Origin of the sequence: Paenibacillus sp. FSL W7-1088 (assembly GCF_037969855.1) — a bacterium.
Lineage (GTDB): Bacteria > Bacillota > Bacilli > Paenibacillales > Paenibacillaceae > Paenibacillus.
Genome location: NZ_CP150216.1, coordinates 5,936,706 through 6,398,078 on the forward strand (window position 1 = coordinate 5,936,706; position 461,373 = coordinate 6,398,078).

At 47.1% G+C, this 461,373-nt stretch carries 415 protein-coding genes, 28 tRNA genes, 6 rRNA genes, 3 riboswitches and 2 other annotated features (1 of these 454 cut by a window edge); of the genes, 93 read left to right on the forward strand and 356 right to left on the reverse strand.

The genetic code is table 11. The features are described from left to right. The 5 genes from MKY42_RS26815 to MKY42_RS26835 all read right to left on the reverse strand — a co-directional run. A protein-coding gene (locus tag MKY42_RS26815; RefSeq protein WP_339846039.1) for a GT-D fold domain-containing glycosyltransferase crosses the window boundary here: on the reverse strand, positions 1–247 show its 5' portion. 518 nt of this gene lie to the left of the window's left edge; only the first 247 of its 765 coding nucleotides appear in the window; its start codon is at positions 245–247; its stop codon lies beyond the left edge, outside the window. 767 nt (positions 248–1,014) lie between these two features. After that, complete coding sequence (locus MKY42_RS26820) at positions 1,015–1,746, reverse strand: sugar phosphate nucleotidyltransferase (RefSeq protein ID WP_090904476.1); 732 nt, start codon at positions 1,744–1,746, stop codon at positions 1,015–1,017. Then, a complete protein-coding gene (locus tag MKY42_RS26825; protein WP_339846044.1) occupies positions 1,743–2,516 on the reverse strand; it encodes a glycosyltransferase family 2 protein in 774 nt (257 codons plus the stop codon). The genes MKY42_RS26820 and MKY42_RS26825 overlap by 4 nt, the downstream gene beginning before the upstream one ends. Further along, positions 2,513–3,628, reverse strand: a complete 1,116-nt coding sequence (locus tag MKY42_RS26830; protein ID WP_256222483.1) for a glycosyltransferase family A protein — start codon at positions 3,626–3,628, stop codon at positions 2,513–2,515. Before MKY42_RS26830 ends, MKY42_RS26825 begins: the two co-directional genes overlap by 4 nt. Before the next feature lie 61 nt (positions 3,629–3,689). Continuing rightward, positions 3,690–4,640 (reverse strand): glycosyltransferase, encoded by a 951-nt coding sequence (locus MKY42_RS26835; RefSeq protein WP_257031848.1) that lies wholly within the window; start codon positions 4,638–4,640, stop codon positions 3,690–3,692. A gap of 761 nt (positions 4,641–5,401) precedes the next feature. Here MKY42_RS26835 and MKY42_RS26840 point away from each other — a divergent pair. Next, complete coding sequence (locus MKY42_RS26840; RefSeq protein WP_090904480.1) at positions 5,402–6,967, forward strand: M4 family metallopeptidase; 1,566 nt, start codon at positions 5,402–5,404, stop codon at positions 6,965–6,967. Between the two features lie 185 nt (positions 6,968–7,152). Here the strand turns inward: MKY42_RS26840 and MKY42_RS26845 are convergent, their stop codons facing one another. Further along, a complete protein-coding gene (locus MKY42_RS26845) occupies positions 7,153–12,384 on the reverse strand; it encodes a WIAG-tail domain (RefSeq protein WP_339846049.1) in 5,232 nt (1,743 codons plus the stop codon). A 433-nt stretch (positions 12,385–12,817) separates the two neighbouring features. Between MKY42_RS26845 and MKY42_RS26850 the strand changes: the two genes are divergently transcribed. Further along, positions 12,818–13,948, forward strand: coding sequence for a YheC/YheD family protein (locus tag MKY42_RS26850; protein WP_090904482.1), 1,131 nt, complete (start codon positions 12,818–12,820; stop codon positions 13,946–13,948). Between the two features lie 85 nt (positions 13,949–14,033). After that, positions 14,034–14,825: an archaetidylserine decarboxylase gene (gene asd, locus MKY42_RS26855; RefSeq protein ID WP_076290875.1), complete on the forward strand. Its 792-nt coding sequence runs from the start codon at positions 14,034–14,036 to the stop codon at positions 14,823–14,825. Positions 14,826–15,315: 490 nt separating this feature from the next. On the opposite strand, the gene MKY42_RS26860 is transcribed toward asd, so the two are convergent. Both MKY42_RS26860 and MKY42_RS26865 read right to left on the reverse strand, forming a co-directional pair. Then, entirely contained in the window at positions 15,316–16,101 is a 786-nt protein-coding gene (locus tag MKY42_RS26860; RefSeq protein ID WP_053783204.1) for an AraC family transcriptional regulator, read from the reverse strand. A gap of 127 nt (positions 16,102–16,228) precedes the next feature. Continuing rightward, complete coding sequence (locus tag MKY42_RS26865) at positions 16,229–17,686, reverse strand: PLP-dependent aminotransferase family protein (protein ID WP_339846053.1); 1,458 nt, start codon at positions 17,684–17,686, stop codon at positions 16,229–16,231. 136 nt (positions 17,687–17,822) lie between these two features. On the opposite strand from MKY42_RS26865, the gene MKY42_RS26870 reads away from it, so the two are divergent. From MKY42_RS26870 to MKY42_RS26880, 3 genes are all read left to right on the forward strand, one after another. After that, positions 17,823–18,440: a pyridoxamine 5'-phosphate oxidase family protein gene (locus MKY42_RS26870; protein ID WP_339853116.1), complete on the forward strand. Its 618-nt coding sequence runs from the start codon at positions 17,823–17,825 to the stop codon at positions 18,438–18,440. 178 nt (positions 18,441–18,618) lie between these two features. Next, the gene (locus MKY42_RS26875) at positions 18,619–19,917 is read left to right on the forward strand and encodes an aminotransferase class I/II-fold pyridoxal phosphate-dependent enzyme (protein WP_339853119.1); all 1,299 of its coding nucleotides are present in this window, start codon (positions 18,619–18,621) and stop codon (positions 19,915–19,917) included. 281 nt (positions 19,918–20,198) lie between these two features. Continuing rightward, a complete protein-coding gene (locus MKY42_RS26880; RefSeq protein ID WP_208642755.1) occupies positions 20,199–20,333 on the forward strand; it encodes a YjcZ family sporulation protein in 135 nt (44 codons plus the stop codon). A 158-nt stretch (positions 20,334–20,491) separates the two neighbouring features. Here MKY42_RS26880 and MKY42_RS26885 read toward each other — a convergent pair whose 3' ends face one another. Genes MKY42_RS26885 through MKY42_RS26895 form a run of 3 tightly spaced genes read right to left on the reverse strand, consistent with a single transcriptional unit; the run spans position 20,492 to position 23,865 of the window. Beyond that, entirely contained in the window at positions 20,492–21,709 is a 1,218-nt protein-coding gene (locus MKY42_RS26885) for an ABC transporter permease (RefSeq protein WP_339846056.1), read from the reverse strand. A gap of 2 nt (positions 21,710–21,711) precedes the next feature. After that, positions 21,712–22,464, reverse strand: coding sequence for an ABC transporter ATP-binding protein (locus tag MKY42_RS26890; RefSeq protein ID WP_072735467.1), 753 nt, complete (start codon positions 22,462–22,464; stop codon positions 21,712–21,714). A 27-nt stretch (positions 22,465–22,491) separates the two neighbouring features. Further along, positions 22,492–23,865 carry a DEAD/DEAH box helicase gene (locus MKY42_RS26895; RefSeq protein WP_339846059.1) on the reverse strand — a complete coding sequence of 458 codons (1,374 nt, stop codon included), beginning with the start codon at positions 23,863–23,865 and terminating at the stop codon, positions 22,492–22,494. 496 nt (positions 23,866–24,361) lie between these two features. Here MKY42_RS26895 and MKY42_RS26900 point away from each other — a divergent pair, with 496 nt between their 5' ends. After that, positions 24,362–25,354 (forward strand): helveticin J family class III bacteriocin, encoded by a 993-nt coding sequence (locus MKY42_RS26900; protein WP_339846062.1) that lies wholly within the window; start codon positions 24,362–24,364, stop codon positions 25,352–25,354. A gap of 181 nt (positions 25,355–25,535) precedes the next feature. Here the strand turns inward: MKY42_RS26900 and MKY42_RS26905 are convergent, their stop codons facing one another. Together MKY42_RS26905 and MKY42_RS26910 are read right to left on the reverse strand one after the other, a co-directional pair. Further along, complete coding sequence (locus MKY42_RS26905; RefSeq protein ID WP_179263102.1) at positions 25,536–26,309, reverse strand: SDR family NAD(P)-dependent oxidoreductase; 774 nt, start codon at positions 26,307–26,309, stop codon at positions 25,536–25,538. Between the two features lie 56 nt (positions 26,310–26,365). Continuing rightward, entirely contained in the window at positions 26,366–26,824 is a 459-nt protein-coding gene (locus tag MKY42_RS26910) for a chemotaxis protein CheX (RefSeq protein WP_090904490.1), read from the reverse strand. Between the two features lie 447 nt (positions 26,825–27,271). On the opposite strand from MKY42_RS26910, the gene MKY42_RS26915 reads away from it, so the two are divergent. Continuing rightward, positions 27,272–28,174: a LysR family transcriptional regulator gene (locus tag MKY42_RS26915; protein WP_053783212.1), complete on the forward strand. Its 903-nt coding sequence runs from the start codon at positions 27,272–27,274 to the stop codon at positions 28,172–28,174. Positions 28,175–28,206: 32 nt separating this feature from the next. Beyond that, complete coding sequence (locus MKY42_RS26920; protein ID WP_090904491.1) at positions 28,207–29,016, forward strand: histidinol-phosphatase; 810 nt, start codon at positions 28,207–28,209, stop codon at positions 29,014–29,016. Between the two features lie 388 nt (positions 29,017–29,404). Here the strand turns inward: MKY42_RS26920 and MKY42_RS26925 are convergent, their stop codons facing one another. The 6 genes from MKY42_RS26925 to MKY42_RS26950 form a co-directional block, all read right to left on the reverse strand. After that, a complete protein-coding gene (locus MKY42_RS26925) occupies positions 29,405–30,037 on the reverse strand; it encodes a GNAT family N-acetyltransferase (protein ID WP_090904492.1) in 633 nt (210 codons plus the stop codon). A 180-nt stretch (positions 30,038–30,217) separates the two neighbouring features. Beyond that, entirely contained in the window at positions 30,218–30,952 is a 735-nt protein-coding gene (locus MKY42_RS26930; protein WP_090904493.1) for a metallophosphoesterase family protein, read from the reverse strand. 39 nt (positions 30,953–30,991) lie between these two features. Next, positions 30,992–31,933: a metallophosphoesterase gene (locus MKY42_RS26935; protein ID WP_090904494.1), complete on the reverse strand. Its 942-nt coding sequence runs from the start codon at positions 31,931–31,933 to the stop codon at positions 30,992–30,994. A gap of 177 nt (positions 31,934–32,110) precedes the next feature. After that, positions 32,111–32,875 carry a succinate dehydrogenase iron-sulfur subunit gene (sdhB, locus tag MKY42_RS26940; RefSeq protein WP_053783217.1) on the reverse strand — a complete coding sequence of 255 codons (765 nt, stop codon included), beginning with the start codon at positions 32,873–32,875 and terminating at the stop codon, positions 32,111–32,113. Positions 32,876–33,308: 433 nt separating this feature from the next. Further along, positions 33,309–35,051, reverse strand: coding sequence for a succinate dehydrogenase flavoprotein subunit (sdhA, locus tag MKY42_RS26945; protein WP_090904495.1), 1,743 nt, complete (start codon positions 35,049–35,051; stop codon positions 33,309–33,311). 43 nt (positions 35,052–35,094) lie between these two features. Beyond that, a complete protein-coding gene (locus MKY42_RS26950) occupies positions 35,095–35,763 on the reverse strand; it encodes a succinate dehydrogenase cytochrome b558 subunit (RefSeq protein ID WP_076290972.1) in 669 nt (222 codons plus the stop codon). A 312-nt stretch (positions 35,764–36,075) separates the two neighbouring features. Here MKY42_RS26950 and MKY42_RS26955 point away from each other — a divergent pair, with 312 nt between their 5' ends. Continuing rightward, positions 36,076–36,999, forward strand: a complete 924-nt coding sequence (locus MKY42_RS26955; RefSeq protein ID WP_090904496.1) for a LysR family transcriptional regulator — start codon at positions 36,076–36,078, stop codon at positions 36,997–36,999. Between the two features lie 55 nt (positions 37,000–37,054). Here MKY42_RS26955 and MKY42_RS26960 read toward each other — a convergent pair whose 3' ends face one another. Beyond that, entirely contained in the window at positions 37,055–37,726 is a 672-nt protein-coding gene (locus MKY42_RS26960) for a TrkA family potassium uptake protein (RefSeq protein ID WP_076290888.1), read from the reverse strand. A 17-nt stretch (positions 37,727–37,743) separates the two neighbouring features. Further along, positions 37,744–39,084 carry a TrkH family potassium uptake protein gene (locus MKY42_RS26965; RefSeq protein ID WP_339846071.1) on the reverse strand — a complete coding sequence of 447 codons (1,341 nt, stop codon included), beginning with the start codon at positions 39,082–39,084 and terminating at the stop codon, positions 37,744–37,746. 469 nt (positions 39,085–39,553) lie between these two features. On the opposite strand from MKY42_RS26965, the gene MKY42_RS26970 reads away from it, so the two are divergent. Continuing rightward, entirely contained in the window at positions 39,554–41,251 is a 1,698-nt protein-coding gene (locus MKY42_RS26970) for a type II CAAX endopeptidase family protein (RefSeq protein ID WP_339846073.1), read from the forward strand. Here the strand turns inward: MKY42_RS26970 and uvrC are convergent. Both uvrC and trxA read right to left on the reverse strand, forming a co-directional pair. Then, complete coding sequence (gene uvrC, locus MKY42_RS26975) at positions 41,220–43,310, reverse strand: excinuclease ABC subunit UvrC (RefSeq protein ID WP_179263096.1); 2,091 nt, start codon at positions 43,308–43,310, stop codon at positions 41,220–41,222. The genes MKY42_RS26970 and uvrC overlap by 32 nt on opposite strands. A 421-nt stretch (positions 43,311–43,731) precedes the next feature. Continuing rightward, positions 43,732–44,049 carry a thioredoxin gene (gene trxA / locus MKY42_RS26980; RefSeq protein WP_036605788.1) on the reverse strand — a complete coding sequence of 106 codons (318 nt, stop codon included), beginning with the start codon at positions 44,047–44,049 and terminating at the stop codon, positions 43,732–43,734. 263 nt (positions 44,050–44,312) lie between these two features. Between trxA and MKY42_RS26985 the strand changes: the two genes are divergently transcribed. Continuing rightward, positions 44,313–44,468: a YqzM family protein gene (locus tag MKY42_RS26985; RefSeq protein WP_090810527.1), complete on the forward strand. Its 156-nt coding sequence runs from the start codon at positions 44,313–44,315 to the stop codon at positions 44,466–44,468. Between the two features lie 115 nt (positions 44,469–44,583). Here the strand turns inward: MKY42_RS26985 and dnaI are convergent, their stop codons facing one another. The 11 genes from dnaI to MKY42_RS27040 all read right to left on the reverse strand — a co-directional run bounded on the left by dnaI (position 44,584) and on the right by MKY42_RS27040 (position 65,949). Beyond that, positions 44,584–45,534, reverse strand: coding sequence for a primosomal protein DnaI (gene dnaI / locus MKY42_RS26990; protein WP_090904499.1), 951 nt, complete (start codon positions 45,532–45,534; stop codon positions 44,584–44,586). Positions 45,535–45,764: 230 nt separating this feature from the next. After that, positions 45,765–48,584, reverse strand: coding sequence for an alpha-mannosidase (locus MKY42_RS26995; RefSeq protein ID WP_339846077.1), 2,820 nt, complete (start codon positions 48,582–48,584; stop codon positions 45,765–45,767). 4 nt (positions 48,585–48,588) lie between these two features. Beyond that, positions 48,589–51,762 (reverse strand): beta-galactosidase, encoded by a 3,174-nt coding sequence (locus tag MKY42_RS27000; protein WP_339846080.1) that lies wholly within the window; start codon positions 51,760–51,762, stop codon positions 48,589–48,591. After that, the gene (locus MKY42_RS27005; protein ID WP_090904502.1) at positions 51,759–53,078 is read right to left on the reverse strand and encodes a glycoside hydrolase family 125 protein; all 1,320 of its coding nucleotides are present in this window, start codon (positions 53,076–53,078) and stop codon (positions 51,759–51,761) included. The genes MKY42_RS27000 and MKY42_RS27005 overlap by 4 nt, the downstream gene beginning before the upstream one ends. 289 nt (positions 53,079–53,367) lie before the next feature. Then, positions 53,368–56,559 carry an alpha-mannosidase gene (locus tag MKY42_RS27010; RefSeq protein ID WP_339846083.1) on the reverse strand — a complete coding sequence of 1,064 codons (3,192 nt, stop codon included), beginning with the start codon at positions 56,557–56,559 and terminating at the stop codon, positions 53,368–53,370. Between the two features lie 4 nt (positions 56,560–56,563). Beyond that, entirely contained in the window at positions 56,564–58,912 is a 2,349-nt protein-coding gene (locus MKY42_RS27015; RefSeq protein WP_339846088.1) for a glycoside hydrolase family 3 N-terminal domain-containing protein, read from the reverse strand. A 34-nt stretch (positions 58,913–58,946) separates the two neighbouring features. Beyond that, positions 58,947–59,801, reverse strand: a complete 855-nt coding sequence (locus MKY42_RS27020) for a carbohydrate ABC transporter permease (RefSeq protein WP_205525065.1) — start codon at positions 59,799–59,801, stop codon at positions 58,947–58,949. An 84-nt stretch (positions 59,802–59,885) separates the two neighbouring features. Continuing rightward, positions 59,886–60,815: an ABC transporter permease subunit gene (locus MKY42_RS27025; RefSeq protein ID WP_076290895.1), complete on the reverse strand. Its 930-nt coding sequence runs from the start codon at positions 60,813–60,815 to the stop codon at positions 59,886–59,888. 75 nt (positions 60,816–60,890) lie between these two features. After that, positions 60,891–62,363, reverse strand: a complete 1,473-nt coding sequence (locus MKY42_RS27030; protein ID WP_076290896.1) for an ABC transporter substrate-binding protein — start codon at positions 62,361–62,363, stop codon at positions 60,891–60,893. A gap of 282 nt (positions 62,364–62,645) precedes the next feature. Further along, positions 62,646–64,160 carry a response regulator transcription factor gene (locus MKY42_RS27035; protein ID WP_339846090.1) on the reverse strand — a complete coding sequence of 505 codons (1,515 nt, stop codon included), beginning with the start codon at positions 64,158–64,160 and terminating at the stop codon, positions 62,646–62,648. 1 nt (position 64,161) lies between these two features. Next, a complete protein-coding gene (locus tag MKY42_RS27040) occupies positions 64,162–65,949 on the reverse strand; it encodes a sensor histidine kinase (RefSeq protein ID WP_339853122.1) in 1,788 nt (595 codons plus the stop codon). A 255-nt stretch (positions 65,950–66,204) separates the two neighbouring features. Here MKY42_RS27040 and MKY42_RS27045 point away from each other — a divergent pair, with 255 nt between their 5' ends. Then, complete coding sequence (locus MKY42_RS27045) at positions 66,205–68,961, forward strand: endo-beta-N-acetylglucosaminidase (protein WP_339846093.1); 2,757 nt, start codon at positions 66,205–66,207, stop codon at positions 68,959–68,961. Between the two features lie 106 nt (positions 68,962–69,067). On the opposite strand, the gene MKY42_RS27050 is transcribed toward MKY42_RS27045, so the two are convergent. The 4 genes from MKY42_RS27050 to MKY42_RS27065 form a co-directional block, all read right to left on the reverse strand. Then, positions 69,068–69,586: a DinB family protein gene (locus MKY42_RS27050; RefSeq protein WP_179263079.1), complete on the reverse strand. Its 519-nt coding sequence runs from the start codon at positions 69,584–69,586 to the stop codon at positions 69,068–69,070. 115 nt (positions 69,587–69,701) lie between these two features. Further along, positions 69,702–70,673, reverse strand: coding sequence for a YafY family protein (locus tag MKY42_RS27055; protein ID WP_179263077.1), 972 nt, complete (start codon positions 70,671–70,673; stop codon positions 69,702–69,704). Positions 70,674–70,759: 86 nt separating this feature from the next. After that, positions 70,760–72,295: a helicase DnaB gene (locus MKY42_RS27060; RefSeq protein ID WP_090904510.1), complete on the reverse strand. Its 1,536-nt coding sequence runs from the start codon at positions 72,293–72,295 to the stop codon at positions 70,760–70,762. Between the two features lie 355 nt (positions 72,296–72,650). Further along, positions 72,651–72,944, reverse strand: coding sequence for a YuiB family protein (locus MKY42_RS27065; protein ID WP_053783239.1), 294 nt, complete (start codon positions 72,942–72,944; stop codon positions 72,651–72,653). Positions 72,945–73,174: 230 nt separating this feature from the next. On the opposite strand from MKY42_RS27065, the gene hemQ reads away from it, so the two are divergent. Beyond that, on the forward strand, positions 73,175–73,921 hold the full coding sequence (gene hemQ / locus MKY42_RS27070) for a hydrogen peroxide-dependent heme synthase (RefSeq protein WP_090904511.1): 747 nt from the start codon (positions 73,175–73,177) through the stop codon (positions 73,919–73,921). A 134-nt stretch (positions 73,922–74,055) separates the two neighbouring features. On the opposite strand, the gene MKY42_RS27075 is transcribed toward hemQ, so the two are convergent. After that, a complete protein-coding gene (locus MKY42_RS27075; protein ID WP_024632648.1) occupies positions 74,056–74,310 on the reverse strand; it encodes a hypothetical protein in 255 nt (84 codons plus the stop codon). Beyond that, a complete protein-coding gene (locus tag MKY42_RS27080) occupies positions 74,307–75,500 on the reverse strand; it encodes an NAD(P)/FAD-dependent oxidoreductase (protein WP_090904512.1) in 1,194 nt (397 codons plus the stop codon). Before MKY42_RS27080 ends, MKY42_RS27075 begins: the two co-directional genes overlap by 4 nt. A gap of 507 nt (positions 75,501–76,007) precedes the next feature. Between MKY42_RS27080 and MKY42_RS27085 the strand changes: the two genes are divergently transcribed. Further along, on the forward strand, positions 76,008–77,009 hold the full coding sequence (locus MKY42_RS27085; RefSeq protein WP_024632650.1) for an NAD(P)/FAD-dependent oxidoreductase: 1,002 nt from the start codon (positions 76,008–76,010) through the stop codon (positions 77,007–77,009). 84 nt (positions 77,010–77,093) lie between these two features. Continuing rightward, on the forward strand, positions 77,094–77,345 hold the full coding sequence (locus MKY42_RS27090) for a hypothetical protein (protein WP_143067092.1): 252 nt from the start codon (positions 77,094–77,096) through the stop codon (positions 77,343–77,345). Between the two features lie 21 nt (positions 77,346–77,366). Here the strand turns inward: MKY42_RS27090 and MKY42_RS27095 are convergent, their stop codons facing one another. After that, on the reverse strand, positions 77,367–77,510 hold the full coding sequence (locus MKY42_RS27095; protein WP_017692430.1) for a sporulation histidine kinase inhibitor Sda: 144 nt from the start codon (positions 77,508–77,510) through the stop codon (positions 77,367–77,369). A gap of 356 nt (positions 77,511–77,866) precedes the next feature. Continuing rightward, positions 77,867–78,526 (reverse strand): YheC/YheD family protein, encoded by a 660-nt coding sequence (locus MKY42_RS27100; RefSeq protein WP_090904513.1) that lies wholly within the window; start codon positions 78,524–78,526, stop codon positions 77,867–77,869. Between the two features lie 236 nt (positions 78,527–78,762). Between MKY42_RS27100 and MKY42_RS27105 the strand changes: the two genes are divergently transcribed. Together MKY42_RS27105 and MKY42_RS27110 are read left to right on the forward strand one after the other, a co-directional pair. Next, positions 78,763–79,017: a hypothetical protein gene (locus MKY42_RS27105; protein ID WP_090904514.1), complete on the forward strand. Its 255-nt coding sequence runs from the start codon at positions 78,763–78,765 to the stop codon at positions 79,015–79,017. Positions 79,018–79,043: 26 nt separating this feature from the next. Further along, the gene (locus MKY42_RS27110) at positions 79,044–80,570 is read left to right on the forward strand and encodes a Ppx/GppA phosphatase family protein (protein WP_090904515.1); all 1,527 of its coding nucleotides are present in this window, start codon (positions 79,044–79,046) and stop codon (positions 80,568–80,570) included. Here the strand turns inward: MKY42_RS27110 and ppk1 are convergent. Beyond that, on the reverse strand, positions 80,530–82,611 hold the full coding sequence (gene ppk1, locus MKY42_RS27115; protein WP_090904516.1) for a polyphosphate kinase 1: 2,082 nt from the start codon (positions 82,609–82,611) through the stop codon (positions 80,530–80,532). The two genes, MKY42_RS27110 and ppk1, sit on opposite strands and share 41 nt — an antisense overlap. A gap of 437 nt (positions 82,612–83,048) precedes the next feature. On the opposite strand from ppk1, the gene MKY42_RS27120 reads away from it, so the two are divergent. The 3 genes from MKY42_RS27120 (at position 83,049) to MKY42_RS27130 (ending at position 85,660) form a co-directional block, all read left to right on the forward strand. Next, complete coding sequence (locus MKY42_RS27120) at positions 83,049–83,276, forward strand: hypothetical protein (protein WP_072735535.1); 228 nt, start codon at positions 83,049–83,051, stop codon at positions 83,274–83,276. Positions 83,277–83,692: 416 nt separating this feature from the next. After that, positions 83,693–84,673 carry a glycosyl hydrolase 53 family protein gene (locus MKY42_RS27125; RefSeq protein WP_256222495.1) on the forward strand — a complete coding sequence of 327 codons (981 nt, stop codon included), beginning with the start codon at positions 83,693–83,695 and terminating at the stop codon, positions 84,671–84,673. A 477-nt stretch (positions 84,674–85,150) separates the two neighbouring features. Next, entirely contained in the window at positions 85,151–85,660 is a 510-nt protein-coding gene (locus MKY42_RS27130; protein ID WP_090904518.1) for a hypothetical protein, read from the forward strand. Between the two features lie 95 nt (positions 85,661–85,755). Here MKY42_RS27130 and MKY42_RS27135 read toward each other — a convergent pair whose 3' ends face one another. Beyond that, the gene (locus MKY42_RS27135; protein ID WP_090904519.1) at positions 85,756–86,397 is read right to left on the reverse strand and encodes an NAD(P)-dependent oxidoreductase; all 642 of its coding nucleotides are present in this window, start codon (positions 86,395–86,397) and stop codon (positions 85,756–85,758) included. A gap of 216 nt (positions 86,398–86,613) precedes the next feature. Then, a complete protein-coding gene (locus MKY42_RS27140; protein ID WP_064635713.1) occupies positions 86,614–86,970 on the reverse strand; it encodes an iron-sulfur cluster assembly accessory protein in 357 nt (118 codons plus the stop codon). A gap of 629 nt (positions 86,971–87,599) precedes the next feature. On the opposite strand from MKY42_RS27140, the gene mqnE reads away from it, so the two are divergent. Both mqnE and MKY42_RS27150 read left to right on the forward strand, forming a co-directional pair. Next, entirely contained in the window at positions 87,600–88,706 is a 1,107-nt protein-coding gene (gene mqnE / locus MKY42_RS27145) for an aminofutalosine synthase MqnE (RefSeq protein ID WP_090904520.1), read from the forward strand. A 220-nt stretch (positions 88,707–88,926) separates the two neighbouring features. After that, positions 88,927–89,988, forward strand: a complete 1,062-nt coding sequence (locus MKY42_RS27150; RefSeq protein ID WP_076290910.1) for an NAD(P)/FAD-dependent oxidoreductase — start codon at positions 88,927–88,929, stop codon at positions 89,986–89,988. Here MKY42_RS27150 and MKY42_RS27155 read toward each other — a convergent pair. Next, positions 89,985–90,239: a YuzB family protein gene (locus tag MKY42_RS27155; protein ID WP_063566116.1), complete on the reverse strand. Its 255-nt coding sequence runs from the start codon at positions 90,237–90,239 to the stop codon at positions 89,985–89,987. The genes MKY42_RS27150 and MKY42_RS27155 overlap by 4 nt on opposite strands. An 81-nt stretch (positions 90,240–90,320) precedes the next feature. Between MKY42_RS27155 and MKY42_RS27160 the strand changes: the two genes are divergently transcribed. Further along, the gene (locus tag MKY42_RS27160; protein WP_062324083.1) at positions 90,321–90,566 is read left to right on the forward strand and encodes a NifU family protein; all 246 of its coding nucleotides are present in this window, start codon (positions 90,321–90,323) and stop codon (positions 90,564–90,566) included. Positions 90,567–90,634: 68 nt separating this feature from the next. On the opposite strand, the gene MKY42_RS27165 is transcribed toward MKY42_RS27160, so the two are convergent. Beyond that, the gene (locus MKY42_RS27165; RefSeq protein WP_090904521.1) at positions 90,635–91,414 is read right to left on the reverse strand and encodes an SDR family oxidoreductase; all 780 of its coding nucleotides are present in this window, start codon (positions 91,412–91,414) and stop codon (positions 90,635–90,637) included. A 324-nt stretch (positions 91,415–91,738) separates the two neighbouring features. On the opposite strand from MKY42_RS27165, the gene MKY42_RS27170 reads away from it, so the two are divergent. Continuing rightward, on the forward strand, positions 91,739–92,743 hold the full coding sequence (locus tag MKY42_RS27170; protein ID WP_090904522.1) for a DUF2167 domain-containing protein: 1,005 nt from the start codon (positions 91,739–91,741) through the stop codon (positions 92,741–92,743). A 168-nt stretch (positions 92,744–92,911) separates the two neighbouring features. Here the strand turns inward: MKY42_RS27170 and MKY42_RS27175 are convergent, their stop codons facing one another. From MKY42_RS27175 to MKY42_RS27200, 6 genes are all read right to left on the reverse strand, one after another. After that, positions 92,912–93,748: a MetQ/NlpA family ABC transporter substrate-binding protein gene (locus tag MKY42_RS27175; protein ID WP_072735490.1), complete on the reverse strand. Its 837-nt coding sequence runs from the start codon at positions 93,746–93,748 to the stop codon at positions 92,912–92,914. Between the two features lie 80 nt (positions 93,749–93,828). Further along, the gene (locus MKY42_RS27180; protein ID WP_090904523.1) at positions 93,829–94,488 is read right to left on the reverse strand and encodes a methionine ABC transporter permease; all 660 of its coding nucleotides are present in this window, start codon (positions 94,486–94,488) and stop codon (positions 93,829–93,831) included. Continuing rightward, positions 94,489–95,523 carry a methionine ABC transporter ATP-binding protein gene (locus tag MKY42_RS27185; RefSeq protein WP_339846115.1) on the reverse strand — a complete coding sequence of 345 codons (1,035 nt, stop codon included), beginning with the start codon at positions 95,521–95,523 and terminating at the stop codon, positions 94,489–94,491. 126 nt (positions 95,524–95,649) lie between these two features. Next, a riboswitch (SAM riboswitch) is annotated at positions 95,650–95,791 on the reverse strand. 131 nt (positions 95,792–95,922) lie between these two features. Beyond that, complete coding sequence (locus MKY42_RS27190; RefSeq protein ID WP_179263069.1) at positions 95,923–96,651, reverse strand: Cthe_2314 family HEPN domain-containing protein; 729 nt, start codon at positions 96,649–96,651, stop codon at positions 95,923–95,925. 221 nt (positions 96,652–96,872) lie between these two features. Further along, a complete protein-coding gene (locus tag MKY42_RS27195) occupies positions 96,873–97,823 on the reverse strand; it encodes a COX15/CtaA family protein (RefSeq protein WP_279634329.1) in 951 nt (316 codons plus the stop codon). Between the two features lie 283 nt (positions 97,824–98,106). Continuing rightward, complete coding sequence (locus MKY42_RS27200) at positions 98,107–98,451, reverse strand: thioredoxin family protein (protein WP_076290917.1); 345 nt, start codon at positions 98,449–98,451, stop codon at positions 98,107–98,109. 143 nt (positions 98,452–98,594) lie between these two features. Between MKY42_RS27200 and MKY42_RS27205 the strand changes: the two genes are divergently transcribed. Then, on the forward strand, positions 98,595–99,875 hold the full coding sequence (locus tag MKY42_RS27205) for a DUF2515 family protein (RefSeq protein ID WP_339846118.1): 1,281 nt from the start codon (positions 98,595–98,597) through the stop codon (positions 99,873–99,875). A 151-nt stretch (positions 99,876–100,026) separates the two neighbouring features. Here the strand turns inward: MKY42_RS27205 and MKY42_RS27210 are convergent, their stop codons facing one another. The 12 genes from MKY42_RS27210 to MKY42_RS27265 form a co-directional block, all read right to left on the reverse strand. After that, complete coding sequence (locus MKY42_RS27210; protein ID WP_339846121.1) at positions 100,027–101,655, reverse strand: polysaccharide biosynthesis protein; 1,629 nt, start codon at positions 101,653–101,655, stop codon at positions 100,027–100,029. Between the two features lie 60 nt (positions 101,656–101,715). Continuing rightward, entirely contained in the window at positions 101,716–102,156 is a 441-nt protein-coding gene (locus MKY42_RS27215) for a DUF456 domain-containing protein (RefSeq protein ID WP_052016655.1), read from the reverse strand. 54 nt (positions 102,157–102,210) lie between these two features. After that, entirely contained in the window at positions 102,211–102,960 is a 750-nt protein-coding gene (locus MKY42_RS27220) for a Cof-type HAD-IIB family hydrolase (RefSeq protein ID WP_339846125.1), read from the reverse strand. 133 nt (positions 102,961–103,093) lie between these two features. Next, positions 103,094–103,264: a hypothetical protein gene (locus MKY42_RS27225; RefSeq protein WP_339846128.1), complete on the reverse strand. Its 171-nt coding sequence runs from the start codon at positions 103,262–103,264 to the stop codon at positions 103,094–103,096. Positions 103,265–103,623: 359 nt separating this feature from the next. Next, complete coding sequence (locus MKY42_RS27230) at positions 103,624–104,496, reverse strand: metal ABC transporter permease (RefSeq protein WP_339846131.1); 873 nt, start codon at positions 104,494–104,496, stop codon at positions 103,624–103,626. After that, positions 104,496–105,455: a metal ABC transporter permease gene (locus MKY42_RS27235; protein WP_090904531.1), complete on the reverse strand. Its 960-nt coding sequence runs from the start codon at positions 105,453–105,455 to the stop codon at positions 104,496–104,498. Before MKY42_RS27235 ends, MKY42_RS27230 begins: the two co-directional genes overlap by 1 nt. A gap of 3 nt (positions 105,456–105,458) precedes the next feature. Beyond that, positions 105,459–106,280, reverse strand: a complete 822-nt coding sequence (locus MKY42_RS27240) for a metal ABC transporter ATP-binding protein (RefSeq protein ID WP_257031841.1) — start codon at positions 106,278–106,280, stop codon at positions 105,459–105,461. Positions 106,281–106,311: 31 nt separating this feature from the next. Beyond that, a complete protein-coding gene (locus MKY42_RS27245) occupies positions 106,312–107,259 on the reverse strand; it encodes a zinc ABC transporter substrate-binding protein (protein ID WP_339853127.1) in 948 nt (315 codons plus the stop codon). A gap of 245 nt (positions 107,260–107,504) precedes the next feature. Continuing rightward, on the reverse strand, positions 107,505–109,484 hold the full coding sequence (locus MKY42_RS27250; protein ID WP_090904532.1) for a penicillin-binding protein 2: 1,980 nt from the start codon (positions 109,482–109,484) through the stop codon (positions 107,505–107,507). Between the two features lie 367 nt (positions 109,485–109,851). Next, positions 109,852–111,876: a penicillin-binding transpeptidase domain-containing protein gene (locus MKY42_RS27255; RefSeq protein ID WP_339846138.1), complete on the reverse strand. Its 2,025-nt coding sequence runs from the start codon at positions 111,874–111,876 to the stop codon at positions 109,852–109,854. Between the two features lie 105 nt (positions 111,877–111,981). After that, positions 111,982–113,130, reverse strand: coding sequence for a transglutaminase domain-containing protein (locus MKY42_RS27260; RefSeq protein ID WP_090904534.1), 1,149 nt, complete (start codon positions 113,128–113,130; stop codon positions 111,982–111,984). An 18-nt stretch (positions 113,131–113,148) separates the two neighbouring features. Then, the gene (locus tag MKY42_RS27265) at positions 113,149–113,604 is read right to left on the reverse strand and encodes an ATPase (RefSeq protein WP_090904588.1); all 456 of its coding nucleotides are present in this window, start codon (positions 113,602–113,604) and stop codon (positions 113,149–113,151) included. 216 nt (positions 113,605–113,820) lie between these two features. Here MKY42_RS27265 and MKY42_RS27270 point away from each other — a divergent pair, with 216 nt between their 5' ends. After that, complete coding sequence (locus tag MKY42_RS27270; RefSeq protein WP_339846143.1) at positions 113,821–114,996, forward strand: MFS transporter; 1,176 nt, start codon at positions 113,821–113,823, stop codon at positions 114,994–114,996. Positions 114,997–115,349: 353 nt separating this feature from the next. Next, complete coding sequence (locus MKY42_RS27275) at positions 115,350–115,697, forward strand: toprim domain-containing protein (RefSeq protein WP_090904536.1); 348 nt, start codon at positions 115,350–115,352, stop codon at positions 115,695–115,697. Positions 115,698–115,780: 83 nt separating this feature from the next. On the opposite strand, the gene MKY42_RS27280 is transcribed toward MKY42_RS27275, so the two are convergent. Together MKY42_RS27280 and cyoE are read right to left on the reverse strand one after the other, a co-directional pair. After that, entirely contained in the window at positions 115,781–116,395 is a 615-nt protein-coding gene (locus MKY42_RS27280) for an SCO family protein (RefSeq protein ID WP_309086759.1), read from the reverse strand. Positions 116,396–116,623: 228 nt separating this feature from the next. Continuing rightward, positions 116,624–117,553 carry a heme o synthase gene (cyoE, locus tag MKY42_RS27285; RefSeq protein ID WP_339846148.1) on the reverse strand — a complete coding sequence of 310 codons (930 nt, stop codon included), beginning with the start codon at positions 117,551–117,553 and terminating at the stop codon, positions 116,624–116,626. 253 nt (positions 117,554–117,806) lie between these two features. On the opposite strand from cyoE, the gene MKY42_RS27290 reads away from it, so the two are divergent. Then, complete coding sequence (locus MKY42_RS27290; protein ID WP_339846151.1) at positions 117,807–118,787, forward strand: metal-dependent hydrolase; 981 nt, start codon at positions 117,807–117,809, stop codon at positions 118,785–118,787. A 105-nt stretch (positions 118,788–118,892) separates the two neighbouring features. Here MKY42_RS27290 and MKY42_RS27295 read toward each other — a convergent pair whose 3' ends face one another. Then, positions 118,893–119,111 (reverse strand): alpha/beta-type small acid-soluble spore protein, encoded by a 219-nt coding sequence (locus MKY42_RS27295; protein WP_017692386.1) that lies wholly within the window; start codon positions 119,109–119,111, stop codon positions 118,893–118,895. A gap of 120 nt (positions 119,112–119,231) precedes the next feature. On the opposite strand from MKY42_RS27295, the gene MKY42_RS27300 reads away from it, so the two are divergent. After that, entirely contained in the window at positions 119,232–119,429 is a 198-nt protein-coding gene (locus tag MKY42_RS27300) for a hypothetical protein (protein ID WP_063566137.1), read from the forward strand. Between the two features lie 102 nt (positions 119,430–119,531). Here the strand turns inward: MKY42_RS27300 and trpS are convergent, their stop codons facing one another. After that, entirely contained in the window at positions 119,532–120,527 is a 996-nt protein-coding gene (gene trpS, locus MKY42_RS27305; RefSeq protein WP_090904540.1) for a tryptophan--tRNA ligase, read from the reverse strand. A 64-nt stretch (positions 120,528–120,591) separates the two neighbouring features. Beyond that, positions 120,592–120,858: a binding site (T-box leader), on the reverse strand. A gap of 248 nt (positions 120,859–121,106) precedes the next feature. Between trpS and MKY42_RS27310 the strand changes: the two genes are divergently transcribed. Beyond that, positions 121,107–122,081: an aldose 1-epimerase gene (locus MKY42_RS27310; RefSeq protein WP_339846158.1), complete on the forward strand. Its 975-nt coding sequence runs from the start codon at positions 121,107–121,109 to the stop codon at positions 122,079–122,081. A gap of 202 nt (positions 122,082–122,283) precedes the next feature. Further along, a complete protein-coding gene (locus MKY42_RS27315) occupies positions 122,284–122,517 on the forward strand; it encodes an alpha/beta-type small acid-soluble spore protein (protein WP_076290933.1) in 234 nt (77 codons plus the stop codon). An 80-nt stretch (positions 122,518–122,597) separates the two neighbouring features. On the opposite strand, the gene MKY42_RS27320 is transcribed toward MKY42_RS27315, so the two are convergent. Together MKY42_RS27320 and MKY42_RS27325 are read right to left on the reverse strand one after the other, a co-directional pair. Further along, positions 122,598–123,011, reverse strand: a complete 414-nt coding sequence (locus tag MKY42_RS27320; RefSeq protein WP_090904542.1) for an O-methyltransferase — start codon at positions 123,009–123,011, stop codon at positions 122,598–122,600. A gap of 273 nt (positions 123,012–123,284) precedes the next feature. Further along, positions 123,285–125,084, reverse strand: a complete 1,800-nt coding sequence (locus MKY42_RS27325) for a M3 family oligoendopeptidase (RefSeq protein WP_339846161.1) — start codon at positions 125,082–125,084, stop codon at positions 123,285–123,287. A 118-nt stretch (positions 125,085–125,202) separates the two neighbouring features. On the opposite strand from MKY42_RS27325, the gene MKY42_RS27330 reads away from it, so the two are divergent. After that, on the forward strand, positions 125,203–125,373 hold the full coding sequence (locus MKY42_RS27330; protein WP_064506463.1) for a YycC family protein: 171 nt from the start codon (positions 125,203–125,205) through the stop codon (positions 125,371–125,373). Beyond that, entirely contained in the window at positions 125,370–125,603 is a 234-nt protein-coding gene (locus MKY42_RS27335) for a hypothetical protein (protein WP_063566143.1), read from the forward strand. The genes MKY42_RS27330 and MKY42_RS27335 overlap by 4 nt, the downstream gene beginning before the upstream one ends. A gap of 17 nt (positions 125,604–125,620) precedes the next feature. On the opposite strand, the gene MKY42_RS27340 is transcribed toward MKY42_RS27335, so the two are convergent. Both MKY42_RS27340 and MKY42_RS27345 read right to left on the reverse strand, forming a co-directional pair. Next, positions 125,621–126,352 (reverse strand): DUF2225 domain-containing protein, encoded by a 732-nt coding sequence (locus MKY42_RS27340; RefSeq protein ID WP_339846164.1) that lies wholly within the window; start codon positions 126,350–126,352, stop codon positions 125,621–125,623. 36 nt (positions 126,353–126,388) lie between these two features. Further along, complete coding sequence (locus MKY42_RS27345; RefSeq protein ID WP_053783277.1) at positions 126,389–126,766, reverse strand: globin; 378 nt, start codon at positions 126,764–126,766, stop codon at positions 126,389–126,391. Positions 126,767–127,327: 561 nt separating this feature from the next. Between MKY42_RS27345 and ylbJ the strand changes: the two genes are divergently transcribed. Further along, positions 127,328–128,581: a sporulation integral membrane protein YlbJ gene (gene ylbJ / locus MKY42_RS27350; RefSeq protein ID WP_339846169.1), complete on the forward strand. Its 1,254-nt coding sequence runs from the start codon at positions 127,328–127,330 to the stop codon at positions 128,579–128,581. A gap of 104 nt (positions 128,582–128,685) precedes the next feature. Further along, positions 128,686–129,489 (forward strand): NAD kinase, encoded by an 804-nt coding sequence (locus MKY42_RS27355; RefSeq protein ID WP_090904546.1) that lies wholly within the window; start codon positions 128,686–128,688, stop codon positions 129,487–129,489. A 27-nt stretch (positions 129,490–129,516) separates the two neighbouring features. Here the strand turns inward: MKY42_RS27355 and MKY42_RS27360 are convergent, their stop codons facing one another. Together MKY42_RS27360 and lipA are read right to left on the reverse strand one after the other, a co-directional pair. Next, positions 129,517–129,918 (reverse strand): YutD family protein, encoded by a 402-nt coding sequence (locus MKY42_RS27360; protein WP_256222489.1) that lies wholly within the window; start codon positions 129,916–129,918, stop codon positions 129,517–129,519. Beyond that, positions 129,915–130,814, reverse strand: coding sequence for a lipoyl synthase (gene lipA / locus MKY42_RS27365; protein ID WP_110002376.1), 900 nt, complete (start codon positions 130,812–130,814; stop codon positions 129,915–129,917). The genes MKY42_RS27360 and lipA overlap by 4 nt, the downstream gene beginning before the upstream one ends. 193 nt (positions 130,815–131,007) lie before the next feature. Between lipA and MKY42_RS27370 the strand changes: the two genes are divergently transcribed. After that, positions 131,008–132,078, forward strand: coding sequence for a M23 family metallopeptidase (locus MKY42_RS27370; protein ID WP_090904548.1), 1,071 nt, complete (start codon positions 131,008–131,010; stop codon positions 132,076–132,078). 124 nt (positions 132,079–132,202) lie between these two features. Here MKY42_RS27370 and yunB read toward each other — a convergent pair whose 3' ends face one another. The 4 genes from yunB to zwf (MKY42_RS27390) form a co-directional block, all read right to left on the reverse strand. Continuing rightward, the gene (gene yunB / locus MKY42_RS27375; RefSeq protein ID WP_339846176.1) at positions 132,203–133,078 is read right to left on the reverse strand and encodes a sporulation protein YunB; all 876 of its coding nucleotides are present in this window, start codon (positions 133,076–133,078) and stop codon (positions 132,203–132,205) included. A gap of 202 nt (positions 133,079–133,280) precedes the next feature. Next, positions 133,281–133,925, reverse strand: a complete 645-nt coding sequence (gene fsa, locus MKY42_RS27380; RefSeq protein WP_024632668.1) for a fructose-6-phosphate aldolase — start codon at positions 133,923–133,925, stop codon at positions 133,281–133,283. Between the two features lie 87 nt (positions 133,926–134,012). After that, positions 134,013–134,906, reverse strand: coding sequence for a phosphogluconate dehydrogenase (NAD(+)-dependent, decarboxylating) (gene gnd, locus MKY42_RS27385; RefSeq protein WP_339846179.1), 894 nt, complete (start codon positions 134,904–134,906; stop codon positions 134,013–134,015). Positions 134,907–135,346: 440 nt separating this feature from the next. Continuing rightward, on the reverse strand, positions 135,347–136,801 hold the full coding sequence (gene zwf, locus MKY42_RS27390) for a glucose-6-phosphate dehydrogenase (RefSeq protein ID WP_090904551.1): 1,455 nt from the start codon (positions 136,799–136,801) through the stop codon (positions 135,347–135,349). A gap of 414 nt (positions 136,802–137,215) precedes the next feature. On the opposite strand from zwf (MKY42_RS27390), the gene MKY42_RS27395 reads away from it, so the two are divergent. After that, on the forward strand, positions 137,216–137,536 hold the full coding sequence (locus MKY42_RS27395) for a helix-turn-helix domain-containing protein (protein WP_024632671.1): 321 nt from the start codon (positions 137,216–137,218) through the stop codon (positions 137,534–137,536). A gap of 962 nt (positions 137,537–138,498) precedes the next feature. On the opposite strand, the gene MKY42_RS27400 is transcribed toward MKY42_RS27395, so the two are convergent. After that, on the reverse strand, positions 138,499–139,656 hold the full coding sequence (locus MKY42_RS27400) for a Gfo/Idh/MocA family oxidoreductase (protein ID WP_339846186.1): 1,158 nt from the start codon (positions 139,654–139,656) through the stop codon (positions 138,499–138,501). A 112-nt stretch (positions 139,657–139,768) separates the two neighbouring features. Here MKY42_RS27400 and MKY42_RS27405 point away from each other — a divergent pair, with 112 nt between their 5' ends. Further along, the gene (locus tag MKY42_RS27405) at positions 139,769–140,635 is read left to right on the forward strand and encodes an AraC family transcriptional regulator (RefSeq protein ID WP_339846189.1); all 867 of its coding nucleotides are present in this window, start codon (positions 139,769–139,771) and stop codon (positions 140,633–140,635) included. Positions 140,636–140,725: 90 nt separating this feature from the next. Here the strand turns inward: MKY42_RS27405 and MKY42_RS27410 are convergent, their stop codons facing one another. From MKY42_RS27410 to MKY42_RS27425, 4 genes are all read right to left on the reverse strand, one after another. Then, a complete protein-coding gene (locus MKY42_RS27410; RefSeq protein ID WP_339846192.1) occupies positions 140,726–141,487 on the reverse strand; it encodes a DUF3600 domain-containing protein in 762 nt (253 codons plus the stop codon). Next, positions 141,474–142,064: a sigma-70 family RNA polymerase sigma factor gene (locus MKY42_RS27415; protein WP_111620069.1), complete on the reverse strand. Its 591-nt coding sequence runs from the start codon at positions 142,062–142,064 to the stop codon at positions 141,474–141,476. The genes MKY42_RS27410 and MKY42_RS27415 overlap by 14 nt, the downstream gene beginning before the upstream one ends. A gap of 173 nt (positions 142,065–142,237) precedes the next feature. Beyond that, a complete protein-coding gene (locus MKY42_RS27420; RefSeq protein WP_179263017.1) occupies positions 142,238–143,026 on the reverse strand; it encodes an RNA methyltransferase in 789 nt (262 codons plus the stop codon). A gap of 101 nt (positions 143,027–143,127) precedes the next feature. Continuing rightward, on the reverse strand, positions 143,128–143,790 hold the full coding sequence (locus MKY42_RS27425; RefSeq protein ID WP_090904556.1) for a TrkA family potassium uptake protein: 663 nt from the start codon (positions 143,788–143,790) through the stop codon (positions 143,128–143,130). 183 nt (positions 143,791–143,973) lie between these two features. On the opposite strand from MKY42_RS27425, the gene sspI reads away from it, so the two are divergent. Beyond that, complete coding sequence (sspI, locus tag MKY42_RS27430) at positions 143,974–144,207, forward strand: small acid-soluble spore protein SspI (RefSeq protein ID WP_339846203.1); 234 nt, start codon at positions 143,974–143,976, stop codon at positions 144,205–144,207. Between the two features lie 519 nt (positions 144,208–144,726). Here the strand turns inward: sspI and MKY42_RS27435 are convergent. The 12 genes from MKY42_RS27435 to MKY42_RS27490 all read right to left on the reverse strand — a co-directional run bounded on the left by MKY42_RS27435 (position 144,727) and on the right by MKY42_RS27490 (position 155,304). Beyond that, positions 144,727–146,310, reverse strand: a complete 1,584-nt coding sequence (locus MKY42_RS27435; protein WP_090904557.1) for a peptide chain release factor 3 — start codon at positions 146,308–146,310, stop codon at positions 144,727–144,729. Between the two features lie 361 nt (positions 146,311–146,671). Then, positions 146,672–147,070 carry a DoxX family protein gene (locus MKY42_RS27440; protein WP_090904558.1) on the reverse strand — a complete coding sequence of 133 codons (399 nt, stop codon included), beginning with the start codon at positions 147,068–147,070 and terminating at the stop codon, positions 146,672–146,674. 406 nt (positions 147,071–147,476) lie between these two features. Next, on the reverse strand, positions 147,477–149,027 hold the full coding sequence (zwf, locus tag MKY42_RS27445) for a glucose-6-phosphate dehydrogenase (RefSeq protein WP_090904559.1): 1,551 nt from the start codon (positions 149,025–149,027) through the stop codon (positions 147,477–147,479). A 248-nt stretch (positions 149,028–149,275) separates the two neighbouring features. Next, positions 149,276–150,016: a YwmB family TATA-box binding protein gene (locus MKY42_RS27450; protein ID WP_090904560.1), complete on the reverse strand. Its 741-nt coding sequence runs from the start codon at positions 150,014–150,016 to the stop codon at positions 149,276–149,278. A gap of 243 nt (positions 150,017–150,259) precedes the next feature. Then, positions 150,260–150,934, reverse strand: a complete 675-nt coding sequence (locus tag MKY42_RS27455; RefSeq protein ID WP_090904561.1) for a response regulator transcription factor — start codon at positions 150,932–150,934, stop codon at positions 150,260–150,262. Next, on the reverse strand, positions 150,870–151,991 hold the full coding sequence (locus MKY42_RS27460; protein WP_090904562.1) for a sensor histidine kinase: 1,122 nt from the start codon (positions 151,989–151,991) through the stop codon (positions 150,870–150,872). The genes MKY42_RS27455 and MKY42_RS27460 overlap by 65 nt, the downstream gene beginning before the upstream one ends. A gap of 33 nt (positions 151,992–152,024) precedes the next feature. Then, complete coding sequence (liaF, locus tag MKY42_RS27465) at positions 152,025–152,672, reverse strand: cell wall-active antibiotics response protein LiaF (RefSeq protein WP_090904563.1); 648 nt, start codon at positions 152,670–152,672, stop codon at positions 152,025–152,027. A 149-nt stretch (positions 152,673–152,821) separates the two neighbouring features. Then, entirely contained in the window at positions 152,822–153,529 is a 708-nt protein-coding gene (locus tag MKY42_RS27470; protein ID WP_024634152.1) for a PspA/IM30 family protein, read from the reverse strand. Position 153,530: 1 nt separating this feature from the next. After that, complete coding sequence (locus tag MKY42_RS27475; RefSeq protein ID WP_090904564.1) at positions 153,531–154,031, reverse strand: PspC domain-containing protein; 501 nt, start codon at positions 154,029–154,031, stop codon at positions 153,531–153,533. A gap of 17 nt (positions 154,032–154,048) precedes the next feature. Then, positions 154,049–154,285, reverse strand: coding sequence for a PspC domain-containing protein (locus MKY42_RS27480; protein ID WP_063566169.1), 237 nt, complete (start codon positions 154,283–154,285; stop codon positions 154,049–154,051). A gap of 4 nt (positions 154,286–154,289) precedes the next feature. Then, a complete protein-coding gene (locus tag MKY42_RS27485; RefSeq protein WP_090904565.1) occupies positions 154,290–154,961 on the reverse strand; it encodes a PspA/IM30 family protein in 672 nt (223 codons plus the stop codon). 34 nt (positions 154,962–154,995) lie between these two features. After that, on the reverse strand, positions 154,996–155,304 hold the full coding sequence (locus MKY42_RS27490) for a hypothetical protein (RefSeq protein ID WP_024634156.1): 309 nt from the start codon (positions 155,302–155,304) through the stop codon (positions 154,996–154,998). A gap of 520 nt (positions 155,305–155,824) precedes the next feature. Between MKY42_RS27490 and MKY42_RS27495 the strand changes: the two genes are divergently transcribed. Continuing rightward, the gene (locus tag MKY42_RS27495; protein WP_339846220.1) at positions 155,825–158,185 is read left to right on the forward strand and encodes a helix-turn-helix domain-containing protein; all 2,361 of its coding nucleotides are present in this window, start codon (positions 155,825–155,827) and stop codon (positions 158,183–158,185) included. Positions 158,186–158,361: 176 nt separating this feature from the next. Here MKY42_RS27495 and MKY42_RS27500 read toward each other — a convergent pair whose 3' ends face one another. The 19 genes from MKY42_RS27500 to MKY42_RS27590 all read right to left on the reverse strand — a co-directional run bounded on the left by MKY42_RS27500 (position 158,362) and on the right by MKY42_RS27590 (position 167,465). Further along, entirely contained in the window at positions 158,362–159,288 is a 927-nt protein-coding gene (locus tag MKY42_RS27500; protein ID WP_339846223.1) for a methyltransferase domain-containing protein, read from the reverse strand. A gap of 489 nt (positions 159,289–159,777) precedes the next feature. Then, a tRNA-Leu gene (locus MKY42_RS27505) sits at positions 159,778–159,856 on the reverse strand. 26 nt (positions 159,857–159,882) lie between these two features. Next, a tRNA-Cys gene (locus MKY42_RS27510) sits at positions 159,883–159,956 on the reverse strand. Positions 159,957–159,962: 6 nt separating this feature from the next. Next, a tRNA-Gly gene (locus tag MKY42_RS27515) sits at positions 159,963–160,037 on the reverse strand. Positions 160,038–160,041: 4 nt separating this feature from the next. Beyond that, positions 160,042–160,116, reverse strand: a tRNA-Gln gene (locus MKY42_RS27520). A gap of 14 nt (positions 160,117–160,130) precedes the next feature. Further along, positions 160,131–160,203, reverse strand: a tRNA-His gene (locus tag MKY42_RS27525). Positions 160,204–160,232: 29 nt separating this feature from the next. Next, positions 160,233–160,306: transfer RNA gene (locus MKY42_RS27530), tRNA-Trp, on the reverse strand. Between the two features lie 6 nt (positions 160,307–160,312). Then, positions 160,313–160,398, reverse strand: a tRNA-Tyr gene (locus MKY42_RS27535). A 5-nt stretch (positions 160,399–160,403) separates the two neighbouring features. Then, a tRNA-Thr gene (locus MKY42_RS27540) sits at positions 160,404–160,479 on the reverse strand. A gap of 18 nt (positions 160,480–160,497) precedes the next feature. Further along, positions 160,498–160,573: transfer RNA gene (locus MKY42_RS27545), tRNA-Phe, on the reverse strand. Positions 160,574–160,668: 95 nt separating this feature from the next. Then, positions 160,669–160,746, reverse strand: a tRNA-Asp gene (locus MKY42_RS27550). A gap of 27 nt (positions 160,747–160,773) precedes the next feature. Further along, positions 160,774–160,847: transfer RNA gene (locus MKY42_RS27555), tRNA-Met, on the reverse strand. A 17-nt stretch (positions 160,848–160,864) separates the two neighbouring features. Continuing rightward, positions 160,865–160,940, reverse strand: a tRNA-Val gene (locus tag MKY42_RS27560). Positions 160,941–161,007: 67 nt separating this feature from the next. After that, positions 161,008–161,079 (reverse strand) — tRNA-Glu (locus MKY42_RS27565). Positions 161,080–161,085: 6 nt separating this feature from the next. Beyond that, positions 161,086–161,177, reverse strand: a tRNA-Ser gene (locus MKY42_RS27570). Between the two features lie 3 nt (positions 161,178–161,180). Continuing rightward, positions 161,181–161,256, reverse strand: a tRNA-Asn gene (locus MKY42_RS27575). A gap of 69 nt (positions 161,257–161,325) precedes the next feature. After that, positions 161,326–164,250: ribosomal RNA gene (locus MKY42_RS27580) — 23S ribosomal RNA — on the reverse strand. 314 nt (positions 164,251–164,564) lie between these two features. After that, positions 164,565–166,116 (reverse strand): 16S ribosomal RNA (locus MKY42_RS27585). Together the 16S and 23S rRNA genes with 15 tRNA genes alongside form the textbook arrangement of a ribosomal RNA operon. A 467-nt stretch (positions 166,117–166,583) precedes the next feature. Beyond that, positions 166,584–167,465 carry a nucleotidyltransferase-like protein gene (locus MKY42_RS27590; protein ID WP_244192998.1) on the reverse strand — a complete coding sequence of 294 codons (882 nt, stop codon included), beginning with the start codon at positions 167,463–167,465 and terminating at the stop codon, positions 166,584–166,586. Positions 167,466–167,587: 122 nt separating this feature from the next. Here MKY42_RS27590 and MKY42_RS27595 point away from each other — a divergent pair, with 122 nt between their 5' ends. Next, positions 167,588–167,998 carry a YgzB family protein gene (locus tag MKY42_RS27595; RefSeq protein ID WP_090904747.1) on the forward strand — a complete coding sequence of 137 codons (411 nt, stop codon included), beginning with the start codon at positions 167,588–167,590 and terminating at the stop codon, positions 167,996–167,998. Positions 167,999–168,127: 129 nt separating this feature from the next. Here the strand turns inward: MKY42_RS27595 and MKY42_RS27600 are convergent, their stop codons facing one another. From MKY42_RS27600 to MKY42_RS27685, 18 genes are all read right to left on the reverse strand, one after another. Next, positions 168,128–169,858 carry a glycosyl hydrolase family 18 protein gene (locus tag MKY42_RS27600; RefSeq protein WP_339846229.1) on the reverse strand — a complete coding sequence of 577 codons (1,731 nt, stop codon included), beginning with the start codon at positions 169,856–169,858 and terminating at the stop codon, positions 168,128–168,130. Positions 169,859–169,994: 136 nt separating this feature from the next. After that, a complete protein-coding gene (gene perR, locus MKY42_RS27605; RefSeq protein WP_024631328.1) occupies positions 169,995–170,417 on the reverse strand; it encodes a peroxide-responsive transcriptional repressor PerR in 423 nt (140 codons plus the stop codon). 174 nt (positions 170,418–170,591) lie between these two features. Then, the gene (locus tag MKY42_RS27610; protein WP_339846231.1) at positions 170,592–171,992 is read right to left on the reverse strand and encodes a DUF4097 family beta strand repeat-containing protein; all 1,401 of its coding nucleotides are present in this window, start codon (positions 171,990–171,992) and stop codon (positions 170,592–170,594) included. Between the two features lie 26 nt (positions 171,993–172,018). Next, positions 172,019–172,612, reverse strand: a complete 594-nt coding sequence (locus tag MKY42_RS27615; RefSeq protein ID WP_090904744.1) for a hypothetical protein — start codon at positions 172,610–172,612, stop codon at positions 172,019–172,021. Between the two features lie 145 nt (positions 172,613–172,757). Beyond that, positions 172,758–173,468, reverse strand: a complete 711-nt coding sequence (locus MKY42_RS27620; RefSeq protein ID WP_090904743.1) for an MgtC/SapB family protein — start codon at positions 173,466–173,468, stop codon at positions 172,758–172,760. 33 nt (positions 173,469–173,501) lie between these two features. Continuing rightward, entirely contained in the window at positions 173,502–173,966 is a 465-nt protein-coding gene (locus tag MKY42_RS27625) for a GNAT family N-acetyltransferase (protein ID WP_090904742.1), read from the reverse strand. 119 nt (positions 173,967–174,085) lie between these two features. Further along, positions 174,086–175,525, reverse strand: a complete 1,440-nt coding sequence (gene gatB, locus MKY42_RS27630; protein ID WP_090904741.1) for an Asp-tRNA(Asn)/Glu-tRNA(Gln) amidotransferase subunit GatB — start codon at positions 175,523–175,525, stop codon at positions 174,086–174,088. A gap of 26 nt (positions 175,526–175,551) precedes the next feature. Beyond that, complete coding sequence (gene gatA, locus MKY42_RS27635) at positions 175,552–177,009, reverse strand: Asp-tRNA(Asn)/Glu-tRNA(Gln) amidotransferase subunit GatA (RefSeq protein WP_090904740.1); 1,458 nt, start codon at positions 177,007–177,009, stop codon at positions 175,552–175,554. Between the two features lie 27 nt (positions 177,010–177,036). Continuing rightward, a complete protein-coding gene (gatC, locus tag MKY42_RS27640; protein WP_064640574.1) occupies positions 177,037–177,324 on the reverse strand; it encodes an Asp-tRNA(Asn)/Glu-tRNA(Gln) amidotransferase subunit GatC in 288 nt (95 codons plus the stop codon). Between the two features lie 320 nt (positions 177,325–177,644). Further along, a complete protein-coding gene (locus MKY42_RS27645; protein WP_339846244.1) occupies positions 177,645–181,769 on the reverse strand; it encodes an S-layer homology domain-containing protein in 4,125 nt (1,374 codons plus the stop codon). Between the two features lie 164 nt (positions 181,770–181,933). After that, complete coding sequence (locus MKY42_RS27650) at positions 181,934–182,317, reverse strand: ATPase (RefSeq protein WP_339846247.1); 384 nt, start codon at positions 182,315–182,317, stop codon at positions 181,934–181,936. A 129-nt stretch (positions 182,318–182,446) separates the two neighbouring features. Continuing rightward, a complete protein-coding gene (locus tag MKY42_RS27655; RefSeq protein ID WP_339846249.1) occupies positions 182,447–182,680 on the reverse strand; it encodes a sigmaY antisigma factor component in 234 nt (77 codons plus the stop codon). Next, positions 182,673–183,008: a YxlC family protein gene (locus tag MKY42_RS27660; RefSeq protein ID WP_339846252.1), complete on the reverse strand. Its 336-nt coding sequence runs from the start codon at positions 183,006–183,008 to the stop codon at positions 182,673–182,675. The genes MKY42_RS27655 and MKY42_RS27660 overlap by 8 nt, the downstream gene beginning before the upstream one ends. A 2-nt stretch (positions 183,009–183,010) precedes the next feature. Further along, the gene (gene sigY, locus MKY42_RS27665; protein ID WP_339846255.1) at positions 183,011–183,547 is read right to left on the reverse strand and encodes an RNA polymerase sigma factor SigY; all 537 of its coding nucleotides are present in this window, start codon (positions 183,545–183,547) and stop codon (positions 183,011–183,013) included. Between the two features lie 98 nt (positions 183,548–183,645). Then, a complete protein-coding gene (locus MKY42_RS27670) occupies positions 183,646–183,897 on the reverse strand; it encodes a hypothetical protein (protein WP_143067095.1) in 252 nt (83 codons plus the stop codon). A gap of 272 nt (positions 183,898–184,169) precedes the next feature. Continuing rightward, on the reverse strand, positions 184,170–184,802 hold the full coding sequence (locus tag MKY42_RS27675) for an MBL fold metallo-hydrolase (RefSeq protein ID WP_090904734.1): 633 nt from the start codon (positions 184,800–184,802) through the stop codon (positions 184,170–184,172). 6 nt (positions 184,803–184,808) lie between these two features. Next, positions 184,809–185,378: a thioredoxin family protein gene (locus MKY42_RS27680; RefSeq protein WP_179263007.1), complete on the reverse strand. Its 570-nt coding sequence runs from the start codon at positions 185,376–185,378 to the stop codon at positions 184,809–184,811. 2 nt (positions 185,379–185,380) lie between these two features. Continuing rightward, entirely contained in the window at positions 185,381–185,995 is a 615-nt protein-coding gene (locus MKY42_RS27685; protein WP_062329994.1) for a DedA family protein, read from the reverse strand. Between the two features lie 160 nt (positions 185,996–186,155). Between MKY42_RS27685 and MKY42_RS27690 the strand changes: the two genes are divergently transcribed. Continuing rightward, positions 186,156–186,503, forward strand: a complete 348-nt coding sequence (locus tag MKY42_RS27690) for a dehydrogenase (protein ID WP_090904732.1) — start codon at positions 186,156–186,158, stop codon at positions 186,501–186,503. A 194-nt stretch (positions 186,504–186,697) separates the two neighbouring features. On the opposite strand, the gene MKY42_RS27695 is transcribed toward MKY42_RS27690, so the two are convergent. The 6 genes from MKY42_RS27695 to yyaC all read right to left on the reverse strand — a co-directional run bounded on the left by MKY42_RS27695 (position 186,698) and on the right by yyaC (position 194,862). Continuing rightward, positions 186,698–188,941 (reverse strand): O-antigen ligase family protein, encoded by a 2,244-nt coding sequence (locus MKY42_RS27695; protein ID WP_339846263.1) that lies wholly within the window; start codon positions 188,939–188,941, stop codon positions 186,698–186,700. A 151-nt stretch (positions 188,942–189,092) separates the two neighbouring features. Continuing rightward, positions 189,093–190,385: a group II intron reverse transcriptase/maturase gene (gene ltrA, locus MKY42_RS27700; protein WP_339843657.1), complete on the reverse strand. Its 1,293-nt coding sequence runs from the start codon at positions 190,383–190,385 to the stop codon at positions 189,093–189,095. 758 nt (positions 190,386–191,143) lie between these two features. After that, a complete protein-coding gene (locus tag MKY42_RS27705; RefSeq protein WP_339846265.1) occupies positions 191,144–192,466 on the reverse strand; it encodes an SAM-dependent methyltransferase in 1,323 nt (440 codons plus the stop codon). Between the two features lie 46 nt (positions 192,467–192,512). After that, positions 192,513–193,202, reverse strand: coding sequence for a DUF6483 family protein (locus tag MKY42_RS27710; protein WP_090904730.1), 690 nt, complete (start codon positions 193,200–193,202; stop codon positions 192,513–192,515). A 249-nt stretch (positions 193,203–193,451) separates the two neighbouring features. Beyond that, the gene (locus tag MKY42_RS27715) at positions 193,452–194,243 is read right to left on the reverse strand and encodes an alpha/beta hydrolase (protein ID WP_090904729.1); all 792 of its coding nucleotides are present in this window, start codon (positions 194,241–194,243) and stop codon (positions 193,452–193,454) included. A 76-nt stretch (positions 194,244–194,319) separates the two neighbouring features. Next, the gene (gene yyaC / locus MKY42_RS27720) at positions 194,320–194,862 is read right to left on the reverse strand and encodes a spore protease YyaC (RefSeq protein WP_256222507.1); all 543 of its coding nucleotides are present in this window, start codon (positions 194,860–194,862) and stop codon (positions 194,320–194,322) included. 158 nt (positions 194,863–195,020) lie between these two features. Here yyaC and MKY42_RS27725 point away from each other — a divergent pair, with 158 nt between their 5' ends. After that, positions 195,021–195,245 (forward strand): DUF1128 domain-containing protein, encoded by a 225-nt coding sequence (locus tag MKY42_RS27725; RefSeq protein WP_090904727.1) that lies wholly within the window; start codon positions 195,021–195,023, stop codon positions 195,243–195,245. Between the two features lie 124 nt (positions 195,246–195,369). On the opposite strand, the gene MKY42_RS27730 is transcribed toward MKY42_RS27725, so the two are convergent. Further along, on the reverse strand, positions 195,370–196,095 hold the full coding sequence (locus MKY42_RS27730) for a pirin family protein (protein ID WP_339846269.1): 726 nt from the start codon (positions 196,093–196,095) through the stop codon (positions 195,370–195,372). 143 nt (positions 196,096–196,238) lie between these two features. Next, positions 196,239–197,258 (reverse strand): asparaginase, encoded by a 1,020-nt coding sequence (locus MKY42_RS27735; protein WP_339846272.1) that lies wholly within the window; start codon positions 197,256–197,258, stop codon positions 196,239–196,241. A gap of 179 nt (positions 197,259–197,437) precedes the next feature. Between MKY42_RS27735 and MKY42_RS27740 the strand changes: the two genes are divergently transcribed. The 4 genes from MKY42_RS27740 (at position 197,438) to MKY42_RS27755 (ending at position 199,442) form a co-directional block, all read left to right on the forward strand. Continuing rightward, entirely contained in the window at positions 197,438–198,133 is a 696-nt protein-coding gene (locus tag MKY42_RS27740; protein ID WP_179262997.1) for a phosphatase PAP2 family protein, read from the forward strand. A gap of 133 nt (positions 198,134–198,266) precedes the next feature. Next, entirely contained in the window at positions 198,267–198,524 is a 258-nt protein-coding gene (locus MKY42_RS27745) for a GlsB/YeaQ/YmgE family stress response membrane protein (RefSeq protein ID WP_090904723.1), read from the forward strand. A 63-nt stretch (positions 198,525–198,587) separates the two neighbouring features. After that, positions 198,588–198,995: a YtxH domain-containing protein gene (locus MKY42_RS27750; RefSeq protein ID WP_090904722.1), complete on the forward strand. Its 408-nt coding sequence runs from the start codon at positions 198,588–198,590 to the stop codon at positions 198,993–198,995. Positions 198,996–199,091: 96 nt separating this feature from the next. Beyond that, a complete protein-coding gene (locus MKY42_RS27755) occupies positions 199,092–199,442 on the forward strand; it encodes a DUF5665 domain-containing protein (protein WP_244193000.1) in 351 nt (116 codons plus the stop codon). A 25-nt stretch (positions 199,443–199,467) separates the two neighbouring features. Here MKY42_RS27755 and MKY42_RS27760 read toward each other — a convergent pair whose 3' ends face one another. From MKY42_RS27760 to MKY42_RS27810, 11 genes are all read right to left on the reverse strand, one after another. Beyond that, positions 199,468–200,493: a magnesium transporter CorA family protein gene (locus MKY42_RS27760; protein WP_256222514.1), complete on the reverse strand. Its 1,026-nt coding sequence runs from the start codon at positions 200,491–200,493 to the stop codon at positions 199,468–199,470. A gap of 132 nt (positions 200,494–200,625) precedes the next feature. Beyond that, the gene (locus MKY42_RS27765; protein ID WP_024631358.1) at positions 200,626–201,399 is read right to left on the reverse strand and encodes a sigma-70 family RNA polymerase sigma factor; all 774 of its coding nucleotides are present in this window, start codon (positions 201,397–201,399) and stop codon (positions 200,626–200,628) included. Next, positions 201,396–201,848: an anti-sigma B factor RsbW gene (rsbW, locus tag MKY42_RS27770; protein ID WP_090904720.1), complete on the reverse strand. Its 453-nt coding sequence runs from the start codon at positions 201,846–201,848 to the stop codon at positions 201,396–201,398. Before rsbW ends, MKY42_RS27765 begins: the two co-directional genes overlap by 4 nt. A gap of 18 nt (positions 201,849–201,866) precedes the next feature. Next, positions 201,867–202,205, reverse strand: a complete 339-nt coding sequence (locus MKY42_RS27775; RefSeq protein ID WP_053778980.1) for an STAS domain-containing protein — start codon at positions 202,203–202,205, stop codon at positions 201,867–201,869. 86 nt (positions 202,206–202,291) lie between these two features. Then, positions 202,292–203,968 carry a response regulator gene (locus tag MKY42_RS27780; protein WP_339846281.1) on the reverse strand — a complete coding sequence of 559 codons (1,677 nt, stop codon included), beginning with the start codon at positions 203,966–203,968 and terminating at the stop codon, positions 202,292–202,294. A gap of 16 nt (positions 203,969–203,984) precedes the next feature. Continuing rightward, positions 203,985–204,857 carry a protein-glutamate O-methyltransferase CheR gene (locus MKY42_RS27785; protein ID WP_177185912.1) on the reverse strand — a complete coding sequence of 291 codons (873 nt, stop codon included), beginning with the start codon at positions 204,855–204,857 and terminating at the stop codon, positions 203,985–203,987. Between the two features lie 71 nt (positions 204,858–204,928). Beyond that, positions 204,929–208,648 (reverse strand): response regulator, encoded by a 3,720-nt coding sequence (locus tag MKY42_RS27790; protein WP_090904718.1) that lies wholly within the window; start codon positions 208,646–208,648, stop codon positions 204,929–204,931. After that, positions 208,645–209,814 carry a fused response regulator/phosphatase gene (locus MKY42_RS27795; RefSeq protein WP_111620660.1) on the reverse strand — a complete coding sequence of 390 codons (1,170 nt, stop codon included), beginning with the start codon at positions 209,812–209,814 and terminating at the stop codon, positions 208,645–208,647. The genes MKY42_RS27790 and MKY42_RS27795 overlap by 4 nt, the downstream gene beginning before the upstream one ends. A 391-nt stretch (positions 209,815–210,205) precedes the next feature. After that, the gene (locus tag MKY42_RS27800; protein ID WP_064640589.1) at positions 210,206–210,550 is read right to left on the reverse strand and encodes a general stress protein; all 345 of its coding nucleotides are present in this window, start codon (positions 210,548–210,550) and stop codon (positions 210,206–210,208) included. A gap of 94 nt (positions 210,551–210,644) precedes the next feature. Beyond that, positions 210,645–211,178, reverse strand: coding sequence for a hypothetical protein (locus MKY42_RS27805; RefSeq protein ID WP_111620659.1), 534 nt, complete (start codon positions 211,176–211,178; stop codon positions 210,645–210,647). Between the two features lie 62 nt (positions 211,179–211,240). After that, positions 211,241–211,753, reverse strand: coding sequence for a DUF948 domain-containing protein (locus tag MKY42_RS27810; protein ID WP_090904716.1), 513 nt, complete (start codon positions 211,751–211,753; stop codon positions 211,241–211,243). A 219-nt stretch (positions 211,754–211,972) separates the two neighbouring features. On the opposite strand from MKY42_RS27810, the gene MKY42_RS27815 reads away from it, so the two are divergent. Both MKY42_RS27815 and MKY42_RS27820 read left to right on the forward strand, forming a co-directional pair. Continuing rightward, positions 211,973–212,137: a DUF1328 domain-containing protein gene (locus tag MKY42_RS27815; RefSeq protein ID WP_017692264.1), complete on the forward strand. Its 165-nt coding sequence runs from the start codon at positions 211,973–211,975 to the stop codon at positions 212,135–212,137. Between the two features lie 393 nt (positions 212,138–212,530). Then, complete coding sequence (locus tag MKY42_RS27820; protein ID WP_090904715.1) at positions 212,531–213,034, forward strand: hypothetical protein; 504 nt, start codon at positions 212,531–212,533, stop codon at positions 213,032–213,034. Positions 213,035–213,139: 105 nt separating this feature from the next. On the opposite strand, the gene MKY42_RS27825 is transcribed toward MKY42_RS27820, so the two are convergent. Next, complete coding sequence (locus MKY42_RS27825; protein ID WP_090904714.1) at positions 213,140–214,030, reverse strand: cation diffusion facilitator family transporter; 891 nt, start codon at positions 214,028–214,030, stop codon at positions 213,140–213,142. 290 nt (positions 214,031–214,320) lie between these two features. Here MKY42_RS27825 and MKY42_RS27830 point away from each other — a divergent pair, with 290 nt between their 5' ends. Continuing rightward, the gene (locus MKY42_RS27830; protein WP_062325854.1) at positions 214,321–214,509 is read left to right on the forward strand and encodes a hypothetical protein; all 189 of its coding nucleotides are present in this window, start codon (positions 214,321–214,323) and stop codon (positions 214,507–214,509) included. 176 nt (positions 214,510–214,685) lie between these two features. Here the strand turns inward: MKY42_RS27830 and MKY42_RS27835 are convergent, their stop codons facing one another. The 6 genes from MKY42_RS27835 to MKY42_RS27860 form a co-directional block, all read right to left on the reverse strand. Continuing rightward, positions 214,686–216,311, reverse strand: coding sequence for an ATP-binding cassette domain-containing protein (locus MKY42_RS27835; RefSeq protein ID WP_090904713.1), 1,626 nt, complete (start codon positions 216,309–216,311; stop codon positions 214,686–214,688). A 215-nt stretch (positions 216,312–216,526) separates the two neighbouring features. Beyond that, positions 216,527–217,591, reverse strand: coding sequence for an MBL fold metallo-hydrolase (locus MKY42_RS27840; RefSeq protein ID WP_339846287.1), 1,065 nt, complete (start codon positions 217,589–217,591; stop codon positions 216,527–216,529). A gap of 71 nt (positions 217,592–217,662) precedes the next feature. Beyond that, positions 217,663–217,860: a hypothetical protein gene (locus MKY42_RS27845; RefSeq protein WP_339846289.1), complete on the reverse strand. Its 198-nt coding sequence runs from the start codon at positions 217,858–217,860 to the stop codon at positions 217,663–217,665. A gap of 8 nt (positions 217,861–217,868) precedes the next feature. After that, a complete protein-coding gene (locus MKY42_RS27850; RefSeq protein ID WP_076291252.1) occupies positions 217,869–218,903 on the reverse strand; it encodes a cytochrome d ubiquinol oxidase subunit II in 1,035 nt (344 codons plus the stop codon). Then, positions 218,900–220,246, reverse strand: a complete 1,347-nt coding sequence (locus MKY42_RS27855) for a cytochrome ubiquinol oxidase subunit I (RefSeq protein WP_076291251.1) — start codon at positions 220,244–220,246, stop codon at positions 218,900–218,902. Before MKY42_RS27855 ends, MKY42_RS27850 begins: the two co-directional genes overlap by 4 nt. 327 nt (positions 220,247–220,573) lie before the next feature. Then, entirely contained in the window at positions 220,574–223,384 is a 2,811-nt protein-coding gene (locus MKY42_RS27860) for an ATP-binding protein (RefSeq protein WP_339846294.1), read from the reverse strand. Between the two features lie 381 nt (positions 223,385–223,765). On the opposite strand from MKY42_RS27860, the gene MKY42_RS27865 reads away from it, so the two are divergent. Further along, a complete protein-coding gene (locus MKY42_RS27865; RefSeq protein ID WP_090904709.1) occupies positions 223,766–224,464 on the forward strand; it encodes a response regulator transcription factor in 699 nt (232 codons plus the stop codon). 40 nt (positions 224,465–224,504) lie between these two features. Here the strand turns inward: MKY42_RS27865 and MKY42_RS27870 are convergent, their stop codons facing one another. After that, on the reverse strand, positions 224,505–224,945 hold the full coding sequence (locus MKY42_RS27870; protein WP_090904708.1) for a hypothetical protein: 441 nt from the start codon (positions 224,943–224,945) through the stop codon (positions 224,505–224,507). A 225-nt stretch (positions 224,946–225,170) separates the two neighbouring features. On the opposite strand from MKY42_RS27870, the gene MKY42_RS27875 reads away from it, so the two are divergent. The 3 genes from MKY42_RS27875 (at position 225,171) to MKY42_RS27885 (ending at position 229,074) form a co-directional block, all read left to right on the forward strand. After that, positions 225,171–226,313 carry a virulence factor gene (locus MKY42_RS27875; protein ID WP_179262993.1) on the forward strand — a complete coding sequence of 381 codons (1,143 nt, stop codon included), beginning with the start codon at positions 225,171–225,173 and terminating at the stop codon, positions 226,311–226,313. Between the two features lie 142 nt (positions 226,314–226,455). Further along, positions 226,456–226,673: riboswitch (Lysine riboswitch) on the forward strand. A gap of 116 nt (positions 226,674–226,789) precedes the next feature. Beyond that, positions 226,790–228,256 carry an amino acid permease gene (locus MKY42_RS27880; protein WP_090904706.1) on the forward strand — a complete coding sequence of 489 codons (1,467 nt, stop codon included), beginning with the start codon at positions 226,790–226,792 and terminating at the stop codon, positions 228,254–228,256. A 173-nt stretch (positions 228,257–228,429) separates the two neighbouring features. Beyond that, complete coding sequence (locus MKY42_RS27885) at positions 228,430–229,074, forward strand: class D sortase (RefSeq protein ID WP_177185910.1); 645 nt, start codon at positions 228,430–228,432, stop codon at positions 229,072–229,074. Between the two features lie 122 nt (positions 229,075–229,196). On the opposite strand, the gene MKY42_RS27890 is transcribed toward MKY42_RS27885, so the two are convergent. The 9 genes from MKY42_RS27890 to xylA form a co-directional block, all read right to left on the reverse strand. Further along, on the reverse strand, positions 229,197–233,672 hold the full coding sequence (locus MKY42_RS27890; RefSeq protein ID WP_339846300.1) for a collagen binding domain-containing protein: 4,476 nt from the start codon (positions 233,670–233,672) through the stop codon (positions 229,197–229,199). Positions 233,673–233,942: 270 nt separating this feature from the next. Next, positions 233,943–235,070 (reverse strand): transglutaminase domain-containing protein, encoded by a 1,128-nt coding sequence (locus tag MKY42_RS27895; RefSeq protein ID WP_090904703.1) that lies wholly within the window; start codon positions 235,068–235,070, stop codon positions 233,943–233,945. A gap of 200 nt (positions 235,071–235,270) precedes the next feature. Continuing rightward, positions 235,271–237,670 carry a YcdB/YcdC domain-containing protein gene (locus MKY42_RS27900; RefSeq protein ID WP_179262989.1) on the reverse strand — a complete coding sequence of 800 codons (2,400 nt, stop codon included), beginning with the start codon at positions 237,668–237,670 and terminating at the stop codon, positions 235,271–235,273. 203 nt (positions 237,671–237,873) lie between these two features. Continuing rightward, positions 237,874–238,824: an alpha/beta fold hydrolase gene (locus MKY42_RS27905; RefSeq protein ID WP_256222506.1), complete on the reverse strand. Its 951-nt coding sequence runs from the start codon at positions 238,822–238,824 to the stop codon at positions 237,874–237,876. Positions 238,825–238,983: 159 nt separating this feature from the next. Further along, positions 238,984–239,616, reverse strand: a complete 633-nt coding sequence (locus tag MKY42_RS27910) for a bifunctional 4-hydroxy-2-oxoglutarate aldolase/2-dehydro-3-deoxy-phosphogluconate aldolase (protein ID WP_339846304.1) — start codon at positions 239,614–239,616, stop codon at positions 238,984–238,986. A 234-nt stretch (positions 239,617–239,850) separates the two neighbouring features. Next, positions 239,851–241,818, reverse strand: coding sequence for a glycosyltransferase (locus MKY42_RS27915; protein WP_339846307.1), 1,968 nt, complete (start codon positions 241,816–241,818; stop codon positions 239,851–239,853). Between the two features lie 19 nt (positions 241,819–241,837). Beyond that, the gene (locus MKY42_RS27920) at positions 241,838–242,554 is read right to left on the reverse strand and encodes a glycosyltransferase family 2 protein (RefSeq protein WP_339846310.1); all 717 of its coding nucleotides are present in this window, start codon (positions 242,552–242,554) and stop codon (positions 241,838–241,840) included. 307 nt (positions 242,555–242,861) lie between these two features. Continuing rightward, positions 242,862–244,355 carry a xylulokinase gene (xylB, locus tag MKY42_RS27925; RefSeq protein ID WP_339846313.1) on the reverse strand — a complete coding sequence of 498 codons (1,494 nt, stop codon included), beginning with the start codon at positions 244,353–244,355 and terminating at the stop codon, positions 242,862–242,864. A gap of 535 nt (positions 244,356–244,890) precedes the next feature. Then, positions 244,891–246,207, reverse strand: a complete 1,317-nt coding sequence (gene xylA, locus MKY42_RS27930; RefSeq protein WP_090904698.1) for a xylose isomerase — start codon at positions 246,205–246,207, stop codon at positions 244,891–244,893. Positions 246,208–246,406: 199 nt separating this feature from the next. On the opposite strand from xylA, the gene MKY42_RS27935 reads away from it, so the two are divergent. Both MKY42_RS27935 and MKY42_RS27940 read left to right on the forward strand, forming a co-directional pair. Continuing rightward, positions 246,407–247,573 (forward strand): ROK family protein, encoded by a 1,167-nt coding sequence (locus MKY42_RS27935; RefSeq protein WP_090904760.1) that lies wholly within the window; start codon positions 246,407–246,409, stop codon positions 247,571–247,573. A 145-nt stretch (positions 247,574–247,718) separates the two neighbouring features. Further along, positions 247,719–247,916 carry a hypothetical protein gene (locus MKY42_RS27940; RefSeq protein ID WP_053779005.1) on the forward strand — a complete coding sequence of 66 codons (198 nt, stop codon included), beginning with the start codon at positions 247,719–247,721 and terminating at the stop codon, positions 247,914–247,916. Between the two features lie 219 nt (positions 247,917–248,135). On the opposite strand, the gene MKY42_RS27945 is transcribed toward MKY42_RS27940, so the two are convergent. Both MKY42_RS27945 and trxB read right to left on the reverse strand, forming a co-directional pair. Beyond that, a complete protein-coding gene (locus MKY42_RS27945) occupies positions 248,136–248,366 on the reverse strand; it encodes a glutaredoxin family protein (protein WP_090904697.1) in 231 nt (76 codons plus the stop codon). Between the two features lie 60 nt (positions 248,367–248,426). After that, positions 248,427–249,368 carry a thioredoxin-disulfide reductase gene (gene trxB / locus MKY42_RS27950; protein ID WP_076291238.1) on the reverse strand — a complete coding sequence of 314 codons (942 nt, stop codon included), beginning with the start codon at positions 249,366–249,368 and terminating at the stop codon, positions 248,427–248,429. Positions 249,369–249,621: 253 nt separating this feature from the next. Between trxB and MKY42_RS27955 the strand changes: the two genes are divergently transcribed. Further along, positions 249,622–250,353 carry a ZIP family metal transporter gene (locus tag MKY42_RS27955; protein ID WP_053779008.1) on the forward strand — a complete coding sequence of 244 codons (732 nt, stop codon included), beginning with the start codon at positions 249,622–249,624 and terminating at the stop codon, positions 250,351–250,353. Positions 250,354–250,507: 154 nt separating this feature from the next. Here MKY42_RS27955 and MKY42_RS27960 read toward each other — a convergent pair whose 3' ends face one another. The 31 genes from MKY42_RS27960 to MKY42_RS28110 form a co-directional block, all read right to left on the reverse strand. Further along, positions 250,508–251,323 carry an alpha/beta hydrolase gene (locus MKY42_RS27960; protein WP_339846321.1) on the reverse strand — a complete coding sequence of 272 codons (816 nt, stop codon included), beginning with the start codon at positions 251,321–251,323 and terminating at the stop codon, positions 250,508–250,510. Between the two features lie 181 nt (positions 251,324–251,504). Then, on the reverse strand, positions 251,505–253,517 hold the full coding sequence (locus MKY42_RS27965) for a heavy metal translocating P-type ATPase (RefSeq protein ID WP_339846324.1): 2,013 nt from the start codon (positions 253,515–253,517) through the stop codon (positions 251,505–251,507). 361 nt (positions 253,518–253,878) lie between these two features. Then, positions 253,879–255,186: a homocysteine synthase gene (locus MKY42_RS27970; protein WP_111620649.1), complete on the reverse strand. Its 1,308-nt coding sequence runs from the start codon at positions 255,184–255,186 to the stop codon at positions 253,879–253,881. A 247-nt stretch (positions 255,187–255,433) separates the two neighbouring features. After that, the gene (locus tag MKY42_RS27975) at positions 255,434–256,279 is read right to left on the reverse strand and encodes a sugar phosphate isomerase/epimerase (RefSeq protein ID WP_339846330.1); all 846 of its coding nucleotides are present in this window, start codon (positions 256,277–256,279) and stop codon (positions 255,434–255,436) included. A 35-nt stretch (positions 256,280–256,314) separates the two neighbouring features. Then, the gene (kduD, locus tag MKY42_RS27980) at positions 256,315–257,067 is read right to left on the reverse strand and encodes a 2-dehydro-3-deoxy-D-gluconate 5-dehydrogenase KduD (RefSeq protein WP_053779016.1); all 753 of its coding nucleotides are present in this window, start codon (positions 257,065–257,067) and stop codon (positions 256,315–256,317) included. Between the two features lie 82 nt (positions 257,068–257,149). Next, positions 257,150–257,908 carry a DeoR/GlpR family DNA-binding transcription regulator gene (locus MKY42_RS27985; protein ID WP_167434846.1) on the reverse strand — a complete coding sequence of 253 codons (759 nt, stop codon included), beginning with the start codon at positions 257,906–257,908 and terminating at the stop codon, positions 257,150–257,152. 37 nt (positions 257,909–257,945) lie between these two features. Further along, positions 257,946–258,785, reverse strand: a complete 840-nt coding sequence (kduI, locus tag MKY42_RS27990; RefSeq protein WP_053779017.1) for a 5-dehydro-4-deoxy-D-glucuronate isomerase — start codon at positions 258,783–258,785, stop codon at positions 257,946–257,948. Positions 258,786–258,959: 174 nt separating this feature from the next. Continuing rightward, complete coding sequence (locus tag MKY42_RS27995; protein WP_339846337.1) at positions 258,960–259,943, reverse strand: zinc-dependent alcohol dehydrogenase family protein; 984 nt, start codon at positions 259,941–259,943, stop codon at positions 258,960–258,962. 120 nt (positions 259,944–260,063) lie between these two features. Beyond that, positions 260,064–261,707 (reverse strand): alpha-glucosidase, encoded by a 1,644-nt coding sequence (locus MKY42_RS28000; protein WP_339846340.1) that lies wholly within the window; start codon positions 261,705–261,707, stop codon positions 260,064–260,066. Between the two features lie 21 nt (positions 261,708–261,728). Beyond that, complete coding sequence (pgmB, locus tag MKY42_RS28005) at positions 261,729–262,418, reverse strand: beta-phosphoglucomutase (RefSeq protein WP_339846343.1); 690 nt, start codon at positions 262,416–262,418, stop codon at positions 261,729–261,731. Positions 262,419–262,437: 19 nt separating this feature from the next. Beyond that, a complete protein-coding gene (locus tag MKY42_RS28010) occupies positions 262,438–264,639 on the reverse strand; it encodes a glycogen debranching protein (RefSeq protein WP_339846346.1) in 2,202 nt (733 codons plus the stop codon). A 56-nt stretch (positions 264,640–264,695) separates the two neighbouring features. Continuing rightward, positions 264,696–265,538: a carbohydrate ABC transporter permease gene (locus MKY42_RS28015; RefSeq protein ID WP_339853136.1), complete on the reverse strand. Its 843-nt coding sequence runs from the start codon at positions 265,536–265,538 to the stop codon at positions 264,696–264,698. Positions 265,539–265,552: 14 nt separating this feature from the next. Then, a complete protein-coding gene (locus tag MKY42_RS28020; protein ID WP_339846349.1) occupies positions 265,553–266,449 on the reverse strand; it encodes a sugar ABC transporter permease in 897 nt (298 codons plus the stop codon). Between the two features lie 59 nt (positions 266,450–266,508). Further along, positions 266,509–267,795: a sugar ABC transporter substrate-binding protein gene (locus MKY42_RS28025; RefSeq protein ID WP_339846351.1), complete on the reverse strand. Its 1,287-nt coding sequence runs from the start codon at positions 267,793–267,795 to the stop codon at positions 266,509–266,511. 27 nt (positions 267,796–267,822) lie between these two features. Beyond that, positions 267,823–270,153 (reverse strand): glycosyl hydrolase family 65 protein, encoded by a 2,331-nt coding sequence (locus MKY42_RS28030; protein WP_339846354.1) that lies wholly within the window; start codon positions 270,151–270,153, stop codon positions 267,823–267,825. A gap of 156 nt (positions 270,154–270,309) precedes the next feature. Beyond that, the gene (locus MKY42_RS28035; RefSeq protein WP_339846356.1) at positions 270,310–271,326 is read right to left on the reverse strand and encodes a LacI family DNA-binding transcriptional regulator; all 1,017 of its coding nucleotides are present in this window, start codon (positions 271,324–271,326) and stop codon (positions 270,310–270,312) included. 218 nt (positions 271,327–271,544) lie between these two features. Continuing rightward, positions 271,545–271,874 (reverse strand): cytochrome o ubiquinol oxidase subunit IV, encoded by a 330-nt coding sequence (gene cyoD, locus MKY42_RS28040; RefSeq protein ID WP_090904683.1) that lies wholly within the window; start codon positions 271,872–271,874, stop codon positions 271,545–271,547. Further along, entirely contained in the window at positions 271,875–272,495 is a 621-nt protein-coding gene (gene cyoC / locus MKY42_RS28045; protein WP_090904682.1) for a cytochrome o ubiquinol oxidase subunit III, read from the reverse strand. Then, complete coding sequence (locus MKY42_RS28050; protein WP_090904681.1) at positions 272,496–274,466, reverse strand: cbb3-type cytochrome c oxidase subunit I; 1,971 nt, start codon at positions 274,464–274,466, stop codon at positions 272,496–272,498. It abuts the gene before it with no gap. Positions 274,467–274,487: 21 nt separating this feature from the next. Then, a complete protein-coding gene (gene cyoA / locus MKY42_RS28055; RefSeq protein ID WP_339846362.1) occupies positions 274,488–275,441 on the reverse strand; it encodes a ubiquinol oxidase subunit II in 954 nt (317 codons plus the stop codon). 317 nt (positions 275,442–275,758) lie between these two features. Next, complete coding sequence (locus tag MKY42_RS28060; protein ID WP_024631414.1) at positions 275,759–276,022, reverse strand: hypothetical protein; 264 nt, start codon at positions 276,020–276,022, stop codon at positions 275,759–275,761. Between the two features lie 397 nt (positions 276,023–276,419). Continuing rightward, positions 276,420–277,766: a GH1 family beta-glucosidase gene (locus tag MKY42_RS28065; RefSeq protein ID WP_179262967.1), complete on the reverse strand. Its 1,347-nt coding sequence runs from the start codon at positions 277,764–277,766 to the stop codon at positions 276,420–276,422. Positions 277,767–277,782: 16 nt separating this feature from the next. Then, complete coding sequence (locus MKY42_RS28070; RefSeq protein WP_339846366.1) at positions 277,783–280,164, reverse strand: glycoside hydrolase family 95 protein; 2,382 nt, start codon at positions 280,162–280,164, stop codon at positions 277,783–277,785. Between the two features lie 267 nt (positions 280,165–280,431). Further along, on the reverse strand, positions 280,432–282,117 hold the full coding sequence (locus MKY42_RS28075; protein WP_179265768.1) for an ABC transporter substrate-binding protein: 1,686 nt from the start codon (positions 282,115–282,117) through the stop codon (positions 280,432–280,434). 329 nt (positions 282,118–282,446) lie between these two features. After that, complete coding sequence (locus MKY42_RS28080; protein ID WP_179262963.1) at positions 282,447–284,150, reverse strand: ABC transporter substrate-binding protein; 1,704 nt, start codon at positions 284,148–284,150, stop codon at positions 282,447–282,449. 377 nt (positions 284,151–284,527) lie between these two features. After that, positions 284,528–286,216, reverse strand: a complete 1,689-nt coding sequence (locus MKY42_RS28085; RefSeq protein WP_090904676.1) for an ABC transporter substrate-binding protein — start codon at positions 286,214–286,216, stop codon at positions 284,528–284,530. Positions 286,217–286,402: 186 nt separating this feature from the next. Continuing rightward, positions 286,403–287,305, reverse strand: coding sequence for a carbohydrate ABC transporter permease (locus MKY42_RS28090; protein ID WP_063566553.1), 903 nt, complete (start codon positions 287,303–287,305; stop codon positions 286,403–286,405). Positions 287,306–287,320: 15 nt separating this feature from the next. Continuing rightward, positions 287,321–288,304 (reverse strand): sugar ABC transporter permease, encoded by a 984-nt coding sequence (locus MKY42_RS28095; protein ID WP_090904674.1) that lies wholly within the window; start codon positions 288,302–288,304, stop codon positions 287,321–287,323. 357 nt (positions 288,305–288,661) lie between these two features. Then, the gene (locus MKY42_RS28100) at positions 288,662–290,266 is read right to left on the reverse strand and encodes a response regulator transcription factor (RefSeq protein WP_339846374.1); all 1,605 of its coding nucleotides are present in this window, start codon (positions 290,264–290,266) and stop codon (positions 288,662–288,664) included. After that, a complete protein-coding gene (locus MKY42_RS28105; RefSeq protein WP_339846377.1) occupies positions 290,259–292,049 on the reverse strand; it encodes a sensor histidine kinase in 1,791 nt (596 codons plus the stop codon). The genes MKY42_RS28100 and MKY42_RS28105 overlap by 8 nt, the downstream gene beginning before the upstream one ends. Before the next feature lie 158 nt (positions 292,050–292,207). Then, entirely contained in the window at positions 292,208–292,666 is a 459-nt protein-coding gene (locus MKY42_RS28110; protein ID WP_090904671.1) for an Lrp/AsnC family transcriptional regulator, read from the reverse strand. 141 nt (positions 292,667–292,807) lie between these two features. Between MKY42_RS28110 and MKY42_RS28115 the strand changes: the two genes are divergently transcribed. After that, positions 292,808–293,233, forward strand: coding sequence for a carboxymuconolactone decarboxylase family protein (locus tag MKY42_RS28115; protein ID WP_090904670.1), 426 nt, complete (start codon positions 292,808–292,810; stop codon positions 293,231–293,233). A 43-nt stretch (positions 293,234–293,276) separates the two neighbouring features. Here the strand turns inward: MKY42_RS28115 and MKY42_RS28120 are convergent, their stop codons facing one another. After that, the gene (locus MKY42_RS28120) at positions 293,277–294,455 is read right to left on the reverse strand and encodes an MFS transporter (protein WP_339846380.1); all 1,179 of its coding nucleotides are present in this window, start codon (positions 294,453–294,455) and stop codon (positions 293,277–293,279) included. Between the two features lie 143 nt (positions 294,456–294,598). Here MKY42_RS28120 and MKY42_RS28125 point away from each other — a divergent pair, with 143 nt between their 5' ends. After that, complete coding sequence (locus MKY42_RS28125; protein ID WP_090904668.1) at positions 294,599–295,210, forward strand: TetR/AcrR family transcriptional regulator; 612 nt, start codon at positions 294,599–294,601, stop codon at positions 295,208–295,210. A gap of 93 nt (positions 295,211–295,303) precedes the next feature. On the opposite strand, the gene MKY42_RS28130 is transcribed toward MKY42_RS28125, so the two are convergent. From MKY42_RS28130 to MKY42_RS28150, 5 genes are all read right to left on the reverse strand, one after another. Next, entirely contained in the window at positions 295,304–295,726 is a 423-nt protein-coding gene (locus MKY42_RS28130; protein WP_024631426.1) for an OsmC family protein, read from the reverse strand. Between the two features lie 18 nt (positions 295,727–295,744). Further along, on the reverse strand, positions 295,745–296,491 hold the full coding sequence (locus MKY42_RS28135) for an amino acid ABC transporter ATP-binding protein (RefSeq protein ID WP_090904667.1): 747 nt from the start codon (positions 296,489–296,491) through the stop codon (positions 295,745–295,747). 16 nt (positions 296,492–296,507) lie between these two features. Further along, positions 296,508–297,152, reverse strand: coding sequence for an amino acid ABC transporter permease (locus MKY42_RS28140; RefSeq protein WP_090904666.1), 645 nt, complete (start codon positions 297,150–297,152; stop codon positions 296,508–296,510). 31 nt (positions 297,153–297,183) lie between these two features. Next, positions 297,184–298,017, reverse strand: a complete 834-nt coding sequence (locus MKY42_RS28145) for a transporter substrate-binding domain-containing protein (RefSeq protein WP_090904757.1) — start codon at positions 298,015–298,017, stop codon at positions 297,184–297,186. 177 nt (positions 298,018–298,194) lie between these two features. Further along, a complete protein-coding gene (locus MKY42_RS28150; RefSeq protein ID WP_090904665.1) occupies positions 298,195–298,827 on the reverse strand; it encodes a TetR/AcrR family transcriptional regulator in 633 nt (210 codons plus the stop codon). A gap of 238 nt (positions 298,828–299,065) precedes the next feature. On the opposite strand from MKY42_RS28150, the gene MKY42_RS28155 reads away from it, so the two are divergent. After that, a complete protein-coding gene (locus MKY42_RS28155; protein ID WP_064641143.1) occupies positions 299,066–299,854 on the forward strand; it encodes an undecaprenyl-diphosphate phosphatase in 789 nt (262 codons plus the stop codon). A 460-nt stretch (positions 299,855–300,314) separates the two neighbouring features. Here the strand turns inward: MKY42_RS28155 and MKY42_RS28160 are convergent, their stop codons facing one another. The 5 genes from MKY42_RS28160 to MKY42_RS28180 form a co-directional block, all read right to left on the reverse strand. Continuing rightward, the gene (locus MKY42_RS28160; RefSeq protein ID WP_024631432.1) at positions 300,315–300,641 is read right to left on the reverse strand and encodes a thioredoxin family protein; all 327 of its coding nucleotides are present in this window, start codon (positions 300,639–300,641) and stop codon (positions 300,315–300,317) included. A gap of 85 nt (positions 300,642–300,726) precedes the next feature. Further along, positions 300,727–301,635 carry an aldo/keto reductase gene (locus MKY42_RS28165; RefSeq protein WP_179262953.1) on the reverse strand — a complete coding sequence of 303 codons (909 nt, stop codon included), beginning with the start codon at positions 301,633–301,635 and terminating at the stop codon, positions 300,727–300,729. Positions 301,636–301,788: 153 nt separating this feature from the next. Continuing rightward, on the reverse strand, positions 301,789–301,962 hold the full coding sequence (locus tag MKY42_RS28170; protein WP_167434840.1) for a hypothetical protein: 174 nt from the start codon (positions 301,960–301,962) through the stop codon (positions 301,789–301,791). 245 nt (positions 301,963–302,207) lie between these two features. Then, complete coding sequence (gene gpmA, locus MKY42_RS28175; protein ID WP_179262951.1) at positions 302,208–302,951, reverse strand: 2,3-diphosphoglycerate-dependent phosphoglycerate mutase; 744 nt, start codon at positions 302,949–302,951, stop codon at positions 302,208–302,210. 72 nt (positions 302,952–303,023) lie between these two features. Beyond that, complete coding sequence (locus MKY42_RS28180; protein WP_177185907.1) at positions 303,024–303,608, reverse strand: DUF420 domain-containing protein; 585 nt, start codon at positions 303,606–303,608, stop codon at positions 303,024–303,026. Positions 303,609–303,984: 376 nt separating this feature from the next. Between MKY42_RS28180 and MKY42_RS28185 the strand changes: the two genes are divergently transcribed. After that, on the forward strand, positions 303,985–305,175 hold the full coding sequence (locus MKY42_RS28185) for a cation:proton antiporter (protein WP_339846387.1): 1,191 nt from the start codon (positions 303,985–303,987) through the stop codon (positions 305,173–305,175). A gap of 141 nt (positions 305,176–305,316) precedes the next feature. On the opposite strand, the gene MKY42_RS28190 is transcribed toward MKY42_RS28185, so the two are convergent. From MKY42_RS28190 to MKY42_RS28235, 10 genes are all read right to left on the reverse strand, one after another. Beyond that, positions 305,317–305,802, reverse strand: a complete 486-nt coding sequence (locus MKY42_RS28190) for a DedA family protein (protein WP_053780148.1) — start codon at positions 305,800–305,802, stop codon at positions 305,317–305,319. Between the two features lie 13 nt (positions 305,803–305,815). Beyond that, positions 305,816–306,361: a CDP-diacylglycerol--serine O-phosphatidyltransferase gene (gene pssA / locus MKY42_RS28195; RefSeq protein WP_090904660.1), complete on the reverse strand. Its 546-nt coding sequence runs from the start codon at positions 306,359–306,361 to the stop codon at positions 305,816–305,818. 20 nt (positions 306,362–306,381) lie between these two features. Then, a complete protein-coding gene (locus MKY42_RS28200; protein ID WP_339846392.1) occupies positions 306,382–308,139 on the reverse strand; it encodes a HAMP domain-containing sensor histidine kinase in 1,758 nt (585 codons plus the stop codon). Next, positions 308,136–308,816, reverse strand: a complete 681-nt coding sequence (locus MKY42_RS28205) for a response regulator transcription factor (RefSeq protein ID WP_090904658.1) — start codon at positions 308,814–308,816, stop codon at positions 308,136–308,138. The genes MKY42_RS28200 and MKY42_RS28205 overlap by 4 nt, the downstream gene beginning before the upstream one ends. 243 nt (positions 308,817–309,059) lie before the next feature. Continuing rightward, positions 309,060–309,872: a bifunctional hydroxymethylpyrimidine kinase/phosphomethylpyrimidine kinase gene (thiD, locus tag MKY42_RS28210; protein ID WP_063567104.1), complete on the reverse strand. Its 813-nt coding sequence runs from the start codon at positions 309,870–309,872 to the stop codon at positions 309,060–309,062. Positions 309,873–309,976: 104 nt separating this feature from the next. After that, positions 309,977–310,675 carry an ABC transporter permease gene (locus MKY42_RS28215; RefSeq protein ID WP_339846397.1) on the reverse strand — a complete coding sequence of 233 codons (699 nt, stop codon included), beginning with the start codon at positions 310,673–310,675 and terminating at the stop codon, positions 309,977–309,979. After that, positions 310,668–311,591 carry an ABC transporter ATP-binding protein gene (locus MKY42_RS28220; RefSeq protein WP_339846400.1) on the reverse strand — a complete coding sequence of 308 codons (924 nt, stop codon included), beginning with the start codon at positions 311,589–311,591 and terminating at the stop codon, positions 310,668–310,670. The genes MKY42_RS28215 and MKY42_RS28220 overlap by 8 nt, the downstream gene beginning before the upstream one ends. 128 nt (positions 311,592–311,719) lie before the next feature. Beyond that, positions 311,720–312,652, reverse strand: a complete 933-nt coding sequence (locus MKY42_RS28225; protein ID WP_339846402.1) for a sensor histidine kinase — start codon at positions 312,650–312,652, stop codon at positions 311,720–311,722. Next, positions 312,649–313,368 carry a response regulator transcription factor gene (locus MKY42_RS28230; RefSeq protein ID WP_090904654.1) on the reverse strand — a complete coding sequence of 240 codons (720 nt, stop codon included), beginning with the start codon at positions 313,366–313,368 and terminating at the stop codon, positions 312,649–312,651. Before MKY42_RS28230 ends, MKY42_RS28225 begins: the two co-directional genes overlap by 4 nt. Positions 313,369–313,502: 134 nt before the next feature. Next, entirely contained in the window at positions 313,503–314,348 is an 846-nt protein-coding gene (locus tag MKY42_RS28235; RefSeq protein WP_339846405.1) for a DegV family protein, read from the reverse strand. A 305-nt stretch (positions 314,349–314,653) separates the two neighbouring features. Between MKY42_RS28235 and MKY42_RS28240 the strand changes: the two genes are divergently transcribed. From MKY42_RS28240 to MKY42_RS28255, 4 genes are all read left to right on the forward strand, one after another. After that, complete coding sequence (locus tag MKY42_RS28240) at positions 314,654–315,430, forward strand: ABC-2 family transporter protein (RefSeq protein WP_024631448.1); 777 nt, start codon at positions 314,654–314,656, stop codon at positions 315,428–315,430. Beyond that, the gene (locus tag MKY42_RS28245) at positions 315,427–316,227 is read left to right on the forward strand and encodes an ABC-2 family transporter protein (RefSeq protein ID WP_339846410.1); all 801 of its coding nucleotides are present in this window, start codon (positions 315,427–315,429) and stop codon (positions 316,225–316,227) included. The genes MKY42_RS28240 and MKY42_RS28245 overlap by 4 nt, the downstream gene beginning before the upstream one ends. A gap of 22 nt (positions 316,228–316,249) precedes the next feature. Beyond that, positions 316,250–317,218, forward strand: a complete 969-nt coding sequence (locus MKY42_RS28250) for an ATP-binding cassette domain-containing protein (protein WP_110001649.1) — start codon at positions 316,250–316,252, stop codon at positions 317,216–317,218. Between the two features lie 103 nt (positions 317,219–317,321). Further along, positions 317,322–317,999: a succinylglutamate desuccinylase/aspartoacylase family protein gene (locus MKY42_RS28255; protein ID WP_339846413.1), complete on the forward strand. Its 678-nt coding sequence runs from the start codon at positions 317,322–317,324 to the stop codon at positions 317,997–317,999. Between the two features lie 118 nt (positions 318,000–318,117). Here the strand turns inward: MKY42_RS28255 and MKY42_RS28260 are convergent, their stop codons facing one another. The 10 genes from MKY42_RS28260 to MKY42_RS28305 form a co-directional block, all read right to left on the reverse strand. Continuing rightward, on the reverse strand, positions 318,118–318,522 hold the full coding sequence (locus MKY42_RS28260; protein WP_090904650.1) for a MerR family transcriptional regulator: 405 nt from the start codon (positions 318,520–318,522) through the stop codon (positions 318,118–318,120). 24 nt (positions 318,523–318,546) lie between these two features. After that, entirely contained in the window at positions 318,547–320,028 is a 1,482-nt protein-coding gene (locus MKY42_RS28265; protein ID WP_339846417.1) for a lipase, read from the reverse strand. Between the two features lie 216 nt (positions 320,029–320,244). Then, a complete protein-coding gene (locus tag MKY42_RS28270) occupies positions 320,245–321,864 on the reverse strand; it encodes a glycoside hydrolase family 32 protein (protein WP_339846419.1) in 1,620 nt (539 codons plus the stop codon). A gap of 45 nt (positions 321,865–321,909) precedes the next feature. Further along, complete coding sequence (locus MKY42_RS28275) at positions 321,910–322,737, reverse strand: carbohydrate ABC transporter permease (protein ID WP_110001565.1); 828 nt, start codon at positions 322,735–322,737, stop codon at positions 321,910–321,912. Continuing rightward, complete coding sequence (locus tag MKY42_RS28280) at positions 322,737–323,621, reverse strand: sugar ABC transporter permease (RefSeq protein ID WP_090904646.1); 885 nt, start codon at positions 323,619–323,621, stop codon at positions 322,737–322,739. Before MKY42_RS28280 ends, MKY42_RS28275 begins: the two co-directional genes overlap by 1 nt. Positions 323,622–323,824: 203 nt before the next feature. Beyond that, positions 323,825–325,144 (reverse strand): ABC transporter substrate-binding protein, encoded by a 1,320-nt coding sequence (locus MKY42_RS28285; protein WP_218834990.1) that lies wholly within the window; start codon positions 325,142–325,144, stop codon positions 323,825–323,827. Positions 325,145–325,312: 168 nt separating this feature from the next. Then, on the reverse strand, positions 325,313–326,293 hold the full coding sequence (locus MKY42_RS28290; protein ID WP_090904645.1) for a LacI family DNA-binding transcriptional regulator: 981 nt from the start codon (positions 326,291–326,293) through the stop codon (positions 325,313–325,315). 89 nt (positions 326,294–326,382) lie between these two features. After that, positions 326,383–326,826, reverse strand: coding sequence for a FixH family protein (locus MKY42_RS28295; RefSeq protein ID WP_090904644.1), 444 nt, complete (start codon positions 326,824–326,826; stop codon positions 326,383–326,385). A 17-nt stretch (positions 326,827–326,843) separates the two neighbouring features. Beyond that, positions 326,844–327,296, reverse strand: a complete 453-nt coding sequence (locus MKY42_RS28300) for a disulfide oxidoreductase (protein WP_076291195.1) — start codon at positions 327,294–327,296, stop codon at positions 326,844–326,846. A 320-nt stretch (positions 327,297–327,616) separates the two neighbouring features. Next, positions 327,617–329,251, reverse strand: a complete 1,635-nt coding sequence (locus MKY42_RS28305; RefSeq protein ID WP_339846431.1) for a copper amine oxidase N-terminal domain-containing protein — start codon at positions 329,249–329,251, stop codon at positions 327,617–327,619. Positions 329,252–329,580: 329 nt separating this feature from the next. On the opposite strand from MKY42_RS28305, the gene MKY42_RS28310 reads away from it, so the two are divergent. The 3 genes from MKY42_RS28310 (at position 329,581) to MKY42_RS28320 (ending at position 331,878) form a co-directional block, all read left to right on the forward strand. Continuing rightward, positions 329,581–329,787 carry a hypothetical protein gene (locus MKY42_RS28310; protein ID WP_339846434.1) on the forward strand — a complete coding sequence of 69 codons (207 nt, stop codon included), beginning with the start codon at positions 329,581–329,583 and terminating at the stop codon, positions 329,785–329,787. A 485-nt stretch (positions 329,788–330,272) separates the two neighbouring features. Beyond that, positions 330,273–331,376, forward strand: a complete 1,104-nt coding sequence (locus tag MKY42_RS28315; protein ID WP_090904641.1) for a stalk domain-containing protein — start codon at positions 330,273–330,275, stop codon at positions 331,374–331,376. Positions 331,377–331,602: 226 nt separating this feature from the next. Continuing rightward, positions 331,603–331,878 carry a WXG100 family type VII secretion target gene (locus MKY42_RS28320; RefSeq protein ID WP_090904640.1) on the forward strand — a complete coding sequence of 92 codons (276 nt, stop codon included), beginning with the start codon at positions 331,603–331,605 and terminating at the stop codon, positions 331,876–331,878. 92 nt (positions 331,879–331,970) lie between these two features. Here MKY42_RS28320 and MKY42_RS28325 read toward each other — a convergent pair whose 3' ends face one another. The 9 genes from MKY42_RS28325 to MKY42_RS28365 form a co-directional block, all read right to left on the reverse strand. After that, complete coding sequence (locus tag MKY42_RS28325) at positions 331,971–332,240, reverse strand: DUF4176 domain-containing protein (RefSeq protein WP_090904639.1); 270 nt, start codon at positions 332,238–332,240, stop codon at positions 331,971–331,973. A gap of 18 nt (positions 332,241–332,258) precedes the next feature. Then, a complete protein-coding gene (locus MKY42_RS28330) occupies positions 332,259–332,945 on the reverse strand; it encodes a hypothetical protein (protein ID WP_090904753.1) in 687 nt (228 codons plus the stop codon). A gap of 51 nt (positions 332,946–332,996) precedes the next feature. Beyond that, entirely contained in the window at positions 332,997–333,959 is a 963-nt protein-coding gene (locus tag MKY42_RS28335; protein ID WP_256222499.1) for a hypothetical protein, read from the reverse strand. A gap of 42 nt (positions 333,960–334,001) precedes the next feature. Next, positions 334,002–334,748 carry a hypothetical protein gene (locus MKY42_RS28340; RefSeq protein WP_339846442.1) on the reverse strand — a complete coding sequence of 249 codons (747 nt, stop codon included), beginning with the start codon at positions 334,746–334,748 and terminating at the stop codon, positions 334,002–334,004. 253 nt (positions 334,749–335,001) lie between these two features. Further along, positions 335,002–336,054, reverse strand: coding sequence for a hypothetical protein (locus tag MKY42_RS28345; RefSeq protein ID WP_090904637.1), 1,053 nt, complete (start codon positions 336,052–336,054; stop codon positions 335,002–335,004). A gap of 69 nt (positions 336,055–336,123) precedes the next feature. Further along, on the reverse strand, positions 336,124–337,812 hold the full coding sequence (locus tag MKY42_RS28350; protein ID WP_339846445.1) for a DUF6138 family protein: 1,689 nt from the start codon (positions 337,810–337,812) through the stop codon (positions 336,124–336,126). A gap of 304 nt (positions 337,813–338,116) precedes the next feature. Beyond that, positions 338,117–339,769 (reverse strand): extracellular solute-binding protein, encoded by a 1,653-nt coding sequence (locus MKY42_RS28355; protein WP_339846448.1) that lies wholly within the window; start codon positions 339,767–339,769, stop codon positions 338,117–338,119. A gap of 99 nt (positions 339,770–339,868) precedes the next feature. Continuing rightward, positions 339,869–341,461, reverse strand: coding sequence for a response regulator (locus tag MKY42_RS28360; RefSeq protein ID WP_339846451.1), 1,593 nt, complete (start codon positions 341,459–341,461; stop codon positions 339,869–339,871). Further along, positions 341,436–343,196 carry a histidine kinase gene (locus MKY42_RS28365; RefSeq protein WP_339846453.1) on the reverse strand — a complete coding sequence of 587 codons (1,761 nt, stop codon included), beginning with the start codon at positions 343,194–343,196 and terminating at the stop codon, positions 341,436–341,438. Before MKY42_RS28365 ends, MKY42_RS28360 begins: the two co-directional genes overlap by 26 nt. A 366-nt stretch (positions 343,197–343,562) precedes the next feature. Here MKY42_RS28365 and MKY42_RS28370 point away from each other — a divergent pair, with 366 nt between their 5' ends. Then, the gene (locus tag MKY42_RS28370; RefSeq protein WP_052016673.1) at positions 343,563–344,420 is read left to right on the forward strand and encodes an ABC transporter permease subunit; all 858 of its coding nucleotides are present in this window, start codon (positions 343,563–343,565) and stop codon (positions 344,418–344,420) included. 12 nt (positions 344,421–344,432) lie between these two features. Further along, complete coding sequence (locus MKY42_RS28375) at positions 344,433–345,311, forward strand: carbohydrate ABC transporter permease (RefSeq protein WP_090904632.1); 879 nt, start codon at positions 344,433–344,435, stop codon at positions 345,309–345,311. A 68-nt stretch (positions 345,312–345,379) separates the two neighbouring features. On the opposite strand, the gene MKY42_RS28380 is transcribed toward MKY42_RS28375, so the two are convergent. Together MKY42_RS28380 and MKY42_RS28385 are read right to left on the reverse strand one after the other, a co-directional pair. Beyond that, entirely contained in the window at positions 345,380–345,562 is a 183-nt protein-coding gene (locus MKY42_RS28380) for an aspartyl-phosphate phosphatase Spo0E family protein (RefSeq protein WP_076291186.1), read from the reverse strand. A 282-nt stretch (positions 345,563–345,844) separates the two neighbouring features. Then, positions 345,845–346,558, reverse strand: coding sequence for a MarR family transcriptional regulator (locus MKY42_RS28385; protein WP_339846457.1), 714 nt, complete (start codon positions 346,556–346,558; stop codon positions 345,845–345,847). A gap of 177 nt (positions 346,559–346,735) precedes the next feature. Here MKY42_RS28385 and MKY42_RS28390 point away from each other — a divergent pair, with 177 nt between their 5' ends. Then, on the forward strand, positions 346,736–348,283 hold the full coding sequence (locus tag MKY42_RS28390) for an FAD-dependent monooxygenase (protein ID WP_339846460.1): 1,548 nt from the start codon (positions 346,736–346,738) through the stop codon (positions 348,281–348,283). Between the two features lie 186 nt (positions 348,284–348,469). Here the strand turns inward: MKY42_RS28390 and MKY42_RS28395 are convergent, their stop codons facing one another. From MKY42_RS28395 to MKY42_RS28415, 5 genes are all read right to left on the reverse strand, one after another. After that, on the reverse strand, positions 348,470–349,486 hold the full coding sequence (locus tag MKY42_RS28395; RefSeq protein WP_339846463.1) for a hypothetical protein: 1,017 nt from the start codon (positions 349,484–349,486) through the stop codon (positions 348,470–348,472). Between the two features lie 19 nt (positions 349,487–349,505). After that, entirely contained in the window at positions 349,506–350,504 is a 999-nt protein-coding gene (locus tag MKY42_RS28400; protein WP_339846466.1) for a hypothetical protein, read from the reverse strand. Between the two features lie 30 nt (positions 350,505–350,534). Next, positions 350,535–351,449 carry a WYL domain-containing protein gene (locus tag MKY42_RS28405; RefSeq protein ID WP_179262923.1) on the reverse strand — a complete coding sequence of 305 codons (915 nt, stop codon included), beginning with the start codon at positions 351,447–351,449 and terminating at the stop codon, positions 350,535–350,537. 84 nt (positions 351,450–351,533) lie between these two features. Further along, positions 351,534–351,722, reverse strand: coding sequence for a hypothetical protein (locus tag MKY42_RS28410; RefSeq protein WP_076291183.1), 189 nt, complete (start codon positions 351,720–351,722; stop codon positions 351,534–351,536). A gap of 141 nt (positions 351,723–351,863) precedes the next feature. Continuing rightward, complete coding sequence (locus MKY42_RS28415) at positions 351,864–352,187, reverse strand: helix-turn-helix transcriptional regulator (protein ID WP_179262920.1); 324 nt, start codon at positions 352,185–352,187, stop codon at positions 351,864–351,866. A gap of 211 nt (positions 352,188–352,398) precedes the next feature. Here MKY42_RS28415 and MKY42_RS28420 point away from each other — a divergent pair, with 211 nt between their 5' ends. Next, complete coding sequence (locus MKY42_RS28420) at positions 352,399–353,775, forward strand: MFS transporter (RefSeq protein WP_090904627.1); 1,377 nt, start codon at positions 352,399–352,401, stop codon at positions 353,773–353,775. A 208-nt stretch (positions 353,776–353,983) separates the two neighbouring features. After that, the gene (locus MKY42_RS28425) at positions 353,984–355,198 is read left to right on the forward strand and encodes a sugar efflux transporter (protein WP_339846470.1); all 1,215 of its coding nucleotides are present in this window, start codon (positions 353,984–353,986) and stop codon (positions 355,196–355,198) included. A gap of 130 nt (positions 355,199–355,328) precedes the next feature. On the opposite strand, the gene MKY42_RS28430 is transcribed toward MKY42_RS28425, so the two are convergent. From MKY42_RS28430 to MKY42_RS28440, 3 genes are all read right to left on the reverse strand, one after another. Beyond that, on the reverse strand, positions 355,329–355,778 hold the full coding sequence (locus tag MKY42_RS28430; protein WP_090904625.1) for a nuclear transport factor 2 family protein: 450 nt from the start codon (positions 355,776–355,778) through the stop codon (positions 355,329–355,331). Between the two features lie 215 nt (positions 355,779–355,993). Continuing rightward, the gene (locus tag MKY42_RS28435) at positions 355,994–356,401 is read right to left on the reverse strand and encodes an Rrf2 family transcriptional regulator (protein ID WP_090904624.1); all 408 of its coding nucleotides are present in this window, start codon (positions 356,399–356,401) and stop codon (positions 355,994–355,996) included. A 109-nt stretch (positions 356,402–356,510) separates the two neighbouring features. After that, the gene (locus MKY42_RS28440; protein ID WP_090904623.1) at positions 356,511–357,347 is read right to left on the reverse strand and encodes a helix-turn-helix domain-containing protein; all 837 of its coding nucleotides are present in this window, start codon (positions 357,345–357,347) and stop codon (positions 356,511–356,513) included. A 118-nt stretch (positions 357,348–357,465) separates the two neighbouring features. Here MKY42_RS28440 and MKY42_RS28445 point away from each other — a divergent pair, with 118 nt between their 5' ends. Next, positions 357,466–358,470: a Gfo/Idh/MocA family oxidoreductase gene (locus MKY42_RS28445; protein WP_090904622.1), complete on the forward strand. Its 1,005-nt coding sequence runs from the start codon at positions 357,466–357,468 to the stop codon at positions 358,468–358,470. A 21-nt stretch (positions 358,471–358,491) separates the two neighbouring features. Then, on the forward strand, positions 358,492–359,439 hold the full coding sequence (locus MKY42_RS28450) for an aldo/keto reductase (protein WP_090904621.1): 948 nt from the start codon (positions 358,492–358,494) through the stop codon (positions 359,437–359,439). A 247-nt stretch (positions 359,440–359,686) separates the two neighbouring features. Here MKY42_RS28450 and MKY42_RS28455 read toward each other — a convergent pair whose 3' ends face one another. Continuing rightward, entirely contained in the window at positions 359,687–360,706 is a 1,020-nt protein-coding gene (locus tag MKY42_RS28455; RefSeq protein WP_090904620.1) for a Gfo/Idh/MocA family oxidoreductase, read from the reverse strand. Positions 360,707–360,733: 27 nt separating this feature from the next. Continuing rightward, positions 360,734–361,510 carry a sugar phosphate isomerase/epimerase gene (locus MKY42_RS28460; protein WP_024631488.1) on the reverse strand — a complete coding sequence of 259 codons (777 nt, stop codon included), beginning with the start codon at positions 361,508–361,510 and terminating at the stop codon, positions 360,734–360,736. Between the two features lie 143 nt (positions 361,511–361,653). On the opposite strand from MKY42_RS28460, the gene MKY42_RS28465 reads away from it, so the two are divergent. The 6 genes from MKY42_RS28465 (at position 361,654) to MKY42_RS28490 (ending at position 369,046) form a co-directional block, all read left to right on the forward strand. Then, positions 361,654–362,472 carry an AraC family transcriptional regulator gene (locus MKY42_RS28465; RefSeq protein ID WP_090904618.1) on the forward strand — a complete coding sequence of 273 codons (819 nt, stop codon included), beginning with the start codon at positions 361,654–361,656 and terminating at the stop codon, positions 362,470–362,472. A gap of 213 nt (positions 362,473–362,685) precedes the next feature. Then, positions 362,686–363,384 (forward strand): response regulator transcription factor, encoded by a 699-nt coding sequence (locus tag MKY42_RS28470; RefSeq protein WP_090904617.1) that lies wholly within the window; start codon positions 362,686–362,688, stop codon positions 363,382–363,384. 20 nt (positions 363,385–363,404) lie between these two features. Then, on the forward strand, positions 363,405–364,847 hold the full coding sequence (locus tag MKY42_RS28475; protein ID WP_090904616.1) for a HAMP domain-containing sensor histidine kinase: 1,443 nt from the start codon (positions 363,405–363,407) through the stop codon (positions 364,845–364,847). Positions 364,848–364,988: 141 nt separating this feature from the next. After that, the gene (locus MKY42_RS28480; protein WP_177185904.1) at positions 364,989–365,747 is read left to right on the forward strand and encodes an ABC transporter ATP-binding protein; all 759 of its coding nucleotides are present in this window, start codon (positions 364,989–364,991) and stop codon (positions 365,745–365,747) included. Between the two features lie 3 nt (positions 365,748–365,750). Beyond that, the gene (locus MKY42_RS28485) at positions 365,751–368,153 is read left to right on the forward strand and encodes an ABC transporter permease (protein WP_179262912.1); all 2,403 of its coding nucleotides are present in this window, start codon (positions 365,751–365,753) and stop codon (positions 368,151–368,153) included. 35 nt (positions 368,154–368,188) lie between these two features. After that, a complete protein-coding gene (locus tag MKY42_RS28490) occupies positions 368,189–369,046 on the forward strand; it encodes a hypothetical protein (protein WP_339846485.1) in 858 nt (285 codons plus the stop codon). A 162-nt stretch (positions 369,047–369,208) separates the two neighbouring features. Here the strand turns inward: MKY42_RS28490 and mmuM are convergent, their stop codons facing one another. The 7 genes from mmuM to MKY42_RS28525 all read right to left on the reverse strand — a co-directional run bounded on the left by mmuM (position 369,209) and on the right by MKY42_RS28525 (position 378,180). Continuing rightward, the gene (gene mmuM / locus MKY42_RS28495) at positions 369,209–370,240 is read right to left on the reverse strand and encodes a homocysteine S-methyltransferase (protein ID WP_090904613.1); all 1,032 of its coding nucleotides are present in this window, start codon (positions 370,238–370,240) and stop codon (positions 369,209–369,211) included. Beyond that, positions 370,218–371,630 carry an S-methylmethionine permease gene (gene mmuP, locus MKY42_RS28500; protein WP_090904612.1) on the reverse strand — a complete coding sequence of 471 codons (1,413 nt, stop codon included), beginning with the start codon at positions 371,628–371,630 and terminating at the stop codon, positions 370,218–370,220. The genes mmuM and mmuP overlap by 23 nt, the downstream gene beginning before the upstream one ends. 94 nt (positions 371,631–371,724) lie before the next feature. Further along, positions 371,725–371,827, reverse strand: a riboswitch (SAM riboswitch). Positions 371,828–371,924: 97 nt separating this feature from the next. Continuing rightward, positions 371,925–373,127, reverse strand: a complete 1,203-nt coding sequence (locus tag MKY42_RS28505; RefSeq protein ID WP_090904611.1) for a Ger(x)C family spore germination protein — start codon at positions 373,125–373,127, stop codon at positions 371,925–371,927. Then, positions 373,124–374,221 carry a spore germination protein gene (locus MKY42_RS28510; protein ID WP_090904610.1) on the reverse strand — a complete coding sequence of 366 codons (1,098 nt, stop codon included), beginning with the start codon at positions 374,219–374,221 and terminating at the stop codon, positions 373,124–373,126. The genes MKY42_RS28505 and MKY42_RS28510 overlap by 4 nt, the downstream gene beginning before the upstream one ends. A gap of 27 nt (positions 374,222–374,248) precedes the next feature. Further along, positions 374,249–375,943 (reverse strand): spore germination protein, encoded by a 1,695-nt coding sequence (locus MKY42_RS28515; RefSeq protein WP_179262906.1) that lies wholly within the window; start codon positions 375,941–375,943, stop codon positions 374,249–374,251. A gap of 147 nt (positions 375,944–376,090) precedes the next feature. Beyond that, positions 376,091–376,996, reverse strand: coding sequence for a methyl-accepting chemotaxis protein (locus MKY42_RS28520; protein ID WP_339846490.1), 906 nt, complete (start codon positions 376,994–376,996; stop codon positions 376,091–376,093). A gap of 350 nt (positions 376,997–377,346) precedes the next feature. Beyond that, the gene (locus MKY42_RS28525; RefSeq protein WP_090904608.1) at positions 377,347–378,180 is read right to left on the reverse strand and encodes a MurR/RpiR family transcriptional regulator; all 834 of its coding nucleotides are present in this window, start codon (positions 378,178–378,180) and stop codon (positions 377,347–377,349) included. A 204-nt stretch (positions 378,181–378,384) separates the two neighbouring features. Here MKY42_RS28525 and MKY42_RS28530 point away from each other — a divergent pair, with 204 nt between their 5' ends. The 4 genes from MKY42_RS28530 to MKY42_RS28545 all read left to right on the forward strand — a co-directional run bounded on the left by MKY42_RS28530 (position 378,385) and on the right by MKY42_RS28545 (position 382,797). Then, a complete protein-coding gene (locus tag MKY42_RS28530) occupies positions 378,385–379,272 on the forward strand; it encodes a cell division protein FtsQ (protein ID WP_090904607.1) in 888 nt (295 codons plus the stop codon). Then, on the forward strand, positions 379,265–381,151 hold the full coding sequence (locus MKY42_RS28535; protein WP_339846493.1) for an ABC transporter ATP-binding protein: 1,887 nt from the start codon (positions 379,265–379,267) through the stop codon (positions 381,149–381,151). The genes MKY42_RS28530 and MKY42_RS28535 overlap by 8 nt, the downstream gene beginning before the upstream one ends. After that, positions 381,126–381,953, forward strand: a complete 828-nt coding sequence (locus tag MKY42_RS28540) for an energy-coupling factor transporter transmembrane component T (protein ID WP_339846495.1) — start codon at positions 381,126–381,128, stop codon at positions 381,951–381,953. The genes MKY42_RS28535 and MKY42_RS28540 overlap by 26 nt, the downstream gene beginning before the upstream one ends. A gap of 64 nt (positions 381,954–382,017) precedes the next feature. After that, a complete protein-coding gene (locus tag MKY42_RS28545; RefSeq protein ID WP_179262900.1) occupies positions 382,018–382,797 on the forward strand; it encodes a PHP domain-containing protein in 780 nt (259 codons plus the stop codon). A gap of 93 nt (positions 382,798–382,890) precedes the next feature. Here MKY42_RS28545 and MKY42_RS28550 read toward each other — a convergent pair whose 3' ends face one another. Further along, a complete protein-coding gene (locus MKY42_RS28550; RefSeq protein WP_179262898.1) occupies positions 382,891–383,334 on the reverse strand; it encodes a VOC family protein in 444 nt (147 codons plus the stop codon). Between the two features lie 88 nt (positions 383,335–383,422). On the opposite strand from MKY42_RS28550, the gene MKY42_RS28555 reads away from it, so the two are divergent. Beyond that, positions 383,423–384,427: a YafY family protein gene (locus MKY42_RS28555; protein ID WP_179262895.1), complete on the forward strand. Its 1,005-nt coding sequence runs from the start codon at positions 383,423–383,425 to the stop codon at positions 384,425–384,427. A gap of 97 nt (positions 384,428–384,524) precedes the next feature. Here the strand turns inward: MKY42_RS28555 and MKY42_RS28560 are convergent, their stop codons facing one another. Beyond that, entirely contained in the window at positions 384,525–385,718 is a 1,194-nt protein-coding gene (locus MKY42_RS28560) for an MFS transporter (protein ID WP_339846498.1), read from the reverse strand. Between the two features lie 161 nt (positions 385,719–385,879). On the opposite strand from MKY42_RS28560, the gene MKY42_RS28565 reads away from it, so the two are divergent. Next, positions 385,880–386,761: a LysR family transcriptional regulator gene (locus tag MKY42_RS28565; RefSeq protein ID WP_179262891.1), complete on the forward strand. Its 882-nt coding sequence runs from the start codon at positions 385,880–385,882 to the stop codon at positions 386,759–386,761. A gap of 22 nt (positions 386,762–386,783) precedes the next feature. Then, on the forward strand, positions 386,784–387,458 hold the full coding sequence (locus MKY42_RS28570; protein WP_179262889.1) for a VOC family protein: 675 nt from the start codon (positions 386,784–386,786) through the stop codon (positions 387,456–387,458). A 119-nt stretch (positions 387,459–387,577) separates the two neighbouring features. On the opposite strand, the gene MKY42_RS28575 is transcribed toward MKY42_RS28570, so the two are convergent. Further along, on the reverse strand, positions 387,578–387,880 hold the full coding sequence (locus tag MKY42_RS28575; RefSeq protein WP_090904598.1) for a monooxygenase: 303 nt from the start codon (positions 387,878–387,880) through the stop codon (positions 387,578–387,580). Positions 387,881–387,897: 17 nt separating this feature from the next. Further along, positions 387,898–388,815 (reverse strand): DsbA family protein, encoded by a 918-nt coding sequence (locus MKY42_RS28580; protein WP_179262887.1) that lies wholly within the window; start codon positions 388,813–388,815, stop codon positions 387,898–387,900. 287 nt (positions 388,816–389,102) lie between these two features. On the opposite strand from MKY42_RS28580, the gene MKY42_RS28585 reads away from it, so the two are divergent. Then, positions 389,103–389,456, forward strand: a complete 354-nt coding sequence (locus MKY42_RS28585) for a helix-turn-helix domain-containing protein (RefSeq protein ID WP_090904597.1) — start codon at positions 389,103–389,105, stop codon at positions 389,454–389,456. Between the two features lie 282 nt (positions 389,457–389,738). Here the strand turns inward: MKY42_RS28585 and glmS are convergent, their stop codons facing one another. The 27 genes from glmS to MKY42_RS28720 all read right to left on the reverse strand — a co-directional run bounded on the left by glmS (position 389,739) and on the right by MKY42_RS28720 (position 409,405). Continuing rightward, a complete protein-coding gene (glmS, locus tag MKY42_RS28590; RefSeq protein WP_179262885.1) occupies positions 389,739–391,571 on the reverse strand; it encodes a glutamine--fructose-6-phosphate transaminase (isomerizing) in 1,833 nt (610 codons plus the stop codon). Between the two features lie 168 nt (positions 391,572–391,739). Next, positions 391,740–391,997 carry a hypothetical protein gene (locus tag MKY42_RS28595; RefSeq protein WP_090904595.1) on the reverse strand — a complete coding sequence of 86 codons (258 nt, stop codon included), beginning with the start codon at positions 391,995–391,997 and terminating at the stop codon, positions 391,740–391,742. A 315-nt stretch (positions 391,998–392,312) separates the two neighbouring features. Next, positions 392,313–393,653 carry a phosphoglucosamine mutase gene (glmM, locus tag MKY42_RS28600; protein WP_090904594.1) on the reverse strand — a complete coding sequence of 447 codons (1,341 nt, stop codon included), beginning with the start codon at positions 393,651–393,653 and terminating at the stop codon, positions 392,313–392,315. Between the two features lie 74 nt (positions 393,654–393,727). Beyond that, positions 393,728–395,209 carry a CdaR family protein gene (locus tag MKY42_RS28605; RefSeq protein WP_177185903.1) on the reverse strand — a complete coding sequence of 494 codons (1,482 nt, stop codon included), beginning with the start codon at positions 395,207–395,209 and terminating at the stop codon, positions 393,728–393,730. Next, the gene (cdaA, locus tag MKY42_RS28610) at positions 395,202–396,041 is read right to left on the reverse strand and encodes a diadenylate cyclase CdaA (RefSeq protein ID WP_063567044.1); all 840 of its coding nucleotides are present in this window, start codon (positions 396,039–396,041) and stop codon (positions 395,202–395,204) included. Before cdaA ends, MKY42_RS28605 begins: the two co-directional genes overlap by 8 nt. Before the next feature lie 426 nt (positions 396,042–396,467). Then, positions 396,468–397,082 carry a zf-HC2 domain-containing protein gene (locus tag MKY42_RS28615; protein WP_090904592.1) on the reverse strand — a complete coding sequence of 205 codons (615 nt, stop codon included), beginning with the start codon at positions 397,080–397,082 and terminating at the stop codon, positions 396,468–396,470. Positions 397,083–397,217: 135 nt separating this feature from the next. Next, a complete protein-coding gene (sigW, locus tag MKY42_RS28620) occupies positions 397,218–397,784 on the reverse strand; it encodes an RNA polymerase sigma factor SigW (RefSeq protein ID WP_017692117.1) in 567 nt (188 codons plus the stop codon). 256 nt (positions 397,785–398,040) lie between these two features. Next, positions 398,041–400,833 carry a phosphoenolpyruvate carboxylase gene (gene ppc / locus MKY42_RS28625; RefSeq protein ID WP_339846511.1) on the reverse strand — a complete coding sequence of 931 codons (2,793 nt, stop codon included), beginning with the start codon at positions 400,831–400,833 and terminating at the stop codon, positions 398,041–398,043. A gap of 573 nt (positions 400,834–401,406) precedes the next feature. Then, positions 401,407–401,477 (reverse strand) — tRNA-Gly (locus tag MKY42_RS28630). Positions 401,478–401,486: 9 nt separating this feature from the next. Then, positions 401,487–401,560: transfer RNA gene (locus tag MKY42_RS28635), tRNA-Pro, on the reverse strand. A gap of 16 nt (positions 401,561–401,576) precedes the next feature. Beyond that, positions 401,577–401,653 (reverse strand) — tRNA-Arg (locus tag MKY42_RS28640). A 7-nt stretch (positions 401,654–401,660) separates the two neighbouring features. Further along, positions 401,661–401,735 (reverse strand) — tRNA-Gly (locus MKY42_RS28645). Between the two features lie 10 nt (positions 401,736–401,745). Further along, positions 401,746–401,826 (reverse strand) — tRNA-Leu (locus MKY42_RS28650). 6 nt (positions 401,827–401,832) lie between these two features. After that, positions 401,833–401,908: transfer RNA gene (locus MKY42_RS28655), tRNA-Lys, on the reverse strand. A 16-nt stretch (positions 401,909–401,924) separates the two neighbouring features. Continuing rightward, positions 401,925–401,999, reverse strand: a tRNA-Gln gene (locus MKY42_RS28660). Positions 402,000–402,009: 10 nt separating this feature from the next. Next, positions 402,010–402,085 (reverse strand) — tRNA-Val (locus MKY42_RS28665). Positions 402,086–402,208: 123 nt separating this feature from the next. Next, positions 402,209–402,280, reverse strand: a tRNA-Glu gene (locus tag MKY42_RS28670). Positions 402,281–402,290: 10 nt separating this feature from the next. Beyond that, positions 402,291–402,363 (reverse strand) — tRNA-Thr (locus MKY42_RS28675). 3 nt (positions 402,364–402,366) lie between these two features. Continuing rightward, positions 402,367–402,442: transfer RNA gene (locus MKY42_RS28680), tRNA-Asn, on the reverse strand. Positions 402,443–402,526: 84 nt separating this feature from the next. Then, positions 402,527–402,643 (reverse strand): 5S ribosomal RNA (gene rrf / locus MKY42_RS28685). An 82-nt stretch (positions 402,644–402,725) separates the two neighbouring features. Then, positions 402,726–405,650, reverse strand: a 23S ribosomal RNA gene (locus MKY42_RS28690). A 205-nt stretch (positions 405,651–405,855) separates the two neighbouring features. Continuing rightward, positions 405,856–405,931, reverse strand: a tRNA-Ala gene (locus MKY42_RS28695). A gap of 23 nt (positions 405,932–405,954) precedes the next feature. Then, positions 405,955–406,031 (reverse strand) — tRNA-Ile (locus MKY42_RS28700). 37 nt (positions 406,032–406,068) lie between these two features. Beyond that, positions 406,069–406,185 (reverse strand): 5S ribosomal RNA (gene rrf, locus MKY42_RS28705). 106 nt (positions 406,186–406,291) lie between these two features. After that, positions 406,292–407,843: ribosomal RNA gene (locus tag MKY42_RS28710) — 16S ribosomal RNA — on the reverse strand. Positions 407,844–408,346: 503 nt separating this feature from the next. Further along, positions 408,347–408,577: a hypothetical protein gene (locus tag MKY42_RS28715; protein ID WP_017692114.1), complete on the reverse strand. Its 231-nt coding sequence runs from the start codon at positions 408,575–408,577 to the stop codon at positions 408,347–408,349. Positions 408,578–408,787: 210 nt separating this feature from the next. After that, positions 408,788–409,405: a stage II sporulation protein M gene (locus MKY42_RS28720; protein WP_090905310.1), complete on the reverse strand. Its 618-nt coding sequence runs from the start codon at positions 409,403–409,405 to the stop codon at positions 408,788–408,790. 121 nt (positions 409,406–409,526) lie between these two features. Between MKY42_RS28720 and pdaB the strand changes: the two genes are divergently transcribed. Further along, complete coding sequence (pdaB, locus tag MKY42_RS28725) at positions 409,527–410,303, forward strand: polysaccharide deacetylase family sporulation protein PdaB (RefSeq protein ID WP_090905308.1); 777 nt, start codon at positions 409,527–409,529, stop codon at positions 410,301–410,303. Between the two features lie 143 nt (positions 410,304–410,446). Here the strand turns inward: pdaB and MKY42_RS28730 are convergent, their stop codons facing one another. Then, positions 410,447–411,076 carry a KinB-signaling pathway activation protein gene (locus tag MKY42_RS28730; RefSeq protein WP_090905306.1) on the reverse strand — a complete coding sequence of 210 codons (630 nt, stop codon included), beginning with the start codon at positions 411,074–411,076 and terminating at the stop codon, positions 410,447–410,449. 125 nt (positions 411,077–411,201) lie between these two features. Here MKY42_RS28730 and gerD point away from each other — a divergent pair, with 125 nt between their 5' ends. Beyond that, positions 411,202–411,957: a spore germination lipoprotein GerD gene (gene gerD / locus MKY42_RS28735; protein WP_090905304.1), complete on the forward strand. Its 756-nt coding sequence runs from the start codon at positions 411,202–411,204 to the stop codon at positions 411,955–411,957. A 95-nt stretch (positions 411,958–412,052) separates the two neighbouring features. Here gerD and MKY42_RS28740 read toward each other — a convergent pair whose 3' ends face one another. The 63 genes from MKY42_RS28740 to MKY42_RS29050 all read right to left on the reverse strand — a co-directional run bounded on the left by MKY42_RS28740 (position 412,053) and on the right by MKY42_RS29050 (position 460,728). Continuing rightward, positions 412,053–413,153 carry an Mrp/NBP35 family ATP-binding protein gene (locus MKY42_RS28740; protein WP_179262881.1) on the reverse strand — a complete coding sequence of 367 codons (1,101 nt, stop codon included), beginning with the start codon at positions 413,151–413,153 and terminating at the stop codon, positions 412,053–412,055. Positions 413,154–413,232: 79 nt separating this feature from the next. After that, positions 413,233–413,988, reverse strand: a complete 756-nt coding sequence (cwlD, locus tag MKY42_RS28745) for an N-acetylmuramoyl-L-alanine amidase CwlD (RefSeq protein ID WP_090905300.1) — start codon at positions 413,986–413,988, stop codon at positions 413,233–413,235. Positions 413,989–414,056: 68 nt separating this feature from the next. Continuing rightward, complete coding sequence (gene sat / locus MKY42_RS28750; RefSeq protein ID WP_090905297.1) at positions 414,057–415,226, reverse strand: sulfate adenylyltransferase; 1,170 nt, start codon at positions 415,224–415,226, stop codon at positions 414,057–414,059. Between the two features lie 85 nt (positions 415,227–415,311). After that, positions 415,312–416,004, reverse strand: a complete 693-nt coding sequence (locus MKY42_RS28755) for a phosphoadenylyl-sulfate reductase (RefSeq protein ID WP_090905295.1) — start codon at positions 416,002–416,004, stop codon at positions 415,312–415,314. Positions 416,005–416,673: 669 nt separating this feature from the next. Continuing rightward, a complete protein-coding gene (gene rpsI, locus MKY42_RS28760) occupies positions 416,674–417,066 on the reverse strand; it encodes a 30S ribosomal protein S9 (RefSeq protein WP_024633563.1) in 393 nt (130 codons plus the stop codon). 19 nt (positions 417,067–417,085) lie between these two features. Beyond that, a complete protein-coding gene (rplM, locus tag MKY42_RS28765) occupies positions 417,086–417,523 on the reverse strand; it encodes a 50S ribosomal protein L13 (RefSeq protein WP_024633564.1) in 438 nt (145 codons plus the stop codon). A 205-nt stretch (positions 417,524–417,728) separates the two neighbouring features. Next, positions 417,729–418,502, reverse strand: a complete 774-nt coding sequence (truA, locus tag MKY42_RS28770) for a tRNA pseudouridine(38-40) synthase TruA (protein ID WP_090905293.1) — start codon at positions 418,500–418,502, stop codon at positions 417,729–417,731. A gap of 159 nt (positions 418,503–418,661) precedes the next feature. Then, on the reverse strand, positions 418,662–419,027 hold the full coding sequence (gene rplQ / locus MKY42_RS28775) for a 50S ribosomal protein L17 (RefSeq protein ID WP_017692102.1): 366 nt from the start codon (positions 419,025–419,027) through the stop codon (positions 418,662–418,664). Positions 419,028–419,061: 34 nt separating this feature from the next. Beyond that, complete coding sequence (locus tag MKY42_RS28780) at positions 419,062–420,006, reverse strand: DNA-directed RNA polymerase subunit alpha (RefSeq protein ID WP_024633566.1); 945 nt, start codon at positions 420,004–420,006, stop codon at positions 419,062–419,064. Positions 420,007–420,142: 136 nt separating this feature from the next. After that, a complete protein-coding gene (rpsK, locus tag MKY42_RS28785; protein WP_017692100.1) occupies positions 420,143–420,538 on the reverse strand; it encodes a 30S ribosomal protein S11 in 396 nt (131 codons plus the stop codon). A 19-nt stretch (positions 420,539–420,557) separates the two neighbouring features. Beyond that, positions 420,558–420,926: a 30S ribosomal protein S13 gene (gene rpsM / locus MKY42_RS28790; RefSeq protein WP_062329455.1), complete on the reverse strand. Its 369-nt coding sequence runs from the start codon at positions 420,924–420,926 to the stop codon at positions 420,558–420,560. A 20-nt stretch (positions 420,927–420,946) separates the two neighbouring features. Further along, entirely contained in the window at positions 420,947–421,060 is a 114-nt protein-coding gene (gene rpmJ, locus MKY42_RS28795) for a 50S ribosomal protein L36 (RefSeq protein ID WP_003333770.1), read from the reverse strand. Between the two features lie 152 nt (positions 421,061–421,212). After that, the gene (infA, locus tag MKY42_RS28800) at positions 421,213–421,428 is read right to left on the reverse strand and encodes a translation initiation factor IF-1 (protein WP_017692098.1); all 216 of its coding nucleotides are present in this window, start codon (positions 421,426–421,428) and stop codon (positions 421,213–421,215) included. A 3-nt stretch (positions 421,429–421,431) separates the two neighbouring features. Next, positions 421,432–421,740 carry a KOW domain-containing RNA-binding protein gene (locus MKY42_RS28805; RefSeq protein ID WP_090905291.1) on the reverse strand — a complete coding sequence of 103 codons (309 nt, stop codon included), beginning with the start codon at positions 421,738–421,740 and terminating at the stop codon, positions 421,432–421,434. A gap of 10 nt (positions 421,741–421,750) precedes the next feature. After that, positions 421,751–422,503 (reverse strand): type I methionyl aminopeptidase, encoded by a 753-nt coding sequence (map, locus tag MKY42_RS28810; RefSeq protein ID WP_024633569.1) that lies wholly within the window; start codon positions 422,501–422,503, stop codon positions 421,751–421,753. Positions 422,504–422,507: 4 nt separating this feature from the next. Beyond that, positions 422,508–423,152: an adenylate kinase gene (locus MKY42_RS28815; RefSeq protein WP_024633570.1), complete on the reverse strand. Its 645-nt coding sequence runs from the start codon at positions 423,150–423,152 to the stop codon at positions 422,508–422,510. A 90-nt stretch (positions 423,153–423,242) separates the two neighbouring features. Next, the gene (secY, locus tag MKY42_RS28820; RefSeq protein ID WP_062329461.1) at positions 423,243–424,541 is read right to left on the reverse strand and encodes a preprotein translocase subunit SecY; all 1,299 of its coding nucleotides are present in this window, start codon (positions 424,539–424,541) and stop codon (positions 423,243–423,245) included. Then, the gene (gene rplO, locus MKY42_RS28825) at positions 424,541–424,981 is read right to left on the reverse strand and encodes a 50S ribosomal protein L15 (RefSeq protein WP_062836188.1); all 441 of its coding nucleotides are present in this window, start codon (positions 424,979–424,981) and stop codon (positions 424,541–424,543) included. Before rplO ends, secY begins: the two co-directional genes overlap by 1 nt. A 43-nt stretch (positions 424,982–425,024) precedes the next feature. Beyond that, positions 425,025–425,210, reverse strand: a complete 186-nt coding sequence (gene rpmD, locus MKY42_RS28830; RefSeq protein WP_017692092.1) for a 50S ribosomal protein L30 — start codon at positions 425,208–425,210, stop codon at positions 425,025–425,027. Positions 425,211–425,222: 12 nt separating this feature from the next. Further along, positions 425,223–425,720: a 30S ribosomal protein S5 gene (gene rpsE / locus MKY42_RS28835; RefSeq protein ID WP_017692091.1), complete on the reverse strand. Its 498-nt coding sequence runs from the start codon at positions 425,718–425,720 to the stop codon at positions 425,223–425,225. A gap of 27 nt (positions 425,721–425,747) precedes the next feature. Beyond that, positions 425,748–426,116 carry a 50S ribosomal protein L18 gene (gene rplR, locus MKY42_RS28840; RefSeq protein ID WP_062329465.1) on the reverse strand — a complete coding sequence of 123 codons (369 nt, stop codon included), beginning with the start codon at positions 426,114–426,116 and terminating at the stop codon, positions 425,748–425,750. Positions 426,117–426,233: 117 nt separating this feature from the next. After that, positions 426,234–426,776, reverse strand: coding sequence for a 50S ribosomal protein L6 (rplF, locus tag MKY42_RS28845; protein WP_024633576.1), 543 nt, complete (start codon positions 426,774–426,776; stop codon positions 426,234–426,236). 30 nt (positions 426,777–426,806) lie between these two features. Continuing rightward, positions 426,807–427,205: a 30S ribosomal protein S8 gene (gene rpsH, locus MKY42_RS28850; RefSeq protein WP_017692088.1), complete on the reverse strand. Its 399-nt coding sequence runs from the start codon at positions 427,203–427,205 to the stop codon at positions 426,807–426,809. A 32-nt stretch (positions 427,206–427,237) separates the two neighbouring features. Further along, a complete protein-coding gene (locus MKY42_RS28855) occupies positions 427,238–427,423 on the reverse strand; it encodes a type Z 30S ribosomal protein S14 (protein WP_013312154.1) in 186 nt (61 codons plus the stop codon). Between the two features lie 73 nt (positions 427,424–427,496). Next, positions 427,497–428,039 (reverse strand): 50S ribosomal protein L5, encoded by a 543-nt coding sequence (rplE, locus tag MKY42_RS28860; protein ID WP_062329467.1) that lies wholly within the window; start codon positions 428,037–428,039, stop codon positions 427,497–427,499. 32 nt (positions 428,040–428,071) lie between these two features. Next, positions 428,072–428,425, reverse strand: coding sequence for a 50S ribosomal protein L24 (gene rplX / locus MKY42_RS28865; RefSeq protein ID WP_024633578.1), 354 nt, complete (start codon positions 428,423–428,425; stop codon positions 428,072–428,074). A gap of 39 nt (positions 428,426–428,464) precedes the next feature. After that, positions 428,465–428,833 (reverse strand): 50S ribosomal protein L14, encoded by a 369-nt coding sequence (gene rplN, locus MKY42_RS28870; RefSeq protein WP_090905289.1) that lies wholly within the window; start codon positions 428,831–428,833, stop codon positions 428,465–428,467. A 35-nt stretch (positions 428,834–428,868) separates the two neighbouring features. Further along, positions 428,869–429,135 carry a 30S ribosomal protein S17 gene (rpsQ, locus tag MKY42_RS28875; RefSeq protein ID WP_024633580.1) on the reverse strand — a complete coding sequence of 89 codons (267 nt, stop codon included), beginning with the start codon at positions 429,133–429,135 and terminating at the stop codon, positions 428,869–428,871. A 48-nt stretch (positions 429,136–429,183) separates the two neighbouring features. Beyond that, positions 429,184–429,381, reverse strand: a complete 198-nt coding sequence (rpmC, locus tag MKY42_RS28880) for a 50S ribosomal protein L29 (protein ID WP_017692083.1) — start codon at positions 429,379–429,381, stop codon at positions 429,184–429,186. After that, complete coding sequence (rplP, locus tag MKY42_RS28885) at positions 429,371–429,805, reverse strand: 50S ribosomal protein L16 (RefSeq protein WP_076292170.1); 435 nt, start codon at positions 429,803–429,805, stop codon at positions 429,371–429,373. Before rplP ends, rpmC begins: the two co-directional genes overlap by 11 nt. 2 nt (positions 429,806–429,807) lie before the next feature. Further along, positions 429,808–430,473: a 30S ribosomal protein S3 gene (gene rpsC / locus MKY42_RS28890; RefSeq protein ID WP_024633582.1), complete on the reverse strand. Its 666-nt coding sequence runs from the start codon at positions 430,471–430,473 to the stop codon at positions 429,808–429,810. A gap of 15 nt (positions 430,474–430,488) precedes the next feature. Then, on the reverse strand, positions 430,489–430,821 hold the full coding sequence (rplV, locus tag MKY42_RS28895; RefSeq protein ID WP_024633583.1) for a 50S ribosomal protein L22: 333 nt from the start codon (positions 430,819–430,821) through the stop codon (positions 430,489–430,491). A 35-nt stretch (positions 430,822–430,856) separates the two neighbouring features. Beyond that, positions 430,857–431,135 carry a 30S ribosomal protein S19 gene (gene rpsS / locus MKY42_RS28900; RefSeq protein WP_024633584.1) on the reverse strand — a complete coding sequence of 93 codons (279 nt, stop codon included), beginning with the start codon at positions 431,133–431,135 and terminating at the stop codon, positions 430,857–430,859. Positions 431,136–431,206: 71 nt separating this feature from the next. Further along, positions 431,207–432,037 (reverse strand): 50S ribosomal protein L2, encoded by an 831-nt coding sequence (gene rplB / locus MKY42_RS28905; protein WP_076292169.1) that lies wholly within the window; start codon positions 432,035–432,037, stop codon positions 431,207–431,209. A gap of 31 nt (positions 432,038–432,068) precedes the next feature. Then, the gene (rplW, locus tag MKY42_RS28910; RefSeq protein ID WP_024633586.1) at positions 432,069–432,359 is read right to left on the reverse strand and encodes a 50S ribosomal protein L23; all 291 of its coding nucleotides are present in this window, start codon (positions 432,357–432,359) and stop codon (positions 432,069–432,071) included. After that, the gene (gene rplD, locus MKY42_RS28915; protein WP_062329471.1) at positions 432,359–432,982 is read right to left on the reverse strand and encodes a 50S ribosomal protein L4; all 624 of its coding nucleotides are present in this window, start codon (positions 432,980–432,982) and stop codon (positions 432,359–432,361) included. Before rplD ends, rplW begins: the two co-directional genes overlap by 1 nt. Before the next feature lie 25 nt (positions 432,983–433,007). After that, a complete protein-coding gene (gene rplC, locus MKY42_RS28920) occupies positions 433,008–433,631 on the reverse strand; it encodes a 50S ribosomal protein L3 (protein ID WP_090905287.1) in 624 nt (207 codons plus the stop codon). 45 nt (positions 433,632–433,676) lie between these two features. Then, the gene (gene rpsJ, locus MKY42_RS28925; RefSeq protein WP_017692074.1) at positions 433,677–433,985 is read right to left on the reverse strand and encodes a 30S ribosomal protein S10; all 309 of its coding nucleotides are present in this window, start codon (positions 433,983–433,985) and stop codon (positions 433,677–433,679) included. 438 nt (positions 433,986–434,423) lie between these two features. Continuing rightward, positions 434,424–435,614, reverse strand: coding sequence for an elongation factor Tu (gene tuf / locus MKY42_RS28930; RefSeq protein ID WP_076292167.1), 1,191 nt, complete (start codon positions 435,612–435,614; stop codon positions 434,424–434,426). Between the two features lie 97 nt (positions 435,615–435,711). Beyond that, the gene (fusA, locus tag MKY42_RS28935) at positions 435,712–437,790 is read right to left on the reverse strand and encodes an elongation factor G (RefSeq protein ID WP_090905285.1); all 2,079 of its coding nucleotides are present in this window, start codon (positions 437,788–437,790) and stop codon (positions 435,712–435,714) included. A gap of 47 nt (positions 437,791–437,837) precedes the next feature. After that, complete coding sequence (rpsG, locus tag MKY42_RS28940; RefSeq protein WP_007432586.1) at positions 437,838–438,308, reverse strand: 30S ribosomal protein S7; 471 nt, start codon at positions 438,306–438,308, stop codon at positions 437,838–437,840. A gap of 87 nt (positions 438,309–438,395) precedes the next feature. Next, positions 438,396–438,818 carry a 30S ribosomal protein S12 gene (rpsL, locus tag MKY42_RS28945; RefSeq protein ID WP_056697677.1) on the reverse strand — a complete coding sequence of 141 codons (423 nt, stop codon included), beginning with the start codon at positions 438,816–438,818 and terminating at the stop codon, positions 438,396–438,398. A 153-nt stretch (positions 438,819–438,971) separates the two neighbouring features. Then, a complete protein-coding gene (locus MKY42_RS28950; protein WP_076292165.1) occupies positions 438,972–439,220 on the reverse strand; it encodes a ribosomal L7Ae/L30e/S12e/Gadd45 family protein in 249 nt (82 codons plus the stop codon). A 216-nt stretch (positions 439,221–439,436) separates the two neighbouring features. After that, complete coding sequence (rpoC, locus tag MKY42_RS28955; protein WP_076292164.1) at positions 439,437–443,051, reverse strand: DNA-directed RNA polymerase subunit beta'; 3,615 nt, start codon at positions 443,049–443,051, stop codon at positions 439,437–439,439. Between the two features lie 112 nt (positions 443,052–443,163). Then, positions 443,164–446,709 carry a DNA-directed RNA polymerase subunit beta gene (gene rpoB, locus MKY42_RS28960; RefSeq protein WP_090905283.1) on the reverse strand — a complete coding sequence of 1,182 codons (3,546 nt, stop codon included), beginning with the start codon at positions 446,707–446,709 and terminating at the stop codon, positions 443,164–443,166. A 394-nt stretch (positions 446,710–447,103) separates the two neighbouring features. Beyond that, positions 447,104–447,721 carry a class I SAM-dependent methyltransferase gene (locus MKY42_RS28965; protein ID WP_179262879.1) on the reverse strand — a complete coding sequence of 206 codons (618 nt, stop codon included), beginning with the start codon at positions 447,719–447,721 and terminating at the stop codon, positions 447,104–447,106. Between the two features lie 96 nt (positions 447,722–447,817). Then, on the reverse strand, positions 447,818–448,180 hold the full coding sequence (gene rplL / locus MKY42_RS28970) for a 50S ribosomal protein L7/L12 (RefSeq protein WP_090905279.1): 363 nt from the start codon (positions 448,178–448,180) through the stop codon (positions 447,818–447,820). 72 nt (positions 448,181–448,252) lie between these two features. Next, positions 448,253–448,756 carry a 50S ribosomal protein L10 gene (gene rplJ, locus MKY42_RS28975; RefSeq protein WP_076292160.1) on the reverse strand — a complete coding sequence of 168 codons (504 nt, stop codon included), beginning with the start codon at positions 448,754–448,756 and terminating at the stop codon, positions 448,253–448,255. A gap of 23 nt (positions 448,757–448,779) precedes the next feature. Beyond that, positions 448,780–448,928: a sequence feature (ribosomal protein L10 leader region), on the reverse strand. 67 nt (positions 448,929–448,995) lie between these two features. Then, the gene (gene rplA, locus MKY42_RS28980; protein WP_339846555.1) at positions 448,996–449,688 is read right to left on the reverse strand and encodes a 50S ribosomal protein L1; all 693 of its coding nucleotides are present in this window, start codon (positions 449,686–449,688) and stop codon (positions 448,996–448,998) included. A gap of 95 nt (positions 449,689–449,783) precedes the next feature. Continuing rightward, on the reverse strand, positions 449,784–450,209 hold the full coding sequence (gene rplK, locus MKY42_RS28985; RefSeq protein ID WP_076292159.1) for a 50S ribosomal protein L11: 426 nt from the start codon (positions 450,207–450,209) through the stop codon (positions 449,784–449,786). A gap of 68 nt (positions 450,210–450,277) precedes the next feature. Continuing rightward, a complete protein-coding gene (gene nusG / locus MKY42_RS28990; RefSeq protein WP_024633599.1) occupies positions 450,278–450,811 on the reverse strand; it encodes a transcription termination/antitermination protein NusG in 534 nt (177 codons plus the stop codon). A gap of 22 nt (positions 450,812–450,833) precedes the next feature. Continuing rightward, complete coding sequence (gene secE, locus MKY42_RS28995; RefSeq protein WP_024633600.1) at positions 450,834–451,025, reverse strand: preprotein translocase subunit SecE; 192 nt, start codon at positions 451,023–451,025, stop codon at positions 450,834–450,836. Between the two features lie 21 nt (positions 451,026–451,046). Then, positions 451,047–451,196, reverse strand: coding sequence for a 50S ribosomal protein L33 (gene rpmG, locus MKY42_RS29000; protein ID WP_072735843.1), 150 nt, complete (start codon positions 451,194–451,196; stop codon positions 451,047–451,049). Between the two features lie 304 nt (positions 451,197–451,500). After that, positions 451,501–452,145, reverse strand: coding sequence for an RNA polymerase sporulation sigma factor SigH (sigH, locus tag MKY42_RS29005; RefSeq protein WP_024633601.1), 645 nt, complete (start codon positions 452,143–452,145; stop codon positions 451,501–451,503). A gap of 171 nt (positions 452,146–452,316) precedes the next feature. Continuing rightward, entirely contained in the window at positions 452,317–452,838 is a 522-nt protein-coding gene (locus MKY42_RS29010) for an NYN domain-containing protein (protein WP_076292158.1), read from the reverse strand. 5 nt (positions 452,839–452,843) lie between these two features. Next, positions 452,844–453,590: a 23S rRNA (guanosine(2251)-2'-O)-methyltransferase RlmB gene (rlmB, locus tag MKY42_RS29015; protein WP_090905277.1), complete on the reverse strand. Its 747-nt coding sequence runs from the start codon at positions 453,588–453,590 to the stop codon at positions 452,844–452,846. An 86-nt stretch (positions 453,591–453,676) separates the two neighbouring features. Beyond that, positions 453,677–454,201, reverse strand: coding sequence for a ribonuclease III domain-containing protein (locus tag MKY42_RS29020; RefSeq protein WP_256222558.1), 525 nt, complete (start codon positions 454,199–454,201; stop codon positions 453,677–453,679). After that, positions 454,198–455,598 carry a cysteine--tRNA ligase gene (gene cysS, locus MKY42_RS29025; RefSeq protein ID WP_090905275.1) on the reverse strand — a complete coding sequence of 467 codons (1,401 nt, stop codon included), beginning with the start codon at positions 455,596–455,598 and terminating at the stop codon, positions 454,198–454,200. The genes MKY42_RS29020 and cysS overlap by 4 nt, the downstream gene beginning before the upstream one ends. Before the next feature lie 29 nt (positions 455,599–455,627). Beyond that, positions 455,628–456,293, reverse strand: a complete 666-nt coding sequence (gene cysE, locus MKY42_RS29030; RefSeq protein ID WP_090905273.1) for a serine O-acetyltransferase — start codon at positions 456,291–456,293, stop codon at positions 455,628–455,630. A gap of 594 nt (positions 456,294–456,887) precedes the next feature. After that, positions 456,888–458,351, reverse strand: coding sequence for a glutamate--tRNA ligase (gene gltX, locus MKY42_RS29035; RefSeq protein ID WP_339846560.1), 1,464 nt, complete (start codon positions 458,349–458,351; stop codon positions 456,888–456,890). A 32-nt stretch (positions 458,352–458,383) separates the two neighbouring features. Further along, on the reverse strand, positions 458,384–458,860 hold the full coding sequence (gene ispF / locus MKY42_RS29040; protein ID WP_053779226.1) for a 2-C-methyl-D-erythritol 2,4-cyclodiphosphate synthase: 477 nt from the start codon (positions 458,858–458,860) through the stop codon (positions 458,384–458,386). Then, a complete protein-coding gene (gene ispD, locus MKY42_RS29045) occupies positions 458,857–459,549 on the reverse strand; it encodes a 2-C-methyl-D-erythritol 4-phosphate cytidylyltransferase (protein WP_339846563.1) in 693 nt (230 codons plus the stop codon). The genes ispF and ispD overlap by 4 nt, the downstream gene beginning before the upstream one ends. A 93-nt stretch (positions 459,550–459,642) precedes the next feature. Beyond that, a complete protein-coding gene (locus MKY42_RS29050) occupies positions 459,643–460,728 on the reverse strand; it encodes a PIN/TRAM domain-containing protein (RefSeq protein ID WP_076292152.1) in 1,086 nt (361 codons plus the stop codon). 174 nt (positions 460,729–460,902) lie between these two features. On the opposite strand from MKY42_RS29050, the gene MKY42_RS29055 reads away from it, so the two are divergent. After that, positions 460,903–461,298 (forward strand): hypothetical protein, encoded by a 396-nt coding sequence (locus MKY42_RS29055; RefSeq protein WP_024633611.1) that lies wholly within the window; start codon positions 460,903–460,905, stop codon positions 461,296–461,298. The last annotated feature ends 75 nt before the right edge of the window (positions 461,299–461,373 follow it).

A 461,373-nucleotide genomic window follows, 5' to 3' on the forward strand; every position in this document is an offset into this window, starting at 1 on the left:
GTGCCAGCTCCTGCACTTGCTCCCCGGGCAGCACCGTATCCGCTGCCAGGGTCAGCAGTTCGCCATCTCCGAGGCGAACGACGGACAGGGGGCGCTGCGCATCCAGCGCCCCCAGGATATGGCCAGCCATCTCATGAGGGCTGGCCAGCCGGGTAAGGGTGGGCGCATATTGGCGGAATCCCGCCTCGATCAGATCTGCCGCCGCCACGGCAGGCAGAATATGATCAGGCGGGATGTGCTGCGCCACCAGCGCCTCCCCGCCCGCGAACACGCCGTCGCGGAAGCCCTCGGCGTAGCCGCTCTCGGGCGCTGCAGCCGGCTGCGCAGGCGCAAGTGCCCTTGCGCTGCCAGCATGCGCGGCAGCGCCTTCCCGCCCCGCGGGGGCGACACCACCGTGTCGGTGTGTCACTTGCGGCGGTGCTGGCCCGGGCGCACGCTGCGCAGCCGTGCGCTGTTTGGCGCGGGCGCGGGCGCGGGCGGGCGGGCGGCCCCGCGGCGCAGCATGCCCGCGACCTGAAACTGCGCGCTTGCCCGTTTTGGCTCGCGCTCCTTTACGGCCACGGCTCACACCTGCACGCTCGCCTGATTTCACGCGGGTGCCTGCAATGCCACGCCCTTCGCCTGTTTTCGCTCCCGTTTTGGTTCGTGCTCCAGCGCTCGCACCACGTCTTGCGCCGGTGCGCCCGCTGGCTTTGTCTTTCGGTTCTGCAAGAAGCTTGCGCTCTATTCCTGCGAGTTCCACATTCCCCTGCTTCGCGCCTTGGTTTCCCCATTCGTGATTCGAACTTGCTTTGGGCTGCACTCCCACAGATACGTACAAGGAGCCGGCATGACCGCCCAGTGTCTTCTTCCTGCCCAAGTCGCTGCGTTTTGCTACTCTCACGGCATTCCCTCCCTTGGCATGCACGAGGAGTGCCGCCGCTGCACAAAGCGCCGGAGCATTCTTCCGGCTCCGGCGCAGGTTGTTCTGCTCTCATGGGACCTCTCACAGCGGCAACATCAGGCGCATATATTTTAGGGCAATTGACCCTTCATGCGGATGGCTGCATCCTGAAGCGATTGGAACGTCCCTGCATCACTCCAATATTTTTGCAAAATATCGTATTCCAGTCCTCCAGCTGCTGCATAATGATTGTTCACGTCCGTAATTTCGAGTTCGCCGCGTGCAGAAGGTGAAATGTTCTGAATGAGGTTGAATACATGGTCATCATACATATATATGCCAGTAACACAATAAGAGGTCTTCGGATCAGTCGGTTTTTCCTCAATGTATGCGATTCGTTCCGGATGCTGTGGATCAAACACCGGCACCCCATACCGCCGTGCATCGTCCACTTCTTTGAGCAAGACACGAGCTGTACCCGCAGGCTGCTGCATATACCGATCCACATATGGCTTCAAATCGTCGCTAAACAGATTGTCTCCCAGCAGCACAACGAACTTCTCTCCAGGAAGGATAAACGATGTCGCCAGATCCAATGCTTCGGCAATCCCGCCTGCCTTTTCCTGAATCCGGTACGTCAGCTTGACGCCATGATCTGCTCCACCACCCAAATACTCCGTGTATAACCCAGCGGAATGTTTGTTGATCACTATCAATATCTCTTCAATGCCTGCCTGGCGGAGTCTGTCGATGCCATACATAATCATCGGATGCTTGCCGACTGGAATCAGATGCTTGTTAATCAGCCGGGTCAGAGGATACAGTCGTGTTCCTGTTCCGCCAGCAAGAATTACACCTTTCATTCCACTATCCCTCCTTCATCGGATGTCTCAATATATTTAAGGGGATCGACATGCCATTTGTTGATAAAAATGGATCGATTGCGCTCAAGCAACTGTTTCCAAGCTACAGGATCGGTCTTCAGAAAACTCGCGCTGCCGCGATGATGTACCAGGACATCCCCGCATACCAGCAAACGATACCCTCTCTGGAAGGCCCTGTAGCAATAATCGTCATCTTCATAGTGTCCCGGCGAATAGACTTCGTCAAGCACACCAATGTCCTCCATCACACTTCTCCGCATGAGCATGCATAAGCCGACAATGCGTCTGACTTCCTTCCATCTGGAAGAATCGACTATATTGTTGGCAGCAGCCAGTTCCTGAAAATGTGCCATGTCCCGGAACTCAAGTTCCACCTGCTGGATACCACTTGCATAGTTGGTCACCGGACCTGTAATGCCAATGTTTGCTTCACTGTAGAGGGCTGCCCGCAGATTTTCGAGCCAGCGGGTGGTAACTGTAACATCATTATTCAGCAGCAACAGCTCATCGCCACAGGCTGCACGGAGCCCGGCATTGCAAGCCGCGGGGAAACCCCGATTGTCCGGTAACCGGACAAATCGAATTCGTTCCCGGGCACAATAAGCTGCTGTTCCATCAACCGAGCCATTATCCACAACGATGATTTCATACGCTGTATGTCGATCGGTATATTTTCGAATGGCATCGATACATGGCTTCAGCAGATCCAGCCCGTTGTACGTCGGAATAATAATACTCGTCAGTGTCATCTGGCGTTCCTCCTGTAGGCCACTTCAGCACGGGAAATAGATCGGGCTTGTGACTTGTTACCACCCATATCCAGCCAGGTTGCAATCGCCTCCAGATGGTCGCCAATGATCAATCGGGCCACTTCGTTGCCGCTACCCGTATTGGTGGAACGCAGGCGGTTGGAACGAATGACATCCACCTGACTGGGCGCAGTCACTTTTAGTCCGTGCTGAATGGCTAGACTTTGCGCCTTGGGAGGAACGGCCAGCGCCTCCGGTTTTACGATCTGGATCATCTTACGCGAGAGGGCATGAGGTACAGCCGTCAACGAATTGGAACCCAGATCCGAACGATTGAGCACACGGTTGAGATAGGCCTTGATCCGGCTCACTTCATCCTGGCGGGCAAATGGAGGCAACAGGGATGAAAGATTGTTCAGTGCGACATCATCTCCCCGGTCGACCGCATACAGAAACGGTGCAAGCTGCTCTGCCGGGACGACCATATCCCCATCCACAAAGAGAAGGGTCTCCGCCTCCGTCATTTTGGCCCCCAAAGCGCGGCCTACATCATGTCCCGCCCGGTCAGGTTCATAGACCAGCGTGATACCAGGCTGTTCAAGCACCTGTGTCAGACTGTTGTCCGTTGTTCCATTCAACACCACAACAATATCCGTCAGGGGTAATCTTTTCAGTTGCACAAGCACTTGCCCCAGCGTAAGTTCCTCATTGCATGCACAGACGACTGCAGCGGCAGGTTTATTCAGGGCAAGGGGAATGATGTTCAATGAACGTCCCGCAGCGTGAGCATAACCCTGCATGAATGCTTTCCCTGCCTGCATCGCAGCAGAATAACTCCTTAGCTCCGCTGAGATCGCAGCCTCAAGCTCCTGCCACGATGAACGTGCATGTTGTTCGATTGATTGCTCATTTTCCATCGCCTTGCGTCCTGCCCGCTGCCCTGCGCGGAATGCTTCTTGCAATACGGAGCTGTTCGTAGCCGACCGGCTCGCTGACGAACTCTTTAACGGCGATTTAGTCAGGCTCCTCCTGCCCATCGTTCTGGTTCTGTTCCTTGTTGTTCGTCTGCCTGCTGTCCGTTGACGACGGACACCCCCTGAACGCTCCTTCATTTCCTCACCTCCAGCATGCTGTATCTTTTGACGAGGTTTCTTTCTGTTTTAAGCAACATGCTCACCTCGTCAGGATACGAACACGCTGCAGATCGGAGTGTCCTCCGCGCGGGCCAAGCGTATCGGTTATCCACCTGATCGCTGTCAGATGATCATTCCATACCACTTGACTGAGCGGGTCAGGTCCTTTTCGTTTCTTGACTCGAACTGCGTTCATTTTACCTACAGGCACATGATGAACGGCATGCACCTTTAACCCGCTGGTAACCGCCTTTGCATGTGCCAACGGTGGAATCTCCAGTGTGTCCGTACCAATCACTTCAAGTGCTTTGCGACTTAATGCATGCGGTATGGCTGTCATGGAGGCCCCTTGCAGATCAGGTCGGGCGAGCATGCTGTTCAGCGCATGTTTGGCCTCTATGACAGGGTGAACAGGGATACGCGCCACCGGTCCGTTATAATCATTAAGCGCCACATCCGTCCCATCCAGAATCGCTCGCACATAAGGCGCGAGATGTTCTGCCGGAATTGGAATGTCTGCATCCGTAAACAACAGCACCCTGCCACGAGCTGCCGCTGCACCCATTCTTCTTCCTCCATCATGTCCCAAAGCTTCGGCATAACGAAGCACCTGTGCCCCCGCCCTTTTTGCCGCTGCTGCCGTCCCATCCGTTGAACCATTCACAATAACAAGCACTTCAGCATCACGGCATATACGCAGCGCCTGACGGACGACTGCACCGATGGTTCGCTCTTCATTCATGGCAGGTATAATGACCGAAAGCAGTGGTTTATCTGAGTCCGTCGAACCCTGTGCAAGTGTATCTCTCATCGCATGCTCAGCTCCGAATGCTGGCAATTCCGTTTGCTCCACGGGTGGAATTACGTACTTGTAGGCCTTTGTACCCTTTTTGTAAGCCCTTTTCAAACGACGCTTCTTTAATTGCGCTTTTCTTTGTGCCAGATTCAATTTGGCTGCATAAAAAGCTGTATTGCCGCGTTTTTGCAACACAGTCACCTCCCGGGTGTACATCATCGCCATGCAAAGGGAGTACACGTTATTCTATGTATTCATGAAGCAGTGGAAACGGCGTATGTCCTTGAACCGAGCAGGTTCTGTCTGCTAACAGGCTCAGTCAATCCATTTATTTAGACAATATTCGTCAAAATATGCGAAATATGCTACGGCTCCCCTACTTCAGACACAATTTTAAAAAAAATTTAAAATTGCATCTTTTCCAAACTTTGGCATTGTGATAATATACGTTGCAAAGCAGTGTATTGACAAAAAAATCCTTTCAAGGAACGTACGTTCCTTATCAATCCTTTTTCATTCCTGTTAATTGACCCTAGGTTAATTATGCATGCAGGATGATGCAGGAGACTGTTTTTGCTTTGTTGCATGTACCTTGAGAGGAGTGATGCCGTTCAATACGTAATTCAGCTTTTGTTATGTGAACCCGGAACGAACACCCCGGCTCCGTAAGAACATCTTCTGCTTCGCAAGTGGACAAGACCCCTGGCTTCTGAAAGAGGAACCACAATGAACGATGAAGCCTCTTGGCTGAACCGGATAAACGGTACTCCTTGGACACGCCCTACCACAGGCATACAGGCTCTGCCGACTTTGTTCCTTATCGTTTCTTGTCATATTCCGCATTTCAGATTCAGCCTCACACTCCGCGCTGCCCAAGTTGCAGACGGAACTCCAACCGAGATTGGCATAATGATGTGTTTTCCAAAAAAATCATATTGAGAATGGGAGAGTTTACTATGAAATTTGCTAAAGTTATGCCAACAATTCTTGGAGGAGCTCTTTTGCTCGCTTCCGTATCTTCTGCTGCTGCAGCTCCATTGTCTGATCAGTCCATTCCATTGCAGGCCCCTTATGCCTCCGAGGAGGGTATCCAGTTGAACAGCGGCTCTGACGAAACGATCTTCAATTTCCTTGGACAACAGGAACAATTCCTGAATTCCGACGTGAAATCCCAACTCAAAATTATTAAAAGAACTACGGACACCTCTGGTGTACGACACTTCCGCCTGAAACAGTACATTAAAGGAATTCCAGTTTACGGTGCCGAGCAAACGATCCACTTAGACAAAACAGGTCAGGTTTCATCCGCACTTGGAGATCTCCCACCGATTGAAGAACAAGCTATCCCTAATGACGGTATCGCTGAAATCAGCGCAGAAGATGCGATCAAGATTGCATCGGAAGAAGCCACTACCCGTGTTGGTGAGCTTGGCGAACCACAGAAAACCCCTGAAGCCGAGTTGAACATTTACCACAATGAAGAGGACAACCAAACCTACCTTGTTTACATTACCGAAGTCAATGTGCTTGAACCAGCTCCATTGCGCACCAAATATTTCGTGAATGCCGTTGACGGCAGCATCGTATCCCAGTTTGACATCATCAACTTCGCAACAGGAACAGGTACAGGCGTACTAGGTGATACCAAAACTCTTACAACTACCCAATCCGGCAGTACCTTCCAACTGAAAGATACCACTCGCGGCAATGGCATTGAAACTTACACTGCAAACAATGGCTCTTCCACTCCAGGTACACTCCTGACAGATTCAGATAACGTATGGACTGATCGTGCCGGCGTAGATGCTCACGCCCATGCTGCTGCCACATATGATTTCTACAAAAGCAAATTCAACCGCAACGGTATCAATGGCAACGGTTTGCTAATTAAATCCACGGTGCATTACGGCTCCAACTACAATAATGCCTTCTGGAACGGAGTACAGATTGTATTTGGTGACGGTGATGGAACGACTTTCCGCTCCCTATCTGGTGATCTGGATGTAGTTGGCCACGAATTGACTCACGGTGTCATTGAGTATACAGCCAATCTGGAGTACCGCAATGAGCCAGGTGCATTAAATGAAGCCTTCGCTGATATTTTCGGAAATACGATCCAAAGCAAAAACTGGTTGCTTGGCGACGATGTCTACACCCCTAACATTGCAGGTGATGCACTGCGCTCCCTATCCAACCCTACATTGTATGGACAACCTGACAAATACGCTGACCGTTACACTGGAACATCAGACAACGGAGGCGTTCATACCAACAGCGGTATCATCAACAAAGCGTACTATCTTGCAGCTCAAGGCGGCACGCATAACGGTGTGACTGTAACTGGAATTGGACGCGATAAAGCCATTCAAATCTTCTATAGCACACTCGTGAACTATCTGACGCCAACATCCAAATTTGCTGCTGCCAAAACAGCCACCATCCAAGCAGCCAAAGATCTGTACGGTGCAACTTCCGCTGAGGTTACTGCGATTACCAAAGCTTATCAAGCTGTAGGACTGTAAGAATCCATTTGTTGTTGAACTCATATCAAATTCGTTCAGGCACCCCTCATCGTCCGAACGGAGCAAGCTTATCTATGAAAAAAAGCGGTGTCCCGGGACATATCCGGGAACCGCTTTTGTCTATTTAAACATGTGAAATCATTCTTCTACAGTTATCTTGAAGAAGGACACATGATCTCGCATTCTTACAAGGAAGGCCCAGCGGCAATCCATGACAACAATCCGTAGGTGTGTGTAGAGCCCGCAGTACGTGACACTTCCAGTACGGCTTCATCTTCACTCTGGGAGAGGAGCGACACCTGGAATCCCCGATCATTACACATGGCTACAATCACATAATGCTCCGATATAAACGACTCCTCAAAGGCTACCGTTACTTCCACACACTCTTCATCCTCAGGCAATATAAAGGCCTCCATACCGAACTGCTGCACCACAGGCTGACGGCTGACACTTCGTACGGGCTGGAATGACAGGTGTTCAGGACCCACAGATCCATGCTGCAACTGGCTGCTTCCAACAGCTCCATCACTCAAATGCTCCTGCTTAACTGCTTGCTCCCTCAGCTCGAACTCCTTAATTCCTTCGATCTCATGTGAAAATTCAGACTGTGGTTGCGGTAGCTGTGGCTGGACCGTGCCAGCTGTCGTCAATGAATCTCCAAGCTGGTTAGCTTGCAATGGATCCTCTTGTTGTAGCCCCAGCTCCTGACCCGACGTCTGGATAAACTGCGTTTCCTCCAGATCGACACTTGAGGGTTCCAGGACAATTGCCGGTTGTGATGGCGGTACAGCCTCATTTTCTGTTTGAAGCAATGCCTCTTGTTTTTTGATCGCTGCCAGCTGTTCGAGCGTTTCTCCACTGAACTGACGAATCGCATTCCATATCTCTTCGCTCAAATGGGCCGGACCTACAATTCCCGCATTCAAGTGATTGGAGGTAATGCTTTGTTCACTCAGTTTGCTGCCATTCACGCTGCCATCGGCCAATTTGGCACTTGTTACGGATCCATTCTGCAGATGGATTCCGCTTACTGCTTCCTCTTCCAGATGGGTTGTGCGAATACTGCGTTCTTGAATATGATCAGCATGAATCGTTCCTTCTTGAATATGCCGAGATTGCACACTTTTGTCTGCCATGTGGATAGCCGATACCGCACCTTCAAGCAATTTATTACCGTTTACACTGCCGTCCGCTATTTTGGCACTTGTTATGGAACCATTGTGCAGGTGAATCGCACTTACCGATTCCGCTTTGAGGTGGGAGATCCCAATGCTGCGCTCCTGAATATGGTCAGCATGTATGGCTCTCTCTTGGATATGACGGGATTGCACACTTCCATTGGCAATATGGACATCCGACACCGCATCTTCAAGCAGTTTACTACTGCTCACACTGCCATCGGCCAGTTTAGCACCCGTTACGGATTCATTTTGCAAATGAACCGCACTTATGGCTTCCTCCTCCAGATGGGACGTACCAATGCTGTGCTCCTGAATATGATCAGCAAGGATCGCTCCTGCCTGGATATGGCGAGTTTGCACACTTTCCGATGCGATATGGCTCCCCAATACAGCATCTTCGAGCAATTTGCTGCCGTTAATGCTACCGTCAGCCAATTTGGCACTTGTGACGGACCCATTTTGCAAATGAACCGCACTTACTGCTTCCTCTTCCAGATGGGTTGTGCCTATGCTTCGCTCCTGAACATGATCAGCATGAATGGCTCCTGCCTGAATATGCCCGGATTGCACACTTTCCGATGCGATATGAATCCCCGATACCGTACCTTCAAGTAACTTGCTGCCGGTTATACTGCTATCCGCCAGTTTGGCACTCGTTACAGATCCATTTTGCAAATGAATAGCACTTACCGATTCTTCTTCCAAATGTGCAGTGCCGATGCTCCGCTCTTGAATATGATCAGCAAGGATTGTTCCCTCTTGAATATGACGGGATTGCACACTATCGTCTGCAATGTGGATATCCGATACTGCTCCTTCAAGCAGCTTGCTGCCGGTTACACTGCCGTCGGCCAACTTGGCACTTGTTACAGATCCATTTTGCAGATGAATGGCACTTACTGCTTCCTGTTCCAAGTGTAACATGCCAATGCTGTGCTCCTGAATATGGTCAGCAAGGATCGCTCCTGCCTGGATATGGCGGGGCTCCACACTTCCAGACGCGATATGGATTCCCGACACCGCATCTTCGACCAACTTGCTGCCGGTTACACTGCCGTCGGCCAGTTTGGCACTGATGACGGACCCATTTTGCAGATGAACGGCACTTACTGCTTCCTCTTCCAGATGGGTTGTGCCGATGCTTCGCTCCTGAATATGGTCAGCATGAATGGCGTCTGCCTGAATATGCCCGGATTGCACGCTTTCGGATGCAATATGAATCCCCGATACCGCACCTTCGAGTAACTTGCTGCCGTTTATACTGCCATCCGCCAGTTTGGCACTCGTTACAGATCCATTTTGCAAATGAACCGCACTTACAGACTCCTCTTCGAGATGAACTGAGCCAATACTGCACTCTTGAATATGATCAGCAAGGATTGCTCCTGCTTGGATATGATGGGTTTGCACACTTTCGCTTGCTATGTGGGTAGCCGATACTGCACCTGCTGCTAATTTGCTGCCATCTACACTACCACTCGCAAGTTTGGAGCGTGTTACAGATTCATCCTGCAAAATAATCGTACTTACCGCTTCTTCTTCCAGATGAGACGTTCCGATGCTGCGTTCATGGATATGATGAGGAAGAATTTCACCATCTTGAATATGACGGGAATGCACAGCTCCTTGCTGCAGGTGAACAGCACTTGTTGACTCTGCCTGAAGATGCAAACCACTAATCAAACCTGGCTGAAGGTGAGCCGCTGTAATGGATAAAGGTGCCAGATGGTCTGTTTCAACAGATCCAGGTGCCAAGTGATGCGATGTGACCACCTGTTCAGCAATATGCTCCTCACAAATGATGTCTGCCTTCAGATGCTGTGAGCTCACGACTTGCGTTCCCAAATGTTCAGATTTCACGCTTCCGTCTGCCAGATGGACGGATTGTACAGCGGATGTCTGCAAGTGCTCGCTACCTACAGCAGCCTGTTGTAGTTCTGTCCCGGATACCGAGTCTGCTGTCAAATGGTCCGCACTTACGGACCCATGCCGAAGTTTGTTGCCCGTAATACTGCCATCAGCAAATAATTCCGGTGAACGTACTTCCTCCGACAAATGTTCCAGTGAAACGGCATGCTGCTTCAGGTGATACCCGCGAATGGTTCCTGCTGGAATATGCTTGGCATTAATGCTCTCTGCCATAATCTTGGAAGAAGTCACGCTTCCGTCTGCCAGTTTGGCTGACGTGACAGCAAAATCCGCCAGTTTATCCGTAGCAACACTCTCTGGTGAGAGCTTGGGGGAGGTAACCGCATGATCTGTTAGATGAGGCGGAAAAATGGACCCGTCAGCCAACTGGGCTGAAGTTACACTATCCAGAGCCATTTTGTCTGTTGTGACCGCAGCCCGTGCAATAGCATCCGTTTCAACACTGCCTGGCTGAAGATGAGGTACACCCACGGCATGTTCTGTCAGGTGTTCCGATTTCACTGCATAAGGTCTCAGGGCCTCGGAACCCACGCTGCCTGGTGCCAGATGTGTACTTGTGACTCCACCACTCGCAAGATGCGAGGATATAACACTTCCCGGAGCAAGCGCTCTGCTGCTAACCGATGCCGTTCCAAGCTTTTCTGCTGTCACACTTTCATCCGCGAGCTTGGCGTCTGTAACGGCAGCATCCTGCAATTCATACGTACCTACAGCTGACTCTGCCAGATGCCGCTCAGTTACCACGCCATCTGCGAGAGCATCTCCGGACACACTTCCGGTAGACAAATGAGTTGCCTCGATGCTTCCACTTGCAATGTGAATGGAGTGAATTGCGGAATTATCCACATGTACCGGCGTGATTCCCCGATTCGCAATGTGTTCCCCTCGAATGGACCCTTTGGCAAGATGTTTACCCTGTACAGCCTCATCCGCAATTTTGGAAGAAATGACGCTCTGATCAGCGATTTTGGAGGCCGTAATGGACTGCTCCAGCAATTTTGCTGTTCCAACCGACTGGTCTGCCAGTTTGCTGCTGGTTACTGCACCTTCTGTCAAATGCTCACTGCCCACTTCTCCATTGCCAATCTGCTCCTTGCCCACTGCATGAGCGCGAATCTGGCTTGAACCGATTGAACCGTCCAGCAGATGTCTTCCGCTTAGCGAACCCTCAGCTAAATGTCTTGTTTGTATGGATCCATCCTCGATCTGGTCACTTCCAATACTACCAATAGTTAGTTGTGAACGACCGACAGACCCTTCTGCCAGATGTGTCTGTTTAACAGCACCTGCCTGAATATGGTGAGACTCGATGGAGTGTTCTTCGATTTTGCTGCCTGTGACAGCAGCTTCACGAATTTTGGATGTAGTCACTGCATCGTCAGCCAGTTTGGAGGTATTCACTGCTCCTCCCGTAAGATGCCTTGTATCCACGCCGCTAATCGCGATCTTGTCTCCAGTTACGGCATGATTCTTGATTAATTCCTCCGTTACCAGCATGCGGCTGAGATGTCTTGTGCTGATGGAACCGTCAGCAATTTTGGCCGAATCGATGGCCTGGTTGCCAAGCTTCTGAGAAGTAATACTGCCATCTCTGATTTTCTCACCGGCAATAGAAGCATTTCGTATTTTGTGACCAGACACAGAGCCATCAATCAGGTGCTCCTCAGATACAGACGCTTCCGCAAGTTTCGCGGAAACAATGGCCCCGTCTGCAATGTGAATGCTGGTCACCGCATAATCCTGCAATGCTTCACTGCCAACCGCATCCGGTTTCAGCTTGGAGGCATCCACAGAGAAAGGAGCTAGTTTGCTCTCCGTAACAGCAAATTCACTCAAGTCGTCCGTGTAGATATAGTGTCCGGTATGACCAGGCATCTGGTTCTGGTTCAGGATCTGCAGCCGATCCCTGCTTGCTGTTTCTTGCTTGATGATACCCACCTCTTCTTCCAGAACAAGCGGAGCCACGCTGCTGACCTGTATCTGCTTTTCCAGGCTATCTTGCGTCTCGACGACTTTCTCGTTATCAGACTCTACGGGTTCCGGCTTGATGACTTTGGTTACGATCTCCAGGTCTTCCAGCTCGTTCGTTGAAGCAGGTAGCTCCATTGATTCGGATAGGAATTCTTCGGATACCTGAATGGCCTTCGAATACCGTTTATTTGTATTCAAGCGTTCTTCCCTATTCGAAGTGAAACCTGAGTCCATTGTGTCTGACCGTCGATTGGCCAGATCCAGTTCCTTAAATTTGGGACTCACATGCCGCAGTTTTGGCGTAGGAACCTTCTTATTGCCTTTTTTACTCATGCAGCTAGCTCCTTCCTCTAACGTTCGTCTCCGGCATCATATGCTTCGATATAGGCATCTGCCACTTCAAATCACGACTTTTGCCGATAACATTGGATGAGTGTAGGAGTCAACATACGAGTGATTTACTTGTCCATGGCGAAATAGGCTGTGCACGGCTTTAGATGAAAGGCGGCTGTCCACGCCCCTGATCCAGCAATGTCATACGATAATCCATAAGCATTTGTATAAATCCGTAAAATGACTTCCATCCGCACAGCGACCCACCTCTACCTGGATTGCATGGAAGCGGAAGGCTAACAAGTACATGTCGATGCATATCGATGCATCATGATTCCGGTCTGCGTTATCGTGATGTCCATCCATGCGGTGACAGGCCGGCATTCCATGGATGGACATCCATGATTGCGATAACATCGAAGGAGGAACGGTCATGCTACAAGAAACGATCGGTATTATGTTCGATTCACGCATGTACCGGGGGATACCGGCTGGAAGAACGGGTCAGGAATCACTCGAGAATGTTGAACAGGCAGCGGCCTGTTATGGATTAACTCCTTGTTTTTTGCGGCTGGAAGACGTGGATTTAGATACCAAAACCTGTATGGCCTATGTTAAAAAAGAGGGCATATACGTTCGTCAAAGGATGCCATTGCCCCCCGTTATTCATAACCGTGCTCTCCAGCTTCGCCGTTCGGAGCAGCACCAGGTGACCAAACTGCTGTTGCAGGGCATACAGGTATATAATGTTCGCAATCGATACCGCAAAGACCACATTCACGAGATCCTTTATCAGGACCCCGGTCTCAGGCAATATCTCCCCCGTGCGGTCAAAGCTACACCTGATTCTTTGGCATATATGATGGAACATTACGATGATCTGGTGATCAAGCCATGCAGCGGAAGCATCGGTCACGGCATTATGCGGATATTCCAAAAGGACGGTCAATGGAAACTGACATGTGAGGCAAGAACTTCACGCAAGGGATGGGCCACCTTTCGACTGAATAAGGGACAACTGCCATCAGCCACCTTGCGCCGTATTTTTCGGCATGCCTATCTCATTGAAGAGCGCATCCCCCTGGTTCGTTATGAAGGAAGACCTGTAGATCTGCGGGTATCCGTGCAACGTGGAAGTGACGGTTTGTGGGGGATCACGGGTATATTCGCCAAGGTGGCTCCTGCGCATACGTTTGTCACGAATATCGCTCAAGGCAGCAAAGTCATGACGCTGGCCGAAGCCCTTAACTTGCCGTCAACCGACTGGTATGTTCTTGAACTGGATACCAGAATCCGGTCTGTCGGGCTACGAATCGCACGGACGCTGGCTTCGAGCCTGCCTCATCTTGCAGACCTCGGACTTGATCTGGGGATAACAGAGAAGGGCCAGATTTATTTTATCGAATGCAACGGAAGGGATCAGCGCTACGGTTTCCGCAAGGCCGGAATGACGGAGACTTGGAAAGCCAGCTACCGGCATCCTATGGCTTACGGACGTCTGCTGCTGGAGCAGAATTCGCGCATACCAAGGCAACCCCAGACGTATGATCGCGGCCTGTATTGATTTCGTGGGCATTCTGTGTCAATATTATGCAGAACGGCCGGTCCTGCCGGCCTTGAAGTTCGCACTAACCCTAAGGGGGATATTCATGGCAAAAACGCTGTTGCGGTTAATGACCGAGCTTTCTTCTCGCAAATGGATCTCCCGGACTGTGGGAGCCTTCTCCAAGAGCCGGGGAAGCAAGGCATTTATCCCTTATTTTGTCCGGACCTACGACATCCCTGTTCAGGAAGCTGAGAAAGACTGGAAGGAATATCGTTCTTTGAATGATTTCTTTACCCGTAAACTTAAACCGGGCATGCGCCCGCTTGAACTTTCAGAACATGCACTGATCAGTCCGGTAGATGCCAAAATCACGGCAGCCGGTCCTGTATCTGCTGGAACACTCCTGAATGTTAAGGGACAAAATTATACACTTGCTGAATTATTAAACCACTCACCACATCTGGAGAAGTACAAGCACGGTTATGCCTTTGTCCTGTATCTCAGCCCACGCGACTATCACCGCATTCATGCGCCTGTTAGCGGTCGCCGCATTGAGAGTGAGCATATTAAAGGCAAGGTTTATCCCGTAAATGATTTTGGTCTGACCCATATGAAATCAGTGCTGAGTCGAAACGAACGGCTCATTACGTATATTGCTCATGATTTTGGAGAGGTTGCTGTCGTGAAAGTAGGCGCAATGAATGTGAGCAGCATACAATACGCAGGTGCGGATGTAAGTTCATGGGCACAAGGCGATGATCTCGCATATTTTGAATTCGGTTCCACCGTCGTACTGTTAACGCAGAGCGGTACATTCGAACCGAAACCAGGCTTGCAGCCTGGCGACTCCGTCAAAATGGGAGAATTGCTCGGTCGGTTAAAACCCATCCATTGAGCAATACACAGATGATTCCTGAATAACAGGAGTCATCTTTTTTAATTTTGATCTCAAGAAAGAGATCACATAGAACTTTGTGGCCTACATAAAAAGGTACTCGCAGCCGGAACACCTTTTTAGGGTAAAGTGTCCAGGCTATGAGTACCTTTTGCTAATCAGAGAATCCAATTATCCGCTTCAGAGCGATGTAGAAGTCAGGATGATGTCCATTCTCATTTCATGTATACATGCAATACGAAGCTAAGCTTCGTCATATTGGTTTTCTAACCATTCCTTAAAACCATACATCCTGCATTTCCTCTGCCGGTTTGGAGCGGCGCAGGCGGTTCCGGAAAATATTAAAGCCCTTGGTAGAGCATCCCCGGTTGCGGACGCGACGTTTTCCGTTCATCACAAGTTCCCCCTTTCGATCGTCTGGAATGCTACATACTTACCCCTGCTTCCCAGAATTGAAACGTTGCCATATTCTACCGGACAGCGAGATGTCCTATCGAATCTCGGACGGACTTTTGCCGGTGTACTGCTTGAACTGACGACTGAAGAAAAAGATATCGCGGTACCCAAGGGCATCTGCCACTTCGGTCACATTCATGCCAGTGTGCACCAAAAGATGCTCGGCCCGCTCAATGCGCATGCGAATGATATAGGATTGCACGGATGAACCAATCAATTCCTTGAACTTAATCGAGAAGTATCGAGGCGATAATCCAGCCCTTGCAGCGAGGTCTTCCACGCGATGTGTTATCCCCGGATGCTGACGTACATAGTTAGCAACCTCCTGGATGACATCAGACAACTGATTGCTTACCTTTTTCTCCACAGGAGCTTCCGTGTCCGCGCGCAGCAAATGAATCATCAGCTGTTTCAGAATCAACCGGCTCTCCTCATCCCGCCCATATACATCGGATAGGAACAGTCTTACATACCGAGCCAGCAAGTGCTCGAATTCCACCGTTTCCAGTACCTCACGATAGGACTGGGGAACATCATTAACGGGTATATCTACATCAAAATGAATATACGTAAGTACCAACGGTTTTTGCTTATTATGTGTTGCAGTAGGATGATCACCTGGCCTGAACAGAAAACAACTACCCTTGCCTACTTCATACGACCGGTCATTCAGCACAACGGTCCCTTCACCACTCCATACATAAAATAAGTCATAGTTTTGCATCGGTTTTTCCCGCTTCTGCCACTTCCATCCCGGTTCGCAGACAATTTTGGCGACGGCGGGCAAAATAACAAAAGATGACGGCGATGCCTGCAGCATGTCGCCACTCCCCCTTGAAAGTTAATCTCTTTTGCATACTGCATCCATCATGATGCGATATGTGTTTATATAATATGATTTCTGCTCCTGCTGGAGCGAAACGTCTTATCCCATTATACAGCGGAATTCACCGAAACGAAAATGTGCACTTCTCCCATGCTAACCGCATTCGCCTTATCCCCTCTTGAATCTCCTCTTTCTCCAGATGTGCAAAGCCAAAACACGCAGCCGGGGGACTTGGAGTAAGCCAATAACGGATCGCATCTCGGAATATGACACCTTCCTCCTGAGCCAGTGCCTTGAACCGCTTGTAACTGTCGATATCCCCTTTCCACGAAGCATAAATATGCAATCCAGCATCCCCAGGCTGCATAAGGAAGGGTTCCGGTAATTCCCGCTTCATCTCATTGACAAAATAAGCATGCCGTTCCCCGTAGAGACGGGTTAGCCTTCTTAGATGGCGCAAATACCCTCCTCGGGACATAAATTTCGCGAGTGCACGCTGCTCCAGAAGGGCAGGAGGTACGGGTTCGTACAATGCTTTTGCAGCGATCAGTGGCTGTACCAGACTTGGTGGCAGAACCGCGTAACCAAGCCGAATGGATGCAACCATCGTTTGTGAAAATGATCCGACATAGATAACCCGTTGTTCACGATCGAGTACTTTGAGCGGTTCAATCGGCCTGCCTCCCCAGCGAAATTCACTGTCATAATCATCTTCAATAATGACGGCATTTCGCTCCGAGGCCCATTCAAGTATGGTTCTCCGTCTGTCCAGACCAAGGACAGCTCCTGTAGGAAACTGGCGGGTTGGCGTTACAAATAACGTCTGTGCTTCCCAGGACTGCGGAATAATTCCTCCGGTATCTACTTCCGCTGTAATAATTTTTCCTCCGCAGGACTTAACGGCATGGGCAATTCCCTGATAACCCGGGTTTTCCAATACAACTGCAGCCCCTTCAGGGATGAGCAATTGTGTCAGCAAAGTGATGCCCTGCATGGAGCCACTAAACAGCACAATCTGTGATGCCTCAGCCTGAATGCCCCGTGTCCACCTCAGATGTGAAGCGATGGCCTCACGCAGTTCAGGGTCTCCGGCAGCACCACTTTGTTCATGCGACCCGCTCCGATGAACGGCGGCCAGCGCACTTTTCCATTCCGCTTGTGGAAAATGCTCGGCAGGCATACGCTGTACGTGGAAGTTGATGACTCGTTGCTCCGGTGCAAGGGCTGACGGTTGTTGCTTTTGATTCTGAATATTCAGCGTACTCACCCGCTCTCCCCATGGAGAAAGTTGAATGATTGCCTCCCGCTCTGCATGTTCCTGAGCTGTTATGGTATCCGAAACAAAGGTTCCTCTTCCCCTATGCGCTCGCACGTAACCATCGGCGAGCAGCATGTCATATACCTGGGCCACGGAGCCGCGTGACATTTCATATTGACGTGCCAGCTCTCGGGTGGAAGGCAGTCTTGTGCCTCCAACCAGCGTCCCAGCATGAATGGCGTCACGCAAAGCATGGTACAATGCCTCGTATTTGTAGCGGTGTTGAAGCTCGTATGAATCCATAGGCAGCCACAATTCCATCGTGCACCTCTTTTTCCAAATAAATTGGTCTATTAAAGTGAATGTAAATTGGATCTTTTTATATGTCAATGTAGGTTCTATTGTTATGGCTAAGGTACAGCGATTTATTCCACATGCCATTCAAGGGGGAACACCGATGAGAAGAAAAGAATTCAATGTAGATGAAGAGCAGGAAATGATAACATTTCTGGCCCAATGCTCCTTTGGTTTTCTGGGAACGGTCAGTCCGGACGGGCAGCCGCGGGTGACACCGCTAAACTTTGTATATATGGACGGTTGTTTTTATTTTCACGGCAGTCTTGCCGGAGAGAAAATGAAGCAGATCAAGCAGGATTCCTCCGTCAGTTTTACCGTAGCAGAAGAGTTTTCCCTGATTCCATCTTATTTCAGTGATCCCGAGTTAGCTTGTCCGGCAACGTCTTTTTTCAAAAGTGTAATGGCATTCGGACAGGCAGAGCCGGTTCAGGATCTGGACATCAAGGGCAAGGTTCTTCAACGCTTCATGGAGAAACTCCAGCCGCAGGGCGGATATATCCCCATTGATGCAGATGATCCCCGCTACAAGGGTAATCTCAAAGCCGTGGCTGTGGTCCGCATTGTTCCTGAACGGGTCAGTGCCAAATTCAAATTTGGACAGAACCTCTCGGCTGAACGCTTTGATCATATTAGCGGCGAACTGGAACAGCGTAACGAAGGACGCGATGCTGAAACTGCCGAAATGATGCGGAAATACTGTCCTTTTCATCAGAAATAACATTCATTTTCCATCGTATAATCAAAAGGGAGAAGTGACATTAACCTAACCCAAAAACACCCGCAACAACGCGGTGAAGTGATAAAACTGTCATTATGCGTAATTTCCGTGACGGGGGCAAGGCAAGGTGTTATAATGTTAGGCAGTTGAATCCCAAAGACTTGGAAGGATGAAAAGAATGAATCCACTGGCTGAACAGTTGAACGAAAGTATTCAGGCAGGCAGCAGTCACGTCTACTCCATGCTGTCGCAGCTCGGCAAAGAAATCTATTTTCCAAAAGAAGGTATTTTGAGTCAGTCTGCTGAAGCAGCAAGTCTGGCCAAAACCTACAATGCTACGATTGGTATTGCTCTGGAGGACGGTGTGCCGATGCACTTAGCTGTTATTCAGGATAAGCTGTCCGCATACCAACCGAAGGATTTGTACCCTTACGCTCCGCCTGCAGGGAAGCCTGAGTTGCGGACCGTATGGAGAGACAAGATGCTGAAGGAAACACCTTCCCTTGAAGGTAAAACGTTTGGTAACCCCATTGTGACTAACGCATTAACGCATGGACTGAGTATCGTAGCCGACCTGTTCGCCGAAGAAGGGGACGCTGTTATATATCCGGATAAAAACTGGGAAAATTATGAGCTGACCTTTGGAATTCGTCGCCACGGCGAGTTAGTTCATTATCCCTTGTTCGATGATCAATTGAATTTCAACAGTGCAGGCCTGCTCGAAGCGTTGCTTGCGCAGAAGGACAAAGGCAAAGCCATCGTGCTGCTGAACTTCCCGAACAACCCGACAGGTTATACGCCTGGAGCGGAAGAAGCAGATGCAATCGTGGACACGATCCATCAAGCGGCTGAGGCTGGTGTGAACGTCGTTGCTGTGACAGATGATGCCTACTTTGGTCTCTTCTTCGAAGATTCCATTCACGAATCCCTGTTTGGCAAGCTGGCGAACCTTCACCCACGCGTGCTGACTGTCAAAGTTGACGGTGCTACGAAGGAAGAATTCGTATGGGGCTTCCGCGTTGGATTCATCACGTACGCCCATGAAGATGCTGCGGTTCTCCATGCTCTGGAGCAAAAAACACTCGGTATTATCCGGGCAACCATCTCCAGTGGCCCTCATCCTTCCCAAACGTTTGTGCTGGATGCGCTGAAAGCACCTGAGTTTGAAGCACAGAAGCTGGAGAAGTTTGAAATCATGAAAGGCCGCGCCAACAAAGTAAAAGCCATTCTCGATAGCGGTAAATACGGTGAAGTATGGGATTACTATCCGTTCAACTCCGGTTACTTCATGTGCCTGAAGCTGAAGGATGTGGGCGCAGAGCAGCTCCGGACCCATTTGCTGCAGCAATACGGCGTAGGTACCATCGCGCTGGGTGAAGCTGATCTGCGAATTGCCTTCTCCTGTATTGAAGAATCCGGACTGGAAGATTTGTTCGATACGATCTATCGTGGCGTTTTGGATCTACAGACTACTTAATTCATATGCAGTAATGCTTACCCAAGTAAATAAGTCAGGGAGCGGACTTGCGTCCGTTTCCTGACGAATATGATCCCCTTTGTATCCTGACGAATGTCTCTCGATATAAAGGGGTATTTTGTGTTCCGCTTTGAAGACGTATGGCGATCTTGACGGGCAAATGCCCAAAACGATAATTTTCAGGCTCTACCGGGCAACGGCCCAATCAGCCTATCCCCAAGGCACATAATATACGATGTACGCAAGGGCGTGCCCAACACCACTTGAAAAGGGGAATGACCATGTCTGGAGTAGTTGAAGAAACAAGAGGCGGTTATGGATGCGGCGGTTACGGTTACGGAGGATTTACAAATACAGGTGCCATTCTCGTTCTGTTTATCCTGCTCGTCATTATCACTAAATCGTTCCTCTGTTAGTCCATACGTCCTCACCAGGAGTCGGAACAAGGTAAGCTGACTGCAGCACAAAGAAGGGTATTCCGGGATACAGCTCGGAATACCCTTCTTTGGTTACGTTACGCAAGAGCCCTGGTCAGCGCTGCCATTGAACACTAAGTGGTCAGACGTCCGACCGTTCATTCATCCTCTTCTTCCTTCAACCACTTGTTGCCCTGAGAACGTCGCATTAAGTAGATGACCAGCACACCAAGGACCAATGCTGCTCCGGTCATGCTCAGTCCACTCCATCCCGCAGCCAGCATCGGCAGCCACATAAACAAGGCAGTCAGTGCATGCAGATTCGAAATGAATCCCAGTACCTGGGAGCGACGACTCTCTCCCGAGATGGGATAAATCATAATCCAGAACGATTCACTATGACTGCGTCGCAGCGCACCCAGCTGCACACCCACAAGCAGCAGGAAGAACAGGTATACACCAATACCGAAATAACTGCCTGCCGTCCACCAGGACAGCAGCATGCCCAGTACAACCAAGCGCACAACGATGGAGAACACTTCAGTTCGGATGAACGTTTTGGTAATCAGATAGCGATAAGCTTTCCCTGCATTCCACGGGAGACCACTCCCCCATTTGCTGAGCCAGCGGCGAGAACTTACTTTTTGGCCTGATGAAGGTACATCGACGAACCATCCTAGCGTGCGCATCACTCGGCCAGCCTGGCCCTGCTCCACCTGAATGAGACGGTCCCATGAAACCCGATGTTTCAGAGGGATACGCAGGGCAACGATATAAACGACGGCCAGCAGCAGCAGGAACCAGATGCTGCGCTGTGGAGGCTGCCACAACCAGGCGGCAATCGCCAGTACAGCCAATGCCCATCGAAGCAAACGATATCCTCTGGCGGCGCCGATTTGCACCATGCGCAGTTCTTGCCAAGCCCCATAGCTCGATAGCCCTTTCCACAACAGGAGAAGCAGGATAAACCAGCCAAATGGCCTTGCATCCTGATCTGCTCGAACATAGAGCGGCCATAACGTTACAAATACGAGCAGCATACCCAAGGTTTTATAAATCATGCCACGAGCGAAGCTGTTTTTCAGATATTCGTGCATCCGATATTCCTGCGGACGTAAAAATACGATGTCTGCCGGATGCAGATATGTACGATAACTGCTAAACAGCACCAGTGGTGCCAGCAGCAGCAACGTAATCCAACGAATCGGAAATCCCGCCGGGATGTGCTGTACAAACGATGTATACCAGGCGGAGAACGCAATGACGAGAAATAAGAACACCATGGCTACGCCGCTCTGAATGACATAACCCAGATAAGGAAGAATTCCATTCCAGAATCCCGTGCGTCTTTGCTTCCATAGCTGCTTGAGATCCATGCTTAATCCCTGCCTTGTACAAGGGAATAGAACATATGCTCCAACGTGGCATCCGATTCCCCGAATTGAGTACGCAGCTCATTCAGCGTCCCTTGAGCAATGACCTGTCCTCGGTGCAGGACAATAAAACGGTCACAGTAATTTTCAATGGTGGACAGAATATGTGAACTGAGCAGAATGGATGATCCCGAAGCCTTCATTTCAAGCATAAAATCAAGCAAAGAGCGGATTCCGAGGGGGTCAAGTCCCAGGAAAGGCTCATCAATGATATAGAGTGGCGGACCTGCCACAAAAGCACACATGATCATGACCTTTTGCCGCATCCCTTTGGACAGGTGGGTCGACAGACTTGTACTTTTCTCATTCATGCGGAACAAGTCCAGCAGTTTCTCCGTACGCTTTTTGAAATCAGCCTCAGAAACACCATAGGCTCTGGCCGTAAACTCCAGATGCTCCATGACCGTCATCTCGTCGTACAGTTCAGGTGATTCCGGTACAAAGGCCATGGCGGATTGATATACCTGTGGGTCTTCGTCCCGCTTCTTGCCCATGACCCGCACTTCTCCCTGTTGAGGGGTCATCAATCCTAAAATATGCTTCATCGTAGTACTTTTGCCAGCACCGTTTAATCCGATCAGTCCGACCATTTCTCCGCGTCCAACTTCAAGATCGATGCCGTGGAGGACGGGCCGTTTGGCACTATATCCTCCGCTTAGCCCGTTGATTTTCAATACGGGTGGTTGAACGTTATCCATCTATCCCTGCACCTCTTTCGTCAGGTTTTATTCTTCAGAGCGTGGCTCTTTACCTTTGCTCCATTTAGGAGCGCCCTTGTTCTTACGATCCTGGTCCCGTTCTGTTCTGCCTGTATTGCCAGCTGGCTTGCCGCCCGCCGGACGTTGATTCGAAGCAGCCGTTCTGGCGCCGCCATTGCGACTGGCCTGACCAGGTTTACGATCCCGGGACTGCCCTGGTTTTCTGGAGAAAGAATGTCCTTCAGGCCGCGTATCCGGACGCGGATCAGCCTCCAGCACTTTACCCCCGAACAATACACGTTCCGGCAATTCGATTCCAAGTTCCCGCGCAAACTTGCGCATAATGAAAATTTGCGTTTCGTCCACGATCGACAACACGATACCACTGCGACCCATACGACCTGTTCTTCCTGCACGGTGAACATAATGTTCCGAATCAAATGCAGGGTCATAGTTAATGACCATCGGTAAACCTTCAATATCCAGTCCTCTGGCTGCAACCTCGCTCGCGATCAGCAGCTGCAGTTTCCCGTTACGGAAAGCGGATAGCACGTTGCTGCGGGTCACCTTGTCGGCATCTCCATACAGTGCAGCTGCGGAGAATCCAAGGTGATTCATTTTCGCTTCAACCTCGCCAATATCCTCGGTAGCATTCACAAAGACGATGGCGCGATCCGGGTTATACTGTCTAACTAGACGGCGAAGCATATCAATTTTGTTGCGATTTTCTTCCACAAAATAAAAATGCTCCAGTCCCGCCGCAGTTGACCGGTCCGGTTCGATTCCGATCTGTACCGGCTCTTTCATCTCCCGCTTCGCAAGTCCTGCAGTATGTTCATCGATCGTCGCTGACAGGAAAATGAGCTGACGGTCGCGCAGGGCACTGCGCAATACGAAGTCCACATCACTTACCCCGCCGAGCTGAAATACCTGATCTGCCTCGTCAATAACGATCGTGGAGACGTTGTGCATTTTCAGCTTTTTCAGCGTGATCAATTCCTTCAGTCGTCCTGGTGTACCCACGACCAGTTCCGGGTGTTCACGCAGCTTCTCGATCTGACGTTTTACAGCTGCGCCGCCAATTAACCCCAGAACGCCAATTTTGCGTTCTTCTCCATAGCGCTGTGCCTCGCGGACAATCTGCATCGCCAGCTCTTGAGTAGGAGCTATGATGAGCTTCTGTGTCCCTTTTACGTCACTTTTAATGGATTGCAGCAGTGGCAGCAGATAAGCGAGCGTCTTGCCTGTTCCCGTCTGAGATTTCGAAACCACATCGCGACCTTCCAAAATAACCGGGATCGTCTGTGCCTGTACCGGTGAAGGTTCGTTGATGCCATGTCTGGCGAGTACAGCCTCAAGATCCTGTTCTACGCCAATTGAAGCAAATGTTTGATTCGTCATGTATGTCCATCCTTTAAATTTATTCGTTATGACGCTATACACATTCAACTAAACAATATTTACACTAACACTCCAATGACAGAACAACCTTCCGATCGCTGTTATCCCCAGATTTTTTTGAATGAATCCTTTTTGAAAAGGGGAGATCCGGGGATAGCGTATGCTTCCGATGTTGCTTTCTTTTAGAAAGCTTTTAGGCGAAGTGTATGCTTTCGAAGTAGCTTCGCTTCTTCAGATTATTTCTGTCCTCTCCGTTATCGTGTAAATACTTAGTTGAACATATATATCCATGCTTGTACTAATAAAACCGAAGCCTGTCATCACATTACCTTTCATTATATGCGAAAAAAGCCTGTGGACCAAATCTTATTCAGGGACAGAAATTTTTGTTTTAGAATGATTCTTTAAATTGGAAAATATAGTATTATTTATTTGATATAGTTTTTAGAGGTGCTTATATTTCAAGTCATATTATCTTTCTAAAGGAGGTATACCTATGTTTAAGAATCGATCCTTGAGCTTTAAGAAAAGAAAATGGAAAATAACAACATCTTTTGTTCTTGCACTACTGTTATTTGGCTTGTCTGTTCTGCCTGCAATGGCCGCATCTCCGGGAAAAACCGTAAACGCCTCGGCAAAACTGGCATACCATCTCAAAGGACTCAAGCATGACCGTGTTGTGCAAAAGGCATACATCGCGGATAAATACGTGTACGTTACGCAACGTGTGGACGGGACATGTCACCTCTCCAGATTACTCATAAAGGGCAGCGACGCTGTATACGTGGATAAAATGACCATCACGAACAGCGGTCATTGCCAAACGCTGGATATGTATACGTACAATGGGTCCAATTATTTTTATTTTAGTTCAAAAGCCGATCCTTCGGAACCTGAAGTTTGGTCACTACAGGTAGCCAGACTGCAATACGCGGCAGGCAAAACCGTGGATTATACCGATCTACATCGGTTCACGTATATGAATTACGCCAACAAAACCGGTTCGAAATTGGGTGAAACCCGGCGTGTAGACGGAGGCGGCAATAGCAATTATACCGTTTTTCGCGTACAAACGAAGGACAAAACCACCGTCACCTGGTCCATTTATGACACGGTCGCTTTAAACAAACTTCTGGATAATAACAAGCAGGTTCGAATGGACAGCGCAGCTGCGGTGAAGGCCGCTGTTTCCAGCTTCACGCAGTCGGGCAGTGGCATTATCAGACCCAACGGATCGTTTCAGGGAGTAGACCTGCTGGGCAAAACGCAAATATTTACATCAGGCGGGGGAGAAGGGGAAACTCCTCAGATTGCCAAGATTTCAAGTTCAGGTGCTTACCAATCCCTTGTGAAAATAACAAATGTCGGGAAACATGAAATTGAGGGCGTACAGACCAAGAACGGGAACGTATACTTCACCATCGTTACCGATCCAGGCAATAAAGCGAACGGGCAGAAAATATACTACGTTCCCGATAGCATTTTCTAACTGACTGCTGAAAGAGGCATAACACATAACCGTTGGTCACTCCGCCAAGATCCTCCCCAACCGCCGTCCTTGCTCTGAATGATGAAGAGCAAGGCGGCGGTTTTTCACATTTAACAAAAAAAAGAAAAGCCCCTCGGCGGAGCCCTTCTCTTATCCGATATATGATGCCCATTGTTGCATCTTACTTCTGATTCATTACACCGTGCGACAGCCTGTCAGCAAGACGCGGAAATAGCTGATACAGCCACACTCCAGCCGAAGCCAGTCTGGGCAGATTCACTTCTTCCTTGCGCTTCTTCATCGCCCGGATCATATGCCCTGCAACCTCTTCCGGCTTCAGCATCATCCAGCGTACATTATTAACATAGTTACCGGAGGGGTCAGCCCGTTGGAAGAAAGGTGTATCGATGGGTCCGGGATTAATGGTCGTTACCGTGATTCCGGTCTTGCGAAGTTCCTGGCGCAGGGCATTGCTGAAGCCAAGTACGGCGTGTTTGGTTGCTGTATATGAAGCAGATTTTGCAGTTCCGATCTTGCCAGCCATGGAAGCTACATTCACGATCTGTCCTCTGCCTCGTTGTAACATCTGCGGCAGCACTGCCTTGGTACAGCGAACAATGCCCATGTAATTAACGTCCATCATCTCATCGAATTCCTGCACAGACATATCCGTCATGGCCGCAAATTTTCCGTAACCAGCGTTATTCAGCAAAATATCGATTCGTCCGTATTTCTGCAACATCGCATCCACGGCTATCTGAACTTGCTCATTATTCGTTACGTCTAACGTGAGTAGTTCATGCTGCCCTTTCAGCGAAGCACCAATCTCTTCCAGCTTGTCCCACGAGCGGGCAGCCAGAATCGGGATGGCTCCTTCTTCTATCAGCATCTGTGCACAGAGCGCACCAATTCCGCTCGACGCACCCGTGATAAAAACAACCTGATCTTTTAGCATACCCGACGTCCTCCCGTATTGAACACATATTGCCCCTAGAGGCGTATGGTTCTATTCTACGAGATCATCACTTGAATATCCATCTCACCGATTCCGTCCATCATCAAAGGAATGCTCAATGCCTTCGTTGCACTAAAGGAAGTCAGATATTCAGAATTCATCACTTGCGGAGGTGTAATATCAACAACGACACCCTGATTGGACAGGATGGTACTTGCATTGCCGCTAATCATATTGCCAAGTTCCGAAATAGCACTTTTACTCATTTCGTCCATTTCAGTAATGACAAAGCCGCCCATCATGGCAGAAACGATTTTCAATGCAACCGACTCTTGTATTCCAAACACGATGTTTCCGCTTAGTTGTCCAGTCATTCCGATCACGATCCAGACATGGTCTGCAATGTACTCCACATTTTTCACGCCAAGACTCCCGGTGGAAGGCGAAACCTGGATGAGCTGTTCGAATACGTTCCGTGCGGATTCCAGGAAAGGATTAATCACTTCCGCTTTCACTGTCTATTGTCCCCCTTACACTGGGTTATTGGTCACACACCAAAAGTCCCATATTCAATAAATTTATTATACTTTATCACGTACAAGAATTCACCAAGAATTCGGCAAGGCATGTGTACTATAATTTATCGTCATCCGCGGAGCAAATGTTTATAGCTGATTGTAGCGAAAAATCGAGGCTTTTCGCATCTGTTGCAAGAACCATTGCCATGAAGAGGCATGGCAAAAGGCATTTAGGACTTTTTTACTGTTTCTTAAAATGTTAAAAATTTAATTTCTTGAAATAAAATTAATTTCTCGTTCTAATGGACCTCCCCAAATCCATGATGTTCCCTTCATTGCCCTGCTGTCCTGAATCACCTATAATTTAAGGAACGGAATAATGACCAGTTACGGGATTCCACCTATGGATAGACAGAAGACATTTTGCGTGCAAGGAGGCCATACATGAATATCAGTCAACTGGAGACGCTGATTACCATCTCGAAAACGATGAGTTTCCGCAAAGCCGGAGAACTCCTAAATTTGACCCAGCCCGCCGTCTCGGCCCAGATCAAGAGCCTGGAGGATGAATTCAGCACCGTTCTTGTCGATCGGAACCAACCGGTCACCCTCACCGATCGCGGACAGGTATTTCTTCAACATGCCGAACGAATGCTGGACATCGTGGGAGAGCTGAAACAGAAGCTGATGGATCTCGATGAGACCCCTCAGGGACATATCAGACTCGGTACAACCACATCTATTGCCATTCAGATTTTGCCACGGGTCTTATCCTACTTTCAGGATCAATTTCCACTCATCAAGACCAGTATCCAATCCCTGCCTTCTTCACAGATCTATACCCAGGTCGAGAATGGTATGGTCGATATCGGTATCGGTTATCTTACGGAGCGTAATCCTAACCTGAATACGTCCGTGTTGTATTATGACACTTTCGAGCTTGTGGTATCTCCTTTCCATCCACTGGCGAAGCAAAAGCATGCCGCGGTGGATGTTCTGCGCAGCACACCTCTGATTTTGCTATCTCCGGATACGGTGGGGCGCCGCTTTACGGAAGGCATTTTCAAAAAACATAATATTGAGCCCAATATCGTTATGGAGTTGTCAAGCAGCGAGGAAGTGAAACGGATGGTTGAGATCAATCTCGGGGCAGCCGTTATATCCAAACAATCCGTTGCCCATGAGTTGCGGCAAGGCACACTGCGCATGATTCCACTCAGTGAACTGGAGGTCAGTCACCCTGTCGGAGTCATCTACAAATCAAGTCGTTATGTGAATTCGGCCATGCAGCAATTCCTGAGCGATCTCAAAGGCATGCCGGAGACCCAGTTCATCAGTTCAGAATGATAAATGAGCCATGAGAAAGGAAGGATTTCCATATGAAATTTGATCTTCACACCCATCATTTTCGTTGTGGTCATGCAGACGGCAATATTCGCGACTATATCGAGGCAGGTATTCAGTCTGGACTTCAGGTCATCGGTATCTCGGATCATACACCTTACTTCGGCAGTGACGAGGAGCAGGCATTTCCCCGGATCGCGATGGGCAAGTCGGAATTGCGTCATTACGTGGAAGAAGTACTGGCTCTGAAGGAAGAATACGCGGGCAAAATTGATGTGCTGCTTGGCATTGAATCCGACTATTTCCCTGTCCATGCCGAATTGTATCGCAATACACTGGGGCAATATCCTTTTGATTATATTATTGGTTCAGTTCATCATACGGAAGATGTCAGCATATTCAACAAAACCCGCTGGAACGGATTAAGTGCTGCACGTAAGGTTGAAGTGAAAGAGAGTTACTATGCATTGATTCGGCAATCAGCCCGAAGCGGCATGTTCCAGATTCTCGGACATATTGATGCCATGAAAGGAAATTACCCACCTTTCTCGGACATTATCGCAGATCAAGCCATTGATGAAACGCTGCAGGTCATTGCAGAATCGAACGTGGCTATTGAAATTAATACGTCGGGTAAAACCAAGCTTAGTGGTGGCTGGTACCCGTCCGATGCCATTCTGGAGCGTGCGCATCATTACGGAGTGAAGGTGACCTTCGGATCAGATGCCCACAAACCGCAGCGTGTTGCCGATGAACTGGATGACGTTCGTACACGTCTGCAAGAGATTGGATTCACTGAATGGGTATACTTCAAGCAGAAACAAATGCAAGTTGTACCGTTTTAAACATAGAGCACCAAAATAGCCCTCACGGCGTAAAAACGCTGTGGGGGGTTTTCTTTGTATCCTAATATAAAAAAAAGATGTTATATAAGTTCTGTCATCGGAGTGTTGGTGTAGAAATTCCATAGTTAAACTTATATAGACAAAAAAAATGAACCCGCTAAGCGCGGGTTCCAACAGCATAATCTATTATCAAAAAGGGGGTCATGAGATAAGTTTACCCGCTGTCTGTTAGAGTTCAATTGCAGCTATATTTCAATTGTGTAACAAATGATTGAAGTTCGTTTCAAACCTCTGCTGTTTCATTTTATTCGGCAATAGAAACATTTCGATCTATATTTTTCTGATTGAAAGGCGCTCTTTGGATTGATGCAATATGCTCTATTCTATGTTATTCGTGCTTGTCGGATACCAACGTTTGCAGGCGATTTTCCCAATGAGAACGGATATGCTGTTCACGATACAGACTATACACCTTAACATCCAGCAGAGTATCCGGCGTCTCACCATCCTCATGATTCAAAACAAACGAGGGCAGGGTCCGTTCATAAATCATACCGCTTTTGCAAAGAACCCGTTCGGATGATACATTTGCCTCGTAACAGCGGGCTTCCACTTTGCACAAATTAAGCTCGGCAAAACCGAATTCCAGCAAACGCTGTACGGCCTCAGTCGCGACTCCCTTACCCCAGGTGGACCTGTTCAGAATATATCCGATCTGTGCGGTACCGTTCTGTTCGTTCCAATGCTGGAATGAAGTGATGCCGATGATCTGTTCGCTGCCTTTCCAGCAGATGCCGTAATGCAGTGAATCCAGCTTGGCACTGCTGCTGCGAATCTGATTCAATAATCGCCGAGCCCGGATTGGTGTGGGCTGACTCCCCCTGTTTACATAACGGATCACCTGCGGGTCGGAAAACAGCTCCGACAATGTGCTGTAATCACTCTGACGTAATGATCGAAGAACAAGGCGCTCTGTCCATAAAGCAGGCAATCCTTGGCCCAGCATTTTTCGGGTCAGCATGACAATCGCTCCTTTTGCCTAACGGGTTCTAGTCCGGTAAGACAAGCATGCTCTGAGGTAGATCCGGCGCAAATAAAATACATGGATAAACGATGAAACATCACTATGCTCTACAATACTACGCTCAGTAGCCCGAACATTAGTATGCCAATTCATTACAGCGGTTTATTCCTGACCTAACTAATCCGTTTGCAGCCCGCGATAAACGCCTGTACGAAGCTCTCGGATATAGAAATCAAGCGAAGGCACCTGAGCCTGCTGAGCAGCCTTTACTTCCTGCTCAATATCATAAGGAACCCTTACAAATTGAAGATTGAACGGGGTATTCCGATCATTGCTGTCCTCTCCTTCAAGGATACAATAAGAAGCCTGGGTAAAATCAAGCGGGTTACCCACACTGCCTGCATTGAACAGCATTTTCCCATTCATAAACTGCAAGTATGCGTTATGCACATCCCCATATCCCACGACATCCGCCACACCGAACTCAGGCTCATCTGCCGGAGGCTCGAACATCGCTAACCTTTTCTCGATCTCATCCCACGGCTGTACACGGTGATATACACTTTGAGGAGAGGCATGCACCAAGCGGATCGTACGACCACTCAGCTCTAATTGGTGGCTAAAAGGCAAGCTCTCCAGATATGCCAATCGCTCCTTACCCAGCCGCTTCGCTTGCCAAGTAAAATTCTCGTTGTCCTGATTAACCGCAACCAACTCATCCCAGTTGCCACGGATGACGTGCTCACATGTCTCTCTCACCAGATCTACAACCTGTACCGGATCAGGCCCCTTGCCAACGAGGTCGCCAAGACAAAAGATTCGCTTCAATCCGCGACTTCGAATATCTTTTAATACCGCTTCCCAAGCAGTCATGTTGCCATGAATATCGGATACAATCGCAATTCGTTCCATCTGGCTAACCTCCCTTTATGCTCTATATTCTTTATGTTGTTAACCCTTTAGTTCAAAAACAGTCAATTCCGGCCTGCACAAAAAGCGAATCGGCAGTTGGGTCATGCCAAAGCCACGGTTCACATAGACAGGCATATGCTTATCCCCTGCGTAATATAACCCTTGAATATACTTTAGTGAACCTCTTGGTGTAGTCAGTGCCCCAATCCAGGGAAAACGCACCTGCCCGCCATGACTGTGTCCAGAGAGCTGTAGTCCGAAACCATAAGGTGCTGCAATGTCTGCATAATCGGGCTCATGCATAAGCAGCAGTTTCCAGACCTCTCTACTCAATCCCTTCATGGCTGCAACAGGATCAGGTCTGCCCGTAAGCGCGTCATCCAAACCTGCTATCGCAATACGTGAATCCCCTCGCTCAATCAGAACATGGCTGTTTCGAAGAAGCGTGAACCCGGCCTCTTTAAACATCAGCTCCACTTCATGCTGCTGATGGCCTCGGTAATCATGGTTCCCCAATACGGCATATTTGCCATACTTCGCTTGCATTGAAGCCAGTGCAGGAATACATTCACGCATCGGTTCTGCTTCCCGTTCAACCATATCTCCGGTAAAACAAATCAGATCAGGCTGCTGCTCCCGTATCGTTTCAGCCAGCTTCTCCATTTGTTTCAGCCCCGTATGGAATCCAAGATGTGCATCACTGAACTGAATTACACGCAGTCCCTCGAATGCTTTTGGAAACTTGGGCAATTTCAATTCAACATGCTTGATCTCCAGGTGACGAGGCTCCCATAACCAGGCGTATCCTCCTGTGAGCAAACTGGCACTCGCCGTCATGAAGATCATGCGCAGCAAAAAACTTCGCCGGGAGGGATCATGATCCTTTTCCTCCCCGGGAAAAATGGGGTTCTCCGAATCAGATCCATACTGTGAGCGCTGGGGCGGCGAGATCTTGCTGCCCTCACGCGGTGTTTCTCCCATGCGTCCCCCTCCTTCTTCCGCTCCAAATCCATCCCCTTAGTATACCATATTCTATGTGACTAGCCCGGATCCTTTGCGAGTACAGAAAAAGAAGCCGTAATCTTAGGCTTCATGCGCCCAGGATCACGACTTCTTGTAATGGTGCAGATTGGATGTTCTGCAATGGATATGAATAGATTACACGCCCAACCAGCGTTTAAACATATGTTTGGTCGTTTGTTTGTTCATTTCGGCAATGGAAGTTGTCAATGGAATCCCTTTTGGACAAGAGCGTACGCAGTTCTGCGAGTTACCACAGCCCTCAATACCTCCGTCTTCCATAAGTGCTTCCAAGCGGTCTTCAGCGTTCATCTCCCCTGTTGGGTGAGCATTGAACAGACGTACTTGAGAAAGAGCAGCCGGACCGATAAAGTCTGTCTTTTCATTGACGTTCGGGCAAGCCTCGAGGCATACACCACATGTCATACATTTGGACAGCTCATAAGCCCACTGACGTTTCTTCTCAGGCATCCGCGGACCTGGACCGAGGTCATAGGTACCGTCAATCGGAATCCACGCTTTAACCCGTTTCAGGGCGTTAAACATCCGGGTACGGTCGATGACGAGGTCACGAACCACCGGGAAGGTTTTCATCGGTTCAATGCGAACCGGCTGTTCGAGCTTGTCGATCAGGGCAGCACACGCTTGACGCGGTTTGCCGTTGATGACCATGGAGCATGCTCCACAGACTTCTTCGAGACAGTTCGATTCCCAGCAGACAGGGGCAATGGACTTGCCTTCTGTATTAACCGGGTTCCGCTGGATCTCCATCAGGGCGCTAATAACGTTCATGCCGGGACGGTACGGAAGCTCAAACTCTTCGTTGTACGAAGATGACTCCGGGCTGTCCTGACGGGTGATGATAAACTTGACGGTTTTTTTTGCTGTAGCTGTGTCCGTCATATCGTTGTCCCCTCCTTTGAGTGACGATGATTGGTGTTGCTGATGCGCAAAGTTACTCTTTTGGTGCACGGGTGGCGCTCCGGCAGCGGAATGCCCTTCTGATCGCTGTTATCCCCGGATTTTTTTGATCAACCCTTCCCAGGGTTAAAATCCGGTAATAAAGGCGAGCGCTTCGCTTCTTCTGGGCATTTCCGCTTCCTCCGCTACGTCGTGCAAGCAGGGTCACTTTGCTGGAAACTGCACTCCATTCATACTGGATGCAGTATTTAGTTTCTAAAGCATCGCAAGGCGCTTTACTGAAAATAGCCATAATTCATTCTGGTTAGTAGTAACATTGAGAAGCTCCGCGTACGCTTTGCCTCTATGTGTCTACTTCTTTTCCGTTAAGTTGCTAAGTCATTAACTTTATTAATAGACCGAAATTTCGCTTTACTTAATCCTTCGAGTAGTCCCGGATCCGTGGTGGGATCAGGGAAACGTCTACAGGCTCGTACGAAATTTTTGGACCTTCCTTCGACCAACTTGCGATCGTTGTTTTCAGGAATTCCTCGTCATTCCGTTCGGTGAAATCCGGTTTGTAGTGCGCTCCACGGCTTTCGTTACGCAGCAGTGCGCCCAACGTCATCGCTTCTGCCAGTTCAAGCATATTCCACAGCTGGCGGGTAAATGCTGCACCCGGGTTGTTCCAACCGGAAGTATCGTACATGTTGATTTTGCCGTAACGCTCTTTCAATTCCTTGATTTTGCCGATAGTCGCTTCCAGCTTATCGTTGTAGCGTACCACCGTCATATTCGCCGTCATCCACTCGCCAAGCTCTTTGTGAATGACATAAGCATTTTCATTGCCCTGCATGTTCAGGATGCCTTCGTATTTATCAGTTTGGCGCTTGGCATAACCATCGAATACAGAAGAACTGATATCTGCGGACGATTTTTTGAGTCCTTTAATATATTCAACCGCTTTCGGTCCAGCCACCATACCACCGTAGATTGCCGATACCAGGGAATTCGCACCGAGACGGTTCGCACCATGATATTGGTATTCACATTCACCAGCTGCGAACAGTCCTGGAATGTTGGTCATTTGGTTATAATCTACCCACATGCCGCCCATGGAATAATGCACTGCCGGGAAGATTTTCATCGGGATTTTGCGTGGGTCATCACCCATGAACTTCTCATAGATCTCAATGATTCCGCCGAGCTTCACATCCAGCTCCTTCGGATCTTTGTGTGACAGGTCAAGGTAGACCATGTTCTCGCCGTTCACGCCGAGGCCCATATCCACGCAGACGCTGAAAATTTCGCGCGTCGCGATATCACGCGGAACAAGGTTACCGTATGACGGATACTTCTCTTCGAGGAAGTACCAAGGTTTACCGTCTTTGTACGTCCAGATCCGTCCACCTTCACCACGAGCCGATTCGGACATCAGACGCAGCTTGTCATCGCCTGGAATGGCTGTCGGGTGAATCTGAATGAACTCACCGTTCGCGTAATTTACACCTTGCTGATACACCGCACTTGCGGCAGTACCTGTATTGATAACCGAGTTGGTTGTTTTACCGAAAATAATGCCAGGGCCGCCGCTCGCCAGAATAACTGCTTCTGCCGGGAACGTTTGTACCTTCATCGTTTTCAGATCCTGTGCTACAATCCCGCGGCAGATGCCTTCGTCATCAATAACTGCCTGCAGGAACTCCCAGTTCTCATACTTGGTCACGAGACCGGCCGCTTCCCAGCGACGCACCTGCTCATCCAACGCGTAGAGCAATTGTTGTCCTGTCGTTGCACCGGCAAACGCTGTACGGTGATGCTTCGTTCCGCCGAAACGACGGAAATCAAGCAAACCTTCCGGTGTCCGGTTAAACATTACGCCCATCCGGTCCATCAAGTGAATGATGCCTGGTGCCGCTTCACACATCGCTTTGACTGGAGGCTGATTCGCCAAAAAGTCACCGCCATATACGGTATCGTCAAAGTGTACCCATGGGGAGTCGCCCTCACCCTTGGTATTTACAGCACCGTTGATACCGCCCTGGGCACATACGGAGTGGGATCTTTTAACGGGAACCAGTGAAAATAAATGAACATGGACTCCGGCTTCAGCCGATTTGATCGCCGCCATCAATCCCGCGAGACCTCCGCCCACAATAATTACATTAGATGATGCCATTGCTGTTCACTCCCTTATAAGTCAGCATTTAAAGTCCAAATGCTTAAATCAGAACTGTTTTAACTGCGTCAATCATCGAAGTGGCTACCTGGAAATCCATGCTCCGGAAAGCAAGCAGCGATGCAATAAACATGAGAGCTACAATAGCAAACAAGCTCATGCAAATGTAGGAAGATACACGCTGCGCACGCGGACCGACGGTAATTCCCCAGCTAACCAGAAACGACCACAAACCGTTGGCAAAGTGATAGGATGCCGCAACCACACTGATCAGATATAAAATAAACGTTACCGGGTTCATCACGATGCCGTGTATGACACCGCCAAGCTCTTCGTGTGTGACATTCCCCAACGCAACCTGGAAACGAGTCTCCCAAATATGCCAGATGACGAACACAAACGTAATGACACCGCTGACGCGCTGCAACGTATAGCGCCAGTTGCGCTCATTGCCAAAACGTCCCACGTTAGGCTTGGCCTGATAGGCAATGTACAAACCATATACACCGTGATAGAACAGCGGCAACCAGATGAGAAGCGTTTCAAGTACAATTACGAGCGGCAGGCCATTCAGAAATGCAACTGCATCGTTAAAGCCTTCTTTGCCGCCTTCAACTGCCGAGAAGTTCGTCACCATATGCTCAATGAAAAACAGACTGAGCGGAATGACGCCAAGCAAGGAGTGCAGCTTTCTGGAGTAAAACCCTTTCATAAAATGTCGATCCCCTTTCGCTAAATACAACGTTTTCATAAATAAAATTCGCTTATCATGACACAAACCTTTCCCAAGGAAAGGTTCGACAAATTGTTCCGTTTTCTTCAGGTGTGAACAACTTGTGTCACGATTCATGTTACTCCTTTTTTTCTTATAAGGGAATTGCAATATAATTATTAAATGTTATAACCTATAGGTATAAGTTATAAACATCGGTCGTGCAGGCCATACAACATGAAGAAATATTTGACAAGGAGATGCCTCACGCAAAGTACATTCATACGTTCATTAGAAAAGAGGTTAGTGCTCATGTTCGAGGAATTAAACGCTTTTGCGGCGGTTGTAGAGCAGTCCAGTCTGAACCGTGCATCGAAATTGCTGAATCTGTCACAGCCCGCGCTGTCTCGCAAAATCTCCAAATTGGAGGATGAGCTCGGCGTAGCGCTCTTTCATCGCCGTGGTAAACGACTCGAATTAACCAGCGTAGGCCAGTTCGCCTACACTTTCGCGGTAGAGCAGAAACAGCAGCAACAAAAATTTCTGACCATGCTGGCCCAGTACAAGGACGAAGAACAAAGCTCCATTACACTTGGAGCCAGTCTGACAACGCTTCAAACCACGTTGCCGCCGCTGGTAAATGCCTTTATGGAGAAACATCCGAATGCGGAAATCAAACTGGTGACGGGGAAAACGCATGAAATTGTCTCTTTTGTGCGGGATAAAAAAGCTGATGTAGGCATCGTTGCCTCTTCTATTAGTGAAGCCGGGCTGAACTGTGTGCCGCTCTTTGATGATCATCTGGAGCTGGTTGTGCCTTTAACGCATCCCCTATCGGGTAAAGAAGCCGGAATGGAACATTTGCAAGATCTGCCGATGATTACGTTCTCCAAAGGAACCTGGTATCGCAAATTAACCGACGACCTGTTCCAGCGCTGCGCCGTAATGCCGGATATTCGCATGGAGATTGACTCCTTTGAAGCGATTGTCCGTCTTCTGCCTACCTGCAAAGCAGCAGCCCTGTTGCCCAAGTCGTACCTCCGCCCTCAATTGCTTGCGGACAATGACCTCGTCTCGGTATATCTGCCGCAACTGCAACAGACCCGGCGCACAACCTGCATGATCTATGGGGAAAAGGAAAACCTCAGCCAGACCTCCAGACAGTGGGTCAGGGAAACGGCTGCCCTCTTTACAGCAAAGGCGCCGCTACCCTCACGGAGGACAACGACGCCTTAGCATTCATATCAATCAGCCGAGTTCAACGCTCTGCTTTCATTTAATAGACTCAGCTCTAGCTCTCTTGGCTGATCACTTCTTCCTCAAAACGGTCAATGTCATCATTCATGCCGATAATCACCATGATGTCACCCATCTGAAGCGAGTCCAGTGCAGTCGGGGCAATAATGACCCCGGCTTCCTTTTGCAAGGCTACAATGCTGCAGCCAAAGCGTACCCGTGCATTCAGAGTGGATAGCGTTTTATTATGCAGACAAGCTGGAACCTTCATCTCCACAATACTGTAATCATCGGACAATTCGATATAATCCAGCAGATTCGGGGTAACAAGCTGATGGGCAACCCGGATTCCCATATCACGCTCAGGATAAACCACACGATCGATTCCCAGCTTGTCCAGTGCCCGTCCGTGAAGAACGGAAATGGCTTTGGCCACAACTGTCTTTACACCGAGTTCCTTCAGTAAAATAGCAGTGAGAATGCTGGTCTGGATATCAGCCCCGATGGCAACGATACAGCAGTCAAAATTACGGATGCCGAGGGAGCGCAGCACTTCCTCATCAGTGGAATCCGCGACGACGGCATGGGTGACCAATTCACTCATGTCTTCGACGACTTCTTCATTTTTATCGATCCCCAGCACTTCATACCCAAGCTCCATTAATTCCTGTGCCAGACTGGAGCCAAAGCGCCCAAGCCCAATTACCGCAAACTGCTGTGTTTTCATTGTTCTTCACGAACCCCTTATCCAATAATCATTTTGCCTTCCGGATACCTGTACAATTCTTTACCCTTTTTCTGTCCGAGTGCATACGCGAGCGTAATCGGTCCAAGACGCCCTGCAAACATGGTGAAACAGATCAAAAGTTTGCCGATCGTGGTCAGCTTCAGTGTAAGCCCCATAGATAAACCTACAGTACCGAAGGCGGATGTCGTCTCAAATAATATCATCAAAAAACTGCTGTCTTCCGTCGTACTAAGCACCATCGTAACGGCAATAATGAGCAACAGAGCAAGCAGCGTAATCGTCAGTGCTTTGAAAATGCGTTCCTGTAGAAGCCGATATCTGAAAAAGACGATATCTTCCCGTCCCCGCATCATGGCAATAACAGCTCCGGCCATAATCATGAACGTGGTTGTTTTAATGCCGCCTCCGGTAGAACCGGGGGAAGCACCAATAAACATCAATATAATAATGAAAAATTGCGTTGCCTGCCTCAGGCCAGCAATGTCTACCGTATTCGCCCCTGCTGTTCGCGGGGTTACCGACTGGAAGAACGAACCGAGAATTTTGCCCCCCCAGTTCAGACCACCCAATGTCCGGGGATTGCTGAATTCAAACACAAAGATCACCAGTGCTCCAAATACGATCAACAAACCGGTTGTCAACAGCACCACTTTGGAATGCAGCGACAGCTTCTTCGTCCTCCGATACTCCACCAGATCGGACAGAACGACAAAACCGATACCGCCTGAAATAATCAGGAACATGGCTGTAAAATTCACGAGCGGATCATACACATACCCGGTTAAGCTGCGGAATTCTCCGAACATGTCAAACCCGGCATTGTTGAACATGGAGATAGCATGCCAATATCCATAATAGATGGCCTGCCCCATTGGCATATCGAACGACCAGCGAATGGCCAACAACGTGCCACATATGCCTTCCAATATGAGCGAGTAGATCACAACCTTGCGAATAAGGCGGACGATCCCCTCCATCGTACTCTGGTTCATTGCTTCCTGCAAAATCAACCGCTCACGTAGAGAGATCCGGCGTTTGAATGCAATCGCCACCAGTGTCGACATCGTCATAAAGCCAAGGCCGCCAATTTGAATCAGGATTGCAATTATGATCTGACCCAACGTCGAAAAATGAGTACCCGTATCCACTACAACCAGCCCCGTTACACAGACTGCGGAAGTCGCAGTAAAGAGTGCGTCAATAAAAGGAAGGCTGACTCCGCTTCGACTGGATGCCGGGAGCATCAACAGAAGTGTCCCGAGCAATATAATACCCGCGAACCCTAGGACCAGAATTCGGGGTGGCGATAGACGCATCCATTGAACATTCATTTTCACTTGAGTATCATCCACCTCTGCCAAAAAGAAAATGACTCCACGATGTGGAGCCTTTCTCCGAAGCGCTTTTCCATATCACTTGACGGAATAGCCAAGCACTTGGAAAGCCTCATTTCGGAGCGTAAACATGTATGCTTTTCGCTGTAATACATATACATTAGGTTGGAATACCTTTGATACATTCTATTCGTTCCCTTGTTAGCCTAAAGACATGCGGAATATTGGACATTTGATTCAAAATTATAAGCGCTGCGACGTTTGTATACAAAACGATTTTTGTGTAAATAGCATCGAATTCCGTCAAAAAGGGAAAAACTCAGATATGGCGACGGATAGATCAGATTGTTTCGATCATTTTCATTCGTTTTCATGCATTTGCACCGCTTCTCGTTTCGCCATTGGCATTCGGGGCTTAGGCTGTGCTATCTTTACTTTAATATCCATATTAATAAAGGAGGAACAACATTAAATGAATCCCTTAGGGCAGCCTTTGGTACTCAAAGCTAACTTCAAGCGTTTAGGGTTGCTTGCGGCGATTGGCCTGATTCTGTTTTTCGTTTTTCAAATCTTCCCTGCCACCTCATCGCAAACGACTGATATCCAGTCTACTTCCTTCATAAGCAAGGAGAAAGCGGCGGAGTCGGCACGATCTTTTGCAGCTTCTCTACCTGATTATACCCTTCCGTCAGATACTGGAAACGAGCTGGTGACTTACCAAACTCATTCCGATATCTATGGGTATATGGCCAAAACCAAACAGTTAGAAACCTATAACAAGAAATGGGAAACAACCTATCCTTACGATGTGTACCGCGTTCGTTTGCCTGATCAGGACAAAGGCGGTTATTTGAATGTTGACGTACATATGAGAACAGGAAAAGTTGTCGGTTTCAAGCGCGAACTCCCTTCTTCCCTGTATGCATCCATTGAGGCTGAGCAGGACAAAAGCAAAGTGAATGCTGCCCAACGTTTAGCTGAAGATAACCTTTCCTTAAATGAAAAAGAGCAGCTTGCCGCTGGCGTCCTTGGCGAATTCGGGTATAATGTGCCAAAACTTCAGCTGGACACCCGTGAAGAAGAAGCGGGGCTGAAATACACGGATAATGAAAAGCAAATTGGGGATTCCAAGCTGGAACTGAACTTTACATTTGAAAACGGAGCCGTTCGCTCCTTCGAATCGGTATTCTCAGTCCCTACCTCCCATACCGACTATGTAGAAAATCAGACTCGGCAAGCCAACTGGATGACTTACGGTGGTTATGCTTTTCTTACCTTTGTGCTTGGCGTGCTCGCGATCATCTACAGTATTCTGACCAGAGCACATACCTCGTTCAAACGCGGAATCGTTCTGTCTCTGATATACTTTGCGGCTTCTGTGATTGGCACACTGAACATGATTCCACTCTTTCAGGCGCAAGGGCTGTCTAACTTTATGCTGACCTTCCTGATGGTAATGCAGGCTGGGATAACGCTGGTCATGAGTGCAACCATCTATCTGTCACTCGTTGCCGGTGACGGCATGTGGCGCAAAATTGGTCTGAATCCTTGGCCTCGGGCCAAAGAACCCGGATACGGCAAATATGTGCTGCACAGTATGTATACAGGTTACTTATGGGCGTTGATTCTGCTGGGTGTGCAATCCGTACTGTTCTTTATTTTGGAGCGCAGTATTGGAAGCTGGTCAACAACATCGGCTGACCAGTCCACTTATAACATGAGTTATGCCTGGATCTTCCCGATTATGGCCTGGATGGCCGGGATTGGTGAGGAAGCAGTCTATCGTCTGTTCGGAATTCGCATGATGCAGAAGGTTGTACGCAATACGTTCATTGCCTGCCTCATCCCAACATTGATCTGGGCTCTGGGACACACCCTGTACCCGATCTATCCGGTCATCACACGTCCAATAGAGCTTACGGTCATCGGACTCTTGTTCAGTCTGATCATGCTGCGTCACGGCTTCATCGCCGTTGTATTCGCCCATGTTATCTTTGACAGCCTGTTGATGGGGCTAAGCCTGATCTTCATGGGTGATGCTCTGAACATTTCCGCCGGACTCTTCTGGATTGTGCTTCCGGCCATCGTTGGTTATGTCATTTACAAAATGAATCCAAAACAAAAAGAGAAGCCGTATGTCACGACTCCTCATCACGAAGTGCTGCAATAATCTGATTCGCAAGCTTGTCACCAATAGATAGAGGCCGGAAGTCTTCGACGCTGGCCTCTTTTATTTTGCGTAAAGAGCCAAAATGCTTCAGCAGCAGCTTGCGCCGCTTTTCTCCGATCCCCGGAATAGCATCCAGACGGGAAGTCACCATCGATTTCCCACGCTGCTCGCGATGGAACGAAATCGCAAAACGGTGGACCTCTTCCTGAATCCGCTGCAACAGGTAGAACTCCTGACTGTCACGCGGCAAGGAGATGACTTCCGGCGGGTTGCCGATCATCAACTGTGAGGTCTTGTGCTTCGCATCCTTCACCAGTCCACATACCGGAATAAACAATCCCAATTCATTTTCCAGAATGTCCACGGCTGCCGAAATCTGACCTTTACCTCCATCGACCACGATCAGGTCAGGCTGGGTTAAGTTTTCCTTCAACACCCGTTCGTAACGACGACGGATGACCTCACGCATCGTTTCATAATCATCCGGGCCTTCAACCGAACGTACCTTGTACTTCCGATATTCTTTCTTATCCGGTTTACCATCCGTAAATACAATCATGGCAGATACCGGATTCGTTCCCTGGATGTTCGAGTTATCAAACGCTTCAATACGGTGAAGCTGATCCAGTCCAATAAAGCGTCCCAGTCCTTCCGCAGCTTTTGATGTCCGTTCTTCATTCCGCTCAATCAGGCGGAACTTCTCTTCCAGTGCAACACGTGCGTTATCCACGGCCATGGTGATCATCTGGCGTTTCAATCCACGCTGCGGAATATGGACTTTAATTTCCAGCCATTCCTGCAATGCTGCTGCGACCTGAGAAGGATCTTCGAAGCCTGGAGGCTGTTTATCAGCCGATACATCTTCCTGAGCAACAGCGTCGTCCTGGTTAACCATCGCAGCTTCTTCCGTCGCTGCTTCGGGTTGGATATCACCATAAGATGCACGGGACTCGGCTACACGCAGCTCAACCGCAGAATCTTGCGCCAATCCCGTTGCCTCTTCTGACTCGATTGTCACCGCCGCAGGTACCGCTCCATCAGCATCGGATATATCATCCGCACCACTGTCACCCGCTGCCAGATCTTTTGGCATTTCCGGCAGTAAGATTTCCTGTGGCAACGCTGGATTATCACTGTAATACTGGGTCACGTAAGACATAAAGTCACTGTATGCCTCACCGTAAAACGGGAACGTTGATACGTGTCGTTCGATCATTTTCCCCTGACGCATATATAGAATCTGGACACACATCCAGCCTTTATCAATGGCAAAACCAAACACATCGCGGTCTCTGGCATCCGCCATCGTAATTTTCTGTTTTTCCATCATCGCATCAATGGCAATGACCTGATCCCGAAGTTCCTTGGCACGTTCAAAATATAGATCCTCAGCCGCTTCCTGCATTTTACGCTGTAAATCCTTTTTGATCTCCTCATGCCCGCCACTCAAAAATGAACTGATCTCTTGGGAGATCTCATCATACTGCTCCTTGCCCACTTCTTGCACGCAGGGAGCGAGGCACTGTCCCATATGATAATACAGGCAAACTTCCTTCGGCATCACGCCGCATTTGCGTAACGGATACATCCGGTCAAGCAGCTTTTTCGTTTGGTGTGCCGCATATGAATTCGGATAAGGTCCGAAGTATTTGGCTTTATCTTTGAGCACCCGCCGGGTCACTTCGAGACGGGGATGCTTTTCATTCGTAATTTTAAGGTAAGGGAATGTCTTGTCATCCTTGAGCAACACGTTATACCGCGGCATATGCTTCTTGATCAGGTTACACTCCAGAATGAGTGCTTCCATATTACTGCCGGTAACGATATATTCGAAATCACGGATTTCGGACACCAGGCGCTGTGTCTTCCCATTATGACTGCCGATAAAATATGATCTTACGCGATTCTTCAGCACTTTCGCTTTACCTACATAGATAATGGTACCTTCACTGTTTTTCATCAGGTAGCAGCCAGACATGTCAGGCAGCAAAGCCAGCTTGTGGCGGATCTGCTCCAGTGCCTTCTCCTGCTCCTGTACGTTTGTAATGAATTCATCCATAATTCGGTGGGTCCTCCTTCCCGAAAAAAGTATAAATAAAAGGTTACACTGTTACCACTCCGATTGCACTACCATCTTCCGATCGCTGTGATCCCCAGATTTTTTCGATTCCCTTTTTGCAAAGGGAAAATCCGGTGATAGCGAATGCTTCCGATGCAGCTTTCTTTCAGAAAGCTTTAGGCGAACGCTTCGCTTTTCCAGGTTTTTTCTGTCTTCTCCGTTACTGTGTAAATAATTAGTTCCATTAATATATAAGGGAAAACAAGTCTTGGGATAAATACATGCACTGCGGTTCTACAGATCGGATCTGCACCTACGTTATCATGTAAAAATAATTATATCTTATATTGTCCTATATGAAAGGTTTCGACGCAAAACGCCCCCGGCGCATAACCGGAGGCGTATGTGAAATCTTGGTCAATTATTGGTGTTTTTCGATAATTCCTTTGAGAGCATCTTTCGAATTCAGACCAACCACTTTATCAACCGGTTGACCATCTTTGAAGAAGATCAATGTTGGAATGCTCATTACGCCGAAGCGGGAAGCGGATTCCGGATTTTCGTCCACATTGACTTTAGCAATTTTCACTGCATCGCCAACTTCGGTGGACAGCTCTTCCAGGATTGGAGCGAGCATTTTACAAGGACCACACCAAGGCGCCCAGAAATCAACAAGAACCGTTCCTTCGCCTTCGACTTCAGCGTTGAAGGATTGATCGGATACGTTAACAATAGCCATGAAATTGTCCTCCTTATATATACTTACGGTTTATTTTAACCTGTAACGTCGCGAACGACACTTCCAGTATAACACAGCTACTCTAATGTTGTGAAATGAACGGATCAATGTTCATCTTCCCAACATCAAATCTTCACAATTGAAGAACTTGCAGGTTCGCTGCAAAATCTTTACAAACGCTTTCTTTTCCAAGTATACTAAAATTACTCCGGGCTTCAGCTCCCTGTAAGGGCAAGCTGTTATCCCCATAAGGAGGCAATACCATGGATGCAAATGTGCGGATCAACGACCCGCGTGAACATGTGAACGAGGAACCCCGTAACGATCTGTTTGATCTGATAGCGGGTGTTGCTGGCATGGCCGGCCTGATGACGGTTATCTTTTTCGGAATGGTTATTTTCAAATTTATCACCGAATAGGAACTTCAGGCTGCACGCAGGCCAGAAAAGCCCGGTTTTCGCTACAATGCGAAAGCCAGGCTTTTTTTGGACTATAGGAGTAAAAAATAGATCAGATCGGTAACATAAATAGAAATTAACGTTTGCCCCGTTGATTCTCACCCCGAACCGAGATGACATCAACAAACGGACGAATCCGGTCCATCAAACGCTGGCCTTTGTTCATTTCCTCGCCATCCCTGCTGGTGAAGCTAAGATGTTTCTCCAGCCCATCCAAGTTATAGTTGGACGTGTAAAATGTAGGTTTGCGATTCATACGGTAGTTCAGAATGGAACCCATCACATGATCCCGAACCCATGGGTTCAGATTCTCTGCCCCAATATCATCAAAGATGAGCAGATCACAGCTTTTCAGAATATCCGTCGTTTCCTTCAGCTTGTTTCCTTCACTAATCATGGATTTCAGATCCTCCACAAAATCAGGCATGTAGATAATAACACCTGTGTGGCCCACAACCGCGAGTTCATGCAGCAGATAACACATCAGAAACGTCTTGCCCGTTCCAAATGATCCTTCCAAAAACAGTCCTTGCGGAGATAATCCATTCTCCTTGGTGTCGTTAATATAACGCAGAACCTGGTTCACCGCCGGAGCACGCATCCGATCCTTGCCCATAATTTCCACATCGTTATATCCTGCATTGAGCGCACGCTCGTCCACATAGAAACTGCGGATTCTCTGCTTGATGACATGCTCATTTTGCCGGGCGATATGTTTGGAACAAGGTGCTTTTTTATCTATAATTTCGGGTTTACCGTTAAAATGCTCTACTTCCAGTTTGCAAAAGTGACCCTGGAAATCGTTAGGACAGTTGTCGAGCCCCGGACAGTTCGCACAGTTCTTCGAATCTTTGGCATACTGATACAGCTTGCTCAGATCGGTAATAAGCTGTGCATCTTTCAGTTCAGGATGACCTGCGCGGAATTCGCGTACGTACGGATCTTCCATCAAATCCGCCGCAATCCGCCGCGACTGTTCACGAAAGGAAGGATTCAGCTGCTGAAGCAGTCCTCCCAAGGATTCCATGGCTTCAAGCCCCCTTAATAGTTTCAATATAGAATGAACAATTGAATTTTACGATGACCATCATGATGGCAGGGTAACCTTCGATCGCTTGTAATTCTACTGTTCATTCTATATAAACTTGAGGAATAACTCAACATGTTCAGCTGGAAAAAGCATTATCCATTCCATGACAGTACGCAGAACTTCGGTTAGACACTACACAAAGAATTGATCCGATCACGCTTGGAAAATTAACGACGCAGCCCCACCGTAACAATCTCACAAGGTCCCGCTTGAAGAGCCCATTCTTTGCTAGTCAAGGCAGTGGAAGATTCATTTACCATCGAAGCATTCAGTTTGCCTGTCTCTTCTTCCAGAATGTTGCTCTGATATGCATCTTCCAATGCTTGCGGGATGGACTCAGAAGCAGCAAACTTCAACTCAGTTGTATTGGACCCCATATTATACCAACGCAACATCAGATCACCCGAATCCTCGTTCACCTTCAGTGAAGAAAACGCAAGACCGTCCCCTTGCCACGCAAAAGGTGTGTTGCTTGGTGTCAGGAATCCCGGATGTACGGTCGTCTGAGCCAAAGTCCATGGAATCTGGAACTGGTAAGCTTCAATGTACGCTCCGGATGTTGCTCCGTTCCCGTCATGAGGGATAATCTCCAGCTGGAAGGAATGCTCACCGAGACACTGAGCTTCCGGTGTAGGGAACAATCCCCAGTCTCCAAGTTCTCCCACGGCACGAAGCAGTGTTACGGCAATCGTATTCCGTCCATCCTCAAGAACCTCATATTCATTCAGACCCAGATTGGCTACAACCAATCCAGCCTGATCCTCACTCACATCAACAAAACTTTGCTGATGCTGGGTATTGCTCGGATTCTGCCATTCCGGTGCAGGCGTATTATCGCGAGTAGCAATTTCGAACATCGAGTCAACGTGATGAACAGCCGATGTCAGATCCGTCGGGAAGAGTGCCCGTACCCGATGATCCTTCGCCTGATTGTTGAAAGTTGTTTCGAGCTTGATACCTTTTCCACTGCGGCTTAACGACACAATGGTTCGGATCTTGAGCCTAATCATTTGTTTGGAACGTTGCGCTTTACGATGTGGATAATAAATCAGTTCCCGCTGCTCACGATCAAGCGTTTCATCAGCGGATTCAGGAATTTCCCAATGATGAACAATTTCGTACGAAGCTCTGTAAGGCGCATCTTCAATAACCCGAATTTCTGCCCGAAGATCCTTCGTAGTCAATGCCACTTCATTCTCCGGTTGCTTGAACATGTACTCATTGCCGATATCACCGACATTTTCATACACGCCAAGATCTTTATACGTCCGGCCTGTCCGTTTATCTGTAAGTTCAAACGACCCGTTGTCTGAAATATTTACGATAAAATATTCATTTTCCATGCCACGTTCACCATGCAGCAGTGTATTTGAATTCGTAGTGTTATCCACAGACTCCCCAGCAGCATTTGAATCACTCGCAGCATTGCTGTCCATACGAACCAAAGCATACGTCTTCAGGCCAAGTGCAGGCACATTCTCTGCTTCAAACGTAATGCTGACCCGACGGCAGCTATATGGCTGACGGAATCGATCATCCGGCAGATCATATCCGAATTGCAGACCCAGATCCTCTACCGTACACGGAACTGGTTTGCCTTCTTCATCCACCAAAATACGACCTGACAGGTCAATGGCGTTCATTTTGGCTGCCATATCTTCCAATGAGAAACCATCGCGGAAGTACAAACGGGCCGCATCCAGTTCAATCTGAACTACACCGCTGCGCTCCCATCCCGATGTGTTAAACACAACCACAGGCCGCGCTTCCTCACCATATCGTTCAAATGTTGAAGTATCCACAGCTGCAGCGATTTGGCTGGTGCTATCCTCAATCAGGGCCTCAGCCACATGACGGCTCTTATCAAACCGGGTGACCATCTCGCGATGCACCTCGTCTACGCTACAGCCACAGATGCTGTCATGCGGATGATTCTGCATCAACGTTTTCCACGCATAGGTAAACTGATCATGCGGATATGGATGACCTAGCAGATGCGCGAACGAAGCCAGGGGCTCAGCCACCTTTTCCAACATGGATTGGCCCAGTTGGTTCATCTGTTTCAGATAAACGCGTGCGGAAGCTGTGTTCACCAAAGTGCCCCAGCCATCGGTACGCTGGCTGCGCAGCTCTCCTTTTACAACAGAAAGCTCCTGAACCGCAGATGCTTTCAACGCTGACAGATAGTCCGGGAAGTTGGAGTGAACAAACTCGATATCGGGATACAATTGTTCAGCCATACGGATGGCTTCAGGCAGATCCTTCTGAATCGGCTGGTGATCACATCCGTTCATGTACAGCAATTCATTGGTCGATGCATATTTCTCCGCGTCAGCCAGCTTGGTTTCCCAGAACTTGCGAGCTGAAGCTTCGTCCACCGGAACTTCATTCCCGTTAGAGTACCAGTTGGCAAATAAAACACCGAGCACTTTAGATCCATCCGGACCTTCCCACATCAGCTCTGAGAAACTGGATTCGTATCCATCGTCAGACACCATGTTGTTGAAGCCCGTTGGCTTCACGCCTCGCCCGAAAAAGACATTATCGATGCCCGATTGCAGCATAAGCTGCGGTGTCTGTCCTACAAGTCCGAATGTATCTGGGAAGTATCCGATCTTTGAAGGTGTTCCGTATCGTTTGGCATCACGATGTCCAACCTGCATATTACGAACATTCGCTTCACCACTGGTCAGGAAGGCATCCTGCAAAATATACCAAGGCCCAATGACAATACGGCCATCACGAATATGCTTCTCCAGCCGTTCCTTCTGCTCAGGTCTAACCTGAAGATAGTCATCGATGATGATTGTCTGGCCGTCCAGGTAAAAGCTTTTAAAATCCGGCCCCTGATCGAGCTGATCCAGCAAGGCATCCACCAGCTGCACCAATCGCATATGATGTTTCTCATACGGCAAATACCATTCCCGATCCCAGTGCGTATGAGAAATAATATGCGCTCTTTTCGATTTGCTTGTTGGTTTGGTCATTGTATTATTCCCCCTCTACCTCTTGTTGTACAATCTCTACTTCATCCGGTCGATATACGGCTTGCAGCTGTCCGGCCGCATCTGTGGCAAACAGCACGGAGCGATTTTTCTCCAACAGGAACGTATATATGGCTCCCGTACGTGTATCTCTGACTTTCACCTCATGATTCAAAGCGAACTCCGATACAAATACGTATAGATTGCCTTTCGGAAAGCTCAGCTTCCGTCCATAAATCCCTGCCAGATCACCGCCAGATATCCATTCCAGTTCATTTTCAATACCAGCCACTTCTGACGCATATCGATACAGGTCAGCCAGCGGCTCATCCCGGCTGTTCAGCTCCAGCGGCAGCGGGCTCCAGATCAACTTGCCGTTGCCTAATGGTAGTACGACTACTTCATCAGGTGTATGATTCTCCGCATGAAGCAACGTTTCCTTCGCCACCTCGGCAATCCGGCGACGACCATACGTGACGCGGTGATTCACCCCGTTAATATTCAGCATTTCTTCTCGCTGTACGTTGCCCAGACTGCGCTGGCCAACAAGATGATCTACCCGATCACTTGTTTTCCAATAAGCATCCAACCCGAGCGGGCCCGTAATAAGCAGCGTAGCTCCTTCATTCTCCGCGAAGTTCAATAGCTCGCTTAACGCATCGCTGTCCATGTTGTGCGGACTCGGAACCATGATCAGCTTCGGAGGTTGCTGCTTCAATGCTTCCAGATGATACTCGGATACAGCCCGGAATGGCTGCTTCAGCTCATAAGCCATCACACGCGTCAATTTTGTGGTTGCATCGTAGGCCAGGGAACGGTTCGAGAAGTCGTTGGAATACGGGAAGACCACCGCAATGTCCTCCAGCTCACGATCAGTAAACAGGTCTCGAATCTGCTCCATGAATCGGCCAAAATCGTAAGACACATCGGCTTCAGGTTTTTCTGTACCGTCCGCTCTCAGCGCTCCAATATGAGATTCATTGGCATTATCCATATAGAAGTTTGTATTCCAGATCCATTGCACTGCTCCGGCTCCGCCTGTTGAGAAGGCATAGGCGTATTTGCGCTCCAGAATGCTGTGAAGCTCTTCCTCTGTGCGTTTGGCCCGGCCATCCGGGGTTTCCACATACATGATGCCTGTCTCCTGAATGAGATTGGGTTTATGTGGTGTTTTGGCGAAAATACCGTCCCAGATCAGGTCATCGTTGAGCCACCAGGAATGCACGGTTGTATAATCCACTTCACTCTCGTAGAAGAACGGTGAAGGCCGCTGTGCTCCGAGAGCTTCATCCTGTCCCACGGTAACCAGATGATGGGGAACAAGATCCTTGATCGTGCCTACAAGCTCTCTCGCCCAAACATTATGCATCTCCATCGAGAAGAGACAGTAATCAAGCCAGCGTGTTCCTTTTTTAGCCTTGTGCATATCCTGTACATCGAAATTGATCTCTTCCGGTTCAGGAATGACTGCTGCTGTAAAGTCAGGGAGCTGCTTAGGTGACATGTTCCATGCCTCCTGCAACGCTTCAATCGTCTGATGCCGCTGCTGAAGCCACGCGATAAACGCCTGCTGCTCATATGAATCTCTTGCCGAACGTGGCCCATCGGAGAATATGCGCACAGGATCAAACATCGACGGTTCATTAATCAAGTCCCAGTCCACATGTGTGGAATGTCTGTGACGACTCACAATGCTGCGAATGAAGCGTTTCTGTGCATCTACGCTCTGCGGGTCCAAATATGGATTTGTTCCTTCCCACGTCTCGGGTGTAAAAGAGAAAAAGGTGAACGTCACTTGAAGGCCATGCCGTTTTGCCGTTAACAGGAACGCATCAATAGCACGCAGTACATCCTCGGACATATGACCATCCACCTGCATCATGTTGCGATAGGCAGTCCAAATTCCGGTCCGAATCCAGTTAATGCCAGCTTTCGCCATCTGTGCCATATCCCGATCCCATACATCCGCATTGGGAAGGAACAGGAATTTCCGTGCCACGTCCGAGGTCATGTAGGTCATACCAACAACAGGCAGCGGACGACCGTCTTTGATAAAATAATCTCTGCTGCGTGTTATGACTTCCCCTTCTGCGAGCAAAGCTGCGTCCTGACCCCAGAAGCCCTGCCGCAGTATGCGAACTTCTCCATCCGGTGCCTGAACACGACCGATGATTCGGTACAGCCCGCTCTCGATTGAAAACGGAAGAAGAATCCGTTCAAAACGCTGTTCGCCGGAAAGTTCCATCTCCAGTTGATGATTCCATACCTTCTCTACCGTGCCGTTTGTGCGATCTTCCCGTTCAACGGTTAAATCAATGGTCCAAAGTTCCGGCTCACTTCTTCTGCTGCCCGCACGCTGTAGAATTTGGGTTTGGAGGATCAGTGAGGCTCGTTCACCCAAATCATATGCAGCATAGTTCGGCTTCAGAGATAGCTCGGTTACACCTTTGGCGCAATACTGCGCCCAGTTCACCATTTCGGCTGCTCCGTTCTGTTCCCAGAAGGCAGCCGTCAAAGGCAGATGCACAAACAGCCAGCGCGAACCGGCAAACGTACTGCGGGAGTTTTCCCATAATACGATTGGGGCAGCGATGCTGCGACCATCCTTGCTGCGGCCGCGAAGCAGCGGAGAAATCTGCGTGCTCATCGGACCTGAGGAACCCATCTGATGTGGCAAATCGCTTGTTTTGGTTGTATGAGGTACCAGATTCCACGTATCCGCACTCTCGAACAGTCCCTCTTTGCCTGCAAGGAGTGGAATATCTTCTGAGGAAATTAGTGAATCCACTTTGGCTGCGGATACCTTTAACGCCTCATGAATATAAAGCTCCTGGTGATACGCCGTTTGTTCCGACTCGGAAATCCATGCCCCATTCTCCTGACGAACAGGACGTTTGAATGGTGCACCACCAATGCTGATCAGACTTCCCCCCTGATGAAGAAAAGCTGCAATTGCGGTCCAAGCGGATTTTGGAAAATGAGGCGCATGCAGGTTCACGAAACACCCTTCACCTTCTGCTGTGCTCAAAGCCGAAGCCAATTCATCCGCGCCCACAACGATGATCTCTTCCGATGCTTTCCATGAATCAAGAGCACCTTGCGTTGGCAAAGTACCCTCCACTGGAAACGTTGGATCAGAGAAAATAATCAACTTGGTTCTCTTCACCTGTGCGCTGCTCATAGCAAACCATCCTTCATGGATTTATAGACCAACTGGGAGAACAGGCTGTTGGACCAAGCAAACCATTTTCTCGTAAAAATCGTCGGATCATCGGCATGGAAACCTTCATGCATATATCCTGTATCCGCATCCGTTGCTTCCAGCATCCGAATGATTTCGAGCTTCTCTTCAGCAGACTGGGCCGTCAATCCTTGCATGGACAGACCCATATGCCAGATGTAATCCGGCGGTGTATGCGGGCTGCCGATTCCTTTGGCAACTTTGCCTTCATAATAGAACGGATTCTCTTTGCTGAGCGCAAAACGTCTCGTATTCTGATAGATCGGATCATCCGCTGTGACGTAACCAAGATAAGGAATAGACATCAGTCCCGGTGTACCCGCATCGTCCATCAGGCAGTAGTTGCCGAATCCATCCGTCTCATAAGCATAGATCGGGCCAAATTCAGGATGACGGTAAATACCGTACAGCTGGATACCATGATCTACTTCGGCTTCCAGATCCTTAAGTTCCTGCAGGAACTCCATATCCCGGAATACCCACTCCGCGAACTCCTGCATCTGACGCAGGGCAACGACGGCAAACATATTGCCTGGAATGTTGTAATGGAAATCACACGCATCATCACTGGAACGGAAACCAGACCAGATCATGCCTGTGTAATTGACGGGCATGCCTCGTCCGTTATTGCGGATTGAATCCGTAGCAATACCGTTATTGCGGGTAAAGCTGTATGGTGATTGCTCCATGTGATGCTGCTCCACCTTGAACAGATCTACGATTTTGCGCATGGCGGCTTTGAAGCTGGAATCGAAAATATCCGTCAGTTCGGTTTCTTTCCAATATAAATAAGCGAGACGCACGACAAAGCACAAGGAATCAATTTCGAATTTGCGCTCCCACACCCAAGGTGACATCTCGGTCACGTCGGTGGTGTTCCAGTGCCAGTCATTGGCTGTCTCGTTAAAGGCGTTAGCATATGGATCAATATGAACGTACTGGATGTGACGCTTGATCAGACCGCCAATAATGCGTTGCAGGTCTTGATCTTCCTTGGCAAATGGAATGTAATGCACCACTTGCTCCACGGAATCACGCAGCCAGGAAGCTGGAATATCGCCAGTGATGACAAAGGTTGTGCCGTCATCCATTAATTTCGTTGTTGTTTCAATCGTATTCGGGAAACAGTTCTTGAATAGTTGAAGCAGCTTCGGTCGATGCGCCAGCTTCTGCTCTGCTTCTTCCATTACAGCCTGTACGGCTTGTGGCAATGCAACAGGTGGCATCGGTATTTTGGGTAGTCTGAATTGTTCCATGAATGAGTGCACTCCTTAAACAAATTGAATGGTGTAGCTATTGAGGATGAAACAAAAAATTTACACGGGACCACTGCGCGGTCAGAAATATCCTCCGATCGCTGTTATCCCCAGATTTTTTGATTCCCTTTTCTAAAGGGTAAAATCCGGGGATAGCGTATGCTTCCGATGTAGCTTTCTTTCAGAAAGCTTTTGAGGCGAACGCTTCGCTTCTTCGAATTCTTTCTGCCCTCTTCGTTATCGTGTAAATACGTTTACTCCTATATAGCTCAAAATATTTCAAAAAGGTTTACCGCAGTAGCACGGTTTGTATTTCGTAAGGTTTAAAAGATAATGTAATCTGGCCTTTGGTATGGGCCAGTGGTTTGATCGGTTCTTCCAGAGCGTTGGAGTGATATGCTTGCTCAAAGGCATGCGGCCATTGTAATGTGATGCTTTCGCGTTTGCCTGATGACTCATAGAAACGAAGTACGGTGCCGTGTCCATCCTCTGCCGGTTTGACCGTGTCCAGAATGACATGTTGGCTGTCGAAATTAATCCATGAGCCACTTGCTGGGCGTGAGTATGCCACAGTTACTGTTGGTTCGACTTCAGCCCCTTTGCTCTGACTCTGCTGCACCTGTTTCATCGGTTGCACTTGCTGCGGCTGTTGCATTTGCTCCACTTGATGCACAGGCACTTCATGGTTCAATTCGGCTGCCTGACGTACCGTATGTGCACTTCTCCAGTCGCCTTCATGTGGATACAGGGAATAGGTGAAATCATGTTCTCCAATATCCGCAGTCCGGTCAGGCCATCTCGGTGCACGCAACAAGGAAAGGCGAATCGTGCTTCCTTGTACGTCGTATCCATATTTGCAATCATTAAGTAGACTGACGCCATATCCGTGCTCGGCGACATCTGCGAAGCGGTGTCCGCACACTTCATACTGAGCCTGCTCCCAACTCGTGTTGCGATGAGTTGGACGCTCCAATGCACCAAATGGAATTTCATAGGTTGCTTTGGAAGTCACTATATCGATCGGGAAGCCCACTTTGAGCAATTTATGATCTTCATTCCAGCTTACATGGGTTTTGAAATCGATCCGTCGATTGTCATGATAGAACACCATATCCTGTGTAATCACAGACTGATGAAGCTTCCACTGAAAACGAAGTACGTCCTTCGTAGTACCTGCCAAAACCAGTTTTTTCTCCAAGAGCTCCACTTCTCCAGCAACCTGAGCCTCATAACGGCTGTCGATATCCCAGGCATCCCAGAGCGTCGGACGGTCATGGAAAAAGTGAAATTGATTGCCGCGTTCACCTGGCTTCAGAATCTCGCGTTCTGCTGTCTTGTCCCACAAGCGGGATATCTCGCCAAGCTCGTTAAACTGAACTTGGTAATACTCGGTTTCCCATGTATCTGTAAAGTTCTTTTGCCCAGCAATGCTCGCCATTTCCCGTACATTTGTTTCCCTTGCATTTTCCGGTACGAGCCAAATCGTCTTATGACCAAACGCTGGAATTTCCGTCACCAGAACCGAAATTTGGCCATCTTCCCGATCCATGCGCAAACGCTGACCTTCAACATCTATAACGTAGCGATCCAATCCATCGTGCATATGAAGTTGAACGACTTCACTTCGATTCCAGCCAAGGCTGTTGAACACAACATAAGGAACAGAACCCTCTGGCCCCTGCGTATTAATTCCCCTCGTTAATGCAGCAACACCTTGATTCAGTCCTTCTCTACCCAATTCGAATACCCGAATATACTCCTCATCCGACGTTACATAGGATTCCGTTATGGCCGAACCAGGGATAATATCATGGAATTGATTCAGCAAAATCAGCTTCCATCCATCATGCAGCGCCGAACGTACTTCAGCATCCTGCTGCGGCTCCATATCCGGTAGGGCAAGTGTGTTCCAGAGCTCCGCTTCGCGATAAAGCACCTCAGCCTTCCGATTGTTGCGCTTATTGCGGCCATGGGTCGTATAGGTACCCCGGTGAAGTTCCAGATACAAGTCGCCATGCCACTTCGGAAGATCAGGCTGCGCCTTCTCGATTCCGTCAAAAAAGGCTCCGGCGGTACTATAACCATTCTTCGGTTGGCCCACCATCAACTCGGAACGGTCCACGTACTCCAACATCTCTCGCGTCACGCCGCCGCCACCATCGCCATGCCCGTACAGAAGCATATGCTCAGGATGCGCCGCCTTCTCACGGTATGACTGCCAATGATCATGAATATCCTTCGGCAAGGTATGCTCGTTAACACCATGATTGAGATAAGACAGGATGGACGTGCCATCAATGCCTACCCAGTGGAACAGATCATATGGAAATACGTTCGTATCATTCCATCCGAGCTTGGTCGTCATGAAGTACTCCACATTGCCATGCTTCAGGATCTGAGGCAGGGAAGCACAATAACCAAATGTATCTGGCAGCCATTCAATCTGTGATGTTTTGCCGAACTCCTCCATATAGAAGCGCTGACCATATAACATCTGACGAATCAGGGATTCCCCGCTCGGAATGTTCAGATCCGGCTCAACCCACATCCCGCCAACTAGTTCCCAGCGTCCTTCCGCAATGCGTTTCTTCACCCGTTCATACAGCTCGGGATCATGCTCCTTCAGAAAAGCGTACAGCAAAGGCTGGCTCTGGGAATAAACATAATCCGGATATTCATTCATGAGTGCATCCACCGTGGAGAATGTACGACTGGTCTTGCGCACCGTCTCACGTACAGGCCACAACCAGGCAATATCGATGTGCGATTGCCCCACCATATGCTCCAAGCCTTCGGCGTTTCCACCAATCTCCCGCACTTCATGGATCAATCTATCTTCGATACTGCGGATGTCATTCCCCTGCTTGACAGCCTCTTCTGCCAGGCCTACAAATTGATCCATCGCCCGATAGATCGCTTCCAGCAGGCGCACCCGGCGAAAATCACTTTCCGGCAGCAGCACCGCGGAATCACGCACAATGGTGACCGTGTACATCAGACTGCGAACAGGTTCATTCGGTCGCACCAGCAAACTTCTGATCGATGTAATCGGCGGCTGAATAACCGCCTGTTGATTCAATGGATCAACAGGTTCGGGTACCGGATCGAATAACTCAATCTCAAGTTCAGGCTGAGCCCCTATTCGGGAAGGGTCGAGTGTGACATACGTATGATTACGATCCAGCCCCTGATAGGAATGTCCATTCACCCGAAGCAAGCCTTCCCCACCGGATTCAAATACAAGTCCGTAAGGTTCTTTCTGCCAGGAGGCAGGTACATCCAGCCGTGTACGGAAGAAATAAGTCGTTCCCTGATCACTCGGGAAACGATTCAATCCCTCCCCTTCTGGATAAGCCTTCTGATCCTCGTATTGTCCTGGTACTTTATAATAAGCGCGGCTGATGTCCCAGCTGCGCAGCTCCATTTGCTCCAACCACTGACGTTCGGACAACTCGCGAATAAATCGTCTGATGCGTTCCATTTCCTTACGCCTCCTCTACCGTCAGCTCGGCGAACTGCGTATCGTTCACATGTCTTCCGATATGAATATGGAATTGTCCTGGTTCAACGACAGGCGTGAGATCACGACCAATATATTGCAGCTGCTCCGCTCCAATATGGAAGGCTACCGTCTTCGTCTCTCCAGGTTCCAAAATCACTTTTTCAAACCCCTTCAGTTCTTTGGCTGGGCGTGCTACACGGCTGACCACGTCAGATACATACATCTGAATGACTTCTGCACCTCTGCAAGAACCCGTATTGGTGACTTCCACTGATACGGTGACAGTCTCGTCGGCCGTCATCGATTCTGTACTTAGCTTCGGCTCACTGTAATCAAAAGTAGTATAGCTAAGTCCATATCCGAATGGATAACGAGGCTCCAGATCCTCTTCCAAATAACGCTTGCCGCGTGAACGTTTGCCATTGTAGTAGATCGGTAATTGACCCACATGCTTCGGAATAGATATCGTCAGTTTGCCGGACGGATTCACTTCACCGAACAAGATGTCCGCAATGGCATGCCCACCCTCTTGGCCTGGGTACCATGCTTCCAGAATGGCATCGGCATGTTCATCCACCCAAGGCTCGGTGATCGGGCGACCGTTGATATAAACAATGACAAGTGTTTTGCCAAGCTTGTGAATCTCTTGAATCAGCTCCAGCTGGACTCCTGCAAGCCCAAGCGTCATGCGGTCAATGCCTTCTCCACACTCCATATCATTCCATGAGTTATCGGACACATTTGAAGCACCTGTCTTCAGATCGATCGTTCCTTCACCAAAATCACGGGCACTCGAGCCGCCAACGACCATGATGACCGTATCGGCCTGACGTGCAGTTTCTATTGCGTGCTCGAACCCTTCTCTTGAATCACCCTTGATGCGACATCCCGGTGCAAAGAGCACCTGATCACCAGCATTCGAATGTCCATCTGAGTCCTCCTCTTCTTGCCCACTCTCACTTATAGCAAGCTTACTGCGGATGCCATCCAGCACCGTAGCCACTTTGGACTTCGGTTGGGGGGAAGTATAATCGCCCAACTGGTTGTAGGCTTGGTCTGCATTAGGACCAATAACAGCAATTCGGCCCGCTGTTGCCGTCGACAGAGGTAACGTTGCAGCTTCATTTTTGAGCAAGACCACACCTTCTGCAGCCAATTGGCGTGCCAGTTGAATATGTTCTTCACTGCCAATGACTTCTGCCGCTCGATCGGCATCCACATAAGGCTGCTCGAATAATCCCAGCTTGAATTTCAGTGCCAGCACACGGCGGACAGCCTGATCCAGTACATGCATTTCAAGTTTGCCTTCCGAGATCGCTTGCACCAGATATTGTCCAAACATCTCACCGGACATTTCCATATCAATACCTGCCTGAATGGCCTGTACGGATGCTTCCAATCCATCTGACGCCACATCATGCCCACTTGCGAGCATGTTGATGGCACCGCAGTCCGTAATCACCAGACCGTCAAAGCCCCAATCTTTTCGCAGAACGTCATCCAGCAGCTCCGTATTAACCGTACACGGGATACCGTCGATTTCGTTATAAGCCGGCATAATGGATTGAGCGCCTGCTTCAACAGCTTTGCGGAACGGATACAGATCTACTTCCAGCAGCTCACGCCAGCCCATATGCACCGGTCCCGCATTGCGTCCACCTTCCGAGCTGCCATAACCGACAAAGTGTTTCAGTGTAGCCGCTACCGCTTCCTCTTGGTCCAAACGCTCGCCCTGAAGTCCTTGCACGGAAGCAACAGCTAGCTCACCAATAAGATACGGGTCTTCGCCAAAGCATTCCTCGGTACGCCCCCAGCGTGGATCACGTACAACATCCAGCACCGGAGAATACGTTACCGCACCACCTTGAGCACGCGTCTCGCGAGCGACCGCCCGGCACATGTCACGGTACAGATCCACATTCCAGGTACTTCCCAAGAGCAGGGGAACCGGATAGACCGTACCATCAATCGCCATATGTCCGTGCGAGCATTCCTCTCCGATCAGAATGGGAATCCCCAGTCTGGACTGCTCTACAGCATGACGCTGAATAAGGTTTACTGCTTCTGCCCCTTCTCTGGCAGACAGTCCATTTTCAAGCGTAACACCCGTCCATGGATCTGCACGAAGTGCACCGTACAGGGAGCCTACGCCCCCGTTTTCCACCTGCTGCTTAAAGGATTCATTCAGCGTAATGTTCCCCTGATCATTCGTATATGTCTGCCAACCAAAAGGCTGGATGAGCTGACCCGCCTTTTCTTCCGTCGTCATTAAGCTCAGCAGATGTTCTACTCGCTCTTCTACGGATTTGCTTTTGTCCTTATATATCATCATCCTTCAACGCCTCCACCCTATAGAAGTGATTCGGTTACTCTTTGACAGCTCCGACCGTCAGACCTTGTACAAAGTAACGCTGGAAGAACGGATATGCGAAAATAATCGGCAACGTGGCGAGAACCACCATGGCCATCCGTGAAGTATCCTGCGGGATGGATTGCATCGCCGCCAGACTCATCGAGCTGTTCGCCGAGTTCTGCTGGATGAACTGGATGCTGGACTCGATCCGCATCAGCATCGATTGCAGCGGTACGAGGTTGGGATTATCGATATATAACAGTGCATTGAACCAATCGTTCCAATAACCGAGCGTACTGAACAATCCGATTGTCGCAAGCCCTGGCAGCGATAATGGAATGACAATTTTCATAAACGTATAGAATTCTCCGGCTCCATCAATTTTCGCGGATTCAATGACTGCATCCGGCACACTGGTTGAATAGAACGTACGCAGGATCATGATATAGAAGGCATTCATTGCAAGCGGCAGAACCAGTGCCCATATGCTATCTTTTAAATGAAGAAGTTGGGATACGACCATATAGGTCGGAATCATCCCGCCGTTGAACAACATGGTCAGAATGGCAAATATGGAGAAAAATCTCCGATAACGGAAACTCTTGCGGGAAATTGCATAAGCATACAGCGACATTAGAATCAGACTGATGATGGTACCCAGCACCGTCACGAGAATGGTTACCCCATAAGCACGCAGCAGCGTGTCTCCACTCTGCCACACAAACTGATAGGCTGCGAGACTCCATTCCTTCGGAATCAGTCGATACCCGTCACGGGCCAGTGCTTTCTCGTCCGTGAACGAGATGATCACTACAAACACGAAAGGAAATACACAGATTAAAGCGAATAGTCCGGCCAAAATATTCATAATGACATTCCAGCCATTGGATACATGATGGAAGTCGCGTTTTTTTACGATTTGAGCCACAGTGGTTCACTCCTTTCTCTTATCCTAGAATAGGCTGCTATCTTTATCGATTTTGCGTACTACGTAGTTGGAAATGATAACGAGCACAAAGCCTACAACGGATTGATACAATCCGGCAGCGGTACTCATGCCAATCTCACCACTTGTTTTCAAGCCACGATACACATACGTATCAATAACATTGGTAACGGCATACAACGTACCCGAATCCCTTGGAACCTGATAGAAGAGACCGAAGTCGGCATAGAAGATGCGACCCACAGCCAGTAACGTCATAATAATAATGATCGGTGAGAGCAAAGGAATCGTAATGTTGCGAATCTGCTGCCACTTATTGGCTCCATCGATCATGGCTGCCTCATACAGCGACCGATCAATCCCCAGAATGGAAGCGAGATAGACAATGCTGTTGTACCCGATCGTTTTCCACAGAGCTACGAACACCAGGATATACGGCCAATACTTCGCTTCCGAATACCACTGAATCGGTTCCACACCGAACCACCCAATAATCTGGTTCAACATCCCCCGGTCCATGCTCAGGAAGCTGAACGCGAAGTAACCGACAATAACCCAGGAGAGGAAATACGGCAGGAACATACCTGTTTGATACAATTTGGCCAATCGTTTATTGACCAGCTCCGAGAGCAGAATCGCCAAACCTACAGCGAATACCAGCCCCAGAAATATAATCGCAAGGTTATAAAAAAGCGTGTTTCGAGTAATGAGCCAAGCATCGTTGGTGCTGAACAGGAATTTAAAGTTATCCCAACCCACCCATTCGCTCTTCATCAGACTGGCCCAGAAGCCTTCGCGGCTGAAACGATATTGTTTGAATGCGGCTACTGTACCCACCAATGGCAAGTAGGAGAAGAAGAAGAACCAGATGGCGCCTGGCAGCACCATGAACAGCATGACTCGGTTTCTAATCAGATTTTTCAAAAATGCGGTCATATGGAGATCCTCCTTCAGGCTTGAATGAAAAAGGATCGGGCGCAACAAGCAGCGGCCCGATCCCTGAATTTACCCTTACTTATTTGCCGCTCTCCAGGCATCAAGCTGGGTTTGGGCTTCAGCCATCACTTTTTCAAGTCCGGCTTGATTGAACTTCTCAATCACTTGCTCCAAATTGTTCTCTGGGTCCAGCGTACCTGTCATCAATGCGGCCCAGTATTGCTCTTTGACATTCTGCACTGCTGTCAGTTCCGACGACACTTTGCTGGAGTCAAAGTTAAAGCTCAGAATTGGGGAATTTACACCCTCTGCATTAAATTTCTTGAACTCATCCCATTTGTTATCCGGGTCATTGTTGTTCAGATACAACAACATGTTGTTACCGAGGGAGTAAGAAGGCATATCATAGTTCTTGGATTCAGCCAGATTTTCCATGTGCGTGTCATCCACTTTTTTGTAGTGAACGCCCTCAATACCGGAATCAACCATATTGCGCAGCACTGGATCTGTATTCAACAGGTTCAGGAACTCCATTGCTTTCTCCGGATATTCAGAGTTGGCCGAGATAGCCATGATCGAACCTTGTACAGACGTGTTGGTGATGATCGCGTCACTAGCTGGTGTGGAAACTACCGGATATCCGTAGCTTGCTGACCATTGGTTGTCCGCGAGCGGTTGTGTCTGTGCACGATCCAGGAACCAGTTGCCTGATGTGGTCAGGTCATTGGTGGAGCCTGTTGTTGCTGCCTCTGGTGATACATAACCAGCTTTGTAGTATTTGCTCATCGTTTTGAGTGCTGCTTTCATTTCCGGAGTATCCAGAATGTTCACGATCTTGTAATCCGTCGTATCCAGTTTGATTGCCATTGGCAAGTTCTGAATGACGTAGTCGTAAGGCACATAAGGAACGAAGTTTTTATCCATTCCAAATGGAGTCACGCTTGGCTCATTTTCCTTGATCGTTTTGAGCAAAGGCTCCAGACTGTCCAACGTACGGATATTGGAGATGTCCATTTTGTATTTATCAAGCAGCGTTTTGTTGAAACGCCATACCTCTTGTTGAGGCAGCTCTTTGTTGGCCGGAATACCGTAATTGTGTCCGTCTACTTTCGAACCGCTCAGGAATGCAGGATCAATCGTTTTAATAAGGTCCTGACCATATTTAGGGAGCAAATCATCAAGCTCAAGGAATGCGCCCTTTCTAGCATTTTGAACATAATCGAATCCGCCTGAAGAGGTGAACAGGATGTCCATTGGCTCACCGGATGCTACGTTAACTTGCATCTTTTGCGGATAGTCACCCCAGTCAACCATTTTCATTGTAACTGTGGCATTGATTTTTTCTTTCGTGTACTTGCTGACTTCTTCCATCACTTTATTAACATCTTTCTGAGGGGTACCAATGGTGTACCAGATCAGCTCGACAGGAGCCTCTCCTGCTTCCCCTGATTCTGAAGCATCCTTGCTTCCTCCACAGGCGCTAAGAACGAGTGTAACCGCCATCAACAATGCAAGAACGAGAGAAAAACTTTTTCTTTGTTTACTCATTTCCTTGATCCTCCCTTTTCGTGTTCCCTTTAGCTGTACAAACTAACTGCTTTAACCTTATCGAATGAAAGCATTTTCAAAAAGAAGATAAACTTAATATTTCGAGGTACAAATTAAAGAGAAATCAGTACCGATTCATGAATTTGTACCGATTTGAATAAATCGCTTACATCAAAAAGACATGCTGAGTAACATTTGGCACCAACTCCATTGCATGCCCTCCTGTCCCCAGAATGTCTCATTTAGTTCAGTCCACTGGTCCAATCGGTGATCCACTGTAAATTATCCAAAAACCTTAAAATCGGTTGGTGAAATTCCCACATACTTGCGGAACTGTTTATAGAAATATCCGGTTTCCCAGTACCCCACATTCCTTGCGATCTCATGCACTTTCAGATTCGAATTGCGCAGCTGTTCCTTGGCACGTTCGATCCGGTATTTATTGATATATTCGGCAAAAGTCTCCCCCGTCTCCTTGTGGAACAGTTGTCCCAAATATACCGGATGAAGATGATAGTGAGCACCCAGCAGCTTCAGGGAAAGCTCTTCTGCGTAATGTTTGTCAATATGTTGAAGCACCTGGTTGACGATTGGATTCTTTAAATCCTGAAGCAGAGACTGTATCGTCTCTGTCCCCACCTGCTGCAACGCCTGAACAAGTTCATCAAACGTTCCACTGTCCAGTACAAGGCGAAGTCCACGTTGGTAAATAGCCGATTCATCCGAATGTTTGATGCCCTCCAATTCCATCTTGAAGCGAATGACCACTTCCAGTGCGATGTTCTGCAACTCAGCCGGAGTAATCCCGTCGCGGAGCTGTTCAAAATCGACCCGAATTCGCTCCGCAAGCAGCTCTGCATTACGGGATAGAATAAGCTTCGCGTACTCCTTCCAATCGATCGAGAAGGAAGAGGCGGAGCTTCCCCCCTTCTCCAATAGGGCATGATCGATCACTTTAAGGTCAGGATAGATCATCACATACTGGAGCGCCTTTTTTGCCTCCTGATAGCTTGCAGGCGCATGGTGAAGTCCACGCATCAGACTTCCTGCCCCAATCAGAACAGCAGGATGTGTCTCACATAGCGCAGCCGATAATGCCTGAAGGCACTCCATAAATTTCTTTTTCTCGTCCTCGCCTGCATGCACATTGGCAACGATGACGATATCTCCATCAATGTCATGAAATACGTTCACATAGGACTTTTCCTTGAGCATACCCTCCACTCGCTCGAACATACCGGATACTTCCCCTTTAGTGCGCAGTATGGCTACTGCAACATCGGGCGCATCCAGCGAAAGGTTCAAGAACTGTGCCCGTTCCTCGAATTCCGCGGCCGCAATCTGCCCCGTCAGCCATCGGTGAAGGATGTTGTCTTTCAGAATCTGAACACCATAAGCATCATCCGTTTGAGGTGACAACGCATGGTCCAGCTTGGAGGCTGTATTGCGAAGCGTGGATTCCAGCTCTTCCACATTGATCGGTTTGAGCAGGTAATTTTCGATGCCCAGCTGCATGCCCTCTTTCAAATATTCAAACTCATTGAAACCACTTAAAATAATCACCTTGATGTCAGGCTGCAATTGCCTTGCTTCCCGAATCAGATCCAGACCATTCATGAATGGCATGGATATATCCGTGATCAGAATGTCCACAGGCTGCGCAGACAAGGCGTTTAATGCGGCCTGTCCATTGCCGGCATGGCTTACAATTTCCATATCAAACGACGACCAATCCAAAATATCGTACAATCCTTCAATGATGAACGGTTCATCATCCACAATAAATACCTTGTACATATTAAATACCTGTCCCTTCTGTATGAGGATAACGTACCCTGATCAGGGTTCCTTCTCCGAGTGTACTTTCTATCGTGATGCCGAATTCCGGTCCATACAGAAAACGCAAACGAGTGTGAACGCTGCGCAGTCCGAACATTTTACCCGACTCTTCCGGACGTTCCAGTTCTTCTACAATTTCAGTCAGCCGCTCAGGCTCAATGCCTTTGCCGTTATCTCTGACCTCTACCTGCAAAGCGTCGCCCAGTTCTTCAACAACGATTGTTAATTGATTATCCGAACGTTCTGTCTGAATGCCGTGCACCACATAGTTCTCAATAATCGGCTGCAGGGATAGCTTGACCACCGGATGCTGGTTATGCGCAGGGTCCAACTGAATCGTGTACATGAAAATATCCTTATACCGGATTCGGAACAATTCCAGATATAAACGGCAAGCTTCCATCTCGTCCTTGAGCGTATAATTTTTCTTCTGTTGAACAAGGCTCTTGAATAACACGGACAAACTGTAGATCATCTCGCCAACATCCTTCGCCCCCTGCGAAATCGCCCTCATTCGGATGACCTCCAGCGTGTTATAGAGAAAGTGAGGATTAATCCGTGCCTGGAGAGCGACCAGCTCTGTCTCCTTTTGTTTGATCTCGGCTTTGTAGACGCGTTCGATATATTGATTAAGTTCATCCAGCATATCGTTGAAACTGTGCGAGATCTGTCCGAGCTCATCATCACGGGCATCATCGATGCGTGCTGTCAGGTTGCCGTATTTCACCCTTTGGGTAAAACGAATGATTCTGCGAGTGCGTTTGGCAAAATTAATGATGAAAAACGCCGGAACCAGCACCGCAAACAGGATACATATGATGCTAATCGAAACGATTGTATTGCGTGTACCCGCATAAGCCTCAGCCATCTCATCGACAGGAACCGTGCCAACGACCACATATCCCTGATCCGCCGAGACAAACTTGTTCACATACATATTTCGCTCCTTTTTCATCGAATCCATATCCGTCTGATCAAACAGGGAATCGGCCACATTGATATACGGGTACTTCTTGCCGTAATAGTTACTGTTGGAATCGAACAATACCGTACCCTTGGCTGACAGCACCACAATTTCTCCCTTGAGATTACTTTCATAACTATCCAAAGCGTTGCCAATACCTGCTGAGTCAAAGAATACAAGGAATTGACCCAAATTTCGAAGGGTCTGTGTATCGTTAATAGGCACACGAATCGCATACAGCGCAGGGTCCCATTGATCAATTTCTTTACGAATCCAATAGTTTGGTGCGCTGATATTCGGTGTCTCCATCGCCATCACGTCAGGAATATAGGAATGAGCCACATTGGTGTTCAGCTTTCTGAACTGCTTATGTTGATTGAAGCTGGACAGATCCTGTCGCTCAGCACTATATAACATCACTTGATTGATATCCGAATTGCGATCCATGATATTCTGAAAATGTTTCAGTACATCAGCTGAATAATCATCCTGATTCGCATAATAGCCATTCGTCAGATGCTGTACATACTCGGCGTACGTGTGATTCATCAGGTAGGTGATATTGGCTGATAAGGCCTCATTCTGATGCATATCTCTCACCATGTTTTGCACCGATTCATACTGCTGATGAATATATCGGTCAACACTCTCCATAGCCGCTTTCTGGATCGCCAGCTCTCGGCGAATCGTGGCATCGGACACTGACAGGAAAATGATATAGGACAAGGTAATAATCGTTACAATCGAAATCATGGAGAAGATGAACAGCATCTTCATAAACATATTATTTTTAAAGAAATTTTTGTAAACGCTAACAATTCTCAAGTCACATGTTCCCCCCGATGCTGTTTTCCTGTCTAAAGTATATCATCTGCCTTCTGACATTAACTTGTCACCTGGAACTTTTCTTTAGTTTATACCTGTGTTTCTTTAATTTCGCCCTATTTGAAAATGCTTTCATGCCCTATCGTTAACCATAAGTTTATTTTTGTGTAAAAGAATACCTTACTTTCTTATTCGACTTGAAGGAGGAACAGCATGACACGCAAACACAAACCCAAAGGCCTTATCCCCAAAGTAACCGCAATGGTTCTCACTTCGGCTCTACTTGGACAAGTCATTGCCACATCCGTTTATGCCGGAGACACGCTCCCTTATACAGGTGATAGCGCCAAGGGAGTAAACCAGCCTTACCAGCATGGCTACACCGCTGCCCAGATTCTGAATTGGACACCCGAAAGTGATATCCATGGTGATCTGCTTCGTGCTCATGTACCTTTGCAGCCACGTAACGATGCCTTTGCGGCCACGCAGGCTTATCCCGAACTCAGCCCGGACACCCAGCTCTTTACGATGAGTGGCGATTATGGCAATTCATTCTTTGGCAGCACTCCTTACACCAATGAATTCAGCGAATACCTCTTTAATTATTGGCAGTACACAGACTATTACAGCTATTGGCATGGTATGGCTTCTGCTGGCGTGCCTGAGGAATTGTATGACCCCAATAAGGAATGGACGGAAAAGTACTTTGAGTTTGGCATTTTGAACATTCCGAATCCAGCGTACACCAATGCTGCACACAAAAACGGTGTCCGTTCCATCGCCAACATCTTCTTCTCAGACAATGATCGTGGACCACAAACCTACAAGCAGATGCTTGTGCAGGATGAAGAAGGGAATTTCCCTGTCGCTGCAAAGCTGGTCGAGATGGCAAAGTATTATAATTACGACGGATACTTCTTCAATCAGGAAGAGGTTGCCAAAGGCGTTGCGCCTGAAGACATCGCTTCCTACAAGAAATTCATGAAGTATTTAAGAGACGAAGGACTATATGTTCAGTGGTATGACTCCACCATCAATACAACGGGCAAAATTCAATACCAAAACCAGTTTAACGGACTCAACAGTCCTTTTGTGCAAGATTCTGCATTAGGCAGAGTCTCCGATTCGATCTTCCTGAATTACGTGTGGAACCATGACATGCTGCGAGATTCGCGTGATCATGCCCTAGATTTGGGTCTTGATCCACTGGAAACGGTATTTGCCGGTGTCGAAGGTGGAAATGACCAGTTTGGTCGTTGGAAGCAGCTCTACGATCTGCGTAACAATCTGGACGAGAACGGTCAGCCTATGAACAGTATTGCAACGCTTGGTGCTGACTTTACCCACAATGCCCTGGATGAAGAAATGGGCGATGGCAGCACGAATCATAGAGCCGAAGATGAGTACCAATGGATGACCTTTGTGCGTGACCGCGCTTGGTGGTCAGGTCCGAATCAGGACCCAACCAACGCACGCCGTACGGCATCCGTCGATCTGTCCGATGTATATGCTTCTGGTGCAAAGTGGGACGGCATCGCCGCTTACCTCACCGAACGCTCCGTTATTCATGGCTCCAATTTTGTGACCAACTTCAATACAGGCCACGGTCTGAAATATTATGAGGGCGGAACCGTCTCCAATGCAACCGAATGGTCCAATATTAATATTCAGGATATCCCGGTCACCTGGCAGTGGTGGATGGATAGTCAAGGTGACAAACTCACTGTTGACTTTGACTATGGTCCAACCTATGAAAAAGGTTCTCGTTATACGTATGATTCCGTTGGTGCGTTCACTGGCGGCAGTTCTCTTGTCGTGAACGGAAGTCTAAATGCGGACAATTTCCTTCGTCTGTACAAGACGGATCTGTCGATCAACGCCCAATCCAAACTGGAACTCACCTATAACAAACCGTCTGTCAACGACGCTTCCTCCATGTATATCGGACTGATCTTCGAGGATGAACCGACCAAAGTGGTCAAAGTCAAAGTGCCCAATTCAGGTCAGCACACGTCAGGCTGGAAGACCACTTCACTCGATCTGAGTGCATACCAAGGGAAGACTGTTGCAGCTTTTGGTCTATCCTTCGACCCTAACGGCACTACGATTGAAAAATATCAGATGAACATTGGTGAGATTCGTATATCCGACGGTTCTGCCGCCAAACCGAATGCTCCAACGGGATTCCATATTACCAAAGCACTGACCAACACCGATGAGTTGGTTGTCGAATGGGATATCGAGGACTATTCGAAGGTTAAGCAATATAATCTGTATGAGAACGGCGCTTATGTCGGCGGCGTGTATGACTCCACATTTTATATTAAAACGCTCAAACATCCCGCTGGCGAACTGTCCATTCGTGCTGTAGGCGCAGATGGTACCGAGAGTGAAGCAACCGTCCTGTCCTATGATCTGAATGCAGCTGTTCAGGACATTGATGTGAAATTCAAGAACAATGGCGATGCTATTGTCCGTTGGAAAAACCCGAAGAAGAACCAAGGTAAAGATCCGATTCAGCTTACACTCCAAACGGAGTACACGAAGGAACCTTTCACCAAGACACTTCAGGTCAAAAAAGGAAAACAGTCTGCCATTCTGACAGGCCTTCCGACCAATGGTGAACATTACGTCCTGGATATTGCCATTGGCAAACAGAATCCAGTCACAACGACCGGACAACTGGCAGATACTCAGATTACACCATATGCCAAGGAAAAGGTGACGGTAAAGGATGGAAAGTACACCCTCGCATTGCCTGATTTGGAGGATTGGTACAAAATCTATGTCTATGAAAATGAGGTGGCACGCGAATTCGGAGTAACTTACGTTTCACAGAAATTCCCTTATATCATTCGGGGCAGAACGAAGCTGAGCGAACTGACATTCACGCCTGCGTCCAGCACCAGCTCCCTGAAGCTCGTTATCGAAGATTATGCCGGCAATAAAGCAACGACAATTCTGCGATAAAAGGTCACAAGGTTAAACCGACTTCTAGGCGCCGAGAAAACAATAGAAAAATCCAGCCCTTTCGCTTCCCTACAGGAAGTCGGAAGGGCCTAATTTATGTTTGGCACTACCCTTGAACTTTCTGCTGTTCCAACAAATAAAATATATAATCGGTTGGCACACCGCTATAACCTTGCTGTCTCAACATCGCGGTCACATTGCCCCGGTGATACGTCCCGTGGTTGACAACATGCTGTAGAATGTCGGAAAAACGTGTTTCCATTTTACCGTATTTCGGATGCTCGATTGTCATTTTTTTGTCCGGGTCAGGCGTATGCCGTAGTAAATCGCGGAAACGTTCGGCAACGCTGCCAAACAGCTCCCGCATCTCATTCACGGTTTTGCCCTGTGCTTCCTCTGTCCAGCCTGAGATTTTCGGGAAAATCTCCTCGTTCGGAACTTCCGCGAGCACGAGCATATAGAGCTGTTCAAACAAGTACATATGTGCACATGTTTGTGCTAAGGATGGGAACACGCTCGTCACTTCCGCATGGAATACTTCCTTCGGGAGTTGCTCCAGGTGTGCAAACAATCGATCGTTTGCCCAAACATGATAGTCATACAGTCGGTATGGTTGTTGAAGCATCGATAAATTCACCTTTCCCTTCTTCGCATGGTTTGGCGCTTGGCTTCCTTAGAATTGACTCAATCGTATAATAAGTTCGCTGACAGCTGTTGTCAGCGAACTTCCATCCAGAAATTCAATCCGCATCGTTTTCATAATGTTTGGCGATACCGTATGCCATTTCCTGAATCCGCTGCTTCAACTCCAGTGGTTCGCGGATGCGAATGCCCGTGCCGAAGGTCATGAGATATGTCGGAAGGTACTTGTTCATCGTCGGAGCATCGATCAGAAACCGTGCCTCCCGATCGGTTCGTTCCGTCAAATAGTGGCGCAGATGCCAGTGGCCGCAAACCGCATTAAGCGTGTCAGGCTGTCCCTCAATACGGATTACCGTCAACGGTCCATCTGCCTCCCGTCTCTGGTTGGACTGCTCACAGAAAAACGCGGACGCAGAGAAAGTCTCCGGCTTGTCAAACCTAACTTCGGTTGTCTCCAGTCGTTCGATTCGTTCGACGCGAAACGTCCGCATTGCCTGCGACCGATGGCAGAACGCGACAGCGTACCATTCGTTTCGGTCATACGCTAGCCCATATGGATCGACTTCACGTTCGTAAGCCTGCTCCGCATTCGCTTTCCGATAGAAGATACGGACCGTTCGCCCGTCATTCGTCGCTTGTTCCAACTCCCGCAACAACGGAACGACTGAAGGCGGACGCGCTGAAGAGACCACGTCCAAGCTGCTCTGCTTGCGTGACAGATCGTGGCGCTGCTCCTCGTGCAGTCCATTCTCCACCTTCTTCAGCGCGTACTCCAGCTCTTGCACATAAGGATAGCCAGCACCTTGGGCAAATTTAAACGCATCCACAAGCGCCTTCAACTCTACAGCGTTAAAGAACAATGGCGTTTCCTTGAAATTTTCCAGAATATGAATACCACCATCATGGCCCGATTCCGCAACGACCGGCACGCCACTTGCGCATAATGCGTCGATATATCGATACACAGTGCGGACGCTAATCTCCAAACTGTCCGCGATCTGAGCGGCGGTGAGCTTTCTTCCGGATCTCAGCATCCAAAGCATGGACAGCATGTTATCCCATTTTGCCATCGGGAGTCCCTCTTTTCTTTGAAAGAATAAAAGGCAAGTCTCCTTTGATTTAGGTGACTCGCCTTTTAGGTGTATATTATGAATTGTTATGAAGTTCCCTTTTGTTTGCTTGCTTGCATCTGCTGGGCAAACCTCATCATCTCTTCGAACTCTTCTTCGGATACGGCATCGCCGTCGGCACCTATGTCTTGTACAATCGGAATTTCGGGTTTGGCTTTGGTTCCTTTGCCGTATGTACGGGAACGGGTTCCAGCTGCACCAGCAGCCTGTTTGCCTTTGACCTTGGCTTGGTCTCGAATGTATTGTACCGCCTTCTCATAGGAATTCACCTGCTTGAGCAGCATGTTGGAGGCAATAGCCTCAACGAAGTTACGGTTAATTCTTTGCTCGCCGCCGGATACAAGCAATGCCATCAAGTAATGAATCAGTACATTGATTACTTCACCTGGCAGCTTGTAGCTGAGGTCGATCTTCTCAAAAATGTCCACCAGGTTGTCCGGCACGGCACCAGGGAAGAACGTCTGAAGCAATCGTGTGTAGGGCTCATTACGCAGCATCATATTATATTGATGAATATCACACTTGGTCGAAAATTGCGGAGGCACTTCGACGTAATATTCCATCTGTACCACATGTTCAACAGGCGGTTCACCGGAATCCTCTTTCCGTTCAGGCTCCTCCATATGCTGTCTGAGAGCAACAACCTTCGCTGCCTGTACCGTCTGCTGCTCATGTCGCTTCTTGGTCTGTCTGAACTGCAGGCTTGCCTTGTGTTGAAGGTCATCCAGCACAAGCTGGCCTTGTGAGTTAAAGATATCATCTTCATCCAGCAAACGACATACATCCTGTACGCTGAGATTGAATTTGTTCACGACATAATTCACAATGCCGAGCTGTTCGTGATCGAACCGCAATTGCTCCACATGACGGCGATTGACCGACTCACGCGGAAAACGCAATATAATGTCGGCATAATTCAGACTGTTCTCTTCAACTGCTCCATTGATCCCGCTGCGCTGAGCCGAAGTCGACACTTCCGACAACGCCTGCTCCAGTTCATAATCGATGACATGCGTATTCAATTCAAATATATCGTAAAAAGGAACGGAAATATTCTCTTTATTCGCTGCCGGGTAAGGCGCATCACCGCTCTCTATCGCCGAAAAACCGGAACGCAGTGAGAGTACGGCGAACTTGCCAATTTTGTCACGAAGCAGCAGTGTCAAATGCTGTGTACGGAAAAATTCTGCCGGAGAGAGCGGAGGCTGCAGCTCATATTCATAAATGTAGTCGTCATTTTCCGGAATATACAGCCGTGAAGTCTGAAGCAAACCAACGGCTTCAAGCTTGGATGCCTGCTCCACCAAATACTTGCGCCCTTTCTCGCTGGGCTCAAGTCCCAGCGTCATGAACAGCCTCCGTTGCTGTTCAAGCGGCGAGTAACCGACCTGTTCACCGGGAAGATGCTGAAACAGCAATCGATACAAGCCTATCGCAAAGGCACCTACCATTGGCTGATACGCTCCGGTGAGCATGCGGTCATCCAGGGCACTAAGTCCAAACTCCCTGTATACGCAATAGCGATGATGTTCAGTATAATGGTGCAAATTCTTCATGCGCATAGCTTGATCTCCTTCTCCCCAAAAGTATGTTTATCTATTCTATCATAAATGTCCGATCCTCAAATGCTCAAAAACAGGTAAAAAACGGACCTGTTCTCGCTCCGTTTCGTCCTAGGTCGACAGCATTCACGTTTTCGTAGAGTTGCTAGATTACTATAAAAGCTACAGCCATAGAACACAAGTGAACATATGGAGAAAATGTTATACACATATATATGAGACATGTCCGAATGATCATGCACATTTTTGGGATGCATGCCAAAAAGCCTTCCCTTTGCACTCGTAAGCGTTTACGACAAAGGCAAGACCTTTATGGAAAATGCAGTACAGCGTTTGCTGCCATTTGGGTAGCTGATTAAAACATTTTGTACCCACCCAGGCGAAGTTTGCGAATGGCCCAGCCACTGATGACCGCTCCAGCAAGTCCAGCTACGCCCGTCATATAGTCTACAATATGGAAAGAACCCAGATGCGACATCAGCGATGCCGTATGATCCCATAAGGAATACACGACGACAGGCAGAATGACAATAATGAACAGATAGGAAGGAAACCAGGTTGTCTTCATCAGCATATTCAGAATGAAACCGATACCAAACATCATAACGAAAAATAACACCATCAATACCAGCACAGGTATAAACTGCATCGGGTGACGTTCACCTCTTCTTTCACTGAATCGGTTTCTCTTACTACGGATAGTAGATAGTGTACCGCAAAAAATGTGGCGAAGCAACGAACTTTCTGGACAAATTTCCCTATATTCACCTTCTCTTCATTTGCCCTTCTGCTTCCTGTTGGGATACAATGAAGACGATAAAGTACTCAACCGTCCCTTACCGGGATTTGGAAATATAACCTGCAGGAGGAATCAATTCAATGAACGAAGCCGCATCAACATTGGAGGGCTGGTACGCCCTGCATGACTTCCGCTCGATTAACTGGGCCGCCTGGAAAGCAGCCGATGATGAGGAACGCGCCGTAGCCCTGGACGAGCTTCAGGCGTTCTGGAAGGAATGGAAAGCAGTAGAGGATTCATCCAAAGGAAGCACTGTCGTATATACCGTTGTGGGACAGAAGGCTGACCTTGTCATGATGCACTTGCGTGAAACGCTGGAAGATCTGAAGGCTGTTGAGAACGCGTTCAACAAAACGATGTTTGCCCAATACACCACCAAATCATATTCTTATGTCAGTGTAGTGGAACTGAGCAATTATCTTGGCAAAGAGGGCGAAGACCCTATGCAGAACCCGGAAATCATCGCTCGTCTCAAACCGGTCCTGCCACAGCGGCAATATATCTGCTTCTACCCAATGAACAAAAAACGTGAGCTGAACGATAACTGGTACATGCTGTCGATGGACGAACGCCGTACGATGATGCGCAGCCACGGCATGATTGGCCGCAGTTACGCTGGCAAAGTGAAACAAATCATTACCGGTTCCGTTGGTTTCGATGACTGGGAATGGGGCGTTACGTTGTTTGCGGATGATGCACTTCAGTTCAAGAAGCTCGTTTACGAGATGCGCTTTGACGAAGTCAGTGCCCGTTATGGCGAATTCGGCTCGTTCTATGTGGGAAGTCTGCTGAACGAAGCAACATTGGAAGATATGCTCAAGCTGTAAATTGGATAAATCACAAAAAGCACCGCGACACCTCCATTAAGGATAGGGTCAGTGGTGCTTTTACTTTTTCGAATGAATATGAAATGTTCAATCATAAATGGATGACTCGGGTTCTTTTGAATAAACGTGATTGCTTAATCCTGATCCTCTTCATCAACCGCTTTCAGAGACTCCAAAAACTCAGCTGTTGCCCGGTCACGGTCACGTCCCTTCTCCTTAAGCCGCTCAATAGCAGGCAAAATGAGAATATCAACTTCCTTCTGAACGATATAAGCCAGATCATACTGATCCTGTTCCTCCAGATAACCGCCAACCTGCATCAGGGCGTTGTACCGATCCAGTTCTTCGCGTGTGAGTAGTCCTCTGACCTGAACACTGCAATGTCTCATCCAAAAAACCGCCCTTTCTTCAGTACCAAGGGAATGCCACCGATGATAAACAAGTACCGGAGATCCACCAGCTTTTTCAGCTGAGCCGCCTTCCATCCCTTGTATTTCTTGCCGCCTACGACAGCGATAGCTTCGCCTTTCCCCAGTGACGCAACTGTACCTTTACTTGTAAACACAAAAGGCTGTGGCTGCTTTTTACGGATGGCAGCGACAACGTTTTTGGCGCAGTTAACACCTTGCTGCATCGCGATCTGAGCTGTAGGTGGATATGGGCGCCCTTCGTTGTTGAACACCAGTGAATTGTCACCGATGACATAGACATGCTCATGCCCTGGGGCACGAAGGAATTCATCAACCTTCACCCGTCCACGCATCACTTCAAGGCCTGCCTGCTCAAGCAGGGCATTTCCCCGAATACCGCCGGTCCATACGACCGTTGCTGCATCGATTTTTTCTCCTTCGCCCACAATGACTCCGTCTGGCAGACATTGCTTGATCGGAACACCGATTTTGAAAGTAACACCTTTTTTCTTCAGCACGTTCATTGCATGCTCAACCAGTTCCGGATCAAAGCCCGGCAGAGCTGAAGGCGCTGCTTCCACATTATAGATGTGCACATTTTTGGGATTCACGTCGAATTCCTTGCATAGCTGAGGAATGCGATCCGCAAGTTCAGCCACGAATTCGACACCACTGAAACCAGCCCCACCCACAACAAAACGAATGCGGTTACGTTTATTATCGTTTTTGTACATGGCAAACTGATATTCGATATGCTCGCGAATCATTCTGACCGAGTTAATGCTGCGAATTGTCATGGCATGATCGAGCATGCCTGGAATACCGAAGGTCTCCGGTTCTCCACCCAATCCAATAATCAGATAATCATAAGATAACGTGCCATCCTCCAGAATAATCTTCCGATCCTGCAGGCGGATCTCCTTCACCGAAGATTTGACCAGATCAATCTTGAACTCGTCAATCAGCTTCGAAATCGGGACCCTTGCATGTTCAATGGTATCTGTGCCGGCAGCCGGCATATGTAGATGTGTAGTGATATAATGATAATCATGCCGGTTCACCAATGTGACATCGGCCTCGTTATAGTTCAATTCCTTCTGCAGCCGCTGGGCTGTCAGAATCCCGCCATAGCCCGCGCCGAGGATGACGATTTTGGGAATACTGCTCATGTCTATACCCCTTCCGGTTTCATTGCATCAGCCATTCGATTGTTTTGTTGTAAATAGGCTCTTATTTACCCATATTGATGAGGTCTTATCCATTATGACGACAAATGTTAACTTCGCGAATTTATTTGAACTTTTTGCATGCAAGTTATCGATTAAAATTGTGAAATTATACACAAGATTCAACAAAACGCGGGTATTGTCTTCACATTACAAATTGAGGCTAAATTAGACAAAAAAACACATAGTACAGGTCAAGGATATCTGTATTTCTGGCAAAGATCAAGGTTTTTTTTGTTATTTTTCATAACCTTTCATTTCCAATTTCATCCTATTCTCACCTGATCTTCATCTATTGTTCCCACATTCATCAAACTGCCAACTTTGCAACCCAGTTTACACCGTTTATAATGAAAAAGACAGTTCAGCAACAAACGCTGGTTACGATACGTACCCGGCTTTATTATTTCTGTTACCTACCTATTAAAATAAGAAAGGTGTTGTTGATTCTTGACTGCACAAACTGCCGGTCATGACATGACCGATTTACTTATTATTGGTGGCGGCCCTGCGGGTCTGTTCGCCGCGTTTTACGGAGGGATGCGTCAGGCATCTGTTACGCTGGTTGAAAGTATGCCACAACTTGGTGGACAACTTGCCGCCCTCTATCCCGAAAAATTCATCTATGATGTAGCCGGGTTCCCAAAAGTTACTGCTCAGGAGCTGGTGAATAATCTGGTGGAGCAAATGAGCCATTTTAACCCGAACATCCGTCTTGAGGAAAAGGTTGTATCGGTTGAGAAATTAGAAGAACGTCACTTCGTCGTTAAAACTGATGTGAATGAATATCACGCCAAAGCCGTAATTATCACTGCAGGTGTGGGTGCATTTGAACCCCGTCGTCTGGAGCTTGAGGGTGCGGCCAAATTCGAAAAAACCAATCTGCACTACTTCATCAGTGACCTGAACGCCTTTGCCGGCAAAAAAGTACTGATCAGCGGTGGCGGTGACTCCGCTGTAGACTGGGCGCTTATGCTCGAGCCGATCGCTGAGCAAGTAACCCTGATCCATCGCCGCGACAAATTCCGCGCGCATGAGCACAGTGTCGAAAACCTGATGAATTCCAAGGTAAACATCGTTACACCTACCGAAATTACGGAACTTCACGGTGAAGACAGCATTACCAAGGTTACTTTGGCTCACGTCAAAACGAAGGAAACACAGGAAATTGAAGTCGATGATGTAATCGTCAATTTCGGCTTTGTCTCTTCCCTGGGACCTATCGCAGAATGGGGCATCGAAATTGATAGCAATTCCATCGTAGTCGATTCCCGCATGGAAACTTCCATTCCGGGTATCTATGCTGCCGGAGATATTACAACTTATCCAGGCAAGCTGAAGCTGATTGCTGTCGGATTTGGTGAAGCACCAACCGCAGTTAACAATGCCAAGGTTTACTTCGACCCAGACGCCAAGTTGTCCCCGGGACACAGCAGTAACATGAAGCGCTAATTCCTTATGGAATGATATAGAACATAAAAGACACAAAAAAGGGTATCTTACTCCTGAATGAATTCAATATCAGGAGGGATACCCTTGTCTTATATATGCCCGCTGTGTAACGGTCTGGTTGTACCGGAGCAGGCTTGTCCCCACTGCCTTCAGGGACTGTCAGAATGCGGCAAATTGGACGATTACACCGGACCGTACAGCCCCTACGTCATTCACACTTCCTCTGACATGGCAGACGAAGCCGAAAACGTTTGCAATCATATGATGTACTGTCACCAATGTCAGACAAGCACGCTATGGCCTGTCAATCTATGGGACATGTCCGGAAACCTGTAACATTGCCTGCAATGAGGATCTCTAGTGAAGAATGGCAGATACGTCGGTACCCAGTTTGCGCTTATGGATTTCTGCCAACAGCAGTGCGATGAAATCTCGTTCGAGATTCAACTCAATCGCCTTATGGTAGGAATCCAACAACATCTCATCGGATAACATAGCCATTTCCCGCCACAACCTTTCCTTTTTTTTCCTCAAAACTATCATATCAGAGATTTATAAAGAGAACAAGCGTTCTTGTTATCCACAATGTCATGTGGAAATCCTGTGTATAGTTTGTTGATAAATGGTAAAAATGTTGATTGATCAACGTGGATAGTGTGGACAGTATTTATACACAGGACCGCAGCCTATCGAACAGAACGATTATCAGAGCATTTTTTTTAGAATAAATTCATAGTTTCAAGAGTTGATGCGAGTAAATTACCCTTAATTGTTAAAATTCAAACGTTTTTCATTCTAGTTTCCTACTATATTAGTATCGGATTTTCTTTGGATTTTTTTAGATTTTTGAACCATTTTCATTGCGGTCTGGTGTTCACTTCCAAAATCCATATTTTCCCTGAATAATCCAGTCCATAATCGAAACCAAGCTGCCCCACACCCGGGAACTGACGTTCCATGATATTCGTACAGGTGAGTGTCAGTGAACGCATCTCGCGACGTTTATGTTTTCCTGAAATATGAGGTAGGGACAGAGCGAGCGCTCTCCTACCGGACAGCATCGTTCCTCCTTTGCTAAGATTGGTCACGACCAGCCCTGGACGAGCGAGCCGTCCCACCATAGAACGGAATACCCAGCCTCTTTCCGTCTTGACGACTTTGACTCTGTAATCGACAGGTCTGCCTTGAATGGTCGCCAAATGAATGCCTTGCTGAATCAGGTATCTCCGTCTGGCTTTTACACGGATTAGGGAGCGGTACATCTGATTAAACTGAGTAAAAGAACGGGTTATTTTCATATGGGTGTACCGATAGGTTCCTCCGCTTGCTGATACTCTAATGACACCGTAACCACCACCACCGACAACAGGTTTGATATACACCATTCCATGATGACTAAGCATGTTTAGCAGATTCCCCGAGTTGAACGCCTTCGTCTGTGGAATGTGGACAGCAGCTACCGGGTATTTCAACAGCGCCGCTGTCTTCAGCCATTTGCTTGCAAGCTGTCTCGACATGGGTTGATCTCCTTTCGTGAACAATAGTCCTTCCTTATACATACTCAACAGAAGCCGTGCTTTCTTGGATGTCTGTCCAAGGCTGGGGCCCCTTTTCCGTTGATATAGTCCATCAGCTTGGTTCAAGGCCGGAACAGGCGCCTGGTTTGCTTTTCAAACGCATCAATCTATCGTATGCTACTAAGGAATGGTTTGGAGAGGCTTAAATATGAGGATCTAAGGAGCGTTCAGAAGACATGGAATCATTTTTTAAATCACTGTACGGCGTAGCCTATTTTGCAATTTCTATCGTTCTGGTAGCCATTACGGTACTTCTATTCGTTACAGGTATTCGACTGTTTATGAAGAAAAGCAATCGCGGTTTTGCTGTAAGTTGTATTCTGTTTGCTTGTTTTATCGTCTTCATCATTGTGGTCATGCTGACCACGCCCTTCTCCTCGACGCCTCCGGGTTCACCGGAAGCCATGGCTGCCTTGCTGAAAATCGGGTAGATTAACCTCTGTAGAAGGAGATTCTTATGACACATAACGAAATACTCGGAATTATCGATATCGGCTCCAATTCCATTCGTCTGGTTATTTATGAACTCGATCAGGATGGAGCCTACCGTATCATTCATGAAGACAAATATGCCGCTCGTCTAAGCAATGTGGTTGAACAAGACGGAACCATCCTGCGACATTCACTGGACAAGGCCATTACGATTTTGCGACAATTCAGGGCTACTTGCGAAGCTTATCAAACCAAGCTTATCCGCGCTGCAGCGACGGCTGCCATTCGGAATGCAGGCAATGCTCCAGAAATTATAGGTTGGTTGGAAGCTGAAACGGGACTTACTATCGAATGTGTATCCGGTGATCAGGAAGCCTATTACGGTTTCCTTGGTGTCACCCAATCGATTGATCTCGCGGATGGTTATGTCGTGGATATTGGCGGCGGCAGTACCGAGATCACTGTATTCCGTAATCGAACAAGACTGCACAGCATCTCTCTGCCTATCGGTGCGGTTAACTCACATGCCCGTTATGGTGGGGAAGATCAGTGGACTGAAGCAAATGCGGCTGCGCTATGTAATGAAGTTATACAGGCATTGAGCGGTCTGGATTGGATCAGACAACATCCCGGACTACCTCTTATTGGACTTGGGGGCACCATGCGTACACTGGCCAAAATTGAGCAGAAGAGAACGCAATACTCATTACCGGTTACGCATCATTATGAAATCGGTGCAGAAGAGATGGAAAATATTGCTCGTTCTTTGCCACATCTAACCTCGGCACAGCGCAAGAAAGTACCCGGACTGGCTAAGGATCGTGCCGACATTATTGTTCCAGGTGTACTCATATTGCGGACGGTCTTCCGAATCATCCAGGGGGATCGTTATGTCGTGAGCGGAGCGGGATTACGGGATGGTTTGCTAAGGGATCTCCTGGCTGAAGGTAAGCCGGTCGTGCCAGATGCGCTGCGGGACAGCATTCGCAACTTCATTCATTTTGGCCCACCCATTCCGGAGAAACGCCTGAATCGGATTCACCATGATGCGCTCACCCTGTATACTGCCCTGCAAGGTAGTGCTCCCGATCCAGCAGATGCCCGGATTCTGTACACGGTCTCCATGCTGCACATGGCTGGAAAACAGATTAACTACTTCCGGTATCCCCAGCACTCGGCCTATTGGATCATGAATGCAAGCATCTACGGACTATCTCACCGGGAGACCATCCTGAGTGCCATTGCAGCCGATTATCATCCCAAAAAAAGAACGCCCCAGCTGCTGCATAAGCACAGGGACATTCTCAAGGATTCGGACGAACGGCATGCCCATCGCTTAGGCTCTCTGCTGCGCGTGACTGAAGCGATTAATCGTTCTGAAAGTATTACCGCTATAAAGGCAACAAAAGAAAACGACTCGCTGCAGATGCAATTCATCTGTACAGCCGAGCCGTTACTGGAACTCAGTGGCCTTGACGATGCCGTCAAGGATTTACAGGAAGCTTGGGGAGTTACGTTAACGCACTCCATTCAGCAGGCTTCCAAGGGATAATGCCCATCGCCTCCGTCTGACTTCTCAGCGGGGGCTTTTCATTTTGTACAAAAACATAATTGCCGCCAGGCATGAGCTCTCTGGCCTTCACATTATCCATGAGCGACAGATTCAATATGTCGACCAGCATCTTTTTCAGCTCCGGATCAAACACGGGACACATCAGTTCTATTCTTCGCTTCAAATTCCGGGTCATCCAGTCTGCGCTGGACAGATACACATCCGGGTTCCCGCTATTTTCAAAATAAAACAGTCTGGAGTGTTCCAGAAACCGATCCACGATGCTGATCACCCGAATATTCTCACTAAGTCCCTCTACCCCCGGACGCAAGCAGCATACACCGCGCACGATCAGATCGATCTGCACTCCAGCTTGAGATGCCAGATACAATTCATCAATGATATCCTGATGGGATAAGGAATTGATTTTGGCAATAATTCTGGACGGTCTTCCCTTGAAGGCATGTTCCCTTTCCCGACGAATGAGCGCGAACAGTTCATCCTTCATGCCGTCAGGGGCGACGCGGAATGCCTGCAACGCTTTGGGTCCTGAATATCCGGTAATCTCATTAAACAATTCCGATGCGTCCTCACCAATGATGGGATTGGAGGTAAACAGTCCTACATCGGTGTACACTTTGGCTGTACTTTCATTATAGTTACCTGTTCCAACATGCACGTACCTTCTCAGACCACTCTGTTCCCTGCGTACGACGAGAATAATCTTGGCATGGGTCTTTAAGCCGACCAATCCATATACGACATGACAACCTGCCTTCTCCAGCGTGCGGGCCCATGCAATATTCCGCTCTTCATCAAATCTGGCTTTTAATTCAACAACAACCGTTACCTGTTTGCCGCTCTCGGCTGCATGAGCCAGTGCAGGGATCAGACGGGAATCCCCATTCACCCGATATAACGTCATTTTGATCGCCATCACGCGTGGATCTTCCGAAGCTTCCACAATAAAGTCCGTTACCGGTTCGAACGATTCGTATGGATGATGCACGAGCACGTCCCGTTTACGCAGCAGTTCGAAGTGACTTTCCCGAGGAAGAAACTCCAGTGGATACACAGGCTGCACCGGACTATATTTCAGATGAGAGAAGCCATCCAAACTATCTACAAACCCGGCCAGAAAGCTCAAATCCAGCGGTCCATCGATCTCGTACACAGGGTCTTGAATATCGAACTCTTCCTGCAGCTCCAGCAACGCATCCGGGCGAAAATCCTTGCAAATTTCCAGTCGTACTGGTGCTCCCCGGCGTCTGCGCCGCAGCTCCTTCTCGATCGCCTCAAGTAAATCCTCGGCTTCTTCTTCATTAATGGAAAGATCCGCATTGCGGGTCACCCTGAATTCCTGAACAGCCAGCGGCACATATCCGCTGAATAAGGTATGAATATGATGTTTGATGAGATCTTCGATCAAAATGAACGTTTTCTTTTTACTATTCGCCCTTAAAGGCACCTGAACCACGCGCGGCAGATTAGAGGGAACCTGAACAATAGCCAAAAATGGCTCGCCCTCCTGCTCTTCTTCCTTCTGCAGCATCACGGAAAGATATACAGACTTATTGTGTACCAGTGGGAATGGCCGGCTCGAATCGATCGCCATCGGTGTTAATACCGGAAAAATGATATCATGAAAATACTGGTCCATTGCTCGCTGTTGCGTCATATTCAGATCGGTATATTCCTGAAAATGCACGCCTTTCTTGGCGAGAAGACGAATGAGCTCCCGATAGGTTTTATATTGCTCGGCGACCATGGTCCCCGTTCGTTTAATCAATCTGCGGTACAACCCGGAAGGGGTGTAGCCCGTAAAATCCTTTTGCGTAAATCCAGCCTTGATCTTCTCTTTCGTCTCCGCTACCCTTACACTTACGAACTCGTCCAGATTACTGGCAACAATACCAAGAAACCTCATGCGTTCCAGCAGAGGTGTCGTTGGATCTTGAGCCTCCTGGAGCACACGACGATTGAATTCCACCCAACTTAAATCACGGTTAACGTAGTTACCTGTTTTGACATCTCTATGCATGTATGGCCTCCGAATTTGTTACATATCTATTCTTGGTTAGATAAATTGAACTAAAGAGTATTTACACTTTCCACTCCGATGACAGAACAACCTTCCGATCGCTGTTATCCCCAGATTTTTTTATTTCCTTTTTCAATGGAGAAAATCCGGGGATAAAGGCGAACGCTTTGCTTCTACAGGTTTTTTCTGTCCTCTCCGTTCTCGTGTAAATGTTTAGTTCAATTTTTTATAGATGCTAATATAATTGTACTATTCGTGATTGGCTACAAGCGTCAGCGTAGTGTAAACGCTATGTAAAATTTATGTAAATGATACCTCATGCCGATAACTTTTTCCATCCCTTTACAAAGAGCAGGAGACAGAGTAAAGTGATCTACAGTGTAAAATGTCCGGTTACTGTCCACATTCTAAAATTGTTTTTGTTAAAGGAGTATATAATGAAATCGAACAAACCTAGAACGTTACAAAAAAATATAGAGTTTTTCACAGCTGCACTATCCCAATGCACAGTAACTGCATGGCAGGAAGATCCGGCTGGCGTATATTGTGAAGTGGGTCGTGGCATCGTAGAGCAGATCAGCGAAGACAGCGTGAGAATTCGCAACGATAACGGTACGAAGAGCCATTATGACCGGGATATCACGATGTTCCAAACCGAAAAATAATTTTGCGTAAATATAAAAAAAAGACTAGCTTTCCGGAAAAGAGTGTTGTATACTCTTGCCACAAGGAAAGGAGGTGCGTCAACATATCTAATCACATGTTGAACGTGTCCCTTACCCGATCCACTAGCTCAAAATAAACTGATTCTGGTGGAGGCGCGGGATACGGATCAAGGTTTCAAAAAGCGCCACGGGTAGAAAAGCCGTCTTCGGACGGCTTTTTGTTTTGTCTTTTTTCGGGAGAGGTTGAAAAAACAACCAAAATATTGGAAATGAACCCTGTAGCTGAGCAAACAATACTCGCTATAATTAGGTTGCAACTCAACCCATATTCGAGGAGGCATATTGTAATGTTCAAAAATGTAAGGGGTTTCAAAACATCCATCGCTCTGGTCTTTGTTTTGTTATTCACCTCCATTATGCTGCCCGCAGGTCAGCATGCCAGTGCAGCACCGAGCTTCGCCAAAGGAGCCGATATCAGTTGGGTGCCCGGGATGGAAGCGCAAGGCTACAAATGGAAAGACAAAAACGGCGTGCAGCGTGATATTATTGATATTTTGAAAAATGATTACCAGATCAATTCCGTTCGTATTCGTGTCTTTGTTAATCCTTCGAATGATTATGGAAACGGTTACATGAACAAAGATCGTGCAGCTGCTCTGGCCCTGCGTGCCAAAAATGCAGGCATGAGTGTCATGCTGACCCTGCACTACAGCGATTCCTGGGCTGACCCGGGTCAACAAACGAAACCTGCGGCCTGGAAAAACTACACGTTCCAGCAGCTGATGGACGCTGTATGGAATCACACGCGTGAAGTTATGATGGCCATGCAGAGCAAAGGTGTAACCCCGGACTGGGTACAAATCGGTAACGAAACAAGCAACGGTATGTTATGGGAAGACGGAAAAGCATCCACCAACATGAAAAATTATGCATGGCTGGTGAACACGGGCCACAATGCCGTGAAGTCCATCAGCACCAACACCAAAACAATCGTTCACTTGGCGGGCGGAGATGATAATGCCCTCTTTGTATGGAATATCGGTGGACTGATCAATAACGGTGCCAACTTTGACATGATTGCCATGTCCCTCTATCCTTCCGCTTCCGGCTGGAACACCGCTGTCACCAATGCTGTGAACAACGCCAAGGATCTGATCAACCGGTATGGTAAGGAAATTATCGTTTCTGAAATAGGCATGGATAATAATCAGGCAGCGGCAGGCAAAAGCTTCGTTGCGTCGATGAAAAACCAAATCCGCAACCTGCCTAATGGCAAAGGTAAAGGTGTATTCTACTGGGAGCCTCAGGCTACACCAGGTTATAACGGCGGGTACGGCAAAGGCGCATGGCAGTCGAATATGATGCCAACGGCAGTAATGGAAGGATTTATCGACTAAACACGGGAATAAGTGACTGGTGAGCAGCAGGTGGCCGTTACGGTTACGGATCGTTCTTTCGATCACTGTTATCCCCCGATTTTTTGAATGTCCTATTCCATAGGACAAAATCCGGGGATAAAGGCGAACGCTACCGCTTCTTCAGAATCGATTCCGTTCCCTTCACTACGTTGGCTGCTTATGAGACACTTCTAAAATGTGTTAAGTAGGAATTTGGGGTAGTAAAAAGAAAAAGCGCTACTTCCGTTGGGGAGTAGCGCCTTTTTTTGATAGTTGTAGTGAGTTTGTATGGGTAGTTGCGTTAAGCTAGTTCAGTTCGGCTAGATAGGTTAGATCGAATTCGTTGGATTGGTTTCTGTTAACTAGGAACGCTTGATGAATCTGAACGTAAATAGTCTTATCGCTCATATACTTATATAATTAAGATAAAAGATTCAGACAGCACATGTGCAACCTTATTTCAAAGGTGGGGAATATATGGGATTTTTAAAAGAATTGGGTCAGTTTGCTGGAGAAGTTACCGGAAAAGTACTTGGCGGCACCGTACGAGTGGCCGGAGAACTTACTGGGAGTCCATTCATTAAAAAAATTGGTAATGGTGTAGAAAAAGCTACGATTAATACAGGGAAAACGGTAGGACAACTTGCTAGCGGTACATATGATATGGCGAGTGGTGTGATCAGAAAAGACAATACAACGTTAGATGCGGGACTTGCCGATATTGGAGGAGCTGTTTCTAATACAGCTAAAGGCGTAGTTTTATCAGCTAAGTATGTGTATAACGGTGGCAAAGATGTGGTTGTTGGCATGAAAGACGAGGATATGGAGAGAGTAAAGCTCGGGGCCAAGAATCTAATTGCCGCTGCCGCAGTCACTACATTGGCTGTAGGACTCGTTGAGGTTGTAGAAGGTGTTGAAAGTATCGAGTCGGCAGAGTCCGTAGAATTGATAGCAAATCCAAATATAGATGATGTTACACCTCACTAGCTTCGAAAATTATTGAACTACAACTTCATAAGAAAAAATGGACGCTAATCATCATTATGATTGGCGTCCATTTTTCATCTTTCAGTTCAATTCAATTACTTCACTTCGCCTACAACCGTAAAGCGTTCGTTCTGATGCTGCGGGTTCTCGATCTCATCAATCAAAGCGATGGCATAGTCAGCATAGCTGATGTAGCTGTTGCCTTCACTGTTCATCAGAATCTGATCTTTACCCGATTGATATTTGCCTGTGCGTACACCCTCTGGATTAAAAAATCCCGCCGGGCTAAGGAACGTCCACTGGATACCTGAAGAAGCTTGCAGATCCTGCAAGTTTTTACCCTGGTTGGTTGCTGTTGCTTTGTATGCATCAGGGAATCCTGGAGAATCGACTACTCGCAATGTTTTTGTTTCATCCGTGAACAGACTGCCTGCACCACCAACAACGATCAGACGAGTATTCGGCGCCTCTTTCAGAATGTTAATCAAGGCTTGTCCTGCCTCTACATGCAGATTCTCTTTCCCGGCAGGTGCACCGAATGCATTAACGATCACGTCGAATGATTTGGCATCCTCTGCCGTGAGGTCGAATACATCCTTTTCAAGTACATTCAGACTTTTATCTTCTACCTTAGATGCATTACGAACGATTGCTGTCACTTCATGCCCTCTATCCAACGCTTCTTTCAAAATCAAATTACCTGCTTTGCCTGTCGCGCCAATGATTCCAATCTTCATCATAATCTCTCCTTTGTGATTAGGCTCTGTTAAATTTCATAATGTAACTATATTAGTTACAACATAAATTGTCAACTTCACCTCTCTATAAAAAGCGTCCAGGTTCCCCCTTAATATGAACAACCAAAGTACATACCAAACCACCACGCAAAAAAAGACCTCCATAACGTAATTAGTACAAGACTAATCCGCTATAGAGGTCGCGATTCACAACTATTAACAATCTTTATCCGGTACGCCTGCTTCTTCTCTCGTACGGAAGGATGAACCACAGCCGCAAGTTGCTACTGCGTTCGGGTTATGAATGGTGAAACCGCCGGACATACCGGATTCTTCAAAATCAATTTCCAGTCCATTCAAATACTTCAGGTTTTCCTTCTCTACAACAACCTTCATATTCTGAATATCCATATAGAGGTCCTCATCGGACTCTTTATCGTCAAAGCCCATGGCGTACGAAAATCCGGTACAACCGCCCGGTGCTACGCCCAGACGCAAGAACATACCAGGTGTCTCTTGCTGTGCAAGCATTTCTTTCAATCTGTCTGCAGCTGTTTCGCTGATGCTAATCATGCCAGGTCACTCTCCTTTTTCATATAAAATCATGTTCAAAAAGGGCGCTTTTCAGTACCAAGAAGATAGGATGAAGATAGAAATGGAGTAGCGGAGCGTAGGCAAAACTACGTGAGCAACGGACATTTCGGCTGAATCCCATATTCGACGCTGAGATGCCGCTAGGCATCCTTCGTAATCAAAAGCGTACTTTTTGAACAAACTTTCGTTAACTCTTCTTTAAATTATACTCCACCCCGTCAAGGGGCTCAAGTCATCTTTGCCTGTTTCCGCGTTCCCCCTTAACTCCTTTTTCTTCCCAGTGTATTGAACCCCCGGGACACGAGGTTTATAATGAGTAGGTGATCGCTTTGAAATGTCGATATTTTGTCATGACTTATTCGAGTGTTGATCATATATAGAGTTGTAATTTTTTTCACATTTCGAGACTGTTCGCAGTCCCCAATGCATATAGAGTCACAAGACTCATTTTGATGAAAAATTTGCTTTACGTACGCAGCGAAGGCTGCACCGGGTAAATAAGAGTTAGTCCATAATAAGAAGCGGCAGATGACCGCATCTTTTCTATGTAGTTCTGTAAGTAAGTCCTACACACAACTCGATTCCGGTTAAGAATAGGAGGATACAACATGTCTACATTGGTAACACCGTTCACAGACAAAAGAATGGCTGAAATCATTGAGAAAGTGCAGAACGGCGTAAGGCTGACCGTAGAAGACGGCGTTTATCTGTATGAATCGGATGATCTGCTGACTTTGGGCCAACTGGCCAATGAGGCCAACCTGCGTAAGAATGGCAAGAAAGTTTATTTTATTGAAAACATGAGCCTTTATTTTACTAACGTATGTGAAGCTCACTGCGCTTTCTGTAACTTCCGCAAAGATCAGGGCGAAGAAGGCTCTTACACGTTGTCCGGTCAGGAAATGATTGATTACGTAGAACAGCATATTCACCCAGGTGTACGCGAGTTCCATATTGTAGGCGGACATAACAACCATGTTCCTTTTCAATATTATGTCGATTCCTTGCGTGCTTTAAACGAGAAATATCCGGACGTTACGCTGAAAGCCTACACAGCGGCCGAGATTGATTTCTTCACTCGCATCAGCGGACTGAGCATCAAGGAAGTACTACAAGAACTGCAAAAAGCAGGTCTGAAATCACTGACTGGTGGCGGCGCTGAGATCCTGTCCGATGAATACCGCAAAAAAATGCGCGTAAACAAAGCGAACGTTGACCGTTATCTGGAAGTGCACCGTACTGCTCATCATCTGGGCATGCGCACCCATACCACGATGCTTTATGGATCCATTGAGTCCTATGAAGATCGTGTCAACCATATGGTACAGATTCGTGAATTGCAAGATGAAACCAATGGATTTATGGTCTTTATCCCGCTTTCCATGCAGCCGAAAAGCAAAAACGCCAGCATCATGCGTCGTAACTCTGCATACGAGGATCTCAAAACGATTGCGATCAGCCGTCTGATGCTGGATAACATTGATCATATCAAAGCCTACTTCATCAACATTGGTCCACAGCTGACTCAAGTCGCTCTGGGATTCGGCGCTTCGGATGCACACGGCACAATCGTTCGCGAACGGATTAGTCATGCAGCAGGTGCACTAACGCCTGAAGGACTTACCCGCAAAGAGCTTATTTGGTTAATTAAGGGTGCTGGACGCATTCCGGTAGAACGTGATACGTTCTACAATGAAATTCAAGTGTACGAATAACATGTAGCATGAGCATCATTCCCATAAGCGACTTTCATTCTACCCGGGAGCGTTTGGCATGGAGTGGTGCAGATTGCTGAAGCATATCTGTAATTTTAAATGCCTATTTTCAATTATTTCAAATCCAGATTAAAAAACAGGAGCAGCTATGTTATTGCATAGCTGCTCCACAGGTTACAGCCCCGTTCACACGGGACTGATGCAGAAAGGAAGCCGAGTCATGAAAAATTTCGTCATTCTCGGAGGCGGCTACGGTGGCCTCACGATCATCAAGGAACTTCTGGAAGGCAAGATCCCGTCAGATACACAAATCGTGTTGGTGGACCGCAGTCCCTTCCAAGGATTGAAAACTGAATATTACGCACTCGCCGCAGGGACCGTATCCGATTATGACCTGCGTATCCAATTTCCAGTTAGTGACAAAGTCACTTATCGTTACGGAGAAGTAACTTCGATCGACTTGGAACAGCGTCAGATTGAATTTGAAGGCCAGGACCCGTTGGAGTATGACAAGCTCGTAATTGGACTTGGATGTACAGACCGATTCCACAATACGCCGGGAGCCGAGGAATATAGCTGTACAATTCAAAGCTTCAGCAAAACACGGGAAACCTACCTTCGTCTTAACGAAGTTAAAGCTTATGGTAATGTGCATATCGTCGGCGGTGGATTGAGCGGCGTCGAGATGGCTGCCGAGCTTCGTGAGAGCAGACCGGACCTGAACATCAGCATCCTGGACCGTGGTGAACGTGTATTATCCGCTTTTCCGCAGCGCTTGTCTGCTTATGTTCATGAATGGTTCGGCGAACATCAGGTCGAGACACGTGGGCATATTGCCATTTCCCGACTTGAACCAAACGCCATTTTCAACCGAGATGAAGAAATTCTAACGGATGCGGTAGTCTGGACTGCCGGAATTCAGCCCGTAAAAGTCGTACAGGATCTCGATGTGACCAAGGATCCACAAGGTCGTGTCGTACTGAACGAATATTATCAAATTCCGGAATATACCGATGTCTATGTAGTAGGTGATTGCGCCAGCGTGCCTTATGCACCAAGCGGTCAGGCTGCCGAAGTACAGGGTGAACAAATCGCCCATATTCAGCATGCCCTCTGGAAAGGCGAAAAGCCCAATCCGCAGCCGCTCAAGCTTCGTGGCACACTCGGTGCACTCGGCAAGAAGGCTGGATTTGGGCTGATGGGCAAGACGTCCATGATGGGACGTGTGCCACGTATTTTAAAAAGCGGCGTGCTCTGGATGTCCAAGCGTCATCTCGGTTAATCGAGATCCAACTCATCCCAGGCATCGGCTTCGGCAATTTTGGCCAAAATGGCGTTATATAAATCCTCCACTTTATCAGTGATGACTAACTCGCCATTCACCAGTGCAAATGGAGTCATGTAACATTGGCCGCAATTGCTGAGGCAGCCGTATTCTATCACATCATAGTCTGGATTTTCTTCCAGTTGATCCATGACTTCATCTGTGCCAAAATGCATATTATTGGCACAAAATTCAATAATCGGTCTCATGTAGGTTCACCTGCTTTGTTTGACCATTTTAATTTATGGCCATTTGTAATATAATATAGTGAGGAAAGGAGTTGAAAAAAAATGAGCGAAAACGCACAAAGCACCATGTATGATGAGGTATCTGACGTGCTTGACAAACTTCGTCCGTTCCTGCAACGCGATGGCGGTGACGTGGAACTGGTCGACGTAGAGGATGGCATCGTTAAGCTGAAACTGGTCGGTGCCTGCGGCAGCTGCCCAAGCTCCACCATTACCTTAAAAGCCGGGATTGAACGTGCCCTTCTTGAAGAAGTTGACGGTGTCGAAGAAGTCGTACAAGTATTCTAATCAATCCTTCACGAAATAAACCTCAAGAGCCTTTCGCTTCACCTGAAGCGGAGGGCTCTTTTTTTGTGCTATGCATCCTCACGCTGTATGTTAGGACGAATCGGATCAAGTCCTCCAGATACATCCATAATGTTACCGGTTATAAAATCGGAATGATCCAGACACAGATAAGTAATCACCCGCGCAATATCTTCACCGCTTCCAGGACGTCCTCTCGGCGTTTCCTCGTCGGTTATACCTGCCATCTCATCAATCGTTTTCTCTTTGTTAGCACCGCGAATATCACCTGGACAGACCATATTAACCGTAATGCCGTAGGGAGCTTCCTCCACAGCAAGTGTCTTTGTAAATGAAACCAGACCTACCTTCGCAGCTGCATAAACCGCCCGATGAGGCCATGACCTCGCTTCTCCCGCATGACTGAAGCCAAAGTGGATAATTCGTCCCCACTGCTTGCGCCGCATCTCCGGCAATACACGCTGATCCAGCAACATCGGTCCAAGCAGGTTTCCTTGCACAAGCATCTGAACCTCATCTACGGAATACTCGGCAAACAGTCGACGTTCACGGACAAAAGGACCCGCGTTGTTCACGAGAATATCAATGCTGCCCAGTTTCTCTTCAACCGTTGCAACCAGCATGGTGATCTCTTCTGTCTTGGAAATATCGGCCTGGACGGCAATACACCGCACACCCTTGGCTACGATCTGAGCCTCTAACGCCTCAGCTTCCGTACGACTATGTACGTAATTCAGCGCAATATGGCAACCCTGATCCGCCAGACTGAGGGCCGTCATTTTACCAAGACCTTTGGCACTTCCCGTTATGAGGGCAATCTTTCCCTTCACGTTCATCCCCCTCTTCAAAGAGCAGTCACTCATCCAGTATAAAAGATTTATCATCCCCCCACAACTCGCGTTTCCCACCAATCTGTACCATTTGCAAAAGAGTGTAAATTAAGGACTAAATACTCAGCTTTCAAACAACTAAAATAAAATGAATTAGGTCTTTCGGAGTAAAATTTACCCTTTATCTCCAGAATTCCCTTGTCTGGTCCGGATGCCTATGTTAATGTCGATAAGTCCTTATTTTCTTATGAATATAACGACACAATACATATGTTCATGTAAATGACAACATTGCATGACACCTTCGAAAGGAATATAGCGTAAATGAAAAGATGGTTAGCCTCTCTACTCACAATTTTGCTTATCGCCTCATTTCAAGGTCCATTCTCGACCACAGTATCTGCAGAAAGTGAAAGCAATAGCTCCACCGAAGATTATCAATGGATTGACGGGCCTTCAAACGTAGTACTTGATAACAAAGCAACATTAACCGTAGCCGAAAACCTATCCTATCTCGATGCAGCTAACACCCAAAGGTTTCTGGAGGACACCGACTCCTTCCCCAATGGAACGGAAATTGGAAGTATCTATGGCGCCGGCGAAAACTCTAACTGGTATGTGATCTTTGAATATAACGATACCGGTCATGTCGACGACAGTGAGAAAGACGATCTGGACGCCGATGAACTGCTCGATAGCTACAAAAGAGGAACAGAAGAACAAAATGAGAAAACATCACCCGAAAATCAGCTGTTTATCACTGGGTGGGAGATTGAGCCCGCCTATGACAGCACCAAACATCAATTGATCTATTCTCTTGGCCTTGAGGATGCAGAGCGGGAAAAACTCGTCAATTACAATGTGAATGTACTCACCCGCGAGGGATACATCGGTGTTATCCTTGTTACGGATAGTGCCAATTTTGAAGAAAACCGTAAACAGTTTGAAAGCTCCGTGCTTAACCAACTCAACGTGACCAAAGGAAACACCTATGAAGAGTTTGATGCATCGATAGACAAAAAATCAGAACTCGGCCTGACCAGTCTGATTCTCGGTGGTGCTGGTGTAGCTGTAGCTAAGAAAGTTGGATTATTGCTTTTGCTCAAAAAAGGATGGTTTGTCATCGTGGCCGCTATTGTTGGTGCATTCGGATGGATTCGTCGCAAGCTGACCGGCCGCAAAAAGGATGCTGACCCAGAAGATCAGAGTTCGCTTTCTCCTGCTGAAGAAGCTTACCAACAGCATGCTGCTGGACAGGAGTCCACACATTCTGATAGCCAACAGACAGATGGACGTTCGGATACTGATCCGAATCCGAATAAACATTAAAGCTTATAAGTAACGTACTTAAAGTGCTCTTACATCGAAGCACTCTTTAATATGATGTACACAACAAAAAGCCCCGTATTCTCCATAAAGAGAATGCAGGGCTTTCTTTAGTAGTTCCATAACATGTGGAGCCGAGTATACAATGTATTTTCAGCTTAATCGTTCAGCTTAAAACGCAGGTTCTACAGCACCTTGATAACGATCTTTGATGAATGTTTTAACTTCTTCGGAATGCAGAGCTGCAGCCAGTTTTTGGATAGCATCTGCATCTTTGTTATCTTCACGAGATACGAGGATGTTTGCATAAGGGTTACCTTGCAGGTCCTCAATCAACAGCGCATCCTTCTCTGGGTTCAGATTGGCTTCCAGCGCGTAGTTGGCGTTGATGAATACCAGGTCTGCTTCATCCAGTTGACGAGGCATCATGGCTGCATCCAGCTCGATGATATTCAGGTTTTTCGGATTAGCTGTAATATCCTGAATCGTAGAAGTGATATTTGTGTTGTCTTTCAGCGTGATAAGTCCTTCTTTTGCAAGCAACAACAGTCCACGACCGCCGTTTGATGGGTCATTAGGAATGGCTACTTTTGCGCCGTCTTTCAACTCATCCAATGATTTAATTTTTTTGGAATAGCCAGCAAATGGCTCAACATGCACAGGTGTTACAGCAACGAGGTGGAAACCACGTTCTTTGTTCTCTGTATCCAGGTAAGGCTGGTGTTGGAAAAAGTTCGCATCCAGTTGTTTATCTTCAAGCTGTTGGTTAGGTTGAACATAATCATTGAAAGTCACGATTTGCAAGCGAATGCCTTCAGCTTCAAGTTCAGGCTTGATGCTTTCCAAAATTTCAGCATGTGGTGTTGGTGATGCTCCCACTTTCAATTCTACGGTGCGCGGTGCGCCTCCAGCATTGTCAGCGCCGCTGTCGGAATCCTTGTTGTTTCCGCAAGCCGCAAGAACCGCGATCAGCATAATGCTAAGTAGAGCAAAAGACCATTTTTTCATGTGTAAAACCCCTTCTCCAATAAATTTTTTTTGCATTTTGCACCAAGTCGATACCGAATCAGGCAAATGCTATATATGTGTTATTTCCTGGTGAACCATTTAACCAAACGATCGCCAGCCATCTGAAGCACTTGCACCAGAATGACCATAAATACAACGGATATAATCATAATTTCATACTGATAACGGAAGTATCCATAGTTGATTGCCAATGTTCCCAGACCTCCACCACCAACCATTCCCGCCATCGCCGTGTAGGAAACAAGGGTAACGATTGTAATGGTGATCCCGGCTAACAGACCCGGCAATGCCTCTGGCAGAAGTACGCGCCGTACAATCTGTCCGGTTGAAGCGCCCATCGCCTGTGCCGCTTCAATGACGCCACGATCCACTTCACGCAGTGTAGTTTCCACCAATCGGGCAAAGTATGGAGCTGCGGCAATGACGAGCGGTGGTATGACACCCAGCACTCCTGTAGCTGTGCCGACCAGTGAACGCGTAAACGGAATGAGTGCAACAATCAAAATGATAAATGGCACTGAGCGCAGAATGTTTACAATGAACGATAATATCGTGTACACCACTTGGGACTGGATCGAAGCCGACCTTGCCGTCATAAACAGCAATACGCCTAGCGGCAGACCAATGATGATCGTGAACAAGCCCGATGCTCCCAGGATTTGCAGTGTTTCAATCGAAGCCTTACCGATTTCTTCCCAACGTACCGTTGAAAAATCCATTTAACGAAGCACCTCCACATCAAGTCCCTGATCCACTAACTCTTTAATGGTGAGATTAATCTCATCTGACTGTCCCTCGAACCGAACGGTCAGCTGTCCATAGGGAACTTGTTTGATGGTTGAAATGGTGCCTTGCAAAATGGCGAAATCCACTCCTGTTTTACGAACCGTTCTGGACAAAATCGCCTCATAGGTTTTATTGCCCAGGAAGGATATTTTCACAAGCTTAGAAGCTCCGTCCGTCTGTAATGAGACATCTGCACTCGCCAGAGCGGTCTCTTCCAATGCAATTCCAACCTCATGGTCCCGCATCATAAAGTCACGCGTAATGGCATGCTGTGGCTTGAGGAATACTTCCGTCACCGGCCCTTGCTCCACGATGCCTCCCTGATGGATAACCGCCACCTGATCACAGATATTCTGGATCACGTGCATCTCATGGGTGATTAGCACAATCGTGAGGTTGTACTTTTCATTGATATCCAGCAATAACTTCAGAATCGAATCGGTTGTCTGGGGATCAAGTGCCGATGTGGCCTCATCACACAACAGCACGTTCGGATCACTCGCGAGTGCTCTCGCAATACCGACCCTTTGCTTCTGTCCGCCTGACAGCTGGGCCGGATATTTATTGCTGTGGTCCTCCAGCCCAACCAATGCGAGCATTTCCTTCACTTTCCGATCAATGGCAGCCTTGGGCGTATTAACGAGCTTCAAAGGAAAAGCCACATTATCATATACCGTAGCTGAGGATAACAGATTAAAGTGTTGAAAAATCATGCCGATCTTACGCCGTTGTTGTTGCAAATCGGACTTATTGAGATCGGTTAGGTTGATACCATCAACCCAAACCTCGCCTGCCGTGGGGCGTTCGAGCAAATTGATACAACGGATCAATGTACTCTTGCCTGCACCGGAATGACCGATAACTCCAAATATTTCACCCTTGCGGATATTCAAATTTAGTTCCGATAAGGCCGTCGTACTTTTTGAACCTTTACCGTACGTCTTGGTTAAACCTTTTAATTCAATCAAAATTACTGCTCCTTCCCACTGCCTACATGTATCTTTACCCGAATGAAAGGAAAACTCCCCTTCATCGTACAAAAAAAGAGCCCTTTTGCAGAAACAAAAAGGGCTCTTCACGTGAAAGATTATACCTTCTCATCTGCCAAAATCGTGCCCTGCACCATTTTGTAGGAATTAGCACCTAACATCTATAAAGTATGACACAGCTGTCATGCAGTTATAAATCGGTTGCCGGGCTTCATCGGGCCTGTCCCTCCGCCGCTCTCGATAAGAAATATTTAATTTATAAGTTCAGTAGTAGTTATAATGTTAATGTCATAAATGTTAATTCCATCTAACTGTCAATCAGGAACTCAGTATAATCCAAGTATTCCGATTTGTCAAAGGCAAATATTACAATTCAAATCACTTTGGCGGTTGAGCCACTCCCTGCTTATGCCACTTCTTGTTGATGTAGCCGTACGCTGCTTTTAACGTCTTACATACCATGTCTACGCCCTCGCGGAGTTCCAAAAGATGCTGATCCAGGTCCTCCAGCTTCACTTTCCCCTGCAAAGTTTGGTGTAGCTGCCACAGATCATCCTGCATTTCGGAATTCATGTAATGAATCTCCATGTTTCGTCGTTTACGTAATTTGCTCATTGGCTCACGGTAGGAATCTTTAATCTGGATGAGTTCGTTGGCAAGAACATAATGCTGCTTGTCATATCCGAACTGTCTTAATACGGTAAAGTAAGAATAATGTGTTTTAACGTTGGTTGTGTTCAGCTCAAACATTTCATTCAACACTGTACCTAACTTATCCAGAATGGCAAAACATCGGATGAAGCCATCCTTATAGAAATAGACGTAACGGGCATACTCTGCTTTTTCTGGTAATGTCATATCATCCGTAGAGCCCGCTTTGACTTTCTGACGGAAATGGGAAGCTGCAAAACAGCTTTGCTCCAGTTCATCCAGCGAAGAGATCAGTCCCTGGGTCCATATATACAGTTTACGAAAATCATGGGTAGGATCATGGTCCACATGCATCTGTCGCTGAAATAGCTCAAGCGTATCCGCCATCGCCTCCATCGCGTCCTTAAGTATGCCTTCGTTCTTACGTGGCTTTTCACCCAGCAACGTTCGCAGCATATATAGCCTCCTCTTTCCACTCTGCAGATCATAAAATAATAATAATAATAATTCATCATATTAAACAAAATCGGAATCAGAGTAAACGTATGACCGCTGCTTACAATAGGGTGCCCTGACACGCCTGACATCAAACAAAGTTCACCTGTCCAATGATGTACATCATCGGATGGTGAACTTCACTGGATTCATCCCCTGAACTACAATAATTCGGATATAGATTAGAACCGGTTAACGGGCCGATGCAGCTTATACACCAGGAAACTCATATAAGTTAATACGCCGAACAAAATGGCAATATCCAGCATATGCGCCAGCGCCACGAACATATACACTTCCGGACGGTTCATCGTGAGCATCAGTCCAAAACCAATGACCACTTGCAATAAAACCAGTACAACAGAAATGACGCCGAGCGCTCTTAATTCCGTGTTATCCGGATGTTTGCGATACGCAAAATGGCCGAGAATTGCAATGACGATTACTAATGAAACAGCCGCCACCCGGTGAGCAAAAGCAACAGCTACGCCTCCCGAGAGCTCAGGAATAATCTGCCCGTTACAGAGCGGAAAGCCTGAACAGCCTCCAGCAGAATCCGTATGGCTCACAAATGCTCCAGTATATACCACGAGGTACGTATAGATCGTGGAAAACCATACCAGATTTCGGAACCCTTTGCTGACTCGCGGATATCGATTCAGTCGTTCCAATCCACCATGGCGAGCCTCCTGCCGAATACCAAGCGCCATCATCAAGGAGCTGGCAAAAGCGATTAAGGCAAACCCGAAATGCAGTGCCATGACTGCGGAAGATTGGGAGAATACGACGGCAAAAGCCCCCATGATTCCCTGGACAATCACAAATATCAGCGTTAACAATGAAAACAACTGCAGATCACGGCGTGATTTGCCAAACCGCAAAAATGCTACAAAAGAGGCTATGGACAACAGTCCTGCCAGTGCGCTAACGGCGCGATGGGAAAATTCAATAAGTGAGGCAACCGTGTGTGCAGGCACAAGTTTTCCGTTACATAAAGGCCATTCTGCACCGCAGCCGAGGCCCGATTCCGTTCGGGTTACAACGCCTCCGCCAAATGTGGCCAGAAACATGACAAGACAGGTTAATACGGTTAACCATTTAAACAAGGTTAAGTGCTTCAATTTTTTTCTCACCCGCTGTTGGTTTAAGATGGCGAAGAACTACATCCTCCGCTTGATTCGGTACTTTGACACTTATTTCACAACTAAATTCATTATACCGGATAAATGTGTCATTGACGCCCGCGCTTTGTGACAAAATGTTAACGTCTTTCGAAAAGTTGACCCTCCATTGATCAAGGCTATGTACGTCATTAGCTTCCCCGAAAAATGTTAAAAATACAAACGCCACTTCCCTATTTCAAGAGAAATGGCGTTCCTTTAATTATAACCTTTAACATGGTGAACCTGTCATGCTTTATTTATGAATCGTGTTATACACCTCAACTGCACGCTGCAGGAATTGCTCAATCTCTTCTCTCGACTTGCGCAGTTTGTTCACATAACGAACGAGTTCCCGGCCATCCGTGTAAGCTACAAAGCTGGGGATACCCAGAATATTTTGCTCTTCGCTCACTGTACCCACCTGATCTACGTCGACCTCAATCAACTTCAGCTCACGAGCAAACTTCTCTTCAACTTCAGGCATAAACGGATCGATGTACTTGCAATCACCACACCAATCTGCCTTAAATACAGCTACAGTCAAACGCGGAGATTGGATTGCCACATCAAATTCCGGTTTCGATGTAATCTTTTCCATCACAACATCTTCCTTTCTATACCTTGTCTTATCCTCTTAGTGAAGCAAATTGCGGAGTGGAAGTCAAATATTCGGCGCATACTGATATCAACAGCTTGTTAAACTAAAACAATAATCAGATTATCAGGAAAGGAGGTCATGTCATGACTTCCGTTAAAACGGATTCCTCCGAATCTGCCCATCACGGGTCGATATTGCAGATGGTCCGGTCCATCCCAGGTGCCGCCCGTGAAGTATGGAGGGGTAAACAGGCGGCTTGGCAGGCCTCTGCACAGCTTCGTCATCCTTTGCGTGATATGGCTTGGGACTCTGACATGGCTGCTACCTTACAAGCTGATGTGGAGCGCCTATTGCCTGGAAACGAAAGTTCTTTTGCCCGAAATACGCTCAGTGCACTGGTCTGTGAAGAGGACTGCATTATTCTGGAAGAGATCAAAACATTAACGCAGGAAAACAACCGGAGTAACATCACTCGCACAGCAGCATACCTGGAATGTTACGAACAGTATCCAGAGCTGCATTGGGCCCTGCTGGCCCATATGGTATCCCGCAACGGCGGATATCACATGACCGATCTTCAGAGTGACCTTATGCATAATCTGCAAAATCAAACAGACCGTGAGCGCATGTATCGACTACTGGAGCGATGCAATGCCCTCATTTTCCAGGATGCTTATCCCCAGCTTCTGTTATATATGAATAGCCGGCGGATCGGCCGGAGCTGTTTCCATTTGTTGTCCCATTTTCATGTATCGGCGTTCATGACGCCATTTTGGGAACGATTTTGGCTGGATCGATGCAGCTCGCTGCTTAGTGTGGCCTTAATTATTAATGAGCAGAACTATATTGAGAGCCGGGTCGTGCAGCATCCCTATTTTCAAAAACAAGTGCTGTCCAAACCCGCATTTCATCTGCATAATCTGGCTGGGCTGAATCATATCGTATTTCCACTCGGACGGGAAAAAGGTCTTGCAGGCCGGGTTATTGAACATTTTGGCAAGCTGGATGAGCGGATAATGTTTGGCAAGGGCTTATATGCGATGCTGTTTGGAGTGGAACAAGTGTACACACAAGTATTGGAGTTTGCACGCTCGGTTCCCCACCGTGGCTCACGTGCTGAATACTGGCCTGGTCTGTTCACCGCACATAAAGATGAAGCCGGAGAAGCTGAGCTCTATAGTCACGAGCTGCTGCACCAAGAATGGTTAGCGGAAGGACAACGGTTATATAGTCCAGAATTGCTGGCCGTATGGGGTGATACTCCGTATGAACCGATTACCAGGCAGGATTGGCTGCAAAATCGCGATTGCCTCGGTCATCTCACGATCCCGCGCCGCCCCTGGCTGTTTGAGATGAGTCATGAGCATCGGTATGGCATGCTGAAAACGGCATTGGCCCATGATGCCAAAACCTTAACGCATTAAGGATAGAGCCTTACCAGGGAATGTCTAGAAGTCTATAATGGACTACCTTTATATAGATTTTACAAAAAAGCCCTGTCCGCTATGAAAGCAGACAGAGCTTGTACTTATTTTTCAACAAATATAACGAAGTGTGTATTGTGTGTTAAATCGATTATCCACGCTGCCCGGCTCCACGTTGTAGACGCATAAGTGGGCGGAGTATTTTTTGTAAAATACGAGGGTAACTGCCCAGCTCGTCTTGTCGAAGTACACGTAGAACAACCATGAGCACCAGGTACACGACAACCACAAGCGCCCCCACAAACAGACAGGTCACAAGGTAAGATACACGTGCTGGCAGGAATAGATCAAAGATGGAGTTGCCAGCCCAGTTCGCCGCAAAACCAACACCTGCTGCAAGCAGTACGGTAATGATAAATCCTTTCCAGCGATCACCCATGATCGAGAAATCAACAATTTTTCGAAGTACCCGCAGATTGAGGTACGTAATAACCAGGAAACACAATGCTGTCGCAATAATGATGCCGTAGATGCCAAAAATCGGAGCCAGGATTAAACTCGCTATGAGTTTGACCACAATACCCGCAGCTACACTGATCATTGTAATCCGTGGTTTACCTACCCCAAGCAAAATGGAGTTGGTGGTCATCATTGTAATTTGGAAAATGGTACCGAACGTCAGCAATGTAATGATCGGTGTTCCGTCTGGGCTGGTAAACAGCAAACCATTAACGGAATATGCCGCCGCACATAGAGCGATAACGATTGGCATTCCTGTCAGAATCGAAATGCGCAAAGCAAGCGTCACCTGATTTTTCAGATGAACTTCATCCTTGCGTGCAAAAGCTGCCGAAATGACGGGCACAAGCGACTGACTCAGTGCGATAGCCAGAATCGGAGGAATGCCTGCAATACTTTGGGCCTTGGCACCAAGAATGGCAAGAACTCCTGTCGCTTCTTCCAGTCCGATTCGTCCGCTAAGCAGTGGAACTACCAACGATGAATCGATAAAGTTAATTGCCGGAACAGCGAGTGAAGATAATACGATTGGAATCGAAAGTTTGAAAATATCACTGTAAATGCCCCGCATGGGCAATTGCTCCGCACGCTCATAATTCAATTGCGCAGCACGGTCATTTTTGCGAAGCTTCAAGGTGAAGTACAACATGACAGCAAAAGCGCCAATACTTCCGAATACGCCCCCAAATGAAGCCCCTGCCGCAATGGTTTGATCATCATAATTCCATTGCAGCATCACAAACGCCACGATAATCGCTGTACCTACACGTGCAAACTGCTCCACAATCTGTGAAATGCCGCCTGCTGTCATATTGCCGCGACCCTGGAAATATCCACGCATCATTGCGATGGCTGGGAAGAGCAGCAGCGCTGGAGCCAAGGCTCGAATGGCGCTCACCGATTCCGGTACTTTGGATACATACGTCGCATAATAAGGTGCTGCGAACCACAATAAAGCAGACATAACGACCCCGGCTACAGCCGCAAAGATCAGGGCTGCACGGTAGATTTGTTGTGCTTCACCTGCGCGTCCCAGTGCATAACGTTCCGAGACCATTTTACTCAGTGTACTCGGTATGCCTGCTGTAGCTACAGTTAACAGCATTAAATATACCGTGTTGGAGATGGTAAACGATGCGTTACCGATATCGCCGAGGATATGCTCCAGCGGCACCCGTTGAACCAATCCGAGTACCCTCGCAATCAGCGCAGCTGCCGCCAAGATGAGCGTACCTCTAATGAATGTTTCCTTCTTAGACAAACCAATTCCCCTTCTTTCCCCCACACCGACGTGCATCCAGATGAAGCCGTTCCCGAACGTCTATGCGAATCTTACCACCCAGATAATAAACAGAACAATCATGACGATTTGCAAAATAATTTTCATCACGGTGCTTGTAAACAGCCCCACCACGGAACCAAATCCGACTTTGGAAGCTTTGGAAGGTGAAGACCCTCCGATCAGTTCCCCGATAAACGCACCGATAAATGGCCCCAGTACGAGTCCAAAAGCCGGAATAACAAATGGGCCAATGATGACACCAATCGTACTGAGAGTCGTTGATAATTTGGAGCCGCCGAATTTCTTTACACCCCAGGCACTGACGACATAATCAGCCACAAACAGCACCACTACGATCAAAATCTGAATAATCCAGAACCATACACCAAACGGATCAAAGCTGAAGAACCAGCCATAGACCAGAAACGCGAAGAAAATCGCTATAGCACCAGGCAGTATGGGATATACCGTTCCAGCCATCCCCACCGCAAACAGCAGTACAATTAAAATCCAGCCAACGGTTGCGAGCAAAGGTTATTCCCCCTTCAAAATATAATCACGGATGACTTCGACAATGCCATCTTCGTTGTTGCTCGCTACGATCAGGTCAGCCGCTTCCTTCACCTGCTCCTGCGCGTTGCCCATGGCAACACCAAGACCCACAGCTTCAATAACGGCCAGATCATTCAAGCTGTCTCCAACAGCAACCACTTCAGACATCTCTATGCCCAGCAGCTTGCAGACTTCAGCTACACCGCTCGCTTTGGAGACTCCACCCGGGTTAATCTCAATATTAACAGGTGAGGAGTTCGTCATTTGCAAGCCGCCCATTTGCTGCAGCTCCATCATAATCTGGTGACGCACTTCATCCACTTCGGTATTGAATCCGAATTTCAGCCATTCCAGAGCTTCAATATTGTCCGTCCAGCGATCACGGTTGAACAGCTCTTCCACGGAGTATGCCCAGTACCAGCTATTATATTTTTCGCCAATCTCCTGCATTTTGCGGATCAATGCCGGGTCCATCAGATGACGCATGTGCAGATCATGCGGAGCTTTCCAGACTTCACTGCCATTGACCGTTATCATCGGGGTCTCCAGCCCAAGCTGTACCGCATAAGGCATCGCATGAAAAACAGCTCTTCCTGTCGAAAGGCACACATGCACTCCCCGTCGAATGGCGATCTGAATCCATTTGGCGGTTTCCTGTGTGATCTCATGGTTATCGTTAAGCAATGTTCCATCCATATCCAATGCAAGCAATTTGTATTTTAATTCACTCATGCCGTATTTCCTCCTCAGTTGTCTCTCTCCAAGTTGAACTCATGGATATACATCTAGACACTAAGTGGCCAGAAAACCTTTCGATCGCTGTTATCTTTGTTTCAGAATTACCTTTCTCTTTAGTGTATTGAGATTATACGAGGTAACCGTTACGTGTACGGATCGTCTTCCGATCGCTGTTGTCTCCAAATTTTCTAGATTCTCTCTTCTTAAAGGTTAGAAATTCGGAGACAAAGGCGAACGCTATCGCTTCTTCAGTCGATTCCGTCCCCTTCACTACATCACCTGTGTATTTAGACCTCATAACACCTATTTTGTAGAAGGAAAATTCATAAACAAAGCTCCCCTCTTCAGGTCCCTTCTGTCCTCTCCGTTTTCCAATGTATCTCCAGTTCAACTTATATGCTCTTTATATCTATTCAACATACTCTCACAAAAAGATCGCCCGGCATCCGCGTAGGCGGATGCTCCGGACGTCACAGCTAACGACATTTTACCACAGATCGTCTGCCTGCAACAAAGTAACCCGCGAAGCGGGCGAACCTTTGCAACATAGTAACAGGCGACTGTTCCAATTCGTGTAAAAGTCTGGTATAAGATAAAACTTACCTGTATCCATGAAAAAACCGCCTGCAATGCAGGCGGCTGCTACTTTTTTATCCATTAACGTGCCGCGAATTTGCGACGAGCATAACGGAAGACAATACCATGCTTTGGAGACAGCAGCAGGGCCAGCACAAACAGAATGCCTGCTACGGCCACCATGCAACCTGCAATGGAAGCATCCAGCGCGTAAGCCATGATATAGCCTCCAACCGAGGAAGCCGCTCCTACGAGCACGCTGTACAGAATCATTTTGCCCAATCGATCCGTGAGTAAGTACGCCGTCGCCGCAGGTACAATCAGCATGCCTACCACGAGGATGGACCCTACACTTTCAAATGAAGCCACCGATGTCATGGAAACGAGCCCCATAAGCAGATAGTGGAACAGTACCACCGGAATGCCACAAGCCGCAGCCAACGCCGGATCAAAAGCACACAACTTGAACTGCTTGTAGAACAAACCGATGACAAGGAGGATGACCAGCAAGGTGATGCCCAGCATCCAGACCGCCCTTGGGCCTACATCCGTCCCTCCAAGCGTTAGGGTATCCCACTGGACATAGGCGATCTCACCGAACAGCACGCAATCCAGATCCAGATCAATATGCGCGGCATTCAGACTGATCAGAATGACACCCACTGCGAAGAGTGCCGTAAATACTATTCCGATGGAAGCATCCGATGATAGTCCACCAGCCTGCAAGCTTTGAATGAAGAACACGGTTAATAATCCGAATACCGTCGCACCAAGCAGCATCCATAACGAATCACGTGAGCCGCTCCATAGAAAAGCAATTGCAATCCCCGGTAGAACGGCATGACTGATCGCATCACCAACCAGAGCCATCCGCCTTAATATGAGAAAACAGCCAAGAATGGCACAGGCGGAGGATACCAGAATGGCCGTTAATATAATCCAAAACGTTGCCATTACAACTCACCCCGTTCCTGCTGTGCCCGCTGTGCAGAGAGTGTCTGGAGCGTGGCATGCTCTTCTCTCAAATAAGCGGATTTCGCCTGTATACTTCGCAAGCGCCGTGCCAGCAGTCCACGTCGTGGAGCAAGCAACGCGGAACCCGCAAATAGCACTGTCGCTGCCAGTACCGTTACTGGTCCTGTCGGCAGATTAGGCACCAGGGTGCTGAAGATTGTACCTGTCGCACCGCTGAGTGCTCCAAATATGCCGGCCAACAGTACCATAAGCGAGAGCGAGTCCGTCCAGCAGCGAGCTGCTGCCGCAGGGGTCACCAGCAAAGCGGCGACAAGCACCACACCCACCGCCTGAATTCCTGCAACAACCGCAATAACGGTCAACAGCAAAATCAGTTGTTCCAGCATGCCAACGGGCAGTCCCATGCCCCGTGCGAATCCCGGGTCAAAACTCACCAGCTTGAATTCCTTGAACCATGCCAGACAAGCGATCAATAATACAACACAGACACCGCCCATAACATACACATCCGTCATCACCATGGATGCGGCCTGACCAAACAAATATTTATCCAGTCCACTCTGACTTCCGCTTGCACCATGCTGAATCCGGGTAAGCATCACTACGCCAATACCGAAAAATACAGTCAGCACAATCCCCATCGCCGCATCCTGCTTGATCCGGGAATACCGTGTGATCCACGAAATACCGAAGGTTGCAATGATTCCAGCCACGAGCGCACCGAACAGAAATAATCCTACGGATTTGGTTTCAGTCAACATAAACGCGATACAAATTCCTGGCAGAGCTGCATGAGCCAGCGTATCTCCCATGAGACTCTGACGACGCAAAAATGTGAAAGAGCCAATAATTCCACTACTGAATCCGAGTAACAAGCAGCCAAGCAATATCCAGCGTGTATTGGGATCGGACAAGATGGCTACTATCCAGTTCCACATGCACTACACCTGGCCTTTCTCCGACCGGCTTCCAATCATCGCGATCCGGCCTCCGTACGTTTCTTGCAAAGTATCTGGTACAAATACTTCATTCGTGGGTCCACCTGCAACCAGCCGTCCATTAAGCAGTAACACATGGTCGAAATATTCCTCCACTGTCGCCAGATCATGGTGAACAACCAGTACGGTCTTTCCTTGCTTCTTCAACTGTTCCAACAGTGAAATGATAGCTTTTTCCGTTGTGGCATCCACACCTGCAAACGGCTCATCCATAAAGTACAATTCCGCATCCTGTACCAGTGCCCGTGCCAGAAAGACACGCTGCTGCTGTCCGCCGGACAGCTGACTGATCTGGCGGTACATATAATCACCCATGCCCACTTGCTCCAGGCAGTGAGCTGCCAGATCCCGTTCTTTTTTGCCTGGACGGCGGAACCAGCCCAGATGTCCATAACGCCCCATCATGACAACATCAAGTGCGTGAGTCGGGAAATCCCAATCAACAGATTCACGCTGTGGTACGTAGCCGATGCGGCGACGCTGTTCTCGGTAGGACTGGCCAAAAATTTTAACCTCGCCGTGCATTTTGGGCACTAGTCCCAGAACGGCTTTAATCAAGGTGGATTTCCCAGCCCCGTTTGGACCAAGGATACCAATCAGCTGACCTTCCGGGATGTCAAAAGATACTCCACTAAGCACCGGCTTTTTATGGTAAGCCACCGCCAGATCCCGCACACTAAGAGGAGCTGATGTAGGCTGTGTTCCCTTCAGATGGTTGGCATTGGGCTGTAGTTGAGATTTTTCGGATAAAATGGTATCGCTCATTCTCTGTCCACTCCTCTCTTTATATCGTTTATCATTTTAATGCTTCTACAATTGTCTGAGTGTTATGGCGGATCATACCGATATACGTTCCTTCTTCTGTTCCCTCAGCACCCATCGCATCCGAGAACAGTTCACCACCAATGCTTACGGTATGTCCTTTTTCGGCTGCCCCGGCAATAATTGCTTCCATCGCTTTTGCTGGTACGCTGGATTCTACAAATACCGCTTTGATATTGTTTTCTACAAGGTAATCTCGCAACTCACTGACATCCCTCGCACCATACTCTGCTGCTGTACTGATTCCTTGAAGCCCCATTACTTTCATGTCATAAGCTTGGCCGAAGTATCCAAAGGCATCATGCGCCGTAACCAATACCCGGCTGGCTTCCGGTATCTCCTGGATTTTTTCCCGCACCTCGGAATCCAATGCCTCCAGTTTCATTAAATATTGCTCTGCCTGGGTCTTGTACTCTTCTGCATGTTCCGGGTCTGCTTCCACAAGTGTATCGCGCACCGCCTCTGCGGCATGCATCCAGTGGCTGACGTCAAACCAGACATGTGGATCGTATTCCGTTCCGCCTGTATCTTTTCCTGAACGCAATTCCTCCACCGGAATGTTCTCCGAGACAGCCGTTACTATTTTGCTCTTGGACATTTTCTCCAAGATGTCTGTCATTTTGCCTTCAAGATGCAATCCGTTATAGAAAATGACCTTCGCTTGCTCCAGCTTCCGAATATCTCCCTGCGAAGCCTTGTACAAGTGAGGATCTACCCCTGGGCCCATCAGCCCGGTCACATCAACATATGCCCCGCCGACCTCACGTGCTATATCCGCAATCATGCCTGTTGTGGCTGTGACTTGTACCTTCCCTTCACTGCCTCCTGTTTCCGCTGCACCTGAGCATGCTGTTAGCACGATAACCAAAACAACAGCTGCCAGCGTCATTAATCCTCTCTGTATGCTCCTCATCTTCACCATCAACAATTCCAATCGCCCCTTTCCCTCTCCTAACATAATTGTCCACGCCTAATTTTGTTGTACAAGGTATCAAAACTTATACTCGTCTAATAATGTTTCCCTTGTGCAAATTTTAGCCGATGAAAAATAAAAAGGCAAGGGATAATTTCCCCTGCCTGTCCAAAAGAGTATATTGGCGATTTAATTAGCCTGTTTTCTTTTCCGCTTATCTTCTGTTCTTTTTCTTTTGCGCTGCTTCATTCACGTTACTCCGTATCTTTCCCCTGATCTTTCTTCCCTTTTGGAGTCCCATCGAGGCCATACACTTCATCGTAAGCATCGAAAATTTTACGTGCAATCGGAGACGCACTGACCGAGCCAAAGCCACCTTCGGGTACAACAACAGCTATAGCCAGCTTGGGATTATCCCGTGGTGCAAATGCGATAAATACACCGTTTTCCTTTTTATTCGGCCCTGTCCCCTGCTCCGAGGTTCCTGTTTTTCTCGCATAATCATAGGGGAAACCGTCAAACGAACTTACTTTGGTGACCATACCCTTATGCACTTCATTCCAGTATGCATCAGCAAAATCAACCTCGTTTAACACTTTTGGTTTGATTTTCTTGACCACATTGCCCTCGGCGTCACGGATTTCCTTCACTAAATGAGGTTCGATCCGTTTGCCCTTATTGGCAAGCATCGTGGTATATTGTGCGAGTTGAAGCGTTGTATACTTTGCTTGCTGTCCAAATGAAGCAAACGCTAACCTCGTCAAGCCTGATTCGTCATTATCACTATTGTATTCTAGTGTACCTAGATACTCTTTCGGCAAATCCACTCCTGTAGACACGCCCAAACCGAACTTTTTCATGTATTTGTCCCACACTTCCACGCCCTCGGTCGCCCCATATTTGTTATAGAGGCCCTTTCCCACCATATCAATCATAAAGGCATTGGAAGATTTCTCAATAGCCCGTCTCGCTGTAATAGAGCCGTTAAATGCCGAGTGTGAATTTCTAACCTTTCTCCCATCTTTCCCTAAAGTAGCATACCCTTGGTCATAGTAGGTTTGCCCTGTACTGAACAGACCCTCTTTCAATCCAATTAGTACACTAAGTGGCTTAATAACGGAACCCAACAAAACAACGGATTCCGTATGTTTTTTCGAATCGTCCGGTGGGAAGGAAGCCATTGTTCCGTTGCGATAAACGTACTTGATCTTGTCATAATCCCAGTCATTCGGATCATAATCAGGCATACTCGCCATAGCCACTACATTGCCTGTATCCACTTCCATGGCTACCGCATATCCCGTAACGGCGTTCGGAAGTTTACGCAATTCATCCGTTATTGCCTGCTGCGCTGCCATCTGAATTTCCTTATTGATTGTGGAGACCAGACTGTATCCCTTCTCCGGCGGAGTCTGTTGCATCGTACCCTCTGGCAAATTACGCAAATTAATATCGATCGATTGGTAGCCGCTACGCCCACGAAGCTCCTCCTGATATTGAAATTCAAGGCCATCAACTCCAACTTTTTCCTGCTGGGTATAGCGCAATCCTGGATCGCGTTCTGTTGCTTCCGATTTGCTGATTTCTCTATACTTGTCCAAGTTGTCCTGTTGGCCCTTGAACTCTCTTGTATATCCGATCACCTGAACTGCGACCCTATCGGGATCATACTTTCTTACATTTTCCTCAAGTACCATAGCACCTGGATATTCAGACTTTTTCTCCATAAAATAAGCAATTTCTTTCATGTTGAGATCCGATTTCACCAGACGAGGAGTATACCCATGTGCCTTCTGAGATTCCAGATCCAGTCGCTTCATAATTTCTTCTGCATCGGGTTGTTCTTTGTCCCCCGGATTAAACTGCTTAAACACAGCCGCCAGTTCATCAGCAAGTTCCTGCGCTTCCTGTTTGCGGTCATCATTTCGATAATCCTCATACAACAATACATAGAGAGACTGCACAGGCTCCGAATAGGCCAGTGCGACTTTACCTGTCGCATCATATATCGGCCCCCGAACAGGGGCTAGCGGAATATCTTTGGTATTACGGCTGGTTTCCATATACGCAAGTTCAGGTCCCTCGACAAATTGAACAAAGGCCAACCTGAAAATGAGGATACTGAATATCACAAACGCAGCGAAAAAAAACATATTCATTCTTACACTAGACGGCTTGTTGTTGACTGGTGTATCTTCATTGGACATTTTCTTTTTCCTCAATCGGTTAAACATGGGATAAGCCTCTCCGTTCTTATGTAAAAGTAGATTCATCTATCACGCATATTGCATCATTCGGTTCAAATAACATACCTTTCCTTCTACAAGTCTATCAAAGGTCAACTGCCATGTCCTCCAGATTTTGGTTACATTTTCGTAAACAGAAAAGATATATGGCGATTCTTTCGAAACGATGTCAATACAGACATATCGTTAATCTCTATACTTTTAAAATAAATTTTCACTCTCTTATATAAACGTGACATGCACAATGTTTGTTACATACAGATTTGCAGCAGTTTGTGGGAAAGTGGCCTCTTAGTCCTGGGCAAACGTAAAAAGGACCCTCGAAAGGGTCCCCTCTTTGAATCAAAGACTCACATTACTGTGTATCTGATTCTTTATTTTTATCTTTTTTCGGTATACCGTCCAGACCAAACTCCTCATCATACGCGTCGAAGATCGCACGTGCTACGGGAGCCGCACTGTTCGAGCCAAAGCCCCCTTCCGGGATGACCACAGCTACAGCCAGCTTCGGATTGTTACGTGGAGCGTAAGCAATAAATACCCCGTTATCCACCAACTTACCTCCGACTAACTGTGTGGATGTACCTGTTTTTCTAGCAAAGTCATAAGGGAATCCACTAAACGCCGTTACTTCGGTTGCCATGCCTCGCTGTACTTCATTCCAGTAAGCATCATTAAAATCGACTGTGCTGAGCACCTTCGGTTTCATTTTCTCAACCACATTGCCCTCTGAATCACGGAACTCACTGACTAATTGTGGCTGCATTCGTTTTCCTTTATTCGCTAGCATCGTAGCATACTGTGCCAGCTGCATCGTTGTATATTTCCCTTGTTGTCCAAAGGAAGCATATACGAGCTTAGTAAGTGAGCTCTCTTCACTCTTAATGTATTCCAAGTAACCGGAATATTCATTAGGCAAATCTACTTCAGTAGGTACACCAAGTCCAAACTGCTTCATGTATTCATCCCATACGCCAATTCCCTTGGCGCCATACTTGGAGTACAGCTTCTTGCCGATTTCATCAATCATGAACACGTTGGAAGAATGACGAATCGCATCATGAGGAGTCAGCAGACCGTATACGTGACCGGAAGAGTTCTGTACTCTGCGGTTGTCGCCCCCAAATGTCGTAGATCCTCTGTCCGAATAAACGGAATTGGTCGTGAAGAAACCTTCCTTCAAACCAATTAATACACTAAGCGGTTTGATTGTGGAACCAAGCAATACAACCGATTCCGCTCGTTTATTAGAATCGTCTGGCGGGAATCCACGAATGGTACCATTTTGATAAATATATTTTATTTTATCGTAATCTTCAGTACTTATACCACCAGTTCTCCACACATTCGTGTCGTAATCCGGCATACTGGCAGCAGCAACAATCTTCCCTGTATCCACTTCCATTGCGACTGCAAAACCTGTTTTTGCATTGGGATGCAGCTTACCAGAGACCTGATGTGTATGCAGCCAGCTTAGTTGATCCAGTATCGCTTGTTCCGTTTTCACCTGAACATTTTTGTTAATGGTTGAAATCAGGTCATACCCTTTTTCGGGTGGGGTAGAGCCTGCTACACCTTCAGGCAAGTTCCGTAAATCAACGTCCACGGAGTTATAACCGCTTTTTCCCCGCAGAACATCCTGATATTGCAGTTCCAGTCCATCAAAGCCAACAAACTCATTCTCGGTATATACAAGACCTGGGTCCGTTTGCTTTTTATTGGCCTCATCAATCTCTTTGTATTTATTAAGTGTTTTGGAGCTTTTGAACTTTTTGAGATAACCAATCGTCTGAACGGCTACCGTATCCGGATCATAATAACGCACACTTTCCTCTACAATCTGAATTCCCTTGAATTCATCCTTATGCTGCAAGAAATACGCCACTTCCTCATCGGACAGATCACTCTTGATCAGACGTGGCATGAACCCGTTCGCTTTACGCGAATTGAGGTCCATGGCTTCTAAGATGTTATCGACCGTAAGGGCCTCGGAATCCTTTTTCTTATACTGCTCAAAAACATCATGCAGCCGAGTGGCGATGTCCTCCACTTCCGCTATATTCGGATTAGGCTTGCCATCCACATCTCCATAATTTTTGTATAAGGTCAGGTACAAGGATTGAATCGGCTTGGAGTAAGCCAGCTTCACCTCACCCGTGGAATCATAGATGGTTCCTCTCACGGGAGCGAGCGGTACATCTTTGGTAATATTGCTCGCTTCCTCCTGACTGAGCTCAGGCCCTTCCACGAATTGCAAAAACGCCAAGCGTACAATAATAACGCTAAAAATAACAAAGGAAGCGAAGAAAAATACGTTCATCCGGTAACTGAAGCGCCGCTTGTCCGTAAGTTCGTCCTTCTCTTTTGAATGATTGTTCATTCATCCTACCTCTTTCATGACTTGATGCATACCGTCCAGACTTTACAGCCTCGGCATGATAACCTGGCAACGTCGTCATCTCCCGGACCCATGTCCGGCGTAATGTTAAGCTGATTGATCTTTCAGATGGGTATCGGCAAAGTTAGGAGGATTGAACCAATCGCCACTGATTGCCCAAGTAGGGTCAAGCGGAACCCAGCTTTCCGAATCACTCAAATATATTTCATTCCAGGCATGCGGACCATATCCACCCTGCCCGTTATAACCAAGACCTGTAACCACTTTGACTTCCAGCCCCTGTGAACGAGCCATAACCGCATATAGACGAGCGTAATCGATACATACGCCTTGACGTGTATCAAATGTATTCTGTGGCGTCTGCTCGTGCCATATGCCCTTTTGCTCATAGTCATCCACTTTGCCATAGTCATATTGAATGCGAGAACCTACCCAGTCATATAATGCCCTGGCTTTGGCTTCATCTGTCGTTTGACCTTTCACAATTTCTTTTGCCGCAGATTCAATATCCGCCGGAATGTTATGGTCAATGACTTCATATTTGCGTTGCAGGATCGCGCCAAGTTCCTTTTGCACGGCTTGCGTAAATACAGGCAGCTTGTCTTTGATGAAAGTACCTGATAATGGCTCTATAACCGATTTGGCCCCTTGCATATAAATGGGCGAAGCCTCTACATAGCGACTAAACATGCTGCCCGGATAGAGACTGACAATCATGAACAACACGGCAATCACAATCATCCCGCGGACGGAGCCGATAACTGTACCAATCACAGCACCCGTAAAGCGGCTGAAAAATCCTTTTGGTCTGCTCTCTTGCTCTGCTGCACTGTATCTTCTGCTGAAAATAAGGGAAGAGAGCAATCCGAGAACCAATCGGATGAAGCCATAACTAATTACAAACAACACGGCAAACCGCATCAGCGGAAAATCAGCAATGGCCGTAATCAGTGTATAATACATCTGCTCCCATCGGTTCAATTCACGGTTCGGCATGTCTGCCGCATGCACAGACAACCATTGCTGAACATATGGCGCAAGCCATAAGGTTAAACCGATGGATAACAGAATACCAATGACCGCCATAATGCCATCCATGAGGAATCCAAAGAGTCTTCCTGCCGAACGCGAAGCACCTCTGGACCACCCTTGAAGCAATGAAGCGGCCACAATCAGCAGCAGCATAATCGTTATGCCGTTGAATTCTTTCAGACTATCCAGCCAACTTTGCAGCACGTATCCATTCCTCCTTTACTACGAAGACGGTGCTGTTCCGTTCTCCTGTGCCTGTTTGACAAAAGTTCGTATCGTTTCATTGTCGACCTTCCATTCACCCACTGAGATCCCCCGGAATGTAACATCGACTTTATCCGAATTCGTTCTACCCTTAATCTCCACATTGGGGCTTGTGATGGTAAATGCTCCATCCTGTCCCTTGGTGTATGTTGCTTTGGAAGCTTCTTTGAGCATCATGCTGGTCGCTTCCTTCTTCAATGTGTCCATCGTACTTGATTGAACGTCTGTAACTGTCTGTTTGATCTGATCAATGGAGATGCCGCTGTATATCAGTAGAGCCGCAATAATGATGATGGCAATCGCCCATTTCAATACGGTTTTGACCACGTTCAGAACAAAGAACAAAATGATCAACGCAACCACAATCACCAGCCAGTTCTGCATCACAAACTCTTTAATTACTTCTATGTTCATGACTACACCTTCCGTATTAGAGTTGATTATTAACACTTCCCGAATATTATACATGATTTCCGAAGCTGCTGTCAGCTAAGCCCTCCTATGTAAAAATAAACGGTCTAAGTTCGTCCCGCCGGGCGTACAAGTAGTACCATGAGGTTCTGTCCAAGGAACGGGGAACACATCATGACCAGTTATTGAACATGCATCGCTTAACAAGGAGGGGCTTATGTGAAAACGGCCATCTGGCTATATCTATTTTTGTTCCTTGCTGTTTTTGATCTGCACGCGCAGTATCCAATCTTGACCCCTTTCGCTATCTCGCTCGGGGCGGCCCCGACCTTCATCGGCTGGATGATGGGCATCTATTCCTTGACTCATCTCCCAGGCAATCTGATTGCCGGAACCCAGATCGACAAACATGGCAGTCGTCGTTACATTGTATTCAGTTTGCTGGGTGCAGGCATCATTTTGCTAATCCAGGCTCAAATCCATACGCCATGGCAGCTGCTCGCCCTGCGCTCCGTCAGCGGGTTTGTACTTGCTTTTCTGTCTCCGGCCTGTCTCGCACTGCTTGCGCAATTATCAAATGATCCGATCAAGCAAGGCAAGTATATGTCAGGTCATGGCGTCGTACATACGCTGGCATCCGTGGTGTCCCCCGCCGCAGGCGCATTGATCGTCGGAGCTTTAGGGTTTTCCGCCACCTTTGCAAGTCTCGGTTATCTGCTCATTCTGTCAGGTGTTATCGCATGGTTATCCATGCCCAAAGGCCTCGCTGAGGTTCAGCACGAAAAAGTGACCGAGCCCGCCATGCCTAGCAACCTGGCTGGAGAAAAAAGAAAATTCCTGCCCGTATCCTGGCGATACTTTGCTCTGCCCCTTGTTATTGCTTGTGCTCAAGGAATTCTTTTTTTTGAACTACCACTGCGTGGAGGCGGACATTCGTCCATGATGTCTACCGGACTTTTGTTTTCCATTATCAGTGTTGGAGCACTATTTACCCTGAGCATGCTATTTCTCAACCGTTATTCCCCCAAACTGCGGTTGATTGCAGGCGTGCTGCTGATGTCTTTATGTTTCTTTGTTATGGCGGCGATACCACAAATTCCGTTGTCTTCCGTGCTTTTCGTTCTGGGGATGTCCAAAGGCATTATTTTCCCAGCCATGGCAACACTCTTTATTCATTTAAGCGGCGGTAACAAGCTGGGTCGTATCTTCTCATTACAATCCATTGCTACCTCCATCGGTTCTTTCATCGGCCCAATCACAGCAGGACAGCTTCGTGTGGGTTTATCGCCGTATTTCATTGCCTTTGTATTATTGATGATCGGCATTATGCTGCTCCCTTACTTCACAGCCAGACGGGAAGCTTCCCTGTCTGATCCCAAAAGCATACTGGGTTAACCGTATCAGAATGATCTACTATCCGTACTCTTTGACAACAGAAAGGCTTGTATTTTTCTTGGCTTTGCATCATTCCCCCATTTACAGCTAAACTATATAAAATGGACTGATGTTTTACACACGAACGAAGTGACTTCTTCATCTACGGATTTCTTCTTAACTATCCTCATTAGGAATGGACGATCCGTAATCGGAACGGCCACTGTTGCTGAAAGTTAGAAATCAAAGATGTTTCTGTCAGTGTAGTCGCTCGTGTCAAAATTAGAAGGTCCATTTTATATAATCCAGTCGATTTTCGCTGCAACATTTCCCGGGGAATGTCGACATAAGCTCTCGATCAAGAGGTGAATATGATGCCTATTCATGTCATTGTGGAAGGTAAAAATGACCGCAGTAAACTCAAACGACTTGTAGGACCCGAAATCAACATTTTGTGCACGTTTGGAACACTGAATTCCCTCAAGCTTGAGTCGCTGCGCAAACAGGTTGGTTACGATGAGGTCTACTTATTTATGGATAATGACAGTTCGGGCAAAAAAATCAGGGGTGTGCTGCGAGATGCCTTCCCGGATGCAGTACAGATGTATACACGACGCGGTTATGCGGGTGTAGAGGGAACTCCCGATGAATACATCATCGCCCAGCTGGAGAAAGCCGGATTGGAATCGTATATCCAATATCCTGAACTCCCATCGTTTTAAACCGTAAGAGGCTGCTCGCCGGGGTATTCATCCAACCCAGGAAGCAGCCTCTTTATTTGGCGAAAATTATTATGAACGCATTTTTATTCCTTGATCAGATTGCGAATGTCTTCTGCAATGACTGCTGGTTCAACATCCTCTGTATTAAACGCATTGTATACCTTACGCAATTGATTATTCCGATCCACCAATCCAATCATGTTCATATGGGCAAAATCGTCCTTGTTCTCACCCTCAATAAGGATCTGGAATGATTCCTTGGCGAGCTGCTTCGTTTGATCCATATCCCCCCGCAGGAAGTACCAGCCATCATAATCCGCGTGGAATCGATCTGCAAATTCCTTAATCTTCTCCTTGGTATCCACTTTCGGATCAAACGAGATGGACACAAACGAGACATCCTTGCCAAAGGTATCGTCCTCTTTCAACAGATCCTGCACCTGGGATAGCGTAAACGTCGTAATTGGGCACACATCCGGACAACTGGTGAAATAAAAGTAGAACAAACGTACCTTGCCTTTGGTATCATCCAGTGATACTGTGCTTCCATCCACATTTTCCATCGAAAAGGATTGAATCTCCCGAATTTCGGGTAACTTTTCCTTGCTGGCAAAAACGGTGCCCCACATTAAATACACCGCCATGATCAGCGCAAGCCCCAGCAGCATCCATGTCCATTTATACTTTTTCAGCATCATTATCGTCCCTTCCGATATCAGATCATATGAATACGCATACATTAAGGTTTTAACGATTTTCGATAAAATTCATGACTCTGAATCGTGTTTTTAATGACATTTCCTCATTCCCATACCACTGTGATGCATATGTATACGTAGAACCCAACCTGTAATGGGCTCCCTTGTTATTGTAGCCGTTCCATGGACCCGTGCCTATCTAATGTTTATTACAGCATTTCATGCTGCTTACTTGTGTACTGTATCCAGAATCATCAATATAAAACTCAAGGATAGATAGTTAATGGAGTAAAGGAATACCTTTTTGGCCCAGGCATATGTATCTTGTGCACGAAAGCCTTTCAGTGCGTAGTACAGCCACAGTACGGAAAGTATCAGTGAAACGGTAAGATAGAAAATTCCTGCGTACCCGTAAGAATACATGAGGACCGGGACAAAGATTTGCAAAACCAGATAAGGAATCATCTGAAGCTTGGTCCGTTCAATGCCCTTCACAACCGGTAATAGCGGAAATCCGCCAGCCCGATAATCTTCAACCCTGCGGATTGCGAGCGCCCAGAAGTGTGGAGGCTGCCATAGAAACAACATGGCCAGAAGCAGCCATGCACCAAGATCCATACGTCCGGTTACTGCGACATACCCGATGACTGGCGGCATTGCACCAGACAGACCGCCAATGGAGGTGCTCCATGTCGACGAACGCTTTAACCAAAGGGTGTACATAATCACATAGACAAACATGCCAAAAATGCCGCATAATCCGGCAAGTACTCCGGAGAAGGAAAAGAGTATGAATAATCCAAGCACACCCAAAATAATGGCATAGGATAGAACAACTTTGGGTGTTAAACGTCCTGTAGGTAAGGACCTGTTGCGGGTACGTTCCATTTTGAGATCAAGTTCACGGTCAAAGTAATTGTTAAATACACAAGAAGAAGCCATAATCAGTACCGTTCCAAGCAGGGTCAGCAGCATTTTGCCATAGTTGACGTCCCACTGGGATGCAAGCCAAAAGCCACCAAAAACCGCAATAAGATTAGTTCGAAGAATGCCTGGTTTCGTAATATGGATAAAATCTTTCCACGTCCCTGATTTCATCGGAGGCGCAGATCGTGTTGCCGATTCGGAAGAAGCCTGGTATCTCAATGGATTGTCCACGCTTGCGAATCCCCCTTCTTCTTGATCTCATGGAGTTTTCTCTCTCTGCCTCCGATATAAAGTTTATCACAGGAAAAGGAAAAAGAGTTTGACAATGCTCGTACAATTGCTGTCAATTGAGCAGGTTCTTGTCATATCTTTGGAATTTAGGGTGTTTTGCTTCTCGCTAGACGGATAATATACACTATATATGGGTATCACCTAGATAGAGAAGCAACTCGCATTAACGATACACCACACAAAGGAGACGTTTATGGATACTTCTACACATTTTGTCATGGGGATTGGTTTGGCCGGTCTGGCTTATGTCGATCCTGTTGTCGCGACGAGTCCCATGCTCGCAGCTGCGGTCATGGTTGGCACCATTGCAGGCTCGCAGGCTCCTGACATCGATACTGCGTTACGTCTCAAAAGTAACTCGCTTTACATCCGGAATCACCGGGGCATGTCCCACTCACTGCCATTTCTTCTGTTATGGGTTCTGCTCATTACTGGAGTCATTGCATTGATCTTCCCAGGTGTCGCTATTGGACACGTGGCAGCCTGGACTGCTGTCGCCGTAGGCGTTCACGTTTTTACCGATTTGTTCAATACCTATGGAACCCAGGCAGCACGACCTTTTACAGAACGCTGGATTGCCTGGAACATCATTCATATTTTTGATCCGTTTCTGTTTACCACACATGTGCTGGCCATTTTGTTATGGGCTTTCGATCTGATCGCTCCTGCTCCACTCTTTGTTACACTGTATATTTTGATTGGCTTGTATTATGTATGGCGGACAATAGCACGTGCTATGGCTGTTAGACAGGTGAAGCGACTCGACAAAAATAATTCTGAGGCTCATTACATGGTCATCCCAACAATATCCTGGAACCGATGGCATGTGGTGAAAAGATATGCAGACGGCAGTTATGAGATTGGCAAAATGGATCATTCCGTCCTAACCTGGAATCTCCATGCTTCATCGTCCACTCACGCGGCTGTTGCCGCCTCGCGCAAATCTCCTGAAGTCACTGCATTTCTGTACTTCACCTCCTATGCTGTCGCTGAGGTCGAAGAACTACCAGTAGGGTACAAGGTTCGCTGGGCCGATGTGCGTTATCGACATCGCAAACAGTATCCATTTGTCGCTGTAGTCGTTATGGATCGAAATTTCGAAACGATTGATACGTATGTCGGCTGGTTAAGCGACGAGAAAATGGATAAAAAACTTTTATCCGCACGCTCTTGACGAAAGGTGCATGGAAGGGCACAATCAGACATAGGAACGAATGCGCGAGAAAGCCCGGAGCGTTTCTGCTCCGGGCTTCTGCTTGTTGCTGTTTGGTTATAATAATTATTTGCCAGACCCAGCCAGAGACTGCTCAGCGATTTGTACCAGACGTTTGGTGATGTACCCACCCAGAGATCCTGTCTCACGGGAAGTGTAGTTACCGTAGTAACCGTCTTGTGGGATAGTTACACCCAGTTCCTGTGCAGCTTCGATTTTCAATTGTTGCAGTGCTGAGTTTGCTTGAGGTACCACCAAGTTGTTAGAACGAGATCCTTGAGCCATATTTAAAATCTCCCTTCAATCTGTGTCTGTAATGTAATTGCAAGCTTGCAAGATTATTATGGCTCGTGCGCTTCAGGTTATACGGAATTTTATCAAATTTCTATATGGAGGTTTTTCCCAATGAGCAAAGGTTTGTCGCTATGGTTTGCATTCTCTTCGATTATGTTGTTAGCGGTTACGGCGATCATGATCTCTTACTCTGGCTGGTTGGCTACGCTGCTGTTTGTCGTGTCGGTTGCCAACATCGGCTGGGGATTCGTCATTCGCGCAAAGAAAGAGCGTCGTGAAGCACGTACCACCTCGGAAACTGCCTCTTAACCCGGTAAACTTCACTTCATAGGTAGTACGAAATAAAGAGGAGCCACAGGGCTCCTCTTTATTATGTGAACAATTCATCTACTTTAAGCTATTTGCCTCGCCCTATTTCAACGTACGTCTAGGAACAAACCCCATGCGTTCTTTAACCGCATTAAGTGTCTGGGAAGCCACCGCTTCTGCACGACGAGCTGAAGTTTCCAGGATGTCAGCCAATTCGCCAGACTCACGAATCTCACGATACCGTTCCTGTAAAGGTTCAATAACGGATACGACCACTTCAGCCAGTTCTTTTTTGAACGGACCATACATTTTGCCTTCATAGCGCTCCGCGACTTCGTTCAATGTCAGACCTGCACATTCAGCGTAGATACTCATCAGGTTGCTGACTTCAGGTTTGTTTGCCGGATCATATACAACTTCACGACCGGAGTCGGTTGTGGCACGGCTAATTTTTTTGCGAATCACATCTGGCGGATCAAGCAAGGCAATGTAGCTGCCTGCATTGGGATTACTTTTGCTCATTTTGGAAGAAGCATCATCCAGTGACATTACACGAGCACCCACCTGTGGAATATACGGGTCTGGAATCGTGAAATACTCACCGTAACGATGGTTAAAGCGTCCCGCCAGATCACGTGTGAGTTCCAGATGCTGCTTTTGGTCCTCGCCTACAGGCACAAGATCAGCATTATACAGCAAAATGTCAGCAGCCATTAATGAAGGATAGACAAACAGTCCGGCGCCAACGGAATCTTTACCAGATGATTTGTCCTTGAACTGAGTCATGCGCTCGAGCTCACCCATCGAAGTCAGTGTAGTCATCAACCAGCCCAATTCCGCATGCTGCGGTACATGGGATTGCAGAAACACATTGGATTTCGTAGGATCGATTCCAGCTGCGATGAACAATGCAGCTACCGCTTCAGACTGCTCACGCAGCGCAGCTGGCTCTTGAGCTACCGTTACAGCGTGAAGATCAACCACCATGAAGTGACATTGGTAGTCATGCTGCAATTTCACAAAGTTTTTAATTGCTCCGATGTAGTTGCCCAATGTGAGCTTGCCACTCGGCTGAATTCCCGAAAGTACTGTTTTCATCTTACATAACGCCTCCCTATTGGTTTGTTCCTATTCTCAGCGAACGCAAAAAGGCCCCACATCCGCAAGGGACGTGAGACCGTGGTGCCACCCTTATTCGCATTTCTTCATTCCTGTCGACCTCATTAGATCATGTAGAAGAAATGCCTTCATTTCTCCGTAACGCGGAGTATACGTCCGATTCTACTAAGGGTTGCCCAAGCTTCAGACACCGCCCGTTCAAATCAGCACTCAAGGGTCCATTCGGTAAAGAGTTCACACCGGTTCACATCACCCACCGGCTTTCTGGGGAGAGTTCTCTTGGCTTACTTGTCCCTGTCATCGCTTTGATTATCATTCAGTGGATAAAACCATCGTTCAGAATACCATCTTAATCCGCATGGAGCAGAATGTCAAAATGGGAATAGCTTTTTTTACCCACTTCACAGAAATCTGTTATGATGGAATTGCTTATCCTAATCAACAGCATTCATTCAGCATGTTAATGGGATAAGTGGCATGTACACAATGACACGCCTGCAACGGCAGATAGGAATGGCCGTTTGCAGACAGATTTCAAGTGGGAAAAGGAGCATCGATATGAAACAAGTGACCAAAGGCCAATGGAATGGTTACGACACGTATATCCTACATAGCCGTGAATTGGAGATTACCCTGCTGCCGCGTCTTGGAAATAACATTATCTCGATTCGCGATCTGGTGCAGGGCCGTGATGTCGTTCGCAGTCCGGAAGAAGATGAACTTGCCTTTTATTTGCAGAAGCCGTATCACTTCGGCGTTCCGCTTCTTGTTCCGCCAGGCCGCATTCATCGAGGACAATTCGAATATGAGGGAGTTCATTACCAATTCGATCAGAATACGGCCAATGACAACCATATTCACGGCCTCCACCGCAGCCAGTCCTGGTGTGTCAGCGACATCGAAGAAGATGAAGATGGCTGTGCAATTACAACGGAATTATTAACTGAAAATGAAGAGCATTGGATGGCTCAATTTCCAATTCCTTTGAAGCTTGAGATGACGTTCAGATTACAAAACGCGGTGTTAAGCCAGCGTCTGCGTGTGACCAATCTGAGCTCCACTCCTGCTCCCTTTGGAATGGGATATCATACATGGTTTCTGCTTGACGGCAAACCTGCCGAATGGACGCTTCAACTTCCTGTGTCCGGGATCTACGCTCAGAACGAGGAACAAATGCCTACAGGTGAGATTGAATCTCTCGGAGAATGGTCCTCTTTGAACGAAGGCATGAACATGCAAGGACGCAACTGGGATACCATTTTGAAAGCTGCCGAAGGTCAACCAGCTGTAGCTCATTTGCGCAGACAGGATGGATATTTGCTGAAATATTCAGCAGATGAAGCATATTTCAAACATTGGGTCCTCTTTACCAAGGGCGAATCCGATCAATTTCTATGCATTGAACCCTACACATGGCTTCCTGATGCACCTAATTTGAATTTAACAGACGAGCAAACGGGACTAATCCGTCTGGAACCTGAACAGCCCGTTGAACTTTTTACACGTATTGAGATTGTTCCGCCAACCGAGTAGTAATCTTGTACTCTCAGACGCCTTCTATGGGATATAGCCCCTATTGTTTTCCTTTTATTTTACGTAGTCGATCCATACTGGGTCGGCTTTTTTCATGTTATATCTCTTCTCTTTTGTCCAAATTTTACCTTACGCCATATCATGCATATTTCCTCATTCTCTAACCATACTAACATCACCAAGCCATAAGGAGGTGACACACATGTACGGAGGTCAAAACCAAGGAAGCAGAAATTCTTCAAACAATCTGGTTGTTCCTCAAGCAACTGCAGCTTTGCAACAATTGAAAATTGAAGCTGCACAAGAGCTGGGTGTAACAATTCCCCAAGACGGTTACTACGGTAACTACACTTCCCGTGAGACAGGTTCTCTGGGTGGTTACATCACTAAACGTCTGGTCCAAATCGCTGAGCAGCAATTATCGGGTCGTTCGTAAGCTCGTAATTTGTGCTCGTATATGCAAGAGCAAAAAGCGGCCTTCTTCGGAAGTGCCGCTTTCCTGTGTGCTCATCGCAATTATGAAGACGACTCCATGCCTGAATCCATGTATGTATTGGTTCTTGGATAACGAATCATCAGGTTCGCCATATTATAGTTGGACTCCATCGTGGCATCAACCAGAATCATGCCTTGTCTTACTGTAAAATCATATGCAATTTCTCCATGAGTCCAATTTCGCTTGAATTTCAAAGTCTCCAGTGCCATTGCGCGGAAAGAAGAGCGCTGGTTTTCGTTTAATCCACCGTCCTCCACTTCCATTTGACCATCACGTCCGGTTATCGGATTATGTCGAATCCCAAACTTCCCAATTACATTATTTCGTATTTGCACAAAAACTACACCTGAATCTAACCCTGATAATTCATGATCAAGCTCTTTGAACACCAGATCCAACTGTCGTGCTAATGAAAGCTGGTCAATTTTTACCATAACGCTCCTCCTTTATGCACTTCATCCTACAAAACAAGGACTTATGACTCATTATATGACAACATATGTGGTCATTCAACAAAGAAAAACAAACTTGGGTAATTATAACTATAATTTGCACAATTAATTGCCATTTTGCGTCCTTTTAGCGAGTTATTTCTCTCAATTGCGACAAATTATTTAGCGGGTGTCTAACTTTTAGAAACACAAAAAAAGGCCGCAACCCCGTGTGCATTTACACAGGATTGCAGCCACATTTCATATATAGGAATACTATTTTGCGGATTCTGTCATCTCAAGAAATTGATCAATATCGGCAATGACCAGGTTCGCAGCATTTTGCCAGAAATCCGGTTGTGTGAGATCTGTACCCAGATGTTTCTGAGCCAGTTCCTCTACCGTCATTCGGCCCGTATCCCGCAGCAAATCATCGTATTTATCGGCAAATGCCGTGCCTTCCTCCTGCGCTCTGGCGTAGATGCCTGCACTGAACATATATCCGAACGTATACGGGAAGTTGTAGAATGGTACACCTGTCAGATAGAAATGCAGCTTGGATGCCCAGAAATGCGGATGATCCGATGCAAGCGCACCACAGAACGCTTCTTGCTGTGCTTCCACCATCAGTTTGGACAACTCATCTGCATTCACCAAACCTTGTTTGCGTTGCTCATAAAATCGATTTTCGAACAGGAAACGGGCGTGAATATTCATGAAGAACGCAACGCTTCGTTGAATCTTGTCTTCAAGCAGAGCAAGCTTCTCCTGCTCATCCGTTGCTCCCTGAACCAATGCATCCGCTACAATCAGCTCGGCAAAGGTAGATGCCGTCTCCGCTACATTCATGGCATAGCGTTGATTCAAGGCCGGCAGTTCTTCCATAATGTGCTGATGATATCCGTGACCAAGTTCATGGGCAAGTGTCGACACATTCGACGGCGTCCCAGAGAAGGTCATGAAAATACGTGTTGCTTTGCTGAGTGGCAAGGACGTACAGAATCCCCCTGGACGCTTGCCAGGACGGTCCTCTGCTTCGATCCAACGTTTCTCAAAAGCCATCTCTGCAAACTTGGAAAGTTTGGGACTGAACTTGGCGAATTGATCAACAATATTGATGGCTGCCTCGTCATAGGTGACTTTTCCACCCGACTTGCCTACAGGTGCATCAACGTCACTCCAGCTGAGTTTCTCTACACCAAGCAGTTTCGCCTTGCGCTCCAAATATCGAACCAACGCAGGTTTGGCACCGTTAATTACGTCCCACATCGTATCAAGCGTCTGACGCGACATCCGGTTGATCGCCAAAGGTTCCTTAAGAATGTCATCCCAGCCGCGCTTCTCATACAATTTGAGACGGAAACCGGCAAGATGGTTTAATGTATCTGCGCAGAAGTCTTCGACATCCGTCCAAGCCTGTTCCCAATTAGCGAATACAGTCTCGCGGACATTCCGGTCACTGTCGCTCAGCTTATTGGCAGCCTGACCTGCGGACAACATCACCGTTTCACCATTTTGTTCAAATGGAATGTTAACCTTGCTTACAATGGTGTTATAGAATTTGCCCCACCCATGGTAACCATCTACGCCGAGATCCAGCGCAAGACCTTCAAGCTCAGGTGACAGTTTCTCACGAGCCTGTGTGCGGCTCTCGTTCAGTACAAAGGCAAGCGGCTGAATATCTTCCCGAGCAATCCATGCTTCCCATACAGAGTCTGTCGTCTGGCTAAGCGTATTATCGAATTGGGACTTGCTGCTGTTCAACATCGCGCCAAGAGAACTAATGGTGCCCTGAAGCTGAACTGCCTTTTTATCCTTTTGGTTTTGTGAAGAAAGACAGGACACAAATGCGGACCCTTCCGAAATTCGGATATAACAGCTCTGCAGCAGTTCCAGAATCGGATCAAACGCATTTGTTTCTGCCAGTGACTTGGGTGCAGGTGTTTCTTTCAAAAGGGCTTGCAGCTTGCGTACATCCTGCTCCAGCTCAATCAAATACGCAGCAAACGACTCGGAGGCAGAACCTCCACTAAAAATGGACTCCAGATCCCAGACGGGTTGTAATGGTGTTTTCATTTAAATAAGGCACCTCTCTCAGTAGAATGGATAATTAACCTTGAATTAGAACTGGTTTTATAAGCGCTATATCTCTATACTAGAGAAATAGTTTAAGCTATTTTCAGGAGGTAATCGTATGAAACCTTTACAAGTCTCGGCTGACACAGCCGTCAAATTAGCAGAATCTCTGGGTGTTCCCCTCGAACATCTGATGCATATGCCGCAGCATATCCTGATGCAGAAAATCGCCGAATTGGCCAAAGAAGAAGCGGCTAAACCTGCCTCTACGGAAGGCGAGCAAGAATGATTCCCTTTGAGAACAGCTGGCCTTACGATATTGTAATGGGGGACATTTATGTACAGCAATGTCCGTACTGCCATGCAAACAATGTACTGCTGCCGCTCAAACCGAAGGAGCTTGTACGCATTCGCGAAGGCAAAAAGAAATTGCTGGTCTTTCCTTGTTGTAATGCCAGCATGACTGTGATCGACAACGATAGTGATTACCTGCTATCCAGTCGTCCTGTCCGCAATTAAAGAACAACTCTCACTTATCAAATGGGGCTGCGTTTCGCAGCCTCTTTGTCTGCTTCAATCATCTCAGCCGGCAACTCCAACTTACTCGAGATCATCTGTTCCCGCAGCAATGCCCATTGCTCCCGCGAAGCACGAATCATGGCAGCATCGGTAATGCGCTTGTCATGAATGACCCTGCCGAACCATTTTACAGCCTCATGGAATCGACCTACCCTGCGGTTCAACTCTCCCAGCAGATACAACAGCTTGGCTTCATTCCCGCCAGTACCTTCCCGTTCAAAAACCTTTACGTAAGCCTCAAGGCTAAATTCAAGAAAACGGTTTTCCTGAATATGATCCTCCATGTAACGATACAGCCAGGCAATATGATGCAGCAGACCTGCAACGACACGATCTTTCTCCTGAATAACCTGCCCGCACAGCAGTCCAAGCTTGTATGAATCCATCGCCTGCTCCAGTGTCCGCGCTCCGCTATAGTCTCGTTTCACCCAACGATTGCCGATCTGCTCCTTGAAAGCCTTGCGCTGTTTATCGTTCAATTGTTCCGTTGAATTTTCCGTCGAAGCGAATCCACACGCCGGACAGATTCGTACAACATAGAAATCCGGATTCTCCAGCTTGTAATAAGCGCAAAAATCGGAATCCGTCCGGTATGGCCGTTTCAAGCTTGGTCTTACACGTGAGGTATCATACTCGATCTCGCAATAATGACACTTCACTTTTACCTTATACAGAGGCTCTAATTCCACTCATTCCATCCCTCTCCCAAAAGCTTATAATCGGAACTAAGGTGTATTCACAAAATGATGTGCTGGCCCCGACAATCGCTGCAGGACGAAAGAATGCAATGGCTCTTCCACACCGACCTGTGTCAACGCCTGATCCATACATGCAAGCCAGGCTTCTGCCCGTTCAACCGTCACTTCAAAATGCATATGGCGGGCACGCATCATCGGATGACCAAAAGCCTCGGAAAACAATGCAGGACCACCGAAGAACTGAGACAAAAACATGTATTGCTTGTCAATTACCGGCTGAATATCCTCCGGAAAAAGAGGAGCCAGCTTCTCATTCTGCTGAACAATCGGATAAAAAGCTTCAACCAGTGCGCGAACGCCTGCCTCTCCACCAAGATTGTCGTAGATGCTCAAACTAGGATTCATTCCGCTTCCCCCTCCTTTCAGATGTCGAATTTTGAAATATATTACACTCCCATGCTTAATTATGAAAGGAGAATGAAGAACAAGGCCACGAGCGCCTTGTCTTCATTCTATCAAAAAAAAACCAAAAGTCCTATATAACATGAAAGGGTTATGGTCCCACATAGCCATGACTCACACAGGTCTATCTCAGACTGAAGGCACAAAAAAAGCGCCAAACAAGAGGTTTGGCGCACCAAATATTTCATCAGTAACTTCGCCAGTCCTCTTCTTCAGAGCGCACAAGCGAGGCACGTATAACATAAACAAAAGCACAAACCAGGATTCCGGTGACAAGACTCATAATCATCACTCCATCCGATTTAATTCCACCTTCTAGGTAATTAGGTGACGTTCAGGCGTTTTTATCATTTTAGCATACATCTCTTAAAAACACAGCCACTTTTGCAAGCGCTTTCTAGACATTAATTTGTACTGTTTGTCCGCTTTGTCTCATATATTGATGGCAAAAGCACCAGCGATCTGCTGCACACTCACCATTCCAAAAATAAAGGAGAAGAATTCATGGCCGCTTCACAACGAATCACCCAAGTCCTGATCCCACTAGCTCTCCTGATCCTGTGTGTGTTGATGGTGCTGTTTCCTGCGGAAACCTGGCATGCTGGTGTACGTGGACTATCCATTTGGTGGGACGTGCTTTTCCCCTCCCTTTTTCCCTTTCTTGTGCTTTCCGAGCTGCTTCTTGGCTTCGGCATTGTTCATTTTTTGGGTACACTCTTAAATCCATTGATGCGTCCGCTATTTCGCGTTCCCGGAAGCGGTGGCTTTGTGTTTGCCGTCAGTTGCGCTTCCGGTTATCCCACTGGGGCCAAATTGACTGCACAGTTGTGGGAGCAAAAATTGGTTACTCGGGAAGAAGGTGAACGCCTCGTTGCTTTCACCACATCATCCGATCCCATCTTTATGATTGGAGCCGTATCGGTCGGTTTTTTTCATAATGTAGCTATTGCTCCCATACTGGTCACATCACATTATGGTGCTGCATTTCTTGTGGGCCTGCTCATGCGGTTCCATGGCAGTGTCTCCCTAAAGGATAAACCGTCGATTATCAACTCTCCCTCCGCATCTGAAGAGGTACACAGAAGCAGACTAGTCCGAGCCATTTATGCCATGCACGAGGCAAGGAAAGCTGATGGACGGGCATTTGGTGAATTGTTGCACCAGGCAGTCTCCTCATCCCTTCGCCTTATTATTATCGTAGGAGGGTTAGTTGTATTCTTCTCCGTTATGATGGAGTTACTCGTTCAAACCGGATGGTTAGGCGCATTATATGCCATTACGGAACAAATGCTTCTATACATGGGATACCCCCCAGCCTTATCCCACAGCCTCGTAGGCGGGTTATTTGAAGTCACTTTGGGAGCCAAAGAAGCAGGAGGGGCTGGCATATCCATTCCGCTCGTCTACAAAGCTGCTGCTGCTGCTTTCGTCCTCTCCTGGGGGGGATTATCCGTTCATGCCCAGATTATGAGTGTTCTGAGCAACACAACGATGAGGTACGGCCCCTTTCTGTTTGCCAGAGCAATCCACGCTCTCATTGCACCCATACTTGTACTTTTGTTATGGCTGCCGATGATGGGTGGTTCGGAATGGCCTGTATTGTTCCAAACGGGTGCCAAGCCAGAATTATTTTCGTATACACCAGATTGGGGACAGATCCTGTTTTCGGGAATAGGTGTATTTGGGGGCGTATTACTTTTACTGCTGATGCTTTCTCTGATGAGTTCCTTTTTCTTACCTCGGCGTATGAAAAAATAAGCCATCCTGTGACTTTATATTCAACTGAATATCAATCCAACGTTGTGTTCTTCCCTGGAATTGATTATCATCGGTAGTATAATGACCACAAAGGAGCTTTCATCTTGAGATACTATGTTCAAGACCGCGGAGACCAGTTATCGATTGATCTCAGTCAGCAGTTTCATGCGCTGGCCAAAGAGGAAGGGTTTAAGCTGGATGCAGAATCGCCGGAGATTGTCATCTCCATCGGAGGCGATGGTACGATGCTGCAAGCATTTCACAATTTCATCGACCGCATCCCGGATATTGCTTTTGTTGGGGTTCATACAGGCCATCTCGGCTTTTATGCCGATTGGAAGAAGGAAGAATTAAGGGAATTGGTTCGATTGATGAGCGGCAAAGGCGACCCGGAACGACTCAAACCCCGAATTGTGGAGTACCCGTTATTGGAGCTTGAGATTCGTAAAAAGTCGGGCAATACCTCCTATATCGCACTGAACGAATTTACGTTAAAAGGTGTAGACGGTACAGTCGTTGCTCAGGTTGACATTAATGACGTAACGTTTGAGATGTTCCGGGGAGACGGTATCTGTGTATCGACCCCTTCAGGCAGTACGGCATACAACAAGGCGCTTGGCGGCGCCATGGTGCATCCAACGATCGAGGCTATTCAGATCGCCGAGATTGCTTCAATCAATAACCGCGTCTATCGGACGCTGGGTTCACCGGTTATTTTGCCCAAGCACCACCACTGTGATATCTTCTCACGCAAGGATCAGCGGTTGTTGCTTACCATTGACCACGTAAACATTATGGTGGAAGATCTCATATCGGTACGCTGCCAAGTGGCCCGTCATAAGGTCAGTTTTGCCCGTTTCCGGCCTTATCCGTTTTGGAACAGGGTTCGCACAGCTTTTTTGGACTAAATACACGCAACAAAAAAGCGGTCCTTCTCAGGAACCGCTTTTTGCTTTGGCTTGAGGCTGATCTTTGCTCTTCTGAAGCACAAAGTACGCACAGCCAAAGTTGCAGTATTCATTGATATAGTCCACCATGCTGGAGATCGTGGAATCCTTCGTAGCTTTGGGATGGTTGTCCCGGTAAAAACCTTTCAAACGCAGCTGGCTGTAACCCCAGTCCCCAATAATGTAATCGTACCGCTCCAACACTTCGCTGTAACGGTCACGGAAAACTTCAGGATTCCAGCCTTCTTTATGGTTCTGCACGATTTCATAATTTTTTCCGCCGATTTGAACAATAACCGGTTCTTTGGGTTTGTCCTGTACTGGCTCCTGAACCGATTCTTGAATCTCTTCTGAACCTTTTTCTTCTTCCAATCCTGTATCCTCCATCATGCGTGAGATGCCGCCTGTTCAGCATTTTTCGCAGCAGATTTTACTTGTTCATGCGCATGGTAAGAGCTGCGGACCATAGGTCCGGATTCGACGTGGCTGAATCCACGCTTCAGTCCTTCCTGCTTCAATGATGCGAACTCTTCTGGCGGATAATACTTCTCTACAAACAGATGTTTCTCGGATGGCTGCAAGTATTGACCAATCGTCATAATGTCACAATCCACAGCGCGCAGATCATCCATCGTTTGCAAAATTTCATGATATTCCTCACCCACACCAAGCATGATGCTCGATTTCGTTGGAATATTTGGCTGCATTTCCTTGGCACGAGCAAGCAGTTCGAGTGAACGCTTGTATTTCGCCTTGGCACGGACTTTGTCCGATAATCGCTCTACAGTCTCGATGTTATGATTCAGGATGTCCGGTTTGGCATCCATTACAATCTGCAAGGAATCCCGGTCACCCAAAAAGTCCGGAATCAGCACTTCTACACTGCATAAAGGCAAACGACGACGAACGGCCTTCACTGTCTCCGCAAAGATCGTCGCTCCTCCATCCTTCAGGTCGTCACGCGCCACGCTCGTAATTACGCAGTGCTGCAGATTCATCTGTTCTGCCGCTTCTGCCACGCGTTCTGGTTCCTGTAAATCAAGTTCCGTTGGCAAGCCGGTATTTACCGCACAAAAACGGCATGCCCGTGTGCAAATGTCGCCCAAAATCATAAAAGTAGCCGTCCGATTGGCCCAACACTCGTAAATATTCGGGCACCGTGCTTCCTCACATACTGTATGCAGCGTTTTGGAACGCATCATCGTTTTCATTTCCTGATAGTTATCGCCGGTTGTCAATTTGATCCGAATCCAGTCCGGTTTCGGTTCTTTAACACGTTTAGCCAATGCATAAACCTTCTTTCTACTGAAGTTAGGCTGTTGCTCGGAACATATTATACCATGAAAGCGCTGGAAAAACCCCCATTTGTCACATCTCATTCATGGTGGATAAAATGAAGACTTTTGAAGAACGCTAGGTTATAGCTTGGTTCACCGGGCACCATGTGCATCATCTTATTGGAAAGGGGGCTGCTTCCCTGTGCAAGATCGCTTTACATCGCGGTTAACGTATTCCTTTTGGATCAAAACATTGCTTGCAGGCACACTGCTTCTCCCATTCTTGCCTGTTGATGTTTACGGTGAACCTACCGCCGCTGATTCCAAACCTCAGGCTGTAGAGCAAAAACCAGCGGACATTTTCGCTTCGCGCCGGCATCTATATGAAAGCATTGGTCAAATGACCCAAATTCCATGGTACAGGCTCGCAGCAATTGATCAATATGAACGAACCATCTCGCGTGCACATCCAAAAGATCGTAAACATCCGGATCGTCTGACCGGTATATTCATGACCCCTCCAGCCTGGAGAGGCTGGCTCAATCCGGATGAGACGGATCAACACCCGGGTTCCATTATCTTTTTCAACGGGTATGGTCGAGATGGTTCTGGTGATGGTGTTGCAGATGCCAATAATGACCTCGACGTACTTTACAGCATGGCATCCATTATTCAGAAATATGGGACCAAGCAGGAGGACTTCAATATCGCTCTGTGGGACTATTACCATAACTCCCGGGCGGTGCAGCGTATTCAGCAATTTGCGAAATTATATGAGCATTTTGACAGCCTCGATCTCTTTGGTCACGCTTTTCCCGTCCCTCTCGGAACCAACTATTCGTACCGTAGTACCTGGGGGACCAAACGCAGCTGGGGTGGGTACCGTATTCATGAAGGCACGGATATTTTTGCACCGCATGGCCTGCCTGTACGCAGTACCTGTTACGGTGTCGTTGAAATCAAAGGCTGGAATCCGTTTGGCGGCTGGCGTATTGGCATTCGCGATCTGAACAACCATTACCACTATTACGCTCATCTATCCGGCTTTGACAAAAACGCCCATATCGGCGAAGTGGTTACCCCTGGTCAGGTTTTGGGCTGGGTGGGCAGTTCAGGGTATGGAAAACCAGGTACACAAGGCAAGTTTCCGCCTCACCTGCACTATGGCATTTATCGCGACAGCGGGCTGAATGAATGGTCGTTCGACCCATACCCTCATCTGAAGCATTGGGAACAGGAAGAACGCAAACAGAAAAAAGCCAAAGGCAACTGAAGGCAAAACAATTAAATTGGATGAGGGATAATAAGTATCTCTTTAGTATTGTGATGATTTTTAATGTAAAGCGGGACCTCTATCATAGAGGCCCCGTTTTTTGTTCGATATTTGTTTGGACTCATTAATGGTTCCCATCCACGTCAAGCTGCAATCCCTCATTTGGATCAGACAAATCCGGCTCAACCTTCAGTCCATTTCCGTTCAGACCGTTTGCTGGAGCCTGCTGCTGATTGGGAGAGGTTGCATTTGGCGTTCCTCCATGACCACTCGAAACACCCGCCTGACCCGATGGCAGTGCAATTGCAGGTGCATTGCTGCCGTTGCTACCCACCGGCTTGCCCTGATTATCATAGTAGTACATCGGCACATCCCCTACCACTAACAGGTAAGATATCGGAATTTCCGTATCGACGGTCTCAGGTTCCATGTCAAAGGGCACCACTACCGCCACTTCGGCAATGATGTGAATGTACACTTCAACCAGAATCATGTTTATACCGGCGTTCTGCTGACGGGTGTTCAGATCCACTTTGACGGCTCCCTGAGGCTCAATACGAACCGGTATACTTGGACCAAAGGATGCCAGTACCGGGCTGCCCAACGCCTGCCCCAGCGGAATTTTTTCTTTTAACATATGCACGTTCTGCAAAGTGGATTGCACGATGTTCATCGTACTCGCAGTGATCCGCATGTGCTCATCATAATTCAGCATAAATCCGGACACTTTCCCAGCCGTATCGGTTTTCCAGTCAATCAGCCCTTCGGTGGATTTACCTTCGGAAACCTGCGCTGTAATCGCCTTGTTGATCGCTTCCGTTGCAATCTGCTTCACTCTGATTTTGGCCAGATGCATGATGGGCGGTTTCATTTTCTTATCGACATAGGCAAAACCCTGCATCAAACAAAATGCTGTTACCAATAAAATAATCAACCACATTTTGCGCCTGCCACTTGGCGGCTTGCGGCGTCTTCGGCTTCGCCATCGTCTTCTCATCATCGGGCGTCCCTCCCCTGCGGGATGAGCTATAGGCTATATAACTATCCTTATGCACCGTTGTCCCGAAAAAGAAGGACAGCACCTGCTCGTACGGGGATATCATCACATCCAACAAAAAAAACCTTCCGCCAGCAGATGTTATCTGCACGACGAAAGGCTTTTAAATGGAACACAGGTCTGAGGAATCAGACTACTGTCCACATTATTTCGGAACGGACTCCCAATCTTTCAGGAAGCGCTCAATGCCGCTGTCTGTCAGCGGGTGTTTCCACAATGTTGGCAGGAGTGAACCTGGAATGGTCGCGATATGCGCACCGGAAAGCGCTGCATCCTCCACGTGTTTGATATTACGGATGCTTGCTGCAATAATTTCGGAAGGCAAATCATACGTATCAAGAATGAGACGCAGATCGCGAATCAGCTTCATGCCATCCACCGCAATATCATCCAGACGGCCAACAAATGGACTGATGTACGTTGCGCCAGCTTTCGCCGCCATCAGGCCCTGTGCTGCGGAAAAGATCAGCGTTACATTGGTTTTAATTCCTTTTTGCGTCAGTTCATGACAAGCATAGAGTCCATCTTCGGTCATCGGTAGTTTAATCACTACATTCGGTGCCCACTCTGCAATTTCATAAGCTTCCTTCAACATATCCTCGGCTTTCAGTCCGATCACTTCAGCACTGACCGGGCCCTTAACAACGCCACAGATCTCCTGAATCACTTCTTTAAATACGCGACCTTCTTTGGCAATCAAAGACGGGTTGGTCGTGACTCCATCCACCAGACCAAGACGTTCGATCCGTTTGATTTCTTCAACATTACCTGTATCTAAGAAAAATTTCATGATATGTTCCCTCCACTTGATGAATTTTGTAAACAACTATACTCATCATTACCCGATTATCCGTATATGTTAACAGTTATATATGATTTATTTTTTTTCTACAGCGTGACCGCCAAATTCATTACGCAATGCTGCGACAACTTTACCTGTGAACGTGTCTGTTTCCAGGGAGCGGTAACGCATCAACAGGGACAACGCGATAACCGGTGTAGCAGTTTGCAGGTCAAATGCTGTTTCAACCGTCCAACGTCCTTCACCGGAAGAATGCATAACCCCTTTGATTTCATCCAGGTTAGCATCTTTGGAGAATGCACGCTCTGTCAATTCCATCAACCAAGAACGGATAACGGAACCGTTGTTCCATACACGAGCAACTTGTTCGAAGTCGAAATCGAAACCGCTTTTCTCCAATACGTCGAAGCCTTCACCGATGGAAGCCATCATACCGTACTCGATACCATTGTGGACCATTTTCAGGAAGTGACCGCTACCTGCTTTACCTGCATACAGGTAACCATTTTCAACGGAAGTATCTTTGAACGCCGGCTCAACGATTGCCCAAGCTTCAGGATCGCCACCGATCATGTAACATGCGCCATTACGAGCGCCTTCCATACCGCCGGATGTACCAGCGTCCATGTAGTGAATGCCTTTAGTTTTCATTTCCTCGTAACGACGAATGGATTCTTTGTAGTGCGAGTTACCCGCTTCGATGATGATGTCGCCTTTGGACAACAGTGGGCTTACTTCAGCCAATACAGCGTCAACCACGTTGTGAGGAACCATGATCCACAATACACGTGGGGATTCAAGGGAAGTCACCATTTCTGCATAAGAAGATACGCCTGTTGCGCCGTATTCTTTCATTTCATTCACAGCTTCAGCGTTAAGGTCAAAAGCAACCACTTCATGTTTGTGGTCAATCAGGTTTCTACCCAGGTTCAATCCCATTTTACCTAATCCAATAAGTCCAAGTTTCATTGCTAGTTCCTCCTGTTATGAACATTTCTAATTTTTATCTGGCCAATTCCAAAATAAGTGCTTAACCTTGGCGCAGTAGCCGTTCCGGTTACGAATCGTTCTTTCGATCGCTGTTGTCTCCAAATTTTCTTGATTAATAATGTTTATGGTTAAAATATGGAGACAAAGGCGAAGCATATGCTTCCGGAGTAGCTTTCTTCCAGAAAGCTTTTAGCTTCGCTTCTTCAGAATCGATTTCGTCCCCTTCACTACTCGCGCGTAATTGTTATGAACTGATTTAAATTGAGCCAAGTAATCTATATCAAAAATTTACGCGGCCTTCCGGGTATTACCGGAAGGACTTATGCAAAATTGGAACGGTGTATTTCGTGAAAATTTGTATATTATCGAGCAGAACAGACTGTAGTGTTCTCTTCTCTGATGCTGCCCTTACACTACTTTTACCACCAACGGTAGCCGTTCTCTGCAACCAATCGATCTGCTGACTCCGGTCCTTGCGAACCAGCGCTGTACGTATCGAGTGGCACACTGCCATCCTGGAATGCCTCCAAGATCGGCTGTACCCACTGCCAAGCCAGTTCAACTTCGTTCCAGTGAGCAAAGAATGTAGAATCTCCACGCATCGCGTCAAAGATCAGGTTTTCGTAAGCTTCCGGAATGTTGCGTTCACCTGAGTTGAAGGTCATATGCATTGCTTCCACTTCGCCTTGGTTGAGTGGGTTTTTCGCATTTAATTGAAGCGAGATGCTTTCTTTCGGACCAATTTCGATGGTAAGCAAGTTAGGCTCTGTTGTATTTTCGGATTCATGACCTGTTTTCAGTGGAGCCTTGAATTCAACAACAATTCTGGTTGATTTTTCAGCCAGACGTTTGCCTGTACGAATGTAAAATGGAACCTCGCTCCAGAATGGATCATCGATCCACAGTCTCGCAGCAACATATGTCTCATTCTGAGAACCAGCTGGAATGTCAGGCTCGTCCAGATATCCAACAACAGAAGCACCTTGCAGTTCGCCTGCTCCATATTGGGCACGAACGACTTCGGAAGCAATATTCTCTTTCGTCAATGGACGAAGAGCCTCAGCGATCTTCTGCTTTTTGAATTGAATTTCTTCCGGTGTGCAGCGTTTTGGCAAATGCAAACCAATCATCATCAGCAATTGAAGCATATGGTTTTGGAACATGTCACGAAGGGCACCGCTTTGGTCATAATATGCGGCACGTTCTTCAACACCAACCGTTTCACTTGCCGTAATCTGTACGTTGGCAATGTAACGGTTGGACCACAAAGCCTGAATGACCGGATTCGCGTAAGTGAGGGTTTCAATATTTTGAACCATCGGTTTACCAAGGAAATGGTCAATACGGTAAATTTCTTCTTCCGCAAAGGTATTGCTGAGTTTCTCATTCAGTTCACGAGCAGATTGCAGATCGTGTCCGAATGGTTTTTCGATGATAAGTTTCTTCCAGCCTTTGGTGTTACCCAAGCCGCTTTCTTGAATATTCAGTGCGATTGGTTCAAAGAATTCCGGTGCAACCGACATGTAGAACATGCGATTTTCAGGAATGTTGAGCTCTTGTTCACGCTTCTGAACCAGTTCCAGCAATTTGGTGTAATCTTCAAGCTTCGTATTATTTAAAGAACAATAACGGAAAGCTCCAATGAAGTCGCGAACCTGAGCTTCTTCCTCCGGTGTTTGACGGGAGAAGGTGTGCAGTGACTTTTCAACATTCGCCTGGAAGTCAGCATCCGACAATTCACGCCGTCCAAGACCGATAACGGAGAAGGATTTCGGCATTTTCGAATCAATGTACAAATTATATAATGCAGGGTAAATCTTACGTTTGGCTAAATCGCCTGTTGCCCCGAAGAGGACAAATGTCATTGCGTCCATTGGAGTGCCTCCTGTGATCTGTGCAGTATAGTATATGATGATGCAAAATGTTCAAATCCAAGCATGACAAAAGACGGAATTAGTGGGGGAGTTCCCCGCCTTACCTCCGCTTGTGTATCTGACCTGAATTAAACATGGAACATTCCTTCTCTCCACAACCTTAATCAAGGTTATAAATTGTAACCAATTGAATTGACGTTACCCATCTTACACCTGTCGTCACAATTCGTCAACAATCGTGTCTAACCTGTGAACACCAGTGTTTATAGGGTTTTTATTTAATGTTAACGCTTTATGTGGTAACATTAAGAACAATTGGTATGTGACATTTTACACATATGGCTTGTGGACACTCAGGTTACAATAAGTATACTAGTGCTATAATAAGCATAACTAAATCAAAGGAGTACTATTATGAGCGATGATGAGAATGCCAAGCAAATATGCGAAAAGGTGGAACAGTCTTATCAGATCATTGGCCGGAAATGGGTAGCCCTCATTATTCATACATTGATGGAAGAACCCAAACGATTCAGTGAAATTCACGCTTATATTCCGGACCTGAGCAAACGGGTACTTAATGAACGGATGAAGGAACTGGAGGAAGAGGGACTGGTCGTACGTCATGTGGTTACGGAACGCCCTGTTCGGACAGAATATATGTTGTCCCGCAAAGGCACAGAGCTGGGGCGCGCTTTAAGCGCCGTCGAACGGTGGGCCGATAAGTGGCTGTAGCACGTACTTTTGAGTAAAGAATAGGTTCTCATTCTATTAAGAGGCGACACTTCATTTTCACTTTAATTTCCGAAACATTGTGATTTTAAAATAGCACTTTAAATTTCATCACGATAATGTACTGACGCTACTTTTAATAACATCAGCAGTTACCCTCATGTGATTTAATGTCTGCTGCTGTGTTCAAAATGTTGCCGATACTGTACGGGAGTTGTTCCCGTCGATTTGCGAAATAATTGAACGAAATAAGATCCATTGCGGAATACCGCCTGCCCACCTCTTGAACGGACAGAGTTGTCGTTTCCAGCTTAGGATATCAGCCTGCTTAAGTCTTAGGGCTGTGACCTAGTCCGTAATACTGCTTCCTGTTTCTTGCTGAAAGATACGGGAAGCATAAGACTTGGATAAGTGGATATTGTTTACCATATGATCTTATTTGATTTCATCTATGTAGTGGTCTTCAATCCAATGCATCATCTTCTCCGCATTGATGCCAATGACTGGAAGCCAACATCGTGATGAAGATCTGGGATTGGTCTTATAAACCATTGTTCCAAAGTTTCATCCCACGACCATGCCATATGCCGGTAGATTTCCTCTCCTGTCATATTGTACATAATCCATAGCATACCCGTCCAGAAACTTAAAACCCTCTAATCGGTGTTGATGTTATTATACTTCCCATCATCACAAGCAAAATGAGGATATTTATCTCCAATGTTTTTTCATTTCTGTCAATTTATTTTTCAGCTTCTGCATGACTTCCTGCCAATATGTCGTAGTTACGTCGGATTCTGCCTTGGCCATGAGATAACCTTCTTAGGGTTAAATAGAGAAGCCATCGCAAAATTAAATAGATGAAACCAACGAGTGTATTAATTTTGTTTTATAAATAAGATTCCAATAAAATGAAGCCAGATCTCACAATATCTGTGGAACTGGCCTCTTTTTTTGTTATTTAACTAAGACTCCAACTTTCTCCCTAGCGTAATTCCCAAATCCTCAAAGTTCTCCACGGCTGTCTTTTTCTCATAAAAATGCACCGCATGTTGCATAATCCCTTCCCTTGTATAGAAAGCATCCTCCGCCTTTAGTGGAAAAGTAACCTTCTCCCCCGTACTGGCCGATTTATAGATGCCTACAATGAGTTCCAGTGTATTCCGACCACTCTTCCCATCCACCAGAAGGGGTGATTCTGTCTCAATGGCGTTTAGCACATTCTCCACTTGCCCAGCATGCCCCACATGAATAACATCCGCTAAGTCGTCAGCGAGTTTCTGAATCTGCTGTTCCAGATCTGGATTGGGTTCTGGGAATCCATTCGTTCGTGCCGTAGAAGCAACGACCTTCCAAGGCGCAGATACCCTTGCCTCTTTACCCTGAAAAATCAACTGCTGCTCCTCTCCGTGGTGTACCACTGAACTGGTAATCATACCAAGTGCTCCTTCTTGGAAACGAAGCATTGCCATGGAAATATCCTCTACTTCAGCATTATCATGTGCCGTATTCGCCATCATGGCCTGTAATTCCACCGGAGGACCCATCATCCAAAGCATCGCATCAATATGATGGACCGCATGATTAAGTGTACAGCCTCCGCCTTCCTTTTCCCATGTGCCACGCCACCACAGATCATAATAATTATGGCCCCGCCACCAGAATGAATCGACCTGTACGTGGAGAATGGGTCCCATAAGTTTGCTGTCCAGCACATATTTTAGTTTCATCATCGGTGTCGTAAAACGATTCTGTGCCACAACCGAGAGCAACTTACCACTTTTTTGCGCCGCTTCCAGCATCATATCCGCCTCTTGTAAAGAAGAGGCCATTGGTTTTTCGACAAGCACATGTGTACCTGCATGCAGAAAATCACATGTGATCGGTGCATGGGTATACGGTGGGGTACATACGGAAACCAAGTCAATGTTTTGATCCAGCAATTCATGATAATCGGTAACAGCTTGCGCTCCCTCCAATCCGTATTCGTTAATTCGTTTCTGTGCTTTTTCCGCGTACATATCCACCACAGCTACGATCTTGCATCGTTCAGGAAATGCCAAATACGCTGTAATGTGCGCTGCACTGATTGCGCCTGCTCCAATAATGGCCACATTTAACATGAATGCATACCTCCCTTATTCCCTTCACAATACACAATAATAAAGCGCTTTTATGCGTTCATCTTGTGATAAAATGAAACCATATTGCGCTTTTGAAGGGGAGGCATTCCTAATGCCCATCATCACCGAGGATCAATTTAATCTGGTATGCCATCGCACCTCAACGACTGCGTTCCGAGAGGTTTTTCACGCTCATTCACAGATGGAGATCACGTATATCCATGATGGATATGGACAACTCATAACCGAGGGGCAGGCATTCCCCCTTGAACCGGGTACACTGATGATATTCCGCCCTTTTCAGCTGCATCAGATCCAGATTCAAGTCACGAAAGAACATCCCTTTATTCGCAGCGTCCTGATGTATGAGCAGCACCTGCTGAACTCGCACTCTCGGCAATTTGCCGTATCGAATCATTTTACATTGGACCTTCTGGGACATACATCTCCGCTTCAACCGATCTGTCTTTCCACTTCATCCCCACTGGTTCAGATGATGGAGCAATTTGCCGATATTCTGCCTACATTGCTTCCACATGAAGCGGAAGAGGATACACGACTTTTCTTACTTGGACTGCTCGCACAGCTTCGCTACATTTGGAAAGACAGGCAGTTTCCCTGCTCTACTGCGCTCCCAGCGGGCTCTCCCGTTCTGCATCCTCATGTTGAGGCTGTCATGCAATGGATTGAAGAGCACTACAATGAAGCGTTTCGTCTGGAGGATATCGCAGATACGCTGCATCTATCGCCTTATCATTTGTCCCATATATTTAAAAAAGCTACCGGCACGACCATCGTTGCTTACGCCCAGGCCACTCGTATTCGTCATGCTTGTGTGTTACTCACAAGTACCACACATACTATTCCGGAAATAGGCCACCGTGTAGGCATGTCCAGCCCATCTTATTTTTGCAAAGTCTTCCGCAAGGCAACAGGCACCACGCCGCATCAGTATCGGCTGAATGTGCAAGGCAGATAAGAAGATTATCTACGAAATCATTTCTACAAAATGAAAAGGAGCAAAAGGAATGACACCCTTTCGCTCCTTAGCTCCTGAACACTACCTAAGCTACTCACCCGGTTTACGAACATCAAGACCCAACTTCTCCAAGAAGGGGAAAATGCGCTCACGTACCTGCTTCAGTTCTTCCTTCTGCTCCGCAGACAATCGTTCTTCATGGATGTTCCCATCCTGATCTGACACTAAGGATTCATACTGCTTCATCTGTTCATATAACGATTTGAACTCGGTAAACTGCTCCTCAGAAAACTTCGTCTCTGCCATTGCCAGCTGTTCCTTCCAAAATTGCTCTTGGTCCATAGGTTCTTTGGGAGAGTCTACACTTGCTGCTTCCAGCTTTTCGAAAAATGGTTCCAGTTCTGCAGTAAGACGATTAAACTCCGTCTGTTCTGTGACACTCCATTGCTCGGGGTGCATCTCTCCCTGTTGATCCGCATACTTCAAAGCCATTTGCCCCATTTGCTTCATCAGATCCATAAATTGAATAAATTCCTCTTCACTTAAATGTTTTTTGGCTGTCTGCAGCTTCGCTTCCAGTCTCATATAATCCTCCGATGTTCCACCCACCGCTGATATATTTTCCTGTGAACCATACATTTCGTTAGCCAAGTAGGAATACCCCGCATAGGCTCCAGTAGGAATGATGAGCACAGCAGCCAGCAGAACAGTAACCAGCCATTTTTTCCGATGTCTTTTGAGACGTGATTCACGTCGAACAGCATTTAAGATTTTATGTTTTGTTCTATCAGAAATTATCCAGTTTTTGGTCTCTTCCTGGTAGGCTGTTCGCAGCTGTTCATCGAGATTCATGCAAATCCTCCACCTTTCCCCGAATACCTAGGTTCAACTTCTGATTCTGCCTCAGCTTGGTTAATGCCGCATGAATACGCGATTTCACCGTTCCTATTGGAATTTCCAATATGCATGAAATCTCTTCTTGCGTGTACTCGTTCAAATAGTGAAGAGTGATGGCCTGCTGGAGCTTGTACGGCAATCGGTGTACCTGCTCAAGCAGAGGACGATTTGCCAACTTGTTGATTAAGTCACCGGAAAAATCATACTCCAGCCCCGTATCAGACTTTTCCATCCGCTTGCTAAAACGAAATTGCGTCAATCGTCTCCGTCGGTAACTTCGGACCTGCCGCATCGTCACACCCATTAACCAGGGACGAAACGCTCTCTCCGAATCGTAACGCTCCAAGGACCTGTATGCCTGAATATAAATTTCCTGTACCAGATCTTCCGCGTCAGATGAGTCACGAATCAGAAAACGGACAGTGCGATACACATCCATCACCGTTAGCTCATATAACTCCCCATATGCTTCGTAATCACCAGCCCGGGTTAATTCCACAAGTTTTATGTACCTTTCTGCCTCACTCATCATCCATCCCCTTCCTCCTTACACTATATATTGGCATACCAGCTCCATATCGTTCGATTTATTTATTTCAACTTTCACCGGGCCATACCAAAAAAGCCCATTCCTCACTCATCGTTCGAGTTGGAATAAGCTTATATCTCTTACCTCATATAAACATGAAGTATATTATTCATCTGCTAAACCATCCGCTGCCTCATCGCTTCAAACAGCAAAATCGTTGCCGCCATTGCGGCATTAAGTGACTCTGCCTGTCCCTGCATCGGAATCGTAATTGCATCGTCCACCAGTTGTGCAGTAGATTCCGATATGCCCTTGCCCTCATTACCGATCACAAGCCATACTGATTGTGTAAAATCATAACTGTAGCACGAATACTCCGCTTGCAAAGACGTACTAACCAACTTTACGCCCGCAGCCTTTGCTTCAGGCAGCAACGATTCCAACGGACCTTCTACGATTGGCAGATGAAACAATGATCCCATCGTTGAACGGATCGTTTTCGGATTATAGACATCGGCACAACCAGCACCGAGTACAACACCTGCCGCTCCCGCTGCATCCGCACTGCGAATGATCGTTCCCACATTACCCGGGTCCTGAACATTGTCCAATACCACAACAAACCCCTTGGCAGAAGACAACAGACTTTGAAGCAGCTCGCGACCTTTATGTACAATGGCAAAAACAGGTTGGGGTGTCATCGTATCCGTACACTTGGCGATAACCGCAGGGGATACACTAATCCATTCCACGCGCTGAAGTGGAGCCTCCAGTCCAGCCAGTTCCTTGGGTACACCCTGCTCCCCATCGTAAACAATGCATTCCAGATCCGCCCCGGCGCGCAGTGCTTCCTCTACGAGATGAATGCCTTCAATAATATATTTATGTTGACGGGTACGGTGTTTTTTCTCCAGCAGCTGTGCCCATTCCTTCACACGTGTATTTTGCGGTGATACAATATCCATCTTTCCATCCTTCCGTCTGCGGGATTTTTTATCAACATGTTACATGACGAATTGAAATTTTCCGACTAAAGATTGCTCCATTTATCCCGTCATTATACTTATCACTTTGGATACGCAAGCTCCATTTTCGTCAAATGGTCCTTGTGACCAACGATGATCAGCACATCCCCGTCCGCAATCCGATCCTCCGCATACGGAGAGATATTCATCGAATTCCCACTGCGAATCGCCATCACGTTGCAACCGAAACGTGCACGAATATTTAGCTCCAGCAGATTTTTACCGATCATTTGCTCAGACGCTCTCATCTCCAAAATGCTGTAATCCTCAGATAACTCGATGTAATCGAGAATGTTTGGAGATGTCAGATGATGGGCTACACGCAGTCCCATATCCCGCTCAGGATAAATAACCTTGTCTGCACCGATCTTCTGCAATACTTTACCATGAAGCTCATTTTGTGCTTTTACAATCAGAACAGGTACACCCATATCTTTCAGAATAAGGGTCGTGAGAATACTCGACTGAATGTCTTCACCAATCGCCACAACGACGACATCAAAATTCCGTATGCCCAGCGCACGCAGCGCTTCTTCGTCCGTCGAATCTGCCGATACGGCATGAGTCACAATGTTGGACATTTCCTGAGTCCGCTGCTCGTCCGCATCAATTGCCAATACGTCGAATCCCATGCCGCTCAGGGCATTGGCTACACTTGATCCGAACCGTCCCATGCCAATGACGGCATATTGTTTTTTTGCCATTAGGGTCTAACCTCCCGCTGCACTTCAGCATTACGCATCTATTGGTAGTCCATTTTTCAATTAAGGGTCAGTGTTTACTTAAATATCCTTCGTAGTATACCACAAAGCCCAATAAACTTGAATGCGCTCACGCTTCCCAGGGAACAGTATTAGAGCAGCCGAATATACGAGGAGGGACTTGCGATGCCCATTACATTAAGCCTGCGTGAAGCGATTGTTCATAAGGTTCATGATAAAAGTGATGATCAGCTCCGGGAGATGATCGAAGGTTCTGTAGATGGACCGGAAGCAGCATTACCCGGACTTGGTGCCATTTTCGAAATGATCTGGAAGAACACGGAACCTGAGAAGCAGGAAGAATTAATTCAAATCGCGCAGGAGCATCTGCACACCATTCCCGTTCAACCCATCAGATAACTGAAGCCTTGGAGGGAAAGGTACCATCATCACGTTGTTCTGTCTGCAAAAAAAGATTTGGCTCATTGGTCTGGATGGTGCCCTGCTCCAAAGAGCAAGGCAGTTACATCCCCCGCAGACTAATTAGGTCCCCCAACCAAACAAGGTACAGTCACTGAGCATAACTCAGGAGGCTGTACCTTGTTTGTGTATATACATGCAGCTTCCCGAGACGGCAGTAACTAATCACTAGAAGCTGACTCTCCGATTAACAAGGCTGATCTATTTCCTTCAAGCATGTAATATCATCATACAACTACAATGATTTCAGCTACCTGATCAAACAGATCGAAGATATCCTCGTCCGTTGCTGCTGAGAGCAGACTGAATGATGACTAATGTTATTTTCCCTTTTCGCCTAGGCGACGGAATTCTTAATGAGATATAAAAGCTGGGAGCAACAAAAATGACCTAAACCCCTCTGATCAGGGATTTAGGTCATTTGTTTCTGCTGTCTTTACTATTTTAGGAAGAAACGGCTTAAGGAGCTGTCTCCAGGAATTTCGCCGTTGGATTTTTGTCCATTGCGGTTCTCATCGCGTATTCATTTTCGAATAGGACAACATAATTGCCCTTTTTATCTTTCACCAGAGCGGAGTTGATCCGGAATTTACTTGGGTCCAGATTCTCGTCCACGATCCAGCGAGCAAATTGATAAGGCATGCGCTGGAGCTGCACGTCTACCCCGTACTCGCCCTTCATCCGGTATTCAAATACCTCGAATTGGAGCTGACCCACGACGCCGAGCAAAGTCTCGTCGAAGCTAACGGTGTTGAACACCTGAATCGTCCCTTCCTCGGTCAACTGGTCAATCCCTTTTTGATATTGTTTATGTTTCAATGCATTTTTAACCGTAACTTTGGCAAAAATCTCTGGTGAGAACGTTGGCAGTTCGTCAAAAATAACCTCGCTGCCTTGGCTCAATGAATCGCCAATCCGGAAGATACCCGGATCAAACAGACCAATAATATCGCCTGCGTAAGCCTCTTCTACAATATCCCGATCCTGTGCCAGGAATTGCTGAGGCTGCGACAGTTTGATTTCTTTGCCCACACGATTATGCTTCACGCTCATACCACGTTGGAACTTACCAGACACAATCCGCAGGAATGCAATACGATCCCGGTGTGCCGGGTTCATGTTTGCCTGGATTTTGAAGACATAACCGCTGAATTTCTCATTCGTTGGCTCAATCTCACCTGCTGTACTGCGACGTGGTTCCGGTTTCGGTGCGAGCTGCAGGAAGTTCTCAAGGAACGTCTGCACGCCAAAGTTATTGATGGCACTACCGAAGAATACGGGGGTTAGTTCACCGCGTTGTACCTTCTCCATGTCGAACTGGTCTCCTGCAACATCCAGAAGCTCTAGATCTTGACACAGCTGATCATGCAGATAATCTCCTGCCATCTCACGAATGATTGGATCTTCGTATCCATCTACTTTTTGTACTTTAATTGTCGAGTGATCGTCCCCTTGGAACAATTCCACTTGATTTTTCATCCGATCGTACACACCGCATAGCTCACGACCTGTACCAATCGGCCAGTTCATCGGTACGGAGCGAATCCCCAGTACGTTTTCGAGTTCTTCCATCAGATCAAACGGGCTTTGTCCTTCACGGTCCAGCTTGTTGATGAACGTAAAGATCGGAATACCACGCTTCGCACAAACCTGGAACAATTTAATGGTCTGTGCCTCGACACCTTTGGCCACGTCAATCAACATGACTGCGCTATCGGCAGCGGTCAGTGTACGATACGTATCTTCACTGAAGTCTTGGTGACCCGGTGTATCCAAGATGTTGATGCGATGACCCAGGTAATCAAACTGCATTACGGAAGAAGTTACCGAGATTCCCCGCTGTTTCTCAATTTCCATCCAGTCACTTGTTGCATGTTTGCTTGCTTTCCGAGCTTTGACTGTACCGGCAAGACGAATCGCGCCCCCGAACAGCAACAGTTTCTCGGTCAATGTCGTTTTACCCGCATCCGGGTGAGAGATAATGGCAAACGTCCGGCGTTTGTCCACTTCCTGTTGAAGAATGTTATCTGCAGCTTTGCTCATAGATTCTATCCCTTTCGTCCGTTCATTCACGTTAATCCGGCGAGGCCGGTCTACCATTCAATCTTTATGCAATCCGGCTATGCCGGTTGATTGTACATTCGCATTTTCGCATATTAGGCAATTAAGCATCCTATGTTAATTTTACACATTTACAACGGAGTTCATCCTCCCTAAGCATTGTGCTTCCATTCATGCCGTAGACCTGATTTAGTATCCAACTTTCCTATTGTACCATAATCTTTACCGAAAATAACCGATTACGTACAGCAGAGGTTCTTCTCTTTTCGGATTGCAAAAAAAGAGCACCCTTCCGCCATCTTTATGGCGTCCAGGTACTCATTATTCATTTCGCGTGCCGCTCTTAGAAAATCAATGCGTCCAGAGCATATTGTCCTCCACCTGTCAAAGCTATTGCTACACCAATCACCAGGATCGCAAGGTTATATTCAAATCCGTTTTGCGTGGACCAGTATCCATTCGCACCATGAACCTTCACAATGGCAATAACCATAGTCAGAGCAATCAGAATGCCGCCTACCGGTGTGAGCAGACCCAGAGCCAGCAGCAATCCACCGCCGAATTCAGCCAGCCCTGCCAGCAGCGCTACCAATGCGCCGGGCTTCATTCCCATTGATTCAAACCAGCCGCCCGTTCCCTTGATTCCGTATCCCCCGAACCATCCAAACAATTTCTGAGCCCCGTGCGCCATGAACGACAATCCAATCACCAAACGAATCAACAACAATCCAACATCCAACATTTTCTTTTCCTCCATTCAATATATACAAAATAGTATTCTTAGATTAAAGATATTATGCTAAAATTTTTTCCTCATGAATGTATTTCGTAACCCCTTCACCTGGTTCACATTTTATCTCATGAATGATGTACGTTTCCGATTCGTCATCGGGTTCCGTATGTCTTTGCGTAATCTCTTTAACTCTTGATTGAGTATAAGTTATATACTTACTTTTTGTCAATAACTTATTTTATTATATGCACATTTTTACACCCCACCTTCTCCACCGCAAAAAAAGACCTGAAAAGATCGCATCGCTGCGTTCTTCCCAAGTCTTATTTATAAAAGGAGCAAGCCCCATCTCAATACATTAAAATAACTTCGCTCTATTCAAAATCCTTGCCACTCATGAGTGATACGCCCATGATTAATTGTTCACTTGCCAGACGACACTGTCTTCGTCCTGACCATTCACCGGCCACCAGTGGAAGCCGTCCTGCTCCAGCAGTTTGCCTGTTGCTTCAGGACCCCACGTACCTGCCGGATACGTGTGCAGCTCTCCGTGATTTTCCGCCCAAGCCGCCGCAATCCGGTCAACGAAGGACCATGCTGTAGCCACTTCATCCCAACGGGTAAAGTAGGTGGAGTCTCCTTCTGCTGCATCATGCAGCAGACGTTCATACGCCTCCGGCGAGTTAATTCCAATCATGCAGCTCTGACAGAAGTCCATCGCCAGCGGCTGAATCTCGGAGTCTGAACCCGGCTTCTTGGCATTGATTTTAATATAAATTCCTTCCATCGGGTTTACCCGAATGACGAGCAAATTTGGCTCCAGTTTATACTTTTTCCCCAGATAAACGTTACTCGGCATGGATTTGAATTCAACCACAATCTCGGTCGTTTTCACTGGAAGGCGCTTGCCTGTCCGAATATAGAATGGCACACCTGCCCAGCGGAAATTATCTACAAATACACGTGCGGCAAAGTAAGTCTCCGTATTGGATTCAGGATCAACCTTGTCCTCCTGACGATAACCGGGAAGCTGCTTACCACGATACTCCCCTTCCGTATACTGCCCGCGCACAACGTTAGTGCTTACTTCTTCATTAGAGGTAAAAGCACGCAGAGAACGCAGTACCTTAACCTTCTCATCCCGAATGTCCTCCGGGAATAGACGGCTTGGCGGCTCCATAGCAATCATCGTCAGCATCTGCAGCATATGGTTCTGTCCCATATCGCGCAATGCTCCCGAATGATCGTAGTATCCACCACGTTCTTCCACACCAACCGTCTCACCCAGAGTAATCTGAACGTTGGCAATATGTTTATTGTTCCAAAGCGGCTCGAAAAAGGCATTACCAAAGCGAATGACTTCGATATTCTGCACCATTTCCTTGCCAAGATAGTGGTCAATCCGATAAATCTCTTCCTCACGGAATACTTCACGGATCTGCTCATTCAGATGCTCCGCAGATTGCAGATCATATCCAAATGGCTTCTCAATTACAAGTCGATTCCACCCGCGGCTCTCCAGCATTCCACCATCACGCAAACTATAGGAGACGCTGCCGAAGAGCTCAGGTGCCAGCGCCAGATAGAACAGCCGGTTACCCGGTGTGTTAAACTTCGCTTCTAGACTCTCTGTCTGCTCACGTAATTCTTTGAAACCGTCCACGTTATTGATATCTAGTGATTTATACTCAAAATGTTCGACAAAAGCGTTCCACTCTTCGGGTTCCCCCGCCGGATAGCGGCAGAACTCCTTAATGGATTCATAGATATCTTCCCGGAATTCTTCTGGTGACCTCGGACGACGCGCTACACCAATAACCGCAAAGTCTTCGGCTAACTTGCCTTCGCGGTAGAGACTGTAGATCGCCGGAAACAGCTTCCGGCGGGCCAAATCACCCGTTGCTCCAAAAATGAAAAATACTGCACCTGGTGTCTGCACTTCATCTTGCATTTGTTTTTCGACCATGGGCTCCTCTTTCTTTCCGGGAAGATATCTCCACACTCTCCCCGAGCTATGTAATGGTGTTATATACGCAACATACAACCGTCAATTACCAGCAAATTTCCTTCTTGGATGTGATGCCATTTTAGCATAAAAGCCCCAGGGGTTGCACTAATTTTCCTGAGAAATGTTATCAATATTTTTCCACATTTCATGGAAATTTCATCTATAAAAATTCATGATCAGACTTATAAATCTGCTTGAATATTGCATTAATATTCGATCGTGATCACCGGGAAACCTACTGTAACTCGATTAGTCCCCTTTTCGTCATCCTTATGGACTGCAAGCTGCATGTTCAAGAGATGCGTACCGCTCTTAATCGCTATGGGCAGATCCGATGCCTCATATGACACACTGGCAGTGCTGTTATCCGTATAACGTTCTATCGCTTGCATATTCATATCTCCAGACAGCTGTTCCTCGATTTGCTGCAATTGACTGCTGGCGCCACTTTCTTCAGTTGCACCTGTGCCCTGCACAGCGAAATTCCAAGTTGCTTTCATTCCCGAATCGTTAAGCAACTTGGATACTTGTTCATGTAATGTGATCAATAAACGTTGGTCCGTATGTTCATTGCCTGATAATTGGATGATCGTGTAGTATTCCTTTTCCCCCGTCACGACAACATTGACCAGAATGCCTGCATGCTGAGCATCAGCAGCCATCTCACTGCGATACACATCATGCCCCGTCTGTACAACGCGTTCAGGCTGCTGTAATCCCAGCCGATGAGCGAGCAGCTCCGCCTGCTCTTTTGCATCTCCACGGCCTTCGCCTTGCCATTTAATGACTAAACGCTCCACATGATCGATTGCTGTATCTGCGGTCTTCATCAATTGTTCCAGCTTGCCTGCTTCGGATTCCGTCTTCTCAGCGTACACATGAGTCATGCCTATAAGTATAATGATTGCCAATGCGAGTATGCCTGCTGTCATCCATCGATTTAACATTCGAATCCTCCGCTCTTTCTTGCATTCTATGAATCTATCAACAGCATGCCCCCATTACTCATTTGCTAAACTTCTTTTTGGCATACAAAAAAAGCCCTATCCACCATCTTCATGGCTGATCGGACCTTATATCATCTTATGGGCAGAACAAACTTTCAAATTGTGCTCCCCCCAATTTCTTAACTTCACTTATCTATTCAACAAACCAATAGTGCATGCCTAAACCATCACACGCTTCTTTTTCTATTCCGCAAGTCCATTCTTATAAGCATAGATGGCTGCCTGTGTACGGTCATCCACGCCCAATTTTGCTAGTATGTTCGTGACATGGAATTTGACCGTCTTGATCCCAATAATCAGGTCATCTGCGATGTCCTGGTTCGACTTGCCTTTAGCGACTAACCGAAGTACATCCATCTCCCGATCAGTCAATTCATCATGAGCCGGTGCCACTGCCTGCGGCTGTCGGAAACGATTCATCATTTTGGACGCCACTTGTGATTCCAGAACCGATTGCCCCCGAGCGGCAGCACGTATTGCATCTGCCACCTCATTGGCTCTGGATGTTTTCAGCAGGTAACTGAATGCCCCTGCCTCAATAACCGGATACATTTTTTCATCATCCAGATAACTGGTCAGCACAATGACCTTGCATTCCGGATACATTTTAAGCAGCTGCCGGGTGGCTTCAATCCCGTCCATTCCTTCCATAACGAGATCCATCAGGACAACATCAGGTTTATACTCCTGTGCCAGCCGAATGCCTTCCTCACCGCTGCCCGCTTCCCCCACCACTTCAATGCCATCTTCGGTATCCAGCACCGCAGCGAGGCCAATACGTACCATTTCATGATCATCCACGAGCAACACTTTGATCGACGTTTCCGCTTCCGTCTCCGTTTCTATTCCCGTCTCCATTGACATGTTCTTCCTCGCTTTCATCGTTCATCAAAGGTATTGTAATCTCAATTCGTGTTCCTTTGCCTGGCGCCGTTACAAATTGAATGGCTCCTCCAATTTCAGTCACACGTTCACGCATATTGGCCAGACCGTACGAGGCCTGTTTCTGATCGTCAAGATCAAATCCCTGACCATCATCGCGAATCAGTACCCGAATGGCATCCATCCGGCGCTGAAGTCGAATCTCCATCTTTTCCGCCTTCGCATGACGTAATGTATTAGACATCGCTTCCTGAATGATACGGAACAGATGATTCTCAATGCCTTTGATCAAATGAATGTCTTCATCCATTTCGAGTACGATGTCCATAGGTACTTTTGTTTTCAACTCCATCACAAGATCGCGCAAACCTTGCTCGAGATGTTTACCCTCCAGATAGACAGGTCGCAAATGCAATAGTAACGCCCGCATCTCAGACTGAGCTACAGACGCCATCTCTTCAATTAGGGCCACCTGCCGCTGGGCACGTGCAAAATCCTTTTCCATTCTTCGTCCAACCGCTGTTGCGGTCATGGAAATGGCAAATAGCTGCTGTGATACCGCATCATGCAATTCTCGTGCCAGCCTTTGTCGTTCCTCCACAATGGCCGTTATTCTGGCCTGTTCAGCCAACTGCGCGTTATTCGTAGACAGCCTTTGCAGAGAAGAGACCTGATCTTCCCACTTTTTGCCGATGCGTCCAAGCTGCTCACTTAATCGGCCGACATCATCAATGCCGAGATCCGGCACAGTACGTGAGAGTGACCCCTTTTCCCATTGCAGCAGCGTTTCTCGCAACAGTTCAAGCCTTCGTTTGACCCGGTAGCTCTGATAGAAGCCGAAGGCTGCACCCATACCGACCAAGAGCAGCAGTAACGCCAGACCCGATTGAATCAGATGCCTCCACCCTGCAAACGGAGCAAGATAACCATATGTATACAATACATACAAGATTACAATGAGCACAATGAAAACAAGGAGGATCCCTTCACCCATACTTCGGGTTACCATATCGGTATGTCGTTTTGTCTTCATCCGGGTCTCCTCCTTCTACACCTATTTAACTTATTACGGATTACTGATGTTTAGGTCGCCAACAATATAAGAAATGACAAATTTTGCTTTATGTTCACTGGACTCATATCCAGGAGTTCTCCATACCAATTTGTTCATCATGCCACTATCCTGTTCCCCATTAACACTTATCCGTCCAAAGAGTACCGTCGCCTCAATCTCAACACCATAATCTTCAGGCAGCGTCAGACGAACATTTCCCATTATACCTTGCAGAAGCACAATCGTTTGTTTATCCTCCGGAATGGAGAGGGACAGATCTGCGTTAACCTCACCCAAGGCATGCCATAGGCTCATGCTACGCAGTGTCCATGGAGCCTGATCCCAATAGTAACGAGCCATGAAATTTTGCTTGCGCATGACATGCCCGTCTAGATGAATCTTTTTGTTTTTGGAATAAAAATAGGCGAGTGAAGCCAGTACAATCAAAAATACAATCATTAGATTATCAAGCAACAACAGAGCGGCACCGATCCCTAGGAAGCGATAACCTTTGTGTGTGTCACCCTTACGAACTTGTACCATACCTATCGTTAACAGAATCAGTGCGGCGACGGTCAGCAGGTTAATACTTCGGTTCAGTAACATCAGCATGCCGATGACAATGATTACAACAGCAAGCCATTGACCCTTCTTATTCATCTATGCCGCACCTCCTCTGTAAGTTGATCTTCCCAATTCGACGGAAAAGCCATATCAGGCTTTGAACACCTGTATGGCTTAACCTTTGTTCTAGAAACCGTTCTTTATTCACGATTTATAGAATATCATATTGTCTGCTGAGCGAACAGTTATTCTTTTGAAGTACCGCCCGTTTCATTCTTCGCACCATTGCCGATTTTGTTTTTCAGAGCTTGCAGCTGTTGATCTACTTTGAATTGCTTCTCTGTATCTACAGGATTAGTGTACGTAGATTGTGTGTTACGATAAGGTGCGCGGATCACATCAGCTTCCGCTTCCATTTGCATGATTTTCTCTTCCATGCGGTGGAATCCAAGGGATGCGCCACCACTCTCGATGGAGTGCAAGCTGTTAATTTGGGACATTTGTTTTTTGGCTTTTGCCATTTGTGCACGGGATACAAGTTCATTACGTTTGTTACGCATTTTGTAGAACTCATCTTTCATGTCATGCAGCTGTTGCAGCAAATCTTTGGCTTGAGCTTCGGATTGAGCATGAAGTTCTCTGTATTCCGTAATTTTTTGATCGAAGTAGATTTTCTCTTCCAGCAATTTACGGGCCACTTCTTCCTGACCATTAGCCAGTGCAGCCTCTGCCTGAGACTCACGTTGTACCGATGTACGCTCTGCTTCGTCCAGACGCTGTTTCATGCGACGCTCATTCGCCATTTGTTTGGCAACTGTTACCTCTGCCTCGTGAATTTCAGCCTCCATGTCACGCAAGTACTGGTTCAACATTACAATCGGGTCTTCCACTTTATCCAACATATCGTTTACCGACGCTTTAGTCATATCCTTAATCCGTTTAAATACTCCCATTTTACTTTTCTCCCTTCTCGTAACGAGATAATTTTTGGCGAAGCTCTTCAACTTCTTTTTTCAATGCTTTTTTCTCAATATCTTTCATCATGGAATCAAGTTCACTTTCTTGCTGTGCCCCTGCTCCGTAGGCGTTATTGTCGTAAGAACGTGGGCCAGACTGAGGTCTGCTGTTGTATCCTGGGCCAGGACCGAAGTTTCCAGGACCTTGATTACGGTTGTTTTGGAAAGGACCTCTTGGCGGCTCGTGATCAAAGTTGTTGTATCCTCTACCAGCGCCAGGGCCCGGACCATAGCCGTATGGATCATAAGGTGGATATGGCTCTTTTGGCACCACCAGTGCTGCGATGAAGTAGATTAACAACGACGTGCCGCCAGTTACGAAGATACTGATGACGAAGATGATACGCAGCAAGGTTGAATCCATGCCGATCGACTCGGATATCCCGCCACATAATCCTGTCAGCATCCGGTCACGCGTTGAGCGATATAATTTGCTCATGTGCTTACTCCTTTCGTTTACTTGTATCCTCTTACGTGATCAGCACCATAAGTGTATGGATCAGCGTGATAGGGTTCTTTTGGCACTACCAATGCAGCGATGAAGTAGATCAGCAATGATGTACCCCCCGTAGCGAAAATACTGATGAAGAAAATGATACGCAGCAGCGTGGAACTAAATCCAAGATTTTCAGAGATGCCGCCGATCAAACCTGTCAGCATTCGATTGCGCGATGAGCGGTAAAGTTTATTCATGTGTCTACTCCTTTCTGTCATTGTTCAGCTTTTGTTTCAGCCGTTCCAGTTCCTTGTCCAGCGTAGAGGATGACATGGTGCCAGACGTTCCTGACCCATCCTGACTCATCCGCCGCAAATCCCGGAGACTCTGTGCCTCATATTCGAGATCCGAAACCTGATCGTCCAGTCGGTTGAACATACGGGGTACATTCTGACCGTTGTAGTGACCTCTCTGATTCATTCGTTGCTGTAACTGAATCGTCTGCATACGAGCGTAGTAATATTGGCGTTTGCTGTATACATTTTGATACTCCACTTTCAGTTGGTCGATCTGTTCGTCCAGTTCCTGTAAAGCCGCATTGCTTTGTGCGTACAATTCATTATATTGTTCCATTTTTTCCTCATGGAGAATTTTCTCCTGCAAAGCAAGTTTAGCTAAGTGCTCCTCGCCTGCTTTCAGAGCCATGGAAGCTTGTTCTTCCCGTTTGTGTACCATACCTGCGGCCTGATCGGCTTGTTGTTTCATTTGTCTGGTATGGCTAGCATATTGATGACGAAGCTTCTCGGCTTCACCGATGTCTTGGCGGGTCGAGACCAGAAACTGATCAATCAGTTTGACTGGATCCTGACTTTGCTCCAGATGTTCGTTTAAAGTAGCTACGGTAATATCCCGCATTCGACGAAATACACTCATTTTGTTCTGTCCTCCTTTTCAAGATCGTGAAAGCTTAGTAACGGCCACGACGACTGCGATTATTACTCAACATGGAGAATCCGAAGATGATTAACCCGATCGCGATGATCGGTCCGATCAGCCAGGCCAGTTTACCCAGCAATGAGAGGATACCGATGAAGAGAACAATCCATCCAAGCAGTACATTTCCTCGTTTAACTCCGTAGTATCCAAGTGCAATCATCAGGATCGGAATCAGATAACCCATTAAATGTCCCAGTAGAGGAGTTAACTTTCCGAAGAGGAGGAGTGCACCCAATGCAATCAGTACAATCGCCCAGCCATTTCCTTTATTCCATCTCATAATTGTTGTTCACCACCCTTTCGGTTCATTAATTTTGGTATGTGTGTTTGTTTGTTCATTTGTTTCTTGTTTAACCTTATGTCCTTATTCTAGGGGAAACGGCGACTTTTCAAAACAGACCGTGGACGGTTTTTCATCCTAGACTCAGGTCGGGGATCGGGTTGGACCTTTGACTGTCCCTGGATCAGACCATTGACCACTGTACCGAGTAACAGCCTTAGATATCCCTTATTGCCCTTCTTCAACGCCGATTCCCCAGTGTGAATATGACGTCCATACCTCTTATCTACGTTCTCCCCCGACTGACGTTTCCCAATATGCCTTCCATTAAAGCTATAACGACTTCTAATATGATTTAGACGATTACATAATCTTAATTTCCACATGAATTTTTATTACTTTTTTATCCAAATAAACAAAATTTAGATTGTTCTACATGTAAGCGTTTACTAAAATAGAAAGTGTTACTAATCCAAAAGTCAGGAGTGGACCTGTGCGATCATTCAGCTATCTACATAAAATGATAGTCTTCGGAATCTTGTTAAGTACCCTGCCCATTCTGTTGACGGGAATCGCCGCTTTTATCTATTCTTCAAAACAATCAGAGCTGCATCGTGCTCAAGCCAATAAACAATTGCTAATCCAAATGCAAACCAATGTGGAGCACAAACTTGCAACCGTAAGCTATATGCTCGATCAGGCCGTTCGGTCACCGGACACGCTCCGTTCGCTAACTTCATCATCATCGATCCAAGACACTGGGCCTTTGTTTGCTGAGAAGCTACAGAACGAATTTAATAATATGAGATCATGGGAGCCTCTAATGGATATTACGCTCGTTAATCAGACCCAGGATTGGCTTATCGATCATGCTGGCCTGTACCTGAATACTGATTTTCCAATGGCGCTGCCTATGAAAGACTTATTATCAAACACACTTACATCCGGTTGGCAGCTTACACCATCATCTGTGTTTAACAATAATGAGCGCCCAGTGAACTCAGGCTGCATCTACCATATTGCACTCGCCAGATCGATACCCGATGTAAATGTTTCTTCTGACGCTGCCCTGATTGCGGGAATTCCTGCATGTTCACTGCAAAAACCACTGGAAGAGGATTCACCGGGCAGCTCTACAGCCGGACTAATCATTTTGAATCGTGAACATCGGATCATGGTCCACCCTGATCCCGAATATATTGGTCAGCCATTGGCTGCAGCAGGAATAAAAGATAGCGAATCGGGTTCCAATTTTAGCGAGTTGTTATCTATCCGTGGATTCGCTGCCTCTTCAGGCCAACGAGAGGTACGTATTGCAGATATACGTTACTCGCTGTCCTATACGCATTCTTCTCTAAAAGGGTGGACATATATTCTCATTTCGCCTACGAATATTCTTACTCATGAGTATGTTCAGATTGGGCTGCACACCATGTATATCAGTGTCGCTATGCTACTGCTTTCACTTTTGGTCTCATGGGCAGGCTCGAGAAGAATGGTTATACCCATACGCAGGCTGCTTGTACAACTTGGTGATAAACGCTTATTCAGAGGTAACTTGGAAACCAATTCTACGCTTCATATGGATGAATTTGAGCAAATCAGAGCTGGCGTTTCACAGCTATCTGCTTCTCAATCCCAGCTTGAAAGCAAATTGAATCAATATAAGTTGCAGATCCGCACTCATTTTCTAATCAACCTGCTACTGGGCAAAAATGCTCCATCCACTCTTCATGACACACTCAGAGAGAATGGTTATGGTTCACAGCTTCAAGAGTGGCAACAAATAGCCGTCATTGCAGTTCAGGCTGATCTTATGAATCACACCAAATACCATGCCAAGGATCGTGATCTGTTGCTATTTGCCGTTCAGAACATACTGGAGGAGAGTGTTTATGCCGAACAACAGTTACTTCCTATAGTATATGATCAGGCTGTCGTTACCATTATCGGTACCTCTGAGCAAGATCATGTTCGTTTTTCACAACATCTGCATACGTTAACGGAACAACTACAACATCAGATCAGTGAGATCCTTAGTCTCCAAGTAAGCATTGGCTTCAGTCAGCCTCACGCCTCGCTATTTCAGATCCCGCAAGCTTATACGGAGGCCCGTGAAGCGCTCAAGCATCGAATGAAACTGGGAGCAGGCATCATCTTTCAATTTGAGGCGATTGATAATCGTACATCCCATTGGGCACTGCCATATCCCGAATCACTGGAGTATACGCTGATACAGGCCATCCAAAATGCCGATGCAGCCCAAGCCTCATCTCATCTCCATCAGTTGCTTGAAGTGCTGTTCGGCATGGAGTGTACACCGGAAGAATATCAGGTAGCATTTACCCGATTGTTAACACATATTTTGCAGATGATGCAGGAATCCGGTATACGACTGGGACAGATCTCCAAAGGCCATGGATCTATTTTCAATGAACTTCATGCTCTACAGTATGCAGCTGAGGTTGAGCAATGGTTTCACAATCATATCATCATACCGATCATTCTCATTCTGAAGGAAAGACAGTACGCCCAATATCAGCACATATCCGAGAAAATGATTGCCATCATTCAACAAGAATACGATAAGGATCTGACGTTGGAGGAATGCGCATCCAGACTTCATTACAATGCAAACTATCTGAGTAGTGTGTTCCGCAAAGAGACAGGCTGTGCATTCAGTGAGTATCTGACGAAGTACCGCTTTAGTATAGCTAAAAAGTGGCTCAACGAAAGCGAGCTAACGGTCAAGGATATCGCCGCACGGCTTCGTTATAACAACCCGCAGAACTTTATCCGTTCTTTTCGAAAATGGGAAGGGATTACGCCTGGACAGTATAGGGAGCGTAAGCAGAAGCCTGATCTATCCATAAAACAGTAAGCGGCTCTTTTGGGGATAAAGTACGAGGGTTATAACTATTTCTATCTATAGAAGAACGTTTGTTATTTAGTCAAAGAATAAGTTTTTTGTATCTGACCATAAAAAAGGGAGCAGTTTAACTGCTCCCTTTGCTCCCCTAACACTTCATCTAAATTAATATTACTACTGAAATGGGTCTACTGTTTTCTTGGACGTACCACTTTCATGTTCGGTTGCTCCAGTTGAATCAGAATTTTACCGAACTTCCCTCCGCGTGAGAATGTAACCAAACCATCCTTGTATGTGTCTCTGATATATTGTCCAGCCAGGGCAAGTGAACCCTCATCCGTTGGTAGTTCGTGCGTAGTAAGCCATTCCTGAAGCTTATCGACGACTTCCTCAACAGGTATCTCAATGAAACTTGTTTCTTTAGTGATTAAGGTGGTGTAAGAATAATCTTTCAAGTACAGCAGCTGTTGTATATACCCCATATCTCCCGCGTTGTATGATGGATAGACACCTAGTACCTCTTTAAGCTCATCTATTAGTGTGTGCTCTCTCGGTCCAGCTATCGTGCTGATATAGACATACTTTCGGGCAGTGCTTATGGCCTGTTCAATCGTTTCCCAATTCGACATTGCCGGGCACATGGATGCAAATGCAAAATCATATTTCTTCTCCCAACCCTTATCCTGAATCGATATGTCCTCGAATCGTTCCGAAACAATATCAATACTGGATGTAAGGGATACAGGAATTGTCTCCTTCATTAATGAAACTAAAAGTTCAGAGGGCTCTACAGCTGTAACGTTCGCTCCTTTGGTTGCAAAAGGAATTGTAAAGATGCCTGATGCTGCCCCAATGTCTAATATCGATACCCCGTCAAAACTCACTCCCTGATTTTCAATCCAGCCTATGATGCGTTCGGATCGCTTCTTTCCCTCTTCAGTAAACGACTGTTGATGATATTCTCTAGCCCATCGTTCAAATGCTGCTGTCGCGTCAAACGCCGTGCTCTTCATATTGTATTTTGAAGCTGTGGACTGATTCCTCCACGCTTCTTCCCATACAGATGGATCAAATAGAATTTCAGAATGCTTGGATACATGTTTTTCCTCAGACATGTTGCTTCACTCCATTTCTTTTATAAAATATAAATTCGAAAAAAGGATATTATTTTGTTTTGATAAGCATCTTTTATATGAATTTAAAAGAGCTATAATATCCATAATTAAACGAGGCAATATTAGAGACTTTATATATCTACAATATACTCATTCAAGTTATGAGTCAATACGTAAACAAAAGTAATTCCATCTCCTTCTATAAGCCATAATCCAAGTGCAGAGATTAGGGATTGCAATTGAGTAATTGCACAGCATCTGATAGATTGCCAGCTTACAGGTAAAGCGGTACTTACAGTTTAGAGATACCAGAATGTCATTTGCCCAAGCACATCATGTTGGATTCCCTTGCAGTAATGGTGTTGTGGTGACCTACGAAATCCATTCAGGAGCCTTGTTGCTTAACTGCCGTACTTCATCTTTTAATCCACTAAATAAAAAAAGCTCATTAGATTTTGCATCTAATGAGCTTTTCCTTACTTGCTTGAATACCGGCGAGAGGACTCGAACCTCCACGGTTTCCCACTCGATTTTGAGTCGAGCGCGTCTGCCATTCCGCCACGCCGGCATATCATATTTTTATAAAAAATATACTGGAGGCGCCACCCAGATTCGAACTGGGGATAAAGCTTTTGCAGAGCTGTGCCTTACCACTTGGCTATGGCGCCATATTTTGGAGCGGACGACGGGAATCGAACCCGCGACCCTCGCCTTGGCAAGGCGATGCTCTACCGCTGAGCCACGTCCGCATAATGGCTGGGGATATAGGATTTGAACCTATGCATGACGGAGTCAAAGTCCGTTGCCTTACCGCTTGGCTAATCCCCAAAAAAAAACAAAGGGGCGATCGAGGGGAATTGAACCCCCGAATGCCGGATCCACAAACCGGTGCGTTAACCACTTCGCCACGATCGCCATAATACAATATGTTCTTAAAAGTTAATTGGCAGGGGCAGCAGGAATTGAACCCACACCAACGGTTTTGGAGACCGTTGTTCTACCTTTAAACTATGCCCCTAAAAACTGGTGGAGGATGATGGATTCGAACCACCGAACCCGTACGGGAGCAGATTTACAGTCTGATGCGTTTGGCCACTTCGCTAATCCTCCATAAGTGGTGCCGGCGAGAGGACTTGAACCCCCAACCTACTGATTACAAGTCAGTTGCTCTACCAGTTGAGCTACACCGGCGTATTAAGTTGTAATAAATGGTGGCTCGGGACGGAATCGAACCGCCGACACGAGGATTTTCAGTCCTCTGCTCTACCGACTGAGCTACCGAGCCAAAATAAAGTTTAATCCTGAAACGTTGCACTTTATCTAGGGCGTTCGGTGCCATATAGCAGATTTAGTGAACAGCTTCCTCATGTAAAGATTAAATGGCGGAACCGACGGGATTCGAACCCGCGATCTCCTGCGTGACAGGCAGGCATGTTAGGCCAACTACACCACGGTTCCAGATCACTTTCTTGAAAGAAAGAACAATTGCGGGGGCAGGATTTGAACCTGCGGCCTTCGGGTTATGAGCCCGACGAGCTACCGGGCTGCTCCACCCCGCGTCGTTATAAAAGTTATATGGTGGAGGCTGAGGGGTTCGAACCCCCGACCCTCTGCTTGTAAGGCAGATGCTCTCCCAGCTGAGCTAAGCCTCCGAACAACACATTTATGATCTTATCATAAAACTGCTGTGAAAATCAACTTCTTTTTTGAAGTTAAATATGACCCGTAGGGGATTCGAACCCCTGTTACCTCCGTGAAAGGGAGGTGTCTTAACCCCTTGACCAACGGGCCTTACTATGGCGGAGAGAGAGGGATTCGAACCCTCGAGACGCTTGTGGCGCCTACACGATTTCCAATCGTGCTCCTTCGGCCAACTCGGACACCTCTCCATATGGCTCCCCGAACAGGGCTCGAACCTGTGACAACTCGATTAACAGTCGAGTGCTCTACCAACTGAGCTATCAGGGAATATGATTCAGAGATTATTCTCTGAAAACTAGATCCGAAACGAAATTTGCGAGTTATAACCTGCATATCTTGGATAAGCCCTCGACCGATTAGTACTGGTCAGCTCCATGCATTGCTGCACTTCCACCCCCAGCCTATCTACCTCGTCGTCTTCAAGGGGTCTTACATACTGGGAAATCTCATCTTGAGGGGGGCTTCACGCTTAGATGCTTTCAGCGCTTATCCCTTCCGTACATAGCTACCCAGCGGTGCTCCTGGCGGAACAACTGGTACACCAGCGGTACGTCCATCCCGGTCCTCTCGTACTAAGGACAGCTCCTCTCAAATTTCCTACGCCCACGACAGATAGGGACCGAACTGTCTCACGACGTTCTGAACCCAGCTCGCGTACCGCTTTAATGGGCGAACAGCCCAACCCTTGGGACCTACTTCAGCCCCAGGATGCGATGAGCCGACATCGAGGTGCCAAACCTCCCCGTCGATGTGGACTCTTGGGGGAGATAAGCCTGTTATCCCCAGGGTAGCTTTTATCCGTTGAGCGATGGCCCTTCCATGCGGTACCACCGGATCACTAAGCCCGACTTTCGTCCCTGCTCGACTTGTAGGTCTCGCAGTCAAGCTCCCTTATGCCTTTGCACTCTTCGAATGATTTCCAACCATTCTGAGGGAACCTTTGGGCGCCTCCGTTACTCTTTAGGAGGCGACCGCCCCAGTCAAACTGCCCACCTGACACTGTCCCCGCACCGGATTACGGTACCAGGTTAGAACCTAGATACGATCAGGGTGGTATCCCAACGGTGCCTCCACGCAAGCTGGCGCTCACGCTTCAAAGGCTCCCACCTATCCTGTACAGATCGTACCCAAATTCAATATCAAGCTGCAGTAAAGCTCCATGGGGTCTTTCCGTCTTGTCGCGGGTAACCTGCATCTTCACAGGTATTAAAATTTCACCGGATCTCTCGTTGAGACAGCGCCCAAGTCGTTACGCCATTCGTGCGGGTCAGAATTTACCTGACAAGGAATTTCGCTACCTTAGGACCGTTATAGTTACGGCCGCCGTTTACTGGGGCTTCGGTTCACAGCTTCGGATTGCTCCTAACCGCTCCCCTTAACCTTCCAGCACCGGGCAGGCGTCAGCCCGTATACTTCGCCTTACGGCTTCGCACAGACCTGTGTTTTTGCTAAACAGTCGCTTGGGCCTTTTCACTGCGGCCCCCTCGTGCTATTCACACTACCGGGGCACCCCTTCTCCCGAAGTTACGGGGTCATTTTGCCGAGTTCCTTAACGAGAGTTCTTCCGCGCGCCTTAGAATTCTCTTCTCGCCTACCTGTGTCGGTTTGCGGTACGGGCACCATCACCTGGCTAGAGGCTTTTCTTGGCAGTGTGAGATCATGACCTTCGCTACTATAATTTTCGCTCCCCATCACAGTCCAGCCTTACGATGTGCGGATTTGCCTACACATCAGCCTCACTGCTTAGACGGACATCCATCAGTCCGCGTCACTACCCTGCTGCGTCCCCCCATTGCTCATAACGGCTTACGGTGGTACAGGAATTTCGACCTGTTGTCCTTCGACTACGCCTTTCGGCCTCGCCTTAGGTCCCGACTTACCCTGAGCGGACGAGCCTTCCTCAGGAACCCTTAGGCTTTCGGCGGATCAGATTCTCACTGATCTTTTCGTTACTCATACCGGCATTCTCACTTGTATAATGTCCAGCGCTCCTTACGGTACACCTTCAACCCTTATACAACGCTCCCCTACCCCTGATGCAAGCATCAAGCCATAGCTTCGGTGGTGTGTTTAGCCCCGTTACATTTTCGGCGCAGAGTCACTCGACCAGTGAGCTATTACGCACTCTTTCAATGGTGGCTGCTTCTAAGCCAACATCCTGGTTGTCTGTGCAACTCCACATCCTTTCCCACTTAACACACACTTGGGGACCTTAGCTGATGGTCTGGGCTGTTTCCCTTTTGACAATGGATCTTAGCACTCACTGTCTGACTCCCGGAAGTAAGTCTATGGCATTCGGAGTTTGACTGAGCTTGGTAACCCTTGCGGGCCCCGCACCCAATCAGTGCTCTACCTCCACGACTCTGTTTTCCGAGGCTAGCCCTAAAGCTATTTCGGGGAGAACCAGCTATCTCCGAGTTCGATTGGAATTTCTCCGCTACCCCCACCTCATCCCCGCACTTTTCAACGTGCGTGGGTTCGGGCCTCCAGTGCGTGTTACCGCACCTTCACCCTGGACAGGGGTAGATCACCCGGTTTCGGGTCTACGTCCACGTACTACATCGCCCTATTCAGACTCGCTTTCGCTGCGGCTCCGGCTCTTCACCTTAACCTTGCACGGGAACGTAACTCGCCGGTTCATTCTACAAAAGGCACGCCATCACCCCTAAAACGGGCTCTGACTTTTTGTAAGCACACGGTTTCAGGTTCTATTTCACTCCCCTTCCGGGGTGCTTTTCACCTTTCCCTCACGGTACTGCTTCACTATCGGTCGCTAGGAAGTATTTAGCCTTGGCAGATGGTCCTGCCGGATTCATACGGGGTTTCACGTGCCCCGCACTACTCGGGATACATCTCGGAGAGAGCAGGCTTTCAACTACAGGGCTTTTACCTTCTTTGGCGGGCCTTTCCAGACCTCTTCATTTAACCGGCTCCTTTGTAACTCCATGTGAGATGTCCCACAACCCCAGAGAGCAAGCTCTCTGGTTTGGGCTTCTCCGCGTTCGCTCGCCGCTACTGACGGAATCACTATTGTTTTCTCTTCCTCAGGGTACTTAGATGTTTCAGTTCCCCTGGTATGCCTCTACATAACCTATGTATTCAGTTATGAGTAACTGGAAATTACCCCAGCTGGGTTTCCCCATTCGGACACCCCCGGATCAAAGCTTGCTTACAGCTCCCCGAGGCAGTTTCGTTGTTCGCCACGTCCTTCATCGGCTCCTAGCGCCTAGGCATCCTCCGTGTGCTCTTAGTAGCTTAACCAGTTGCTCCGGTTTCGATGGCGCGCTCCGCTTGTTTTGGACTACGTCCAAAGCCAAAAGTCGCTTCCCATTCGATACCATCGCAATAGCAGTCTACCTTATAAACACTTCACTTGTTTACACAAGATCAGCTTAAAGGAATGTTCTAAATCGCAAAATTTCGTTTCGATATCTAGTTTTCAAAGAACAAGCTCCATGCAAAAGCAAGCTGTTTGAGAGTTTGAGCTCTCAAAACTGAGCAACGAGTGAGTAACTAGCCGACCTGGCTAGATTTTGTATTTGAATGTTTCCGTTACAGGAAACGATTCTCCATAGAAAGGAGGTGATCCAGCCGCACCTTCCGATACGGCTACCTTGTTACGACTTCACCCCAATCATCTATCCCACCTTCGGCGGCTGGCTCCTTGCGGTTACCCCACCGACTTCGGGTGTTATAAACTCTCGTGGTGTGACGGGCGGTGTGTACAAGACCCGGGAACGTATTCACCGCGGCATGCTGATCCGCGATTACTAGCAATTCCGACTTCATGCAGGCGAGTTGCAGCCTGCAATCCGAACTGAGACCGGCTTTTTAGGATTCGTTCCACCTCGCGGCTTCACAGCCCGTTGTACCGGCCATTGTAGTACGTGTGTAGCCCAGGTCATAAGGGGCATGATGATTTGACGTCATCCCCACCTTCCTCCGGTTTGTCACCGGCAGTCACCTTAGAGTGCCCACCCGAAGTGCTGGCAACTAAGATCAAGGGTTGCGCTCGTTGCGGGACTTAACCCAACATCTCACGACACGAGCTGACGACAACCATGCACCACCTGTCTCCTCTGTCCCGAAGGAAAGGTACATCTCTGTACCGGTCAGAGGGATGTCAAGACCTGGTAAGGTTCTTCGCGTTGCTTCGAATTAAACCACATACTCCACTGCTTGTGCGGGTCCCCGTCAATTCCTTTGAGTTTCAGTCTTGCGACCGTACTCCCCAGGCGGAGTGCTTAATGTGTTAACTTCGGCACCAAGGGTATCGAAACCCCTAACACCTAGCACTCATCGTTTACGGCGTGGACTACCAGGGTATCTAATCCTGTTTGCTCCCCACGCTTTCGCGCCTCAGCGTCAGTTACAGCCCAGAGAGTCGCCTTCGCCACTGGTGTTCCTCCACATATCTACGCATTTCACCGCTACACGTGGAATTCCACTCTCCTCTTCTGCACTCAAGTCACCCAGTTTCCAGTGCGATCCGGGGTTGAGCCCCGGGATTAAACACCAGACTTAAATGACCGCCTGCGCGCGCTTTACGCCCAATAATTCCGGACAACGCTTGCCCCCTACGTATTACCGCGGCTGCTGGCACGTAGTTAGCCGGGGCTTTCTTCTCAGGTACCGTCACCTTGAGAGCAGTTACTCTCCCAAGCGTTCTTCCCTGGCAACAGAGCTTTACGATCCGAAAACCTTCATCACTCACGCGGCATTGCTCCGTCAGGCTTTCGCCCATTGCGGAAGATTCCCTACTGCTGCCTCCCGTAGGAGTCTGGGCCGTGTCTCAGTCCCAGTGTGGCCGATCACCCTCTCAGGTCGGCTACGCATCGTCGCCTTGGTGAGCCGTTACCCCACCAACTAGCTAATGCGCCGCAGGCCCATCCCCAAGTGACAGATTGCTCCGTCTTTCCAGTTTCCTTCAGGAGAAGAAAACAACTATTCGGTATTAGCTACCGTTTCCGGTAGTTGTCCCAAGCTTGAGGGCAGGTTGCCTACGTGTTACTCACCCGTCCGCCGCTAACCATCAGAGAAGCAAGCTTCTCATCAAGTCCGCTCGACTTGCATGTATTAGGCATGCCGCCAGCGTTCGTCCTGAGCCAGGATCAAACTCTCCAATAAAGTATTGAAAAGAGCGATAAGCTCATTTTGAAACTGACGAGATTAAAAATCTCATTTATTTTGCTTTGAAAGCATACAGCCCGAAGGCTTGTACCGATTTCTCAGCGTCGATCTTGCAAGCAAGATCGTTACTCACTCGTTGTTCAGTTTTCAAAGATCAAACTCGATTTGTGTTACTCTTTTTCGTCTCAACCGTGTTTTCGGCGGCGACTTAAATAATGTATCACATTTCGTTTATTTTCGTCAAGAACTTTTTTTTAATTTCTTTTTTGAAGCTTTTAGTTCTTCACTAATTCCCTATGCAGAATTTATCATTTGTTGACGATAAGCTCGTTTGAGGAACGAAATATAATGTATCATATTTCCTGAATAAGAGTCAACCTCTTTTTATAAATTATTAAACAAACAAAAAAGGAAGGTTTCCCCTCCCACTTTATAATCCATATAACGTCAGGCTTCACGAATAATTAGGCCTCAATCCAATAGCGGATTTCTCGTCCATCTCCTCCTATAAAGGATGGCCACCCTGCCGATTCTTTTACTATAGAACGAAACACCAGCTTACGAAGGATAAGCGGTAAATCCTCCCGTACAAATCTCAACTGTGGATGATGGACAAGTTCATCCATACCCCACGGCTCCCTTCGACTTCCCAGCACACGCAGAAGCAAGCCGGAACAATCACTCATTTTGGACATCACTGAGAATTCACAAGCAAGCAGCACAAGCTCGACTCTCTGTTCCAGCGTCTCCGAGCTTACTGTAAGTTCCTGATAGAGCTTCCACAAGGCGCGATCCAAACTCTGCACATGTGTCCAGACGGCATGATCCGGGTATATACCCTGTTCAATAAGTACAATTCTAGCCCAGTTCCCCAGAGCTTCTAGCACATTGTAATAGGCATCAACAACATGGCCCTCTTGAATGTAACGTTTGGCTTCCACATACATTCTCAAAAAACTGGCGAATTCATGCAGCAGCTTTTGCTCACGTAATTCGGTTCCAAAAGCAGATAGTTCCTCTCGCAAAGCGCTCAAAGCGTTATCCGCTTCCCAAATGATCTCACCTTCAATCAGGCACTGCATGATGTTATTGTTATCCCCCGTAATTACACTGCACTGCAGCTCATGACGGCTGACATAGATCATTTGATAACGAAGATCACCATATTTGTAGTGTCCAACCTTGGATATCAACTGGTCGGTATTATGAACAACAAGTACGAGCAATTCAAAATCCTGGATTAGGGAGCCGTGGAATCGATCTCCCGGGTGGGAATAAGCGATAGCCCCAACTGCCCCTGTCTCTTCCGACTGTTCGGACAAAAAAGCAAGGTTCTTTAGTTCCACGATTCCCTCCATACAATTCATGGCAGATAAGCGCCAAGTCAGTTATAATGTAATTCTACATGCAGACTGAAGTTTCCTTCTTATCCAGGTCCGATACTACTCATACGATAGGAGCATTTTTCATGATTTTTAAATCAGCAAAAATTAATGCTTTTCGCACTTGGGGACTACTACTGACCATGCTAGGCATGGGCCTAATGGTACTGGGAACTGCCGGAATTGTGTTCTGGGGACACGCGGGCAAAGTATTTGCCGCTGTGGGACTCGTCATCGGCCTGATTGCCATGATGGCTAGTCTGGCCATTTATTTCTGGGCTGGTATGCTTTCCACAAGCGCAGTACAAGTAGACTGTCCGGAATGTGGCAAGTTAACCAAAATGCTCGGCAAGACGGATCGTTGTATGTTCTGTCATACCATCCTTACCCTGGACCCTAATCAAGCCAATACAACCAGTTCACAACTGAAAGCGCATTCCACACCTCAATCCCCTTCCCCTTCCGACACAGATCATGGCATAAGTTCCAACAGCTAGAGATGTACTTCATCAAAGCCCATAGACAGAAAAAAGGCCCGGTATCTTCACCGGACCTTTTTTGAATTTCAGAAAGACTTTTAAAAATTTATTAATATATAAGTTCAATTGAGCTATTTCATGTTTATTTCATTTCGAATACCCTGCTTGTTTTAACGTCTCCCATGCCGATGCATTGGCGAAACTTCGATTCCATGCAGCTACCCCACCCAATTTCAACGAAGCAACCAAATCAACGCGTGCCTGAAGCGAAACGGCGTCTTCTATCCAAATTTTCTTGGTGGCCCCATCCTCCGAATATTCCAAATAATTCTGTCCGCTTTGTTTATCCAGAACAGGTTTGAGTTTCTTTTCCTTGATCAGGTCTGTTACAGTGCTCATACCTACCGCTTTGGAAGACACTTTCACTTCGCCTTGATCATTAGTCTCTTCCGTCCAAATTCGAGTATATAGCGGCACAGCCATAATCAACTTGTTCGAAGGTACTTCATCCTCTTCCAGGATCCGTCTCATAGAAGACTCGGTCCAAGGAAGCGAGGCAACCGAACCGGCTTTTGGACTCGCAGCCCAATGCTCGTCATACGCCATAACGACAATATAATCGGCAAAAGAGCCTAACGAGCGACGATCCAGAAAAGCGGACCACATCTCGCTGTTCGATTTCGGTGTTACATCAACCGAGAGCATCAAGCCATGAATGCGTGCCATCGCTTTGATTTCGCGAACAAATTGAGTGATATTCGGTCCATCGTCTGTATAGACGTTCTCAAAGTCAATGTTAATGCCGTCCAAATGATAAGTCTGTGCATACTCCAGCATCTGCTCAATAATATGCGTACGTGTCTCATATGAGGCGACGGCTTCTTTCGTAATATCCGGATCAAAGCTGTTATCCATCAGACCCCACACTTCCATGCCGGAACGGTGAGCCCAGTTGACGTATGCTTTATCCCCTTTGCTTTTTACGTTACCTTGTCCATCTGTAATATGGAACCATGTGGGGCTGACCACATTGACTCCAGGCATCTTGCCGATTGAAGACACATCAGGCTGTCGATTGTATACAGCTTCCCAAACCAGATTGACCGGTTTATTCTGCCACTTTCTCTCCGCCGCAGTCAGGGTGAATTTGGGCTTGTCCAGTTTCTTTTTCTCCGTAAGAGTGACATACTTATTAGCCACATAACCGGCATACCCATTATCCAACTGAACGAAGCTCTGGTCATCACCAGTCTGCCATACCCTTACTCGTGCGTCCTGCTCCATATCAGCAATGATGGGAGAAGATTCTCCCCCACGCTTGTACAACGGAACCGTTTTGTCCGCCTTGGAAGACAATGTATTAATCTCCGCATACTGAATGGTGTCACCTCCACGCATCAGCAGCACCGCACCCGTTGTAGCATCTTCCTGTATAGCGATCCCATATACTTCTTTCAATGGTTTGAGCGGAATATAAGCTTCTCCCCCAACCACCTCCGGTTTAACCGTCATGGGATAATCCCGATGATTAAGTTCCGCCTTCGTACTGCCTTCCTTCATATGGAGTACTCGCTGCGGTGTTGCAATAATGATATCACCTGTGTCAGCTTCATAACGTATTCCGGGATCGATCGCCTCTTGCAGCACCGATACGGGCAATTTAAGCTGATCTCCCGTTCCTGACGCCTCGCCGTCCATCAATTGTCCGTCCACAAAAATAGGTTGATTCATACCAATCCAGTCGGGGTCTTCATGAATCTGATTAAGCCAAACATTCGTTATTAGCCAATAAGCCCCGCCTGCAACAACACAGGCAGCCAAAAATCCAGGCCAGAATGAACGACGCTTCTGACGTGTATATCTGCTTTTTCTACTCAAACGTCTACCTCCGTTAATCATGCTGAATCATGAAATATCTAACCTGCTAAGACTATATACATTCTATCGTCCTAAAAACAAAAAACGTGAAGAATCCAAACTGAATTCTACACGTTAATATTGTAATTCAACTCTCTTAATCCCTGCAACTTTTACAAACGCCATAAACTTCCAATCGGTGACCATGTACTTCAAATCCTGTACTTGACTCCGCCTGGAGCTCAACGCTTTTTAGCGAAGGATAACTAAAATCTTCAATCTTGCCGCATTTATCACAGATAACATGGTAATGATCCGTCACATTGGCATCGAAGCGACTTGAGTTATCTCCGTATGTCAACTCCCGGACCATGCCCGCTTCCAGAAACATCTTCAAATTGTTATATACAGTCGCCACGCTCATACTGGGAAACTGGGGTTCAAGCGCACGGTAAATTTCATCGGCTGTCGGATGCCCCATGGATTCCATCAGATAGTTCAATATGGCATGACGCTGGGGTGTAATACGGACACCGGTCGTTTTCAGATGCTCCAACGCATGTTGGACACGTGTTGCCATAAAACCCACCGCCTTACCTTTCATTACTCTGCAGAGACATAATGTATGATTACATGTTTCTCTCATTCAGAGTTGATCTTGGCTGGAACAACGTGTTTACATTATTCCTGCCATGTAACCTTGCCAGTTTATATTTATTGTACGGCGATTGCAAGTTTATTGTCAACGCGCCAGTCACTGAACTTCGGACGTTTCATCTTGGGAATTCTGTCCGTCTTCGGTCATTTGTTCCAAGTTATCGTCTGTATCTTCCGAATCCAGTGAATTCGTTCCAACAGGAGGCACTGCAGGATTACGATCAATCGTGAGGTCGCTGTTTCCCTCAACTTTGACCGTATACTCTCCTTCACCAAGCTGGCCTTCAATCGTTTTATTCTTCACTTTAAACGGCAGATCCGTTTGCAGATCTCCATAACTGCTGGAACCGCTGAGGCTATAATCCCCCCGCTCCGGAATCAAAATGTTAATAGCCCCTACAGCGCTATAAACGTCCCAGTCACCGCCTACTTTGGCGGATACAATACTTATGCTGCCATTGAGGGATTGAGCTTTGACTGCCAAACTTGCGCCGTCTACATTGATATTTCCGTTTCGGGTATCCGCTGTGATCTCTCCAACAGAGTCCGTGATGCTGATACTTCCGACTTGCGTGGTCAGGTTCACATTTCCAGAAACCCCGCGAGCCTTCATGTCCCCTCGATTACTGTTCAAGTCCACATTTCCGATCGCATTTGCCACAACGACATCACCATTCAGCGTTTTACCTGAAATATCACCCACGGCATTCGTAATTCGTATACGTCCATTTCCGGTCTCAGCCAAAATGGTACTGATGGCCTCCGGACGATTCAACAATATGGCTCCATTGGACGTTCGAATATCGAGATTAAAACGACGATCATCCGGGATCGTTATGGTGATATTCATCCGCGGCTGTGTTTTCTCGTTCTCTCCATACGTTTTGCCTGTAGTCTTGATATGAATCACTTTTGTCCCGTCTGCCTCAACAAAGGAAGCGTCCGCCACTGCTTTGGCCTGCACTTCAGTTGTCTGATCCACCCAAACTACCGTGCGCACCTCAATCTCTTCCGTGTCCCCCCGCTGTACCGAGATATCCCCGTTCACTCCCTCAACAACAAGGTCCGATGTATCCATACCTACAGGCACCCGAATCGTGCCCTTATCTTCCATATATCCTGCTGCCTGACTATAGTCCATGGATGCAGCTCCCAGATTAAGACTCACCCGGTTCCACAAATGCATGTAATGATCCTGCTCTGTGACGATAAATACTGAAGCCGTCAGTAAAAGAGACGTCAGGATGCCTTTCGCATCGGGTCTGAAGCGCATTTTCATTTTCTCACCTTGGTTGTCTGAAGCTGCATTCCCTCTTCCACGTGTCACTAAAAACAACAGTATGTATTCCACACCTAACACAACGAGCAAGAGGGGCCACCAATCGACCATCTCATATACATAGTCCGTTCCCCACCGTTTATCCAAAATCAACAGCACACCGACAGCTACGATTAAGGCGGCAGCCGTATAGCGGCCGACCCGGACTTTACGGTTCATGGCTATCCCTCCTTGAATAGTTTGCACTAGATTTTCTTCTTGCGAAGCATGACCCAGATTTCCCGTCCGAAAACGATAAGTCCTCCTGCGATCATCAGAACAGCAAAAGTATATCCACCATACACAGCGATTAGCTCTTTAAACCAACGCGGTTTGCGAAAGAACAATACCAGCAGCGATCCTCCTACAATCAGAAGCAATCCAAACGAAATGCCCCTCTCCCACACCATCATAGCTTCCCTTGCAGAACGTTCGCTAGGGATGGGCTTGTCCGAGGTGTTGTAGGTGACCGCTCTTCTCCTGCGCATCATCACCCAGTCCGCAGATTGCAATACGTCGAATACATTGTAAAAGTAAATTACCGGAATAAACAATGCCAGCAAAATAAGCAATGGTACATTGATCTGTATACCAATCGTTGAGAAGTACAAGAGTGCTGACAAGTCCAGAAGCACAAGCATCATGAATGTCAGACCTCTCATGTATAATCGGAGATAAATATGACCTAGACCCGGAATAACCGCACTTAGCAATCCGGCAATAAACTTGTGAGTCCGATTTCGGACAGGTTTTCCGCGCGTTCCGCTGGAAGTATTGTTCGACTGACGTTTCCGTTTCATAAACGACTCCTTTCTTCCGGGCTGACGTTCCCGCTCTTCATGCATTTGGTTAGATAGTACCCTAAAGAGCCGGTAGAGTAACTGGAAGAAATATGGTTATGAGAAAAACCCTCCGGCATTAAAGGCCTCAGAGGGTTTAATTCATTTATTCGACCGACACTTTCGTTACATGTTCCCACTGTCTTAACTTGGATACGAGATGCACTGCACTCAATTCATGTGGCATGTAGACATGCAGCACAATTTCAATTTTGCGTTCAACCGATATCATTTCTGCATAAGCCAAATCCTGCTCATTAACCGTTATTTTACGGATTTTGATCTTTTCCTGCTCCATAAATGAAGATACCTGTTCCAGAAAACCGGGCTCAGATAAGGTATGAAGTGTAACGACATGCAGTTTGTTTCCCCGTATATACCTAAGCTCCAACTTGTTGAATACCCAGAGGTTAAGCAATACCAAGACGGTTGACACGATGGAAGCAAAAAAGAATCCCGCGCCTGTTGCCAGTCCGATGGCTGCCACAACCCATATGGAAGCTGCCGTTGTCAGACCGGTAATCGACTTGCCGGTAAAAAGAATCGTGCCCGCTCCGAGAAACCCAACGCCGGTAATAACGGCTGTAGCCAGACGTGCCGGATCAATCCTTACGTTTAGTTCATTTGCAAAATCTTTAAAACCATAAACAGACAACATCATAATCAGTGCAGATCCAAGGCATACCAGAATATGGGTACGCAGACCGGCAGCATGATTGGAACGCTCCCGCTCCAGGCCTACAAGCCCTCCAAGCAGCATAGCCAGTAATAATCGCAATAAAATGTGCCACTCATCTATCAACCAGGGATTGCCCAAAGCCGGTAGTCCTCCTCCAAGTTGTTCACATCATTAATCTTTATTCTTATGAAATGTCGTTAATTCCACTCCTGGTGCAATCTGTACAACATCCACGGGCTTAAAGCCGAATTTGGTATATAATTTCACGGCTGGCTGGTTCAATGTTCCTGTAGAAACAATATAACGTGGAAGATCGGGATATTGTTCAAACACATGCGTCATCAAAGCAGCAGCAATTCCTTTACGAAAATGATCGGGATGCACCATCATACGTGTGATCGTCAACGTATTGATCTCTTCCTCATCCACTGCGACCGCACCAAGCAACTCGCCATCCGTGTCCACATAGCCATAAAAGGTCTCTCCACAGTTTTGCAGCGCCTCCATCGTATCCATTAAAGGCGGAATTTCCTGAAAACCGATGATTTCGGCTTCAAGCCGATAAGCTACATGCTGCAGTCGCCAGAGCTGACCTACGGTCTCCACATCACTCAATGACAAAGTTTGAATCTTCATGCATTCCTCATCTCCTTTGTATGTCACTGAAACCAAGACAATACAATCAAACTTATGCCCTTAACAAAAAGAGGCTGTCACAGGGACGAGCCTCTTTCTGTCCGGCTTCACCGGATGGATTAGCGGTTCAGTACTTCTGTAAGCAGTTGATTGGCTAGTCCCGGATTGGCTTTGCCTTTGCTTTCTTTCATGACTTGACCAACGAGGAAACCAATGGCCTTCTGTTTACCAGCTTTGTAGTCTTCCACGGATTGCGGGTTGTTCGCAACAACCTGCTCCACAATGGCAAGAATGGCACCTGAGTCACTAATCTGGACCAGACCTTTTTCTTCAACGATTTGCTGTGGAAGCTTGCCGCTCTCGAGCATTTCCTTAAATACCGTTTTGGCGATTTTACTGTTAATTGTACCTTTTTCAAGCAGTCCAATCATCTCACCCAGACCTTGGCCAGTCAGCGGCACCTGATTCAATTCAAGGTTGCTGGTATTCAAATAACCAAGCAAATCACCCATAATCCAGTTGGATACGGCTTTGGCATCCTTGGTGTATTTCAGACTGTCTTCAAAAAGATCAGCGACCGCTTTGGATGAGGTAATAACCTCGGCATCATAACTAGGCAGTCCATAATCAGCGGTATAACGTGCTTTACGCTCATCCGGAAGCTCCGGTATAGAAGCTCTGATCCGTTCTTTCCAGGCTGCATCGATATGCAGCTTCACCAAGTCAGGATCTGGGAAATAACGATAGTCATGCGCTTGCTCTTTACCACGCATCGACAGTGTTTTCCCCTGAGCCTCATCCCAGCGACGAGTTTCCTGAACGACTTCGCCGCCGTCGTCCAAAATTTCCGCTTGGCGGAATTGTTCATATTCCAGACCACGCTGAACACCACGGAAGGAGTTCATGTTTTTCAGTTCGGCTCTCGTTCCCAGCTTCTCCTGTCCATGCGGACGCAAACTAATGTTGGCATCACAGCGCAGTGAACCTTCTTCCATCTTCACGTCGGATACATCACAGTACTGCATGATCGCACGCAATTTCTCCAGATATGCACGAGCTTCCTCCGGAGAAGAAATCTCCGGCTCAGAGACAATCTCCACGAGCGGAGTACCCACACGGTTAAAATCAACCAATGAAGCATAGCCGCCGTCAACGTGGGTAAGCTTCCCTGCATCTTCTTCCAGATGAAGACGTGTAATGCCAATTCGCTTCGTTTCACCGTTGACTTCAATATCGATCCAGCCATTCTCACCGATCGGTTGATCGAATTGTGAGATCTGATAAGCTTTTGGAGAATCGGGGTAGAAGTAGTTTTTGCGGTCAAACTTGCTGACATCAGCAATGGTGCAGTTAAGAGCCATGGCTGCTTTCATCGCGTAATCTACAGCCTGGCGATTCAATACAGGCAATACACCTGGATGTCCGAGACAGACCGGACAAGTATGTGTATTGGGCGGAGCTCCAAAGGCAGTGGAGCAGCCGCAAAAGATTTTGGAGTTTGTATGCAACTCGACATGGACTTCAAGTCCAACGACCGTTTCATATTTAGATGCGGACATTTCTATATTCCTCCGTTCCGGGCAGTCTACAGCTGCGGACGCTGCTTGTGGAATTCCGTATTTTGTTCAAACGCATGCGCTACGCGCAGTACGGTGGTTTCATCAAAGGCTTTACCGATAATCTGCATGCCGACAGGCAGTCCATCCGAGAATCCACATGGGATGCTGACTGCAGGTACACCAGCCAGGCTGACAGGGATAGTCAGAATGTCGTTGAGATACATCGTAAGTGGATCATCGACTTGGGAACCAAGTTTAAATGCCGTTGTTGGCGCTGTTGGTCCGATGATGACGTCATATTTGGCAAATACGTCGTCGAAATCCTGTTTGATCAACGTACGCACCTTCTGAGCTTTCAAATAATACGCATCGTAGTATCCCGAGCTGAGCGCATAGGTTCCAAGCATGATGCGTCGTTTCACTTCGGGACCAAAACCTTGACTACGGGACTGGTGGTACAGATCCAGCAAGTTCTCCGGATTGTCTGCACGAACACCATAACGCACGCCGTCGAAACGAGCCAGGTTCGAAGAAGCTTCCGAGGAAGCGAGCAGATAATACGTAGCTACCGCATATTCGGTATGCGGAAGAGATACTTCCTCCCAAGTTGCGCCGAGTCCTTCGAGGACTTTCAGGGCAGACAGGACGGTTTCTTTAACTTGAGGATCAACGCCTTCACCAATGTATTCCTTCGGAACAGCAATACGAAGTCCTTTGACATCCCCGGTCAGTCCGCTCAAGTAATCCGGGATATCCACTTTCGCGGATGTCGAATCTTTGGCGTCATAACCAGCAATGGCTTGCAGCACATAGGCAGAATCCTCGACATTTTTCGTCAAAGGTCCAATCTGATCCAGGGAAGATGCGAATGCAACCAGACCAAAGCGGGAAACGAGTCCGTAGGTAGGTTTCAAACCGACAACGCCGCAATAGGAAGCAGGCTGTCTGATGGAGCCACCTGTATCTGATCCCAATGTGAAATAAGCTTCTCCTGCCGCAACAGCCGCAGCAGATCCACCACTGGAGCCGCCTGGAACACGATCGAGTGCCCAAGGGTTACGTACAGGGTAGAAGCTTGAATTTTCATTGGAGCCGCCCATGGCGAATTCGTCCATGTTCAACTTCCCGATCGTCACGGTATCCGCCGCTTTCAGCTTCTCGACAACGGTTGCATCATACACCGGGTCGAAATTGCGCAGAAACTGGCTGCCACATGTTGTGCGCAGTCCGTTCGTAACGATGTTGTCCTTAATGCCGACTGGCAGACCGAAAAGCAAACCTTTCTCCTCACCGCTGACGAGTCGATCATCCAGTTGACGTGCACGAGCACGTGCCTGTTCTTCATCCAGTGCCAGAAAAGCCTTAACCTTTTCATCCCGTTCACCAATGTTCTGATATGCCTGATTCACCAGATCGCTGACCGACAGCTCCTTGGCGTGCAGCTTGTTATGTATCTCCGGCAACGATTGTTCAAATAAACTCACGTAATTCGTCCTCCTTCCGGTTATCCGTTATTCCATTACAGCAGGCACTTTGAATTGCCCGTCTTCTTCTTCTGGTGCATTGCGCATGACCTGTTCAATCGACAGACTTTCCTTCGTCTCATCTTCACGCATCACATTGCTGACGTGCAGCACGTGAGTGGTCGGCTCAATGTTCTCTGTATCCAGTTCATTGAGCTTCTCAGCATATTTTAAAATCGCGTTCAGCTGTCCTGTCAGGGTCTGCTCTTCTTCCGCAGTCAAATTAAGCCGGGCCAGCTTGGCCACATGCTGAACGTCATTATTCGAAATACTCATTTCCGGATGCCTCCTTCATTCGTTCTAATTCCTGAAACCGCCGAAAACGAATCGTTCGTTTAACGGGCTAAAGTCCCAAGATAACTTTTTTCATTATAGGTGAGATAGTTCGACAATTCAATGCATAGGACTGTACTGACTTCTATTACGTAGAAAAAGGGTTCCAGTGATTTTTCAGACATCTGAGCAATGATATCCTTCCTGCGTACCTCATCGCTATTAAGAATTCACTGTATTAATTATTGCTCCTAGTCTAAATTGGCAAAAAGGCAGTGCGAATTCGCTCTGCCTTTTTTGCTGTATACATTACTAGTTATTCTTTAGATCAAGCCCGAATGCTGCAATAACCGACGAATAAGCGCCGCAGTCTCTGCCCGAGTGATCATGGATTTTGGAGCAATGGTCGCGTTACTCCGACCAGATACAAGCCCTGATTGAAGACTGAAGTCGACAGCTTCTTTTGCCCAATACGAGACCATATCCATATCTATATAGCGGGAGAGATCTTGGCCGGTGTCGATATCCAGCTTACGATCCAAGCCGGTAAGCTTCATCGTCCGATTAATGATCATCATCGCTTCTTCACGGGTAATCTTCTGTGTTGGCCGGAATGTGCCATCTTTATAACCGTCGATCAAACCCAGGTGGGAAGCGGCACTTACTTCGCCTGCATACCAATCACTCGAACTTATATCGCTGAATCGGATGTTTCCTTCATTAGTTTGAAGTCCCAATGCCTGCACGAGTACAGCTGCAAATTCAGAGCGGGTAATGCTTTCATCCGGATTAAAGATCGTATCCGATATTCCACGGATAACCATTCTTGACCCCATATCATTTACTTCCGTTTGTGCCCAGTGTGCTGCAACATCGGCAAATGTCCGCGGATTCCAAACGAGACAATACACACTATTCGTCAAACTGTTGATTTGCGCATGATACACTCCATTGACTTGCGTGATTTTGGTCGGAACATGGCGCACTCCGCCGTCCTTCTCAACCACAACTCCAGTCGTTACCTTGGAAGGATCAACCTCACCGGATAAAGTAATTGCTCGTTCGACATAATTGTTAAACCGGTCCACACTTACAGATCTGCCTTCATATGTGGCCGTTATGTTGAAATCAAAAATCGGACCAATCAAGGCAAAACCATTTTGATGAGCAACTGTTTCCGCCGCATATATCGTTTCAGCAGAAGCAGGTGCGATCTCCAAATGGAGGACTATATCCTTGAGGTGATCTTCAGCACCAAGTTGTTGTGCCAGCGTATTGATTTCCACCAGTCGGGAAGGCAAGGAATAGGTAGCGGCTTCCGTTTGCAACACAAGTACGGCTTCCTTGTCTGCCATGAACTTCACCAATCGCCCTGTCAGCTCACCGATTACCCGATCTTTGTGACTACTGTTTACGGGGAGTGTAACTACAGCGTTCATGCCTTCTGCATCCAACTTTTGCATGACAGCCTGCTCGTCAACTGTCAGAGTCAGGACATTCTGTCCGTTCACATTAGCCGTTCTTAGAGTTCCGGCCTTTTCTGATTTCCCGTTCACCAAGATCGAAACACCGGAATTAACCGCCCCTCCTCCCGAAGACGCTGTACCTGCCGCTCCGCTTGCAGGCACAGAAGTACTGCCACCACCAGGATTTGAACCGTTACCGCTATTTCCACCACTGGAATTGTCGGAACCATCTGGAGGGTTTGTTCCACCGTTATTCGACACAAGCCACTTCGCGAACAATGTCACATTAGAGGTGCCTATAAGGAGCGTATCGCCCACACTATAGTTTACTCCGCTGCCGTCCGCTGCCGTGTTCCAGCCTGCAAAATCATATCCAGTCCTCACCAGGTTGCCTGTGTTACCCAAAATTGTAGCCAGCGTTTGTTGCATGTACGCCTGGTTGTCTGAGGGCACATCTCCTGATGCAGCTCCGTTACTGTTGTAAGTGATCTGATATCTCTTCGGTTGTTCATAGGACATGACCGTAGCTTTGTTACCGTTACTTCCATCTTTGAAAGAAACGTAAAGGTTCCCTGCTGCGTCAATCTCCAACGTAGTGTTCTGTGCAATTCCCTCTGAGAAACCAGTCCCACCGATTGCATTCCAGCCATCCGCCTCGGTATATTTCATAACTGTTGCTTTGTTCATATTTGCTGAATCCATGTATGCCACATACGGGCTTCCATCCTGATCAAGCACCATCGAAACGAAATTTGCTGCACCGTCAGAGAACTCAGCATTCCCAACCGTTATCCACGTTCCGGAGCCAGTATATTTCATAACTGTTGCCTTTTGTCCGTTGAATCCAGTGGTATAAGCAATATATACTGTTTCGTTCTGATCTACTGCAAGCGCAAACTCAGCTACGTTTTCTTGTGAAAAGGCACGATTGCCAACGAAGGACCAAGAATCATCCGCTTCGTTAAATCTGATAACAGACAATCTGAATCCTCCACTATTATCGCTTAATGCAACGTAAGGGATACCGTCTGGCCCTATAGCCAATATACTTCCTCCCGCGCCTCCCAGAATATTTTCGGTATTGCCGATGGACGTCCACTCTCCAGACTGGTCATTATATTTCATAACCGTGAGGCGATAACTGCTATTTAAGGCAACATACGGCACACCGTTTGCATCGAGTTGCAAATCAAGACTCGATAAATTAGCTGGAGAGAAACCTGGGGAACCTACAAAATCCCAGCCATCCTGCTCCGTATACTTCATGACGGTTGCACTGCCAACATGATTTACATCACTAAAAGCAACGTATATTGTTCCATTCTGGTCTATTGCTATTTTGTTTTTTGTTGCATAACTCTCAGTAAAACCTGGTTGTCCGACTGCCGACCATCCACTCACTTCGCTATATTTCATGACTGTTGCTTTAAAGCCATTGGATACATCTTGATATACGACATACGGCGTGCCATGGGCATCAAGGGCAAGATCCTGGTCAAAAGTCATTCCCTCTGAGAAACCTGCATCGCCAATAACTTCCCACTTTCCTGTTTCATCCTCATTGGACGTGGATGGCGTCCACTTCGCATACAACGTTACATGAGCAGCACTCATGATTAACGTCTCACCTGCGTTATAGCTCGTTCCGCTTCCATCTGCTTCTGTATTCCAGCCAGCGAATGTATAACCTAATTTTTCTAAATTGCCTGTATTACCTAAAATGATTGCTCCCGCTTGATCATTGTATTGTTGATTATCCACTGGTGCATTACCCAACTGAGCTCCATTACCATCATAGGAGACTGTGTACGAAGCTTTCGCTCCAAATCTCATCACCGTCGCCTTTGAACTATTGAATGCATCTTGATAAACAACATACGGCGTACCTTTTTGGTCCAATGCGAGTGAAGGTGTAGACACCACCCCAGCAGAGAAACCGGCTTGACCGACAAACTCCCAGCCATTTTGCTCGCTGTATCTCATTACGGTTGCTTTGCTTCCATTTGCGCTATCCTTGAAAGCCACATAAGGTGTACCCGTCTGATCCATAACCAGCGAAGGAGAATTTGCAGAACCTGGGGAGAAACCAGCTTGACCTACCCTCTCCCAACTTGATATCTCATCACGATATGTCATGACCGTCATTTTATTCGTATCATCTTGAAACACAATATAGGGTTGACCTGATGGATTCATCACAAGCAATGGGGAGGTTGCGTACCCTCCTGAAAAGCCTGCTTGGCCTACCACCTTCCATTCGTTGGAACTGTACATCATGACGGTGGCTTTGTAGGCTTCATCCTGAAAAGCCACATAAGGTGTATCCGCCTGATCGAGAACCAATGAAAAGGAAGAGATTGCTTCTCCTTCGGAGAAGTCAGCACTGCCCACCAGCTCCCAGCCCGTTGGCTCGATGTATCTCATTACGTTTGCTTTCCCACTGGCTCCATCCTTAAAAGCAATATAAGGATTACCCGCCTGATCCAGCGCGAGCGAAGGGTAGTTTGCCCTGTCTGGAGTAAAGCCTGCCTCTCCTACTAATTCCCAACCGTCTGATTCACTATATTTCATGACCGTAGCCTTACCACTAACGCCGCTATCCTGATATCCAATATATGGAGTGCCTGCTTGATCCAGCACGAGTGTGATTCCGCTTGCTGATCCAACCGATAGGCCTCTATCACCTACCAGTTGCCAATCACCGGACTCACTATACTTCATCACCGTTACTTTAGAATTAGCACCCCTATCTGAATAAGCAACATATGTTGTTCCTAATTGATCCACAGCCAGCTTGGGAGCAGAAGCTTCTCCAGCCGAGAAACCGGCTTCCCCCAATAGTGTCCACTCTTCGCCACCAGAGGCGTAAGAGCGGTTTATATCCCATATCTGAAAGATCGGGTTGCCTCCCAGAATCACCAGACAGGCCAACAACATCATCACGAATTTTTTTCCGTTGCGAAAGCTCCTTCTCATCTTCATATCTACCTTCCTTGTTATGTATAATTTGAAGGGTGCAATCCCTTCTACATCGCAAGGTATTTTATCAATTGTCTCTGAACCGATTCTGAACATAATGACTTGGTCTGCTGAAATAGGATTCCGAAAAATCAAAAAAGAGCCGGCATCAGCCGACTCTTAAAACTCTAAATCCATGCACGCAGGTTAACCTGCTTTATAAAATCCGCCTGTGATATAACATCGTTCGCGGTTTCCTCTTCCTCTTCCACAGCTTGAAAATCTCCGTTCATCAGATGATGAAACAGTTTCTCATTGTGTGTCGCAAGGGCGTAATCTATCAACGCTTCTCGCTCGACCCGCTCAGCTTCCTGCTTCAGCAGAACCTCTTCTAGATCGACGTCGCCGGATGGAACAAAAAAGTTCCGATTCACCTGCGGCACTCGAAGCACGTAATCGAACGCATTGTCCGGATTCCGGTCATAAGCGATGATGAAACCATATTCCCCCACAGGAAGATTCTGCTCAAACGCATCCGCGACGATGACAACCTTCTCTCCTAATCGCAGCATCGTCTAACCTCCTGGTAGTCTATCTTTTTATTATTTGTATAGTCTACTAGAAAAGAATAGCGATGTCTACGATTACTAGAATTAAACAAAACATTTGTGCAAAATCTTTTTTTCATTCCGTAAATTCTATCATTTACCCGATGTTTGCTTAGGGGGCTTGCGGTCTACTCGCACCACAATGAACCAATATACGATTAATGGTGTGGGAAATCCCGTGATGCCCCACAATCCCCATAACCAGGGGAAACGGCCACGCCTGCGTGCATCCTTAAAGATCCATGTTCCCTGTAACAGCAAAAAAATAGCAATCAGAATAAGCCATATGAGAGGAATTTCATTTAAAGAATAATGCAGATCATTCATGACGAGTCTCCTTCCGGCGTCGCCCTGACCAGATTATTACCACGGCAATCGCTGCGCACAAGCTAATCGCCTGGATACCCAAATATAGAGCTGGAGCCGAATGGAATAGCAAGGCACCAAAAGCGATAATGAACAGTCCCACAATCCAGAACAAGATCATTTCGATCCGATTGGCTCGTCGTCTCATTTGTCTTCGTTCCTTGACTTGGGCTTCAATGGAGGCTAATGAAGGTATATTTACAGGCTCATACGCATCATCGAGCACTTTCATCTGCTGTTGCATCCGCATCAGAATCTCTTGTTCATCCTGTTCTTCAGATCTGCTCATGCTCATCCCAGCTCCTTTCTCAATTGACGAAGACCATAGGCCGTTCGAGACTTCGCCGTTCCGGATGGAATACCCAGCATTTCACCAATTTCATCATAGCTATAACCATAATAATGCTTCAGCAGGACGGTAATACGATGTTCCGGGGTTAACCTTGTCATGGCATCCATGACATCTGTCCATTCTTCATTGCGGCTCTCAAATTGCCATCGCAATTTGCGTACAGCCTGATTACGAATGGCTTCCAACCAGATCTGTTCTCTTCGCCTGCGCCTAGTCTTGTCGATATATATACGGGTGGCAATCGTAATCATCCATGACGAAAAGGCAGACGAGCCATCGTACCTATGAATATTTTCCATACATCGAATCATCGTATCCTGCACCGTCTCCTCAGCAACGTTGGGGTCCATCGTTACTTTGACAAGATACTTATACACAAAGGAGTAGTGACGCTGCAGCAGTTCTGCCAGTGCACTGTCATCCCCCTGTATCGCTCTCTGTACCTCTTCCAGTTCGGCTGCCTCCATCTGAATCATCACCTGCTCTCCGCTCAGTCTTATGTTATTACGACAGGCTCTGCAGAAACGTTCAATTCAATCCAAAAAAAAGCTGAAGCCGACAATTTCCCGGGCAATCAGACTTCATTTCGGTAATCTTGCAGTTTGTCGAACCACGGTTGGTTGCGGGCTCCGTTGCTTAATAAACGCCTTCTCCATATATTCTGCTGTTGATCCTTGATTGGATTCATCTCATTATTCATGTGTTTATGTAGTTGAGGACGCTGGGTAACTGCTTCTATTCTGCCACTTTCCATTGCTCGTCGGTTTTCTTCAATGATCAGGTTCTCGGCACGTTGTCCCAACTGAATCACTCGCTTTTTCTCCACTTCTAATTCCTCGCTCTCATTAGACGATCTTCTGTAGATACTTGTCAACGATCTGTATGTAGGACTAAACGGGATGTAACTTTGATAAAAAAGAGGCCGAAAACAAAAAAAGAACGCAAACCGGGTATAGACCACAGTCTGCGTGCTTCGCAAGTTAGGGTGTTTCTTTTTATTGCTTCAGTTAGATGGTGCTTTAACGCTTGTAACAACTAATTGCTATTCTAATGAAAAAGTTGTCACTTGTCCAGACTTTCTTCACATAAATTGTCGGATCATCTTGCAGAGACGTAAGGATTGTTTTTCTTCTCATAACCAATTGTCGTTTTGGGACCATGACCTGGATACACTTTGACCTCATCGGAGAAGGTGTATAACTTGTTCTGGATTGAATCGATCAGATCCCGTTCACGGCCTCCGGTCAGATCGGTTCTGCCCACACCCATACGGAACAGAACATCACCAGCAAACAGATCGTCACCACATAACAGACTTACACTGCCTGGGGAGTGTCCTGGTGTATGATACACTTTGAACGTATGACCAATAAAGTTCAAAGTCTGTCCTTCGTCCATGGCATATTCAGCTGGATCTGTTGAAAGCGGCGGGGTAGCCTGCGGCCAGTTCAAAGAACCATTTAATTTTGGCGTTGTGAGCCAATCACTCTCCAAGTCATGCAAATAAACAGGACAGCCTTTCAATTTGCGAATTTCATCCACACCGCCCATATGATCAAAATGCGCGTGAGTGAGCAGGATCGCTTCGATCTCCAGGTCCTGAATGGCTTTGAGTAATGGGCCCGGATTCATTCCAGGGTCAATGATTACGGCTTTACCTGGATCATCCCCCTGCAACAGATACGCATTGGTCTGGAGCGGTCCTAATGAAAACGTACGAATGTTAAGCATATCGGCTCAGTAACCCGAAATCAGTTCACGCAACTCACGAATAATAGCTGCATTGGACTCGGTTCCTTCCCCATAACGTTTCCCAATCTCTTGACGTGCAACAGCCAAATTATCCTGATAATCTGCTGCTTCACGGTCCGGGTTGTTACGTTTGAATTCAACCATAACTTCCTGCACATGTTGCGGACGAGGTCCCCATTGGCCCAGTACATGTCCGCCTGTATCTGCAAAAATAACGACTGGGACAGAGCGTCCGCCCATCGTAAGGAACTCATCCATCACTTCAGGATGATTTTCCAAAATAAGAACTTCTGTCGGAATGCCGGAGATTTCCAGCGCCTGGAACACGACCGGAACATTGCGTACCACGTCGCCACACCAGTCAGCAGCCAAAATTAACACACGCAAATCATCGCGGTGATTCAGGCTTTCGAAAAATTCACGATCATCCTCACTTGGCCACGCAAAGTTGTCGTAGTTTGCCTGAAACTCACTTTGGTTCTTCGTCATGCTCTCAATGAAATCTTTCGGTGGCAGACCTTTACCGAATTTGTGAGACAAGTTTGGTTTCCCCATATCTAGACACTTCCCTTCTTTTTACGAGCATTCATCCATTTAATAAGTACATAAATAATCATAAGTGCGAGAGCAACGAGCAGAATCGGCATAATATAAGGTGCCGCTTTCTCGTTGATATGTTGCCATTGATCTCCAAGTATCATCCCTAAATATATAAACAATGCAGACCAAGGTATAACAGCGAGGGTTGTCAGCAAAATAAATCGACCCGTATGCATTTTGGATATGCCGGCAGGAATCGATATGGCATGCCTTACGACCGGAACAAAACGCGCCGTGAAAATGACCCCTGTCCCATACTTGCGGAACCACTCTTCGGAATGGTCGATGTGCTTTTTCTGGATCAGTATGTATTTTCCGTAGCGTTCAAGTACAGGTCTTCCGCCATAACGGCCAATCCAGTAAATAAATAGCTGGGCTATGACACCGCCCACGGTACCAAAAATCAATGCACCGAAAAAATTAATATGGCCTTGTGAAACGAGAAAACCTCCATATGCCAGTACAATTTCACTCGGAATAACTTCAAGCATTAGTCCAAGCATAATTCCAAAGTATCCAAGACTCTGAATCCAATCGAATAATTGATTGACAATGTTATGAATAACGTCCATCTCGACCCTCTTTCTTCATCCTGATTGGCAGTGCCCTTCCGCACCATGGATGTTCGTCCCTATTTTATCACAGGCCTCTAGCTGTTGCTACTTCACCCGTCTGGTATAGTGTCCCGCAGGCAGCCGTTTGCATATGGTATCGGGAGAGGAGCGTGAGAAAATGTCATTTAAATCAGCACCCGGTACTCCCCCGGTCAAACATAACACCCCAGGCCAGAAGCTGCCTTCTGCCCGAGGGATCCGAAGAGCATGCAGCAAGGAGCTGTATCGAACAGCCAAAAAGCTAAAGGTATATATCTCTCCCGAGCTGATGAAGCAGGCGGAGGAATTATATTATGGGAAGGTCATCGCCAATCTGCTCTGGATCGGAGAAAATCGGGATAATCGCAAAAAATTATGCGAATGGTGGAACGCGGATGTCAGCGCTGAGATTGCGACTCTATGGGGTGTGGAGGTAGAACCGCTGCAAGCTGCCTTTAAGAATGCGTTTGGCGGATATCGCCTGTAGGTTGGGAGTACTGGACAGGTAGACGAACAACTTATGGTGCAGCATATGCATATTGGTCGATTTTGAATAAACCCGAACTGCGTCGTAAACCAATACTTTCGTTGAACCCACGCGATATCATTCATGCCGTTAAATGTTGAATCATTCGATTTCATAAATCTCGTTCACCATCCGCGTTGAATGAGGTCAGATATTCAGGGACTTTTTCTGGTCACTTCTGAAGCAAGTGGACCAAAAGCAAGGAGCCGCAAATGATTCCCATAACGTAATGCTTCTTCTCCAAGCCCAAAACGCCGATCATTTCTCTCCTCCCCTGCTGCCACTTCTTGAGCCAATTGTCTATAGCGTTCGTACATCCTTACTCCAGCAGCAGCGGTCTGTCTTCCTCGTTCAGCATACCCTGACGCCAGTTCCCTCCGTGATGCCTGTTCCATCCAGTACAAGGCTTGGGACTGGCTGGACGCGTCAAAGCGATTCAGGGCCAGGCCATGTTCAAAATAGTTCCCAGCCGATTCCCCCCTACCCGATTGAGCGGCCAACCGCCCCAGCTCTCCGTAGAGTTGGGGTGAAGCAGGGGAAAAGGACAGGCTCTGCACCAATATGGATTCAGCCTTTTCCGCTGGAAGCGTGCGGGACAGGGAGATGGCGATATCCGGCCTGTAGGGGTTAAACTTGTACGCCGCAGTAAGCAGCATCTTTCGTTCAGCACCTTCTGTATTTTTTGACAGGGCTAAACGATATTGTTGTTCTGCTGCCACTTGTTGTCCAGCAAGCCAGACTGTGCCGCCAAGCCAAAACATGACGAACAGTCCGGTCAATATCCGTTGAGGCCACGGGCTTATTGGGAGGAAAAAGCGAGGGCGTTTTGGGTCAGCCGCGGATTCCTGTAAAGTCGGAGACGAGAGAGCCCAACCTCCAAGCCAAATGAACATCATCCATAGGAAGGTGAAGCTCCAGTCAAAGTCCATAGCGCCATGGAGGCCAAAAACAATAACCGAAGGCAGCAGCTGAGGTGCATGCCTCCACATCGTCCGCAGCGTGGAAAAGAACCATCCGGCGATGAGCAGCAATCCGATCACGCCTGTATCGAGAGCCAGATCGAGGAAGCCGTTGTGGACCTCGCCTCCGACATAAGGCGAGGATTGGATGGCGCGAAACATGTTGCGCCATGTCTCTCCCCCGTGGCCCAGCCATGCGGCCTCGGTCCAGAGCTTCAGGGCGTCCCGCCACATCTGAAGGCGGGACAGCCCTGTGCCGACACCAGCCGCCATGCGGTCGGCGGTGGAGGCCACGGCCACAGTGCTGGCGGTGATCCCCGCCAGCACTGTGGCCGTAAGGGCAGCGGTGCGCGTACGAGCGCCGCTGTGCCACAAACGGCACAGCAGCAGCGTGCCGAGCAGCGCAGCTGCCCATGTCCCGGCCAGTGCCAGCAGGCCGGGCACGGGTGCAGGCGCCAGCTGGGCCGCAGCCAGCTGGCGGTAGAGCCAGGCCGCGCACGCCAGGGGCGCGGCCGTGGCCAGCAGCAGCGGCAGGCGGGCACCGCGCCGCTGCAAAGCGAAGGCGGCGACCGCGGCGCAGCCGGTCGCCAGCCAAGCGCCGCGCGACTCGCTCAGCAGGAGCGCGGCTTGCGCGGGCATGAGCGGCAGCACTGCCGCGATGAGCCGTCCGGCCGACAACGGCCGGGCTATGGCGCGCGCGGCGGCGGCCAGCCGCTCCAATGCGTACATGCCAACAACGGCACCGTACGCATTGGGGTACTGCAGCAATCCGCCGAGCCGGGCTCCGGCGGAACTGATCTCGGGGTCAGCGGTTCGCATGACCCCGTAAGGCAGCGGCAGCACACCGCACGCGGCAAGCACGCCGCTTAGCACAAGCAAGCCGCCTGCCAATTGCCAGCCACAGGCAAACCATCGCGCTCCGTTCGCGCGTGCGGCCAACGTAACGGTTAGCAACGCAAATATCGTCAGAAGGCTCCAGCGCAGCATCTCATCCATGCTTCCCTGTACGCTGACAGAGCCTATCCATACATGCAGGCCGAACCAGACGGCCATAGCCAGGGGCCAAAACATCCAGCGGAAATGAGCATGCTGCATAATGGCAGCATATAGTCGTTTGAGGTATTCCAACCACTGAGCGATCCCTAGCTGTCCTCTAGCCTTCGGTGCATTGAAGCACATAATGAACAAAACAAACCAAATAAGCACACTTCCTGATGCCATCCATACAATGGGATATACGTCCGTAGCATAAAACAATCCCCTACATAGACATCCTGCCAACAGTAAAGCCACTGAAATTAAACCAAGAACTGCCGTTAATACCGAACCTGATAATCCGGAGAACACTATCCCTTGATTTGCTTTGTCCACCTTGTCCAGCCTATTTGTATTATCTAACTTACTCCACTTATCCTTCTTATCTGATCTCGCCCCCTTCATGCTTCTCCCTCCTCTCTCTCTCGTCTCCGTATTCTTCTTAATTAATTTCTAGAGTAAAAGGCTGGGCAAAACCCAGCCCCTCCTCATCAAACCGTACGTGAGGTTTTCCCTCATACGGCTTTCCGATGTTCGTCATTCATGCGCATGCAAATTACAACAGCGTTTTTAGTCCATATTGGCTGGCGATATATTTAACCTCTGATACTGAACCCATCCATTTTCTGCGTTGCCTCTTCTTCGCGTACCACCGGGTTAACCGTTGCAACATATACCAATCCAGCTTAGCGAGTCTCTTTTGGCTGTAGCTTGTGTAGTAATAATTTCTCCACCCTTGAATCTTCGGATTGAGCCATTTCACATGCTCCGCAAACGATCTGGATCGCATACTCGGTGGGGATAATCGCTCTTTAATCACTCCACGAATACGTTCTTCTGCCTGTTGGGTTAGCCATTGCTGCGTGGTGTAGTATACCTTCCCTTGCGACGTTTCTGCTTTCGTTTTTCGGTGGTGCATCCCTAAAAAGTCGAATCCTTCGTCTCCTGTCCATAAGCCTACAATGCGGGTTTTGGTCGGGTGCAGGGTTAACTCCAGACGTTCCATGATTCTGCGTATAAGTTCATATGCATGCTCCGCGTCCTTTTTGGTTTTGCAGACCACCACAAAGTCGTCTGCATACCTTGTCAGTTCTCCCAGACCTCTTCCGTGTTTCTCCCATAGTCGGTCAAAATAGTTCAGATAGATATTCGCCAGAAGCGGTGAGATCACACCACCTTGCGGCGTTCCTAAATCAGAGCGCCGTACGTTTCCTTCTTCCATCACTCCCGCCTGAAGCCACTTCCGTATTAATTTCAGGATCCGCCTGTCGTTGATGCGCATCTGCACCAATTTCATCAGCTTCTCTTGATTCATGTTATCGAAGTAACCTTGGATATCGACGTCGACTACCCAATTCCCTTTGCGGTTGCAGGCTTTCCGAATTCGTTCCAGCGCTCCTTTCGCACTTCGTTTCGGGCGAAATCCAAAAGATACATCCTCAAAATCCGCTTCAAAGATGGGTTCAATCACCAGTTTCGTTGCCATCTGTATGACTCGGTCGCGCACGGAGGGTATGCCCAGCGGTCTTGGCTTCCCATCTTTCTTGGGGATATAATGCCGCCGTACAGGCTGCGGATGGTAGTTGCCTTCTTTCAACGCTCGTTCGCAGTCCTTGAGGAAGTTCATTTCTCCTTGTTCCTCCACATCTGCCAGCGTCATGGCATCTACACCTGCCGCTCCCTTGTTCGCTTTCACTCGTCTCCAGGCTTCGCACAAGACATCCCATCGGTAGACTTTGTCGTACAAGGCATGGAATTTACGCTTGCCGTTCTCCTTGGCCACATGACCTAGCTTTTCTTGGAGTTGTTGAACTTTTTCCTTTGGTGTTGTTAGCCGATTGGCATTCACTCACTCGTACCTCCTCCAAAAGCATAAACAAAGCAGGGCTCCTTCCCTCCCCAAGGTTATGTTGTCCTTGGGTTCTTGGGTACTATGAGCCCCTCGGACTCCCTTCCCACAGACGTTTCACTTCGTCTTTTGGACTTATTGAATGTCTCTTTACGAATTCCTAAAAGAAAAAAAAAAATCCGTGTGGGGGAGGGTCTCCCCAGTTCACTGCATCCTCTTTCATTCCATGCTGTTCCCTATACGCCGGAGGATTCTTCGCTGTCGTTCCAAGTTCTTCACAGCTTCCTTGGCCTTCGTCCAGATTCGCGAGACTCGGCTTCCTCTTGTCCCTCTTGCGAGGCCTTTTTAACGACGCGGCAGGATTCACTTTATGTTACAGCCTGGCTTGTTGCTCGCCCTGTCTCTGACAGGTACTTTCGTCGATACGCTTTTACGCACAGATTTCGCCATACGCAAGTATCCTAGCTACGCAGGGGCTTGGCCCCTCCTGCGACCGGACTTTCACCGGCTAGAAGATGCGTGCTTAGCTGGGCACGCCAAACCAAAAAAGACAGAAGCCCCAATAGGGTCTTCTGCCTGATTTCATGCCTTTGGCACATTATATATATTTTCACGGGACCCTCTTACCAGTATGTCCCATCAACGGCGATGGCAGACGAACTGCATCGTCTCAAACGATCAGCACCAAATCATGTATCTATCCTTTTTGCCATCTGCCATCAAACATTATGCATCACTCTTCATTATCTCGTAAACATTCAACAATGATCACAGTGGCTAGCACCTTGAGTGGCATCTTTGATCGATTCCCCTTTTGAATTCTCTTGGTTTGCATCTATCCCAAGGTTCGCCGCAGCTTCTTTCAGCTTGCCGCCACCTGGGAGCAAGTCCGCACAAGCCCGCTCCAAATAAGGATCTGCGTGAATGAAATCACGGAATGCGGTATATTCGTTCCACATGTCAGCCGTCTGCCCAGCCTGGCCTCGTACGGCGCGGATTAAAATATTTTTCGGCGTATGCTCCATGTCGATAAATTCAAGCAGCTGCGTTTTGTAACCCATCAGATCGAGCAGCTTGGCACGAATGGCATCCGTTGCCAAAGCGGAGAAGCGTTCCTTCAGAATACCGTGTGACAATAACGGATTCATCACGTTGGATTCAATCTGGTCAAACAGCTCGTGCTGACAGCATGGTACAGATAAAATGACCGAAGCGCCCCAACGAACAGCTTTCTCCAAAGCAGCATCGGTTGCTGTATCACAGGCATGCAGCGTTACGACCATATCCACTTCATTCAGCTCGTCGTAGTCAGCGATGTCTCCAACGAGGAACTTCAGGTCACCGTAATGCAATTTCTTTGCCAGATCATTACAGTGTTCAATCACATCGGCTTTTAAGTCGAGGCCAATAATGTTGAGCGATCTGCGCTGTTGTACGGACAAATAGTGGTACAAAGCAAAAGTCAGATATGATTTTCCACAGCCAAAATCAACTATGGTGAGTGGGCGCCCCTCTGGCAAATGGGGGATAACGTCCTGCACCATTTCGAGGAAACGGTTGATCTGTCTGAACTTGTCGTACTTGCGAGCCAAAACGCGGCCTTCCTCGCTCATAATCCCCAGCTCGACCAGGAATGAAACGGGAACTCCATCTTCCAGCACATATTGCTTTTTGCGATTATGCGAGAGGTCCACCGCCGTCTTGGAAGCCGACTTGGTCAGGATGGACACTTTATATTTTTTGCTGATCAAAATTTGATAGTCTGCGTCTGTCGTACAGAGCAATCCTTGACGAAACGTCTCTTCGCACAGCAAAGTCATGCGTTCTGCCGCTTCAGCCGGAGTCAAATTCTCGTGCAGCACTTTGTTGGTATAATGAAATGCGAATTGATAATGAAGCTGATTCTTGAGCGTTACCGGCTTGACTTGCACTTTGGTATACGAGACATTGTCCCGTCTGCGCAGCTGGCTCCAGGTCGCTGTAATCAGCGAATTCTGTTCAAAGATGTCTTGTATAAGCTTTCGCAATGAATCCACGGGGGTACATCTCACTTTCGATTTGGTTTGGTCAACCGTTACCATACCACAATTCCGTTCCCTCTCCAAGTTAACGGCGTATTCAATTGGTTTATCGATTCAGCTCGGCAAGCCCCTCTTCCACTTCCTCACGAGGCAAACCACCTTGCTGCAATTGCTCATCTTCCAGTTGTCTTAACCTTTCATAGAAAGCCTGTACCTCACCCCGGTAATGAATGGGATGGTTGTCATCTACCTGAAGCAATCTGTACCAGCTATTCTCAGCCTGATCATAACGCCCCTGCTGTTCACGATACAAGGCAAGCTGCTTTTCCGTTCGTGCCGGAAGTTCATATAGTTTCGTCTGCTCCAATATTCCCTCCACACGACCTGGTGCATCCAGCAGCTTCGGATTAGCCCCATGATTCAGTGCGTACAGGTAAAAATGAAGTGATCTCATCAGACGAATGAGTGCTTCATCCTCTGACTCCATTTTTTCCTGGTCATCTATGCCCTCTACTTTGGCCTTTTCATTATAAATGTACGCCTCTTCTTCGATCAGCCTGGCGGCGTGTTGCAGATTGTCCACTTCAATGACGCCGCGAAAACGGAACATTTCAATGACGTCTTCAGCCGGCAGTGAGTTCAGCAGAGATAAATTCAGTCCAAACTGCCTGCGCAGCAGCTCGTCCAGTTCGGACAGGGCCTCCGTATGTTTTCGCTGTTGTTTGAGTGTAAATACTTTGCCGATCGCTTCTGTCATTTCCTCCATCATGCGGAGCAGATAATCTTTCCTGAACATGCTATGTGCCCCCTCATCGTTCGATCATGTACATTCCACTTTGACTTGCATGATCCATTCTCATCATTTTAATTCATGCCATGACAAAAAGCCAAAACATGGTTTAATGGCTCTCCCATGCTCTGTCCCTGAACAAATAAAACCCCTGCCGTTCTGGAACGAACGTTGCAGGGGTTTAGCAAGGTATCGGCGCTCCGCCAAGGAGGCGAAATCATCGGATACTCTATTTATGTTCTTTTAAAATTAAATTCACTTCGATAATCCCGTCAAAAATGATGTAATGACCTGAATTAATTCTTCCGGTGCTTCGTACATGCTCATATGTCCTGCCCCAGGAATCACGGCTTGTGTAATATGTGGCTTGTCACTTGTAAATGTACGTTCCGGCGGAATGACAGCATCCTTCTCTCCGGCAACCAGCAGGACAGGAAGTGGTGTCGCCGACAATACATCACGCCGGTCCGGACGTTCCCGCATAGCCAGTGCAGCTCCAGTTGCCCCTTGCGGAGCAGTCTGATAACCAATTTCCTTCACACGTGTCACTTGCGCTGATAGCGATTCCACATGTTCTGGTGCAAACAAACCGGGAACCAGTCCATCTACAAAGTGAACAATGCCTTCCGTCTGAATGGTGGATACTGCGCGAAGGCGTTTTTCCTTACCCTCCTCACTATCCGGATACGCTGTGGAATGAATCAAGCCGAAGGCATTCAATCGTTCTGGGTGGCGCTGTGCAATAGAAAGTGCGATATATCCGCCCATGGAGTGACCGAGCAGGACAGCCTTGTCCACCTTTAGCTCGTCCATTAATTGCAATACGTCATTGCCCATCTGATCAATCGTATAACTACCTACAGGCGCGTCCGTTTTGCCATGTCCACGCAGATCGGGTACGATGCAACGATAGCTGCGTGCAAGCTCAGGCACTACTTCATCCCAGTAGGATGAACTGCCGCAGTATCCGTGGAGCAAAATGAGTGCTTCTCCCTTACCCTGTTCGGCATAACAAATCGTCGTTCCGTCACACATCACTTTTTCCATATAAATCCCTCTCTCTGCGCGAATTAAATTAATTCAAGTTGTATATTATTAAGCCTGCATACCATTAATGAAACGTTTATCTGTATTTCACTGCTTCAGCGACCGCCTCTGCAATCGTTCGGGACATGCCCATAACGAAATGAAGTGACGTCATCTGTAGAATGGAATAAGGTCTCGGTCCATTTGCATTCACTACAGCAGCTACGCTGTAATGACCAACCGGTGGCAGCTTGCCGCCAACCGATTTTGCCGGAATAAGTGGATGTTCCGCAAGATAGTATGTACCTGTTGCCTGTTTCGGACCCAGACAAGCATCTATGGCGATAATGGCATGATGTGACGGGATAAGCGCCAGCCTCCTCTCCAACGTATCCGCATCACAAGGAGAAGCCAGAGTCCCTACAACGTGATTCACTCCGGCCTCCTGCAGCAGACTGCCTGTCAGTGGGCCCAGTGCATCTCCGGTGGAACGGTCTGTACCGATACAGATAAAGGTGATTTCATCAGGTGAATGAAGTTGATAGATGTGCTTAAAAAATAATACCAAGTCTTCTCCCTGCACATTTTGGCGGGCTTCCCTACTTTGATGACGAACCAATTCCCGCTTATATACTGCCAATCTCTTACCTCCTTTACACATGTACTCCTACCTGAGGCTCTATTGTTATATTCCTCATTTTACCCGATGCTTGATTTCGCTGCAAAAGCATTGGCCTGAGCCTGTCCAATCATGATACAATGACAACAGTTTCCGATACGGAAGGGATGGACATAACGATGGATTTAACGCAAGCAAGCGCAGCCAACATGGAATATATGATTGAAGCAATCAAAACGAAACTGCGGATGGCCAGTGGAGCTGCCATGCAGGCTTCGTCTTTCCCACTTGAGAAGTATGAAGATTTGTTTGACCTGTATGAAATGGTCCTAAGCAAGGAACATCTGAGTATCTCTGAAGTGGAAGCCGTCGCTTCCGAACTGGGTAATCTCCGCAAGTCCTAGGGCTGCATCGCCCATGGAACGTTGAGTGGCTCCTTTATGAAGGCAGCTACCACAAGCTGTACAAAAAGGACCTGTTCTCCACATCACAGTGGAGAACAGGTCCTTTTGCAGCTATTTTTTTTCGTCAAGGCAAATCCACCAATACAAATTCAGCTGTCTCGCTGCCTGTACCTGTAATTTGCAGATCACAGCTTTTGCGGATTCGTGCAGCATCACCCGGCTTGAGATTGAAGTTGCCGTCTGAACATACAATCTCGATATGGCCACTAATCAGGAAGAGATGTGTACGCCGATCTTCATGTTGAGGGTACATTAATTTTTTACCGGATTCCAGGTGGGACAGATAGCAAGTTACATCCTGTGAAATTGGCAATGCTCCCTCTGTTCCTTCTCCCCCTTGTCCCGATACAATCGGGCAAAGACGGTTCAGATGCTCCTCAGCCTCTACACGACGATTGGTATACGAGGGCTTCAGCATGCGCTGGGATGGCAGGAACCACATCTGTAGGAAACGTACCGGTTCATCCTCGGACGGGTTAGTCTCTGAATGCTCTACCCCGGTACCCGCACTCATGACCTGAACCGTTCCCGCTTCCAACAATTGCTCCGTTCCCATGCTATCCGTATGTTTCAATGTACCTGATATGACATAACTAACAATCTCCAAGTCATGATGTGGATGTCGCTTAAAGCCTTCCTGCGGCATCAGTGTGTTGTCATTATGAGCCAGAAGACAGCCAAAATGGGCATTGCTTGGATCATCATAGTCCGCAAAGGAAAAGCTGAATTCACTGTGTATCCAACCTCGATCCGACGTGTGCCTTTCTTCCGATGTCACTACTTTAATCATGTTCATCCACCTCCAAGAGTTTAGAGCTGCCGCATTATCGCAGCAGTTCTTGCGTGTATATTTAGAATTCTATAGATCAATACCAGTTGGTATGTCATCTTTACCCGTGGTCCGGGAATTCTAATCACGCCCCTTGCTTATGGTTATACGCTTTCTTCAGGTGAGTGAAGCTTGAATTCAATCTCTGCCCGCCCCACGATTTTACCAGCGTCGTTCCGAATGTCAGGTGGATATAGTTCTGCCAGTCGTTCAATGGTTTTCCGATTGCTATAGCCAATCTGCTCCAGAATGGATTGGGCAATATTGGCCCATTCTTCTTCTGAACCGTCAAGCACTTTGAACGTAATTCCGAGGCGTTCCTTTTTCAGGGCAAAACCAAACACACCCTTAAAGCCCCCCTTAGCTACAATGTTGCTATCTTCTAGCAGCACGGAATCCACACGCTTCGTTCCTCCTACCATTAACGGATATTCGTTCATGGCTCCAGTGATGGTCTCTACCGCGGAGCGTGTAGACGGGTCCTCGATCAGATCCGGGCAAGCCAGCTTCAGATATGCGTTCGACAATGCCGACAATGGCAACGAAAATACCGGAAAGCCGCAGCCATCCGTCCCAAGTTTAATCTCTTGCTGCTCAATCCCTGCCATATAGGCCATGGTCTCCAGAATTTCGCGCTGTACCGGATGTTCTGGCTCTGCATAACTTCCCAAATCGGCCTGTTTCATCTGAGTGTATGCGAGAACGCCCAGATGTTTACCGGAGCAGTTGTGGAGGATACGACGCTTCTCTCCTTGAGATCGCAGCCATTGATTTCGGCTTTCTTCATTGAGGGGGTAACTCGGTGCGCAAATCAAGCACCCTTCACCCAATCCTATTTTGCTTTCGATCTGTTCCAGCACCTGAATATGCATCGGTTCAGATCGGTGCGAGGAAGACATAATCGCAATCTCCTGGGCTGTCAGACCATAATGCCCGGCAATACCAGCACGAATCCCCGGAATGGCCTGAAAAGGCTTGGCGGATGAACGGGTAAACGCTCTAAAATGAGGGTCTCCGGCTGAATATACAACATTTCCGTTCTCATCCGTAATGCTTATGTGTCCGTAATGGGCGCATTCCATGACGCCCGCACGGTATTCTTTAATTAACAGGGCACTCTCCATGCGAGTTCTCTCCTTTATACTCCCGAATTCATCTCTGCTTTGCGTCACGACGCCGCATGGGATATCTTAAATAGTATAGTACAAAAGCGACGTTTTTACAGTTTTTTCGACAGACATTTCGGGTAATCCTTTATCGATCTTTATCTACCCACTACCATCACTGAAGGAGATATTCATTTATGTTGCGCAAAACGCATTACCCCACTTCCGGGTTAGCTCGCAAAACTTCGGTACGTCCACTGTTCAGTTGGGCTGGTGTCGGAATTATAGCCAGCGTTTCGGTCGTCTTCTTGCTGGCGGCTCTGGGAGCACTGCTGGGTACCGATGCTGTCCTTTCATTGGATGACCGTATCCAGCAGTTATTTTATCTGAACTCGGATTCACGTCTTCATCTGCTGCCTTTCATCTCATTCATTACTGCGCTCGGTTCTTTCAGACTTTCTGCCATCGCAGCCATCGGTTTTTCCATTCTATTCTTGTGGCAGCGCCGTCCCCGTTTCCTCATATATGGATATGCGTTACTCAGCAGTTTTGCCATGATGTGGATTCTCAACACCTTATTGAAGGAAATATTCAGGCGCAGCAGACCTGAGCTGGAACATCTGCTCGTTGTTCATGGATATAGTTTTCCAAGTGGTCATGCGATGATCTCAATGGGGTTTTATGGCATGCTCTTTGTCATCTGGGCGATTGAACGACATCAACGTGAGTCTGCCGTTGCTCTGCCTGTCCTTTGCGGAATCATATTTATATTCCTGGTCGGCCTTAGCCGTATCATGCTGGGTGTACATTTTCCAACCGATGTTTTCGCCGGATTTGCTGCTGGACTGACTTGGATCTTCTGCATGATAAAAGGGATTCAACGTTCCGTCTGAATTATATTATCCTACAATTTCCAGTACATCTCTCCCTACATTGATTGTTTCACCTTGAAGCACAGCGTTTATATACGAAGTAAGCAAACGCGAACAGACACCATCCTACATCAAGCACAAGGAGGCGGTTGTTATGTGGGGTATTATTATCAGCATTGTGATGGCCATCATTATCGGTGTAATCGGTGATGCACTTGCCGGTCATAACATGCCTGGAGGAATTATCGGTGCAATGGTTGCCGGATTTGCCGGAGCCTGGCTGGGAGCACTCTTGCTTGGTAACTGGGGACCAGTCATCGGTAACTTTGCCGTAATTCCTGCCATCATTGGTACAGCAGTCTTTGTCTTTTTGCTAGGGCTTGTGTCCAGACTATTCAGACAGGCTGCCTGATCGGTTAACAAGGTGTTCGTTGTTTCGTATCCGTTTCTTAAATTAAAGAAGGAGTGATTTGACATGAATAAAGCAGAAGAACAATATCCTGTACAAAGCGGTTCCACTTTCGCCAAAGGAATTTTCATCGGAGGTTTGCTGGGAGCAGCTGCAGCACTACTCTTTGCCCCTAAACCAGGACGCGAATTGCGTGGTGACCTTTCCGAGAAAGTGGGGATCGTAACAGATCGCACAAAAGAAGTTGCAGCGGTTGTTGGTGATAAAGCTTCCGAACTGGCTAAAACGGTCTCTTCCAAAACTTCTGATATTGCAAAAACGGTAAACCAAGGACGTAATGACGTTATGGACTCCGTAAGAAAAGCTTCCGCTGATGTGGCGAATGAAGCATCCAAAGCATCGGAAGAAGTGGCAACTGCTTCCGTAGAAGCCAAGGAAGATGTACGTAAAGAAATAAACTCGACCAGCCTGTAAGGCTTTGGATCGAGTAACCAATAGCCAGCTGTATTCCAGCTGGCTATTTTTTATCCACTGCGAGATTAAAGGAGGAAGAACATGAGTAAAGTCACAATGAATGGCAATACGCCTATTACCGGAGCAAAACCCGCACAACAGTATGATACCAGCGAACACCCTTTTGAATTGCGTCATGAGGTCAAACGTCTGAACACACGGCTGGATCAGATTGCAGACAGTCTGGAAAAATCTCAAATCAAGGATATTATCGAAAACTACAGCAGTCCCAAAAAACGCATCATTACCAACTTTACCGCTGGTATGGCACGTGGTTTGGGTTTGACGGTAGGGACCTTCGTCGTTCTTGGTCTGCTCGCTTTTATTCTCAGTCAATTCGTGAACATGCCGATTGTGGGACAATATATCGCTGACTTACTGGGATACATTGAAGATTATAAAAAATAAAAGGTACAGGGTGAGGCTTGCAAAGTCATCGCCTTCGTTTGCCATTGGCACGCTTCTCTGTTTCTTTGGCCGACGGCTGAGAGGCCTTCACTTTAAGCAAATCCCCTGTCCAGCCCTTCATCATCATCCATACATACATGCCGATCATGCTAATGATTATGAGTGCAAGGACGAGTACCACACCCCATGTTTTGTCGATCCAAGGTAAATTCTCGAAGTTCATTCCCCATATGGCTCCTGCAGCCGTTGCGGGCGTGAATACCGAGGTCACAAGGGTCAGCGTCTTCATAATCTCATTGCCCCGCACTCCTGAAATGGCATTATCAATGGAGATTAGTGTATCAATCTCTGTCTCATAATGTTTGAATAAACGCTCCATCCGTTCGATCCGGTGCTGAAGCTGCTGAAAAAAACGATTCTCTTTCAATTCATCCAGGTAGGCTTCCCTGGCGGCGGCCATCAGCTCAGAATACGGAATGAACAGGTTGCTCCAATACAGGAGCTCAAATCTGGCCGCAAGTATCTGATCCATCAACGTGCGAGCATTGCGGGATTCCATCGTCCGCTCCAATTCCCTCAGATTCATTTCAAAATGATCCATACCCACATGGTAATAATGCAATATCGCACGAAAGAGCACAAACATGCCGTCCCGGGCTTCACTGCACTGTTGTAACATGGCGGCACGTTCACCTGTGTTCATAATGCCTCTGGTATTGTCATCTACGTTCAAGGTAACCAGTCTTTCTTGATCCACATAGAAAAACATCTGATTATCTTTACGTTGATCGTTTCTTTCATTCTTAACTGCATATAATAATGACCCGAATATCACGGGCTCCGTGCCGTTCATGAAGCGGACGGACAGGTAGTTGGACTCTACCTCCGGTATTTTGCGAAGCCAGTACTGCATCTCTGGAAATGCGTTCGTTAGTTCCTCCAGGGCGTCAGCCATGCTCTCCTGATCCGGTGCCACCCAATCCCACCATTCCCAATGGTCTGAGTAGGTAGCCTTGTCCCGACGCGCTTCCAGCTTGACTTGATCCACCATCACAAACATCCACTCCTGCATTCATACTGTTCATTTAAGAAATCATTGATCCCAAAAAAGGACACGTATGCATTCCATTGGAATCACGTGTCCTTCTTTATGCCGTGCTCAATATCATCACTGATCTGCATCTCATAATAATGAAGCGTTCGACATAATCTGTTTTAATTTCTCAGTGGCTCGCTTCTGGATACGGGATACACTCATTTGGGATACTCCCAGTTTCTGAGCAATTGCCCGCTGCGACTGACCATCCTGAAATGCCAAAATAAGCACCTTTTGTTCCTGTTCCTTCAACTGTCCCAATGCCTGCTGCAAGTCCATCCGCTTCTCAACCGAATCGAAGTCATTCACATCAGAACTGATCAGTTCACCCAAAGTAGCTGCACTCTCATCCTGTGATAGCGGAGAATCCAGTGACACATAGTGGTAACATTCCCGACCAGCCAAGACTTCGATGGTTTCCTCAGGGGTTAAATCAAGGTATTCAGCAATCTCGTTCACACCTGGTGAACGCTCCAGCTTCACTGTCAATTCATCAATGGCATGCTGGACAAGTGCTCCCTTTTCCTTAATTCTGCGGGGCACCTGAATATACCAGGACTTGTCCCTCAAATAATTTTTCATATGACCGATCATACTCTTCATGGCATAAGGTTCAAACGGAATACCGAGATTGATATCGTATTGCTTCAGCAAACGAATCAGAGCCATCTGCCCGGTCTGATACAAATCCTCATACAGATCGGGTCGATTCCGCGCAATTTTACCTGCTGCCATCTTCACCATCGGTTCATATTTGCGGATAAGAACTGTTGCAATTTCGTTATCCTGGGTTTGCTGGTATTCCCAGATCAAACCTATAGCTTCAGACATGGACTCTGGGGGAGTCACTTTTTCATTCATACTTTCTCCTCACTTCTTGCAAGACGTTTTACGAGTACTACTTTCGTACCTTTGCCCGTCTCACTTTCCACACTGACATCGTCCATCAGAGCTTGCATCAGGTAAAATCCAAGTCCACCGATTTGGGCATCTGTCAGCTCTTTGTCGTGAAGGCCTGAACGGGATACCGCCGGGTTAATGTTCTCGAAGCTGGCTCCTTCATCTTTGACGGTGATAGCCAGCGTGTCACTATCCACTTCGAACACAACCTCAACCATGCCGCCTTCGTGTGAGTAAGCATACAGTACAGAGTTGTTACAAGCCTCGGATACAGCAACCTTCATATCCTCAATGTCCTCATAAGAAAATCCCATTTTGGACGCAACACCATATAAATTGAGCCTTACAATATCAACGTAATCAGCTGTCGCCGGTAAATTAAGGGTGACTCTTTGAACTTCTGCATTCATTCCTTTTTCGATCCTTTCCTATTGGGAATTCTTCTGTGAGACAAAGAATTTGGCAATACCCGTCATATCAAAAAGTTTCTGAATTTGCGCAGGAACTTCCTGTACTTCAAAGCGAGCTTCCATTCCATGCCGTGCTTTCAGAACAGATAACAGGATACCAATTCCTGTACTATCAATGTACTTCAAATCTTGCATGTTAATGATCAAATCTTGTTCCTTGTTGTCCACTAAGGGCTCCATTACCAAACGGAATTCAGGAGCAACCGACAAATCCAGTTCGCCAGTCAGATACACCGTGCATACGCCGTCATGTGTTTCTGTTCTTGCATTGAATTTTTCATTTTTATTTGTATTCATTAGACATCTCTCTCCTGATCAATGGTTTCTTTACCTAATAACCCATCTACAGCCCATATGAAACAGTAATCGAATTAGCAAATATTTCAATTAGCCTGATTTATGGCCGATCTATTGGATTTGAACGATTGCCTTTCTTCCTGAAATCGGGACAACTTCTGTTTCACATTGCCCATTTTCACAGGTTTGCTGATGTAATCGTCCATACCTACAGTGGAACAGCGCTGTTGAATACCATCCATGACATTGGCGGTCATTGCTACAATAACCGGCTGCTGGTCTTGAGGAAGGCTCTCACGAATTCTGCGAGTACACTCCAATCCATCCATCACGGGCATTTGTAAGTCCATAAATATATAGTCATAATTGCGGTTCGCCAGAACCATCTCCAGCGCTTTCTTGCCATCTTCAGCGATATCTGCGATGAGTCCAAGCTTGCCCAGCATAATGGACATCAGCTTCTGATTAATAGGGTGATCATCGACAATTAATACGCTTGGATGCATTTCATCATTTTTTTTAATGTCCGTAAGCTGATCTTCCCCCATACCTTTCGTCAGCTCCTTCTCGACATACCGCTGCGCCTGAATGGTAAATACAAACGTTGCACCACGCAGTTCCGATGTATCCAGATATATCTGACCACCCATCATTTCGACGAGCGTTTTGCATATAGCGAGCCCCAGACCGGTTCCACCATACTTGCGCGTCATGGATGTATCCAGTTGGGAAAACGGCTGAAACAGACGGTTTACTTTATCTGGTGCTATACCTATTCCTGTATCTTTTACAGCAAACTCCAGCGTCATTCGCCCGTCTTTTTCCTCATTAACGGATACGATCAGATACACGCCGCCATGGTCCGTGAACTTGATCGCATTGGCAATCAGATTCAACAAGACCTGGCGCAGCCTAGCCATATCTCCATAGATCAGCTCGGGTACCGAATCTTCCAGGAAATATTCCAGCTCAATATTCTTTTTGCCAGCTTCTACCGTGAACAGTCTCAGCACTTCACGAATACAGGAAACAAGTTCGAACGGATGCTCTTCAAGCTCCATTTTGCCGGATTCCATCTTGGTGAAATCAAGAATATCGTTAATCACCGTAACGAGTGCATCGGCACTGCGACGAACAATGTCCGCGTATTCCTTCTGATCTTCCTTCAGATCCGTTTCCATCAACAGATCAACCATACCGATAACACCATTCATCGGCGTGCGAATCTCATGACTCATCATGGCAAGGAACTCGGTCTTCGCGTTTGCCGCGATTTCCGCTTCCTCTTTGGCCTGAATGAGCTGCTGATTCATTTTCTCCAGTTCCTGCGTCTTTTGATGCAGCAGCATCGTCTGTGTTTTCAAACGTTTATTCGTGATAAACATTTCTACAAAGCCCTCGATTTTGGATTTCAAAATCTGAGGGATAAATGGCTTGACCATATAATCAATGGCCCCTGCGGAATAACCTGCAAATAAATGCTCTGCCTCTCTGCTATTTGCAGAGATGAAAATAATCGGCACGTCCTTGGACTTGTCACGCGCCTTAATTAACTTTGCTGTCTCAATTCCGTCCATCCCAGGCATCTGCACATCCAGCACAATGACCGCAAATTCGTCTTTCAGCAAACAGCGAAGTGCCTCTTCCCCGGAGGTTGCCTTGACGAGCTTGTACTGTTCCGATTCCAGAACCGCTTCGAGAGCGAGCAGGTTCTCGGGGCGGTCATCTACCAATAATATGTGGATTGGTTCATTGAGCCCCATGACTAAGCCTAACCCCCTATTTAATCTTCCGGTATATTTTTTCCGTCCGGTCTAACGGCTCGTAGGCATCGCTGAATTCCGTAAAATGTATCGATTCTTTAGACCCCAGAACTAGGATGCCGAAGTGGCTCAAACTTTCATGAAAAAGTCCGTGCACATGGTTTCGCAATTCATCATTGAAATAAATCATGACATTGCGGCAGAAGATTACATTAAACTCGTTAAATGACCGGTCTGTTGCCAAATTATGTTCGGCAAAAATAATATTTTTCCGTAGATAAGGATGAAATATAACGGAATTATATTTCGCGGTGTAATACTCCGAGAATGCACGGGTGCCCCCGGCTTCCAGATAATTTGTAGTATATAATTTCATTTTCTCAATGCCATATACGCCTTCCTTGGCCTGCTGCAATGAGCGATCGTTCATATCGGTTGCGTATATTCTTGCCTTGTCGTACAGTCCTTCCTCATGCAGCATAATCGCCATGGAATAGACTTCTTCCCCTGTAGAACAGCCAGCATGCCATATCCGGATGTATGGATAAGTCCTCAGTATAGGAATAATCTGTTCCCTGAAGAATCGAAACAAAGATGGATCACGAAACATTTCCGTTACAGGGATGGACAAATTCTGTACAAAACGATCAAATACAGAACGGTCATGCAGCACCCTTTCCTGTAAACCAGAAATGGTCTTCAATCCTTCGGCATGTACGTAATGCCAGATTCTGCGTCTTAACGACGGTAATGCGTAGTTCCTGAAATCATATCCATATAAACGGTGCATACCTTCCAATAGCAACTCGATCTCGATCAGTTCACGCTCTTCATCTTGCGGCATGCGGATCGATTCTGCCTCCGCCTCGGTAGGTTCCCACGGTGTCATATTTTCTCTCCACTTCTTCATTTGTTACTTGCGTAATAGATGTATTGTCCTTCATTACCCAAACTATCGGGTTACGAATACAGCCATACCCGCATCAGGGATAACAATTGATCCGTTTGGATCGGTTTTTTTACATAATCGGATGCTCCAGCCTCAATACACTTGCCTCGATCCTCTTTCATCGCTTTTGCGGTTAAGGCGATAATTGGCAGTTTTTCGAATTTCGGTATCTGTCTGATCCGTGTCATCGCCTCATAACCGTCCATTTCCGGCATCATCATGTCCATTAATACCAGATCGATTTCCGGGTTTTTATCCAGAATCTCCAAAGCTTCACGACCGTTCTCCGCAAATGTGACATCCATGCGATAACCTTCAAGCACGCTTGAAAGGGCAAATACATTACGGATGTCGTCATCCACTAACAATATTTTCTTTCCTTCAAACAAGGTTTCCTTGTTATGCAGCTTCTGCAGAATTCGACGTTTGTCTTCCGGCAGGTTAGCTTCTACCCGGTGCAAGAACAAGGTCGTCTCATCGAGCAGACGTTCAGGTGATTTCACGTCCTTGATGATAATGGACTCTGCGTATTTGCGAAGCTTCATCTCTTCTTTGCTGTCCAGCTCTTTACCTGTATAAATAATGATTGGCAGATCATTCAGATACTGATCGTCCCGAATCTGGTCAAGCAGCTCGAATCCGGTCATATCTGTCAGCATCAAGTCCAGAACCATGCAGTCATAGCGTTGGCTGTGCAATTCATTCAAGGCTTCACTGCCAGTGGACACTGCTGTAATAGCGACATCATCGTGGCCGATCAGTTCAATGATGGCTTTCCGCTGTATTTCATCATCTTCCACAATCAATAGACGTTTCAGTTGATTTTCTGTATAGGATTCGATATGCGAGAAAGCTTTATCCAGCGAATCTTTACTGGAAGGTTTTTTCAAATAAGCAATGGCACCCATCATCAACCCTTGCTTCATATCATCAATTACCGAAATAACATGTACCGGGATATGACGTGTCGCCGAGCTGCTTTTCAGCTCACCCAGAATCGTCCAGCCATCCATCACAGGCAACTGAATATCGAGGATGATCGCATCCGGCAAATATTGACGGGCCATTTCGAGTCCTTTGTCTCCCTGAAGCGCCACAATAGCCTTAAATCCTCTGCCTCTCGCCATATCCATTAAAATGTGCGCAAAATTCACATCGTCCTCAATGATGAGTAGAATTTTGTCACCTTCCAAGAGGTTTTCCTGATCATCCTCCAATATTACAGGTACAGGTGAGTCGGATGGAGGCAGCTCCATAATTGAAATGCTTTCCGGGTCAGGTGTCAGTACGGTCTGTCTGCCCGAACGCATCGTCCGTGAGTCTCTTACTGACTTATCAATCTCAGAAGAAGCAGCGGCTTCTCTTGCCGCGTCGTCCACCTGAACTTCCTCTTCGTGATTATCCGGCAGGAACAAGGTAAAGCTGCTGCCCACACCTTCGGAAGACTCTACCTGAATAGCTCCCCCAAGCAGACGGGCAAGTTCGCGACTTATGGACAAACCCAGACCCGTTCCACCATATTTACGGCTGGTTGTACCGTCCACCTGCTGGAATGCTTCAAAGATCAGATCCGTCTTGTCGGAAGGAATTCCAATCCCGGTATCCTTCACGGTGAAGCCTACATATTCCTGGTTCGTATTCAGATACCCAGGAAGATCTTCTTTCTTCATCTTCCGTCCAATCAGGCTTACAGATCCCCGGTTGGTAAACTTGAACGCGTTCGACAACAGATTCCGCAAAATCTGTTTAACGCGATGGCTGTCGGTATATACCCATTCCGGCAAATTATTGTCGAACTCAATGTTCAGGCTGAGTTCTTTTTTATTCGCCATCGGGCCAAAATTCTGTTGAACAAAGCTGGTCAGTTCTTCCATCCGCATCGTTTCATAATTGATATCCATTTTGCCTGCATCCACTTTGGACAGATCCAAAATTTCATCAATCATTTTCAGCAAGTCCGCACCGGACATATAGATCGTCTGAGCATACTCCTGCTGTTTAACACTCAGGTTTCCATCCTTGTTCTCCGATAACAATTGGGACAGGATCAGAAGACTGTTAAGGGGTGTACGCAGTTCATGCGACATGTTTGCCAAAAATTCCGACTTGTACTTGCTTGTCATCGACAATTGCATCGCTTGCTGTTCCAACTGGGTTTTGGTTTTCTCAATCTCGTCGTTCTTCTCTTCCACTTCACGAACCTGTTCTTCCAGTGCGCGAGTCTTGGCAATCAGTTCGGTATTAAAGTGCTCTAATTCTTCCTGTTGACGCTGTAACAGCTCTTCAGAACGTTTGAGAGCTCCCGTCTGTTCTTCCAGATTTTCATTAGAACGGCGCAATTCCTCTTGCTGTGTCTGAAGCTCTTCAGACTGCACCTGCAATTCCTCTGTGAGCGCCTGGGATTCACGCAGCAGTTCTTCCACTCGCAAACGACGACGAACGTTGTTGAGAATGACGCCCAGATTCATAATCAGCTGTGAGAACAACTGTGTATGCAAATTGGTGAACCCTTCAAATGAAGCCAGTTCGACAACACCAATCAGTTCATCCTCAAATACGACAGGATAGATCATCACACCAGAAGCACGCGATGATCCCGTTGCTGATCCGATGTCCACATAATCCTCTGGCGTTTTATCCAGAATAATTGGCGCCATATCCAATGCGGCTTGACCAATCAATCCCTCGCCAATACGGTAAACCTCTTTGCCAACATCTTTATTCTCTTCAAACGCGTAGGCACCATACCGTCTCAATTCGTCCGGATGTTTCTCTTCATCGATCAGGTATACGACACCCAGTTGAGCTCCAAGCACAGGTGTGAATTCACTGATAAACATCTGTGAGATCTGGCGAATCGATCCTATCCCCCGCAATAATTCCGGAACTCTGGCTATGTTGGAACTCATCCAGTTCTGATCCTGCTGCGCTTGTAGATAAGCTTTCTCAACTTCCAGTTTTTCTTCCAAATCATTGGAGACATCCTTGAACACACTGGCAATCTGACCAATTTCGTCGGTAGACTTCACCTGTATGCGGCGAATGGTCCGATAACGGCCTTTTCCAAAGCTGGTGATCATCATGGACACGGTATTCAGCCCCCGTGTAATACTTGGCAGCACCCACATAATGACACCCAATGCAAGTAACAATCCGGCAATCATGATGGCTACGGTAATCTGAACCGCGCGCATATAGGCTGCATTCGCATCTTTAATCTCGGTATCTATCTCCTGGTCCTGAAAACGGGACAAGGCATTCAAGCTATCTACAGCTTCCTTCTGCACCGCCAAGCCGGTTGAATTCCGGTAGTTATTGGCATCTTCCACCCGATTCTGGGACATTAAGCTGACCTGTCTCGCGGCATAAGCATTGTAAGCTTCCCAGGCCGTATTCACACGATCTACCAGTTGGTGCTCTGGTGCACTGTCTGCCCGGTCCCGCACTTCCTCAAGGTATCCTTTGCCCTTTTCCTGCATGGCCTTCAAATCACTGTCTGCGGCACTAATTGAATTGTTGGGATTCAGCAACAAGTTAGCCAGCACTTTGGCTATATCATTAACCTCTCCACGTGCAGCAGAAGTATATCTGACTTTAAGGTATCGCTCCTGATACATCTGATCGAGCTGTTTATTGCTGCTGTTCAGCCGTTCGTAACTCACAAACGTAAGCACGATCATGATAGCCATCAGAGCGGTAAAGCCAATCAGCAGTTTATTTCTGATTTTCATTCAGCTTCGACCCCTTTATTTAAGGTAATCCACACCAAACATTTATCATCATCCCGCTCCTGCAGAATTTCATCATCGAAGAACAACGCCTGCATGGCCGCTTCATCCCACTGGTGGGAACCCGCCAGATGTTCCTTCAGAAATGCCTGCTGCATTTCCTGATCACCTTGAACAGCTTCAGTCAGCCCATCTGTATAAAGTGCAATGTGACCATCACCCTCATAGTGAATCGTCTGTGGTTCAATATCCATTTTGTCGAACAGTCCTACAGGACAGCAGACGCTGTCAAACGTTGTCACACTTCCGTCGTGACGGAAAAAGAGTGCTGGCGGATGGCCTGCGTTAACATAATCAATCCGCTTCATGCGTGTATCTACGACCAGATATATCGCTGTAAAATAGTACTGTACCAGCTGTTTTTCCAGATGCAACTGATTAAAGCGACGATTCAGCTCCTGAATAACTTTTTCCGGGTCCACATACGTTGTAACCGTGTCTTTCAACACGGAAGCAATAAACATGGTAAATAGGGATGAAGATATCCCATGCCCCATCATATCCAGCAGTAGTACCCCATATCTGCCTTCGCCAAGCGGGTACCATGAATACAGATCACCCGCCAGCTCAAAGGAAGGCTTATAAATGGCATTAACGTGAAACAACGGGTCTTCAATAGCGGGACTTAACACAGCATTCTGTACCATCGCCGCAAGCTTCAGCTCATCCTGAATCCGCTGATCACGCTCTTTATGCCAGTCCTTCTCCTGCTTCAGACGAAGCGCAAGACGGATTCTGGCCATCAGTTCGACTTTGTTAATCGGTTTGGTCACATAATCGGATGCCCCTGCATCGAGCGCCTCGGCCAATTTCTTGGAATCTCCGATCGCGGTTACCATAATAATAGGTATATCCTTGAGATTTTCGAATTTCTGCACAATACTGCATGCTTCGATTCCATCCATCTCCGGCATCATCATATCTAGCAAAATCAGGTCAATATCCGACGGCTTGGGACGAAGTTCATTGTTTTCCTCACCAATCCCTAGGATCTCAAACATCTCCATAGCAGAACTTGCCGTTACAATGTCACGATAGTTTTCTTTTTTCAGAATTTCTCGAATGATAATGACATTCGTCGGATTGTCGTCAACAATAAGTATTCTCATTTCTATCTCCTTATCTGTGGCGTCCGGGTTTGTCGATTCTTATCAGGTCAGCTAACAACCTTAATTATACAAATTTCGCATACAACACAGCGGTAGACATAATAATTCCTAGTATAACTATAATCGTATCATCAGAAAACTTCTATCAGTAAATGGCACCATCGCAGGAGAATTCACCCGCTCGCTACCCTGTTTTTGCTGCGTTCTGATCCCGCTTCCAAACTTGCAAAAACATAGATAAGGAATGGGGATATCCCCATTCCTTATCTATGTTTTTGGTTAAGCATTTTGCGTCATCAACTAGAAAGCTCTTTTGATTGATGCAAGATACTCTCTTCTGAAGCTTGTCCCTATTTAGAAGGCTCCAGCTTACGTGTGTGTATCGGCAAAGCTATTCTTTCTTTTTGGCAATCACAAGTACTTTGCCTTTATCGAGTTCACTCTCATAAAAATCTGCCTCAGCTTCGGTGAAGCCCATCGAAACAATTTTGGCCCGAAGTTCATCACCGCGGGAGCGGAACAGATTCGCCAAGGAATCAAATACGCCTTCTTCCTTGATGCCAATCTCTTTGGCATCTGCCGTATCAGCAATCCGATCTGTACGATCCTTTTCATGGGCTAGAACGAAGATATGATCAGCAAGGTATCCGGTAATCTGCAATTCTTTCACCGCTTCTACCGCTTGGACTCCGTTTTCTACCACTTTTGCATAAGCTTGCGCATTGGTTGAATTCATCGTTTCCACTCTCCTCTGATTTGATCTTCTTTATCGAGCTACTTAGTATATAACCATACGATATCGGGTTGAAACGCTTCTGGAATAACCAATCCTAGGAAGCCGATTCATCAAAGAGGTCTATTCCTTCAATATGATTGGAGCCTGGCTTCATATATACCTTCAGCGCCTGACTTCCCCGCAGAAATACTTCTCCATCCTCTGCAACATCATACGGCTTGCCCAAAACATCTCGAATGGCTTCAATATTCATATCAATCCATTCCTGATTAAGCTTCAGACGTTTCTCGGAAGCATCAATATGCACGTAATTGACGACTCCTGTATCTTCACAGAACCCAACCGTTACATCTTTGAATTGATACTCAGGGCAACCCAGATATGGATCAAGTTCCTTATGAACCGGCTGGCCTTTATTGGCTAACATGTCATTCATGCTATCATCCAGAGAAATGTCATTCAGAGTCCGAAAGTGCTGGACAGGTCCGGATCGATCAGCAGCCAGAATAATCTCTGGTGTCTCCTCTTCCACTACCGTCCATTGCGTATCATGAGCAGCAGGTACCGCTGCCGGTTGAACGGAAAAGGGAGAAATTACGCTAAACATAACAAGCAGTAGTTTCATCATGATTCTCACCCTTTCATCAGGTTCATCACCGCTCTGAAGACTTCTATTCATAAACGGTCATGTTATTTCCGCATACGTTGCCATACATTAGCGGCTACATCCACATATTTCAGCCAGTTTTTGCCGCCTTTAGCATCATCATGATATGTAGCATCATAGGATTGCAGTGTCCGATCTGTCGGTGTAGCAGGCGGCGTCTGTACCACATTTGCTACTTCTGAACGTTTGCTCTGCTCAGTGCTGCTTCGTTTCGTCTGAAACTTAGCCATCAATGTGGATGACACCTGTTTCGCTGCTTCCGTCACTTCGTTCAGCACTTCACCCAGATTCTGTACAGATTCCATAACGGGATCAATTTGTTTCATTTTGTGCTGCACATCCACTGTAATATCATTGGCATGCCTTACTGTCTGTTTGACTTCATAACTAAGCTCATCAATGGTCTTCTGAACTTCCTGCAGTGTCTGTGACACATTGTCGAGTGAACCTTGAGCGGACTTCAAGGTACGAATTAAAAAGAATACAAGTACTGCAAATGCAATTGCAATTAAAGCCACACTAATTTGATAGATCATAAAAGAACCTCACTTTCCAGTATAAATCGGTTTTGTTATTGCTTAGTTACCCGACCCATTCCGAGGCGAAACAAATAGGATATGAACTGTAAAAACAACCCCACCTGGTAAAATATCGCAATGTTTCAACCCGAAAGACCTCGGTTAAAGAACAACTACACACGGCAGTGAGACGAACACTTCTCGCTACCAAGTTCTATAAACGAAAGGATGATACCCATGTTGAAATGGTCGGTACTATTTCTAATTATTGCTCTTGTTGCAGGTATTTTTGGATTCTTCGGTATTGTTGAGGCAGCAGCTTCGATTGCCAAAGTACTCTTCTTCATCTTTGTTGTACTGTTCGTCATCTCCCTGATTACGGGACGCAGCCGAATGCGATAAATGGGGCTTCCCAAATATGAACTCGATACATACAAAAGCCTATCGCGCTTGCAAAAGCCGGTAGGCTTTTGTGCGTCCATCATCACTTTTTGGCAACAATTTTCCCCCAAGCAAATTGCGGCTTATCTCTATTATGTATTACGCTCCCTTCTGGTCTATTCCATCGCTTCACCCCGATTACATCATAAAAACAGGACCATTATGACATAGCCAACCCGGTTTTCTCCCACCGAAGTATGATATTTACAGGCTCTCCTTATACCCACATATGCTCCAGTTGACACTGGAGAATCCAAGAAAATATTGTTATAATTTGTGATTCATAAGTAAGCTTGCTTGGTTACTTTTAACACAGGACAACAAACTACATACCTAACCGAGGAGGAAAAACAAATGAAAAAAATTGTAAGTTTTGCCGCTGCTCTGACTTTGATGGGTTCCATGGCTGCTGCCGCAGGTGCTGAGGAAGCGGTTACCGGAACGGTAGCTCCAGAAACGGGAACACAGACAACCACAACAACCCCTGCTGTTGAAGTGAACAAACCTGCTGTAGACACTGTAGAAGGCACAGCTGAGACTGTAACTGGCACAACAGTAGACACAACAGGTACAGAAGGTACTTCAACGACTACTGAAACAACAACGTCAACAACGAATGACAAAATCTTTGATGAGCCTGTTGTAAAAGCAGGAGATGAGGTTCTGGTTCCTACGATGCTGCTCAACCTGTTGGAGCGCACATGGTTCTATGATGCACCTAATGGGAAGCCAATCGGTGCACTCGGGTCCCAAGTCATCGATACGACAGGTGAAGTTGTAGATGGATTCGATGGCGGTCAATGGGTACAAGTGTATACGTGGAAAGGTAAAGCCTGGATCCACGTTGCTATCCAATAGTATCGTATAATCGTTCTAACGATAAGTAAAGAGGACAGCTCGCAGGCAGCGGCCGTCCTCTTTTTCATTTTATATGCGCTTATTTCCGGTAGGTCCCTCCTGGTTTCAAGGACTTCCCGTTGTGCCTTCTTCCATCTTCGGCTCCACATGCACATGTACATGCATAATATTATGTGAACGTTTCAAGCGCTCTTCAACCCGGTCACAGATCTGATGACCTTCGATCAGGCTCAGTCTTCCATCCACTTCAATAACCACGTCCACCAGTACATGACTGCCGTGCACACGCGCCTTTACGTCCTTGATCATTTCTACACCAGGAACCCGAGCCACAGATGATCTTAGGTCTGTCAGTTCTTTCTGATCAAATCCGTCTGTCAGACGATGTGTTGAATCACGGAAAATCTCCCAAGCAGTCTTACAAATCAGCAGACCTACAGCTATTGCAGCTACTTTGTCCAACCAAGGAAGTCCAAATTGGGCACCGATAATTCCGACCGCAGCCCCTATGCTGACCCAGGCATCGGAACGATTATCTTTGGCCGCAGCCATCAGGGCCTGACTGTTAATTTGTTTGGCAAGACGATGATTGTAACGATATACGCCCAGCATGACCAGCGCACAGACAACCGCAACTGCTGCTGACCACAGGTTTGGTGCGACAAAGTTTCCTTCATACCAGGAACGAACCGCTTCAACCAATACCTGCAGGCCAACCATAGCCATAATAAATGAAGCAATTAGGGCAGCAACGGTTTCCGCTCTAAAGTGACCATAGGCATGATCGGAATCAGGTGGCTTCTGGGATATGCGAAGTCCAATCAATACCGCAACAGATGCAACAATATCTGTAAGGTTATTAAAACCATCCGCCAGTAAAGCGCTGGAAGCAAACAAATATCCGCAGATCAATTTAAAAGCAGACAAGACCAGATAGGCCACGATACTGACCCAAGCCCCACGCTCTCCTTTGCGTATTTCTTCATAGGCGTTCAACCCGGCGACACTCCTTTAACGTTTCGTATTACGGTTGTTCCATGGTACCAAATGCGTACCGTGTGGGTCTATAGAAACAGTGTTGCCAAGCTGCATTGCTGTAGGGAAGCCGAAACAAAGTTGCCAGACCGCAGGGCTGTAGGTGAAGAGAAAAAATGTTGGCCCAGTCAAAATAGTGAAGGAATTCATCATTTTATCAGGTTGCCCTTGTGGGGCATTTGTAAAACGTATAAAATGAGTACATCCCGTTCAATTTGGACGGCTTACTGTAAGACCGGGAGGGAATAACGATGAGCGATAATACTGAACCGAAAAAGATCAGTTTGCAGGATGCCATACGCCAGAAACTGGCGCAGAAGAAAGAACAGGCAAACACAGGTAACCAGTCCAGTGCCTATTTTGAAGGCGGCCCCAAAGCGATGAAGAGTCAAAACAACAAAAAGCCTAACAATCAGCGCCGCCGTACTGGCGGGTCCTAGACCGCAAGCAGCTCCTGTATGAGATGTCTCTATGGTTACAGGATCACCTTGTATGACCAAAAAAAGAACCGCAAGCCTCCTCTGGAGAGCTTGCGGTTCTTTTTTGATCCTCTATAAAAACGTAAACGTAGAGTTAGCCATGGTAACACTTCTCAATCTACACCGATTAGCTTATCTTAAGCCTCTACTGGGTACATTTTGTTGCGCAATTCTTTAATTTCGTCACTTTCCAGATACTCATCATAGCTCATTTGGCGATCAATAATGCCGTTTGGCGTGATTTCAATAATCCGGTTAGCGATGGTTTGAATGAACTGATGGTCATGCGATGTAAACAGCATGGTGCCGTCAAAGTCAATCATACCGTTGTTCAGTGCGGTAATGGACTCCAGATCCAAGTGGTTCGTTGGCTCATCCAGAATCAGGGCGTTAGCGCCTGTTTGCATCATTTTCGCCAGCATACAGCGAACTTTCTCGCCCCCGGAGAGTACACTTGCTTTTTTCAAAGATTCCTCGCCTGAGAACAGCATACGACCCAAGAATCCACGCAGGTACGTTTCATCCTGATCTTTGGAATATTGACGAAGCCAATCCACGAGACTCATATCTACACCGTCAAAATATTTGGAGTTGTCTTTCGGGAAATAAGCCTGTGTTGTGGTAATACCCCAAGTGTATTCGCCACTATCCGCTTCCGTTTCACCCATAAGGATATCAAACAACAATGATTTGGCATTACCGTTCGGGCCAACAAAGGCAATTTTATCCCCTTTATTCACCACAAAGCTGAGATCATTCAGCATGTTCACACCATCAATTGTTTTGTTGATACGGTCAACGGTCAACAATTGTTTACCCGCTTCACGCTCAGGTTTGAAGTTGATGAACGGATATTTCCGGTTTGATGGACGAAGATCATCCAACGTGATTTTGTCGAGCTGTTTCTTACGTGAAGTCGCTTGCTTCGATTTGGAAGCATTCGCAGAGAAACGTTGAATAAAGGCTTGCAGCTCTTTAATTTTCTCTTCTTTTTTCTTATTAGCATCACGTTGCAAAGCAAGTGCCAATTGGCTGGATTCATACCAGAAATCGTAGTTACCTACGTACAGCTGAATTTTACCGAAATCGATATCTGCAATGTGTGTACATACTTTGTTCAGGAAGTGACGGTCATGGGATACTACAATAACGGTACCTTCATAGTCCATGAGGAAGTTTTCCAGCCATTGAATGGATTCGAGGTCCAAGTGGTTGGTAGGCTCATCGAGCAACAGGTTGTTTGGACGACCAAACAAGGCTTGTGCAAGCAGGACACGAACTTTTTCGTTACCGCTCAGATCAACCATTTTCTTCTCATGCATGTCACGTTCGATACCGAGGCCGATCAGGAGTGCCGCTGCATCCGGCTCAGCATCCCAACCATTCAGTTCAGCAAACTCACCTTCAAGCTCACCTGCGCGCAAACCATCTTCTTCCGTAAAGTCCGCTTTGGCATACAATGCGTCCTTCTCTTTCATGATGGAATAAAGACGGCTGTGGCCCATAATTACGGTTTCGAGAACCGGATACTCATCATATTCAAAGTGGTTTTGCTTCAAAACGGCCATGCGTTCGCCCGGGGTGATGTGCACCTCTCCCGAGTTTGCTTCAATTTCACCGGACAAAATTTTCAGAAATGTTGATTTGCCGGCTCCGTTGGCGCCGATCAGACCGTAACAGTTGCCTGGCGTGAACTTGATATTCACATCTTCAAAAAGTGCACGTTTTCCGTAGCGGAGCGTGATGCCGCTTGTACTAATCATTAAGCATACCATCCTTTTATTTAATATTCTGCATACTGCATGAATAGCAACTAATTCAATCATGGATTCAATATCCCGAAGCCTATTCTGGCACCATATTATAACACAAAAAAGCGGCAAATTCGAAAATTGGCCGCTTTTTAATCGTTAAAGATTTGGTAAATGTACCGTTCATGCGGGTATACCCTTACATTAGCATATCTAGACCATTTTTGTTAGTCTTGTTTACTTTCTTCGTGCCGGATACGGAGCGTCTCACCATGTCCCAGTACCCGAATACGTTCTGCGCTGATCCCCAGCCGTTCTCGTTCCACTTCCATTCGATCGAGCGCTTCCTTGGGTGTGTCATCCGCTAGCTTAAATGTCCCATAATGCATGGGAACCATAAGCTGGGAACCCGTTTCTACAAATCCCTGCAGCGCTTCTTCCGGCGTCACATGCTGGGAGGTCATGAACCATTCCGGCTCGTACGCACCGATTGGCATCAGGGTGACACCAATGTCGAAGCGTTCACCGATCATTTTGAATCCCTGGAAGTATCCTGTATCCCCTACAAAATAAATGACTGGCGGACCGCCAGGAGAATGATCAGCCGATGTCTCTATTGGATCAACCGTACCTGCTGCTCGGGAATTTTCATAACCATGGCCTTCGCTCGTCGCAGCACTCTCTTTAGACGGAACAACTGCCGGGTGATTCTGTTCCAATACATAACCGCCCCAATGGGACGTATTAGTATCAAATAGGGTTCGGCGCGTCCAGTGCTGTGCAGGTACAAAGGTTATTTTGACTCCGCCTAGCGTAATATGTTCCCACCATTTCATCTCATGACACCGGTGGAATCCTTTGCGCACCATTTTGCGCTTGAGACCATCAGGAACGATGAGCAGTGTCTTGGCCGTCACCAATTTCCGCAGCGATGCGAGATGCAAATGATCATAGTGTGAATGCGAGATCAGAATGACATCCAAAGGTGGAATATCCTGAATTGGTATGCCAGGAGCACCGAGTCTGCGCTGAAATCCCATTTTCTCGGCCCAGACCGGGTCTGTCACGATGTTTAGTCCATGATATTGAATGAAAAATGTGGAATGACCAATCCAGGTAATCGTGGTTTCAGCCCGGTTGGCGTGCAGATAATCCAGTTCAGGTGGGTGCTTGGGCACGGTGTAGGAATAATCCTTCACTTTGCTGCGCCGCTGCTCCCTCCACTGCTTGAATTCCTTCAGCGTTTTGTCCGTACTTACATTATCAATGTTGTTATAACGGATTTTCGGCATGAAAGGGCCCTCCTCCCCTCCTCGTATCTTAACAAAAGATTACCCCGAATTGGAAAGTACGTACCAACGAATCAATCCTTTGGATTTTTGCATTTCGCCAAGTAGACGAACAAAAACGCAATTGCAGCCACGATGATCAGTGGTGGGGCGTACATAATGGTAAAGGTCTCAAAAAAACTTAATCCCGTTATCCCGGGAATCCCCGTCACTCCCGCGTCAGAGCTGAGAAGAAACTGTGGAAGCATGATGAACAGTATGTTGGGAAGCATGAACGGACTCATCCTTTCTTTTTGCCAGCATTACCTCGCACATAATTGGCATCAAACAGAAACAGCTTCATAATGAGCACGAGTGAAGGAATAAGCACTAGCAATCCCAGGCTGAACGCCGTAATGAGCGCAATACCCATCGTCTTGTTCGTAAAGCTGTCGTAAATATTAATGTACGGATACAGAATGTAAGGAAGATGTGAGCGCCCATAGCCGTACCAAGCAAAGGCAAACTGCAGCATGACGGCGATAAAGCACCAGCCCAAATATTTACGTTTCCATACCAGTGAGACGGCGATCACAAAACAGATAAAAGATGCGATAAACATCCATGAGATATTCAACATCTGCTCAAAGTGTGCGGGATTCTGTTTGTTAATTTGCAAAAATGCCAGAAAGCTGGCAAAGATCGTAGGCAGACTCCATAGGAGCGCATATTCGCGAAGGACTTCAAACGCAGTCTCATCCTCCGCCCGCTTGGCATAATAGGAAAGAAACATCGCTGAGATATACAGCACACTTACCAGCGCAAGCAATACAACAGACCAGGTATACGGATTCGTCAAAAACTCACGCCAGCGGAAAAATACTTGATCACCCACCTGCTCAATAATTCCACCTTCGGATATCGCCAAAATGGTGGAAAACACCGCCGGGATCAGCAATCCCGTCGCTCCGTACAACGCCATATAGATCCGGCTGTTCTGCCCATGGTTCCCATAGGTATTATAGGCGTAGTACACGCCCCGAATCGCAAGCAGTACAATCGCTAATGAACCTGGAACAAGCAAGGCTGTCCCGTAATAAAAAGCACTATCCGGATAAAATCCGACCAGACCAACCACAAAAAAGATCAGAAACACATTCGTCACTTCCCACACGGGTGAGAGATAGCGCTGAATAATGTTATGGATTTTGTTCTCGTGTCCGGTTAATATGCTGTAAAAGCTGAAAAATCCGGCCCCAAAATCAATCGAAGCCACGATCAGATATCCAAACAGAAACGTCCACAAGATCGCGATGCCTGCAATTTCAAAGCTCAATGCACGATCCCTCCTTCCAGACCGAGAGACTCCAGTTCCTTCTCTGCTTCCTTGTTACGGAACAGCTTGCTGAGTACCCGTATCGCTGAAAAGCAAAGGATCAGGTACAGCAGAATAAATAGAACGAGCATCCAGCCTACGGAGGATGATGTTGTTGCTGCTTCCGACACCTTCATGTACCCGCGCAAAATCCATGGCTGTCTGCCGACCTCGGCGAACATCCAGCCCAGCTCGATGGCAATCATGGCCAGCGGCCCAAGCAGGACGATGCCTAACAAGAGCCACTTTGGATAAGGCTTGCGCCCCGGCAGCCAGCGGCGGAACACATAAAGCACCGGGATTAGCAGAATGATCACGCCTGTCGTTACTTTCAGGTCAAACATATAATGAATGGACAACGGCGGCCTCAGATCGGCCGGAAATTCTTCGAGCCCTTTCACTTCTGTGTCGGGTCTGTTTCCTGCCAATATGCTAAGTGCATAGGGAATCTCAATGGCATATTTCACTTCATTGTTCTCATCAAGAATACCCCCATAAACCAGCGGCGCTTTCGTCATCGTTTTGAAATGCCACTCTGCGGCGGCGAGCTTCTCCGGCTGGTATTTCGCTAGAAATTTACCGGAAGAATCTCCGATCATGACGGTGCTGACCGCAAATACGAGCGCACATACCGTTGTGAGCTTAAGTGCCTTTTTGTAATACACATGATCCCGACCCCGAAGCAAGCTGAATGCGGCGATGCCTGCCAATATCCCCGCACTCAATGTGTATGACGAGGCGAGCACGTGAGATACCTTGGTCGGGGTAGCCGGATTCAGCATCGCAGCAATCGGGTGGATGTCCTTCATGATGCCGTTAATCAGGGTAAACCCCTGAGGCTGATTCATAAAGGAATTCACCGTTGTAATGAATATCGCAGAGGCAGAGGAACCCAGTGCCACCGGAATCAGCAGCAGCATGTGCGTATATTTCTTTTTGAATCGGTCCCATGTATAAAGGTAGATTCCAAGAAAGATCGCCTCCACAAAAAAGGCGAACGTCTCCATAAACAGCGGCAAGGCAATGGCCTGCCCCGCTACTCGCATAAACATTGGCCACAGCAGGCTGAGCTGTAAACCGATTGAGGTGCCGGTAACCACACCAACGGCAACGGTAATGACGAACCCCCGCGCCCATCTGCGCGCGAGCAAGGTGTAATGGATATCATTCGTGCGCAATCCGCGCCATTCAGCCAAGGCGATCATGAGTGGGACGCCTACACCGATGGAAGCAAAAATGATGTGCACAAACAGGGTAAGACCGGTCAGCATCCGGCTGAGCAGAACAGGGTCCAGGGATGACATGGGGTTACACTCCTCTTTCACATAATCGTATGTACGACTTCATACCGCCTGTGTGACGATACGCCTCAATAACTCATGATCCGGATAATACTTTTGACAACGGCATACAGCACGATCACGGCTGCGACCAGGCAGACGATAATAAGGGTTTTCTCTTGTTTACGGAACATAGACCTGCCGTCCTCCTTTTGCATGGCATGCAAATTATGGCTCTATAGACAGTTTGCAAAAGAAGTTGTTTTTTTATCCGGGAAATTTTGAAAAACAAAAAAAGCCTTTATCTAATTAAGGATGAAAACATCCTACTAGATAAAGGCTTCACTTGTTTTACAAGAGTTCGTCCTGCTTGGGCAATCGAACCTTGAACGTACTTCCTTTGTGCGACGCGGATATAAAGGTAAGCGTTCCCTGGTGGTCCTCTACAATTTTGCGCGAAATGTAAAGCCCCAGTCCAGTCCCGCCAATCTGACGATGATCCGAATTGTCCACACGGTAAAACTTCGTAAACAACATGTCCTGCACATTCTCGGGAATACCTATTCCATAATCACGCACGTCGATGCATAACCATTCTTCTTCTTCCCACAACGTAATATCGATTCGATCTGCTCCAGGTGAGTACTTGACCGCATTACCAATCAGGTTATGTAACACCTGAATCATCCGGTTCTGGTCCGCATAAGCAAAAAAGTCTCCATTAAACGCATGCACATGGATACGCTGAATGGATGTCATGTTCCATTGCTCAGCTACACCTTCAACCACCTCAAGCAGCGGCACATACGTCATGTGGTAGGTCATACCTTCGTTATCCAGACGTTGAATATCAAGTACATCATCCAGCAGACTGCTCAGTCGTGCGCCTTCCGAAGAGATGGTTTCCATGAACTCCTGACGCTGCGAAGCGGGGAGATCATACATCATCATCAGTTCCACATAGCCCATAATGGTCGCAACAGGGGTTCGAAGCTCATGTGAGACCACGCTGATCAGTTCGTTTTTCATCCGATTCAGGCGTTCTTCCTCCGTACGATCGCGGAACACCAGAAGAAATCCATGATTTTTGCCCGGAACATCCATTTGCTTCATGTACAGGGAAAATACACTCTTATCCACATCATTAAATATAAATTCAGTCTCAACAAAGGCCCGTTCACCGTTCAAAAATGCGCGCGTCTGCTCCACCAGATTGAATTCAGAGGTTAATATCCGCGTATCAATGGCCTTAGCCAAGTCTTCAATGGATCTGCCCGAAAAATCTCGGAGACCAAACATTTCTTCAATCCTTCTGTTCACTATCGTGATGGTGCCCGAACGATCAGACATGACCAGTCCTTCCCGTGCAGATTCAATGAAATGCTGGCTAATATCCCGCTGTTCCTGAATGGCGACTTTTTCATGAAATAGCTCCGCATTCAGCTTTTCCAGAGCCAGCGCATGACGTACGCGTTCTTCTTCAGCCCTTGTGCGCTCCGTAATATCCTTAATAAACAAGTTATAAAGCGATTCGTTATTGCCCAATTGGATTTCTACGATCTTGTATTCAATCGGAAAAACGGAACCGTCCCGGCGAATACCTGAAATCTCTTCGACGATGACATGTCGTTTCCCCCGAATATACTCACATTGGTTCAGCATTTCCTTGATTTCCATACAGCTCGCACCCTGAAAAAGGGATGGAGCATCCTTCTCGAATACCACTTCTGCCCGTTCCAGTCCAAACATTCTTTCGGCTTCGGGATTAAATTCGATAATCAGCCCGTTTGAATCCACAGCAATAATGGCATCAATAGAAGAATCAATAATGGCGCGTTTGATCTCCTCACTATTCTTCAGCTCCTTGGTCCGCTCTCTGACCCTGTCCTCCAGGGTGAGCTTGTCCTGACGAATCTGTTCGAATTGTCCCAGGAGCACATCAGCCATCTTGCGCAAATTGCCAATCAGTATCTGTACTTCTGTTACATGGCTGGTTGGCCATTCCATCTCCCCATTACGAAATAACAGCCTCGGAAGAGAGCCAGTCATACGTGTAAGACGCTTCAATGGACTTACCACTTTCCGGCTGAGAGGAGCGGCCACAATCATGGAAACCACAAAAATAGCGAATAGAGATTGAAGTGTAGTCAGATAGATCGCCTCAATCCGAGTGTAATAATGGGCTGAGTTGGTCTCAACAAATACTCGATAAGGCGTACTTGTGGTCATATCTGCTTCGTACATGAACGATGCCTGTTTCCAGTAAGTAAGCACATCGCTATAATAAGCATCCCCAGAATGGAACAGTATGCTGTTCTCCCCCGGCTTGAGAAAACGATATTTGTCGATATCCAGGTATTCTCCCACTTGGAACGTATCCAGCCCAGAAGCAATGACCTTATCATCGGGGTCAAGAATGATGACATTCACATCCAGTAGATGATAATAACGCTGCATACTTTGATGCATGTTCTCTTGGGATAGATATTGATCATTTAAATCCTTGATCACAGCATTCGCAGCATGTTTTAGATTAGATAGGATGGTGTCATTGATCTGACCTAGCTGTCTGCGGCTATCGGCCGATAACAGAACAAGAGAGACAACGACTACAAAAGCTACGACGTATTTAAAAGCAATTCGTCTGAGCGGAATGGTTCCAGTTCGTTTTGACTTCACCTCGCCAGTGGTAATCCAGAAATCCACGACAATACCTGCAATCAGCGCATTAACCATGCTGGTCACAGCGACATGCATATATCCATACTTCAATTCTTCTAGATCCATGCCCATTATGAAATATCCGTAAAAGGTAACTGGCAATAACATCACAACCCAGAATGCAGCATTCGCCTTCATGATGCTTCCATTTTTCCAGCGTATCTGCCATCCCAGCATCCAGATTAATTCAATGAAATGAGCGCCAATCATAAAAAAACTGCTAGGGACCAGACCTTCAAATAATATCCCCAAGGCACAGATCGCTATTAGGGTGGTGAATCCGTATATGGCTCCGTGTAAACGCAAAGCAATAAAAGCTGCCGCTGTACCGAACAATAGCTGTACCCCGTAAAAAAGAGTCAACGGAAATATCGTTCCCAGCGTACCCAGGATAATAAGTATGGCCGTACCCAGCCACGGAATACGGAGTTTAATTACCATCCACTCCAACACCTTATTTACCTTTATGTAGTTCATAGGTAGCTGCCCTTGTGACTGATTACTGTGTTTGCATTCAACAACAACGTTGGTACCTCCTATGGATTAAAGCTCGCAAGATCTACTTTATTTCCCTCAAACCGTTCTGATACATTATACTGTAATAACTACTCGATGTAGCTTTGGGAAATTTTGAATGATCGGCAAATGAGCTGCATTCATGGTAAAATACTGAAGTTTGGCTTCAACTCTATAGAACTTTCTACATATGCATCCTATATTCTGGAATACAAACATTAAAAATTTTGCAGCATTTCCACACAAATTACGACATTTTTTTTAGAAGTTTCTTAACAAATTCATTTCATCAGGAGTGTGACCTCAATGTCTATCAAAGTTCTTCTTATAGAGGATGAGAAAAATCTGGCCGACATGATTGCTTTCTTTCTTGAGGAGGAGGGTTACATAACTGAACGGGTTCATCATGCACGCGAAGCACTTCATCTTTTCCCACGATTCCTGCCCGATATTGTAGTGACTGACTTGATGCTGCCTGAAACAGACGGTAATGATCTGGTTGATGCGTTTCGCCAGCACTCAACTGTACCCATATTGATGATCTCGGCCAGCACCATGCTGAATGATCGGCTCCGAGCGTTACATAATGGTGCGGATGATTTTCTATGTAAACCCTTTAGTCTGAAAGAGCTTGATGCGCGGATTAAGGCATTATTGCGCAGATCAGCTATCTCCTACCCGGACAAGCCCATAAAAGAGGACAAACCTGCTGAAGTTGTCGGACATGTCAGTGTCAATGAGTACAGAAGAACCTTGTTTGTGGATGGCATTGAAATTGAGGTCACTCATATTGAGTTTGAAATTATGAAGGAGTTGTACCGGAATCCCGGCAAAGTGTTCACCCGCAATGAACTTATGGATCGAATTAAAGGCTCAGAAAGGGCCTATTTGGACCGTACAATCGATGTGCACATCTCCAGTCTGCGTAAAAAAATTGAACCCGACCCCAAAAATCCACGGTATATCAAGACGGTTTGGGGAACGGGATATAAATACGTCATTTAGTACAAGCCGAAATGAAATAATGGCTCATGTCCTCTCTCTGTCATCGTCTGATCGACTGGGTTGAGGGCTGAGCTGTTTTTGTTCTGTATGCAAAAGAATGCAGCCACCGCTGGATTTCCATGATCAACCGCTCTGGTTCTTCCTCTTGCCAGAGGATCATCTTTATCAGACCCGTACCCGTAATAAGCTGCAAATGGCGCTTGCGAATCAACGATTGGAAATCCGTAATCACCAGTAAAGGAATCTGAGGCATAAATGCCCGAATGGCATTGGCTGCTGATACGGCTTGCGCGGCGTCCTGATAGTCCACAATACAACAGTGAGCTTTGCCCCATTCCGCCTCCTCTTTGCTTTCCGTGTTCTTTTCTTTCTTCACTACGGACTCCCTCTGCTCATCTGTTATCCACTCATTCAACAATTCAATCATATTGTCATAATCAATACCACGACTTCCGTCCGAAAGTACGGTAATGGGTTCCATAGCAATAACCTCCAGTTCATTCTCTCTTCTTATTGTGCCAATCTTCATTTAAAAATGTTCGTGTGTGAACATAAAAGAAGTGTTAACTATCTTCGTACTTCTTCACAAACTGTGTAAGGTTCATTAGCCAGTTCGCAGTTTGCTGCAATTCATGTAAAATAGGGATATGCCCGTGCTCATTGCGGGAACTTTAAGAATGAATCCGGTACAGGAGGTTATGAACCGATGAATATTGTTTCCATTGAACCAACACCCAGTCCCAATACGATGATGCTGCATCTGGATGAACGTCTGGAAGACGGGATCCGCAGAACATATACACTGGATAACGAACGATCTGCTCCGGCGTTTATTCGCCAGATGCTTCATATTCCCGGAGTAAAAAGTGTATTCCACACAACCGACTTCGTAGCGCTTGACCGTAAGGGAAATGCGGATTGGTCCGTCATTCTTGGCGAAGTTCAAAGCCGTCTGGGCCAACAGGGAATTGATCTGGACTGGATTGAATCTGAAGATGCCTCTGGTGAACACTTCGGTGAAGCACAGGTATTCGTTCAATTCTTCAGAGGTGTGCCGATGCAAATTCGGGTCAAAGCCGGTGCCAAGGAAGAGCGTATCTCGCTCTCGGATCGGTTCGTCAAAGCCGTCACTGAAGTCGCCAGTGCAACGCTGATCAAGGAACGGAAACTGAGTGATTATGGCGTCCGCTACGGGGAATTGCCTGATATTGCACGGGAAATTGAACAGGAGCTGGAAGCAGCCTATCCGCCAGAGCGTCTGGAACGCGTAATTCAACAAGCCATTGAGCACGGCACCAATGCCGAAGAGTTCGTGGAACGTCGCCGTCAGCTGGATGGTACCGAGCTTGAAGAAGCTCTGCATCATGAGGACTGGAATGTTCGATACGCTGCATTTGATGGTATGGAGCCTACAGCAGAACGACTGCCACTCGTAGCCCATGCACTTCATGACAGTAAAATGCAGATACGCCGGCTGGCTGTTGTATATCTCGGTGATATTCGTACACCTGAAGCGATGGAACTGCTATACGAAGCTCTGCAAGACAGTTCGCCTGCTGTACGTCGGACTGCGGGAGACACCCTCTCGGATATCGGTGATCCAGCAGCAACGGCAGCCATGACAGCTACGTTATCCGACAAAAGCAAGCTTGTACGCTGGCGTGCGGCCCGCTTCCTGTATGAAGTGGGAACCGAAGAAGCAGAGCAAGCTCTGCGAAAGGCAGCCAATGACCCTGAGTTTGAAGTCAGCCTGCAAGCCAAAATGGCACTGGAACGGATTGAATCCGGCGAACAGGCAGCCGGAACTGTATGGCAACAGATGGCCGGGCGTAACAAGACGTCGGAATAGTCCTTTCGATTCATATCCAACAATTGTTATTGCACTGGAATACCATGGGGGTTATACTGGTTGTCTGTTTGCTAAACAGAACACGAAGTGTTACGTTCTGTGATTTATAATTTCATAGACAATAGATACACCTCATCCATGATGATGAGGTAGAGGTCGCGGGTGCGATCAGTACGCTGAAGGAGGCGCTAAGGAGCCGCTTATGAATTCAGCCGAAAGGTGCACCCGCCGAAGCCCACAGGACGGTTCCTTACGTTGTCCAGTGCGGCTGGGGCTGTTGCCGAAAGGTGCAGAACTGTCACAGATGTATGATGCCTTCCCCGGAGGGTATGATTTCTTCTGTGTTGAGCTATCTTAAACATTTGGGACGAGGTGCGGACGATTGATAATAAAGACCGCAGGCTAATGCCTGCGGTCTTTTATGTTATGTTCCATTGTTCGGATCCCATTAGTACGCTGAAAGAAGGAGTGTTTCCATGCAAGACCGCAACAACCAAACTACAACAGGACCTACCCTGAAAAAAGGATTACGCGCACGGCATATGACCATGATTGCACTCGGCGGATCCATTGGTACAGGGCTGTTCCTCGCAAGCGGCACCGCGATTTCCAATGCAGGCCCCGGCGGTGCATTGATTGCTTACGCTGCCGTTGGCATCATGGTCTTCTTTCTTATGACCAGTCTCGGAGAACTGGCTACCTTCATGCCCGACTCCGGTTCATTCAATACGTATGCGGCCCGCTTTGTCGATCCGGCCCTTGGGTTCGCCATGGGCTGGAACTTCTGGTACAACTGGGCGGTCACCATTGCGGCAGAGCTCGCCGCCGCAACCGTACTCATCAAATACTGGTTCCCTGACAGTTCGTCCATGTTGTGGAGTCTGTTATTTCTCGTATTAATCTTTGCCCTGAATGTGTTGTCCGTTAAAGGCTATGGAGAGTCGGAATACTGGTTCGCCATTATCAAAGTCGCTACAGTAATCATCTTCCTTACCGTTGGTGTGCTCATGATCTTCGGCATTATCGGCGGAGAAGCGGTTGGATTCAGCAACTTTACCGTGGGAGACGCACCATTCCATGGCGGATTCTTTGCGGTTCTCGGTGTATTTATGGCTGCAGGGTTCTCTTTCCAGGGAACGGAGCTCATTGGTGTCGCAGCCGGTGAGAGCGAAAATCCGCGTGAAAATGTCCCTCGTGCTATTCGGCAAGTGTTCTGGCGCATTCTGATTTTTTACATTCTGGCGATTACAGTCATCAGTCTGATTATTCCTTACACACATCCGAATCTGCTCAAAGGGGATCTGAAAAATATCGGAGTCAGTCCGTTTACGCTTGTCTTTGAAAAAGCGGGTCTGGCCATTGCTGCTTCCGTCATGAATGCTGTTATTCTGACCTCTGTACTGTCTGCCGGGAATTCGGGCATGTATGCTTCAAGTCGCGTTCTGTATGCTCTCGCCCGCGATGGCAAAGCGCCTCGCTTCCTCGGTCGGCTGAACAAAAAGGGCATTCCAATGAATGCCCTGCTCTTGACTACAGCGGTGGGTATGCTGGCTTTTCTAGCCTCCCTTTTCGGTGATGGTATTGTATATACCTGGCTGCTGAATGCGTCCGGTATGTGTGGCTTTATCACCTGGCTCGGTATTGCCATCAGCCATTATCGCTTCCGCCGTGCGTATGTGGCCCAAGGCCGGGATTTAAACGATCTGCCCTACCGTGCACGCTGGTTCCCATTCGGTCCAATCTTCGCTTTTGTGTTATGTATCATCGTCATTATTGGACAGAACTATCAGGCGTTTACGGGCGATCAGATCGATTGGAGTGGAGCCCTTGTCGCTTACTTGAGCGTTCCACTGTTTCTGATCTTATGGTTGGGTTATAAATTCATCAAGAAAACAAAAGTCGTACCACTACAGGATTGTGATTTTACCACATCATCAGAATGATTATCCCCAAATAATGATATCGATCAACATTGGGTTACTCCATGTATATAAACAGGCAGCTTTTTCTTTCTATGAAAGAAAAAGCTGCCTGTTTGATTTGTCCAGGTTTTGTATATGTCCCTATGTTTACAATAGAACAGTTAATCTATTTTGACAAAAGGGGTCCATGTACGATGAAATTATTTTTTTCCATGCTTGTTGTTCTGGGGATCTTACTTCTTTTCTTGCCTCTTCTGCAGGAAAAGTATTTTGACTGGCAGCAAGCCAAAGTTATGGATGAGCTGAAACAGCTACAACTCGACCTAACTAAAATCAATGAATCTTTTGAACAAGCCAGACAGGATCCTGCCTCAATCGATGATGATACCGAAGACAAAGAACAGGAAAGTTATCCTCATGCACTGGGGGTTATTACAATTGATGAGATTGATGTGCAACTGCCCATTCTGGAGGATGCAACTGAAAGCAATATGAAGGTTGCAGCAACGCATCTTGTGGAGACGGCCCGCATCGGGACTGAAGGAAATGCAGCGATTGCCGCTCATCGTGCTCACAAAAAAGGACGCCTGTTCAACCGAATGGGAGAATTGGAGATTGGTGATTGGATTAAAGTCACTCTGGCAGATCAGACCCATATCCAATACAAAGTGGATCAGATATCCGTTGTGGAGCCTACGGACTTGTCCGTACTTGAGGACCCGCATCTGGGACAGGTGCTTACCTTGATTACGTGTGATCCATTAGTCAATCCAACACATCGGCTGATTATAAGAGCCGTCCAAGTGACTTCAGAGGTTGCTCAGCGTGACCTGCCTTAACCATGCTGTTCAAACTAAAAACACCCCTGGCATGCGCGCGGTGATTCTGAATCTCGGAAGCGCTTATGCTGGGGGTGTTTTGTTGTAGATGTAAAGAAATATCCGAGGTTACATGTTCCCGTCTACGGGTTCATCTGTTTTCTTCGACGGAGATACAAGGTTCCCATACTGCCGAGAATAATCAAAAGAGTCCCTACAAGAGTGTATCCCCATGTGCTCTCTTCTCCTGTTTTAGGCAGCATGCCCAGGAAAGAGCCATCCTCCCCTTCCTCTGCTCCTGCAACATTCGTATCTGCAGGGGAGGATGTATGATCCCCTCCTGGGCTAGTAGCATCGTCAGCATTAGCAACAGCTGAAGGCTTCTCTTCGTCAACAACAGTCGAATCTCCCGGTTTGGAAGGGGATTCTCCCCTATCCGGATCCGTTCCTTGGTCGGTTTCATCCTCTGGTTCTGAAGTTTCAGGCGTTACCACTGTGCCTGGAACTGTTGTGCCCGGAGTTGATGGATCTGGCGTGGATGTCCCAGGATTTGGTGTTCCTGTACTTGGTGTTCCCGGATTATAGGGCTCACTTGGCCCGCCAGGTACGGGAATGGCGATATTCGTCTTTTCCACCACTACGGTTTCCGTCTGTTTATCCGTAATCTCGAATTCAACCGACGTTTTGTCCAATTTATAACCTGCAGGTGCTTTTATTTCAACCAGTTGATACTTATTGGGTTCCAAATCCTTCAGAACGATTTCACCATTGGAATTGGTAGTCAGATTTGCTTCATCTACCCCTGTTACCACATCGAATCTCCAGTTTCCTTCCGCATCCAGCAGGGCCGTTTGAGCACGCAATTCAAATACAGCTCCTTGTAGATGCTGTGTTTTGTTTGCATTGAATTTAATCAGTTTCACGGAACGATCGTTTGCTTTGTTCTCAATGGTCAATTGCGTTTCCGGTTTCGTAATGTTGACTTGCGTTTCCGGCTGTTCGATTACAAAACCTTCTGCCTTGGTCTCAACCAAGGTGTATGGCCCATAAGGCAAGCTGTCAAATTGTATCATGCCGCTCATGTCCGTAACCTTCGTAGCGATTACGGTATCTGTACGATCGTCACGCAGTTCAAATTCGATTCCGCTTAACACCGACTTGTCCTTGGCATTTACTTTGGTAACCACCAGCTTGGCATTCATGCCCTGCCCATTGGTCTGGATGAGGGTTACAATCTGTGTTTGATCCGCTACAATCGTGAACGGTATGGGCGTTTCATCCAGTTGGTAGAATTCAGGCGCTGTTACTTCGACTAACTCGTAATTCCCTGGCGCCAGATCACCTTTGGCAATCGTTCCATCCTCACCCGTTGTTAACGTGTCGATCAACTCTCTGGTTTGAGCATTTTTCAAGTACAACTCGAACGTTGCGCCTTTTAGCTTTTTGTTGCTGTCAGCAGCATCTACCTTGGTTAATTGGAAACCTTGACGAATTTTCTCGTTGACAACTTCAAACGATTCATCTGCATCCTTAAACTGAATTGTTTTCCCTGTGGCAGCACTATATTCTGCATTAACAAGGTAACCGGCTGGTGCTGATACTTCCTTCAGCCTGTAGGCTACACCATCGGTTTGATGTAATCGATAATTCCGGGAGGTAACTGCCTCACCTTTCGCATCTGTCGGTTTCAACGTTTCCAGCAGCGTCGTTCCCGATGCATTATAGATCGCGAATACCGCTCCTTCCAGCGGAAGGCCTGCGTCATCGACTTTGTGAATTTTGATTTTACCCACACCTGTGGATGCTCCACCGCCAGCTCCAGCCATGTAAACGCGAATACCACTCTGCTGATCTGAACCCGTCACTGATGACGATTGATCCGCAAATTGAACTTTATTTTCGATTCTCGCACCACTATCGGCATTAATAAAGGATTGATATTCCAAAATTAAAGCACTTTTCATCTCATTCTTAAAGGTGAATGTAAAGGTGTTGCCTTCCACCACTAGCTCATACTCATCGGCATCCACCAAACCTGCCTTGGTTGATACATTGCCTGAGTTGTTCGCAGGCAGATCGGTTGCATACAGCTTTAACGTATCTGCGAGCAAAATCTGATTATCTGATAACTTATCCGTTAATACGGAGCCTGCTGCAATATATGATTGGCTTGGGTTGATATTTACCGTCCAGGAAGCTTTATCACTTGAACCGATTTGCTGCCCTGTTTTGTGTACATATATACCACCGTGTGCTGGTGTGACTTTCGCTTCTTTGTCAAATCGAACTGTGCCACCCTCACCATCTGTCAGGATCGCATGATTGGCGTACGTGCCCTCAACATCAAATTCCCCGTCCAAACTCGTTTTATACACGATCCGGTAGGCTGCTTTTCCGATGTTGCCAAGGTCTAAAGCGAAGCCTTTACCATCCGGGTTCAATTGGAATTGGTCTGGTGTCAGAGTAACCTCGTCACCAATCGCAGTGACATTATTGCTTCCCTGTAACAAGAGCTTATTCACTTTCAAAGAACCATCTACAAAAGATTGATCCCCCGTGTACGCATCCTTGAGAATAGCGTTCTGAATGTCGTACAAATTATAATTCACATCAATTGTCCAAGTGATCGTTTTGTCCTTGGCGCTATATTCTCCCTTTTTATTACCGTTCTGTATCGTGTAATCAAGCGGTCTAACTTCGGCAGATTTGGTGATTGAAGCTTGTGCTACATTCGCTTCTTTCCAATTCAATGTAGCCTCATTCCGATATACATTGTCGGTTGGCATACCTGCCGTCGGATCAAAGCTGGTCTTATACGTGATTACATGCTCTTTGTTGATCAACCCGCCAGCCTTCAATCGAATGGAGAAACCTTTTTCAAAGTTCACATCATCACTTGGGTCAGCTACGGGCTCCGTTTCAAACTGATCTTGCTGATCACCACTAATTTGCAGACTGCCCGGAATCAACTTCATATTTCTTCCTGCGTAGTTGTCTGTAATGACGATGTCCGTCATTTCCTTCAAATCACGGTTCAGCACAATCTGCCACTCGATTTCTTTCGTATTGAAGTTTTCACGTTTTACACTTTTCGCAAAAATGACTTCCTCAATATTCCTCGTGCCTTCTTTGGTTGTTCCATCGTGCATGGTCACTTTATTCTTTACCGTACCATTCGCATACACACGATCAATCGACTGGGTTTCATATTCGATCTCGTAGGCCTTCTTGATCCCCTCGTTAAAATGTAACTTGAAGCCTTCATCGAAGCCTGTGCCGACCCCGGTGAGTGTATATTCATTGGAATCTACTTGAGTCTTCCCTGCTGGTTTTCCGCTAGTATCGATGTCCACCTGGTATACTTTGACCGAGCCAGCAACCAATTGTTGTTTTGCAGTATCAAAACGATCTTCTATCCATGCATTCGCCTGAGCGATCTCTTGTTGATTGTAATTGTATTGCACTTTCCATGTGATCGTTTGGGTCACCGGGTTGTAGGCACTCTCTTGCCCTGACTTGTTCAGTGGTTCATTGAAACTCACTGTCACTCGACCGATATCCGTTTCGTTATGCTCGCTCTGATCCCCTGTAAGCTCCACCTTGTTCTCATACTCAATGTTTGTAAAAGGGGCAGTTGTTGGCGCTTTAATACTTGTTTTGTACGTCACCCGGTACGCTTTATCAATATCACCCAGGTTAATCGGAAATTGAGATTCGGTACTAAACAGATTTCCTAATTTGACAGATCCATCTAATTGAACCTGCAATTCACGAATCTCAATGTTCCCCTTGAGCTCCAAATTTGCCGGAAGTGTATCCGTCAGCACCGCATTTTGGATTTGTTTCTCCCCTTGGTTAAAATCAACAGTCCAGGTAATTTCATCCGAGTTAAAGCCGTTATTATTCGCGAATCCCGATTTCGTAAGTTCATCCTTGGCTGTATTCGCAAAGTGTACATTTAATGTAACAGCACCATCACGAATGAAATCAAATACGATCGGCTGCTTCAAGCCACCATCCATTTTGCTCTCGTCGAACTTGATCCAGACGTAGAAGTTCCCTTCTAATTTGGAACCAACGATCTGCTCGTTGAAGGTAAATACAACTTTGCCGTCTGGATGAACCACGTACTCCCCAACATCACCATCCAATGTTCCTTTTAACTGTGACTCGATCTTGAATTTGTCAGGCAGGTTAAACGTATACGTGGAACCTGCCTCATACCCATGAGAATCGTTTGGCAGTGCCCATGTAAAGAAGACAGCCACCTCATCCTTGATACTTGGTCTGACTGTCTCAATTTCGTCCCCTTGAGGCCGAACCGTGCCATTGCCATCCTCTATCGGTTTTTGATTATACATTTGAACACTTGTAATTAATTGATCCGTGATCTCTTGTGGAGCAGCACTGGCTGCCGCCATAGCAGCTTCATTCGCAGCATCATCTTGATCGAGATCAAGCTCTGCAGGTTCAACCGTGTCGTGTTCCAATAATGATTCCACCGTCGTATGTTCTGTCATCGTATCTTGTGCATATATGTTTGGTGAAAATAACCAGCCTTGCATCAATTGCGTGATCAACAGCAAAACAATGGCCACAATGCTCAATTTTTTCTTCATTTGTTGCTTATTCCTCCTCGTGCGTAGTGTCGGCATACGCCAAAGATCAGAATAACAAAGCAACCTATACAAAAAATATACAACACACATGCATGTGAATGTACACCATAATATCATTTTGAATCTAGGCGATAAGTGACTTCCCCTCGCCAAGAGCCGGTGGAATAGAGTAATGCAACATGCTCACAGCAAAAAAAGAACGCTCCTCTTCGGAAGCGTCCCTGTAAAATAACAACATCAATTTACGATTGGAATAGTCCAAGCTACATATTACATGGTCCAGGTAATTTTCACACGCAGATCGACAGTATCCTCCATGTTGGACACGTAATACGATATCGACTTCATGCCAAGCTGATACAAATCCTGCAAATCCTCCACTAGCCCCGTTTCAGTACCCTTGTATCTGAAAGTCAGCGAGGTTCCGCCATCCTTGAGCACACTCTGAACTTTAGTTTTCAGCGCGGCATGACCACTAATCGCATCACTTTCGTCGTAGAGCGAGTATTCCAGTGTATGATACAGCTTCTGGTACGCGGTTGCCTTGCTTCCTCCCGCCTTCACCAAAGTTTGCAAAGCTTCACGATAGGGAGCAGATGCAGCAGGATACTTGCCTTTAGCTGTCCAGACATGGTCACGTGCCATCTCATCATCACTGAGCAAATAATAATTATGACTTACCTTACCCTTACGGTCAGGAGTAGGATCGTCCCACGTCGTATCCATATGGTACCACTTGCCATCCAGCTTGACGAGATTCCAGGCGTGTAATTGCTCACCAGCCGTTCCTTCCACAATCCGGTTTTCTATACCCACCTGCTCCAGCATGCGATAAGCCAGCAATGAATAGCCCTGACATACAGTACTGCCGGTAACAAGTCCATCGTATGCAGTATATTTCTGCAAGGATGTATCGTAGGAAAGGTTAAGTACAATCCAGTCATGAATGGCTTTAACTTTCTCATGATTCGTCATACCGGGCACGATAATCTCTTTTAGCACGTTGGTCACCTTACGGTTCACATAATCGGTCTGCTCCTTCGTTTCCCGATAGGCCAGCTTTACATGTACCTCTGCGGATACATTGGAGCCTTTATAATTAAATGCGTAACTTTTAACGGTATATTGAATATAGGGATCACTGGTCATTGCTTCGTCAATGGAGCTCTGCAACTGTTTTTTGAGGCCTTTCACATTGCCTTTGTATGTAAAAACAAGTTCCTCCGTTCGCTGGGACATCGCGGTAAGCAACGTCTCGCGCAGATCCGTATTCGTGGATATGTCTGATGTTCCCGACGCCGCATACAGCTGATCCAGATCGACTGCATGTGGCAGTGCCACAGCGACGAGACAGCCAGCCAGTAGCAGGGTTATCACTCGTTTTCCGTGCTTGCCCATGAAAGGATACCACCTCTCTTTGCAAAGTTCTCATGCCTCATTGTATCACAAAAGGGATTGACGGCAGGCTTCTAGTTTTGTCGAAAAGCATCAAAAGAGACCCTCCGCAGAAGGCCCCTCTGTCTTCAGTAAAACAAACCTAACCTACCCCGTTATCCTCATCATATGACTCTTCCGGGCAATTATGCAACAAACTCCAATCAATATAAACGATTTCCGCTCATAAAGGTATCCGTCTTGCCCTGAAGCTTGGCCAGACGTTCCAAGACCTGAGCCGCTTCGGCAACCGTCACTTTGCGTGCAGGCATGAAGCGTCCTTCGATCGACGGCAACAATCCCAGCTTGATACTGAGGGAGACAGCTCCCTTGTTGTTGACCGCACTGGCATCTGCCAGATTGGGAAGATCCGATGGCAATGTGTAGAATCCGGCTAATTTCTCATAGCGCAAAATGCGCACGAGCAATACCGCCAGCTCTTCACGAGTCATCTCCTCTTCTGGATTTAGCTTCGTTTCAGAGTCGGCACCCGCTAACCAGCGCTGATCGATCAATGTCCGCACAGCTTGGTAATAAGAGCTCTCTGGGGTAATGTCAGCATATAGCTTCTCGCTCCCGTTTCCACTGTAATACATATCCATATTCGGGTTGACCGCTCTTGCCAGATAGGTAAACCAATCACCCTTTGTGATGACCCGGTCTGGGAATACACGACCCTGCTCATCTGCAAGAATTACGGCATGTTGAGTCATATTCCGAAGTGCAGCCTCCGCCACATGACCTGAAATATCACTAGGTTCAACATTCGCAGTGGCACTTCCGCTACCATACAAAAACTTCCATTCTCCAGTATTAGCATCAAGTACTTCATAACTGGCGGAAATCGAATTTCCATCTCGTGTAGGCTGGTAAACCAGGTTTACAGCCGAGGGAACGACCTGACCGGTACTCATGGCATAACCACCGTAGCGGGAGTAAGCCAGTGTTAACTTGAATGCTTCCAGATAGGTTGCCTTTGCCTTTTCATAACTGATGGCTGGTTTGGTGTTTCCAGGCAACTGTTCAGGCGTTGCAGCAATCCTTGTATAAAATTCGTTGATGGCTCCATCCTTCAGGACTTGTACTTGCACTGTATCATCCATAACCGCAATTCCGTTCATATAGCGCTGGAACATAAATGTACGTGCACCTTCAAATTCAAGCACACTGGACAACCGGAATTGTTCTGATGCACTCGGAACCAATGCAATCACCTTATTGATTGCAAGTTTCTCGGCTTGTGTCCGGGTTACGGACTTAGTCTCATTCTCATCCGCTGGTTTCTCCTGCGCAGCACCCGGCTCCACCCGCTGATACAAGCTGTAACTGTAAATCTGTCCAGTAAGCGCATCTACCTGTGCTGAAATATCTCTCATGAACATGTAGGATACATTCGCATTTCGATTGCTCCAGCTCAGGCTCCATACTTGATTGTTAGGACTTGCATACTCACCTTTGCTTAACTGACTATGCTCCAACTTGTAACCTTTCGGAATATCAAAGTTCTTTTTAATTATGTTCTCGGCTTGTTGTGCATTTAATTTCTGACCGTTCGCTGCGACAAAAGGAGCTACACTTCCTTTTAAAGGTTTATTCTGCTGTAAAGAATCTTCATCACCAATAGCTTTTCCAGTCATCTCGTTAATCGGCTCCAGTGTACTAGCATCCAGCGGAACCATGCTGGAATTCTTCGGCATATAACCAAGATAATACTTTTGTCCTTTGGGCGAAGATAGACGATCAGTCGAGATATAAGCGAGCTGTACATCAAATTGCTCCTCAAATCGTTGACTGGCCTTCTCTTCCGATACTGCCGACTTCGATGAAGGATATTCAGCTCCGGTTGTACTTCTTGAATATCCTGTCACCAAGCCACTTTCATCCACACTTATGTAGATCGTCTCTGCCTCAGACAACAAACCTTCATGCTTGAGCTGGTAGCCATATCGATATTCCGTTCTGCCAAACAAAGATTGCTGTGCAGTAGATTGATACACATCTCCAAGAGAAGCAAACTCATTTTCTTTCAATCCGGGAATAGCTTTGAACAGTAATGCCTCTGCATACACCTCAGCCTCGTCTTTAGTCAATTTGACATCAGAATCAGTAGACTGCTTATCCAGTAATTCAGAAGGCAAATGTACGCTTAGTACTTCCCCCGTGCCCGCATGAACCGTTGCGCTGAATCCCATCGTATGATTTCCTTCGACAATTTGAAAGCCAATCTCCCACGCCTTGTAATCCGGCGGTGGATAAGAGTTCGGTGAATCGAATCGTACGGATGCAATCGTCGCCTTTTTCAACAATGGAAATAATTTCAGTATATTCTCGCTGGCTTGCTTGGAGGAGATTTTGGCTCCTTCAGGCACCTCGTTGTCTGTTAATCCAAGTGGTTGTTCCGTTTCCCCCGCTGCCGATTCTGTTACCTGTTCCGCTGTCGCTGCCGACGCACTGCCTGCAAACCCTGGTGTCTGTGATGCCAGAAGCAAAGTTGCCATGGCTGCTGTAGCCGCTTTGGCTGTAAACATTTTGAATCGCACATTAAAATTCCAATCAAAACTCAAATCTGGACCTCTCCCTTCAATTTCATACAAGGATGCATGCAAAATAACCTCGCATGAATATTGCCAGTCTATTCTATGATACCATAAGCTTCCTTTTTAATCGTCATTTTCCCAACAATTTTACAAATGTGAATTTCTGCATATTGTATAGAAACAGCAAAAAAACGCCAACCGGGTTGGCGTTTCGAGGATCAGCCTGAGCATCAAGTGGGCTGAATTTTCTCTATATTGACGTTCGGTATAACAGATTCATTGGACTGAGCCTGCACCTGTACATGAGTTTTCAAGAAGGGAATCACCGTATTCCAGAACGCAGGATCCTCCTCTGAACAGCTATGGCCACCGCTATTGACCCACAGATGCTCCACGGGCGGGTCCGCTTTGGACATAAAATATTCAAGTTCGCTCGGTGGAATAAAGTTATCACCTTTGGAATGTACCATAAGCATCGGCAGCTGCATGCCTTTCCGCCGTTCATTCAGCAGCATGACTGGATCACGCTGGCGGTATGTTTTCAGAGATTCACCAAGCCGCCAGAACCAGATTCGTGGAATCAGCTGGGCCAGGGGGAACAGAGGCAGACGCCGGCGCCTCAGCTCCGAACTGACGATAACCTCGAATTGGGATGGCATGGAGTCCGTGATCACCGCAGATACAGGAATACCCTCCGTCACAGCGAGGATCGTGCCTAGTCCGCCCAAGGAGTGCCCAAGCACACCGATTGCTGCTGGATCAATTTCCGGCCGTGAGGATGTATATTGCAATGCTGACAGCAGATCATCGCGGAATAGGTAAGCTGAAGCTGCTTTAACTGGATCACTGGCTCCATGGCTTCGAACATCGTACATAAAGAGCGCATAACCTGCTTCCCAAATGGGACGAGCATAACGGAGGACACGTGATCGATTGGAGCCCCATCCATGTGCAATAATAATCAAAGGCCAAGGCTTCGGGACATGAGCTCCAGCCGGAATGAACCAGCCATGGACTCGCCCGCCTCCACTCTCGAAGGTTATATCTTCAAATGGCATGGGCGGTGTGAGCGTAATCGGAATCTTTTTGGGGGTCTGACTCTTCACCGCTGCCTTCCATAAACCACCCGCAGTTACCGCGGCAACCGCAATCATCCCGCCAATCATCGTTTTAGCTTTCACTGGTGTCACTCCTCTCCGTTTTCTGGCCTGACTCCATCATACGACAGCAAGGTTAACAGGACGTTAATCCACATCACTTCTTATATTATCTATTTGGTTCAGAAGCACTTCTTAATATATAACCTGATGAGTGTAATCCACTTGCGTTGGCTTCAAGGTTCAATCCTTGATTTTCGCTATTTCCACAAAAGCACGAGTGCAAGCAGCAATATGCTCATCATTCCCTGCTGCAAGTGCTTCTCGTGGTAAAAGTGCACTTCCAAGCCCCACTGCCGCCGCACCAGCAGCATAATAATCCGTAATGTTATCCAGTGTTGCTCCGCCTGTTGCAAGCAGTGGAATATGATTTAGTGGTGCCTTGATTTCACGTAAATACGGAATGCCCAGACTCGCCATCGGGAACAGCTTCACCACTCTTGCTCCTGCTTCATAGGCAGCCACAATCTCCGTTGGAGTCATCGCTCCGGGCCAGATCTCCACGCCATGTTCTACAGCATATTCAATAACGGACAGATCGACATTAGGAGACACGAGAAATTGAGCGCCCGCTGCAACGGCTTCTTTGGCCATCTGCACATTGAGTACCGTGCCCGCTCCGATATAAGCCTTACCCTCATGCCTTGCACGCCAGTCTGCAATAATATCGTGTGCCCCAGGTGTGTTCAGCGTCACTTCCATCAGACGGATTCCCCCATCAGTCATCCCCTGCCCTGCTGCCTGAGCAGATTCCCGGCTAATACCACGTACAATAGCTACCAATCTCGATTCCAATAATACTTCCGTCAGATTCATGCCAACTTCCCCTTGTTTCATAGATTCGGCAGCCGAAGACAAGTATTCGTTATCACCGCTTTTCCGTTAGTCACTATTGTAAAGCATATCGTCCCCTGGATGTAATCATTTGATCCAATTTCTTGAGAGAGTGTGTGCATCCAAGTTTCCGGCAGACAGTTAAATGAAAACCCAAAAACCTCTCTAATGGAAAAGGGATTATCCATCCACTTTATTCCATTAGAGAGGTATGCTTTAGGCTTTCTCCAGCACACTATTATCTTTCTCCAGATCCTTAAAATACCGATCGTTATATAACATGCTGGGATGTGTCGGATGGTACATCAAAGCAATGTCATTGTGCTCTTTGGCTTTCGCCCGATTGCCCATCCGGTCATAACACACACACAATTGTAAATGCGGCATCCATGTCCATGCAGCTTCGTTCAATACTACCATTGGATCGGTTGGACGTACGGCGCGGGTCGCCTGTTCATACCAGTATAAAGCTTTGCGGTAATCGGCACGGTCGGCAAAATATCCACCCAATCGGCAGCAAATCTCGGCCCTCGGCAGATCAAAGGCAAAGGATCTCAGCAATGCCGAGATTTCCTTTTCCGAACGTTCAAGCGCTGCCTCGCAATCAGCTATTTTCTGGCATGCCGCAATCTGATCTTCTACCCATCCCAGCCCGGTGTCCAGAAATTTCCCATAGTACTGCACCGCATCTTCAAGATGCCCGTGGTCTTTCAATTCATTGCCAAAATAATATAAATCACGCGGAGAGAATTCCTCCCCTGCCTGTTCGCGTTTGCGATAAATCTTTAGATTGCGATCCGTGTATTCCTTATCTTTCTTATGCGTGACTGCCACGTCGCTATGCAGCAGATGACCAGCAACTTCCAGATATTCATGCACTGCACCAATCCAGCGATAATTCCGATCCCGCCGCACCAGCCGATTCCGCCTGAGACTATACGCCACCTTCCCCTCCGCCGTAAAGGACAGATGATAATCCATCGTGACACTATCCACAGCAGGGTCCAGGGAACGCTTCAGTTCAATGAGCTTCACACGATCATCCGGTTCAAACACATCATCTGCATCCAGCCATAGTATATATTCACTTGTTGCTTGTTCAAAGGCAAAGTTCCTTGCTGCTGCAAAATCATCCACCCATTCAAAATCGATGATGCGGTCCGTATAACGAGCTGCGATCTGACGCGTCTGGTCCGTCGAACCCGTATCTACAATCACAATCTCGTCAGCGATCCCGTTAACCGAGTCCAGACATCTGGCGAGGGAAGCCTCTTCATTTTTCACAATCATACACAGCGAAATACGGATTGATTCCTCTCCGCGTTTGGCTCTGCGATTAAAAGCAGCTACTCCTGGCAATTCCGATAGTCGGTAGATGTGATAGGCCGGATAATGTGTATCCACATATAAACGGAACCCCAATGCCTGAGCACGGATGCAAAAATGGCGATCTTCTCCCCAGAAAGATACATTCGGAATCTGGTTATACGAAACCCCGGACTCTAATACATTCCTGCGAATAAGGGTACAGGCCCCCAAGCCCCCCACTTCATAACAACCCGGCGAACGCAATTGCCTCAGGAATGTATCCGTTTGTGTACCTTCGTCCTCTGCTTCCTCCCCCGCATTGCGTTTGCCTCCCTTGCGAAACAGGGCGTACTCATCCTGCAACCAGACTTGTGGCATTTCCCTTGTGCCCGGCTGCCATCGTGTCCAGAAGATGTTAGAGATGATCTCCTTTTTGTTCGATGCAAGCTGTTCCAATGTGCGTGGATGCAGGACGAGATCGGAATCAATCAGGAATACGGCATCGTACTTCTGGTCACGGGCATATGCCAATATCCGATTTTTCAGACCCGCTACCCGCCAGATCTGTTCGTCGCGCCAATAGTGCCCGCCCTCGTCCTTGTTGTATGTTCCTTTTCCCTGATTAAGATCTGCTTTATCTACATTCGCATCCATAAGGTTGCCTTCGTGCCGCAGTACAAACTCATGGAGCATATTGGATGCCGCTTCTTCTTCATTATCGTCCACAAACAGATAGTCGGTTGTTACCGCCGTTCGCTCAAGCGATTCCAGGGACTGGAGAAATTCATGGAGTACCGCTGCCGTCTGCCGAACAGGGCTGGCGATAAGAATCTTTTCCTTTGGCTCTTCTTTGCCTTTTTCTTTTTCCTTCTTCAAATCTAATGTCCTCCTTCCCTTATTCCGACCATTGCAGAAGTCTTGGCTCTGCATCCAAAATGGACTCGTACTGTTCCTTCCAGCCATATCTCGCATCCGGGTCAAGTTCCTGATAGCGCTCATATTTACGAATCCGGTCCTCTGCACGCGCCCAGCCATAATGCTTCACCCGAGGGGAATGACATCCATAGGCAAAATGCTGAATCGTTAGCGGAAAACGGCCGCAGTGCTGCGGAGTTTCCTTCCATTCATAGGTCCATTCCGGGCGGTATCTGACCAGAAATGGCCGATAATACGCATGAGCCTGCCAATATTGGTCTTCCCGGTAATGTGTATCGCTCCACATATCAAACAACCTGAAATAAATGGCGTCCTCCGTTCCACTCAACAGTTGATTCCGAACAGCACCAAAATCGGTTGTCAGAATTTCATCCGCATCCAGGTTTAAAATCCATTCCGGTCCGGTAGCCACCGTCGTCTCCCACTGCTGCTTGCGTAAACTTACCTCGTCTGCAAACAGGGAGCCCGGGTTCACAATCAACGTAAGCGGAATTCCCTCCAGCATTTCCTGGCATAAAGCGACGGTATGGTCCGTACTGCCGTCGTCAATAATCACTGCACGATCAATCCACGGTCGGTGAGTTTCGAGCGCCTGTCTGAGATACCTGTGCTCTTCATTGCGGACAATCATGGACAAGGTGACATGCGGCCTTGTGGTTTCTTCACGATCTTCCAACTCCACACCTCCAGGCTGAGTCTGTCACACGTAATAACTGATGTGTTATGGATAATTAATTGGCTGAACCTCTACTAACCTCAATATTTAATCTATGCGCGTCTGGAACAGGGTTATGTCTGGCAGGGAAACCTTTCATGACGTTTAGGAACCTTCAAAAACGAAATGTCCTTCTTTTCTCCGGACAACGACAAAAAAGGCACCCGCTTTCGCAGGTGCCTCCTTAATGTAATATTTCATTGGTTTAATATTTAACTGAATTCATATTGAATGACCTTAAGTCATTACCCTACCGGAAAACATTGAATTAACGGTACTCGGCCAAACGGTCATTCAGGCTGCGTGTTTGCCCGTACACATCCTGATACAGCGCGAACAGTTCATCATATACCTTAACCACTTCCGGGTTAGGCGTATAGGATTTGGCAGGACGAATGAATGCTGCTGCACAGTCCTGCAAAGATGGGAACCACCCACAGCCATAAGCTGCCAACATGGCTGCGCCCATTGCTGGGCCCTGCTCACTTTCCAATTTCACAATGGTTGCATTGAAGACATCGGCCTGCATTTGCAGCCAAGCTTCATTTTTGGCACCACCACCAATGGAGATCACTTCGTTGACCGTTTTGCCAGCGTTACGCAGAATATCGATGGACTCCCGCAGAGAGAACGTAATGCCCTCCATCACTGCACGTCCAAAATGCTCCAGCTTATGACCGGCATCCATACCGATAAAGCTGCCACGAATGTTTGCATCCGGGTGCGGTGTACGCTCGCCAACGATATAAGGCGTGAACAACAACCCGTTGCTTCCCGCTGGAATCGCATCAATGCCCTGCAAAAGCACATCAAATGATTTGTCCGCTGCAAACGTATCCTTGAACCAGGACAGGCTGTATCCTGCCGCAAGCGTTACTCCCATAATATAGAAGGCATCTTTCTCGCCATGGTTAAAAAAGTGCACTTTGCCTTCAAAATCGAGATCTTTACGCTCTTCATAGGAAAGCACTACCCCGGACGTTCCGATGCTGCACATCGTCTGCCCTTCACTCAGAATGCCTGCACCGATGGCTCCGCATGCATTGTCCGCACCGCCTGCATATACTTTCGTAGCGGCTGCAAGTCCGGTTTGATCCGCAATCTCAGGCAGCAATGTGCCTACTTCCTCAAATGACTCCACAAGTCGTGGGCACAAGGATAACGGCAGTTCAAAAGCTTCCGCGATTTCCTTGCTCCACTGCTTGCCTGCAACATCCAGCAGCAAAGTGCCCGCTGCATCCGAATAATCCATGGAATAATCACCTGTCAGGCGATACCGCACATAGTCCTTCGGTAACAGGAACAGAGCGGCCTGTTGCAGCAATTCCGGCTCGTTCTCCTGTACCCACAGGATTTTGGGCAGAGTAAAACCTTCGAGCGCACGGTTACGGGCAATACTTAACAATTTCCCGTCCAGTACTTTCTCAATGCGACGGCACTGAGCCGTTGTCCGTGTATCGTTCCACAGGATGGCATTGCGCAGCGGTTTACCCTCGGCATCCACCAGCACCAATCCATGCATCTGTCCGGAGAAACTCAGCCCTTCGATTTCCGAAGGATGCACGCCGGACACCTCCAGCAATTTGCGCAGTGAAACAATTGTCTGCTCTACCCAGTCCTCGGGGTTTTGCTCACTGTATCCAGCTTTGGGCTGGTACAGCGGATAAGCCTCGGACGCTTCAAATGCCACTTTTCCTTCACGGTTAACCAGCACCGTTTTCACTGCGCTGGTTCCCAGATCGACACCAATTACGTAACTCATGAGTTAACTCCTCTCGTTTGTAACAGGATTGTATAAATGAAACTTTGATGCTCATGTGGGCACTCCGTGATCAGAAAACCCTCGGATCGCCGTTACCCCCGGATTTCCTTTATACCCTTTAGCAAGGGAGAAATCCGGGGATAAATGCGACCGCTTTGCTTCCTCCGGGTCCTTTCTGCTCACTCCGTTCTGCATGCACCATCTTAGACAAACATTTATATCAAAACAGTAAAAACGTACTCGTTCTTATAGCGGAAAGATTGATCCAATGACCTTGATTCGTCATTGGTTATAAATGAAACCTTGATACGCCTGTAGGTCACTCATGTATCATTGGTTTAGGTATCAAAAAACCGTCCCCGCCTTCCCAGGGGAAAGTCGGGGACGGTCCGAATGTCATGCTTGTTCAGGCGTTCCGTGGTACAAGCTTAGGCTATGCTGGCGTGCACACTTTGTTATACTCCTGCACAAGCGTCACTACAGGCAAAACGTATTCGTTGGTTCACAATCTTCCATACCCAAAGCTTAACCGGTATTAGTCAGCCAGGATGTATTGGTTGAGTTTTGCTCTCAGCAATTCCTGACGTCCGGATTGATTTTTGCGTGGGCTTTCGTTGTTCAGCGCGTATTCTGCAAGGGAAGCCAGTGTTGCTTTACCTGCAACCACATCAGCACCGATACCTTCGCTGAAGCTGCTGTAGCGTTTTTCGATGAAGTCATCGAATACGCGATCTTCAATCAATTTCGCTGCTACTTTCAAACCTTTAGCATACGTATCCATACCAGCGATGTGTGCGAGGAACAGATCGTCTGCTTCGAAGGAACCACGACGTACTTTGGCGTCGAAGTTCACACCACCACGGCCGATACCGCCGTTTTTCAATACTTCGTACATTGTCAATGTAGCATCGTACATATCAACCGGGAACTCATCCGTATCCCAGCCGATCAGCATATCGCCTTGGTTGGCATCGAGGGAACCGAGCATACCGTTTGTACGGGCAACGCGGATCTCGTGATCAAATGTGTGACCAGCCAGTGTTGCATGGTTAGCTTCCAGGTTCAGTTTGAAGTGTTTGTCCAAACCGTATTTTTGCAGGAAGGCAATGGAAGTTGCTGCATCATAGTCGTATTGGTGTTTCGTTGGCTCTTTCGGTTTAGGCTCAATCAGGAATTGTGCATCAAAGCCAATTTCCTTCGCGTAGTCTACTGCCATGTGGAACATGCGAGCAATGTTGTCTTGCTCCAGCTGCATGTCTGTGTTGAGCAATGTGTCATAACCTTCACGACCGCCCCAGAACACATAGTTTTCTGCGCCCAGACGTTTACCCACTTCCAGACCTTTCTTGATTTGCGCTGCAGCGTGAGCGTACACATCTGCGTTGCAAGTGGAAGCTGCTCCAAACATGAAGCGTGGGTTGGAGAACATGTTCGCTGTATTCCAGAGCAATTTTTTGCCGCTGGATTTCATGTGATCTTCAATCAGGTCAACAATCGTATCAATGTTGCTGTAGAACTCACGCAGGCTGTTGCCTTCTGGTGCGATGTCCACATCGTGGAAACAGAAGAACGGGAGATTCATTTTTTCCAAAAATTCAAATGCCGCTTCCACGCGGACTTTCGCGAGGTCCAGACCGGAGTATTTATCCCAAGAACGAACAGCAGTTTCTGCACCAAACGGGTCACTACCGCCCGCTGTTAATGTATGCCAATAAGCCATGCCGAAACGGAAGTGCTCTTCCATCGATTTGCCAGCTACAACTTCTTCCGGATTATAATGTTTAAAAGAAAATGGATTCGTGGAATCTTTACCTTCGAATGAAATTTTATTAACGGATTCAAAATAGGCCATGGTAAATGCCTCCTCAATAGTTTTGAAAGTAATCGTTTACAACGTTATCCTAACACATCAGTTATACTTTGTCTATTGGTTAAACAAAGTAAAAATAAAATTTTTTTTGCTCGTTTGTTTACGCTATAATAGTCGAATAGCTTGTTTACGGATTGCGGGTCTGAACCCTTTTTTAGAAGAATAGGAGTGCCATATGGATATGAAAATTACCGGAGACCAGATGCTGGTCAAAAAAATAAACAAGTCGATCGTCCTGGATACGATACGGCGTCATGCCCCCCTCTCCCGTGCACGGGTATCCGAGATTACAGGGCTGAATAAAGCAACGGTATCCAATCTGGTTGCCGATCTGATCAATGATGAGCTTTTGCAGGAAATTGGCCCTGGGGAATCCAGCGGTGGACGCAAACCTCTCATGCTGCTATTTCGCGGTACATCGGGATATGCCGTAGGCTTGGAACTTAGCGTGACCCACTTAAAAGGTGTGCTTACCGATCTGGAAGGTCACATCATCACAGAATATGCCGTTAAGTTGGAACATCATGATGTGTCCTCTGTATTTGAACAGTTGAAACTTGCAGCAGAACATCTGATTCAGGCAGCCCCTCCCTCCCCTCACGGGGTAATTGGTATTGGGATCGGGGTACCGGGCATGGTGGACGAGGAAGGAACGGTGCTGTTTGCACCCAACTTGGGGTGGGAGAAGGTTCCCCTGCGTGCCATGCTGGAAGAAGTATTCGAGTTACCTGTCACGATCGACAATGAAGCGAATGCAGGTGCGCATGGAGAATTGAATTTTGGTGCAGGCATCGGTGTACGTCATCTGATTTACATTAGTGCAGGCATCGGGATCGGTTCAGGCATTATGGTGGATGGCGAGCTGTACAAAGGAGCCTGGGGATATGCAGGAGAAACAGGCCATATGTCCATTGAAGCAGAGGGCAGACCTTGCTCCTGTGGCAATCGTGGCTGCTGGGAGTTATATGCTTCGGAGAAAGCTTATGAGCACCCGGATCATCAGTTGCTTTTGCCGGCACATACGACACGGGAATTGATTGATTATGCACAGCAAGGCCATGAAGATGTATTGAAGCTATACCAGGAAATTGGCCGCAAACTGGGAGTTGGCATCACCAATATCGTTAACAGTTTCAATCCTGAGCGCATTATTATCGGCGGCCCTCTCTCTGAAGCAGGACCCTGGATTGAAACGGCGCTGAAACAAGTGGTGGAGGAGCGTACGTTGCCCTATCACCGCCGCAGTTTGCAGATAGAATGGGCTGCTCTGGGCAGTCGGTCCACACGTGTTGGTGCCGCTTACTCAGCAATTTCCCAATTTCTAGGTAAAATAAGAGTTTCCGTCTAATAACCGCTGAAAATTGACATCATTTTGCCCCATTTCCTCCCTTTTTGTTAAAGAAATCCAGAGGTATAATAGGGTTATGTGATTTTTGTCATGGCGGCATGAATGTCGCTGTGTTAATTCCGATGACGAAACGGAGTGAAAATTCGTGACCTACGTGGATACTTCAGATATCTCGGCGCAAATGTTTGTCACCGTACTCCTGTTCCTGATCGTGCTTGCGCCGCTGTTCAGCCTTGGCATACTTCGATTGTTTCAGAGCAAAAAGAAGGCTGGTTTCATGTACATGCTGTCAGGCGTACTGGTGTATGTAGTATTTCAGACCTTTATGAGTATCTTTTTCTAGATAAAATATGTTTCATTTTACCGTCAAATCCCTTTTTACATCCACAAAAGAGTTCATGAAACATGTGCTCTATTGTAGCTGTGAAAGGGGATTTTTCATGTTGAAGATAAAAGAAGCCTCAGTCCTGATTCGGACCAAGGCTTCTCCAATATATATTCAAACGGCTCGCGCGAACCGGAATAGCTGCATGTGACTTGAACTTACCCTATAGAGGGTAAATTAAGCGTCAAGCGCTTTAGCAAATTGAGTTTTGTTCATACCCAGAATGCGGTGTTCACCAATGATAGTCAGAGGTACGGCACGTACGCCCATGTCCCATACTTGTTGTGCGAACTCATCGCTTGTCTCGATGTTGCGCTCTTCATAAGAGATGCCTTTGTCAGCCAGGAAGCTTTTTACCGATTTGCAATTTGGGCAGTTGGTCGATGTGTATACAATTACGTTTTCCATGTTGATTCACCTCATATTGTTATTTTATAGACTGATCTATTGCTCAAAACAGCTCTTCCCTTACAGGACTACTGCGCTATGCTCCAAGCTCTCAATATATTTCTCTGTATCCATCGCAGCCATACATCCGCTACCTGCTGCTGTGATCGCTTGTTTGTAACGGGTATCCTGTACATCACCACAAGCGAATACGCCTGGGATATTGGTTTCGGATGTTCCCGGTGTAGTCAGAATATAACCGTGTTCGTCGGTTGTGATCTGTCCGCCCAGGAATCCAGTGTTTGGTGTGTGACCAATCGCTACGAATACACCACTAGCAGGAATGATTTCTTCTTCACCTGTTTCGTTGTTCAGTACTTTCAATCCTGTTACGCCGTTGTCGCCAGCCAACACTTCCAGAGGGGTACGGTTCAATGCCATTTCCACTTTCTCATTGCTGCGTGCACGATCCTGCATGATTTTGGAGCCACGCAGTTCTTCACGACGGTGTACCAGGGTTACTTTGGAACCGAAACGGGACAGGAAGCTCGCTTCCTCCAGCGCGGAGTCGCCACCGCCAATAACGATGATTTCTTTGTTGCGGAAGAAGAATCCGTCACATGTCGCACAAGTGCTGACACCACGGCCCACATTCGTTTCTTCTCCAGGAATACCAAGGTATTTAGCAGATGCGCCCGTAGACAGGATCAAGGTTTCGGATACGAGTTCACCCATGCCTTCAACCTGAATTTTGAATGGACGCTCGCTCATATCGATGTTGTTTACCCAGCCTGTACGGAATTCTGCACCGAAGCGTTCTGCTTGTTTGCGCATATTGTCCATCAGTTCAGGACCCATAATACCGTCAGGGAAACCTGGGAAGTTCTCCACTTCTGTTGTTGTTGTCAGTTGACCACCAGGTTGTGGTCCTTCAATAACGAGTGGGTTCAAGTTGGCACGTGCCAGATAGATTGCTGCTGTCAGCCCTGCAGGGCCTGTTCCAATAATAATTGATTTATACATGTATAGTTCCTCCCCCGGGTTCTGCAAAAAGGTCAGGCTCTCCGGCATCAAAAGCAAATGCTTTTGCATACACTAGAACGAAAGCCTACATCATGTCCACATGAACTGCCCGTTATGACAATTAACCTATGCAGAAACGGAATTCTAATTTATAATCATTCTAATCTGTTGTTCATTATGATCTCTTTTATGTACGGTGTCAATGCTCGGCAGCGATTATGAAGAAGTCTTCATCAGGAGGGAAAATGGAAGCATGAACGATGCACTCATTGGCAGCTTTATCTCAGCCATGTCTACCGGCCTTGGGGCCATACCTATTCTATTTATGCGCAAAGTAACTCACCGTCTGCGTGATATTTTGCTTGCCTACGCAGCAGGCATCATGACCTCTGCCTCGGTGTACAATCTCATACCGGAAGCACTCGGGCAATCCAATTTGTTCGTACTTGCCCTTGGTATCATGCTGGGCAGCATGGTTCTGCTTGTACTGGAGATGAAGATTCCCCATGTGGATCTGGAAAATCCCGAGAAGATGCCTTTCAAAATTGAAGCCAAAGCCTTCATGATTATTGCAGCCATCACCATGCATAACCTGCCCGAAGGGCTATCGGTAGGTGTCAGCTACGCAAGCAGTGACGCAGGACTTGGCAATCTGATTGCCTTTTCCATTGGATTGCAGAATGCGCCGGAAGGATTCCTGGTCGCCCTCTTCCTCGTCAATCAGAACATCGGTCGCTTCAAAGCGCTCGGTATCGCCACGCTGACTGGCGCAGTTGAAATTGTTACAGCCATGATTGGTTACACACTCAGTAGTCTGGTGTCCGGTCTAGTTCCTTATGGTCTTGCCTTTGCAGCGGGTGCGATGATGTTCATCGTGTACAAGGAACTGATTCCCGAAAGCCACGGCGACGGCAACGCACGGGCGGCAACGGTTTCCTTTTTGCTCGGACTGATCACGATGATTGGGCTGACTGAACTCTTTTAATGGAAAGAACAAAGAACAGCCCCCACATGAACACAAGAATGGACGGCAAAAAAACCTGAAAGCACAGCAGCTCGCTGAACTTCCAGGTTCTTTTTTTGTTCACAAATGAAGATTCAATGAATAGTTGAAACGATCTGTAAAGGTCGATTAACGATCAGATTCCGGATTTGATAAATCGAATCAGTTCGGCATTGAATTTTTCCAATTCATCATAGAACGCCCCGTGACCGCTCTCCTCAAAAGCAATCAATTGAGAACCGGCAATGCCTTTGTGCATCTCCTCGGCGAATTCAAACGGACATATCCCATCCTTCTTCCCGTGCAAAATGGCTGTAGGTACCTGAATCGAACTCAGGTCACCTCGCAAATCCTCATCTCGCAGTGCAATTGCACTGGAGATCGTAGCGTAAGACGAGGCTTCCATACCGAGTGCATGGAACCAATCCATAAACGGCTGGCTGTGCTGCTTCGCGAAAAACATGCCGCCAAACGTCTCCAGCAGCTTCGGACGATCTGCGAAGATTGGCTCAATAATCTGCTCGGTGAGCTGCGCCGGAGTAAGTCCATATGGATAACCCTCACGCTGCGTGAACACTGGTGCCGCCGCAGACAATAGTGCCAGCTTGGATACACCATGTCCCGCATGGCGGGCCATATAATGCACGGCAATCGCTCCACCCATGGAGAAGCCTGCAAGCACCACGTCGGTCAACTCCAGGTCATCGATTACGGCACGAACATCGTCCGCCATCCGGTCGTAGTCATAACCTGTGGACGGAGCGTCCGACTTGCCATAACCTCTGAAATCTATTGCAATCGCACGAATGCCTTGATTCGGCAGTACATTTAATTGATATTCGAACATTTTATAATTAACTGGCCAGCCGTGCAAAAAGACAACCGGTGTTCCTTGACCAATATCTTCAACAAATATACTCACATTCGGTTCCACTTGTACGTAACGTCCCATTATTCACAGCTCCCTTGATTGTCATATCGTTGCAGCGGCAAATTACCGATCTGCTTGGTAATGTTGTAATAACAACGTTCCCTAAGTCATATTCCGTGTGGAACGTTCCTCTGGAATCGTCTCTTCGAATCATTACCCGCTGACCCAAGGTTCAAACGCCGTCGTTTTCAAATGGATTTACTTACCGCAGCAGTCTTAGTCCATTCAGAATAACCAGGATCGTGCTGCCCTCATGGCCTACCACGCCCAATGGCAATGCAACATCTTGTAAGAAGTTACCCGCGATTAGAGCCAGAATTACCGTGATGGCAAAAAACATATTCTGCTTCACCGTCCGCTGGGCCCGGCGAGCTTGCCTGATCACCCAGGCGATTTCTTCAATATTGTCATTCATCAGTACAACATCCGCTACTTCCAGTGCCGTGCCGCTGCCTGATACCCCCATCCCCATGCCAACCGTTGCCGCTGCAAGTGCAGGCGCATCATTCACACCATCCCCAACCATTAACACTTGCCCATACTGTTCGCGAAGTAGATGCACCTGCTTCACTTTATCTTCGGGCAACAGACCTGCGTACACTAGGCTCACACCTGTCTCACGGGCGATTACTGCTGCCGATTCAGGACGATCACCTGTCAGCATAGCCACCTTCACACCCATCGCTTCCAGCATTTTTACCGCTGCGGCCGCTTGTGGGCGCACAGTGTCCCTCATCGCGATCAGTCCGGCCATCTTCCCGTTCGCTGTTATGGCAGACACGGTCTTGCCTTCTCCCTCAAGTTGGGCACGTATGCCATGCCACACAGCAAGATCATTCATATCACAAGCACCTAATTGCTTCTCTATATGATTTGCGTTATTTACCTCACTGATATGATGCGTATCTAACTCATCCGTTTTGCCAATTTTCCAGAGCACACCGTCTACTTTCCCCTCAATCCCCCAGCCCGTCAGCGCCTGAACCTGTTCAGCAATTGGGAGGTTGAGGTCCTCCTTGCTTGCCTGCTCCACAATGGCCCGAGCCAGTGGGTGCATCGAAAGATTCTCAATGGCAGCTACCGCACCCAACAACTGAGCCCGGTCATATCCGTCTGCCGTTATAATATCGGTCACCTGTGGTGTACCCATCGTCAATGTCCCCGTTTTATCAAAAGCAACCACCTGGGTCTGGGCCATGTTCTCCACATGAGCGCCACCCTTGAAGAGAATACCGCGACGTGCACTGCTGGACATCGCTGATAACATGACCGGCATAATGGAAGAAACCAGGGCACAAGGTGAAGCGACAACGAGAAAGACCATTGCTTTGTAAAACGCATCATTCCATGTCCAACCAAGCAATAACGGTGTTGCCACAATAACCAGCACCGTTACGGCGACAACAATACGCGCGTATATCCCCTCGAATCGTTCAATAAAGCGTTGGGAATCCGGCATTTCCGTCTGCGCCTCTTCCACGAGTTTAATAATTTTGCCAAACAACGATCCTTCAGCGGATTTGGTTACCTCCACATATAGAGCGCCTTCGCCGTTCACGGTACCTGCAAATACTTCGTCACCAGCAATTTTGTCTACAGGTAAGGATTCGCCTGTAATCGAGGCCTGATTGATAAAAGAGCTACCCCGGTACACGACACCATCTGCCGGAACCAGTTCGCCCGGTTTGACCAGCAACAGATCCCCCGGCTGCAAATCATCGATGGATACAAGATTCATTTTCCCGTCCTCAATACGCAGCGCCGTTTCCGGTTTGAGCGCCAGCAGCGATGAAATATCTTTGTGACTACGCTCCGTTGCATAGCTTTCGAGTGCACCACTTAACGCAAAAATAAAGATCAGCATGGCGCCTTCATTCCAGTAGCCGATGGCTGCCGCTCCCAACGCTGCTGCAATCATGAGCAGGTTCACATCGAGATCACGATCCTTGACCAAAGTCTCTATGCCTTCTTTGGCCTTGGTCCATCCACCTATGGCATAAGCAACAATATACAGTACTACGGATAACGGATTAGACCATGATGCCGTCACCCAGGCAATAAGCATCAAAAGTCCACTGCCCAGTGCAGCTTGCATTTCCTTGTTGCGCAGCATGGCCCGAAAATCTGGTTTGCGCCCCCGGCCCGGACCTGGTGTGTTGGCAGAGCGCTGTTCAGCTTTCGCTTTGGTTTGAATAGGTTGATGTATCGCTTGCATATGAATCACAATCCTTTCTGATTGTCGGGTTGTGGATTGCATTTTGCTGCATCCATGTCCCCTTTTTTGAAGTCGTATTGAGAATGAGAGCCATTGTTAATACCCTAAAAATGACACATGCTGCTGCGGGAATCCCCGCAGCAGCATGGTTATTGAATGATTTTCAAACTCATTTTGAATGAGAATGATAATCATTTTTGTACTTATGCAATTTTTTTTACCTAATACAACTTTAGCTTCATTATATGCCTGTGCTCTGCATTTGTAAATAGGTTTTTCATCTTAGCCGATGCAAATTAAAAAAAGCCACTCGTCCATAAGGACAAGCGGCTCGTGGTAATGGATTTATTAACGTTATGAATTAAACACTAACGCTTGATTGCTGGCTAGCCTTAATGGCTTGCTCCAGATCGTAGAGGATATCCTGAATATTCTCTGTACCTATAGATAGACGAATTAGCTCAGGATTAACGCCTGCTGCAGTCTGCTCATCTTCTGTCAGCTGTTGGTGCGTCGTACTAGCCGGGTGAATGATCAGTGACTTGGAGTCACCTACGTTCGCAAGGTGGGAGAACAGCTTCACATTTTCAATCAGTTTGCGTCCTGCATCCACGCCGCCTTTGATACCAAAAGTCAGAATGGCTCCCTGGCCTCTCGGCAAATACTTCTGTGCCAATTCATAGGAAGGGTGACTCGGCAAACCTGCGTAGCTTACCCATTCCACATCTGCATGCTTCTCCAGATATTGCGCCACAGCCAGTGCGTTGCTGCTATGGCGTTCTACCCGCAGATGCAGTGTCTCCAGTCCTTGAATGAGCAACCATGAATTGAAAGGTGAGATCGTAGCACCCAAGTCGCGCAGCAATTGTACACGAGCTTTGATAATATAAGCAATCGGTCCAACCGCTTCCGTATATACAACACCATGATAGCTGGCATCCGGTTCTGTCAGTCCCGGGAACTTGCCACTCGCTTTCCAGTCGAATTTACCGCTGTCTACAATAACTCCACCAATGGAAGTACCGTGACCGCCAATAAATTTGGTAGCCGAATGAACGACAATATCAGCTCCATGCTCGATTGGACGAAGCAGATATGGACTTGGGAATGTATTGTCTACAATCAAAGGAATGCCATGTTCATGGGCGATCGCTGCCACAGCTTCAATGTCCAGGACGTTGCCTTGCGGATTTCCGATCGTTTCAGCGTACAATGCTTTGGTTTTATCCGTAATCGCCGCCCGGAAATTCTCTGGATCACTGGAATCTACAAACTTTACATCCAGGCCAAGTTTCGGTAGTGTGGTGGAGAACAGATTGTACGTTCCCCCATACAGACTCGCTGCGGAAACGATCTCGTCTCCCGCACCTGCGATATTTAAGAGGGAGAACGTAATCGCTGCCTGACCGGAAGCGGTAGCCAGTGCGCCCGCACCTCCCTCAAGTGCAGCAATACGTTGTTCGAACACATCCGTGGTCGGATTCATCAGACGTGTATAGATATTGCCAAACTCTTTCAATCCAAACAGATTGGCTGCATGCTCCGTATCACGGAATCCGTAGGATGTTGTTTGGTACAACGGTACAGCACGTGCATGGGTGGTCGGATCAATCTCCTGGCCGGCATGAATTGCCAATGTTTCAAATGAAAGCTCACGTTCGTTTGACATAAATCTGTTTCCTCCCTTAACTTATACGTTTGGCAAATCCCTAGATGTCATGACATGGTGGCGTATGTTTTCCATATTCTCTCACAAGATGTCGCTTTTGAAAAGAAGTATTTCCGATTTTTCCGATAAGAAATATTAATTATGTACTACGAGGACCGCTATACCAAAAAAACCTTTGCTCCCGCAAAGGTTTTCCGGAACTTTTTGCAACGATTCAACTGCCAGGCTGCTGCCGACTCTTTACCGTTTATACCCGAACGCCACTCCATATCTCACGTAAATGCTTGGCCGCTGGAACAGCTTCCTCCGCCGTTACCCCTTCTAGTGAAATATCGATATGTGGTTTATACGTCTTCAATAGTTCAAAAAATAACGGGTAATCCAGAATGCCCTCACCCGGCACCGGATTGAACTTATCACCCTGTGCATTGAAAGCCACATCTTTGGCATGAATGACAATGATGCGCTGATACAGCGTTTCCATCACTTCACGCAGGAATGCGGGCTGATCAGCCACATGCGGTTGTTTGATCAGATTACAAGGATCGAACAGCATGCCCAGATTGGATGAAGGAATTTCTTCAAACAGACGAATCATATGTTCACGCGTATGAAGTGTATGGGTAGATACAGGCTCGATCGCCGCATGAACGCCCCACTTTTCCGCCTCTTCCGCCAGTTCCTCTACCGTCTCCCGCAGCACCGTCCACGCCTTTTCTTCATATCCGTCTGGATGAGAGTCGCGATACGTATCCAGGCCCCCCGTCTCCGTTGCCACCATGCTGCAACCGAAATCTCGGGCATAACGCAGATGCTCCTTGAATCGATCAATGTCTGCACGACGGGCCACAGGATCAGGATCAATCGGGTTAATATAGCAGCCCAGTACCGCAATCTTGACTCCGCGCTGTGCAAATTGATCTCCGATCTCATTCGCCAGTCCAGGGCTCAGCTTGCCATTGGACGAGTCCACATCCGATAACGCCTTGGCTAATGCCAACTGTACCGAATTGAATCCGTTATCCGCGATAGTCTGTGCAAGCTGCGCTGTAGGCTGTTTACCAAACGTATGCGCAAGAATACCAAGTTTCATATCACTGCCTCCTTTGCCATTGATCACTGACAGGATTAACGAGCCATCCAGCCGCCATCCACATTCAGTACATGACCATTCAAATAGTCCGATGCCGCCGATGCCAGGAAAACAACCGGACCTTTCAGATCCTCAGGTGTTCCCCAGCGTCCAGCCGGAATCCGTGCCGTGATGTCACGATACCGATTCTCATCGGCGCGAATCTGAGTCGTATTGTCTGTTTCCATGTAGCCTGGTGCAATCCCGTTGATCTGAACACCTTTGCCTGCCCATTCATTTGCGAGTGCTTTCGTTAAACCGGCTACCCCATGTTTACTGGCCGTGTATCCCGGTACATTAATTCCACCCTGATAAGACAGCATGGAGGCAATGTTAATGATCTTGCCACTTCCCCGTTCAATCATATGTCTGCCGGCCAACTGGCTCAGGAAAAATACCGTATTCAGGTTAAGACCTATGACATCATGCCAGTCCTGCTGACCGTGATCGGCTGCAGGTGTACGACGAATAATTCCCGCATTATTGACCAGAATATCAATTCTCCCCTGAAAGGCTAATGCCTTTTCAAACACCCCGGTCAGTTCATCCTCACGGCTCAAATCAGCTTCAATCACATACGCTTTGCGTCCGAGAGCCTCAATAGCACGTGCTGTTTCCGATGGATTGGAGTAAGACACCAGCACAACATCTGCCCCGGCTTCCGCAAGACCAATCGCCATTCCTTGTCCAAGACCTCCTGATGTACCAGTGACAAGTGCAACTTGTCCGCTTAAATCAAATGGGTTCATGAATGATTCCTCCGCATGGTTATTGAGTTGCAAACCGTGTCATTCAGCCTCGGCAGTCATGTAACCACTGTGAAACTGAAGATCAGCTCTGATAATCCACTTCGATACCATTTTGCCTGTAAAGGGCTGCTGTCTCCTCATCCAAGCGACTATCGCTGATGATGCAGTCCAACTCCGAACAGTGTGCAAAAGTCCGAAGGGCAAATTGTCCGAATTTATAATGATCCACGACGCCATAGACCTGCTGTGAAGCAGAGATCATTGCTTTTTTTAGCGGCACCAGATCGCCTGTATATATAGAAAGTCCAAATTCCGGATGAAGTGCCGTCGTTGAGATAAACGCTTTGTGAATGTTGAGACCGGAAATGAAGGCAGCTGTATCGTCTCCCACCAGCATATTGCGGACTCTTGCTCCGCCGGGCACAACCAGTCGCACCTGCTCCTTTTTGGTCAGCTCAGCAATAATGAACAGATCATTGGTTACCACGGTAATGGGCTGATTGTCCATACGCTTCGCCATCTCCAACGTGGTGCTTCCGCCGTCCAGCGCAACAATATCTCCTGGCCGGATATAAGCAAGGGCTCGCTCGGCAATCTCCGTTTTCTCCGAATGATGCTTTTCCGTAGCCCCTCGACTCGTCAGGATGCCATACTGGTCGTTCTGAGCCAGCATCGCCCCCCCATGGACACGTACGAGCAATCCCATGCCTTCCAGCTTATCGAGATCCTCCCGCACGGTCTTGCCCGTCACCTGCAGCAGTTCACTCAGATCACTAACGGTGACTTCCTGCCGTTCCAGCAGAGCCTCCATAATTTTTTCATGTCTTTTCAATGGATTCATCACAGATCAACTTCCTGTTTCTTTGGAATTTACGCGCCTATTTCAGGTCCTTCATCGCCACGCCGTCCATATCCTCGAACGTCTGGTTTTCACCAGCCATTGCCCAGCAGAACGTATAGCTGCTCGTACCAACACCACTGTGGATGGACCAGCTAGGAGAGATGATGGCCTGACGGTCACGCACAACCAAATGCCGTGTTTCGTTTGGCTCGCCCATCATATGGAATACGACACCATCTTCCGGCAGGTTGAAATACAAGTATACTTCGGAACGGCGGTTGTGGGTATGTGCAGGCATGGTATTCCACATGTTGCCCTTGTCGAGTTCCGTAATACCCATCACCAGCTGACAGCTCTGGATTCCGCCTTCTCCTTGGTGGATATAGCGATAGATCGTCCGTTCGTTCGAGCTTTCGATACTGCCGAGGTGGTTCGGCTGAGCTTGTTCTTGCGTTGCTTTTACTGTTGGATACGTGTGGTGAGCTGGTGTGGATACAAAATAAAACTGAGCCGGCTGATCCTTGCCGCTGCTCTTGAACACAACTTCTTTTACACCTCTTCCGATGTACAGGCATTCCTTGGCACCAATTTCGTATCCTTGACCGTCGGCTGTCACTGTTCCGTGGCCTCCAACATTAATGATACCGATTTCACGACGCTCCAGGAAAAAGTTCGTTCCGATATCCTTCAGATTCACTTCAAGTGCGATATCCTTGCTTTGAGGTACAGCCGTTCCTACAATATAACGATCCACATGGGAATATACCGTCACCAATTCATCTGTTGCAAACAGTTGCTCCATCAGAAATTCCTCGCGCAGACGGGAGGTATCATAGTTTTTCACTTCATTTGGGTGTGCAGCATAACGGTTTTGCATCATTAATCCATTCCTTTCGTTAGTCAGATAATGTTCATATAAGTTCATTTTAGTTCATTTTGTAACTTTTGTGTACCTTTTTTGAAAAAATAAAAAAAGATTAACCAGTATTTATTGGCTAACCTCATAATACGAAGAGCGTCCTATGCTTCGATATTTTTACAGTCTATTGCACTAACTTAATAGAAGAACCTTTCCCTCGATGCTCGATTCAGAGACTGCAATGGCCTGTTTCACATATTCCAGTCCAAACGTCGCCCCAATGTTTGCCATCAATAGCCGCCCTTCCCGAACTAACTGAATCACTTCATTGAATACCTGTTCCCATCGTTCTTGCGAACATCGCTCTACCCAATGCTTTAGCCAAAAGAGTTTAACGTTAACTTGCGTTCCGCGGGTCACCTCATGCCATAACGGTGAGATACCCGAGAGCAGTCCGACGCTTATTACGGTGCCATACGGTCTTATACAACTCACGAGTTGCTCTCCATCTGCCCCTCCGATGCAGTCGACGGCCGCATTAGCGCCACGCCCCTCCGTTAATTCTGCAATTCTCTCCTGTAGCAACTCTTCCATCGTATTTACAACAGAGAACGCCCCAAGTTGATATAAATCAGCCGTATGGCGATCATTTCTTGTGAGCGCAATCATACGAAATCCCAGAATTTTCGATAATTGGGCGAAGATTCGCCCGATTGCGGAACCACCGGCATTGACAATCAAGGTATCGCCGTATGTTAGCTTAAGCATATCCGTACATATCAGCCAAGCTGTTATCGGGTTAATGTAGATCTGACTTGCCGATTGATCATTAATATCATCAGGCACAATGATCGCATGTCGATCCAACGTTTTCACCACCTCTTGCCACGTGTTTTCGCCTCTCAACGGCAGGACGCGCCGCCCCAACATTTGAATGGATACTCCCGGCCCTACCGCCTCCACTACCCCAACTCCCTCGAACCCAGGTACAGCGGGCAATGCCGTCCGATGCGGATATGCGCCTCGAACAGGAATGACATCTGAAGGATTAATAGGCCGAGCGCACATCCTCACCGCTAATTCACCGGGGCCAGGGGGCACTAACTCCTTCTCCTCTAGGCACAGCACTTCGCTCGGATCGCCAAAACGATAATAACGTATAACCTTAGTCTTCATTATTACATCTCCTAAAATCATCTTTCTTACTAAAAAATATAACACTAGTCCCCCAATGTTGGGATAAATAAAAGAACCTGACGGGAAATCCCCGCCAGGCTCTGATGATCTTGCGATGTATTACAAGGAGTAAATGAGCGCCTCATAAGGAAGCAAATGAACGGTGCCGCTTCTAACCTCTTCCGAGGTTGACCGATCCAGATTGGCAATGACCAAGCGGGCATTCGTGGCTCGATCAGCGAATGAAGCAGGCAGACGATAGGACTGCTCCCGGTCCGAATGATTGAGAATGACAAGCCATGTCTCTCCATCCAGACTGCGGCTATATGCATATACATGCTCTTCCCCTGCCGATTGGTCACGATAATCTCCATAGACCATAACCGCGTGCGTTTTACGCAGGGCAATCAGCTGCTGATAATATGCAAATATGGAGTCCTGCGCGGCCAAATCCCGCTCCACATTAATCTCTTCATAGTTGGGGTTCACCTGCATCCACGGCTGCCCATCGGTAAAACCGGCGTGCTCGCTGCTGTCCCACTGCATCGGCGTACGAGAATTATCCCGGCTCAGCGGCTGAAGACTTCGGAGGACTTCATCTGGCGCACGGCCCTTACCGATTTCTTCCTTATATTTGTTCTTCATTGCAATATCGTGATATTCATCAATGGAAGAGAACCGGACACCCGTCATGCCGATCTCCTCTCCCTGGAATACATACGGTGTTCCCGGAAGAGTATGAATCATGGTCGCCAGTTGTTTTGCCGATTCCACGCGGTATTGTCCATCATTGCCGTACCTCGAAACCTGCCTTGTGTGATCGTGATTGTTCAGAAACTGGGAGTTCCAACCTTCATTACGGAACGCTTCATACCAGCTCTCCTGAATTTCCTTGTACCGTGCCAGATCCCAAGCAGGCATGTCATCCGCCACCTGGAAATGGAATAACGTATGCAGCTCTTTACGGTTGTCGCCCACATACAAGAGACCATCCTCAGGTGTGACAAATGGAATCTCTCCTACGGTCATAATGTCATAATGCTGGAGAACCTCCCGGTTCATTTCCTGCAAATATTCATGAATGCCCGGATTATTGCCCAGATAATCAATGTTCTCCGGGTGCTCCGCATCCGGGAAACCTTCCAGCTTGGCGAGCAGATTAATAACATCCATGCGGAAGCCGTCAATGCCCTGATCCAGCCAGAAACGCATCATCCGGTATATCTCCTGACGGAGCTCGGGATTTTCCCAATTCAGATCAGGCTGTTCCTTCGCAAAGGAATGGAAATAATATTCTCCCGTCCGCTCGTCGTAAGTCCAGGTCGACGGTTCAAAATAGGAGCGCCAGTTGTTCGGCGGGCTATCCTGTTTCCCCGGCTTCCATATATACCAGTCGCGTTTCGGATTATTGAGGGATGAACGAGACTCTTCAAACCATGCATGCTGCTCTGATGTATGATTAACCACCAGATCCATAATGAGCTTCATGCCCAGTGCATGGACCTTGTCCAGCAACTGCCTGAACTGCTCCATCGTTCCGGCTTTCGCCATAATGCGGTAATAATCCGCTATGTCATATCCGTTATCTTTGTCCGGCGATTCATAAATGGGATTAAGCCAGATGACATCTATCCCCAGACTTTTGATATAGTCGAGCTTGAGCATCAAGCCCTCCAAATCCCCGATGCCGTCCCCATTCGCATCCAGGAAGCTCCGCCAGTAGACCTGATATACCACGGCTTCTTTCCACCATGCCCGGTTCATGCTGCATCTCCCCTTTTCCGCTTAATGGCTATGCTCATGCAACGTACGCTCCAGGAATGACAGTGTGAGCTGTTTCGTATCCTTCAGCACCACGTCCGCTCCGGAACCTTTAAGTACAGCTTCCTCACCAATACCCACGGCGATCATGCCTGCGGATTTGATGGCCTCAATACCCGCCTGCGCATCCTCGATGCCGATGCAGGCTTTAACGTCAGCACCCACTTCTTCCGCGCCGCGCAGGAACAGATCAGGTGCTGGTTTGCCGTGTGGTACGGAATCCGGATGAACCACATAGCGGAACAGGGAGTCCAACTCCAGCGCCTTCAGAATTTGAGGCGCATTTTTGCTGGCCGAGGCGATCACCGCAGGAATACCGGAGGCTTGCAGCTCAAGCAGCAATTCCCGAATTCCAGGATAAGTATGCTCCGGTGTCAGCGAGTCCAGCAACGAGACGTAATGTTCGTTTTTACGCTGTGCGAATTCTTCCTTTTCCTCAGCCGAAAACGCATCTTCCTTGCCACCCAGACGTAAAATGCGCGCCAGCGACTCTCCGCGGCTAATGCCCTTTAACTCCTCGTTGAACTCCCGATCAAACGGAATATCCAGCGATTCCCCCAGCTTTTTCCACGCTACATAATGGTACTCCGCCGTGTCGGTAATGACACCATCCAAATCAAAAATAACGGCTTGAAGTGCTCCGTTCCCTTTCATCTTCCCGTTCCTCCCCATGTTATTGCTCTAGTTGCCATTCAATTCGTTTCTCGTTGCTTTCCCGTCTTTCGCCCTTCCAGTCCAGAACAACCGTCCAGCCCGAAGGGTTCGAAATGCTCGCATAACGTTTGCCTTCACGGGATTCAAAATGAATATCGAACTCTGCATCGCCTACCATCAGTTGCTCCAGACTGCATGTTTTGTTTTCCCATGCCTGCGGCATATCAGGTGATACGGTTAAACGGCGATGCTGTGCTTCCGGTTGAACGCCGAAGAAATGTCGTACCACAGGTACAGCCAGGGCATAGATAGTCCACGCCTGCACAACACAGCCGTAGTCCGGAGACATCTCCGAGAATGAACCCGGCAGTACACGTGAGAAGCTTTTCCCCATCCGGCGCAGTAAATCGAGCGCGTGATCCGGATGCCCGTAGGCCGCTTCTGCAACCGCATGTGCTCCCGTAGAGATTGTCATCGTGCCCTGTTGATACATGGCAGCAAGATACGTACCGTATTCGCCGATGAAATCGCGATTTCGCATCGCTTCCAGCGCACGCTGTGCTTTGTCCTGATCGGCAATTCCTGCTTCCATTGGAGTGACAATGACCCAGTTTTTGTTCAGCAGCCAACCGCGGTCTTTCTGATTCTCGCCTGCATCGGCCAGCAATTCTTCCACGTACTCCCGGTAGTCTGTGATTCCTTGCTTTTCAGCGAGAGAAACCATGTAATCCACCTTGGGTACAATATCGGAAATAGGTGCAACGGCATCCGCATAAAGACTGTCTTTTTCAGACCAATACATATCATTCACCGCACGTACCGTTTGTTCGGCCAGTTTTTGATATGTCTGGTGCCGCTTCGTTTCACCCAAATAGAGACTCATATGCTCCAGCGCCTGAAGAGCCTTCGCTGTATATACGGCACTATCAATCAGTTCCATATTCAATCCGGCAATCTCAATGATGCCGTAACCGGAAGGGAACAGGTCTCCGTCCGGGTCCATCTCACCCAGCAGCCAGTCGATTCCCTGGACACAGTAGTCATAATGTTCGCGCAGAAGTGCATCGTCTCCGGTCCACAGGAACATTTCCCATACAAAGGCGATATAGTGTGCCGTTTCCTGCGTGTTGCCGCGATTAGATACCGCTCCCATGGTGGTCACTTCATGCACAAAACGTCCATTACCGTTCGCTTCCTTGGACTTCTCCAGCAACAGATTAAGCGTATCCCGCACCAATTGATGGTCTCCTGTAGCAAGTACACCCTGAAGTGCATACGTACTGTCACAGCCGAACCACCACGGATACGTGGGTCCACCTGCCGTCAATCCGCGACCGATTCCGTCTACTTGCTGCACCAGCCACTGATTATTGCGCTTCACCCAGGCAAATTGCTCGTTCAACTCATCTTCGCCTTCAATAGTCAGTACTGCGCGCTGATCCAACTTGTCGAAGAGCTGCTGCTTCTGCTCTTTCAGACTGACGTGGTCACGTTCGATGGTTGCATAAGTCTGCTCACAGGCTTCACGGGACGACTCCGAACCGGCAACAAATAACCGGAAGCGAAACACATCCTTCTCCTCCAGCGTGCATTCGGTGACAAAAGAAATGCCTGTACCCTTGCCTGCCGTCAGTTCTGGTCCGTAAATCTCGGGACCAACGGTCATTTCCGTTCCAGGCAGGTCACTTCCAATCATGGCGTACCAGTCTTGGGCATCATCTTTGACGATGACTTTGCGCGAAGAAATGGCTTCTGCCGTTTCACCTGCTCCTGGAATAATTCCGATCTCATCGGAATACCACACTGGACGGAGATCGGTACGTGACAGCAGCTCCAGCTTGAGCCGGGTTGTTCCTTTGCCGTAAGCGCTGATCTCATATTCTGCGACCATGCCTTTTTCATAATCAGGGGCAAACTGTCTGCGTTCAATGGATACCGGAATGTGGCTCAATCCGTGATCATAATCGAACCGGCTTCCTCCCCACGACTCGCTGGTGAAACCGTCGGCCCTTGCCCATACGGCAATGTTGCGGTCCAGATCAGTTACCTTCAGCCAGAAGCCGTCCAGCAGCTTGATTGGATGCAGCCATACCCCGCCCATTTCGTTAGCCATATGATGCCCAAAGTCGGGAAAGTATCCGTCCTGGGTACCGCAAATTTTCACATATTCACCTGCGTTATAATACAAATTAAAAGGATGTCTGCTTGTTAATGTGGCCATGGTAGTCCTCCTCTGCGGTTTGGCTTACCGCTTATCTCTTCTATTCATACGGACGATTAGCCCTTGATTGCAGAAGAGATGGAAATGCCTTCAATAAAGTATTTTTGTGCAACAAAGAATACAATGAGTGGTGGAAGCATAATCAGCATTGTTGCAGCCATTAACATGTTCCATTCCACGTTATACAACCCTTTGAACATGGACAATCCGAGAGCCAGCGTATACTTTTCACTGGAGTTCAAATAAATGAGTGGTCCCTGGAAGTCATTCCATACGCCCATAAAGGTAAAGATGGAAACAGCAATCAGCGGCGGCATAGACAGCGGCAGCATGATTCTCATGAAAATCTGCATTTTGTTTGCTCCGTCGACGAAAGCGGACTCATCGAGATCATGCGGAATACCGCGCATGAACTGACGGATCAGGAAGATGTTAAACGCTCCACCCCCGAAAAATGCAGGGATAATGAGTGGTAAAAATGTATCAACCCAGCCGATTTCCTTGAACATGATGAACATCGGGATCATCGTTACCTGTGAAGGCAGCATCATCGTCGCCAGCAGAACCAGGAACAGTGTGCGTTTGCCGCGGAAGTTAAACCGGGCGAAACCATACGCACATAGGGCAGACGAGAATACGGTACCGACTAATACCGGAATCAGAATAATCAGCGTATTTTTCAAAAATGTAAAAAACGGGATGGCCAGAACGGCATTTTTATAGTTGGACCACATCCATACAGCCGGGAAAAAATCATCTTTGAACACCTCGGCAGGTGTTTTAAGAGACGTTGCAAACGTCCATAACAGCGGGATCAGCACGACGGCCGCACCAGCAATAAGAATGAGCATAGAAAATAGTTTCGAGTATACCGGTTTCCGTGTCGTTGCTTGATTCATCATTTGTCCTCCTCTCAATCCTTTTCGTTATCGCCCTGGTAATAGACCCACATCGAAGAACTGCGGATGACCAGCAACGTAAACGCCAGAATGATGATGAACAATACCCAGGAGAGTGCCGAAGCATAACCCATTTCAAAATCGGTAAAAGCTTTATTGTACAGATACAAATTATAGAACAGGGTCGAATTAAGCGGTCCCCCGTTGGTCATGACAAATGCTTGTGTAAAATACTGGAATCCACCGATGATACCCATAATTACGTTGAAGAACACCGTTGGAGAAATCATAGGCAATGTAATGTTGAAAAACCGTTGAAACGGTCCCGCTCCATCCAGATTGGCAGCTTCATACAGCTCTTCGGGAACTCCCTGCAAGCCAGACAAATAAATGATGATCGTATTGCCGACGCCCCACAAACCCATGACAATCAGTGCGCCCAGCGCATAATTCGGATCTTGAAGCCAAGCTGGCCCCTGTACGCCGAAAAAGGCAAGCGCCCGGTTCAGAATGCCGTATTCCGGATTGAAAATCATAATCCACATCATTGATGCCGCTACAGCTGGAATGACGGATGGCATGAAATAGATCAATCGGAAAAATTTCATCCCTCTGTTCCGCATATTCAGCAGCAAGGCGATAAGCAGTGATGCCACCTGATACAGAGGTACGGATACCAGAGCGAAAATAAAGGTAACTTTCAACGATTGATAGAACAGCTCGTCATGAAACATCGTTTTGAAGTTATCCAGACCGACCCATTCGATCGATTGTACGCCGGTAATAATATCCCATTTGCTGAAAGCCAACAGCAGAGAGAATAACATTGGACCAATGGTAAAGAGCAACAAGCCTATAAGCCAGGGCAATATGAACCAATACCCGGCACGCTCGGATTTAGAATTACGCATAGCAGCCTCCTTGATGAAGAGGGTGAATCAGCATGGCCGCCGACTCACCCGCATGGTTTTTACTTGATTTTGCTGTCAACGTTCTTCGCAGCTTCATCCAGAGCGCCTTTGACATCCTGTTTGCCAAGCAGCACTTTTTCCAGCGCCTTGGTGAATTCTTCAACAAACACAGGTCCGTTTGTAGAACGCATAGTTACCGGTTTTTTAGCATAATCCATCATTTCGATGACCGGTTTGTCTGCTACTTCTTTGGCTTTGACTTCGTCCAGTTCTTTCACAGTCGCTGGCAGTACTTTACCGTTCGCAGAGCGAAGCTTCTGTGCATCTGTACCCGAGAGCCATTTTACCAGTTCGTAAGCTGCTTCTTTATTTTTACCGGCTGCGTTGATCGCCCAACCCGCACTTGCGATAATGCTTGAACGAGTACCGTCCGTATTTTGTGGAATCAGTGCAGAACCATATTGAACATCGGATTTGTCGAGATCACCTTTGATCCAACGACCGGTAATCATCATAGCGAGCTTGTCTGTCATGAACATCGATGAATCTCCGCCAAGCGTTTCGGAATCCAGTGGCGTCGGGGATACACGGCTATCTCCTTGGGACCAAGAGACGTATTTATCCATTGCCGCGATTGTTTTTTCACTGTTCATGTAGCCTTCTGCAGCGGTTCCATCCTCATTCGCGATGTCTGTACCGTAATCCCACAGGTACGTATAAATCGGATATTCCCATTTACCTGCGTTGAATCCGAATTGAGTATATTTATTGCCATCTTTTTTAGTCAGTTTTTGTGCAGTTGCAATCATGTCATCCCAAGTCCATTCATCTGTTGGATAAGGGATTCCAGCTTCATCAAACATGCGTTTGTTGTACCACAGCGCAAGTGGGTTGAAATCTTTTGGCAAGTAGTATTGTTTGCCTTCGATTTTCATATTTTCAATAAGATCCTTCTGGAAAATATCCAGATTAAACGAAGTGTCTTTGCTCAAATAAGCGTCAAGTGGCTCAATTACACCTTTATCCACGTATTTGTAGTAGTCGCCTTCACCAACCAGGAATACGTCTGGTGCCTGACCTGCTGCCAGGGATGTGGTGAGTTTAGTTCCATAACCTTCACTTGGAATAGGCTCAAACTTCACTTCGATATCCGGGTGTGCAGCATTGAATTCTTCCGCAAGCTTCACTTCATCCGCACCGGAGTTGACATCTCCCCATACGGAGAAGGTGAGTTTTACTTTTTCTCCTTTTCCACCTTCTGCACTGTTGCTTCCACCTGAAGAACACGCGGATAATACGAATACCAAAATCAGCATCATGACCAAACTTGCGGACCCTTTTTTCATTTGAATGACCTCCCACATGGATTTATATTAAACCAAGGTTTGAAACCGTTTGCTGAAAGTAACTTGCTGACCGGACAGAAGGAGAGAAATTTCTTCCTCTGCATCACTCTCGATTAGAATACCCTCGGAAGTGATTGTGATATGCAGCAGCTGATTCTGCCAGTAGAGCGGGAATTTCAGACTGCTCCAGGATTCAGGCAGCTTCGGATCGAGATGAAGCTTGCCATCCAACATGCGAACTCCGGCAAATCCCATCACGACACATTCCCATATTCCGCCCAGCGAAGCGGAGTGGATGCCTGCATCCGAAGAATGCATATGCGGTCCCAGATCAATCTCGGAAGCCCGACGGAACAGATCATAAGCAAGTGGGCGATCTCCGAAGTCACTGGCAAGGATACTGTGCGTCGACAGGGATAATGAGGAATCATGCAAAGTTTTCTCCTCATAGTAGTCGTAGTTGGCGCGTTTGATATCCGGTTCGAATTTATTCTCAAGCAGGAAGAACAGCATCATGATGTCAGCCTGCTTCGAAATTTGCATTTCACCAACCTGATCCAGGTTGTAGTCATTGAAGATGCTGGCCACTTTGGTCTGATTTTTATAAGGGGTAAGATCAATGACTTTCTTCTGCAAGTAAGTATCATCTTGTGGAATAAGTCCTTGTTCATTCGGCCCTGGCAGATACATTTGATCCAGCTTGTTCCACGTTTCCCGAGCAGATGTCAGGTTAAGCTTCGCAGACAATGCTTTGAGCAATTCAGGTTTCTCCTGCTGAAGCTTTTCATAATATTGAATGGCCAGCTCCATATTGAAGTGAGCCATATGATTGGTGAATGCATTGTTGTCCACATGCTCCTTATACTCATCCGGTCCAACAACCTCATTGATGTGATAACGTCCTTTGGCCTCATCCCACTCCAAGCGGCTGGCCCAGAACGTTGCTGTATCAAAAATGATCTCGTAGCCATATTCATCCATGAACGCCTCATCGCCTGTAGACTGGACATAATGCCAAACGGCATAAGCGATGTCAGAGGTAATATGCTGTTCAATAAAGCCGGACCAGATCTTCGTCTGCTCTCCGGTTACGATATCTACATCTCCCCATACCGGTGTAACTTCGCCATCTTCGATCCAGGCTGCTTCCCACGGATACATGGCTCCTTCGAATCCATTCTCCTTGGCCTTGCTTCTAGCTCCATCCAACCCCTGATATCGATATTCCAGCAAGGATCTTGCGATCTTGGGATTGCTGTAGATGAAGAAAGGCAGGATGAAGATTTCCGTATCCCAAAAGGAATGTCCCTTGTACCCTTCACCACTTAATCCTTTCGCCCCGATTCCCATGCGATTATCATGCGCAGGTGTCATAATGATGAGATGATAGATGGCGAAACGGATAGCAAGCTGGTCATATCCGCTTGTGCTGTCCACTTCAATGTTGTACGTGGACCAGGTATCCGCCCAGGCGTTAGCGCTTTCACGAAACAGCTGATCATACCCTTTTTGCGACTCTTGCTTCAGTTCTGTCAGTGCAGATTCACGCATTTGATCCAGTGAATACCCACCGTTGCTGTACACCAGATCGCGGCTGGTATGCACATTCGAGATTTTTTCCAGTGTTACCGCTTGTCCGGCCTCCACGATTACTGTGCCTTCGATGCCAACCTTGCGGCGTCCCATCGTTTGACGCAATTCCGGCTCAACCTTTTCACCATTCAGCTGCCAGTGATGCACTGTATTGGTTACAAAATCAATAGCCGATTGTGTCGTCGTTGACGTCATTTGAATATAAGTCTTTTCAAATATCCGTTTTTCGCCTTCCGTGAAATGCTGTGCACCCGAGTTCGTCCATTGTCCATTAATACCGGATGCAATGTGAACACGTGCCTGACCATCCAGTGGCTTGATGCTTACCGATGAACCAACCAGATGACGGTTGCTCAAGGAAACAAAACGACGGAATTGAAGTTCAAAGCTTTCTCCTGTTGGGCTCTGCCAGACCACGTTACGGGTGAGCTCACCGTTTTTGAGATTCAGTTGACGACTGTAGCTGATCGTTCTTCCTTTTTCCAAGCTGAAGTTTTCCCCGTTCAGGGTAATTGAAAGCTCCGTCACATCTGCTGCATTTGGGAGTTCTGTTACTTCATGTTCATCAAACTTATTGAAGGTTCCAGCTACGAACCAGTTCCGCACCTGTCCAACATAATTCTCGTCCGTTGCAGAGCGAAGTCCCATGTAGCCGTTTCCAAGTGAGAGAACAGCTTCGCCTTTCCCTTGATGAGCCGGATCAAACCCGGTTTCAGTTACCAGCCAGTTACTCCATTCTCCTTGTCCTGCATCGTATTTCAGCAATGTGTATTCCCCCTATGTCTATCTTATGTTGTATCCGAAACGTTTTGGATTTGATTGAAAATAATACCGAAACGTTTCGGATTTCATAAAACATTTCGGTGCTCTCTTCATCTCGTTTATTTTGCAATTCCTCGTGAACCGTATTCTCAGCTAAACTCAGCGACCTGGTTTGGCTGTCGAGGATCTCAAAACCAATTCATTTTGCAAAATATTAAATTTGGGGCTGTCTTCCGATCTCAGCATGCCCATCAGCAGATTTGCAGCTTCATGTCCCAACTGATACATATTCTGTCCGATGGTGGTGAGTGGTGGTTGAAAATAAGCGGCTGTTGGAATGTCGTCAAATCCCACTACAGATAATTCATCTGGTATCGAAATACCTAATTCATTCGCAGCTTTCATTACACCCAAAGCCATCATGTCGCTTGCACAAAAGATTGCGGTAATTTCCGGATAAGCCTTCAACAACTCTGAAGCTTGCTGCTGTGCTTCTTCTTCCGTGAAATTCCCGTTTACGATCCATTCAAGCTTCAAGCTCAATCCTGCATTTCGCATGGCATCGGAATATCCTTCATAGCGCTCCTTGGAAACAAAAGCCTCCGGGTAACCGTTCACCATGGCAATCTGCTGATGACCCAAACCAATAAGGTGCTCTACAGCAGTCTGTGCACTTTGTTTGTGATTCGTTGATACAAAACCAACATACTCACTGTGAATGGGGATATCAATCAATACACAAGGAATATCACTATCCAATACTTCCTGCAAATACGGATCATCCGTCTTTACACCCTGTAGAATGACGCCATCCACCTTTCGTTCCCTGCACAGCTGTGTGTACGTTTTCATCTTTTGCTTCGCTGTATTCGTGCTGAACAAAATCAGATCATAGTCCGAATTGGCAGCGCTATCATTAATACCGCAAAGCACTTCGAAAACAAAGTTGTTATCGATGTTTTTGTACGTCATGCCTGATACGAGCAACCCCAGCGTTTTGGTTTCCTTCATGACCAGGCCTCTCGCTAGACCATTTGGACTATAATTCAGGGTTTCGGCGGCTTCTTTAATCCGTTTGCGCGTACTATCGCTGACGTCCGAGTACCCATTCAGAGCTCTGGATACGGTCGTTATCGAAAATCCCGTCATTTGTGATATGTCTTTAATTGTAGCCAATTGCTTTCCTCCAAAACGTTTCGGATTACTTATATGTCTGAGTATACGGATTCGAGAAAAAAAATCAAGAACTTTTTTCGACAATATTCTTGCCTTATTGGAATTCATCGTCCCTTCCCTTATTCTACCCGCATTCCGTGCAATCCAATAGGTAAAAAAAAAAAGATCTCCCGACCTTTTAATAAAGTCGGGAGATCCCTTAAGCTATCGCATAAAACTTAATGTGCAACTGTATTGTTCAACATGATCCAGACAGAACCAATGACGATGGTCAGCATGATCAATAGACCAAAAATCAGAGCCATTACATTCCAGCGTGGCTTCTCCGATTCACGGATATGCATGAAGAAGAAGAGCTGAACCACGAACTGAAGTGCAGCTGTTACCAAAACAACAGCCAGTGTAGCTGTTCTGCCCATCATATCATTCAGAACCACCACAAGTGGGATGATTGTGAGGACGACGGACAGAATGAAGCCGATGACATAGGACTTGAGTGAACCATGCTGCTCGTGGCCATGGGATTCATGTGAGTTATGTTCTGCCATCTACATCACCCCCATCAGATAGACGACCGACAGGAGGAAAATCCAGACGACGTCCAAGAAGTGCCAGTACAAGCTGATTACGTTGATTTTACCGCGAGTTACATCGGTAATTCCACGTTTTTTCAGTTGCAGCATCAATCCGATCATCCAGATCAGACCGAGCGATACGTGAAGTCCGTGAGTACCCACAAGGGTGAAGAATGCACCAGAAGCTGCACTCGTTGTATAACTGAACCCTTCATGAATCAACTCAATAAACTCCGTTACTTCCAGGACGATAAAGCTCGCACCCAGAACAGCAGTAACTGCCAGCCAGCTGATCAATTGCTTCACCTTGCCCTGATTCATGGCAAGAACCGCAAGTCCACTTGTAAATGAACTTGTGAGCAAGATAAATGTTTCGGCAATAACGCCAGGCATTTTGATCAATTCAGACAACACAGGTCCGCCCGCCGTATTGTCACGCAACACAATAAAGGTTGCGAACAATACGGAGAACAGGATAACGTCGGAAATCAGGAAGAACCAGAATCCGAGTATTTTCAATTCTTGCGGGTCATGGTGACCATGGTCATGATCATGTGCATGGTCATGACCGTGCTTCGCGGCTGCTTGAGCCATTTATACCGACCCCCTTAACGACGCTTCGGTACGCTTAATTTCGTCAACCGGAATATAATAATCCGTATCGTATGAGAATGAACGAGCGATCATGCAAATTCCTACGCCAGCGAGTCCAAGAATCGCCATCCACAGCCATCCGAATACAAAGCCGAAACCAGCGATGAACCAGAATATAGACATGATGAACGGAATCGCGGAATTCTTAGGCATATGAATCGGCTCAAGCGGCTGTTCAGGTGGATAAATTCCTTTGGCACGACGTTCTTTCTCTTCCCACCACTCATCAATATCGTCTCCGCGCGGTGTAATGGCGAAGTTATACTCAGGAGCAGGTGAAGGAATCGACCACTCGAGCGTACGACCACCCCAAGGGTCGCCAGAAGCTTTGAGTGTTTTGTATTTCCGAATGCCGTCTGCGATTTGTGCAACCTGGAACAAGAATCCGACACCCATCAGGAATGCCCCGATTGTGGATACAAAGTTCAGTTCCCACCAGCCAGTATCCCAGCCATAGGTGCTCAGACGACGTGTCATACCCATCAAACCGACAGCGTACTGCGGCATGAAGCAGACATAGAAACCGATATTCCAAGTCCAGAAAGCCCATTTACCCAGTTTTTCAGGTAGTTGGAATCCAAACATTTTAGGCCACCAGTAGTACAGACCTGCAAAGTATCCGAATACTACACCACCGATCAATACTTGGTGGAAGTGGGCAATCAGGAAGTAACTGTTGTGGAACTGGAAGTCAGCAGGTGCAACGGACAACATAACCCCCGTCATCCCTCCGACGATAAAGCATGGTATAAATGCTATTGTCCATAGCATCGGGGTATCCATGCGTATCCTTCCCCGGAACATCGTAAACAGCCAGTTAAATATCTTAACCCCTGTTGGTATGGCAATCAACATCGTGGTAACGGCGAAGAATGCATTAACGTCTGCTCCCGAGCCCATGGTGAAGAAGTGATGCGCCCATGTAAAGAAGGACAGGAAGCTAATAATCAGCATCGCAAATACCATTGATTTGTAACCAAACAATTTTTTCTTCGAGAATGTACTTACAATCTCGGAGAACACACCGAATGCCGGCAAGACAACGATATATACCTCAGGGTGACCCCACATCCAGATCAAGTTGATATACATCATCGGATTACCGCCCAGATCAAGTGTGAAGAAATGCGCTCCCGCAAACCTGTCGAGGAAGAGCAAAGCAAGTGTCACAGTCAAGATTGGGAATGCAAACAGAATGATAATACAAGTGGAGAATACCGACCATGTAAACATCGGCATTTTCATCCATTTCATGCCTGGCGCACGCATTTTAATGATGGTAACCAGGAAGTTGATACCGGTAGCCAGGGAACCGATACCCGAAATCTGAATACCCCATATATAGAAGTTTTGTCCCACCCCCGGGCTATGCGATAGCTCCGATAAAGGCGGATAACTGAGCCAGCCTGCGTCCGGTGAACCACCGATAACGAAGGACAGGTTGAACAGCATTGCTCCCAGGAAGAATAACCAGAAGCTTAGTGCATTCAGGAATGGGAACGCAACGTCCCTTGCCCCGATTTGAAGCGGTACAATAACATTAAATAAACCGAACATAAATGGCATCGCCATGAATAGAATCATGATCGTACCGTGAGTCGTGAAGACCTGATTATAATGCTCGGGATGTAAGAAATCCATGTTAGGCATAGCTAGCTGAAGACGCATCATCAGAGCATCCACACCACCACGGAAGAGCATGATAATGGAAGCAATAATATACATAATACCGATCTTTTTATGATCGACGGTAGTTAACCAGTTACGCCAGAGCCAGCCCCATTTTTTGAAATAAGTCAGCACCGCTACGATGGTAATCATCGTAATTCCGATCGCCACGTCCGCACCATAAATCAGCGGATCACCGGTAACGAAAAACTCCGATGCAAACTCCTTAAGTCTCTCTAACATTGGGGGCCTCCTTTCGAATCTTTAGTTAGCACTCTTGTCCACATCGTTCGTAGTAATTTCTTTGGTACCTGAAGCTTCACCGTGCTTGCTGTGGGCACTTTGACCATCAACAACATACTTGGTCACGATGTCCTGGAACAATCCTTCAGGGAAGGAAGAATAATAAGCTACATTACTTGTTCCCGGTTCCGCCAGTGTTTTATACATTTCTTGCGTCAGCGGTTGGGATTGTTGCTTCACTTCATTCACCCATTTGTTGAAATCTTCTTCTGATGTAGCATTGACATCAAAACGCATTTGGGCGAAGTGTTCCCCGGTAAAGTTGGCACCTGAGCCCCAATATTGACCTTCATGATCAGCTTGCAAGTACAAGGTCATCGCCATACCCGACATTGTATAAATCTGTCCACCAAGCTGCGGAATCCAGAACGAGTTCATCGGTGAATCCGCGGTGAGCTCAAATTTTACGGGCCGGTCTGCCGGGATATTCAGCGTGTTGACCGTTGCAATCCCTTGCTCCGGATACATAAACAACCATTTCCAGTCCAGTGAAGATACTTGAATGGTCACCGGTGCTTTCTCGGAAGCCATTGGCTTCGAAGGTTCCAGATCATAGGTGTAGCGAATGGTTACAATCGCCAGCAAACCAATAATGATAATTGGAACGGTCCACCAGATAGCCTCCGCTTTAGTGCTATGAGACCAGTTAGGCTCATATGCAGATTTATTGTCCGGTTTGTCGCGGTAACGCCATACAATTACAGCAGACAAAATCAATACAGGCACAATAACGACTGCACACAGAATTGTCGAAATGACAATCAAATCTCTCTGCGAAGCGCCAATAGGCCCTTTCGGATCCAGAACAACGTACTGCCCGCCTGCCAGCATTGGCCAGACAATCAATGCAATTGTAACCAACGTCAGGACAACCGGAATGATTATCCGAATTAGCGACCTAGGTTTCTTGTTCATCTTGATCCCCTCTCCTTAAATTCGCTCATACTGAAAAAACAGTATACTACTCTCTTCCTTCTAAAGATATCAGAAATGAGCAACTTTTTTGTTCATGTTAACAAATTTGTCGATTTTACACCTTAAATGTGTGAATTTTTTCTCACAAATCGCTTGCACACTTGATATTTCTTCATTGTAATCTTTACACTTCAAGTCACAAAATAAAACCCTTTGCAGTCCCGTTGAACATGATCAACGAATCCGCAAAGGGCTTTATTGACTGGGATTCCGGGTGCTCATCCAGTCTTATTATGAACGAATTAACGCAAGATTATTTAATCGGCGCCTTCGTCTTCCCGGCGTGTATGAACTAGTCCAATCGATTTGGCAATTACATAAATAAATACACTACCCACCAAGAAACCGATACCCACCATTAATCCGAGGTTGCGATCATTAAAATCATTCAGGTTGATCAGGCACATGACTACTCCCGTAATGAGGGCAATCCAAGCCAGAACTGTCATCGTTAACACTGCACGCCGCATATTTTTATCTTTGCGCTCCAATTGGCTTACCATTGCTGTCTTCGATGCCATAGTAAACACTTCCTTTTCCCTTTTTGTAAGTGCTTTCCTTATACCAATATACCACATCAGTATGATTTTTAGTCAACAAATGTTCAAATTTATTTCGCAATTTGGACACTTTATTTATATTTTAACTGTTGACAAGAACCAATTCACTTCTTCTTACTTCTTATAACCCAAAAAAGCTCTTCTCATAACATGAACCAGCTTAGACCTTATGAAACCTTCATGAACTTGTGAGTCTTGACCAAAATTAAATTACAAAAAAAGACGGTGGCATCGGATTTCCGACGCCACCGTCTTTTCTGATTCAGCATATATGTCCCTGCATTTAACAATTGAACTAACGTTATTGCTTATTTAGATCAGGTACATGACACTTCTCCCTGAACATTGAATTACAGCCTTAAATTCGTGTCTCCAACCAATTATTTTTGATGACATTCTGATACCAATAAAAGCTCTCTTTAGGTGTTCTGACCAGCGAACGGTAATCGACATGCACAAGACCAAAGCGCATACGGTAACCCTCCGCCCACTCAAAGTTATCCATCAAAGACCACGCCATGTAGCCTTTCAAATTAATGCCGTCGTTGATAATCCGATGAATTTGAGCCAAATGCTGCTCATAGTAGGCAATACGGCGGTCATCATTGATTTTGCCATTTTCCAAATCATCATTGATGCAAGCACCATTTTCTGTGATGTAGACATCCACATTTCCGTATTTTTGCAAATAATGCATGAACTCATACAGTCCTCGTGATTCCACAGGCCAGCCGATGTCAGTCTTGGTAAGTCCCATATCCACCTCTTCAGATTGCAATACACCCGCCTCTGGATTATAACGATTAATTCCCATGGTGTAATAGTTGATGCCCAGCAAATCAATGGGTTGCGAGATGATCTCCATATCGCCTTCCTGAATAGGTACGGTCGCGCCAGCTTCTGCGAACCAGTCCACCATAAATTGTGGATAAGCTCCTTTGTAGATCGGATCAAGGAACCAATCGGTATTAAGTGCAATGGAACGGTCGCAGGCTGCCTGATCTTCAGGAGATTTGCTGTAAGGCTCAGCCCAGCATACATTGGGTGCAATACCAATCTGTCCTGTTGTACCCAAGCGACGGAATGATTGAACAGCTTTACCGTGAGCAACGAGCAGTCCGTGTGCAACATTAATGGATGTTTGCAGGTCCTTATTTCCTGGCGCATGAATACCAAGCAGGTTGGACAGAAACGCAATACACCATGGTTCATTAAAAGTCAGCCAAAAGTTAATTTTACCGGAAAACTCCTTGAAGATGACTTCAGCATATTTTACAAATGCATCCACCGTTCTGCGATTGCCCCAACCTCCGATATCCTCCAACGTCTGAGGCAGGTCCCAGTGATACAGCGTACAGAATGGTTCGATTCCCGCTTCAAGCAGCTTATCCACGAATCGATGATAGAAGTCCAATCCTTCCCGATTGATCTCGCCATCTCCATCAGGAATAATACGTGGCCAGGCGATCGAGAATCGGTAGGTGTTGATGCCAAGCTTTTTCATCAGCTCGATGTCTTCCTCGTAACGGTGGTAACTGTCACAAGCCACATCACCATTGTCTCCATTGAATACTTTGCCGGGCGTGCGGGCAAACGTATCCCAGATGGATACCCCGCGTCCGCCTTCCTGCGCTGCCCCTTCTATCTGATAGGAAGCTGTTGCTGTTCCCCAGCGGAAATCTTGTGGAAATTGAAAAATCGTCATCGTTTACTCCTCCGTCTCATGATGACACGCGGATCATCTGTCCTGCGGTCATGGTTAAAATAACTACATAATCACCCTGAAGTGTAAGCTGCGCCTTGACCTGATCTTTTCCTTCCACACGGAGTGGGCATGCACTCCGAATGGTTATTGAACCGGCGTGATCAGCCTTTATTTCGGCGTGTGTGAGTCTACCGTCTGTCCAATCGATTGCCACTGTATATGCCCCTCGTGCCCGAAGTCCCTTTACACTGCCACTGGCCCAGTGCTCAGGCAGCGCTGGCAGCAGATGTAATTCACCCAAATGGCTTTGTAATAGCATCTCGGCAATACCGGCAGTGCCACCAAAATTGCCATCGATCTGGAACGGCGGATGATCATCGAACAGATTGGGATGTGTGGATCGAGCCAGCAACGTACGGACAAACTGGTGTGCCAGCTTGCTATCCAGCAGCCTCGCATACAGATTGATCAGCCAAGCACAGCTCCAACCTGTATGCCCGCCACCTTGTGTGATGCGACGTTCAAGTGACACTCGTGCTGCTTCCACCAGTTCCGGCGTATCCAGTCGGTTGATCTGCTCCCCCGGATACAGACCATACAGATGGGAGACGTGACGATGCCCTGGTTCGGATTCGGCAAAATCCTTAAACCATTCCTGCAGCTGCCCTTCGCTTCCGATCTTGAATGGATAGAGCTTGCTGCGTGCCTCGCTCCATTCCTTCGCCAGCTGCTGATCCACATCCAGCTGTTTGGTTGCCTCAATGCATCGATCGAACAACTCACGAATCAATGTCATATCCATCGTCGAAGCCATGGAGATGCTGCGAGCTTCACCTTCCTCGGTGAGAAACTTGTTCTCTGGAGAGGTTGATGGAGCGGTAACCAAATATCCGTCTGGTCCCTCCATCAGCCAGTCCAGACAGAAGAGCGCCGCCTCCTTCATGATTGGAAACGCACGTTCCGCGAGGAATTGCTGATCACGGGTAAACAGATAATGCTCCCATAAATGTGAAGTCAGCCACACACCGCCCATTGGCCAGAACGCCCAACTTGCGTCTCCGCCTGTAGGCGTGGATGTCCGCCATATATCCACATTATGATGGGCTGCCCAGCCGCGCGCTCCGTACAAAATGCGTGCCGTCCTTCTCCCGGTATCGCTTAGATCCTTCAACAAACCAAACAGCGGCTCATGGCATTCACTCAGGTTGCATACTTCTGCCGGCCAGTAATTCATCTCGGTATTGATGTTAATCGTGTAATCACTGTGCCAGGGCGGCTCCACCTGATGGTTCCAGATTCCCTGCAGATTGGCTGGCTGGCTCCCTTCACGTGAACTACCCATTAACAGATATCTGCCATACTGAAAATAGAGTGCCTCTAGGCCGGGATCATCGGCTCCAGCCTGGTAAGCTTGCAGCCGTTCATCGGTAGGCAAAGCTTCATTGGTAGACACGCCGAGATGAATAGATACTCTTGAAAATAAAGCCTCATGATCCATCACATGCCGCTCTTGAAGAGCCTTCATGCCATGGGCCATCGCTTTAGTGATTACCTCGCTGCACTCCTGATCCAGAAGCACACCATCTTTAACAGGAGTCACATCATAGCCTTCAAAGGCAGTCGCTGCTGTCAAATAAAAAATAACCTGGTCTGCTCCCTGAATATGAAGCTTCCCGTTCATATCCGATACTTCGGCATTCTTACCTGTCACAGTTGTGGCCAGTCGCACAGCATAAGCCGTTCCCCGATCTTCTTCGTAAATGACGGACTCCGGATGATCCCTGAAATAATTCGATTCAACATGACTTGGACAACGACTGAACAAGGTAAGTGCATCGCCCGAAGCCTGAACGTTATAAGGATGTGGACTGTCCAACGTAACGCTTACGTTTACAGATCCCTCACGATCAGCAGTGATGGTACAGACCATGAGATCATCCGGTGCACTAGCATACACCTCACGTACATAACGAATCCCTTTATATGAATACTTCGTCGTTGTAATCCCGGTGTGGAGATTAAGCTCCCGCTCAAATTCATCGTACGGAATCCCATCCAGTTCAGTGTGCTGCAACTTAAAGTGACCCATCGGCTGGTAAGCTTCCACATCACGTCCCAGCATTTCGCGATTCAGCAATTGTTCAGCTTCGCTGTATTGCCCGGACATGATCAGTTCCCGGGTCTGCTTCAGGTATCGCTGACTACTGTACTGGATGGTGTCACGTGGAAATCCGGACCACAATGTATCTTCATTTAGCTGGATTTGTTCATCCGCTGCTCCGCCGTACACCATAGCGCCAAGGCGACCATTACCGATAGGCAATGCCTCTTCCCAGCGACTAGCGGGCTGACGATACCACAGACGGTTTTCTTTTGTTCTCTCATTAAATGGGGACATAGATAACTCCTGTTCCTGAATCAGCTATTTTCAATAATTACTAAAACGTTTTCGAAGTAACTAAATAACCACTACTTATACTGTTTTACTTGTTCCTAACTCGCTTCCCCACAAGGCTAAATCGTCGTTCATCTGAAAGTGCTTACAGTAAGAAAATTATATTTGATTTCGAAATTTGCGTCAATGTTAAACATCACATCGTCAGCAAAAAAAGACCCTTGCTCAGGGCCTTTTTTTGTATATCCACCTATTCCATTTAAAACTAAGTTATTTTACGTCCTTACCTGTCCACAGGGAAACACGATCCTTAACCCAAACCGTGTACTGTTTCTCCATCTCAACTGCGCCGGCTTTGTCCAACTCAGCGAGGAAATCATCGTACACTTTATCAAAGTTCGCAGCTGAAGTCAGAACAGCTTCAGGAATACGTTTGCGCACGATATCCTGTGTTTTTCGGAACGTTACTTCATAATCTGTACCTGAAGGTACTGGCATGTTGTATGCTGCGCCCCAGTCTTTCAGCTTCAAATCATCCTCTGAAGGATAGAAGTCTTTCCATGTTGTAATGCCATATGCTTTCAACGTTTCTTTCTCTGCCGCAGTATAACCAGCCTGGATCTGCTCAGGGAAGTTCGTTGTATAATAGTTATCCGTGGAATCTTTCACACCATCACCATATCGCGCACTAAACACATTATACAGACCGATTCCTGTTTCTTTGGTGAAGTTAGAGTTGTCATTGGTTTTACGATCCTGGATGTCTTCAGGGATCACCCGTTGACCATCCTCTACATTGTAGTGTTCGCCCTCAATCCCCCAGTTTCTCAGCACCTGACCTTCGTCCGAAGCGAGCCAGTCCATGAATTTGATAATGCGAACTGGATCTTTGGCAGAAGTTGTGATCCCGATGCCATATCCGTCAAATCCGGTTGGCTGGAATGTATGGTCCACAATGTCCTTGTTCAGGGATACAGAGAAGTGAGCATATGTGCTGTCATCTTTGCCCGCTGATTTGAGTGCATTCTCCGCTTCTTGATAATTCCACTCTTGGTCAATCAGACCAAGTACACGACCACTTGCGATTTTGGATTTATATTGATCATCCTTTTGGACAAATGTATCTTTGTCCAGCAGTCCTTCATTGTACATATGATTCAACCAGCGGAAATATTCTTTCTCCTCTGGACGTTTGTAATGGAGCGTAGCTTCATAGGTCTCAGGATCGATATAATATTCTCCATCATCCGGTGCTCCAGTTGCCTGGAAGGCCGGGTTCGTTACGGTAATCATAATTTTCCAATCATCTGCATTCAGCGTCAATGGAATGGTCGGCTGTCCGTCAATGGTTGGGTGTTTTTTCACATATTCTTTCAATACATTCTCGTAATCCTCAAGTGTTTTTACTTCAGGGTATCCGAGCTCTTTCAGTACTTTTTGCTGAATTTCAAATCCGCCTGTTGCGTCAAACGCTACATTATCAACACCCATATTCGTTGGGATTGTATAAATGGCCTGATCCTCCGAACTGTATTTCAGCCGGTTCATCTGGTCACCATATATTTTTTTCAGGTTTGGAGCATGCTCCTCAATCAGTTCCGTCAGGTCAAGCATTGCCCCTGCATCTACTAGCTTAGACAAGTTACCTTTTGGGAAAACGATATCGGGAAACTCGCCGCTAGCAGCCATAAGTGCAATTTTCTGGTCTCCACCATTGTTAACATCATACTCAGCTTCAATCGTAACGCCTGTTTGCTTGGTGATCTCTTTACCAACTGCATCCTGCATCTTGTTCCAGGTTGGACTCGCATCCGCACCAAAGAATGTAAAAGTAACCGGATCGGTTCCACTGGACTCCGAGGCTTCTTTGCTTCCCGAATTTCCGCAGCCAGCTGTAACCAGCATTGCACTTGCGAGCATCAACATTGCAAACGTCTTGGGTGTATTGCCTTTCATTTTGCCTCTCATTGTCTAGTCCCCCTATTATTATGAAGGTTTTATCTGTATAACAGGCTTTAGGCCTGAGGATACCGCTGTAAGACACATTTCTGTATGCGCTTACCAAAAATTAATTTGTGCTATTTTTTTATCAAAGGCGAAAATCATGAACACTTTCCTCAGCTTACATAAAACGTTTTCGTAAAATAATATAAAAACGCTTACTGAAAGTGCTTACATTAAAGATTATATGCTATCCTTACCCTTTCGTCAACAACAAAAAAGGCCCCTCTCAAGGGACCTATTTTGCATTGAAAATGATCGTTTATCATGCCTTATTTTCAATATTATTTCACGTCTTTACCTGTCCAGAGAGATACACGTTCCTTGATCCAAACGGTATATTGTTTCTCCATCTCTACAGCACCTGCTTTATCAAGCTCAGCCAGGAGACCATCATACACTTGGTCGAATTTCTCAGGTTTGGCAAGGACGGCTTCAGGAATACGTTTACGGATAATGTCCTGTGTTTTCTGGAACGTTACGTTATAATCCGTATCCGAAGGTACAGGCATGTTATATGCTGCGCCCCAATCTTTCAGCTTCAAGTCGTCTTCAGAAGGATAAAAATCTTTCCACGTTGTAATGCCATAGGCTTTCAATGTCTCCTTCTCTGCCGCAGTATATCCTGCTTGGATCTGCTCAGGGAAGTTCGTTGTGTAGTAATTACCTGTGGAATCTTTGACACCATCGCCATATCTAGCGCTGAAAATGTTGTACATTCCGATACCAGTTTCTTTGGTAAACGCCGAGTTATCATTGACTTTGCGGTCCTGCACATCAGCAGGGATGACACGTTTGCCATTTTCAACGTTGTAGTGTTGGCCTTCAATCCCCCAGTTTCTCAGCACCTGACCTTCATCCGAAGCGAGCCAATCCATGAATTTGATAATACGTACAGGGTCTTTTGCCGTTTTCGAAATTCCGATGCCATATCCATCGAAGCCCGTTGGTTGGAACGTATGATCCACAATATCCTTGTTGAGGGATACAGAGAAGTGAGCGTACGTATTCTCGCCATTGTTAACTGATTTCAAAGCATTCTCAGCTTCACCATAGTTCCATTCCTGGTCAATCAGCCCCAGTACCCGACCGCTTGCGATTTTGGATTTGTATTGATCGTCCTTCTGCACAAAAGTATCTTTGTCCAGAATGCCTTCATTGTACATTTTGTTCAACCAGCGGAAGTATTCTTTCTCCTCTGGACGTTTGTAGTGCAGCACAGCTTCATACGTTTCAGGGTTAATGTAATATTCACCGTCATCCGGTCCACCTGTTGCCTGGAAGGCTGGATTCGTTACCGTAATCATAATCTTCCAGTCATCTGCATTCAGCGTCAGCGGAATGGTTGGCTGTCCGTCAATGGTTGGATGTTTAGCATAATATTCTTTCAGAACTTTCTCGTAATCCTCAAGTGTTTTCACTTCTGGGTAGCCGAGTTCTTTCAATACCTTTTGCTGAATCTCGAATCCGCCTGTAGCATCAAACGCAACATTATCTACACCCATGTTCGTTGGGATCGTGTAAATGGACTGATCTTCCAAACTATATTTCAGACGGTTCATTTGGTCCCCATAGATCTTTTTCAGGTTTGGTGCGTATTTGTCAATCAGATCTGTCAGGTCAAGCATCGCATCTGCATCCACAAGCTTAGACAAGTTACCTTTAGGATAGATAATATCAGGGTATTCACCGCTGGCAGCCATCAAAGGTATCTTTTGGTCGCCACCATTATTCACATCATACTCGGCTTCAATTGTAACACCTGTCTGTTTCGTAATTTCTTGGCCGACTGCGTCCTTCATGTTGTTCCAGTTTGGACTTGCGTCAGCACCAAAGAACGTAAAGGTGATTGGACTGGTCGTATCCCCTGTGTCCTTTGGAGTGTCTGAAGCCGTATTTCCTCCTCCGCTACCGCTGCATCCTGCTGTAATGGCAAGAGCGCTGGCTAACAGAAGCATTGCGAATGTTTTTGGTGTTTTGCCCTTCATGTGTAATCCCCCTTATGGATAAAATGAAGCTATCTATTGTAGAACAGGCTTACCTGCACATACCGTGATCGGGTGGCTCATTGTAAAACGTTTGATTTTATAACATAAAAAGCGTTTTCTAAATGAAGTGAAAAACACTCTCTCTTCTCAGATTTCGAGCAATAGATCTGTACTCCTTATGACTGGATAGATTCGTGTACATACCTTGATAAACCAGTAATGAAAGTGCTTTCATATTTGAATAATAATCCCTCTAAAAGTCCTTGTCAATAGTGAATTCACAAAATTGAAAACGTTTTTCGGAAAACGTTTTAGGTATAAAAAAGAACCCAGTTTCCCGGGCCCTTTTTTTCAAAAAAATAGTCTGCTGAAACGTATTACTTGCTCTCTTCACCGCTCCACAATTGAACACGGCTTTGCACCAGCTCAGTGTATTGTTTTTCCATGTCCTCTGCTCCGGCTTTGTTCAGCTCGGCAATCATCCCATCATAAATGGAATCAAATTTTTCAGGGGAACTGAGGATCGCTTCTGGAATCCGTTTACGGATAATATCCTGTGTTTTTTGGAAAATAACATTGTAATTCGAGTCACCTGGAGTCGGCATATTGTACGCTGCTCCCCATGGTTTAACCGGGAACTCATCTTCACTTGGGAACAGATCTTTCCATGTTGTTGCGCCGTATGCTTTGAGTGTCTCTTTCTCCGCATCGGAATAGGCCGCTACAATCTGTTCAGGGAAATTCGTTGTGTAATAGTTATCCGTAGAATCTTTAACACCATCTCCATAGTGACCAGACATATTGGTATAGAGGCCAATACCTGTTTCTTTCTGGAATACGGCAGCATTATTCGTTTTTTGGTCCAGCACATCAGCAGGAATCACACGTTTGCCATCTTTCACTTCGTACTGCTTGCCTTCAATACCCCAGTTCATCAGCACTTGACCTTCATCCGAAGCCAGGTAATCAAAGAATTTAATGGTACGAACCGGGTCCGGATTCGATGTTGTAATCCCTACACCCCATCCAGATACAAAACCAGGGTCCTGGAAGGAATGATCCTTGATATCTTTAGACAGAGTTACCGGGAAGTGTGAATAGGTCGCTTCATCTTTGCCCGCTGCTTTCAATGCATTCTCGGCATCGGAATAACCCCAATCCTGGTCAATGACGCCCAGTACACGTCCACTTGCGATTTTGGATTTGTATTGATCCGTTTTCTGTACGAAGCTATCCTGATCAAGCAGTCCTTCCGCATACATGTGGTTCAACCAACGGAAATACTCTTTCTCTTCCGGACGTTTGTAATGCAGACTTGCCTCATAGGTCTCAGGATCAATATAGTACTCGCCATCATCCGGAGCGCCTGTTGCGAAGAAGGCCGGATTCGTTACGGTAATCATGATTCTCCAGTCATCTGCGTCCAGGGATAACGGAATTGTTGGCTGTCCGTCAATCGTTGGATGTTTCTCCTTATATGCCTTCAATACATTTTCGTAATCCTGGAGCGTACGCACTTCAGGGTATCCAAGCTCTTTCAATACACGCTGCTGAATCCCAAATCCGCCGCCTGCATCAAAATACTTCTGGTCTACCGCATAATACGTAGGCAGTACATAAATCCCTTGATCTTCGTTGCTATATTTCAGCCGGTCCATGTAATTACCATACAGCTTCTTCAGATTGGGAGCATATTGCTCGATCAGATCAGTCAGATCGACCATTGCCCCAGCATCCACGAGCTTGCTCAGCTCTCCTTTGGGTGACACGATATCCGGATACTCTCCGCTTGCTGCCATCAAAGATACTTTATCCTGACCACCACTGACGGCAAATTCACCGTTTAGGGTTACTCCTGTTTTCTCTGTAAGGACTTTACCCACTTCATCCTTCATACCGTTCCAGTTCGGACTTGGGTCTACGCTAAAAAAGTCGAAAGTAATCGGAGATGTATCACCGCTTGTGTCCTTGAACGACGTATCGCCGCTGTTTCCTCCACCGCAACCTGCGAGCAAAGACATCGCAAGCACTGGAGCCAGTGCAATCTTCATTTTGTTTCTTGCCATAATGGTAATCCTCCCGTTTCATATGTCTGTCTATTCGGGACTTTTTTGTCCCTGTCTATAGCTTCATGAATGCCACTCCGCAGCCCTATACGGTGAAGCGCAGACCAAATGGCTGCGCTTCGGGCATCCTGATGCTTCTTTTATTATACGGCCGCTCTATCTATGTGGCGGCCTGTATATACTTGCTTAAGCTTTTACTGCACCCAGTGTCATACCACCTACAAAATACTTTTGCAGGAATGGATACACAATCAGGATTGGAACCGTAACAACGATCGTGATCGCCATTTTGATGGATTCCGGTGAAATCTGTGTCATTTGCTGAGCCATGTCATTGGCGTTACGTCCAGCACCTGAGCCTTGCTGTGTACTTTGCAGTACTTTCATCAGCTCATACTGGAGCGTTGTCAGATGAGCCTTCGAACCATTATACAGATACGTATCGAACCAGGCATTCCACTGGCCTACTGCCAGGAACAACGCGATGGTTGCAAGTACCGGTTTACAGAGCGGCAAAATGATTTTGTAATAGATCTTAAAGTCATTCGCACCATCCAGCTTCGCAGATTCCTGCAAGGCATACGGCAAGCCGTCAATGAAGGAACGAATGATAAACACGTTAAACGCACTGATCATACCTGGCAATACATACACCCAGAATGTACCGATCAGGTTCAGGTCACGCATCAGGATGTACACCGGAATCAGACCACCGGAGAAATACATCGTGAGTGCAAGTGCAGTAGAAACAAACTTTCTCAACTTAAAGTCAGGACGACTCAGTGTAAATGCGATCATTGAGGAACTGATCAAACCGAGCACGGTACCTACAATGGTACGTAGAATGGATACCTGCAAACCTTGCAGCAATCCATCGTATTGGAAAATCGTTTTGTAGTTCTGCAATGTGAAATCACGAGGCCACAAGTAAATTCCACCACGTACGGTATCTGTCGAGTTATTGAGTGAGATAGCCAGTACGTTCAGGAATGGATACAGTGTTACAATCAGCACCAGGGTCATCGCGAGGATGTTGAATATATCGAACAGCTTATCGCCCCGAGTAGCATTGAATGCTTTGTTCGCCATAATGTCGTCCCCTCCCTACATGATGCTTTCTTTGGTGAATTTTTTGAACAATCCGTTCGCTGTAAACAGAAGGATGATACTGACAACGGAGTTGAATATGCCTATGGCTGTACCATACGAGAATCGTCCCATATTCAAACCATAATTGAGCGCGTATAGATCAAGCACTTCCGAGTAGTCTAGCACTAGACTGTTTTGCAGCAAAAATTGCTTTTCAAAACCGATACTGATCAGATGCCCGATTGACATGATGAAAAGTACGGAAATCGTGGTCCGTATGCCTGGCAATGTGATATGCCACATTTGTCTCCAGCGGTTTGCTCCGTCTACCCGGGATGCTTCGTAAAGCTCCTGGTCAATACCGGTAATGGCCGCCAGGTAGATGATCGCATTCCAACCGGTTTCCTTCCACATATCTGAAGCGGTTACAATGTACCAGAACAAGTTCCCCTTCGCCATGAACTGGATCGGCTGATCGATAATGTTTAGGTTTACCAAAAGATCATTGATAATCCCGCCATCGGTGGAGAGCATCTTGGTAATAATCCCTGCCACAACGACCCAGGATACAAAGTGAGGCAGATATGATACCGTTTGCACGGCGCGCTTAAAGAACATGCCTCTCATCTCATTCAAGAGAATCGCAAAGAAAATCGGCACGATAAAACCGACAACCAGTCCCATCAAGCTCATTGCGAGCGTATTTCGAAGTACCAGATAGAAGCGATCATCGCTGAACAGCTCTGCAAAGTGTTTAAAACCAACCCACTGTTGATCGCCGAACGATCTGGCCGGTTTATAGTTTTGAAAAGCCATCGTCCATCCCCATAGTGGCAGATAGTTAAATACAAAAACCCAAGCTACGAATGGCAATGACATGAGATAGAGATACTTTTGCTGTTTCATACTGTCCCAAACTCTGTTCCGCCGTTTTTGTGTTGACGGATTGGGGCCACTGCTTTTTTTCGCGGAAGCGGATTTTTCTGTTAGCGTTTCCATCTCCGTTCCCCCTCCTCTGATTTATAAAATAATCATACCTGATAGAGCGTTTTCAAAATACCATCTGGATTTTAGAGAAAATCATATAAAAATTAGATATACCCTTATAAAATCCGATATTATATCTATAAAATTAGTGATAATGACGCTGTCTATTATTAATTGATGAAATTAAAAGGGAATTTAATTTGAAAATGGTAATTTTCGAAAACGTTTTATAGAAACCGTTTACTTCATCTAAAATTAAAAAAAGGACCTCAAGGGTCCTTTAAATAAACGACAAGTCCGAAAACGTTTTATAATAATGTTAAAACAGGAGGAATGCCACACGATCAAGTAACCCATCTGAACTATGGGCTACTCCCGTTCGGGCTCTCCTGAAGAATCCTTGGACTGTGATCTGGCAAGCTCTCTCGCATGTTTGTAAGCGGAAGGTGATTCCCCTACATACTTTTTGAATTTGCCGTGGAAGTAATCCACGTTGGCATACCCTACTCTTGCGGCAACCTGATGTACCTTTAAGCCTTCATCGAGCAGTTCCTTCGCCTTCTCCATTCGTACCTTATCGAGAAATGCATTGAAATATTCCCCGGTATGGTTTTTGAACAGCTTGCCCAGATAACTGCTATTGTAGTTAAATACCTCAGCGAGTACCTCCAGCTTGAGATTTTCACCCGGATTACGACGGATAAATTCAATCATCTGTTTCAGTACCGTATCTTTGCTGCCTCCACCCATGCGTTGAATAAGCCGGTTCAGGTGTTCAGCGGCCATCACTTTGAGATCCATCAACGTTAATTGATGGTAAACCTCAGTAATGAGAACGGAATGCTCCTGCATAATGGATTGCATATGCTGATTGGCTGCCGCAAGTTTGTTAATAGCCAATGAAAACACTTGGGAGAACGCCGTTTTAATCCCCTGTTCTGTCTGATGATGCAGAATCAGGCGTTCCTCCATCTCGGTCAACACACGCATCACGGACTCGCTGCTCCGAATGTCGAGCGCATAATACAGCTTGTCCGCCAGCTCAGCTTCATCCGGTTCACCACTTTCTTCCCCTATCGCAATAACAGGTTCTGAAGCACTTTTGCTCTTTTCGCCTTCGTTCCATAACATCACACGTTGTTCCACAAACAGGAAACGTCCGCCCAGTACACCGTTGGCCTGATTATAGGATTGTGCGATGTCTGCGGTGGAGTTTACAGGTTGACCTGCTGCCGCGTACATATGAATATTCCATTCTCCCAGCAGCCCTTCCAACTCATCATATAAACGCTGCGCAGATTGTAGAGTCAAAATAGGCTCTTTACATAACAGTCCCAGTCCGGAATGGAACGAAAACACAATGCCCCGATCTTTCTGGTCAAAAGCTTCCGCCAGTCTGCGTTTCACCACACTGCCACGCTGTAAATCAGGTTCGGCATGCATCTCCAGCAGCACAACCTGATACTGCGACCAATTCAATCCTAGCGCATTTGCTTCCATTGTTTCCGTACCTTCCAGGCTATCCAAAAGCAATGCTTCAATCTGGTGCTCCCGGTAGGCTGTATCCTCACCAGCATGACGGGCCAGTGTCTCCCGTTCCCGTGTCAGCATCACAGAGATCCGCTCTAGCTCACTGATAATCTCCTCTTCATCCACCGGCTTGAGCAGATACCCATCCACGCCAAAGCTAATAGCTTTCTTGGCATAATCAAAATCGGCGTACCCGCTCAGAATTAGAAAGTGCGAACCCGGATGGTGCTGCCGCACTTCCTCAATGACATCCAGTCCGGTCATGCCGGGCATACGAATATCGATGATTGTCAGGTCCGGTTCCAGTTCTTCGAAGCGGGTGATGGCCTCTCGCCCGCTCGCAGCTGTACCAAACACCTGAAAGCCGTATTTTTCCCAATCAATGATTGTTGTCAGTCCTTCACGTATGCTCGGTTCATCATCTACCAATAACACTTTATACATGCTGGTCTCCTCCTGCTGGCAAGGTGAAAGAAACCTCTGTTCCTTCCCCATACACACTCTTAATCTGTAATCCGTATGGCTCGCCGTAAGTCAACGTTAAACGTTGATGTACGTTACGCATGCCAATCCGGCTTCTCTCCTGTTCTTCCGGTCCACAGATGAACTGCATCACATCAGCCAGACGCTCCGGCGTAATGCCTGCCCCATCGTCATCCACACACACCTGGACAACATCCTTCACCAAATGAATATTTATATTCACACGGACTGTGCCCTCTTTATTTTCCAAACCATGCACAATCGCATTCTCAACCAGAGGCTGAATGATCAAAGGAGGGATGTACATCTTCTCCACCTCCGGATCGATATGGATCTGGAAAGCAAGTCGGTCGCCGTAACGGAATTTCTGGATTTCCAGATAAGAACGTACCATCTCCAGTTCGGCTCTGAACGTCGTTTTGCCGCTGCCAATCTCAAGGCTCTTGCGCATCAGTTTGCCCAGCAGCCTGACGATATTGGCAATCTCCGCCTCACCTTTGATATGGGCTTTCATGCGGATCGACTCCAGCGCATTAAACAAAAAATGAGGATTGATCTGGCTGGCCATCATTTTCAGTTTAATCTCTTTCTGCGCGATTTCCAATTGATTGTTCTGTTCCGTTGCCTCCACGACCTGGGTCATCAGTTCATTAATGCTCTTCACCATGTAATTGAACTGCCTCGACAGTTGCCCGATCTCATCATTCCCGTCAATGCGGGAGGTGACATTCAGATCACCCAGTGCGAGCTTATTCAGGTGTTTGCTAAGGCGTAACAATCGGTTCGACGTGAGAAATGAAATGATATATACAAGCAACAATGCAATGACCAGCACAAGCGTAATAAAAAGCATACCGATCATGCTGATGGTATTGGCGTCCTTGACGATATTTTTGGTGGCAAAAACGGATATGATTTTCAGCCTATTCATGCTCGATCCAGGACTGATCTCATCAATGATAATGTTGGATGGCTCACCCTGAAAATCAGCTTCAAGTGTACCTTTGGCCTGGTTTTGCAGATCTACACCAAAATCAAGCTCGTTCAGCGTCTTGCCCACAAGTTCGGTATTCTTGGCAGCAACCACATAACCCTGTTCGTCCGTAATCAACGTCTCGAACGGTTCCTGACGTAACAATCCATTCAGCTCATCCTGATTGATTTCAATCATCAGTACACCCTCAGTCCGATATTCGGCAAAAGGCACTTTGCGAACCAGACTAAGCTTGTGCACCGGATTATCTCCCTTGTCAGGAATGTAGAACCAACCGATGCTCGTCGTTTGCAGCGCTTTCTGGTACCAGTAGCTCTCCTTGGTCTGCTTATCCACCGGAATGAACTCCAGATTGTTGATCAGCGTTGGATTGGTCGAGTAAAACCGGATGCCCGCAACCTCACGATACAGACGCTTATATTCCTGAAAATCTTTGTATGCGAGGTAAGCTGAGGTAAGCTCCACAACGCTTTGATAACGCTTGTTCACAATTTCCTTCAGTTCATTGTTGAACATCAGAATGTTGGAAATATCTGTGGGTACACGCAGCAGTGTGGCGGTCTGGCTTTTGACTTTATCCACGTTGTTGATCGTCTGTCCAATGGCATTGTCCAGCGCCTGCTTCCGAAAGTATCCGGTTACAGCAAGTCCAATAATCAGTACCGGAATCATGACGACAAGTACATAGGATATGAGCAATTTATGCTTTAATTTAAGATTGTTGGATGTTCGTATGAGCCTTCTAAACATATCTGCACCTTCCGCCCGCTTATAAGCGCTTACATATAAAGGTCAGTACATATTACGCCTGCCCTTCCAATTCATCATACCACATAACAGCAAAAGCCCTGCAAGAGGGCGCGGAAAAAGAGGGCAGATATGAACAGTGGACAAGGGACTGAAATGCTCTATATCTCTGGCTGATCATTGGGATCTAAAATAAGCATTGGCAGATCTACCTGTGAAAAAACAACATGAGTTACTGTCATTGCATACGGGGTCAACTCGGTAATACAAGATTCGATTTCAGACATCCCCGGTGCTGACAGCATCACCATAAAACAGGCCTTGCCTGCTACACGATAAGCAAATTCCGCCCAAGGCAATTGACGGATATAATTAGCAAAACGTTCATGCTCCCCATTTCGCAAAGTCACCTCGATCATACATCGAACCCCACAGCCCAGCTTGGAGCGAGCAATGTCTGCCCGGTATCCACGTATTATTCCCGTATCTTCCAGCTTGCGTACTCTTTCACTGACCGATGACGGCGAGAGGTTTACCTGCCGGGCCAATTCACGCATGGACAGACGGGCATCGTCGTGTAACAGTCTCAAAATATGATAATCCGTTCGATCCAGATTCATTTGTCTTCCCAGACTCCTTTTTTCAGCGCATATGTTTTAGATTAGCATACAATTTAATTCATTTGCAGTGGAGGTCAAGCGGATGATTTAGATAGAATTGGTTGTATCAGATTCCATATCCCTCAGAAGGAGTAAACCACGATGCCCATCATTTCATTTTCAACTCATGGGAAAACCCCATTCCAACGTCTGCTCGGCCATCAGCCTTCCCTGATGCAGCACTGGAATGCTTTAGGCGATGCGCTTGCTGGTGACAGCCTTTTATCAGCTCGGCTGAAAGAAGAAGTCAGACGCACCCTTGCTCAGCGAAACGGATGCATGTATTGCCGGGCCAAGGGACAGCCTGACCCCAAACCGGAAGAGGCCGCCATTAGTATGGCGACCGGACTTGCGGAATTATTTTTGCAGACGGGCGGCAATGTGGACTCTGCCGTCTTCCCTGTTCTACGGGAACATTTTTCTGATGCACAGCTCAGCGAGCTGTGTGCCTGGATCTGTTTCACCATCGCATCCCAGTGGTTTGGTGCCGCACTGAGGCTTGAACCTGAGAACGACGAGAGGAGATAAATAGATAGATTTTACTTGCTGACAAGAAAAAAAAAAAGATGGCTTAACGACTGCGTGCTGAGCGGAAACCATGTCCTTTGGCACGCAGCGCAACAATCAGAGCTACAAGTGATAGGAGCAGGGTGGCCCAGGTAAAGGACGATGCTCCCCATTGATTCAGAAGCACACCTCCCGCTAATCCACCAATGGCAATAGCGAGATTCCACACGGTCGTATTAATCGGCATAACGATATCCACACCCTGCCCCCCCGCAGCTTGGGCAAGGGCGGTCTGCAACAGTGTAGCCGCACCACCAAAGGTCAGCCCCCACAGTGCAACAGAACCAAAGACAACGGCAACATGCTCGCTCCAAAGACCCAATACCAGAGAGATCAAGGCAAAGCCCGCAAGACTGATGAGAACCAGCATTCGCAACCACCGATCAATAAAAATACCTGTAATCCAGATGCCCACCAATGCCATCAGGCCAAACACGAGTAACATAAGTCCAACCTTTGATTCCAGACCGACATTGGCGAGGAAAGGGGCGATATAGGTGTACAAAATATTATGAGCCAACATCCAGGCCAGAACGACAGCCAGAATGGGAATGACGCCAGGGGTGAGCAGAACTTTTATCGAAGAAATCCGCTGATCAGCGGACTGCCCCGGGTAATCAGAAACTTTCCAGAGCACCCAGAAAATCAGTACAAACGCCAGCAGCGACATCAGCCAGAATACCGAACGCCAGCCCATAAAGGAACCCAGCAGCGTACCTGCAGGAACACCGAATGATAAGGCAATCGGTGTACCGATCATCGCAACAGCCATGCCCCTGCCCTTGAGATGATCAGGCACCATCCGTAGTGCATAACTACCAATGAGGCCCCAGGAGACACCGGCTGCAACACCGGCAAAAAACCGAGCGACAAGTGTAAGTACATAGTTTGAAGAGAGGGCAGTAATGGTGTTGAAGACCAGAAAACCGATAATCGCCAGAAGTAAAAGCGGACGGCGTCGCCAGCCCCTTGTCAACACAGCCACAGGTATGGCAGCAATCAGAGAACCTACTGCATAAAATGTAACAAGCTGCCCTGCCCCTGCCTCAGAGACCTGCAGTCCTTCCTTGATTTGCGGCAGCAACCCCGCGGGAAGAGTTTCAGTCATAATAGCTATAAAACCAGCCATAGCCAAGGCCAGCAGCCCCAACCATGGGAAACGTTGAGAAGATTTATCGGACATCGTTGCAGCTCCTTTTTAGATAATATATAACGAATAACCGAATTATGGATCGATCATTCCTTATATTATCCACCCTCTCCCACCTTGTCAACGACTTTTGGATCGATTAGTATATAATTAAGAAAAACGAGGGGGAATCTCTTATGGCAAGAACGGGACGTCCACGCATTTTTGATCGGGATGAAGCCCTGTTGCAGGCAATGATGCTCTTTTGGGAACAAGGATTCGAAGCCACCTCATTGCTTCAACTTCGAGCGGTTATGGGGGATATTTCAGCAGCCAGCTTCTATGCAGCCTTTGAATCCAAAGAAGCTCTTTATAAAGAAGCGGTAGAACGATATATGGGTTCGTTTGGACGCGTTACGGAAAGCTTCTCGGATCTTACGCTGTCTCCAAGAGAAGCGATTGAAACAACTCTAAGAAGTACTGCCAAAATGCAAACAGACAGCACGCATCCATCGGGTTGTTTAATTGTGCTGTCAGCCAGCACATGTTCTTCCAAAAACAATCATATCCGTGACATTACCGCCGAAAAAAGAAAGCTTACTCGCAACCGCCTGCAGGCTTGCATCCAGCGTGCTGTGGAAATCGGGCATCTGCCCGCCTCCACGAATGTCTCGATGCTGACCACTGTATTTGATACCTTTATGCAGGGTATTTCTACACAAGCCCGGGACGGCGTTCCTTATGCAACGCTTGATCAGGCTATCACGGAAATCATGGGCATCTGGGACCTTGCTCAACAACCAGCTTGACCTTACCTCCTAATGGTTGAAATGTTAGAACAGCCAAAAAAGGCACTCCCTAATTGGAAGTGCCTCTTCAATATATCATTTACCCATGTGCCGTTATGGACGTGGTGTGTCTACCCCGTTCAGAATCAGTTTGGGATGAATATCTGCGCTTAGCGAAGCGGAAACTGCGCAGTACTTCTCTTCAGCCATTTGAATGGCTTTCCAGATCCGGTAATCGGGGATATCGCCGTCCACCTTGAAGATCAGGTCAATGGAAGTAAAACCTTTTGGCATACCTTCACTGCGTGTACCTTGTGCTTCAATCTCGATGCCAGTAATTTTGTCCAGGAAAGCGTCCAGAATCATCGTGATATCGATCCCCATACAACCTCCGAGACCTGCCAGTAACAATTCCATGGGTGTAGCACCCTTGCTGTCACCACCATAGGCTGCTGTGGCATCCATGCCAACCGCATAGCCAGAAGGTCCTTCGGAAGTAAATGCGCGTTTGCCTTTCCATACCGTTGTTACATTCATGATGTTTATCCTTCTTTCTTAGAATTCAGTAATTTGCTGCAAGAAACGACGTGTCCGCTCTTGAGTCGGGTGTTCAAAAAAGGCCTGTGGACTTGCTTCTTCCACAATCGATCCATCCGCCATAAAGACAATTTTGTTCGCCACATTCCGGGCAAACTTCAATTCATGCGTAACGACCAGCATCGTCATACCTTCCTGTGCCAGCTCCTTCATAACAGAAAGTACCTCTCCCACCAGTTCGGGATCAAGGGCTGAGGTAGGCTCGTCAAACAGCATCACTTCAGGCTCCATCGCAAGTGCGCGCGCAATCGCTACGCGCTGCTGCTGTCCACCGGACAAACGAGATGGATATGCATCCTGCTTGTCCGACAGGCCGACTCGATCCAGCAGAATCCGGCCGCGTTCGGCCGCTTCATCCCGCTTGATTTTTTTCACAGTCACGAGCCCTTCCATCACATTGCCGAGCACCGTCTTGTGCGGATACAGATTGAACTGCTGGAATACCATACCGGTCTGCCGACGAATTTCCAGTACCCGTGCCCGCTGGATTCGCTGCGAGTCGGCACTGTCTACCACAACACCATTCACTTCAATCTTGCCGCCAGAGAGCTCTTCCAGACCGTTCAGACAGCGCAGCAGCGTACTTTTGCCTGATCCACTGGGTCCCAGTAGAACAACAATATCTTTCTCATCGACATGCAGATCTATATTTGTAAGAACTTCATTTTTCCCAAAATGCTTCGTCAGTCCTGTTGTTGTAATCACCGGTTCTCCCCTCCTATCAGTAAGCCCGGGCCAGCCGGCGCTCCACTTGTTCCAGAATGGCCGAGAATCCGATACTCATAATCCAGTAGATCACGCCAATCGCCAGATAAAACGGCATATTAACGTAATATTGCGCGACCAGCAGCTGTGCCGAGCGAAGCAATTCCGTAACCCCGAGGGCTGCCACAAGTGATGTTTCTTTCAGCATCCCGATAAACGTGTTGCCCATCGGAGGAATCGCAATTCGCACCGCTTGGGGGAAGATAATCCGTCTCATCGCTTGAGCGGGTGTCATTCCCGTTGCGTATGCAGCTTCCGTCTGCCCTTTTGGTACTGCCTGGATCGCTCCACGGAACGTTTCGGACAGAAATGCACCAGCATTCAGACTAAGCCCGAGACAGGCTGCGGTGAGCGAGCCCAAGGTTACGCCATAATCGACCAGCCCATAATAAATAACGAATAATTGCACCAGCAGCGGGGTCCCCCGCATGATGGATACATAAAACCTTGCGATCATTCTAAGCCACATCGGTCCTTTCAGACGCGCGATCGCGACGAGCACTCCGATGATAAAGGCAAAAAACATGGAGATCACAGTTACATACAGCGTATAGTAAGCCCCCTTCAGAAAGAAGGGGATATTTTCAAATACCAGTTCCATGGATCAAACTTCCCTTCGCCCTGCCGGTTCATTATTGCGCAGGCTCTTCACCGAACCATTTTTTGAAGATGGTATTGTACGTACCGTCATCCTTCATGCCTTTCAATGCCTCATTCAGTGCTGCTACAAGTTCCGGGTTGTCTTTGCGCACAGCAATACCTGCCTGGTCACTCTTAATCGGTTCACCTACGGCTTTGATGTTGAAGCCGTTGGCATCTACAATCGGTTTCAGCGCGTATAGGTTGTTGATCGTTGCATCGATCCGTCCAGCGTCCAGATCTTTCAATGATGTGATGACATCGTCATAGGTCTTGATGGTGAAATCGCCGACTTTAGGCAGTACTTCGTTACGCAAGTACGTTTCATCATTCGTACCCAGACCTACACCGATCGTTTTTCCTTTGAAATCTTCCAGCTTGGTAATGTCATTGTTATCTTTTTTCACAATGATTTTCACGTCGTTCGTAATATAGGGATCACTGAAATCCAATACTTTTTTGCGATCATCGGTAATCGTCATCTGGCTGACGATGGCATCCAGCTTTTTGGATTGCAGACTTGGTGTCAGGCCGGAGAACTCCTGGGATACAAATTCAACCTTAACCCCAAGGCGTTTGGCAACCTCACGAGCGATATCGGCATCGAAGCCATCCATTTCTTTCTTGTCATTCAGGAAGTTGTATGGAGGATAGGTCCCCATCATTCCGACTTTCATAGTACCAGCAGACTTGATCTGTTCCAGTTCATTGTTCGCCTGTGCTCCATTGCTGCTTCCATTGTCCGTAGCTTTACTGCCACAAGCGCTGAGTACCAGCACGGTCATTAGCAGCAGAGCCGTTAAAGTCCAGCCTTTGCGAGATTTCATTCCATATGTTTTGTTCATGTCATTAACTTCCTCTCATCCATGTAGTCATGTCTTGTTGAAACTTCTGTTTCCTGTCTTCCTCTACCGCAGTTGTACCCATTATTCCCTGCTGCTGGCTTAATCATGTGAATATTTAATCCAGTTGTTGAAAAATAGAACTGTGGGGCCAGCACATCTTTATGTGCCGAGCAGTCCGTAAAACTCAAAGCTTGCCGCCTCCGCAGCCAGCGTTGTTGCTGTCATTGACGAGAACTCGCTGTGCAGCTCCTCCGAGCCAAACAGCCAGCGCGTAATCATGCCTTCAATCATGCTAACCAGCAGCGCAGCACGGAGCGGTACATTCATGGAATCCGGAAGCATTCCCAGTTCAATAGCCCGTTGCATGTTGTGGCGAAACGCCTGCTCAACCGCACCCCGTGTCTCTTCGACCAGACGGCGTACCGAATCCTCTGACACGATGCCTTTAAGCAGCAACTCCATAAAATAACGATTGTCCGCTGCAAAGGAGAATAAATCGGTAAACAGCCGTTCCGAAGCTCTCACCATATCCTCAACCGATCCGGCATCCTTGCGGTAGCCTTGCCCGATAGCTTCAAGCAGCTCCTCTCTGCCGGTTACCACAATCTCCGAGGCAATGGCTTCCTTACTTTTGAAGTGCCAGTAAAAAGTGCCTTGCGCGACGCCGGCTTCCCGGACGATATCGGAAATTTTCGTCTGATGGTAGCCCTGAGTGGCAAAACGCTCCATCGCTATGCGTATAATTTGGTCCCGGCGTTCTTCTCCGGGTTCCAAATGATTGTTTTTAGACATTTGCCCATCCTCCCGATTGATCAGTCAGTCAGTTAATGTATATCCTATTGGATAACTAGGTTTTTGTCAATATAGTTTTAAACAATTCATTACAGCATAAGTTGAAGTTGAGCGCATTTGTGATCATAATAGATGATAGCCTTGTTCTAATGAGCGGGCATTGTCACGCAGGACAGCCTGTATGCTGTCATCTGCATTTCAAGGAGGAAGAGAATTGGACTTTATATCATCGATTATTATGGGCATCATCGAAGGTTTGACTGAGTTTTTGCCCGTGTCCTCGACCGGACACATGATTCTGACTGCCCACTTGCTGGGATTATCGGAGGACAACGAGTCAGTCAAAACGTTTGAGGTGGTTGTGCAACTCGGAGCTGTACTTGCTGTCGTTGTGCTGTACTGGAACAAATTCATTGATATGTTCCGCTTCACCGGAGGCAAAAGGAGCTACACCTCCCGTCTGAACCTCATACATATCTTTTTGGCGATGGTTCCAGCCGTGGTCATTGGACTTGTATTCCGGGACTGGATTAAGGCGCATCTGTTTGGAGCACAAACGGTGCTGTACAGTCTTGTCATTGGTGGTATTCTGATGATTGTCGCTGAACGTTGGAGCCACCGCAGCGAGCGCATTACAACCCATGATGTAGACGATATTACGTATAAACAGGCATTTGTAGTGGGTCTTTTTCAGATTCTCGCATTATGGCCAGGCTTCTCCCGTTCCGGTTCGACGATCTCCGGTGGACTGTTCGCAGGGGTAAGCCGGGTTGCAGCAGCGGAATTTACATTCCTGGTATCTGTGCCGATTATGATTGGAGCCACTGGATATGATCTATACAAAAGTATCGATCATCTGAATACCAGCGATTTCCCCATTTTCGCGATTGGATTCATTGCCGCATTTATCGTAGCCATGCTTGCAATTAAGACGTTCTTGTCCATTTTGAAAAAACTGAGTCTGACCGTCTTTGCAGTGTATCGCTTCGTGCTGGCAGCCGTATTCTTTATCATTTTAATGATGTAACCCTATCTTCAAGTCATGTAACCAAAAAACCAATGGCGACCTGTTCCTTTCGGAAACGGGTCGCCATTTTTATGTACTAGACTAAATCAGGACCACTTTCTTGCCTGAATTTTGTTTAATTTCTTTAAATGCCCAATTCTTTTGATAAGATGATTTCTATTACGCTTTCTTTCTACCAACAGTTGCTTCACACCTCTCATCAATAAAAGGTATCTCAGTTCATCCTCATGGCTTAATTGGTGCATTTCTTTAAGAATCGTATTGCTCATATCCGTCTCTGTCACCCCAATATTTAGTTTATCCTGAACATTATACGAGGGCGTACTTAACAAACTCTCAACAATTCGATTTCATTTGTGAACAGCGCATTCTCCTTGCCCCAATAGCAAAAACGCCACCTATCACCGATAGGAGGCGTTTGTTTCGTATAACGAATGCGATTCATACAAACTGATTCCGGTTATACCTTGGACTCCAAAGTTTGCAGGTACTCCGAGATTTGTGCAGGCGTTTTTGCCCATTTGCTGTGCAGATGTGCAATTTTCTTACCGTTCTGGAATACGAGCAGGCTTGGAATGCCGCGTACACCGTTCTCTTCAGCAAACGGCAGGAACTCTTCTGCATCCAGGGCATAGAAGGTTTTATCCGCATGCTGGTCGATAACGTCCCCGATAAAGCGATCCAGGTTTTTGCAATCCGGACACCAGGTTGTATCAAATTTAATGACGGTCAGGCCGTCAGAATTGATTGTATCGCGATATTGTTGTTCACTTTGAATTCTTTCCATATGTTCTTCTCTCCCTTATTCACTTCTTTATGGTTGACCTTCATTGTACCTCGTATAGTTACAATTGAAAATAGGCTGCTAACGTTTAACGGTGCTGCTTGTACAGATTGGCCGGGCTGAGATCCCGTATTTCGTTAATCTCCGCAGCCGTAAGGGATGCGGATTCCGAAGCAGCAATATTATGCAACAACTGCTCTCTCGAACTTGCACCTGGCACAACAGCGGCAACAGCCGGATGCGCCAAAGCATAACGAATGGCCGTTTGAGCCATGCTGCGATTGTTCGTAACCAAACGGCTCAAGCCTTCGCGTATGATGTGCAACTCCTCAGGTGAATAATCCAGATAACCCTTATCTGCCTTGGCAGCACCAGAATCAGCGAGAACTCCACTTGCCACAGGTCCACGAGCAATAACACTAATACCCTTTTGCTCCAATAAAGGCAATACTTCCTCTTCGGCCCTGCGATCTGCAACACTGTATTGATTCATTACACTGACAATGGAAGCCCTTTGTACATATTCACGAATCACATTCGGCCGGATGGAGGATATACCGTAATACCGGATAAGACCTTCCTGCTTCAGTTCCTCAAAAGCTTCAATTGTCTCTTCGATTGGATCATCCAGAGTGCCGCCATGCAGCTGATATAGATCAATATAATCCGTCTGCAGCCGTTTCAGGCTGTCTCGTACAGCTTGTTTGATATAGACTTTGGACGGGTCCCATGACCAGCCTTCTTTTCCCGGTATGCGACGATTACCAACCTTGGTTGCCACAATGACCTGATCCCGGCGTCCCTGGATGGCCTGGCCCACGATTTCTTCGTTTAATCCTGCATCATACAGGTCAGCGGTATCCAGAAGATTAACGCCACGATCCAATGCTTCATGAATCAAGGCTACAGCAGATTTCACTTCAGTTCCAAGTGACATGCAGCCTAACCCAATTTCACCAACCATGAGTTCGGATGAACCCAGACGATTTTTCTTCATATGTTGTACATCCCCTTCCATACGTTCTGCAAGTTTCCATTGTATCATTCTTGCTGGCAAAAATCGCATATGACATATGCGCGCACACAAAAACCCGGGACTATACCAGCTCCGGGCTTCTCATGCTAATTGACTCCTATATCAACATCTATTTTAAATCACTCGTGAACCTTTTTTGCTTCCATAAGACGGTTTTGAAGATGAACTTGAATTTTTCATCAGTCCTGATACCGTACTGAACAGCTTATCCCTTGCTTGTTTGTTCCTCATCAAGTAAGTCACGCCTGCTCCAATAGCTGTTACAATAATTCCACTTTTTTTAGACATATGTTGTTCCTCCTTCAGGATTAATGTACATCGTGTCTTGCTTGAGATTACCCTGTAGGAGAAAAACGAAACGTCAGATGGAACGCTAAACGCTAAAATTAGAAAACGGCCTATTAAAGCGTAAAAAGATGGCCCCTGAGAATGAGAATTCAGGAGCCATCTCTTAACATACTGTGTACGTTGAACTAATCGTTACGAGTATAAACCTTCGCGGTCAGAACGATCTTCCGATCACTATTATCCGATCAATCGGACGGTGGTGCGACGTGAGTCATTTCCTCATGTTTGTATGTGGAGCCATCGGCAGTCAAGTAGAAATGCCCGATCGGATGCAGATCTTCATCCAGTTCATAGACCAACGGAATGCCTGTCGGGATATTAAGCGCCATTACGTCTGCTTCTGACATTTGGTCCAGATGCATGACAAGTGAACGGAGCGTATTGCCGTGCGCGGAGATCAGTACCCTTTTGCCTGCTGACACAACCGGTTTGATCTCTGCATTCCAATACTCCAGGACCCGCTTCGATGTATCCATCAAATTCTCGGTACGCGGGATGGTGCAGCCCAGCCGCTCATACTTGTCTTGATCCTGAACATAACGCTCATCTGTTTCGTCCAGGGCCGGGGGAGATACGCTAACGGAGCGTCTCCACTCCTTCACCTGCTCCTCACCGTACTTCAGCGCAGTCTGCTGTTTGTTCAGTCCTTGCAGTGCACCATAATGACGTTCGTTCAGCTTCCACGTCTTCGTGATCGGAATCCACATCCGGTCCATCTCATCAAGTGCAATATCCAGTGTTCGAATGGAGCGTTTAAGTACCGAAGCATAAGCGTAGTCAAAATCAAAACCCTGTTCCTTCAGGATTTTTCCCGCTTTACGCGCTTCTCCGTATCCATCGGTCGTCAGATCCACATCCGTCCAACCGGTAAAACGGTTCTCCACGTTCCACATACTCTGTCCATGGCGAATCAATACGACTCTGTACATAAGCGTGAATCCTCCTTCCATGAAACCATTACCCGCAAGGCGAGCCGGATATGCCCATGATTTTTGAAATTATCAATAGTAAGGTGCCATCATCAGATATACAACTACACCCGTTGAACTCACGTAGAGCCAGATTGGCATCGTCCAACGAGCAATTTTACGGTGTTTCTTCAATTGATTCGTCCAGCCCCATACCAGAGTGAACAAAGCAAGCGGAACAATAATGGCTGCCAGTATGCTGTGTGTAATCAGAATGAAGAAATAGATGGAACGAATGATGCCTTCTCCGCCGTATTTGGACGTTTCCGGAGACAAATAGTGGAACGACAGATACGTAACGAGAAATAACAGGGTCGTTGAAAATGCAGCAAGAATGAAACGTTTGTGCAATTTTACATTCCGCTTGATAATGGCAATCAAGGCCGCAAGCAGGAAGATGAAGGTGAAGCTGTTGAACACGGCGTTAAACCGCGGCAGCACGGTAATGTCAAAGGCCACATCGCCTTTGTATCCGATCGACGGTGCAAAGAACAACAATAAAATAATGACATTGGCGATAATGGAAATGGTAATAATAAGACCTGCAAAATTTTTATTACTGGTCGGGGCAATCTGATTGGATTGAATGTTTCGTTCCCCTTTGTCCTGTTTGCCCAATGAAAAATCCTCCTCATATCCTAACTTCTATGTTCTATCTCATTATATCTTGCCATTTCTCGACTGTTAAGTGACAACACTCTGAACAAAAAGCCTCGTCAGGTACCCTTAAAATGCCCACATAAGGCCAATTTCATTAAAAGCACACCTTCACTGGTTTACCCCATCCTGTATTTGTGGTATAATTAATGCAATTAATCAAATACGCGTTGAACTGGAGGAGCCTGTCACCAAGGGCCCTCCTTGTCTTTTTTAAGGCATAAAGCGGCACTATTACAAGCGCCGTTTTATGCCTTTTTTCTGTTCTTGAGGCTTGGAATGATGCGCCCTTGGACTGGTAATCCTATAAACGCTACTGCTGGAGAGGAGTACACCTATGGAATTTATTTTGGTTCTTGCACTTATTTTGATTTTCACCAAGCTGGCTGGTGATTTGTCCGTAAGACTTGGTCAGCCGTCGGTTCTGGGCAAATTGATTGTTGGTGTTATTCTTGGCCCCGCTCTGCTCGGTTGGGTACAACAAAGTGATTTCATCCATTACATGGCTGAAATCGGAGTACTGCTGCTTATGTTCATTGCCGGACTCGAAACGGATCTGGAACAATTGAAGAAAAATTGGAAGGCAGCCTTTGCTGTTGCCGTGGGTGGTATCATTTTACCATTCATCGGGGGATATGGAGCTGCCGCTGCTTTCGGCATGTCGCAGACACACGCTTTATTCTTTGGACTGTTGTTCTGTGCCACTTCGGTCAGCATCTCGGTCCAAACGCTCAAAGACATGAATCAGCTCAGCTCTCGTGAGGGTACAACGATTCTTGGAGCAGCTGTCGTCGATGATGTACTCGTTGTGGTCATCCTCGCAGTCATGATGAGTTTGCTCGGAACAGGCGCAACCGATACTTCAATCTCGCTGCTTATTGGCAAGAAGCTGCTATTCTTTGTAGTGATTATCGCTGCCAGCTGGTTCCTTGTTCCACGCATCATGAAGTGGATGGCACCGCTGAAGGTCACGGAGACCGTTATTACGGCCGGATTAATCATTTGTTTTGGCTTTTCGTACTTTGCCGAGTGGATGGGGGTTGCAGGCATTATCGGGGCTTTTGCGGCAGGTATCGCCATCTCCCAAACGAACTTCAAACATGAGGTCGAAACCAAGCTTGAGCCGATCGCGTACGGGATTTTTGTCCCAGTCTTCTTTGTAAGCATCGGCTTGAATGTAACTTTTGACGGCGTGGGTTCACAAATCTGGTTCATTATCGTTATCAGTCTGATTGCCATTGTAACCAAGCTTCTGGGCGGAGGAGCAGGTGCGCGTCTGACCGGATTTGATCGCTCATCTTCCCTCGCCATTGGAGCAGGCATGATTTCCCGGGGTGAAGTTGCTCTTATTATTGCTTCCACCGGACTTGCTTCCGGATTACTCGACGCTGAGTATTTCACCAGTGTGGTTATCATGGTTATCGTTACAACGCTGGTAACGCCACCGTTACTCAAAATCACCTTTGCACGCAAAAAAGGGGAAACTCGTGTTGAAAAAGGGATTGAGGAATCCCATCTAAGCGGGTAAACAAAATTTATAATCAGCTCACCGTGCATATTGCGGTGGGCTTTTCGTTTTTAATGGAGTCAATTAATACATAAACAAAAAAAGACCGCTCCATATACAAGAGGTCTTTATCCTTGCCTGTTCATAACAGGCTGTCCCATTTTAAGTTAACACACCTACGTAAAAGCCGATCGATATAAAGACAACACACCATATAAACGCGCCAATGCTGGAGACAAGCACGTATCGTCCTATGGCCATGCGGCTGATGCCGGAGAAGCAGCACATCAGATGACGAATGCCTGGAATGAAGTAGCCCAGTATGATAGACCAGTACCCGTATTTCAAAAACCAGGACTCCACCCTGCCCAGCCGTTTGGCGTTGACCCCAACCCATTTACCATACTTCTCAACCAGTGGCCGACCGGCCTTCTTGCCAATGGTGTAACTCAGAAGACCACCAGTAAACGCTCCACCAAAACTGACAACGATGGACACCGAATAATTCAGCACCGAGATGGAGGCGAGATAACCGACAAAGGTCATCATCACCTCATCCGGAATGGGCATGCCAATCACGCCAAGAGCCAGCAGTCCGTAAATTGCGAAATAACCGTATTGACCAATAAATTCTCTTGCAAATTCCATACTGACTCGCTCCTTATTTCGGTTCCACAATATCCTTCTCATGGGGGGCTAGCACTTGTTTTAGAGACGGGAATCGGATTTGGCTAACCATTAGACCGGATAATACGATAATGACAAGATAGGCTACACCATGAGTAAAATAAGGACTCCAGAGCGCGAAAAAGGACATAAGACCACCTGCAAACGTAATCGGCATGCCCACAAAGCCATGGCTTGCTGTCTTCTGGCAATTGTAACGGGCAAGACGCAATGCACCACAAACCGGGAATAATGCCGTCAGTGCCATACCCAGCGCATTTACCTCGTTCATGGAGTTCAAATACAGGATCAGCACGGGTGCTGTCCCGAAGGACACAACGTCAGCCAGTGAATCCAGCGCCTTCCCGAATTCACCCTCACAATGCAGCTTGCGGGCTGCAAACCCGTCAAACAGATCAAAGAACATGGCTACCCAGATCATCGTCACGGCCAGTGCAAATTCGCCATGGATAGCCATAATCACAGCCAGCATGCCTGAAGTTAAGTTGCCCAACGTTAGAATGGACGGTAAAGATTTCATAAACTTGACTCCCCTTCGTACTAAGCATTAGGAAAAATAATATAAAAACGGACTCCGTCCGGCGTGTTCTCCACACCATAACTGCATCCATGCAAATCGAGAATCTGCTTCGCGATGGCCAGGCCGAGACCGGTTCCCCCCATTTTGCGATTACGCGAGCGTTCCACACGGTAGAATCTTTCCCAGATGTACTGGCGCTCCGCTTCCGAAATCTGCTCACCCTGATTCTCGATGGAGATTCGAACCTGCCCTTCCGGCCTGCTGATCTCAATCAAAATATCGGTCTTAGGAACAGCATGACGTATAGCATTCATCATCATATTATAGATGACTTGCTCTAACTTGCTGCGGTCTCCCTCAACGGACTGCTCGGTGGTGGAAACCAGTACAACCTCCAGTTCCTTGTCCTTCAGTTGTGGTCCCAGACGTCCGGCAATATCTTCAATCATATCTCCAAGAGCCACTGCATCGGTGTTCAGCTTAATCGCTTGGGATTCCAGCCTTACCAGATCCAGCATCTCTTCGACCATCGTTTCCATTTTGACCGCTTCATCGGCAATGATCTCAATGTAACGCTCACGTTTGTTCTCACTGACCCCATCTTTCAACCCTTCGGAGTACCCTTTGATGATGCTGATAGGTGTCTTGAGTTCATGGGATGCATCGGCAAAAAACTCCCGCTGACGCTGTTCAATCCGCTGCTTCATCTCCATATCGGTACGCATCTGACTGTTCGCCTGCCTTAGTTCTTCCAAAGTCTGACCCAGTGTCGTCGACAGTGCGTTGAGACTGTTGGATAGACTGCCAATCTCGTCATTGCGGCGGATGGGCGATTTCACTGTGAAATCAAGGGTGGACATCTTTTTGGCAACATGGTTCAGGGCAAGCAAGGGCTTGGTGACGATTCGGGACAGAAGCAGTGAAAGGAACACAATCAGCACAAATGCTGCAATACCAAAATACGCATAAAATAGCTGTGTAGCTTCACTCGCCTCCCTCATCTCCTGCAGAGACGTCAGGGAAAAAATGAGCTGCTGCTGGGGGCCAGCGCTGTGCACCGGAGCAATGGTAAGCACATTTCGTACACCACTCCAGCTGTCGGTCCATTCCTCATTAATCATTTTTCCGTTGGCGAGACGGAGCTGGTCTTCCGTAGATAGTGGGAAGCGGCTATCCAAGGCCTGCACAAGCAAACCCTGTCTCTGGCTCCATGTTCCCAGGTTGGGAAGAACAACGTCCTGCAATGTACCTGACCATTCTTCTACCGGCTCCGTTAACTCCTGAAAATCTTCTGTTCCGCTGACCACAGAGCTCTGATCCTTTATCTTGAGCGGATAGACCATAGGATCATTCATGCCACTTGCCGAGCCTGTAACGGTCAATTGCTGACCATACTTCAAGTGTGAAGCAAGCCATCCTGCGTTCTCGCTGTTGATAAACAACGAAAGCGATATATTTACCTGCTTGCCATCCTCTTGCAGAAGAACAATGTGAAATGGATCATTAACCAGCTTGCCTGTATTCGTCAGGATAACCAGATGCGACTGATTCTGCCGCATGAACTTCCCGGTTTCCTTGGCCAACTGCACATCATTCCAATGTCCAGCGGAGTATTGTTGTTCAAACTTCGTTAATTTCTTCTTAATGCTGCTGATCTTCTGATGCTGGTAAAAGTCAGGGAACCAGACCAGTTGGGCAATCACGGTTGTTCCATATAGAAGAAGCAGAAATCCAGCCATGACCAGAAACAGTTTCATCGTTACACCGTTACGTCTCATGTCTCGGCCTCGAATCGATAACCCGTACCGATAACGGTTCGGATACACTTGGCTTCATCTCCAAGCTTGCTGCGAAGCTTTTTGATATGGGTATCGACCACACGCGAGTCGCCCTCAAAGTCGTATCCCCACACCCGGTTAAGAATGGCATCGCGGGACAGCACAATTCCCTGATTGCGAGTTAGATACAGCAGCAGGTCGTATTCTTTGGGAGCAAGCTCCACTTCGACTCCATCCTTCTCAAGCCGCCGCGCCCAGGGATCGAGTGTTGCGCCTCCAAACCGAATCACGGTCTGCTCCTTGCTAACGGCACCCTCCACCCGCTTCATTAATGTCTCTGCACGTGCCACTAGCACACGAGGACTGAATGGCTTCGTTACATAATCATCCACGCCGAGCTGAAAGCCATGGATCTTGTCATCATCTTCCGATCGCGCAGTCAGCATTATAATAGGTACGGTCGACTGGGAACGAATATGCCCACAGAGGGTCCATCCGTCCATTTCCGGCATCAGCACATCCAGAATGACCAGATCCACTTCATGCAGTTCCAGCAATTCCAGTGCCTCCACCCCATGTTCTGCTTCAATGACGTTCCATTGTTCTTTTATGAAATAATCGGCCACAATCTCACGAATGCGGCTTTCGTCTTCCACCAGAAGCACTGTTCTGACCATGGCCGACTCTCCTTTTAGCTTTCTGTTGTTAACATAACGATTCCGTGTGTCGTCCGTGTGTCCAGCCATGTTCTGGAATGAACTCCATCTTATATACGATTAATATATACCAGAAGTTACTAAATTCCATACATTTTCGCACAAAAAAGAAGCCGCCAACGAGCAATCCCCTGCTCATTGACAGCTACTTTCGGCTGAGACCACGTTATATCTCCGCGATTACACACTACATGTGCGCACCGCTCAGCGTTGGTTCTCCAGTCGGTGTGCTACATGCAACGTCGGGCCAACAAAGCGGTTGAGCGGGAATCCGCCAGCAATCGCTTTGGTCACGAAGGCTTTACCTTCACGAACAGCCTCTTTCACGGTAAGACCGCGCGCCAAACCTGCGGTAATTGCCGCAGATGTGGTGCAGCCTGCACCGTGTGTATATCCGGAGCCAACAACATCGGCTTCAAACCATTCGTAGTTCGTTCCGTCATAGAGAAGATCCATCGCTTTGCCCGGGTTAATCACGCCTCTGTCCTTGATCAGGACATGTTTCGCCCCATGATCGTGAATGACAGCTGCTGCAGCTTCCATCTGCTCCTTGGAGCGGATCAGTCCGCTTTTCGCGAGCTGCGAAGCTTCAAACAGGTTCGGGGTAACCAGATCAGCACCCGGCAACAGGAATTCAATCATTGCTTCTGTATTTTCAGGTTGCAGCACTTCGTCCGTACCTTTGCAGACCATTACCGGATCGATAACGATCTGTGGCAGCCCGCTCCGGCGGATGTGCTTCGCAACCAATTCAATGATGTCTACAGAACCCAGCATCCCCGTCTTCATTGCATCAAAACCGATGCCATCCAGAACGGTGCGCAGTTGAGCCTCGACTACATTTAATTCCACAGGAAAGACCTGGTGATCCCACGTGTCAGGCTCCATAGCCACAACAGTGGTCAGCACAGTCATGCCATACACACCAAGCTCCTGAAAAGTTTTCAAATCTGCTTGAATCCCGGCACCGCCGCTCGTATCCGAACCAGCGATTGTTAATGTTTTTGGAATCGTCATGGTAGTTGCATTCTCCTTCGTCCTTCAGTTGACATTATCCTATCCCTTGTAAGAGCAGATGTCAATGCCATGTGAAGCCATACGGAGTATGGATTCCAAAGGAATCAGTTCACGTCTTTTGTCTCCAGACGAATCATGGACAGCGAAGCTATCCACAGTCCAATTGCCCCCAGGGTCAGCGGAAGCACAATAAGTGTATTGATGGAGAACATTGGCCCGTTGAATCCTGAACATACTACAGAAACAAGCAGAATGGATGATACCAGTGTAGCCGTGACCGAATGTTTGCGCATCCCAAAGAATAGAGGGATCAGGGCCATGCCCGCAGCGGACAAGGAACTAATGGTGTACTTCAGCAACAGTACCAATGCTTCACGCATCGTCAATGTGTCGGGAATGAAGTCATAGAAGTGGTTTGCCACAACTAACAATGCCCCCATCAGCACATCGGTAAACAAAATCATCATGAAAGTAAAAACAAAGATGATGATCAGTTTGGCTGCAATGATTTTATGGCGCTTGATCGGATAGGTAAACATGACGTTCATTGTTTTATTTCGATACTCACTGATAATCAGTTTCCCTATCAGCGCACCACCAAAAATAATGAATACGGCTCTGGCAAACGTATCTACTAACATGAAGGAAACATCGTAATTTGCAAAAGCGTAATCTTCTGCCCCCTGATCGGTGAATCCAATCATGATGAGAAACAGGATGAGGACGAGATTGGCAATTCCTACCGCTCTGAAATTTCGGGCAAACCGATATTTGCGCAGTTCCAGCTGGATCAGTTTAAGCAACGTCCCCATCCCCTTTCATTAGGTTCATGAAGTGTTCTTCCAATGAATGTGCCCGTTTGAAAATGGATTCAATCTCAACGCCATGCCCGATCAGCTTGCCTGTCAATTCCGATGGAGCAATGCCTGGATCATAGATGCGTACGGTATGGTCATCGATCAATTTATAATTTTTCAACCCCAGCTGATGTTCCATTACATAGGTCGCTTTACGCGAATCCATCGTTTGCAGCTCAATATACTCGCTGTGGCTCCCGCGAATGCTCTCCATGGATATTTCTTCAACCAGACGCCCATTTCGAATGACCCCAACGGTGTCCGCTACCTGTTCAATTTCCCCAAGGATATGGCTGGAGATTAGCAAGGTAATCCGATATTCGGAACTGAGACGTTTGAACAAATCACGCATCTCCTTGATGCCTAAGGGATCGAGTCCGTTGATCGGTTCATCCAGAATAAGCAGTTCCGGTGTTGTGATAAGCGCACGAGCAATGCCTAAACGCTGTTTCATCCCCAGCGAAAAGTCGCGAACTGGCTTCTTGCCTGTGTCCTTGAGACCTACATTCTCCATCATGTTATCAATGATCTTTTTGTTATAGAATCCCATGTATTCACAATGAAGCTCCAGATTTTCCCTGGCGGACAACTTATCGTAGAAGAAAGGATATTCAATGATGCTGCCCATTCGTTTCAGCAATTCATAAGAAGTAGGGGTGAGCTTTTCACCGAACAATTCAATCTCGCCTACGGTCGGTTTGACCAGGTTGGTCAGCATTTTCATCATGGTCGTTTTCCCCGCTCCATTCGGACCAAGAAACCCGTAAATCTCTCCTTGCTTGATACTCATATTGACGTTTGATACAACCTCTGTCCCTGCATACGTCTTGGTCACACCTATCGTCCGCGCAATATAGGTCATGTTGATATTCTCCTTTACGTTCGTCCCTGACGGGTTCTTATATCTGTATTGTAAAGAGAAAAGTCTTCTTTTTTATTAATCAAATCTTACAAAAACCTTAAGCTTAACGGGAAAGTTGCAAAATGCGCCTAACAAGGTTTTAAAGAAACTGAAAATACAGTTCGTACAAAAGGTACACTATGCAGCTCAATACTTCCGCCCATCCGCTCCACCAGCCGCTTCGTAATGGTCAGACCCAGACCGCTGCCCTGATAGAGACGATTACGAGAATCCTCCAAGGTATACATACGTTCAAATACACGGCTGTGCTCCTGTTCAGGAATGCCCTTGCCCCGATCCCAGATGCTAAGAGTCACTTGTTCGCCTATTGAATAGTCGAGTGAAAGGCCAAGTACCTTACCATCCGCTCCATATTTCATAGCATTAGTAATCAGATTATCCAGCACACGGTCCAGCGCTTCCTCATTGCCTTTCACGAAGACATCACTTTCAGGAATGGACAGCTCCACTTGCAGCCCCAGATTCGTTAACATGTCATAAAAAGAAATCATCTTCAAGCGACACAATTCGCTTACATTGACCCTGGTCAGTACAAGCTCGTTATCCCCGGACTCCAGCTTCGCCAGATCAAAGAAGGAATGAATCAGACGCAACACCTCCTGCGCCTTATCCTGGATTTTGCCGGTCATGATCACGCGTTCCTGATCGGTTAGGGAAGTGCTGTGCAGCAGCGTTTCACTATAACCAAGCACAACCGTAAGCGGCGTCTTCAGATCATGTGAGATATTGGAGAGCATGTTGCGCATCTCCTTCTCCTGATTGGCATAACCCGCCTTAGCCCGATGTGCATGATCCAGTAACTGATTCATGTCCTTAAGGAGCTGGCTGATTTGGGGGTCACTGTTGAAGACAAGCAGCCGCTCAAACGTACCTTTATCTATAATCGCGGTCAATTTCTCATGTATGTAGGTTAGATGGGTACTGCGTTTATGCAGCCTTACGCTCAACAAAATGACGACGAGAGCCAAGATCCCGGTAGAACAGGCCAAGATCAACGTCATGCCGGGTCCACCTCCAGCTTATAACCGATGCCCCACAATGTTTTGATATACCGGGGATTGGACGGGTCAACTTCCAGCTTCTCGCGCAGACGGCGCATATGAACATTAATGATATTTTCGTCGCCGTAATAGTGATCATTCCAGACAGAAGCGTAGATTTGAGCCTTGGTAAATACTTTGCCAGGGTGGGTGACAAACATTTTGAGAATGCCAAATTCCTTGGAAGTAAGCTTTACAGATATGCCATCACGCTCCACCTCATACGTATCCATATCGACCACAAGTCCGCCAATGTGAATGCGCTGTGCCTTCGGAGTAGTTGAAGCTGCAGGCTGTGCGGTATAGTTGGCACGACGAATAGCCGCCTTGATCCGAGCGGTCAGCTCGATCAACGAGAAGGGTTTGCTCAAGTAATCATCCGCGCCGAAGCCAAGGCCGAGGGCTTTGTCCACCTCTCCGTCCTTCGCAGACAGGATGAGCACTGGCACCAGACTGGTGGCACGGATGGTCTGGAGCACTTCCATCCCATTTTTATGTGGCAGCATCAGATCGAGAATGACCAAGTCATAACCTGACGGTGATTGGCTGAATTGACGTTCCGCCTCTAATCCGTCATATGCATAAGAGACGTCATAGCCCTCTTTTTCCAAATAAGGCCCTACCATTTCACTAATAGAGCGATCATCTTCAACAAGCAGCAAGCGATAACCTGACACGATATTCCCTCCAACTTGAACGTTTCCTTTATTACCTCACAGTTTGCATCAATTGGCAATGAAATACGAAAAACCCGGCAGGATCGCCACTTCATGTTTCAAAGTGAACCTCCTGCCAGGTCTCATGTACAACCTTATACCGTCTCGCTTCGTATCCAGCACAGCCCAATCGTTCCCGCCCCTGCATGAATGCCTACCACAGGGATAAAAGGCATAATTTCCGTCTTCAAGCGGGGAAGCAGATCTGCAATCTGCTGTTTGATCGTAACGGCTTCTTCCTGATTGTTCGCATGCATGATGCATACATGCTTCACTTTCCCCATATCCACCTTGAGCACATCCAGCATGCGCTGTTTGGCCCGTTTAAACGTACGAATTTTCTCATTCACAACCACTTTGCCCTCTTCGAATCGAAGCAGCAGATGAATTTTCAACAATTGGCTAAGAATAAGCTGGGTCCCCGACACCCGCCCACTGCGGTGCAAATGCTGAAGACTGGCCGGGATGAGGTAAAAGGACATGTTATCAATTATCTGTTCGATGTGAAGTTTGATTTCGGCGGCGGCTGTATGGCCTTGCTTCTGCCATTCCAGTCCTTGCAAAATCATCTCCCGCAGCGGATACGCGCCTGCTCTGGAATCAATGGCGGTAACCGTCACCCCTGCGATCTCTGCAGCCTGCATTGATGTGTGCAGCGTACCGCTAAGCGCAGTGGAGCAATGAATGGTAATGATCTCATCGTACTGGCCTTTCAACGACTCATACAGTTCAATAAATTCACCAATCGGCGGCTGTGAACTGCTTGCACGTGAAGACCCCTCAAGTTTCTCATAGAACAATTCCGACGAGATGTCTTCTGTCTCCCGATAACATTCCTCTCCAAAAACGATGCGCAGAGGTACAATGTACACATGATTCTGCTCAGCAAATAGCGGATCGAGTGTGCTCGTACTGTCCGTGACCCATGCAATTTTCCTCATTCCAACCTTCTCTCTTGCCGGATTGTTGAAGCTGTATCCTCAATCGTCAGGCACATGCCCGGCGGATTATTTAAAATTTGAATAGTTTATATTGTAAACGTTTGCGTTCTTGCTCCCCAATTATAAAGGAACGGACAAACCGCTGTCTTGTGGCGCATTGTTGAACAGCCTCATTTCTTCCGGTATATGCCAAAAAAATGTCTTGCCTGTGAAGGAATATATTGGTATGCTGTTGTCCTTCTCTCTTTTTCGCCTTGACTGAAGTGAACGGAAACGCCGTTCAACCAACTTATCGGAGGTGTCACATGCTTTATTTCACTCTGGCTTCCAAAGCCTACTCCCGGAACCTGCAATACCGCGGGGCCCACATGGTACATAACCTGGCAAGCGCCATGTTCGGTTACATGTATGCCTGTCTCTGGATTGGCATCGGGGCCGATCACTCTCTCGGAGAATACGGGACACAGGGGATGATCAGTTACATTGCGTTTACGCAATCCTCGCTCTGGATCTCGGGTTTTCTCACCAATGGACTTGGTATTCCACTTACGGTCAGGACAGGGCAGATCGCGCTTGATCTCATGAGGCCGGTTCATCTGTTCACCCACCTGATGGCACGTGAATGGGGGCAGATTGCCTACCAGTTCGTGTACAAAAGCATTCCGATTTACCTGCTCTTCTCCATCGTATTTTCTCTGCAATGGCCCTCAGAAGCTTCAACCCTGTTATTTGCCGCAATTGGTCTTGCCGGCGCATCCTATTTATCCATCTGTATGAATTACATTATTGGCGCCACCGCGATGTGGACGACGGAGTCCTCCTGGCTGCATTGGGGCAATCACGCCATGATGAATCTGCTCGCTGGTTTCTTCATTCCGCTGGAATGGCTGCCAGACTGGTTGGAACGAATCGCCTGGCTATCTCCCTATCCTTTCCTGCTCTATGTTCCGACCCGAATCTATCTGGGTTATGAAAATGGCTCCTTATTATGGGGAACCTTGATTTGGTGCGTCCTCATGACATTCGTCTGTCTGGCGATCACCCAGGTACTGCGCCGTAAAGTGGAGGTGCAGGGCGGATGAAAACAACTTCCTGGTTCACTTTATATAAAATGCTCATTCGAACAAGCATCCGCAGTCGGATGCAATACAAGTTCAATTTCGTCATGGCCTCCGTTCTGGCCGCATTGATTCAAATTTCCGAGTTTCTGATGGTTGCTCTGGTGCTGCACAAATTCGGAGCCATTCAAGGCTGGTCCCTTCATGAAATCGGTTACCTCTTCGCGATCATGACCCTATCCAAGACACTATATCGATCGTTTGGCAACGAAGTGCATCATCTCGAAAAATATCTGGTCGGCGGCGAACTCGATCAACTGTTAACCCGTCCGATGCCCGTATTGCTGGCCTTACTGCCACAAAATTTCCGCATCATGGCTGGTGAAGTTTTGCAAGGCGGGTTTATTCTCTGTTGGTCTCTGGCAGGCATGATGCATAGCGGACAGATCGGCTGGACTGTCATCCCCTTCTCTCTGCTCGTTATCCTGACCGGAGCCATTATTCTATTTTCAATCGGGCTTGCCACGGCAACGCTTGGATTCTGGACCACACGTATTGAGGAACTGCAGACCATCACCGAGGATGCGGCGCGAACAGCTGCCCAATATCCGCTGACGTTGTATCCCAAATGGATGTCTGGCATTCTGCTGACCGTAATCCCGGTGGGTTTCGTTAACTATGTTCCGTCACTCTATCTGCTTCGCGGCGAATTAGGTGCATGGGTTCTTGGTGCCATTGTCGTTGTGGCCGTCCTGAGTCTGGCCGCAAGTCTGCGTTTCTGGAAATTCGGGTTAACCAAATATCAAAGTACAGGTAGCTAAGGAGGAGAATATCGACATGACTATGATTACAGCGCGGCATCTGCAAAAGGAGTTCAAAACCCCTGTGGTACGTGAGGGCCGGTTCTCCGGGCTTCGTACCTTGTTTTCACGTGAGTATCTGTCCAAGGAAGCGGTTCGAGACATTAGCTTTGATATTGGCAAAGGAGAATTTGTTGGATATATCGGCCCCAATGGGGCTGGCAAATCCACCACGATCAAAATGCTGACGGGTATCCTTCATCCGACCTCAGGTGAGGTATTGCTCGGTGGTATGAATCCACACCAGGAAAGACGGCGCACAGTTGGACGCCTCGGTGTCGTGTTTGGACAGCGCAGCCAGCTCTGGTGGGATCTGCCCGTGAAGGATTCGTATGATATTTTGGCCGAGATGTACGGAGTTCGTGCCGAGGACAAAACGAAACGATTAGCCCAGTTCGCCGAGCTGCTGGATCTGGAATCATTCTGGGCTACGCCTGTCCGTAAGCTCTCGCTTGGTCAGCGGATGCGTGCTGATCTGGCAGCTTCCATGCTGCATGACCCGGAATTGCTTTTTCTCGACGAGCCTACGATTGGACTGGATGTGAATGCGAAGCGGAACATTCGTCAATTTCTTCGTACATTAAATGAAGAGTTTGGCAAAACGATTTTGCTGACCACCCATGACATGGACGATATAGAGCAGCTATGCAGTCGGGTGATGGTGATCAATCATGGTCAACTTACGTATGACGGCTCCATCCCCTCTCTGCGCGACACCATCGGTCTGCCAACACTTATTCGCGTTACGTATCGCGGTTCGTATCACATCCCGGATGCTATATCATCCGCCATTCAGATCACAGGGGCAGAGAGTCAGATCGTCACTGTGGAGGTAAATCGAAAAGAGTGGAGCACGATGGACATTCTGAAGCAGCTCGAACAATGGGGCGAGATTGAGGATGTCGAGATGAAAGAACCGGATTTCGAGGATATTATTCATCGAGTGTACTGACAGACTGACTGGCCTATTTTATTCAGAACTGGATGAGGGCCTGTTCAAATGCCGTTACATGCGGGAAGGACATGACGTACTGTAATAGCGGAGGTGAAGTGTCATGCTTGTTACCAAACACACACTTGCTGCATCCAGTGCACACGCCACTCCCTATTACCTCGTTCGAGGCACGAAGCCAGGACCCGTCATCATGATTACATCGGGCGTTCACGGAAATGAAACCGCTAGCATGGCCGCTGCGCAGAAGCTAGCTAATGACTGCATGGCAGGGCGGCGACATGTGGTTCGCGGACTCCTCATTATTATTCCACGAGTGAATCAGAAGGCTCACCGAAACAAAAACCGAGGAAAACCCGATTTAAACCGCACGTTCCCGCGGCATATTTCTGATAAAGCCAAACATCCGCTTGCTTCCGCTGTCTTTCGGCTTGCCCGTCAATATGGACCTGCCTGGTGGCTGGACCTCCATGAAGCCAACGGATTATCCCAACGCAGCTCACAGGTACTGGGGCAAACCTTGATTACCAATCCAGGCAGCAAGGCTGTACCGGTATGCAAACGAATTATAGGGCGAATGAACCGTTCGATTCCCATTCGTGACAGGCACTTCAATCTGAAGCAGCATGAGTTACCCGGTTCAGCACGAACAGCCGCAGCCCGCCTGCTTCAAGCCCGCTCGGTTACCGTAGAGACTTGCTGGAGTCTGAACCGATCAGACCGGATCAAGTATCAGACGGAAATTGTGAACTATTTCCTGCGCGAAGCAGGATTGCTATGAATTGCTTTGAATCGTTATGAACAGGCGGAAACATAAAAGACACCTTCAAAGATATCTCTCACGCCAAACGCGTCAGGGATGATCTTGGAAGGTGTTTATTGGTTAAAGGGTTATCTTATCAATTGCCATCTTGATTGTTGATTCGGAAAGATTCAATGTAATTGTGAATATCGTTCTCTGGCGTCAGGAGCAACCCGGCAAGAAGAGTCTGCATCCGCTGCAAGTTATCAATATGCAGCTGAATCTCTTCAATTCGGTCACGTACAAGTGTTTTTAGCGCTTCACTTTCCATGTCCTCCTGACTGAGCAGTTGCAATGTAGCCTGTATTTCCTTTAAGGAATATCCCAGCGATTGAGCATCCTTAATGAATTTGACCTTAACGAGATAGTCCTCGGTATACACACGGTATCCGTTAGACGAACGACGAGGAACAGGCAGAATTCCACTGTCCTCGTAATACCGGAGCGTTGCCATGCTCACCCCTGTACGTTTGGCTAACTCTCCTCTTGTCATGGTTTTCATGCTACTCCTCCATCCATCTCCGCGTTATTCTGCTTGATTGCTCCGCAGCTTGGTATACTTGGTGTCATAAGTGGCCTCGGGAAAACGGTCTGACGGCCCTTCCAGCAAAGGCTGCTGCTCTTCTCCCTTCAAATAACGGTCAAAGAATGCCAATGTATATGATCTGGTAATGTCCACATTATGCTCTGGTGTTATACCCTTGGCAAACATCTTGGGTGAGATTAAGGAAATATCGGTAAAACTCTGATGGAAGAAGCCATCCACGGTCAGATAATACGTGTCGTTGAGACTGCTTGTCATCACCCGGTCCAAATCCGGTTCAAACTCGGGATAGAATACTTTATCCTTCTCCGTGGCGTTCGGGTCCATACTTTTGGCTGTTTCACCTGACATGATATACATAAACGGCTGTTTCAAGGCTGTCGTGGATACGGTCCCCCAGAATCCGCCTTCCAAACTGAGTCCTGCTTTGAAACGGCTATCCTGTGCCAGCGCTTCCGCTGTTGTCGCGCCTCCGTAGGAGTGACCAAAGATACCGACATGATCCAGATCAAGCTTGCCTGCGAGCAATTGATTCGGATCATGTGAATTCCACCGGGTGAGCGTATCCAGTACAAAGCTTGCGTCAGCTGCACGAATGCCAACACCTTCAATATTATGTTGATATAATTCCTCTGACGTTGGATAGTCAGGATCCGGCTCATACGAAGCAACATGTCCATCCGGGAATGTCACTTGAGCAGAAGTATACGGATGGTCGATCCCAACAACAATGTAGCCGTGGCTTACCAGTTCCTCAATCGCGGTCATACTTTGAAAGCGTGCTGAGCGTACGCCAGGTGAGAACAGCAACACTGGATACTTGCTCTGTGCGTCAGACACTTCAGCGCCTTTAACCACATGCGTGGGAATCGTATCAAGGTAACTGAACACCACTGGTGGAATGCCAAATACGAGACTGATCGCCTCTCCCAACTCGGCAGGATAATGCTCCAGCGGTAATCCTTTGGCTGTTTCCTGATCTACAGGATACCAGACATTAATCATAAGTTCCCGCTTGTCGCCCGCTTCAGCCGTCTTGGTTTCTTCGCGGGATTCATCCGTTAGCTGCTGCGAATAGGTGCCTATGGCGAATGAACCTGTCGGTTCAGGCATCGTAAATGCAGGGAAAAGCGACGTGAGCACCATTGAACCTGCACTGAGAGCTAGCACCAGAATGGATGCCAAGATGGTTTTAAACCACGAACGACGTTTCGGTTTTTGTATGTTCTGCATACGGCGTCCGGACTTCCACAGTTGAAAAGCCAATACAATCAGTAAAACAAGGACTACGATATAGGTGGGCAGCAGCTGCACACGAAAATGATCGATTACCCCATGCAATAGGACAACCAGTGCCAGTGCCGACAACGTACCTACTTTCACTGCCCGGCGTTTGGGTGAACTTAACATGACTACTGCGCTAATAACCGTCACAATGACCAACATCCATTCCAAAATTCTCATTGATCTTACCTCCAACATGTTGTAATACAACAAGGATAAACCTTGAAGTATACTTCAAGGTCAAGGTATATTTTGATCTGAATTTCGATAAATCAAACAATATCTTAAACAAATTTCGTTTAAATCAAAAAGAACTGTTTTGGATCGAATACATCCACGTTAAACAGTTCTTTCTAATACAATTTAAGCAAGCATCTCTACAGAGCTCGAAAAATGCTATACCTTCAGATCCCACTTGCGAACTTCAGTCAAGGTACACTCTCCTGAGGAAAACGCTGTGATCCCGGTGGATTCCGGCCCTGGATAAATACGAGCTGTCATGACCTTCTCCCCACCTTGAATAAATACTTCAATCGACGAGACGTCCACAAAAATTCGCAGCTCCAGTCTACCGTCATGCAGCTGCACTTCAGCAGCACGTTCACCCCCGGGCCCGGCTCCTGCATGATCCCGATTGAGACAAAGTCTGCGCTCCCCTACTTGATAGGAGATGACTGTCTCTTCGCCTTCTCCTGTACGCAGCTTCAGTCCGAATTGGTCTGCCCGATCTGCTTCAAAGACGGCAAACAGTTCGTATCGATCTCCTTCCATCCCCAAGTCCCGTGTGCCGTTCAAGCGGATGTCATGTTGTTCAACCTCATCCGAACGATATTGCTCCAGCTCTGGGACTGGCAGGAAGAACAATCGCTCCCCCTTCAGAACAATCTCGCGCGGCAACGTCATCGCCCCTGCCCAGTGGTGACCCTGTTGGGTTGGGATATCCGTCTCCCATGTCTCCATCCACGCTACCATAATACGGCGTCCCTGCTCATCATCCGTTGTCTGTGGCGCATAAAAATCAAATCCGTAATCCAGCGGATGATATTGCTCATATTCCAATATGCCCCGCGATTCATCCAGTGTGCCAATCATGTAAACGGTGGAGTGCAAATTGCGATAGTTGTCCATCTGGGCTGGCATTCGCTGCGGAGACATGATCAGAATATCCCGGCCGCCGAGAGAAAACAAATCCGGACATTCCCAGTTGTCCCCGAGTGTGCCGTCACTTTGAGCGAGTATATTAACATAGCTCCACTGCTGCAGATTGGTCGAACGATATAGAAGGATTAAGCCACCGCCTTCCGTATCATTGGAACCCAGTACACAATAGTAGACGCCATTGCGCTCAAACACCTTGGGATCACGGAAGTCCTTCGGACTCGTGTGTTCCGGAATCTGATCCAGACGGATGACCGGGTTCAGGGCACTTTTGACAAAATCCACCCCATTGTCCGATGCAGCAATATTCTGCGTCTGTCGGTAATCGTTATCCTTGTGCGGTCCCGTCACGACATGTCCCGTGTACATGAGCAGCAGCTTGCCATCCTGAACGATCGCACTGCCAGAGAAACATCCTCCGCTGTCGTAGCTCTGATCCGGTGCGAGCGCGACCGGAAGATACGACCACGTGATCAGATCATGACTGACGGCATGACCCCAGTGCATGGGCCCCCATACCGGGGCATAGGGATAATGCTGATAGAACATGTGGTACATTCCGTTGTAGTATACAAAACCGTTTGGATCGTTCATCCAGCCTACTTCAGGCATCAAATGATACGCCATGCGATAGGTCGGATTAACCTGTTTCCGGTGTTCCTGGATGTAAACATCCGCCCGGGCAAGTGTATAGCTTTCCTGCGTCTGAGGCTGTGTATCTGGCAATGCGCCGTCTGACTCATGTTCGTAATTTGACTTTTGTTTGAGGTCTAAATCCGTTTTAATTTGTGAACCCTTGTTTATGTCTGAATGCTTTTTTATGTTTGTTTCCTGTCTTACGTCCGGTTCCTGATTCATATGTCTATCACTCCTGTCTCTCTACCGCAATTTGCCTCAAACCGATTATTTAATGGACCCTTGCATCACACCCTGAATGATATACTTTTGCGCGAACAGATACACCACCAGCACAGGCAGCAGGGTCAGCACGAGACCAGCCATCAATGGGCCGTAATCGACCGTATAGGTCCCATAGAAATAAAAGGTGGATAACGGGAGCGTACGCTGCTCGGAAGAAGTCAATACCAGGGAAGGAAGCAAGAAATCATTCCAGATCCACAGGACGTTTAGCACGGCTATCGTCACGCTTGTAGGCAGCAGCACTGGCAATACGATGCGAAAGAAGGTCTGCACTCTGCCGCAGCCGTCCATTAATGCTGCTTCTTCCAACTCCAGCGGGATGCTCTTGATAAAGCCATGATAGATGAATACAGCCAGTGGACTGCCAAAGCCGATGTACATATAAATGAGCGACCATTTGTTATCCAGCAGACCGAGTGAACCGTATATCTTCACCAATGGGATCATAATGGCTTGAAAAGGAATAATCATGGCCGCTACCATCAGGAAAAAAAGATATTGGTTCAGCTTGCTGTTATGCCGTACAAAATAATGAGCCGTCATCGCTGCGAGCAGGGCGATCAGAAGTACACCTGCCACTGTAATCAGCAACGAATTCCCGAATGCCGATATATATCCCATTTTATCAAAGGCGCTAACGTAATTATCCCATTGAAAGGACGCTGGAAGACCCAGAGGGTCCGATGTGATGGCTTGATTGGCCTTGAACGAATTCGTGATGAGCAGCAAAAACGGAAAAATGAACAATACTAGCGCTACCATTAATGAAAGCAGCTTAGCCCAGCCCAAAATACGAGATTGTCCAGCCATTATGCCTCCACCTCCAGTTTTTTGCTGAAATACACCTGGAGCAATGTAATGGTGGCCACCAGGATAAACAGGACAAACGCCTCTGCTTGGCCAAGCCCGTAATCACGAGCCAGAAAAGCCTGTTCATATACATGCATGGACACCATTTCCGTGCTTTTGAACGGTCCGCCGCTGGTTAGAGAGACGTTGAGATCATAGACCATAAAGCCCCGCTGGAGTGACAGGAACACGCACACGATAAACGAAGGCACCATCAGCGGCAATACAATCCGTGCGAGCATCTTGCGGTTGCTTGCCCCGTCAATACTGGCCGCTTCCATCACATCCTTGGGCACATTCATCAGCCCTGCAATATATATGACCATCATATACCCGGCATATTGCCATACGGTAACGACGATCAGGGCCCAGAAAGCTTTGTCGGGGTCTGACAGCCATGAGGCTGCGAACAACGGGATGTTCATTTTCTGTCCGGCAAATACCAGCACCTGATTAAAAATAAACTGCCATATAAAGCCGAGCACAATTCCACCGACGAGATTAGGCAGGAAGAAGCCCGCTCGGAACCAGCCCTGCGCCTTCATGCCCCGTGTTACCGCGTAGGCAAGCAGGAATGCAACCGCATTGGTTAGTACTACCGTAATAAATACGTATTCCAGCGTCATCCCGAATGATGTCCAGAACACGGTGTCCTTGAACACGCCGACATAATTGTCCCAACCCACAAGACTTTGCTCCACAGCAATGCCATCCCAGTTCGTAAACGTCAAATAGATGCCGTACAAAAACGGAATAATCATGACGGTAGCGAACGCAAACAGCGTCGGTCCGGTAAAAATCAGTCGGGTACGCAGACGGGTCCATAATCCTTTTTCGGTCAGCATTGTCATCCTCCACTCTGTCCAACTGTATTGACTGCCGGTTAGCCGGAGACGGGAATGGCAGTTCGAAAATCCTCATCGCCCCACCTCTTGTTCCCGGCATACCGTCCATTCTCTGTGTGCAACAACAGAAGCCCGGAGGGCAGCAGGTAAGAAATGTTCCTCGCCTGTGCCCTGAGCTACTCTGGTTTATTTTGACGTTGAATTTATTTTACCTTGGTCCAATAGTCTTGAATTTCCTTGGCAAGTCCGCCCCGATCAATAACATCAGCCAAATATTTCTGCATGGAAGCACCCAGTTTGGACCAATGGTCGGCTGGAAGTGTGCTCATTGATTCCTCGATTTTACCTGCCTTAATGTAATCGCCAATCGACTTGCCGAGCGGATCAGCCGGTTCTAGAGTGATATTGCTAAATGCCGGAATAATGGTCGCCTGATTCACCAGGAAATCCTGCCCTTTGGCCTCATAGACAATCCAGTCCAGAAATTTCTTGGCAGCTTCCTGCTGCGCAGGTGTGCTCTTTTCCTTGTCGATCAGAATGCGTTTGGATACGGCTGCCGAAATTTGCGTGTTGCCAAAATCGTCCGGATTGTTGCTCACAGGAACCGGCAGGAAGCCATATTTTCCATCCGCTGTATCAAAGCTGTGAATTTGAGGCCAAGCCCAGTTCCCCTGGAACCAGATGCCAACCTCCCCTTTGCCCAGCACTTCGGGTCCACGCTCATACGTCCCGGATAACGGGGAAGCTTTGTCGATGTTATAAGTCTTCATCAGGTCAAACGTATCCATCAGGCCATTGAAGACGGTGTTGGAAGCCAAATCCACCTTGCCTGCCTTGAGGTCACTAATGAATTGATCAACCTTGGCGCGATCCGGGGACTGTCCACCGTACGCAAGCCCAAGGTAGTGGGCACCGAGCGACCAATCCATCGGAGAGACGATCAAAGGTGACTTTCCAGTGGCTGCAATCTTTTGGAACAGCTGCTCAAGCTGATCAGTGGTCTGTACGGATTGAGGATCAAATGTGCCACCTACAGCCTGATCCAGCACTTGCTGATTGTAGATGAAACCGTATCCCTCAATGGAGAAAGGAAATGCATAGTTTTTGCCATCAAATGTGGTAGCTGATGTGCTGTTCTCGACAGCATCCTTCATCCACTTCTCTGAAGTGAGATCCAGAACGCGATCCTTGAATTTCTCAACATCCCCTGTATCCAGCATCATCATCGTTGTCGGGTTACCCGATGCATACAGCGCCGAGGCTTTCTCAAATGGGGATTGACCGTTGCCTACAGGCACAATCTCCAGCGTAATACCGGGATTCTCGGACTGAAAATCCTTGGCTGCCTGTTCCAACTGACTGTTAATCTCCGCTTTGGAATTCAGAAGCGTGATTTTGACCTCACCGTCCGATGAGGATGATCCTGAGCCTGTTTCTGTCTTCGCACCGCCACATGCGGATAACATCACAACCATAATTAAAGATAATACCGATAATTTCATCCATTTCTGCTCTCTTTTCATCTGTCATGGCCCCCGTTCATTAATATAAAAGGAAACGCTTACAAAACAGATTATAATGTCAAAGGTTTGACATGTCAATCGTTTGACATAAAAATAAACAAGTTTCCTTCCCTATTGATTTTTACAATATTTTAGACGAATCAAAGAATGCAAAAAAAACGACCTTGCTCAGGTCGTCTCCCTCTCCACCAGTGTGACTGGTAAAATATGCTCCATCCCGATCTCTTCCTCAGCGATCTGACTTCGGATCAATTCGACTGCAAGCTCAGCCATGGCCTCCATTGGCTGCCTTATGGTTGTAATGCCTGGCATCGCATAACCCGCCGCCTGGATGTCGTCATAACCAACAATTGCGATATCCTCGGGAACTTTGCGACCCTGAAGCACGATCTGCTTCAAGGCATGAATGGCCATCAGATCACTGGTGACGAACAGTCCATCCACTTCGGGATGCTCAGCAAGCAGTTTTCCGACCAATTCAGTGTACTGATGCTGACTGAACACATTAAGGTCGGTTTCATGAATCATGACCGGCTGGATTCCATGTGCCTTCAGTGTGTCCGTGAAACCTGTCGTTCTGCGATTGGACAGCATTTGCAGCCCTAGATTGCCGCAGATATGCGCAACGTGTCGTCTGCCTTTGGAGAGCAGTAATTCGGCTGCCATAACCCCGCCCTGATAATTATCAGATGAGATGAACGGGATGTCGGTACCAATCTGCCGGTCCAATGTAACAATGGGAGAATGCAGATTCATGTACTCATCCACTTCGAGCGTATGGCTTCCCATAATAATTCCGTCGACCCGGTTACCCTTGAGCATTTCCACATACTCTCGCTCTTTGGAAGGGTCCATGTGTGAGTTGCACAGCATCATTTTTAACCCGTTCCGGTATGCATGAAACTCAATATAATTCGCCAGTTCACCAAAAAACGGATGTGACACATCAGGAATAATCAAGCCGATGACATTGGACTGCTTACGCAGCAGAGAACGGGCAATTTCATTGGGACGATAATTCAGTTCGTTCATGGTCTGATACACTTTATCCCGGGTCTTCTGACTGATGTAACCCCGATTGTTTAATACACGCGAGACGGTAGTTACGGAAACGCCTGCTTTGAGTGCAACATCATGAATTGTTGCCATAACAACCTCTTTTCCTACAACATTCTTCATATCTTAATGATTATATACGTATTTCCAGCCCGGAACCAATCCCCACGCCCGTCTTCGCTTTACTTCGCCTGGATCTTCGCTCTGGGCATACTGTGCATAGCCCCTTGTGTCACATGGGCCTGCACCACATACGTACCTGGCTGCTCAAAAGTATACTGCACCTCATACAGACCATTCTCAACCTCGCTTGCCTTCAAAGCGCCTTGTTCCTCCAGCTTCTCCTCAGTCATCATTCCTAATTCAGGCGAGACTGCTGGGGCATCCTCAAGCTCATCCCAGATCTGGAATTGAACTTGATCCGCATTGCTTACCGGGACATCACCCTGAGTGAGCTTCACCTGCAAGGTCACGGGCTTATGGAGGGAAGCCTTGTCAGGGACCATGAGCTTCACCTTAATCATCTCCGGCATCTCACCTGACTGGGACTGCTTCTGTTCCGAACATCCCGCAATCAGGAGGGTCAGAATGATGAAGGGCATGAACCAACGGACTTGTCCGCTCATCAATGATCTGTCCTTTCTTATGAAGAAGATTTTGGTGTTTTGCCAATTCCCCACAGCATAACAATAATGATGATAAATGCGATCAGTGCAAGTAACGGAATGGTGATAAAACCAAACCAGTTCAAATAATCGGTATAACACGGAATTTGTCCGCATGCCACTGAACTTCCTGTAGCCGAGTAGATACGCTGAATTGTTACATGGTATAACGAGATTCCACCTCCGATGAAACTAAGCGGAAGAACATATTTGGTAATGCCCACGTCATCCTTGAAGTAGGCAATGCCGAGTAGAATCGTTAACGGATACATGAAGATCCGTTGGAACCAGCACAGATCACAGGGGATGTATCCCTTAATCTCACTAAAATAAAGGCTGCCTCCAGTCGCAATGACTGATACGGCCCAGGCAATAAACAGACGGGTATCAATATGTTTTGCCCGTCGCTCAGGCTTTGAAGCTGTGTCCATCCGCTTGAACCCCCTTTTCTTGTTTGATCATACCGAATAATAATACAACATACATGACTCCAACGGGCTAATGAATACAATTATGTACAGTCCACCACCGTACCGTGAGCAAAAACACGTGTCGAGGTTGCTGACTGCCTTGATTATACCAAATATTTGAATATTTTGATGTGGCCTTTTTGCGTCCATGTAATACAGATTGGATTGCTGATTCCCAAAGTAAGATAAGATAAGATAAGATAAGGAATACACACTAAAATGAAAATGAAAAAAGCTGCCGTATGGGGCAGCTCTTTTCATTTTTCTTTTATAGATAGTAATTACATGGATTTAGTTAATGTGATGGAGCCGTCTTTTTGAGTCCATTTTACATCCCACCCAAGAAGCTCAGCGATGAAACGCAGTGGCACTTGTGTACGTCCATCTTTGTTAACAAAGACCGTTGCACCCACATTTTTCTTCATGCCGTTCACTTCCATAACGTTGTTGTTCACCCAGAACTTCAATGTATCATTGCCAGCCATTACCGTTACTTGTTGTGCTTTTTTATCCCATTTCACGGTTGCACCAATTCCTTCGCTCAGGAAGCGCAGTGGAATATAGGTTGTGTTTTTCCAAAGCATTGGCGTGGTGTCCATGTTGGTTGTTTTGTCATTGATTTTCAGCGTTTTGCTGTTCAGCTGCATCCATACAGTTGTTGTACTTGTTTCGGGCATTGTCGGTGTAGTGGGTTGCTCTTGGAATTTATCATTGAATTGAGTCACAATTGCATTACCCAGGGCTTGACCTACACCAAACATAACTTTGAATCCTTCACGGTTAGTCGTGTACGAACCTTCGTAGTTAGCCGCAGCGTATTGATCCAATACTTGTTGTACTTGCTTCTCATGTGTCGTCAATGCTTGTTGTCCGGCAGCTTTTGGCAGGTTACCCGCTGTAGCGGAATCCAGGAACGTCGCGAACTCCGCTGTAAATCCGTCAATACGTTTCTCCACAGCTGCACGAGCTGTTGCATCATTGTTTTTAACCGCTGTTACATAGTCGCTTTGTGCATTCACGTGGTTGGTTACCCAAATTTTCTCGAACGCATTGGCACCGTCATTACCGTAAATGGAAGCAATCGCTGCCTTGAAATCCGCTGTGTTTCCAGCTTCAGCTGTAACCAGTGCATTGGATGCTGCTGTGCGGCCATCGTATTGCTCTTGCATTTGCAGAGCCGACAGAGCGAAGTGCTCGGAAGCCAAGTGGTTCAGTGCAGATCTCAGATTAGCTGCTGGTGTATCCGCTTTGCTGTTCTCGAATTTCTCAGGCATTTGTGTTGTGATTGCTGTGGAAAGTGCTTTACTCACGTCGAACATTTCTTTGAAACCTTTACGGTAAGCTTTGTATGCATCGGTGTAGTCACCTGCTACATATTCATCAAATACTTTTTGCACGAGATCTTCATGTACTTTCAAAGCATTTTTGGCTGCTTCTTTTGGCAATTTGCCTTCCGTTGCGGTGCTGAGGAATGTAGAGAATTCTTCTACAAAACCGTTGATATTATTCTGAGCCTGTTTGATTCCAGCCTGGTTACCCATCTTAGTTGCTTTCACAAGATCATCTGTATATTTGTTATGAGCGCGGAAGATACGTTCGAATTCTTTGGCTCCTGCATCACCGTAAAGGGAAGCGATTGCCGGCTGCATGTCCAATGCATTTTGGTCGAGTGCTTTGTAAGCTGCGTCTGCATCTTTTGCTCCGTCATATGCCTTCGCCATTGCGGTTACTGCGAGTGCAAAGTGTTCGGATAACAGGTGATCCAGGCTCGCTCTCAGGTCAGCAGCAGGTGTATTGACACTTGCCTTCATTGTAGTCATTGGTGTCTGTGGTGCTGCAGCAGCCCCGGCGATTCCCGGCATTAATAACGTCAAGCTCAGCATCGGTGCGATAAATTTCTTCATTTTCATTTTCATTACGTGTCACTCCTCGGTTAGTTTTGTTTATCCTTTGTTTCCTCGTCGTCGTCTTCATAGGGTATAACGCAGGGTTCTTCAATCTGGATCACTCTCTGGGCAAAAAAAATTGCAGCCTCCGCTCAGGAAAGCCGCAAATACGCGTCACAACAAGGTTTATCTCAAATTTAAAATTTTAAAATTATAGTGATCCGCTCCATTTAGCACCGCATACATACTGTAAGAGAAGGACTTTATTTTCCTTAATTTATCAATAAAAAGCTTACATCCAAGGTGAACTTGAAGTACAATGAACAGAACGATTGATTTCAATGAAGGAGGTTCATCGCATGACATTGCTGCCCTATATTTTAATTATTGGCATTGCCCTGTTCGGTGGAATTGCTACCATGATCATCGGGAATTCAAAAGCGAATCAGACCAGCAACCCCGAGTATGATCGCAGGACCAGGCAAAATCTGAGCAAACTTACTTATGTATACGTTGGTGCCATCGTTCTCGGTATAGGCGGTTTCATCCTGTATTTAGTGAATTGAAGAGCCCTTAATCTCAGCAAAGTAAAGTACATGTCTGAACTTTTCGAGTAATTTAAGGTTTCATTGTACATATGGGATGGTGTGGCGAACCATTCCCTTCTCTCTTAGGATGGCCAAGAGTCCACGTATCACCCACATATGCATTTGTTCATAAAGACTTTTCCTGCTGAAAGAATTACCTTCCTGTGTATATCCCTGCTCAAAATCAGCTGCAATCTCTGACAGTTCTCTCTCTGTAACAGATGTGGGAATGAAGGAAGTCAGCGCGGCTGCCTGATCGAAATGAATATCCCCTCTCCTTGCTTCTCCAACATCAATAATGTGAATGCTCTCCTCTAAACAACAAATTCCAAATGAAAAATCCTTACACATGTTTACAAGTTCGAGATAATTCAGAATTATTCTGGATATGTTCCGCGGGTAATATAAAGCCATAAGGACAGCAAGCCATTATAAAAAACACAATTTAAAGGAGAGTTATACACATGAAGAAAAACTTGAAGAAATCCGCAGCAACGATGATGGTACTGGGCATGACATTAACAGGAGCAACGGGCGTGTTCGCAGGCACTCAGCTGGAGAAAATCTCGGCATATCTCAACCATGGGATCAGCTTCAATGTAGACGGTGCGGCGTACTCACCAACGGATGGCAATGGCAACAAACTGGCTCCAATCACTTACAATAATTCAACTTATCTGCCTGTACGTGCCATTGCTGATGCGCTGCATGTACCTGTATCGTATGACGGTAAAAAAGGACAGGTGATCATCGGAGAAGCTATAAGCAATCCTTCCACATTGAACAATGTAACCTATAGCGCAGCGCAAAAAGAAGCCATTCAAAAGGCATTTGCACAGTTCGATGGCTTCGAGACAGCATACGCTCCTGAGCAGATGATTGCAGGTGATACGTTCAAAAGTGTAGGTGCTGGCGGCGATGGAGTTAGCTTTACATTTAATCATATGAAAGTGGATGTGTCTCCAAGAGATTATTCGGACGGTTACAATGGCAAAGATGTCAAACTGTCCAATGGCGTCACAGCCAAGTGGTACACACCGGATCAAACGGGTATGCTCACGTTCAAACTGGATGATCGTTACGTCACAATAAGCTCACCTGACCATAAGCTGTCTCAGGCTCAGTTGCAGCAAGTGGCTGTATCTGTGCAAAAGGTTCAAGGCAATGATCAAGGCGTTACGGGCTTCGCTGATGTGAAATATACCCAAGAACAATCAGCTGCCATCCGCAAAGCCTTTGCGAAATTCCAAGGATTTGAGACTGCGTACGCACCACAACACATGATTGCCGGGGATTCATTCAAAAGTGTGGCTGCAGGTGGCGATGGTGTAAACTTTGTCTTCAATCACATGAATGTCACGGTGTCGCCTAAAGACTACTCCTTCAGCTATGATGGCAAAAATGTTAAATTGCCCAACGGAGTTACCGCCAAATGGTACACACCGGATCAAACCGACATGCTGACATTCAAACTGGATGATCGCTATGTGACCCTCAGCTCAACAAATAACGCTTTGACTCATACACAGCTGGAGCAAATGGCTGTATCTGTACAAAAAGTGAAATAATTTCGCAGCTAGAATCATAGAAACACACTGAAAATCATAAAACTAACAAACACACATCATTCTGTTCTTCCTGTGGTCAGGGACAGATTCAATGTGTGTTTTGTCCTATACAAGATGATTGCTATGATTCTGAAAACACTGCTTTCGTCCGGATTCATTTCATAATGAATAGCGTTATAATGAAGTATACTGCATCTAACAGAAGAAAAGATAAGGAGTGTACTTCATGAACCAACGGATCGATTTATCCCCGGAGCAACTGCAGCAACTTGCAGGTGAATTTAACAAGGCCTCGCAGAACGGGCATGCTATCCTTACGCAGCTCAAAACGATGATGGATCAGTCTGAGGGTCAGTGGGAAGGTGAGCGTCAGCGTGAGTTTCTACAACGAATGAATGATAGCCTGACGTCTGTGAGCCATTATTTGCGTGGTTTGCAGGAAACAAGCAATAGTCTTCAGCAGACGGCGACCCGTTTTCGTGAAGCGGATCAGTCCCGATAGGCAAAAGCACATGCCACATCACATTGCTTTAAAAAAACCATGTACCCGAAGATGAGTTATCATTCCTTCAAGGCCATGGCTTTTTGCATTTTCTATGATTCACTCAAACTTACAGCAAACGCCTCTTCTTCCTCATCTGCATAACCCCTGAAAATAATCTCTTCGATATCTTCATGATTAAATACATAGGTATAATCCGCATTGATATACCCTTCCGGGTACAAACAGCCAATATAATCGAACTGACGTGGTGGTTCCGTCATCAACATTTGCTTGCGTCCATAGATGACCAGCTTTTTGGTGCCTTCTTTTAAAAGGATGACGGAGCCAGTAGGCAATAAAGTGGATGTTTCTTTTTCCATAGTGATTGTCCTCCTTTATCATTTTATGTTTTTATTATTGGCATGAACCTCATCAGACTTGTTCAACACCTGGCGAAGCCAGTAGTATCGGTGCACATCCATAATAAAGTGAAATACAACAAAAGCCAGCATAATATAGACACAGATGAGCACGACAGCTACGGTCTGCTGCGTAACAAACGCCAGTGAAATGTTAGCCAGAAGATATCCACCCCCCGTTAACATCGTTAGCGTAGCTACTGGCATTCTAGCGCCCTTATCCCCTTTTTTCCGCTGAGGATACTGTTGCAGTTTACGCAAGTGAAACTTCGCATACTGATATAATGCAAATCCATATAAAACAAATGATCCAATGGCGTACCACGGCGTTGTAAGGCCTAACATGCCGTATGCGAACTTTTGCACAATGACCATAAAACCCAAAGAACAGACGATCCCAAACACACCCCGAAACAGGACATAATTCACCTGCAACCTTCGTGGTGCCACAATCAACGCGATGGCCCACACATTCATCACCGCTAGCAACGGTAGGAGAATATAGGCGTATGCGGATTGGAACGGAGCACTGAACACGGGAATTAACAGGAATATATTAAGAAAGAAAAGCACCAGCGTACCCGCACTGAATCGAATGCCATCTACCGCATATACAGCCAGATAATTTTCGAATGTATCCCGATGATAGGACGTTCCTTCATACATCGTAGAAACCGAGGCGCTGGTCGTTGAAGTTTTACGTTTTTTGCTTGCCATTTATTTAAACCACCCCGCTACTGTAGACCAGGCTTTCTTTGCACCATGCTTAACGACATCCTTCACAGAATCATCCTTCCCATCGCCATCCAAATCCATATTCATGGTTATCCCTTCCGCAAGATAAGTCAGGCCTACGGATACGCCTAAACCAACTGCGCCTACTGCCAACACAGGTGCTGCTGCAGGCAGAATAGCCGCTGTCAGAAGTGTCGCGCCAACGGTTGTTGCCCCGCCGACAACAACGTTACCGATGATATCGCCAGCAACTTTGTCACTAGACGCATTATGGCTAATGTTCTCCTGGGTATCAGTGAAAACATCAATGCCAACACTTGCCCATCCCAATTTGTCCGTTAATGCAGATTTGACCGCATAACCCGGCTTGACCATAGAGGCTATTTCCTTGATCTGCGGGGTAGCGGTTCCATTAGTAAGTTTGGCTTCGATGTCACGGACATAATGAATTTTGTAGTCTCTTGGTCTTCCGTTCACAATCTTGTTATCTTTGACCGAATCGTAACTTTCACGAACCAAAATACGCGGCGTATTCCGGTCCAGCTGCGGCTTGACCATGTAGCCATTTTTCACGCGATATCCCAACCGGGCAACAGCCGCGGCTCCCGTCAGTGTTCCTACCGTGCTTCCTGGTCCGTCAAATGGAGCGATTGGATTAATTCCGGTCAGCCCAAATGTACCACCTGATTGATCCTCCTGTTCCATTCGCTCACGGGTGGTTTTCACAAATGCCGCCAGTTGCTGCATATTCTGTCCAGCGTTCTGAAACCGTTGCTGGTGTGTCTGGTATAAACCGATGATAGTTTGACGATTCCCCGACTGCCAGACTGCACCCTGAATGGAACGTTGCAGAGCGCCATCCACCTGCTGCAGTTGTGCGGTAACCTGTTCAATCTGCTGTGCGAGGGAGTTCAGGTAGTCCGCTTTCATGATAATTTTGGTCAATTGGAATTCCTCCTTCGACTTGCGTAGATGATTACACGTGGTTTAGACCAGAGGCAACATAGATAATGAACGTGTCGTTAGCAAAAATAGACTCTGCACCACCTCTTCTTCGGTCACCTTGAATGCGGTCAGATCTGTATCTTTCCCTTCAAGGAATAACCAATTGCCACCGGTACTGCCCAGAAAATAAATGGTTTGCGGCTTGCCCTCCGTCCCGCGAGTGTACACATCAAACTGCCCCTGTCTTAAGATCGTCACGAAAGCATGGGATAACTCGTTGATCAACGACTCATTGAGGTGATGGTCCTGCTGTAAAATCGATTGAGTGGACTCGACGTCTGATCCGATCGGTAACGCGAATAGTTGCTGCAACGTTTCTGCCTGAATGGCTGTGCGCAACATTTCCTCTGCCGTATTGGGCAACTCAATCCGGTTCCCCATGAGTTGGAACAGATCCTGTAATTCTTTGAAAGAAGACAGTACCGCCTGATCCCGTGCGGGCATCCATACCCATTCCACAATTTGCATGCCTGATAAAAAACCATAAGTCACGGACGATTCACCATCCACGATATGCAGTTCAAGCCGGATAACTGCACTACTGAGCTTACACCCCATCAGCAGGTTATGTACTTGCCGATCTATAGTGACTTGCCCATCCTCTACTTCAATGACACTATCTTTAACCAGACGGTTAACAACTTGTTTATACATACCCTCCGCCTGCTCACCCTCCAAGGAAGGATTATTGAGATCCCGGAGAAGCTGTTCTGCTTCGGGAATATTCATCAGTTGAAACAGAAACAAGGCCTCTCGGCCAGAACATTCAAACGATGTATATGAAGGCAAAGTCATTCCCCTTTTCCTTAATATAAGATTGAACATGTTATGTAAAAGTCTATCATTTTATTGTAAAAGGATATGCAGCTGTGCTCAATGCGCCCACGCTCCTGATATTGGGATGATCAACCTGATTATATTTACCCAAAAAATGAATAGAGGCACAGCAAATGCTGCTGTACCCTTACTAATTTATTAACACTCAAAATTCCCTTGCCAAGTCAGTTAAACGAATCACTCTCCGATAGTTCATGTAATCGATCATATCCTCCCAGTCCAACTCACCTGCATTACCATCACGATAGTATACGGCCGCAGCCGGTAGGAAGCCGACCAACGGTCCCATCCCACCACAGATCATCGCGCCACCGTCGCCACCTTTGGGCATCATGTTTCCAGATCCATCAAGCGTAAGCTCATAATTATAGGGATCTCCAGCAAACTGGACACCAAAAAAGTTGGGCAGCTCCAAATCATACGGACGGTCATTCTCGACGAATAGGGAAGGGTCCGGCTCTATCGATTCATCCACAATTCCCTCCACCTCTTCGAGGCTTCCAAAATGCTTCAATTTCAACGTGTAGTCGAAGCTGTCTCCCCATGGAAATAACGTGCGGCAGCCCCCTCCGTACAGATACTCCCACTCATCTTCAGTAAGCAAACCAAAACCTGCTTTTTCTTCTTCATCGATGAGGTACTCCAGCGTCAAATCTTCATTGAACCAAAATATCTGTACTGCCTCATTTTGACGAACCAGACGGAACTCTTGATGCAGTTCATACTGGTTCAGATCGGACAACTTAAACTTCTCCAATTCTTCTGCAAAATAGGCATTCTCCTGCGCCATCGCTTCAGCTTCCGTCACTTCAATCCAACCAAGGGAATGGCTGCTGCACTCCACCAGCATGGGAGCAATGTGCACGTCCCTAACCGGAGACATCTGGCTACTTAAAAAAGAATCCACATCCTCCACACCATACTCACTGACCGTCTCCAGAAAATCTGAGGAAGTCTCCTCGTTCATCCCATCCTGCCAACGATCCCATCCAAGTGTCACCCGATCACCAGGCACAAACACAAATCGCTGCTCATCATACGAAAATACACCTGTCTCGATTCGCTGACCGAATCGTTCAAATGTCTCCAATCCCTCATACTTCATACCTTTGGGAAAATGATTGACCAAATCACGCAGCCGCTTCTCTTTTTCCTGAGCAGATAAGCCTTTCCATGCATCCCGATTCAATGGCCCCATATACTCACCCACCTTTACCTGTATCCTCATACATCACATTAACCTTGAAAAGTCCTCACGGATATATCCTTATTTCCCTGCAGCTTTTAACAGCTCTAGCAGCAACTCTTTCCGTCTACCATCCGCCTTGCGTGCCAGCGTTGCAAGCTTCTCTACCTTCCCCCAAATCGGATACAGCACACGCTCCACTTCATAGGTTTCCATCCCATGCAACGATTGGACCAAAAGTTCAAGCTTATCCTCATTCTCCAACTCTGGCTGAATCTTCAGCTTCAAAGAATCCGTAGAACGAAGCAAACAGGCAACTAATGCAGGTACCGTGCTTGCCGTTACACCTTGTGTCTCAGCAAAGGCAGCGGTGAATTTATCCTGTACCAACTGGTGCTCATCATCCACTTCTCCCATGTAATATTCAACCAACGGGAAATACCGTTCATCTGCCAGTCCAAGTCCGAAGGTTGCGTAACTGCCTGGCATACAGTTCTTTTCACCCTCTGTATCCGCATAAAATTCGAACTCTTCGATTGCTGCACGTGCATATTCTTCAAGCAGCGGATGCAGTTCCGGGTACTCAAGTAGGTTTGCGAAAAATCGATGGGTATCCGACTTCGCGAGACCTTTAATAGGCAGATACTGCTTCACGCTGGATTTGAGCTTGATCTTGTAACTCTTGGGGAAACCCTGCTTCAGCAAACGGGTGATAAAAGCAATGGCTTGTTCGTAGGCAGCTGCTTCTTCCTTGCGAATGATGATGGTAATGATCGAGAACACATCGTTGGCTGTGCATTCCACATGCTCATTTTTCAAATAGATATCTTCCTTAGCATAGGTTCCGCTACCTTCCGTCATCATGCGCGCTGCTCGGTTACTGCCAAGCTGTTTCGCCAGCTCCAGGAAGTTGAGGCCTTTCGGTTTACTGTAACTAGGCTCATATCGAAGAATCATCACGGCTGCATACAGCAGCAGATCAATAGGCTGTACCACATGATGCCCATGCTCACTCTGAAGCTGGTCCTCCTCCAAAGAAGCACCTGGCTTAAGTGTATATACATTGGTGCTGTACGCAGAAGGCTGTACATCAAAGTAGCGTGGCAAAAAATAATGCTCTGCCCATGACGTTATTGCGCGAATAATATCACCACGATGCTCCGCCAGGGCTTCCTGACGTCCTTTATTTAACTCCTGAATACGATCATATTGCGCTATAGTCCACGCTACGTCCAGTTCAGGGAACAATTTCGGGTCAAGCAGGTGACGCGTCAAAAAAAAGGATTCCAACGGCTTTGTTGGATATGTACCATTCAGCAGCTTTTGGTCTACGTATGTATGAATGCGCTCAAGCAACTGCTGCCTTTTCCCTTCGTTGATATATTCGAGCATAGTCACTTGCAGCTTTCCTTCTGTCGTTGGGAATTTCCCGCGAAAGGTAAACCGATAGTCGATCAACGGTGTATCCGCCAGCTTGTCTAATTTTCCTTGAACCACTTCTACAAGCTTGGGCTGAATTTCATTCCGCACCTGTTCCTCGGTAAATGGGCCTGCATTCTTTGATTTCAATCCTTCATCCAATCCAAGGTCCACACTGTCTAACGTAGTCCGTCCAGGTCTGTAATCCAGCAAAATATCATTAAAGATTCCCATTTGCAGCGTTGTTCGCTTCACTGCCTTTTCCAGGTCATCCCGCTTCAACTGTTCATCAAACCATTGTTCAATTACCTCAATCATCTCTTCCATTGCCTGATCATAGCGTGTACTCATGCTTCGACCGCCTTCCCATTAATCAGATCATTGCTCAAACCATCTATGCTAAAAATACGTATTGATGTTCGTATAATACTTATTATTCTACTCTCTCGCGCATCTGCGAAACAATAAGTCTTACGCACGGTTGTACGTCAAGAAATGAATGGATAAGCTCTTCCATACATGTCTATGCATTCCCCACGCAAAACAAAAACACCGGAATTCAGGCGATTTCCCGCCCAAATCCGGTGTATTTACGAAATACTTCTTCCTTCTTGTATTACTTTAGTATGATTCATCTCGTAAACCATTCACGGTATTAATTGACTGTTTTGAACCATTCATTGACTTCCGTTGTGATTTGATCGCCACCCATGGATTTCCACTTCGTTACGAACGCGTCGAATTCATCGATGCCAATCTGACCATAAATGATTTTGCTGAACGTATCTTTCTCCAACTTGTCGAGTGCATCTTTTTTCATCTTCATCGTATCCGTCGGTGCACCCGTGAATTTGTTCTTGATTGCATCATCCTTATGAGCTACCACGACTTGGGCCGCTGCAAACACTTCCGGTTTGTTGGCAATCTTCGTGTTTTTCTCAAAAGGCGTCTCAGGCTCCTTGCCTGTAGCAAGCTCCGCCAGCGTATCCATCATCAGGTTCGGAATCCGTGCACCGTCATACGTAATTGTGTATTTGAGGGGGGATACCCCATCTTTCACTTCAGCTTCACCAAGCACTTTACCATCTACGATATCAAAGTCATATCCTTGGGCAAAGCCATGTTCGAACTCCCCACCCACTTCTGGATTAGCGAAGTTATCGAACAAATAATTTTGATATGTGAAGAAAATTTCTGGGTTTGCCATATCCTTGTTGATCAACACAACCCCGTTGCTGGCACCTGAACCGTGGTGATGGCTCTCGCCAGTCGGTCCGGTTGGCAGGGCAATGGCTTTGTAGGTAGCGCCGTCCACATTTTTCTTCACATCATCGATCGGCCAGTTCGGCATCCAGTGTGGTCCCACAATGATTCCGGCTTTGCCTGCTGTAAACAGTTCAGCTGCCTTGATCTCATCATATACGCCGGCTTCCTTCGGCAGATAGCCTTTGGACAACCAGTCTTTCATCGTTGCAAGTCCTTCTTTCACACCCGGTTGAACCGAGCCGTATTCCAGTGTTCCTTCTGCATTCAGATTCCACTGTCCTGGCATCGTGTTGTACATGCCGAAGATCCAGCCGGATTCAGTCATCCAGGTATTGAGGGCATTTTTCATGCCGACCGTCAGACCGTACGTATCCTTTTTACCGTTACCATCCGGGTCCTGATTCGTAAATGCATCCATCACCGTCACGAGCTCATCGATCGTTTTGGGTTCTTCCAGTCCCAGCTTCTTCAGCCAGTCTTCACGGATAAACATAACCGGGTCGCCGTTGTAAGCATAGTCAAAGATCGGAATACCATACCGTTTGCCTTCATACATGTACGGGTACCACTCTTCCGGTGCGGATTCAGCAGCCCCTTTCCATGTGTCGGATGCATACTTGTCGAACAGTTCACCTGCATCGGCGAATTTACCCGACTCAATCAACTCACGCACCAGATTGTAGTCCCCACGGATGGAGACGATATCCGGCATCTCCTCGTTAGCCGACAGGGAGAGACGAAGCTTCGTATAAAAAGCATCATTGGTCACGGACACAGCCCAAGGCGTGGTCAGGTCGATGCCCAGACGCTCTTTGGCCCATTTGGTGTGCACGTTGTTCTGTGCAGTCTCTCCGTTCTTGAACTTTGTATCATCATTCCAGGCTCGCAAATAGCTCATCTGAACCGCAGGTTCATACTTACCGTCTTGCAGCGCAAGTGGCGCAGCCGCTTCCTTGGATGGTTCTTCCTTTGCCCCCGAACTGCATGCCGTTACGGCAACCATCGTCAGTGCAAGCAATGCAGTCATCATTTTTCTATACATGAAACCCCTCCTCAATCACTTTGAATGCCCTTACATGAAAAGGATAGTGCAGCCGGGGAAGCAAACATATATCACAATTTCAATGTTCATATTGATTTGTTAACCGTTCCGAAAATCCTGCGGGGTCAGGCCATAATGTTTGCGGAAGACTTGAATGAAATAAGGGGTATTGTTATATCCCACTTCCTGACCGACTTCATAAATCTTCATAGCCGTGTGCTTCAGCAAGTGAACAGCACGTTCCATTCGGGAACGGATAATGTAATCACTGATGCCTTCACCCGTCGATTGTTTATACATTTTGGACAAGTAAACCGGGTGCAGATGCACTTCCCCGGCTATAACCTGCAAGGAAAGATCTTCGCCCAGATGGTGGTCAATCCATTGCTGGACCTGTCTGATCATGTTCGATCCATTTTCCTGGCCTGTGTCCGTTGTGCTTCGAGCCCATTGTTCCATCACGCTACGGGTCCAGGCTTCCAGACTCCGAAGTGACACGCCGTAGCCGTCCTTCAACAGTTGCTGATACTGCTCACCGAGGACATCGGACAACTGCCTGCCCTCCCGATGAGCCATGTACGAGAAGGCTGCTGCGAGATAGTGAAAAGCAACATAGACATGCTCCGGGAACACACTATCCGATAACTCGGCGAAAATCGAATCAATCTTGTTACTCGCGTCCTCCATCCGTCCTGCTTCCAGCAGTGCGGTCAGTCCGGGTGGCTCATAGAGCGCCGAAAGTGATTTCAATGTTGCTCCATGGGAGCCGGCAGCCGCATTGAGATGCAGTCCTTTGCCCGCTTCCGCCTGCTTGCGCAAGGCACTTACAGCCTGATGATATAATTGTGGAACCTGATCCGGAAAACGGCCTATCCGGCTGACTGACAGTGAAATGGTGGCGTTTAAATACTGCTTCACACTGTGAAGCAGCCGTTCTCCGAGCCGCCCCATCAGCAGTTCAGGTTCAGACTGTGCCTGTTTCGGACTTGCCATGAAGACGAGATCATCATACGCATCATCCGTATGGCAGAGATGATAGCTGCTGCCAAAAATTTCTTCCACCACGTTGGAGATGGCGTATTTCATCAGACGGAATGCCTTGTGTGTGGGCTGTGGGTCATCATAGCGGATGAGCAGCAGCTGCATTTTATCCTGGGGACGGAATCCAATCTCCAATTGCTCCAGCTTCTCCACAAGTTCGCTCTCTGCAAATTTATGTCCAAGCAGTACATCCTTCATTAATCCCGCCCGCTTCTCGGGTAAATGTTCCCTCACCGAATACATGGCGCGCTGATGCATCAACTGTTTCTCTCCCTCCAGCCGAATCTGGACGGAGGCCTGCTGCACCGCTTCGATCAGCTCCTCATCCCGTACGGGCTTCAGCAGGTAACTTACTGTTCCATGACGGAGTGCCTGCTTCGCATAATCAAAGGACGCGTGTCCGGATAAAATGATACATTTGGTCCGCTCCCACTTTTGCCGAATATGACTTACCAGATCCAGACCGGACAAGCCCGGCATACGAATATCGGTGATGATAATATGGACCTGATGTGCCGTCATTTGCTGTAATGCCTCTTTCACCGAGTACGCCTTGTATACGTGTCCAATCCCATGTTCCCTCCACGGTATGGAGGATGCAATCGATTCCACCGCTGAATGTTCATCATCCACGACCATTAGATTCATCATTAGGGTATTCCTCCTCAAACCATCGTATTTCCACACTGAGACCCCCATATGGGATCGCTCCAAAATGAAGCCCCGAAGAATGACCATATCGTGTAATGAGCCGCTGGTGTACATTCCAGGTGCCCGTGCCAATTTCTTCACCCATCGGTTCATTGATCTCCCGTTCTAGACCGGCGATCTCTTCCTCCGTCAAAGTAACACCGTCGTTATCGACAAACAGACTGTATCGTGTGAAGTTCCTTCCATCGATTTGTTCTTGTACTGCCATGCCTGTAACCACAATGTGACCGCTGCCCTCCATCGGTTCAATGCCGTGAATGACAGCATTCTCCACGATAGGCTGGATCAGCAGCCTTGGAATGTGCTGCTGCATCAGTTCCTGCGGTACGGCGATCTCATACGACAAACGGTTGGTGCGCATCTGTTGGATGGACAAATAATTGTCCAGCAGCCTAATTTCCTCTTCCACGGTGGTCATATCGTTCTCATCACGTGTGATGTAGCGATAGTAATCACCCAGGCTGAGCGACATGGCAATAACCGCTTCGCGGTTGCCGAGCTGCGTCATATTTTTAATATAAAACAGGCAATTGTACAGGAAATGAGGATTAATCTGTGATTGCAGATGCTTCAACGTTGCTTCCCGTGAACGGATACGTTCCTCGTATACCTTTTCAATCAGCTCCTGAATCTGCTCGGCCATGTGATTGAAGCTCTGCGTCAGGTACGCAAATTCATCACGGGAGTGATCGACCGGAATTCGTGTGGACAGCTGTCCTTTGCGAATCTGCTGCAGCCCTCTCATCAGACGTTGTATCGGCACCTGTACCTTTCGGTATAACAACAAGGCAGCGCCAATACTGAGCACGAGCAGCAGCAAAATCGAGGTTATAAACATATTTCGGCTCTTGTCCATCGGCGTGAGCAAATCATCCAGCACAACCGGGTTAACATAGATTCCGTTCAGCTGTTTGGAGAGCACATAACTGACCAAGTACTTCTTGCCCCCCACCTCCAGCTGATGGTTGCCTTCACTATCCAGTTCGGTTAATGGCATGTCCCTCATCACGGCTTCCACCAGCTCGGGGTCCGCACTGCGATTTAACAGCGGCTCATTGCCCGGGACGAGTAGAAATGGATCTCCTCCCTGTGCCTCTTTGAAATCATCCAGCATGGCAACAATATTCATCGGGTCAAAATTAATCTCCATCACCGTCCGTACATCCGTGGTCACAGGTTTTTCATTCCACTCGTAGTTATCTGTAAAGAAATAAGTGAAGCTGCCTTTGTTCAACTGCCATCGGCCTGGCTGCGGAAACTTCAACATCTTGTCATTAAAGACCGTCCGGCTCGACATGGTGGATAACACCAACTCTGCCTGAGGCAGCACAATGGTAATATCGTTCTTCCAACGGCTGGTGGACTGGTATAGTGACAATTTGTCGAGAATATCGAGATAGATGCTGTTTTTCTCATATTGGCTGGTCGCTTCTGTCATGTAACGATAGTGTAAAATGCTTGGATCACGTAGTAAAGTCAGCCCGTAGAGCGAGAGCTGTTCAATATTTTTATCCACCTGAGAGCTAAAATAGTTGAACTGGTTCAAGCTGGACTGCTGCTTCTCCTCCACGATCATGTTCACGTTCGCCTGATTCGCGTAAGTATAGAGCAGCAAGATGGGTACCAGCAAGCAGACCAGAAGCATAACTGTTTTTGAGAATACTGTAAATTTCATTGCTTCACCCTGTCCCGGTTAAAGTAAAGAACCATATCGAAGTCCTATTTTATATTGAAACCCCTTACATATCTATACTGAATTTCAAATGAGCCGCTATTCGGTATACGTTTTCAACAAGTTAATAAATCAACATCCGCCTTGAAATGTTGTTCTATAGCCCGCCCGTTTCCATTGCTATAATTCAGTTGCTCCACTATTTGCAGAGGCTGACTGGCCTCATTATGCAGAGGCTGGACGATATAAAGGAGGGACCTGATGGCTATGGAACAACCACTAACGACCAATACGCCGGTGCGGCAGGCAACACACAATCCACGCAAACGTACCCGCTGGAATTTCAAACGCAACTGGCCGCTGCATCTGATGCTGCTGCCTTCGGTACTGCTCACATTGCTGTTCGCCTATGTGCCTATGGGCGGCATTATTATTGCTTTTCAGGATTTCAAACCTTGGCTGGGATTCACCGGCTCCAAATGGGTAGGATGGGATAACTTCCGATTCATGTTCGAATATCCGGACAGTGTTCAGGTCATCTGGAACACCGTGCTGATTGCTGCCATGAAAATTGTGGCCGGACTCGTGGCCCCAGTTGTGTTTGCCATTTTACTGAATGAAGTACGGAACTCCACGTTCAAAAGGTTCTCACAGACGTTGGTATACCTGCCCCACTTCCTGTCTTGGGTTGTACTGGGCGGCATCCTGCTAGACATGCTTTCACCCGAAGGTGGACTGATTAACCAAGTACTGGCGGCTGTTGGCATTGAACCAATCTTCTTTCTGGGAGATGGCGACTGGTTCCGTGTAACCGTAGTCATTAGTGATGTATGGAAGGAATTTGGATTTGGTACCATTGTCTTTCTTGCAGCTCTCGCGGGTATCAACCCTGCTCTGTATGAAGCTTCCGAAGTTGACGGGGCAACACGGCTTAAGCAGACCTTGCACATTACGCTGCCTGCACTCGTGCCGATGATTATTGTGGTGGGAACACTATCACTGGGGAACATTCTTAATGCCGGATTTGACCAGATCTTCAACCTGTACAATCCACTTGTATATGATAAAGGCGATATTATTGACACGTTTGTTTACCGGATGGGTATTTTGAATGGCAAAATGAGCTTCGCGACTGCGGTTGGTTTGTTTAAATCCTTTGTCGCCATGTTCCTCGTTATTACGGCCTACCGGATGGCTTACAAAATCGCCAACTACCGCATTTTCTAAGGAGGAATTAAGGTGTATCACAAAACGACCGGATACCGTATATTTAACGGCTTCAACCTGTTCTTCATCGCGGCCGTCTCGCTGCTGTGTGTGCTGCCGCTTATCCACATTCTGGCGGTTTCCTTCAGCGGTAAAGCGGCAGCTTCCGCCAATCTGGTAACGCTCTGGCCGATTGATTTTACAGTCGACGCCTATACCAAAACGTTTGGTAACAGCAACTTTCTCAGCGCGCTCTGGATTTCGGTGCAACGTACTGTGTTCGGAACACTGCTCAGTATGGTGCTGGTCATCCTGACGGCCTATCCTTTATCCAAGGAAAGTCTGAATTTCAAGGGACGTTCGCTGTACGCGTGGTTCTTCATCTTCACGATGCTGTTCAGCGGCGGACTGATCCCGTCCTATATCCTGATTCAAAAGCTGGGACTGATCAACACCCTGTGGGCTCTGATTTTACCTGGCGCTGTGGCGGTCTGGAACCTAATTCTCATGATGAACTTCTTCCGTAACGTGCCGAAAGAGCTCGAAGAAGCGGCGTTCATCGATGGTGCCAACCATATCACCACATTGTTCCGCATCTATCTGCCTGTGTCCATGCCGGCCATTGCTACGATCTCCCTGTTCACCATGGTGGGGCAGTGGAATTCCTGGTTCGACGGCTTGATCTATATGAATGACGCAGCCAAATATCCACTCGCTACGTTAATGCAGACCATTATCGTGCAGCAGGATTTCTCCAATATGAATGTTGATGCAACGCAGCTTCAGAACATGTCGCAGCGTACGGTTAACGCAGCCCAGATCTTTATCGGGGCATTGCCAATCCTGCTCGTGTATCCATTCTTGCAGCGATTCTTTGTCAAAGGAATTGTGCTTGGGGCTGTAAAAGAATAGGGGTCGTACGTTTACTGAACCTGAATGCATTCGCATCATCATTTCATCCCGAGGTTTATAACGCGCCGTTACTTACTTCGGGATGATTTTCCGCGAATGGCATTGTTATATTGATTAATGAGTTCATCCAGAACCATCGATTGACGAATGACCTCCGGATGCCAAAGTTCTTTATGAGCGTTTGCAATCTGGTAGAGCCTCTGTCGTGCCTTTTCGATACATTCCTGAATGGTTTCCGGATTATGCACCATACTCCCGCCCCCTGTTGTCCTTCAATATCCTCCATCCAAAAAAGACCATCTATTATAATATTCGGAACAAAGGGAGCTGCACATTACCCCAAAAATCAAATTTATGGTTATTTTTTCTTGTCCAGGTTGAAATAAGGATGAGCTATGGAGTCAGATGGTGCAAAATACGAAAAAATACCGGATAGGCTTATCAGCCTTATCCGGTATTTTGTTATAGCTACATTTTGCTCGAAGAATCCTTCAGGCTTCAGGCCAATTCCATATGAAATAAGCTGCTGCTAGCTAGTCCTCATAATCTGCAAAAAAAACATCATTCAAAATCGTTTTGGCTTTCTTCAAATTACGGGAATCCAACTTGTTGAGCATAGACATGATTTCGTTCATTTCATCGGTCAATGAAGAAGAGTGATTAGCCTTATAAGCTTCTGAAACCTTGCTTGTAGGTGCATCTCTTGGGGCGGATTCAATAGCCTCGTCCTCCTCTGTCTTCAAATGAATCCATGATGTATGCAGCATCTTCTTGAGGGTGTTGACGAGAAACTGTAACTCATCTTCGGTATACCGTTGCAAGAAATGATGAACCCCAAGATCAATTTGATGATGCAGGCCCTGATGCAAACGATAAATCTCTTTTCCAAGCGTTGTGGTACGGAACAGAACTTCTTTTTTGTTATCCGGAAGTGACTCGGTTACGATGATGTTTTGAGACACGAGTCTTCTCGTAATCTTGGAGACTGTCCCTTTGGAGAAACCGAATTGCTTTGAAATGGTTATGCCGTTTACTGGCTCGAGTGTACCAATAGCATCCAGCACATGCAGCATCGTCACCGTCATTTCTTTGATTAGCTCTTCAACAGCCGAATTAGGACTATTTTGGATCAGCCACTGTTTTTCTTCATCTTCTTCTGCTTGGAATCTGATCTGTATATCTTTCACTGCTTCCAATACTTCTTGGATTAATTGATCTCTATTTTGATTTTCCGATGGGTTGATCATTCCATTTTCCTCCAACGATTGTTAGCTTAACACCAGTATATCAGGGTATGTTCGACAATTAAAGTTTCTTGGAAACAATATTGACAGCAGTAAGGGGTTGAATTATGATTGTTTCATAGGAAATTAAAAAGTTTCCAAGAAACATTAAACCGAATATGATATCTCATCCATTGCGATATGGGTGATCAGGAGGAGATTCAACTGACCCAACATTACGATATTGACGTACTCATCGCTGGAGCTGGCCCAACTGGCTCCGCTCTTGCAATCGACCTGCTACGACGCGGCCTTCATGTTCGACTGGCTGACAAATCCCCTCACGCCTTTCAAGGCTCCCGTGCCAAGGGAGTTCAACCAAGAACCCAGGAGGTTTTGGGAGACTTCGGCGTGCTGGAAGAGGCTCAGTCAGAGGGAAGTATTTACCCGCTTGCGGGTTTTCATATTGGACCGTTAACTGTGCCTTGGCGCATGCAGCAGCAAAATAAACCAACACCGAGCGATCCGTATCCAAACATTCTCCTGTTGGCGCAACACCGAACGGATGCCATCTTACATCGCCTGCTCAAACGTCTCGGCTTAACCATTGAATTTAACAACGGGTTGGAGCAATTCGAACAGAATGCCGATGGAGTGACGGTGACTCTCTCTTCCGGGGAGAAGGTGCGCAGCAGATATCTCGTCGGAGCAGATGGAGGTTCGAGCATCGTTCGCAAAGGGGCAGGTATCCGATTTATTGGAGAGACTACCGACTCTGACCGCACACTCATCGTGGACGGCTCGATCGACAAACTGTCTCGCAATAGGTGGCATATGTGGCCACGCACACGTGGCACGTTTGTCGGAGCCTGCCCGCTGCCACACTCCGACCAGTTCCAAGTCATGATCAGGCTGGCACCAGATGAAAAGCCTAACCTTGACGAAGCCTCACTGGCCGCTCAATTCCACAAACTCACAGGTTTGCGTCTCCACCACATCACTTGGAGTTCGGTGTTTCGTCCCAACGTTCGGCTGGCTGAGCACTATCGGTCTGGTCGCGTCTTCATTGCAGGCGATGCTGCTCATGTGCACACCCCGGCCGGAGCACAGGGTCTCAATACGGGTATACAGGACGCCTATAACCTCGGTTGGAAAATAGGGCAGGTCATTGCTGGGGCACCCGATAGTCTGCTTGACAGCTACGAGGCTGAGCGTCAACCGATTGCCGCTCGTGTCCTCAGCAAATCCAGCGAGCTGTACGCCAGTCTAGATAAAAATCGCCTGGCTAGCCTCAAGCGTGGAGACGAGGAGCGACAGCTTAGACTTTCGTACCATGGTGGGCCGCTCGCATCTAGCGAAGAATCGGCTACAAAAAACCTTCATGTAGGTGACCGGGCGCCAGATGCTCCTTGCACCGGTCCTAGTGGGGAACGTTGTCTGTTCGACATCTATCAAGGGCCTCACTTCACTTTGCTTGCCTTTGGCCCTAACGCTGCCAAGGTACTCCCCAAGTTGAACTGGCCAACCAGCGGTGCCGAATTACACTGCTACGTCGTTGGTACCGCACACGAATCCAATCAGAACGTCCTCCATGACTCCAGCGGCAAATTGACCCGTACCTACGGCATTACCAGCGACACGCTGGTCCTGATTCGCCCAGATGGTTACATCGGGAGCATCATCACGGCCGATTGGCAGACAAACTTCGACAACGTAGCCAGAATGTTGGCCCCGCCGCAAATCATCTGAGCCAACTCGAATTGAAGCTCATGCGAGACTATGAATGCTAGGGCAGCTAATGTATGAGGGCGTCATTACGGCCATAGATGTGGCTAAGCTAAACGCAAATAAAACCGGAAACGACCGCATTCAGGGTCTTTTCCGGTTTTATTTTATCTGTACTTTTTCCATTTTGAACTATGTACACTGCTCCATTCATCTTAATCCAATGTCCTCAAAACGATTGCCAATCGTCTCTGGGAAGGCCTGCTTAATGGCATCGATGGCACGCTGTTCCGTTTCCCCCGCTTGCTCAATCAGATAGATAACCCTTAACACATGCCCCGGTTCCTTCGCATCCCATGCTGTTGAATCCTCAACCTTCTCCATCATCTGAGCATATAGGTCTGCGAGTAACGCATACTCCTGGACCACATGATTCATCTGAATGGACAAATGCTTAAGCTCTGCAACATAAGAAGCCATATCCTTTCTTGAATTAGCATAATAGCGCAAAACCATGGCAGCTTGATCTGTTTCATATGCACCAGATTGTAGGGCATCAGCAATGGCTGCATATGCAGCAGCTCCGCAGGCGTAATCCTGAGGTGGCAGCATGTAATCATGGGTCTCCCATTTGTACACAGCCTGAATTAATGATTCCTTGCACACTTCCCATATGTCTACGGTTGTATGGGATTCAAGCACCTGATAGTACCAGTATGGTGTACTGTTCCGACCAAAAGAATCATAGGGCAGACAAATGACTTCATTTTCTTGACTCTCACAAATGAACAGCATCTGCTCCCCATCATCATATCCAGCACAAATAACAAACTGATCATGCCACAGAATAGCGCCCACACCCCGGTCAATAGAAGCCTTGATATCCAGCAGGGCCTGCTTCTGATAGAGCGGAAAGGTCGGCTCGAACGAAAATCCCCCGTGTTGTCCGGTCGTGACGCCAATGAAATCAGAAGCTACAAAGTTCTCGGCCATCCAGTTGTATGCTGAGATCGATTCTGTCGTTAGACGCCGATCTACCACTAATCGAAACACACTTGCGGTCATACCCGCAATCATGTGACGCGGTAAATCCGTCCACTGCTTGTGCATCAGAATGCGATACATCGCATCGATGTACGAGCCTGCACCGCTCCAGGATCGTTGTTCATCTGCCAAATTCTCAGTCTGTGGAAAACGAATCAAATCCGGCAGTATTTTACTCCTCATCACCTTATCCTCCCTCCCCCTACCTTGCTGAATGTGCTCCCCACCGTGGTACAGTGTTGCGTTTACGATCAGGATACTTCGAGGAGATCAAACGAAAATAATCAAAAGCCTGCTCTTCCAATGCTTTCGCTTCCAATAAAACCTGTGCCAGCTTCTCTGTGGCGTCTGCCTGCATAATCCTTCTGTTATGTTCCTGAATCATGCATCCCTTCATCTGTATAATCAATGCTCCAAGCTGTTCATAACATGCATAGGCTTGGTCCAGTTCGGGCCATATCCCCCGCACATCCTGCAAATACATCTGAATTTCAGTTCGGGACTGGCAATAGGATTCCAAAATATACACAGCACCCGATGCATCGTAATCTTCACCCCGAAGGGCTTGCACCCACACATCATAAGCCATTCTGCCCGAAATGATATTCCGATCAGGCAGTAGACGATAAGGGATATCCCAATCCTCAATTGCTAATCTCAATGATTCCAATAGCTTCTCTTGTTCAGGGATATGTACCTGGTCACCAAAGACCTGACAATACCAGAACCCGGTGAAGTTTAATCCGAAATTGTCATACAACAAAATCTGTGATTCCTTGCTCCAGCCATCTTGCACATAAAAGATGCGATCACAGTCATCATACCCATGAATAACGCCAAATTCCGGAAGCCAGTAGATTACCCCGATGCCTGCATCCAGGCTACGTTTCACCCAATTCACCGCATCCCGCTGGTAATACCCAAATGTGGGATGACGTGTCCGTCCCCCATCCCAGATCGTGAATATCCCCAAGTTGTCGATCCCAGGGCGATGAGATTCTCCCCATTGACCATAGGCTGTAACCGACATGGGCAGTAGTCTGCGATGCACTGAAAGTTTGAATGCCATACCTGTATACCCAGCGAGCACATACTTGGAACCCTGAAACAGACCCGCATGGGTCAATATAGCGTGTAGGCTATCCACATATGATTTGGACTCCCGCTTCATGATCAGGTTGTCTAACACAACTTCAGTCAAAAAAAATCCCCTCTCCATGGTTGTTCTAATTCACGTTTGCCTTGCGCTTATGGCAAGCCTGTCGATTATTCCTTCAGCACTTTGCTGAAACTTTCGTCTAAGCCACATTGGAGACAACAGTTCCTCCCACTCGCTAATGAACAAATGCTGTAGGAAAGCATCCGTATCATAAAATTCAATCCAGTGAACCTGACCTTGCTTCTCTCGAATCCGATATCCATGCCACAGCTCTGTTTGCCGCACTTCTCTCAGTCTTATCTCAGCGACAAACGGTTTACGGACAGGCAGCGCCTCTTCCCATGAACCCAGCAACCCGTCTGTCTGACACTGAAACGTCTCGTTCGTCATCTGCACATGAATCATGCCCTCCAGCCTGATGGCCGTTTGCTGTAAAGGGTCCATTTCATAACCAACCACGTAATCTGCGTTGAACTGGGACAGCATCTTCAATGGACACCAGGTAAATTGCCGTTCTCCGGCATGATCTCTGTAATGGATATGTACTTTGCGGGATTCGGTAATCGCATGGGACAAAATCTCAAAGAACTGAAGCTGCTGCGGATCTGCTTTAAACACCGGAAGCTGACTGCTTCCTGTCTGCTGTTCCTCGAGCGTAAAACGCTCCAGTAAATGCGCCACACGCTTTACCGCATCTGATTGATCATAATTGTAATGCCGATAACGATGCGCCAGATACTTAAGCACCCGCTGTTCTTCTTCCGTCATATATAAATGGGGCAGCCGGTAGGTCTGATCCTCGTAACAATACCCCCGATATTTTGCGATATACACCAGAGGGGCACGCAGAGAAATCGTCATATATTCAATATCACGCTGGGCCTGGCGCCGGGATATTTCAAATTCACGTGCAAGCCAGCTGCTGTTCGGAAAACGTCCACTCCGAATCTGCTCGTCAAACCAGTGAATACGATGCATATTACTCATTTCCCCGCCCCCTGGCTCATTCCGTATTTCGTAATTATATTATACCAAAAGACATGGCCCGTTCCGAAGAACAGGCCTGTTATGTTATACGGTTGCCTTATCCACTCTGGACTGCACAGCTTTGGAACATTTCTTGCATACTTTCAGACTCGTACCATCTGTTTTCGTTTGCGAATACAACAATTTAATCCGGGTGCTGCTGCACACCGGGCAAGTTCCTCTTCCTCGGGATGGTAGATTCCACAGGACGCGTCCTCTTTTTGTTTTTGCCAACGTTTGTGAACCTCTTTTCGATATGGTTTGTGTGTTTCCCCGTTATTATAGAGGAAGTGGTACGACATAGAATGTCGCAGCAGTATGGAACATGCCAAACATAAAAAATGTCCCCTCTTCAACTTGAAGAAAGGACATTTTTTAGGATTCATGTATTTCAGACTGAGCTGCCGCTTGTAACAACGGATGCAACAGACCAGGAAAACGCACTTCCAGATCCTCGGATCTTAGCGTCAGGAAATGCTGTGTACCTTGCACTCTCACCCGAATGACTCCGGCTTCTCGCAGGGTCCGAATATGATGTGACATCGTGGATTTCACAACAGGTGCACGAAAATGACTGCAGGGCTGCTCACCATTTCTGGCTGCTTCTGTTACGATCCCAAGACGAATGGGATCACTTAAAGCGTACAATACGGAAGAAAGTTCAATATCCTCCACTTGAGGATGGTGCAAAATTTTCATCGTTGTAGTCTCCTTTTTTTCAGACTATCCATTGTATTTTAGCACAGTTCCATGATATATTTCTAATGTTCGATACCAATCGAACTTACAAATCTATTTCGTTTATGTATCCCCTGCTGTCAGGCATGGGATTCACTCTATACCACATTTTGCAAATGTTACACACCGTTTCTGAAATGTTGCGAAATACACATCAATCTAGGAGGTTTTTATGAACAACACCGCAACTGCATCATCTGGGGAACGGACAGCAGGAATACAGGAAGGGTTAATCGTAAGTCTGCTTGGCTTCACGGTTGTGCTTGTCGTTATGAATACGATGATGTTCAATCTGGCCCTGCCCAAAATTGCAGCTGAATTTATGCTCTCATCTGTCTCTTCTTCCTGGATTGTCACCGGTTATTCTATCGTTTTTGCCATTTCCTCGATCACGTTCTCACGTCTATCGGATTTTATTCCGATTCGCACCCTGTTTACGACCGGTCTTACACTGCTTGGTGCGGCATCCGTTCTTGGTTTCTTCAGTAACCATTTTATCCTTCTGCTCATTGCACGTCTGATTCAGGCTGCGGGTGCAGCTTCTGTACCAGGGCTAGCTATCGTTCTTATTACTCGTTACATTCCAAGTGACCGCCGGGGTAAATCCATGGCTGTTGTCATGTCGGCCAGTTCACTGGGTCTTGGACTCGGGCCTGTGATCGGCGGCAGTATTACACAGTTTCTCGGATGGCATGATCTGTTCATCGTTACCGGACTAACCTTGTTTCTGATCCCTGTATTTTTCAAATTGCTTCCAAGTGAGATGCCGCAAAAGGGTTCATTCGACTTGCTCGGCGCACTGTTACTGGCGATCGGAACAACTGGCGTTCTGCTATTCCTGACTTCGCGTGAATGGATAACCCTCGTTATTGGTGCGGCTGCACTGGTTCTGTTCTGGTTACGAATTCGCCGTGCGGCTGATCCCTTTGTCCAACCGGCCCTGTTCAAAAACAAAAAATATATGATGCTCAGCTCCCTGGGGATTGTATCGTACATTAACAACTTCTCGACGCTGTTCCTGCTGCCGCAAATTCTGGCACATCTGTATGGCCTGACTCCGGCCCAGTCAGGGCTTGTCATCTTTCCGGGTGCAATCGTGTCCATGCTGTTATCCAATCGGATTGGCCGCATGATTGACCGACACGGCAATACTCAACTGCTCAAGTTCGCACCATGGTTGCTGCTCGCTGCTGCCGGACTGTTTGCTCTTTTTGCAGACGACAGCATCTATGCCATTATGGCCGTATACATTCTGCTTAGCGTAGGCTTCTCTGCACTAACAACGAGTGTATCCAATGAGTTGTCGGGCAATCTGACGATGGATCAGGTTGGTGCTGGCATGGGACTGTTCCAGCTCAGCCAGTTCTTCAGCGGTGCATTTAGTGTTGCGGTAACCGGCGTGGCATTGACAGCCATGCAGCAATTGCCATTAGCCTCGGCGTACACCAACATTTTCTGGGGTATGACCGTAGTTGCTCTGGCATCCATTATTTTCTCCCAGGTGTATCTGAGAATGCAGTCACGGAAGAAAACCGTCGCTTCACACTAAACAGGTTTCAAAGGATCTTACTTTTAATAGACTCTTCATACAAAAAAGCGAGGGATTGGACCGATAGAGTCTGATCTCTCGCTTTTTCTGTTTGTTATTAGACTAAAAGAAATCAATAAATATTACTTTATCTCTGTTATTCTTATATTATAACCAGATCGTATATATATTTTGAAAATGATAAAACCAAGGGGATGTCTACTCACATATGAAGCTTCAAAAGTTTAATTCACTATTTCGTATCCCTACATACCGGCTGTTTCTCGTTTGTATGTTGTTGCAAGGCATGGCGATTTCAATCAGCGCTCCCTTTCTGGCGGTCTACTTTACAACCCGTCTCGAAGTATCCATCGCTACATTCGGATTATTCACTGCAGTAACACTTATGGCGGGTGTGTTGTTCAGTACCTGGATCGCCAGACGATCGGATCAACCCGGGGCTCGCAAAAAAATTCTGGTGTCTGCCATGATTTGCAATGCTCTTGCTTTTGCCGGGTATCTGTGGATTCACGACTTCACTTTATTATTCATCTATATGACGGTGCTGACTGCACTCGGATCTCCCGCCATGCCACAATTGTTTGCAGCTGCAAGAGAAGCGGTCAATACCGCAACGAACGTCGATCATGCTGTAGCCAATTCAACCCTGCGCTCCGCGTTTTCACTGGGGTTTATTACGGGACCTTTACTCGGGACTTTACTGATTGCATATATTGGGTACACCGGCATCTTCAGTTCAACGTGTATTATTTTTTTGATCAATGCGCTATTATTTTTCTTTCTGTTACAAAAAGCTCCCGAGCCTTCTACCCTCCGTGCATCTACGGGTGGCATACACATGAAATTGCATCAGGATGCAAGAATTTATATGCCTTTTCTTATTACCACACTCCTGTATATGGCACATTGGATGAATAATCTGAATGCTTCTCTGTTCATTATTCACCATCTGGGCGGGGGAACCCGGGAAGTTGGCTGGATCTCCAGTCTATGCGCGGGGCTTGAAATTCCGATTATGCTAGGCTTGGGTCTGCTCGCTTCAAGGTACCCCAACCGCACACTCATGTTATGGGGCGCTCTGATGGGTGCCGCTTATTATGTAATAGTATTGTTCTCCACCGAACTGTGGCACTTGCTGGCCGGACAACTTTTGCTCGCATTCTTTGTCGCCGTCATCTCTGCTATCGGAATCAGTTACATGCAGGATCTGCTTCCGTCCATGCCCGGCTATGCGTCAACACTCTATTCCAATGCCTCCACGTTGGGAAGATTATTTGGCAGCTTGGTGGGGGGATGGACAGCCGGAGCGTGGGGGTATCGGAATGCCTATTGGGTGTGTCTGCTGCTCGTTCTGCTTTCGTTAGGCATGCTTGTTGTCACACAACAATTTTCAAAAGAAAAACGTCAGACCCTTTCACTATAATCAGATCCTCGGAAGCATGCCTGAGTAAAAGTAAAAGCTTGAACATACCAAAGCCCCAAGGACGCAGCTATAGCGCTCTTGGGGCTTTGGTTATCATCGTTGTAATCTTCTTTATATGAATAAGAGAACACTATTCAAACAGATCCAGACGAAGACGCTTCAGGCTGGTATGCTGGATGAGCCATTGACCATCGATTTTGACAAACGTCTCATGGTAGTGTCCAAATCCGTGAAAGGATTTATTGTCATTGCCTTCGGGGAATGTCACCCAATCTTCCATTGGAGAGATGACTTTGGCTTCATTCTCGGATACAAATTCAACTTCGGCGCTATGTACGTGATGCACCGTTACGGCAACATCCACCAAATCCCGGAATACTTGAACGATGGTGTCACGGCCGGTTAATACCGGTATTGGATTGCCTTCTGTACTGAAATCAGCTACGGCACCCGGAGCAAACACCTCACCCAACGTATCCCACTGCTTCGTGTCAATATAACGGCAATAACGCGCTTTGGTGTTCCGAATGTTTTCCAGTGCAAGCAGTTGTTCCAGTCCTGTGATGGTTGATTGGCTCATGTGTTGTCCCTCCAGAAATCTAAGATGTAAGCAAATATGTATTAACAACTTCCTTCCTTATTGTACCATTCCGCTCATATTCGGTACAATCTCTTCAATCCTCATCACAGTACAGCAAAAAAATCCTTCCAACTCCCTTAAACAGGGGAGAGAAGGATTTGAAATTCGCGCTTCAACGGGCGCAGCGAGAGGATCAACTGGACCTCTGATTTAGGTTATAAAGAATGTGCAGCTTTCATCTGGGCAGCCAGCTCAGACATTTTTTTATTGTGCAAATAGCTCTCCATCTCTTCTTCCGCACGAACCATCACCTGCTGAATCAGGCAGCCTTCGTTATGATCCTGCGAGCATTCGAACAGGGAAGCCTGTCCTTCAATGGCATGGATAATCTCCAGAAATGAAGGGTCGGGATTCTTCCGGCTAAGCCGATAACCACCATTGGCACCCGACGTTGATTCGATCATGCCGGCTTTGACCAGCTTGGTCAATATTTTAGATAAGTAGGTTGGAGATACTTTCTGCATCTCAGCTAACTGATGTACACTGACCAGTTGTTCCGGTTCGGTGGCAACCAGGAAAAGCATGGTATGCAGGGCATAGTTTGTAGCTTTCGAATATTTCATGAGGGCACCTCATTATATACGGATTTAATTTATCTATAATAGACTTGATTGAACGCTCTGTCAAACGTCTTAAGTTCCCGCATAATCAAATAAATGAACATCATTACATCTAAATGTGGTAAAGCCCGCGATATTCCGTTGGAGTCATGCCTTCATGGGCCAAGAACTGGCGGTTAAAATAACTGGCATTGGGATACCCCGCCTCCTCTGCGATCTGTCCAATGTTGGCCGTAGGCCGTTCCAGCAGCCACTGCTTTGCCATCTGTAACCGCGAACGGGTTATAAATTCCATCGGGGTCATCTCCACAGCACTCTTAAACATTTTGCAAAAGTAATACGAACTCACACCCGCCATATCCGCCCAATCCTGTAACAAAAACGGTTGGCATGCCTCCTGCTGCATCTGTGGAAGCAGTGCAAGGATACGACTCTCAGCCTTGCTTGTGCGTGTGCTTTTCAGTGGAACCGCATGCTGTACGAACTCGGCCAGCACAGCGTAGGTCAGGGTAGATAGTTGGGCAGGACGCAGCATCCGGTTCTGCTCGGCTTCATTTAATAGAGCCATATGTGCTTCTTCCCATGGAGCCTGCTGCCGCAGCGTCCACAACAGATTGCGGTGCAACCCCCGCTCAATCATATAATCATGCAGACGTTCACCGTAAAAATGAACCCATCGCACATCCCATGGATCATCCTCACTACTGTAGTAATGCTGCCGCTGCTGCGGGAAATACAGTACAGCCTGACCCGCACGAAGCTCATGCACTACCCCATCCACTTCCACGTACCCCTTGCCCGCAGCAACATAGTGAATATTGAAGTTGTTCAGTGCGCCAGCCTCCCGTAATACAGTGTGCTCGGGGTGGTCGACATAAAGTCCAACGGATTCTGGATAACAAAAATACGGAATATCCTGTAGGGTTAGCAATACAGTCTGTCTCATCATAGCCTATTCTCTTTTCTCAACAATATTGTGTTAACTCATTTCAATATATTATCATTTTCATTCATTCATCTATTACTTATAATCACAATATACATTCATTCATAGGAGGAAACAACAAATGAATTCAGATCGAAAATTGCGCTGGGGAATTATTGGTAGCGCTAGCATTGCCGTGCGATCCGTTATTCCAGGTTTGCAGCAATCCGAGTTGAATGAAGTAACCGCCATTGCCAGCCGGGATGAAGAAAAAGCGAAACAAACCGCTGACCAACTCGGCATTTCTCAAGCCTATGGCAGCTATGAAGCTTTACTTGCTGACGATTCCATTGATGCGGTCTACATTCCGCTTCCGAACCATCTGCACCGGGAATGGACACTCCGTGCCGCAGAAGCCGGTAAACATATTTTGTGTGAGAAGCCACTGGCACTGACGGAGCAGGAAGCTCAGGAGATGGTGCAAGCCTGCGAAGACGCTGGTGTGCATCTCGCTGAGGCTCTCATGTACCGACACCATCCACGTTATGATCAAATTAAAGATATTATCGCCAGCGGAGAAATTGGTGAGATCCGCGGCATTCATAGTACATTTTCGTTCAACAGTTCCGGTGCGACAGGTAATGTTCGCTTCCGGCGTGATTGGGGCGGCGGTTCACTGTATGATATCGGCTGTTATTCCATCAGTGCAGCACGCTTGCTGCTTGGCCAAGAGCCATCCGCGGCAACCGTCATTGGCATGTTCTCCCCTGAGCATGGTCATGTGGATATGATGGCTTCCGGCCTGCTTGAGTTTGACAATCATATTGGCGTAACCTTTGACAGCAGCATGTGGGCAGCCTTCCGCAACACACTGGAAGTGCTTGGATCAGATGGCATCATCGAGGTTCCTTCTGCTTATATCAGCAATCCGGACCGGGGCTCCAACTTCTTCGTAACTGTTGACGGTGAGCGTAAGGAGATTGAAGTTCCACAGGTGAATCACTACTCCCTCCAGGGAGACGACATGGCACGAGCTGTACTTCAAGGTAAAGCTCTGCGCTTCGCTCCATCCGATGCTGTAGCCAATATGAAAGTACTCGAAGCTTGTCTTCGTTCAGCAGAAGAACGTACACGAATTACACTATAAGAAGAGAGGATGAACTGAATTATGGAATACATTGAAATTGCTGGTGCAGGCAAACCTATCTCCCGATTAATTAAAGGAACCGATTATTTCTACCATGATGCCTATGAAAAAGCAGCTACGAACATGGATGCATTCCTGGCGATTGGCGGTAATACCGTTGACTCCGCGCATATTTATTGTGGCGGGCAGAGTGAAGAAGTGCTCGGACGTTATATGCAGGAACGGGGTAACCGTAACGAGATCGTTATTTTGACCAAAGGTGCGCATCATGACCAGAACGGCCCACGCGTTAACGCTGATGCTATCCGCAGCGATCTTCTTACCAGTCTGGAACGGTTGCAAACGGAACATGTGGAGCTATATGCCCTGCATCGGGACGATCCCAACATCCCGGTTGGCGTAATTCTCGAAGCGTTGAATGAACATATTGAATCCGGCAAAATCGGCGCGATTGGCGCCTCCAACTGGACCTGGCAGCGGCTGGAGGAAGCTAACGCATATGCTGCAGCTAACGGTCTGAAAGGTTTTACATTCAGCAGTCCGAATCTCAGTCTTGCCAAAGCGAACGAACCGTTCTGGGCCGGATGTGTATCGGCAGATGAAGAAACGTTGGCATGGCATGAGCGCACCAAGCTTCCATTGCTGTCCTGGTCATCCCAGGCTCGCGGCTTCTTTACCGGACGGTTCACACCTGAAGTGCGGGATAATGAAGATCTTGTTCGTGTATTTTACAGTGACGGCAACTGGGAACGTTTGCACCGGGCGGAACAATTGGCAGCGTCGAAAAATACCACGCCAATTCAGATTGCACTTGCTTATGTATTGAACCAACCCTTCCCGACATGTGCGCTGATTGGCGCTCAAAATCGGGCGGAACTGCTCTCCTGTGACGAAGGTTCTCGCATCACATTAACCCGTGAGGAACTGGATTGGCTGGACCTGGGCAGTCATGTGAAGCCAAGCGTTTAAATTTAAATATGCTTTGTGACCCAACCTTAAAGGTTAAGGGGCTGACTTATCCGCAATGTCGCGGTGGTCAGTCCCTTTTTGAGATTCCAACTATCGGTTTAACATCATTACATATTCAAGCCATCCTGGTTGTCATGAGAAAAGTAATAAAAAGAGACTACCCGCCAGAAATATTTCTCTGGAGGTAACCCCTTTTTAATATTAGATAGTCAAACGAATTAAAGTAATGATGATGATATCGTTACGATTACAGCTTCACGATCTGACCCGTTTTTTCGGATTCGAATGCTGCCAGAATCACTTGCAGGGAACGCAGACCTTCTTCACCGGAAATGCTTGGCGGTGTTTGCGTTACAATCGACTCTACAAATGCGTCAATAACGCCGCTTGGTACTTGTTTCTCGTTGGTAGCCATTGCGCCAACTTTGTATGTTTCAACCGTACCGTTAGTCAGCTCAACGATAACCTCGTCGCCTTCTACCGTTCCGATCTTCATCACACCATTTTCACACCACAGAACGGTACTGTTATCTCCTGCTCTGTATTGTGTCCAGCTCGCTACCAGCGTACCGATTGCACCGCTCTTCATACGAAGCAAGCATGTCGCGTTATCGTCCACTTTGGTGTTTTCCTTGTGCAATGTGCTGATAAAACCAGCAACTTCGGATACTTCGTCATTCAGCAAATAACGAATAAAGTCCGATTTGTGCACGCCCAGGTCACCCATGGCACCCATAATCGCTTCTTCTTTGCGGAAGAACCAGCTTTCTGCACCGTCTACGCTCCAGCCTTCCGGACCCGGATGACCAAAGGAAGTACGGAAATTCAGGACTTTGCCAAGTTTGCCGGAGTCCAAGATTTCTTTGGCTTTCACGTGTGGAGGCATCAAGCGCTGGTTGTGTCCAACCATCAGATACACACCGTTTTTCTTGGCAGCTTCAATCATTTGCTCGCCTTCTTCGGTTGTAACCGCCATCGGTTTTTCCACCAGTACATGTTTACCGGCATTTGCAGCAGCAATGGCCATCGAGGCATGCAGATAGTTCGGCGTACAAACGCTGACTGCATCCACTTCTTCGTTTGCAAGCAATTCTTCGTAGCTGGAGTAAGCTTTACCGCCGTAAGTTTCGGCCATCTTCTCCGCACGCTCCACGATCGGATCGGCAAATGCGACAAGTTCTACGTTCTCATTGGCAGCATACTCTGGAATATGTCTGCGCTCGGCAATAGCACCACAGCCGAATACAGCAACTTTAATTTTACTCATGTATAAATGTCTCCTTTGACAATTAAATTAGAATTGGTTCAAGTAATTTTGCTTCAACCAGTTGTGGCTGTTGGCTACGCTTTCAAGGGGTGGATTCTGGCAAACGTCCTGTTCCACGATCAGCCACTCTACACCTGCACTTGTAGCCGCTTCAATAACAGCTGGCAGATTAACGGAACCTTGTCCCAGTTCCAATGTCTTCATCTGGCCCTGTTCATCTTTGCTGAAGTCTTTCAAGTGAAGCAACGGCAGACGGCCTGCATATTTGTTGATATACTCAATCGGATTTTGTCCGGCAAATTGTACCCAACATACGTCCATTTCCACTTGAACCGCTTCAGGTGTCGTTTGAGCAAACATCGCATCAAAGGCATTTTCGTCGCCAACCTGACCGTGGAATTCGAAATCATGGTTGTGATAACCGAAGATCAGACCTTGTTTAGTCGCTTCAGCACCATATTGCTGCAATTCGTTGAACAGTTTGGTCCAGCCTTCTGCATTCTCTGGACGATCTTCAGGCATCAGGTAAGGGCAGATCATATATTGAGCCCCAATCGTTTTGAGGTAATCGATTTGTTGTTGCAAATCTTCACGCATGGCATGCAATGAAACGTGGCTGCTAAAACCTTTTAGTCCAAGCTCATCCAATAGCGCTTTCATTTCTTCGGCAGGAATGTCACCATATCCGGCGAATTCAACACCTTCATAACCAAGCTCTGCTACTTTGCGCAACGTTCCACGGAAATCTGCTGCAGTTTCATCACGGAGTGTAAACAATTGCAAACCAATATTAAGTTTTTTCATAATAGATGCACCTCTGCTCTCAAATTTGCTTTCATTGCTCTATCTGGTATCATCCTAACGCAAAACAGGCTAGAATGAACATATACAATATCGTCAGAACATGAACTATCTGATCAAATTTTTAAATTTGGAGGATACATCATTTGGAAACCTCAGTGCTGATCTGTGATTACTCATATCATTACAAGGCGTTCAACCATAATATGAAGGGCGAGTTGCAGACTTATCTGTTCCGTCTGCAAACTGAAGGTTCTTGCAAGGTATATGTGCAGGATGAAGAATTTAAGATGACTGGCGGGGATTTACTGCTGCTCAAACCCGGGGACGATTATCACCTTGTGGTAGAAGAGCCTCACAAGGAGGGCAGGTTGTCCAGCGGAGACTATTACTTGTTCTGTGAAGGGGAATGGATTGATAGCTGGTGGAAGCGTCACCATCGATCCACGGTGAGCCACATCGGACTGGATGATAAATTGATCAGCCTCTGGCGCAATATGCTCCTGGAGAAACGGCGTGGACCGCTGGAGGAAAATATAGAACTGAGTGATGCACTGCTGCGCGGTTTGTGCCTGTATATTGATCGGGCCATCAAGGAGAATATCCAGACGGATCGTTCTGTGTCCTCGACACTGAAGCTGAAACGATTCATTGAAGAACATGCCACCGTGACCTTCAAACTCGAAGAAGCCGCCCGCTACGCAGGACTAAGCCTGTCTCGTGCAGTTCGATTGTTCAAGGAGCACTATGGACAAACGATGATTCAGTATGCAATTGAGATTCGGTTGAACGCTGCCTTGGAGCGTATGAAGTACAGTGATATGACCTTGGAGCATATTGCGGAAACATGCGGCTTTGCAAGCTATTCCTATTTTCATCGGGTATTCCGATCCCATTTTGGAATGTCCCCGGCTGAATATCTCAAATCCCAGGCCCATCAATCCATTGATTTGGAGCATGTCTAGGTGCCGTTGAATTTCAAATTCCCTCCTTATTTCAGGATGAAAGCAGCTGATTTTCAATCGGCTGCTTTCTTTTTCCTAAACTTCTTCCCAAAACCTCTTTCACTTCCCATGACTTCATGGGAACAAACCTGTATAGTTAAAATATAGTATTCTTACAAATTCATACATAGGTTAGTCTTATACTCTACCACTCTACTATCTGGAGCGATTAACATGAATTCTAAACGTAAAATTCTCATTATCGAGGATGAGCACGATATCTCGCGTATTCTACGAGACTACTTGACGAAGAATCAGTATGAAGCGGCAGTAGCCGGTAATGGTCAGGACGGCCTGCAGATGATGGAAATGCTGCAGCCGGATTATATCATTCTGGACATCATGCTTCCGGATATGGATGGCATTGATGTATGCCGCGAAATTCGGAGACGAAATAACATCCCCATTCTCATTCTGAGTGCGAGGGGAAGTGATACGGATAAGGTGCTCGGGCTTGGATTCGGGGCGGATGACTATATGACCAAACCATTCTCCCTAAGCGAGTTACTGGCCCGCATCAATGCTCATTTCAGACGATATGATAGTGTGAGCACAGAACAAGATCACACCCATATACTGCGTCTGGGTAACCTCCAAATTGACAAGAAAGCCTATAAGGTCACCGTCGACGGGAATGAGGTTTCTCTCTCCGCTAAGGAGTTTGAATTGCTGTTTCATCTGGCAAATCACAAAAATCAGGTTTTTTCCAAATCCCAATTGCTTGATGCGATCTGGGGATATGCCGCCTACGGCGATGAGAATACCGTTACTGTGTACATACGCAGATTGAGAGAGAAAATTGAGGCAGACCCTTCCCATCCTTCTGTTCTGAAGACGGTGTGGGGCGTCGGATACAAATTCAATTATGAATAAGCAGGAATGGAGACCACTACATGTCATTATCCACCTGGACCAAACGCTGGCTCAAAACTTCATTGACTCTCCTAGTTATTCTGATTGGATGCAGCCTTGTCTTCTTTCTTAATTTGCTCATTGGAAGACACTCAGGTGAGACAAATCTGGCCATCAATCAGGTTCGTCTCAGGGTTAACCCGATTCTGCTTCAACTGGAGCAAAACCATGAACGATTAAATGAGCCGGATCTTCGAGATCAACTGCGCTTCATCGCTGAGAAAAGCGGCCTTGACTTCGACTATGTCGGATTGGACGGAATGGTGATACTGTCCTCCTCTCCTTCCTCCGAGGGAACACAGATCAATTTGCGATCTGCTTTGCATTATGATCTGAATCATGCATTGGTGGCCATGGACGGAAGCCAGTCGCTGAACCTTGCCTTTCCTGTGATGGATGGACCGGGTGGCGGGCAGATTGGCAATGCCATTTTTACGATTCCACAATCACTTGTCATCGTCCAAAAGTCCTCTACATTCACTTTTTTCGTTCTGGGAACCCTGGTTATCATCTCTATCCTCCTAGGATTCCTCCTCATATTCATGAAGCGTAAGATCAGAAAACGGATGTTGTCCCCCATCCATCAGTTGAAACAACATGCGGAATCCATTCTCAAAGGGCAGTATAATGACCAGATTCAGTATAACCGGATGGATGAGATGGGCGAACTTTATGCCATGCTGGATTTGATGCGCACGGAAATCATGCATTTGAGTGAGCAGCGTATTAGACAAGAAAAAGCACAAAAAGAACTGATTACGAATATATCCCATGAACTCAAAACCCCGATTACAACGGTAAAAGCATACATAGAAGCCATTCTTGAAGGACTGTGCTCTGATGAGGAGACGCTGAAGGAATATATGGAGATCATGCGTACACATACAGACAAAACAGCCCGTCTTGTCGAGGACCTTCTTGTTCATGCATTACAGGAGCTGGGGCAGATTTCTGTGGAGCCGCGTGAGGTTTACAGTCGATCCGCATTTGAAACGATGTTGAACCCTATTGGACATATCGTACGAATGAACGGTCTGATTTATGAAGAGCCGGAGCATTTCCCCAATGTTCTTATCCGAATGGACCCTATACGAATTGAACAGGTCCTGTCCAATCTGGTTTCCAATGCGCTCAAACATACCGTCCCGGGAGATTCTATTCGGATTAACGCGGAACTTGATATAGGTAAATTGAGGATTAGTATCGCCGATTCAGGGCAGGGAATCCGAGCTCAAGATATGCCTTTTGTATTTGAACGATATTTCAGGGGAAATGCCTCACCTTCCGCAAGGAATATACATGAGGGTACCGGTCTCGGTTTGTCCATCTGCAAAAGTATAATCGAAGCCCATGGAGGACATATTTCCTTTTCCAGCAAAGAGGGTCAGGGCACCCTGTTTCAGTTTACTCTTCCAATCTGCTGAGCATAGAAGTTCATTTCCAACCTTCTTTTCATCTCAATCCATTTACCAATAGGGCTGTAATACTTTATTCATAATTTGATAAGTCTTTCTCAACATCCCCCTATTAGAATGAATCGTATACTGTCATGGGGAGTGATCTGCTTGACCAAAACATCCATTATCCGCGCTCAAAACTTATGCAAGACATATAATACTGGAAGCGAACAATATCATGCCATACGCAATGTTGATCTTGATATTTATGAAGGGGATTTCACCGTCATCATGGGTAATTCCGGATCAGGCAAATCAACGCTGCTCTATCTGTTAAGCGGACTGGACCAAGTAACAGCCGGCGAGGTTTATTTTCAGGATCAGCGTATTGACGCCTATAGTGAGCGGGAAATGTCCGAATTCCGTACTCGTAGAATCGGCTACATCTACCAAAGTATCAATCTGGTGCCCGATCTTTCCATCCAGGATAACATCGCTTTGCCAGGTTACATTGCCGGAAGCAAAAAAAGTGAGGTCAAGGCACGTTCCACCCACCTCATGAAGGCAATGGATATCGATGGACAGAATAGCCGTCTCCCCTCCCAAACCTCGGGTGGCCAGCAGCAACGAGCAGCTATTGCACGTGCGCTGATCAATTCACCAGACATCATCTTTGCAGATGAACCCACGGGAAGCCTCAACTATGAGCACGGGAAAGCCGTGCTGGATATCCTGACCGATATCAACCGAAAGGGACAGTCTGTTGTAATGGTTACGCATGATATCAAGGCAGCCTGCCGGGCGGATCGTCTGATCTTTATCCGGGATGGCAAGGTTGGAGGTATTCTCGAGTTTGACAAATATGACGAACACCAGATCCAAGATCGGGAATCGATGGTCTTCGCGTTTGTGTCGGGAAAGGAGTAATTTATGGCTGCTATGTTGAAACTGAGCCTTTCCTACCTGAGCAAAAATAAGACACAGAATCTGTTTATCACCTTGCTCATTTTGCTATCTACACTACTGGTATCTACTGCGGTTATTATTCTGGCCAACACGGGCAATCTGTTCAACGAAATGCACACCCGGACCAACGGGTCCCATCAAATATTGACGTTTGATAAAGGACTGAATGACCCTAAAGCCGTCTATGACTGGTGGGCTGAACAGGACGGAGTTGAGGTTTCACCTTTGCTCACGTATCGTACCTTATCCGGAATCGCCTTCAAAGGCATGGACATTCCCAACCTTTATCTGTACATGATGAATACCCCTCAGCCGCCATGGGCCGTCGATGAACTGATCTTTTCGAGTGGTGCGCAGAGTTCGGCTCCCGAACAAGGGAGCGTATGGATTCCCACTTCAATGGCGAATGCCTATGATATAGCCGTAGGAGATACCGTTAATTTCAAAACAGGGTCCTCCGCGCTTGATCTTCGGGTATCCGCGATTGTAGTCGATGTACCTTACGGTGCACCATTCACCAATGCGGCAAGGATCTGGATGAACAGTACAGACTACCAGAATGACTTCCAGGCACTCGCAGGAAAAGATAATTATATGATGGGTATCCATTTTGATGATTATCGAACCAACTCCAGCTATTGGGATCGTTACAACAGTGAGACCCATACCCCTTTCTTGGAAACCAAGATGGAGTTTGAGAGTATCTCTTCCTTCTATCTGATTATCAATCAGATTATTGGATTCATTATGATTTTCCTGGGTGCTGTCATGATGGTTATCGCTCTCATCACCATTGGATTTACCATTTCGGATGCCATTCTGGCCAACTACAAAACAATAGGGATTCTGAAATCACTGGGATTGACCTCCGGGAGAACAATCGGTACCTATGTTATTCAATATGCTTTGCTGTCCATCATTGCCGTTATTCCAGGACTGGCGCTGAGCGTGTTTGTATCCAAATTCATTATCAACATTTCTGTGTCTTCTCTGCGAACTGGCAATGGAGATGTACCGATGGAAGGCATCGGAGCAGCCATGTTAGTCGGCATACTGCTGTTTGCGCTGGTAATATTATTCGTTGTGTTATACGCCAAAAAGGCGCGCAGTATCGAGCCTGTTCAAGCTATCCGCTACGGTATGTCGGAAACAGAAAATACCCGCTTGGCCCGACGAATGAATTCGCCTCTAGCCAACCGGGTTGGATTTGCCCGGCTGCCAGTAGCCGCCGTCATTGGCATTCGAAATCTGATCAAGAATACCAAGAGCTCTGTTCTGATGCTGCTGTTAACCACGATGGCTGCCTCTGTGCTTGTCCTTGGATATGTTGTACTGACGAGCATTACCGGAATTTATCAGACGGCGGCCAAATGGGGTTATGACAATGCTAACATTGCCGCCGTCGTGGTGAACAAATCTACCTTCCCCAAGGATGAGTTAAAGCAGGTGCTGGAAAAGGACCCTCGCATCAAAAATGTGGGCTGGCAAGGGAACATCACAGGGGTCGTCAGTCCCGAGTCATCAGCGAAAATGGCCGGCCAATCCACCAGTCTCTACCTGAGTGTACTTGATGGGAATTACAAAGAGCTTGGATTCGAAACATTGAGAGGTACCAATCCTGAACGTGAAAATGAAATTTCGATTGGTGTAGGTGTTGCACGCATGTTGAACAAGGATTTGGGCGACCTGATCGACCTTTATATCGAGGGTGAACAGCGTACGTTCATGATCACAGGCGTCTACCAGGCTATCTCCAACCTGTCTGTATCTGGGCGTATTACCGTTGATGCTGTGCGAAGTGTGAACCCCAATTATGAGGATGTCAATGTAGCCTTTATCAATGTCAATGATCCATCGCAGGCAGAGACCATTGCGCAGCAGTTAAACGAACAATTCAAAGACTCTGCTTCCATCGTCACGCAGAAAACCCTGCTTGATTCCGTATATGCTGAAGCTGCAAGCATTTTCGTTTACCCCATGGCTCTCATCGGTCTGTTGTTTATTCTCGTTACGTTCATCATCATTTTTAGTACCTGCCGAATCAGTATTCGTAAAGAAAGCAAAACCTACGGTATTTACAAGTCCATAGGCATGACTTCTAGAAGAATTCGATTGTCCGTTGCCATGGGCGTTGCAGCTATATCCACCATCGGCGCAGTACTTGGAGTCGTTGTCGGTGTGTACGTGCTGCCGCGTCTGCTTGAAAAAGTCCTATCGGGATACGGGATTGTACAGATTCCCCTTATCCTGAATTGGGGAGGAATCATATTATTTGCCTGCTTGAGTATTCTTGCCGCAGCTCTTGGCTCCTGGGTATCCTCGAGAGTGATCCGAGATGCATCCCCACGTATCCTGGTCGTTGAATAACACATGAACATATGAAGGATGAAGGAGACAAGAACATGCGAAGAGTATACAAAAAGCTTCTGGTTGCCCTGAGTTCAGTCAGTCTGTTGGCTGCATGCACGAATAACCCCATCACATCACCATCCGAAGGCAGCACTTCACAAGGTGCAGAGTCCGGATGGATGAAGTTGATTAGCAGCAACGCCATAGACAAGGAGCTTGCTGAAGCAAGCCTGCAAGAGGTTTCCAATACACTGATTATTGAAAATTCCGTTGGAAATATTGAGATACGTCGCGGTGAAGACAGCGGGCTTCATGTCCGCACAACCCTTCAGGCATTAAACAATCGTTCTGGTGAATCTACGCTGGAAGAACTCGGCCAGAATGCGGAAGTCTCCTTGATAACCAAAGGGAAGAGGACGTCCGTCCAGCTTCAAGCCAAAGGACAGGATGGAACGGATATATGGTCCTGGGCCAACAAAAATCTGGGGAACTCCCATTTTACTGTTAACTATGTTGTGGAAGTTCCTGCCCAAGTCGCGGAGTATGAGATATCCACCGAGGTAGGCACTATTTCACTCACCGGTCTGAAAGGCAGTTATGATGTATCCAACAATACGGGATCGATTGAACTTGCCGAAGTTGAAGTGGACGGAAAATCATCGATTACATCCGATGCAGGCACTATTCGTCTCGATCTGAACAACCTTGCCGAAGGAAGCCAGTTCAAAGCTTCAACAGAAGTAGGCACGGTCACAGCCATTCTCCCAGCCAACCTTGCATACACGTTGAAAACAGCGACAGATTTGGGGGAAGTCTCGGGTGCGGCGAAAGGAAAAACAGACATTAATGGCGGCGGACCTTTGCTCTCCTTACAGACTTCCTTGGGTTCCATTTCAGTGGAGAACAAATAATTGGATATGCTCAATAGCTGATGGCAATCCGTTTATCTTTAATCCAGCGAAGAGATTCTGGGCTTGAGTCCTTCGAAAAAGACGCAAAAAGAGTCCTCTCAAATCCGTTAACGGATAGAGAGGGCTCTTTCCTGTACAAGATATAACTCACATTTCAGAAAGTCATCTTTGACTCCGCCACTTTTTCGCCAGTTCTTCAATCTGACGTGGCGTAGTGCGGCAACAGCCGCCAATAATTTTCGCACCTGCCGCCACCCACTGCTCTGAAGCATCGCTCATGCTGCCACATGTACCGTGACCACTCCATGTCTTCGTTACTGGATCGTATACCTCACCCGAGTTCGGGTATACAATAATCGGTTTATCGCTGGCACGGCTCAGAATACCTACCGCTTCCGTTACCAGTTCCATGGGAGCACAATTCAGCCCAATCGCAGCAATCTGAGGTTCAGCTCCTAACAATTGTGCACACTCTTCCAATGGCGTGCCTTCACTGATCGCTGTCCCGTCTTTTAATGAGAAGGAGAGCCATGCATAGGCGTTCGGAAATTCTTTTAATAAATCGATCAGTACCTGTGCTTCCTGCAAGGATGGGATCGTCTCAAAGGCCAGAATATCCGCCCCTGCTTCCAGCAAGGCTGTGATCCGTGGACGATGAAACGCGCTCAACGTCTCGTCCGAGACACCATAGTGACCGACATACTCCGAGCCATCTGCCAGATATGCGCCGTACGGTCCAACGGATGCAGCAACAATCGGTCTTGGACGAGCCGATGCCCTATTTCCCATGGCAACTGCCGTTTGTTTTTTACCGTTTAAATCATTGCCGGATACATGCTCTGCGGCTTCACCTTGCACTTCTGCCCAGACATCATCTCGCGCCTGCACAGCCAGCTCCACCGTCTTGCGAATCAGCTCCAGCGACTGCTGCTCTCCGATGCCTCGCTTGCCGAAGCCTTCCACCGTCGCCTGATAACTGGATGTAATCGCACAGTCGGCTCCAGCGCGAAAATAATCTGCATGGACCTGAAGGATCACGTCCGGATTCTCCAGTAACACACGTGCAGACCAGAGCGGATCATCCAGATCACAGCCATGCTGTTCCAGTTCGGTTGCCAGCGCCCCATCCAGAATCATGACCGGATACTCACGCAGGATCTGTTCTATGGGATTAGTCTGTTGTACTTGCGTCATGTACTTGTCCTCTTTTCTTATTCACACGTTCTGTCAGATAATAAACTGCGTAACACACTGCAATGAATGGAACTCCGCAATACAGCGCTATTCGCTGTGTCGGGTCAAAAGCAATGCCTATACATGAAGCCAGGCACAATATAAATGAAATAATCGGTACCGCCGGGTACAGTGGTGTGCGGTAGACCAGATCTTTGACCGCATGTCCTTCCCGGATATACTGTCTGCGGAACATATACTGTGAAGCACTGATGCTCATCCATACCGCAACAACAGCCAGACCTGAAATGGAAACCAGTGTAATATATACGGTACCTGGCGCAATGATACTGGACAGCAAAGCCAGACCGCCCCCAACCATACTGATCAAGAGCGCATTCAGCGGCACACCACGTTTGGTCAATGTGGCAAACCATGGGGAGATCGTCTTTTTATCAGCCAGAGACCAGAGCATCCGTGAAGATGCATACAACCCCGAATTAGCCGCAGACAGAATCGCCGTCAAAATAACAAAGTTCATAATGTCTGCTGCATAGGGTACTCCCACCCGCTCCATGACCGCCACAAACGGACTTTCGAGCACACTCGCATCCGACATCGGAAGCAGTGCCGAGAGAATGACAATTGTTCCGATGAAAAAGATAATTAAACGCCACAGTGTGGTATGGATCGCTTTTGGAATCGTCTTCTCCGGATTCTCTGTTTCCCCGGCAGCAATCCCAATCAATTCGGTACCCGAGAACGCAAAGTTTACGGCAAGCATCGTCATTAGTATCGCAGTAGCCCCATTGGGGAACCAACCCGATGCTGTAATATTGGATAGAAACGGTGCAGGTTCCGAATCTGCCATTGGAATAATACCAAATACGGCTGCGCCCCCAAGAATAATGAAGACTACAATTGTAAGGACTTTAACTGCGGAAAACCAGAACTCCGATTCCGCAAAAAATTTGACAGTCAGCGCGTTGAACAGGAAGATCATAAGCGCAAACAATGCGCTCCAGATCCAAACATTCACTGAAGGGAACCAGCGCTGCATCAACAGCCCGGCCGCTGTAAATTCGGAACCGAGGGCAACCGTCCAGGTTAGCCAATACAACCAGGCTACTGTGTATCCTGTTGCTGGTCCGATGTATTTTGCCGCATAGCTATGAAACGCCCCTGTCTCTGGCATATGAACAGAAAGTTCACCTAAACAGAGCATGACCAGATAGACGACAATCGCTCCGATCAGATAAGACAGAATAGTACCGATCGGTCCTGCCTGCTGGATGGTATAGCCCGAACTTAGAAATAACCCTGTACCGATGACTCCACCGAGTGAGAGCATAACTACATGCCGTGCCTGCATTTTACGTTGAAAATGCCCTGTATCTTTGTTGTTATTCATGCCTGCTCCCCTACTTCTTCATCCAGAAAACAACAAAACAAAAAGACACACTCTTCCTGAAGAGTGCGCCGTTACTGACAAATAAAAACAAACGCTCCTATCTATCAGGCTGTTCACCCGCTGGAATTAGCACAGTATCCTTCAGATCTGTTGCTGAGGTTTCTAAGGGCCAGTCCCTCCACCTCTCTGGATAAGAAAATGATTTTTTATAAATATAGCGATCTATCATGTTTGTGTCAACTATTAAATATCATCATCCACTTTGTAGAGTAAAGAGAATCTTATTCCTTGTGATTAATCCGTCGATGATCCAGAATCTTTAATATTCAGTTTCACATCATAGGTTACGGGAACGTGACTGAATGTTTCATCCCAATCTTTTTTCACTTTTTTCCACACCTTCGGATATTTGATCCTCAGCTCTTCACCAAATCCGGCCACGTCCACCCGATAGGTACGCTGCATTTTATTCATAACCTGCTGTATTTGTTCTTTGATTGTATCCGCAAACTGTATCTCCAATTTACGAATATACTTGTCCGTTGAAGGGATTTCCGGGGAACTCCAATCTTCCATGAGTTGGCCTTCTGATTCAATCTTTACATGAAAAGAGATGTTGTTGCCTTGAACCAGTGGTATGATTTTACTCTTGGTAGACTTGATTTCATAGGTTACCGTATGGCCATTGGGTGGAGCGTATGATTTAACAGCTCCTTGCTGGGCCTTCCCTGTGATCCATGACAATCCTTCGAGTTCAATCTGATTTATAGAGCCGATCCATTTTTTCGTCTCTCCTTTGTAGATCCCTGCCCCTGAGAATTTATGCTCACCCTCGGCTGTAAGGACATTCTGCAACAAAAAGCTTGACCCGGACTGCATTTTCCCGTCAAGCTTCGCAAGAGACACAGGAGGAAGGATCTTGTTGGAACGGTACGAATTCCCTACCACTCCCTTTAAATAAAAGGCCGGAACTTCTCCCGGCTCTATAGAACTAAGAGCTTCGTGAGCTGTTCCATGGCTTACTAAAACCAGACAACTGGGGCGGATATCATTATCACGCAGAATAAAGTCAAGCAGCTGCTCCAAACTATATTTCTTGGACAACTCATGAGAAACAACGATGACCTTTAAATGATGACCAATGAGTGGACGGTCTCTTCTTAGAGCAAACTGACGAAATATCTGAAACAGGGAATCTCCAGTCAACCTTTCATTCAAAAAAGATTGCCCTTCGGAAGCACCTGTGCCTTTTTGAGTATCCTGTTTGGGGCCGATTCGTGGAACAATCTGTACGGTAGCCGTTAAATTGTTGTTTTTGGGATAATGGCCTCCTTGTTCATTAATACTCTTTTCAAATTTCGATTCCTCAGCCACGTCCAGTCCCACACCCACATAAACGCTTAGATCTTCAATCTCTTTACTGCTCCAACATCCTGAGGTAAACATTAGCAGCAACCCCGATAACCCAATGGTTAATTGTCTTCTGAATCTGCTCAATTGTGTTTCCCTCCTTTTTTTCGGATCATGCTCAACAGTAAAAGTAATAACGGTACGACACCAAACAGATAAATGGACACATTCCCGACCGCATCTCCCAGTTTGAACGTGTCGTTCGCATTATCCGGTAACATAGCAATGATGTAAATGATGGGAAGCAAAATGATCATCCAAGACAGCTGCTTTTTCTTAAACAATTGCGAACATCCGAGAGAAGCGGCATAATGGGTAATGGTAAACGTAGAGAAAATCTGCATAATCCAGATCACCAGCAGCAAGGATTCAAATCGTTCAAAGACCAATCCCTCAATCTCAAAGCTTCGCATCAAGTCAAGTGTTGGCCACGTTCTTGTTTTCATGCCTTCAATGGATAAGCTGCCAATGACCATAACCAAGGTGATGAAATAGATCCCCATAGGAATAAGGATGCCCCAGACCATGGCCTTTTTCCCCTTCTCCGGGTTTTTCATAAAAGCCATAATCACAAACATGATTTCATACCCCGTATACGCCAGTGTCGTAGGTTTAATTCCTTTAACAACAGGCATAATTCCATCTCCCAGCACAGGTCTCAAATTGTTGATCTCAAACAATTCACTGCTCAAAAAAATGGCCAGCACAAAAAGAATAAGCGTAATGGGTAAAATGATCTCATACAAGCGAGCCATGGAGTTGACTCCACCTGTGATGAGATAAAAACCGACCCACATAAACACCATGACAATGGCCCATACCGGGGTGCCCTCCAATAAATATAATCCGGTGACATCAGCCATTACCCTGATCTCAAAAGCAGCGATGATAATGAAATACACGATGATCGTTATTCCCAAAATATAAGCGATCCACTTGCCTGTAATTTCCTCAGTGAACTGGAATACCGTCTTCCCTGGAAATCGTCGGCACAGAGTCACCAGGATTATACCCATCACCATAACTAACAGACCGGACAATATTATTGAAATCCATACGTCAGGCGTACCTGCAGCCGTCACCGTGGTTCGAGGAAGTGTCAGGATTCCTGCCCCCAACATGTAGTTGATGATAAAGGCTGCGGCTTGAACTGTCGTCAGTTGGTCTTGTTTACGATTCATGGTTCACCTCCTGAATATCCGATATGCCTACTTTTTGCGATCAGGGTCTTTGGGATGCATCATACTTGGACGCTTCTTCATCATTCCTAAAGGTGCCCGAATAAAGAAATCTTTCCAATCCGATAAGCTGTAAGGCACAGCCGGAGTGACATAAGGTACTCCAAAGCTTTTTAACCGAACGAGATGACTGCAGAGCAACAAGAAAAACATGACTACCCCAAACAATCCATAGATCGCCGCACTGAACATTCCTACAAAGCGCAATATACGAAGTGTTATCCCGGCACTATATGTAGGGATGGAGAACGAAGAAATCGCAGTGACTGCCACAACAATAACCAGAAACGGGCTGACAATTCCGGCCTGTACTGCGGCATCCCCAATAATCAGACCACCTACGATACCCATTGCGGGTCCAATTGGCTTGGGTAGACGAATGCCTGCTTCCCGCAAAATTTCAATCGAGGTCTCCATAATCAGCGCCTCAATAACAGACGGGAAAGGCACACCTTGTCTGGTTTGAATAATGGTTAAAGCTAGCTTGGTCGGAATAAGACCCGGATGGAATGAGATAAAGGAGATATACAAAGCAGGTGCTAGCAGTGCAATCGTAGCAGCCAAGAAACGAAGCATACGCAGAAATGTCCCCGGAATCCAGCGCTCGTAATAATCTTCGGGAGATTGAAGCAGCATGCTAAAAGTCGATGGCACTATTAATGCAAATGGTGTCCCATCCAGTAAAATAGCTACACGCCCTTCTAACAACCCACTGACTACGCGGTCGGGCCTCTCTGTATTCTGTACCTGTTGGAAGGGGCTAAGCTCATCATCTTCAATCAGTTGCTCCACATATCCGGATTCCAGCATGATATCCATATCCAGGTCCTGCACTCGTTTTTCCACCTCAGCGACAAGGTCGGCATTGGCAATGTCCTCAATATACGCAATAACCAGTTCCCTTTTCACCCTGGTACCCACCTGGTGTTTGGTCATAAACAAGGCATTGTTGCCTCCGAATTGCCGCAATATTCCGGTATTATCGCTTAACCGCTCGGTAAAACCGATCCTTGGCCCGCGAAGCAATGCCTCCGAGACCGGCTCTTCCAGACTGCGGCTTTTCCCCTTGGCTGAACCAACAATAAAAGCTCCGGAAATACCTTCAATAAGCAGAGCATTTTTACCATGAAGCACTGCTTGTGCTGCTTCTTGCAGTGTCTCGACTTCCAGTAGTTCACCAACCGGTAAAAGACTACGCCTGACGTAAGCTCTGAGTTCATTTTCTTCTATCGGTTCTTCAAATATATTCTGCTCTGTGTTGGGGACCCCCCTAATCATTAGAGGCGTGAAGATGTGAGTATCTAACCGATCATGATCGACCAATCCTTCCACATAGATAACAGCCGCTGGGGTATTCGTTCCTCTTATAGCAAACTCCCGTATACATACGTCTGAATTTTGACCAAATGTAGTTTTTACACTAATCAGATCCTTAGCATAATCCCCGGTAAGTCGAATATTTGCGTAACTTCCTGTCTCTTCATTAGAAGAAGTTTTGGACGATTCCTCCTGATTGGAATGAACATTATTTGAAAAGGTTCCTTTTTTTAAGGATGATCGCAACCACTGGTATCCTTTCATACACAATATCGGCACCAAAAATAATAAAAAGGCCTGTGCCCAAATAGGCCAGTCCGGCAAATAAGAAAGTATTTTTGACCACATCCGGCTCACCCCATTATCTAGACTTCCTTGGTATCACTGAGTATTGTTTCCTTGATTGCTCACAATAATTCCCGTTTTTTGAACAACAAAAAAGCAGATGCCTCTATTGGCACCCGCTTCCCTACAGAGTTATGGAGTTTATCATATCTATACGATTTTGGTTACGTGTTGCGCCTTCGCATCCAGTAAATGTGCAGACGCCGCAATGGTTGTAAAATCATTCAACGCCACCTCAATTTGCTGCTGACTTCGCTCCACGTAACCTTCAACCTCCTGTGTCCCGCCAGAGATGTTCGTAATTTCTTTGGTGATCCCATTCACACTATCCCGAATCTCATTAATGGAATTTTCGACCATGGCCGAAAGTTTCCGTACTTCCTTGGCTACAACATCGAACCCGCGACCATATTCGCCTGCATGAGCTGCTTCAATCGCAGCGTTCAGGGCCAGAAGCTGGGTCTGCGACGCAATTTCGCGAATCGTTTTGACAACTCCCTGGATAGAACGAGCCTGTGCTTGCAAGTGATTCAGTGTCGCTCGATTGTGGGCGGAAACTTCAGATATATACGTGATACTGGACATCAACTCACGGCTTCGCTCAATACCGATATCGGCATGTTCGTTCAAATCATGTGACATCGTCTTCAGTTCATTAACTACAGCTGAAATATTGTTCTGACGGGTCGTGATGTTTGTCGCTATTTTGGACACACCTAGTATGTTCTGGTTCATTTCATCATAGACAGGCATATATGTTGCCTCAAGCCATACGGGATTTCCCTTTGCATCTTTGCGTTCAACCTTGTCCTGGAAGCTGGTACCGTTAAAAATACTGCTCCAAAACGCATTATAGTCAGGGCTTTTCACGAATTCATCGAAACAAAATTGCTCATGCTGCATACCATACATCTCGCCTACCGTATAACCCATCGTCTGGGCAAAGACTTCATTTACATACGTAACCCGTCGCTCCATATCGAATCGAATGATAGCCAGACTTTTCTCCATGGCCTTAATGACCAACGCATCGGTGACAACATCTTTTTTTTCCATATCTACTATAGGCAAAGCGATCCCCACTCCCTGACTTCTTCCCATGATTAAACCGTTCTCATTCTGGCAGTTCCTGCTGTATTGCAATTATGTATCCAACTGAATAGAGACGACTCTATTATTGTATACTCCAATTGCAGTCAATTGGATCACTCCCAAATCAATTTTTAACAATGCGGTTACGGTTTGCCTTTTTATACCCAATAAACTAACCGTCTAAACATTATTTTTCATGAGGAAATTCTAACACAAAAAGAGGCGGAGTAACCGCCCCTAATTATGGTATAACCTTCCATACCTCTGATGTTATCTGTAGTCGTTTCTGTGCATTAAGCTGCTCTGTTCATCTATCAGCCTCGCGGCAATTTGTCTGCATATCGACTGCGCAGATCAGCGAGTCGTTCCAGCTTGGACAGCGCATGCTCCTTCTGCCTCAAACCCACCGCCAGTACCAGTTGTTCCATCAACAGGAGTGGAGTAACCATGGAATGAAATTCGCCAAGCTCCCCTCTGCTAACGTAAAAAGATAACTCCGTCGCCAAGCCATACAACAGGTCTTCCCGATCTGTTACAAGTACGGCTTTGCTGCCTGTATCTCTGGCATAATCCAAAATGACCTCTGCCTCAGGCAAGAGCCTTGTAAAGCACATCAGCAGCACAACATCCTCCCGCTGCATGTGCATCAGTGATTCCAATAATTCATGACCACCTCCGGCGAGGTGGATGACGGTCAATCCGAATCGGGATAGCCGAAAGGACAATAATTCCGCCAAACCAGCGGAAGGTCCTGGAGCATATACATATACTCTTCGTGCTTCTGCAAGGATGGCTGCTGCGTGCTCCAGATCTCCATGCTTCATATGAGACAACGTCTCCTGCAAATGGCTGACGGAGGCCTCCAGTAACTGAACGGGAAGGCTGTCCGTATCCATACGGGATATGGTTTTATTTAATTTGAGCGCAGGTGTAGTGTCTTCGGATGTACGAAGCCGGATTTTGAACGCTTTGGCATTATCATATCCAACCGCCCGCCAGAAACGAGATACGGTCGCAATACTGACCCCCAGCCTGTCGGCAATCTCTTGTTCTGTCATGAACAGAATCTCTTCCGGATTGCGTTCAACAAAATCAGCAATTTTCAGATGGCCTGGAGACAGCTGTTCTTTATGAGTAAACAAATTCATTCCGTATGCACTCCTTTTCTCGCTCTGCACTCAGTATATCAGTTGAGAGAATAAGAAGTGGTTTATGTTTGTAATATTTTTTTCATCAATTTTAGATTATGTAATAAAAATTACATTTGATTTACAAATGTCTTCTTTCCCGTTAATACTCCGCCCCTAGACTGTGGCTATGATGATCACCAACTTTCAGGGAGGTATGTAACGATGAAGAAGATGACTGAGCGTTATACGCTGACGTCTTCACAGAAAATGATGGTGTTTGTGCTTTCCATGTCACTGTACGGCTTGTCCAACATGTTCACAGAGCTTATTCCCAAGCTCCAACTTGGACCGATTGAATTGTCTGTTGAGTACTTTGCCTTCATTCCGTTGACACTTTGCATTTTGTTCCACCCCATGATTGCTGCCCTTGGTGCGGCTCTTGGTGAAGTGATCTTCGGTGAGCTGATGCTGGGGCAATTCGGCGGACTGGGCGAGCTGGAGAAATTCATTACCTTTTCCTTTGCCATGTATGTCGCAGGGCGTATGGTCAGTGATCCTCGCAACCGCAGACAGGTCGGAATCGCAGCCATGACGGGAGTCGTCATTCATCAGTTCCTCAGTTCACTGGTGGATATCGGTAAAGTGTGGATTGGTGTAGAGCAGCTGGAAGCTGTCCCTGGCCTTGCGGAAAGTGTTGTACTGATCGAAGGGGTTGGCTTTCTGAATGACGTACTGTTCTCAGGCATCCTGTTCGCTCTGCTGCCTACGCTGTATCTCGTACCTCTGCTCTATGGCAAAATTGAACCCCTGCTCGGCATCAAACCTCGTAATCCAGGGATGAAATATGAAGGAATCGGCTTCTTCCGTCCGAAACTGATCCTGATTGGTGTGCTGCTGCTTGCACTTGCCTTTGGAGCGGAATCCCTGTCCGAAATGGATATCAACTTCGCTGTTTGGGAGACGGACTATGCAGATCAATATGGTTCGGCATCAATCTGGATTAGTATCGGAGCTGCCGCACTGGTTGCCGTGGTGACATTACTGGTCATGCGTGCTAAACGGAGCAAAAACAAAACGGTACCTGGTACGGAGAACAGCCCTTATGCATAATGAAATGTCCACACCATCTTCTGTTACCCCATCGGATTCTGCCATTTCCATTCAAAATGTCATCTTTACGTATCCTGGCTCGGAAGAGCCTGTCCTGAACGGAGCTTCGCTTGAACTCCCACGAGGCAGTTTTACAGCCATTATTGGGGGCAACGGCTGCGGCAAATCCACCCTGTGCAAGTTGTTCAATGGCCTTATTCCTCAATTCTACACAGGAGACTTCTCCGGTGAAGTTAATGTACTTGGCATGTCTGCCGAAGGCCGAAGTGTTGCAGACCTGTCCAGAAAGATCGGTTACGTCTATCAGGATTTCGACAACCAGCTCGTACGGCCCACCGTCTTGGACGAGGCTTGCTTTGCACCACTCAATTACGGACTGCCCAACTATCGGGAGCTCGGTGAACGCGCACTTGCCATGTGTGGGCTGGATGCCATTCATAACCGATTCATCTGGGAATTGAGTGGTGGCCAGAAACATCTGCTCGCTCTGGCCGGAGCTCTGTCGCTCGACCCGGATATCCTGATCGTGGATGAACCTGTCTCACAGCTTGACCCGCAGCATGCGAGACTCATCTATGAGTGCCTTTCCAGATTGAATATGGAATATGGTAAGACGATTATCGTCATCGAACACCATACTGAATTTATCGCTGACTTTTGCGCAGATGTGGTACTGATGGACAAAGGCCGGGTCTTGTGGAATCTTCCTGTTAGGGAAGGCTTGAATCGCATTACTGATCTGGAGCAGCTGGGCATTCAACCTCCTGAGGTGACACGTGCCTCTATCCAGGCTGCGGAGTTAACGCAGGGAATAAAAACAAATGCGGACCCGTCAAGTTCAGGACAACGCTTCCCAATTACGGTGGAAGAAGCAAACGTTTATTTTGCCGACAATTACCTATCCATTCCATCCGTTTCTTTGCAAAATGAACCTTCATCCGATTCGAACTTGGCACGCGACGTTCCCAATCAGTTGGTGAATTCCGAGCGCCTAACGATTGCTTCTGCGGCTGAACCGTTGATCCCTATTGTACAGTTTCATCAAACCCGACTGCGTTACAGAGGACTGGGCAAAAAAGAACATGAAGTCATTCGTGGTGTTAATATTTCACTCCATGAAGGAGAACGGATTGCCTTGATTGGCAACAATGGTGCCGGCAAATCCTCCTTACTGAAGCTGATGGCTGGTATTAGCCTGCCTCAGGAAGGCACCGTCAGTGTTCTGGGTGAAGTTACGCACCGTTCCTCTTTGGAGCAGCTGGCGGGTAAAGTCGCCTATATTTTTCAGAACTCTTCTGAAATGTTTATCGAGGACAGTGTTCGCAAAGAAGTTGCGTATTTCCTGAAGAACCGTCGCATCCCGGATGCTGACCAGCAAGTTGCACATGTACTGGATCGTTTTCGACTTACTCCGCTGCAAGAACGGGATGCCCGGCTTCTCAGTGGTGGACAACAGCGACGTGTCACACTCGCCATCGGGGCAGCCATGAAACCTTCTCTTATGCTGCTGGATGAGCCCACCGCCAATCTGGACCTTGCCACTCGCGAGGAACTGATAGGTGTACTGGATGAGCTGGACCAACATGTGCGAACAACCGTGATTGCCACGCATGACATGCAGCTGGTTACCCAGTGGGCCAGTCGGGTTATCGTGCTTCACCATGGTCAGGTGGAAGCAGAGGGCACACCTGCTGACGTGTTTGCGGATGAATCCCTTCTGCGCCGCTCCGGACTTGCGCTTACACAGATCATGGAGCTCTCCCATCGAATGGGACTGCCGACACTTTCACCGACAACCGAGGCTTTTGTTGATAACCTGTTGACTCAATCACTCACCAAGGAGGATATGCATCATGCAGCTTGTCCGCAACTGGTTTGACAAAATATCCATTGAACGCATTCAGCTTGAGCTGATGAATACTGTATATGGCAGCGGGCATGCCAGCCTGTCGCGGATTGATCCTCGTGTCATGCTGATCTGGTATCTCTTTTTTGCCATCGTTCCCTGGTTTGTTCATAACGGGACTGTGCTGCTCGGCATGTTTCTGTTGATGGTGACTACCACCATACTGTCCAGAGCCGCTCCTTTTATCATTATCATTCTTTGCCTGGGGTTGATCGGTCAGGTCGGGTGGATGTTTATCATCTCACTGTTCTTCGGTGGCAATCTGGAATCTGCATTCCCCCTGCTGCTGCTTACCCTGAAGCTGTCGATTGTCTCGCTGGCGAGTATCACCGTCTTTTCGGGCATGGACCCGGAACGGATTGGCGATGGGTTGCTTGCGCTCGGCATGCCTGCGACGTTCTCCTTCAGCCTCTCTTATGCTTACCGCATATTGCCGGTGTTGTTCGGTGAATTCCGCAACATCATGCTGTCCTACAGACTGCGGGGTCAGGTTCCCTCCCGGCACGGATGGCTCTACTGGCGGCTCGTTGTCTACTATATGAAGCTATTCGTCGTGTCCTTCTTCCCGCTCATGCTGGCTACCGCCAAACGTTCTCGCACAACGGTGGAAGCACTGGAGACACGCGGTTTCTCGTACGGCATGAAGCATCCTGAGTCCAAACGCCTGAAGCTCGCCCATCTGAAAATCACCTCACGTGACCTCGGATTTCTCGCCGGATCGGCAATCTATGTTGCACTGTTATTCTGGCTCGGCGGGTATTACGAGATTCTGTAATTCAAAATAAAATGCAGTAACTATTCATACCATTAACCATTCATGGAATAAAGGAGTGTCTTCTATGCGCATTGATCTTCATACTCACGGCAAATTATCCAAAAACTCTGATTTCTCGGTTGATTACTTCACCGAAATGGTCAACGAAGCCAAAGCCAGCGGGCTCGAAGCCCTCGCGCTCACTGAACATTTTAACACCCGCAACTTCTACGAGGTCTATGAGACGCTGGATCGTCTCTATCCATATAACGGAGAGTACTACGAGGCAGATGGACTGCGCATTTTTCCCGGCATGGAAGTGGATATTCAGGAGACAGGACATATTTTGCTGGTGGGTCAAAAAGAACATATCCTTGCCGTCCGCAGCGGCCTGGAACCATATACAGCCAAAGGTTCATTCATTCCTTTTGCAGAACTCTTGGATTTGGCCGAAGCCTGGCCACTGCTCAAAATTGGCGCACACCCTTTCCGCGAATCCACCCCGCTGTATCAACTGGACCGTGATTTGTTGGGACGTTTGGACGCTTTTGATCTGAACGCCAAGGATATGTACCAATACGGCATTGAGACGTGCCGCGGGCAGGTTGAACCATTCGCCCAGTCCCTCGGCAAACCGGTCACTGCCGGAAGCGATACCCACCAGTGTCTGCAATACGGCAGTGTATTCAATGTGCTGGATCGTCCATGCGCATCGGTCGCCGAGCTCAAAGAGCAGATTCTCGCCGGTTCATACAGTATCGAAATATCCAACGATCTTCCTCTCCGTGTCAAAGCCTCCGTTATGCTGAAGAAAGTGATGAAACGTCTTGCCAAACTGGACGCTACCCGTTTGCAGGAGGTTTAGAGAAAAGAAAACGATAAATAACTTCTAAAGAATTCAAAATGAGCCCAAAGGATATACATCCTCCAGGCTCATTACGGATTCACTTTTACCTCATTAAAAATCATGCACCGTCACACAAAGCTGAATCACGATTCCGAACGGATCACGCACAATTCCATACCCCGGACTAAACTCATTTTGCTCATAAGGCACCAACACCGTAACCTCATCATGTTGAACCAGCGAATGATACAGCTCCGTCATCGTACTTTTGTCTTTCGATTGAATGCATAATGACGTGCTGTTTCCCAGCTGCCACGGTCGACTCGTATCCATTTCTTCCTCAGCAATCATCAATTTGTTTACCCCGATCTGGAGTACCGAATGTGTAATATATTCATCCTGCCCTTCAGGATACTCGAACCCCGGATTCATTTCCTTCATCTCTTTGTAATCTTTCTTGAACAACACCTTAGCCCCCAGGTACTTTTCATAAAAAGCAATGGCTGCCGCAGCGTCTCCATTCATCGACAGAAACGGGATCACTTCAAAATTCATCTATGTTGCCTCCTTCGTTTGATTGGCTTACACTGATTACTATAACGAAAAAAGGTGCCAATCTATGGCACCATTGAGAGGTTTGTTTATGAAAAAATCAGAACGCATGAACCAGATGCTGCGCTTTATCAATCAAAAACAGCACTTCACCCTGCAAGATCTCATGCAGGAGTTTCACATATCCAAGAGAACCGCATTACGAGATATCGCGTCATTAGAAGAAATCGGTGCTCCCCTTTATGCCGAATATGGACGTTATGGGGGATATCGTTTGCTTCAGCAAATGCAGCTGCCGCCCATTTCATTTAATACGAGTGAGCTTCATGCGCTCTACTTTGCCATGCAGGCATTGCGCAGCTTTACCAACCTGCCCTTTCAGGTCTCTTTTCGCTCCATTCACGAGAAGTTTCTAAGTGCCCTATCCGAAAACCAGAGACAGGATATTGAACAAATCCAGCATCGAGTCTCTTTTCGACACACCGAGCAAATCCGGGATAGTGAGCATCTGGAGTTTCTATTAATGGCCGCTGTTCAGAATATAGTGATACAGATTACGTATCGACATATTCGCAGCAGTAGCAGTAGCCCAGACAACAATTCCAATCCCGACAAACCCAAGCCCGGCATACGCACCATTCAGCCCATCGCCCTCTATGCGATGAAAGGCTACTGGTATTGCCAGGCGTATGATCTGGGTAAACAGGCGTACCGTGTGTTCCGATGTGACCGAATCACCTCATGCGAGGCGACAGATATCGAACCTATACCACATATTAATGAACTCAATCTACAGGATGCCCACTCGTTATGGAAACCTTCAGAGAACGCTATCCCATTTAAATGTCTGATCAATGAAGCCGGGGTTGAGCTGTTCCAGCAAGAACAGTTTCCATCCATGCGGATCATTAACGAATCTGGAACTGATACTGGACTTACTGGATACGCCTATTTAGTCGGGTCGTATGAAGCCCATGAGCTTGAGTTCATCATTCGTTATCTCGCCAGCTTCGGCAAGACCATCAAGATCATGGAGCCCAATACCTTAAGAGAATCCTTAAGACAGCACTATCTGGATTTACTCGACCATGTTTAACTCTCGCCGCCAACTAACCACTTGCAATGTTTGCCCGCAACAGGAACGATGATACCTCAAGAGACCTCATCGCACATCGATATGCATCTTTTTTTCGTCAAACTCTGGACTCTGATTTACCATGCACCGCCGGAGAGCTTTTTTTATTGCCTATCGCCAACTGAACCATGATTTGCATCACAATGATTATAGCCAGACCGTAGAACGCTTGAACAAAGCTGCCTGTGGTATCATGGAGCCAGCCGATCGCCAGTGGACCAAGCGCGCCCAGAATGTAACCGCCCGATTGGGTCATGGCTGACCAGGCGCTGGCTTCCTGAGCATTATTTGTCTCATCAATCGGCAGCATCAGAGCGATCGGGAACAGTCCCCCGGCCCCAATGCCGAGTGGGATTGCGGCCAGCCAAGGATTGACGGACAGGTTCAGCATTAAAACTCCTATCAACTCCATTAACGCACATCCAACAAGCCAGAATACACGTCTTTGGTAACGGTGAACGAGCATTGGAATGAATAACGTAGATGGCAATGAAATTAACGTAAATAACGTTTGGATGCTGCCGGCAGTCTCTTTCGTATATCCTTGGCTCTGGATCGCAGGCGCAAGCCATGCAGTCAATGAATAGAAGATCGCTGCCATCAATCCGAAGAAAAATGTCAGTACCCATGCTCGACTATTTTTCACTGGAAGAGCTTCAACGTTCACAGTAGAAATCCGCCCCGTTTGTCGATCCTTTCGTGCTGACAAGGCTAATATCATCCAGATCGGCAAAGCAATGACGGCGAGCAATGCCCACATCGCTAACGATCCCTTCCACGAACCCCCCAGGAGATTTTGAAGGGGAACCGATAGTCCAACACTAATGCTGGCCCCCACAACCATTGCTGTAGAGTAGATCCCCACCATGGCAGCAACTCGCCCAGGGAAGTACTGTTTGATAAAGCTGGACAAGAGCGGACCAGTCAATGCAATCCCTACACCGGATAGAAATGAAGTAAACATCATCAGAGGTGCTGCACCCACGAACAACCGCAATGCCGTACCTATTCCAATGAGGATTAATGCCAAAACGATCGCGCCTTCATTCCCCCACCTCCTGCTTAGCTTTACGGAAAATGGAGCGAATATACCCATACATAATACGGGAAGCGTAGTTAACAGACTTGCTGCAATTCCGCTAATACCCAGATCACTTTGTATGGTACTCATTAAGGGAGAAATGGATGTAATGGGTGGTCGCAGATTCAATGAAGCCAGAATAAGCGCCAGAACGATATAAAACAGTTTCACTATGGATCACCTCATGTATTGTTATATAGCTGCATTCACTAATGATCCAGGCTGTAGATCTTTTTGTGGTGCAAGACTAGTATAGAATTATTATAATGATTGAACAATACAATAGTTTCTATTAAAATGATTATAAAAACCAATGATCGGAGGGGAAGCATATGGAAATCCGTCAAATGGAGAATTTTATCGTCGTTTGTGAGGAACTCCATTTCACACGTGCAGCAGATAAAATCGGCATTTCTCAACCTACCTTGAGTCAACAGATTCGAGCGCTGGAGGATGAGTTGGGTGTTCCCTTGTTTGACCGGGTGGGCAAAAAGATTGTGATGACTCAGGCGGGAACGTTGTTCCTGGAGCATTGTGTACAAATGGTTCGCCATTTACAGAATACCCAGGATGCGTTAGCTGAATTCCGCAATGATCAGCGAGGTAAGCTAGTGATTGGAGTCCTGCCCTCCGATTTGGACTACCGTCTTACTCCATTGCTCGTTAACTTTCATGCCCGTTTTCCTAAAGTAAAATTAAAAGTTATATCTTCAATTTATGTATTGAATCAAGTGCTGGATAACGAAGTCGACATCGGCATCGAGCTCACTTCGATTTCTGATGACCGTCTTGTCCGCATTCCTTTATGTAGTGAAGAATACGTACTCGTCGTTTCGGAGAACCACGCTTGGGCTGAACGAAATGAGATTGGCATCAGGGAACTGCGCGATATTCAGACCGTAATGTTTCCGGAAGGGTTCACAGGCAGAGAACTGGTTGATGGCTATTGCCGGAAATATGGCTTTACCTTGAATACGATCATGGAGACTAGTTCGGCAACCTCTATTATTAGTCTGGTCAAAGCTAACGTTGGCGGTACGATACTTCCATATCCACTGATCAAGGCGATGAATGAACCGGCACTACGCATCATCCGAATCTCGGACGATGCTCCTTACCGGCACTTTGAGATCATTCATCGGTCCGACCGTTACCTGACCCAATCTGCCAAAGCATTTATTGAGAAAACCATTGAATATTTTAATCAAGGATAAGTTCAGAGGGAGAGTGACTTGAATGCAAATAAAAGAGGTTAACTTGTTCACCCATCAAATGGAGGCCATGAAGCAGTTTTACGGTACGTTACTGGAGTTGGAGCTATTGGAGGAGAATCCATCGTTCATATCGCTTCGCACAGGAAATTCGATCCTTTCATTTCAGCAAGCTTCTGGTCAGGAAAAGCCCTTCTATCATGTCGCTTTCACGATTCCAACGAATAAACTCGCTGAAGCCAAGAAGTGGATTCAAGCTCGAAACATCTCTTTGCTTTCCAAGGACGATAAGGATGATTTCTATTTTCCCTACTGGGATGCAACAGCTTTCTATTTCTATGACCCAAGCGGTAATTTGATGGAGTTCATCGCTCACCATTCGTTGGAAAATGCAGTCGAAGATGCCTTTGATTCCAGGCAGCTGCTATGCATTAGCGAGATTGGTCTGCCTGTCGATGATGTACCCCATACCATAAGCAAAATGAAGGGACAGTATCACCTTGAACCCTTTGCGGGAGACGGAAAACACTTTGCCCCGATCGGTAACGCAGAAGGCATGTTTATTGTAATCGACAAAGAGAAGCCCTGGTTCCCCGACGGACGCAAACCTGGGGTATTTGCCACTGAGGTAAAGGTTGAAACTGGACGGGCAGGAAGCATTTCATTGCAGAATGGTTTGTACTCTATTGATTCGTTCTGAGCATGGAAGTATGTAGTCCTATCTTGTATATAGATTTTTCTTTCTCTTTGTACGATTACGTACATCCTATGTGCAAACTAAGCAAAATAAATCGACACAAGTCGATTTATTTTGGTTGGTTAACTCAATCCCTTATTAATTAAAGACAATTTCTCATTGACCTTGAATATTTTCACGTTCGACTCCTCTATCCCGAACCCGCGGAGTCTTTCTAAATGCATTTTCAGATAGTTTTCTGCATCTTCCTCGGTTTCAAAGTGATAATGCCCACCAGCTTCTGTCCTTGCTTCACTTTCAGTCCATACTTTCTTAATGAATCCTTTTTCTAAATTGATGCTTTCAGCCAACTTCTCAAATTCCATTGACATGGCTTCTCCAAAAGGACCTTTAAATTTGAAATCTATTTGCAAAACATAAGACATATTTTTTCACCTCTTTCTTAGTTTCGTTTAATATATACTTCATTCATCATTTCGTTAAGTTGATATGTGTCTTCAGCCAGTTCTTCCTGAACAAATTCTGTAACTTTACTTTGTTGAATATCGTACATTACCTCAATCTCTCTGGAAAAGAGGATATGTCCTGGTTTAAGCAACCGTGATAAGCTTGCTTTCTTTTTAGGTTTAGGATCTTCGTTAAGGATTTGTTTTAGAGCAGCCTCATATATTTCTATAGATCTTGCACCAACAATCTTAACTCCCTTGTTCTCTTCGTTCATCAAAATAATTGTAGGAAAGCCTCTTACACCGAGTTTTGCCACCATATCAAAATCTTCTTCTAATAAATCTTGAGCCGATTGCTCACTCGCCTTTTCTACAATATCCTTTCCGTGAAGTCCTGTTTTATTAACAATTTCAATCAATACATCGTCTTGTCCAATATTTCGATTGAAGGCAAAAACAGCTTCCCGAGCATTCCGAAGAAAATCTATTTCTTTACCTGCATGGTTTTGCTGGATGACTTTAAATACTCTGGATGGAGGATAGGATGAAAGAATAGGATCAGAGTACCAAAGCGATCCATCGATTGGCATCCGAGAATGCTCCCCAACTTCCTTCCAGTGCTCTGCAACATCAGATGGTTTCTGTATCCCATTTCCACCATCCGAGAACCCATGCCAACTTGGAAGTAATCCGCCCATTAATGTTTCCGTTTTAAAATATTGATCGTATTCCTCAACAAATCGATTCAATACCGGTTCAAGAGCCCAGCAGTGTGAACAGATGGGGTCTGTAACATAATACATCGTTACTGTTTTCTCTTTGTGATTGAAATCAATTACTTCCATTGGTTCATCCTCAGCGACACCACATACACCCGTTTCAAGATCACATACCATATTATTTTGATCACTCATATTCATTACCGCCTTTCTGAATTTCTCTGATGTAAAGATCAGCGATGAACTCTCATCCCTAATCACCAAGTGCATCCTTGTTTTGTTTGTTATCTCAAAGTTTCAATGCACCAGACCATACAACTACTTGATCAAGCATTTGGTCATTTTTCTTTTTATGATTTTATCAAAAGGGGTCTTTGGTGAATTACCTTTGTATAGTATGATTATAATACTTAGAATAACTTCAACAAGTACAATTGTTTTTCATACTAAGCATTAAAAAGTATACTAATGGAGGAAACCTGATGAAATACGACTTTGATTTAAAAAAAATGTGCCCCGCGACCTACGCTTTCCATGTAATCGGAGGGAAATGGAACTTGCCAATCCTGGCAATCCTAAGTGAAAATGAAACGATCAGATATAATGAACTGAAGAGAAGACTTCATGGAATTACGAGTACCATGCTCACCAATTGTTTAAAGGAATTAATAGATTATGGGATTGTCCACAGGGAGCAATTTAATGAAGTCCCACCAAGAGTGGAGTATTCGCTTACCCCTTCGGGAATGAAATTAGTTCCTTTAATTGAATCGATTGTAGGTTGGGGTCAAGATAACATGATGTCCAGCTTGAACAACACAAGTTCTACTTATTAAAGGCTGCTTATAATAACGCTACTTTTGCAATGTCCATTGTTTCTCCAATTCTGCCCAATGGGATTGAAGCAGTAATAGATTTTGCGTTCCCTCTGTCTGCACGATGCCTCGTGACATACATTGGCTGTAATATTGTATCTTGCATACTCTTGTGCATGTGCCAATAGTGCACAAATGAATACCTCCTCAAATTAAAAAAAGTCCTGATGACATTTAGTCATCAGGACTCCTTGATATTGCTTTCTGAACATGAACACGGCATTAAGCTTAAAGATTAACCCCTTACTCTACCGTTACACTTTTCGCCAGGTTACGTGGTTTATCCACATCGTGACCCAGTGCCAGCGAAGCGTAGTATGCAAGCAATTGCAATGCAACCACAGACAAAGCCGGGCTAAGCAATGGCAGCGTCTTAGGAATTGCAAACGCTTGGTCAACGGATTTCAGCAATGGTGCTACGTGCTCTTCGTACGTAATTGCCAGTACGTCTGCACCACGTGCTTTTACCTCTTTAATGTTGCTCACGGTTTTCTCCAGAACGTTCTCCTGTGTTGCCAAAGCAATGACAGGGATACCTTCTTCGATCAATGCGAGCGTACCATGTTTCAACTCACCCGCAGCATACGCTTCGGAGTGAATATAAGAAATCTCTTTCAGTTTCAACGATCCTTCTTGTGCTACTGCATAATCCAGACCGCGGCCGATAAAGAAGAGGTGTTCATGTTTGGAGATTTGCTCTGCATAACCTTTAATGGCTTCCGCTTGCTCCAGCATGGATTCTACTTGCTCAGGCAATGCTTGCATTGCTGCCAGCGTGTGAGCAATCTCTTCTGCTGTTTGTGTGCCGCGAACTTGTGCCAGGTACAGACCCAGCAGGTTGAAAGCGATCAATTGAGAAGTGTACGCTTTAGTGGAAGCTACTGCAATTTCAGGTCCTGCCAGTGTTGCAATCACATCGTCCGCATCACGTGCAATGGAGCTGCCTACAACGTTAGTAATTGCGAGTACATGTGCACCATTTGACTGTGCTTCGCGCAGTGCAGCAAGTGTATCAGCCGTTTCACCAGATTGGCTCACCACGATCACAAGTGTATCTTTACTTACGATCGGGGAACGATAGCGGTATTCGGAAGCAACATCCGTTTCAACCGGAATACGTACCAATTGCTCGATGACAGTACGTCCAACCAGACCTGCATGGTACGCTGTACCACAAGCGATGATTTGAACGTTACGGATATTTTTAATTTGCTCTTCGGTCATTTTCAACTCAGGAAGTTGAACTTTTTTGCCTTCATTGTCGATGCGACCCAGCATTGTATCACGGTATGCTTTTGGTTGCTCATGAATTTCTTTCAGCATGAAGTGCTCAAATCCGCCTTTTTCTGCGGTTACAGCATCCCAATCGACACGAATCATTTCCCGAGAAATAAAGTTGCCTTCAATCGTCATCAATTCGACAGCATCATGTGTCAAAACAGCCATCTCACCGTCATTCAGAATGTACACATTGCGTGTATGTTCCAGAATTGCCGGGATATCAGAACCGATAAAGTTCTCGCCTTCACCAATACCGATAATAAGTGGGCTTGCTTGACGCACAGCTACGAGCTTTTCAGGCTCATGCTCTGTCAATACACCCAGTGCGAATGCGCCCCGCAACAACGTGATCACTTTTTGCACTGTTTTAACGATATCACCATTGTATTCACGTGCGATCAGGTGAGAGATAACCTCAGTATCTGTCTCCGAAGTGAATGTGTGACCTTGAGCGATCAGTTCGTCTTTCAGATCCAGATAGTTCTCAATAATACCGTTATGCACAACAGAGAACTTCTGGCTTCCATCCGTGTGTGGATGAGAGTTCTCATCCGATGGTTTACCGTGAGTTGCCCAACGTGTGTGTCCAATTCCGGCATTACCTACCAGTGGTGCACCATCCAGCTTGGCTTCAAGGTTCGCAAGACGACCAAGAGCTTTCGTGATTTGCAGACCTTCCGGTGTGAATACCGCGATACCTGCAGAATCATAACCACGATACTCAAGTTTCTTCAATCCTTCGACCAATACCGATTGAGTGTTCTTATTACCAATATATCCAACAATACCGCACATAGTTTATTTCCTCCGATTGTATATGAATACTGTGTCACGAAGAGAAACAGGCTGGCACGGCCTATCGGAAAAATGAAAATGATTGCCTAACGTATCATGAAAACTTTCAATTATTCAATTATCAATGATCAGAGCAGCCTCTTGCCGCCCCGCAGTCATAAGCTGTTATTAGATGCAATCATGAATGTACATCATTTTCCCGTCCGCGCACTGTTCACGCTCTTCGCGCACATTCATTTGAATTTTAGTTGACTCTGCACCTACCGGCGCGTTGTGTGGACAGTCACCCATCCATTTTCCGCAATCCGATTTACGGCTCTGGTGCATCACCGGGAGGTCCCCGCCGAACAATCCGAACACCTCCACCTCGTCAGCTTGATTGCCGTCGATCTTGCTCAGTATCATCTTCATTGTTTCAAGATTCATACCGATCAAAATCCTTCCCGCGCAACTTCAAGCTCTGGCGCTTGTGTAACTAATACCTTACGATCCTCACTTTCTGTGTCTGAATGACGACTCCACTCATTATATGCACGTTAGGTTCATTTTGCAATGGAGCAAAGTACCTGTGACAATTTCGGCATATTTACCCACAATCCCGACCGTATAAACAGACCCATGGTCTCACTAGGCCGGGACGTAGGAATATGGGTTTGTATGGCATAAACCCTGTTAGATTAAACCTTATGAGACAGTGATTCCCTTGAAACAACTGTGTTTGGAAGGCGTATCGATCAGGTCCTATACCAGTTCTTTTTGCACAACATCTGCAATTTGAGATACGAATTGTTCAAGTTCATCCTTGTCTGGTCCTTCCGCCATAACGCGGATCAGGGATTCAGTCCCGGACGCACGTACAAGTACACGTCCATTATCGCCCAGATGCTGCTCCACTGTAGCAATCGCCTGCTCAATCGCAGAATTGCCCTCGTATTTGCTCTTATCTTCAACACGCACGTTCACCAATACTTGTGGGTACTGGGTCATCAGCGCCTTAAGTTCACTCAGTTTTTTACCAGAAGCCTTCATCGTGTCCACGAGCTGGATCGCTGTCAGCATGCCATCGCCTGTTGTATTGTAATCCAGGAAAATAACATGTCCGGATTGCTCTCCACCCAGGTTATAACCCCCACGGCGCATTTCTTCCATCACATAACGGTCACCCACGGCAGTCTTTGCTGTTTTCAGTGCCAGCTTCTCCGTTGCTTTGTAGAATCCGATGTTACTCATTACGGTAGATACCACGGTACTGTCTTTCAGCTTGCCTGCACGATTCATCGCATCACCGCAGATACACAGAATAAAGTCACCATCGACCTCAGCGCCTGTCTCATCAATCGCAATCAGACGATCCGCATCCCCGTCAAAAGCAAGGCCCAGATCAGCTTTATGTTTCAGCACCTCTTGCTTCAAATGCTCCGGGTGAGTTGACCCGCATTGCTCATTGATATTCAGGCCGTTAGGCTCAGCGCCAATGGCAATGACTTCTGCACCAAGTTCTCTGAACAATTTGGGTGCAAGCTCATAAGCTGCTCCGTTAGCGCAGTCCAGAACAATTTTGAGTCCTGAGAACGATTCATTTACCGTAGTTTTCAGATAGTCCAAATAACGATAACGGGATTCTTCATCCACAGTAACGGTACCCAAACCACCACCTACAGGGCGCGGCAATTGATCCGTTTCTGCATCCATCAGTTCTTCGATCCGGTTCTCCGTCTCATCCGAGAGTTTGAAGCCATCTCCCCCAAAAAATTTGATTCCATTATCCTCAACCGGATTGTGGGAAGCCGAGATCATTACCCCTGCATCGGCTTTCAGCAGACGAGCAATATACGCCACTCCAGGAGTGGATACAACGCCCAGACGAATTACATCGGCGCCAATGGACAGCAAACCTGCAACCAGTGCGGATTCCAGCATAAGCCCCGAGATTCGGGTATCCATACCGATAACCACTTTTGGTCTTTCCACACCGCCTGCAAGCACATAACCACCACAACGCCCGATGCTGTAAGCCAGCTCCGCCGTCAACTCTTTATTGGCAACACCTCTTACGCCGTCTGTACCAAAATATTTCCCCATGATCTAACTCCTTCTATTCGCATCATATAAGAGCATAAACGTTATTTTTAAATTTCTGAATTGAACATGTTCTTTTACGGATTGGAGCCATTATTACTGCTGCCGCTGTTATTAGAGTTACCTCGACTGTTATTCCCCTGCTGGCTCTGCTCCTGATTGTCCGTATTCGATTCTGTTTCTTCTTCTCCAGGAGCAGTTTCGGTATCTCCATTCTCGACTTCGGCTGGTGAAGGCTCAGGCCCCACAGTCCCTTCATCGTTCGGATCTTCGCCGGGAGCAACCGTTGTATCATCAGCCTTTTCGCTGATTTTGACGGTAGCACTAAGATCAACTGATGACTCATCCAGTTTGGCAAAACGAGGCAAGTCAGCCTCAAGCTTTATTTCATGCGTTCCTACCGCAAGTCCAGCAAGATCCGCAGTCAACTTGATATCATCACTACTTAGACCTTCAAGCATCGTTGAAGATCCTCTAAGCGTAATATTCAAGCCACCACTTTTGGGAGTAACCAGTGCCCCTTCCAGCCCGTTCCCCGCACCAGCAAGCGTGATAGGTACGTTCGAAAAGACTTTGGTCGTCTCCTGAAGCTCATCGTAAGGCGATACCGTCACCTTAAGCTGAATCGAACTAGGCTCGATTTTCTCAAAACCGGGAGGCGGCGTCAAGTCCACGTTAACTGTCGACGTCCCTGCCTCATCGAACTGTGTAAGATCAAGGGTTACTTGGTCGTAGGACTGTATACCCGCAAGCGCATCCTCAGTTCCGTAAACCGAGACTTCTTTCACGCTTGGCTCAACCGTGGAGAGCACCATTCCCTCCGGCAGCTGTCCCGAATATTTGATTCTTAAGGGCACAGTTGTATAGGGCTGACTGACCGGAATACGGACTTCTACGGTTTCTGGTGTAACAATCGCATTTTCAATGACCTTGCCTTCCGCATCATACGCCTGAAGCTTCACTTTTTTCTGCGTCACATCATCCTTCGCATCCTTCACGCTCACACTGCCCTGAACCTTCGCTACGGCGTCAAGCTGCCCTTCCGGCAGAGTTACCTTAACTGGACCTGAAGGCTCAACAACGGGCGTTCCAGCGTTGTATCCGGCGGATGGTTCTCCTTCGGGTACAATATTCACATTAAACGATTTGGTGCCCAATTTTTCCACGTTGACCGTAACCATGGAAGGCTCCATGCTGACTACCTCAACCCCGGAAGGCAGATCAGGCACCAGTGGCAGTGTATTGGATCCATCCTTCACCTGACTAAGATCCACTAGCACTTTATAATCATCATTCGTAAAAATCGAAGTTAACATTGAACGCTGCCCTTTAATCTCCAGACGGACCTCATCCGTACTTAATGAAGTGAGCACGTAGGAGTTACTGTCGAGTCCATAAGGCTGAACGGGCACAGTGCGCTCCACAACCTTATTGGTCGTCCCCGTCGAGATTGTTGGCGTAGTTGGTACTTCATCCAGATGTATCATGAACCAGAGCAACAAACTCACCGCCAGGGCAAGAATCTTGGCAAAATTGTTGTTGTTGAACCATTTATCCATTTTTACGTCCCCCCTTCCGTTTCCAGAAGGTAGTCCAACCATTCTTTTTAGTTAGATTGGATGTTGGACGCAATTCTTCGTATAGTTTGGCGATCAGTGATTCTTCCTTAATATCACGAACAACCTGTCCATTCATCGCAAGCGACACTTGTCCTGTCTCCTCCGAAACAACCAAACAGATCGCATCCGCAACCTCGGTAATCCCGATTGCTGCACGGTGACGCGTTCCTAACTCTTTACTAATAAACGGATTCTCGGACAAAGGCAAATAACAGGCTGCCGCCGAAATCTGTTTGCCCTGTATAATGACGGCTCCATCATGGAGCGGTGTATTCGGAATAAAAATGTTAATCATCAGCTCTGAGCTGACCAGTGATTGCATCTGGATGCCGGACTCTGTGTAATCGTTCAGACCCGTTTCCCGTTCGAATACAACCAATGCACCAATTTTACGCCGTGACAAATAATTTACGGACTTAATAATCTCACCAATTAACACCGTTAATTCTTCATCACTTGCTGCTGCCGAGCGTCCAAACAGCTTGCCACGACCCAATTGCTCCAGACCACGACGCAGTTCCGGTTGAAAAATAATAAAGACCGCAACGACACCAAACGTAAACATCTGGTTCATCAGCCATTTGAGTGTATAGAGGTTTAGCCACGTACTTAGTGCCCAGATCACCACAAGGAACAAAATACCTTTGAGCAGCTGAACCGCACGGGTACCCCGCACAAGCAAAATCAATTTGTACATAATATAGGTAACGATCAATATATCGATAACGTCCTTAATGGACTCTTTCCACGTTAAGTCAGCAAAATAGTTCATAAGCCAGCCCCCGCTATCCCCATTGATGAGTAAACCCTGCTCTCATATTAACCCATTAGGATTTAAATAATCCTTTTTTTTCGCATTTGCATGATCCATTCAGGCTCGTCCTCAAGTACAAAAGTTGGCCAAGAAGCAGCCTCCGATCCAACCAGCGTATAGACGTATAGAATCATTTCGATCTATATTTTGCTGATTAAAAGACGCTCTTTGGATTTATGCAAAAAGCTTATCTATATGTAGTAGTATGTTCTCTTTAGTATCTAGGTTATAACGTTAACGTTCAGGTTGCAAGTTACGGGAGTCACAAACTGCGCAGAAACAACACAAATCCCATAAATTACAAATTCATCAGATAAAAAAAGAGTACCCCAGCAATCTGGAGGTACCCTGCTTGGTATATACCATTGAAGAATTCACCCTGTTTTAGCGATAAGCCACTTCATTTACCATATTGGTTATTTTGTACCAGAACCAGTCCAGCGCCTGATCAATACTTTTCACCTGACCGGAAATATGTGCCGTTGAGGCCTGAAACAACTGTCCGTCGATGACCGTTAGATTGCCATTTACATCACCGTATACCTGAGCAGTTCCATTCTCTATCGTAAGATCGCCAGCAATGGACTTGCCCTCCGGAACAATAACCGTGTTTCCTTCAATCACGATCTGGTCCAGATTATTTCCCTTAACGACCATTTCGTTATTCTGATTCCAGAAATTCCAGGCGCTAAAGAGCATCACGACCAAAAAGAAGGCTGCCGCCGTCAGCGCGGGATGTCCTTTGACCCATTTGAGCCATACTTGCTGTCTCTTGGGCTGGGGCAGAGCATTCATAATTCGATTGGTCAGCTCATCCGAGGCAGACGGTGAATAGTGTTTCATGGCAAAGAGTAGCATTTCCGTCTGTTCCAACTCTTTAAAGCGCATGCGACAATCCGGACAGGTCACAAGGTGACTTTTCAGTTCAACCTTCTGGGCCGGGGACAACGACTCATCCAAACATTCATGCATTAAAGAGACGGCCGAGTTGCAATCCATATGAGAGCCAATCCTTTCTTAGATCACTTAGTCCTTGCATCGCCAAAAAGCACGCATAAGACTTGCATACATTACATACGCATCCGTTTCGGATATGTTTCAAATAATTTCGCCCAAAATAAAGACGTTAACCATTTACAACTTATACTCCAGTTTTTTACGCAAAAAATCACGACCCCGATGAACACGAGTTTTAATCGTTGTTACGGGCATACCTGTCACATCACTGATTTCCTGTAGCGACAAGTCCTGTAAATATCTCAAAATCATGACTGATTTATACTTGGCCGGCAAACTGTCAATCGCTTCACGGATTAGTGTCTGTGTTTCAGACAAAAGTGCTTCACTCTCTGGTGTACGATCATCGCTTGGAAGCATCGCATAACCGTCAGATCCTTCCTGATCATTCAGCTCTGCATCCAATGAATAAGAAGGTTTTTTCCGCCGTAAGCGGTCAATACACAGATTGGTTGCAATCCGGTATATCCAGGTTGAGAACTTCTGATTCGGATCATACTTTTCCATATTGCGAAACACACGCAAAAACGTCTCCTGTACAACGTCTTCGGCTTCATGACGATTGTTCAGCATCCGGTATGCCAGATGAAACAGCTTGTCCTTGTATAATTCAACGATTTCTGCAAAGGCCCGCTGGTCACCCTTCAGTACCAGCTTAACAAGCCTGTTCTCCAAATTGTCCACCCTTATTCCCCCAGACATGCTGATGGGTCTTCCGCCTTCTGATACCCGTCCACACTTGTAATTCACCAATCAAATCGTAAATCAACTTTGGTCAAAAATCAAGACTGTGCCGGAAAATATCCGCCAAAAACAGTAAAAACGGGAACTCCCGAAGGAGTCCCGTTTCATCTCTCACTCGAGTTGAGGAGAGAATTAAGCTTTTTGCTATCTGTTTGGCTGGAAAATTCACTTCATTTATGGTTAAGCAGGTTAATGATCAGCCCGTATTCCGAAGCCCTGCAGCAATGCCGTTAATCGTAAGCAACACTTCTCGCAGCAACTCTGTGTCGTCCTCGCCGCGCTCACGCATGTCTCTGAGCTCACTCAGAAGTTGGACCTGCATGTAGGACAAAGGATCGACATACGGATTACGCAGTCGGATCGACTCTTGAATTACAGGTACATCATCCAGAATTTCAGCTTCTCCGGTAATTTTCAGAATCAGCTCTTTGGTGAGCTTGAATTCCGATTCAATCTGACCATAGATGCGATCACGTGCTTCCTCATTGGAAGTCATGGCTGAGTATTCCTTCGCAATAACCAGATCTGCTTTGGCAACAGCCATCTGCACCGTATCAATTAGTGTACGGAAGAATGGGAAGTTTTCATACATTTCTTTCAGGACAACCAGATTTTCTTCTTTATCCTGATAGTAGCTTTGCAGTCCCGTTCCTGCCGCATACCATGCGGGAAGCAGATAACGACTTTGGGTCCAGGCAAATACCCAAGGGATCGCTCTCAAATCCTCGAACTTGTCGCTGTTTTTCCGTTTGGATGGACGTGAACCAATATTCAGTTCCCCAACCTCAGGCAGCGGTGTCGATTCCTTGAAGAAGGTAAAGAAGTCTGGATCACGGAAAATAAGATCCTGGTATTTGGTCAGGGATACTTCGGAAATATCTTTGATGATGCTATCCCAATGACGCTCTGATGCCGACTCTTGCGGCTCCAGACCGTTTAATGCAGCTGTAATCAAAGCTGATGTAGCCTGCTCAAGACTGCGGTATGCAATTCCCTGAAGGGAATAACGGGAAGAGATGACCTCACCCTGCTCTGTAATCTTGATCCCCCCACCAATGGTGTGTGGTGGTTGAGCAAGAATACTGCGGTTGAGAGGCATGCCTCCACGTCCGAGCGCCCCACCTCTACCATGGAAGAACTTCAGCTTAACGCCGTGTTTATTACCAACATCGGTGATGGCATTCATCGCTACACGCAGCTCCCAGTTGGCTGTAACAACCCCGCCATCCTTGTTGCTGTCCGAGTAGCCCAACATGATTTCATGCAGTTCATTCCGCCCGCTCACACTTGCGCGATATACCGGAAGGTTGAACAGCTTCTCCATAATTTCCGAAGCGGCATGAAGATCATCAATCGTTTCAAACAGTGGAACCGCTTGAAGCGTAGATATTACTTCACCGTTATGTTCTTTGCGGAACAAACCTACTTCTTTGGCAAATACCATAACCTCAAGCAGATCACTTGCTCCTTGGGTCATACTAATCAGGTAGCTTGTGATACAACCGGTCCCAAACTCGCTCTGAGCACGTTTGATCGTACGGAATACATCCAGACATTCTTTGGTTCCCTCTGTGTACTGATGATAAGGGGAAGTCAGTGGACGAGGATCATCCAGCAAACGAGCCAGTAAATCGATTTTTCCATCTTCCGTCAAACGAGCATAATCTTCTACGATGTTCATTTTGGCCAAAATCTCCGACATCGCATTTTCATGCTCTTTACTATGCTGACGCACATCCAATGCAGCTGTATGGAAACCGAACAGCTCCACTTGACGAATCATTTTGCGAATGGTCGTATCTGCTACATAGTCTGCAAAGTGATGACGCAGGCTGCGATCGATAATCATCAGATCATCCATCAGTCCTTGAGCGCTGTCATAGCGGTCAGGCTGTCCTACTTTGTTCTCATCCAGAACATTGTTCAGCTTGGCAATCATATAAGCCAATTTAATACGATATGGCTCTTTTTCATTCCGCCACATATCCACTTTTTTCAACGTTACACAACTACGGTCTTGCTCAATCGACTGCACCAGCTCATCCGATACGTGGATGATGTTCGTGCTGAAGCTGAGATGTCCCATAAGTTCAATCATAATCCGTTGATACTCACGTAAAGCGAGCTTACGCTGCATTAACAGTGTCTGCCATGTTACATCTGAAGTTACCGAAGGATTTCCATCCCGGTCTCCACCGATCCAGGAACCGAACCGCAAATACGTCGGCACATGCCAGTCATGGTCAGGATAAAATTTATTCAGGCAGCGTTCAAGCTCCTGGTATACATCCGGAAGTACATGGAACAACGTTTCATGAAAGTAATACATTCCGTTCCGTACTTCATCAAGCACAGTCGGTTTACGGTCACGAAGCTCATCAGTCTGCCATAGTGTAATGACTTCGTTCAACAGCTTCTCCCGCAACTGTTCACGTTCACGCAACGTCAGCGTAGGATTATCAAGTGACATGACATCTTCGGATATCCGTTTGTGGATGTCCAGTATAACCCGACGCATGGCTTCGGTTGGATGAGCTGTCATCACCAATTCCAGCGATAACTCGTCTAGAATATCCTCTACTTCCGTGTGAGACAATCCGCGTTCCTTCAGATCTTGTACTGCTTTTTCAATCGATCCTGGCTGCACAGCGTCCCCTGCAGAACGTTCATAATCCCGTTTACGCCGGATCCGATGGTTTTGTTCAGCAATGTTAACTAATTGAAAATAAATCGCAAAAGCTCGAATCACCTGATGGCGATTTTCCGAGTCTAATTCCTGGATCATCGTTTTGAACTCTGCATAAAGTTCTGGCAAGAACTCTGCACGCAACGATTTGCTCGTTTCCCGAATCTTCTCAACGATATCGAGAAGCTCCGTGCCTCCTTGATGGACAAGAACTTCTCCGAGTATGTTGCCCAGGAACCGCACGTCTCGCCGAAGCAGGTTGTTGGATTGGCTTTTGCTGGCGGTTACCATAGTTTCAGTCATGCTTATCCTCCCATCTGATCGTTCCATTCGTACACGTAAATTTGACACCTTCATAACATCATACAATAAAATGGTACGAAAATCTTTATTTTTCTACTAGTAAAAATGGGGATTTACCCTGATTTACAGCACAAAAACACGCTTTATTATTCATTTTCTTGTTCTGCTTCGATTAATGGTCAAATGCTGTCGCATGATACCTTTTTCACGTACTTTTCATACCTCGAATAACTCATACCTATTCTTAATTTTTCATAAATATACAGTTAGACTGGTAATGTTCATTGCACCTGAATGTATTCATATCTGCATGATTTCCATTGTTACAAACCAGACGAAACATAAAGAAACATGACCGGCAAAGCAAGCTTTTGTATACTTTATCACACTGACGCAATAAATTAAAGAGTGTATTTATAATTTTTTGTTTCTTTTAGCAGAAATGAATGCAGAGGTTCGAGGAATTATTGCACTTATCATCTGAATATAGAGGAGATCGGTATTTTAATGAGGTGTTGTTTCAATAAATAAAAGAAAAGCCTCTGTATACAGAGGCTTTTCAATGAATCATGAAGCGGGTGATGGGAATCGAACCCACGCTATTAGCTTGGAAGGCTAAAGTTCTACCATTGAACTACACCCGCAAATAAAAATCGGGATGACACGATTTGAACATGCGACCCCCTGGTCCCAAACCAGGTGCTCTACCAAGCTGAGCTACATCCCGATACTTATGAAAATAATGGCGCGCCCTGAGAGATTCGAACTCCCGGCCTTTTGATTCGTAGTCAAACGCTCTATCCAGCTGAGCTAAGGGCGCAAAATATTGGAGCGGACGACGGGAATCGAACCCGCGACCCTCGCCTTGGCAAGGCGATGCTCTACCGCTGAGCCACGTCCGCTTATAAAGGATGCGCGTGGAGGGACTTGAACCCCCACGTCAAAGACGCTAGATCCTAAGTCTAGTGCGTCTGCCAATTCCGCCACACGCGCATATCATGGTGAGTCATGAAGGGCTCGAACCTTCGACACCCTGATTAAAAGTCAGGTGCTCTACCAACTGAGCTAATGACTCAAACTAAAAATTAAAATGGCTGGGGATATAGGATTTGAACCTATGCATGACGGAGTCAAAGTCCGTTGCCTTACCGCTTGGCTAATCCCCATTAAGTTAAGTGGTGGAGGCTGAGGGGATCGAACCCCCGACCCTCTGCTTGTAAGGCAGATGCTCTCCCAGCTGAGCTAAGCCTCCATCCTATGACCCGTAGGGGATACTCGTACTTCGTTCGAGACTGCGAAGCCATTGCTAACGAAGTTTATCCTCCGACGAACCTTTGGGATTCTCATCCCTTTTTTAAGCTAATAAATATAGCTATGACCCGTAGGGGATTCGAACCCCTGTTACCTCCGTGAAAGGGAGGTGTCTTAACCCCTTGACCAACGGGCCCCATTTCCAAAGCTCTCAACCGGGATCGAACCGGTGACCTCATCCTTACCATGGATGCACTCTACCTACTGAGCTATGAGAGCAAATGGCTCCCCGAACAGGGCTCGAACCTGTGACAACTCGATTAACAGTCGAGTGCTCTACCAACTGAGCTATCAGGGAATAATATGCATTTGCAGGGCAAATGCAATTCATCATACAACGCTAACATGCAGAGCCTGTTTTCTATGTAAGATGAAAGAGTTCGCTTGGCGGCGTCCTACTCTCCCAGGACCCTGCGGTCCAAGTACCATCGGCGCTAGAGGGCTTAACGGTCGTGTTCGGGATGGGTACGTGTGGAACCCCTCCGCCATCGCCACCAAACGCATAGCTTAGCTTACATCTCAGAGTTTATTCTCTGAAAACTAGATCCGAAACGAAATTTGCAACTTACAACCTGCATATCTTGGATAAGCCCTCGACCGATTAGTACTGGTCAGCTCCATGCATTGCTGCACTTCCACCCCCAGCCTATCTACCTCGTCGTCTTCAAGGGGTCTTACATACTGGGAAATCTCATCTTGAGGGGGGCTTCACGCTTAGATGCTTTCAGCGCTTATCCCTTCCGTACATAGCTACCCAGCGGTGCTCCTGGCGGAACAACTGGTACACCAGCGGTACGTCCATCCCGGTCCTCTCGTACTAAGGACAGCTCCTCTCAAATTTCCTACGCCCACGACAGATAGGGACCGAACTGTCTCACGACGTTCTGAACCCAGCTCGCGTACCGCTTTAATGGGCGAACAGCCCAACCCTTGGGACCTACTTCAGCCCCAGGATGCGATGAGCCGACATCGAGGTGCCAAACCTCCCCGTCGATGTGGACTCTTGGGGGAGATAAGCCTGTTATCCCCAGGGTAGCTTTTATCCGTTGAGCGATGGCCCTTCCATGCGGTACCACCGGATCACTAAGCCCGACTTTCGTCCCTGCTCGACTTGTAGGTCTCGCAGTCAAGCTCCCTTATGCCTTTGCACTCTTCGAATGATTTCCAACCATTCTGAGGGAACCTTTGGGCGCCTCCGTTACTCTTTAGGAGGCGACCGCCCCAGTCAAACTGCCCACCTGACACTGTCCCCGCACCGGATTACGGTACCAGGTTAGAACCTAGATACGATCAGGGTGGTATCCCAACGGTGCCTCCACGCAAGCTGGCGCTCACGCTTCAAAGGCTCCCACCTATCCTGTACAGATCGTACCCAAATTCAATATCAAGCTGCAGTAAAGCTCCATGGGGTCTTTCCGTCTTGTCGCGGGTAACCTGCATCTTCACAGGTATTAAAATTTCACCGGATCTCTCGTTGAGACAGCGCCCAAGTCGTTACGCCATTCGTGCGGGTCAGAATTTACCTGACAAGGAATTTCGCTACCTTAGGACCGTTATAGTTACGGCCGCCGTTTACTGGGGCTTCGGTTCACAGCTTCGGATTGCTCCTAACCGCTCCCCTTAACCTTCCAGCACCGGGCAGGCGTCAGCCCGTATACTTCGCCTTACGGCTTCGCACAGACCTGTGTTTTTGCTAAACAGTCGCTTGGGCCTTTTCACTGCGGCCCCCTCGTGCTATTCACACTACCGGGGCACCCCTTCTCCCGAAGTTACGGGGTCATTTTGCCGAGTTCCTTAACGAGAGTTCTTCCGCGCGCCTTAGAATTCTCTTCTCGCCTACCTGTGTCGGTTTGCGGTACGGGCACCATCACCTGGCTAGAGGCTTTTCTTGGCAGTGTGAGATCATGACCTTCGCTACTATAATTTTCGCTCCCCATCACAGTCCAGCCTTACGATGTGCGGATTTGCCTACACATCAGCCTCACTGCTTAGACGGACATCCATCAGTCCGCGTCACTACCCTGCTGCGTCCCCCCATTGCTCATAACGGCTTACGGTGGTACAGGAATTTCGACCTGTTGTCCTTCGACTACGCCTTTCGGCCTCGCCTTAGGTCCCGACTTACCCTGAGCGGACGAGCCTTCCTCAGGAACCCTTAGGCTTTCGGCGGATCAGATTCTCACTGATCTTTTCGTTACTCATACCGGCATTCTCACTTGTATAATGTCCAGCGCTCCTTACGGTACACCTTCAACCCTTATACAACGCTCCCCTACCCCTGATGCAAGCATCAAGCCATAGCTTCGGTGGTGTGTTTAGCCCCGTTACATTTTCGGCGCAGAGTCACTCGACCAGTGAGCTATTACGCACTCTTTCAATGGTGGCTGCTTCTAAGCCAACATCCTGGTTGTCTGTGCAACTCCACATCCTTTCCCACTTAACACACACTTGGGGACCTTAGCTGATGGTCTGGGCTGTTTCCCTTTTGACAATGGATCTTAGCACTCACTGTCTGACTCCCGGAAGTAAGTCTATGGCATTCGGAGTTTGACTGAGCTTGGTAACCCTTGCGGGCCCCGCACCCAATCAGTGCTCTACCTCCACGACTCTGTTTTCCGAGGCTAGCCCTAAAGCTATTTCGGGGAGAACCAGCTATCTCCGAGTTCGATTGGAATTTCTCCGCTACCCCCACCTCATCCCCGCACTTTTCAACGTGCGTGGGTTCGGGCCTCCAGTGCGTGTTACCGCACCTTCACCCTGGACAGGGGTAGATCACCCGGTTTCGGGTCTACGTCCACGTACTACATCGCCCTATTCAGACTCGCTTTCGCTGCGGCTCCGGCTCTTCACCTTAACCTTGCACGGGAACGTAACTCGCCGGTTCATTCTACAAAAGGCACGCCATCACCCCTAAAACGGGCTCTGACTTTTTGTAAGCACACGGTTTCAGGTTCTATTTCACTCCCCTTCCGGGGTGCTTTTCACCTTTCCCTCACGGTACTGCTTCACTATCGGTCGCTAGGAAGTATTTAGCCTTGGCAGATGGTCCTGCCGGATTCATACGGGGTTTCACGTGCCCCGCACTACTCGGGATACATCTCGGAGAGAGCAGACTTTCAACTACAGGGCTTTTACCTTCTTTGGCGGGCCTTTCCAGACCTCTTCGTTTAACCGGCTCCTTTGTAACTCCATGTGAGATGTCCCACAACCCCAAAGAGCAAGCTCTCTGGTTTGGGCTTCTCCGCGTTCGCTCGCCGCTACTGACGGAATCACTATTGTTTTCTCTTCCTCAGGGTACTTAGATGTTTCAGTTCCCCTGGTATGCCTCTACATAACCTATGTATTCAGTTATGAGTAACTGGAAATTACCCCAGCTGGGTTTCCCCATTCGGACACCCCCGGATCAAAGCTTGCTTACAGCTCCCCGAGGCAGTTTCGTTGTTCGCCACGTCCTTCATCGGCTCCTAGCGCCTAGGCATCCTCCGTGTGCTCTTAGTAGCTTAACCATAATTGCTCCGGTTTCGACTGCTCGCTTCCCTTGTTTTGCTTACGCAAAGCCAAAAGTCACTCCCATTCGATACCATCGCAATGCAGTTTTCACTATTTATTGAAACTTGTTTTAACACAAGTTCAGCTTAAAAAGGAATGTTCTAAATCGCAAAATTTCGTTTCGATATCTAGTTTTCAAAGAACAAGCTTGTAAAATCTTGTTGGTGGAGCCAAGCGGGATCGAACCGCTGACCTCCTGCTTGCAAGGCAGGCGCTCTCCCAGCTGAGCTATGGCCCCATATTAGATTTTTAAGGTATACATGGTGGGCCCTGGTGGACTCGAACCACCGGCCTCACCCTTATCAGAGGTGCGCTCTAACCAACTGAGCTAAGGGCCCACATTATATATCATATTGAAACCCGTAATGGGTTTACGCTTGGCGGCGTTCTACTCTCCCAGGACCCTGCGGTCCAAGTACCATCGACGCTGAAGGGCTTAACGGTCGTGTTCGGGATGGGAACGTGTGGAACCCCTTCGCTATCGCCACCAAACGTTTGAGAGTTTAAGCTCTCAAAACTGAGCAACGAGTGAGTAACTAGCCGACCTGGCTAGATTTTGTATTTGAATGTTTCCGTTACAGGAAACGATTCTCCATAGAAAGGAGGTGATCCAGCCGCACCTTCCGATACGGCTACCTTGTTACGACTTCACCCCAATCATCTATCCCACCTTCGGCGGCTGGCTCCTTGCGGTTACCCCACCGACTTCGGGTGTTATAAACTCTCGTGGTGTGACGGGCGGTGTGTACAAGACCCGGGAACGTATTCACCGCGGCATGCTGATCCGCGATTACTAGCAATTCCGACTTCATGCAGGCGAGTTGCAGCCTGCAATCCGAACTGAGACCGGCTTTTTAGGATTCGTTCCACCTCGCGGCTTCACAGCCCGTTGTACCGGCCATTGTAGTACGTGTGTAGCCCAGGTCATAAGGGGCATGATGATTTGACGTCATCCCCACCTTCCTCCGGTTTGTCACCGGCAGTCACCTTAGAGTGCCCACCCGAAGTGCTGGCAACTAAGATCAAGGGTTGCGCTCGTTGCGGGACTTAACCCAACATCTCACGACACGAGCTGACGACAACCATGCACCACCTGTCTCCTCTGTCCCGAAGGAAAGGTACATCTCTGTACCGGTCAGAGGGATGTCAAGACCTGGTAAGGTTCTTCGCGTTGCTTCGAATTAAACCACATACTCCACTGCTTGTGCGGGTCCCCGTCAATTCCTTTGAGTTTCAGTCTTGCGACCGTACTCCCCAGGCGGAGTGCTTAATGTGTTAACTTCGGCACCAAGGGTATCGAAACCCCTAACACCTAGCACTCATCGTTTACGGCGTGGACTACCAGGGTATCTAATCCTGTTTGCTCCCCACGCTTTCGCGCCTCAGCGTCAGTTACAGCCCAGAGAGTCGCCTTCGCCACTGGTGTTCCTCCACATATCTACGCATTTCACCGCTACACGTGGAATTCCACTCTCCTCTTCTGCACTCAAGTCACCCAGTTTCCAGTGCGATCCGGGGTTGAGCCCCGGGATTAAACACCAGACTTAAATGACCGCCTGCGCGCGCTTTACGCCCAATAATTCCGGACAACGCTTGCCCCCTACGTATTACCGCGGCTGCTGGCACGTAGTTAGCCGGGGCTTTCTTCTCAGGTACCGTCACCTTGAGAGCAGTTACTCTCCCAAGCGTTCTTCCCTGGCAACAGAGCTTTACGATCCGAAAACCTTCATCACTCACGCGGCATTGCTCCGTCAGGCTTTCGCCCATTGCGGAAGATTCCCTACTGCTGCCTCCCGTAGGAGTCTGGGCCGTGTCTCAGTCCCAGTGTGGCCGATCACCCTCTCAGGTCGGCTACGCATCGTCGCCTTGGTGAGCCGTTACCCCACCAACTAGCTAATGCGCCGCAGGCCCATCCCCAAGTGACAGATTGCTCCGTCTTTCCAGTTTCCTTCAGGAGAAGAAAACAACTATTCGGTATTAGCTACCGTTTCCGGTAGTTGTCCCAAGCTTGAGGGCAGGTTGCCTACGTGTTACTCACCCGTCCGCCGCTAACCATCAGAGAAGCAAGCTTCTCATCAAGTCCGCTCGACTTGCATGTATTAGGCATGCCGCCAGCGTTCGTCCTGAGCCAGGATCAAACTCTCCAATAAAGTATTGAAAAGAGCGATAAGCTCATTTTGAAACTGACGAGATTAAAAATCTCATTGTTACTTCGAAATCATACAGCCCGAAGGCTTGTACCGATTTCTCAGCGTCGATCTTGCAAGCAAGATCATTACTCACTCGTTGTTCAGTTTTCAAAGATCAAACATTCAATTTGTCTCGATTTTCCTCGTCACCGTATTTTCAGCGGCGACTTTTATAATATATCATGTTTAAGTTTACTTTGCAAGCACTTTTTTCGATTTATTTTCAATCGCTTTATTCCAGCGCTTGTTACGGTTAACTTTTCCTTAAAAAAGGAACGAAAATTAATTTATCATATTGAACAAAAAAGGTCAACCCTTTTTCGACAAATTGCTTCATATCCCTTTTCAAAGCCGCCTATTCTACCTATTCCTGATTCATGGTGTCTGAGGTACAGCGCTTACGGGCCGCACCTCTTATATGGTGAACTTCAGTATTGAACTTTAGTATCCCGCTAACCAAAACATTATGGCTTGGATTTTTTTAATTTACCGCCTCTAGCATATTTGGATAGCTCTTTGGGTGGCGCAAAGCGTGCATACATACGGAACACAGTCTTGTAGCGACTCGCAATGGCGTATTTAATTTCTTGATCGAGACGGTTGTCACTTAAGTCGAACAACATTTCATCGAGCTCTTTGCGCAATACATAATCCAATTCCTTGCATTCCTTCTCGTTAAACAGCATACCCAGCATTAGAGTTCTCCTTTTTCTGCATATGGATAATGGCGTGTCCCAGTGTGTGTCATATTCGTGCCCTTTTAATTCAGGCTATATATCGGACAGCGCCGGTTTTAGTAGCAAACCCAGGATCATCTTTGTTTGTCCTTTTGTGCTTGCTACTGAAACCCGTTTTATTGTTATGGTCAACTTTCTGAAAATTTATGAATGTCATCCCATACAAATTTATCCACGAACGAGGCTGTAGGTAAGTGTACTTTCGATAATCGCAGCAACAAAAAGCAAAATAACAATCCAGAAGGATGCAGTTACCGTGGTGCGCATAAAGGAACTCCAGTGTCTGCCAATCGTATTTCGTTTCTCCCCGCCAAATTGAACAAGACTTTTAAGAACCAACCCACCAAACTTTAGACCGAATGCACAAGCGATAATAATTACCGGAATCTCAATAATGCCATGTGGAAGTAGTCCTTTCACAACAATATCAAAGAAGCTGGCCCCATAATTCATTGTGGTGTGTACCAGAAAACCGATAACCATGCCATTGATTAGCAGGAAAACGACAGGCAGAATGCCAAAGAAAATACCGGCATAGATTACGAGTACACTTTTGATGGCATTATTGAAAAAGATAAAGAGGAAGAAGTTCCATTGCACATTGCTCCCCTGCTCCAGCCGCTCACTAACCTCCCTCAGTCCCCCGATCTGATTCAACAATATATCCTCAAGTGGTCCTGTACTTACCCATCCCGTGCCTATTCCAACAACAAACAATACGATCGACCAGATTAATGCACCACGAATGGAACCTAAAGCTCTAAGAAATGTACTGAATTTTAACATAATATCCTCCTGTGAAACCAAGATGTTGGACAAACAAACGTCTGATACGAATAACTGCGAGGTACGAGCATACATTGGAGAGTAAACAAGCATTTCTTATGGGAGAGGGGCGCTTATTGAAATGAACTCGTTCTATGTATTTAGCGGCAAAAAAATCAAACGTTTCCTGATTGTGCTGGTTGCTGCCGTCTTTGCTATCGGGATTATTTATCTGGAGAGCGGCAATATTTCTGTATTCTCGGAGGATGCACCATCCGCCGTATACAGCGTTCCAACCGAGAAGAAGGTTATTGCACTCACCTTTGACATTAGCTGGGGAGATAAAAGGACAGAGCCTATTCTGAAGGTCCTCCAAGATAATAAGGTACAGAAGGCAACGTTCTTCTTGTCCTCCCCCTGGAGTAAAACACACCCCGAAATTGTAACAGCCATTAAAGACGCAGGATACGAAATCGGCAGCCACGGTCACAAGCATGATAATTACAGCAGTCTAACTGAAGAGGAGATCCGCAAGGAGATTTCGACAGCTCATAGCATTTTAACCGATTTAACGGGAAAAGAACCGAAATTGCTGCGTCTGCCTAATGGCGACTTTGACAAACGTGTTCTCCAGGTTGCCAACAGTCTGAATTATCAAGTAGTCCAATGGGACACCGATTCGCAGGATTGGAAGAACCCAGGTGTACAGACTATTGTTGATCGTGTAGTCAGCAAGGCACATCCGGGTGACATTGTGCTGCTGCACGCCAGTGATTCCTCGAAACAAACCCATGAAGCATTACCCGTCATAATCGACAAGTTAAAAAATCAAGGGTATGAGTTTGTGACGGTTTCCGAGCTGCTTAACCATTCAAGTGTCAAAGGTACGGAAGTTCGCGACCAAGCCAGTGTACAGTAAATGTTAAACTAAGGGTATTGCAGTGGAATACTCCATACCTACCTTTTGAACTTCCCCATGCCCTGTAAAAAGGTGCTGAAGCGCCATAAATGAAAAGAGCTAACCAGGTTAGCTCTTTTTGGCGTTATTTTTTCAAATAATCGCTACGCATGACTTTCTTGTACCTCGGTCTTCCCACTCACCCGTTGCTCCATGGACCCATCTACCAGCCTGTGCAATATCAGCATTTGGTATGCATTACAGATTAACAGTGGAACCACAATAAAGATGGTAGCCGCATTTACATCAATTCGCAACACACCGATCGTCTCCACCACGGTAACAGCCACCATGAAAAAGAGTGTAGGTACCAGCGCCGAAACATGTGTCTGTTTCACTTTTACGTAAGCGGTAACAATTCCAGCTGCCAAAATAATGATTCCAAGCACAATATCGGAAAGTCGTTCCCGTTCCCCACCAACAAACAAACGTAAAAACATGACATCAAGCAATGCCAAAACCGTTAGAACAATCTGTACAATCTGCCAACTGCGTTTCGAAAATACACCTTTGCCCATATAGTTCAATATCAAGTATGCGAAAAAACCCATTTGCGAATACACGCTAATCATAATACCGGAACCAAACAAGATCAGGAGATAAATTAAAAAATCGGTCATCCCATTCGTTTTTTCTCCATTAACCAACATCATAATTAGACCCGTCACTAATGATCCTGCAGCCCCAATAAGCAAAGCTGACCAAAATAGGAAAAACCATTTACGTAAATTCAAATGTTTTCCACCCCCGAGAGTTTATTTTACCAACCTTCACAGCAAAAAACCATCATCATTCAACATATTTAGCGGTTTCCCATCACATACTACATCCAGTATCTAATCAAGGAGGGGTTGTGCACATGAAACGGCCTTTGTGGCAGTTATGCTGTGTCGTACTTGGACTATCCGTCATGCTCGCTGGCTGTGGCTCAGATCAGAATTATTCGCCTCCTCAGGGCGGTTATAAAGAGATGAAAACGATGGTCGTGGATATTCTCAAAAGTGACGAAGGAAAAAAAGCGGTTGAAGAAGCTCTTACAGGACAAAGTTCTTCCGGAGGGGGAGAAAGTGGGGGCGCCGGCCAAGGTGGTGGTGCAGGCGGTGGCTCTGGATCAGTGGGAATGAAAATGTTAATGCCTATGCAATCTTCGGAACAAATACGTATTGCTGTAAAAGATACAATCACTGCTCCAGAGTACAAGAAGGAATTCGAGAAAATCATGACAGACCCTCAATTCGCAGGCGAATTCGCCAAAGTAATCAATGCGCAAAGCAAACAACTGCATATGCAATTGATCAAAGACCCAACATATCAAAAATCGATTGAAGATGTCATGAAATCTCCGGAAGTATCCAAGATGTTCATGGATATGACCAAAACTCCTGAGTATCGTAAACAAACGATGACCGTTATGCAAGAAGTCATGCAGAATCCTTTATTTCGGATGGAAGTACTGACTTTGCTTAAGAAGGTAGTTCAGGATGAATTACAACCTAAAACAGAACAGGGCGGCAAACAGGGAGGTAAAGGCGAGAATGGAGATGGCGGAAGCGGTAGCAGTGACGGTAGTAGTGATGGTAACAGTGGCGGCGACGGAAGTAATGGAGGATCATAAGCCCATAATACTTGAAAATTAAAAAATATCACATGTTGAAAAAAAGCCCGCATCCATGGATGTGGGCCATTTTATACTTTACACATATAGAAAATTTAAAACTTGGCATCAACAGACTGGGCAACCTCGTCGTAGATTGCTCCGATGCTTGACTCTGCTTTATACACAGATGGAGAAAAATCCGGCTCCGAAATATGATTATCCGGTGCTCCCAATGGAATCTGCGCAAGCAGCTCTGTATGAAGACTCTCGGCAAGAGTACCCCCACCGCCTCGGCCAAATACATAATCTTTCTCCCCGCATTTGCTGCATTCATAATACGCCATGTTCTCTACGACACCAAGCAGCTCATGTTCCGTCTGAATAGCCATAGCACCTGCACGTGCAGCTACAAAAGCAGCGGTTGCATGCGGTGTGGTAACGATGATTTCTTTGCTGTGTGGCAGCATCTGATGTACGTCTAGTGCAACGTCCCCCGTACCCGGAGGCAGATCAAGCAGCATATAATCCAACTCTCCCCAATTTACATCGGTAAAGAATTGGCGCAACATCCGCCCCAACATAGGTCCACGCCAGATCACTGGGTTATTCTCCCGAATAAAGAATCCCATCGACATGACTTTTACGCCGAAACGTTCAACAGGCTGGATAACCCCGTCCTCAACGACTGGATATTCCTCAATGCCCATCATATCAGGCACACTGAAGCCATATATATCTGCATCAATTAGGCCAACCTTTTTACCTTGACGTGCCAGAGCCGCTGCCAAATTAACGGTTACCGTCGATTTGCCGACGCCGCCTTTACCACTAGCAACAGCAATAAAACGTACGCCGGATTCAGGACTTAGCAACTCATGTCCGTCCAGACCTGCTGCATGGCCTTTGACAAGCACTTCGTCCTGGTCTTCCTCATGATCCGCTTGTCCGATGTTCAGGCTCTCACGCTCATGCTCTGACGCTGCACGCAGACGAATATGTACATCATTCACTCCGTGTTGGGACAACAGGTTGCGCGCGGCATCGCTTAGAGCAGTTGTATCCTCTGTGCGGTTCTCCAGCGTCACCATAGTAAGAGCAACATGATTTTCTTTAACCATGACATCACGGACCCACTGCAGTTCAGTCAAACTTAAGCCCAATTGCGGTTCCTGCAATGGCTGCAATAGTTCAAGTATCTGTTCTTTTGATAACATCAGACAGCACCTCAGCTTTATCTATTGGCATGTAATTAGGTATGCTAATCCAATTATATCATTACCTTTCTCGTTGTGACTAACTTTTAGGACGTTCTCCTGAGGAATAACGAAGAATTCCGTTGTAGATGGATGCAGCTACTTTGCGCTGATAGGCCTCATCAGCAAGCAGACGCGCCTCTTCCGGGTGAGAAAGGAAACCCACCTCCACCAGTGCAGAGGGAATTTTTAAAGCTTGGAGCAAATAAACGGTATTTACCGTTTTTGCGATTCGATCTGTATTTTCCAGATTACGAATCATTTCTTGCTGAAGCAGATTGGCCAACCCTTCATTATCAGGATGGTTAGGTGTATAAAAAACTTGAGCACCACTCCAGCGGTTCGATGGAACACTGTTCATATGGATGCTGATAAAGAGATCTGCCTGTTTATCCTCGATTCTTCTTACTCTTTGTTTCAGGTCTTCCGTTTTGCGTTTGGAGTAGCCCTTGGTGTCTGTAGCAGCCAGATCGGTGTCTATTTCTCGGGTCATGACAACCAAGGCTCCTGCTTGCTGCAGATAATCTCGTACGTACAGCGCAATGGATAAATTGATATCTTTCTCAATGACTCCCTGCTTACTCACTGCTCCCCCATCGGGCCCACCATGTCCTGCATCAATGGCTATGACTTTTCCCGCTAATGGCAGCCCCCAGTAACCGGACATTTTAGAGGAGGGCAACTCATACGTCACCACTGCCACAAACATCGCCAGCAAACAGAGGCTTAACATGATCCTCTTCATGGTGCGTAACCTAATCCAGATTACAAAGTGCTTCCCCATATTTTTACGCATAAAAAAACCACCTCGTCCCTATAAATGACTCTAATCATCTATATGGGACAAGATGGACAAATATACCGTTAGGAGCGGACTTGCTCCGCCATCCCTTCAATCAGCACCTCAGCTACCTCAGGGCGCGTAAATTCTGGTGGAGGGCATTGGCCGTCTCTCAGCAAGCCACGTACTTTGGTGCCAGACAGAGCCATGTGGTGTTCTTTATCATGCGGGCAGGTTTTGCTTGATGCCATGTTGCCACACTTGGTGCAGAAAAAACTATGTTCAAAGAACAAAGGTGTGATACCGAGTTCTTCCGGGGTGAAGTTAGTAAAGATCTCCTGCGCTTCATACGTTCCATAGTAGTCACCCACACCTGCATGGTCGCGGCCTACAATAAAGTGAGTACAACCATAATTTTTACGTACCATTGCGTGGAAAATGGCCTCTCTTGGACCAGCATACCGCATAGCCGCCGGGAATACGCCGAGGAATGCACGATCAGCCGGATAATAGTTCTCGAGCAAAACCAGATAACTCTTCATCCGTACATCAGCAGGTACGTCATCAGACTTCGTTTCGCCTACAAGCGGATTTAAGAACAACGCGTCCACAATCTCCATTGCACTTTTCTGAATGTACTCATGGGCACGATGGACCGGATTACGCGTCTGAAAACCGACAACCGTCTTCCAGCCCTTATCCTGGAACGTTTTCCGTGTCTCAGCAGGATCATAATAGAACTGTTCGAACTTGGCCGGCTTGGGGCGGTTAAGGACTTGAATTGGACCTCCTACATATGTTGCAGGTCGTTCCAGCAGTTTCTTCACACCCGGGTGTTCTGGATCATCCGTTTTGAAGACACGACGTGCTTCCTCACCCTGATCTACTTTGTAAATGCTCTTCACTTCCAGCAATCCATAGGTTATTCCATCATCATCACCAATAAGTGCGACAGTCTCACCGATCTGGAGTGAAGTAGCCTGCTGCTCATCTACAGCCAGGGTAATGGGTATGCTCCAGACTGTTCCGTCTGCAAGACGCATGCGAGATATAACTGAAAGATAGTCCTCTTCATTCATAAAACCTTGAAGCGGTGAGAATGCACCCACACCAATGAGATCCAAATCCGAAATTGTCCAGCTGTTAATACGTAAAGAGGACAGTTTCTCACTCTCTCGTAATAATTGTTCCCGTTCTTCTCCTTGTACGACACGCTGAATCAGCGTACCTCCATGAGGCAGAATCGAAGTCATCTTGTCAGCTCCCTGTTTCACCATTTTTTATAACATCAAGAATGAATTCAGTGCATTATAAAATCCATCACTTACTCTGACTCAATTATTTATGAAGACCGCATTCCGTTTTTTCATTTCCAGACCAGCGTCCCGCACGTGGATCTTCTCCAGGCATAACTTGACGTGTGCAATACTCACAACCGATACTCGGGTAATTCTGATCATGCAGCGGGTTGTACACGACATTATTGGTACGAATGTATTCCCATACATCCTCTGAAGTCCAGTGGGCAATCGGGTTGAACTTCATCAGACCAAACTTGGCATCATATTCGACCTTCTTGGAATTTGCACGCGTCGGTGCTTGATCTCTCCGAATACCGGTAATCCATGCATCGTACTGGGATAGAATACGTGTCAGCGGCTCAACCTTCCGAATATTACAACAAGCATTAGGATCAGACTTCCACAATTCATCTCCATGTTGAGCTGCCTGCTCTTCAGGAGTAATTTTCGGTGATACACGTACAAAATCAAGATTGTATTTCTCCTTCATTTTGTCACGAGTTTCGTAAGTTTCCTTGAAATGAAAATCGGTATCTAGATAAAATATATCCGTAGATGGGCTGATCTTCTGAAGCATATCTACAAGTACAACATCCTCTGCACCGAAGCTGCATGCAAAAGTGATATTTGGAAACGTCTCAATAGCGTAACGAATAATATCCTCTGGACTTGCGTTTTCCAACTCCTCAGCTTTCGTCCGTGCAAGTTCTTCTTTCTCCAACAAGTTCATGTCTGCATTTCCCCCATTCTGCATTTCAAAAATCACTAAAGCCGACTAATCTAATATGAATTATGTATAGTATAATTCTTTCATGGGGGATGTCAATGCCTGCCATATGGTAAAATACATCAGTTTAAGCCCATTTATTTGCTGTTCATCTTGAAAAATAATATGGTCTTAATAATGCATTTAATTGATTTTTGGATAAAATCATCCATGTGTTGCATCATCAATCCCCCCCTGTCATCATCCACTCATCATTGAAATCCTTTGCTACTACTGGGTTTATCGAGCCGATTTGATAAAACGAGGTATAGAAGATCTCTATATAACCGAAGCAATTTAGAATAATGAGAAGGATCTAATAATGAAATAAAAGCTGGAATCGAATTCTTCAATTGTAAGGGCTCTTTATCAAAACCATAAGAAAAACTGATGAAATTAATCATGAAAAATGTATGATTACAACCATTGCGAGGTTCTAAACTGCGAATTAAATTAGTGGATAACGGAGAGGTAAATTAAATGGAGTACTACCTAGAGGAAGAAACCTTAACCGTTACAGAGGAACCTGAAGCCTCTTTGATTCATCATCTGATGTTAAGAGCATTTATTATACTTATTGGTCTCTAGAATACAAAAAAGCCTTTGACCGAGGCCAAAGGCTTGTAATGCATATTAACGTTTGGAGAACTGAGGTGCGCGACGTGCGGCTTTGAGACCGTATTTTTTACGCTCTTTCATCCGTGGGTCACGAGTCAGGAATCCTGCTTTTTTCAGGGAAGCACGGTATTCCGGATCTGCTTTCAACAGAGCGCGGGAGATACCATGACGGATCGCACCGGCTTGACCGGAGATTCCGCCACCATGAGCGATAACAAGAACATCATAGTTGCTGAGTGTTTCTGTCAGGTTCAGTGGTTGTTTTACGATCAGTTTGAGTGTTTCCAAACCGAAGTATTCATTAATATCACGTTTATTGATGACAATGCGTCCTTCACCCGGTACAAGGCGAACACGAGCTACCGAATGTTTACGACGACCTGTCCCATAGTATTGTACTTGTGCCATGAAACTGTCCTCCTTTTAATTAACCGCGAAGTTCATAAACTTCTGGTTTTTGTGCTGCATGTGGATGCTCAGTGCCTCTGTACGCTTTAAGTCTCAACTTCATTTTCTCGCCCATGCGAGTTTTAGGAAGCATACCGCGAACAGCCAATTCCAACATACGTTCCGGTTTGTTTTTAACCATCTCTTCAGCAGTAGTTACTTTCAAACCACCTGGGTGCATCGAGTGACGGTAGTATTTTTTACCTTGCATTTTTTTACCAGTCAATACAATTTTCTCTGCATTGATGATAACAACGAAATCGCCAGTGTCCACATGTGGAGTGAATTGTGGCTTATGTTTGCCGCGGATCAAAGCAGCTGCTTCGCTCGCCAAACGTCCGAGCGTTTTGCCTTCGGCATCAATGATGTGCCATTGGCGCTCAACTTCGTTAGGCTTCGCCATGTACGTGGTACGCATGAAAAGTTCCTCCTTAAAATGTTCAACATCATTATATTCATTTATCTTCATTCATTAAGTGATAACTTTAGGTGTTGATGGATAGTTCTTTCATTGTGACCCTCTTAATTGGGGCTGTGGGAAAGCCATTAAGAAAACACAACTTTTATATTACATGATAGGAGCTTAAATCGCAAGTGTTAATTAAGCATTTCACTTCGCAAATTTAATCTTTTTTGTATTCAAGGTCCCAGAGCATTAAACCGCAGCTAACCGCAGTAGGTCCTGCAGCAGAACGATTACAAGCAGCAATCATATTCGGTACGTCAGAGGCTTTCCGTTTGCCCTCTCCGACCTCCAGCAGTGTACCTACAATGATACGAACCATATGCTGCAAAAAGCCGTTACCACTCACATAGATGTGAATGACACCCTGATCGCGCGGATGGTCCCTACACATAGAACGGTCCACTTCTATCCATGCTTCGTATACCGAACGTACATGATTGTCTTTCTGAGACTTGCGTGAAGCAAAGGAGGTGAAATCATACGTACCAATAAAATGACGTAACCCCTCCTGCATTGCCGCAATGTCCAGCTTGGCATGGTGATGATATTGCAGCCTCCGATTAAACACGTCCGGGAATTGATTCGCATTGACGGTATACCGATACGTTTTCTTTTTCGCAGCATAGCGAGAATGAAATTCGTTTGGTACTTCAACCGCATCAATAACGATAATATCGGATGGCAATCTAGAGTTGAGCGCCATACACCATCGTTCAATCGGGATCTGGGATTCCGTAGGAAAATTGAAGATCTGTCTGCGTGCGTGAACGCCTGCATCCGTTCTGCCTGAACCCGTAATTTTAACCTTCTCACCGGTTAAAGCACGAATGGCATCTTCAAGATGGTCCTGAATGGTATTCCCTCCCGGCTGAACCTGAAAGCCGTAATAGGCAGTGCCATCATAAGTTAACGTCATACACAAGTTGCGCATCAATACCACACCTTTGTTCCATACTATACATGTGCCTATCCCGAACAGCAAAAGAAGCCCCTTTCGGAGCTTCTATTACAGCACGAAATCCGAAATGAAGAGAAAAAAAGGGTTAAACCAGAATCAACGATTCTGTCCCCTTTCCTCATCTCATCTGTTCTACGCGCGGTCAACCAGTTCCAAGTAAACCATAGGCGCAGCGTCACCACGACGAGGTCCCAGTTTCAGGATACGAGTGTACCCACCTGGACGCTCAGCGTAACGACCGGACAATTCGCTAAACAGTTTTTGGATTGCATCTTGCTCACCATCGATTGTTTCGCGGCGAACATAAGCTGCCACTTGGCGACGGGCATGAAGATCTCCCTTTTTCGCTTTAGTGATCAGTTTTTCAGCAATAGAGCGAACCTCTTTTGCTTTCGCTTCAGTTGTCTGAATGCGTTCGTATAAGAACAGGTCGGTTACCAGGTCACGGAACAAAGCTTTACGTGCGCTGGAATTACGGCCCAACTTTTGGTATGCCATTGTTTTCCCTCCTTCACTTCAAGCACTCGGCTGTCTATTCTTCTGTACGGAGTCCCAAACCAAGTTCCTCAAGCTTCTCTTGAACTTCTTCCAAAGACTTGCGTCCGAGGTTACGGACTTTCATCATGTCTTCTTCTGTTTTCGTAGTCAGCTCTTGCACGGTATTAATACCGGCACGTTTGAGGCAGTTGTAAGAACGAACAGAGAGATCCAGCTCTTCGATCGTCATTTCGAGTACTTTTTCTTTTTTGTCTTCTTCTTTTTCGACCATAATCTCTGCATCTTTCGCTTCGTCTGTAAGACCCACGAAGAGCATCAGATGCTCGGTCAAAATTTTAGCGCCAAGGCTTACAGCCTCTTCAGGACGAATACTTCCGTCAGTCCAAACTTCCAACGTGAGCTTGTCATAGTTGGTTACTTGGCCGACACGCGTATTTTCCACAGCGTAGTTTACGCGGCTGATCGGGGTGAAGATGGAATCGACTGGGATGACGCCGATCGGCTGGTCATCGCGTTTATTCCGATCTGCCTGGACGTAGCCGCGACCGCGATTGGCAAAAATACGCATGTGAAGTCTCGAACCTGGTCCGAGCGTAGCAATGTGCAAATCCGGGTTAAGAATTTCCACATCGGAGTCAGCACGGATATCTCCAGCCGTAATTGCTCCTTCGCCTTCAGCATCAATCTCGAGCACTTTCTCCTCGTCCGAGTGAATTTTGAGCGACAAAGCTTTCAGGTTAAGGATGATCTCCGTAACATCTTCCATAACGCCAGGAACTGTAGCAAATTCATGCAGAACGCCATCGATTTGAACCGAAGACACTGCCGCACCCGGCAGTGACGAGAGCAAGATACGACGAAGCGAGTTTCCAAGCGTCGTACCGTATCCGCGCTCTAGCGGTTCTACTACGAATTTCCCATAGGTGCCATCATCGTTGACGTCTACCGTCTCAATTTTCGGCTTTTCGATTTCAATCACTGCAATACCCCTCCTTCAAAACGTCGGTCCTCTATGAAACATTTACCTTCTCTTGCGAAAACATGTAGTAGTATGCCTAAACAACCATTATTAGCAGATTGTGGCGGAAATATACCACACGCAGGGGCAAATCTCATTAGACACGACGACGTTTTGGAGGACGGCATCCGTTATGCGGGACTGGAGTTACGTCTTTGATCAGGTTAACTTCAAGACCAGCAGCTTGCAAAGAGCGGATCGCTGCTTCACGGCCTGCGCCTGGTCCTTTAACCATAACCTCAACGGCTTTCATCCCATGTTCCATTGCAGCTTTGGCAGCAGTCTCAGCAGCCATTTGTGCAGCAAACGGAGTCGATTTACGGGAACCTCTGAATCCGAGGCCGCCGGAGCTTGCCCACGAAATTGCGTTTCCGTGAGGGTCCGTAATGGTAACGATAGTGTTATTGAATGTGGAGCGGATATGTGCCACGCCAGATTCAATATTTTTACGGTCACGACGTTTAGTACGTACGACTTTTTTCGGTTTAGCCATTTTCTCTTATCCCCCCTTATTATTTCTTCTTGTTCGCTACAGTACGACGAGGACCTTTACGAGTACGAGCATTCGTTTTCGTACGTTGTCCACGAACAGGCAGACCACGACGATGACGAACTCCACGGTAACAACCGATCTCCGTCAAACGTTTAATATTCAAAGAGATTTCACGACGCAGGTCACCTTCTACTTTGACCTCTTTGTCGATACTTTCACGCAATTTGCTGACTTCATCTTCCGTCAAATCACGAACACGAGTGTCCGGATTGATGCCTGTTGTGCTCAGAATTTTCTGGGAAGTCGTTTTACCGATTCCGAAAATATAAGTCAAGGCGATCTCAACGCGCTTATCACGTGGCAAATCCACACCAGCTATACGTGCCATTTTACGCTACACCCCCTTCTTTAACCTTGTTTTTGTTTGTGTTTCGGATTTTCACAGATAACCATAACATTCCCTTTGCGGCGAATGACTTTGCATTTTTCGCAAATCGGCTTGACCGAAGGTCTTACCTTCATGTGAATTACCTCCTCAAAGTTTTGCTTAGCAAAACTCTCTTCGTAAGCATTGACCTTGTTCTACTAATATAGAACCGGCTTCGAAGCTTTCGCAAGTTTTGCCGGGCAAAACCCGCTTCATAAGCTTCACAGTTCATTGCAACTGTCTACTACTATTTACGGTAAGTTATACGACCTTTTGTCAAATCATAAGGTGATAACTGAACAACCACTTTGTCTCCAGTCAGGATACGGATAAAGTGCATCCGCAACTTGCCAGAAACGTGAGCGAGAATTTGATGACCGTTCTCAAGCTCAACCTTGAACGTTGCATTCGGTAGCGGCTCGAGAACCGTACCTTCCACTTCAATGACATCTTCCTTGGCCATTAGTCAGTCTCCTTTCTCTTCAGCTTGAATGTTGGTGGATTCCAGAAACGAATGAACCGCATAGCGGAGCTTTCCGTTTGTCACCCGACCACTCTCGTTTAAACTGTTTACGACCTCTCTGCTAATCATCGGTTGGAGTTCAAGATGAAGAATATTCTTCTTCTTGGGTTGATCAAACTTACGTTTGTCTCCATCCGCAATATATACGAACCTGCTGTCCGCTATAGCAACAATTACTGCGGCTTGGTCCGCATTGCGGCCTTTACGGATCTTCACAAGTTGACCGAGCTGCGGATTAGACTGATTGTTCATGCCTTATCACCTACGCATTCAGTTTTGTGAAAATTTCCATGCCTTCTGGTGTAACTGCTACGGTGTGTTCAAAGTGGGCGCATAACGATCCATCAACAGTGACGACAGTCCAGTTATCTTCCAACGTTTTCACATACCGTCTGCCTGCGTTAACCATCGGCTCTATGGCCAGCACCATGCCCGCTTTAAGCCGTGGCCCCCGATCAGGAAGACCATAGTTCGGAATCTGTGGTTCTTCGTGCAGATCCGCTCCTATGCCGTGACCGACATATTCACGTACTACCGAGAACCCTTCATCTTCAATATATTTCTGAATCGCATGAGATATTGTAAACAAGCGAACGTCCGGTTTAACCAGCGCCAGACCTGCGTATAACGAAGCCTCGGTAACGTCCAGAAGACGACGGGCTTCTTCGGAAATACGGCCGACTGGATAAGTCCAGGCGGAATCTCCGTGATAACCCTGGTACTGCGCGCCAATGTCAAACGTAACGATATCGCCCTCGTTCAACTTTCGTTTGCCGGGAAATCCATGCACCAACTCTTCATTCACTGAAGCGCACACACTGGCAGGGAAACCGTTATAACCTTTGAAAGACGGCACAGCTCCTTGACTGCGGATGTATTGATCGGCCATATGGTCAAGTTCTCCAGTCGTAATACCGGGAGCGATATGCTCTGCCAAGAGACGATGCGTTTCCGCAACAATTCTCCCCGCTTCCCTCATCAAGCCCAGTTCCGTTTCGGACTTACCAATGATCATTCAATTAACCTCGCAGCAGGGACACGATTTCATGAGAAACTTGATCGATATCCTGCTCTCCGTCCATTTGACGAAGAAGGCCTTTGTTCTCATAAAATGTGAGGAGTGGTGCTGTTTTGTTGATATATTCGTCAAGACGTGTGCCTACGCTCTCTTCATTATCATCAGAGCGTTGGTACAAGTCACCGCCGCATTTATCACAAATACCTTCCTGCTTAGGCGGATTGAATACGACATGATAGGTGGCGCCACAGTTCTTACAAATGCGACGACCCGTCAGACGGGCGAGCAATTTGTTGCGGTCCACTTTCAGGTTGATTACATGATCGAGACCTGAGTTTAGTCGATCCAGAATACCATCGAGCGCTTCTGCTTGAGACAGGGTTCTTGGAAAACCATCCAAGAGGAATCCTTCTCTGCAATCAGGCTGCTGCAAACGTTCTTCAACGATGCCGATCGTTACATCATCTGGTACTAGCAATCCTTGATCCATATATTCCTTGGCTTTCAGGCCAATGGGAGTTCCCTGCTTAATCGCGAGACGAAATGCATCGCCTGTTGAAATATGGGGAATACCGAACTCTTTCACAATGACGTCTGCTTGCGTTCCTTTTCCTGCCCCCGGAGGGCCCATGAATAGGATGTTCACGTTATGTCACTCCCTCCAAGACTACCCTACATCAACAAACAGCACAATAGGTGCCGGCAAGTAAATCTTAACTTGACCGGTACCTATTGCCTATTTATTGATAAAACCTTTGTAGTGGCGTTTGATCAATTGGCTTTCGATTTGCTTCATCGTATCCAGCGCAACACCGATAACGATCAGGAGAGATGTTCCTCCAATTTGCGCAGATTGAGGCAAACCAGAAAGTGCCCCCAAGATTACAGGCAGAACGGAAATTACTGCCAAGAAGATGGCACCTGCCGTTGTCAAACGAGTCATGACACGGGTCAGATATTTCTCGGTTGCTTTACCCGGACGAATGCCTGGGATGTAACCGCCGTTCTTTTTCATGTTGTCAGCCATCTGCTGTGGATTCATCTGTACAAAAGTATAGAAGAATGTGAATCCGAAAATCATCACTACATACAGTAACATACCCAGAGGTTTATGAGTAGTGAGATTGGCTCCGATCCACTGTGCCCATGCACGATCAGCCCAGAAGTTGGCGATGATCGATGGGAACATCAACAGAGATGAAGCAAAGATGACAGGGATAACACCTGCTGCATTAATCTTCAGCGGGATATGTGTGTTCTGTCCACCGTACATTTTGTTACCTACGACGCGTTTAGCGTACTGTACAGGAATTTTCCGAATCGCCTGCTGAATGTAAATGACACCTATGATAATCAGTACAATAACAATTGCAACGATTACCCCTTTAAGAATGTTCATGAACAGTTGATCAGCTTGGATGAAGTCAGATTCGATTGTTTGTTTGATAATGTTAGGCACCGTTGATAGGATACCCGCAAAGATCAAAATCGAAATCCCGTTTCCTATGCCCTTCTCGGTGATCTGCTCACCAAGCCACATTAGGAATGAAGTACCGGCCGTAAGTACAATCGCGATCAAGATATAATCTGCAAATGTTGCATTAGGCACCATTTCTGTATTGTACAAGCGGTTGAATCCGATCGACGTACCAAACGCTTGAATCAATGCCAGACCTACCGTTAAATAACGGGTCAGTTGTGCAGATTTTTTCTTACCTTGTTCCCCCTGCTTAGCCCACTCCGCTAATTTTGGAATAACGTCCATGGAAAGCAGCTGCACTATGATAGACGCAGTGATGTAAGGCACGATCCCGAGCGCAAATATCGAGAACTGAAAGAGCGCTCCACCCGAGAACGTATTGAGAAGTCCAAAAACTTCTTTACCCGCAGAATTTGTCGCTTCGAACACATCTTTGTTAACTCCCGGTACGGGGACAAAGGAGCCGATGCGGTAAATGATCAGTACAAAAAGGGTAAATAATACCCTTTTGCGCAGATCTTCAACCCGCCAGATATTCTTTAGGGTCTTGAACATTAAATCACCTCAGTTGTACCGCCGGCAGCTTCAATTTTCTCAATAGCAGATTGAGAAAACTTGTTAGCTTTAACAGTCAGCTTCACAGTGACATCACCGTTACCCAGGATTTTGATTCCGGATTTAGCGTTTTTAACTACGCCATTCGTCATCAAGAATTCTGGAGTTACTTCAGTACCCGCAGCAAAACTGTTCAGGTCTTCAGTATTCACAACTGCATATTCTTTGCGAGTTGGGTTTACAAAACCACGTTTTGGCAAGCGACGATACAATGGATTTTGTCCACCTTCGAAGCCTGGACGTACTCCACCGCCAGAACGAGCGTTTTGTCCTTTGTGACCGCGACCTGATGTTTTACCTGTACCACTACTTGGACCGCGACCAAGACGTTTACGTTCTTTGCGGGATCCAGGAGATGGTGAAAGCTCATGTAACTTCATCGTTCGTTGCACCTCCTTAAAGATTTGTGGGATTAACCCTTTTTTAAGCTTCTACTTCTTTAACAGCGACCAAGTGGCTTACTTTGTTAATCATGCCACGAATGGCAGGATTGTCGTTTTGAACCACTTTACTGTTGATTTTGCGCAAGCCCAATGTTTTCACAGTTGTTCTTTGCGTCTCCGGACGTCCGATCAAGCTGCGGACGAGGGTAATTTCTAATTTAGCCATGAGATTCCCTCCTTAACCCAGAAGCTCTTCGACGGATTTGCCGCGCAGTTTTGCCACGTCTTCAGCACGCTTCAAACGGGACAAACCTTCCAAAGTCGCATTGACCATGTTCATGGAATTCGAAGAACCCAGAGATTTTGTCAAAATGTCACCTACACCAGCAAGTTCGAGAACCGCACGTACAGGACCACCAGCGATAACACCAGTACCTTCAGATGCTGGTTTCAACAGAACGCGTCCTGCGCCGAACTTACCTGTTACCAAGTGAGGAATCGAAGTTCCTACGAGTGGAACGTGTACAAGGTTTTTCTTAGCGTCTTCAATACCTTTGCGAATTGCATCAGGTACTTCGCCCGCTTTACCGATACCAGCTCCAACCCAGCCGTTGCCGTCGCCGACTACAACCAGTGCGCTAAAGCTGAAACGGCGTCCGCCTTTTACTACTTTAGCTACGCGATTAATATTTACAACTCTTTCAGTCAGTTCCAAAGTATTCGGATCTACACGCAAGTCGTTAACCTCCTTTTGAAAAATATCTTAAAACTCAAGTCCTGCTTCACGAGCCGCTGCAGCCAATGCTGCGATACGACCATGGTACAGATAACCGCTACGGTCAAATACGATGTTAGAAACGCCTTTGTCTTTTGCACGTTTAGCGACGAGTTCGCCAACTTTACGAGCAGATTCAACAGATGCGCCGTTTTTGATGTCGCCGCTCAATTCTTTGTCTACAGTAGACGCGGAAGCAATCGTAACACCAGCTACATCATCGATGATTTGAGCATACATATGTTTACCAGAACGGAATACGTTCAAACGAGGACGTGCTGCCGTTCCTTGGATTTTCTTACGAACACGCAGGTGTCTTTTCAGACGAGCCTTGTTTTTATCTTGTTTCGTAATCATCTCAGGGATTCACTCCTTTCAGGTTACCTCGCTGGCTTCAAACCGGAAGCCACGGGGTATATTAGAAACACAAGAAGCAAGCAAGCCGAAAACCGCGCAAAGGCGGTAAGAAAAATCTTATTTCTTCTTACCGGCTTTACCTTCCTTACGGATGATACGCTCGCCTTCATATTTGATACCTTTACCTTTGTACGGCTCAGGTTCACGAACGGAACGGATTTTAGCAGCGTAAGCACCTACACGCTCTTTATCGATTCCGCGAACGATGATTTTCGTATTCGAAGGAACTTCGAATTCGATTCCCGCTTCCGGTGTAATTTCAACCGGGTGAGAGTACCCAACGTTCAGAACGATTTTATCTCCGGATTTGCTTGCACGATATCCGACCCCAACCAGCTCCAGAGATTTTGCGAATCCTTCAGTAACACCACTCACCATGTTGTTTACAACGCTACGCGTTGTGCCGTGCAAAGAACGGTGAGTTTTGTTATCGGAAGGACGCACAACTGTAATTTCGTTGTTTTCAACTGTAACCTTCATGTCTTTATGAAGTTCACGAGTCAAAGATCCTTTTGGTCCTTTTACCGTAATAACGGTGTTGTCCAGTGTGATGTCCACACCACTTGGTACTGTAATTGGTTTGCGACCAATACGAGACATATGTTGCACCTCCTATCTTGTGACGTTATATTACCAAACGTAGCAGACGACTTCTCCGCCGGATTTCGATTGACGAGCTTCTTTGTCCGTCATGATACCTTTGGATGTCGAGATAATAGCGATACCCAGACCACCAAGTACACGAGGTACTTCGTTGCTTTTCGTGTAAACACGAAGACCAGGTTTACTGATTCTTTTCAGACCAGTAATAACACGCTCGTTATTTTGACCGTATTTCAGGAAAACACGGATAATCCCTTGTTTGTTATCATCGATAACTTCAGCGTCACGGATAAAACCTTCACGCTTCAAGATGTCGGCGATTTGTTTTTTCATTGTCGAAGCAGGCATTTCTACCGTTTCGTGACGAACTGTGTTCGCGTTACGAATACGAGTAAGCATATCTGCAATTGGATCAGACATAGTCATTGTGAGTTAACCTCCTTCCCGTTCAGGACTTTTTACCAGCTTGCTTTTTTCACGCCAGGGATCTGGCCTTTATAAGCTAATTCACGGAAGCAAATTCTGCAAATTTTGAACTTCTGCAGTACCGAATGTGGACGTCCGCAACGCTCACAGCGTGTATAAGCACGTACTTTAAACTTTGGTGTACGTTGTTGTTTAACTTTCATCGAAGTTTTTGCCACTTAGCCTGACACCTCCTAAATAATTTCGGAGAAAAGGGAGTCTTTCCAGACACCCGGAAACGTTATAGCAACATTATTTTACGAAAGGCATTCCGAGTTGCGTGAGCAATTCACGGGATTCTTCGTCTGTTTTCGCCGTTGTTACGATGACAATATCCATACCGCGGACTTTGTCTACTTTATCATACTCGATCTCTGGGAAGATCAATTGTTCTTTCAGACCCAGTGTGTAGTTACCACGTCCGTCGAAAGCTTTGCTCGATACACCGCGGAAGTCGCGGACACGAGGAAGCGTAACGTTGAACAGTTTATCGAGGAAGAAGTACATGCGCTCGCCGCGCAATGTTACTTTCACACCGATAGGCATGTTCTCACGCAGTTTGAAACCTGCGATAGATTTTTTAGCACGAGTGATTACAGGTTTTTGACCTGCGATCAGTTGCAAATCGTTTACTGCGGAATCCAACACTTTAGAGTTTTGAACTGCATCGCCCACACCCATGTTGATAACGATTTTCTCGATTTTCGGCACTTGCATTACCGTTGTATAGTTGAACTTCTGCATCAAAGCAGGAGCAATTTCGTTAAGGTAACGTTCTTTCATTCTTGCTGCCATGAATCATAGACCTCCTTTCTCATTCGGTTCAATTAGTCGATAATTTCTCCGGAACGTTTTGCAACGCGCACTTTCTTTCCGTTATCCAACACTTTGTAACCTACACGGGTTACTTTTCCGCTCTTCGGATCGATGTGCATTACGTTGGAAACGTGAATCGGAGCTTCCTTCTCGATAATGCCGCCTTGCGGATTTTGCTGGTTAGGCTTCTGGTGTTTTTTAATCATGTTAACACCTTCCACAAGGACGCGGTTCTCACGAGGATAAGCAGCGATGACACGGCCTTTTTTACCTTTGTCTTTACCGCTGATCACCATAACTGTATCTTCTTTTTTAACATGAAGTTTATTGTTATGGGATTCCAGAACTTTTTTCACTCTTGGCATTTCGTACACCTCCTGTTTCTAACATCACGAGATTAAGCTTTAGATAACTTCTGGGGCCAAGGAAACGATTTTCATGAAGTCTTTCTCGCGGAGTTCACGAGCAACAGGTCCGAAAATACGTGTTCCACGTGGGCTTCTGTCGTCTTTTACAACAACCGCTGCATTTTCATCAAAACCGATGTAGGAACCGTCTTTACGACGTACAGAACGTTTCGTACGAACGACAACCGCTCTAACTACATCACCTTTTTTGACAACGCCGCCTGGTGTTGCTTGTTTTACCGAACAAACGATCAGATCACCGATTTGAGCTGTACGACGTCCCGTACCGCCGAGTACGCGGATACACATCAGTTCCTTCGCACCGGAGTTGTCGGCCACAGCCAAACGTGTAAATGGTTGAATCATTTAGTATTCCTCCTTTCAGCTATGCTGCTGATGCATTAGATGATAATCGCTTTTTCTACGACTTCAGTAAGTCTCCAGCGTTTATCTTTCGAAAGCGGACGAGTCTCCATGATTTTCACCGTGTCACCGATTTTCGCAGTGTTTTCTTCGTCATGCGCTTTGAATTTTTTAGTAACCTTGATACGTTTATGGTACAAGTCGTGTTTTTTGTAAGTTTCTACAGCAACAACGATCGTTTTATCCATTTTATCACTGACTACTTTACCTGTTTGCACTTTACGTGCGTTACGTTCTTCGCTCATTGTTGGCCTCCTTCCTGATTACGGACGGATTAGACATCCGATCCCTAATTAACCGATTCCCAATTCTCTTTCACGGATAATGGTTTTAGCACGAGCTATTTCTTTCCGCACATCACGGATTCGAGTCGGGTTATCCAGCTGACCGGTAGCGAGTTGAAAGCGGAGGTTAAAGAGTTCTTCTTTAAATCCGGCAATCTTTTGCTCGATTTCAGCAGAGGTTAGGTTGCGAAATTCACTAGCTTTCATTTGCTTCACCACCCAATTCTTCACGTTTCACAAACTTCGTTTTGATTGGCAGTTTGTGAGCGGCAAGACGCATTGCTTCGCGAGCAATATCCTCCGGTACACCAGCAAGTTCAAACATGATCTTACCTGGTTTCACAACTGCAACCCATTTTTCTACGTTACCTTTACCGCTACCCATCCGAACCTCGAGAGGCTTTTGAGTGATTGGTTTGTCTGGGAAGATTTTGATCCAAACTTTACCACCACGTTTGATGTAACGAGTCATCGCAATACGAGCCGCTTCGATTTGACGGTTCGTAATCCAAGCCGGTTCCGTAGCTTGCAGACCGTATTCGCCAAAGTTCAGCGTAGTTCCGCCTTTAGCTTGGCCCTTCATATGTCCGCGTTGTTGCTTACGGTGTTTTACACGTTTTGGTACCAACATGATTAGTTGCCTCCTTCCTTAGCAGCTTGTTTCTTAGCCGTAGGAAGAACCTCTCCACGATAGATCCATACTTTTACGCCGATACGGCCGTAAGTAGTATGAGCCTCTGCTGTACCGTAGTCGATGTCGGCACGAAGCGTGTGCAGTGGAACAGTTCCTTCGCTGTAGCCTTCCGAACGAGCAATCTCAGCACCGCCAAGACGTCCGCCCACTTGAGTTTTAATACCTTTTGCACCAGAGCGCATTGTTCTTTGAATAGCTTGTTTCAGAGCACGACGGAAAGAAACACGACGTTCCAATTGTTGTGCGATGCTTTCAGCTACCAGGATTGCGTCCAGGTCTTGGTTCTTAATTTCAGAAATGTTGATGTGTACTTTTTTACCGCCTGCGATTTTCGTAATTTGATTACGCAGATTTTCAACTTCCGAACCACCCTTACCGATAACCATACCTGGTTTCGCAGTGTGAATCGTTACGTTTACGCGGTTAGCCGCTCTCTCGATTTCAACACGAGACATAGCGGAGTCTTTCAATTTATTTTTCAGGAATTCACGAATTTTCACGTCTTCCATCAAAAGATCGCCGAAGTCTTTACCTGCATACCACTTAGATTCCCAGTCACGGATAATTCCGACACGGAGTCCGACTGGATTTACCTTTTGGCCCACACATTTCCCCTCCTTCTACTTTTCAGATACCACCAAAGTGATGTGGCTAGTACGTTTGTTAATACGACTTGCACGTCCCATTGCACGAGGGCGGAAACGTTTCATTGTCGGTCCTTGGTTCACGTAAGCTTGCGAAATGACCAAGTTATTAACATCCAAAGAATAGTTATGTTCCGCATTTGCAATCGCGGAGTTAAGCAACTTCTCAACAATCGGAGAAGCGGATTTCGGAGTGTGACGGAGAATGGCAACCGCCTCACCAACTTGCTTGCCGCGAATCAAGTCAACAACGAGTTGAACTTTACGAGGAGCAATCCGGATAAACTTAGCATGTGCTTTTGCTTCCATTGTGTAACCTCCTCTCAAACATTAAAGATGTTCATTTATCTTCTTGTTTTCTTATCATCATCAGTATGGCCTTTGTACGTACGGGTTGGAGCGAACTCACCCAATTTGTGTCCGACCATGTCCTCAGTTACGTATACTGGTACGTGTTTACGACCGTCATATACGCCAAATGTGTGTCCGATGAATTGCGGGAAAATTGTAGAACGACGGGACCAGGTTTTAATAACAAGCTTTTTACCGGATGCTTCCATCTCTTCTACCTTTTTCAGCATGTAGCCATCAATGAATGGCCCTTTTTTCAAACTGCGACCCATGTGGAGATCCTCCCTTCAAACGTAGCTATTATGCATCCGCAGATGCCTCACGAAGTTATGCACAGTGTGTATTACTTCGTGCGGCGGCGAATGATGTATTTATCAGAAGCTTTATTTTTCTTACGCGTTTTGTAACCAAGAGTAGGTTTACCCCATGGTGACATTGGCGATTTACGTCCGATTGGAGCACGACCTTCACCACCACCGTGTGGGTGATCGTTAGGGTTCATTACTACACCACGAACTTCAGGACGTTGTCCCAACCAACGGCTACGACCGGCTTTACCGATTTTGATGAGCTCGTGGTCTTGGTTACCAACAGATCCGATTGTTGCGCGGCAAACTTTCAGAATACGACGAACTTCTCCGGAAGAGAGACGAACGGATACGTATTTTTCTTCTTTACCAAGCAATTGAGCTTCTGTACCAGCAGCACGAACCAATTGTCCGCCTTTACCTGGTTTCAACTCGATGTTGTGGATAACGGTACCTACTGGAATGTTTTCAAGTGGCAGTGCGTTACCGATTTTGATGTCTGCGTCAGGACCGGAGAATACTTGATCGCCAACTTTCAGACCTTTAGGAGCGATAATGTAACGTTTCTCACCATCAGCGTAGTGAATCAAAGCGATGTTGGATGTACGGTTCGGGTCATACTCAATCGTAGCAACGCGGCCCGGTATTCCATCTTTAGTACGTTTGAAGTCAATGATACGGTATTTACGTTTGTGTCCACCACCGTGGTGACGAACTGTAATTTTACCTTGGTTGTTGCGGCCTGCTTGTTTGCTCAACGGGGCCAACAACGATTTCTCCGGCTTATCTGTGGTGATTTCCTCAAATGTAGAAACGGACATGTTCCGTCTTGCCGGGGATGTTGGTTTATACTTTTTGATTGGCACTAGGTTTCCCTCCTTACTTCAAAAATTTCAATTATACAGTTTCAAAGAACTCAAGCGTTTTGCTGTCTTGTGTCAGCGTTACAAACGCTTTTTTCCATTCGCTTGTATATCCGGAATAACGTCCGTACCGTTTAGGCTTAGCTGGAACACGCAGAGTGTTCACGTTTTTCACTTTTACGTTGAAAATAGCTTCTACGGCTTTTTTGATCTCGGTTTTGTTTGCACGGATATCGACTTCAAATACATATTTCAAGTCGTTCATCATGTCAGCAGTACGTTCCGTAATAATCGGACGTTTTACAATATCACGAGGATCCTTCATTACGCGAGCACCTCCTCTACCTTCTGAACTGCTTCTTTCGTAATGATCAATTTGTCGTGCGAAAGCACGTCAAGAACATTAATGCCGTCAGCAGCTACGAATTTCACGCCAGGAATATTCCGTGCGGAAAGAGCCACATTATCATCATAGCTAGGAGCTACGATCAAAGCTTTGCGTCCAACTTTCAAGTTGTTCAAGATGGCTGCAAATTCTTTTGTTTTAGGTGTGCTCAGCGTGAGAGCATCCAGAACGATAATGTCATTGTCGATCACTTTGGATGAAAGAGCTGATTTGATCGCCAAACGGCGAACTTTCTTAGGCAGTTTGTATGCATAGCTCCGTGGTGTCGGACCAAATACGATACCGCCGCCTTTCCATTGTGGAGAACGAATCGAACCTTGACGAGCGCGACCTGTACCTTTTTGTTTCCAAGGTTTACGTCCACCGCCACGTACTTCAGAACGTCCTTTTACTTTGTGGGTACCTTGACGAAGGGAAGCGCGTTGCATAAGAACTGCATCGTACAGAACGTGTTGGTTCGGTTCAATTCCGAAAACCGCATCGTTCAATTCAACTTCGCCTACTTGGCTACCATCTACATTGTAAACTGATACTTTTGGCATTTTGTGTTCCTCCTTTCTTCAGTGGTTATTTTTTCACCGTTTCTTTAACTTTTACAAGGCTGTTCTTCGGTCCAGGAATGGAACCTTTCACGAGCAACACGTTACGCTCAGCGTCTACTTTAACAACTTCAAGACGTTGGATTGTAACAGTCTCATGTCCCATGTGTCCTGGCAAATGTTTGCCTTTAGGAACGCGGTTAGCTTGGATCGAACCCATCGAACCTGGGCCACGGTGATAACGAGAACCGTGAGACATAGGTCCAGTGCTTTGTCCCCAACGTTTGATTACGCCGGCAAAACCTTTACCTTTAGAAATACCTGTTACGTCAACGAACTCGCCTTCTGCGAAAATGTCAGCTTTCAATTCTTGGCCAACTTCATATTCCGCGATGTTAATGCCGCGAAGTTCACGAACGTAGCGCTTAGGTGCAGTATTCGCTTTTTTAGCGTGTCCTGCTTCTGGCTTGTTAGCATTTTTCTCTTTCTTATCGGAGTAACCGATTTGAACTGCTTCGTAGCCATCGTTCTCAAGATCTTTCTTCTGCAAAACAACACAAGGTCCTGCTTCGATAACCGTTACTGGAACGACGTTACCTTCAGGTGTAAATACTTGAGTCATTCCAAGTTTTTTTCCTAAGATACCTTTCATGTTGACACCTCTTTTCCTTCATAAATAATCTAATGATGCTTTATATTACAATTTAATTTCGATATCTACACCGGACGGCAGATCCAAGCGCATCAAGGCATCCACAGTTTGTGGAGTCGGGTTAACGATATCGATCAAACGCTTATGAGTGCGTTGTTCGAATTGTTCCCGAGAATCCTTGTACTTGTGCACCGCACGAAGAATAGTAATGATTTGTTTTTCAGTTGGAAGCGGAATCGGACCGGATACACCAGCACCCGAACGTTTTGCAGTTTCAACAATTTTCTCCGCGGATTGATCAAGAATTCTGTGGTCGTAAGCTTTCAAACGAATACGAATTTTTTGCTTTGCCATTTTAGTCCCTCCTTCTATCGCCCAATTTGGTATCGGACATACTCCGTGAAAATTTTCTAGCCACTCTCCCATGGCAAAGGGGCCGGGTGTGCCAGTAACCTCTCACATCATCGCAACGTCACAGAACAACATTCATTATTATATAGAAAAGATGGGCGTATTGCAAGCATATTTAAGAAAAACATTTAAACTAATCTTTTCGAGTGAAATGACTTCGTTTAATATGTTGTTTTCCGACTCTATACTAGCTGCCTTAACCGATCTTTCTTTACAATTCCGAATGATCTTCAAACCTTGTGACGCAGGTTCCGAATCATTTACATAATAAAAGAGTTCTCTATCCGATGTCGGATAAAGAACTCTTCCGAAGCTTCGTTACAGTACAATGTTACTCGTTCCAGTACACTGTTGCATATGCTTACTCAGCGATAAGCTGAATTATTTTTGAATAGTTGCTACGGAACCTGCACCTACTGTACGGCCACCTTCACGAATGGAGAACTTAGTTCCTTCTTCAATCGCGATTGGGGAGATCAGTTGAACAGTAACCGTGATGTTGTCACCAGGCATTACCATTTCAGTACCTTCTGGCAAGTTGATGATACCAGTTACGTCAGTTGTACGGAAGTAGAACTGTGGACGGTATCCAGTGAAGAAAGGCTTATGACGGCCACCCTCTTCTTTAGTCAAAACGTAGATTTGTGCAGAGAATTCTGTGTGTGGTTTAACAGAACCCGGTTTTGCCAATACTTGTCCACGCTCGATTTGAGTACGGTCAACACCACGCAGCAATGCGCCGATGTTGTCACCCGCTTGAGCGGAATCCAGCAATTTACGGAACATTTCAACGCCCGTAACTACGGATTTTTTAGTTTCTTCAGTAATACCAACGATTTCGATCTCTTCGCCGACTTTAACAGTACCACGCTCTACACGACCTGTAGCAACAGTACCACGACCAGTGATGGAGAATACGTCCTCGACAGGCATCAAGAAAGGTTTGTCAGTTTGACGCTCAGGCAGTGGGATGTACGTATCGATTTCTTTGAACATCTCAACGATTTTTTGAGCCCACTCACCATCAGGGTTTTGCAGAGCTTCACGAGCGGATCCACGAGTGATTGGAGTATCATCACCTGGGAACTCATATTCGTTAAGAAGGTCGCGAACTTCCATCTCAACCAATTCCAACAACTCTTCGTCTTCAACCATGTCACATTTGTTCAAGAATACAACAATGTAAGGTACGCCTACTTGACGGGAGAGCAAGATGTGCTCACGAGTTTGTGGCATTGGGCCGTCAGCTGCGGATACTACCAAGATAGCTCCGTCCATTTGTGCCGCGCCAGTGATCATGTTTTTAACATAGTCGGCGTGACCTGGGCAGTCTACGTGAGCGTAGTGACGAGTGTCAGTTTCGTACTCAACGTGAGCTGTGGAGATTGTGATACCGCGCTCGCGCTCTTCTGGAGCTTTGTCGATTTGGTCGAATGCTACAGCAGCACCACCGTAAGTTTTAGACAATACAGTTGTGATTGCAGCAGTCAGAGTTGTTTTACCATGGTCGACGTGACCGATAGTACCGATGTTAACGTGGGGTTTATTACGTTCGTATTTAGCCTTTGCCATTTGAACGTGGCCTCCTTAAAATTATAATTTTATGTTTTCACTAAATGAAGTGCAAAGAATACATGACTCTTATGCACTTTCATTCAATGAGAGAAAACTACTCGGTTCCTTTTGTTTTGGCAACAATCTCTTCAGCGATGCTCTTAGGAACTTCTTCATAGTGAGAAAGCTCCATGGAGAATACGCCGCGTCCTTGAGTACCGGAACGAAGAGTTGTAGAGTATCCGAACATTTCAGACAAAGGTACTTTAGCACGGATGATTTGGGCTCCACTACGGGAATCCATACCTTCGATGCGGCCACGACGGGAGTTAAGCATACCCATAACGTCACCCATGTACTCTTCTGGAACGGTTACTTCTACTTTCATGATTGGCTCAAGCAGAACTGGACTACATTTGTCTTTCGCAGCTTTCAGCGCCATTGATCCGGCAATTTTAAATGCCATCTCGTTGGAATCGACATCATGGTAAGATCCGTCTACAATTGTAGCCTTAACGTCAACAAGCGGGAAGCCTGCGATAACGCCGTTTTTCATTTGCTCTTCGATACCTGCAAGAGCTGGTTGAATGTATTCTCTTGGAACGGAACCACCGACAACCTTACTTTCGAACTGGCTGCCTGTACCCGGCTCGAGAGGTTCGAACTCAACCCATACGTGACCGTATTGACCACGACCACCGGATTGACGAACGAATTTACCTTCAACGCGCGCTGGTGCACGGAATGTTTCACGGTAAGCTACTTGTGGTTTACCCACAGTAGTTTCAACCTTGAACTCACGACGCATACGGTCAATGATGATATCAAGGTGAAGCTCACCCATACCTGCCAAGATTGTTTGGCCTGTTTCTTCGTCAGTATGAGCACGAAGAGTAGGATCCTCTTCAGTCAACTTACCGAGAGCAACACCCATTTTATCTTGGTCAGCTTTGGTTTTAGGTTCAACGGCGATTTCGATAACCGGATCAGGGAAGTTCATTGACTCCAGGATAACCGGATTTTTCTCATCACACAGTGTATCACCTGTACCCGTATCTTTCAAACCTACGGCAGCTGCAATGTCACCGGAGTAAACTTCAGTGATCTCTTGACGGCTGTTCGCATGCATTTGAAGGATACGACCGATACGCTCACGTTTGTTTTTAGTGGCGTTCAATACGTAAGAACCGGATTGAAGAACACCGGAATATACGCGGAAGAATGTCAATTTACCAACGTAAGGGTCAGTCATGATTTTGAAGGCCAATGCAGAGAATGGCTCTTCATCGGAAGACTTGCGAATAGCTTCAGTTCCATCTTCGAGGTGACCAGTGATAGCTGGTACATCAGTTGGAGCTGGCAAGTAGTCGATAACAGCATCCAACATCAGTTGAACACCTTTGTTACGATATGAGGAACCACAGATAACAGGGAAGATCTTAACATCTACAACACCTTTACGGAGAGCGCCTTTGATCTCTTCAATAGTGATCTCTTCGCCTTCCAGGTATTTCATTGTCAATTCTTCATCCAGTTCTGCGACACGCTCGATCAATTCGTTACGGAGTTCTTCAACTTGCTCTTTGAATTCCGCAGGAATTTCGGTTTCTTCGATATTTTGACCAAGGTCATCTTTGTACATATGAGCCTTTTGTTCAACGATATCGATAATACCGATGAAATCATTTTCAGCACCGATTGGAAGTTGAATCGCAACAGCGTTCGCTTGAAGGCGATCACGCATGTCAGATACAACGTTCAGGAAGTCAGCACCGATGATATCCATTTTGTTTACGTAAGCGATACGAGGTACGCCGTACTTGTCAGCCTGTCTCCATACGGTTTCGGACTGAGGCTCAACGCCTTCTTTCGCACTGAATACACCAACTGCTCCGTCCAATACACGAAGGGAACGTTCAACTTCAACAGTGAAGTCAACGTGTCCCGGGGTATCAATGATATTAACGCGGTGGCCCTTCCAAGCAGCGGTAGTCGCAGCGGAAGTAATCGTAATTCCGCGCTCCTGTTCCTGTTCCATCCAGTCCATTGTCGCAGCGCCTTCGTGAACTTCACCGATTTTGTGCGTACGGCCTGTGTAGAACAAGATCCGCTCAGTTGTAGTGGTTTTACCCGCGTCAATATGAGCCATGATCCCGATATTACGTGTATTTTTCAAGGAGAACTCTCTTGCCATGAATTGGGTCTCCCTTCAAAATTGAAGTTATTATTGTGAACTGAATCCTACCAACGGTAGTGAGCAAACGCTTTGTTTGCTTCAGCCATTTTGTGCGTGTCTTCACGTTTCTTAACGGAAGCGCCTGTGTTGTTGGAAGCGTCGATGATCTCAGCCGCCAAACGCTCTTCCATTGTTTTCTCACCGCGGTTGCGGGAGTAGTTCACGAGCCAACGTAATCCCAAAGAAGTACGTCTCTCTGGTTTTACCTCGATTGGTACTTGGTAGTTGGCACCGCCGACACGGCGAGCTTTAACTTCCAGGACTGGCATGATATTCTTGATTGCTGCTTCAAATACTTCCATCGGGTCATTACCCGTACGTTCTTGAATCAACTTGAACGCATTATACAGAATGCTTTGAGCAACACCGCGTTTTCCGTCGAGCATGATGCGGTTGATCAAACGAGTAACCAACTTGGAGTTGTATACCGGATCTGGCAACACGTCTCTTTTCGTAACTGGACCTTTGCGTGGCATGGATATCCCCCTTTCTTTCTTGTTGAGCCAATCCAACACTTTCAGATATTAATCCAAAAGGTAAATAGGATGGCTACTTATAATGTTTTAGGCTTTTTTAGCTTTTGGACGTTTAGCACCGTATTTCGAACGAGCTTGCATACGGTTGTTTACGCCTGCAGTATCAAGAGCTCCACGAACGATGTGATAACGAACCCCTGCAAGGTCTTTAACTTTACCTCCGCGGATCAACACAACGCTGTGCTCTTGAAGGTTATGTCCGATTCCCGGGATATAAGCAGTTACCTCGAGACGGTTCGTCAAACGAACACGGGCATACTTACGAAGTGCAGAGTTTGGTTTACGTGGAGTCATTGTACCTACACGAGTGCAGACACCACGTTTTTGTGGGGCACTGATGTTAGTAGATTCACGTTTCAAAGCGTTGAACCCTTTTTGCAAAGCTGGCGATTTGGACTTGTCAACTTTAGCTTGACGTCCTTTACGAACCAGTTGGTTAATAGTTGGCATGTGATTGCCACCCCCTTCCTCAATTGTTCATGTTTCTTTATAAACCTCTTTACGCTAAGTCCACAGACCCAGGCGGTTCATAAAAAGACAAATGAAAAGTTTTTGCCTTGGAGAATCCCTAAAAGTTCTCGGACAAAAACGTTCCTTACTCTATCATTTTGCGACAGCAGCCATTGCTGCTCCCACTCCAATCCCGCAAGCTTTGCCGAGATTTTTCATTGTGTCCACTTTCGTGTACTTCACATTGTGTTGTTCACACAAGGCAATGATTTTGGAAGTGAGCTGCGGATCACTATCTTCAGCCACATAGACTTCAGCAGCCATTCCTGACTGGACCATCCGCATGGTCTGTTTGGTACCAATTTTGACATGAGCATCTTGCAGACCTTTTTCATTAGACATTGTTCATTCCTCCGAATAGGACCATATACAATCAGCTGCCCACGCACCTTTGATATATTAGCATCTAGCGCAAGCAATGTCAATGCTAATCCTAAAACATTTTCTTGCAAGTTTTGCTATACCGGGAAACGTCCGTCCGTATAAAACAGTCGTCCGCCCCCTGGCATACAAAACCTTAACTTATCCTATTAATTAGAATAAAGTTAGCAAATCAATTTAATCAACCGAAACTGGCTCAAGTTCTTCTACTGAAGATTGGCCATCTTCTGGTTCAGCAAATTTGATGCTGCGGTAACGGTTCATGCCCGTACCTGCAGGAATCAATTTACCGATGATTACATTTTCCTTCAGACCGAGCAACTGATCGACTTTACCTTTGATCGCTGCATCTGTCAGGACACGTGTAGTCTCTTGGAACGATGCCGCTGAGAGGAATGAGTCTGTTTCCAGGGATGCTTTCGTAATACCGAGCAGGATTGGTTTCGCAACCGCTGGCTCTTTATCACTCAGAATCGCTGTTTTGTTAGCTCTTTCGTACTCATGCGTATCCACGAACGATCCTGGCAACAGCGTAGTGTCCCCTGCATCGACGATACGGATTTTACGCAACATTTGACGGATCATAACTTCAACGTGTTTGTCATTGATTTCTACGCCTTGGTTACGGTATACGCGCTGTACTTCCTGCAAAATGTAGTTCTGTACGCCACGTACGCCTTTAATGCGCAGCATTTCTTTTGGATCGATAGAACCATCTGTCAACTCGTCACCAGCTTCAATTTCCATGCCTTCGCTTACGCGCACACGGGAACCGTAGGTAACAGAGTAAACTTTGGATTCTGCTTCACCTTGAATTTCGATTTCACGACGATCTTTCGCTTCGCGAATCTCTTTGACAACACCATCAATCTCACTGATTGTTGCTTGACCCTTAGGATTACGAGCCTCAAACAATTCCTGGATACGCGGCAAACCTTGCGTAATATCGTCTCCGGCTACACCACCGGTGTGGAATGTACGCATTGTCAACTGTGTTCCTGGCTCACCAATGGATTGTGCCGCGATAATACCAACTGCTTCACCGATTTCCACGTGTTTACCAGTCGCCAAGTTGCGACCATAACACTTCTTGCAAACACCGTGACGAGCACGGCAGCTGAGTACGGAACGGATTTGCAATTTAGTTACGCCAGCTTTGATGATTGCTTCTGCTTTATCGGAGTCAATCAGCTCATTGCGGTGTGCAATAACTTCTTTTGTTTCCGGATGACGAACAGTTTCGAAGCAGTATCTGCCTTCAATACGGTCATAGAGATCCTCGATAACCTCTTTACCATCCTGAATACGACTTACCGTAAAGCCTTTATCTGTACCACAATCATCTTCACGCACGATCACGTCTTGTGCCACGTCTACGAGACGACGAGTCAGGTAACCTGAGTCGGCTGTACGCAGGGCTGTATCCGCGAGACCTTTACGCGCACCGTGAGTGGAAATAAAGTACTCGAGTACTGTCAGACCTTCACGGAAGTTCGATTTGATTGGGAGTTCGATAATTCGACCAGATGGGTTGGCCATCAGACCACGCATACCGCCCAATTGGGTAATTTGCGATTTGTTACCCCGCGCTTTGGAGTCAACCATCATCATGATGGAGTTATAACGATCCATCGATTTCATCAAAATCTCGGTGATATCATCTTTCGATTTCGACCAGATATCAATGATGCGGTCATAGCGCTCTTCGTTCGTAATCAGACCACGACGGTACTGGTTCGTAACGATTTGTGCTTTTTCTTCCGACTGTCTAAGAATTTCGGTTTTCTCTTCCGGAACGATAACATCCGATACCGCAACCGTAATACCGGCACGAGTGGAGTATGTGAATCCGAGTTGTTTGATTTTATCCAAAATAACGGCTGTTTCCGTTGTATGATAAATTTCAAAACAACGTGCGATGATCGAACCCAGATATTCTTTACCGACACCACCAGCCAAAGGAGCGTTCATAATCGCTTCTCTAAGGTCAGCACCCTTCTCATATACAAATGAATGCTCAGCGGTACCTTGGTAAAGGTTCGCACGAGTTGCATCATTGATATAAGGGAAGCTTGCCGGGAAGATTTCATTAAAGATGATTTTACCAACAGTAGTCAGCAACATTGCATCTTGTTGTTCATCAGTGAAGCTTGTTTTGCCAAGCGCTCTAACCGGGATTGCTACACGAGCATGCAAACCTGCAGTACCACGTTGGTACGCGGATACAGCTTCGTTTACCGTGCGCAAAATCATACCTGTTCCTTTTTCTTCCTTGTTGTCCATGGTCAGGTAGTAAGAACCAAGAACCATATCCTGGGAAGGAGTAACAACCGGTTTACCGTCTTTCGGGTTCAAAATGTTACCTGATGCAAGCATCAGGATACGTGCTTCCGCTTGAGCTTCAGCAGACAACGGAACGTGCACGGCCATTTGGTCACCGTCAAAGTCGGCATTGTATGCCGTACATACGAGCGGGTGAAGACGGATTGCTTTACCTTCAACGAGAATCGGTTCAAATGCTTGAATACCGAGTCTGTGAAGCGTTGGGGCACGGTTCAACAGAACTGGGTGCTCCTTAATTACTTCTTCAAGAACATCCCATACTTCAGGACTTACACGCTCAACTTTACGTTTAGCGCTCTTGATGTTGTGGGCAAGCCCTTTATTTACAAGCTCTTTCATAACAAAAGGCTTGAACAGTTCAAGTGCCATATCTTTAGGCAGACCGCACTGATACATTTTCAGGTAAGGTCCGACTACGATAACGGAACGACCGGAATAGTCAACCCGTTTACCGAGCAAGTTCTGACGGAAACGTCCTTGTTTACCTTTCAGCATGTGGCTGAGGGATTTCAAAGGACGGTTACCAGGACCCGTTACAGGGCGTCCACGACGGCCATTGTCGATCAATGCGTCAACAGCTTCCTGCAGCATCCGTTTTTCATTTTGCACGATAATGTCTGGCGCGCCCAGGTCAAGCAAACGTTTCAGACGGTTGTTCCGGTTGATTACACGGCGATACAGGTCATTCAGGTCAGACGTTGCAAAACGTCCACCATCCAGCTGTACCATAGGACGAAGTTCTGGCGGGATAACAGGAAGTACATCCATGATCATCCACTCAGGTTTATTACCCGAGTTGCGGAATGCTTCGATAACTTCCAAACGTTTAATCGCACGGTTACGACGTTGTCCTTGTGCAGTGCGGAGCTCTTCCTTCAGGAATTCGAGCTCTTTATCCACATCAAGGTCTTGAAGCAGTTTTTTAACGGCTTCTGCACCCATGCCAGCTTGGAATCCATATCCGTATTTCTCACGGTAGCTGCGGTATTCTTTCTCGGACAACAGCTGTTTTTTCTCCAGTGGAGTTTCTCCTGGATCAGTTACTACATATGATGCAAAATAAATAATCTCCTCAAGAGATCTTGGAGACATATCCAAAGCGAGACCCATGCGGCTCGGAATACCTTTGAAGTACCAGATGTGCGATACCGGAGCAGCGAGCTCAATATGGCCCATCCGTTCGCGGCGTACTTTCGCACGTGTCACTTCAACGCCACAACGATCACAGACAACGCCTTTATAACGGACGCGTTTGTATTTACCGCAATGACATTCCCAGTCTTTTGTAGGGCCAAAAATCTTTTCGCAGAACAGCCCTTCTTTTTCCGGTTTCAACGTACGATAGTTGATCGTTTCCGGTTTTTTCACTTCTCCGCGGGACCAAGAACGAATTTTTTCTGGGGAAGCAAGCCCGATCTTCATGTATTCGAAATTGTTGACGTCCAACAAGGAGCAACCCTCCTTAACCAAGTCCTGTATTCTAGGTTACGCCCCCTCCGGCCGAAGCCGGAGCAAGACGCGAGCCTGATGAAAAACGCCGGTCATCATGCGCCCGAAGCGGTTACTCCGCTCCGACCTCTGTACCCTCAAGGTTGAGGCTGAGCTTATCGCTCGCAGCGTCATCTTCATCGTCCATTTCTTTCATTTCAATCTCTTGCTCATCTTCGCTCAAAATCTTAACGTCCATACCCAAGCTTTGCAGCTCTTTGATCAATACTTTGAATGATTCAGGAACACCTGGTTCCGGAACATTCTCGCCTTTGACGATGGACTCATACGTTTTCACCCGACCTACAACATCATCGGACTTAACAGTCAAGATTTCTTGCAGTGTATAGGCCGCACCATAAGCCTCAAGCGCCCATACTTCCATCTCCCCGAAACGTTGTCCACCGAACTGGGCTTTACCACCCAGAGGCTGTTGCGTAACGAGTGAGTAAGGACCTGTGGAACGAGCATGGATTTTATCGTCAACCATGTGCGCCAGCTTGATCATATGCATGACGCCGACAGTAACTTCACGTTCGAACTCTTCTCCCGTACGTCCGTCGTACAGAACGGTTTTACCATTACGCTGCATACCTGCTTCTTCCATCGTATCGAAGACGTCATACTCCTTCGCTCCGTCGAATACAGGAGTAGCTACGTGAATACCGAGCTGCATGGCTGCCATACCCAAGTGAACTTCAAGTACTTGACCGATGTTCATCCGGGAAGGTACGCCCAGCGGGTTAAGAACGATTTGAACTGGTGTACCGTCCGGCAGGAAAGGCATATCTTCTTCCGGCAGGATACGAGCCACGACCCCTTTGTTACCGTGACGTCCGGCCATTTTATCACCCTCGGAAATTTTCCGTTTTTGAGCGATATAGACACGAACGAGTTGGTTAACACCTGGAGGCAGTTCATCACCGTTTTCACGGGTAAAGACTTTTACATCAACTACGATACCGTCAGTACCGTGAGGTACACGCAGGGAAGTATCACGTACTTCACGCGCTTTCTCACCGAAGATCGCATGCAGGAGACGTTCTTCAGCAGTCAGTTCCGTTACACCTTTTGGTGTTACTTTACCAACCAGAATGTCACCGGCACTGATTTCAGCACCGATACGGATAATACCGCGCTCATCCAGATTACGCAGCGCTTCTTCCCCAACGTTCGGGATATCACGTGTGATCTCTTCAGGTCCGAGTTTAGTATCACGTGCTTCAGACTCATATTCCTCGATATGAATGGATGTATACACATCTTCTTTAACGAGTTTTTCACTGAGCAAGATCGCATCCTCGTAGTTGTAACCTTCCCAAGTCATGAAGGCAACTACGACGTTACGTCCCAGAGCCAATTCACCCATTTCCGTCGAAGGACCGTCTGCAAGGATGTCGCCAGCTTTGACAACAGCACCTCTTTTGACAATCGGACGTTGGTTAATGCATGTTCCTTGGTTCGAACGCATAAATTTGTGTAATTTATATTTAACGATATCGCCTTTAACTTCTTGACCATCGACTTCTTCAACACGACGCAACCAAATCTCATTCGCAGAAGAACGTTCAATAATCCCGTCATATTTGGAGACAATACATACACCGGAATCTTTTGCGGCTTTGTGTTCCATGCCTGTTCCGACCAGCGGAGCTTTAGGAATCAAGAGTGGAACGGCTTGCCGCTGCATGTTCGATCCCATGAGTGCACGGTTGGAGTCATCGTTCTCAAGGAACGGAATGAGCGCCGTAGCGACAGATACTACCTGCTTAGGAGATACGTCCATGTAGTCAACACGTTCACTCGGCATCGTAAGGATGTTATCCGACTGCTTGTTGTAACGTACAATGATCGCTTCTTCGGCAAAAGTGCTGTCTTCATTCAGCTTCGCATTCGCTTGCGCGATGACATAGTTGTCCTCTTCGTCTGCTGTCAGGTAATCGATTTGCTCGGTTACGACACCAGTCTTCGGATCTACCCAGCGATAAGGAGCTTCAATGAATCCATATTCGTTCACACGGGCAAATGTCGACAGGGAGTTGATCAAACCAATGTTTGGTCCCTCTGGTGTCTCGATTGGACACATCCGGCCATAGTGGGATGGATGCACGTCACGGACTTCCATGCCGGCACGCTCACGTGTCAAACCACCCGGTCCGAGTGCGGACAGACGGCGTTTATGCGTCAACTCACCCAGTGGGTTCGTTTGATCCATAAACTGTGACAATTGGGAGCTACCGAAGAACTCTTTAATGGATGCGATAACAGGACGTATGTTAATCAATGCCTGAGGCGTGATTACGTTAGCATCCTGAATGGACATTCTCTCACGAACTACACGTTCCATACGGGATAAACCGATACGGAATTGGTTTTGCAAGAGTTCACCAACCGAGCGGAGACGACGGTTACCCAGGTGATCGATATCATCTGTGCTTCCGATGCCGTGCAAAAGGTTAATGAAGTAGCTGATGGAGGAAATGATATCAGCCGGTGTAACGTTCTTCACTGATTTATCAATGTTAGCATTGGCAATCAGTTTAACGACCTTACCATCCTCAATCGGTGAAAATACATCAATCGTTTGCATCGGGATATCATTGGCATCCAAAACGCCGTTGCCCACGTGATATGTGCGGAAACCAACGCTTTTCTCCAGCTGCGGCATGATTTCATCCAACAAACGGCGGTCAATCATTTGACCTGCTTCAGCGATAATTTCGCCAGTTTCGGTATCCACAAGAGACTCAGCCAAACGTTGGTTGAACAAACGGTTCTTGATGTGAAGCTTTTTGTTGATTTTGTAACGACCCACATTAGCCAGGTCATAACGTTTTGGATCAAAGAAACGGGCTACGAGCAAGCTTTTCGCATTATCCAGCGTTGGTGGCTCGCCCGGACGAAGACGCTCATAAATTTCAATCAGCGCTTTCTCCGTGGAATCCGTATTGTCTTTGTCCAGCGTATTGCGGATATATTCGTCATTACCGAGCAGATCCAGAATCTCAGCGTCTGTGCCAAAACCAAGTGCACGCAGGAGAACCGTCACCGGTATTTTACGTGTGCGGTCGATCCGGACGTAAACAACATCCTTCGCGTCCATCTCCAGTTCGAGCCAAGCGCCGCGGTTAGGAATAACTGTAGCGGTATACGTTTTTTTGGCGTTTTTATCTACTTTGGTACTGAAGTAAACGCTAGGAGAGCGAACCAACTGGCTGACAATAACCCGTTCCGCACCATTAATAATAAATGTGCCGGTGTCGGTCATCAGCGGGAAATCTCCCATGAATACTTCCTGCTCTTTGACTTCGCCGGTTTCCTTATTAATGAGCCGGACTTTGACCCGAAGCGGTGCTGCATAAGTAACGTCACGCTCTTTCGCGTCGTCTACTGTATACTTCGGTTCACCGAGACTGTAATCGATAAATTCCAAAATCAAGTTGCCTGTAAAATCCTGGATCGGCGAGATATCCTGGAACATTTCGCGCAACCCTTCCTCCAAAAACCAATCGTAAGATTTTTGTTGGATCTCAATCAGGTTCGGAACTTCGAGTATCTCGTTAATTCGTGCATAACTGCGCCGAGTGCGTCGACCATATTGAACAAGATGTCCTGCCAACTTAAACTCACCCCTCAATGTCTACTCACTTTAAAAATTTCGTTGCGAACCTCTGTTTGTAACCTTATAATGGTACACATACAGAGCAAAGCAATGCATCCACAAATAAAGAAAAGCCCTTACTCGAATGTCGTTCGAAAAAAGAGCAACTTTGATCGGCGGATGTCTTTCCAAATCATACATATCCCCAGTTTGCCCAAAATGTACATATTATACGCCAAACGTAGGCATAATAAGCCCGTTCGGCGTAAAAAAAAGGTTGACATTTTTAGTTAGCTAAAGCCAAGTAGGGCATCTTAATACTGACATTTTACAATAATACCACGACCTGAATTTCAAGTCAATAGTCCTATTGCAAAAAAAATACCACCCTGCTTACTTTACAAATCAGGATTTAGTCTAAAGGCGCCTCTTCCAATTTTACCGCTTTGAAAATTCGGTAGCCTTTATCCTTCGTTACTTCCTCCACTCGTCCAAAGAGAGATTCCAGCTTCGCTTTCGCCGAAGGCGCTCCCTGCTTTTTCTGAATGACAATCCATAACGCTCCGCCCAACTTCAAATGACGATATGCCTGTTCAAAGATCGCATGCACGGTTTCCTTACCGGCACGGATCGGAGGATTGGTCAGAACTGCGTCAAAGTCTTCCTTTTTAACTTCAGCCAGAAGATTGCTTTGCATAACCGTTACATTCGTTATACCGTTCGCTTTTGCATTTTCCCTGGAAAGCTCAACCGCTCTCTCATTGATATCGATCATGGTGACATGTCCATCCGGTACAAGTTTAGCTGCTGTAAGACCAATGGGTCCATACCCGCAGCCCACATCCAGTACATGAGCTCCAGCAGGCAACTCTATAGCATCAATCAACACTCTGCTGCCGTAATCGATTCCGTTTTTGGAAAATACCCCTGCATCCGTAACGAGTCGTAATTTCCATCCGCGTAGCTCCGCTTCTGTAGCCCGTCTGTCATGTGCCACCTGCGGTTTGTCCGAATAATAATGATTGGACATGTCCTCACTCACTTTCCATTTACAATTACAGCAACAAACCCCTTGATATAAGTCAAGGGGTTTGTTGTTTTGTTCATCTAGCTAATGAAAGCTAAATTATTTAACTTCGATTGTAGCGCCTGCTTCTTCAAGCTTAGCTTTAACCGCTTCTGCTTCTTCTTTGCTTACTTTTTCTTTCAGTGGTTTTGGAGCGTTGTCAACCACTTCTTTTGCTTCTTTCAGGCCAAGACCTGTGATTTCACGTACTGCTTTGATAACGTTGATTTTGGAAGCACCAGCGTTAGTCAAGATTACGTCGAATTCGGATTGCTCAGCTTCAGCTGCTGCAGCTCCGCCACCTGCAACAGCTACTGGAGCTGCAGCAGTTACGCCGAATTCTTCTTCGATTGCTTTAACGAGATCATTCAATTCCAGTACAGTCATGCCTTTGATTGCTTCCAAGATTTGCTCTTTACTCATGATTGAACCTCCATATATAATATTATTTTTTTGTATTTCATCACTGCCTAAGCAGCATTCAGATCAAGTTGCTTACGCGCCTTGTTCTTCTTTTTCAGCAACAGCTTTAACCGCAAGCGCGAAGTTGCGCACTGGCGCTTGAAGCACGCTGAGGAGCATGGAAAGGAGACCTTCGCGGGATGGCAATTCTGCCAACGCTTTGACTTCTTGTACTCCGATTACGCGACCTTCTACGACTGCACCTTTCAATTCCAGTGCATCGTTCTTTTTCGCGAAGTCGTTCAGAATTTTGGCTGGAGCCACTACGTCGTCTACGCTGAATGCAATTGCACTAGGACCTGTCAGTACTTCGTTAAGTTCTGTCAGTTCTGCTGCAGCTGCTGCGCGGCGAAGCAACGAGTTTTTCAGCACTTGGAATTCGATTCCGGCTTCACGAAGCTGCTTACGCAGCTCAGTTACTTGGGCAACGTTCAAACCGCGATAGTCAACAACAACACTAGTCGCGCTCTCGCGCAATTTAGCTGTTACTGCATCAACGGACTCTTGCTTTGCTTGAATCACTTTTGCGTTTGCCAAACTGTACACCTCCTGATCAAATTTATCCCATTAAGAAAAGCCTCCGTAGAATCACGAAGGCTTGATATATACTCATAACCGATTTGCATCGTTCTAAGTTCTATAATCACACCTCGGCAGGAAATTAAGCCAAAATGGCACCTACTGTCTACGGTAAGCATATTCAAATGTCAACGGTCAGTCACTCGGACTCACAACTTTTATAGATTATCAGAACAGGACAAGCCTGTCAAGTGATATTATCTAAAAGATGCTGCGTTCACGCGTGCGCCAGGGCCCATCGTGGAAGAAAGACTTACATTCTTCAGATAAACACCTTTTGCTGCCGCCGGTTTAGCACGAGTCAAAGCATCCATGAGAGCTTTAAGGTTCTCATTCAGTTGCTCTGCCGAGAAAGAAGCTTTACCGATCGGTGCATGAATTTGACCTGCACGATCCAGACGATATTCGATTTTACCGGCTTTAATTTCTTGAACAGCCTTGGATACATCGAAAGTTACCGTTCCGGCTTTAGGGTTAGGCATCAGACCTTTACCGCCGAGCAGTCGGCCCAATTTACCTACTTCACTCATCATGTCCGGTGTCGCTACGCAGACGTCGAACTCGAACCAGCCTTGTTGGATTTTGTTGATCATGTCTGCATCACCAACATAGTCCGCGCCAGCCGCTTCCGCTTCTTTCGCTTTGTCACCTTTTGCAAATACCAATACGCGTTGTGTTTTACCTGTGCCGTGTGGCAAGACAACAACACCACGTACTGCCTGGTCTTGTTTACGTGGGTCAACGCCCAAGCGTACTGCTGCTTCGATTGTTTCATCGAATTTTGCAGTGGCTGCCTTTTTCACAAGCTCTACAGCTTCTGAAGGCTCGTAAGTTACTTCGCTGTCAATCAGCTTAGCAGCTTCCAGGTATTTTTTACCGTGTTTAGCCATGTTATATTCCTCCTTTGTGGTGTTAGCGGATATACCTCCCACATCAACCGGCCGCGAATCGGCCGGCTTTACGAAGCCATGTTTCAGATGAAAAATTAGTCTTCGATGGTGATACCCATGCTGCGGGCAGTACCTTCGACCATACGCATTGCAGACTCAACGTCAGCAGCATTCAGGTCAGGCATTTTTGTTTCCGCGATTTGACGTACCGCATCACGTTTAACGGTAGCGACTTTTTTCTTGTTTGGTTCGCCGGATCCTTTTTCTACTTTAGCTGCCACTTTCAACAGAACTGCTGCTGGTGGAGTTTTAGTGATGAAAGTAAAGGAACGGTCTTCGAATACTGTGATTTCAACAGGAATAATCAATCCCGCTTGATCGGCTGTACGAGCGTTGAACTCTTTACAGAATGCCATGATGTTGACACCTGCTTGACCCAAAGCTGGACCTACCGGAGGCGCTGGATTCGCTTTACCTGCTGGAATTTGCAGTTTTACCATTTTGATTACCTTTTTTGCCATGATTGACACCTCCTTGCAAAATAGTGGTTAACGGGCCTCTCAGCCCTCCCACAAGAAACTTGAAGAGACTATATCTTCTCCACTTGCGTATATTCCAACTCAAGCGGTGTTTCCCGTCCAAACATGTTCACGTGCACTTTCAACTTGCTTTTGTCTACCAAAATTTCTTCCACGGAGCCCACAAAATTCGCAAAAGGACCAACTTTAATACGTACGGATTCCTTAATGTCGAATTCAATTTTAGGCTTCGGTTCAACCATGCCCATGTGCTTCAGAATTTGTTCCACTTCTTCAGGCAGCAAGGCTGTTGGTTTGGACCCGGAACCTGTCGAACCGACAAATCCCGTAACACCTGGCGTGTTGCGAACAACGTACCAAGAGTCATCCGTCTGGACCATTTCCACCAAGACATATCCGGGGTAAACTTTACGCATAACGGTTTTTTTCTTACCGTCTTTGTTCACCACTTCTTCTTCCATCGGAACAAGAACGCGGAAAATCTTGTCTTCCATGCCCATGGACTCTACGCGTTTTTCCAAATTGGCTTTGACCTTATTCTCATACCCTGAATAGGTATGAACGACGTACCATCTTTTTTCCATATCAAGCCACCTGGGACCCTTCTTAAATAATCGCTTCGATCACAGCGGAGATGCCGATATCAACGACCCAAAAAAACAGCGTCATAACCACAACAGTACCAAGAACGATCAATGTGTAGTTGGTCAGCTCTTTACGATTAGGCCAGCGAACTTTTTTAAGTTCAGCCCAGCTTTCAGAGAAAAAGGAAATCAGAGATTTGAAACTACGTTTCACGCCGACTACACCTCCAAAAAACTATCTGGTTTCGCGATGAGAAGTCTGCTCGTTACAAAACTTGCAAAATTTCTTCATCTCCATGCGGTCGGGGTGATTACGCTTGTTTTTTGTCGTAGTGTAATTTCTTTGTTTGCAGTTTGTACAAGCCAAAGTAATAATTACCCGCATGATGTACACCTCCCGAAGACTTCCACATTCAAGCGGAGTCTCTAAATTGATCCTAAAAAAAAGCCGCGAATTTAGGCCTACCTAAAACACTTTATCACAAGGGTATAACCATGTCAATGAAAGAATAGCCTTTCATCCGTGGGTAAAAAGTTCCTATCAAACACATTCAGTTTCTCATCTCTGTTTTTCTCTTCTCCTGCATGGACCAAGCGATTACTAGTATAATCATTCTTTAACTTTATAAACTTGAGGCAGCAAAAAAAGACTCAAACCCCGAGCCTTTTCCGTCAACGACAACATGTGTTCAATTATCTCGAACTTCCAGGTACTTTTCAAGTTTACGCTTGACGCGCTGGAGTGCATTATCAATGGACTTTACATGCCTGTCCAAATCCACTGCAATCTCTTGATAAGATCTCCCGTCCAGATACAACATCAATACTTTACGTTCCAGATCACTCAGAATCTCAGACATCTTATCTTCCAGGCCTACAAACTCTTCCTGATTGATGATAAGTTCTTCCGGATCGCTGACCTGTGTTCCACAAATCACATCGAGTAACGTACGATCGGACTCTTCGTCATAAATAGGTTTGTCCAGTGATACATAAGAATTAAGCGGAATATGCTTCTGACGTGTTGCTGTCTTGATTGCCGTAATAATCTGTCGTGTAATACACAACTCGGCGAAGGCTTTGAAAGAAGCGAGCTTGTCCCCTTTGAAATCCCTAATGGATTTATAGAGTCCAATCATTCCTTCTTGAATGATATCTTCCCGGTCAGCCCCAATCAGAAAATAAGATCTTGCCTTGGCGCGTACAAAGTTACGATATTTGTTAATCAAAAACTCCAGCGCTTCGCTTTCACCTTCACGGACCGCTTCGACAATGTCTTCGTCACTTTGGTAATCATACTTGGATAACATGATATCTTTGAGGTCGACACTCACAGACAATCCCTCCGGCTGCAACGCAAGGTACCCCGTTACTCTACTCTATGAAATATAGGATCAGTATATATGATGGTACCTCACACCGTCAACCACGCTCTGCCTAAAAAAGAACATCAATAACATAATTGTCAAGAGTTTCAAAATTCTAATTTTTGTAAAATCGTGCTGTTATTCCCGGCGCCATCGCTCAAATTGCTTCAAAACATCCGGACTTAACTTGCCGCCGAGTGTATTTCGCGTTGCTTTAGCTTGATCTTCTTCCAGACGTTTCTGTAACTCTTTTTCGTTCTGCTCTACTTCGATCAGCAATTCCCTTGCGGATACACGCAGAGCTCCCTGTCCAAAAATGACATGCTGCTCTACCATATCGCTTGTAGCCACATAGATTTGGCGTCTTCGCGTGCTTAGTTCCCGAACGAGTCTCTCAATGCATTCGTCTGCCGTCTCTTTTTCCTTTGTAAAAAAAATCTGCACTTTGCTCTGTGTAAAGGATTTACCGAGTCCAGGCACGAGGTAGGCGTCAAAAACAACAATGACTCTCCGGCCGGAGAACGCCTGATAGTCGGCTAGTCGAGAGAGAAGCCTGTTGCGGGCCTCCTCCAATCCACTCTCCGCCAATCTGGATAGCTCCGGCCAGTCACCAATCATGTTGTACCCGTCTACAAGAAGCACATCACGGGAATCAGCCATATCTTCTAGTCCTGCGCTTGGCGCGAGCGGAGCACTTCATACATGACAACACCCGCTGCCACGGAAGCATTCAGGGAATTAATCTGACCTTGCATCGGCAGTTTGATCAACACATCGCATTTCTCGCGAATCAGTCGTCCCATTCCCTTGTTTTCGTTCCCGATAACGACGGCTACTGGACCCGTAAAGACGCCGTTCCCAAACACGCTCTCCTGAGCAGCAACATCCGTACCCACAACCCATACGCCCTCTTCCTTAAGACGATCAATGGTTTGACCCAGGTTGCTTACACGAGCCACTGGCACGTACTCCACCGCACCCGCTGATGTTTTGGATACCGTCACTGTAACTGCAGCTGAGCGCCGCTTAGGTACAATAACGCCATGTGCACCTGTGCAGTCAGCCGTCCGCAAAATCGATCCAAGATTATGTGGATCTTCAATCTCATCCAGCAAAATCAAAAATGGATGTTCATTTTTTGCAGCCGCTGCAGCAAGAATGTCTTCAACCTCCACATAAGCGTAAGGAGCCGCTTGTGCTACTACACCCTGGTGTTGAACGCCCGGCACTGTTTGATCCAGTTTACGCTTGTCCACGTGTTGAATGACAATCCCTAGTTTTTTTGCTTCCGCGATAATGGGCTGCGTCAAATGTTTTTGCGCTGTATCTGCAATCCATATTTTATTAATGGTCCGGCCTGAACGCAGCGCCTCCGTTACGGAGTGTTTACCGGCAATCCATTCTTCTTCCATCTTTGTTCGATCCTCTCTATAACGCCCTGTGTTACACTGCACCCTATTCGGCACATCTTACAGAAGCGGCTTTGTTGTAATTTATATTATTTTGTCGGTGATTGCGAATGTTGCTCCGCATGCTCGATGCCCCGGCGAATTAGTTCAATCATGCGGTCATGTCGACCACTGCTATACAGGTAACCGAACAGACACTCCAGAGCTGTGGCATGTCTATATTCCAAAACATCTGCGTTTTTGGGAATACTGCCAGACTTGGCATTACGACCTTGTCTGACAATGTCACGTTCCTCCTCGGTCAGCTCAGCCTCAATACCTGTGAGGATACGGCTCTGCGCCTTCGCCGATACCAAACCCGTTGCACTACGGTGCAGATGGTTGGGACGCATATTGGCTTTGGACAACAGATACTGCCGTACGGCTACCTCATATACCGCATCACCAATATAGGCGAGAGCGATGGGAGGAATCAACCTTGCAGGCCGAGAGGGAGGATAAGGAAACCATCCTCCCTGCTCAACGCTCAGAGATTGTTCATCTGTCTGTTGTTCCTCCCGTTGCTCGGCATGTTCGACGGATTCAGACAACTTTTCCAGTTGTTCATCACTCATTTGCGCCGCCATCTCATTCCTTGAGCCGTATCCTCAAGCAAGATGCCCTGCGCAGACAGTTCATCCCGAATTTCATCAGCCCGCGCCCAGTTTTTGGACTTGCGCGCTTCGTTACGTTCTTCAATTAGACGTTCGATTTCTTCGTCCAAAAGCTCCGGTTCAGCCTCCGTATAGATGCGAAGCACCGCATTCAGCTCATTGAACAATTCCAGCAGAGCGCGAATGTCCGCAGCGTTTACCACATCTTGCTGCAACAGTTGGTTAGCTTCCCCAGCCCATTCAAACAGTGCCGTAATCGCATCTGGCGTATTGAAGTCGTCCTGCATTTTCTCATGATATTGCTGACGAATCTGCTCCAGTCTCGCTGCGAACTCTGCTGACACAGCCTGATCCACACTCACAGCTTGCAAGCGATGATTAAGGTTGCCTACGGCATTGGCGATCCGGTCTACACTATTCTGTGCCTGTTCCATCGTATCTTCCGTAAAGTTCAATGGATTACGATAGTGAGTAGACAACATAAAATAACGAATGGCTTCGCGTTTATATTGATTGCGGAGGTCTTTAACAAGCACGCCGTTACCGAGTGATTTCGACATTTTTTCGTTATCAATACGGATAAATCCGTTATGCATCCAGTAGTTTGCCAGAGGTTTTCCAGTCAGTACCTCGGATTGAGCGCATTCGCATTCATGGTGCGGGAACTGCAAATCCTGTCCTCCACCGTGAATATCCAGCGTGTCGCCCAGGTACTCCCGTGCCATCGCTGAACACTCAATATGCCAGCCCGGACGACCATCGCCCCATGGACTGGACCAGAAGATCTCACCCGGTTTTGCAGCTTTCCAGAGTACGAAATCTTCCGGATGCTCTTTGCGCTCATCTACACCAATACGAATTCCGAACTGTAATTCCTGAAGGTTTTGCTTCGACAGTTTGCCGTACTCCGCGAACTTGCCTGTGCGATAATATACGTCACCGCCATTTTCATAGGCGAAGTCCTTTTCAACCAACTCACGGATAAAATCAATAATGAGCGGCATGTTTTCCGTCACTCTTGGGTTACTGCTTGCCTTCGGAATACCCAACCCTTCGAGATCCTCGTAATACGCTGCAATAAACTTCTCTGCAACATGAGGAACATCCGTGCCAAGCTGCTCGGCCTTGCGAATGAGTTTGTCATCGACATCTGTGAAGTTCACGACGTAGTTCACTTCAAGACCGGTCTGTTCCAGGTATCCGCGAACCGTGTCGAAAAAGATAACTGGACGTGCATTCCCGATATGAATGTAATCATATACCGTCGGCCCGCACACATACATTTTCACTTTCCCCGGCTCTTGAGGAACAAAATTCTCTTTGGTACGACTCATCGTATTGTAAATTTGAAGCGTCATAGTCACTTTCCTTTCATCCGTTTCCATCATTATTCTATTGTACCACGGGAAAACTCACTTTCACGCGTACTCTGCAGAGTACGCACTTCTTCACGCAATCGTTCGATTTCTTGCTGCATATTGCGCAGGGAATCGATGACCGGATCGGGAAGCTGCTGATTCAGACGGTCCACCCGGCGGCCATCCTGCTTCACGATTCTGCCCGGTATGCCTACAACGGTGCTGTTTGGAGGAACTTCCTTCAGCACAACCGAGTTTGCACCAATATTACATTGATCCCCCACGCTGAAGGAGCCTAGCACCTTCGCTCCGGATGAGATAACCACATTATTGCCAATTGTCGGATGTCTCTTCCCTTTTTCTTTACCCGTTCCGCCAAGTGTGACCCCCTGATAGATGACAACATCGTCGCCAATTTCACATGTTTCCCCAATCACAACGCCCATGCCATGGTCAATAAACAACCGATTGCCGATCGTAGCTCCGGGGTGGATTTCGATGCCTGTCATAAAACGGCTGACTTGTGAAATGAACCGGGCAAAAGAAAACCATTTCCGCTTGTATAAAAAGTGTGCCACCCGGTGCGCCCATATCGCATGCAGCCCCGAGTAGGTAAATACAACTTCAAACCATCCCCGGGCCGCCGGATCGTTTTCAAACACCGCCTGGATATCTGATCTGATCTTCTTGAACATGCTCGTTCCCCTCTTGTTCAGGTCTTCGTCCTCCGGCTTACCGGACGGCGCGGCCCTCATGGTAGTGTACTTCCGACTCGACCTAAACAGAAAACGCCCCTGCAGCTATGTAAGCTGCAGAGGCGTTTATCGCGGTCCCACTCTGCTCGGTTCATGCCTTAACATACAAGAACTAGGCTGCCTGTTATAGCCGCCTCATGTCCTTGCACAAGAATGAACCCTCAACAGTTCCGTAACGGGAACCAACCGTCACAACCTATCCTGACGTTTTCCTCTCTCCTACAAAACAAGAGGCGGGGCCGGATTCGGCTATGCAGCTCACGGGTGCATTTCGACTGGCGGACAGCGGATGGCTCACAGCCACCTCAGCAAAGAATCTCATTCTTTACTGCGGGACCATCCTCTCTGAATCTGTCCGGTTCAGCCTACTTCTCCCGGTCTTTGCTGTTTTTATGATGAATGATAAAATCATACCATTTAACCTTTGTGTTGCTATTATAGCGAAAAGGTTATGGACTGACAACAATCTTCCTTCATAACGGTATAAACGAAGTTCCATCCTTAAGTCCAAAGTAGACTATACAAGGGCGTTACTTACGCGCCTTTTACCTGAGCATGCAGTCGATCGATCACTTTATCGCGGCCAAGCAGTACAATCGTTTGGTTCAGATCGCGGCCATGAGTCTGTCCTGTCAGAGCTACACGGATCGGCATAAACAGCTGTTTACCCTTAAATCCGGTCTCTTTCTGAACTTCTTTGATCAGCGCAGCCATCTTGCTCGGTGTAAATTCATCGCTAGCCTGTACTTTATCAGCAAATGCCTTCAGAACGGTTGGTACCTGCTCCTCAGCGAGTACAGCAGCTCCTTCACTTTCCAGCTCCAGATGGGAACGGAAGAACACTTCCGACAATTCCACGATATCAGAGGCAGAATTCATTTGCTCCTGGTAGAGATGAACAAGCGTATATGCCCATTCTTTCTGTTCAGGTGACAGTTCAGCGGCAATACGTCCCGTTTTTTGCAGATGTGGAATCGCCATTTCGGCAATGCGATCCGGGTCCGCATTTTTAATGTAGTGGTTGTTCAAGTGAGCCAGCTTGTGGGTATCAAATACCGCCGGGCTCTTGGACAGTCGCTTCGTATCAAAAATGGAGATTAACTGCTCCTGCGAGAAGATCTCTTCTTCTCCTTCAGGGGACCAGCCAAGCAGGGAGATGAAGTTAAACATCGCTTCTGGCAGATAGCCGAGCTGATCATATTGTTCAATAAACTGAATAACGGACTCGTCACGTTTACTCAGCTTTTTGTGGTTTTCATTCACGATCAACGTCATATGACCGAATACCGGCGGCTCCCAGCCAAGCGCTTCATAAATCATTAGTTGACGCGGTGTGTTAGAGATGTGATCTTCACCACGCAAGACGTGAGAGATCTTCATCAGGTAATCATCCACAGCAACTGCATAGTTGTACGTGGGAATGCCGTCTTTTTTCACAATAACGAAGTCGCCGGATTCCTTGCTGTTGAATGAGATTGTTCCTTTGACCATGTCATCAAACGTATAAATGCGTTCTTCCGGTACACGGAAACGAATACTCGCCACACGGCCTTCCGCTTCAAATGCACTCTGCTGCTCCGGTGTCAGATCACGGTGTTTACCCGAATAACGCGGAGTTTCTCCACGTGCTGTCTGTTCCTCACGTTCTTGCTCCAACTCTTCTTCCGTGCAATAACAACGATAAGCCAGACCTTTGTCCAGCAGTTCCTGCGTATATTTGCGATATATATCCAGACGTTCTGTCTGACGGTATGGTCCGTACTCGCCGCCGACATCAATACTTTCGTCCCACTCGATTCCAAGCCATTTCAGGTATTTCAGCTGACTTTCCTCACCACCGGCAATGTTGCGTTTCACGTCCGTATCCTCAATACGAATAATGAATTTGCCGTTATTATGTTTGGCATACAAATAGTTAAACAGCGCCGTACGGGCATTCCCGATATGCAGGTGTCCCGTTGGACTCGGCGCGTAGCGCACGCGAATTTCGTTGCTCATACTATCCCTCCGTCTCTAATTGGTTGATGATATCACACGCGAACAAGGCAAACAACCGATTGGGCAGCTATACCCTCTCCCCGTCCGGGGAATCCGAGTTGTTCTGTTGTTGTCGCTTTGACATTCACCTGAGTTACATCCGCTTCAAGTGCCTTGGCAATAACCTCGGCCATCTGCGGAACGTAAGGTGCCATCTTCGGTTTCTGTGCAATAATGGTCGAATCGATGTTCCCCAGACGGTATCCACGATCCTTCACCAACTGCCACACATGCTCCAGCAGCTTCAGGCTATCCGCATCCTTGAACTCCGGATCTGTATCCGGGAAGTGTTTGCCAATATCCCCAAGTGCAAGCGCACCAAGAATGGCATCACTGATGGCATGCAGCAGCACGTCTGCGTCCGAGTGACCCAGCAGTCCTTTTTCATAAGGGATCGTGACCCCGCCAATAATGCATGGGCGCCCCTCCACCAGTTGATGTACATCAAATCCCTGTCCTACACGTATCATCGCTTCTTCTCTCCCTTGAGCAAAAACGCGGCGTATTCCAAATCTTCCGGCGTCGTTAATTTGATGTTCGTATAACTGCCTTCCACAACCTTGACCGACATTCCCTGGCGTTCAGCCAGCATTGCGTCATCCGTTCCTAGAAATCCGTCCCGGTCCGCCGATTCGTACGCAATCAGCAGGGAAGAAAGACGAAAAGCCTGCGGGGTTTGAATGCTCCACAGACTGCTGCGGTCTGGCGTCGCCGTAACGACTCCCTCCGCATTCACTTGTTTGATTGTATCCTTCACTGGAACAGCCAATACAGCTGCTCCACCCGACATGGCGGCCTTCATACATCCCATAATCTGCTCACGGTTTATAAAAGGACGTACCCCGTCGTGAACGAGGACCCAATCCGTCCCTAGTGCCTTAAGGCCTTCGTGGACTGAATGCTGTCTCTCTTTCCCTCCGGGGATGACACGGACACGTGATTCCAGTCGGTATTCTTTTACCCAATCCTGGCAGCGTTCAACATCGGCAGCTCCCGTGACCAGCACCATTTCGCTGACCTCGTCCATAGCCGCAAACACTTCAAGCGTATGTATGAAAACGGGCTTGTCCTGCAGCAGCAGAAACTGCTTACTCTCGGTTGTTCCCATCCGGGTCCCCCGACCTGCCGCCACAATGACAACACCCCACCCTTTATCCATGCCGCAATCCCTGCCTTGTCTGTCAGTTTACCGTTCGGAGATATAATACAGTTATATTATAAACTCTAACGATACACTACCCATCATACCGCTTTATTGGGCTTTTTCCAACAGTTTCGGCTTGGCAAAAATCATTCGTCCTGCTGACGTCTGCAGCACACTGGTCACCAGCACTTCCATCATCATGCCGATATACTCGCGTCCGCCTTCCACAACAATCATCGTGCCATCATCCAGATAGGCTACACCTTGACCGTGTTCCTTACCATCTTTGATAATCTGCACCATAATCTCCTCACCTGGTAATACCACGGGCTTAACCGCATTGGCGAGATCATTGATATTTAGCACGGATACACCTTGCAATTCACAGACCTTGTTCAAGTTGAAGTCGTTGGTGACAACTTTGCCCTGAAGAACCTTGGCGAGCTTGACCAGCTTGCTGTCCACTTCGGAAATTTCCTCGAAATCACCTTCGTAAATGAGAACTTTGACGTCCAATTCCTTCTGAATTTTATTCAGGATATCAAGCCCGCGCCGTCCTCTGTTCCGCTTGAGCAAGTCCGATGAATCGGCAATGTGCTGCAATTCCTCCAGAACAAATTCCGGGATTACAATCGTGCCCTCGATAAATCCGGTTTTGCATATATCTGCGATGCGACCATCGATAATTACACTGGTATCCAAAATTTTGTGCTCTTCCAGTCGTCTGTCTTCATCCACCTCGGGATGCCCCCAACGTCCTGACATCCAGAAGGCCGCCAGATCGTCTTTCTTCGCCATGGCAAGCATATAGCCTGTATAGCTACTTACGACCGTCAGCGCCACCTGAAGCACCTCTCCGGCCGTCCCGAGCCATGCCACACAAGGATATAACAGCAAGGCCACCAACAGTCCTGCAACTGTACCCGCTGCACCTGCAGCCAATTCATTCATCGGTACTTTGGCCAAAGAATCAATACTATTATGCAGTCTGGTTGCCATTAATGTCCCACCGATGTTACACACGGACATAAACAATACAGCACCTAGTAGGGTTGATACCCCAGCCCCCAACAATCCTGCTGATTGAATCCATTCTGCCATCCAAGGGACGGATTTTCCTGCCAGATGATATGCCGTGTAACCGAACCATGCACCGCACAATCCTGTAAAAGTTAAAATGCCTTTTTTCCACATAAGTCCCTGCACCTCCTTCAATATATCTTCATCTTTATATCCAGTATGATCCAATTCCCTGATTGCTAATCCCGCTTTTGAAGAACTTTTTGGAAATGTTGCAATCGTCAGTTGAAAGAAGGTAAATTATTGGCATATAATGAATTCAATTCATATCCCGAGGTGAGTAGCAAAATGAGTACGCTAAGTTTACAGGCTTTTCAGGATCAAGTTTCCGAGCTGTTGCTGCGTCATCGCAGCCTGATTGATGTACTGTCCAAAACAGGACAAGCCGGCGCCTCTGTCAACCGTGCCGTGTCAAAGGCCATTACCGAATGCGGCTGCATTGAGCTGCACGCCACCAAGCAGAAATATGCCCCAGAGAGCGATATTGCTCAATCAAAAGGCCTGCTGGAAACGCATGTGGAAGGTGAATTGTGCGAGAATTGCAAAGAGGTGATCAGCTCTGAACTGGGGCGGAACCTGTTTTATATGTCGGCTCTCTGCAATCTGCTGGACATCAACATGGAAGAGGTCGTAAATCACGAGTCACAGAAATGTTCGACGTTAGGGATGTTCAATTTGTCGTAAACAATACGTATTTCGTTGCAAATGGTTAAGTTACCTTATAGATTTGAAAAACAAAAAATAAGCACGCATGCTCCT

Bases quoted from the DNA above. Each gene is read 5' to 3' on its own strand.
- MKY42_RS26820 (WP_090904476.1), bottom strand. From the start codon at position 1,746: ATGAAAGGTGTAATTCTTGCTGGCGGAACAGGAACACGACTGTATCCT.
- MKY42_RS26825 (WP_339846044.1), bottom strand. From the start codon at position 2,516: ATGACACTGACGAGTATTATTATTCCGACGTACAACGGGCTGGATCTG.
- MKY42_RS26830 (WP_256222483.1), bottom strand. From the start codon at position 3,628: ATGAAGGAGCGTTCAGGGGGTGTCCGTCGTCAACGGACAGCAGGCAGA.
- MKY42_RS26840 (WP_090904480.1), top strand. From the start codon at position 5,402: ATGAAATTTGCTAAAGTTATGCCAACAATTCTTGGAGGAGCTCTTTTG.
- MKY42_RS26845 (WP_339846049.1), bottom strand. From the start codon at position 12,384: ATGAGTAAAAAAGGCAATAAGAAGGTTCCTACGCCAAAACTGCGGCAT.
- MKY42_RS26850 (WP_090904482.1), top strand. From the start codon at position 12,818: ATGCTACAAGAAACGATCGGTATTATGTTCGATTCACGCATGTACCGG.
- asd (WP_076290875.1), top strand. From the start codon at position 14,034: ATGGCAAAAACGCTGTTGCGGTTAATGACCGAGCTTTCTTCTCGCAAA.
- MKY42_RS26860 (WP_053783204.1), bottom strand. From the start codon at position 16,101: ATGCTGCAGGCATCGCCGTCATCTTTTGTTATTTTGCCCGCCGTCGCC.
- MKY42_RS26865 (WP_339846053.1), bottom strand. From the start codon at position 17,686: ATGGAATTGTGGCTGCCTATGGATTCATACGAGCTTCAACACCGCTAC.
- MKY42_RS26870 (WP_339853116.1), top strand. From the start codon at position 17,823: ATGAGAAGAAAAGAATTCAATGTAGATGAAGAGCAGGAAATGATAACA.
- MKY42_RS26875 (WP_339853119.1), top strand. From the start codon at position 18,619: ATGAATCCACTGGCTGAACAGTTGAACGAAAGTATTCAGGCAGGCAGC.
- MKY42_RS26880 (WP_208642755.1), top strand. From the start codon at position 20,199: ATGTCTGGAGTAGTTGAAGAAACAAGAGGCGGTTATGGATGCGGCGGT.
- MKY42_RS26885 (WP_339846056.1), bottom strand. From the start codon at position 21,709: ATGGATCTCAAGCAGCTATGGAAGCAAAGACGCACGGGATTCTGGAAT.
- MKY42_RS26890 (WP_072735467.1), bottom strand. From the start codon at position 22,464: ATGGATAACGTTCAACCACCCGTATTGAAAATCAACGGGCTAAGCGGA.
- MKY42_RS26895 (WP_339846059.1), bottom strand. From the start codon at position 23,865: ATGACGAATCAAACATTTGCTTCAATTGGCGTAGAACAGGATCTTGAG.
- MKY42_RS26900 (WP_339846062.1), top strand. From the start codon at position 24,362: ATGTTTAAGAATCGATCCTTGAGCTTTAAGAAAAGAAAATGGAAAATA.
- MKY42_RS26905 (WP_179263102.1), bottom strand. From the start codon at position 26,309: ATGCTAAAAGATCAGGTTGTTTTTATCACGGGTGCGTCGAGCGGAATT.
- MKY42_RS26915 (WP_053783212.1), top strand. From the start codon at position 27,272: ATGAATATCAGTCAACTGGAGACGCTGATTACCATCTCGAAAACGATG.
- MKY42_RS26920 (WP_090904491.1), top strand. From the start codon at position 28,207: ATGAAATTTGATCTTCACACCCATCATTTTCGTTGTGGTCATGCAGAC.
- MKY42_RS26925 (WP_090904492.1), bottom strand. From the start codon at position 30,037: ATGCTGACCCGAAAAATGCTGGGCCAAGGATTGCCTGCTTTATGGACA.
- MKY42_RS26930 (WP_090904493.1), bottom strand. From the start codon at position 30,952: ATGGAACGAATTGCGATTGTATCCGATATTCATGGCAACATGACTGCT.
- MKY42_RS26935 (WP_090904494.1), bottom strand. From the start codon at position 31,933: ATGGGAGAAACACCGCGTGAGGGCAGCAAGATCTCGCCGCCCCAGCGC.
- sdhB (WP_053783217.1), bottom strand. From the start codon at position 32,875: ATGACGGACACAGCTACAGCAAAAAAAACCGTCAAGTTTATCATCACC.
- sdhA (WP_090904495.1), bottom strand. From the start codon at position 35,051: ATGGCATCATCTAATGTAATTATTGTGGGCGGAGGTCTCGCGGGATTG.
- MKY42_RS26950 (WP_076290972.1), bottom strand. From the start codon at position 35,763: ATGAAAGGGTTTTACTCCAGAAAGCTGCACTCCTTGCTTGGCGTCATT.
- MKY42_RS26955 (WP_090904496.1), top strand. From the start codon at position 36,076: ATGTTCGAGGAATTAAACGCTTTTGCGGCGGTTGTAGAGCAGTCCAGT.
- MKY42_RS26960 (WP_076290888.1), bottom strand. From the start codon at position 37,726: ATGAAAACACAGCAGTTTGCGGTAATTGGGCTTGGGCGCTTTGGCTCC.
- MKY42_RS26970 (WP_339846073.1), top strand. From the start codon at position 39,554: ATGAATCCCTTAGGGCAGCCTTTGGTACTCAAAGCTAACTTCAAGCGT.
- uvrC (WP_179263096.1), bottom strand. From the start codon at position 43,310: ATGGATGAATTCATTACAAACGTACAGGAGCAGGAGAAGGCACTGGAG.
- trxA (WP_036605788.1), bottom strand. From the start codon at position 44,049: ATGGCTATTGTTAACGTATCCGATCAATCCTTCAACGCTGAAGTCGAA.
- MKY42_RS26985 (WP_090810527.1), top strand. From the start codon at position 44,313: ATGGATGCAAATGTGCGGATCAACGACCCGCGTGAACATGTGAACGAG.
- dnaI (WP_090904499.1), bottom strand. From the start codon at position 45,534: ATGGAATCCTTGGGAGGACTGCTTCAGCAGCTGAATCCTTCCTTTCGT.
- MKY42_RS26995 (WP_339846077.1), bottom strand. From the start codon at position 48,584: ATGACCAAACCAACAAGCAAATCGAAAAGAGCGCATATTATTTCTCAT.
- MKY42_RS27000 (WP_339846080.1), bottom strand. From the start codon at position 51,762: ATGAGCAGCGCACAGGTGAAGAGAACCAAGTTGATTATTTTCTCTGAT.
- MKY42_RS27005 (WP_090904502.1), bottom strand. From the start codon at position 53,078: ATGGAACAATTCAGACTACCCAAAATACCGATGCCACCTGTTGCATTG.
- MKY42_RS27010 (WP_339846083.1), bottom strand. From the start codon at position 56,559: ATGGAACGCATCAGACGATTTATTCGCGAGTTGTCCGAACGTCAGTGG.
- MKY42_RS27015 (WP_339846088.1), bottom strand. From the start codon at position 58,912: ATGATGATATATAAGGACAAAAGCAAATCCGTAGAAGAGCGAGTAGAA.
- MKY42_RS27020 (WP_205525065.1), bottom strand. From the start codon at position 59,801: ATGAATATTTTGGCCGGACTATTCGCTTTAATCTGTGTATTTCCTTTC.
- MKY42_RS27025 (WP_076290895.1), bottom strand. From the start codon at position 60,815: ATGACCGCATTTTTGAAAAATCTGATTAGAAACCGAGTCATGCTGTTC.
- MKY42_RS27030 (WP_076290896.1), bottom strand. From the start codon at position 62,363: ATGAGTAAACAAAGAAAAAGTTTTTCTCTCGTTCTTGCATTGTTGATG.
- MKY42_RS27035 (WP_339846090.1), bottom strand. From the start codon at position 64,160: ATGTACAAGGTATTTATTGTGGATGATGAACCGTTCATCATTGAAGGA.
- MKY42_RS27040 (WP_339853122.1), bottom strand. From the start codon at position 65,949: ATGTTTATGAAGATGCTGTTCATCTTCTCCATGATTTCGATTGTAACG.
- MKY42_RS27045 (WP_339846093.1), top strand. From the start codon at position 66,205: ATGACACGCAAACACAAACCCAAAGGCCTTATCCCCAAAGTAACCGCA.
- MKY42_RS27050 (WP_179263079.1), bottom strand. From the start codon at position 69,586: ATGCTTCAACAACCATACCGACTGTATGACTATCATGTTTGGGCAAAC.
- MKY42_RS27055 (WP_179263077.1), bottom strand. From the start codon at position 70,673: ATGGCAAAATGGGATAACATGCTGTCCATGCTTTGGATGCTGAGATCC.
- MKY42_RS27060 (WP_090904510.1), bottom strand. From the start codon at position 72,295: ATGCGCATGAAGAATTTGCACCATTATACTGAACATCATCGCTATTGC.
- MKY42_RS27065 (WP_053783239.1), bottom strand. From the start codon at position 72,944: ATGCAGTTTATACCTGTGCTGGTATTGATGGTGTTATTTTTCGTTATG.
- hemQ (WP_090904511.1), top strand. From the start codon at position 73,175: ATGAACGAAGCCGCATCAACATTGGAGGGCTGGTACGCCCTGCATGAC.
- MKY42_RS27075 (WP_024632648.1), bottom strand. From the start codon at position 74,310: ATGAGACATTGCAGTGTTCAGGTCAGAGGACTACTCACACGCGAAGAA.
- MKY42_RS27080 (WP_090904512.1), bottom strand. From the start codon at position 75,500: ATGAGCAGTATTCCCAAAATCGTCATCCTCGGCGCGGGCTATGGCGGG.
- MKY42_RS27095 (WP_017692430.1), bottom strand. From the start codon at position 77,510: ATGGCTATGTTATCCGATGAGATGTTGTTGGATTCCTACCATAAGGCG.
- MKY42_RS27100 (WP_090904513.1), bottom strand. From the start codon at position 78,526: ATGTCGAGACAGCTTGCAAGCAAATGGCTGAAGACAGCGGCGCTGTTG.
- MKY42_RS27105 (WP_090904514.1), top strand. From the start codon at position 78,763: ATGGAATCATTTTTTAAATCACTGTACGGCGTAGCCTATTTTGCAATT.
- MKY42_RS27110 (WP_090904515.1), top strand. From the start codon at position 79,044: ATGACACATAACGAAATACTCGGAATTATCGATATCGGCTCCAATTCC.
- ppk1 (WP_090904516.1), bottom strand. From the start codon at position 82,611: ATGCATAGAGATGTCAAAACAGGTAACTACGTTAACCGTGATTTAAGT.
- MKY42_RS27120 (WP_072735535.1), top strand. From the start codon at position 83,049: ATGAAATCGAACAAACCTAGAACGTTACAAAAAAATATAGAGTTTTTC.
- MKY42_RS27125 (WP_256222495.1), top strand. From the start codon at position 83,693: ATGCTGCCCGCAGGTCAGCATGCCAGTGCAGCACCGAGCTTCGCCAAA.
- MKY42_RS27130 (WP_090904518.1), top strand. From the start codon at position 85,151: ATGGGATTTTTAAAAGAATTGGGTCAGTTTGCTGGAGAAGTTACCGGA.
- MKY42_RS27135 (WP_090904519.1), bottom strand. From the start codon at position 86,397: ATGAAGATTGGAATCATTGGCGCGACAGGCAAAGCAGGTAATTTGATT.
- MKY42_RS27140 (WP_064635713.1), bottom strand. From the start codon at position 86,970: ATGATTAGCATCAGCGAAACAGCTGCAGACAGATTGAAAGAAATGCTT.
- mqnE (WP_090904520.1), top strand. From the start codon at position 87,600: ATGTCTACATTGGTAACACCGTTCACAGACAAAAGAATGGCTGAAATC.
- MKY42_RS27150 (WP_076290910.1), top strand. From the start codon at position 88,927: ATGAAAAATTTCGTCATTCTCGGAGGCGGCTACGGTGGCCTCACGATC.
- MKY42_RS27155 (WP_063566116.1), bottom strand. From the start codon at position 90,239: ATGAGACCGATTATTGAATTTTGTGCCAATAATATGCATTTTGGCACA.
- MKY42_RS27160 (WP_062324083.1), top strand. From the start codon at position 90,321: ATGAGCGAAAACGCACAAAGCACCATGTATGATGAGGTATCTGACGTG.
- MKY42_RS27170 (WP_090904522.1), top strand. From the start codon at position 91,739: ATGAAAAGATGGTTAGCCTCTCTACTCACAATTTTGCTTATCGCCTCA.
- MKY42_RS27175 (WP_072735490.1), bottom strand. From the start codon at position 93,748: ATGAAAAAATGGTCTTTTGCTCTACTTAGCATTATGCTGATCGCGGTT.
- MKY42_RS27180 (WP_090904523.1), bottom strand. From the start codon at position 94,488: ATGGATTTTTCAACGGTACGTTGGGAAGAAATCGGTAAGGCTTCGATT.
- MKY42_RS27190 (WP_179263069.1), bottom strand. From the start codon at position 96,651: ATGCTGCGAACGTTGCTGGGTGAAAAGCCACGTAAGAACGAAGGCATA.
- MKY42_RS27200 (WP_076290917.1), bottom strand. From the start codon at position 98,451: ATGGAAAAGATTACATCGAAACCGGAATTTGATGTGGCAATCCAATCT.
- MKY42_RS27205 (WP_339846118.1), top strand. From the start codon at position 98,595: ATGACTTCCGTTAAAACGGATTCCTCCGAATCTGCCCATCACGGGTCG.
- MKY42_RS27215 (WP_052016655.1), bottom strand. From the start codon at position 102,156: ATGGCTGGAACGGTATATCCCATACTGCCTGGTGCTATAGCGATTTTC.
- MKY42_RS27220 (WP_339846125.1), bottom strand. From the start codon at position 102,960: ATGAGTGAATTAAAATACAAATTGCTTGCATTGGATATGGATGGAACA.
- MKY42_RS27225 (WP_339846128.1), bottom strand. From the start codon at position 103,264: ATGAGGTCTAAATACACAGGTGATGTAGTGAAGGGGACGGAATCGACT.
- MKY42_RS27230 (WP_339846131.1), bottom strand. From the start codon at position 104,496: ATGGCAACGTTTTGGATTATATTAACGGCCATTCTGGTATCCTCCGCC.
- MKY42_RS27235 (WP_090904531.1), bottom strand. From the start codon at position 105,455: ATGTGGAACTGGATAGTAGCCATCTTGTCCGATCCCAATACACGCTGG.
- MKY42_RS27240 (WP_257031841.1), bottom strand. From the start codon at position 106,280: ATGAGCGATACCATTTTATCCGAAAAATCTCAACTACAGCCCAATGCC.
- MKY42_RS27245 (WP_339853127.1), bottom strand. From the start codon at position 107,259: ATGGTGAAGATGAGGAGCATACAGAGAGGATTAATGACGCTGGCAGCT.
- MKY42_RS27250 (WP_090904532.1), bottom strand. From the start codon at position 109,484: ATGTTTAACCGATTGAGGAAAAAGAAAATGTCCAATGAAGATACACCA.
- MKY42_RS27255 (WP_339846138.1), bottom strand. From the start codon at position 111,876: ATGAACAATCATTCAAAAGAGAAGGACGAACTTACGGACAAGCGGCGC.
- MKY42_RS27265 (WP_090904588.1), bottom strand. From the start codon at position 113,604: ATGAACATAGAAGTAATTAAAGAGTTTGTGATGCAGAACTGGCTGGTG.
- MKY42_RS27275 (WP_090904536.1), top strand. From the start codon at position 115,350: ATGCCTATTCATGTCATTGTGGAAGGTAAAAATGACCGCAGTAAACTC.
- MKY42_RS27280 (WP_309086759.1), bottom strand. From the start codon at position 116,395: ATGATGCTGAAAAAGTATAAATGGACATGGATGCTGCTGGGGCTTGCG.
- MKY42_RS27290 (WP_339846151.1), top strand. From the start codon at position 117,807: ATGGATACTTCTACACATTTTGTCATGGGGATTGGTTTGGCCGGTCTG.
- MKY42_RS27295 (WP_017692386.1), bottom strand. From the start codon at position 119,111: ATGGCTCAAGGATCTCGTTCTAACAACTTGGTGGTACCTCAAGCAAAC.
- MKY42_RS27300 (WP_063566137.1), top strand. From the start codon at position 119,232: ATGAGCAAAGGTTTGTCGCTATGGTTTGCATTCTCTTCGATTATGTTG.
- trpS (WP_090904540.1), bottom strand. From the start codon at position 120,527: ATGAAAACAGTACTTTCGGGAATTCAGCCGAGTGGCAAGCTCACATTG.
- MKY42_RS27310 (WP_339846158.1), top strand. From the start codon at position 121,107: ATGAAACAAGTGACCAAAGGCCAATGGAATGGTTACGACACGTATATC.
- MKY42_RS27315 (WP_076290933.1), top strand. From the start codon at position 122,284: ATGTACGGAGGTCAAAACCAAGGAAGCAGAAATTCTTCAAACAATCTG.
- MKY42_RS27320 (WP_090904542.1), bottom strand. From the start codon at position 123,011: ATGGTAAAAATTGACCAGCTTTCATTAGCACGACAGTTGGATCTGGTG.
- MKY42_RS27325 (WP_339846161.1), bottom strand. From the start codon at position 125,084: ATGAAAACACCATTACAACCCGTCTGGGATCTGGAGTCCATTTTTAGT.
- MKY42_RS27330 (WP_064506463.1), top strand. From the start codon at position 125,203: ATGAAACCTTTACAAGTCTCGGCTGACACAGCCGTCAAATTAGCAGAA.
- MKY42_RS27335 (WP_063566143.1), top strand. From the start codon at position 125,370: ATGATTCCCTTTGAGAACAGCTGGCCTTACGATATTGTAATGGGGGAC.
- MKY42_RS27345 (WP_053783277.1), bottom strand. From the start codon at position 126,766: ATGAATCCTAGTTTGAGCATCTACGACAATCTTGGTGGAGAGGCAGGC.
- ylbJ (WP_339846169.1), top strand. From the start codon at position 127,328: ATGGCCGCTTCACAACGAATCACCCAAGTCCTGATCCCACTAGCTCTC.
- MKY42_RS27360 (WP_256222489.1), bottom strand. From the start codon at position 129,918: ATGATGGAGGATACAGGATTGGAAGAAGAAAAAGGTTCAGAAGAGATT.
- yunB (WP_339846176.1), bottom strand. From the start codon at position 133,078: ATGATGAGAAGACGATGGCGAAGCCGAAGACGCCGCAAGCCGCCAAGT.
- fsa (WP_024632668.1), bottom strand. From the start codon at position 133,925: ATGAAATTTTTCTTAGATACAGGTAATGTTGAAGAAATCAAACGGATC.
- gnd (WP_339846179.1), bottom strand. From the start codon at position 134,906: ATGAAACTTGGACTTATTGGATTAGGTAAAATGGGATTGAACCTGGGT.
- zwf (WP_090904551.1), bottom strand. From the start codon at position 136,801: ATGGACGCAATGACATTTGTCCTCTTCGGGGCAACAGGCGATTTAGCC.
- MKY42_RS27395 (WP_024632671.1), top strand. From the start codon at position 137,216: ATGAGCGATGATGAGAATGCCAAGCAAATATGCGAAAAGGTGGAACAG.
- MKY42_RS27400 (WP_339846186.1), bottom strand. From the start codon at position 139,656: ATGTTAAATGTGGCCATTATTGGAGCAGGCGCAATCAGTGCAGCGCAC.
- MKY42_RS27405 (WP_339846189.1), top strand. From the start codon at position 139,769: ATGCCCATCATCACCGAGGATCAATTTAATCTGGTATGCCATCGCACC.
- MKY42_RS27410 (WP_339846192.1), bottom strand. From the start codon at position 141,487: ATGAATCTCGATGAACAGCTGCGAACAGCCTACCAGGAAGAGACCAAA.
- MKY42_RS27415 (WP_111620069.1), bottom strand. From the start codon at position 142,064: ATGATGAGTGAGGCAGAAAGGTACATAAAACTTGTGGAATTAACCCGG.
- MKY42_RS27420 (WP_179263017.1), bottom strand. From the start codon at position 143,026: ATGGATATTGTATCACCGCAAAATACACGTGTGAAGGAATGGGCACAG.
- MKY42_RS27425 (WP_090904556.1), bottom strand. From the start codon at position 143,790: ATGGCAAAAAAACAATATGCCGTCATTGGCATGGGACGGTTCGGATCA.
- sspI (WP_339846203.1), top strand. From the start codon at position 143,974: ATGCCCATTACATTAAGCCTGCGTGAAGCGATTGTTCATAAGGTTCAT.
- MKY42_RS27435 (WP_090904557.1), bottom strand. From the start codon at position 146,310: ATGAGCAAAGCTGCAGATAACATTCTTCAACAGGAAGTGGACAAACGC.
- MKY42_RS27440 (WP_090904558.1), bottom strand. From the start codon at position 147,070: ATGTTGGATGTTGGATTGTTGTTGATTCGTTTGGTGATTGGATTGTCG.
- zwf (WP_090904559.1), bottom strand. From the start codon at position 149,027: ATGGTCGAAAAACAAATGCAAGATGAAGTGCAGACACCAGGTGCAGTA.
- MKY42_RS27450 (WP_090904560.1), bottom strand. From the start codon at position 150,016: ATGTTAAATCGATGGATGACAGCAGGCATACTCGCATTGGCAATCATT.
- MKY42_RS27455 (WP_090904561.1), bottom strand. From the start codon at position 150,934: ATGGAGACGGGAATAGAAACGGAGACGGAAGCGGAAACGTCGATCAAA.
- MKY42_RS27460 (WP_090904562.1), bottom strand. From the start codon at position 151,991: ATGAAGACAAAACGACATACCGATATGGTAACCCGAAGTATGGGTGAA.
- liaF (WP_090904563.1), bottom strand. From the start codon at position 152,672: ATGAATAAGAAGGGTCAATGGCTTGCTGTTGTAATCATTGTCATCGGC.
- MKY42_RS27470 (WP_024634152.1), bottom strand. From the start codon at position 153,529: ATGGGAGTATTTAAACGGATTAAGGATATGACTAAAGCGTCGGTAAAC.
- MKY42_RS27475 (WP_090904564.1), bottom strand. From the start codon at position 154,031: ATGAGCAAATTATATCGCTCAACGCGTGACCGGATGCTGACAGGATTA.
- MKY42_RS27480 (WP_063566169.1), bottom strand. From the start codon at position 154,285: ATGAATAAACTTTACCGCTCATCGCGCAATCGAATGCTGACAGGTTTG.
- MKY42_RS27485 (WP_090904565.1), bottom strand. From the start codon at position 154,961: ATGAGTGTATTTCGTCGAATGCGGGATATTACCGTAGCTACTTTAAAC.
- MKY42_RS27490 (WP_024634156.1), bottom strand. From the start codon at position 155,304: ATGAGATGGAATAAAGGAAATGGCTGGGCGATTGTACTGATTGCATTG.
- MKY42_RS27495 (WP_339846220.1), top strand. From the start codon at position 155,825: ATGATAGTCTTCGGAATCTTGTTAAGTACCCTGCCCATTCTGTTGACG.
- MKY42_RS27500 (WP_339846223.1), bottom strand. From the start codon at position 159,288: ATGTCTGAGGAAAAACATGTATCCAAGCATTCTGAAATTCTATTTGAT.
- MKY42_RS27595 (WP_090904747.1), top strand. From the start codon at position 167,588: ATGATTTTTAAATCAGCAAAAATTAATGCTTTTCGCACTTGGGGACTA.
- perR (WP_024631328.1), bottom strand. From the start codon at position 170,417: ATGGCAACACGTGTCCAACATGCGTTGGAGCATCTGAAAACGACCGGT.
- MKY42_RS27610 (WP_339846231.1), bottom strand. From the start codon at position 171,992: ATGAACCGTAAAGTCCGGGTCGGCCGCTATACGGCTGCCGCCTTAATC.
- MKY42_RS27615 (WP_090904744.1), bottom strand. From the start codon at position 172,612: ATGAAACGGAAACGTCAGTCGAACAATACTTCCAGCGGAACGCGCGGA.
- MKY42_RS27625 (WP_090904742.1), bottom strand. From the start codon at position 173,966: ATGAAGATTCAAACTTTGTCATTGAGTGATGTGGAGACCGTAGGTCAG.
- gatB (WP_090904741.1), bottom strand. From the start codon at position 175,525: ATGTCCGCATCTAAATATGAAACGGTCGTTGGACTTGAAGTCCATGTC.
- gatC (WP_064640574.1), bottom strand. From the start codon at position 177,324: ATGAGTATTTCGAATAATGACGTTCAGCATGTGGCCAAGCTGGCCCGG.
- MKY42_RS27645 (WP_339846244.1), bottom strand. From the start codon at position 181,769: ATGAAGATGAGAAGGAGCTTTCGCAACGGAAAAAAATTCGTGATGATG.
- MKY42_RS27650 (WP_339846247.1), bottom strand. From the start codon at position 182,317: ATGCTGCGATTAGGAGAGAAGGTTGTCATCGTCGCGGATGCGTTTGAG.
- MKY42_RS27655 (WP_339846249.1), bottom strand. From the start codon at position 182,680: ATGAATGATCTGCATTATTCTTTAAATGAAATTCCTCTCATATGGCTT.
- MKY42_RS27660 (WP_339846252.1), bottom strand. From the start codon at position 183,008: ATGAGCAGATCTGAAGAACAGGATGAACAAGAGATTCTGATGCGGATG.
- sigY (WP_339846255.1), bottom strand. From the start codon at position 183,547: ATGATTCAGATGGAGGCAGCCGAACTGGAAGAGGTACAGAGAGCGATA.
- MKY42_RS27675 (WP_090904734.1), bottom strand. From the start codon at position 184,802: ATGCTTAACATTCGTACGTTTTCATTAGGACCGCTCCAGACCAATGCG.
- MKY42_RS27680 (WP_179263007.1), bottom strand. From the start codon at position 185,378: ATGGGGAAACCAAACTTGTCTCACAAATTCGGTAAAGGTCTGCCACCG.
- MKY42_RS27685 (WP_062329994.1), bottom strand. From the start codon at position 185,995: ATGGACGTTATTCATAACATTGTCAATCAATTATTCGATTGGATTCAG.
- MKY42_RS27690 (WP_090904732.1), top strand. From the start codon at position 186,156: ATGTCATTTAAATCAGCACCCGGTACTCCCCCGGTCAAACATAACACC.
- MKY42_RS27695 (WP_339846263.1), bottom strand. From the start codon at position 188,941: ATGAAGGGGGCGAGATCAGATAAGAAGGATAAGTGGAGTAAGTTAGAT.
- MKY42_RS27705 (WP_339846265.1), bottom strand. From the start codon at position 192,466: ATGGTAACGGTTGACCAAACCAAATCGAAAGTGAGATGTACCCCCGTG.
- MKY42_RS27710 (WP_090904730.1), bottom strand. From the start codon at position 193,202: ATGTTCAGGAAAGATTATCTGCTCCGCATGATGGAGGAAATGACAGAA.
- MKY42_RS27715 (WP_090904729.1), bottom strand. From the start codon at position 194,243: ATGGAAAAAGTGATGTGTGACGGAACGACGATTTGTTATGCCGAACAG.
- MKY42_RS27725 (WP_090904727.1), top strand. From the start codon at position 195,021: ATGGATTTAACGCAAGCAAGCGCAGCCAACATGGAATATATGATTGAA.
- MKY42_RS27730 (WP_339846269.1), bottom strand. From the start codon at position 196,095: ATGATTAAAGTAGTGACATCGGAAGAAAGGCACACGTCGGATCGAGGT.
- MKY42_RS27735 (WP_339846272.1), bottom strand. From the start codon at position 197,258: ATGGAGAGTGCCCTGTTAATTAAAGAATACCGTGCGGGCGTCATGGAA.
- MKY42_RS27740 (WP_179262997.1), top strand. From the start codon at position 197,438: ATGTTGCGCAAAACGCATTACCCCACTTCCGGGTTAGCTCGCAAAACT.
- MKY42_RS27745 (WP_090904723.1), top strand. From the start codon at position 198,267: ATGTGGGGTATTATTATCAGCATTGTGATGGCCATCATTATCGGTGTA.
- MKY42_RS27750 (WP_090904722.1), top strand. From the start codon at position 198,588: ATGAATAAAGCAGAAGAACAATATCCTGTACAAAGCGGTTCCACTTTC.
- MKY42_RS27755 (WP_244193000.1), top strand. From the start codon at position 199,092: ATGAATGGCAATACGCCTATTACCGGAGCAAAACCCGCACAACAGTAT.
- MKY42_RS27760 (WP_256222514.1), bottom strand. From the start codon at position 200,493: ATGGTGGATCAAGTCAAGCTGGAAGCGCGTCGGGACAAGGCTACCTAC.
- MKY42_RS27765 (WP_024631358.1), bottom strand. From the start codon at position 201,399: ATGAATGAAAAAGTGACTCCCCCAGAGTCCATGTCTGAAGCTATAGGT.
- rsbW (WP_090904720.1), bottom strand. From the start codon at position 201,848: ATGAATGCAGAAGTTCAAAGAGTCACCCTTAATTTACCGGCGACAGCT.
- MKY42_RS27775 (WP_053778980.1), bottom strand. From the start codon at position 202,205: ATGAATACAAATAAAAATGAAAAATTCAATGCAAGAACAGAAACACAT.
- MKY42_RS27780 (WP_339846281.1), bottom strand. From the start codon at position 203,968: ATGGGGCTCAATGAACCAATCCACATATTATTGGTAGATGACCGCCCC.
- MKY42_RS27785 (WP_177185912.1), bottom strand. From the start codon at position 204,857: ATGACACCGTGGGAACCTACCGAGGCGGAGGCAGAATCGATCCGCATG.
- MKY42_RS27790 (WP_090904718.1), bottom strand. From the start codon at position 208,648: ATGAAAATCAGAAATAAACTGCTGATTGGCTTTACCGCTCTGATGGCT.
- MKY42_RS27795 (WP_111620660.1), bottom strand. From the start codon at position 209,814: ATGAGAATACTTATTGTTGACGACAATCCGACGAATGTCATTATCATT.
- MKY42_RS27800 (WP_064640589.1), bottom strand. From the start codon at position 210,550: ATGAATTCAACCAATGCGCAAGCTTATGCAAAAGTGGTAGAAAACGGA.
- MKY42_RS27805 (WP_111620659.1), bottom strand. From the start codon at position 211,178: ATGATGAAACTACTGCTTGTTATGTTTAGCGTAATTTCTCCCTTTTCC.
- MKY42_RS27810 (WP_090904716.1), bottom strand. From the start codon at position 211,753: ATGATCTATCAAATTAGTGTGGCTTTAATTGCAATTGCATTTGCAGTA.
- MKY42_RS27815 (WP_017692264.1), top strand. From the start codon at position 211,973: ATGTTGAAATGGTCGGTACTATTTCTAATTATTGCTCTTGTTGCAGGT.
- MKY42_RS27820 (WP_090904715.1), top strand. From the start codon at position 212,531: ATGAAAAAAATTGTAAGTTTTGCCGCTGCTCTGACTTTGATGGGTTCC.
- MKY42_RS27830 (WP_062325854.1), top strand. From the start codon at position 214,321: ATGAGCGATAATACTGAACCGAAAAAGATCAGTTTGCAGGATGCCATA.
- MKY42_RS27835 (WP_090904713.1), bottom strand. From the start codon at position 216,311: ATGATTAGTACAAGCGGCATCACGCTCCGCTACGGAAAACGTGCACTT.
- MKY42_RS27840 (WP_339846287.1), bottom strand. From the start codon at position 217,591: ATGCCGAAAATCCGTTATAACAACATTGATAATGTAAGTACGGACAAA.
- MKY42_RS27845 (WP_339846289.1), bottom strand. From the start codon at position 217,860: ATGCTTCCCAACATACTGTTCATCATGCTTCCACAGTTTCTTCTCAGC.
- MKY42_RS27855 (WP_076291251.1), bottom strand. From the start codon at position 220,246: ATGTCATCCCTGGACCCTGTTCTGCTCAGCCGGATGCTGACCGGTCTT.
- MKY42_RS27860 (WP_339846294.1), bottom strand. From the start codon at position 223,384: ATGGTAATTAAACTCCGTATTCCGTGGCTGGGTACGGCCATACTTATT.
- MKY42_RS27865 (WP_090904709.1), top strand. From the start codon at position 223,766: ATGTCTATCAAAGTTCTTCTTATAGAGGATGAGAAAAATCTGGCCGAC.
- MKY42_RS27870 (WP_090904708.1), bottom strand. From the start codon at position 224,945: ATGGAACCCATTACCGTACTTTCGGACGGAAGTCGTGGTATTGATTAT.
- MKY42_RS27875 (WP_179262993.1), top strand. From the start codon at position 225,171: ATGAATATTGTTTCCATTGAACCAACACCCAGTCCCAATACGATGATG.
- MKY42_RS27880 (WP_090904706.1), top strand. From the start codon at position 226,790: ATGCAAGACCGCAACAACCAAACTACAACAGGACCTACCCTGAAAAAA.
- MKY42_RS27885 (WP_177185910.1), top strand. From the start codon at position 228,430: ATGAAATTATTTTTTTCCATGCTTGTTGTTCTGGGGATCTTACTTCTT.
- MKY42_RS27890 (WP_339846300.1), bottom strand. From the start codon at position 233,672: ATGAAGAAAAAATTGAGCATTGTGGCCATTGTTTTGCTGTTGATCACG.
- MKY42_RS27895 (WP_090904703.1), bottom strand. From the start codon at position 235,070: ATGGGCAAGCACGGAAAACGAGTGATAACCCTGCTACTGGCTGGCTGT.
- MKY42_RS27910 (WP_339846304.1), bottom strand. From the start codon at position 239,616: ATGAATCTGACGGAAGTATTATTGGAATCGAGATTGGTAGCTATTGTA.
- xylB (WP_339846313.1), bottom strand. From the start codon at position 244,355: ATGAGTTACGTAATTGGTGTCGATCTGGGAACCAGCGCAGTGAAAACG.
- xylA (WP_090904698.1), bottom strand. From the start codon at position 246,207: ATGGCCTATTTTGAATCCGTTAATAAAATTTCATTCGAAGGTAAAGAT.
- MKY42_RS27935 (WP_090904760.1), top strand. From the start codon at position 246,407: ATGAAAATTACCGGAGACCAGATGCTGGTCAAAAAAATAAACAAGTCG.
- MKY42_RS27945 (WP_090904697.1), bottom strand. From the start codon at position 248,366: ATGGAAAACGTAATTGTATACACATCGACCAACTGCCCAAATTGCAAA.
- trxB (WP_076291238.1), bottom strand. From the start codon at position 249,368: ATGTATAAATCAATTATTATTGGAACAGGCCCTGCAGGGCTGACAGCA.
- MKY42_RS27955 (WP_053779008.1), top strand. From the start codon at position 249,622: ATGAACGATGCACTCATTGGCAGCTTTATCTCAGCCATGTCTACCGGC.
- MKY42_RS27960 (WP_339846321.1), bottom strand. From the start codon at position 251,323: ATGGGACGTTACGTACAAGTGGAACCGAATGTGAGTATATTTGTTGAA.
- MKY42_RS27965 (WP_339846324.1), bottom strand. From the start codon at position 253,517: ATGCAAGCGATACATCAACCTATTCAAACCAAAGCGAAAGCTGAACAG.
- MKY42_RS27970 (WP_111620649.1), bottom strand. From the start codon at position 255,186: ATGTCAAACGAACGTGAGCTTTCATTTGAAACATTGGCAATTCATGCC.
- MKY42_RS27975 (WP_339846330.1), bottom strand. From the start codon at position 256,279: ATGAAACTTGGTATTCTTGCGCATACGTTTGGTAAACAGCCTACAGCG.
- kduD (WP_053779016.1), bottom strand. From the start codon at position 257,067: ATGAACCCATTTGATTTAAGCGGACAAGTTGCACTTGTCACTGGTACA.
- MKY42_RS27985 (WP_167434846.1), bottom strand. From the start codon at position 257,908: ATGAATCCATTGAAAAGACATGAAAAAATTATGGAGGCTCTGCTGGAA.
- kduI (WP_053779017.1), bottom strand. From the start codon at position 258,785: ATGCAAAACCGTTATGCTGCACACCCAAATGAAGTGAAAAACTATGAT.
- MKY42_RS27995 (WP_339846337.1), bottom strand. From the start codon at position 259,943: ATGAAGACTAAGGTTATACGTTATTATCGTTTTGGCGATCCGAGCGAA.
- MKY42_RS28000 (WP_339846340.1), bottom strand. From the start codon at position 261,707: ATGAACCGGGCATGGTGGAAAGAAGCCGTGGTATATCAGGTCTACTGG.
- pgmB (WP_339846343.1), bottom strand. From the start codon at position 262,418: ATGAAAGGGAACGGAGCACTTCAAGCCGTTATTTTTGATTTGGATGGT.
- MKY42_RS28010 (WP_339846346.1), bottom strand. From the start codon at position 264,639: ATGGCCACATTAACAAGCAGACATCCTTTTAATTTGTATTATAACGCA.
- MKY42_RS28015 (WP_339853136.1), bottom strand. From the start codon at position 265,538: ATGAATCAAGCAACGACACGGAAACCGGTATACTCGAAACTATTTTCT.
- MKY42_RS28020 (WP_339846349.1), bottom strand. From the start codon at position 266,449: ATGCGTAATTCTAAATCCGAGCGTGCCGGGTATTGGTTCATATTGCCC.
- MKY42_RS28025 (WP_339846351.1), bottom strand. From the start codon at position 267,795: ATGAAAAAAGGGTCCGCAAGTTTGGTCATGATGCTGATTTTGGTATTC.
- cyoD (WP_090904683.1), bottom strand. From the start codon at position 271,874: ATGGCAGAACATAACTCACATGAATCCCATGGCCACGAGCAGCATGGT.
- cyoC (WP_090904682.1), bottom strand. From the start codon at position 272,495: ATGGCTCAAGCAGCCGCGAAGCACGGTCATGACCATGCACATGATCAT.
- MKY42_RS28050 (WP_090904681.1), bottom strand. From the start codon at position 274,466: ATGTTAGAGAGACTTAAGGAGTTTGCATCGGAGTTTTTCGTTACCGGT.
- cyoA (WP_339846362.1), bottom strand. From the start codon at position 275,441: ATGAACAAGAAACCTAGGTCGCTAATTCGGATAATCATTCCGGTTGTC.
- MKY42_RS28060 (WP_024631414.1), bottom strand. From the start codon at position 276,022: ATGGCATCGAAGACAGCAATGGTAAGCCAATTGGAGCGCAAAGATAAA.
- MKY42_RS28065 (WP_179262967.1), bottom strand. From the start codon at position 277,766: ATGACGATTTTTCAATTTCCACAAGATTTCCGCTGGGGAACAGCAACA.
- MKY42_RS28070 (WP_339846366.1), bottom strand. From the start codon at position 280,164: ATGTCCCCATTTAATGAGAGAACAAAAGAAAACCGTCTGTGGTATCGT.
- MKY42_RS28075 (WP_179265768.1), bottom strand. From the start codon at position 282,117: ATGAAAGGCAATACACCCAAGACGTTTGCAATGTTGATGCTCGCAAGT.
- MKY42_RS28080 (WP_179262963.1), bottom strand. From the start codon at position 284,150: ATGAAGGGCAAAACACCAAAAACATTCGCAATGCTTCTGTTAGCCAGC.
- MKY42_RS28085 (WP_090904676.1), bottom strand. From the start codon at position 286,216: ATGGCAAGAAACAAAATGAAGATTGCACTGGCTCCAGTGCTTGCGATG.
- MKY42_RS28090 (WP_063566553.1), bottom strand. From the start codon at position 287,305: ATGGCGAACAAAGCATTCAATGCTACTCGGGGCGATAAGCTGTTCGAT.
- MKY42_RS28095 (WP_090904674.1), bottom strand. From the start codon at position 288,304: ATGGAAACGCTAACAGAAAAATCCGCTTCCGCGAAAAAAAGCAGTGGC.
- MKY42_RS28100 (WP_339846374.1), bottom strand. From the start codon at position 290,266: ATGTATAAAGTGTTATTGGTAGATGATGAACCGAGCATACGTGAAGGA.
- MKY42_RS28105 (WP_339846377.1), bottom strand. From the start codon at position 292,049: ATGTTTAGAAGGCTCATACGAACATCCAACAATCTTAAATTAAAGCAT.
- MKY42_RS28110 (WP_090904671.1), bottom strand. From the start codon at position 292,666: ATGAATCTGGATCGAACGGATTATCATATTTTGAGACTGTTACACGAC.
- MKY42_RS28115 (WP_090904670.1), top strand. From the start codon at position 292,808: ATGCCCATCATTTCATTTTCAACTCATGGGAAAACCCCATTCCAACGT.
- MKY42_RS28120 (WP_339846380.1), bottom strand. From the start codon at position 294,455: ATGTCCGATAAATCTTCTCAACGTTTCCCATGGTTGGGGCTGCTGGCC.
- MKY42_RS28125 (WP_090904668.1), top strand. From the start codon at position 294,599: ATGGCAAGAACGGGACGTCCACGCATTTTTGATCGGGATGAAGCCCTG.
- MKY42_RS28130 (WP_024631426.1), bottom strand. From the start codon at position 295,726: ATGAATGTAACAACGGTATGGAAAGGCAAACGCGCATTTACTTCCGAA.
- MKY42_RS28140 (WP_090904666.1), bottom strand. From the start codon at position 297,152: ATGGAACTGGTATTTGAAAATATCCCCTTCTTTCTGAAGGGGGCTTAC.
- MKY42_RS28145 (WP_090904757.1), bottom strand. From the start codon at position 298,017: ATGAAATCTCGCAAAGGCTGGACTTTAACGGCTCTGCTGCTAATGACC.
- MKY42_RS28150 (WP_090904665.1), bottom strand. From the start codon at position 298,827: ATGTCTAAAAACAATCATTTGGAACCCGGAGAAGAACGCCGGGACCAA.
- MKY42_RS28155 (WP_064641143.1), top strand. From the start codon at position 299,066: ATGGGCATCATCGAAGGTTTGACTGAGTTTTTGCCCGTGTCCTCGACC.
- MKY42_RS28160 (WP_024631432.1), bottom strand. From the start codon at position 300,641: ATGGAAAGAATTCAAAGTGAACAACAATATCGCGATACAATCAATTCT.
- MKY42_RS28165 (WP_179262953.1), bottom strand. From the start codon at position 301,635: ATGAAGAAAAATCGTCTGGGTTCATCCGAACTCATGGTTGGTGAAATT.
- MKY42_RS28170 (WP_167434840.1), bottom strand. From the start codon at position 301,962: ATGTCTAAAAAAAGTGGAATTATTGTAACAGCTATTGGAGCAGGCGTG.
- gpmA (WP_179262951.1), bottom strand. From the start codon at position 302,951: ATGTACAGAGTCGTATTGATTCGCCATGGACAGAGTATGTGGAACGTG.
- MKY42_RS28185 (WP_339846387.1), top strand. From the start codon at position 303,985: ATGGAATTTATTTTGGTTCTTGCACTTATTTTGATTTTCACCAAGCTG.
- MKY42_RS28190 (WP_053780148.1), bottom strand. From the start codon at position 305,802: ATGGAATTTGCAAGAGAATTTATTGGTCAATACGGTTATTTCGCAATT.
- pssA (WP_090904660.1), bottom strand. From the start codon at position 306,361: ATGAAATCTTTACCGTCCATTCTAACGTTGGGCAACTTAACTTCAGGC.
- MKY42_RS28200 (WP_339846392.1), bottom strand. From the start codon at position 308,139: ATGAGACGTAACGGTGTAACGATGAAACTGTTTCTGGTCATGGCTGGA.
- MKY42_RS28205 (WP_090904658.1), bottom strand. From the start codon at position 308,816: ATGGTCAGAACAGTGCTTCTGGTGGAAGACGAAAGCCGCATTCGTGAG.
- thiD (WP_063567104.1), bottom strand. From the start codon at position 309,872: ATGACGATTCCAAAAACATTAACAATCGCTGGTTCGGATACGAGCGGC.
- MKY42_RS28220 (WP_339846400.1), bottom strand. From the start codon at position 311,591: ATGACCTATATTGCGCGGACGATAGGTGTGACCAAGACGTATGCAGGG.
- MKY42_RS28225 (WP_339846402.1), bottom strand. From the start codon at position 312,652: ATGACGTTGATCTTGGCCTGTTCTACCGGGATCTTGGCTCTCGTCGTC.
- MKY42_RS28235 (WP_339846405.1), bottom strand. From the start codon at position 314,348: ATGAGGAAAATTGCATGGGTCACGGACAGTACGAGCACACTCGATCCG.
- MKY42_RS28240 (WP_024631448.1), top strand. From the start codon at position 314,654: ATGCTTTATTTCACTCTGGCTTCCAAAGCCTACTCCCGGAACCTGCAA.
- MKY42_RS28245 (WP_339846410.1), top strand. From the start codon at position 315,427: ATGAAAACAACTTCCTGGTTCACTTTATATAAAATGCTCATTCGAACA.
- MKY42_RS28250 (WP_110001649.1), top strand. From the start codon at position 316,250: ATGATTACAGCGCGGCATCTGCAAAAGGAGTTCAAAACCCCTGTGGTA.
- MKY42_RS28255 (WP_339846413.1), top strand. From the start codon at position 317,322: ATGCTTGTTACCAAACACACACTTGCTGCATCCAGTGCACACGCCACT.
- MKY42_RS28260 (WP_090904650.1), bottom strand. From the start codon at position 318,522: ATGAAAACCATGACAAGAGGAGAGTTAGCCAAACGTACAGGGGTGAGC.
- MKY42_RS28265 (WP_339846417.1), bottom strand. From the start codon at position 320,028: ATGAGAATTTTGGAATGGATGTTGGTCATTGTGACGGTTATTAGCGCA.
- MKY42_RS28270 (WP_339846419.1), bottom strand. From the start codon at position 321,864: ATGAATCAGGAACCGGACGTAAGACAGGAAACAAACATAAAAAAGCAT.
- MKY42_RS28275 (WP_110001565.1), bottom strand. From the start codon at position 322,737: ATGGCTGGACAATCTCGTATTTTGGGCTGGGCTAAGCTGCTTTCATTA.
- MKY42_RS28280 (WP_090904646.1), bottom strand. From the start codon at position 323,621: ATGCTGACCGAAAAAGGATTATGGACCCGTCTGCGTACCCGACTGATT.
- MKY42_RS28285 (WP_218834990.1), bottom strand. From the start codon at position 325,144: ATGAAAAGAGAGCAGAAATGGATGAAATTATCGGTATTATCTTTAATT.
- MKY42_RS28290 (WP_090904645.1), bottom strand. From the start codon at position 326,293: ATGGCAACAATTCATGATGTTGCACTCAAAGCAGGCGTTTCCGTAACT.
- MKY42_RS28295 (WP_090904644.1), bottom strand. From the start codon at position 326,826: ATGAGCGGACAAGTCCGTTGGTTCATGCCCTTCATCATTCTGACCCTC.
- MKY42_RS28300 (WP_076291195.1), bottom strand. From the start codon at position 327,296: ATGGACACAGCTTCAAAGCCTGAGCGACGGGCAAAACATATTGATACC.
- MKY42_RS28305 (WP_339846431.1), bottom strand. From the start codon at position 329,251: ATGAAAATGAAAATGAAGAAATTTATCGCACCGATGCTGAGCTTGACG.
- MKY42_RS28310 (WP_339846434.1), top strand. From the start codon at position 329,581: ATGACATTGCTGCCCTATATTTTAATTATTGGCATTGCCCTGTTCGGT.
- MKY42_RS28315 (WP_090904641.1), top strand. From the start codon at position 330,273: ATGAAGAAAAACTTGAAGAAATCCGCAGCAACGATGATGGTACTGGGC.
- MKY42_RS28320 (WP_090904640.1), top strand. From the start codon at position 331,603: ATGAACCAACGGATCGATTTATCCCCGGAGCAACTGCAGCAACTTGCA.
- MKY42_RS28325 (WP_090904639.1), bottom strand. From the start codon at position 332,240: ATGGAAAAAGAAACATCCACTTTATTGCCTACTGGCTCCGTCATCCTT.
- MKY42_RS28330 (WP_090904753.1), bottom strand. From the start codon at position 332,945: ATGTATGAAGGAACGTCCTATCATCGGGATACATTCGAAAATTATCTG.
- MKY42_RS28340 (WP_339846442.1), bottom strand. From the start codon at position 334,748: ATGAATATTCCCGAAGCAGAACAGCTTCTCCGGGATCTCAATAATCCT.
- MKY42_RS28345 (WP_090904637.1), bottom strand. From the start codon at position 336,054: ATGGGGCCATTGAATCGGGATGCATGGAAAGGCTTATCTGCTCAGGAA.
- MKY42_RS28350 (WP_339846445.1), bottom strand. From the start codon at position 337,812: ATGAGTACACGCTATGATCAGGCAATGGAAGAGATGATTGAGGTAATT.
- MKY42_RS28355 (WP_339846448.1), bottom strand. From the start codon at position 339,769: ATGTATAGAAAAATGATGACTGCATTGCTTGCACTGACGATGGTTGCC.
- MKY42_RS28360 (WP_339846451.1), bottom strand. From the start codon at position 341,461: ATGATGAATCTAATGGTCGTGGATGATGAACATTCAGCGGTGGAATCG.
- MKY42_RS28365 (WP_339846453.1), bottom strand. From the start codon at position 343,196: ATGAAATTTACAGTATTCTCAAAAACAGTTATGCTTCTGGTCTGCTTG.
- MKY42_RS28370 (WP_052016673.1), top strand. From the start codon at position 343,563: ATGCTGCTGCCTTCGGTACTGCTCACATTGCTGTTCGCCTATGTGCCT.
- MKY42_RS28380 (WP_076291186.1), bottom strand. From the start codon at position 345,562: ATGGTGCATAATCCGGAAACCATTCAGGAATGTATCGAAAAGGCACGA.
- MKY42_RS28385 (WP_339846457.1), bottom strand. From the start codon at position 346,558: ATGATCAACCCATCGGAAAATCAAAATAGAGATCAATTAATCCAAGAA.
- MKY42_RS28390 (WP_339846460.1), top strand. From the start codon at position 346,736: ATGGGTGATCAGGAGGAGATTCAACTGACCCAACATTACGATATTGAC.
- MKY42_RS28395 (WP_339846463.1), bottom strand. From the start codon at position 349,486: ATGAGGAGTAAAATACTGCCGGATTTGATTCGTTTTCCACAGACTGAG.
- MKY42_RS28405 (WP_179262923.1), bottom strand. From the start codon at position 351,449: ATGAGTAATATGCATCGTATTCACTGGTTTGACGAGCAGATTCGGAGT.
- MKY42_RS28415 (WP_179262920.1), bottom strand. From the start codon at position 352,187: ATGAAAATTTTGCACCATCCTCAAGTGGAGGATATTGAACTTTCTTCC.
- MKY42_RS28420 (WP_090904627.1), top strand. From the start codon at position 352,399: ATGAACAACACCGCAACTGCATCATCTGGGGAACGGACAGCAGGAATA.
- MKY42_RS28425 (WP_339846470.1), top strand. From the start codon at position 353,984: ATGAAGCTTCAAAAGTTTAATTCACTATTTCGTATCCCTACATACCGG.
- MKY42_RS28430 (WP_090904625.1), bottom strand. From the start codon at position 355,778: ATGAGCCAATCAACCATCACAGGACTGGAACAACTGCTTGCACTGGAA.
- MKY42_RS28435 (WP_090904624.1), bottom strand. From the start codon at position 356,401: ATGAAATATTCGAAAGCTACAAACTATGCCCTGCATACCATGCTTTTC.
- MKY42_RS28440 (WP_090904623.1), bottom strand. From the start codon at position 357,347: ATGATGAGACAGACTGTATTGCTAACCCTACAGGATATTCCGTATTTT.
- MKY42_RS28445 (WP_090904622.1), top strand. From the start codon at position 357,466: ATGAATTCAGATCGAAAATTGCGCTGGGGAATTATTGGTAGCGCTAGC.
- MKY42_RS28450 (WP_090904621.1), top strand. From the start codon at position 358,492: ATGGAATACATTGAAATTGCTGGTGCAGGCAAACCTATCTCCCGATTA.
- MKY42_RS28455 (WP_090904620.1), bottom strand. From the start codon at position 360,706: ATGAGTAAAATTAAAGTTGCTGTATTCGGCTGTGGTGCTATTGCCGAG.
- MKY42_RS28460 (WP_024631488.1), bottom strand. From the start codon at position 361,510: ATGAAAAAACTTAATATTGGTTTGCAATTGTTTACACTCCGTGATGAA.
- MKY42_RS28470 (WP_090904617.1), top strand. From the start codon at position 362,686: ATGAATTCTAAACGTAAAATTCTCATTATCGAGGATGAGCACGATATC.
- MKY42_RS28475 (WP_090904616.1), top strand. From the start codon at position 363,405: ATGTCATTATCCACCTGGACCAAACGCTGGCTCAAAACTTCATTGACT.
- MKY42_RS28485 (WP_179262912.1), top strand. From the start codon at position 365,751: ATGGCTGCTATGTTGAAACTGAGCCTTTCCTACCTGAGCAAAAATAAG.
- MKY42_RS28490 (WP_339846485.1), top strand. From the start codon at position 368,189: ATGCGAAGAGTATACAAAAAGCTTCTGGTTGCCCTGAGTTCAGTCAGT.
- mmuM (WP_090904613.1), bottom strand. From the start codon at position 370,240: ATGACGCAAGTACAACAGACTAATCCCATAGAACAGATCCTGCGTGAG.
- mmuP (WP_090904612.1), bottom strand. From the start codon at position 371,630: ATGAATAACAACAAAGATACAGGGCATTTTCAACGTAAAATGCAGGCA.
- MKY42_RS28510 (WP_090904610.1), bottom strand. From the start codon at position 374,221: ATGAATCGTAAACAAGACCAACTGACGACAGTTCAAGCCGCAGCCTTT.
- MKY42_RS28515 (WP_179262906.1), bottom strand. From the start codon at position 375,943: ATGTGGTCAAAAATACTTTCTTATTTGCCGGACTGGCCTATTTGGGCA.
- MKY42_RS28520 (WP_339846490.1), bottom strand. From the start codon at position 376,996: ATGGAAAAAAAAGATGTTGTCACCGATGCGTTGGTCATTAAGGCCATG.
- MKY42_RS28525 (WP_090904608.1), bottom strand. From the start codon at position 378,180: ATGAATTTGTTTACTCATAAAGAACAGCTGTCTCCAGGCCATCTGAAA.
- MKY42_RS28530 (WP_090904607.1), top strand. From the start codon at position 378,385: ATGAAGAAGATGACTGAGCGTTATACGCTGACGTCTTCACAGAAAATG.
- MKY42_RS28535 (WP_339846493.1), top strand. From the start codon at position 379,265: ATGCATAATGAAATGTCCACACCATCTTCTGTTACCCCATCGGATTCT.
- MKY42_RS28540 (WP_339846495.1), top strand. From the start codon at position 381,126: ATGCAGCTTGTCCGCAACTGGTTTGACAAAATATCCATTGAACGCATT.
- MKY42_RS28545 (WP_179262900.1), top strand. From the start codon at position 382,018: ATGCGCATTGATCTTCATACTCACGGCAAATTATCCAAAAACTCTGAT.
- MKY42_RS28550 (WP_179262898.1), bottom strand. From the start codon at position 383,334: ATGAATTTTGAAGTGATCCCGTTTCTGTCGATGAATGGAGACGCTGCG.
- MKY42_RS28555 (WP_179262895.1), top strand. From the start codon at position 383,423: ATGAAAAAATCAGAACGCATGAACCAGATGCTGCGCTTTATCAATCAA.
- MKY42_RS28565 (WP_179262891.1), top strand. From the start codon at position 385,880: ATGGAAATCCGTCAAATGGAGAATTTTATCGTCGTTTGTGAGGAACTC.
- MKY42_RS28570 (WP_179262889.1), top strand. From the start codon at position 386,784: ATGCAAATAAAAGAGGTTAACTTGTTCACCCATCAAATGGAGGCCATG.
- MKY42_RS28575 (WP_090904598.1), bottom strand. From the start codon at position 387,880: ATGTCTTATGTTTTGCAAATAGATTTCAAATTTAAAGGTCCTTTTGGA.
- MKY42_RS28580 (WP_179262887.1), bottom strand. From the start codon at position 388,815: ATGAGTGATCAAAATAATATGGTATGTGATCTTGAAACGGGTGTATGT.
- MKY42_RS28585 (WP_090904597.1), top strand. From the start codon at position 389,103: ATGAAATACGACTTTGATTTAAAAAAAATGTGCCCCGCGACCTACGCT.
- glmS (WP_179262885.1), bottom strand. From the start codon at position 391,571: ATGTGCGGTATTGTTGGATATATTGGTAATAAGAACACTCAATCGGTA.
- MKY42_RS28595 (WP_090904595.1), bottom strand. From the start codon at position 391,997: ATGAATCTTGAAACAATGAAGATGATACTGAGCAAGATCGACGGCAAT.
- glmM (WP_090904594.1), bottom strand. From the start codon at position 393,653: ATGGGGAAATATTTTGGTACAGACGGCGTAAGAGGTGTTGCCAATAAA.
- MKY42_RS28605 (WP_177185903.1), bottom strand. From the start codon at position 395,209: ATGGATAAATGGTTCAACAACAACAATTTTGCCAAGATTCTTGCCCTG.
- cdaA (WP_063567044.1), bottom strand. From the start codon at position 396,041: ATGAACTATTTTGCTGACTTAACGTGGAAAGAGTCCATTAAGGACGTT.
- MKY42_RS28615 (WP_090904592.1), bottom strand. From the start codon at position 397,082: ATGGATTGCAACTCGGCCGTCTCTTTAATGCATGAATGTTTGGATGAG.
- ppc (WP_339846511.1), bottom strand. From the start codon at position 400,833: ATGACTGAAACTATGGTAACCGCCAGCAAAAGCCAATCCAACAACCTG.
- MKY42_RS28715 (WP_017692114.1), bottom strand. From the start codon at position 408,577: ATGCTGGGTATGCTGTTTAACGAGAAGGAATGCAAGGAATTGGATTAT.
- MKY42_RS28720 (WP_090905310.1), bottom strand. From the start codon at position 409,405: ATGTTAAAATTCAGTACATTTCTTAGAGCTTTAGGTTCCATTCGTGGT.
- pdaB (WP_090905308.1), top strand. From the start codon at position 409,527: ATGAACTCGTTCTATGTATTTAGCGGCAAAAAAATCAAACGTTTCCTG.
- gerD (WP_090905304.1), top strand. From the start codon at position 411,202: ATGAAACGGCCTTTGTGGCAGTTATGCTGTGTCGTACTTGGACTATCC.
- MKY42_RS28740 (WP_179262881.1), bottom strand. From the start codon at position 413,153: ATGTTATCAAAAGAACAGATACTTGAACTATTGCAGCCATTGCAGGAA.
- cwlD (WP_090905300.1), bottom strand. From the start codon at position 413,988: ATGCGTAAAAATATGGGGAAGCACTTTGTAATCTGGATTAGGTTACGC.
- sat (WP_090905297.1), bottom strand. From the start codon at position 415,226: ATGACTTCGATTCTGCCTCATGGAGGTACGCTGATTCAGCGTGTCGTA.
- MKY42_RS28755 (WP_090905295.1), bottom strand. From the start codon at position 416,004: ATGAACTTGTTGGAGAAAGAAGAACTTGCACGGACGAAAGCTGAGGAG.
- rpsI (WP_024633563.1), bottom strand. From the start codon at position 417,066: ATGGCACAAGTACAATACTATGGGACAGGTCGTCGTAAACATTCGGTA.
- rplM (WP_024633564.1), bottom strand. From the start codon at position 417,523: ATGCGTACCACGTACATGGCGAAGCCTAACGAAGTTGAGCGCCAATGG.
- truA (WP_090905293.1), bottom strand. From the start codon at position 418,502: ATGCGCAACTTGTGTATGACGTTAACTTATGATGGCACTGCCTATTAC.
- rplQ (WP_017692102.1), bottom strand. From the start codon at position 419,027: ATGGCATACCAAAAGTTGGGCCGTAATTCCAGCGCACGTAAAGCTTTG.
- rpsK (WP_017692100.1), bottom strand. From the start codon at position 420,538: ATGGCTAAACCGAAAAAAGTCGTACGTACTAAACGTCGTGACCGTAAA.
- rpsM (WP_062329455.1), bottom strand. From the start codon at position 420,926: ATGGCACGTATAGCTGGTGTGGATTTGCCACGTGATAAGCGCGTTGAG.
- rpmJ (WP_003333770.1), bottom strand. From the start codon at position 421,060: ATGAAGGTAAGACCTTCGGTCAAGCCGATTTGCGAAAAATGCAAAGTC.
- infA (WP_017692098.1), bottom strand. From the start codon at position 421,428: ATGGCCAAGGAAGATGTCATTGAAGTGGAAGGTACGGTTCTCGAGCCG.
- MKY42_RS28805 (WP_090905291.1), bottom strand. From the start codon at position 421,740: ATGAACAATCAGTCTAATCCGCAGCTCGGTCAACTTGTGAAGATCCGT.
- map (WP_024633569.1), bottom strand. From the start codon at position 422,503: ATGATCATTGGTAAGTCCGAAACGGAACTGGGCTTGATGAGGGAAGCG.
- secY (WP_062329461.1), bottom strand. From the start codon at position 424,541: ATGTTCAAGACCCTAAAGAATATCTGGCGGGTTGAAGATCTGCGCAAA.
- rplO (WP_062836188.1), bottom strand. From the start codon at position 424,981: ATGAAGTTACATGAGCTTTCACCATCTCCTGGATCCCGCAAAGAACGT.
- rpmD (WP_017692092.1), bottom strand. From the start codon at position 425,210: ATGGCTAAATTAGAAATTACCCTCGTCCGCAGCTTGATCGGACGTCCG.
- rplR (WP_062329465.1), bottom strand. From the start codon at position 426,116: ATGATTACGAAACAAGATAAAAACAAGGCTCGTCTGAAAAGACACCTG.
- rplF (WP_024633576.1), bottom strand. From the start codon at position 426,776: ATGTCTCGTATTGGTCGCAAACCAATTACAGTACCAAGTGGTGTGGAC.
- rpsH (WP_017692088.1), bottom strand. From the start codon at position 427,205: ATGACTATGTCTGATCCAATTGCAGATATGCTTACTCGTATTCGTAAC.
- rplE (WP_062329467.1), bottom strand. From the start codon at position 428,039: ATGGCAGCAAGAATGAAAGAACGTTACCTTAACGAAATTGCTCCTGCT.
- rplX (WP_024633578.1), bottom strand. From the start codon at position 428,425: ATGCCAAGAGTGAAAAAAGTTCTGGAATCCCATAACAATAAACTTCAT.
- rplN (WP_090905289.1), bottom strand. From the start codon at position 428,833: ATGATTCAACCATTTACACGTTTGGCTGTGGCCGACAACTCCGGTGCG.
- rpsQ (WP_024633580.1), bottom strand. From the start codon at position 429,135: ATGAGCGAAGAACGTAACGCACGTAAAGTGCAAACAGGTAAAGTAGTC.
- rpmC (WP_017692083.1), bottom strand. From the start codon at position 429,381: ATGAAAGCTAGTGAATTTCGCAACCTAACCTCTGCTGAAATCGAGCAA.
- rplP (WP_076292170.1), bottom strand. From the start codon at position 429,805: ATGTTGGTACCAAAACGTGTAAAACACCGTAAGCAACAACGCGGACAT.
- rplV (WP_024633583.1), bottom strand. From the start codon at position 430,821: ATGGAAGCAAAAGCACATGCTAAGTTTATCCGGATTGCTCCTCGTAAA.
- rpsS (WP_024633584.1), bottom strand. From the start codon at position 431,135: ATGGGTCGCAGTTTGAAAAAAGGGCCATTCATTGATGGCTACATGCTG.
- rplW (WP_024633586.1), bottom strand. From the start codon at position 432,359: ATGAAGGATCCTCGTGATATTGTAAAACGTCCGATTATTACGGAACGT.
- rplD (WP_062329471.1), bottom strand. From the start codon at position 432,982: ATGCCAAAAGTATCAGTTTACAATGTAGATGGTAGCCAAGTAGGCGAA.
- rplC (WP_090905287.1), bottom strand. From the start codon at position 433,631: ATGAAAGGTATCTTAGGAAAAAAACTTGGAATGACTCAAGTATTTACA.
- rpsJ (WP_017692074.1), bottom strand. From the start codon at position 433,985: ATGGCAAAGCAAAAAATTCGTATTCGTTTGAAAGCTTACGACCACAGA.
- tuf (WP_076292167.1), bottom strand. From the start codon at position 435,614: ATGGCAAAGGCTAAATACGAACGTAATAAACCCCACGTTAACATCGGT.
- fusA (WP_090905285.1), bottom strand. From the start codon at position 437,790: ATGGCAAGAGAGTTCTCCTTGAAAAATACACGTAATATCGGGATCATG.
- rpsG (WP_007432586.1), bottom strand. From the start codon at position 438,308: ATGCCACGCAAAGGTCCAGTTACGAAAAGAGACGTGTTGCCAGATCCG.
- rpsL (WP_056697677.1), bottom strand. From the start codon at position 438,818: ATGCCAACTATTAACCAACTGGTTCGTAAAGGACGTCAAGCTAAAGTT.
- MKY42_RS28950 (WP_076292165.1), bottom strand. From the start codon at position 439,220: ATGTCTAATGAAAAAGGTCTGCAAGATGCTCATGTCAAAATTGGTACC.
- MKY42_RS28965 (WP_179262879.1), bottom strand. From the start codon at position 447,721: ATGTCCAATCATTATTATTCGGACAAACCGCAGGTGGCACATGACAGA.
- rplL (WP_090905279.1), bottom strand. From the start codon at position 448,180: ATGAGTAAAGAGCAAATCTTGGAAGCAATCAAAGGCATGACTGTACTG.
- rplA (WP_339846555.1), bottom strand. From the start codon at position 449,688: ATGGCTAAACACGGTAAAAAATACCTGGAAGCTGCTAAGCTGATTGAC.
- rplK (WP_076292159.1), bottom strand. From the start codon at position 450,209: ATGGCAAAAAAGGTAATCAAAATGGTAAAACTGCAAATTCCAGCAGGT.
- nusG (WP_024633599.1), bottom strand. From the start codon at position 450,811: ATGGAAAAAAGATGGTACGTCGTTCATACCTATTCAGGGTATGAGAAT.
- rpmG (WP_072735843.1), bottom strand. From the start codon at position 451,196: ATGCGGGTAATTATTACTTTGGCTTGTACAAACTGCAAACAAAGAAAT.
- MKY42_RS29010 (WP_076292158.1), bottom strand. From the start codon at position 452,838: ATGGCTGATTCCCGTGATGTGCTTCTTGTAGACGGGTACAACATGATT.
- rlmB (WP_090905277.1), bottom strand. From the start codon at position 453,590: ATGGAAGAAGAATGGATTGCCGGTAAACACTCCGTAACGGAGGCGCTG.
- MKY42_RS29020 (WP_256222558.1), bottom strand. From the start codon at position 454,201: ATGAGTGATGAACAACTGGAAAAGTTGTCTGAATCCGTCGAACATGCC.
- cysS (WP_090905275.1), bottom strand. From the start codon at position 455,598: ATGACGCTTCAAATTTACAATACGATGAGTCGTACCAAAGAGAATTTT.
- cysE (WP_090905273.1), bottom strand. From the start codon at position 456,293: ATGTTCAAGAAGATCAGATCAGATATCCAGGCGGTGTTTGAAAACGAT.
- gltX (WP_339846560.1), bottom strand. From the start codon at position 458,351: ATGAGCAACGAAATTCGCGTGCGCTACGCGCCGAGTCCAACGGGACAC.
- ispF (WP_053779226.1), bottom strand. From the start codon at position 458,860: ATGATACGTGTAGGACAGGGATTTGATGTACATCAACTGGTGGAGGGG.
- ispD (WP_339846563.1), bottom strand. From the start codon at position 459,549: ATGGATAAAGGGTGGGGTGTTGTCATTGTGGCGGCAGGTCGGGGGACC.
- MKY42_RS29050 (WP_076292152.1), bottom strand. From the start codon at position 460,728: ATGTGGAAAAAAGGCATTTTAACTTTTACAGGATTGTGCGGTGCATGG.
- MKY42_RS29055 (WP_024633611.1), top strand. From the start codon at position 460,903: ATGAGTACGCTAAGTTTACAGGCTTTTCAGGATCAAGTTTCCGAGCTG.